General features: G+C 73.7%; 408 protein-coding genes, 8 pseudogenes and 2 riboswitches (2 of these 418 only partly in view). Of the genes and pseudogenes, 190 read left to right on the top strand and 226 right to left on the bottom strand.

Features of this window, described 5'->3' with window-relative positions; genetic code table 11:
• The 4 genes from ACQP2P_RS15255 to ACQP2P_RS15240 form a co-directional block, all read left to right on the top strand.
• Positions 1-268, top strand: the 3' portion of a protein-coding gene (locus tag ACQP2P_RS15255; protein WP_433616611.1) for a hypothetical protein. It extends 44 nt beyond the left edge of the window; only the last 268 of its 312 coding nucleotides appear in the window; the start codon falls outside the window, past its left edge; it ends in the stop codon at positions 266-268.
• Between the two features lie 5 nt (positions 269-273).
• Positions 274-1416 (top strand): hypothetical protein, encoded by a 1143-nt coding sequence (locus tag ACQP2P_RS15250; protein ID WP_433616610.1) that lies wholly within the window; start codon positions 274-276, stop codon positions 1414-1416.
• Positions 1409-1927, top strand: a complete 519-nt coding sequence (locus ACQP2P_RS15245; RefSeq protein ID WP_433616608.1) for a hypothetical protein — start codon at positions 1409-1411, stop codon at positions 1925-1927. Before ACQP2P_RS15250 ends, ACQP2P_RS15245 begins: the two co-directional genes overlap by 8 nt.
• A 618-nt stretch (positions 1928-2545) precedes the next feature.
• Positions 2546-3019 (top strand): hypothetical protein, encoded by a 474-nt coding sequence (locus tag ACQP2P_RS15240; RefSeq protein WP_433616606.1) that lies wholly within the window; start codon positions 2546-2548, stop codon positions 3017-3019.
• Here the strand turns inward: ACQP2P_RS15240 and ACQP2P_RS15235 are convergent.
• The 3 genes from ACQP2P_RS15235 to ACQP2P_RS15225 all read right to left on the bottom strand — a co-directional run bounded on the left by ACQP2P_RS15235 (position 2981) and on the right by ACQP2P_RS15225 (position 6473).
• A complete protein-coding gene (locus ACQP2P_RS15235; RefSeq protein WP_433616604.1) occupies positions 2981-3475 on the bottom strand; it encodes a hypothetical protein in 495 nt (164 codons plus the stop codon). The two genes, ACQP2P_RS15240 and ACQP2P_RS15235, sit on opposite strands and share 39 nt — an antisense overlap.
• A gap of 71 nt (positions 3476-3546) precedes the next feature.
• Positions 3547-4674 carry a NucA/NucB deoxyribonuclease domain-containing protein gene (locus ACQP2P_RS15230; RefSeq protein ID WP_433616603.1) on the bottom strand — a complete coding sequence of 376 codons (1128 nt, stop codon included), beginning with the start codon at positions 4672-4674 and terminating at the stop codon, positions 3547-3549.
• 11 nt (positions 4675-4685) lie between these two features.
• On the bottom strand, positions 4686-6473 hold the full coding sequence (locus ACQP2P_RS15225) for an RICIN domain-containing protein (RefSeq protein WP_433616601.1): 1788 nt from the start codon (positions 6471-6473) through the stop codon (positions 4686-4688).
• Between the two features lie 20 nt (positions 6474-6493).
• Here ACQP2P_RS15225 and ACQP2P_RS15220 point away from each other — a divergent pair, with 20 nt between their 5' ends.
• Positions 6494-6919 carry a hypothetical protein gene (locus ACQP2P_RS15220; protein ID WP_433616600.1) on the top strand — a complete coding sequence of 142 codons (426 nt, stop codon included), beginning with the start codon at positions 6494-6496 and terminating at the stop codon, positions 6917-6919.
• Positions 6920-7835: 916 nt separating this feature from the next.
• Here ACQP2P_RS15220 and ACQP2P_RS15215 read toward each other — a convergent pair.
• Together ACQP2P_RS15215 and ACQP2P_RS15210 are read right to left on the bottom strand one after the other, a co-directional pair.
• The gene (locus ACQP2P_RS15215) at positions 7836-8675 is read right to left on the bottom strand and encodes an ATP-grasp domain-containing protein (RefSeq protein WP_433616598.1); all 840 of its coding nucleotides are present in this window, start codon (positions 8673-8675) and stop codon (positions 7836-7838) included.
• Between the two features lie 114 nt (positions 8676-8789).
• Positions 8790-9473 carry a hypothetical protein gene (locus ACQP2P_RS15210; protein WP_433616596.1) on the bottom strand — a complete coding sequence of 228 codons (684 nt, stop codon included), beginning with the start codon at positions 9471-9473 and terminating at the stop codon, positions 8790-8792.
• A 164-nt stretch (positions 9474-9637) separates the two neighbouring features.
• Between ACQP2P_RS15210 and ACQP2P_RS15205 the strand changes: the two genes are divergently transcribed.
• The 3 genes from ACQP2P_RS15205 to ACQP2P_RS15195 are packed head-to-tail and all read left to right on the top strand — an operon-like array spanning position 9638 to position 11926.
• Positions 9638-10183 carry a hypothetical protein gene (locus ACQP2P_RS15205; RefSeq protein WP_433616595.1) on the top strand — a complete coding sequence of 182 codons (546 nt, stop codon included), beginning with the start codon at positions 9638-9640 and terminating at the stop codon, positions 10181-10183.
• Positions 10184-10185: 2 nt separating this feature from the next.
• Positions 10186-10659, top strand: a complete 474-nt coding sequence (locus ACQP2P_RS15200; RefSeq protein ID WP_433616593.1) for an RNA polymerase sigma factor — start codon at positions 10186-10188, stop codon at positions 10657-10659.
• Positions 10649-11926 (top strand): WD40 repeat domain-containing protein, encoded by a 1278-nt coding sequence (locus ACQP2P_RS15195; protein WP_433616591.1) that lies wholly within the window; start codon positions 10649-10651, stop codon positions 11924-11926. Before ACQP2P_RS15200 ends, ACQP2P_RS15195 begins: the two co-directional genes overlap by 11 nt.
• Positions 11927-12142: 216 nt before the next feature.
• Here the strand turns inward: ACQP2P_RS15195 and ACQP2P_RS15190 are convergent, their stop codons facing one another.
• The gene (locus ACQP2P_RS15190) at positions 12143-12844 is read right to left on the bottom strand and encodes an SDR family NAD(P)-dependent oxidoreductase (protein ID WP_433616589.1); all 702 of its coding nucleotides are present in this window, start codon (positions 12842-12844) and stop codon (positions 12143-12145) included.
• Positions 12845-12974: 130 nt separating this feature from the next.
• On the opposite strand from ACQP2P_RS15190, the gene ACQP2P_RS15185 reads away from it, so the two are divergent.
• Positions 12975-13787: a LysR family transcriptional regulator gene (locus ACQP2P_RS15185; protein WP_433616587.1), complete on the top strand. Its 813-nt coding sequence runs from the start codon at positions 12975-12977 to the stop codon at positions 13785-13787.
• A gap of 231 nt (positions 13788-14018) precedes the next feature.
• Here the strand turns inward: ACQP2P_RS15185 and ACQP2P_RS15180 are convergent, their stop codons facing one another.
• The 3 genes from ACQP2P_RS15180 to ACQP2P_RS15170 form a co-directional block, all read right to left on the bottom strand.
• A complete protein-coding gene (locus ACQP2P_RS15180; RefSeq protein WP_433616585.1) occupies positions 14019-14969 on the bottom strand; it encodes a class I mannose-6-phosphate isomerase in 951 nt (316 codons plus the stop codon).
• Complete coding sequence (locus tag ACQP2P_RS15175; protein ID WP_433616583.1) at positions 14966-15517, bottom strand: hypothetical protein; 552 nt, start codon at positions 15515-15517, stop codon at positions 14966-14968. Before ACQP2P_RS15175 ends, ACQP2P_RS15180 begins: the two co-directional genes overlap by 4 nt.
• A gap of 80 nt (positions 15518-15597) precedes the next feature.
• Positions 15598-16932: a ricin-type beta-trefoil lectin domain protein gene (locus ACQP2P_RS15170; protein WP_433616581.1), complete on the bottom strand. Its 1335-nt coding sequence runs from the start codon at positions 16930-16932 to the stop codon at positions 15598-15600.
• A gap of 229 nt (positions 16933-17161) precedes the next feature.
• Here ACQP2P_RS15170 and ACQP2P_RS15165 point away from each other — a divergent pair, with 229 nt between their 5' ends.
• The 3 genes from ACQP2P_RS15165 (at position 17162) to ACQP2P_RS15155 (ending at position 21382) form a co-directional block, all read left to right on the top strand.
• The gene (locus tag ACQP2P_RS15165; protein WP_433616579.1) at positions 17162-18361 is read left to right on the top strand and encodes a monooxygenase; all 1200 of its coding nucleotides are present in this window, start codon (positions 17162-17164) and stop codon (positions 18359-18361) included.
• 277 nt (positions 18362-18638) lie between these two features.
• A complete protein-coding gene (locus ACQP2P_RS15160; protein ID WP_433616577.1) occupies positions 18639-19976 on the top strand; it encodes a ricin-type beta-trefoil lectin domain protein in 1338 nt (445 codons plus the stop codon).
• A 26-nt stretch (positions 19977-20002) separates the two neighbouring features.
• Positions 20003-21382: an extracellular catalytic domain type 1 short-chain-length polyhydroxyalkanoate depolymerase gene (locus tag ACQP2P_RS15155; protein WP_433616575.1), complete on the top strand. Its 1380-nt coding sequence runs from the start codon at positions 20003-20005 to the stop codon at positions 21380-21382.
• A gap of 366 nt (positions 21383-21748) precedes the next feature.
• On the opposite strand, the gene ACQP2P_RS15150 is transcribed toward ACQP2P_RS15155, so the two are convergent.
• From ACQP2P_RS15150 to ACQP2P_RS15090, 13 genes are all read right to left on the bottom strand, one after another.
• Positions 21749-22831 carry a nucleotide disphospho-sugar-binding domain-containing protein gene (locus tag ACQP2P_RS15150; RefSeq protein WP_433616573.1) on the bottom strand — a complete coding sequence of 361 codons (1083 nt, stop codon included), beginning with the start codon at positions 22829-22831 and terminating at the stop codon, positions 21749-21751.
• A 120-nt stretch (positions 22832-22951) separates the two neighbouring features.
• A complete protein-coding gene (locus ACQP2P_RS15145) occupies positions 22952-24073 on the bottom strand; it encodes an amidohydrolase family protein (protein WP_433616571.1) in 1122 nt (373 codons plus the stop codon).
• Positions 24074-24397, bottom strand: a complete 324-nt coding sequence (locus ACQP2P_RS15140; RefSeq protein WP_433616569.1) for a hypothetical protein — start codon at positions 24395-24397, stop codon at positions 24074-24076.
• 223 nt (positions 24398-24620) lie between these two features.
• Entirely contained in the window at positions 24621-25826 is a 1206-nt protein-coding gene (locus tag ACQP2P_RS15135) for a CaiB/BaiF CoA transferase family protein (RefSeq protein WP_433616567.1), read from the bottom strand.
• 5 nt (positions 25827-25831) lie between these two features.
• Positions 25832-27301: a dihydroorotase gene (locus ACQP2P_RS15130; RefSeq protein WP_433616565.1), complete on the bottom strand. Its 1470-nt coding sequence runs from the start codon at positions 27299-27301 to the stop codon at positions 25832-25834.
• On the bottom strand, positions 27298-28674 hold the full coding sequence (locus tag ACQP2P_RS15125; protein WP_433616563.1) for an FAD-dependent oxidoreductase: 1377 nt from the start codon (positions 28672-28674) through the stop codon (positions 27298-27300). The genes ACQP2P_RS15130 and ACQP2P_RS15125 overlap by 4 nt, the downstream gene beginning before the upstream one ends.
• Positions 28671-29303: an aspartate/glutamate racemase family protein gene (locus ACQP2P_RS15120; protein WP_433616561.1), complete on the bottom strand. Its 633-nt coding sequence runs from the start codon at positions 29301-29303 to the stop codon at positions 28671-28673. The genes ACQP2P_RS15125 and ACQP2P_RS15120 overlap by 4 nt, the downstream gene beginning before the upstream one ends.
• A 16-nt stretch (positions 29304-29319) precedes the next feature.
• On the bottom strand, positions 29320-30639 hold the full coding sequence (locus ACQP2P_RS15115; RefSeq protein ID WP_433616559.1) for an MmgE/PrpD family protein: 1320 nt from the start codon (positions 30637-30639) through the stop codon (positions 29320-29322).
• A gap of 11 nt (positions 30640-30650) precedes the next feature.
• Positions 30651-31352 carry an ABC transporter ATP-binding protein gene (locus tag ACQP2P_RS15110; protein WP_433616558.1) on the bottom strand — a complete coding sequence of 234 codons (702 nt, stop codon included), beginning with the start codon at positions 31350-31352 and terminating at the stop codon, positions 30651-30653.
• A complete protein-coding gene (locus tag ACQP2P_RS15105) occupies positions 31339-32070 on the bottom strand; it encodes an ABC transporter ATP-binding protein (RefSeq protein ID WP_433616556.1) in 732 nt (243 codons plus the stop codon). Before ACQP2P_RS15105 ends, ACQP2P_RS15110 begins: the two co-directional genes overlap by 14 nt.
• Positions 32067-33119: a branched-chain amino acid ABC transporter permease gene (locus ACQP2P_RS15100; protein ID WP_433616554.1), complete on the bottom strand. Its 1053-nt coding sequence runs from the start codon at positions 33117-33119 to the stop codon at positions 32067-32069. Before ACQP2P_RS15100 ends, ACQP2P_RS15105 begins: the two co-directional genes overlap by 4 nt.
• Complete coding sequence (locus ACQP2P_RS15095; protein ID WP_433616552.1) at positions 33116-34144, bottom strand: branched-chain amino acid ABC transporter permease; 1029 nt, start codon at positions 34142-34144, stop codon at positions 33116-33118. The genes ACQP2P_RS15100 and ACQP2P_RS15095 overlap by 4 nt, the downstream gene beginning before the upstream one ends.
• On the bottom strand, positions 34141-35385 hold the full coding sequence (locus ACQP2P_RS15090) for an ABC transporter substrate-binding protein (RefSeq protein ID WP_433616551.1): 1245 nt from the start codon (positions 35383-35385) through the stop codon (positions 34141-34143). The genes ACQP2P_RS15095 and ACQP2P_RS15090 overlap by 4 nt, the downstream gene beginning before the upstream one ends.
• A gap of 206 nt (positions 35386-35591) precedes the next feature.
• On the opposite strand from ACQP2P_RS15090, the gene ACQP2P_RS15085 reads away from it, so the two are divergent.
• From ACQP2P_RS15085 to ACQP2P_RS15035, 11 genes are read left to right on the top strand one after another with little or no spacing between them, the layout of a single operon-like run.
• Positions 35592-36377 (top strand): IclR family transcriptional regulator, encoded by a 786-nt coding sequence (locus ACQP2P_RS15085; RefSeq protein ID WP_433616549.1) that lies wholly within the window; start codon positions 35592-35594, stop codon positions 36375-36377.
• Positions 36374-37207, top strand: a complete 834-nt coding sequence (locus ACQP2P_RS15080; protein WP_433616548.1) for an HpcH/HpaI aldolase/citrate lyase family protein — start codon at positions 36374-36376, stop codon at positions 37205-37207. The genes ACQP2P_RS15085 and ACQP2P_RS15080 overlap by 4 nt, the downstream gene beginning before the upstream one ends.
• Positions 37204-38049 (top strand): cyclase family protein, encoded by an 846-nt coding sequence (locus ACQP2P_RS15075; protein WP_433616546.1) that lies wholly within the window; start codon positions 37204-37206, stop codon positions 38047-38049. The genes ACQP2P_RS15080 and ACQP2P_RS15075 overlap by 4 nt, the downstream gene beginning before the upstream one ends.
• Entirely contained in the window at positions 38046-39443 is a 1398-nt protein-coding gene (locus ACQP2P_RS15070) for an MmgE/PrpD family protein (RefSeq protein WP_433616545.1), read from the top strand. The genes ACQP2P_RS15075 and ACQP2P_RS15070 overlap by 4 nt, the downstream gene beginning before the upstream one ends.
• On the top strand, positions 39440-40771 hold the full coding sequence (locus tag ACQP2P_RS15065; protein WP_433616544.1) for an MmgE/PrpD family protein: 1332 nt from the start codon (positions 39440-39442) through the stop codon (positions 40769-40771). Before ACQP2P_RS15070 ends, ACQP2P_RS15065 begins: the two co-directional genes overlap by 4 nt.
• On the top strand, positions 40768-41646 hold the full coding sequence (locus ACQP2P_RS15060) for a DUF3891 family protein (protein WP_433616542.1): 879 nt from the start codon (positions 40768-40770) through the stop codon (positions 41644-41646). The genes ACQP2P_RS15065 and ACQP2P_RS15060 overlap by 4 nt, the downstream gene beginning before the upstream one ends.
• The gene (locus tag ACQP2P_RS15055; protein WP_433616541.1) at positions 41646-42167 is read left to right on the top strand and encodes a hypothetical protein; all 522 of its coding nucleotides are present in this window, start codon (positions 41646-41648) and stop codon (positions 42165-42167) included. Before ACQP2P_RS15060 ends, ACQP2P_RS15055 begins: the two co-directional genes overlap by 1 nt.
• On the top strand, positions 42164-42532 hold the full coding sequence (locus ACQP2P_RS15050; RefSeq protein ID WP_433616540.1) for an EthD domain-containing protein: 369 nt from the start codon (positions 42164-42166) through the stop codon (positions 42530-42532). Before ACQP2P_RS15055 ends, ACQP2P_RS15050 begins: the two co-directional genes overlap by 4 nt.
• Positions 42529-43188, top strand: coding sequence for a hypothetical protein (locus ACQP2P_RS15045; RefSeq protein ID WP_433616539.1), 660 nt, complete (start codon positions 42529-42531; stop codon positions 43186-43188). Before ACQP2P_RS15050 ends, ACQP2P_RS15045 begins: the two co-directional genes overlap by 4 nt.
• Positions 43185-44114: an LLM class flavin-dependent oxidoreductase gene (locus ACQP2P_RS15040; RefSeq protein WP_433616537.1), complete on the top strand. Its 930-nt coding sequence runs from the start codon at positions 43185-43187 to the stop codon at positions 44112-44114. The genes ACQP2P_RS15045 and ACQP2P_RS15040 overlap by 4 nt, the downstream gene beginning before the upstream one ends.
• Positions 44111-45490: an MmgE/PrpD family protein gene (locus tag ACQP2P_RS15035; RefSeq protein WP_433616536.1), complete on the top strand. Its 1380-nt coding sequence runs from the start codon at positions 44111-44113 to the stop codon at positions 45488-45490. The genes ACQP2P_RS15040 and ACQP2P_RS15035 overlap by 4 nt, the downstream gene beginning before the upstream one ends.
• A gap of 263 nt (positions 45491-45753) precedes the next feature.
• On the opposite strand, the gene ACQP2P_RS15030 is transcribed toward ACQP2P_RS15035, so the two are convergent.
• Positions 45754-45900: a hypothetical protein gene (locus ACQP2P_RS15030; RefSeq protein ID WP_433616534.1), complete on the bottom strand. Its 147-nt coding sequence runs from the start codon at positions 45898-45900 to the stop codon at positions 45754-45756.
• Between the two features lie 73 nt (positions 45901-45973).
• Here ACQP2P_RS15030 and ACQP2P_RS15025 point away from each other — a divergent pair, with 73 nt between their 5' ends.
• From ACQP2P_RS15025 to nrfD, 4 genes are all read left to right on the top strand, one after another.
• A complete protein-coding gene (locus ACQP2P_RS15025; RefSeq protein WP_433616533.1) occupies positions 45974-47560 on the top strand; it encodes a methyl-accepting chemotaxis protein in 1587 nt (528 codons plus the stop codon).
• Positions 47561-47735: 175 nt separating this feature from the next.
• Positions 47736-50948 (top strand): formate dehydrogenase, encoded by a 3213-nt coding sequence (gene fdh, locus ACQP2P_RS15020; RefSeq protein WP_433616531.1) that lies wholly within the window; start codon positions 47736-47738, stop codon positions 50946-50948.
• A complete protein-coding gene (locus ACQP2P_RS15015; protein ID WP_433616530.1) occupies positions 50948-51904 on the top strand; it encodes a 4Fe-4S dicluster domain-containing protein in 957 nt (318 codons plus the stop codon). Before fdh ends, ACQP2P_RS15015 begins: the two co-directional genes overlap by 1 nt.
• A complete protein-coding gene (nrfD, locus tag ACQP2P_RS15010; protein ID WP_433616528.1) occupies positions 51901-52893 on the top strand; it encodes an NrfD/PsrC family molybdoenzyme membrane anchor subunit in 993 nt (330 codons plus the stop codon). Before ACQP2P_RS15015 ends, nrfD begins: the two co-directional genes overlap by 4 nt.
• Before the next feature lie 402 nt (positions 52894-53295).
• Here nrfD and ACQP2P_RS15005 read toward each other — a convergent pair whose 3' ends face one another.
• From ACQP2P_RS15005 to ACQP2P_RS14980, 6 genes are all read right to left on the bottom strand, one after another.
• Positions 53296-53859 (bottom strand): Uma2 family endonuclease, encoded by a 564-nt coding sequence (locus ACQP2P_RS15005; protein WP_433616526.1) that lies wholly within the window; start codon positions 53857-53859, stop codon positions 53296-53298.
• Between the two features lie 37 nt (positions 53860-53896).
• Positions 53897-54709 (bottom strand): NADP-dependent oxidoreductase, encoded by an 813-nt coding sequence (locus ACQP2P_RS15000; protein WP_433616525.1) that lies wholly within the window; start codon positions 54707-54709, stop codon positions 53897-53899.
• Between the two features lie 82 nt (positions 54710-54791).
• Positions 54792-55892, bottom strand: a complete 1101-nt coding sequence (locus tag ACQP2P_RS14995; protein WP_433616523.1) for a lysylphosphatidylglycerol synthase transmembrane domain-containing protein — start codon at positions 55890-55892, stop codon at positions 54792-54794.
• A gap of 20 nt (positions 55893-55912) precedes the next feature.
• Positions 55913-56554, bottom strand: a complete 642-nt coding sequence (locus tag ACQP2P_RS14990; RefSeq protein ID WP_433616521.1) for a TetR family transcriptional regulator — start codon at positions 56552-56554, stop codon at positions 55913-55915.
• A gap of 38 nt (positions 56555-56592) precedes the next feature.
• A complete protein-coding gene (locus ACQP2P_RS14985; protein WP_433616519.1) occupies positions 56593-58185 on the bottom strand; it encodes an ABC transporter permease in 1593 nt (530 codons plus the stop codon).
• The gene (locus ACQP2P_RS14980) at positions 58182-59150 is read right to left on the bottom strand and encodes an ATP-binding cassette domain-containing protein (protein WP_433616518.1); all 969 of its coding nucleotides are present in this window, start codon (positions 59148-59150) and stop codon (positions 58182-58184) included. Before ACQP2P_RS14980 ends, ACQP2P_RS14985 begins: the two co-directional genes overlap by 4 nt.
• Positions 59151-59262: 112 nt before the next feature.
• On the opposite strand from ACQP2P_RS14980, the gene ACQP2P_RS14975 reads away from it, so the two are divergent.
• The 4 genes and pseudogenes from ACQP2P_RS14975 (at position 59263) to ACQP2P_RS14960 (ending at position 61356) form a co-directional block, all read left to right on the top strand.
• Entirely contained in the window at positions 59263-59916 is a 654-nt protein-coding gene (locus ACQP2P_RS14975; protein WP_433616516.1) for a TetR/AcrR family transcriptional regulator, read from the top strand.
• Positions 59917-60108: 192 nt separating this feature from the next.
• A pseudogene (locus ACQP2P_RS14970) lies at positions 60109-60306 on the top strand (permease); the annotation flags it as partial.
• Positions 60307-60370: 64 nt separating this feature from the next.
• Positions 60371-60877, top strand: a pseudogene (locus ACQP2P_RS14965) (TIGR03943 family putative permease subunit); the annotation flags it as partial.
• 140 nt (positions 60878-61017) lie between these two features.
• Entirely contained in the window at positions 61018-61356 is a 339-nt protein-coding gene (locus ACQP2P_RS14960; protein ID WP_433616514.1) for a hypothetical protein, read from the top strand.
• A gap of 280 nt (positions 61357-61636) precedes the next feature.
• Here ACQP2P_RS14960 and ACQP2P_RS14955 read toward each other — a convergent pair whose 3' ends face one another.
• From ACQP2P_RS14955 to ACQP2P_RS14940, 4 genes are all read right to left on the bottom strand, one after another.
• Positions 61637-63262 (bottom strand): methyl-accepting chemotaxis protein, encoded by a 1626-nt coding sequence (locus ACQP2P_RS14955; protein ID WP_433616513.1) that lies wholly within the window; start codon positions 63260-63262, stop codon positions 61637-61639.
• Positions 63263-63331: 69 nt separating this feature from the next.
• Entirely contained in the window at positions 63332-63607 is a 276-nt protein-coding gene (locus tag ACQP2P_RS14950) for a hypothetical protein (protein ID WP_433616511.1), read from the bottom strand.
• Positions 63608-63794: 187 nt separating this feature from the next.
• Complete coding sequence (locus tag ACQP2P_RS14945) at positions 63795-65015, bottom strand: HAMP domain-containing sensor histidine kinase (RefSeq protein WP_433616509.1); 1221 nt, start codon at positions 65013-65015, stop codon at positions 63795-63797.
• Complete coding sequence (locus ACQP2P_RS14940; RefSeq protein ID WP_433616508.1) at positions 65012-65668, bottom strand: response regulator transcription factor; 657 nt, start codon at positions 65666-65668, stop codon at positions 65012-65014. Before ACQP2P_RS14940 ends, ACQP2P_RS14945 begins: the two co-directional genes overlap by 4 nt.
• Before the next feature lie 125 nt (positions 65669-65793).
• Here ACQP2P_RS14940 and ACQP2P_RS14935 point away from each other — a divergent pair, with 125 nt between their 5' ends.
• From ACQP2P_RS14935 to ACQP2P_RS14915, 5 genes are all read left to right on the top strand, one after another.
• The gene (locus ACQP2P_RS14935; protein ID WP_433616506.1) at positions 65794-66294 is read left to right on the top strand and encodes a hypothetical protein; all 501 of its coding nucleotides are present in this window, start codon (positions 65794-65796) and stop codon (positions 66292-66294) included.
• A complete protein-coding gene (locus ACQP2P_RS14930; RefSeq protein ID WP_433616504.1) occupies positions 66291-67352 on the top strand; it encodes a peptidoglycan-binding domain-containing protein in 1062 nt (353 codons plus the stop codon). The genes ACQP2P_RS14935 and ACQP2P_RS14930 overlap by 4 nt, the downstream gene beginning before the upstream one ends.
• Before the next feature lie 8 nt (positions 67353-67360).
• Positions 67361-68032: an ABC transporter ATP-binding protein gene (locus tag ACQP2P_RS14925; protein ID WP_433619141.1), complete on the top strand. Its 672-nt coding sequence runs from the start codon at positions 67361-67363 to the stop codon at positions 68030-68032.
• Positions 68029-69228, top strand: coding sequence for an ABC transporter permease (locus tag ACQP2P_RS14920; protein ID WP_433616502.1), 1200 nt, complete (start codon positions 68029-68031; stop codon positions 69226-69228). The genes ACQP2P_RS14925 and ACQP2P_RS14920 overlap by 4 nt, the downstream gene beginning before the upstream one ends.
• A 424-nt stretch (positions 69229-69652) precedes the next feature.
• The gene (locus tag ACQP2P_RS14915) at positions 69653-71098 is read left to right on the top strand and encodes a serine/threonine-protein kinase (RefSeq protein ID WP_433616500.1); all 1446 of its coding nucleotides are present in this window, start codon (positions 69653-69655) and stop codon (positions 71096-71098) included.
• On the opposite strand, the gene ACQP2P_RS14910 is transcribed toward ACQP2P_RS14915, so the two are convergent.
• The 4 genes from ACQP2P_RS14910 to ACQP2P_RS14895 form a co-directional block, all read right to left on the bottom strand.
• Positions 71043-71180 (bottom strand): hypothetical protein, encoded by a 138-nt coding sequence (locus ACQP2P_RS14910; protein WP_433616498.1) that lies wholly within the window; start codon positions 71178-71180, stop codon positions 71043-71045. The genes ACQP2P_RS14915 and ACQP2P_RS14910 overlap by 56 nt on opposite strands.
• Positions 71177-71452, bottom strand: coding sequence for a hypothetical protein (locus ACQP2P_RS14905; RefSeq protein WP_433616496.1), 276 nt, complete (start codon positions 71450-71452; stop codon positions 71177-71179). The genes ACQP2P_RS14910 and ACQP2P_RS14905 overlap by 4 nt, the downstream gene beginning before the upstream one ends.
• 137 nt (positions 71453-71589) lie before the next feature.
• Positions 71590-72831 (bottom strand): cation:proton antiporter domain-containing protein, encoded by a 1242-nt coding sequence (locus ACQP2P_RS14900; RefSeq protein WP_433616495.1) that lies wholly within the window; start codon positions 72829-72831, stop codon positions 71590-71592.
• 80 nt (positions 72832-72911) lie between these two features.
• Positions 72912-74129 (bottom strand): protein kinase, encoded by a 1218-nt coding sequence (locus ACQP2P_RS14895; protein ID WP_433616493.1) that lies wholly within the window; start codon positions 74127-74129, stop codon positions 72912-72914.
• Between the two features lie 399 nt (positions 74130-74528).
• Between ACQP2P_RS14895 and ACQP2P_RS14890 the strand changes: the two genes are divergently transcribed.
• Entirely contained in the window at positions 74529-75038 is a 510-nt protein-coding gene (locus ACQP2P_RS14890) for a MarR family winged helix-turn-helix transcriptional regulator (RefSeq protein WP_433616492.1), read from the top strand.
• Positions 75039-75055: 17 nt separating this feature from the next.
• Here the strand turns inward: ACQP2P_RS14890 and ACQP2P_RS14885 are convergent, their stop codons facing one another.
• Positions 75056-75268, bottom strand: a complete 213-nt coding sequence (locus tag ACQP2P_RS14885) for a hypothetical protein (RefSeq protein WP_433616490.1) — start codon at positions 75266-75268, stop codon at positions 75056-75058.
• A 215-nt stretch (positions 75269-75483) separates the two neighbouring features.
• On the opposite strand from ACQP2P_RS14885, the gene ACQP2P_RS14880 reads away from it, so the two are divergent.
• Genes ACQP2P_RS14880 through ACQP2P_RS14860 form a run of 5 tightly spaced genes read left to right on the top strand, consistent with a single transcriptional unit; the run spans position 75484 to position 77749 of the window.
• Positions 75484-75909, top strand: a complete 426-nt coding sequence (locus ACQP2P_RS14880) for an STAS domain-containing protein (protein WP_433616488.1) — start codon at positions 75484-75486, stop codon at positions 75907-75909.
• 59 nt (positions 75910-75968) lie between these two features.
• On the top strand, positions 75969-76166 hold the full coding sequence (locus ACQP2P_RS14875) for a hypothetical protein (RefSeq protein WP_433616486.1): 198 nt from the start codon (positions 75969-75971) through the stop codon (positions 76164-76166).
• The gene (locus ACQP2P_RS14870) at positions 76163-76585 is read left to right on the top strand and encodes a hypothetical protein (protein ID WP_433616485.1); all 423 of its coding nucleotides are present in this window, start codon (positions 76163-76165) and stop codon (positions 76583-76585) included. Before ACQP2P_RS14875 ends, ACQP2P_RS14870 begins: the two co-directional genes overlap by 4 nt.
• Before the next feature lie 39 nt (positions 76586-76624).
• The gene (locus ACQP2P_RS14865) at positions 76625-76765 is read left to right on the top strand and encodes a hypothetical protein (protein ID WP_433616483.1); all 141 of its coding nucleotides are present in this window, start codon (positions 76625-76627) and stop codon (positions 76763-76765) included.
• 24 nt (positions 76766-76789) lie between these two features.
• Positions 76790-77749: a glycosyltransferase family 2 protein gene (locus tag ACQP2P_RS14860; protein WP_433616482.1), complete on the top strand. Its 960-nt coding sequence runs from the start codon at positions 76790-76792 to the stop codon at positions 77747-77749.
• Here ACQP2P_RS14860 and ACQP2P_RS14855 read toward each other — a convergent pair.
• The 6 genes from ACQP2P_RS14855 to ACQP2P_RS14830 all read right to left on the bottom strand — a co-directional run bounded on the left by ACQP2P_RS14855 (position 77718) and on the right by ACQP2P_RS14830 (position 83532).
• Positions 77718-77921 carry a hypothetical protein gene (locus ACQP2P_RS14855; RefSeq protein ID WP_433616480.1) on the bottom strand — a complete coding sequence of 68 codons (204 nt, stop codon included), beginning with the start codon at positions 77919-77921 and terminating at the stop codon, positions 77718-77720. The genes ACQP2P_RS14860 and ACQP2P_RS14855 overlap by 32 nt on opposite strands.
• Before the next feature lie 71 nt (positions 77922-77992).
• Positions 77993-79306, bottom strand: coding sequence for a DUF2267 domain-containing protein (locus ACQP2P_RS14850; RefSeq protein WP_433616478.1), 1314 nt, complete (start codon positions 79304-79306; stop codon positions 77993-77995).
• A 269-nt stretch (positions 79307-79575) separates the two neighbouring features.
• Positions 79576-80499 (bottom strand): TIGR03620 family F420-dependent LLM class oxidoreductase, encoded by a 924-nt coding sequence (locus ACQP2P_RS14845; protein WP_433616476.1) that lies wholly within the window; start codon positions 80497-80499, stop codon positions 79576-79578.
• 341 nt (positions 80500-80840) lie between these two features.
• Positions 80841-81674, bottom strand: coding sequence for a class II glutamine amidotransferase (locus tag ACQP2P_RS14840; protein WP_433616475.1), 834 nt, complete (start codon positions 81672-81674; stop codon positions 80841-80843).
• A gap of 128 nt (positions 81675-81802) precedes the next feature.
• The gene (locus ACQP2P_RS14835; protein ID WP_433616473.1) at positions 81803-83218 is read right to left on the bottom strand and encodes a glutamate decarboxylase; all 1416 of its coding nucleotides are present in this window, start codon (positions 83216-83218) and stop codon (positions 81803-81805) included.
• Positions 83219-83331: 113 nt separating this feature from the next.
• Positions 83332-83532 carry a hypothetical protein gene (locus ACQP2P_RS14830; RefSeq protein ID WP_433616471.1) on the bottom strand — a complete coding sequence of 67 codons (201 nt, stop codon included), beginning with the start codon at positions 83530-83532 and terminating at the stop codon, positions 83332-83334.
• Between the two features lie 262 nt (positions 83533-83794).
• Here ACQP2P_RS14830 and ACQP2P_RS14825 point away from each other — a divergent pair, with 262 nt between their 5' ends.
• On the top strand, positions 83795-84718 hold the full coding sequence (locus ACQP2P_RS14825; protein ID WP_433616469.1) for a DMT family transporter: 924 nt from the start codon (positions 83795-83797) through the stop codon (positions 84716-84718).
• A 50-nt stretch (positions 84719-84768) separates the two neighbouring features.
• Here the strand turns inward: ACQP2P_RS14825 and ACQP2P_RS14820 are convergent, their stop codons facing one another.
• From ACQP2P_RS14820 to ACQP2P_RS14790, 7 genes are all read right to left on the bottom strand, one after another.
• Positions 84769-85659, bottom strand: coding sequence for an ROK family protein (locus tag ACQP2P_RS14820; protein ID WP_433616468.1), 891 nt, complete (start codon positions 85657-85659; stop codon positions 84769-84771).
• Positions 85656-87119: an argininosuccinate lyase gene (locus ACQP2P_RS14815; RefSeq protein WP_433616466.1), complete on the bottom strand. Its 1464-nt coding sequence runs from the start codon at positions 87117-87119 to the stop codon at positions 85656-85658. The genes ACQP2P_RS14820 and ACQP2P_RS14815 overlap by 4 nt, the downstream gene beginning before the upstream one ends.
• A complete protein-coding gene (locus tag ACQP2P_RS14810; protein ID WP_433616464.1) occupies positions 87116-87946 on the bottom strand; it encodes a creatininase family protein in 831 nt (276 codons plus the stop codon). The genes ACQP2P_RS14815 and ACQP2P_RS14810 overlap by 4 nt, the downstream gene beginning before the upstream one ends.
• Positions 87934-89685 carry an ABC transporter permease gene (locus ACQP2P_RS14805; RefSeq protein ID WP_433616462.1) on the bottom strand — a complete coding sequence of 584 codons (1752 nt, stop codon included), beginning with the start codon at positions 89683-89685 and terminating at the stop codon, positions 87934-87936. Before ACQP2P_RS14805 ends, ACQP2P_RS14810 begins: the two co-directional genes overlap by 13 nt.
• Entirely contained in the window at positions 89682-90764 is a 1083-nt protein-coding gene (locus tag ACQP2P_RS14800; protein WP_433616460.1) for an ABC transporter ATP-binding protein, read from the bottom strand. The genes ACQP2P_RS14805 and ACQP2P_RS14800 overlap by 4 nt, the downstream gene beginning before the upstream one ends.
• A gap of 102 nt (positions 90765-90866) precedes the next feature.
• Positions 90867-91922 (bottom strand): extracellular solute-binding protein, encoded by a 1056-nt coding sequence (locus tag ACQP2P_RS14795; RefSeq protein ID WP_433616459.1) that lies wholly within the window; start codon positions 91920-91922, stop codon positions 90867-90869.
• A gap of 42 nt (positions 91923-91964) precedes the next feature.
• Entirely contained in the window at positions 91965-93065 is a 1101-nt protein-coding gene (locus ACQP2P_RS14790; RefSeq protein ID WP_433616458.1) for an ROK family protein, read from the bottom strand.
• A 587-nt stretch (positions 93066-93652) separates the two neighbouring features.
• On the opposite strand from ACQP2P_RS14790, the gene ACQP2P_RS14785 reads away from it, so the two are divergent.
• On the top strand, positions 93653-96298 hold the full coding sequence (locus ACQP2P_RS14785; protein ID WP_433616457.1) for a sugar-binding protein: 2646 nt from the start codon (positions 93653-93655) through the stop codon (positions 96296-96298).
• A gap of 109 nt (positions 96299-96407) precedes the next feature.
• Here ACQP2P_RS14785 and ACQP2P_RS14780 read toward each other — a convergent pair whose 3' ends face one another.
• On the bottom strand, positions 96408-97775 hold the full coding sequence (locus tag ACQP2P_RS14780; protein WP_433616456.1) for a hypothetical protein: 1368 nt from the start codon (positions 97773-97775) through the stop codon (positions 96408-96410).
• Positions 97776-97842: 67 nt separating this feature from the next.
• Here ACQP2P_RS14780 and ACQP2P_RS14775 point away from each other — a divergent pair, with 67 nt between their 5' ends.
• Positions 97843-98436 (top strand): hypothetical protein, encoded by a 594-nt coding sequence (locus ACQP2P_RS14775; protein ID WP_433616455.1) that lies wholly within the window; start codon positions 97843-97845, stop codon positions 98434-98436.
• Between the two features lie 9 nt (positions 98437-98445).
• On the opposite strand, the gene ACQP2P_RS14770 is transcribed toward ACQP2P_RS14775, so the two are convergent.
• From ACQP2P_RS14770 to ACQP2P_RS14705, 14 genes are all read right to left on the bottom strand, one after another.
• Positions 98446-98700 (bottom strand): hypothetical protein, encoded by a 255-nt coding sequence (locus ACQP2P_RS14770; protein ID WP_433616454.1) that lies wholly within the window; start codon positions 98698-98700, stop codon positions 98446-98448.
• Positions 98701-98829: 129 nt separating this feature from the next.
• Entirely contained in the window at positions 98830-100551 is a 1722-nt protein-coding gene (locus tag ACQP2P_RS14765; RefSeq protein ID WP_433616452.1) for a tetratricopeptide repeat protein, read from the bottom strand.
• A 208-nt stretch (positions 100552-100759) separates the two neighbouring features.
• Positions 100760-100987, bottom strand: coding sequence for a hypothetical protein (locus ACQP2P_RS14760; protein ID WP_433616451.1), 228 nt, complete (start codon positions 100985-100987; stop codon positions 100760-100762).
• The gene (locus tag ACQP2P_RS14755; protein WP_433616450.1) at positions 100984-101475 is read right to left on the bottom strand and encodes a hypothetical protein; all 492 of its coding nucleotides are present in this window, start codon (positions 101473-101475) and stop codon (positions 100984-100986) included. Before ACQP2P_RS14755 ends, ACQP2P_RS14760 begins: the two co-directional genes overlap by 4 nt.
• Entirely contained in the window at positions 101472-103286 is a 1815-nt protein-coding gene (locus ACQP2P_RS14750; RefSeq protein WP_433616449.1) for a hypothetical protein, read from the bottom strand. Before ACQP2P_RS14750 ends, ACQP2P_RS14755 begins: the two co-directional genes overlap by 4 nt.
• Positions 103280-104650: a lipopolysaccharide biosynthesis protein gene (locus ACQP2P_RS14745; RefSeq protein ID WP_433616448.1), complete on the bottom strand. Its 1371-nt coding sequence runs from the start codon at positions 104648-104650 to the stop codon at positions 103280-103282. Before ACQP2P_RS14745 ends, ACQP2P_RS14750 begins: the two co-directional genes overlap by 7 nt.
• On the bottom strand, positions 104647-105510 hold the full coding sequence (locus ACQP2P_RS14740) for a polysaccharide deacetylase family protein (RefSeq protein ID WP_433616446.1): 864 nt from the start codon (positions 105508-105510) through the stop codon (positions 104647-104649). Before ACQP2P_RS14740 ends, ACQP2P_RS14745 begins: the two co-directional genes overlap by 4 nt.
• A complete protein-coding gene (locus tag ACQP2P_RS14735; RefSeq protein WP_433616445.1) occupies positions 105507-107852 on the bottom strand; it encodes a glycosyltransferase in 2346 nt (781 codons plus the stop codon). Before ACQP2P_RS14735 ends, ACQP2P_RS14740 begins: the two co-directional genes overlap by 4 nt.
• Positions 107839-108882, bottom strand: coding sequence for a phosphotransferase family protein (locus tag ACQP2P_RS14730; protein WP_433616444.1), 1044 nt, complete (start codon positions 108880-108882; stop codon positions 107839-107841). The genes ACQP2P_RS14735 and ACQP2P_RS14730 overlap by 14 nt, the downstream gene beginning before the upstream one ends.
• Positions 108879-110180, bottom strand: coding sequence for a hypothetical protein (locus ACQP2P_RS14725; protein ID WP_433616443.1), 1302 nt, complete (start codon positions 110178-110180; stop codon positions 108879-108881). The genes ACQP2P_RS14730 and ACQP2P_RS14725 overlap by 4 nt, the downstream gene beginning before the upstream one ends.
• Positions 110177-111640 (bottom strand): GH39 family glycosyl hydrolase, encoded by a 1464-nt coding sequence (locus ACQP2P_RS14720; protein ID WP_433616442.1) that lies wholly within the window; start codon positions 111638-111640, stop codon positions 110177-110179. The genes ACQP2P_RS14725 and ACQP2P_RS14720 overlap by 4 nt, the downstream gene beginning before the upstream one ends.
• A 64-nt stretch (positions 111641-111704) precedes the next feature.
• The gene (locus ACQP2P_RS14715; protein ID WP_433616441.1) at positions 111705-112811 is read right to left on the bottom strand and encodes a GNAT family N-acetyltransferase; all 1107 of its coding nucleotides are present in this window, start codon (positions 112809-112811) and stop codon (positions 111705-111707) included.
• A gap of 55 nt (positions 112812-112866) precedes the next feature.
• Positions 112867-113628, bottom strand: a complete 762-nt coding sequence (locus ACQP2P_RS14710) for a glycosyltransferase family 2 protein (RefSeq protein WP_433616440.1) — start codon at positions 113626-113628, stop codon at positions 112867-112869.
• 652 nt (positions 113629-114280) lie between these two features.
• Positions 114281-116311: a hypothetical protein gene (locus ACQP2P_RS14705; RefSeq protein ID WP_433616439.1), complete on the bottom strand. Its 2031-nt coding sequence runs from the start codon at positions 116309-116311 to the stop codon at positions 114281-114283.
• Between the two features lie 10 nt (positions 116312-116321).
• On the opposite strand from ACQP2P_RS14705, the gene ACQP2P_RS14700 reads away from it, so the two are divergent.
• Entirely contained in the window at positions 116322-116582 is a 261-nt protein-coding gene (locus ACQP2P_RS14700) for a hypothetical protein (protein WP_433616437.1), read from the top strand.
• A 538-nt stretch (positions 116583-117120) separates the two neighbouring features.
• Positions 117121-118251 carry an alpha/beta hydrolase family protein gene (locus ACQP2P_RS14695; RefSeq protein WP_433616436.1) on the top strand — a complete coding sequence of 377 codons (1131 nt, stop codon included), beginning with the start codon at positions 117121-117123 and terminating at the stop codon, positions 118249-118251.
• Between the two features lie 58 nt (positions 118252-118309).
• On the opposite strand, the gene qcrB is transcribed toward ACQP2P_RS14695, so the two are convergent.
• A complete protein-coding gene (gene qcrB / locus ACQP2P_RS14690; protein WP_433616435.1) occupies positions 118310-119935 on the bottom strand; it encodes a cytochrome bc1 complex cytochrome b subunit in 1626 nt (541 codons plus the stop codon).
• A gap of 184 nt (positions 119936-120119) precedes the next feature.
• Between qcrB and ACQP2P_RS14685 the strand changes: the two genes are divergently transcribed.
• Together ACQP2P_RS14685 and ACQP2P_RS14680 are read left to right on the top strand one after the other, a co-directional pair.
• Entirely contained in the window at positions 120120-120503 is a 384-nt protein-coding gene (locus ACQP2P_RS14685) for a hypothetical protein (protein WP_433616433.1), read from the top strand.
• A gap of 51 nt (positions 120504-120554) precedes the next feature.
• A complete protein-coding gene (locus ACQP2P_RS14680; protein WP_433616432.1) occupies positions 120555-120845 on the top strand; it encodes a hypothetical protein in 291 nt (96 codons plus the stop codon).
• Between the two features lie 43 nt (positions 120846-120888).
• Here ACQP2P_RS14680 and ACQP2P_RS14675 read toward each other — a convergent pair whose 3' ends face one another.
• The 4 genes and pseudogenes from ACQP2P_RS14675 to ACQP2P_RS14660 all read right to left on the bottom strand — a co-directional run.
• Complete coding sequence (locus ACQP2P_RS14675) at positions 120889-121557, bottom strand: VOC family protein (protein WP_433616431.1); 669 nt, start codon at positions 121555-121557, stop codon at positions 120889-120891.
• Between the two features lie 200 nt (positions 121558-121757).
• Complete coding sequence (locus ACQP2P_RS14670) at positions 121758-122996, bottom strand: RCC1 domain-containing protein (RefSeq protein WP_433616430.1); 1239 nt, start codon at positions 122994-122996, stop codon at positions 121758-121760.
• Between the two features lie 209 nt (positions 122997-123205).
• Entirely contained in the window at positions 123206-123751 is a 546-nt protein-coding gene (locus ACQP2P_RS14665; RefSeq protein WP_433616428.1) for a DUF4352 domain-containing protein, read from the bottom strand.
• Positions 123752-124105: 354 nt separating this feature from the next.
• Positions 124106-124282, bottom strand: a pseudogene (locus ACQP2P_RS14660) (ribonucleotide-diphosphate reductase subunit beta); the annotation flags it as partial.
• 233 nt (positions 124283-124515) lie between these two features.
• On the opposite strand from ACQP2P_RS14660, the gene ACQP2P_RS14655 reads away from it, so the two are divergent.
• Both ACQP2P_RS14655 and ACQP2P_RS14650 read left to right on the top strand, forming a co-directional pair.
• Positions 124516-125013 (top strand): SigE family RNA polymerase sigma factor, encoded by a 498-nt coding sequence (locus tag ACQP2P_RS14655; protein ID WP_433616426.1) that lies wholly within the window; start codon positions 124516-124518, stop codon positions 125011-125013.
• Positions 125010-126041, top strand: coding sequence for a hypothetical protein (locus ACQP2P_RS14650; protein ID WP_433616425.1), 1032 nt, complete (start codon positions 125010-125012; stop codon positions 126039-126041). The genes ACQP2P_RS14655 and ACQP2P_RS14650 overlap by 4 nt, the downstream gene beginning before the upstream one ends.
• 73 nt (positions 126042-126114) lie before the next feature.
• Here the strand turns inward: ACQP2P_RS14650 and ACQP2P_RS14645 are convergent, their stop codons facing one another.
• The 3 genes from ACQP2P_RS14645 to ACQP2P_RS14635 form a co-directional block, all read right to left on the bottom strand.
• Positions 126115-127155, bottom strand: a complete 1041-nt coding sequence (locus tag ACQP2P_RS14645; protein ID WP_433616424.1) for a cellulase family glycosylhydrolase — start codon at positions 127153-127155, stop codon at positions 126115-126117.
• An 80-nt stretch (positions 127156-127235) separates the two neighbouring features.
• Positions 127236-127982 carry a class I SAM-dependent DNA methyltransferase gene (locus ACQP2P_RS14640; RefSeq protein ID WP_433076687.1) on the bottom strand — a complete coding sequence of 249 codons (747 nt, stop codon included), beginning with the start codon at positions 127980-127982 and terminating at the stop codon, positions 127236-127238.
• A 308-nt stretch (positions 127983-128290) separates the two neighbouring features.
• Positions 128291-129433, bottom strand: coding sequence for a hypothetical protein (locus ACQP2P_RS14635; protein ID WP_433616422.1), 1143 nt, complete (start codon positions 129431-129433; stop codon positions 128291-128293).
• Positions 129434-129804: 371 nt separating this feature from the next.
• Here ACQP2P_RS14635 and ACQP2P_RS14630 point away from each other — a divergent pair, with 371 nt between their 5' ends.
• From ACQP2P_RS14630 to ACQP2P_RS14615, 4 genes and pseudogenes are all read left to right on the top strand, one after another.
• Complete coding sequence (locus ACQP2P_RS14630) at positions 129805-131553, top strand: AMP-binding protein (protein ID WP_433616421.1); 1749 nt, start codon at positions 129805-129807, stop codon at positions 131551-131553.
• On the top strand, positions 131550-132890 hold the full coding sequence (locus tag ACQP2P_RS14625; RefSeq protein ID WP_433616419.1) for a condensation domain-containing protein: 1341 nt from the start codon (positions 131550-131552) through the stop codon (positions 132888-132890). Before ACQP2P_RS14630 ends, ACQP2P_RS14625 begins: the two co-directional genes overlap by 4 nt.
• Positions 132891-132912: 22 nt before the next feature.
• Positions 132913-134244 carry a condensation domain-containing protein gene (locus ACQP2P_RS14620; protein ID WP_433616417.1) on the top strand — a complete coding sequence of 444 codons (1332 nt, stop codon included), beginning with the start codon at positions 132913-132915 and terminating at the stop codon, positions 134242-134244.
• Positions 134238-135263 (top strand): annotated as a pseudogene (locus ACQP2P_RS14615) (MFS transporter); the annotation flags it as partial. The gene ACQP2P_RS14620 and the pseudogene ACQP2P_RS14615, both read left to right, overlap by 7 nt.
• 267 nt (positions 135264-135530) lie before the next feature.
• Here the strand turns inward: ACQP2P_RS14615 and ACQP2P_RS14610 are convergent.
• The 6 genes from ACQP2P_RS14610 to ACQP2P_RS14585 all read right to left on the bottom strand — a co-directional run bounded on the left by ACQP2P_RS14610 (position 135531) and on the right by ACQP2P_RS14585 (position 144065).
• Entirely contained in the window at positions 135531-137396 is a 1866-nt protein-coding gene (locus ACQP2P_RS14610) for a CocE/NonD family hydrolase (protein ID WP_433616416.1), read from the bottom strand.
• Between the two features lie 9 nt (positions 137397-137405).
• On the bottom strand, positions 137406-138407 hold the full coding sequence (locus ACQP2P_RS14605; RefSeq protein ID WP_433616414.1) for a LacI family DNA-binding transcriptional regulator: 1002 nt from the start codon (positions 138405-138407) through the stop codon (positions 137406-137408).
• Positions 138400-139266: an ATP-binding cassette domain-containing protein gene (locus tag ACQP2P_RS14600; protein WP_433616412.1), complete on the bottom strand. Its 867-nt coding sequence runs from the start codon at positions 139264-139266 to the stop codon at positions 138400-138402. The genes ACQP2P_RS14605 and ACQP2P_RS14600 overlap by 8 nt, the downstream gene beginning before the upstream one ends.
• A 340-nt stretch (positions 139267-139606) precedes the next feature.
• Entirely contained in the window at positions 139607-141547 is a 1941-nt protein-coding gene (locus tag ACQP2P_RS14595) for a dipeptide/oligopeptide/nickel ABC transporter permease/ATP-binding protein (protein WP_433616410.1), read from the bottom strand.
• Complete coding sequence (locus ACQP2P_RS14590) at positions 141544-142494, bottom strand: ABC transporter permease (RefSeq protein ID WP_433616409.1); 951 nt, start codon at positions 142492-142494, stop codon at positions 141544-141546. Before ACQP2P_RS14590 ends, ACQP2P_RS14595 begins: the two co-directional genes overlap by 4 nt.
• Before the next feature lie 23 nt (positions 142495-142517).
• Complete coding sequence (locus ACQP2P_RS14585) at positions 142518-144065, bottom strand: ABC transporter substrate-binding protein (RefSeq protein ID WP_433616408.1); 1548 nt, start codon at positions 144063-144065, stop codon at positions 142518-142520.
• A gap of 165 nt (positions 144066-144230) precedes the next feature.
• On the opposite strand from ACQP2P_RS14585, the gene ACQP2P_RS14580 reads away from it, so the two are divergent.
• The 3 genes from ACQP2P_RS14580 to ACQP2P_RS14570 all read left to right on the top strand — a co-directional run bounded on the left by ACQP2P_RS14580 (position 144231) and on the right by ACQP2P_RS14570 (position 147526).
• A complete protein-coding gene (locus tag ACQP2P_RS14580) occupies positions 144231-146168 on the top strand; it encodes a CocE/NonD family hydrolase (RefSeq protein ID WP_433616406.1) in 1938 nt (645 codons plus the stop codon).
• A 47-nt stretch (positions 146169-146215) separates the two neighbouring features.
• On the top strand, positions 146216-147196 hold the full coding sequence (locus tag ACQP2P_RS14575; RefSeq protein WP_433616404.1) for an AraC family transcriptional regulator: 981 nt from the start codon (positions 146216-146218) through the stop codon (positions 147194-147196).
• Positions 147197-147307: 111 nt separating this feature from the next.
• Positions 147308-147526: a CsbD family protein gene (locus ACQP2P_RS14570; RefSeq protein WP_433616402.1), complete on the top strand. Its 219-nt coding sequence runs from the start codon at positions 147308-147310 to the stop codon at positions 147524-147526.
• Positions 147527-147656: 130 nt separating this feature from the next.
• Here the strand turns inward: ACQP2P_RS14570 and ACQP2P_RS14565 are convergent, their stop codons facing one another.
• Genes ACQP2P_RS14565 through ACQP2P_RS14515 form a run of 11 tightly spaced genes read right to left on the bottom strand, consistent with a single transcriptional unit; the run spans position 147657 to position 160665 of the window.
• The gene (locus ACQP2P_RS14565) at positions 147657-148610 is read right to left on the bottom strand and encodes a formylglycine-generating enzyme family protein (RefSeq protein WP_433616401.1); all 954 of its coding nucleotides are present in this window, start codon (positions 148608-148610) and stop codon (positions 147657-147659) included.
• On the bottom strand, positions 148607-150079 hold the full coding sequence (locus ACQP2P_RS14560) for a sulfatase family protein (RefSeq protein ID WP_433616399.1): 1473 nt from the start codon (positions 150077-150079) through the stop codon (positions 148607-148609). The genes ACQP2P_RS14565 and ACQP2P_RS14560 overlap by 4 nt, the downstream gene beginning before the upstream one ends.
• Entirely contained in the window at positions 150076-151686 is a 1611-nt protein-coding gene (locus ACQP2P_RS14555) for a hypothetical protein (RefSeq protein WP_433616397.1), read from the bottom strand. The genes ACQP2P_RS14560 and ACQP2P_RS14555 overlap by 4 nt, the downstream gene beginning before the upstream one ends.
• Before the next feature lie 19 nt (positions 151687-151705).
• Positions 151706-153100 (bottom strand): sulfatase family protein, encoded by a 1395-nt coding sequence (locus ACQP2P_RS14550; protein ID WP_433616395.1) that lies wholly within the window; start codon positions 153098-153100, stop codon positions 151706-151708.
• Positions 153097-153981: a carbohydrate ABC transporter permease gene (locus ACQP2P_RS14545; protein WP_433616393.1), complete on the bottom strand. Its 885-nt coding sequence runs from the start codon at positions 153979-153981 to the stop codon at positions 153097-153099. The genes ACQP2P_RS14550 and ACQP2P_RS14545 overlap by 4 nt, the downstream gene beginning before the upstream one ends.
• Positions 153978-154874 carry a carbohydrate ABC transporter permease gene (locus ACQP2P_RS14540; protein ID WP_433616391.1) on the bottom strand — a complete coding sequence of 299 codons (897 nt, stop codon included), beginning with the start codon at positions 154872-154874 and terminating at the stop codon, positions 153978-153980. The genes ACQP2P_RS14545 and ACQP2P_RS14540 overlap by 4 nt, the downstream gene beginning before the upstream one ends.
• Entirely contained in the window at positions 154871-156268 is a 1398-nt protein-coding gene (locus ACQP2P_RS14535) for an ABC transporter substrate-binding protein (protein ID WP_433616389.1), read from the bottom strand. Before ACQP2P_RS14535 ends, ACQP2P_RS14540 begins: the two co-directional genes overlap by 4 nt.
• Complete coding sequence (locus tag ACQP2P_RS14530; protein ID WP_433616387.1) at positions 156265-158265, bottom strand: ADP-ribosylglycohydrolase family protein; 2001 nt, start codon at positions 158263-158265, stop codon at positions 156265-156267. Before ACQP2P_RS14530 ends, ACQP2P_RS14535 begins: the two co-directional genes overlap by 4 nt.
• Positions 158265-158654 (bottom strand): D-ribose pyranase, encoded by a 390-nt coding sequence (rbsD, locus tag ACQP2P_RS14525; RefSeq protein WP_433616385.1) that lies wholly within the window; start codon positions 158652-158654, stop codon positions 158265-158267. Before rbsD ends, ACQP2P_RS14530 begins: the two co-directional genes overlap by 1 nt.
• Positions 158654-159595 carry a ribokinase gene (locus ACQP2P_RS14520; protein WP_433616384.1) on the bottom strand — a complete coding sequence of 314 codons (942 nt, stop codon included), beginning with the start codon at positions 159593-159595 and terminating at the stop codon, positions 158654-158656. The genes rbsD and ACQP2P_RS14520 overlap by 1 nt, the downstream gene beginning before the upstream one ends.
• Positions 159592-160665, bottom strand: a complete 1074-nt coding sequence (locus tag ACQP2P_RS14515; protein WP_433616382.1) for a LacI family DNA-binding transcriptional regulator — start codon at positions 160663-160665, stop codon at positions 159592-159594. The genes ACQP2P_RS14520 and ACQP2P_RS14515 overlap by 4 nt, the downstream gene beginning before the upstream one ends.
• 261 nt (positions 160666-160926) lie before the next feature.
• On the opposite strand from ACQP2P_RS14515, the gene ACQP2P_RS14510 reads away from it, so the two are divergent.
• Positions 160927-161730 (top strand): SDR family NAD(P)-dependent oxidoreductase, encoded by an 804-nt coding sequence (locus ACQP2P_RS14510; RefSeq protein WP_433616380.1) that lies wholly within the window; start codon positions 160927-160929, stop codon positions 161728-161730.
• Here the strand turns inward: ACQP2P_RS14510 and ACQP2P_RS14505 are convergent.
• Both ACQP2P_RS14505 and ACQP2P_RS14500 read right to left on the bottom strand, forming a co-directional pair.
• Positions 161675-164668, bottom strand: coding sequence for an ATP-binding protein (locus ACQP2P_RS14505; protein ID WP_433616379.1), 2994 nt, complete (start codon positions 164666-164668; stop codon positions 161675-161677). The two genes, ACQP2P_RS14510 and ACQP2P_RS14505, sit on opposite strands and share 56 nt — an antisense overlap.
• Positions 164669-164797: 129 nt before the next feature.
• On the bottom strand, positions 164798-164989 hold the full coding sequence (locus tag ACQP2P_RS14500; RefSeq protein WP_433616378.1) for a hypothetical protein: 192 nt from the start codon (positions 164987-164989) through the stop codon (positions 164798-164800).
• Positions 164990-165045: 56 nt separating this feature from the next.
• On the opposite strand from ACQP2P_RS14500, the gene ACQP2P_RS14495 reads away from it, so the two are divergent.
• Both ACQP2P_RS14495 and ACQP2P_RS14490 read left to right on the top strand, forming a co-directional pair.
• Positions 165046-166266 (top strand): MFS transporter, encoded by a 1221-nt coding sequence (locus ACQP2P_RS14495; RefSeq protein WP_433616376.1) that lies wholly within the window; start codon positions 165046-165048, stop codon positions 166264-166266.
• An 88-nt stretch (positions 166267-166354) separates the two neighbouring features.
• Positions 166355-168772 carry a transglycosylase domain-containing protein gene (locus ACQP2P_RS14490; protein ID WP_433616375.1) on the top strand — a complete coding sequence of 806 codons (2418 nt, stop codon included), beginning with the start codon at positions 166355-166357 and terminating at the stop codon, positions 168770-168772.
• Between the two features lie 17 nt (positions 168773-168789).
• On the opposite strand, the gene ACQP2P_RS14485 is transcribed toward ACQP2P_RS14490, so the two are convergent.
• Entirely contained in the window at positions 168790-169845 is a 1056-nt protein-coding gene (locus ACQP2P_RS14485; RefSeq protein WP_433616373.1) for a DUF3616 domain-containing protein, read from the bottom strand.
• Positions 169846-170082: 237 nt separating this feature from the next.
• On the opposite strand from ACQP2P_RS14485, the gene ACQP2P_RS14480 reads away from it, so the two are divergent.
• The gene (locus ACQP2P_RS14480; RefSeq protein ID WP_433616371.1) at positions 170083-171783 is read left to right on the top strand and encodes a S8 family serine peptidase; all 1701 of its coding nucleotides are present in this window, start codon (positions 170083-170085) and stop codon (positions 171781-171783) included.
• Here ACQP2P_RS14480 and ACQP2P_RS14475 read toward each other — a convergent pair.
• The gene (locus ACQP2P_RS14475; protein WP_433616370.1) at positions 171752-172624 is read right to left on the bottom strand and encodes an ion transporter; all 873 of its coding nucleotides are present in this window, start codon (positions 172622-172624) and stop codon (positions 171752-171754) included. The two genes, ACQP2P_RS14480 and ACQP2P_RS14475, sit on opposite strands and share 32 nt — an antisense overlap.
• 87 nt (positions 172625-172711) lie before the next feature.
• A complete protein-coding gene (locus ACQP2P_RS14470) occupies positions 172712-176827 on the bottom strand; it encodes a fibronectin type III domain-containing protein (protein WP_433616368.1) in 4116 nt (1371 codons plus the stop codon).
• Positions 176828-176907: 80 nt separating this feature from the next.
• Between ACQP2P_RS14470 and ACQP2P_RS14465 the strand changes: the two genes are divergently transcribed.
• Genes ACQP2P_RS14465 through ACQP2P_RS14445 form a run of 5 tightly spaced genes read left to right on the top strand, consistent with a single transcriptional unit; the run spans position 176908 to position 179302 of the window.
• Positions 176908-177276 carry a DUF6916 family protein gene (locus tag ACQP2P_RS14465; RefSeq protein ID WP_433616367.1) on the top strand — a complete coding sequence of 123 codons (369 nt, stop codon included), beginning with the start codon at positions 176908-176910 and terminating at the stop codon, positions 177274-177276.
• A complete protein-coding gene (locus ACQP2P_RS14460) occupies positions 177273-177743 on the top strand; it encodes an N-acetyltransferase family protein (RefSeq protein ID WP_433616365.1) in 471 nt (156 codons plus the stop codon). Before ACQP2P_RS14465 ends, ACQP2P_RS14460 begins: the two co-directional genes overlap by 4 nt.
• Positions 177740-178258 carry a phage tail protein gene (locus tag ACQP2P_RS14455; protein WP_433616363.1) on the top strand — a complete coding sequence of 173 codons (519 nt, stop codon included), beginning with the start codon at positions 177740-177742 and terminating at the stop codon, positions 178256-178258. The genes ACQP2P_RS14460 and ACQP2P_RS14455 overlap by 4 nt, the downstream gene beginning before the upstream one ends.
• Positions 178259-178267: 9 nt before the next feature.
• Entirely contained in the window at positions 178268-178759 is a 492-nt protein-coding gene (locus tag ACQP2P_RS14450; protein WP_433616361.1) for a phage tail protein, read from the top strand.
• Between the two features lie 12 nt (positions 178760-178771).
• On the top strand, positions 178772-179302 hold the full coding sequence (locus ACQP2P_RS14445) for a phage tail protein (protein ID WP_433616360.1): 531 nt from the start codon (positions 178772-178774) through the stop codon (positions 179300-179302).
• A gap of 17 nt (positions 179303-179319) precedes the next feature.
• Here the strand turns inward: ACQP2P_RS14445 and ACQP2P_RS14440 are convergent, their stop codons facing one another.
• From ACQP2P_RS14440 to ACQP2P_RS14405, 8 genes are read right to left on the bottom strand one after another with little or no spacing between them, the layout of a single operon-like run.
• Positions 179320-180003: a GOLPH3/VPS74 family protein gene (locus ACQP2P_RS14440; protein WP_433616358.1), complete on the bottom strand. Its 684-nt coding sequence runs from the start codon at positions 180001-180003 to the stop codon at positions 179320-179322.
• 31 nt (positions 180004-180034) lie between these two features.
• Positions 180035-181312, bottom strand: a complete 1278-nt coding sequence (locus ACQP2P_RS14435; protein ID WP_433616356.1) for a sensor histidine kinase — start codon at positions 181310-181312, stop codon at positions 180035-180037.
• Positions 181309-181971 (bottom strand): response regulator transcription factor, encoded by a 663-nt coding sequence (locus tag ACQP2P_RS14430; RefSeq protein WP_433616354.1) that lies wholly within the window; start codon positions 181969-181971, stop codon positions 181309-181311. Before ACQP2P_RS14430 ends, ACQP2P_RS14435 begins: the two co-directional genes overlap by 4 nt.
• 27 nt (positions 181972-181998) lie before the next feature.
• A complete protein-coding gene (locus tag ACQP2P_RS14425) occupies positions 181999-183270 on the bottom strand; it encodes a cation:proton antiporter (RefSeq protein ID WP_433616353.1) in 1272 nt (423 codons plus the stop codon).
• Complete coding sequence (locus tag ACQP2P_RS14420; protein WP_433616351.1) at positions 183267-184598, bottom strand: cytochrome P450; 1332 nt, start codon at positions 184596-184598, stop codon at positions 183267-183269. The genes ACQP2P_RS14425 and ACQP2P_RS14420 overlap by 4 nt, the downstream gene beginning before the upstream one ends.
• A complete protein-coding gene (locus ACQP2P_RS14415) occupies positions 184595-185620 on the bottom strand; it encodes an alpha-hydroxy acid oxidase (protein WP_433616349.1) in 1026 nt (341 codons plus the stop codon). Before ACQP2P_RS14415 ends, ACQP2P_RS14420 begins: the two co-directional genes overlap by 4 nt.
• Positions 185610-187145, bottom strand: coding sequence for an NAD(P)-binding domain-containing protein (locus ACQP2P_RS14410; protein ID WP_433616347.1), 1536 nt, complete (start codon positions 187143-187145; stop codon positions 185610-185612). Before ACQP2P_RS14410 ends, ACQP2P_RS14415 begins: the two co-directional genes overlap by 11 nt.
• A 5-nt stretch (positions 187146-187150) precedes the next feature.
• Positions 187151-188629, bottom strand: coding sequence for an HAL/PAL/TAL family ammonia-lyase (locus ACQP2P_RS14405; RefSeq protein ID WP_433616345.1), 1479 nt, complete (start codon positions 188627-188629; stop codon positions 187151-187153).
• Positions 188630-188692: 63 nt separating this feature from the next.
• On the opposite strand from ACQP2P_RS14405, the gene ACQP2P_RS14400 reads away from it, so the two are divergent.
• From ACQP2P_RS14400 to ACQP2P_RS14365, 8 genes are all read left to right on the top strand, one after another.
• The gene (locus ACQP2P_RS14400) at positions 188693-190219 is read left to right on the top strand and encodes an NAD(P)-binding domain-containing protein (protein WP_433616344.1); all 1527 of its coding nucleotides are present in this window, start codon (positions 188693-188695) and stop codon (positions 190217-190219) included.
• Positions 190212-191597, top strand: a complete 1386-nt coding sequence (locus ACQP2P_RS14395; protein WP_433616342.1) for a class I adenylate-forming enzyme family protein — start codon at positions 190212-190214, stop codon at positions 191595-191597. Before ACQP2P_RS14400 ends, ACQP2P_RS14395 begins: the two co-directional genes overlap by 8 nt.
• 66 nt (positions 191598-191663) lie before the next feature.
• A complete protein-coding gene (locus tag ACQP2P_RS14390) occupies positions 191664-191870 on the top strand; it encodes a DUF7489 domain-containing protein (protein WP_433616340.1) in 207 nt (68 codons plus the stop codon).
• Positions 191863-192420, top strand: coding sequence for a dihydrofolate reductase family protein (locus ACQP2P_RS14385; protein WP_433616339.1), 558 nt, complete (start codon positions 191863-191865; stop codon positions 192418-192420). Before ACQP2P_RS14390 ends, ACQP2P_RS14385 begins: the two co-directional genes overlap by 8 nt.
• Positions 192421-192737: 317 nt before the next feature.
• Positions 192738-193442 carry a hypothetical protein gene (locus ACQP2P_RS14380; protein WP_433616337.1) on the top strand — a complete coding sequence of 235 codons (705 nt, stop codon included), beginning with the start codon at positions 192738-192740 and terminating at the stop codon, positions 193440-193442.
• A 37-nt stretch (positions 193443-193479) separates the two neighbouring features.
• On the top strand, positions 193480-194277 hold the full coding sequence (locus ACQP2P_RS14375; protein ID WP_433616336.1) for an AIM24 family protein: 798 nt from the start codon (positions 193480-193482) through the stop codon (positions 194275-194277).
• Between the two features lie 7 nt (positions 194278-194284).
• The gene (locus ACQP2P_RS14370; protein WP_433616334.1) at positions 194285-195181 is read left to right on the top strand and encodes an AIM24 family protein; all 897 of its coding nucleotides are present in this window, start codon (positions 194285-194287) and stop codon (positions 195179-195181) included.
• 77 nt (positions 195182-195258) lie between these two features.
• Entirely contained in the window at positions 195259-195516 is a 258-nt protein-coding gene (locus tag ACQP2P_RS14365; protein WP_433616333.1) for an acyl-CoA-binding protein, read from the top strand.
• Positions 195517-195526: 10 nt separating this feature from the next.
• On the opposite strand, the gene ACQP2P_RS14360 is transcribed toward ACQP2P_RS14365, so the two are convergent.
• The 3 genes from ACQP2P_RS14360 to ACQP2P_RS14350 all read right to left on the bottom strand — a co-directional run bounded on the left by ACQP2P_RS14360 (position 195527) and on the right by ACQP2P_RS14350 (position 198798).
• Positions 195527-197134 (bottom strand): thiamine pyrophosphate-binding protein, encoded by a 1608-nt coding sequence (locus tag ACQP2P_RS14360; protein ID WP_433616331.1) that lies wholly within the window; start codon positions 197132-197134, stop codon positions 195527-195529.
• A gap of 1 nt (position 197135) precedes the next feature.
• Positions 197136-197897 carry a cyclase family protein gene (locus ACQP2P_RS14355; protein ID WP_433616329.1) on the bottom strand — a complete coding sequence of 254 codons (762 nt, stop codon included), beginning with the start codon at positions 197895-197897 and terminating at the stop codon, positions 197136-197138.
• Between the two features lie 181 nt (positions 197898-198078).
• On the bottom strand, positions 198079-198798 hold the full coding sequence (locus tag ACQP2P_RS14350; RefSeq protein WP_433616327.1) for a TioE family transcriptional regulator: 720 nt from the start codon (positions 198796-198798) through the stop codon (positions 198079-198081).
• A gap of 61 nt (positions 198799-198859) precedes the next feature.
• Here ACQP2P_RS14350 and ACQP2P_RS14345 point away from each other — a divergent pair, with 61 nt between their 5' ends.
• From ACQP2P_RS14345 to ACQP2P_RS14325, 5 genes are all read left to right on the top strand, one after another.
• Positions 198860-199702, top strand: coding sequence for an alpha/beta fold hydrolase (locus ACQP2P_RS14345; protein WP_433616325.1), 843 nt, complete (start codon positions 198860-198862; stop codon positions 199700-199702).
• 9 nt (positions 199703-199711) lie between these two features.
• Positions 199712-202726: an FtsX-like permease family protein gene (locus ACQP2P_RS14340; RefSeq protein WP_433616324.1), complete on the top strand. Its 3015-nt coding sequence runs from the start codon at positions 199712-199714 to the stop codon at positions 202724-202726.
• A complete protein-coding gene (locus ACQP2P_RS14335; protein WP_433616322.1) occupies positions 202723-205686 on the top strand; it encodes a hypothetical protein in 2964 nt (987 codons plus the stop codon). The genes ACQP2P_RS14340 and ACQP2P_RS14335 overlap by 4 nt, the downstream gene beginning before the upstream one ends.
• 109 nt (positions 205687-205795) lie before the next feature.
• The gene (locus ACQP2P_RS14330; protein ID WP_433616320.1) at positions 205796-207391 is read left to right on the top strand and encodes a mucoidy inhibitor MuiA family protein; all 1596 of its coding nucleotides are present in this window, start codon (positions 205796-205798) and stop codon (positions 207389-207391) included.
• Between the two features lie 82 nt (positions 207392-207473).
• The gene (locus ACQP2P_RS14325) at positions 207474-208022 is read left to right on the top strand and encodes a snapalysin family zinc-dependent metalloprotease (RefSeq protein ID WP_433616318.1); all 549 of its coding nucleotides are present in this window, start codon (positions 207474-207476) and stop codon (positions 208020-208022) included.
• On the opposite strand, the gene ACQP2P_RS14320 is transcribed toward ACQP2P_RS14325, so the two are convergent.
• Genes ACQP2P_RS14320 through ACQP2P_RS14300 form a run of 5 tightly spaced genes read right to left on the bottom strand, consistent with a single transcriptional unit; the run spans position 208010 to position 215841 of the window.
• Positions 208010-210349 (bottom strand): glycosyl hydrolase family 95 catalytic domain-containing protein, encoded by a 2340-nt coding sequence (locus ACQP2P_RS14320; protein ID WP_433616317.1) that lies wholly within the window; start codon positions 210347-210349, stop codon positions 208010-208012. The genes ACQP2P_RS14325 and ACQP2P_RS14320 overlap by 13 nt on opposite strands.
• Positions 210346-212226 (bottom strand): beta-galactosidase, encoded by a 1881-nt coding sequence (locus ACQP2P_RS14315; protein WP_433616315.1) that lies wholly within the window; start codon positions 212224-212226, stop codon positions 210346-210348. Before ACQP2P_RS14315 ends, ACQP2P_RS14320 begins: the two co-directional genes overlap by 4 nt.
• 4 nt (positions 212227-212230) lie before the next feature.
• Complete coding sequence (locus ACQP2P_RS14310) at positions 212231-213163, bottom strand: carbohydrate ABC transporter permease (RefSeq protein ID WP_433616314.1); 933 nt, start codon at positions 213161-213163, stop codon at positions 212231-212233.
• Positions 213153-214151, bottom strand: a complete 999-nt coding sequence (locus ACQP2P_RS14305; protein ID WP_433616312.1) for an ABC transporter permease — start codon at positions 214149-214151, stop codon at positions 213153-213155. Before ACQP2P_RS14305 ends, ACQP2P_RS14310 begins: the two co-directional genes overlap by 11 nt.
• A 13-nt stretch (positions 214152-214164) precedes the next feature.
• The gene (locus ACQP2P_RS14300) at positions 214165-215841 is read right to left on the bottom strand and encodes a hypothetical protein (RefSeq protein WP_433616310.1); all 1677 of its coding nucleotides are present in this window, start codon (positions 215839-215841) and stop codon (positions 214165-214167) included.
• A 269-nt stretch (positions 215842-216110) separates the two neighbouring features.
• On the opposite strand from ACQP2P_RS14300, the gene ACQP2P_RS14295 reads away from it, so the two are divergent.
• Positions 216111-218438, top strand: a complete 2328-nt coding sequence (locus ACQP2P_RS14295) for a beta-glucosidase family protein (protein ID WP_433616308.1) — start codon at positions 216111-216113, stop codon at positions 218436-218438.
• A 75-nt stretch (positions 218439-218513) separates the two neighbouring features.
• On the opposite strand, the gene ACQP2P_RS14290 is transcribed toward ACQP2P_RS14295, so the two are convergent.
• Positions 218514-221300 carry a BTAD domain-containing putative transcriptional regulator gene (locus ACQP2P_RS14290; RefSeq protein WP_433616306.1) on the bottom strand — a complete coding sequence of 929 codons (2787 nt, stop codon included), beginning with the start codon at positions 221298-221300 and terminating at the stop codon, positions 218514-218516.
• A 3-nt stretch (positions 221301-221303) separates the two neighbouring features.
• Complete coding sequence (locus tag ACQP2P_RS14285) at positions 221304-221468, bottom strand: hypothetical protein (RefSeq protein WP_433616304.1); 165 nt, start codon at positions 221466-221468, stop codon at positions 221304-221306.
• 192 nt (positions 221469-221660) lie between these two features.
• Here ACQP2P_RS14285 and ACQP2P_RS14280 point away from each other — a divergent pair, with 192 nt between their 5' ends.
• A complete protein-coding gene (locus ACQP2P_RS14280) occupies positions 221661-222392 on the top strand; it encodes an AfsR/SARP family transcriptional regulator (RefSeq protein ID WP_433616302.1) in 732 nt (243 codons plus the stop codon).
• Here the strand turns inward: ACQP2P_RS14280 and ACQP2P_RS14275 are convergent.
• Complete coding sequence (locus tag ACQP2P_RS14275) at positions 222385-222741, bottom strand: hypothetical protein (protein WP_433616300.1); 357 nt, start codon at positions 222739-222741, stop codon at positions 222385-222387. The two genes, ACQP2P_RS14280 and ACQP2P_RS14275, sit on opposite strands and share 8 nt — an antisense overlap.
• A gap of 148 nt (positions 222742-222889) precedes the next feature.
• On the opposite strand from ACQP2P_RS14275, the gene ACQP2P_RS14270 reads away from it, so the two are divergent.
• Complete coding sequence (locus ACQP2P_RS14270) at positions 222890-223603, top strand: GntR family transcriptional regulator (protein WP_433616298.1); 714 nt, start codon at positions 222890-222892, stop codon at positions 223601-223603.
• Here ACQP2P_RS14270 and ACQP2P_RS14265 read toward each other — a convergent pair.
• Both ACQP2P_RS14265 and ACQP2P_RS14260 read right to left on the bottom strand, forming a co-directional pair.
• Entirely contained in the window at positions 223552-224349 is a 798-nt protein-coding gene (locus ACQP2P_RS14265; protein ID WP_433616297.1) for an aspartate/glutamate racemase family protein, read from the bottom strand. The genes ACQP2P_RS14270 and ACQP2P_RS14265 overlap by 52 nt on opposite strands.
• A gap of 2 nt (positions 224350-224351) precedes the next feature.
• Positions 224352-225848 (bottom strand): NCS1 family nucleobase:cation symporter-1, encoded by a 1497-nt coding sequence (locus ACQP2P_RS14260; RefSeq protein ID WP_433616295.1) that lies wholly within the window; start codon positions 225846-225848, stop codon positions 224352-224354.
• Positions 225849-226101: 253 nt separating this feature from the next.
• Here ACQP2P_RS14260 and ACQP2P_RS14255 point away from each other — a divergent pair, with 253 nt between their 5' ends.
• Entirely contained in the window at positions 226102-226665 is a 564-nt protein-coding gene (locus ACQP2P_RS14255) for a 2-phosphosulfolactate phosphatase (RefSeq protein WP_433619139.1), read from the top strand.
• A gap of 10 nt (positions 226666-226675) precedes the next feature.
• Here the strand turns inward: ACQP2P_RS14255 and ACQP2P_RS14250 are convergent, their stop codons facing one another.
• Entirely contained in the window at positions 226676-227314 is a 639-nt protein-coding gene (locus ACQP2P_RS14250; RefSeq protein WP_433616293.1) for a TetR/AcrR family transcriptional regulator, read from the bottom strand.
• Between the two features lie 120 nt (positions 227315-227434).
• Between ACQP2P_RS14250 and ACQP2P_RS14245 the strand changes: the two genes are divergently transcribed.
• Positions 227435-228139: a Crp/Fnr family transcriptional regulator gene (locus tag ACQP2P_RS14245; protein ID WP_433616291.1), complete on the top strand. Its 705-nt coding sequence runs from the start codon at positions 227435-227437 to the stop codon at positions 228137-228139.
• Positions 228140-228232: 93 nt separating this feature from the next.
• Here the strand turns inward: ACQP2P_RS14245 and ACQP2P_RS14240 are convergent, their stop codons facing one another.
• The gene (locus ACQP2P_RS14240; protein WP_433616289.1) at positions 228233-228910 is read right to left on the bottom strand and encodes a Crp/Fnr family transcriptional regulator; all 678 of its coding nucleotides are present in this window, start codon (positions 228908-228910) and stop codon (positions 228233-228235) included.
• A gap of 99 nt (positions 228911-229009) precedes the next feature.
• Here ACQP2P_RS14240 and ACQP2P_RS14235 point away from each other — a divergent pair, with 99 nt between their 5' ends.
• Entirely contained in the window at positions 229010-229336 is a 327-nt protein-coding gene (locus tag ACQP2P_RS14235) for a putative quinol monooxygenase (protein ID WP_433616288.1), read from the top strand.
• 7 nt (positions 229337-229343) lie between these two features.
• On the opposite strand, the gene ACQP2P_RS14230 is transcribed toward ACQP2P_RS14235, so the two are convergent.
• The 3 genes from ACQP2P_RS14230 to ACQP2P_RS14220 form a co-directional block, all read right to left on the bottom strand.
• A complete protein-coding gene (locus ACQP2P_RS14230) occupies positions 229344-231065 on the bottom strand; it encodes an Hsp70 family protein (RefSeq protein WP_433616286.1) in 1722 nt (573 codons plus the stop codon).
• A gap of 125 nt (positions 231066-231190) precedes the next feature.
• Positions 231191-232195 (bottom strand): zinc-dependent alcohol dehydrogenase, encoded by a 1005-nt coding sequence (locus tag ACQP2P_RS14225; protein WP_433616285.1) that lies wholly within the window; start codon positions 232193-232195, stop codon positions 231191-231193.
• Complete coding sequence (locus ACQP2P_RS14220) at positions 232183-233058, bottom strand: SMP-30/gluconolactonase/LRE family protein (RefSeq protein ID WP_433616283.1); 876 nt, start codon at positions 233056-233058, stop codon at positions 232183-232185. Before ACQP2P_RS14220 ends, ACQP2P_RS14225 begins: the two co-directional genes overlap by 13 nt.
• A gap of 22 nt (positions 233059-233080) precedes the next feature.
• Here ACQP2P_RS14220 and ACQP2P_RS14215 point away from each other — a divergent pair, with 22 nt between their 5' ends.
• On the top strand, positions 233081-234787 hold the full coding sequence (locus ACQP2P_RS14215; protein WP_433616282.1) for a dihydroxy-acid dehydratase: 1707 nt from the start codon (positions 233081-233083) through the stop codon (positions 234785-234787).
• 24 nt (positions 234788-234811) lie between these two features.
• Here the strand turns inward: ACQP2P_RS14215 and ACQP2P_RS14210 are convergent, their stop codons facing one another.
• Positions 234812-236065, bottom strand: coding sequence for an ammonium transporter (locus tag ACQP2P_RS14210; RefSeq protein WP_433616281.1), 1254 nt, complete (start codon positions 236063-236065; stop codon positions 234812-234814).
• Positions 236066-236263: 198 nt separating this feature from the next.
• On the opposite strand from ACQP2P_RS14210, the gene asnB reads away from it, so the two are divergent.
• Positions 236264-238129 (top strand): asparagine synthase (glutamine-hydrolyzing), encoded by a 1866-nt coding sequence (gene asnB / locus ACQP2P_RS14205; protein ID WP_433616280.1) that lies wholly within the window; start codon positions 236264-236266, stop codon positions 238127-238129.
• A gap of 13 nt (positions 238130-238142) precedes the next feature.
• Here asnB and def read toward each other — a convergent pair whose 3' ends face one another.
• Positions 238143-238691, bottom strand: coding sequence for a peptide deformylase (def, locus tag ACQP2P_RS14200; RefSeq protein ID WP_433077096.1), 549 nt, complete (start codon positions 238689-238691; stop codon positions 238143-238145).
• A 48-nt stretch (positions 238692-238739) separates the two neighbouring features.
• On the opposite strand from def, the gene ACQP2P_RS14195 reads away from it, so the two are divergent.
• Positions 238740-239210: a winged helix-turn-helix domain-containing protein gene (locus ACQP2P_RS14195; protein ID WP_433616278.1), complete on the top strand. Its 471-nt coding sequence runs from the start codon at positions 238740-238742 to the stop codon at positions 239208-239210.
• 2 nt (positions 239211-239212) lie between these two features.
• Here the strand turns inward: ACQP2P_RS14195 and ACQP2P_RS14190 are convergent, their stop codons facing one another.
• The 3 genes from ACQP2P_RS14190 to ACQP2P_RS14180 form a co-directional block, all read right to left on the bottom strand.
• Entirely contained in the window at positions 239213-240529 is a 1317-nt protein-coding gene (locus tag ACQP2P_RS14190; RefSeq protein ID WP_433616276.1) for an RICIN domain-containing protein, read from the bottom strand.
• 207 nt (positions 240530-240736) lie between these two features.
• The gene (locus ACQP2P_RS14185) at positions 240737-241933 is read right to left on the bottom strand and encodes an MFS transporter (RefSeq protein ID WP_433619137.1); all 1197 of its coding nucleotides are present in this window, start codon (positions 241931-241933) and stop codon (positions 240737-240739) included.
• Between the two features lie 40 nt (positions 241934-241973).
• On the bottom strand, positions 241974-242615 hold the full coding sequence (locus ACQP2P_RS14180; protein WP_433616274.1) for a DUF4232 domain-containing protein: 642 nt from the start codon (positions 242613-242615) through the stop codon (positions 241974-241976).
• Positions 242616-242779: 164 nt separating this feature from the next.
• Between ACQP2P_RS14180 and ACQP2P_RS14175 the strand changes: the two genes are divergently transcribed.
• On the top strand, positions 242780-243124 hold the full coding sequence (locus ACQP2P_RS14175; protein WP_433616272.1) for a DUF488 domain-containing protein: 345 nt from the start codon (positions 242780-242782) through the stop codon (positions 243122-243124).
• Between the two features lie 136 nt (positions 243125-243260).
• On the opposite strand, the gene ACQP2P_RS14170 is transcribed toward ACQP2P_RS14175, so the two are convergent.
• Positions 243261-244124: a pentapeptide repeat-containing protein gene (locus tag ACQP2P_RS14170; protein WP_433616271.1), complete on the bottom strand. Its 864-nt coding sequence runs from the start codon at positions 244122-244124 to the stop codon at positions 243261-243263.
• Between the two features lie 151 nt (positions 244125-244275).
• The gene (locus ACQP2P_RS14165; protein WP_433616269.1) at positions 244276-244647 is read right to left on the bottom strand and encodes a hypothetical protein; all 372 of its coding nucleotides are present in this window, start codon (positions 244645-244647) and stop codon (positions 244276-244278) included.
• A 240-nt stretch (positions 244648-244887) separates the two neighbouring features.
• On the opposite strand from ACQP2P_RS14165, the gene ACQP2P_RS14160 reads away from it, so the two are divergent.
• Both ACQP2P_RS14160 and ACQP2P_RS14155 read left to right on the top strand, forming a co-directional pair.
• Positions 244888-245571, top strand: a complete 684-nt coding sequence (locus ACQP2P_RS14160) for a TetR/AcrR family transcriptional regulator (RefSeq protein ID WP_433616267.1) — start codon at positions 244888-244890, stop codon at positions 245569-245571.
• 296 nt (positions 245572-245867) lie between these two features.
• Positions 245868-247010, top strand: coding sequence for an FAD-dependent oxidoreductase (locus tag ACQP2P_RS14155; RefSeq protein WP_433616265.1), 1143 nt, complete (start codon positions 245868-245870; stop codon positions 247008-247010).
• Between the two features lie 64 nt (positions 247011-247074).
• Here ACQP2P_RS14155 and ACQP2P_RS14150 read toward each other — a convergent pair whose 3' ends face one another.
• Complete coding sequence (locus ACQP2P_RS14150; RefSeq protein ID WP_433616263.1) at positions 247075-248001, bottom strand: PmoA family protein; 927 nt, start codon at positions 247999-248001, stop codon at positions 247075-247077.
• 121 nt (positions 248002-248122) lie between these two features.
• Here ACQP2P_RS14150 and ACQP2P_RS14145 point away from each other — a divergent pair, with 121 nt between their 5' ends.
• The 3 genes from ACQP2P_RS14145 (at position 248123) to ACQP2P_RS14135 (ending at position 250732) form a co-directional block, all read left to right on the top strand.
• Entirely contained in the window at positions 248123-249163 is a 1041-nt protein-coding gene (locus tag ACQP2P_RS14145) for a LacI family DNA-binding transcriptional regulator (protein WP_433616261.1), read from the top strand.
• A 114-nt stretch (positions 249164-249277) separates the two neighbouring features.
• Positions 249278-249904 carry a TetR/AcrR family transcriptional regulator gene (locus ACQP2P_RS14140; protein WP_433616259.1) on the top strand — a complete coding sequence of 209 codons (627 nt, stop codon included), beginning with the start codon at positions 249278-249280 and terminating at the stop codon, positions 249902-249904.
• A gap of 237 nt (positions 249905-250141) precedes the next feature.
• Complete coding sequence (locus tag ACQP2P_RS14135; protein WP_433616257.1) at positions 250142-250732, top strand: hypothetical protein; 591 nt, start codon at positions 250142-250144, stop codon at positions 250730-250732.
• Between the two features lie 3 nt (positions 250733-250735).
• Here the strand turns inward: ACQP2P_RS14135 and ACQP2P_RS14130 are convergent, their stop codons facing one another.
• Entirely contained in the window at positions 250736-251473 is a 738-nt protein-coding gene (locus ACQP2P_RS14130) for a GntR family transcriptional regulator (RefSeq protein ID WP_433616255.1), read from the bottom strand.
• A gap of 47 nt (positions 251474-251520) precedes the next feature.
• Here ACQP2P_RS14130 and ACQP2P_RS14125 point away from each other — a divergent pair, with 47 nt between their 5' ends.
• The 5 genes from ACQP2P_RS14125 to ACQP2P_RS14105 all read left to right on the top strand — a co-directional run bounded on the left by ACQP2P_RS14125 (position 251521) and on the right by ACQP2P_RS14105 (position 255330).
• A complete protein-coding gene (locus ACQP2P_RS14125) occupies positions 251521-252174 on the top strand; it encodes an N-acetylmannosamine-6-phosphate 2-epimerase (RefSeq protein WP_433616253.1) in 654 nt (217 codons plus the stop codon).
• A complete protein-coding gene (locus tag ACQP2P_RS14120) occupies positions 252171-253064 on the top strand; it encodes an ROK family protein (RefSeq protein ID WP_433616251.1) in 894 nt (297 codons plus the stop codon). The genes ACQP2P_RS14125 and ACQP2P_RS14120 overlap by 4 nt, the downstream gene beginning before the upstream one ends.
• A gap of 100 nt (positions 253065-253164) precedes the next feature.
• The gene (locus ACQP2P_RS14115; protein ID WP_433616249.1) at positions 253165-253902 is read left to right on the top strand and encodes a hypothetical protein; all 738 of its coding nucleotides are present in this window, start codon (positions 253165-253167) and stop codon (positions 253900-253902) included.
• Positions 253903-254025: 123 nt separating this feature from the next.
• The gene (locus ACQP2P_RS14110; protein WP_433616247.1) at positions 254026-254793 is read left to right on the top strand and encodes a S1 family peptidase; all 768 of its coding nucleotides are present in this window, start codon (positions 254026-254028) and stop codon (positions 254791-254793) included.
• Between the two features lie 81 nt (positions 254794-254874).
• Entirely contained in the window at positions 254875-255330 is a 456-nt protein-coding gene (locus ACQP2P_RS14105) for an SRPBCC family protein (RefSeq protein ID WP_433616245.1), read from the top strand.
• Positions 255331-255371: 41 nt separating this feature from the next.
• Here ACQP2P_RS14105 and ACQP2P_RS14100 read toward each other — a convergent pair whose 3' ends face one another.
• Entirely contained in the window at positions 255372-255773 is a 402-nt protein-coding gene (locus ACQP2P_RS14100) for a nuclear transport factor 2 family protein (RefSeq protein ID WP_433616244.1), read from the bottom strand.
• A 165-nt stretch (positions 255774-255938) separates the two neighbouring features.
• On the opposite strand from ACQP2P_RS14100, the gene ACQP2P_RS14095 reads away from it, so the two are divergent.
• Positions 255939-256571 (top strand): DUF4360 domain-containing protein, encoded by a 633-nt coding sequence (locus tag ACQP2P_RS14095; RefSeq protein ID WP_433616242.1) that lies wholly within the window; start codon positions 255939-255941, stop codon positions 256569-256571.
• Here the strand turns inward: ACQP2P_RS14095 and ACQP2P_RS14090 are convergent.
• Entirely contained in the window at positions 256531-257583 is a 1053-nt protein-coding gene (locus ACQP2P_RS14090; protein WP_433616241.1) for a zinc-binding dehydrogenase, read from the bottom strand. The two genes, ACQP2P_RS14095 and ACQP2P_RS14090, sit on opposite strands and share 41 nt — an antisense overlap.
• Before the next feature lie 55 nt (positions 257584-257638).
• On the opposite strand from ACQP2P_RS14090, the gene ACQP2P_RS14085 reads away from it, so the two are divergent.
• Entirely contained in the window at positions 257639-258394 is a 756-nt protein-coding gene (locus ACQP2P_RS14085; protein WP_433616239.1) for an AraC family transcriptional regulator, read from the top strand.
• 18 nt (positions 258395-258412) lie between these two features.
• Here ACQP2P_RS14085 and ACQP2P_RS14080 read toward each other — a convergent pair whose 3' ends face one another.
• The 8 genes from ACQP2P_RS14080 to ACQP2P_RS14045 are packed head-to-tail and all read right to left on the bottom strand — an operon-like array spanning position 258413 to position 265503.
• A complete protein-coding gene (locus tag ACQP2P_RS14080; protein WP_433616237.1) occupies positions 258413-259318 on the bottom strand; it encodes an NAD(P)-dependent oxidoreductase in 906 nt (301 codons plus the stop codon).
• Positions 259315-260169 carry a class II fructose-bisphosphate aldolase gene (locus ACQP2P_RS14075; protein WP_433616235.1) on the bottom strand — a complete coding sequence of 285 codons (855 nt, stop codon included), beginning with the start codon at positions 260167-260169 and terminating at the stop codon, positions 259315-259317. Before ACQP2P_RS14075 ends, ACQP2P_RS14080 begins: the two co-directional genes overlap by 4 nt.
• Positions 260170-260187: 18 nt before the next feature.
• The gene (locus ACQP2P_RS14070) at positions 260188-261642 is read right to left on the bottom strand and encodes a xylulokinase (RefSeq protein WP_433616234.1); all 1455 of its coding nucleotides are present in this window, start codon (positions 261640-261642) and stop codon (positions 260188-260190) included.
• Entirely contained in the window at positions 261639-262508 is an 870-nt protein-coding gene (locus ACQP2P_RS14065; protein ID WP_433616232.1) for an SIS domain-containing protein, read from the bottom strand. The genes ACQP2P_RS14070 and ACQP2P_RS14065 overlap by 4 nt, the downstream gene beginning before the upstream one ends.
• Positions 262505-263299, bottom strand: coding sequence for an MBL fold metallo-hydrolase (locus ACQP2P_RS14060; protein ID WP_433616230.1), 795 nt, complete (start codon positions 263297-263299; stop codon positions 262505-262507). Before ACQP2P_RS14060 ends, ACQP2P_RS14065 begins: the two co-directional genes overlap by 4 nt.
• Positions 263296-264246, bottom strand: coding sequence for a hypothetical protein (locus ACQP2P_RS14055; RefSeq protein WP_433616228.1), 951 nt, complete (start codon positions 264244-264246; stop codon positions 263296-263298). Before ACQP2P_RS14055 ends, ACQP2P_RS14060 begins: the two co-directional genes overlap by 4 nt.
• A complete protein-coding gene (gene deoC / locus ACQP2P_RS14050; protein ID WP_433616226.1) occupies positions 264246-264929 on the bottom strand; it encodes a deoxyribose-phosphate aldolase in 684 nt (227 codons plus the stop codon). The genes ACQP2P_RS14055 and deoC overlap by 1 nt, the downstream gene beginning before the upstream one ends.
• Positions 264916-265503: a glucose-6-phosphate isomerase family protein gene (locus tag ACQP2P_RS14045; protein ID WP_433616224.1), complete on the bottom strand. Its 588-nt coding sequence runs from the start codon at positions 265501-265503 to the stop codon at positions 264916-264918. The genes deoC and ACQP2P_RS14045 overlap by 14 nt, the downstream gene beginning before the upstream one ends.
• Before the next feature lie 265 nt (positions 265504-265768).
• On the opposite strand from ACQP2P_RS14045, the gene ACQP2P_RS14040 reads away from it, so the two are divergent.
• The 8 genes from ACQP2P_RS14040 to eda are packed head-to-tail and all read left to right on the top strand — an operon-like array spanning position 265769 to position 274135.
• Positions 265769-266548: a DeoR/GlpR family DNA-binding transcription regulator gene (locus ACQP2P_RS14040; RefSeq protein ID WP_433616222.1), complete on the top strand. Its 780-nt coding sequence runs from the start codon at positions 265769-265771 to the stop codon at positions 266546-266548.
• Positions 266549-266585: 37 nt separating this feature from the next.
• Entirely contained in the window at positions 266586-267650 is a 1065-nt protein-coding gene (locus ACQP2P_RS14035) for a sugar ABC transporter substrate-binding protein (protein WP_433616220.1), read from the top strand.
• A 41-nt stretch (positions 267651-267691) separates the two neighbouring features.
• Positions 267692-269233, top strand: a complete 1542-nt coding sequence (locus ACQP2P_RS14030; protein ID WP_433616218.1) for a sugar ABC transporter ATP-binding protein — start codon at positions 267692-267694, stop codon at positions 269231-269233.
• 2 nt (positions 269234-269235) lie between these two features.
• On the top strand, positions 269236-270276 hold the full coding sequence (locus tag ACQP2P_RS14025; RefSeq protein ID WP_433616216.1) for an ABC transporter permease: 1041 nt from the start codon (positions 269236-269238) through the stop codon (positions 270274-270276).
• Positions 270277-270292: 16 nt separating this feature from the next.
• Complete coding sequence (locus ACQP2P_RS14020; protein WP_433616214.1) at positions 270293-271279, top strand: sugar phosphate isomerase/epimerase family protein; 987 nt, start codon at positions 270293-270295, stop codon at positions 271277-271279.
• Positions 271279-272241, top strand: a complete 963-nt coding sequence (locus tag ACQP2P_RS14015; protein WP_433616213.1) for a 1-phosphofructokinase family hexose kinase — start codon at positions 271279-271281, stop codon at positions 272239-272241. Before ACQP2P_RS14020 ends, ACQP2P_RS14015 begins: the two co-directional genes overlap by 1 nt.
• The gene (locus tag ACQP2P_RS14010; RefSeq protein WP_433616212.1) at positions 272238-273518 is read left to right on the top strand and encodes an FGGY-family carbohydrate kinase; all 1281 of its coding nucleotides are present in this window, start codon (positions 272238-272240) and stop codon (positions 273516-273518) included. Before ACQP2P_RS14015 ends, ACQP2P_RS14010 begins: the two co-directional genes overlap by 4 nt.
• Positions 273515-274135 (top strand): bifunctional 4-hydroxy-2-oxoglutarate aldolase/2-dehydro-3-deoxy-phosphogluconate aldolase, encoded by a 621-nt coding sequence (eda, locus tag ACQP2P_RS14005; RefSeq protein WP_433616210.1) that lies wholly within the window; start codon positions 273515-273517, stop codon positions 274133-274135. Before ACQP2P_RS14010 ends, eda begins: the two co-directional genes overlap by 4 nt.
• Positions 274136-274312: 177 nt before the next feature.
• Here the strand turns inward: eda and ACQP2P_RS14000 are convergent, their stop codons facing one another.
• The gene (locus tag ACQP2P_RS14000; RefSeq protein ID WP_433616208.1) at positions 274313-274804 is read right to left on the bottom strand and encodes a quercetin 2,3-dioxygenase; all 492 of its coding nucleotides are present in this window, start codon (positions 274802-274804) and stop codon (positions 274313-274315) included.
• 60 nt (positions 274805-274864) lie between these two features.
• On the opposite strand from ACQP2P_RS14000, the gene ACQP2P_RS13995 reads away from it, so the two are divergent.
• From ACQP2P_RS13995 to ACQP2P_RS13985, 3 genes are all read left to right on the top strand, one after another.
• Positions 274865-275551 (top strand): TetR/AcrR family transcriptional regulator, encoded by a 687-nt coding sequence (locus ACQP2P_RS13995; RefSeq protein ID WP_433616206.1) that lies wholly within the window; start codon positions 274865-274867, stop codon positions 275549-275551.
• Between the two features lie 76 nt (positions 275552-275627).
• Positions 275628-275765, top strand: a complete 138-nt coding sequence (locus ACQP2P_RS13990) for a fibronectin type III domain-containing protein (protein ID WP_433616204.1) — start codon at positions 275628-275630, stop codon at positions 275763-275765.
• 74 nt (positions 275766-275839) lie between these two features.
• Positions 275840-276835 (top strand): hypothetical protein, encoded by a 996-nt coding sequence (locus ACQP2P_RS13985; RefSeq protein WP_433616202.1) that lies wholly within the window; start codon positions 275840-275842, stop codon positions 276833-276835.
• Between the two features lie 25 nt (positions 276836-276860).
• On the opposite strand, the gene ACQP2P_RS13980 is transcribed toward ACQP2P_RS13985, so the two are convergent.
• Positions 276861-278012 carry an RCC1 domain-containing protein gene (locus tag ACQP2P_RS13980; protein ID WP_433616200.1) on the bottom strand — a complete coding sequence of 384 codons (1152 nt, stop codon included), beginning with the start codon at positions 278010-278012 and terminating at the stop codon, positions 276861-276863.
• 85 nt (positions 278013-278097) lie between these two features.
• Positions 278098-278916, bottom strand: a complete 819-nt coding sequence (locus tag ACQP2P_RS13975) for a patatin-like phospholipase family protein (RefSeq protein WP_433616198.1) — start codon at positions 278914-278916, stop codon at positions 278098-278100.
• A gap of 84 nt (positions 278917-279000) precedes the next feature.
• Here ACQP2P_RS13975 and ACQP2P_RS13970 point away from each other — a divergent pair, with 84 nt between their 5' ends.
• From ACQP2P_RS13970 to ACQP2P_RS13960, 3 genes are all read left to right on the top strand, one after another.
• Complete coding sequence (locus ACQP2P_RS13970; protein ID WP_433616196.1) at positions 279001-279588, top strand: pentapeptide repeat-containing protein; 588 nt, start codon at positions 279001-279003, stop codon at positions 279586-279588.
• 148 nt (positions 279589-279736) lie between these two features.
• Positions 279737-280690, top strand: coding sequence for a helix-turn-helix domain-containing protein (locus ACQP2P_RS13965; protein ID WP_433616194.1), 954 nt, complete (start codon positions 279737-279739; stop codon positions 280688-280690).
• Positions 280691-280692: 2 nt separating this feature from the next.
• The gene (locus tag ACQP2P_RS13960; protein ID WP_433616193.1) at positions 280693-280863 is read left to right on the top strand and encodes a hypothetical protein; all 171 of its coding nucleotides are present in this window, start codon (positions 280693-280695) and stop codon (positions 280861-280863) included.
• 98 nt (positions 280864-280961) lie between these two features.
• On the opposite strand, the gene ACQP2P_RS13955 is transcribed toward ACQP2P_RS13960, so the two are convergent.
• From ACQP2P_RS13955 to ACQP2P_RS13945, 3 genes are read right to left on the bottom strand one after another with little or no spacing between them, the layout of a single operon-like run.
• Positions 280962-281468, bottom strand: coding sequence for a DUF1269 domain-containing protein (locus tag ACQP2P_RS13955; RefSeq protein WP_433616191.1), 507 nt, complete (start codon positions 281466-281468; stop codon positions 280962-280964).
• A gap of 39 nt (positions 281469-281507) precedes the next feature.
• A complete protein-coding gene (locus ACQP2P_RS13950) occupies positions 281508-283601 on the bottom strand; it encodes a HEAT repeat domain-containing protein (protein ID WP_433616189.1) in 2094 nt (697 codons plus the stop codon).
• Between the two features lie 51 nt (positions 283602-283652).
• Positions 283653-284651, bottom strand: a complete 999-nt coding sequence (locus tag ACQP2P_RS13945; RefSeq protein ID WP_433616187.1) for an NlpC/P60 family protein — start codon at positions 284649-284651, stop codon at positions 283653-283655.
• Between the two features lie 7 nt (positions 284652-284658).
• Positions 284659-284803, bottom strand: a riboswitch (cyclic di-AMP (ydaO/yuaA leader).
• A gap of 527 nt (positions 284804-285330) precedes the next feature.
• Between ACQP2P_RS13945 and ACQP2P_RS13940 the strand changes: the two genes are divergently transcribed.
• The 5 genes from ACQP2P_RS13940 to ACQP2P_RS13920 all read left to right on the top strand — a co-directional run bounded on the left by ACQP2P_RS13940 (position 285331) and on the right by ACQP2P_RS13920 (position 291255).
• Positions 285331-286131: an alpha/beta fold hydrolase gene (locus ACQP2P_RS13940; protein ID WP_433616185.1), complete on the top strand. Its 801-nt coding sequence runs from the start codon at positions 285331-285333 to the stop codon at positions 286129-286131.
• Positions 286132-286134: 3 nt separating this feature from the next.
• On the top strand, positions 286135-288585 hold the full coding sequence (locus tag ACQP2P_RS13935; protein ID WP_433616184.1) for a SpoIIE family protein phosphatase: 2451 nt from the start codon (positions 286135-286137) through the stop codon (positions 288583-288585).
• Between the two features lies 1 nt (position 288586).
• Entirely contained in the window at positions 288587-288934 is a 348-nt protein-coding gene (locus ACQP2P_RS13930; protein ID WP_433616182.1) for an STAS domain-containing protein, read from the top strand.
• Positions 288935-289040: 106 nt separating this feature from the next.
• A complete protein-coding gene (locus ACQP2P_RS13925) occupies positions 289041-289859 on the top strand; it encodes an SMP-30/gluconolactonase/LRE family protein (RefSeq protein WP_433616180.1) in 819 nt (272 codons plus the stop codon).
• A gap of 85 nt (positions 289860-289944) precedes the next feature.
• Complete coding sequence (locus ACQP2P_RS13920) at positions 289945-291255, top strand: cytochrome P450 (RefSeq protein ID WP_433616178.1); 1311 nt, start codon at positions 289945-289947, stop codon at positions 291253-291255.
• 24 nt (positions 291256-291279) lie between these two features.
• Here the strand turns inward: ACQP2P_RS13920 and ACQP2P_RS13915 are convergent, their stop codons facing one another.
• Positions 291280-292122 (bottom strand): PHP domain-containing protein, encoded by an 843-nt coding sequence (locus ACQP2P_RS13915; RefSeq protein WP_433616176.1) that lies wholly within the window; start codon positions 292120-292122, stop codon positions 291280-291282.
• 86 nt (positions 292123-292208) lie between these two features.
• Positions 292209-292895, bottom strand: coding sequence for a hypothetical protein (locus tag ACQP2P_RS13910; RefSeq protein ID WP_433616174.1), 687 nt, complete (start codon positions 292893-292895; stop codon positions 292209-292211).
• Positions 292896-293161: 266 nt separating this feature from the next.
• Between ACQP2P_RS13910 and ACQP2P_RS13905 the strand changes: the two genes are divergently transcribed.
• Together ACQP2P_RS13905 and ACQP2P_RS13900 are read left to right on the top strand one after the other, a co-directional pair.
• Entirely contained in the window at positions 293162-293581 is a 420-nt protein-coding gene (locus tag ACQP2P_RS13905) for a hypothetical protein (protein WP_433616172.1), read from the top strand.
• Between the two features lie 200 nt (positions 293582-293781).
• Positions 293782-294306 carry a DUF488 domain-containing protein gene (locus ACQP2P_RS13900; RefSeq protein ID WP_433616170.1) on the top strand — a complete coding sequence of 175 codons (525 nt, stop codon included), beginning with the start codon at positions 293782-293784 and terminating at the stop codon, positions 294304-294306.
• Positions 294307-294323: 17 nt separating this feature from the next.
• Here the strand turns inward: ACQP2P_RS13900 and ACQP2P_RS13895 are convergent, their stop codons facing one another.
• On the bottom strand, positions 294324-295487 hold the full coding sequence (locus ACQP2P_RS13895; RefSeq protein ID WP_433619135.1) for an MFS transporter: 1164 nt from the start codon (positions 295485-295487) through the stop codon (positions 294324-294326).
• Between the two features lie 148 nt (positions 295488-295635).
• On the bottom strand, positions 295636-296718 hold the full coding sequence (locus ACQP2P_RS13890; protein WP_433616168.1) for an aldo/keto reductase: 1083 nt from the start codon (positions 296716-296718) through the stop codon (positions 295636-295638).
• A gap of 103 nt (positions 296719-296821) precedes the next feature.
• Between ACQP2P_RS13890 and ACQP2P_RS13885 the strand changes: the two genes are divergently transcribed.
• Complete coding sequence (locus ACQP2P_RS13885) at positions 296822-297682, top strand: AraC family transcriptional regulator N-terminal domain-containing protein (RefSeq protein ID WP_433616167.1); 861 nt, start codon at positions 296822-296824, stop codon at positions 297680-297682.
• Between the two features lie 77 nt (positions 297683-297759).
• Here ACQP2P_RS13885 and ACQP2P_RS13880 read toward each other — a convergent pair whose 3' ends face one another.
• The gene (locus ACQP2P_RS13880) at positions 297760-298131 is read right to left on the bottom strand and encodes a hypothetical protein (protein WP_433616165.1); all 372 of its coding nucleotides are present in this window, start codon (positions 298129-298131) and stop codon (positions 297760-297762) included.
• Between the two features lie 179 nt (positions 298132-298310).
• Here ACQP2P_RS13880 and ACQP2P_RS13875 point away from each other — a divergent pair, with 179 nt between their 5' ends.
• From ACQP2P_RS13875 to ACQP2P_RS13865, 3 genes are all read left to right on the top strand, one after another.
• On the top strand, positions 298311-298589 hold the full coding sequence (locus ACQP2P_RS13875; protein ID WP_433616163.1) for an ArsR/SmtB family transcription factor: 279 nt from the start codon (positions 298311-298313) through the stop codon (positions 298587-298589).
• Positions 298586-298939, top strand: coding sequence for a VOC family protein (locus tag ACQP2P_RS13870; protein ID WP_433616161.1), 354 nt, complete (start codon positions 298586-298588; stop codon positions 298937-298939). The genes ACQP2P_RS13875 and ACQP2P_RS13870 overlap by 4 nt, the downstream gene beginning before the upstream one ends.
• Positions 298940-299205: 266 nt before the next feature.
• On the top strand, positions 299206-299814 hold the full coding sequence (locus tag ACQP2P_RS13865) for a class I SAM-dependent methyltransferase (RefSeq protein WP_433616160.1): 609 nt from the start codon (positions 299206-299208) through the stop codon (positions 299812-299814).
• On the opposite strand, the gene ACQP2P_RS13860 is transcribed toward ACQP2P_RS13865, so the two are convergent.
• Positions 299786-299965: a hypothetical protein gene (locus ACQP2P_RS13860; RefSeq protein WP_433616158.1), complete on the bottom strand. Its 180-nt coding sequence runs from the start codon at positions 299963-299965 to the stop codon at positions 299786-299788. The genes ACQP2P_RS13865 and ACQP2P_RS13860 overlap by 29 nt on opposite strands.
• Before the next feature lie 285 nt (positions 299966-300250).
• On the opposite strand from ACQP2P_RS13860, the gene ACQP2P_RS13855 reads away from it, so the two are divergent.
• From ACQP2P_RS13855 to ACQP2P_RS13845, 3 genes are all read left to right on the top strand, one after another.
• Positions 300251-302365 carry a fibronectin type III domain-containing protein gene (locus ACQP2P_RS13855; RefSeq protein WP_433616156.1) on the top strand — a complete coding sequence of 705 codons (2115 nt, stop codon included), beginning with the start codon at positions 300251-300253 and terminating at the stop codon, positions 302363-302365.
• A 161-nt stretch (positions 302366-302526) separates the two neighbouring features.
• Positions 302527-302742 carry a hypothetical protein gene (locus ACQP2P_RS13850; protein WP_433616154.1) on the top strand — a complete coding sequence of 72 codons (216 nt, stop codon included), beginning with the start codon at positions 302527-302529 and terminating at the stop codon, positions 302740-302742.
• 76 nt (positions 302743-302818) lie between these two features.
• The gene (locus tag ACQP2P_RS13845) at positions 302819-304474 is read left to right on the top strand and encodes a diguanylate cyclase domain-containing protein (RefSeq protein ID WP_433616152.1); all 1656 of its coding nucleotides are present in this window, start codon (positions 302819-302821) and stop codon (positions 304472-304474) included.
• A 228-nt stretch (positions 304475-304702) separates the two neighbouring features.
• Here ACQP2P_RS13845 and ACQP2P_RS13840 read toward each other — a convergent pair.
• The 3 genes and pseudogenes from ACQP2P_RS13840 to ACQP2P_RS13830 form a co-directional block, all read right to left on the bottom strand.
• Positions 304703-304843 (bottom strand): annotated as a pseudogene (locus ACQP2P_RS13840) (SDR family NAD(P)-dependent oxidoreductase); the annotation flags it as partial.
• An 11-nt stretch (positions 304844-304854) separates the two neighbouring features.
• The gene (locus ACQP2P_RS13835) at positions 304855-306198 is read right to left on the bottom strand and encodes a cation:proton antiporter (protein ID WP_433616150.1); all 1344 of its coding nucleotides are present in this window, start codon (positions 306196-306198) and stop codon (positions 304855-304857) included.
• Positions 306185-306502, bottom strand: coding sequence for a siderophore-interacting protein (locus ACQP2P_RS13830; RefSeq protein WP_433619134.1), 318 nt, complete (start codon positions 306500-306502; stop codon positions 306185-306187). The genes ACQP2P_RS13835 and ACQP2P_RS13830 overlap by 14 nt, the downstream gene beginning before the upstream one ends.
• A 71-nt stretch (positions 306503-306573) precedes the next feature.
• Between ACQP2P_RS13830 and ACQP2P_RS13825 the strand changes: the two are divergent.
• Both ACQP2P_RS13825 and ACQP2P_RS13820 read left to right on the top strand, forming a co-directional pair.
• Positions 306574-306762 (top strand): annotated as a pseudogene (locus ACQP2P_RS13825) (ABC transporter ATP-binding protein); the annotation flags it as partial.
• Between the two features lie 48 nt (positions 306763-306810).
• Entirely contained in the window at positions 306811-307830 is a 1020-nt protein-coding gene (locus ACQP2P_RS13820) for a zinc-dependent alcohol dehydrogenase (RefSeq protein ID WP_433616148.1), read from the top strand.
• Positions 307831-307903: 73 nt separating this feature from the next.
• Here the strand turns inward: ACQP2P_RS13820 and ACQP2P_RS13815 are convergent, their stop codons facing one another.
• Positions 307904-308641 (bottom strand): SanA/YdcF family protein, encoded by a 738-nt coding sequence (locus ACQP2P_RS13815; protein ID WP_433616146.1) that lies wholly within the window; start codon positions 308639-308641, stop codon positions 307904-307906.
• 230 nt (positions 308642-308871) lie between these two features.
• On the opposite strand from ACQP2P_RS13815, the gene ACQP2P_RS13810 reads away from it, so the two are divergent.
• Positions 308872-309816 (top strand): TolB family protein, encoded by a 945-nt coding sequence (locus tag ACQP2P_RS13810; RefSeq protein WP_433616144.1) that lies wholly within the window; start codon positions 308872-308874, stop codon positions 309814-309816.
• Here the strand turns inward: ACQP2P_RS13810 and bluB are convergent, their stop codons facing one another.
• Positions 309817-310437, bottom strand: a complete 621-nt coding sequence (bluB, locus tag ACQP2P_RS13805) for a 5,6-dimethylbenzimidazole synthase (RefSeq protein ID WP_433616143.1) — start codon at positions 310435-310437, stop codon at positions 309817-309819. It abuts the gene before it with no gap.
• 36 nt (positions 310438-310473) lie between these two features.
• Positions 310474-310678, bottom strand: a riboswitch (cobalamin riboswitch).
• A 94-nt stretch (positions 310679-310772) separates the two neighbouring features.
• Between bluB and ACQP2P_RS13800 the strand changes: the two genes are divergently transcribed.
• The 4 genes from ACQP2P_RS13800 (at position 310773) to ACQP2P_RS13785 (ending at position 314691) form a co-directional block, all read left to right on the top strand.
• A complete protein-coding gene (locus ACQP2P_RS13800; protein WP_433616141.1) occupies positions 310773-312149 on the top strand; it encodes a serine hydrolase domain-containing protein in 1377 nt (458 codons plus the stop codon).
• Positions 312146-313108 carry a sensor histidine kinase gene (locus ACQP2P_RS13795; protein ID WP_433616139.1) on the top strand — a complete coding sequence of 321 codons (963 nt, stop codon included), beginning with the start codon at positions 312146-312148 and terminating at the stop codon, positions 313106-313108. The genes ACQP2P_RS13800 and ACQP2P_RS13795 overlap by 4 nt, the downstream gene beginning before the upstream one ends.
• Complete coding sequence (locus ACQP2P_RS13790) at positions 313105-313749, top strand: response regulator (RefSeq protein ID WP_433616137.1); 645 nt, start codon at positions 313105-313107, stop codon at positions 313747-313749. The genes ACQP2P_RS13795 and ACQP2P_RS13790 overlap by 4 nt, the downstream gene beginning before the upstream one ends.
• Positions 313750-313824: 75 nt before the next feature.
• Positions 313825-314691 (top strand): alpha/beta fold hydrolase, encoded by an 867-nt coding sequence (locus tag ACQP2P_RS13785; protein WP_433616135.1) that lies wholly within the window; start codon positions 313825-313827, stop codon positions 314689-314691.
• 30 nt (positions 314692-314721) lie between these two features.
• Here the strand turns inward: ACQP2P_RS13785 and ACQP2P_RS13780 are convergent, their stop codons facing one another.
• On the bottom strand, positions 314722-315240 hold the full coding sequence (locus tag ACQP2P_RS13780) for a TrmH family RNA methyltransferase (protein ID WP_433616133.1): 519 nt from the start codon (positions 315238-315240) through the stop codon (positions 314722-314724).
• Between the two features lie 204 nt (positions 315241-315444).
• On the opposite strand from ACQP2P_RS13780, the gene ACQP2P_RS13775 reads away from it, so the two are divergent.
• On the top strand, positions 315445-315837 hold the full coding sequence (locus ACQP2P_RS13775; protein ID WP_433616131.1) for a nuclear transport factor 2 family protein: 393 nt from the start codon (positions 315445-315447) through the stop codon (positions 315835-315837).
• Positions 315838-315908: 71 nt separating this feature from the next.
• Here the strand turns inward: ACQP2P_RS13775 and ACQP2P_RS13770 are convergent, their stop codons facing one another.
• Positions 315909-316904: a cobalamin B12-binding domain-containing protein gene (locus tag ACQP2P_RS13770; protein ID WP_433616129.1), complete on the bottom strand. Its 996-nt coding sequence runs from the start codon at positions 316902-316904 to the stop codon at positions 315909-315911.
• Positions 316901-318409, bottom strand: coding sequence for a SpoIIE family protein phosphatase (locus ACQP2P_RS13765; protein ID WP_433616127.1), 1509 nt, complete (start codon positions 318407-318409; stop codon positions 316901-316903). Before ACQP2P_RS13765 ends, ACQP2P_RS13770 begins: the two co-directional genes overlap by 4 nt.
• 100 nt (positions 318410-318509) lie before the next feature.
• Here ACQP2P_RS13765 and ACQP2P_RS13760 point away from each other — a divergent pair, with 100 nt between their 5' ends.
• Positions 318510-318887, top strand: a complete 378-nt coding sequence (locus tag ACQP2P_RS13760; protein WP_433616126.1) for an STAS domain-containing protein — start codon at positions 318510-318512, stop codon at positions 318885-318887.
• A gap of 247 nt (positions 318888-319134) precedes the next feature.
• Here the strand turns inward: ACQP2P_RS13760 and ACQP2P_RS13755 are convergent, their stop codons facing one another.
• The 4 genes from ACQP2P_RS13755 to ACQP2P_RS13740 all read right to left on the bottom strand — a co-directional run bounded on the left by ACQP2P_RS13755 (position 319135) and on the right by ACQP2P_RS13740 (position 322719).
• Positions 319135-320205, bottom strand: coding sequence for a Pecanex-like protein 1 (locus ACQP2P_RS13755; protein WP_433616124.1), 1071 nt, complete (start codon positions 320203-320205; stop codon positions 319135-319137).
• Positions 320206-320369: 164 nt separating this feature from the next.
• A complete protein-coding gene (locus tag ACQP2P_RS13750; RefSeq protein WP_433616122.1) occupies positions 320370-321092 on the bottom strand; it encodes a DUF1775 domain-containing protein in 723 nt (240 codons plus the stop codon).
• 54 nt (positions 321093-321146) lie between these two features.
• Positions 321147-321836, bottom strand: coding sequence for a hypothetical protein (locus ACQP2P_RS13745; RefSeq protein WP_433616121.1), 690 nt, complete (start codon positions 321834-321836; stop codon positions 321147-321149).
• Between the two features lie 91 nt (positions 321837-321927).
• Complete coding sequence (locus tag ACQP2P_RS13740; RefSeq protein ID WP_433616119.1) at positions 321928-322719, bottom strand: SDR family oxidoreductase; 792 nt, start codon at positions 322717-322719, stop codon at positions 321928-321930.
• 43 nt (positions 322720-322762) lie between these two features.
• Here ACQP2P_RS13740 and ACQP2P_RS13735 point away from each other — a divergent pair, with 43 nt between their 5' ends.
• A complete protein-coding gene (locus ACQP2P_RS13735; protein ID WP_433616117.1) occupies positions 322763-323161 on the top strand; it encodes a hypothetical protein in 399 nt (132 codons plus the stop codon).
• Here ACQP2P_RS13735 and ACQP2P_RS13730 read toward each other — a convergent pair.
• Positions 323148-323648, bottom strand: a complete 501-nt coding sequence (locus ACQP2P_RS13730; protein WP_433616115.1) for a winged helix-turn-helix transcriptional regulator — start codon at positions 323646-323648, stop codon at positions 323148-323150. The genes ACQP2P_RS13735 and ACQP2P_RS13730 overlap by 14 nt on opposite strands.
• A 76-nt stretch (positions 323649-323724) precedes the next feature.
• On the opposite strand from ACQP2P_RS13730, the gene ACQP2P_RS13725 reads away from it, so the two are divergent.
• Positions 323725-324561: an MBL fold metallo-hydrolase gene (locus tag ACQP2P_RS13725; RefSeq protein ID WP_433616113.1), complete on the top strand. Its 837-nt coding sequence runs from the start codon at positions 323725-323727 to the stop codon at positions 324559-324561.
• Here ACQP2P_RS13725 and ACQP2P_RS13720 read toward each other — a convergent pair.
• On the bottom strand, positions 324558-325538 hold the full coding sequence (locus tag ACQP2P_RS13720; protein WP_433616111.1) for a hypothetical protein: 981 nt from the start codon (positions 325536-325538) through the stop codon (positions 324558-324560). The genes ACQP2P_RS13725 and ACQP2P_RS13720 overlap by 4 nt on opposite strands.
• Positions 325539-325679: 141 nt before the next feature.
• On the opposite strand from ACQP2P_RS13720, the gene ACQP2P_RS13715 reads away from it, so the two are divergent.
• Positions 325680-326180 carry a flavin reductase family protein gene (locus ACQP2P_RS13715; protein ID WP_433616109.1) on the top strand — a complete coding sequence of 167 codons (501 nt, stop codon included), beginning with the start codon at positions 325680-325682 and terminating at the stop codon, positions 326178-326180.
• 14 nt (positions 326181-326194) lie between these two features.
• Positions 326195-327433, top strand: coding sequence for a glycosyltransferase (locus ACQP2P_RS13710; RefSeq protein WP_433616107.1), 1239 nt, complete (start codon positions 326195-326197; stop codon positions 327431-327433).
• A 130-nt stretch (positions 327434-327563) separates the two neighbouring features.
• On the opposite strand, the gene ACQP2P_RS13705 is transcribed toward ACQP2P_RS13710, so the two are convergent.
• From ACQP2P_RS13705 to ACQP2P_RS13695, 3 genes are all read right to left on the bottom strand, one after another.
• Positions 327564-329753 carry a carbohydrate-binding protein gene (locus ACQP2P_RS13705; protein WP_433616106.1) on the bottom strand — a complete coding sequence of 730 codons (2190 nt, stop codon included), beginning with the start codon at positions 329751-329753 and terminating at the stop codon, positions 327564-327566.
• A 14-nt stretch (positions 329754-329767) separates the two neighbouring features.
• Positions 329768-331960, bottom strand: a complete 2193-nt coding sequence (locus ACQP2P_RS13700) for a ricin-type beta-trefoil lectin domain protein (RefSeq protein WP_433616104.1) — start codon at positions 331958-331960, stop codon at positions 329768-329770.
• Positions 331961-332071: 111 nt separating this feature from the next.
• A complete protein-coding gene (locus tag ACQP2P_RS13695; protein WP_433616102.1) occupies positions 332072-333073 on the bottom strand; it encodes a LacI family DNA-binding transcriptional regulator in 1002 nt (333 codons plus the stop codon).
• Between the two features lie 122 nt (positions 333074-333195).
• Here ACQP2P_RS13695 and ACQP2P_RS13690 point away from each other — a divergent pair, with 122 nt between their 5' ends.
• The gene (locus tag ACQP2P_RS13690) at positions 333196-334050 is read left to right on the top strand and encodes an SAM-dependent methyltransferase (protein WP_433616101.1); all 855 of its coding nucleotides are present in this window, start codon (positions 333196-333198) and stop codon (positions 334048-334050) included.
• Positions 334051-334073: 23 nt separating this feature from the next.
• Here ACQP2P_RS13690 and ACQP2P_RS13685 read toward each other — a convergent pair whose 3' ends face one another.
• Complete coding sequence (locus ACQP2P_RS13685; protein WP_433616099.1) at positions 334074-334955, bottom strand: TIGR03560 family F420-dependent LLM class oxidoreductase; 882 nt, start codon at positions 334953-334955, stop codon at positions 334074-334076.
• Between the two features lie 592 nt (positions 334956-335547).
• Between ACQP2P_RS13685 and ACQP2P_RS13680 the strand changes: the two genes are divergently transcribed.
• From ACQP2P_RS13680 to ACQP2P_RS13670, 3 genes are read left to right on the top strand one after another with little or no spacing between them, the layout of a single operon-like run.
• Positions 335548-335961, top strand: a complete 414-nt coding sequence (locus ACQP2P_RS13680; protein ID WP_433616098.1) for a hypothetical protein — start codon at positions 335548-335550, stop codon at positions 335959-335961.
• Positions 335958-337049, top strand: coding sequence for a type III PLP-dependent enzyme (locus tag ACQP2P_RS13675; RefSeq protein ID WP_433616096.1), 1092 nt, complete (start codon positions 335958-335960; stop codon positions 337047-337049). The genes ACQP2P_RS13680 and ACQP2P_RS13675 overlap by 4 nt, the downstream gene beginning before the upstream one ends.
• Positions 337046-339364, top strand: a complete 2319-nt coding sequence (locus ACQP2P_RS13670) for an EAL domain-containing protein (RefSeq protein WP_433616095.1) — start codon at positions 337046-337048, stop codon at positions 339362-339364. The genes ACQP2P_RS13675 and ACQP2P_RS13670 overlap by 4 nt, the downstream gene beginning before the upstream one ends.
• 270 nt (positions 339365-339634) lie before the next feature.
• On the opposite strand, the gene ACQP2P_RS13665 is transcribed toward ACQP2P_RS13670, so the two are convergent.
• The 3 genes from ACQP2P_RS13665 to ACQP2P_RS13655 all read right to left on the bottom strand — a co-directional run bounded on the left by ACQP2P_RS13665 (position 339635) and on the right by ACQP2P_RS13655 (position 343514).
• Positions 339635-340672 (bottom strand): LacI family DNA-binding transcriptional regulator, encoded by a 1038-nt coding sequence (locus ACQP2P_RS13665; protein WP_433616093.1) that lies wholly within the window; start codon positions 340670-340672, stop codon positions 339635-339637.
• Positions 340673-340758: 86 nt separating this feature from the next.
• The gene (locus ACQP2P_RS13660) at positions 340759-342837 is read right to left on the bottom strand and encodes a discoidin domain-containing protein (protein WP_433619132.1); all 2079 of its coding nucleotides are present in this window, start codon (positions 342835-342837) and stop codon (positions 340759-340761) included.
• Positions 342838-343247: 410 nt separating this feature from the next.
• Positions 343248-343514: a hypothetical protein gene (locus ACQP2P_RS13655; protein ID WP_433616091.1), complete on the bottom strand. Its 267-nt coding sequence runs from the start codon at positions 343512-343514 to the stop codon at positions 343248-343250.
• On the opposite strand from ACQP2P_RS13655, the gene ACQP2P_RS13650 reads away from it, so the two are divergent.
• The 5 genes from ACQP2P_RS13650 to ACQP2P_RS13630 all read left to right on the top strand — a co-directional run bounded on the left by ACQP2P_RS13650 (position 343508) and on the right by ACQP2P_RS13630 (position 348186).
• Complete coding sequence (locus ACQP2P_RS13650; protein WP_433616089.1) at positions 343508-344515, top strand: ABC transporter ATP-binding protein; 1008 nt, start codon at positions 343508-343510, stop codon at positions 344513-344515. The genes ACQP2P_RS13655 and ACQP2P_RS13650 overlap by 7 nt on opposite strands.
• A gap of 168 nt (positions 344516-344683) precedes the next feature.
• Complete coding sequence (locus tag ACQP2P_RS13645; RefSeq protein ID WP_433616087.1) at positions 344684-345472, top strand: ABC transporter permease; 789 nt, start codon at positions 344684-344686, stop codon at positions 345470-345472.
• A 1-nt stretch (position 345473) separates the two neighbouring features.
• The gene (locus tag ACQP2P_RS13640) at positions 345474-346259 is read left to right on the top strand and encodes an ABC transporter permease (RefSeq protein WP_433616086.1); all 786 of its coding nucleotides are present in this window, start codon (positions 345474-345476) and stop codon (positions 346257-346259) included.
• A 227-nt stretch (positions 346260-346486) separates the two neighbouring features.
• Entirely contained in the window at positions 346487-347578 is a 1092-nt protein-coding gene (locus tag ACQP2P_RS13635) for an LLM class flavin-dependent oxidoreductase (RefSeq protein ID WP_433616085.1), read from the top strand.
• Positions 347575-348186, top strand: coding sequence for an FMN reductase (locus tag ACQP2P_RS13630; protein ID WP_433616083.1), 612 nt, complete (start codon positions 347575-347577; stop codon positions 348184-348186). The genes ACQP2P_RS13635 and ACQP2P_RS13630 overlap by 4 nt, the downstream gene beginning before the upstream one ends.
• On the opposite strand, the gene ACQP2P_RS13625 is transcribed toward ACQP2P_RS13630, so the two are convergent.
• Positions 348146-348721, bottom strand: a complete 576-nt coding sequence (locus ACQP2P_RS13625; protein WP_433616081.1) for a GNAT family N-acetyltransferase — start codon at positions 348719-348721, stop codon at positions 348146-348148. The genes ACQP2P_RS13630 and ACQP2P_RS13625 overlap by 41 nt on opposite strands.
• Before the next feature lie 98 nt (positions 348722-348819).
• Between ACQP2P_RS13625 and ACQP2P_RS13620 the strand changes: the two genes are divergently transcribed.
• Both ACQP2P_RS13620 and ACQP2P_RS13615 read left to right on the top strand, forming a co-directional pair.
• The gene (locus ACQP2P_RS13620) at positions 348820-348999 is read left to right on the top strand and encodes a hypothetical protein (protein WP_433616079.1); all 180 of its coding nucleotides are present in this window, start codon (positions 348820-348822) and stop codon (positions 348997-348999) included.
• A 1-nt stretch (position 349000) separates the two neighbouring features.
• Positions 349001-349216 (top strand): hypothetical protein, encoded by a 216-nt coding sequence (locus ACQP2P_RS13615; protein ID WP_433616077.1) that lies wholly within the window; start codon positions 349001-349003, stop codon positions 349214-349216.
• 61 nt (positions 349217-349277) lie between these two features.
• On the opposite strand, the gene gndA is transcribed toward ACQP2P_RS13615, so the two are convergent.
• From gndA to ACQP2P_RS13600, 3 genes are all read right to left on the bottom strand, one after another.
• Positions 349278-350714: an NADP-dependent phosphogluconate dehydrogenase gene (gndA, locus tag ACQP2P_RS13610; protein WP_433616076.1), complete on the bottom strand. Its 1437-nt coding sequence runs from the start codon at positions 350712-350714 to the stop codon at positions 349278-349280.
• An 89-nt stretch (positions 350715-350803) separates the two neighbouring features.
• Complete coding sequence (locus tag ACQP2P_RS13605; protein WP_433616074.1) at positions 350804-351040, bottom strand: hypothetical protein; 237 nt, start codon at positions 351038-351040, stop codon at positions 350804-350806.
• 31 nt (positions 351041-351071) lie between these two features.
• On the bottom strand, positions 351072-351626 hold the full coding sequence (locus ACQP2P_RS13600; RefSeq protein ID WP_433616072.1) for a TetR/AcrR family transcriptional regulator: 555 nt from the start codon (positions 351624-351626) through the stop codon (positions 351072-351074).
• Between the two features lie 151 nt (positions 351627-351777).
• On the opposite strand from ACQP2P_RS13600, the gene ACQP2P_RS13595 reads away from it, so the two are divergent.
• Positions 351778-352050 carry a hypothetical protein gene (locus ACQP2P_RS13595; protein WP_433616070.1) on the top strand — a complete coding sequence of 91 codons (273 nt, stop codon included), beginning with the start codon at positions 351778-351780 and terminating at the stop codon, positions 352048-352050.
• Positions 352005-352484, top strand: coding sequence for a GNAT family N-acetyltransferase (locus ACQP2P_RS13590; protein WP_433616068.1), 480 nt, complete (start codon positions 352005-352007; stop codon positions 352482-352484). The genes ACQP2P_RS13595 and ACQP2P_RS13590 overlap by 46 nt, the downstream gene beginning before the upstream one ends.
• On the opposite strand, the gene ACQP2P_RS13585 is transcribed toward ACQP2P_RS13590, so the two are convergent.
• From ACQP2P_RS13585 to ACQP2P_RS13565, 5 genes are all read right to left on the bottom strand, one after another.
• Positions 352450-352917: a hypothetical protein gene (locus tag ACQP2P_RS13585; protein ID WP_433616066.1), complete on the bottom strand. Its 468-nt coding sequence runs from the start codon at positions 352915-352917 to the stop codon at positions 352450-352452. The genes ACQP2P_RS13590 and ACQP2P_RS13585 overlap by 35 nt on opposite strands.
• Positions 352914-353171 carry a hypothetical protein gene (locus ACQP2P_RS13580; protein ID WP_433616065.1) on the bottom strand — a complete coding sequence of 86 codons (258 nt, stop codon included), beginning with the start codon at positions 353169-353171 and terminating at the stop codon, positions 352914-352916. Before ACQP2P_RS13580 ends, ACQP2P_RS13585 begins: the two co-directional genes overlap by 4 nt.
• A gap of 18 nt (positions 353172-353189) precedes the next feature.
• Positions 353190-353870: a Crp/Fnr family transcriptional regulator gene (locus tag ACQP2P_RS13575; RefSeq protein ID WP_433616063.1), complete on the bottom strand. Its 681-nt coding sequence runs from the start codon at positions 353868-353870 to the stop codon at positions 353190-353192.
• A 108-nt stretch (positions 353871-353978) separates the two neighbouring features.
• Positions 353979-355091, bottom strand: a complete 1113-nt coding sequence (locus tag ACQP2P_RS13570) for an LCP family protein (RefSeq protein WP_433616061.1) — start codon at positions 355089-355091, stop codon at positions 353979-353981.
• A 22-nt stretch (positions 355092-355113) separates the two neighbouring features.
• The gene (locus tag ACQP2P_RS13565) at positions 355114-356058 is read right to left on the bottom strand and encodes a sulfotransferase (protein ID WP_433616059.1); all 945 of its coding nucleotides are present in this window, start codon (positions 356056-356058) and stop codon (positions 355114-355116) included.
• Between the two features lie 156 nt (positions 356059-356214).
• On the opposite strand from ACQP2P_RS13565, the gene ACQP2P_RS13560 reads away from it, so the two are divergent.
• The 10 genes from ACQP2P_RS13560 (at position 356215) to egtD (ending at position 364039) form a co-directional block, all read left to right on the top strand.
• Positions 356215-356652 carry a DUF3307 domain-containing protein gene (locus ACQP2P_RS13560; RefSeq protein ID WP_433616058.1) on the top strand — a complete coding sequence of 146 codons (438 nt, stop codon included), beginning with the start codon at positions 356215-356217 and terminating at the stop codon, positions 356650-356652.
• A 57-nt stretch (positions 356653-356709) separates the two neighbouring features.
• Positions 356710-357192 carry an RNA polymerase sigma factor gene (locus ACQP2P_RS13555; RefSeq protein ID WP_433616056.1) on the top strand — a complete coding sequence of 161 codons (483 nt, stop codon included), beginning with the start codon at positions 356710-356712 and terminating at the stop codon, positions 357190-357192.
• On the top strand, positions 357185-358189 hold the full coding sequence (locus tag ACQP2P_RS13550) for a WD40/YVTN/BNR-like repeat-containing protein (RefSeq protein ID WP_433616054.1): 1005 nt from the start codon (positions 357185-357187) through the stop codon (positions 358187-358189). The genes ACQP2P_RS13555 and ACQP2P_RS13550 overlap by 8 nt, the downstream gene beginning before the upstream one ends.
• Before the next feature lie 76 nt (positions 358190-358265).
• Positions 358266-358754 (top strand): hypothetical protein, encoded by a 489-nt coding sequence (locus ACQP2P_RS13545; RefSeq protein ID WP_433616053.1) that lies wholly within the window; start codon positions 358266-358268, stop codon positions 358752-358754.
• Positions 358751-359122: a thiol-disulfide oxidoreductase DCC family protein gene (locus ACQP2P_RS13540; protein ID WP_433616051.1), complete on the top strand. Its 372-nt coding sequence runs from the start codon at positions 358751-358753 to the stop codon at positions 359120-359122. Before ACQP2P_RS13545 ends, ACQP2P_RS13540 begins: the two co-directional genes overlap by 4 nt.
• The gene (locus tag ACQP2P_RS13535; protein ID WP_433616049.1) at positions 359100-359783 is read left to right on the top strand and encodes a TetR/AcrR family transcriptional regulator; all 684 of its coding nucleotides are present in this window, start codon (positions 359100-359102) and stop codon (positions 359781-359783) included. Before ACQP2P_RS13540 ends, ACQP2P_RS13535 begins: the two co-directional genes overlap by 23 nt.
• A gap of 81 nt (positions 359784-359864) precedes the next feature.
• Positions 359865-361067: an ergothioneine biosynthesis glutamate--cysteine ligase EgtA gene (gene egtA / locus ACQP2P_RS13530; RefSeq protein WP_433616047.1), complete on the top strand. Its 1203-nt coding sequence runs from the start codon at positions 359865-359867 to the stop codon at positions 361065-361067.
• Positions 361060-362307, top strand: coding sequence for an ergothioneine biosynthesis protein EgtB (gene egtB, locus ACQP2P_RS13525; RefSeq protein ID WP_433616045.1), 1248 nt, complete (start codon positions 361060-361062; stop codon positions 362305-362307). Before egtA ends, egtB begins: the two co-directional genes overlap by 8 nt.
• The gene (gene egtC, locus ACQP2P_RS13520) at positions 362307-363059 is read left to right on the top strand and encodes an ergothioneine biosynthesis protein EgtC (RefSeq protein ID WP_433616043.1); all 753 of its coding nucleotides are present in this window, start codon (positions 362307-362309) and stop codon (positions 363057-363059) included. Before egtB ends, egtC begins: the two co-directional genes overlap by 1 nt.
• 2 nt (positions 363060-363061) lie before the next feature.
• Positions 363062-364039: an L-histidine N(alpha)-methyltransferase gene (gene egtD / locus ACQP2P_RS13515; protein WP_433619130.1), complete on the top strand. Its 978-nt coding sequence runs from the start codon at positions 363062-363064 to the stop codon at positions 364037-364039.
• A gap of 190 nt (positions 364040-364229) precedes the next feature.
• On the opposite strand, the gene ACQP2P_RS13510 is transcribed toward egtD, so the two are convergent.
• Together ACQP2P_RS13510 and ACQP2P_RS13505 are read right to left on the bottom strand one after the other, a co-directional pair.
• Positions 364230-364559, bottom strand: coding sequence for a PadR family transcriptional regulator (locus ACQP2P_RS13510; protein WP_433616041.1), 330 nt, complete (start codon positions 364557-364559; stop codon positions 364230-364232).
• 29 nt (positions 364560-364588) lie between these two features.
• Complete coding sequence (locus tag ACQP2P_RS13505) at positions 364589-365272, bottom strand: hypothetical protein (protein ID WP_433616040.1); 684 nt, start codon at positions 365270-365272, stop codon at positions 364589-364591.
• A gap of 199 nt (positions 365273-365471) precedes the next feature.
• On the opposite strand from ACQP2P_RS13505, the gene ACQP2P_RS13500 reads away from it, so the two are divergent.
• Complete coding sequence (locus ACQP2P_RS13500) at positions 365472-367661, top strand: protein kinase domain-containing protein (protein WP_433616038.1); 2190 nt, start codon at positions 365472-365474, stop codon at positions 367659-367661.
• Positions 367658-368089 carry a protein-tyrosine phosphatase family protein gene (locus ACQP2P_RS13495; protein WP_433616036.1) on the top strand — a complete coding sequence of 144 codons (432 nt, stop codon included), beginning with the start codon at positions 367658-367660 and terminating at the stop codon, positions 368087-368089. The genes ACQP2P_RS13500 and ACQP2P_RS13495 overlap by 4 nt, the downstream gene beginning before the upstream one ends.
• Before the next feature lie 126 nt (positions 368090-368215).
• On the opposite strand, the gene ACQP2P_RS13490 is transcribed toward ACQP2P_RS13495, so the two are convergent.
• Both ACQP2P_RS13490 and ACQP2P_RS13485 read right to left on the bottom strand, forming a co-directional pair.
• Entirely contained in the window at positions 368216-369418 is a 1203-nt protein-coding gene (locus ACQP2P_RS13490; RefSeq protein WP_433616034.1) for an MFS transporter, read from the bottom strand.
• The gene (locus tag ACQP2P_RS13485; RefSeq protein ID WP_433616032.1) at positions 369415-370860 is read right to left on the bottom strand and encodes a bis-aminopropyl spermidine synthase family protein; all 1446 of its coding nucleotides are present in this window, start codon (positions 370858-370860) and stop codon (positions 369415-369417) included. Before ACQP2P_RS13485 ends, ACQP2P_RS13490 begins: the two co-directional genes overlap by 4 nt.
• A gap of 345 nt (positions 370861-371205) precedes the next feature.
• Between ACQP2P_RS13485 and ACQP2P_RS13480 the strand changes: the two genes are divergently transcribed.
• The gene (locus tag ACQP2P_RS13480) at positions 371206-373278 is read left to right on the top strand and encodes a M4 family metallopeptidase (RefSeq protein WP_433616030.1); all 2073 of its coding nucleotides are present in this window, start codon (positions 371206-371208) and stop codon (positions 373276-373278) included.
• 75 nt (positions 373279-373353) lie between these two features.
• Here the strand turns inward: ACQP2P_RS13480 and ACQP2P_RS13475 are convergent, their stop codons facing one another.
• Entirely contained in the window at positions 373354-373482 is a 129-nt protein-coding gene (locus ACQP2P_RS13475) for a hypothetical protein (protein ID WP_433616029.1), read from the bottom strand.
• Between the two features lie 205 nt (positions 373483-373687).
• Here ACQP2P_RS13475 and ACQP2P_RS13470 point away from each other — a divergent pair, with 205 nt between their 5' ends.
• Entirely contained in the window at positions 373688-376747 is a 3060-nt protein-coding gene (locus ACQP2P_RS13470) for a BTAD domain-containing putative transcriptional regulator (protein ID WP_433619128.1), read from the top strand.
• Here the strand turns inward: ACQP2P_RS13470 and ACQP2P_RS13465 are convergent.
• Positions 376726-377175 (bottom strand): GNAT family N-acetyltransferase, encoded by a 450-nt coding sequence (locus ACQP2P_RS13465; RefSeq protein ID WP_433616027.1) that lies wholly within the window; start codon positions 377173-377175, stop codon positions 376726-376728. The genes ACQP2P_RS13470 and ACQP2P_RS13465 overlap by 22 nt on opposite strands.
• Before the next feature lie 78 nt (positions 377176-377253).
• Between ACQP2P_RS13465 and ACQP2P_RS13460 the strand changes: the two genes are divergently transcribed.
• Positions 377254-377784: a hypothetical protein gene (locus tag ACQP2P_RS13460; protein WP_433616026.1), complete on the top strand. Its 531-nt coding sequence runs from the start codon at positions 377254-377256 to the stop codon at positions 377782-377784.
• Here the strand turns inward: ACQP2P_RS13460 and ACQP2P_RS13455 are convergent.
• Positions 377768-378229: a hypothetical protein gene (locus ACQP2P_RS13455; protein WP_433616024.1), complete on the bottom strand. Its 462-nt coding sequence runs from the start codon at positions 378227-378229 to the stop codon at positions 377768-377770. The two genes, ACQP2P_RS13460 and ACQP2P_RS13455, sit on opposite strands and share 17 nt — an antisense overlap.
• A gap of 13 nt (positions 378230-378242) precedes the next feature.
• Here ACQP2P_RS13455 and ACQP2P_RS13450 point away from each other — a divergent pair.
• The 3 genes and pseudogenes from ACQP2P_RS13450 to ACQP2P_RS13440 all read left to right on the top strand — a co-directional run.
• Positions 378243-378395 (top strand): annotated as a pseudogene (locus ACQP2P_RS13450) (sensor histidine kinase); the annotation flags it as partial.
• Positions 378396-378522: 127 nt separating this feature from the next.
• Positions 378523-378903, top strand: coding sequence for a sensor histidine kinase (locus ACQP2P_RS13445; RefSeq protein ID WP_433616023.1), 381 nt, complete (start codon positions 378523-378525; stop codon positions 378901-378903).
• Positions 378900-379550: a response regulator gene (locus ACQP2P_RS13440; protein ID WP_433616022.1), complete on the top strand. Its 651-nt coding sequence runs from the start codon at positions 378900-378902 to the stop codon at positions 379548-379550. Before ACQP2P_RS13445 ends, ACQP2P_RS13440 begins: the two co-directional genes overlap by 4 nt.
• Before the next feature lie 121 nt (positions 379551-379671).
• Here the strand turns inward: ACQP2P_RS13440 and ACQP2P_RS13435 are convergent, their stop codons facing one another.
• The 5 genes from ACQP2P_RS13435 to ACQP2P_RS13415 form a co-directional block, all read right to left on the bottom strand.
• Positions 379672-380427, bottom strand: coding sequence for a phosphotransferase (locus tag ACQP2P_RS13435; RefSeq protein ID WP_433616020.1), 756 nt, complete (start codon positions 380425-380427; stop codon positions 379672-379674).
• A gap of 507 nt (positions 380428-380934) precedes the next feature.
• Entirely contained in the window at positions 380935-381177 is a 243-nt protein-coding gene (locus tag ACQP2P_RS13430; protein ID WP_433616018.1) for a hypothetical protein, read from the bottom strand.
• Positions 381178-381186: 9 nt separating this feature from the next.
• Positions 381187-382296, bottom strand: coding sequence for a nitronate monooxygenase (locus ACQP2P_RS13425; protein ID WP_433616017.1), 1110 nt, complete (start codon positions 382294-382296; stop codon positions 381187-381189).
• A 28-nt stretch (positions 382297-382324) separates the two neighbouring features.
• Entirely contained in the window at positions 382325-383002 is a 678-nt protein-coding gene (locus ACQP2P_RS13420) for a SanA/YdcF family protein (RefSeq protein ID WP_433616015.1), read from the bottom strand.
• Between the two features lie 24 nt (positions 383003-383026).
• Positions 383027-383950: a carbohydrate kinase family protein gene (locus ACQP2P_RS13415; RefSeq protein WP_433616013.1), complete on the bottom strand. Its 924-nt coding sequence runs from the start codon at positions 383948-383950 to the stop codon at positions 383027-383029.
• Between the two features lie 49 nt (positions 383951-383999).
• Between ACQP2P_RS13415 and ACQP2P_RS13410 the strand changes: the two genes are divergently transcribed.
• Both ACQP2P_RS13410 and ACQP2P_RS13405 read left to right on the top strand, forming a co-directional pair.
• Entirely contained in the window at positions 384000-385982 is a 1983-nt protein-coding gene (locus ACQP2P_RS13410; RefSeq protein WP_433616011.1) for a vWA domain-containing protein, read from the top strand.
• A 10-nt stretch (positions 385983-385992) separates the two neighbouring features.
• A complete protein-coding gene (locus ACQP2P_RS13405; protein WP_433616009.1) occupies positions 385993-387396 on the top strand; it encodes an extracellular solute-binding protein in 1404 nt (467 codons plus the stop codon).
• On the opposite strand, the gene ACQP2P_RS13400 is transcribed toward ACQP2P_RS13405, so the two are convergent.
• From ACQP2P_RS13400 to ACQP2P_RS13375, 6 genes are all read right to left on the bottom strand, one after another.
• Positions 387384-388175 carry an alpha/beta hydrolase gene (locus ACQP2P_RS13400; RefSeq protein ID WP_433616007.1) on the bottom strand — a complete coding sequence of 264 codons (792 nt, stop codon included), beginning with the start codon at positions 388173-388175 and terminating at the stop codon, positions 387384-387386. The genes ACQP2P_RS13405 and ACQP2P_RS13400 overlap by 13 nt on opposite strands.
• A gap of 36 nt (positions 388176-388211) precedes the next feature.
• Positions 388212-388940 carry a class I SAM-dependent methyltransferase gene (locus ACQP2P_RS13395; RefSeq protein WP_433616005.1) on the bottom strand — a complete coding sequence of 243 codons (729 nt, stop codon included), beginning with the start codon at positions 388938-388940 and terminating at the stop codon, positions 388212-388214.
• Positions 388941-389013: 73 nt separating this feature from the next.
• Positions 389014-389679, bottom strand: coding sequence for a response regulator (locus tag ACQP2P_RS13390; RefSeq protein WP_433616003.1), 666 nt, complete (start codon positions 389677-389679; stop codon positions 389014-389016).
• Positions 389676-390884 (bottom strand): sensor histidine kinase, encoded by a 1209-nt coding sequence (locus tag ACQP2P_RS13385; protein WP_433616001.1) that lies wholly within the window; start codon positions 390882-390884, stop codon positions 389676-389678. The genes ACQP2P_RS13390 and ACQP2P_RS13385 overlap by 4 nt, the downstream gene beginning before the upstream one ends.
• 1 nt (position 390885) lies before the next feature.
• Positions 390886-392871 (bottom strand): polysaccharide deacetylase family protein, encoded by a 1986-nt coding sequence (locus ACQP2P_RS13380; RefSeq protein WP_433616000.1) that lies wholly within the window; start codon positions 392869-392871, stop codon positions 390886-390888.
• A 239-nt stretch (positions 392872-393110) separates the two neighbouring features.
• Entirely contained in the window at positions 393111-393590 is a 480-nt protein-coding gene (locus ACQP2P_RS13375) for a hypothetical protein (protein ID WP_433615998.1), read from the bottom strand.
• A gap of 1667 nt (positions 393591-395257) precedes the next feature.
• On the opposite strand from ACQP2P_RS13375, the pseudogene ACQP2P_RS13370 reads away from it, so the two are divergent.
• Positions 395258-395874 (top strand): annotated as a pseudogene (locus tag ACQP2P_RS13370) (IS30 family transposase); the annotation flags it as partial.
• A 28-nt stretch (positions 395875-395902) separates the two neighbouring features.
• Here the strand turns inward: ACQP2P_RS13370 and ACQP2P_RS13365 are convergent.
• The 8 genes from ACQP2P_RS13365 to ACQP2P_RS13330 all read right to left on the bottom strand — a co-directional run bounded on the left by ACQP2P_RS13365 (position 395903) and on the right by ACQP2P_RS13330 (position 406458).
• Positions 395903-398395: an RNA repair domain-containing protein gene (locus tag ACQP2P_RS13365; RefSeq protein WP_433615996.1), complete on the bottom strand. Its 2493-nt coding sequence runs from the start codon at positions 398393-398395 to the stop codon at positions 395903-395905.
• A gap of 61 nt (positions 398396-398456) precedes the next feature.
• Positions 398457-399821, bottom strand: coding sequence for a pectate lyase (locus ACQP2P_RS13360; protein ID WP_433615994.1), 1365 nt, complete (start codon positions 399819-399821; stop codon positions 398457-398459).
• A gap of 103 nt (positions 399822-399924) precedes the next feature.
• On the bottom strand, positions 399925-400281 hold the full coding sequence (locus ACQP2P_RS13355) for a cupin domain-containing protein (protein ID WP_433615992.1): 357 nt from the start codon (positions 400279-400281) through the stop codon (positions 399925-399927).
• Complete coding sequence (locus tag ACQP2P_RS13350) at positions 400278-401279, bottom strand: Gfo/Idh/MocA family protein (protein WP_433615990.1); 1002 nt, start codon at positions 401277-401279, stop codon at positions 400278-400280. The genes ACQP2P_RS13355 and ACQP2P_RS13350 overlap by 4 nt, the downstream gene beginning before the upstream one ends.
• A complete protein-coding gene (locus ACQP2P_RS13345; protein WP_433615989.1) occupies positions 401276-402583 on the bottom strand; it encodes a mannitol dehydrogenase family protein in 1308 nt (435 codons plus the stop codon). Before ACQP2P_RS13345 ends, ACQP2P_RS13350 begins: the two co-directional genes overlap by 4 nt.
• The gene (locus tag ACQP2P_RS13340) at positions 402571-403857 is read right to left on the bottom strand and encodes an enolase C-terminal domain-like protein (RefSeq protein ID WP_433615987.1); all 1287 of its coding nucleotides are present in this window, start codon (positions 403855-403857) and stop codon (positions 402571-402573) included. The genes ACQP2P_RS13345 and ACQP2P_RS13340 overlap by 13 nt, the downstream gene beginning before the upstream one ends.
• Positions 403854-405266 (bottom strand): glucuronate isomerase, encoded by a 1413-nt coding sequence (gene uxaC / locus ACQP2P_RS13335; RefSeq protein ID WP_433615985.1) that lies wholly within the window; start codon positions 405264-405266, stop codon positions 403854-403856. The genes ACQP2P_RS13340 and uxaC overlap by 4 nt, the downstream gene beginning before the upstream one ends.
• Positions 405259-406458 (bottom strand): Gfo/Idh/MocA family protein, encoded by a 1200-nt coding sequence (locus ACQP2P_RS13330; protein ID WP_433619126.1) that lies wholly within the window; start codon positions 406456-406458, stop codon positions 405259-405261. The genes uxaC and ACQP2P_RS13330 overlap by 8 nt, the downstream gene beginning before the upstream one ends.
• 272 nt (positions 406459-406730) lie before the next feature.
• Here ACQP2P_RS13330 and ACQP2P_RS13325 point away from each other — a divergent pair, with 272 nt between their 5' ends.
• Genes ACQP2P_RS13325 through ACQP2P_RS13305 form a run of 5 tightly spaced genes read left to right on the top strand, consistent with a single transcriptional unit; the run spans position 406731 to position 411486 of the window.
• The gene (locus ACQP2P_RS13325) at positions 406731-407711 is read left to right on the top strand and encodes a LacI family DNA-binding transcriptional regulator (protein WP_433615983.1); all 981 of its coding nucleotides are present in this window, start codon (positions 406731-406733) and stop codon (positions 407709-407711) included.
• Positions 407712-407748: 37 nt separating this feature from the next.
• On the top strand, positions 407749-409044 hold the full coding sequence (locus ACQP2P_RS13320; RefSeq protein ID WP_433615981.1) for an ABC transporter substrate-binding protein: 1296 nt from the start codon (positions 407749-407751) through the stop codon (positions 409042-409044).
• Positions 409045-409057: 13 nt separating this feature from the next.
• A complete protein-coding gene (locus ACQP2P_RS13315) occupies positions 409058-410023 on the top strand; it encodes a carbohydrate ABC transporter permease (protein ID WP_433615979.1) in 966 nt (321 codons plus the stop codon).
• Positions 410024-410046: 23 nt separating this feature from the next.
• Positions 410047-410895 (top strand): carbohydrate ABC transporter permease, encoded by an 849-nt coding sequence (locus ACQP2P_RS13310; RefSeq protein ID WP_433615978.1) that lies wholly within the window; start codon positions 410047-410049, stop codon positions 410893-410895.
• 3 nt (positions 410896-410898) lie between these two features.
• Positions 410899-411486: a hypothetical protein gene (locus tag ACQP2P_RS13305; protein WP_433615976.1), complete on the top strand. Its 588-nt coding sequence runs from the start codon at positions 410899-410901 to the stop codon at positions 411484-411486.
• Between the two features lie 116 nt (positions 411487-411602).
• Here the strand turns inward: ACQP2P_RS13305 and ACQP2P_RS13300 are convergent, their stop codons facing one another.
• Together ACQP2P_RS13300 and ACQP2P_RS13295 are read right to left on the bottom strand one after the other, a co-directional pair.
• Entirely contained in the window at positions 411603-412079 is a 477-nt protein-coding gene (locus ACQP2P_RS13300; protein WP_433615974.1) for a hypothetical protein, read from the bottom strand.
• A gap of 13 nt (positions 412080-412092) precedes the next feature.
• A complete protein-coding gene (locus ACQP2P_RS13295) occupies positions 412093-413724 on the bottom strand; it encodes a RyR domain-containing protein (protein ID WP_433615972.1) in 1632 nt (543 codons plus the stop codon).
• A gap of 235 nt (positions 413725-413959) precedes the next feature.
• Between ACQP2P_RS13295 and fxsT (ACQP2P_RS13290) the strand changes: the two genes are divergently transcribed.
• Positions 413960-417625, top strand: a complete 3666-nt coding sequence (fxsT, locus tag ACQP2P_RS13290; protein ID WP_433615970.1) for an FxSxx-COOH system tetratricopeptide repeat protein — start codon at positions 413960-413962, stop codon at positions 417623-417625.
• A 5-nt stretch (positions 417626-417630) separates the two neighbouring features.
• Here fxsT (ACQP2P_RS13290) and ACQP2P_RS13285 read toward each other — a convergent pair whose 3' ends face one another.
• On the bottom strand, positions 417631-418521 hold the full coding sequence (locus ACQP2P_RS13285; RefSeq protein WP_433615968.1) for an alpha/beta fold hydrolase: 891 nt from the start codon (positions 418519-418521) through the stop codon (positions 417631-417633).
• Between the two features lie 189 nt (positions 418522-418710).
• Here ACQP2P_RS13285 and ACQP2P_RS13280 point away from each other — a divergent pair, with 189 nt between their 5' ends.
• From ACQP2P_RS13280 to ACQP2P_RS13270, 3 genes are all read left to right on the top strand, one after another.
• Positions 418711-419853 (top strand): FxsB family cyclophane-forming radical SAM/SPASM peptide maturase, encoded by a 1143-nt coding sequence (locus tag ACQP2P_RS13280; RefSeq protein WP_433619124.1) that lies wholly within the window; start codon positions 418711-418713, stop codon positions 419851-419853.
• Positions 419854-419864: 11 nt separating this feature from the next.
• Complete coding sequence (locus ACQP2P_RS13275; protein ID WP_433615966.1) at positions 419865-421646, top strand: HEXXH motif domain-containing protein; 1782 nt, start codon at positions 419865-419867, stop codon at positions 421644-421646.
• A 184-nt stretch (positions 421647-421830) separates the two neighbouring features.
• Positions 421831-422028: a hypothetical protein gene (locus ACQP2P_RS13270; RefSeq protein ID WP_433615964.1), complete on the top strand. Its 198-nt coding sequence runs from the start codon at positions 421831-421833 to the stop codon at positions 422026-422028.
• Positions 422029-422148: 120 nt separating this feature from the next.
• Here ACQP2P_RS13270 and fxsT (ACQP2P_RS13265) read toward each other — a convergent pair whose 3' ends face one another.
• From fxsT (ACQP2P_RS13265) to ACQP2P_RS13215, 11 genes are all read right to left on the bottom strand, one after another.
• Positions 422149-426081, bottom strand: coding sequence for an FxSxx-COOH system tetratricopeptide repeat protein (fxsT, locus tag ACQP2P_RS13265; protein ID WP_433615962.1), 3933 nt, complete (start codon positions 426079-426081; stop codon positions 422149-422151).
• 8 nt (positions 426082-426089) lie between these two features.
• On the bottom strand, positions 426090-427313 hold the full coding sequence (locus tag ACQP2P_RS13260; RefSeq protein ID WP_433615960.1) for a TIR-like protein FxsC: 1224 nt from the start codon (positions 427311-427313) through the stop codon (positions 426090-426092).
• 213 nt (positions 427314-427526) lie between these two features.
• Positions 427527-428729 (bottom strand): ROK family protein, encoded by a 1203-nt coding sequence (locus ACQP2P_RS13255; protein WP_433615959.1) that lies wholly within the window; start codon positions 428727-428729, stop codon positions 427527-427529.
• A 111-nt stretch (positions 428730-428840) separates the two neighbouring features.
• Complete coding sequence (locus ACQP2P_RS13250) at positions 428841-432398, bottom strand: choice-of-anchor D domain-containing protein (RefSeq protein ID WP_433615957.1); 3558 nt, start codon at positions 432396-432398, stop codon at positions 428841-428843.
• Between the two features lie 188 nt (positions 432399-432586).
• Positions 432587-433255 carry a response regulator transcription factor gene (locus ACQP2P_RS13245; protein ID WP_433615955.1) on the bottom strand — a complete coding sequence of 223 codons (669 nt, stop codon included), beginning with the start codon at positions 433253-433255 and terminating at the stop codon, positions 432587-432589.
• Positions 433252-434349 (bottom strand): sensor histidine kinase, encoded by a 1098-nt coding sequence (locus ACQP2P_RS13240; RefSeq protein ID WP_433615953.1) that lies wholly within the window; start codon positions 434347-434349, stop codon positions 433252-433254. The genes ACQP2P_RS13245 and ACQP2P_RS13240 overlap by 4 nt, the downstream gene beginning before the upstream one ends.
• A 10-nt stretch (positions 434350-434359) precedes the next feature.
• On the bottom strand, positions 434360-436783 hold the full coding sequence (locus ACQP2P_RS13235; RefSeq protein ID WP_433615951.1) for an FtsX-like permease family protein: 2424 nt from the start codon (positions 436781-436783) through the stop codon (positions 434360-434362).
• Between the two features lies 1 nt (position 436784).
• On the bottom strand, positions 436785-437513 hold the full coding sequence (locus ACQP2P_RS13230) for an ABC transporter ATP-binding protein (protein WP_433619123.1): 729 nt from the start codon (positions 437511-437513) through the stop codon (positions 436785-436787).
• A 94-nt stretch (positions 437514-437607) separates the two neighbouring features.
• The gene (locus ACQP2P_RS13225) at positions 437608-438711 is read right to left on the bottom strand and encodes a nucleotide disphospho-sugar-binding domain-containing protein (RefSeq protein WP_433615950.1); all 1104 of its coding nucleotides are present in this window, start codon (positions 438709-438711) and stop codon (positions 437608-437610) included.
• Between the two features lies 1 nt (position 438712).
• Positions 438713-440764 carry an alpha/beta fold hydrolase gene (locus ACQP2P_RS13220; RefSeq protein WP_433615948.1) on the bottom strand — a complete coding sequence of 684 codons (2052 nt, stop codon included), beginning with the start codon at positions 440762-440764 and terminating at the stop codon, positions 438713-438715.
• Positions 440765-441041: 277 nt separating this feature from the next.
• Entirely contained in the window at positions 441042-441845 is an 804-nt protein-coding gene (locus tag ACQP2P_RS13215) for an ROK family protein (protein ID WP_433615946.1), read from the bottom strand.
• 75 nt (positions 441846-441920) lie between these two features.
• Here ACQP2P_RS13215 and ACQP2P_RS13210 point away from each other — a divergent pair, with 75 nt between their 5' ends.
• Both ACQP2P_RS13210 and ACQP2P_RS13205 read left to right on the top strand, forming a co-directional pair.
• Positions 441921-444281, top strand: a complete 2361-nt coding sequence (locus tag ACQP2P_RS13210; RefSeq protein ID WP_433615944.1) for a ricin-type beta-trefoil lectin domain protein — start codon at positions 441921-441923, stop codon at positions 444279-444281.
• A gap of 63 nt (positions 444282-444344) precedes the next feature.
• Positions 444345-444998, top strand: a complete 654-nt coding sequence (locus ACQP2P_RS13205) for a TetR/AcrR family transcriptional regulator (RefSeq protein WP_433615942.1) — start codon at positions 444345-444347, stop codon at positions 444996-444998.
• On the opposite strand, the gene ACQP2P_RS13200 is transcribed toward ACQP2P_RS13205, so the two are convergent.
• Entirely contained in the window at positions 444995-446095 is a 1101-nt protein-coding gene (locus ACQP2P_RS13200; protein ID WP_433615941.1) for an RICIN domain-containing protein, read from the bottom strand. The genes ACQP2P_RS13205 and ACQP2P_RS13200 overlap by 4 nt on opposite strands.
• Positions 446096-446323: 228 nt before the next feature.
• Here ACQP2P_RS13200 and ACQP2P_RS13195 point away from each other — a divergent pair, with 228 nt between their 5' ends.
• Positions 446324-447076, top strand: coding sequence for an ROK family protein (locus ACQP2P_RS13195; RefSeq protein WP_433615939.1), 753 nt, complete (start codon positions 446324-446326; stop codon positions 447074-447076).
• A 265-nt stretch (positions 447077-447341) separates the two neighbouring features.
• Here ACQP2P_RS13195 and ACQP2P_RS13190 read toward each other — a convergent pair whose 3' ends face one another.
• Positions 447342-447545: a hypothetical protein gene (locus ACQP2P_RS13190; RefSeq protein WP_433615937.1), complete on the bottom strand. Its 204-nt coding sequence runs from the start codon at positions 447543-447545 to the stop codon at positions 447342-447344.
• 146 nt (positions 447546-447691) lie between these two features.
• Between ACQP2P_RS13190 and ACQP2P_RS13185 the strand changes: the two genes are divergently transcribed.
• Complete coding sequence (locus ACQP2P_RS13185; RefSeq protein WP_433615935.1) at positions 447692-448369, top strand: HAD family hydrolase; 678 nt, start codon at positions 447692-447694, stop codon at positions 448367-448369.
• A 415-nt stretch (positions 448370-448784) separates the two neighbouring features.
• On the opposite strand, the gene ACQP2P_RS13180 is transcribed toward ACQP2P_RS13185, so the two are convergent.
• Positions 448785-448959 carry the 3' portion of a hypothetical protein gene (locus tag ACQP2P_RS13180; protein ID WP_433615933.1) on the bottom strand. The gene runs 533 nt beyond the window's last position, so only the last 175 of its 708 coding nucleotides appear in the window; the start codon falls outside the window, past its right edge; it ends in the stop codon at positions 448785-448787.

Genomic DNA, 448959 nt, shown 5'->3' with positions numbered 1-448959 from the left:
GGCCACCGTCGACGCGTACGGTGACGATGAAGAGCTCACCGGCCTGTTCACCATGCTCGAGGAGCACCTGGCGGTGCCGTTCACCTCCACCGTCCTCGGCGTGGAGGTCACCGTACGCAAGATCGACCTGACCGACGACACGATCGTGGCGGTCTGCTCCCGGGGCCGCGAACGGCAACGCATCGACCTGCTCGACCTGCCGCTGCCCACCCCGCCGCCAGACGGTGCGGTGTGGATCGACGCCTATCGGTACTGGGCCGGGCGGTAGCGCCGGTGAGCGAGTACCAGTACTACGAGTTCACCGCGGTCGACCAGGCCCTGACGGCTCGGCAGCGAAGCGAGCTGCGGTCGCTGTCCACCAGGGCGGACATCACCGCCACCAGCTTCGTCAACACCTACGAATGGGGCGACTTCAAGGGCGACCCGCGCGCGCTGATGGAACGGTACTTCGACGCCCACCTGTACCTGGCGAACTGGGGCACCCGGCGGCTCATGCTGCGGCTACCGAAGGCCGTCCTCGACCCGGCCACCGCCGCCGAGTACTGCGTGGGCGACAGCGCATTCGCCTGGACCAGCGGCAAGCACGTCATCGTCTGCCTCAACCGGGAGGACGACGACGGTACCGACGAATGGGACATCGACGGGCACGGCCTGCTCGGCTCAATTCTCCCCGCGCGGGCCGACCTCGCGGCCGGCAACCTCCGCCTGCTCTACCTGGGCTGGTTGCGCTGCGTCCAATCGGGAGAACTCGACGACGAGCCAGAGCCTGTAGTCCCGGCTGGTCTGGGCACGCTGAGCGCCTCGCTGAGAGCCGTCGCCGAATTCCTGTGCATCGACCCGGACCTCCTCGCCGCCGCGGCCGACGGCTCAGCCGCGACCAGCGCCAGCCAGCCGACTCACGCGCAACTGCGACAATGGGCCACCGCACTCCCCGCGGGCGACAAAGACGCGATCCTCGCCGCCCTCATCACGGGCGCGGACGGCCACCTCCGCGAGCAACTGCTGCGCCGGTACCGCGTGGAGCATCCGCCGCATCCGCCGACGGCCGCACGAACCGCCGGGCAACTGCTCAGCGCTGCCGCGGACCGGCGCGCCGAACGCGAGCGTCAGCTCGTCGCGCGCCAGGAACGCGACCGGATCCGGCGGGAACGGTCCGCGGCGGCCGAACGGCAACGCCGGCTCGACGCGCTCGCCGTTGACCAGGAATCCGCCTGGCAACAGGTCGACGCCCTCATCGCCACGAAGAAGCCACGCGAGTACGACACCGCCGTGCAACTGCTCGTCGACCTCCGCGACGTCGCCGAACGCGACGGCGACCCCGCCCCGTTCCACCGGCGCCTGACCGAACTCCGGGCGACCCACGCCCGTAAGCCCAGCCTGCTCGACCGCCTGGAACTGGCCGGACTCGATGGCTGATACCATCCGGCCGACCGCGGCGGCTGCCGCCGACCACGAGACTCTCCTGCTGCGCTTCCTGCTCGAAACCGCGTGCCGCCGCGAAGGCCTGCTCAACCTCACCCCGACATCGGTCCACCCAACCCGGCAGACCGTCATCCTCGACGAAAAGCACACCCAACACCGCGAACAGCCAGTCTCCCCCACCATGGTTGACGCCGCCGCCGACCCCAGCTGCCCTTTGTACACCTGGACCCGCCGTCGCCTCGACGCACTCTGGGCCCGTCTCGGGCGTGAACTCGACTGGTTCGCCACGCCCGGCATCACGACACACTGGTTCCGGCACACCACCATCACCCGCGTCGAACACCGCACCGGCAGCTACGCTCTCGCCGCCGCATTCGCCGGCCACCACCTCCCGGGCAGCACTGGCACCCACATCAACATCACCGTCGCCGACGTCTGCTGGGCCTTCCAACAGACCGGCTACGGCCACCATCCACTTGCCCAACACGCTCACCGGCAGAAATAGCCGCAAGCCCGCCGGTAGGAAACAACTGCAGTAGCCTCGCCGTCGCGTTCGGGGTGATAGAGCCGCCGCTGGGTGTCTTCATCGCGGCTGTCCCGTTCGTGAAGATGCTCGGCAAGGCCCACCTGATCCAGCCGATACGGTTCGCCGCTGACGTCATCGACGGTGCCGCAGCCTGTCGATGGCGAGGCGGAGGGCACTGTCCGGCTGCAGGACCTGAGCAGGAGGCCGCCGAGGACGTGGCAACCGCGCAGTCCGCCCGCCGTGGCGAGCGAATCGAGTCGGCGGCGGCGCGCCCGCGTCGTGCGCGTGCCACCGCCGCTGCGGCGGCCTGAAGCCGCCGCCGGCAGACTCGCACGGCAGGCTCGGCGAGGTCATAGCCATCGGCCCGGTCGCCGGCGCGGGAGCCCTGCTGCTGGCGGCGCCGCTCAGCCGGCTGCTCGCCTCGGCGAGGCCGGGAGCGTCGCGCGGGCCCAGGGCCCCGGCGCACGGACCGCGATCGAGGCGGGCGAGGTGCGGTACCGATTCCGGTGCCCCTATTCCTGGCGCTGCTCCTGCTCGCCGTCGTCGCCTTCGCCCTGCGGGTCATCGCCCGCCGCCGGAACCGCCTATAGTGGTCGAATGCGGTCGATATCTGCCGGGGCGGTGATCGCGCTGCTCGTGGCGGGGATCGCGGATCTGGCTCTCGTCGCCGCGTATCGCAGCGCCGCCCAGGACGCCACGACAACCGGCGAGCTGTTCGCCGCGCTGGACGCCGCGCGTCTGCTGCACGGCCTGGCCTTCCTCGTCGCGTTCGCCGCGCTGATCGCCGTCGCCGTGGCGCTGCGCCGGGCGCCGTGGTGGTGCCGGCTGCTCTGGGTCGCGTTCGTCGCGCGGGCCGTCGCCGCGTACGTGACCGCCCCCGAGCCGCCGCCCGGGTACCAGGCCCTCTGGGACGACTCGCAGCCCCCGACGGCCGGCCTGCGCCGGTCGGTGCTCGGCGAGCTGTGGGCGATGATCCCCGTCCCGGTCGACGCGCTCGGCGTCGTGCTGCTCGCCGCGGCGGCGGCCGGGCTGCTATTCGTCGTCCTCCGGCGAGTCCCCGAGGCGCCATAGCTCGAGCAGGTAGTGCTCGAGCCCCGCGTATGCGGCCAGCGCGTCGCCCCACTGGGCGGTGGGCAGGTCCGGATGGTCGCGCAGGAACCGGTGCGCGGCGTCGGCGGCCTCGGCGCGTCCGGTGGCGGTGACGCGGATGCGGTACACCCCGGGGCCCTCGGCCAGCTCGCCGGTGATCCCGCTGACGCCCGTGTCGCCGAGCCGGACGCGCCCGGAGGGGAAGTCGATGTCGTGTTCGTGCCGCGGGGCGGCCGGTGGTGCTCCGGCGCCGAGCACGCGGAGGCGGACATCCACCGGGATCAGGTCCTGGGCCACGCTGATGACGAGGACGTAACCGGTCGAGCCGGTGACGTCGGCCGACGCGGCGACGACGGCCGCGTCCATTCCCTCGGCGGCGTCCGCCTCGACGTCGCGCAGGGTGAGCAACCGGTAGTCCGGGGTCAGCCGCAGGTCCATCGTCCGCCGTACCGCCTTTCAGTCAGCCGCGCCGTGGTGCTCCGGACGGACCGGGGCACCACGGCGTTCGGTCAGGGAGCCGTCGTGACGGTGAACCCGTCGCCGTCGAGGAGCCGGTTGGCGCCGTAGAAGGCGTTCAGCTTGGACCCGCCGAGCTGGTTCTGCTGGGCGTTGATCGGGCGGGCCGACCCGTGCCACTCCTGCGCGCCGCGGGGTTTGCCGGCGGTGGAGTACGCCGAACCCTCCTCCGTGGATTTGAACGGGTACTCGTCGCAGTCCAGCCCGCCGGCCGCGTAGTCGTCGCCCCACACATCCTTGCAGATCCCCACCGACGCCCGGTGGTTGGCCTCGATCTCGCTCGCGTCCATCAGGCGGTGCAGCATCGACGGCGGGTTCTTGCCCACGAAGCTCGGGAACGTCCGCTCGGGGTGGTGCAGCGCGTCGTTGACGTGCTTGGCCTCGGCGTCGATGCCGACGCCGGACATCGGCAGGACGAACTCCGGCACGTTGTCGACGAACACGGTGCCCTTGTACTTCCCACCGCCGAGGGCCGCTCCGGCGCTGTCGAACCGGACCGCGTTGCTCGCGACGATCCGCAGGGCGGGTTCGGTCAGGCCGTCGCGGTACTCGATGAGGTAGCTGACCTGGGCGACGAACTCGGTGGTGTAGTACGGCAGCAGCCCGGCGGTGTCCGGCGACGTGATCGAGACGACGTCCATCGCCGGCTGCTGGTACCAGCCCAGCGCCGTGCGCTCCTGCCGGAGCGTCGCGGGGCACGTGACGTCGCCGCGTCCGGCGCACCCGTCGTACATCACGGTCAGGAACGTCAGGTCGTCGCGCATCGACGAGGTCTGGTGCACGTTCTCGACCGAGGTCACGTAGTCGACGCGGCGGCTGCCGTCGTAGGCGAACGCCAGGATCCACAGGTCGAAGTCGACGAAGCCGAGCTCCTCGCCGCTCTGCCGGCGCAGCACGACGTGCAGCGGGTAGTGATGGCACTGCTCGAAGCGGGTGCGGGCCCAGCCGTACCGGGAGCCGGCCTGGCCGGGATGCGCCTCGCAGTCCTGCTTGAGGTCGGCGGCCTCGTCCAGCAGCCGCGTGGTGTTCCCCGGCCGGGCCGGCGCGGCGAGCGCACCGACCGGGCTCAGGGTCAGGGCCAGCGTCACACCCAGGGCGGCCGCGGCGACAGTTCTCCACATGGTCGTCACTCCTAGAATCCGCCTCGGGCGCAGTCCCGCCCGAGGCATCCGTAGAGCAGGTCACCGGTCGCGGCGGCGTACACCATCGTGTAGCCGCGGTAGGTCCGGCCCCGGTCGCGGCCGAGGCCGGGCACGGTGCCGCCGCCGGTGACGACGTGCACCCGGGCCGCGCCGTCGGCCGCCGCGAGCGCGACACCCGCCCGGCTGCGGAACTCCGCGACCGTCACCGTCGCGGTGCGCGCGTCGCCGGCGGTGCGCAGCCGCCGCCCGGCGTCGTGCCGCGCGGCGTCGGCGGTGACCGGCCGGGCCGGTGCGACCGAGGCCACCGCGGCGCCGGTGGTGACGTTGCAGACCTTGCGTGCGGCGACGCACGCGGCCAGGCCCGGCACCGTCTCCAGGCACCGGCCCGCGTCGTCGGCCAGGCATGCGGCCAGCTTCCGCTGGTCGACGCCGTTGTACTCGTCCCGGCTCGCGGTCCGCTGCGGCGCGGCAAGGCCGAGGGCGAGCGATCCGGCGGCCGGCTTACCCAGGACGAGCCGGTCCAGCTCGGTCGGCGAGCTGGGCAGATTCGAGGTGCGCGCGGCGACCTGCATCGTGTAGCAGTACGGCGGCGCGCTGGGCTCGCCGAACAGGATCGACCGCGGGTCGGGCCGCCCGCAGACGTTCGCCGGGAAGCCGGAGACGTTCACCAGCCGCGGCCGGCGCCAGGCCCCGTTGTCCTGCACCTGCACCCGGTTCTCGAACGCCGTGGCGAGGGCCGTGTACTGCGGGTAGTACGACATCAGGCCCGTCTGCAGCGCCCTCGTCCGACCGCCGGTCGCGAGGTGGGTGGTGCCGACCGGGTTGAAGTCGTACAGCATGTCCCACTGCCCCGCGCCGTTGCCGAGGCTCATCCACGTGTGCAGCAGGCCGTCGGCGACCTTCGAGCCCGGCTGGTCGATCGACCAGTACTCCTCGGTGGCCTCGCCGTCCTCCAGCCAGTACGCGGTGTGCGAGGTCGTGCCGGTGGCCGAGGCGTACGCCGCCTGCCAGCCCATCTCCTCGTAGTCGTAACCGGCGTTGCCGCCCGATCCGTCGAGCGGGTCCCAGTTGACCTGGTTGCTGAAGCTGTTGTACCCCCCGGTCTGCGGGTCCGCCGGCGGCCCGTTGAAGCTCACCGGCTGCTGCCGGAAGCTGACCATGACGCCCGACACGGGCGAGTCCTCGCCGGCGCAGAGGCCGACGAAGTCCCGCTCCGGGCAGTCGGCGCCGCCGATCCGCGGCCGCCACAGCTGGGTGGTGTAGCTCGACGAGCAGGCCCACATGACCGCCGGCTGCCCGTCGGTGCTGGACAGCACGTCCAGGCAGCGGCCGTCGCGCTGGTTGCGCAGGGCGAAGCCGACGCTCGGCCAGGTCTGGGCCCGCGTGAGGGTCCAGAACTGCTGGGATGCGGTACCGCAGTCCACGATGATGACGGCCGCGCCGTTGCTCGTGGCCGCGGCCTGCAGGCACCGCCCCGACGAGGCCTGCCGGACCCGGTAGATCGGGTTCGCGCCCGGGCTGACCACCTCGAACGTCCACCGCTGGGCCTTGACGTTCTCGGGCAGGCCGACCGTGTGGGTGCGGACCTTGACCGTGCTGCCGACCGCGTCGGAGTCGGTCGCGAGCACCTGCCGGTCGCCGGTCGTGGACTGCCCGATGGCCACCGGATCGGCCGGCGGCACCGCCGCTTCGGCCGGCCCACCACCCGCCACCGCCGCGCCGGCACCGGCCAGCACGGCGGCCAATGCGATCGCACATCGACGTCGCAGACGATTCATCGCACTCCCATTCTCGAGCATTGCCGGAAACGTCGCGCGGACAGCACGACGCCATTCGCGCCGCCGTTTCCGGCGCGAATTCCGGCGATGCGTTTACGTCCGGCCCTCGGCAGCGGACGGCGAAGCGCGGCCCCGGACTCACCGGGCCGCGAAACTATACGTGGAGTGACACTACCCGACTCGGTAACGGCGCGGCACGCCAGACGGCCCGCGCGAACGTCGGCATTAACCGTGATTGCCGCAGCACTGTTCCTCCCCGTTTGCCGCCGTGGCATACATTCGCCAACGTCGACACCCGCGACACATTACCGGACATCATGGAAAGGATCAATCGACCGACCATCATCAATGTCGGCCGGCATCCGCCGTCCGTCGATGGCGCCGCGCCCACCGGCGCCTGCATGTTCACGGTTCGTGCCCGCACCGACGCCGGGGTGGCAAGTTGACCGAATTGATGCGATTCGAGACCGAGACCGGCGCAACGCGGAGGCCGGTCCCGCCGTCGACGCCCGAGCCGAGCTCACCCGCGGACAGCATCGACGGGTTCAAGATCCGTCGGACTCGGCCGGCCAAAGCGGGGCCAGGCGGGCTTCCGGCTCCATCCGCCGAGAAGCACGTCAAGTTGAAGCGGATGGTCAAGGATGCCGGCGAACGCATTGATCGAAAGTAGGACATCCCATCTGCGAGCCGAATGCGTTTTTCGGCAGGCACATTTGGTGGCGAGTGTTCAAGTGGTTCAGAACCCTCGCCATACGCATCTCTGCACATCCACGACGGTGCGTCATGACGCGCCCGATCGCTCCCCTCATCTTGGTATCTGTTGGCGGTGAGCCACAGCGCCCACTCGCCCGGCCACCACTCCCCCTGGCCGCGCCGGCAACCGCGGCCGGGTCACCGAAACGTCGGTCGTCCGGGCTGTCGGGCGGGTGGCCGGCACCCCCGTCTGCACGTCCGCGAGCAGGGCCGCCTGATCGTCGCCGTCCTGGACGCGCAGGGCGTGTTCCAGATCAGCCGGACCGGGCATCTGCTGATCCCGGTGGCGGTGCGGCGGTGGGCAGGCCTGCGGCCTGGTGACAGGGTCCTGCTCGCCGGTGACCCTTCCAGCAGTTCAGTTGATCGCGTGGCCCGGTGCGCGACGATGAGATCCGCCGGACCCTGACGGATGCGAACCCCTGGTGGCGAGCCGTCGCAGCGGGACATGATCCAACGGCGTGGACCGCGAACCATCGGCTCCTACGTGACCGCGCCACTCACGACCTCGGATTCCGCCCGGATGTCCTCGATGACGTTGCCGCCGGGCCGGTTACCGACCGCTGCCGATGAGCTTCCGCGACACGTCCGCAGCGAGCCGGGCGGGAGCGGTCAGCCGCGCCAGCGGGGGGCCACCACGCGCTCGACGATGCGAATCGCGTGGCGCAGGCGGGTGTGGTCGGTGGTCACGCCGTAGACGGATGCGAGCTCGCTGAACGTGCCCATGTCGACATCGACGAGCTCGCCCCGGGCCTTGCACGGCACGACCCGCCACACGCCCTCGACGGCGCGGACCTGGTCGAGGCCGTCCAGGCCGTCCAGCGTTCCCGAGCCCGCGGCGAACGCGGAGATCTGGTAGCTCACGTTGTCCGGTCCGTTGCGCATCCGGTCGGCCTCGGCGAGGGCGGTCGCCGTGTCCCCGAGCGCCGCGGCGGGGGCCGTGCGCACCAGGTCGGCGCCTGTCGACGCGTGGATGATTTTGGCTGTCTCGCCGCCCAGCCGGCCGTTGACCTCGATGACGACCGGGCCGTTGCGGGTCAGCTTGATCTCGGTGTGGCACAGGCCCACGGTGATGCCGAGCGCTCGGACGGCGGCCGTCGCCTCGGCCTCCACCGGGGCCAGGCGCTGCGGTGGCAGGGTGCTCGGCAAGAAGATGCCGGTCTCGCGGAACGGCGGGGTGATCGGCATGCGGCCGATCGCCCCGAGATGGTGCACGGCGCCGTTGAGCACGAGGGACTCGACCGAGACGTAGTCGCCCCAGCCGGGTCCGGCGATCGCGGGGTCGCCGATGATGCGCTCCTCCAACGTGAAGCCGCCGTAGTGCTCGTGCAGCCCGGCCACCGCGGCCAGCGCGTCGGCGAGATCCTGCGGGCCGTCGATCGCGTAGGTGTGGCGGCTGCCGTTGCTGCGGCGGGGTTTGAGCACCGCGGGGAAGCCGACATCGGGTGGCACGGCGCAACGACGGCGACCTCCCGCACGTCGGGATGGCGAGACAGATGACAGCGGTCGGCGATTCAAGCATGGCCGCCGGTGAGACTGTGGCCGTGATCGGCAGCGCGACGCCGCTCAGGGTTTGTGGCCGACCAGCCACATGCTGACGTGCTCCGGCCCGGTGCGGACCACGAGCTGGAAGCGCCCGAGGTCGGTCTGGTGGTCCGACATGCGGGGGCAGGCGCCGTTGAAGGCCGGGGAGCACGAAGGCGTCGTGTCGGGCTGGGCGTGGCCGGCCAGGAAGTCGGTGACCCGCCTCGGCTCGTCGCCCCGCAACGCCGGCGCGGCGCAGCCGGCGACGACCTGCTCGGCGGCCTTGCGGGTCATGGTGATGTACCCATTCATGCCCAGTGAGGTGTCGCTGACCTCGCAGTAGATCATGTTCACGGCAGTAGTCTCGGCGCTCGGCCGGCCGACGACCATGTACAGCTTGCCGTGCACGACCGGGAAGTCGACCGTCAGCCTGGTCATATGCGCGCCCAGCTGCTCGTACGGGGTCGGCGTGGCGTGCCAGCGCTCGGACCAGGCCTTGGCGACCGCGTCGGCGGCGATGCCGGGGATGGGGCCCTCGCCGTGCGGAAGGCCGTCCCCCGGGTTGGTCGAGGGGCCAGCATCGCCGGGCGGGGCCGCGCCCGTCGAGCTGCGGGCGGCCGGCGCATTGGTCGTGGGGGTCGGGGCGGGTTTTGCCGCCGGGCTGCAGCCCGCCGCCAATGTGCCCACGGTCAGTGCCGCGAGCATCAGTCCCGTGCGTACCGCCATTCGCCCTCCCGGATCGGTTGCCGGCGGACCGAACTTCATCATAATCGGTGAATTTATCGCATTGACCGATGTCAATGATAGAGATGGCGGCCGGTGCTCAGGGCCGGCCACAGCGTCGCACCGCTTCGAGGCAATCGCGACAACGTGGCGTTGAGCGGCACCGATTGCGCGCAACCCACTGTGGCGAGTCTGGTCGCGCCCGCGCGCCCGCAGCGGCAGACGACTTCGGCGCCGAGCAGGTCGAGATCGACCATCAAAAGTTCGGCGACGGGTCCATTACCTGGAACACCATCGACCCGAGCCGAGCGGTCGAGGATTCCTACTTTCATCTTGCCTGGCACGCGGAGCCCTTACCGCCGCTGGCTGAACTGCCCGGCCGAGCCCTTGATCATGTCGAACTTCTGGAATGGGCTGGCGATGACATGGCCAACGGCAGTATCGCTGTCGGCTTCGACTTCGGCCCGACCTGGCTGATCATCTTCAACGCTCTGGACGAGAACGGCTTTGAGCACGACGCCCCGGCGCCGAGCTACCGGCGTCACCGGTGGATGACCGCCGATCTGGCAACCGCAAGTAGATCTTCGGCGCGCCCTGACAGCTGCGGCGCGGCTTCACTGCCTGCGCTTCGGGGCGTTGTGGCGCGGGCCCGGGGTGGGCAATTCCGGGCCGGGTGGAACCGGTCGCGGCTGCTGTGCGCCTGTAGGAGGTGACCGTGCCCTCGGAACCGGCCGTCCGGGGCGACTTCGCCGCGCTCTACGCGGCGCAGTTCGCTCCCATGGTGCGGCTGGCCTGTGTGACGACCGGAAGCGTACCGGCGGCGGAAGACGTCGTGCAGGAGGTGTTCCTGGCGTTGCTGCACCGTCCGGACGTCCGCGATCCGACCGCATGGCTGCGCCGCGCCGTCGTGTCCAGATGCACCTCATGGGTGCGCCGTCGTCGGCTGGAACGACGCCATGCCAGCCAGCCTGAGCCTGAACCGCTCGTGCCGCTGGGGCCGGACGCGCTCGCCGTCCGCGCCGTTCTCACCAGGCTGCGGCCGCGGCATCGAGCGGCCATCTTCCTGCGCTACTACCTCGACCTGTCCGAGGCCGACATCGCCGACGCGCTGAACTGCCGGCCGGGCACCGTCAAGTCCCTGCTGCACCGGGCCCACTCCGCACTGCGGGAGCACCTCGATGACCACTGAGCAACGCCTGCGCGCCGCCGTCCACGAACTCGTCGAGGCGATCCCCGTCCCCGCGGTGGCGCCTCCCCTCATGCCGCTGACCTCTCGCCGGTCATGGCGGCCCGTGCTTGCGGCCGCCGCCGTCGTAGTCCTGCTGCTCGCGGTGGGGATGGTGCCCCTGCCGGCGACGCCGCGCGCACCTGCCGCCGGTCCCGCCACGCTACCGCGCGTCTTCGCCGGTCACTCCCTCCTCACCGCCACCGTCTCCGCCGCGCCCGCCGGGCCTGCGATCGCCATCTACGGGTACGGGCAAGGCGACATGCCCTTCCAGACCCCGCAGCTCATCGCCGTCGGAGCAGACGGGCGCACCTACCGCGTCATCGACCTCGCCAGGAAGCGTGGCCGGTCCGCCGACGCCCTCGCATTCGCGTTGCTGTCTCCCGACGGCAGCAGGGTCGCCGTCGCCGACACGCTCGGGCCGGTCCAGGATGTGGCGATCGTGGACCTGACCACCGGCCGCACCCGCGGCTACCCAGTGCCTGCCGGCTCGGCGGTCCAGCTGCTCGCCTGGTCGCCGGACTCGAAGCGGCTCGCGTACGCCGTCGCGCCGTATCGGGCGGACAGCGATGGCGACCCCCGGGTCGCGCTCGCCGCCGACGGCGAACTGACACTGCTCGACCTGGCCACCGGCGTCACGTCCGCGGTCGCCGGACAGCGCGGGGTGCTCGACGCGGCGTTCTCCCCCGACGACAGCACGCTGGCCGTCCAGGTCGGCACCGAGCTGCGCCTACTCACCGCCGGCGGAAGTACGGTCGTCCCGCTGCCGGACAGGCACCGGCTCGGCGGGCCGGCCGCCTGGTCGCCCGACGGCACCCGGCTCGCGCTCTTTCGGGTGGCCGCGGGCAGCCCGTCCTGGACCGCCGGGTATTGGGCACCAGACGGGTTGGCGGTCCTCGACCTGCCCACCAGAGTGTCCACGCCGCTCGACACCAACGCGACCGGGGTCCTCGGTTGGCAGGGCGCCGACCTGCTGGCAACCAATTACGACACGATTGTCTCGGTGCCGCCCGCCGGGCCGGCCCGGGTCCTCGCCCGGCTCCAACCCGGCAACGACCACTGGATCGACACGGTGCAATTGGCGACCGCCCGCACCGGCGACCTTCAGGTGCGGGAAACCGGCGTCGATCGTGGCCCGTGGCCATGGTGGCTGTGGGGGCTCACCGTCGGGCTGCTCCTCCTCGCCGGTGGCGCCGTACGCATGGCAATGCGCCGCCGGCGGGCTCGTTGACACCGCGGCATTCGATGCCCCGCCCACGCAAACTTCAATCGACGCACGCTCATCCCGATCGGCACGACAGGAAGCTCCGGCCTCATGGAGCGGGCTACCCTCCGTGGCGTTCGCCGGGACGCTGGCCGCGCGTCATCAGCGGCAGATCCTCGCATCCGATCATAGCGCCACGATGAACGCCAGAGCGCCGTCGCGGCCGGGCGTGGGCTCTTCGGCTCACCACGGGACCGGCCCGTCGTCCTGCAAGAACGCGCCGGTCGGGCTGTCCGGCACGGTTGCCAGGTGTACGGCGATCGCGGCGCCCTGCTCAGCGGTGCGCTCCAACGACAGGCCCAGTGCGGCGGCGAAGTCCGTGGCACATGCGCCAGGCGCCACTGCGTTGACCGCGATCCCGTCGGCGGCCAGGGCCTTGGCGTACAGCACGGTGAGCATGTTCAGCGCAGCCTTCGACGCCGGGTAGGCGAGCGCGATCCGCGACGAGGCGAACGCATGGCTCGGGTCGGACTGCCAGGCCAGCGACCCGGTGCCGCTCGAGACATTGATGACGCGGGCGCCAACCGCCTTGCGCAGCAGCGGTAAGAACGCCTCGGTGAGCCGAACCACGCCGAACAGGTTTGTCTCGAACACCGCACGCATGACCGCCAAGTCCGCTTCGCCGGCGAGCTGACCCGCGTGACCGCCCGAGATGCCGGCATTGTTGACGAGCACGTCGACCCGTCCGTACCACTGCTCGACGCGAGCGACAGCGTCGCGCACCGAGCCGTCATCGGTCACGTCGAGCGGCACCGCACGGCCGCCGAGACGTTGCGCTGTCTGCTCGCCGGAGGCGGCGTCGCGCGCCCCGACGACCACGGTCATGCCGCGCTCGGCGAGCCCCTGCGCGATCGCCGCGCCGATACCCCGGTTGGCCCCGGTCACCAGGGCGATCCTCGTTGTCGACATACCCCTATCCGAGCAGAGCGGCGGGACGGGCGTCCAAGATCGATCGGGTGGGTGCCGATACCGTTGTGGTATGGACGACGTCGAGACCCGCGAGCTGCGGTACTTCGTGGCAGTCGCCGAGGAGCTGCACTTCGGCCGGGCAGCGGCCCGGCTCGGCATCGCGCAGCCGCCGCTGTCGCGCGCGATCCGGCGGCTGGAACATCGCATGGGTGTCGCGCTGCTGGTGCGCACGAGCCGCGGCAACCAACTCACCGCGGCGGGTGAGGTGCTGCTCGCCGAGGCGCGCGTGGCGCTGGATGCGATATCGGCGGCGGTACGCCGAACGCGTCGGGCCGGCGCTGCGCAGCGCTCGCTGGTCCTCGCGATGAAGCCCGGCGGCGACGGGGGCCTGCTGCCGCGGATCCTGGCCGCGTACGAGTCGGAACCGGACGCGTTGCCGGTGCAGTTCGCCTTCTCACTGGGCGAGCGGGCAGCGATGCTGCACAGCGGGCGAGCCGACGTGGGCCTGCTGCACCATCCGCAGAACGACCTACAGGGATTGGCAAGCGAGGCGCTCAGCGTGGAGCGGCGGGTGGTCGCCCTGGCCGAGGGGCATCGGCTCGCGGCCCGTGAAAGCGTGTGCCTGGCAGACCTGGCCGGCGAGACGGTGCCGCGGTGGCCGGAGGCAGTCGACCGCGGCCCCGGGCCGGTGGTGCGCGACGCCGGCGAGCTCATGCAGCTCGTCGCGCTGGGACGGGTGGTGGCACTGGTCGGCGAGTCGGCGCTGGACCGGCCCTACCGCGGCGTGACGTACCGTGCGGTGCGAGACGCCACACCTGCGACGCTGGTCGTGGCGTGGCCGGAGGGCAGCCGGTCACGGCATGTCGCGGCCTTCGTGCGGGCCGCCCGCACCGCCGCGGCAGAGCATGCCCGCGCCTGACGGTGCGTCGATCCGGCTCGCCCGGCGGGCGGCGGGCAGACCGCCACCGGACGAGAATTCGACCCGCCGGTCTGATCGCCACCGCCGCCGCAGAGTGGGTCAGGAGGTGTGAGCCCTTTGACCACACCGGACCCGGCACGCCGCCGCCGTTGCCGTACGCCTCACCCTGCCGATCCTCGGCGTGGCGGTCCTGACGGCGCTCGCCGCCGGTCTCCAGCTGAGCAGCGCTGGTCAGGCCGACGCCGACAGGCGGACGGCCTCGACCTGGCCCTCCAGCGCGAGCGGGCCGGCGGCGTACGGCACCAGCAGCGTGTCGCCCCGCCGCACCGGCAGGTCGTCCTGCTCGCCGGTCAGCCGGCCCGCTCCGGCCACCACGACCAGCACGCTGAAGCCCTGTTCCACGCGGTCGCCGCCGCGCAGGCGGCGGGCGGCGAAGAACTCGTCGGCGGCCTCGGGCAGCAGCCGCGCCGCGGTGCCGCGCAGGCCGTCGAGGCGCGACGGCGTCCAGGCGCCGCGGTCGACGCACTGCAGGGCCAGGTCGTAGCCGAGGCCGAGGTGGCCGTCGGCGATGCCGAAGCCCTCGAACTCCAGCAGCACCGAGAAGTCGGTCGGCTCCTGGACCTCGACCAGCAGGATGCCGTCGCCGATCGCGTGCGGTAGGCCGGCCGGGCAGAGCATCGCGTCGCCGGCCGCGACGGGGACCCGGTTGGTGGCGGCGAGCATCTCCTCGGTCTTCTGCCCCTTCACCCAGCCGGCCAGCTCGGCGGCCTCCACGTCGCGGGCGAAGCCCACATGGACGTAGGCGCCGGGTCGCGCGGAGACGATCACCCAGGCCTCGGTCTTGCCGTAGGGCGTGGCGAGGTGCGCGTCGGCGAAGCTGCGGTCCGGGTGCACGTGCAGCGGCAGCCGCTGGCCGGCGTCGAGCAGCTTCACCAGCACGCCGGTGTCGGCGCGCCGCGGGCCGAGCCACCAGCGCGGGTCCGCGGCGATCGCCTCGGCCAGGACGCGGCCGTCGGCGAGGGTGGAGAGGCCGGACGGGGCGAGCCCGAACCGGCTGGTCACCGAGCCCACCCAGTCCTCGGGGCGGTCGGGCAGCGCCGGCACGTTGCGGAACTCGGCGATGCGGCCGGCGCCGCGGTAGAACGTCTCGGGCTGGTTGGCGAACAGTGTCTCGACGGTCATCGGTGTCCCTTCAGAGCCAGCTCGGCGGGGAAGCCGCCGACGAACGTGTCGCCGAGTCCGACGGTGGTCGGGTTCTGGACGTCGAACTCGAAGCCGGGGACGCAGTCGACGGCCTCCCCCATCCGCGCGCGCAGCGCCGCCGCGAAGACGACGGACTCGGGCCGCCGTGGCCGCCGGCGCAGGCGCTCGACGTCCTCGTCGGTGAAGTCGTCACCGTGGCAGTACCGGGTGGCGGCCATGAGCGTGCCGTTGTCGAGGGCGCCGGCGTACTCGCCGGGGCCGAGCGCCAGGGCCCAGAACTTCGTGTGCAGTACCAGCGTAGACACCGGGATGAGCCTGTGCACCGCAGTGCGCGCATCCGCGACGTCCTCGGCCGAAAGCAGGCCGACCTGGCGCCCGAGGTACGACTGCAGCTCGTCCTCGTTCATGCCGTACACGTCGATCTGGGGCAGCAGCGCCTCCCGGACCCGGCGGCTGAAGGCGGGCTCGTGGTATGCCGCGATCGGCCCCGTCAGCTTCCGCGCGGCCGCCGGCGCGGAGCTGGACATCAGCTGCGATCTGGCGCTGATCGGCGTCGGCGCGGTCGCCGCCGACGCCGGCTACACGACGAGCAACCTCGCCGAGGCCGCTAGCGGTGCCACTTCTGGTTGCTGGCGCCGTTGCAGCTCCACAGGTGCAGCTTCGAGGCGTTGGCGGTGGCCACGTTCTCCACGTCGACGCACTTGCCGGCCTGGGTGTTCACGAGGTCGCCGGCGGCGGTCAGGGTGAACTTCTGGGCGCCGGTGCCGTTGCACGTCCACAGCTGGATCGCGGCGCCGTCGGCGGTCGAGCCGCCGGACACGTCCATGCACTTGCCCATGGCGCCCACGGAGCCGTCGGCGTTGAACGTCCACTGCTGGGCGCTGGTGCCGTTGCAGTCCCAGATCTGCAGCTGGTTGCCGTCCACGGCGCTGGCCGACGGGATGTCGATGCAGCGGTTGCTGCCATTGCCGATGATCGCACCGGTACCGCCCGATCCGCCGCCGCACGCCGGCGCGGTGTCGAAGGTGTCGGTGTAGCTGTTGCCGGCGGCGCGGTACGCGGCCACCTGCGCGGTCGCGGCGGCCGGGGAGAGGACCTGGTTGCGCGCGAACAGGAACCAGTCGACCTGCTGCACGTAGGTCGCGGTGCCGCCGCTGTGCCCGGCGGTGTCGATGAACCAGAGGTTCCAGTTCACCGTCATCGTCTGGCGCGGGTAGAACTTGCCGGAGTGGTCGGCGACCAGGGTGCCGTCGATGTAGTACCTGGCGTGCCCGCCGGCCACCTGGACCACCAGGTCGTGCCAGCCGTCGTAGCTGCGCTGCTGCTGCGCGTGGGTGTTGTCGGCGTACCACGGGTCGGGCCGGTACGTGTACCAGCTCGTCTGGTAGTTGATCGGCCCGGCGTCGCCCCAGCCGCCGTTGGGCAGGTACTCGGAGAAGTCCAGCTCGCTGTAGCTCGGGTCGAGGTCGCCGTTGAGCGGGCTGATCGCGAAGAACGTCTCGTTGACGTGGTCGCCGTCGTTGCCCGCGGCCGGCGCGTCCGCGAACCGGATCCGCGAGGCGTAGGTGCCCTCGAAGTAGCGCTTCTGCGCGGAGTACACCTCGGCCTGCCGCGTCCCGCCGCCGGTGCCGTCGGTCGACGCGCTCAGCTGCATGACCTTCTGGCCGCCCGACGTGGGGAACGTGATGCTCGACGGTGACCAGGTCGCGCCGGGGACGCCGGGGCCGCCGGCGTTGCCGCGCGGCACCCAGCCGTGCCCGGTGAACCCGGCGTCGCTCGACGAGCCGTAGTTGAAGTCGTCGAACACGTTGCCGCAGCTGTTCGCGGCCGCGCCGGCCCTGCCGGTGGTCGCGGCGGTGACGGCGACGGCGCCGAGTGCGGTGGCGAGACCCAGCACGGCCGCGACCAGGACCGGGCGCGACGTGAGACGTCTGTTGGGCATGGCAGGTGCCTCCTGAACCGTTCCGTTGGCGGTAGGAATTTTCATCGATGATCGATGTTCGTGAAAACTAAGCCCATCACTGCCGCCGGGTCAACGCTCACAGACCGACCAAAGATCGCCATAAGGTCGCGATAAGCCCCGACCCGTCCGCGAATGGGGGGAAATCCCGGAGGTGCCCTTCGCGGCATCCTGGAATCATCGACAATCATCGTTTGATAACGGGGGAGGCATGATGAGCACCATCGGTCCGGCCAGGCGAGCCCTGGCCCTCCTGGCCGTCGCGCTGGCCACGGCCGCGGCCGCCGTCGCGTGCGGCTCCGCGCCGGACAAGACCGGGGCGCCCGCCGCCGCGCCGGCCGCGTCCGACCCGCACGCCGGACACGGCTCGCCGCCGCCGGCCGCGCCGCTGCGCACCGGTGAGCGCTTTGCAAACCTGACCATGCCGGCCGCCTACACGCCGCAGGCACCCAACGGCGGCACCGACGAGTACCGCTGCTTCCTCATCGACCCGAAGCTGACGAAGACGGCATACCTGACCGGCAGCCAGTTCCTGCCGCAGAACGCCGCCATCGTGCACCACGCGATCTTCTTCCGGATCGCCCCGAACGCCGCCGACCAGGCGCGCAAGCTCGACGAGGACTCGCCCGGCGAGGGCTGGACCTGCTTCGGCGACTCCGGCGTGACCGGCGACGCTTGGGTCGCGTCCTGGGCCCCGGGCGCCAACGAGACGCTGCTCGCCCCGAACCTCGGCTACCCGATGCCGCCCGGCAGCCTGATGGTGATGCAGGTCCACTACAACCTGCTCGCCACCGGCGGCCGCGCCGGCGGCACCGACCAGTCGAGCATCCGGCTGCGGATCAACGACGAAAGCACCGGGATGACGCCGCTGCAGACCGGGCTGCTGCCCGGGCCGATCGAGCTGCCCTGCGCCGCGAGCGAGTCGGGTCCCCTGTGCGACCGTGCGGCCGCCGTGGCCGACGTCACCAAGCGGTTCGGTGCCGAGGTCGGCGGCCAGGAGGATCAGCTGATCAAGCTGTGCAACCAGGGCGCCCCGCCGGTGGCCGGCACCACCCAGCACTGCGATCACAAGGTGCCGCAGGCGGCCACGGTCTATGCGGTCGGCGGGCACATGCACCTGCTGGGCCGCTCCATCAAGATCGAGCTGAACCCGGGCACGGCCGGCGCCCGCACGCTGCTCGACGTGCCCAACTACAACTTCGACGACCAGGCCATCCGCCCGCTCGACCAGCCGGCCGAGCTGCACCCGGGTGACACCCTGCGCGTGACGTGCACCCACGACGCCGCGCTGCGGGGCCTCCTGCCCCAGCTCAAGGGCAGCGCGCCACGGTACGTCGTGTGGGGCGACGGCACCAGCGACGAAATGTGCCTGGGCCTGGTGGTGACGACCGCGGGGGCGTCCAGGCGATAACCCTTTCCACGTATTTTCCGGAAGTGACATTCGGCTCAGCAACGCTCGAATGCCGGGGAACCCGCGCGTTGCCCGGCATTCGGCGTTGTCAACGGGGCTGATCCCGAATCATCCTTCCGGAATACTTCCGGGAAATCTTGTTCGCCGCGAACCCGTGTGTCAGCATCGCTAGACATCGACGCCTGCCGCTACGGCCCGAGCGATACCACGGCATCGCCATTCCCTCCCAGGGCGGCTTCAGCGTGTCCAGAGCGCAGAGACGCATCGGAGGTCGACAGTGCCGAGCAGACCAGACGGCGGCCGGCGGCGGTCGCCGGCGATCCGCGCCGCGATCGGCGTCGCCGCCGCCGCGGTCACGGTGGCCGCCGCGGTCACCGTCATCCCGTCCGCGGACGCCGCGGACACCAATCCCTACCAGCGCGGCCCCGACCCGACCGTCGCCAGTGTCGCCGCGACCTACGGACCGTTCGCCACCGCGCAGACCACCGTGCCGCCCGGCAACGGCTTCAACGGCGGGTACATCTACTACCCGACCGACGCCACCCAGACCTACGGCGCGGTCGCGATCGTCCCCGGCTACACCGCGCTGTTCGCCAACGAGGAAGCCTGGATGGGACCGCGGCTGGCCTCCTTCGGCTTCGTCGTCATCGGTATCGAGACCAACAGCCGCACCGACTACGACACCGCGCGCGGCACCCAGCTGCTCGCCGCGCTGGACTACCTCACCGGCCAGAGCGCCGTTAGGGACCGGGTCGACCGCAACCGCCTGGCGGTGATCGGCCACTCGATGGGCGGCGGCGGCTCGCTGTACGCCGCGACCCAGCGCCCGTCGCTGAAGGCCGCGATCGGTCTCGCGCCGTACAAGCCCTCGGGCAACCTGAGCGCCGACACGGTGCCGACGCTCATGATCGGCGGCCAGAACGACACCACCGTCACGCCGTCCTACCTCGACGGCCTCTACCCGACGCTGCCCGCCGCCACCCCGGGCGCCTACATCCAGCTCGCCGGGGCCGACCACCTCTACTTCACCAAGCCCAACGACATCGAGCTGCGCAGCCAGATCGAGTGGCTGAAGATCTTCGTCGACAACGACACGCGCTACACGCAGTTCCTGTGCCCGCGCGTCGTCGACATCACCGGCATCGCGCGGTCGACCGTCAAGTGCTCGCTGCTGCCGTCCGCCGGCTCGACGTCCCCGCCGCCCTCGTCGTCCCCGCCGCCCTCGTCCCCGCCGCCGGGTGGTGCCAAGCGGATCGTGGGCGCCCAGTCGGGCCGCTGCATCGACGTGCCGAACGCCTCGCACACCAACGGCACCCGGGTCCAGCTCTACGACTGCAACGGCCAGACCAACCAGCAGTGGACCTACACCTCCGGCAAACAACTCCAGGTGTACGGCACCATGTGCCTCGACGCCGCCGGGTCCGCCAACGCCTCCGCCGTGCAGATCTACAGCTGCAACGGCCAGACCAACCAGCAATGGAACATCAACAGCAACGGCACCATCACCGGCGTCCAGTCCGGGCGCTGCCTGGACGTCTGGGGCACCGGCAACGGCCAGCAGGTCCAGATCTACGACTGCAACGGCCAGGCCAACCAGCGATTCAGCCTGTCATGACGACTCCCCGCCGGAAGAAGGGTTTCATGCAACGGCTTTCCCGCATGCTGCTCGCGACCGTGGCGGCGCTCGCCGCCGGTGTCGCCGCGGTGCTCACGTTCAGCCCGCCCGCCCTGGCGGCCGGGTTGACCCGGGTCACCAACTTCGGCAACAACCCGACCAACCTCAACATGTACATCTACGTGCCGGCGACTGTCGCGCCCCGCCCCGCGCTGCTGGTACTCGTGCACTACTGCAGTGGCTCGGCGAGCGGGATCTTCAACGGCAACGGCCACGACTACGTCACCGCCGCGGACCGCTACGGCTACATCATCGTCCTGCCGGAGGCGACCCGCAGCGGCAGCTGCTTCGACGTGTCCACCCCCGCGGCGCTGAAGCGCAACGGCGGCAGCGACTCGACCGGCATCATGTCGATGGTGAGCTACGCCCGGGCGCAGTACCCGAGCATCGACGCGTCGCGGATCGTGGTGTCCGGGTTCTCCTCGGGCGCGATGATGACGAACGTGCTGGCCGCGGAGTATCCGGACGTGTTCTCGGCGGCGTCGGCGTTCTCCGGCGTCCCGGCCGGCTGCTTCGCCACCACCGACGGGTCGCTGTGGAACAGCCAGTGCTCGGGGGGCAACGTCAGCAAGACCGCGCAGCAGTGGGGCGACCAGGCCCGGGCGATGTACCCGGGCTACACCGGCTCCTACCCGCGGATGCAGCTGTGGCACGGCACCACCGACACGACCCTCGCCTACCCGAACTTCGGCGAGGAGATCAAGCAGTGGACGAACCTGCACGGGTTGAGCCAGACCCCGGCGTTCACGGATCATCCGCAGTCCAGCTGGACCCGCACCCGCTACGGCAACACCGGCACCCAGGCCACCGTGGAAGGCGTCAGCATCGCCGGGGTCGGCCACCAGCTGCCGCTGGCCGGCCAGCTCGCATACGCGATCAGCTTCCTCGGCCTCGACGGATCGGGCCCGACCAGCCCGCCGCCCTCCTCCCCGACCAGCCCGCCGCCCTCCTCGTCGCCTCCGCCGCCGGGTGGTGCCAAGCGGATCGTGGGCGCCCAGTCGGGCCGCTGCATCGACGTGCCGAACGCCTCGCACACCAACGGCACCCGGGTCCAGCTCTACGACTGCAACGGCCAGACCAACCAGCAGTGGACCTACACCTCCGGCAAACAACTCCAGGTGTACGGCACCATGTGCCTCGACGCCGCCGGGTCCGCCAACGCCTCCGCCGTGCAGATCTACAGCTGCAACGGCCAGACCAACCAGCAATGGAACATCAACAGCAACGGCACCATCACCGGCGTCCAGTCCGGGCGCTGCCTGGACGTCTGGGGCACCGGCAACGGCCAGCAGGTCCAGATCTACGACTGCAACGGCCAGGCCAACCAGCGATTCAGCCTGAGCTGACCGGTTGACGCCGGGGGTGGGCAGCGGCTGGCGTTGCCCACCCCCGGGCGCGGCGGGGCTCGCTCTGGGCCGGACGTCCGGGAGGGCCTGGCGTTCGTGGCCCGGACCCCGGTCCTGGGGCCACCGCGCTCACCGGCGCCGCGAGCAACTTCGCGTTCGCCGTGTCGGTGACGATTCGGCCTCCCTTGGCTTGCGCAGCCGGTGGACGGTCGCCGGGACGCGCGGCCGCACGGTGAGCGCGCCGTCCGTGGCCGACAGCGCGAAGCCCGCTTCATCGCCGCGCACCAGCACGGCGGAGTGGGGCGGTGGCATCGAGCAGGCGGGTCATGAGGCGGACCCTAGCGGCGGGGTACGACAAATTTCGGCTCAGCGACCGGGCAGCGACGCCAGCCACGGCACGAGCGCCTCCGGTGCGGGCATGGCCGTCATTTCATCTCGTACCGCACCAGCCGCCTCGGCCAGCGCCGGCTCCGTGATGAGCCGCGTCAATATGTCGGCGTCGATTTCCGGTTCGTCGGCGGCGATGCCCGCGCCTCGCGCCGCGACCAGCCCGGCATTGTGCCGGCGGTCCCCGGCGCCGTTGATGAGCAGTTGCGGAACGCCGGCGTGCAGTGCGGTGAGCGTGGTGCCCGCGCCGCCGTGATGCACGATTCCCGCGCACCGGCCGAGGAGATCCGCAATGGGCACCCAGCCGGCGGTGTACACGTTCGGCGGGACATCGAACTGGCGCGCCGGCCGGATCAGCAGGAAATCGGCGTCGACACCGGCCGCGGCGACCGCGACCCGCTCCATGAGACGGTCGCGTCCGGGCCCCGCAACGGTACTGCGGCTGACGGCGATCAGCGGCCGCCCGCTCTCGGGAAGCATGGGCAGCGGACCGGACCCTCCGTAGGGCACCGCACGCATCGGCCGGCTTGATTCCCGGCCCGGCAGGACGCTCGGCGGCACAGAACTGATGACCCCGGCGAATTCCGGGACGGTGGCGCCCATCCGCGACAGCGTTTCGCGCACCAGCGTCCGGCCGTCGAACAACGTGTTCTCGTGCAGCACGGCAGGCACGCCGACGGCCGCCGCGGCCAGGGCACCGGCTACGGCGAGGGGCTCGTGGAGCACCAGATCGGGATGCCACGAACGGGCGAGCTCGACGGCCGGTCCGACAAGCCGGGAATTGACCGCGCCGAAGAGCAGCCCGACCCCGTGGGTGCCGGCCCGGCCCGCCATTTCGGCGCGGGCGATGAGCGGATGCCGGAGCATGATCGGTACGGCCACGGAACCGACCGACACGGAGCCGGCGATGTCGTGCACGGAAAGGCCGGCGTCGGCGACGGAAAGCGCCTCGCCGCCGGTCGCGACGAGCACCTCGTGACCGGCGTCGCGCAGCGCCCGGCCGAGCGGCACGAATGGGAACGCATGGCCGATGAGTGGTGCGGCGACAAGCAGGACCCGCATGCGATCAGGATGCCACCGCACGGAACGCGCGCAAACCCCAGGCTGTTGGCCACCACGAATACTGATGACAATGCCATCGCAGCGGCCGGGCGGCCACGGTCATGCGCGCGGGGCTGCTCGTCACGTGACGGGCGCGCGGTAGAGGCGACGGGCGTTGTCGGCGGCGACGCCGTACGCGATCCGATCGGCGTTGGCGGCGGTCAGCGCGCCCGCCACGATCCAGTCGGACAACACATGGGTCAGGGCCCGGCGGAACTGGGCGGCGCCGACCAGGTACAGCTCCGGCAGGCCGTAGGCGTCGGAGGAGTACAACACCTTCGTGAACGGCGCCAGCTCGAGGAACTCCGCGAGGACCGGCGCGGCCTGCGCGCCCACGTGGCCGAGCGTCAGGCCCACGTCCACGTAGACGTGCGGATACACATGGGCGAGCCAGCCCGCCTGCCGGTGGTACGGGTAGCAGTGCAGGAGCACGACCGACACGCCGGACGGCTCGACCAGCTCGTACCAGTCACGCAGCAGCGACGGGTCGGCGCGGGGCAGTGCCAGGGAGCGGTCGCCGAAGCCGGTGTGGAGCTGGATGGGCAGGCCGGTGTCGACGCCGCACCACAGCAGGTAGCGCAGCAGCACCGCATCGGTGAGCCTCGGCGCGCCGCCGCGCAGCCACTCCCCGGCCGCGTCGGTGACCGCCTGGCGGGACGGGCGGGAGGGGTCGATGGCGAAGCCGTGGCGGTACGCGAGCACGGACTTGACGGCCACCGCCGTGCGCGTGGCGGCGCCGAGGGCCTCGGCGAACGCCGGCGCGAAGTCCGCCGCCGCGACGCCCGCGGCCGCGACCCGCTCGGCCACCGCCTCCAGCCGCACCACCTCGGCGACGCGCGCGCCGGCGGCCGCGCCGAGCTCGTCGCCGTCGAGCCAGTCGGCCGCGGGCAGGCGGATGCCGGTGTCGACGAACAGCGCCGCGAGCCCCGCCGCGCGCAGCAGGCGGCGCGCCGCGTCGGCGCCGAACTCGGTCCGGCGGGCCAGATATTCGGCCACCGGGGCGTGGGCGGGCAGGCCGAGCACCGGCGCGCACCAGCGGCGGATCGCGAGCCCGAGCGGGCCGTCGAGGTGCGACGCGCCGGGCGGCGCGGGCGTCGAGGCCTCCGTCGCGAGCAGCGCGAAGGCATCCTCGGTGAGCGGGCCGGCAACGACGCCGTGGCAGTGCCCGTCGACCAGGCGCAGGCCCGCCGGCAGCTCCTCCACTCAGTACCGCCGGCGGGTCGCGGCGACGACGTCGTCCGGCTCGCGGCCGGCGAACAGCTCGGCCCCGCCGCGGCGTACCGCGGGCAACGCCTCGAACAGCGCGTCGCCCATGGCGTCGCGCAGTCCGGCGTCGGCGCGAAGCCGCTCGATCGCCTCCGGCAGCGTCGCCGGCAGGCGGGGCGGCCGGTCGCCGGGGCCGAGCGCCGCCGGGTCGCCACGCTCCACCCACGTCAGTGCGACCGCCGGGACCCCCGCGGCGGCGAGCACGCCGGCCGCGTCGCGCGCCTGTGCGTGGTCCTGCTCGGCCGTCGCCCGCCGGTTCATGCCTGGAATTCTCGCGGTACCCCGGCGGGCGCGGCGTGGGTCCGCGCCCCGCTCACCGGCCTTCTCACCCGAGCACGAAGGGCCCGCGCGGAACGCGGGCCCTTCGCTGCCGGCAGCCCGGCGTCGCCGTCCCGGCCGGGCAGGCGATCGTGGCCGGGTCGAGCTGGCACGTGCGCGGGTCGTTGACGATGCCGTCCTTGGCGGTGTCACTCGGAACACCAGGTCAGCCGACGACGCCACGCTCCCGCAGCGCGGCCAGCTCCTCCTTGGGCACGCCGAGCTCGTCGCCGAGCACGGCGTCGGTGTCGGCGCCCAGCGCGCGCCCGGTGAACCGGATCCGGCCCGGGGTGCGCCCCATCCGCCAGAGCAGATTCTGCATCCGCATCGGGCCGAGGTCCGCATCCTCCACCGTGGTCACCAGCTCCAGCGCCCGCACCTGCGGGTCGTCGAGCAGCTCGCTGGGCTTGTAGACCGGGCCCACCGCGGCGCCCGCCTCGGCGAACGCGCGCAGCACCTCCTCGCGGGCCCGCGCGCCGATCCAGTCCGCGACGTAGCCGTCGAGCAGGTCGGCGTGCTGGGCCCGCTGCCGCCCCGTGGCGAACCACGGCTCGTCGATCACCTCCGGGTGGCCGACCAGCGTCATGACCCGGCGGGCGATGCTGTCGGCGCTGGTGGAGATGGCCACCCAGTGCCCGTCGGCGGTGCGGTAGGTGTTGCGCGGCGCGTTGTTGGCCGAGCGGTTGCCGGTGCGCTCCTGGTCGATGCCGAGCTGGTCGGCGTAGATCACGCCGGGTCCGACGGCGGTCATGATGGGGCTGAGCAGGTCGAGATCGATATCCTGGCCGCGGCCGTCGCGCTCGCGCTGGTACAGCGCCATCGAGACCGCCGCCGCCCCGGCCATGCCCGCGATCGAGTCCGCCAGCCCGAACGCGGGCAGGGTGGGCGGGCCGTCCGGCTCGCCGGTGAGATGGGCGAAGCCGCTCATCGACTCGACAAGGGTGCCGAACGCCGGCCGCGACGCGTACGGGCCGGTCTGGCCGAAGCCGGTGACCCGCAGCAGGATGAGCCCCGGGTTGTCGGCGCTGAGCACGTCGTAGCCGACGCCCCAGCGCTCCAGCGTGCCCGGCCGGAAGTTCTCGATGATGACGTCCGCCGACGCCGCCAGCTTCCGGAAGATCCGGGCGCCCTCCGTGTCGCCGAGGTACAGCCCGACGGTCCGCTTGTTGCGGCCGACCATCTTCCACCACAGCGGCTGGTCGCCCTTGGCCAGCCCGTGGCCCCGCATGCCGTCGCCGCGGCCCGGGTGCTCGATCTTGATGACGTCGGCGCCGAAGTCGCCGAGGACCTGCGCGACCAGCGGGCCGGCCAGGATCGTCGAGACGTCGAGCACCCGCAGCCCGGCGAGCGGGCCGTCATTGCCAGTGGACATCCGGCTCAGCCCTGGTACGGCCGGTGCAGGTAGCGGCCCGTGGGGGCGCCGACCACGTTGCCGTCCTCGAGCACCCGCTGCCCGCGGACCCAGGTGTCGGTCACCTTGGCCCCGATCTCGAAGCCCTCGAACGGCGTGTACTCCTGGGTCGACTCCGAGTCGGCCGCGCGCACGGTCCACGACGTGTTCTCGACCAGGCAGAGGTCGGCGTCGAAGCCGACGCCGATCGTGCCCTTGCCGGGCAGGCCGTAGCGGCGCGCCGGGTTCAGCGACAGCAACTGGGCGATGCGCTGGTGCGACAGGCCGCGCTTGCGCCCCTCGCTGACCAGGCCGGGCACGAGGTACTCGGCGCCGCCGAAGCCGGACTTGGCGGCGAAGATGTCATCGCGCTGGTCGCCGAACTTCATCTCGTCCTTGCAGCAGGCATGGTCGCTGACCACCCAGTCGACGCTGCCGTCGAGCACGTACTCCCACAGCGCCTCGACGTCCTCCTGCGGCCGCAGCGGCGGGTTCACCTTGCCGCCCAGGCCGTGCGCGGTGTCGACGCTGGCCAGCAGGTGGCCGATGGTCACCTCGCGGCGGAAGTCGACGTGCGGGAACGTCTTCGCCATGGCCATCGCGGCTTTGAGCGCCTTGCGGGAGGACAGGTGCAGCAGGTTGATGTTCGGCAGGCCGGTCTCGTCGGCGAGGAACGACGCGATCGTCACCGCCAGGCCCTCGGAGTGCGGCGGCCGGGAGGCGCTGTACGCGGCCAGGCCCGACAGCGTGCCGTCCTGCTCGACCAGCTTCGTGTACGCCGTCATGATCTCGGCGGTCTCGCAGTGCAGCGACAGCGACACGTGCGGCGCGGCCTCGACGAGGCTCTCCCGGGCGGCCTGCACGCCACGCATCACGAACTCGAAGTGCGCCAGGTCGTAGCGCTCCTCCGGCGGGATCATCAGGAACGAGCTCTGGTCCGACGAGCGGCCGTGCAGGCCGTGGGAGCCGTAGAACATGAAGATCTTGAACGACGTGACACCGAAGTTCTCGATGATCGACGGGATCTCGTCGATGTGCTCCTGCATCATCGGCGCCAGGTGGAAGCCGTAGTCGATGTAGGAGCGACCCTCCGAGGCCGACAGCACGTGCGGGAAGAACTCCGCGTAGGAGCCGCCCCGGTTGAGGTAGTACTGGCCGGTGCGCATGTAGGTCAGGCCGGTGGTGACGCCGCCCTGCGCGCTGGCGCGGCTCTCGGTGGCGGTGTCGGCGTCGAGCGGGTTGTAGATGCCCCAGTGCTGGTGCGCGTCGACCGCGCCGGGGTACGCCAGCCGCCCGCGGCCGTCGATGACGACCTGCGCCTCCTCGGCCGGGATGTCGGCCTCCAGGCGGACCACCTTGCCGCCGGCGATGCCGATGTCGAGCCGGTCGCCGTCGGGCGAACCGGCGTCGGGCCGGATCACGGTGACGTTCTTGATCAGGGTTTCGAGCTGTTTCATCGTGCTCCTTCAATGCTCGCCGCCACGTGGTTCGCGGCGAGGTAGGCGAGGCCGAGGGCGGGCAGCAGGCCGTTGCCGGCGAGGTACCCGGCGGCACCGTGACCGGAGATGCCGGACGCCGCGCCGCCCGAGGCGTAGAGCCCCGGGATCGGCTCGCCACCGGCGCGCAGGACGCGGGCGTGCTCGTCGACGACGAGACCACCCTGGGTGTGGAAGAGCGCCGGTACCACCCGCGCGGTCAGGTAGGGGGCTTCCAGCGGCGCTTCGAAAAAGGTGCGGCCGAAGCGGTCGGGGCGTTCGCCCCGCGCGACGGCGTCGGTCTCGGCCAGCTCCTCGGCGACGGCGGCGGCCGGCAGCCCGGTCACCGCGGCCAGCGCGGCCGCGTCAGCGGCGGGCAGCAGCGCGCCCGACTCGACACTCTGGCGGAAGTCGGTGAAGCTGAGGCACGCGTCGTGGATGCGCTGGTCCAGCACCAGCCAGCCGGTCGCCTCCGGGCGCGCGGCCAGCGCGGCCGCGTATTCGGAGTAGCCACTGGTCTCGTTGCCGAACCGGCGGCCGGTCAGGTCGAGCATGAACCCGCCGTGCATGACCGTCGCCCAGCCGACCAGCGTCGCGGCGCGGGACGACAGCGCGGCGTGCCCCTGGTACGAGTCCAGGAAAGCGCTCTGCGCACCGAGCGCGGCGCCGATCCGCAGCGCGTCGCCGCGGGACGTCTCGCTGCCGTGGTAGACCGCGTTCGCGATCTCCGGGAGGTGCTCGGCGACCAGCGCCCGGTCGGCGCCGTAGCCGTTGGTGGCCAGCAGCACCGCACGGGTGGGGATCTCCTCGCGGCTGCCGTCCGGACGTTCGACCACCGCCGCCCGCACCTCGCCGGCGTCGTCGAGCGTCACGTCGACGAGGCGGGCCGGGACCAGGATGTCGATGCCGCCCTGCCGGACCCGGTCGACCAGGTGGTCGAGCAGCACGGTGCCGTGCCGGCCCTCGACGGTGTGGCAGCGATCGACCGAGTGGCCCGGGTAGTGGAAGTCGGTGACGAGGGACAGGCCGAGGCCGATGTCGTCGGCGAGCCACTCGACGAGGGTCGCGCTGACGTCGCCGAGCGCGCGGGCGATGCGCTGGTCGCCCTGGCCCTTCGTCTTGCGCTCGACGTCGGCGGCGAACAGCTCGCCCGAGTCCTTGATGCCGGCCTCGCGCTGCCAGCGCGAGCCCGCGCCGGGGATCATCGCGGTCGACATCGAGGTGTTGTTGCCGCGGCGGAAGTGCTCGCTGGCCTCGACCACGAGGACGTCCAGGCCGAGCTGGGCGGCGCGCAGGGCGGCGACCAGTCCCCCGCCGGCCCCGGCGACGACGAGGTCGGGTCCGTCGGCGCTCATCGGCCCGCCCCGATCAGCCGCAGCGCGAGCGCGGTCGGGTCGACCACCCGGGCGGCCAGCTCGACCCCGTCCGGCAGGTCGACCGCGGAGCAGCCGTTGATCACGTCGCCGGCCCCGGCCTTCGCGAGGGTGGTGACCGCGGCGCCCATGCCGCCGGCCCAGCGGTCGCTGTCGACGATGGCGTGCATGTCGAGGTCGAGCACCTCGACGCCGAGCAGGGAGTCCGACCAGCCGTACACGGCGGCCCGGGCGGCGATCTCGTCGGCGATGGCCTGGTTGCGGGCCACCGCGGCGGCCACGCGGCCGGTCAGCACGGACCAGCCGAGGCTGAGCCGCAGCAGGCCGAGGACCGGCACCGGCAGTTCGCCGGCGAGCTGCGCCACGCCGGGGTCGAGGACGCAGTCCGGCATGGCGGCGTCGAAGCCGGCCGGCATCGCCAGCAGCCCCTCGACGACCAGCGCCTCGCTCTGGCGAATCTGCGCCTCGGTGTCGAGCGCGCGCGGCGCGGCCGGGCCGATGTCGTGCAGCGCGATCTCGATGCCGGGGGGCGACAGCGCCTTGTAGCGCGCCTGCCGGCGGGCCAGCTCCGCGTCGTCGACATGGATCGGGGTCAGGGCATAGATCCGCACGAGCGATGTGTTCCTTTCAGATCTCGGCGAGCCGCCGGAGCTCCGGGCCGGCGTCGGGGCTGGCGGCCAGGCCGGACGCCACCTCGTGCACGGTCCGGACGGTGCCGGCGTCGAGCAGGCGACCGAGCAGCGCCAGCACGTCGCCCTCGGCCATCGGATGGTGCGCGGCGTCGCCGATCGGGTTGGGTACCTCGACCACCCGCGGCGCGGCTCCGGCCGTGCGCACGGTCACCCGGGCCGCGCGCTCATCGGGCAGGCGGGCGTCGAGGTCGTCGGCGACCCGGAGGGTGACCTTGGCGGCGAGCGCGCGGACCCGCGGGTCGTCGCGCCGGTCATCGGCGGAGACGGTGGGGTCGACGGTACCGTGCACGAGCGCGGCCGCGACCACGAACGGGGTCGAGAACAGCGCCCCGAGCCGGCTGTCCCAGCTGGTGCGCCCGAGGCCGCCGGCCAGCGAGTGCGTCTCGACCAGCACCGCTTCGACGGCGTCCAGCGGCAGGTCGGCCCGCATCCGCAGCGCCGCGTCGGCGGCGGGGTGGGTGAACGAGCAGGACGCGTGCCGCTTGAAGTAGCCGAGCTCGACCTCCCAGCGCTCCCCCAGCGCGTCGGTCAGCGGCGCCGGGTCGAAGCGGCCGAGCGCCTCGCCCAGCGAGTACGCGGGCGTGCCGGTGTTGCGCGCGACGCCGGCCGCGGCCATCCGCGCCGCCGCCAGGCCGGACACGTTGGAGGCGCCGAGCCAGGCATCGCGGATCGGGTTGCCGTCCAGCGCGCTGGCGAAGTGACCGGCGATCGGCAGGCCACCGCCCGCGTCCAGCGCGGCCGCGATCCGCTCGGCCGGCAGCCCGAGCAGCCGGGCGCAGCCGGCCGCGGCACCGGCGACGCCCCAGCTGCCGTGCGGGTGCATGCCGGCGCGCAGCGTCGTCGCCCGGCCGAACCGGGCGGCCACCTCGTAGGCGGCCAGCAGCGCGGTCATCGTCTCCGCGCCGGGCGCGCCCAGATCGGCGGCGAGCGCGAGCACGGCCGGGAACCCGTGCGCGGCCGGGTGGCCCTTGGCGTACTTGTGCCCCTCGTCGAGCTCCAGCCGGCACATCGCGGTGGCGTTGAGCCACGCGGCCGCCTCCACCGTGATCAGCCGGCCACCGCCCACCAGTGGTGCCGGGCCCTGGCCGGGGCGCCACGCCTCGGCCAGGGCCCGCTGCTCGGACTGCCGGGCGCCGACCGCGGTGACACCGAGCGAGTCCAGCAACACCAGTCGCAGCCGATCGCGGGCCGGCTCGGGTACGTCGGCCCAGCGCAGGCCGGCCACCCACGCACCGAGCCGGTCCAGCGCGTGCACCGTCGACTCCATCACAACCCCAGGTACGCGGCGCGGACCCGGTCGTCGCGCGCCAGTGCGGGACCGGGGCCGTCGAGCACCAGGCTGCCGCTCTCCAGCACGTAGGCCCGGTCGGCCAGGTTGAGCGCGTGCGCGGCGTTCTGCTCGACCAGCAGCACCGCCACGCCCCGCTCGCGGATCGCCTTGACGGCGTCGAGCACCGTCCAGGTCAGCTTCGGCGACAGGCCCGTGGAGGGCTCGTCGAGCAGGAGCAGCCGGGGTCCGGCCATCAGCGCGCGGCCGATCGCGAGCATCTGCTGCTGGCCGCCGCTGAGCGTCTCGGATGCCTGCCGGCGCTTCTCGTGCAGGACCGGGAACAGCTCGAAGACCTCGCGCAGCGGCTCCTCGATGGACTTGCGGCCGCGGGTCCAGCCGCCCATCCGCAGGTTCTCCTCGACGCTGAGCGGGCCGAACAGCGCCCTCCCCTCCGGCACGTGCAGCAGGCCGCGGGCGACGAGCTCGCTCGGGCGTACCCCGTCGGCGCGCTTGCCGCCGAACATGACGCGCCCGGCGGTCGGCTTGATCAGCCCCGAGATGGCCTTGAGCGTCGTGGTCTTGCCGGCGCCGTTGGCCCCGACGATCGCCACGATCTCGCCCTCGTCGACCCGCAGGTCGAGCTCGTGCAGGATCTGCAGCCCGTGGTAGCCGGCGGACAGCCCCTCAAGCCTGAGCATGCGGGTCCTCCCCGAGGTATGCCTCGATGACCCGGGGGTCCCGGGTCACCTCCTGCGGTGCGCCCGAGGTGAGCACCCGGCCCAGGTCGAGCACCAGCACCGAGTCCGACAGCCGCATGACCGCGGCCATGATGTGCTCGACGAACACCAGCGTCACGCCGTCCTGCGTGCGCAGCTGCTCGAGCAGGTCCATCACCGGGGCGCGTTCCGCGGGCACCAGACCCGCGAGCACCTCGTCCAGCAGCAGCACACGCGGCTTGCTGGCCAGTGCGCGGGCCAGCTCCAGCCGCTTCAGCGCGGCCGTGGGCAGGCCCTCCGTCGGTGCGTCGCGCCACTTGCCGAGCCCGACCCGCTCGATCACCTCGGCGGCGCGCTCACGCGCGGTGCGCTTGGCCGCGCCGCCCGCCAGCACCGCGACGGTCACGTTCTCCAGCACGGTCATCGAGTAGAACGGCCGCATGAGCTGGAACGTCCGGGTCATCCCGGCGGCGGTGATCCGGTGCGGCGCGTGGCCGGTGATCTCTTTGCCGCCGAGGCGCACCCGCCCCGCGTCCGGCCGCAGCGCGCCGGCGACGAGGTTGAACATCGTGGTCTTGCCGGCGCCGTTGGGCCCGATCACGCCGAGGATGCTGCCCTCGGCGACCTCGAAGCTGACGTCGTCGACCGCGCGCAGACCTTTGAAGGACTTCGCGAGGCCCTCGACCTGAAGCAGCGTCATCGGCGCGACCACCTCTTGCGGAGCGCTCCGTAGATGCCCTGGGGCAGGAGCAGCACGATGATGATGAGCAGGATGCCGTACACGATGACGTCGAGGCCGCCGCGACCCTGCAGGAACGCCAGCGCCGCCGGCGGGTCGCGCAGGATCGTGGCCGTGACGTCGTTGAGCGGGCCCATCACGACGGAGCCGATCACCGGGCCCCAGATGGTGGCCACGCCGCCGATCACTGCGGGCAGGATCGCCTGGATCGACACGGCCGAGCCGAAGCCGAGGTCCGGGTCGATGAAGAGGAAGTACTGCACGTAGAAGGCGCCGGCGACCGCGGTGATCGCGGCGGAGAGCGCCATCGTGAGCAGCTTGTACCGCATCACCGGGATGCCGACCGCGGCCGCCGCGTCCTCGTCGTCCCGGGCCGCCTTGGCGAACTGCCCGGCCCGCGAGCGGACGAACTGCACGCTCACCACGAGGGCGAGCACGGTCAGCGCGAGCGCGATCCAGAAGTAGTTCGGCGAGTCCGGCTCGAACTGCAGGTACCACCACGAGGTGTCGGGGCGCAGCGGCACGTGGTAGCCCGACGCGCGGTTGACGAACTCGCTGTTGGTCGCCCACAGCCGCAGCATCTCCGCGAACGCGAACGTGGCCAGCGCGAAGTACGCCCCCCGCAGCTTGTAGCGCAGGGCCAGGAAGCCGATCAGGGTGGCGAACGCCGCGGCGAGCACCATGCCGACCAGCATCCCGATCCACGGCGAGACGTCGTGCCGGACCAGCAGCCAGCCACTGGCGTAGGCGCCGATGCCGAAGTAGGCGGCGTGACCGAAGCTGAACATGCCGCCGAAGCCGCTCATCATGTTCCAGCCGATGCTCATCAGCGCGAAGATGAGCACCCGCACCGCGACGGCGGCCTGCGCCGGCGGCAGCACGAACGGCAGCGGCACCAGGATCACGGCGAGCACCGCGATCGCCAGCAGGTGCCGGTTCCACGGCAGGCGGGGCAGCGGCCGCGGGGCCGCCGTGCCCGCCGCGGCGGGGTCGGTCGTGGTCGTCGTCATGCCGCCCTCCGGAACAGTCCCTGCGGCCGCAGGAAGAGCACGAGCACGAACACGATGAACACCGACAGCAGCGGCGACTGCCCGGGCAGGTAGATGCCGCCCAGTTGCTCCGCGAGGCCGATGATCAGGCCGCCGATGAGGGCCCCGACCACGTTGCCCATGCCGCCCAGCACGACGACCACGAACGCCACGATGTTGAACAGCGAGCCGGTCGTCGGTTCGATGGTGACCATCGGCGCGACCAGCGTGCCGGCCGCACCGGCGCAGGCCGTGCCGATCGCGAACGTCACCGCGTAGATGACCCGGGTGTCGATGCCGACCAGCTGCGCGCCGGTGTCGTTGGCGGCCACCGCGCGGATCGCGGTGCCGAGCCGGGTCCGGCGCAGCAGCAGGAACAGCAGGCCGGCCAGGACCAGCGCGCCGGCGAAGGCGAGGATCCGGGACAGGTTGGCGACGGCACCGAGGATCGGCACGCCGCGGTCGCCGGGCAGCGCCACCGAGCGTGGGTTGCCGCCGAAGAACAGCAGCAGCGCGTTCTCGATGACCAGCGAGATGCCCAGGGTGATCAGCAGCTGGTTCTCCAGCGGCTTGCCCATCGCCCCGGACAGGATGCCCCGCTGGACGAGAACGCCGAGCAGGAACATCGCCGGGACACTGATCGCGAGTGCGACGTACGGATGCAACCCGGCCTGGGTCAGCCCATAGGTGAGGAACAGCGCCACGGCCAGGAAGCTGCCGTGCGCGAAGTTGACGATGTCGAGCACGCCGAAGATCAGCGTCAGGCCCATGGCGATCAGGCCGTACACGCCGCCGATCAGGATTCCGGTCACGACGGCCTGCGTCACCACGACGCCGCTGCCCGACCGGAGGTAGGCGACCGCCACGGCGAGCGCGATCAGCGCCGCGATCACTGCGATCCGCTGCCACGGCACCCGCCGCCGGGCGGCCGCGCGCACCTCTTCGGGGTCCAGGGTGGCCACGCCGCTGGTGCCGGCGGCGTGGTCCTGGTCAGGGGTTGAGGTCACTGGCTCTTGAAGGCCGGGTAGATGGGCTGCGTCTCCGCCTTGTCGGCCGGGAACACCTGCTTGGGCACGCCGCCCTGCACCTGCATGAGGATCGGGGAGGCGTTCTCGTTCTCACCCGTCGGGCCGAACTTGATCGGGCCCTTGCCGGCGATCAGGGTCGGCACGGAGCCGGTGGCGATCGCGTCGCGGACCTTCTTCGGGTCGGCGCTGCCGGACTTCTCCAGCGCGTCGGCGATCACCTTGACCGAGTCGTAGGCGAGCACGGCGCCGGTGCGGATCTGGTCGTTGTAGCGCTCCTGGTAGAGCTTGGCCAGGGCCTGCATGTCCGGGTTGGTCATGTCGGCGTGGTAGTTGGCGTCGAAGTAGCCCTCACCTGCGGCGCCGACCTCCTTGGGGAACTGCGGGAGGTCGAACGCGCCGTCCGCCACGCCGTAGACGGCGTTGAGCGCCGGCTTGACGGTGTCGACGGCCTTGGCGACCAGCACGCCGTCGCGGTAGTAGCCGGCCACCATCAGCACGTCCGCGCCGCTCGCCTTGACCTGGGTCAGCTGGGTGGTCAGGTCGGAGACGTTCGCGGCGTCGTAGGCGATGGCCGGACCGACCTCGATGCCGGCCTTCGCGGCCTCGGCCTTGAAGGCGTCGCGCACCGCGGTGCCGAACGCGCCCTGCTCGTGCAGCACCGCGACCTTCTTGACCGGCTTGCCGGCGGCCTTGGCCACCTGCTCGAGGTAATCCGCGCCGGCGGTGCCGAGGACGGTCGAGCTGGGCTGCACCCGGAACGTGTACTTGTAGCCCTGCGCCAGGATGGAGTCGGCGCTGGACACGTCGATCACCAGCGGGACCTTGTTGCGCTCGGACACGGTGGCCACGTTCGTGGTCACCGCGCTCTGGTAGGTGCCGACGAGGCCGACGGCGCCCGCCTGGATGAGGCGCTGCGCCTCGCTCTGGCCGACCTCGGGCTTGCCCTGGGTGTCGCCGCTGAGCAGCTCGAGCTTCTTGCCGCCCTGCGACTTGATGCCACCGGCGTTGTTGATGGCCTCCACGGCCAGCTTTGCTCCGTTGTCCATCTGCTGCCCGTCGGCCGCGGAGGAGCCGCTCAGCGGGTGCAGGGAACCGATCTTTATGGTGCCGCCGGACTGGCCGCCGTCGCCCTTGCTCGTGCCCGCCGGCGCGGACCCGCCGCACGCGGCGAGCGCCAGCGGAAGCGCTAAGGCGAGGCTCAGGGTCCAGGTCTTCCTCATGTCAGCTCCTGGGGGTGGTGACTGTGTTCCGCCGCACGGAACGTCGCATGAGGGCTGATGCTTGCACTGCCCGCTGAGCGGGTCAAGAGGAGGGCGCATATTCTCTTTTGTGCCTGTAAAGAGCCGGTTCATGGGGTTGACCACGATGCCAACTGGTGCTGGAATTTCGTTCCGCTGGCAGAAACGTCGATGATGGGGATGTGGACGTGGCCGAGAGTCAGGGCACCGAGGCGGCGACCCGCGTGGCCGACGTCCTCCTGCTGTTCACCGATGGACCGGACCGGCTCGGGGTCACCGCGATCGCGCGCAGCCTCGACCTGTCCAAGGCCGTGGTGTACCGAATCCTGCAGACGCTCGTGGAACGCAGGCTCCTGGTCAGCGACCCGGCCAGCCGGGCCTACCACCTCGGCCCCGCGGCCGCCGCGCTCGGCGCCCGCGCGCTGCGCGAGTCGCAGCTGCGCTCGGTGGCCATGCCGACCCTACGTGAGCTGCACCTCGACACCGGCGAGACGACCACCGTTTCGGCCAGGGTGCACGGCGGCCGGGTGTACCTCGACCAGGTGGAGTGCACCAGGGAGATCAAGATGACCGTCGAGATCGGCCGCCGGTACCCACTGCATGCCGGCAGTTCCAGCACGTGCATCCTGGCGTTCCTCCCACCGGCCGAGCAGGAGGCGGTGCTGTCGGGTGAGCTGCCGTCGCTGACCGGCCGTACCGTCACCGACGCCGAACGGCTGCGCGAGCGGCTCGTCACGATCCGCGCCGAGGGCCTGGCCAACTCCGAGGGCGAGCGGCAGGAGGGCGCCGGCTCGGTCGCCGCACCCGTCTTCGACATCGACGGCACCGTCGTCGGCGCCATCTCGGTCTGCGGTCCGGCGCACCGCGTCGACGCGGCTGCGCGGGAACGGTTCGGCCCGATGGTGCGGGCAGCGGCCGACCGGATCTCCCGGGCGCTGGGCTGGTCCGGCGGGCTGCCGCAGGACGCACGATGACGCCGCGCTCCTGGCTCTACGTGCCCGGCCACCGCACCGAGCGGGTGGCCAAGGCGCTCACCGCCGGCGCGGACGTGGTCGTCGTCGACCTCGAGGACGCGGTGCCGGCCGAGCAGAAGACCACCGCCCGCGAGACCGCGGTCCGCCTGGCCGCCGAGGGCAGCCCGGTCTGGATCCGGGTGAACGACCCGGCCGGCCCGTGGGGCGAGGCCGATGTGGATGCCCTGGCCGGCCTCGGCGTGGCCGGCCTGCGGCTGCCGCGCAGCGCGGACCCGGCGCTTGTCCGAGAGGTCGGCACCCGCGCCGACCTGCCCCTGCAGCTGCTGATCGAGAGCGCGGCCGGCCTGGCCCGCGCCACCGAGCTGGCGACCGCCCATCCGCTGGTCGCCGGGCTCGGCCTCGGCGAGGCCGACCTCGCCGCCGACCTGCGGGTGACCGGCGACGAGGGACTCGCCTGGGCCCGCGGCTGGGTCGTGGTCGCCGCCCGCGCCGCCGGGCTGCCCTCACCCGTGCAGAGCGTCTACACCGACGTCGCCGACCTCGACGGCCTGCGGGCCAGCACGCGGCGGGCCCGCGACACCGGGTTCGTCGGCCGGTCGGTGATCCACCCCCGGCAGATCCCGGTCGTCCACGAGATCTTCACCCCGAGCGCCGCCGAGGTGGCGGCCGCACAGGCGGTCCTCGACGCCGCGGCCCGTGCGCAGGAGCGCGGCGAGGCCGCGGTACTCGACGGGAACGGTCGCTTCGTCGACCCCGCGGTCGTGCGCCGCGCCCGGCTCGTGCTCGACCTGCACCACCCGTCCGAACCATCCCCAGGAGGAACCAGTTGACCACCGAGCCGCAGCCACGCCCGGCGCCCGGCCCCGACGCCCTGCTCGCGGCCGTGACCGCGGGCGTCCGGCTCGTCGAGCTCGGGCACCCGCACTTCACGGGCATGCCGTGCTCGCCGAACCACCCCGGCTTCCGGATGAGCCTGATCCGCCGCCACGGCGACATGGTGCGTCCCGACGGCGGGTCCGCGTCCAACGAGATGATCGTGACCGGAGGGCACGTCGGCACCCACGTCGACGCGCTGTCCCACGTCAGCCACGACGGCAAGCTGCACGGCGGCGTCGACGCCGCGGCCGCCCAGATCGGGGGCCGGTTCACCGCGCTCGGCGCCGAGCACACCCCGCCGCTGCTGCGCCGGGGCGTGCTGCTCGACGTCGCCGGCACGCACGGCGTCGACGTCCTGCCGGCCGGCTACGGCGTCACCGCCGACGACCTGGCCGCGGCCGAGAAGCGGGCCGGCGTCGAGGTCGGCCGCGGCGACGTCGCGCTGGTGCGCACCGGCTGGGCGCGGCACTTCGACGACGCCGCTACCTACCTCGGCCAGCGCGACGGCGTGCCCGGGGCGACGCCGGAGGCGGCCGAGTGGCTCGCAGCCCGGGGCGTGGTCACCACCGGCTCCGACACCACGGCGTACGAGCAGATCCAGCCGGGCGCGGGGCACAGTGTGTTGCCCGTGCACCGGGTGCTGCTGGTCGAGGCCGGCATCTACATCATCGAGCACCTCAACCTGGAGCACGCCGCCGCCGAGGGGCTGACCGAGTTCGTCTTCGTCATGGCGCCCCTGCGTATCGTCGGCGGCACCGGCTCACCGATCCGTCCGTTCGCGGCGGTGTCCGCATGACCGGCCAGACCGTCGTCCAGCGCCTCGCCGCCCTCGCCGACGAGGTGCGCCGCACCGGGCTGCCCGGCGACCTGCGCGACGACGTCGCGCGCCGGGTGCTCGACCTGATCGGCAACAGCCTCGCCGCGACGGGACTGCCGGCGGTCCGCGCCGTGACCGCGGTGGCCGAAGGCTGGGGCGGCGCGGAGCAGGCGGTCGCGATCGGCACCGGGCGGCGTCTGCCGGCCGCGGCCGCGGCGCTGGTCAACGGCACCCGCGCGCACTCGCTCGACTTCGACGACACCCACCTGCCGTCGGTCCTGCACCCGTCGTCGCCGGTCGTGCCGGCCGCGCTCGCCGCCGCCGAGGCGACCGCCGCGTCCGGCGCCGCATTGCTCGACGCGGCGGGCATGGGCATCGAGGTCACGGTGCGGCTCGGCATGGGCGGCTACGACCGCAAGCTCGGCAACTCAGAGTTCTTCGAGCGCGGCCAGCACGCCACGTCGATCTGCGGCGCGATCGGCGCGGCCGTCGCCGCGGCGATGCTCTACCGGCTCGACGCCGACGGCATCGCGCACGCGGCCGGCATCGCCGCGAGCATGGGCGCCGGCCTGCTGGAGGCCAACCGCACCGGCGGCACGGTCAAGCGGGTGCACTGCGGCTGGGCCGCGCACTCCGGGGTCGTCGCGGCCGAAATGGCCCGGCACGGGCTGACCGGCCCGCCGACGGTGGTCGAGGGGCGCTTCGGGTTCCTGCACGCCTTCTGCGGCGAGCGGGCCGACGTCGACGCGGTGGTCGACCGGCTCGGCACGCACTGGGAACTGCCTGGCATCTTCTTCAAGCCCTACCCCTGCAACCACTTCACCCACGCCGGCATCGACGCGGCCCTGGCGCTGCGGGCGCAGGGCGTCGACCCCGCCGCCATCGAGTCGATCGAGCTGGGCGTGCCGTCGCCGGTGCTGCGCACCATCGCCGAGCCGGCGGCGGACAAGGCCCGCCCGGAATCCGGCTACCACGCGGCGTTCAGCGGCCCGTACACGGTCGCGGCGGCGCTGCTCGGCGGGGGCGGGCTGGGCCTCGGGCACGACGACTTCACCGATGCCGCGGCCGCCGACGAGCAGCGGCTGGCGCTGGCCGCCAAGGTCCGCTGCGTGGCGGACGCGCGCTGCGACGAGATCTTCCCGAACCAGTTGCCCGCGGTACTGCGCGTCGAGCTGCGCGACGGAACGCGGCACGAGGTGCGCGTCGACGTCAACCGCGGCGGCCCGGACAACCCGCTCAGCTCGGCCGAGCTGGCCACCAAGTTCGCCTTCAACGCCGAGGGTGTGCCCGACCGCGACGCCATCGCCGCCGCCGTGCTCGATCTCGCCGCGGCGCCGGACGTGGCCGCGCTGATGGAGCGGGTGCGGGGATGATCGACGCGCTCGCCGCGACGGCCGCGGCCACCGACTGGTCCGCCGCGCCGGCCGCGGTCCGCGAGCGGGTCGTCGACCTGGTCGCCGACACCGTCGCGGTCGCCGCGCTCGGCAGCGGGCGGGCCGAGCTGGCGGCGCTGGCCGCCGGTGGTGGCGGCGGCTCGGGCCACGCCACCGTGGTCGGCTCGGCACACGGCTGGCCGGTGGCGAGCGCCCAGTTCCTCAACGGCAGCGCGATTGCGGCCGACCAGCTCCAGGACGGACACCGGGCGGCCCGCGGCCACCCCGCCTCGCACGTGGTGCCGGGCGTGCTCGCCGTCGCCGAGGAGCGGGACGCCAGCGGCACCGCGCTGCTCTCGGCGGTGCTGGCCGGCTACGAGGTGGGCGTGCGCGTCGGGCGCGCGATGGGTGGCACGCCGCAGGGCGTGCACGACATCGGCACCTGGGGCCAGGTGGGCGTCGCGGCCGGGGTCGCCCGGCTGCTCGCGCCCGGCGACGCCGCGGCCATGCGCCGGGCGATCGAGCTGGCCGCCTCGGCCGTGCTGCTCAGCGACGCGGCCGCCGTCTTCGGCGGGTACTCCGGCGGGCACGCGTTCCTCGGCGCCTCGGTACACCTCGGCGCGAGCCTCGGCGGCGCCGCGGTGGCCGGGCTCGAACCGCGGCCGGGCGCGCTCGAGCGGCACCTCGCGGCGGTCGCGGCCCGCGGCTGGGAGCCCAGCGCGCTCACGGACGGCCGGGACCGGTACGAGGTGCTCCACGGCTACACCAAGGCGCACCCGACCTGCGCGCACCTGCACGGCGTCAACGACGCGGTGGCCGACATCGTGCGGGTCACCGGCCCGCTGGCCGACGTCGCCGCCGTGGAGGTGCGCGCGTTCGCGCACGCCGCCGGCTTCGACCAGGTCGCCGACAGCGAGCTGGCGGCCCGGTTCAGCGTGCCGACGTCGGTCGCCGTCGCGCTGCTCACCGGCCGGCTCGACGAGACCACCCTGACCACGCAGACGGTCCGCTCGGCCGCGGTCCGCGACCTGGCCGCCCGGGTCCGGGTGACGCACGACCCCGCGCTCGACGCGGGCTACCCCGACGGCCGGCCGGCCCGGGTGCGGGTGGTCCGCGCCGACGGCACCGAGCTGACCGGGTCGGCCGACCGGCCGCGCGGCGACGACGAGCGGGCCTTCTCCCGCGACGCGGTACGCGACAAGGCCGGGCGGCTGCTCGACCACCGGTTCCCCGGTCACGCCGGCCCAGTGCTCGCGGCGATCGACGGCCTGGCCGGCGACGCCCCGGTCCGCGACCTCGGCGCCCGGCTGCGCGAGGCGGCGCGATGATCGTCACCCGCCGGGACGGCGCCCTGCACCTCGTGGAGCAGGTCGAGCACGGACGGGTGTCCGGCGCGCTGGCGGAGGCCTGGGGCAACGACGTGTTCGAGGCGCCCACCCCGGGCGCACCGGTGCGCACCGCGGCGGCCCGGCACGACGAGGGCTGGCGGGCCTGGGACGCCCGCGTGCTCTTCCACGAGCTGGAGCGCCGGCCGCTGCACTTCCTGGAGATCGACGCGAGCGAGCACGTCCGGCTCTACCGGCAGGGCGTGGAGCGGGTCGCGCTCGGCGACGTCTACGCCGGCGTCCTGGTCGGCATGCACTGGACCGGGCTCTACCGGGGCCGCTGGTCGGCGCCCGGCGCCCGGGGCCGGCTGGACGTGGGCGCGGACGGGCGGGCCGCGCAGGACGCCGCGGTCGACGCCGAGGAGCGGCGCTGGATCGACGCCAAACGGCTGGCCTGGACCCAGCAGGAGCCCCGGGCCGCGTTCGAGAACCGGCTGTGGCACAACTTCGAGCTGCTCCAGCTGTGGGACCTGCTCTCGCTGTACCTGTGCGTGATGCCGCACGAGCCGGCCCCGGCGCCCGGGCCCGCCACCCCGTGGGGGCCGCAGCTCGCCGCGCTCGCCCACGCGGCCGAGGACGTGCTGCTGCCCGCCGTACGGCCGCACCCGCTCGGCGCTGCGGTGCGGATCACCGCCGGCGTCCGGGTGCCCGGCGAGGTGTGGCTCGACCCGTATCCGTTCCACCGCGACGGCATCGAGGTCGAGGTGGCCAGTACCGCCGTGCCCGACCGCGCGTTCGACCACGCCGAGCTGGCCGCCCGGGTCGGCCGCACCGCCCCCACCGTGACGAGCTGGCGCCTGGCGCCGTGGAGCCGCTGATGGACCTCGAGACCGCCCGCGTCGCAGCCGCCGCCTTCGTGCGCGCCGAGGCCGGGTTCGCCCAACTGACCACGATCGACGACGAGGGCTACCCGGTCACCCGCACCACGACCGCGTTCCTCGAGGACGACTGGTCGATCAGCCTTGTGCAGCGGGCCGGGCACCGCCGGCTCGGCCAGTGGCGGCGCGACCCGCGCACGCTGGTCACCTGGGTCGGCGCGTCGGCACCGGGCGCCACCAACGAGCACCCGGCCGTCTTCGACGTCAACCTGCTGCCGCCCCGGCTCGTCGCGGTCCGCGGGCGCGCCGAGCTGATGCCGCCGGAGTGGACCGTCGCGGTCTACCGGCGGCGGGTGAGCGAGCAGCGGGCCCGAGGTTTCACCAAGGCTCCACTGCGGACGGACGAGCAGGTAGTGGCCGAGCTGGCGGGGGTACGCATCCACCCGGTCCGGGTGCGCCTGGAGGGCTTCGGCGAGAACGCGGAGTCCCATCTGTGGACGGTGAGGAGACAACAAACATGATCAAGACCATTCTCGGGTACGAAATCGAAGAAGGCGTGAGCCCCGAGGAGTACGAGCGCTGGCTCTTCGAGGTGCACGCGCCCGACCTGCTGGCCAACCCCTACCTGGACCGGATCGTCTTCAACAAGGTGCTCCGGCCGGTGCGGCAGGCCTCCGGCGGCACGGCGGCGGTGCCCGAGGGCCTGACCTTCTACCGGATCGCCGAGATGCACTACGCCGACGAGGAGGCGTACGCCAACTACCTGCGCTGGTTCGAGGAGAACCCGCTGGCGCCCGAGCGCGGCCCGGCCGGCCGCACGAAGTTCAAGTTCTATCTCGTCAACCAGAGCACCGAGGTCACCCGGGAAAGCCTCGCGGCGCGATGAGTGTCGCCGCCGTCCACTGGGGACGCCTCGGTGAGGTGCTGACCGAGCTGTCGGCACTGCCGGCGCCGGAGCCGGACCTGGCCGCGTGGGCGACCCGGACCGGCACGCCGGACGGGGCGTTCCCGCTGCTCGGGGCCAGCACCCGGGCCGAGACGTACGTGGCGCTGCTGTGGAACGGCGAGCGCTGCCGGCGGGCCGGGCTCGGCCTCGACGCCGGGCTGACCCTGGTCGGCCTCGCCGTCGGGGCGGAGCACGGGCGCTCGGCGGCCGAACTGTCCGACGCGCTCGCCGACGTGCTGGCCGCCCGGGCGAGCGTCGCGGCGCCCCCGTCGCCGGTCGCCGGGCTCAGCACCGACGTCCTTGCGGCCGCCGCGCTCGCGGCGCGGCTGGCCGGCGTGCCGGCGGCACAGGAGCCGGCGCTGCTCGACCTGGCCGCCAGCCTGATGGTGATCACCCCACCCGGCCCGTCCGCCGAGCCGGTGGCCGGGCACGCGCTCGCCGCCGGCTGGCTGGCGCTGCGCGCCCGGCAGGCCGGGATCGCCGGGATGGCAGGCGGTCTGGCGCACACCCTGGCGGTGGTGTCCGGAACTCCGGCGCCGTTCGACCGCGCACCGTCCGATGTGGAGCTCAGCGCGATCGTCGGGGCCCTGTCGTGATCCTTTTGAACATCGCCCGGCCGGCCGGCACCGCCGACCCGGTCGATCTGGCCCGCGCGGCGCTGGCCGCCGGCCTCGACGGGGTCGCGCTGGCCGACAGCCCGCGGCTGTTCCCGGACTGTGTCGTGGAGACCGAGCGGGTGCTGTCGGCCACGCCGGCCCGGATGGCGGGGCCGTGCGTGCTGAGCCTCGGGCTGCGCCACCCGGCCGCGGTCGCCGGGGCGGTCCGCACGCTGCAGGAGCACCATCCCGGCCGGGTGCTCATGGTGGTCGGGCGCGGCGAGAGCTCCGTGCGCAACGAGGGGCTCGCCCCGCCGTCGCTGCGCGCGTACGAGGAGTCCCTCACCGCCCTGCGCGAGCTGGTGCCCGGATCGGCCCGCGTGCTCGGCGCCGCCTCGGGTCCGCGCACGATCCAGGCCACCGCGGCCCGGCTCGGTGGGGTGCTGGTGGACGCCGGCGCCGACCCGTCGACCGTCGCCAAGGCGGTCGCGCTGGCCCGGGCCGCCGACCCCGGCGCCGCCGTATGGATGTTCGTCCGGGCCGTGGTGACCGACGGCGAGGATGCGGCGGACGCGGCCGCCGCCCCGGTGCTCGGCTCGTGCGCCGCCCGGCTGGAGCGCGCGGCCGACTTCTTCGACGTACCGGCCGGCCTGCGCCCGGCGGTGGCCGCGGTCGCCGCCGGGCACGACTACCGCAAGCACGGCACGGCCGAGGCCCGCGGCGCGGCGACGGAGGCCGACCGCTACGTCCGGGACCGGTTCGTGGTCACCGGCGACCCGGCCGCGGTCGCCGCCCGCTTCGCCGACTTCGCCGCGCTCGGCGTCGACGGCATCGTGCTGGCCGGCGCGCTCAGCGGCGTGGTCGAGCGGCTCGACGCGCTCGGCGCCGCCGTCCGCGACGGATTCACCCTCAGGAAGCGCACATGACGCAGATCGACACCGCGCGGATCGCCGCATTCACCAACGACGCCCGGCTCGGCGACGCCCCGGACGAGGTCGTCGCCTTCACCCGGCTCCTGCTGCTCGACACGCTCGGCGCCCTGCTCGGCGGCCTGCGCTACCCGCCGGTGCGGGCATTCGGCGACGGGCTGCGCGCGGCCGCCCCGGCCGGGCCGCGGGACCTGCCGTTCGGCCGCCTGGTCACCCTCGGCGCGGCCGCCACCTGGCTCGACGCCGACTCCGGCGGCTCGTTCCACCCGCAGGGCCACCGGCTGCCGCCGGTGCCGACCGCGCACCCGGCACCGCACTGCCTGCCGATCCTCCTGCACGCCGCCGCGGCCGCCGGCACCGGCGACCGCCGGGTGCTGGAGATCTTCCTGCTCGCCAACGAGATCGGCATGCGCTTCGGCGTGGGCACGGCGCTGCGCCCCGGCCTGCACCCGCACGGCATCCACGGCCCGATCGCCGCCGCCCTGGCCACCGCGCTGCTGCACCAGCTCTCCCCGGCGAGCACCGCGGCCGCGGTCGAGCTGGCCGGCGGGCTGCCGCTGGCGGCGACCCTGGCCGTGCCGATGCACGGCGGCACGGTACGCAACCTCTGGACCGGCCTGGGCGCCTACTACGGCGCCGCCGCGGCCGGCCGGGCCGCCGACGGCGCCACGGCACCGGCGGGTCAGCTGGGCGCGCTGTTCAACGGCGCGGTCACCACCGATCTGTCCACAGTGGAGCTTACCGGGGAGCTCGGCACCCGCTGGCGGATCACCGACAGCTACCTCAAGCCGTACGCCTGTGCCCGCTGGGTGCATCCGGCCCTGGACGCGTACCGGCTCGCGGTCGCGGACGTCCCGGACCCGCTCGCGTTCGGCGGGGGCCTGGCCGCGATCGAGGTGGACACGTTCGCGTTCGCGGCGTCGCTGTCGGCCGCCGAGGTCGGCTCCGACCTGCACGCCCGGTTCTCGGTCCCGGTCAGCCTGGCCACCCTGGCGCTCGACGGCGAGCTGGCGGCGCCGGGCTTCCTGCCCGACCGCCTCGCCCGGCCGCGGGTCGGCGAGCTGGCGGCCCTCGTGCGGATGCGCGAGGACCCGGCGTTCAGCGCGGCACTGCCCCGCGAGCGGCCGACGACCGCCACGCTGCGCTGGCGCGACGGTGCGACCCGCTCCGCGACGGTGCGCAACGCCCGCGGCAACCCGAGCGACCCGCTGAGCCCGGCGGAGGTCGCGGACAAGTTCCGCCGCAACGCCGCGGAGGTGCTCAGCCCAGCCACGGCCGACGCGGCGGTCGCGGCCCTGACCGGCGACGCGGCCACCGACGGCGACAGCCTGGCCCGCGTCGCCCGCGAGGTGATCGGCGCGTTCTGCCCGTAGCGGTCCACCGCGGCGGCGGGGTCCTGGGGCGCACCGTCGCCGTGAAACTGCTGCGCGGCGGGCGCGGCGCGGACGGGAGTCCGCGCCTCGACGCGTACCTGGCCCGCTTCCACGCCGGCGACGGCCCGCTGCCACACGCGCACGTGACGACCGCCGCCGGCCTGATGCGGGAGCTGTGCGCCTCGTGCGGGCTCGGCGCATGCCGGATCCAGTTTGTGCGGGCTCGGCTCATGCCGGGACCGCCCGACGCCGCTGCCTTCGTCTCAGGCGCCGCCGTCTCCGTCGTCTTTGGCCGTTTCGCCGCCGTCGCGGCCGTGGTTGGCCCCTGCGCTGTTGATCCCCGATCCCCCGTTGGACGCCGAGCCTATGGCAATCCCGGAAAGCAACGCCCGTTGCAACTGCTCGATCAAGAACCTCAACTGCGCGGTTCCTGGGCCGATGTCGACGGATGCAGGATCTTGTCGACGCAAGGACGGTGCACCGGTGGCGGACGTGGAAGCCAGAGGCGTCGGCTGGCTGGCCGACCGTGCCATCCGGACCAAGATCCTGCTCGCGTTGACGGCCATGGCGCTCGCCGCAGTCATCACCGGCGCGTCCGCGTTGTCACGGATGGCCGCGATGGACGACAAGGTCAGCCAACTGCACGCCGTGAACGTCCGGCAGCTGGTCCTGCTCGGCGACATCCGCGGCGCCCAATCGCTGATCAACCACAATGCGGCAGTGCAGGGCAACGCCAACGGTGACCCACAACTCATCCACGCCGCCCAGCAGGGCACCGCGGCGGCGATCCAACAGCTGAACACCGCCCTCGACGCCTACCTGAAACTACCCAGGAGCGCCGCCGCACAGCGAACCGTCGATGAGTTCACCTCGCTCTGGCAGCAGTTCACCGGCGCCATCGCCGACATCGCCGCCGGCCGAGCGCCGACGATCGACTTCGGCAAGGTCGTGCCCGGGATGGAGGCGGCCGTCGCCGCACTGGCGCAGCAACAGGCCGCCGACGCCGACGCCGCGGTGCGAGACGCCCATACGCAGCACTCCAAAGCCCGGCTCGAGGTCCTGCTCACCCTGCTCATCGGCCTGGCCGTCGCCGCCGCCCTCGCCCTGTACGTCGCCGCGTCGATCACCAGACGGCTCACACCGGTCGTCGCCGCCATGAATGCGGTGGCCGCTGGCGACCTGTCCACGACCACACCCGTCGGCGGGCGGGACGAGATCGGCGCCATGGCCGATGCGGTCAACCGAGCTACCGCCAGTGTCCGCGAGACGGTCACCGCGCTCGCCCGCAGCGCCGAACTGGTCGCCCGCAGCTCCAACCAGCTCGACACCGTCACCGCAGGCGTCGCCGGCAGCGCCGGGTCGGTCTCCGCCCGCGCCCGCGACGCCGACCACACCGCCGCCCAGGTCTCCGGCAACGTGCAGACCGTCGCCGCCGCTGCCGATCAGATGTCCGCGTCAATCCGCGAGATCGCCCGCAACGCCAGCGAAGGCGCCCGCGTCGCCGGACAGGCCGTCACCGTCGTCAGCACCACCAACGAGACCGTCTCCAAACTCGGTCAGTCCTCCGCCGAGATCGGCAATGTCGTCAAGGTGATCACCGCCATCGCCGAACAGACAAACCTCCTGGCGCTCAACGCCACGATCGAGGCGGCCCGCGCCGGCGAGTCCGGCAAGGGCTTCGCCGTGGTCGCCTCGGAGGTCAAGGACCTGGCGCAGGAGACGGCGCGCGCCACCGAGGACATCGCCACTCGCGTGCGCACCATCCAGGCGGACACCGAGAGTGCCGTCGCTGCGATCGAGCAGATCAGCCGGATCATCGGCGAGATCTCGCAGTACCAGACCACCATCGCCTCCGCCGTCGATGAGCAGACCGCCACCACGAGCGAGATGACGCGCAATGTCGGCGAGGCGGCCGGCGGCGCGCAGACCATCGCCGCCACCATCGCCGAGGTCGCCGCCGCTGCCGAGGAGACCAGCCGCAACGTCGCCGTCGGCCGCGAGGCAAGCGGCGAACTTGCGGGCCTCTCCCGCGAGCTGCAAAGCCTCGTCGCACGATTCAAGCACCGGTAGGCCCGCGGGCGCGCGAGCACAGCGGCGACCCCGACGACAGCGCCGCGCTGCGTGTGCTGGCCCTCCTCGCGAGCGCACTGCCTAGCGCCGTCGCCCTGACATCCACAAAGGACGAGGAGCACCGTGCCACCCGCCGCGCGGGTTTATCCTCGCCGGGGCCGGGCAGCGGCGGCGCATGGGTGTCCGCGCGTGGCTCGAGGCCTGGCCCGTCTACCGGCAGCTGACCGGCACCGACCCGCTCGGCCGGGGGGCCGCGGCGCAGTCGCGCCGGTCGCTGACCCTGCGGCCGCGCACCGACGAGGCCGACTCGATGGCCCGCTCGGTGTGCCCGTACTGCGCGGTCGGCTGCGGCCAGCGGGTCTACGTCAAGGACGGCCGGGTCACCCAGATCGAGGGCGACCCGGACAGCCCGATCTCGCGCGGCCGGCTGTGCCCGAAGGGCTCGGCGAGCAAGAGCCTCGTCACCAGCCCGCGGCGGGTGACGACGGTGCGGTACCGCCGCCCGTACGGCACCGAGTGGGAGGATCTCGACCTCGACACGGCGATGGACATGATCGCCGATCGGGTGCTCGACGCGCGCGCGGCCACCTGGGAGGACCGCGACGACGAGGGCCGGCCGCTGCGGCGCACCCTGGGCATCTCCGCCCTCGGCGGCGCCACGCTGGACAACGAGGAGAACTACCTGATCAAGAAGTTGTTCACCGCGATGGGCGCCGTGCAGATCGAGAACCAGGCCCGGATTTGACACTCCGCCACCGTCCCCGGTCTGGGGACCAGCTTCGGTCGCGGCGGCGCCACTGGTCCCCAGCAGGACCTGGCCAACGCCGACTGCATCGTGATCCAGGGCTCGAACATGGCCGAGGCGCACCCGGTGGGCTTCCAGTGGGTGATGGAGGCCAAGGCCCGCGGTGCGACGATCATCCACGTCGACCCCCGGTTCACGCGCACCAGCGCGCACGCCGATACCTTCGTGCCGATCCGTGCCGGCTCCGATGTGGCGTTCCTCGGCGGCGTGGTCAACCACATCCTCGGTAACGAGCTCGACTTCCGCGAGTACGTGCTGGCCTACACCAACGCCGCGCTCATCGTGAACGAGAACTTCCGCGACACCGAGGACCTCGACGGGCTCTTCTCCGGCTTCGACCCGGGCACCTGCACGTACAACCAGACGACCTGGCAGTACGCGGGCCTGGACGGGGCGCCGGACCAGGACGAGGCCGCGCTGCTGCGGGCCACCGCCTCGCCGCTGCAGCACGAGTCGCACGGCGTGCCGATACCGGAGGGCGTCCAGCGGGACGACACGCTGCAGCATCCGCGCTGCGTGTACCAGATCCTCAAGCGGCACTTCACCCGCTACACGCCCGAGGTCGTCGAGCAGGTCTGCGGCGTGCCGCCGGAGCAGTTCGCCAAGGTCTGCGAAGCGTGGACAGCCAACTCCGGCCGCGAACGCACCACCGCGCTGGTGTACTCGGTCGGCTGGACCCAGCACTCGGTCGGGGTGCAGTACATCCGCACCGGCGCCATCATCCAGCTGCTGCTGGGCAACGTCGGGCGGCCCGGCGGCGGGGTGATGGCGCTGCGCGGGCACGCCAGCATCCAGGGCTCCACCGACATCCCGACGCTGTTCAACCTGCTGCCCGGTTATCTGCCGATGCCGGACAACCGGCGGCACGTGACGCTGTCGGACTGGATCGGCTCGATGCGCCACCCGGCGCAGAAGGGCTCCTGGAGCAACGCGGCCTGCTACGCGGTCAGCCTGCTCAAGGCGTACTTCGGCGACGCGGCGACGGCGGACAACGACTACTGCTACGGCCACCTGCCCCGGCTGACCGGCGACCACGGCACGTACCAGCAGGTGTTCAACATGATCGACGGGCGGATCCGCGGCTACTTCCTGCTCGGGCAGAACCCGGCCGTCGGCTCGGCCAACGCCCGCGCGCAGCGGCTGGGCATGGCGAACCTCGACTGGCTGGTCGTGCGCGACCTGTTCGAGATCGAGAGCGCGACGTTCTGGAAGGACGGCCCCGAGGTCGGCACCGGCGAGATCGTGCCGGAGCGGTGCCGGACCGAGGTGTTCCTGATGCCGGCCGCCTCCCACGTGGAGAAGGAGGGCACGTTCACCCAGACGCAGCGGCTGCTGCAGTGGCGGGAGAAGGCGCTCGACCCGCCCGGCGACTGCCGCTCCGAGCTGTGGTTCGCCTACCATCTCGGCCGGCGGCTGCGGCAGCGGCTGGCCGGGTCGGCACTGCCGCGCGACCGGGCGCTGCTGGACCTGGCCTGGGACTACCCGGTGCACGGCGCGAATGACGAGCCCAGCGCCGAGGCGGTGCTGCGCGAGATCAACGGCTACGACACCGCGACCGGCCGGCCGCTGTCGAGCTTCGACGAGTACCGCGACGACGGTACGACCGCCGGCGGCTGCTGGATCTACGCCGGCGTCTACGCCGACGGGGTCAACCAGGCGGCCCGCCGCAAGCCGCGCACCGAGCAGGGCGACGTGGCCCTCGAGTGGGGCTGGGCATGGCCGCTCAACCGGCGCGTGATGTACAACCGGGCCTCCGCCGACCCGCAGGGCCGGCCGTGGAGCGAACGCAAACGGTACCTGTGGTGGGACGCCGGCGAGGGCGCCTGGGCCGGCCCGGACGTGCCGGACTTCGAGCGCACGAAGTCGCCGGACTACCAGCCGCCGCCGGGTGCGACCGGCCCGGCGGCGATCGCCGGCGACGACCCGTTCGTCCAGCAGGGCGACGGCAAGGGCTGGCTGTACGTGCCGACCGGGCTCATCGACGGGCCGCTGCCGACACACTACGAGCCGCCCGAGTCGCCGGTGCGCAACCCGCTGTACGCGCAGGACGCCAACCCGACCCGCCGGCTCTACGACCGGCCGGAGAACCCGGTCAACCCGAGCGCCAGCGCGGTCTTCCCGTACGTGTTCACCGTCAGCCGCATGACCGAGCACCACACCGCCGGCGGGATGAGCCGCACGCTGGCCTACCTGTCGGAGCTGCAGCCGGCGATGATCCTGGAGGTGTCGCCGCAGCTGGCGGCCGAGCGCGGCCTGACCCACCTCGGCTGGGCGCACGTGGTCACCGCACGGGCCGCGGTGCAGGGCCGGGTGATCGTCACCGACCGGCTCACCCCGCTGCGCATCGACGGGCGGGTCGTGCACCAGGTGTGGCTGCCATTCCACTGGGGCTACAGCGGGCTGATCACCGGCGACTCGGTCAACGACCTCGTCGGTGTGGTCCTCGACCCCAACGTGTTGATCCAGGAGAGCAAGGTGGGCACGTGCGATGTGCGCCCCGGGCACCGGCCCACCGGGCCGGCGCTGCTGGACTACGTCGCAGGCTTCCGCCGCCGGGCGGGGCTCGCCGGAGAGGGGCCCTGATGGGCGGCAACAGCCTGTACGGACCGCTGGACCCGGCGCCGGACGCCGGCTACGCCGATCCGCCCGAGCGGGTCGGGTTCTTCACCGACACCAGCGTCTGCATCGGCTGCAAGGCGTGCGAGGTGGCGTGCAAAGAGTGGAACAACGTCCCCGACGACGGGTTCAACCTGCTGGGCATGTCCTACGACAACACCGGCGGCCTGACCGCGAACTCGTGGCGGCACGTCGCCTTCGTCGAGCAGCCCGCCCCCGCCACGCAGGCCGCGGCGGCGACCACCACCGCTCAGGACTCAGGCACCGAGCCCGGCGTGCCGCCGGCGGCGACGACACAGTTCCTCGGCATGCCCGGCAAGGAGCCGCCGGGCCGGCGGGCCGACGGGCCGCACGGGGACCTGCGCTGGCTGATGATGTCCAACGTCTGCAAGCACTGCACGCACGCCGCCTGCCTCGACGTGTGCCCGACGGGGTCGCTGTTTCGCACCGAGTTCGGCACGGTGGTCGTGCAAGAGGACATCTGCAACGGCTGCGGCTACTGCATCCCGGCCTGCCCGTACGGCGTGATCGACCAGCGTAAGGGCGACGGGCGTGCCTGGAAGTGCACCCTGTGCTACGACCGGCTGCACGGCGGGCTCACCCCGGCGTGCGCGAAGGCGTGCCCCACCGAGTCGATCCAGTTCGGTCCGCTCGCTGAGTTGCGCGAGCGGGCCGCCGACCGGGTGGCAGCGCTGCACGAGGCGGGCGTGCCGGGGGCCCGGCTCTACGGCAACGACCCCAACGACGGGGTCGGCGGCGACGGCGCGTTCTTCCTGCTGCTCGACGAGCCGGAGGTGTACGGGCTGCCGCCGGATCCGGTGGTCACAACCCGCGACCTGCCGGCGATGTGGCGGCGGGCGGGGCTGGCGGCGCTGGTCATGGTGGCGGCCGTGACCGGCTCGTTCCTCGGGCGGCGGGCATGAGCATCGACCACGGCCCGGGCCGGCGCCCCCACCGCGGCGGCGGCGAGGAGCTGCGGGTGCCGCCGGCGCAGTTCCGCTCCTACTACGGCCGCCCGGTGGTCAAGGCGCCGGTGTGGCGCCACGACATCGCCGCCTACCTGTTCACCGGCGGGCTGGCCGCCGGCTCCGCGCTGCTGGCGGCGGGCGGCGACGTGACCGGCCGGCCCGCGCTGCGCCGCGGTGGCCGGTTCGCGGCGCTGGGCGCGCTCGGCGCGAGCGCCTACTTCCTCATCAACGACCTGGGCCGGCCCGCGCGGTTCCACCACATGCTGCGGGTGGCGAAGCCGACCTCGCCGATGTCGGTCGGCACGTGGGTCCTCAGCGCGTTCGGCGCCGCGGCCGCGGCCGCCGTCGCGGGTGAGGTGGCGCCGTGGCTGGTGCGGCGCGGCCCGCTGCGCCGGGCCCTGGCGGCGGCGGGGCGGGCGGGTGGCCTGCTCGCCGCGGTGACCGCCCCGCCGCTGGCGACCTACACGGCGGTGCTGCTCACGGACACGGCGACGCCGTCGTGGCACGAGGCGTATCCGGACCTGCCGTTCGTGTTCGCCGGCAGCGCGCTGGCCAGCGGCGGCGCCGTCGGGCTGATCACCGCCCCGCCGGGGCAGGCGCGGCCGGCCCGGCGGCTCGCCGTTGCCGGCGCCGCGCTGGAGCTGGCCGCCGCGCGCCGAGTCGGGTCCGGCATGGGGCTGCTGAGCGAGCCGTACCAGCGGGGCCGGCCGGGACGGCTGCTGCGCGCCGCGCGTGCGTTGAACATCGCCGGGGTCGCCGGGGCGCTGCTCGGCGGGCGCAGCCGGACACTGTCGGCCCTGTCCGGCGCGGCGCTGCTGGGCGCCTCGCTGGCCACCCGGTTCGGCGTCTTCGAGGCCGGGGTCGCCTCGGCGCAGGACCCGAAGTACACGGTGGTGCCGCAGCGCTCCCGCCGCCCGGTGGCCGACGAGCGCCGCGGACCTTGAGACCTTCTGCATCCGACGCGGTCGACCAGGCCCTGACGGCCGGCAGCGAAGCGAGCTGCGGTCGCTGTCGATACCAGGGCAGACATCACCGCCACCAGCTGACCGCCTCGCTGAGCGCCGCCGAATTTCTCTGCATCGACCCGGACCTCCTCGCCGCCGCGGCCGACGGCTCAGCCGCCACCAGCGCCAGCCAGCGACCAACGCGCAACTTGCCGGCGGGAGGCTGCAGCTCACCGACCGTGGATGCGGCGCCCTGACCACGCCGGCCGCGAGCACGACCCCGCAGCTCTGGCGGTCCTGGGTCACCGCCACCCTGCTCGACGAGTGCAACGGGTCGAGCACATCAAGGGCCAGCGTGCCGCAAACGTCCTCACCTCGGTCAAGACCGGCCGCAAGGCAGGGTCAGATGCCCAGGTGGTCGGTGACCGAGGTGTTGAGCACCCACGCGAGCGGGGTGGCCGCCCGCATCTCGTAGCGGTCGCGGGCCAGCCGGTACATCGTGACGGTCTGGCCGGCGTCCCGGTCGACCGTCCAGTACTGGGGGATGCCCGCGCCGGCGTACTCCAGCGGCTTGGCCGCCTTGTCGACCGCCTCTGAGCCACGCGACACGATCTCGACCACGAGCAGTACGTTCGCCACCGGCAGCCACACCTGCCGAGGATCCGCCGGCGGCTCCCCCCAGACGACAAGATCGGGAATGCGCCCACCGGAGACACCCTCGGCGCCCGGGATGGCCAGGCCGACCGCCTGCGCGATCTGGTCAACCGGCCACCCGGCGGCAAGGAGCCAGGCCATGATGCGCGTCGCGATAAGTGCGTGCTCACCGTCCGCCGGCGGCATGATCGACAGAACCCCCTCCGGGCTCAGCTCGTACCGATGCCCGTGCGGGTCCGCGGCCATCATCGCCGCCAGATCATCGAGCGTGGCAATGGCCGGCATGTGCCGGCCGACAGCATCTGCGCTCATGCGGGAAAGTTTACGGGGTCACCAGCTGCCGAGCCGTTCAAGGGCCGAAGCCGAGCGCGCGGTCCCCGGCATCCGACGCTGCAGCGAGACGGCGAGGATCGGCACGGCCGGATCGTGGTGTCGTGCACCTCGTGAGCCCGAGCCAGAACTGTGCGCCGATCCGCTTCACGGAGTGGTCATAAGCAGCCGCCGCCAGGTGGTTCGCGACGAGGTTGAGCACGACGTCGTAGCGGATGCCGGCGGCTTTGGTCACGGGGGTGGTGGTGGAGTCGATGATGCGGTCGGCGCCGTGGCCGCGGATGCGGTCGGCGCTGGCCGGGCTGGCGGCGGCGGTGACGTGGGCGCCGGTGTGGTGGGCGAGTTGGACGGCGTAGGTGCCGGCGGCGCCGCCGGCGCCGTTGATGAGGATGCTCTGGCCGGCGGTGAGGGCTGCGTGGTCGAACAGGGCCTGCCAGGCGGTCAGCCCGGTCGCAGGCAGGGCGGCCGCGTCGGGCAGGTCGACCGTGGTCGGGGCCGGGGCGAGGGGGTCGGCGGCGGCGAGGACATGGTCGGCGGCGGCCCCGGCAGCGTTGAGCGGCAGGAAGGCCACGACGGTGTCGCCGTCGGTCCAGCCGGTCACGCCTTCGCCGAGCGCGGTGATGGTGCCGGCGACGTCGACGCCGGGGGTGTGCGGCAGGTCCAGGGGGAGCATGTCGCGGAGGTGGCCGGCCCGGATCGCGGCGTCGGCGGGGGTGAACGAGGTCGCGGCGACCTTGAGCAGGACCTGGCCGGGACCGGGGGTCGGGGTGGGGACGTCCTCGGCGGTCAGGACGGTGCTGTCGCCGTATTGGTGGAAGCGGACTGCCTGCATGGTGGTGCCTTTCACCGATCCTGATATTCGGTGCTGTCGCGATGCTCGGCGGGTCGGATTCGATCGGATATGTCGATGCGGTTCAGGCGTGCGCGACGGTGTCGCCGTCACCAGCATCGTTGGTCGGGGTCGGCTGGTCGTGGCGGTGGCGGATGGCGAGCCAGGTGATCCAGCCGACGCCGATGATGAAGCCGAAGCTGATCAGCCGGTAGAGCACGACGGTGGCGATCGCGTTGGGGGTGTCGGCGCCACCGCCGACGAGGCCGAGGATGAGGGCGCTGTCGATGATGCCGAGTCCGCCGGGGATGACGGTGAGGGTGCCGGCGGCCATGCCGGCACAGAAGGCCAGCAGGATCTGGGTGGTGTCGACTGGGGCGTCGGTGACGGCGTGGAAGCACAGCCAGAGGCAGGCGGCGTCGAGGAGCCAGTTGAGCACGGCGTAGGCGGCGGCCGCGGCGGCGTGGCCGGGGGTGAGCCGGGCGGCGCGTAGCTGGCCGGTAAACCGGTGCACGCGGTCCAGGCCGTGGGTTGCCGGGCGGCGGCGAAGACGGTTGACGACGCGCAGCACGGCGCGGGTGCCGGGTTCGAGTGGCTCGGGGCGGCGGGCGAGCTGCCGCACACCGAGGATGACGAGGAGCGTGGCGGTGGCGAGTCCGGCGAGGGTGGGCCATGGCGGGGTGCCGTGGACGGTAAGGGCCCCGATGGCGGTGACGACGGCGAGGCCGGCGGCGGAGAGCAGCCCGGACAGGGCGATGCACCAGGCGGCGACGGCGGGGGTGGCGCCGAAGCGGCGCATCTGCTGGAAGTTGAACCGGGTGGAGAACGCTGGCCCGCCGGGCAGGGTGACGCTGAGGGAGTGGGCGGCGTAGGCGAGGGCGATGTGCCGGTAGAGCGGCACGACGAGCCCGGCGGAGCGCAGCAGGCGGCGTTGCATCCGCGCGTACGCCGTCATGGACGCCATCTCGGCGAAGACCGCGGCGGCGAGCCAGCCCGGCTGTGGCGCGCGCAGCTGGGTCAGCGCGCCGGCCAGCGACGGCCAGCCCAGCACAAGCTCGACGGTGAACAGGACGACGACCGCGACCACGGCGGTGCGCCGCAGCCAGCGCCGCCGTGGGTGCCGCGGGCGCTGCGGCTGTTCGAGCCCGTGGCTGACGGCGCGGGGCTGGCCGGGCAACACCGACATGACGCCTCGATCCGATCGGTTCACAGGATTTCGGAGCTGCCAGCGGACGGCCCGGCGTGCGGGAGCACGCCGGGCAGGTCGCCGGTGAGGTAGTGCTGCACGGTCGGGCCGATCGCGGCGATCAGCTGCGCCGGTGGTGTGGACGCGATCGGTTCGACTTTGACGATGTAGCGGACCATGACCAGGCCGACGATCTGGGTGACGACCAGCGAGGTCCGCATGGGCGCCTCGGACTCGTCGAGGTTCAGGCCCTTGATGACGTGGGCGAGGATGCGGGTGACGACGAACTCGCGGACGAGCCGGGCGGTCCATTCGTTGCTCACGGCGGAGCGCATCAGGGCTGCGGCGGGGGCGCCGGCCGGGGAGTCCCACAGGGCCAGGATGAACCGCACGAGGCGGGTGCCGGTCTCGTCGCGGGGGCCGTCGATGATGCGCGGGAGGACCTCGGCCGGGTCGAACGGGGCGTTCATCGTGGCCAGGAACAGCTGGTCTTTTGTCCCGAAGTAGTGATGGATCAGGGCCGGGTCGACGCCGGCTGCGGCGGCGATGGCGCGGATGGAGGTCTGGTCGTAGCCTTTCTCGGCGAACGCGGTGCGGGCGGCGGTGAGGATCGCCTCGCGGGTGTCGGGGCTGCCGGGCCGGCGTCCGCTGCGTCGGGCCATGATCAGACCTCCTTCCGTCGGTGGATGCTGGTGGTGGGTCAGATGACGTCGCGGCGGCGGAATCCGGCGAACGCGACGGCGGTGAAGGCGGCGGCGACGAGGGTGACGATGCCGAGGCCGGACCAGTCGGGGCTGGTGGCGGTGACGTTCGGGACGTGCCACAGCGGGCTGATGCCGAGGATCCAGCTCCACAGCTTGAACAGCGGGCCGAGCAGCGTCAGGGCGAACGTGGCCACGACGCCGAGCCAGCCGGCCAGCCGCGCCTTCGGGTTCGCGCCGACCGTGGCGAGGGCGAGCGCGACGAGGGTCCACACCGCGGGGATGGTGGCCAGGGCCTGCAGGACGACGTCGCCGACCGCGATGCCGGGTTCGGCGCGCGCGGCCACAAGGCCGATGACGGTCCCGGCGACGAGCAGCGCGACCGCCGGGGCGGCGAACGGGATGATCGCGTTGCTGGCCAGGTACTTGCCGCGGCTCAACGCCCCGGCCAGGACCGGTTCGACCCGGTAGTCGGTCTCCTCGGCGTAGACGCGCATGACGACCTGGACCCCGAAGACGGCGGCGATGATCCCGACCAGCTGCAGGACGGTGACGAGGAACCCGAAGATCAGCCCGGCCTGGGTGGTCGCGCCGGACTTGATCAGGCCGCCCATGTTCGGGTTGGACGCGAACACGTCACCGATCGAGGTGGCCAGGAACCCGAACACCAGGCCCAGGCCAGCGAAGGCGATCAGCCACGAGATGAGCGAACCGCGGTTGATCCGCACGGCCAGGCCCCACACCGAGGCGACGAGACCGCCGCGGGCCGGGCCGCGCCGCGGGGCGATCATGCCGAGGCCGAAGTCGCGACGGGCGTGCAAGGCCAGGGCCGCCCCGGCGAGGACGATCGCGAGGCCGAGGGCGAGCAGCAGCGGCCGGCCGTCGTTGCCGGTGGCGGGGCGGACCTGCTCGAGCCAGCCCAGCGGGGTCAGCCACACCGCCCAGCCGCCGGTCTGGCTGGCGTCGATGTACCCCCGGACGATGAACGCGATACCGAGGGTGGCCACGGCGATGCTGTTGGCGGCGCGGGCGTCGGAGCCGATCTGCGCGGCGATCCCGGCGACGCCGGCGAACATCAGCCCCGAGGCGGTGAAGGTGGCCGACAGGGCGAGGGAGTTGGTCCAGCCGCCGCCGAACGCCACGGTGACCAGCCACGATACGACACCGAGCGCGATCGAGGCGAGGACGGCCATGAGCATGGCGACGGCGAGGCGGGTCTGGCGGCCCATCACCCCGGAGGCGAGGAGTTCGGCCTGGCCGGAGTCCTCGTCGGCGCGGCTGTTCCGCACGACGATGAAGATCGCCATGAGCGCGGCGAAGAACCCGCCGAGGGCGCCGGCCCGCCAGGCGTTGAACCCATCGGCGGTGAGCAGGTCCCGGGCCGGGCCGAAGATCAGGCTCAGCGCCGGATTGGAGCCGAGGGTCGCCGACAGCTGCTGCCGGGCGGGCAGGTCCGGGAACACCCAGCCGTAGGCGAGGACCGACGACGCGGACAGGGCGGTGATCAGCACGATCCACGGGCCGATGTTGCGGGCGTCCTGTTTGAGCGCGGCGCGCAGCAGCGGCCGCGCGCCGGTCATGGTCTGGCTCATGCCACACCACCCGTGACGGCCGTGCCCCAGCGTGCCGACTCGACCGAGCTGTCGGTGCCGTACTGCCGCAGGAACAACTCCTCCAGCGAGGGGGGTGCCACGGTCAGCGAGGTGAGCGGGTAGCGGCTGAGTTCGGCCATGGCGGCGCTGAGCTGATCGGCGTCGACGGTGCCGGTGAACCGGCCGTCCTGCAGCGTGGCGTCGTGGATGGACGTCAGCCCGTCCAGGCTGGCGGGCGGGCCGGTGAACACGGCGTGAATGGTGCTGCGGGTCCGGCCGCGCAACTGCTGCAGGGTGCCGGTCTCCACGACCTTCCCGGCCCGGATGATGCTGATCCGGTCAGCGAGGGCCTCGGCCTCGGACAGGATGTGGCTGGACAGCAGCACACTGCGGCCGCGGGCCTTCTCCTTGGCGATCTCCTCCTGAAAGACCGCCTCCATCAGCGGGTCCAGGCCGGATGTCGGTTCGTCCAGGATGAGCAGGTCGACGTCGGAGGCGAGCGCGGCGACCAGGGCGACCTTCTGCCGGTTACCCTTCGAGTACTGCCGGCCGCGCTTGGTCGGGTCGAGCTCGAAGCGTCCGATGAGTTCCTTGCGGCGGTCCTCGTCGAGGCCGCCGCGGAGCTTGCCGAGCAGGTCGATCGCCTCGCCGCCGGTCATGCCCGGCCACAGCGACACGTCGCCGGGCACGTAGGCCAGGCGGCGGTGCAGGGTCACGACGTCGCGCCACGGGTCGCCGCCGAGCACCCGGACCTGACCGGCGTCGGCCTTGAGCAGGCCCAGCAGCACCCGGATGGTGGTCGACTTCCCGGCACCGTTCGGGCCGAGGAAGCCGTGCACCTCGCCGCGGGTGACGCGCAGGTCGAGGCCGTCGAGGGCCTTGAACGCGCCGAACGACTTGACCAGCCCGGTGACTTCGATGACCGCGTCGCCGTCGGGCGACGGCGCGGAGCTCGACTGGTTCATGACGGACGCCCTTCCCTGAGCTGCCGATATTGCAATTCCACGGTTGAGGAGTTCTCACCAACGTAAACTCCACACCTGTGGAAGTCAACGCATGATGAGCTATGCTAGGTCCGTGGCGAGCACAACACCTGCGCACGGCGTAGCTCTCGGACAGGCCGCCGGAAAGCCTGGCGGGCGGCGGACCACCGGCCGGCGGGCCGGCGGCGACAGCGGCACCCGCGAGGCGATCCTGGCCGCCGCCCGCGACCAGTTCGCCGCGAAAGGCTTCGATGGGGCGTCACTGCGGGTCATCGCCGCGGCGGCCGGGGTGGACACCGGCCTGATCCGGCACTTCTTCGGCAGCAAGGACGACCTGTTCGCCGCCACCCTGCACATCCCCGACAGCATCGTGCAGCGGATGCTGACCGCCCTGGCCGGCGACGCCGAGCGGCTCGGCGAGCGGATGGTCGACACCTATCTGCACCTGTGGGAGGACCCCGCCACCGCCGAACCGATCCTGGCCATCGCCCGCTCCGCGATCTCCTCGGACAAGGCCGCCGACCGGCTCCGCGCCATCCTCGGCGCCAACCTCTTCCGCCAAGCCCTGCCCCACCTGCCGGAAGACCACGCCGACGCCCGCGCCGCGCTCGCCGGCGCCCACCTCATGGGCATCGCCCTCGCCCGCTACGTCGTCCGCGTCCCACCCCTCGTCGACCTCGACCGCGCCGCCCTCGTCGCGTTCTGCGCACCGGCCATCCAGCGGTACCTCACCCAGCCACTGCCCTGACCCCGCCGGTCACCGCCACGCACCCCACACCTGGTGTGGGCGACCGCCGTCTGACTTCAGTGCATGCGGCGCCGTATGCGCTTCGGTCGCGCCGGCCCGCGAGCTTGTGGCGCCGCCGTGGCTGCCTCCCGGATACCCGGCACCGGAAGTTGGCGCCGCTCCACGGTGATGATTCTCGCTGTAATATTCGGCGCGTTCGTCGCCGCGTCCCTGTCCCAGTTCCCCCTCACCGCCCGGCTCGCGTTCCTGGTCGTCGGGCCGACGGTCGACCTGAAACTATTCGCGATGCAGGCCGGGATGTTCGGCCGCCGGTTCGCGGTCCGGCTCGCCCCGGCCCCGTTCGCCGTCGGCTTCACCGTCGCCGTGCTCACCGGGGCGGTGCTGCTGTGACCGGCCGGGCCTCGGTGGATTCCGTGGTGCTGCTACTCATCGGCGGTACGCTCATCCGCACCGCCTGGACCGGCACCTACGTCCGCTACGTCAAACCCGGCCTGCACTCGCCGGCGCCGTCCTCGTCGCCGTCGCCGCTATCAACCTCGCCCGCCTCTTCGTCACCGCCGCCCACGGGCACCAGCACGACCACGACGATGATGGGCACGGGCATGGGCACAGCCGGTTCGAGCCGTCCTGGCTGATCGTCGCCCCTGCCCTCGCGCTGCTGCTGGTCGCCCCACCGGCTCTGGGCTCCTACGCCGCATCCCGCGGCGGCACCGCACTCAGCGCCGCCGCGAACTCGGACTTCCCGCCGCTGCCGGCCGGCGACCCGGCCCGGGTGTCGCTGCTGGAGTACGTGTCGCGAGCGGTGTTCGACCAGGGCCGCAGCCTGCAGGGCCGGACGGTCGCCCTGTCCGGGTTCATCGTCGTCGCCGGCGACAAGCGCTACCTGACCCGGATGATTATCATCTGCTGCGCCGCGGACGCCCGGCCGGTCAAGGTCGGCCTCACCGGCGCCGTCCCACCCGGGACCGCCGCCGACACCTGGCTCGAGGTCACCGGCACCTACACAGCGCAGACCGACCCCGACCCGGACCGGTCGACGGCGAGCCCATCCTCTACGTCACCGTCACCGGACAGTCCGGCCAGAACCTGTACTGCGGCGCCGTGTGGTGCCGCACTGTCGTCACCACCCAGCAGGCCGCCGTCGTCACGCTGCGCCGCACCGACGGCACCGGCCAGACCGCCCGGATCAACACCGACGGTGAGATCCCGCTCTGCACTGATGTCGCGGCCCAGGACCGGTTCGAATTCCTGGCCGCGCCGATCTCCACCCAGGCCGCCACCGCCAGCGAACGCCTCGCCGTCTACGACCTGGCTTCTGGCCGGCACCTGAGCATCGCCGTCTCCACCGCCGAGGGCCTGGCCGGGGCCTGGCTGTGGTGGGCCGCCGGCGACAACGAGACCATGACGTGGCACCTGCTCGACCTCACCACCCTGCGCTGAGCCGCTGGTGTCAATGGGGCAGGGTCCGCAGGTCCAGGCTGTGCCATACCAGGGTCTCCTGGTCGCCGGTCGACCACCGCGGCCCAGGATCTGCCCGGCCGCGTCCGCGATGCGCACGAGGCGGCCGTCGACGAGGTCGTAGAGCAGCAGCCGCAGCCCGAGCGTGGTCGCCGACGCGCCGTCCGCGTCGCTGACCGGCTCGAACCGGTCCAGCAGCGCCACGTCGTACAGCACCGCCGGAATCTACCAACACCGGCCTGCCCCGAAGCGGCAATGCAGGTCAACCGATCGAGGACCGCCAGGCGGCCGCCGCGCGCTGGTCGGCGGCATCGCCCGCCGGGCGTCCGGCCGGCAACCGGAATCTGCTGACCGTTTCCCGCAGCCCGATCGCCATGCCGGCCAGGTCCGCCGCGGCGGCCTTGGTGTCCGTCGCGGCGGCGTTCGTCTCGTCCGACGCCTGGCGCGCCGTGGCGATCCGGGTGATGGCCTCGGCGGTGCCGTCACCGGCCCGGGCGGCGTCACCGCGGATCTGGTCCCGGATACCGCCCTGCTCGCCAACCGCGGCGGTGATCGCGTGTTGGGACCCGGCGATGCGTTCGATCGTGCCCGCGACCAGGGCGAGGGCCTCGGCGGCGCCGGCGCTGTCGCGCTGGATCGCGGCGAGACGCTGGCCGATGTCCTCGGTGGCCTGTGCCGTCTGGTTGGCCAGCTCTTTGACTTCTCCGGCCACCACGGCGAAACCTTTGCCCTGCTCACCGGCGCGTGCCGCCTCGATCGTGGCGTTGAGCGCGAGGAGGTTTGTCTGTTCGGCGATGGCGGTGATGACCCGGGCGACCTCGCCGATGCGGGCAGAGGATTCGCCGAGTTCGGTGATGGTGGCGTTGGCTCGCCCGGCGTGCGCGACCGCCTCACGCACGATGCCGGTCGCCTCGTCGGCGCTGCGGGTGATCTCGTTGATCGCCGACTGCAGCCGGTCGCTGCCGGCCGCAACGGACCGCACCCCGTCGCTGATCTCCGCGACCCGCTGCTGCGCGGTGGTTGCGTCCGCGGCGGCCTGCGCGGCCCGGCCGGTCAGCGTGTCGCTGACCTGGGTGAGCCGGCCGGATGCGTCCTGGAGGCGTTCGGCCTCGCCGACCATGCGGTGCAGCGCCGCGCCGACCCGCTCGATCGTGCCGTTGACCGCGTCGCCCATCTCGGCCAGGTCGTCGCGGCCGCGGACGGGCAGTCGGCCGGTGAAGTCGCCGCTGGCGACCTGCTGCAGCATCCGCTTCGTCCGCGCCACCGACCCGCCGATCACCCGCGCCACGACCGTCGTGGCGCCGGCGACCGCGACCACAGCCAGCAGCGCGACGAGCAGAATGCTGACCCGGGTTTCCCGAGACCGTTGCTCGGCGGCGGTGCTCTCTCGTGCGGCGGCCGCGTCGATGGCCTCGCCGAGCGCGTCGCTGGCCTTGTCGAAGGTCGCCCACTGGCCGTTGACCCGTTCCACGGCGGCGGCGTCGACGGTCCCGCCCACGTCGGCGATCGTGGCGGCGCTGGCCAGGACCTGGTCGATCGCCGGCAGGAACGCCGTCGCCAGCTGCCGGTCTGTCGCCGCGTCCACGTGCGCCGCCCGCAGCTCGGTGGCGTGCTCGCGCAGGTCGTCGGCGTGCCCGCGCAGCTCGTCGAGGACCGGCGCCCGGGCGGCCTGGTCGGCGTGGGCCAGGATGTTGGCGTCGGCGTAGACGACCGCGACCGTGTGCTGGGCGTCCAGCACCGTCGCGCGGGTCTCGGCCACCGCCAGGGCCGTCGCCGACTGGTCCGCGGCCCGGCCCGCCTGCACGAACCCGATGCCCCCCACCACCAGCGTCGCCACGGCGCCCAGCGCTCCCAAGGCCGCCAGCCGCCGGCCGATGCTCCACCGCATACGCCACCCCGCATTCAGACTCCACCCGCCGTATCGGCACCCCGGCCGCCGGCATGAGCCTTTCGCGCCCTACGGCACCAGGATGGACAGATCCAGGCTGTGCCAGGTGGCCGCGCGCCGGTCACCGGTGGACCGCCAGGGCAGGTGCCCGTTCGAGGCCACCTGATCGACACCGTCGGCCACGGTGACCCGGCGATCCGCTCGCAGGTCGTACAGGGCGAGCCGCTGCGTGGCGTCGAACGCCGACCGGGTCCCCGTCTCACGCACCGCCTCGAACCGGTCCAGCAATGCCACCCCGGCGACCGCCGGGGCGCACTCCGCGGTCGACTGGGTTGGCCCGGTCAAGTCCCCCTACTGCGCCGTCTCGCGCAGCCCAGTGCATGCTGCGTCGGTCAGCGCGTGCAGGCGCAGCGGGACCGCCTCCGTCCGATCGACGGCTGCAAGATGCCGCCTCAGGAACACACGCAGGTCGCTGCCATCCCCGTCGCGGTACGCGAACGTTCCCAGATGCTCCGCCGCGGCCGGGTCGTCCTCACCGGTACGAAGCAGCAGCGAATGTCACGGTCACCGTCAGCCCGCCGCCGGCCCGGGGCACGGCCGACCAGCGGGCCCCGTGGGCCTCGACGATCGCGTCGACGATGGCGAGGCCCAGGCCCGAGCCGTCGTGGCTGCCGGTGCGGTTGCTGCCGCGCTGGAACGCCCGGCGCAGCTTGGGCAGGTCCACCTCGGCCACGCGAGGGCCGGTGTTCGCGACGATCAGGGTCGCGGACGGGCCGGCGACCGTCGTACTCACCCAGATTGACCCGTTGTCGGTGTTGTACCGCGCGGCGTTCTCGAGCAGGTTGCGAACGAGGAGCTGGATCAGGATCGGGTCCGCGTTGATCGGGGCCGGCGCCGCTGCCACCTGCAGAGCGGGTCCGGGACGGGGCAGGGCCTGGCTCGCCTCCCGCACCACGTCGGCGAGGTCCAGCAGGTCCTGCCGGACCTGCCGGCGCAACTGCGCGAGGGTCAGCAGGCCCGCGAGGATCCGCTCGCTGCGGTGCGTGGCCGCAACCACGGTGGTGAGCGCGTCGCGGTACTCGGCCTCGGCCCGCGTCGGCCGGGACAGAGCCTTCTCCGCGGCCGTCTGGATGATGGTCAGCGGGGTCCGCAGCTCGTGGGAGGCGTTGGCGGCGAAGAGCTGCTGCGCCTGGAAGGCCGTCGACAGCCGGTCCAGCATGGTGTTGAAGCTGTCGGTGAGGATTCGTATCTCGTCACGCGGGCCGGCGTGCGGAATGCGCGCGTCCAGCGTGTCGTGGGACAGCCGCTCGATGACCTGGGTCATGGTCCGCAGCGGTCGCAGGGCGCGGCTGGCGACCAGCCAGCCCAGACCCAGCGTCAGCATGGTCATCGCGGCGAACAGGATCCCCGTCTGGGTGACGATGGTCCGCAGCGAGTCCCGCCGAGCGGTCGTGACGGCCTCGACGAGGTCGGGCCGGCCATAGGCGCGGACGACCGACGGCTCGACGCTGGGCAAGGCGGCCATGGGCGACGTGGCGGACGTCGAGAACGGGGCGGGCGGGGAGGGCCCTGGTGCCATCACCGCGTCGTAGGTGCCGACCACCGCCTGATCGGCCGAGTCCAGCGCCTGGCGGGTCAGCAGGTACACCATCGTGAGCATGACGCCGCCGGTGACCAGGAACAGGGCGAGGTACCACAGCGTGAGCCGCGTGCGGATGGTGATGCGCCTCGGGAAGGTCGTACGTCCGGTCATGACAGCCGGTACCCCCGGCCGACGACCGTCGTGATCGGGTCGGGCGGGCCGAGCTTCTGCCGCAGCGTCTTCACGGTCGTGCGAATCGTGGTGGTGAACGGATCGGCGTGCTCGTCCCAGACCCGGTCGAGCAGTTGCTCAGCGCTGACGATCTCCCCCTGGGCACGCATGAGCTGTTCGAGAACGCCGAACTCCTTGCGGCTGAGGTGGATGTACCGGTCGCCGCGGCGGACCTCGTGCCGACCGATGTCGACCGTCAGGTCGGCGTGGCGTAGGAGTGTCGGGCGGCGGGTCGGGGCCCGCCGCCCCAGGGCCGCGACCCGGGCGACGAGCTCTGCGAACGCGAAGGGCTTGACCAGGTAGTCGTCGGCGCCGAGCCCGAGGCCCTCGACGCGGCTGTCGACGGACGCGGCCGCGGTCAGCATGAGGACCCGCGCTTCGCTGCTGTTGCGGACCAGTGCCCGGCACACCTCGTCACCGTGGACGACGGGCAGGTCCCGGTCGAGCACGACGACGTCCGGGCCGATGAGCGCGGCGCGCTCGATCGCGGAGGCGCCGTCGTGCAGCACGTCGACGATGTGGTCCTGCTCGCGCAGCCCGTCGGCGATCAGCTCGGCCAGCGTCAGGTCGTCCTCGACCACAAGTACCCGCATGTCAAACAGTCTGCCGACCTCGTGTGTGGTTGGTGTGTGGACCGCGCACACGGCAACGTCACACGGTCCGGCCCAAGCTTGCCGCCATGAGACACAACATGAGGCTGGACCGAGCGGCCGGATTCGTGACCGCACTGCTCCTCCTGCTCGGCACACCCGCCCTCGTCGCCTGTGGTGGTAACGGTGCCTCGGACAAGGACCAGCAGAGCGCGGCGGAGGCGGACCGCGACAAGCAGCTCAAGTTCTCCAAGTGCATGCGCGACAACGGCTACGACATGCCGGACCCGGACGGGAATGCCGACGGGACCGGCGCCGTCGGGACCGTCACCGCGAACGACGCCGCGTTCCAGGCTGCCTTGGAGAAATGCCGGCCGCTGCTGCCCAACGGCGGTGAGCCGCCCAAGCTGTCGGAGGAGGAGCGGGCAGAGGCGCTGAAGTTCGCCAAGTGCATGCGCGACAAGGGCATCGCCGACTACCCTGACCCGTCGGCCGACGGCCGACCCGGACGGCCGCCGCTGCCCGACCCGAGCGACCCGGCATACAACGCCAAGATCGCCGAACTGCAACAGGCGACGGAGAAATGCGGCGGGCCGGCCGGCGCGGTCCCTGCGGGGCCGGCGCAATGACGGCGCCACCCCGGCACGACCGGCCCCGCAGCCGCCGCTGGTTCCTGCTCGCCGGCGGCGGCGCCGTCCTCGCGCTGGCGGGGGCGGGCTCTGCCGCGGCCGTGTTCCGCGGCGACGATCGGCAGGAGCCCGCCGGACCAGCACCGCGCCGGACCGTCAAGGTCACCCGCACGACCCTCGTCGAGGGGCAGACGTTCAAGGGGGCCGTCGAGTACGGTGAGCCGGCACCGCTGGCCACCCGGCTGGCCGGGACGGTGACCCGGCTTCCGGCTACCGGCCAGATCCTGCGGGCCGGTGATCCGCTCTGCTGGTTGGACAACCGGCCGGTGATCCTGATGACCGGTGACGTGCCCGCCTACAGGGACCTTGGCACGGGGATCAAGGGCCCGGACGTCCGGCAGCTCGAAGGCAACCTCAAGGCGCTCGGGTTCGGCGGGTTCACCGTCGACGAGACGTTCTCGGCCTCGACCGCGACGGCGGTGAAGCAGTGGCAGAAGCGGGTCGGGCTGGAGCAGACCGGCTCGGTCGAGCTGGGCCGGGTGGTGTTCCAACCCGGGCAGGTGCGGGTCGGCGCGCTCAAGGTCCGCGTCGGTGACCAGGTCAGCGGTGGCCCGATCTTCGAGGCCACCAGCACGGAGCGGCGGGTCGTCATGCGGCTGGACGCCAAGTACAAGACGCTCGTCCCACCTGGCGGCGCGGCGACGGTGTTGCTGCCGGGCGGCGGCACCACCGCGGGCACCGTCAAGGACGTCGTCGAGGAGGGCGGTGACGCGGTGAAGTTGCGGGTCGCGGTCACCGTCGCCGACCAGGCCGCGATCAGCGCCGGGGACCCGACCTCCGTCGAGGTCCGGGTGGTCGTCCGGGAGCGCAAGGACGTGCTGGCGGTGCCGATCGTGGCGCTGCTCGCGCTGGACGGCGACCGGTACGGCGTCGAGGTCGTCACCGGCGCGACGGCGCGGATCGTGCCGGTCGAACTCGGCCTGTTCGCAGCCGGCAACGTGGAGATCCGCGGCGCGGGCATCGCCGAGGGCACCGACGTGAGCGTGCCGACGTCATGACGACCGCGATGCTCGAGCTCCACGAGGTGGCGAAGCACTACCCCGGCGGCGTCACGGCGCTGGCCGGGGTCACCGTCCGGGTCGACGAGGGCGAGCTCGTCGGCATCGTCGGGCCGTCCGGCTCCGGCAAGTCCACGATGCTGAACCTGGCCGGGACGCTGGACCGGCCGAGCTCCGGAACCGTCCGCGTCGCCGGCCACGACGTCGCCGGGCTCGCCGACCGCGAGCTGTCGGCGCTGCGGGCGACGCGCATCGGGTTCGTCTTCCAGCAGTTCCACCTCGCGCCCGCGATGAACGCGCTCGACAACGTCGCCGACGGGCTGCTCTACACCGGCACGCCCCGGAGGCACCGCCGGCGCCGCGCCGCCGAGGCGCTCGAACACGTTGGACTGGGTCACCGGATCCGGCACCGTCCGCACGAGCTGTCCGGCGGTGAGCGGCAGCGGGTCGCGATCGCCCGGGCCGTCGTCGGCGGGCCAGGGCTGCTACTCGCCGACGAGCCCACCGGCAACCTCGACACCGCCTCCGGCGCCGCGGTCGTGGGCCTGCTGCGGCAGCTGCACGCCGACGGCGCCACCGTCGTCGTCATCACCCACGACCGGGAGCTGGCCGCGGCGCTGCCGCGGCAGATCGCGATGCGCGACGGCCGGGTGCACACCGACTCGGCGGTGCCCCGGTGAGCGCGCGGCTCGTCCCGGCCCGCCTGCGGGTGCCCGACCTCGCCCGGGTCGGCGCGGCCGGCCTGCGGAACCGGCCACTGCGTGCCTTCCTGTCGGCGCTCGGCATCGCCATCGGCATCGCGGCGATGGTGGCGGTCGTCGGCATCTCCGCGTCAAGCCGCGCCGAGCTCGAACGCGAGCTTGCAAAGATCGGCACCAACCTGCTGACCGTGTCGGAGGGCCGGACATTCACCGGGGAGCAGGCGCCACTGCCGCCCGAGGCGGTCGAGATGATCGGCCGGATCTCGGGGGTCACCGCCGCGTCGGCGACCGGCCGGGTCGACGCCCACGTCTACCGCAACGACCGGATGCCCGAGGGCGAGACCAACGCGATCGCGGTCCTGGCGGCCCGGACCGACCTGCTCACCCCCGTCGGGGCGCACCTGGCAAGCGGCACCTGGCTCAACGACGCCACAGCACGGGGACACGCGGTGGTGCTCGGCGACCGGGCAGCACGGGCGCTCGGCATCTCCGCGGCCGACCCGGACGTGCGGGTCTGGCTCGGCAACCGGTGGTTCACGGTGGTGGGCATCCTGGCGCCCGACCCCCTTACGCCGGAGCTGGACTCCGCGGCGTTCATCGGCTGGACCGCGGCCCGCGAGGTGCTCGGCCAGGACGTACCGATCGCCACGGTCTACGTGCGGACCGAGCCGACTGCGGTCACGCACGTGCGGTCGCTGCTGGGCCATGCGGCCAACCCGGCACACCCCAACGAGGTCACCGTCGAGCGGCCCTCCGACGCGCTCGCGGCCCAACAGGCCACCGACCGGGCACTCACCGGACTCCTGCTCGGCCTCGGCGGTGTGGCACTGCTCGTCGGCGGTGTCGGCGTCGCCAACACGATGATCATCTCGGTGCTCGAACGCCGGGCGGAGATCGGTCTGCGCCGCGCGCTCGGCGCCACCCGGGGCCAGATCCGCCTCCAGTTCTTGGCCGAGTCCCTGCTCCTGTCGGCACTCGGCGGCTGCGGCGGTGTGCTGGTCGGCGGGTTGGTCACCGCCGGCTACGCGCTCACCCAGAGGTGGCCGGCAACCGTGCCGACCTGGGTCCAGCTGGGCGGGATCGGCGCGACGATCGTCATCGGCGGGATCGCCGGCCTCTACCCAGCCGTCCGGGCGTCACGGCTGCCACCCACTGAGGCCCTGGCCGCGACCTGATCCGAACGCCACCGGTCGGCCTCGTCCACCGTGGACGAGGCCGACCTGCCCCGTCCTCCGCTACGTCACCGGGTCGGCCGCCGCTCTCGTCCAGCTCGATTTCCGCACCTGGTACAGACCCAGGCAGGACCGGATGAAGGCGGATCCGGTGACGAGGTGGGCGGTTAAGGCTCGGAACGCCATGGGCAGTGACCGCCGAGTCCGGAGTTCCACCGAAATCGACTCGGAACTTGACCGCTTCCGCGACAGGGACGGCTGACGCCGAGCGGAACCTTTGCGCATCTGGAATGTCTCGCGCTACCCCGCCGACCGATGTGACGGTCCCGTGTCAATACCGCCGGGACGGCGTCATGGGCTGGATGCGCGGGAATGTGACTGGATAGCGTTCGAAGCAGGGCGTCCAGCACGGAGGAGGGTCGTTGCGATGGCAACGGTGGCCCGGCGTTACCGGCTCGTGAGCCAGGCCGGCACCGGTGGCATGGCCGAGGTCTGGCGCGCCGTCGACACCCGGCTCGATCGCACCGTGGCGGTGAAGCTGCTCCTGCCCGACCTCGCCGGATCGGGGCGGGCGCGCGACCGAGCCGAGGCGGAGGCACGGGCCGTCGCCCGGATCAACCATACGAACGTCGCCGCGGTGTTCGACGCCGGTCACCGTTCTCGCGGGCTGCGCCGGCCCGCGCCGTACCTGGTGATGGAGTACGTCGACGGGCAGACCCTCGACGGCCGGCTGTCCGGTCCCAGGTCGCTGGACTGGCTGGAAGCCACGCACATCGCGGTCCAGGTCGCGGACGCGCTCGCCGCGGCCCACCTGCACCGCGTCGTGCACCGCGATATCAAGCCGGGCAACATCATGGTCACGAACGCCGGGGTCAAGGTGATCGACTTCGGGCTCGCGGCAATTCTCAGCGCGATCGGGACCGGGCCGGTCGGCGTCATCCTCGGCACCCCCGAATACATGGCCCCCGAGCAGCTGCGCGGCGACCCGGTCACGGCGGCGTCCGACATGTACGCGTTCGGGCTGGTGATGTACCGCATGCTGACCAGCGCCCTGCCGTGGACCGAACCGACCCGCCACGCGATCATGCGGCAGCGGCGGTCCTGGCGGTCGCTGCGCCTGCCGCCGATCTCAGGCGTTCCGGCCGAGGTGGTCGCGGTCGTGGACGCCTGCCTCGCCGAAGAGCCGGAAAGCCGTCCGTCCAGCCGTACCGTCGCCCGAGTTCTGCGGTCCGCCATGGCCCGGCACGCGGACGAAGCGGACCCTGTCGTCACCTTCGAGCCGGTGGCGGCGCCGTACCGTCCGCACCGGCCGGAGCATCCCTGCACGGTGCCGTGGCGATCGAAACCGGCTCGGCCCTGGCGCCGTCGCGCTGCGCTCATCGCCGCCGTGGTGCTCGTCGGTGCGGGCGGCTGGATCCGGCCGTTGTGGCCGACCGCGGCGGCGAGCGCCGGCGGCGAGCACATCGGCTCCAGGCCCAGATGCGCGGTGCGCTACATCGGACACCGCACCGCGAGCTCCTTCGCCGCCGCCGTCACCGTCACCGGCGACGGGCCGGGAACGTGGACGCTGCAGTTCGCCGCCCCACCGGGTCAGCGGGTCACCGACGTCGCCGGCTCCTCGTGGACCCAGTCCGGTTCAACCGTCACGGTGACGGGGCACCAGTCGCTGACCGCCGACGCGCCGGCCACGATCGAGCTCCGTGGCGTGCTCGAGCGATCCGATGCCGGCTTCCCGACGGCGTTCACGCTCGACGGCGCCTCGTGCCAGCGGTCCGTGGCCATCTCCGCCGTCGGCGGCGCGGGCCTGACGGGCCGGGTCAGCGGAACGCGAGGTAGCGCAGCCAGAGGTAGGGCACGCACACCGCGACGGTGACACCTGCGACGACGAGGCCGTAGCGGGTGAACCGCCAGAAACTGATCTTCGTGCCGATGCGTTCGGCGAGGCCGAGGATCACGACGTTGCCGGAGGCGCCGCTGCTGGTCGACGACGGCGACGAGCGGGGTACCGGTGCGGGCCCATGAGCGCGGCGAGCTCCAGCACGGTGGCGTCCACGGCCACGACGGCGAGGTCGCGGCCCCGCTCGCGCAGCGCCTGGGCGACGGTGCGCCCGCCGAGTCCGGCCAGGAACACGCCGTCCGCCTCCTCGTCCACGACGCGGGCCAGCGCCGGGTCGTCCTGGCAGTACTGCGGCACGGCCATCCGCAGCACCTGCGTCCCGGCCAGCACGGCCGACGGGTAGCCCTTGGCGTCCAGGACGATCAGCCCGGGAGGTCCTGCCGGGCCCGGGCCGCCTCGATCGCCGACGTGTCCGGGTGGAGCGCCGGGATCGGGCTCACGAGCTCATGGGCACGCACGCCAACTCCTCAGTCTTCGGTGGTGGGCAGGACCGGGCGACGCTGCAGCAGCCGCCGCCCGCGGGTTTCGAGGCGCTGCTGCCAGGCCGGCATCAGCTCGGGCACGAAGCTGCGGGCGACCACGATGTCGGTCGAAGAGTGCAGCACGATGCTCAGCACGATGGTCAGCGCGACCAGTGCGAAGATCGGCTCCGCGGCGGCGACGCCCGAGGCCAGCACGAGCAGGCCGTAGACGACGGACGCGAAGCCCTTCGGCCCGAACCACATCGCCGCCAGCTGTTCTCGCGCGCCGAGCCCGCTGCGCAGGAACGACAGCCACAGCGCCGCCGGCCGCGCGACGAGCAGCGCCAGGAGCGCGAACACCCAGCCGGCCCAGCCGATCCCGCCGAAGAACGCCGGCGACAACAGTGCTCCGAAGACCAGCAGCGCGGCGAGCTTCAGGGTCTCGGCGATGAGTTCGCCGAAGTGCTCGAACGCCGCGCGCTCCTTGTGCCCGATGGTGGCGACGGTGATGCCGGCGGCGAACGCGGCCAGGAACAGGTTGGCGTGGGTCGCCTTGCCCAGGGCGAGCACGAGCAGCCCGATCGCCACCGCGTTGAGCGGCGCATACTGCTCCGACACGGCGAACCAGCGGGTCCGTTCCAGACGGATGGCCAGCCACGGTACCGCGATCCCGATCGCAATCCCCAGCAGCAGCTCCCAGCCGATCTCCAGCACGTGCAGCTGCGCGTCATGGGCGACCACGGCCAGCAGGACCACCACGAACGGCAGCGCCAGCCCGTCGTTCACCCCGGACTCCACGTTCAGCAGGTGCCGCAGCCGCCCGGGCACCTTGTCGTTGCCGACCAGCGCCGAGGCGAACACCGGATCGGTCGGCGCCAGGATGGCCCCGACCAGCAGCGACTCCACCCAGTCCAGCCCCACGACGTAGCGGGCGAGGACGGCGGTGACGAGCAGCGTCAGCGGTAGCCCGAGCCCCAGCGCCCGGCCCGGCAGCCGCCAGGCGGAGCGCAGGTCGTTCCAGCCGACCCGCATGCCATCGGTGAACAGCACCGCGAACAGCGCCAGCTCGGCCAGCGACGACACCACCGGCGAGGCGGCGTCCACGTGCACCAGCCCGAACACGCCGTCGCCGACCAGGAACCCGGCCGCCAGGAAGACCACCGCGGTCGACAGCACCGTGCGGTGCGCGAGCGCGGACAACAGCACTGCGACGAGCAGCACGACGGCGAACACGAGCAGTAACGACACCAGGCACCCTGTCGGTCGGCGGAAACAAGCACAACATCGCCGACCAGACTTCCCGGCACACCCGCAAGCAACCTACCCGATCAGGCGGCGCCCGGCGAGCCGGAGGCGGCAACAGCGGCGGACGGCACCGCCGACGGGCTGGCGGATACGGACCTCGAAGACGTCGGCGTCGGCGATTGCACCACTGGCGAACGGGACGGCGAGGCCGTGGGCGACGACGGCGAGGCCGATGGCGACCCGGACGGGGCGGCCGACGAGGGCGCTGCCGGGGAACGTGACGGTGTGGCGCTCGTCGTCGGCGCAGTGCTGCCGCCCGACGGCTTAGTCGTCTTCGATCGCATCGGCGTCGGGTGCCTCGCGGTGGTCGGTGCCGGCCGACTCGGCGCCTCGGCCGGCGCGCAGGCCCGTGGATCGAGCGCGACGCCGGCGCACGGGTTGCCGTCCGGCGGGGCGACGGCGATCTCCGGCGGGTGGCCGAACCACGGCAGCCCGCCGGGCGCGGCCTGACCGAGGGCGGCCACCCCACCGAGCAGCAGCAGACCGGCCGCCGGCAGTGCCACGACAGTGCGCAGGGTCCATCGGCCGCGCCGCCGGACCGGGGCGGTCGGATTCGGGACGGCGCTCTGCAGCGCCGTGACGGGGGCGATCTCAACGGTGGACTCGGCCACGGCCGCGAGTCTCCTGGCGAGTTCGTCGGCGCCTGGGAGGTCGCGAACCGCCGGCCGCAACAGCAACTGCAGCCACGACGGCGCGAGCTGGACGCCGTCGTCGTCGAGACACGTGGCGAGCGTCGCACAGAGGGCCCGGACGTCACGTTGCGCGGCGTCGAAGTCATCGGACAGGTCCCCGCCGAATCCGACGACCTTCACGCCGACGTCCGTGAGCAGCATCTTTGCGGGGCCGAGGCGGCCGTGGCCCACCCATTGACGATGCGCGTCGGCGACCGCGGCCGCCACCCCGGCGCCGATCCGCACCGCGGCCGGCCACGTGGGCCGGCCCGCCTCGAGCCTGGTTGCCAGCGAGTGGCCGTCGGCCAGCTCCATCACGACGAACGGAGTGCGGCCACGCTCGGCAAGCGTGGCGATGCCGACGTCGTATACCGCGACGATGTTCGGATGGGTGAGCCGGGCAGTGGCGCGGCCTGCGGCGAGGAACGCCTCGCGGCGGCCTGGGCGGTCGGTGCGCAGCAGCCGGACGGCGACCGGTCGCTGGAGCAGCCTGTCGTAGCCGCGCCAGATCTCGGCCGTCGAGCCGACGGCGATGACGCGGTCCAGCCGGTACCGATGCAACAGCTCCATGCTGAGGTCGCGTCCTTGTCTGCGGTGGAATTGCCACCTCCCAGTATGCCGCCACACCATGGACGACGCTGCGCGCGGAAACTAAGTGTTGTGTTAGTGCAATAATTCGTGATGGCAATGGTCACCGAGGTGACGGTCCCGTGCCAAAGCGCCCGGCTCCAGGGAGTCGCCCTGCGGCCCGTCCGCTGCCCGACGCCGAGGTCGCGGATCACCTCGAGGGACAGTGCGGCTCGACGATCACGCCGCTCTGCGACATGCGCTGGTGGGCCACGACGGCCTTGGCCGTGCTCCGTCAGATCGCACCGAGGAGCCTGCCGGACGATCGAGCCGCACCCGCCCAGGCAGTCCGGAGCGTCGCCCGGCCATGACGAGGTCGGCGCCGGAATGCGAAGATGAAGCGTGCCCGAGATCGACGACGAGGCGCTTGTCAGCGCGCTGCTCGCAGTGAGCCGCACCATGGTCGCCCTCACGGCCCGAAACCTCGCCGAGCTCGAGGTCGACGTCACCCTGCCGCAGTACCGGGCCCTCGTGATCCTGGCCGGCGAGCCCCACCGCAGCACCGACCTCGCCGCCGAGCTCGGCGTCGCCGCGTCGACCCTGACCAGGATGTGCGACCGGCTCTGCCAGAAAGGGCTCGTGCACCGCTTCCAGCGGGACGGCAACCGGCGCACGATCTGGCTCGGCCTCACCCCGTCCGGCCGCGACACCGTCGGCGCGGTCATGGAGGCCCGGCGCGCCGAGCTGCACAGGATCGTGCAGGAAGCGGGCCTCACCGCCTCCGGCCGAACGTTGCGTCTGCTGCACCGCTTCGTCCTGGCCGGCGGCGAACTGCTCGACGACGACTGGTGGCAATGCTGGCAACGATCGGCGGATGAGGCGCCCAGCAAACCGAGGCGGCGGGCCGGCTGACGCCTCGGCCAGGCTGTTCAGCAACCGTCCACATCAACGGACGCGGTGCGGCATCGTGGGCATCCGTGTGGCCCGCGCTCCGACCGGTCCCCGATCCACCCGTAGCGCTTGATGAAACTCCACGCCAGGTCCCAGTTGTGGAGGTTCACCCCCAGATGCTCGACGACTGCGCCGCAGCCGTCGCAGACCAGCCGGAAGTCCACCCCATCGGACACCTGCACCACCGTCATGACCAGACCTCCCGCCTTCATCGTCGCATCACGTTGCCGCGCAACGATCCTGTGACCGCATGACAATTGCTTGACATCTCGTCTGAGGCAACATTTGTAATCTCGCAAGTGTTGTGCTCATCAAGGTGTCACACGACCGTCATCGAATCGTCCGAAGGCCTCCACATGCGGGGCCGACGGTGGAGGTACGAGCGAAGTCGACGAGCGGAGGACTCATGCCCACCACCGAGACGCCAACGGTGCCCTTCGTGGAGGTAGTCGTGGAAGGGGCGCTGGACGCCACCGCGGTTCCCCGCACCCGGGTGCAGCTCGAAGACGCCGCGGCGCTGCGACCGGCACACATGGTGGTCGACCTGGCCGCCTGTCCGAGAGTCGACGCGACCGGCATCGACCTGCTGGTGAGCGTGCACCGCACCGTCTGGGGCTCGGGCGGACGGCTGACCCTGCGCGGGATGTCGTCGCGGCTGTACCGGCTGCTGGCCCTCGCCCGGGTCGACCGTGTGCTGCAGACCGCGCCTGCCCCGGCGGGCTACCGCCCGCGCCACCGGTCCCCGGGGACGCCCGGGGACACCGAGGGCCGCTACGCCTCCGGCGACCAGCTCGACGAGGTTCGCTGGTGGGAGACACCGGCGTCCAGATGACCGGCGACAGGCGCCCCGCCCTCCAGTCGACTCCATCCGGTGATGAGGGAGGAACCTCGATGTTCACCGACCCTTACCAGGTCTGGCAGTGGCGTGACGGCACGGATACCGCCGTCTCGACCGGCACCGCCGACCTTGCCGGCTTCGACGTCGAAACCACGGACGGCACCGTCGGCACCGTCGACCGCGCGAGCGCATCGCTCGGCACCACGTGCCTGGTCGTCAACAACGACCCACGATTCCCGGCCGCCGGATGATCGTGCCCGCCGGGACGGTCGCCGAGGTCGACCAAGCCGCGCGCGTCATCCACCTCGACCGCACATCGGCGCAGGTACGCCGCTCACCTGGCTACGATCCGGCGACGGTTGCCCGCCCGCGCTACTACGACCGGGTCGCGCACTCCTTCGCCGGCACGTACCGCACGCCGGCCCGTGACGCGCTGCTGCACCGCGGCGGTCGCTGGTACGCCCGGACGGCCGACGTCGGATACACCTTGTCCGTACCCGCGGCGCTGCGCACCCAGGTCGGCACCGGGCGGGCCGGAGTGCAGCGTGACAGGGAGAGCTCGCCGACGGCAGCGCACTGTACGAAATCGACTCGCGAGCTGCTCGCGCATGAACGGCGCCACCAGCACCGTGTGCCGCCCGCCCTGCGCCGCCGCGATGCACGACGCTGAGCCACGCGTCGCGCAGCGCTCGTCGGCGCTGGTCTCAACGTGCACGCCCGGCTCGGCGCCGCGGCGGCCGAGGTGCTGGACCCGGGCCGCGCGCTGGCGGTCGTCCGTGACGGCCTGCGCTCCACCGGTCCCGAGCGCGCAGGGTCACCCGTCGGACGGGTGATCGTGGTGTACCGGTGATCGGGCCGGGTAGTCGTCCCGGTCGTGTATGAACTCGCGACGTCCGTCGTCGGACCGCCCGGGGAGCGACCGCCGGTCACCGGGGCATCACTGCACGACCGGGTCACCGTCGTCGTCATCACCTACAACCGCCGCGCCGAGCTCGAGCGGACCCTGGCCAAGCTGGAGGGGCTGCCGGAGTGCCCGCCGGTCGTCGTGGTGGACAACGCCTCCAGCGACGGTACCGCCGACGCCGTGGCCGACGCGTTTCCCTGGGTCAACCTGATCCGCGCCGGGAGTAACCTCGGCGCCGTGGCGCGCAACGTGGCGGTCGAGCGGATCCGCACCCCATTCGTGGCGTTCTGCGACGACGACACCTGGTGGGCGCCCGGCGCGCTGGAACGGGCCGCTGACGCGCTCGACGCGCACCCCGACGTCGCCTCGGTGACCGCCCGCATCATCGTCGAGCCGGCCGGAGGCGAGGACCCGATCGTCGCCGAACTGCGCGATTCGCCGGTCCCGGCCCGCCCCGGATTGCCCGGACCGGCGCTGGTGAGCATCCTCGCGGGCGCGTCGATGCTGCGCACGGAGGCGTTCCGCGCGGTCGGCGGCTTCTCCGCCCGGCTGTGGCTGGGTGGCGAGGAGGAACTGCTCTGCGCCGACCTGGCCACCGCCGGCTGGTATCTGTGCTACCTCGACGACATCACCGTGCACCACCAGCCGTCGCCGCTGCGCGACCGTGACCTGCGCCGGCGCCACGGCATCCGCAACACGCTGTGGTTCACCTGGCTGCGCCGGCCGTTCGGGCGGGCCCTGCGGCGCACGTTCATGCTGGCCCGGACCGTGCCGCGGGACCACGTGTCCCTCGCCGGGTTCGCGGAGGCGGCCACCGGTCTGCCGTGGGTGCTGCGCAACCGCGCGGTGCTGCCCGACCGCGTCGAGGCCGGGTTCCGGCTCGTGGAGGACAGCCAGCTCAGGACCGGCTCCCGCCGGTACGTGAGCTGACGCCGCCCATCAGCCCGCCAGCCGCGAGCAGCGGCCCGGGCAGCGCCTCGACGACGACGCCAGCGCGGTCGTCGTCGATCCACGGCCGCAGCGGCGGCCAGGCGAGCAGCAGCGCGTCGTGGCTGAGCTCGACGCGCTGCTGCTCGACAAACCTCTCGACGAGCACCTGCACCTGCGGGCGGTCATCGGCGGTGCACGACATTTCCGGCGCAGGACACCGGCCGCATCGCGCCGGCTCGTAGCTCAGCGGCGCGGCTTCGCCTCCTGGGGAAGAAGCCGTTCGTACTCGGCGGGCAGTTGGGCGACCGTGTCGCGGAACTCCTTCTCGCCGACCACCTCGTAGAGGACCGGAAACACGGCGCGGGCGTGGGAGGCCGCCTCCTCCTCCGTGACGCCAGGCCCCTCTAGCGCGGCGATCTCCTCGAGGAAGTGCTGGAGGTCCATGCGCCGGGCGCGGCCACGGCTGCGCTCGACCCCCCGGTCGAGCGGGCCGCGCAGCTCCGGCGGGATGAACGGCTTGAGGTCCTCGACCTGGCCAGCCGTGATCCTCAGCGCGAGGGCCTCGAGGACGGCGTCGGTCGCCCGGGCGGCCCGGCCGGGGTCGAGGTGGGCCCGTTCGGCGACCCGCCCGACGAACTCGTCCGCATCGAGGGGCCCGATGAAATCCGGCGGCTGCGAGGGGGCGCCGGCGGCCGCCACTGTACCGCCCGGAGCCCTGCCGACGCCGACGCTGGTGCCGGTCCGTGCGGCGTCGAGGAGCGAACTGTAGTCCAGCGGCAGCTGCGCGGCCGTGTCACGGAACTCCTTCTCGCCGACGGCCTCGTGCAGGACGGCGAAAACGGCGCGGGCGTGCTGGGCCGCCTGCTCGCGGGTGACGCCTTCGCCCTCCCGCCGTGCGATCTCGTCGAGGAACTGTTCGATGGGCATCGGCAGCGCACGCCCGCCGCTGAGCTGCTCGCCGAGGTTCAGCGGGTCGTGCAGCTCCGGCGGGATGAACGGCTTGAGGTCCTCGATCTGGCCGTCGGTGACCCGCATCGCGAGCACCTCGAGCACGGCCTCGGTGGCCTTTCTCGCCCGATCCTGGGTGAGGCCGGCGCGCTCGGCGACCCGCGCGACGAACTCGTCGACGCCAAGCCCGCCGACGAACGGCGGCGAGGGCCTGGTCCTCAGCCGTAGCGCGGTGGCCTCGGCCGATTCGAGCAGTGGCAGGAAGTCTTTCGGCAGCTCGGAGCGCATGTCGTCGTACTCCTTCGAGCCGACGGAGAGCCACAACGCAGTCAGCACCGCTCGTGCGACCCGTTCGGCGGTCGTCTGGTCGCTGTGCAGCTCATGCTCGATGCGCCGCAGGAACACGTCCGCGTGGAAGGTCGCGTGCGGGCCCCGGTGCTCCATGCAGGGCCGCAGCGGCTCGGGCAGCCGGCGGGCGAGATCCTCGGCCTCGCCCTTCGAGATGCGCTGCGCCAGCAGGTTCAGGGTGGAGCAGCTGATCTGGTCGGCCTGCTCCCGCTCGATCCCTGCTTCCTGCCGGACAATTTCGAGGAAGCCGTCGTAGTTCATGTCCCGCCCCCGGAGTTCGTGGCAGTCTGTGTCAACGGTTTGCGGCAGTCCCTGTCAACCTGTCGCGGCTCGCTGCCGATGCGTTCACCATCCCGGGGTGAAAGCCCTGCCCTGTTCGCAAGCCGCACATCAGTGGCATTGTTGCGGTACACGACGGGTGGCATTCCGCGAATCGCCGCGAGGACGTCCGCAGCAGCGCCTCCCTGTCCGCCGGGTCGTCGACCGCGTTGAGGTACCGCAGTACCTCCTGCGGCTCCCGGACGCTCCCGTCACCGACGCCCTGGGCTGACGGGCAGCAGTGCGCCCGCGAGCTCCTCCAGCTGGCGCAGCGCGCCGGGGATGTCCTTCGACAACGGCTGGATCAGGACGTGATCGGCGCCGGCGTCGCGGTGTTCGCGGACCCGGGCGGCGATCGCACCCTTGTCGCCCCACGCCACGATCGCGTCGACGAGCCGGTCGCTGCCCGCGCCGGCCACGTCCTCGTCGGTGAAGCCGAAGCGCTTGAGGTTGTTCACGTAGTTCGGCAGGCTCAGGTAGAAGCTGGTGTGCTCGCGGGCGGTCGCCCGTGCGGCGGCCGGGTCGGTCTCCAGGCAGATCGCCTGTTCGGGAATGAGCAGGCGATCGGGGCCAAGGACCTCGCGCGCGTCCGCCGTGTGCTCGGGCGGGACGAAGTAGCTGTGCGCACCGTGCGCGCGGTCCCGGGCCAGCTCCAGCATCCGGCGGCGCAGCGCTGCCAGCACCCGGGGAACCGGCCTGGCTGGCGGGGTGACCGTGGCCCGGTCCATCCCGTCGAGATACTCGCGCATGCGTTCCAGCGGCCGTTCGTAGGTCATACCGGTCTTGTCGATGAGCGGGGCGTGACTGACGCCCACGCCGAGCACGAACCGGCCCGGCCAGGCGTCACCGAGGGCCGCTGCGGCGGCCTGCGCCGTGGCGGGGTGGCGGGCCCAGATGTTGGCGATGCCGGCCCCGGTCACGATCCGGGAGGTGGCGCACAGCCACGCCGCCTCTTGGGCGAAGACATCGTTCCCGCCGACCAACTCGCCCTCGAAGACCGAGCCGTAGCCCAGCTCCTCGATGCGGAGCGCGGCGGAGCGTTGGCTCTCGGCCGGCTCGCGCTGCAGCGCGCCCAGCCAGACGCCCACCGGGCCTAGGGCCTGCCTCGTCTCGGTGACGGTATCGGATACGGCCACGGCGCACCTCCAGGAATCGCGGCTCTACGTTTGTCAGTCAGACCAGCAGAGCCGGGTGCGCTGCGCACCCGATCCGGCTGCGACTCATCCGGCCCGGCCCGGGCGGTGGCTACCAAGTTCACCCGCCACGAGATACGCGGTGTCGACAAGCGTGCCGTCGAGATCGAGAAGCACTCCGCTGGTCATGTCTGGCTACCCGGACGGGCGACGGCCATGTCGGCGAACGCCGGTTTATCCGGACCAGGGAGACGATTCGCCCGCTACCGGCTCCGGACCCAACTGCGCGACCTGGTGCTGCGGCCGGCCGCGCAGAACCCGGCCGCCTGCATCCATCGCGGACGTCATTTCGGCGGCTCCGGCCGGAAGGCGTGGATCACGTCCTGTCCGTCCGCGATGATGCTGTACGACGACTCCGGCATCTCGTTCCAGAAGCCCGGCAGGTCGACCAATGGTTCGGAGACGACCAGGCGGGACTCGTCCGACAACAGCCGCAGCGCGGGGATCTCCGGGTGGAGCATGCGCAGGGAGCGCGTCTCGGTGCTGTAGAACAGCGATCTTGATTGATGCTGCGTGGAGTACCGGAAGGCCCAGACCGTCGATCCGTCGGACGTGGCGACGGTCATCTGCACCGGGTCCGCGACGTCGTGCCGGAGCGCGACGGCTTCGACGAAGCCGACCATGCGGGCCACCGCGCCGGGCGGGTCGTCGCGCAGGCCGAAGGTGAGCGCCAGGAAGAACATCAGTTCCGAGTCGGTGGAGCCTTCGATCGCGGGGAAGAACTCGGCGTCGACGGCCAGCATGAGGTCGCGTCTCAACGTGGCGAACCGGGCGATGGAGCCGTTGTGCATCCAGAGCCACCGCCCGTACCGGAACGGGTGGCAGTTGGTCTGCTGGACCGGCGTTCCGGTCGAGGAGCGCACGTGCGCGAAGAACAGCGGCGAACTGACATGGCCGGCCAGCTCGCGGAGGTTGCGGTCGCTCCACGCCGGGCTGATGGACCGCAGCAGCCCGGGGACATCGCCCACGCCGTACCAACCGACGCCGAACCCGTCGCCGTTGGTGGTGTCCACGCCGAGGCGGGCGTGGCGACTCTGGTCGATCAGCGAATGGTCCGGCTTGTAGAGCAACTCCTCGATCAGAAGTGATGAGCCCGAGTACGCGAGCCACCGGCACATCGCCGCCTCCGCCCCTCGTCGTCCGGGCGACACGAGTCCGTCGTGTCGCCCCATTGCTGCGCGGCGTATCGGCTGCGGCTCGGATCACCTCGAGAACGTGATCCGCCAGGCCGGGCTGCCGCTGGTGGTCATCCGCGATCGGTGGGACGGCTGGCGCCGTGCGCGAACGACGCCGACTCCGGGCCGTGGACCGGGGCGGTCTGCCGCTCCAGCCGGCTCAGCGCCCGGCGCAGGTCGCTCACCAGCATCCCGGCCAGATCGTGGCTGAAGCCGTTGCGCACCACGATACGCAGCACCGACAGATCGGTGCGGTGCTCGGGGAACGTGTACGCCGGGACGATCCAGCCGCTCTCGCGCAGCGCCAGCGAGACGTCGAACACGCTGTACGAGGTGACGTCCTCGTGCAGCGTGACCGTCACCACCGGCAACTGGTCGCCGCTGGTGAGCACCCGGAACGGCCCCAGTTCGGTGAGCCGGTCCGCCAGGCTCTCCGCGACCTCCCGGCTGTAGCGCTGCACCCTGCGATACCCGTCGATGCCCAGGCGCAGGAAGTTGTAGTACTGCGTGACGACTTGCGAGCCAGGACGGGAGAATGTGAGCGCGAACGTCGGCATCTCGCCACCCAGGTAGTTGACCCGGAACACCAGGTCCTCCGGCAGGGCGGCGGCGGTGCGCCAGACCACCCAGCCGAGGCCCGGGCACACGAGGCCGTACTTGTGCCCGGACACGTTGATCGAGGCGACCCTGGGCAGCCGGAAATCCCAGTCCAGGTCCGGGTCGCAGAACGGCGCGATCATCCCGCCGGACGCCGCGTCGACATGGACCGGGATGTCCCATCCGGTGCGCCCGTGCAACTCGTCCAAGGCGGCGCAGATGTCCGCGACCGGCTCGTAGCTGCCGTCGAACGTGGACCCCAGGATGGCCACCACGCCGATCGTGTTCTCGTCACAGCGCTCCACCGCCGCAGGCCCCGACAGATGGAACCGATCCCCCTCCATCGGTACCAGCCGAGCTTCCACATCCCAGTAGTTGGCGAACTTGTGCCAGCAGACCTGGGTGTTGATCCCCATGACGATGTTCGGCCGGTCGGCCGGCAGTCCGGCGGCTCGGCGCGCGTGCTGCCAGCGGCGCTTGAGGGCCAGCCCGCCGAGCATGCATGCCTCGCTCGAACCCGTCGTCGAGCAGCCGGGCGCCTGCCCGGCGTCAGGGGCGTGCCAGAGGCCGGCCAGCATTCGCACGCAACGGGCCTCGAGGTCCGTGGTGCGCGGGTACTCGTCGCGGTCGATCATGTTCTTGGTGAGGCTTTCGGTCGCCAGCCGGGTGGCCTCCGGCTCCATCCAGGTGGTGACGAACGTGGCGAGGTTGAGCCGCGGGTTGCCGTCGAGCAGCAACTCGTCGTGCACCACCTGGTAGGCGGTCTGCGGGTCGAGCTCGGTGTGCGGGAACCGGTCCCGCGGGATGCGGATCGGCTCCCTGGTGAACAGCGGGTTCACCGAGAGCTCGGACTGTGGGGCGTCCCCGTCGTACTCAGGGCGTGACGACATGCCATGACCTCTTGTCCGCTTCTGGGCGTTCTCTTCGGTGCCCGTCGATCGCGTCGGGTAGCGCCGCCGGGTTGTCGTGCGCACCGCGGCGAGCCGCGGGCAGACCTGTGCGTTCAGCTCCGGCGCTCGTCGACGATCTCGTCCGGCCGGTAGCCGGACGACGCCTCCCGAACCGACGCCTCGCTCTGCAGGCCTGCACCCAGCGCGCCACCGGCCGTGGCCACCGAGCACGCCAACCGGGCGATGTCCAGGACATCACCGGTGCCGGCCGGACGGCCGAGAGCGTCGGTCGACCCAGCCTCGGGCACCGGCATGCTCAACGTCTTCATCGCCCCGCACTACCTCGGCATTCGGCGGGCAAACCCCCGGGATGGTTGAGGCTGTCGACGACGCGGCGCAGCACGCGCAGCACGCATCAGCGGGTGTGGACCCGCATCCGTGCCGGGGCGACGAGGACGAACACGCCGGCGTCGGTGTAACCGTCTAACTTCACTTGACCGGTCACCGCTCCACACCTATCGCGTTACTGGCAATCGAGGCTACATCGGTTACATTCGACGTCGAAGGGGGCCGCCCATGAGTCGGCGCGGCTGGGCGCTGTTCGCCGCGATGAGCCTGTTGTGGGGGCTTCCGTACCTGTTGATCCAGGTCGCGGTGGACTCCATGTCCGTGCCGTTCCTCGTGTCGGCGCGCGGCTTGCTGGGCGCGGCGATGCTGCTGCCGTTCGCCGGCCTCGGCCGGCACGGCGCCGTGCTGCGTCGCCATTGGCGCCCGGTCGCCGTCCTTGCCCTGCTGGAGATGGTCGTGCCGTGGACCCTGCTCGCGCACGCCGAGACTCGGCTCAACAGCTCCACCACCGGCCTGCTGATCGCGGCCGCCCCGCTGGTCGCGTGCCTGGTCGCCGCGGCCACGCCGGGCGGTGAGCGCCTCGGCCCGATCCGGGTGCTCGGCCTGGCGGCGGGATTCGCCGGTGTGGCCCTCCTCGCCGGCCCGCGGCTGCGCGGCGACGTCGTCGCCGTCGCCGAGGTGCTCGCGACCGCCGTCTGCTGGGCGGTGGCGCCGCTGGTCGTCGCCCGGCGCCTGCAAGACGTGCCGGCGGTCCCGCTCACGGCGGTCTGCCTTGCGATCAGCGGGCTCGTGACGCTGCCGCCGGCGGCGGCCCGGACGCCCACCGAGCTGCCGCCCCCGTCCGCGCTGGCCGCGCTGGCCGGCCTGGCCGCGGTCTGCACCGCGCTGGCGTTCGTGACGTTCTTCGCGCTCGTGCGTGAGGCGGGACCGTCCCGCACGCTGGTGGTGACGTACATCAGCCCGGCGGTGTCCGTGGCGGCCGGCGCCCTCGTGCTCGGCGAGCCGGTCGGCACGGGCACGATCGCCGCGCTCGGGCTGATCGTCGGCGGCTGTGTGCTCGCCACGAGCGGCGAGCACGGTGCGCGACCGGCCGGGCCGCCACGCGAGTCAGGGCCGCCCCGCCGGGCCCCGGTCCCCGCGGTCACCGACTGACCCGCGGCACGTCATCGCCCGAAGCGATCGGAGGGGCTGAGCCCGCGGGATCAGTCCTGCGCCGCGAGCGTGAGCGAACCGAGCAGCGCGGCGTCCTGGGCGAACGTCGACAGCACGACCTCCGGTGGATACGGCAGCGCGTGGGCGAGCCGGTCGCGCAGCAGGTCGCGGACCAGCTCGTCGCGGGCGACACCACCGACGAGCACGAGCCGCTGCGGGTCGAGCAGCAGGCAGCAGGTGACGACGTGGCGGGCCAGCTCGTCGACCCGCGTGACCAGCGCGTCGCGCACCGGCCCGGACGGGACCGCGGCCGCGCAGAGCCCGGCCGCGCCGTCCGGCAGCGCCAGCTGGTCGGCCAGGTTGTCGAGGGCCCGGCCGGAGAACTGCGCTTCGAGCAGCGGCTCGGGCGACGCCGGCCAGTCGGCGCCGGTGACGGCGTAGGCGATCTCGCCGGCCGCGCCGCGATACCCGGGCACGACGGCGCCGTTGACCGTGACCGCCGCGGCGACCCCCGTTCCCAGCCCGATGACCATCCCGGGGTCGGCGTCGCGCAGCGCGCCGTGGCGCAGCTCGGCGAGGGCGGCGGCGTTGAGGTCGTTGGTGACCCGCACGCGGGAGACGCCCAGGTGGTCGCGGACGGCCTCGGCCAGCCGCAGGCTCTCCCAGCCCGGCACGTTCGGCGCCAGGTCGATGCCGTCCTCGCGGATCACGCCGGGCGAGGCGACCCCGGCCGCGTGCAACGTCCCGCCGGTCTCCGTGACGAGCTTCTGCGCAAGGTCGAGGGCGCGTTCGAGCGCTTGCCGCGCGCCGAGCGTCGCGTGGGTCGGCAGGCGCTGCGAAACGAGCAGGCTTCCGTCGGCGTCACCGATCCCGACGGCCATCTTCGTGCCGCCGAAGTCGATGCCCAGCAACCGCCGGTCTGCCGGGGCCTCGCGGTTCACGCGGCGGCCCTCTCCGCGACGGCGGCCGCGAGCTTCTCGTCCGCCTCGAGCAGCCGTTGCCGCAGCCCGGCGACCTCAGCCAGCGTCGCTTCCAACCCGGTGCGCAGCCGGGCGACCTGTGCCCGCACGGCGGCCTCGCCCGGGCCGTCCGACTGGGCGCGGCGCAGGACGAGCTCGGGGCGCAGCGCGGCGGCGAGGAGGTCGCGCACGGCGTCGTCGTCGAGCGAGTCGACTCCGGCCACGGCGTGCGCCGCCTTGCGGACGTCGTCGCCGGTCCAGGTCGCGGGCGGCCCGGCCTGGACCAGGCGACCGACGACCGAGTGGGCGGCGCGGAACGGCAGGCCGTGCCGGGTCAGGGCGTCGGCGGCGGCGGTCGTGGTCGCGCCGGTCGCGACGATCGCCGCGTCGCCGGGCGGGCGCAGCGGTTCCAGCCGCTCGAACAGGCCGCCGAGCAGGGCGAAGAAGCGGTACGAGCGGTCGTTGCTCTCCCACAGCCGCACCTGGACGTCGGTGGTGGCGTTGTTGGAGTCCTCCCACCACGCCGCGCCGACGTTGTTGAACACGGATGCCGCGTCGGCGGCGGTCGCGCCGGCCATCGAGACCAGGTGTTCCAGCACGACCGGGTTGCGCTTCTGCGGCATGATGCTGCTGCCCTGTGTGAACTCCTCGGGCGTGCGCACCCATTCCCAGGTCAGCCAGTCCATGAGGGTGCGGGCCACGCGCGCCCCGGTGGCCAGCGCCTGCGCGTTGAGCGCGGCCGTGCGCATGAGGTGGTCGGCGCCGGCGACCGCCTCGTACGAGTTGACCACCACCTCGTCGAATCCGAGCAGCTCGGCCACGCGGCGGGGGTCGATCGCGAGGTCGGTGCCGGCGAAGGCGCAGGAGCCGAGCGGCGAACGGTTCATCTCGGCCAGCAGCCTCGCGTAGGCGGCCGCCTGGCCGGCCAGCGCCTCGGCGTATCCGGCGAGCACGTGCCCGATGCTGGTCGGCTGGGCCGGGCGGCGGTGGGTGTACCCGACCACGACCACGTCGGCGTACCGTTCGGCGCGGTCCAGCAGCACGGTCCCCGCCTCACCGATCGCGGCGAGCACGCCGAGCAGCTGGTCGCGCAGCACCATGCGGAACACACCGGCGTCGAGGTCGTTGCGGCTGCGGGCAAGCTGGACGCTGAGCTGCCCTGTCGGGATGCCGCACGCCTCGGCGAGCCGCTTCTCCAGCGTGAAGTAGACGTCCTCGACCGAGCCGTCGTAATCGAACGTCTCCGGCCGGTCCTCGCGGAGCGTGACCAGGCCGCGCAGCATCTGCGCCGCCGCGGCGGCGGGCACGAGGCCCTGCTCGGCGAGCATCACCACGTGCGCCTCGCTGGCCTTGACCATCGGCCGGTAGAGATACACGGCGTGGTGGTCGAACACGACGCGGAGGTGGTGCTGCTGGTAGGTGGTCAACGGCTGGTGGGTCATGCCTTCCCCTCGTGTGGTTGTGGTGCCGGGTCGGCGCCGGGCGGGCCGGGCAGCGGCGCTGCTGCCCAGGCCCGCGCGACGTCACCGAGCCGCGCGGCAGCCAGCTCGCGCACCCGGTTGCCGACCGCCGCGGTGGCCAGCGAGACATGGCCGGACCAGCCCTGCCACGGCTCGGGTCGCGACTCGACCAGGACGTACGGATGGGTCGTCGCCAGCCTCGGGCGGGGCGGCAGGTCGCGCGCCGCGGCCGGGTGGACCGCCTCCGGGTCGAAACCGAGGACGGCAGACGTCTCGTAGGCGCCGCCGTGGCCGCGCGAGGGCAGCTCGCCGAACAGCTCGGTCGTCTCACGGGCGTCGACGAGCTGGAACCAGTTGACCAGCAGCAGGCTCGCCCGCCGCCGGCCGGACGTCCACTCCATCGCGGCCCGTACCGTGGACATGTTGGCGTCGTGCCCGTTGACCACGAGCACACGCGGGAAGCCCGCGGCGACGATGCCGTCGAGCACGTCGCAGAGGTATGCGACGGCAACCTCGGGCCGGATGGCGACGGTCCCGGGCCAGGGCCGCGTCTGCCCGGGGCACGCCGCGTACGGGACGGCCGGGAACGACACGGCGCGCAGCCCGGCGCCGTCCAGTTCGCCTGCGAAGCCGTCGGCCAGGATCAGGTCGGTGCCGAACGGCAGGTGCGGCCCGTGCCACTCGACGGCCCCGACGGGCAGGACCGCGAAGTCGGCGGCCGCGGCGACGCGCGCCAGTTCGTGCCCCGGCAGCCGGCTCACCGGGAGCAGCCCGCCGCTCGCCTGCCAGGCCGTGATCAGTTCGTCCATTGCTCGGCCTGCCGTGACGCGGCCCGGCCGCCGTTCTCCAGCCGCGCCGAGAACCACATGACCACGAAGATCAGCAGGACCTGCAGCATGCCGTATGCCGCGGCGGTGCCGATCTCGAAGGAGTACATCCGGTTGTTGATGGCCACCGAGATCGGGACCGTCGACGACGTGTAGATGAGCACCGACGCGACGAACTCACCGACGCCGTGCACGAATGCCAGCAGTGCGCCGACGATGACGCCCGGCAGCATGAGCCGCACCGTGATGCTGAGGAAGGCCCGCCCCCACGACGCGCCGAGGCTGCGCGCCGCTTCCTCCAGCGACGGGTCGATCAGCGCCAGCGACGCGGAGCTGGCCCTGAACACCAGCGGCAGGAACCGCACGAAGTAGGCCAGCGGCAGGATCCAGAACGTACCGATCAGCGCCTGCCCGAAGCTGAACGCGCTGCCCGTGCTGAAGGCCGAGATGAGGTTGATCGCCACGACGGTGCCGGGCAGCGCCCACGCGATCATGACGCCGACGTCGAGCAGGCTCCGGCCGACGAACCGCAGCCGCCGCACCGCGTAGGCGATCAGGACGCCGATCACGACGCATCCGGCGGTGGCGAGCAGGCTCATCTGCAGCGAGTTGAGGATCGGCTGGAACGCGTTGGGCTCGGAGAAGATGGTGACGAAGTTGTCGGTGGTGTACGCGGACGGGATGATCTCCGTCGTCCAGGACCCGTCCGCGGAGAACGCCACGAGGGCGATCGTCGCGACCGGGGCCAGCAGCACGATCGCCGCCAGCACCGAGGCCACGGGCGCGAGCCGGCGGCCGATCGGGTTGGCGATCTCCCGGCGGCGCGCGGAGATGCCCTTGGACTGCGACAGGTAGCTGCGCCGCCCCTCGTACCAGCGCATCAGGAGCAGGAAGGCGATCGACACCAGGCCGAGCGCCGAGGCGTACGTCGAGGCCATCGGCAGGTTGCCGTTGGTGCGGTTGATGTAGATCTGCATCGTCATGGTCTGGTCGACGCCGAACAGCAGCGGTGCCGTGTAGGACGCCAGCGACGTCATGAAGACCAGCAGCGACGCGGACACCAGCGCCGGGGTCAGCATCGGCAGCAGCACGGTGCGCCACACCCGGATGCGTCCGGCGCCGAGGTTGTACGCGGCTTCCTCGATCGACGGGTCCAGTCCCGCGAGCGCGGCGGACGCCGCCAGGTAGAAGAAGGGGTACATGGTGAAGGTGTGCACGACCAGGACCCCGGCGATGCCGTCGAACGCGAGCACCGGCTCCTCGGTGCCGAACAGGTGTTGCAGGCCGCGCGGCAGGATGCCGATGTCGCTGTACAGGAGCTGGAACGCGATCGCCCCGATCAGCGGCGGCAGCGCGGCGGGCACCAGGATGAACGCCTCGATGAGGCGGCGGCCGGCGAACGAGAACCGCTTGAGCAGGAACGCCATCGCGACACCGACGATGCCGCACAGCACGACGCTGGCCGCCGAGATGACCAGCGACGTGATCAGGGAGGTGCGCGCGACGCCGGACGAGGTGAGGAACTGGGTGTAGTTGCCGGCGCCGTCCTTGCTGACGCTCTCCACGAACGTGGCGAGCATCGGCTGGACCACATACCCCCAGAGGATCAGGACGAGCGGGGCCACGAGGACGTACGGGAACCAGGCGGATCCGGCGCCGCCGGCGAGCCGCCGGGCCAGCGCGGCACGCCGGGTCGGCAGCGTGGTCGACGCCGCGGTCACGGCCGGACCACCCACAGCCGGTCGGCGCAGAGCCGCAACCCGATCCGGTCGCCGACGCTCACGCGGTCGGGCACCTCGACGGCCGCGACGGTCACCTCACCGCCCTCGTCGGCGCCGATGTCGACCGTCAGGTGCGTGGCCATGCCGGTGAACTCGAGCGCGGTCACGCGCCCGCGGATCACGTCGGGGTCCTCGGCGCCGGCCAGTGAGATGTGCTCGGGCCGCGCGGAGACCAGTGCCGTGTCGCCGGCGCGCAGCCCGTGTCCGACCGGTGCGCCGGCCGCGACGCGAGCGCCGCCGGGCACCGCCACCTCGACCCGGGTGGCGTCGGCGGTGGTGACGGGCAGCGACAGCACGTTGCTGCGGCCGATGAAGCGCGCCACGAACGCGTTGGCGGGCTGGTGGTACACCTCCTTGGGCGTGCCGATCTGCTGCACGCGGCCGGCCTGCATCACCGCGATGCGGTCCGACATGGCCATCGCCTCGGCCTGGTCGTGGGTCACGTAGATGGACGTGGTGCCGGCCTCGCGCTGGATGCGCCGGATCTCGGTGCGGGTCTCCTCACGCAGCTTCGCGTCGAGGTTGGACAGCGGCTCGTCGAGCAGGAGCATGCGCGGGCGGATGACGAGCGCGCGGGCCAGCGCGACGCGTTGCTGCTGGCCGCCGGAGAGCTGGTCGATCCGGCGCGGGCCGTATCCGTCGAGGTGCACCTGGGCCAGTGCCTCGGCGACGCGCCGGGTCGCCTCGGCGCGGGACACCTTGCGCACCTTGAGCCCGTAGGCGACGTTCTGCGCCACGGTCATGTGCGGGAAGAGCGCGTAGTTCTGGAACACCATGCCGGTGTCGCGCTTGTTGGGGGCGAGCCGGGTGACGTCCTGGCCGCCGAAGCGGATGTGCCCCACCGTGGGGAAATAGAACCCGGCCACCATGCGGAGCGTGGTGGTCTTGCCGCACCCGCTCGGCCCGAGCAGCGTGAAGAACTCCCCCGCGCCGATGGTGAGGGTCACGTCGTCGACCGCGGCGGCCTCGCCCGATCTGGCGAAGCGTTTGCTCACCGACTCCAACTCGACGTCGATCATCTTTGCCTCTCTGCGCTGGCGTCGATGCCTGCAACGATCAGCCGGCATGCCCGGCCCGGACGGGTCCGGGCGGTCGTGGTCGACGGCCCGGACCCGGGGTGATCAGCCCTTGTTCTTGATCTCGGCGTTCCAGTGGTTGATCCACTCGGTCTCGTGCTTGGCGATGACGTCCCAGCCGACATCCATCGGCTTGAGCTTGAGATCGGCCAGCCACTGCGGCTGGTCGGCGATGGGCACGGCGGGGATCTGGAAGTAGTCCTTGGCCAGGCTGGCCCGCAGTCCGCTGTCGAACAGGAACTCGATGAACGCCTTGGCGCCCTCGGTGTTCCCGCCCTTGATCATGGCGACGCCGTCGACGAGCACCGGCGCGCCGGACGCGGGCATCACGTAGCCGAACGGCATCTTGGACTGCTCGGACTGCAGCAGGATGTCCTGCAGGTTCCAGGCGCTGAGCACGCCCTGGCCGCGGGACATCCTGACGTAGAGGTCCGTCGGGTTGGCGGCGTAGTCGACGGTGTTCGCGTCGAGCTTGCGCAGCCAGTCGTAACCGGGCTGAGGGTTGCTGCCGTCCGGCGACAGGCGCTGGATCATCGAGGCGTAGATGGACCGCATGGTGCCCGACGCGGCCACGTCCCGGATGATGACCTTCTTCTTCCACTTCGGGTCGATCAGGTCGTCCCAGTCCTTCGGCGCTTGGTCCGCCGGGATCGACTTGTTGTTGTACATGATGACCTCGGGCAGCAGGATCTCGCCGAACCAGCGGCCCTGGGAATCCTTGTAGCGCGCGTCCATCTGCGCGGCGAAGGACGGCTGCCACGCCTCGAGCAGGCCTTCGCCGGCCCCGGCGGAGAGCCCTTGCTGCGTGCCGCCCCACCAGACCGAGCCCTGCGGGTTGGCCTTCTCGGCACGGGTGCGCTCCAGCACCTCCTGGGCGCCCATGTTGAGCACCTCGACCTTGCCCTTGTACTCCGGGTGCTTGGCGACGAACTGTTCGACGACGAAGTCGGTGACCTTCTTGTCCCGGGCGCTGTAGACGACGATCTTCTGCGCCGAGGCGCCCGGCGTGCCGGTGGCGGCGTCGTCGCCTCCGCTGCCGCAGCCTGTCAGCCCGGCCGTCAAGGCACCGAGGGCGAGGGTGAGGGCAACGCGACGTCTCATGGCTTCCTCCGCTTGCAGAGTTGAGGGTGCTATCGGTGGGTGTTATCGGTGCGTGGCGGCCGGCTGGGGGCCGGGTAGCCGCGCCGCGGCCGACAAGGCGTAGCTGATCGCGCCGTGCAGCACCGCCTGGTCTCCGAGCACGGCGCGGTGGACCTCGGTCGCGGCCGGGGCCTTGGCGGAGACCAGGTCCTGGATGCGCTCCAGCGCCGCGTCGTCGAGTTGCGCCGCCGCGCCGCTGAGCAGCACCCGTCCCGGGTCGACGACGCAGGCGCACGAGATGATGAGCCGCGCCCATGCGTGCAGCACCTCGTCGAGGTAGGCGCGGGCCGGGCCGGAGGTGGCCGCCAGTTCGATCAGCTCGCTGACCGGTGCCTCGGGGCGCCGGCCGGGATGCAGTGCGACGACCCGCTCCGCGATCGCGTTGGCCGACCAGCGTGCCTCGAAGGGGCCGACGCCGCTGTAGGGGCGATCCGCTTCCGCGTCGACCGGAAGGAACCCCACCTCCCCCGCCGCGCCGCTCGCCCCGCGCCGCACGTGGCCGTCCAGGACGAGACCGGCGCCGATGCCGTCGGCGAAGTGCAGCAGCAGCAGGTCGTCGACATCCTTGCCGGCGCCGGCCATCCGCTCCCCCGCCGCCATCAGGTTGACGTCGTTGTCGACGACCACCGGCACGCCGAGCTCCTCCTGCACCGACCGGCCGATCGGCCGCGCTTCGACGAGGCCGACCGAAGGCGCCAGCCGGACCGCGCCGTCCGACGACACGCCGGGCACCGCGATCGCGACGCCGCACAGCGACGGCCGATGCTCGGCGACCAGCTCAGCAACGAACTGGCAGACCGTCTCGACGACGTCGCGGCCCAGGCGCGACGTGCGGTGGGCGATGACCGCGCCGTTGCTGTCGGCGATCTCGCAGGTGATGCGGGACGGCTCGAGGGAGACCGCGGCCACCAGCTCGGCGCGCGGGTTGAACTCGAGCATCGCGCGCGGCCGCCCCGTCGTGTTGGGGCCCGGGCCGCGCTCGATCAGGTATCCCTCGGCGATCAGGTCGCGCACCAGGCTCGTGAGCGTCCCCGCGGGCAGCCCGGTGAGCTCAGCCAGGTCGACCCGGGACAGCACGCGGGCCTCCCGGGCAGCCGAGATCACCGACTGGCGCTTGATCTCACGCGACCGTTCCCGGCTTACCGGGCTGGTCGGTGCTCTCCCCACGGCGATCACCCTTTCTTACTAGTGCGAAGAAAATCGGCGGTCAAGTCACGGAATGATCTCGACGGGTCGCCGCAAACCCCTGAACCCTGGCCAGCCTCAACCAGGTCCACCCGCCGGCTACCCGCGTAAAAGACAGTAATGCGGACACAGTACAGCCGCAAATATGGACATACGTGAACACTTCGTCAGGCCGGCCGGGTACCGCCAACGGATGATTATTTCTATAACGAAGAAAAGCTCCGCCCGAGGTGTTGACAGCCGTTTCAAGCGATCCCTAGCGTTACGCCTCAACGTCATTCCAGCGCTGACGGACTCGCCGGGCGCTGCGACACCCCTTGTGACCGTCCACAGCGGACGGTCGCTGCGCGTGCGGGACACGCCGTGGTCCCACACTTATTTTCCAGTCCAAATTAACCCGGCAAGTCGCCAGCGGCCCCAGGAGTACCCCCCGTATCCACCACACGAAGAGGTATGCCCCTATGAGATGGCGCGCCAAAGCCGTGATCGCCGCGTGCGGTCTGTTGTTGACGGGCCTGGCAAGCCCCGCGCAGGCCAAGCCGAGCGCACCCATCGACCTGGACATCATGTTCATCGGTGCACATCCGGACGACGAAGCCGGACAGCTCGGCATGTTCGGCTACTGGAACGAGACCCACAACATGAAGGCCGGTGTCATCACGATGACCCGGGGCGAGGGCGGCGGCAACGCGGTCGGCCTCGAGGAAGGTCCCGCGCTCGGCATCCTGCGCGAGGGCGAGGAACGCCGGGCCGTCGGCTGGGCCGGCGTCAAGAACGTCTACAACCTCGACGCGCTCGACTTCTACTACACCGCGAGCGCGCCGCTGTCCAAGCAGATCTGGGGCTACCAGAACTCGCTGTCGCGCATCGTGCGGACGATCCGGACCACCAAACCGGAAGTCATCGTCACGATGAACCCGTCGGCGACCCAGGGCAACCACGGCAACCACCAGGAAGCCGCGATGCTCGCCGTCGAGGCGTTCTACGCCGCCGCGGACCCCAGTGTCTTCCCCGAGCAGATCACCAAGGAAGGGCTCAAGCCGTTCCGGCCGGCCCGCCTCTTCCAGGCCGGCGGGAGCGGCACCGGCGCCAGCGGACCGGCGTGCGAGACGACGTTCACCCCGGCGCAGGCGACCGACGTCATCTTCGGCACCTGGCAGGGTTACGAGTCGGCCCGGCACAGCGGCACCCGCTGGAACCAGGTCGGCGTGTGGGCCCGGCGCGAGTACGCCTCCCAGGGCTGGGCCGGCACGGCGGACGCCGCGACCAACCCGGCGAGCATCGGCTGCAACCGGATCACCATGATCGACAGCCGGACACCGTATCCGGCCCCGAACACCGGCGGCACCGCCGCGCTGCAGGGTGCCACCATGCGCGCCCAGGGCGGGCTGCCGCTCGGCACCGAGCTGTACGTCCGCGCGCAGCACTGGGAGGTGCTGGCGGGCCAGCCGTTCGAGGTCACCGCCACCGCGCGCGCCGACCAGGCGATCCCCGGCGCGAAGGTGGCCCTGGAGGCCCCGGCGGGCTGGTCCGTCAAGGGCAGTGGCGAGCTCGGCACCATCACGCCGAACAACAAGGAGTCCGTCGCCAAGTTCACCGTCACCCCGCCGGCCGGGCTGGTGGCCGGCGAGCGGTTCCGGCTCAAGGCGACCATGACCACCAAGAAGGACGGCACCGGGAGCAACACCACGCTGGTGCAGGCCACCGCCCCCGTCCGCGGCACGCTGGAGCCGCTGCCGGAGGTCGGTGACTTCCGGGAGTGGACCCAGCACAACGGCGTGCAGTCCCTCGACGCGCTGATCGAGTCGATGCTGAGCATCCCCAGCGGAGGCACCCGGCCGGTCCGGGTCGACCTCACCAACTACAGCGACAAGGCGCAGTCCGGCACGGTGAAGCTCAACGTGCCCGCCGGCTTCTCCGTCGCCGAGGCGCAGCAGAGCTACAGCGGCCTGCAGCCCGGCGCGCGCGGATCGGTCACGTTCACCGTGACCAACACCGACGCGTCACTGCCGACCGCCAACCGAGCGCCGAACGACGGCCGCTACCCGGTGCGGATCGAGACCACCTACGCCGGCGGCAGCGCCACCGAGCCCGGTGTCCTCAACATCGTGCCGGTCACGACCATCCCCAAGGCGGCGAAGGCTCCGGCCGTCGACGGCACGGCGAGCCCCGGCGAGTACACCGGCCCGGCCATCGACATCTCCACCCTGTGGGAGGGCGCGCGGACCACGGCCGCGGACATCTCCGGCACGGCCCGCCTGACCTACACCGACGACGCGATCTACGCGCTGTTCGACATCACCGACGACGTGCTCGGCTCGGTGCTGCCGCCGGAGGACTGCAAGCGCCCCCGGCGCAACGACAACATCGAGTTCGGCATCGACCCGCGCGGCGGCTCGGCGAACACCTCCACGGTCTTCAACGTGGCGTTGTTCCCGATCACCAACGATCCCGCCAACGGCAACCCCCCGTGCTACGCCCGGGAGCGGGACAACCACCAGGGCCCCGGCCTGCAGACCGCGCCCGGCATGCAGGTCGCCTCGGTCGTCACCAGCAACCCGTACACCGGATACCGGATCGAGGTGAAGGTGCCGTTCAGCGTCCTGCCCGACAACGTCGACGCGACGAAGATGGGCCTGAACATCCTGGTGAACGACTCCGACACGCAGGACCTGACGGCGCAGACCCGCGTCGGCTGGTCGACGTGGAGCGGCGTCCGGGCCGACCCGTGGCGCTGGGGCGTCGCCACCCTCGAGGGCTACCAGACCAAGCCGTCCTCGCCCAAGGCGCCGATCATGCCGGACACGGCGGCGAGGAGCGTCGACTCGCCGCAGACCATCCTGCAGTCGAGCGCGGACAAGGTCGCCCCCGGCGGCTGGACGCCGCTGGCTGACGGCACGATCCAGATCAAGAAGGTACGGCAGCAGCCGACCGGCGTCGGGGCCGAGCTCAAGACCGGCAAGGCGGGCACCGCACGGGTGTTCGTCTGGGACGGCACGACGATCCTGGCGCAGACCACGGTCGGCTTCGAGCGCGGCGGCTCCAAGAACGTGTGGCTGCCGACGGCGACCGCACTGCCCAGCGGCACCACGCTGCTGGTGTCGTACCAGTCCGGCGACGCGACGACGGGCATCGCCCAGCCGCTGAACTGAGCACACCCGGCCGGAGGGACGGTTCACGCCGCCCCTCCGGCCGGGTTCGGATCACAGTCGCCTGTCGCTGCGAGCCGCGCCCGTGCGGGCGGCCGCCGGATCGGGCGGGCTACGAGCCGGCGGCCGCCTCGACGAACATCCATGCCGAGTCGGTGCCGCGCACCCAGACGCGGCCGTGCGCGACGGCGATCGAGGCCCCGAGCATCCGGCGGTCGCCGGGGTTCGGCCGGGGCGCCGGCGGGCTGTCCGGCAACGGGAGCCGCCACACGACCGTCTCCGGCGCGGCGGTGGACACGCAGACCAGTTCGGCCGGGCTCGCCAGCAGCAGATGGGTGGCGTCCACGTACGCGATCACCGGCGGGTCCCGGCGCGCGACGTCGCCGCCGCCACCGAGGTCGATGTCGACGGGAGCACTGCGGCGCGCCCGCGGCCCGTCCACGAGGATCCGCTCCAGCCGGTAGCGCCGCTCGCCGTCGACGACCACGGCACAGACCATCGCGGGGCCCTCGGCGATCGCGACGACCTCGCCGCCCACCGGGTAGCACCATCGCTCGCGCCCGCCGGCCAGGTCGTAGCCGATCAGCTCCTCCCCCGGCGCCGGATGCCGCCGTTCCCAGGCTCGAGCCGGCTCGTCGAGGTCGGGTTCCACGTCGGACTCCGCCGCGCGCGCGACGATCGCCTCCTCGCGGGCCGCTTCCGCGGCGAGCCGGCGCCCGCGGTCCACCAGCACCACCGTGTCCCCCACCACCGCGCCGAACGAGCGAGCCCGCCGCGGGAAGATCTGGCACGGCGGCAGCCGCCACCGCTCGCGGCCGTCGGCGATCGCGCGGCCGACGATCGCACCCCCGTCGTCCTGGCCCGGCGCGGTCTCGGTGACGGCGAGGTCCCCGGCCGCGGCGAGGGCCCGCTCCGCCGCCTCCCAGCGCAGTGCCCCGGTCGCCAGGTCCCGGCACTGCAGGTGCCAGGAGCAGGCCCGGTACACCCATGACGCGAGGTAGGCGCCGGTCCCCACGGCGAGCGGCTCCTGCCACAGCTTGACGCTCACGTCGGCGCCGTACACGTCCAGGGCCGGCTCGCGGCCGTCGGCGAGATCGTCCGCGCGCAGGATCCGGCCGTCCGCATCGATCAGGTACACCGTGAACGACTCGTCCCACTGGTAGACCGGCAGCAGGATGCGGGCGTCCGGCAGCGGGCGCGGCACGCCCACCTGACACCCTTCCGCTCCCCGCCACCCGAGCGGCACCCGCACCCGGAAGCGCTCCACCGCCGAGCGGGCGTCCAGCGCGACGAGCGCCGGCACCGTGCCGGCTTCCGCGTCGCCCGCGGCGCCCGCGGCGGCGAGCAGCAGCCCGCCGCCGACCGCCGGCGGCAGGTACGACTCGTGCCAGGCGTCCGGCACCGGCACCGTGGACGCCAGCTCGGGGCGCCGGGGCGGGCAGTGCCGCTCCCCGTCCGCTCCGCCGCCGTGCGCCCGCATCCCCGCACCGTAGCAATGGGTCGCTACCGTCGATGACCGGTACTTCCCACGGAGAGGCGCAGACCGCATGAGCGATGGGCATCGAGCGCTGGCCGAGCAGCTGAGCCGGGCCGCGCAGACCCGGTCGGTGACGCTGCGCGACGTCGGGCTGGAGCCCGGCTCGCACGCTCTGCTGCGCACCGACACCCGGTTCGCCGACGTGGAGCGGCTCGTGCTGCACCGCAACCAGCTCGGCGACAGCGGGACCGCGGCGTTGGCGGCCAATCCCGCATTGACCGCCGTGACGCACCTGGAGCTGGTCGGCAACGCGGTCGGCCACGACGGCATCCGCGCACTCACCGACAGCCCGCTGTGCACCACCGTGACCCGGCTCGACCTCAGCGGCAACCCGGTGACGCCGGAAGGCTTCGAGGCCCTGGCGGACGCGTCGATGCCGGCCCTGCGGGAACTGGTACTGCGCAACGTACGCTGCGGCGGGCTGGGCGCACTGCTGCGCGCGGCGGCCCTCGACCGGCTCACCCTGCTCGACCTGTCCGAGAACGACATCGCCGACCACGACCGGGAATACGCCGACTGGGGCGGCCCGGCGGTCTACACGATCCCGGCCGACGAGGTGTGCGTGGAACTACGCCTGCGGCTGGGGTACCGCCTGGATCTGTGACGCCGGCGCCTACTCGGCGCAGCCGGACGCCTCGGCAAGAACACGCTGCGCGAGCTGGACGAGCGCGGTACGCCGTAGCCGCCGCTCATCGGCACCGCTCGCCAGCGCGAAGAGCCAGTCGACCGTCTCCGGCTCCGCACGACCGCGGTGGGCGATGGTTTCGAGCATCGCGTCCCGGACGTCCCCGTCCGGATCGCCAAGGGCAATGGCCGCGCCACAGCCGCGAACCGCGACGACGGCGGGACGCATCGCTGCCCCGATCAACCGACGATCATGTCGATGGATCCGGGCAGCCGGCGGTCGTACGCGAGGTCGGGGCGGAAGCCGGGGACGGCGCGCGGGATGAGCCCGGCCGAAGGTCTCCGGCTGACGGGTCCGCTTGACAACTGGACGTCAACGCCGAGGAGACGACGCGTGAGCCCGACACCGGTCGAGCCCGGCGCGCAGGTCGCGGCGGAGCTTGGCGTCCAGGCCGGGCACGGCCAGCGCGGCAGTCAGGTCGTCAGCGGCCTCGCCCCAGCGCTCCAACCGCATCAGCGCGGTGGCGCGGTTGTAGCGAGGCTCGGCCGCGGTCGACAGCACCACCGCGCGGTCGAGGTCGGCCAGCGCGGCGGACGCGTCGCCGCGTTCGAAGCGTACGGCGGCTCGGTTGGTCCACGCCTCGGCCAGGCCGGGATCGGCGTCGAGGGCCCGTGTCAGCAGATCGTCGGCCTCGTCGAGGGCACCGCGTTCGGAGCGGATCAGGCCCAGCGTGCACAGCAGCGCGGGCGTGTCGCGCCGCTCGGCCGGAGCTGAGCGTACGCACGCTTCGGCGGCGGCGAGGTCGCCCCGGGCGAGATGGAGGTTCGCCAGCGCTACGCGGGCGTCGAGATGGGCCGGATCGATGGCCAGGACGCGCCGCAGGTCCTCACGCGCCGGCCCGCTGCGTCCGGTCTCCTCATACAGGGTCGCGCGGTTGTAGTACGCCTCCGGCAGGTGTGGTCCGAGCTCGATCGCCGTCGCGTAGTCGCCCAGGGCGGCGCTCGTACGCCCGGCGGCACGGTGCAAGGCCGCCCGATCGACGTAGTACTCGCAGTTGCCGGGGTCGAAGGCGATGACGTCGTCGAGGTCGGCCAGCGCCTCGGCGGCGTTGCCGAGCGCCACGTGGAGCTGGGCGCGGTTGTGCCGGAGGCGGGCCTGGTCCTGCCGGCGCTCATCGGCGCCCAGGACGGTGGACAGCTTCGCCAGACCGGAGTTCACCAGCTCCAGCGCCTGGTCCGCCCGGCCCTCGCGGCTGTCCAGCAGCGCGATGCCCTGCTCGTAGAAGACGGTCGACACGACGCGCCGGCGTTCGTCGGTGATGCCGCCGGCCAGGTGCAGCGCCCTCTCCAGCCACTGTCTGGCCAGGGCCGGGTTCTGCCGCGCCGGGGGAAGGTGGCGGGCGTACAGCATGGCTGTGGAGTACGCGGCCGACATCGTGATCCCGGGATCGTCGGTGGCGGCTCGGGCTTCGTCGTACAACTGCAGTGCCTCACCGGCGTGGCCGAGCGCGGCGAGGGCGGTGGCCAGTCCCGTGGTGAACGACCACCAGTGGGCAAGGTCGGTCCCGGGCGTGACGGCGGCCCGGCCGCGGCGCGCGGTCCGCACGGCGTGGTGGTAGAAGCCGCGCGCCAGGCTCTCGCCCAGCATGGCCCGCAGGTTGGCCGGCCGGGACTCGGCCTCCGGCTCGGGCGGTCCCCCGTCGTGCAGGTGCAGGGCCGCCGGCGTCGACGCGAGCCGCCGCGTCAGCGTCGCGAGGAGTTCCGCGGTCGTCTCGTCGGCCGCGTCGGCGTGGACGAAGTGGACGGTCAGGGGACGGCGCACGGCGCACGCGGCCACGAACTCCGCCGCCCCGAACGAGAGGGCGGCGGTACGCCGAGCGGGGTGGAACCGGATCGGCCGCTCGTCCGCCGGGGCCGGGTGCCGGGCCGGGACGATGGCGTGCAGCTCGGCGGCGTGACGGGCGGCCTGCCGGGGATCGTCGCGGGCGAGGTCGGCGAGGAATGCGCCGGCCCCCGCGTAGGGGCCGAGGTCGCGGTGGCAGTCGTAGGGCGGGCGCTCGCAGGCGCCCGCCCGGCGGCGTCCTACCAGCACCATTCCAGCCAGAGTCGCCGCGCTCCGGACAACAGGCGCACGGCACTCTTGTGGCGGATCGTCATTTTCCGCATGGGCCACCTCCGGCAGGGATCACAATGCAGTGATCAGCATCATAGAGCCTTGCATCGATGGATGGGAAGATCGCTGCGTGGGCCTGGGGATACAGCGGCGAGGGGCGAGGGAAACGAGCCCGGATGGATCACGATCGCTAACTGAGCCCGCGAAACCGTTGCAGCACCACGACGAGAAAGACGACGAGCAGTGGTGCGATCGCCATGTTGAGCGCGCGAAGGGCCCTGCTGTTCGGCGACCGTACAGCACTCTGCAGCACGACCCGGGCGACGAGCGTCCCGAGCAGCAGGGTGAGCAGGGCGGCGTGGCCCCACACCCAGGGGCCCTCGCCGGTCCACAGCGATCTGAGGAGCAGGGGGCTCATGAGGAGTTCACGCTCCCGCGTCGCGTCGCGCGCCTGTTCCGGACCAGCTCGGTCAGGGCCGCGACCGATCCTACGGTCACGAGGGCACAGAGTCCGAGCAGCGGTGACCAGCGCCGCAGCTGCACCATTGCCTGGGCGACGAGGGTGCCGAGCGCCAGGCTGAGCGCGACGCCGAGGACGAACTGCGTGAGGCGGTCCGGCACCCGGATCAGCCGCACGCAGGCCAGCCCCGGGACGACCGTGAGGTAGGCGAGCACGGCAACCGCTCGCACGGTGCCGGGTCCGCTCAGGCGGGCGAGGGCGAGAACCCCAGCGCCGGCGAGCAGCGTCAGCAGCGGTGGCCAGACGTTGGGCGGCCGGGACCCGTCCGGCCATCGCGGCGTCGCGGCCCGGTGCTGGAGCATTCCGGTCGCCCGGCGCGGGTTGGGAATGCTGTTCCGGTCGGCCACGCCCGGCTTCGCCGCTCTCGGCTCGGTGGTGTCCTTCATCGGCCGGCGCCTGCGGGGGCGGCGAGGACATAGACCCTCGCGTCAGGGTTGGCGTAGACCGGCCGGAACCGGCCGGAGCCGGCCACTTCGCGTTCGATGCTCTCGCCCCAGCCCGCCGGTTTGCCGAGGAACGACTCGGCGAAGACGAACTGCCCCTTCGTGATGACCAGGTATGCACCGTGCGGGTTGGCCCGCATGTCGTTCTCGATCTCGGACAGTGAGGCCGGCCCGAGGTCCTCGCCGAGGGGCACGTACCGGTACCGCTCGATGCTCTGCGCACGCCAGGGCACGTTCGACGTCAGCGAGATGAACGAGGCGCCCGCCGGCGCATGCGCATAGAGCCATTCCACCGCCTGCGAATCGCCGGGCCGGACCTGTTCGAAGGCCTCGTTGCCGTAGCGCGCGACAAGGAATGCGCCGATGAGCACGGCGCTGAGCGCCCCGGTCAGCACGGCGGCGAGGACGTGCCGCCGCGCCGGCCAGCCGGCCGTCGTCAGCGTGGCGGCGAGGATCATCATGAACGGCAGGGCGAGGGCGTAGACACGCAGGAGGATCTCGCCGCCGTAGCTTTGGAGGGCCAGCAACAGGAACGGAGCGGCGGCGAGCGACATCAACGCGAGGTTCCCCCGCCCGCGCCGCATCCGGCGCCACGCTGCCACGGCCGCCATACCCCAGACGGCCGCGGCGAGACCGAGCCGCGACAGCACCACGACCTGGTGGCCGGCGTCGCCCCGGACGCGCTGCACCGCTGCGCTGCTGACGGTACCGCCGACGTGGCCGACGGAGCCGAACATGTCGTGCAGGTGCCCCGACCAGTACGGGACCGTGCCGTAGCTGACGTAAGCGGTGACCACGACGCCCAGCAGGATCGGCAGTGTCCGCATCGTGCAGCAGCCGGTCAGCACCAGCGCGCCGGCGGAGACGACGATCGCGATCGGGGTGAGCTGGTGGCTCACGGTGCTCGCGGTGAAGATCACGAGGACCACGCCGATCAGGCCCGCCAGCGACCCCGGGCCCGCCGGATGCGGGTCCGGGGCAAGCCGCAGCGCCCTCGGCGGGAGCCGTAACGCGCGCAGGATCCAGCCGGCGAGCTGTCCGGGTGCCCGCGGCGGGGCCTCCCGGCGCCGGCCGAACCACGCCACCAGCACCAGCATCAGCACCAGGTAGAACAGGTAGTTCATCCCCTGCGGCCCGAAGTAGTCCTGCCCCACCCAGTTCGCCGGCACGAACAGCCAGACGGCCAGCCACGCCGTACGCGCCTGCGACGACAGCTCCCGGGCCAGCCGGAACACGGTCGCGCCGTACAGGAGGTTGAGGAAGACGGCGGTCCAGGCGAGCAGCGGCATGGCATCCGGCATCCCCGCCGCCCGGGTCGCCATCGCCACCAGGGCGAAGAACCCGGGCCAGTTGAATCGGGCGTCGAGCTGCGGCAGCGTGTCGCCGGTCCGTGCGATGTAGTCGGCGAAGCCGACATGCAGCCAGCTGGGGATCATCCGCGGCAGCGGCTCGACGACCGCCGCCGCGCCGTGCAGCAGGACGACGAGCACGACGACGTGCGCGGCGAGCAGCGGGCCTGGAGCGGGCCGGGGACGGAACACCCCGACGACGAAACTGGCGGTGAGCAACGCGAGCGCGACGTACAGTCCGGGTCGCAGCGCCGAGACGAGGCCGAGGGATCCGATGTCGGCGACGCCCGAGCGCCGCAGGGACAGGAGCCCGAGCCCGAGCGCGACCACGGGCGCGCACCACACGGCAGCAGCTCGCGGGCCGGCGCGCACCCGGCGCTGCGGCGCGGCCGCCGTGCTCAGCATGGCTCCCCCGCCGCTCTCGGTCTGCCCCAGCCCAGTCGCAGCAGCGCCGGCAGGACCGCTCCCGCTACGACCAGCTGAGCGATCAGGTAGGCGACCCCGACCCCGGTCACCCCGAGCTCGTCCACGGTGAGCAGGGTCAGCGACAGCACGAGGGTGCTCGCCGCGGCATTGACCACAATGATGCGCCCGATCCTGCGCTGCACCCTGGATGCGGCAACGAAGACGATCACCACTACCTTGGGTACCACGGCGACGGCGAAGAGCCGCAGGGTGTTCGCGCCCGCTCCGGCGTACTGCTCACCGAACACCTTCAGCAGCAGTGGCGCCGTCGCGCAGAGCAGGACGACCGCCGGCGTGAACAGGAGCAGCGCCCGGCGCAGCATCTGCCGTGTGTACGCCGCGAGCCGGGACTCGTCGGCGGCGGCCTCCACGGTGAGCGAGGTGCCGAAGTGGTACGCCACGAGCTCCGCGGAGCTGCCGAGCAGCCACGCCACGTAGAACACGCCGTTGGCCTCCGCGCCCAGTTCGGCGGTCACGATCAGGGGCAGTGCGTTCGTGCCGGCCTGCATGAACAGGTATCCGACGTAGTCCAGCGCCACGAACCGGGCCAGGGCCCGGCGGCCGGGCAGGGCGCCCGCGCCGCCCCGCGCGCGCAACCGGGGCAGCAGCCTGCGGAACACCAGCATGTTGACGGGGACGAGCGCGGCCACGACCGCGAGATTCCAGGAGGCGAAAATCCCGAGGCCCGGTGCCGCACCGGCCAGCAGGACCAGCAAAGCAATCTTGAGGATGCTGAAAACGGCGTTCTCGGCCGGGACCCAGACGGCTCCCCGCAGCGCGGTGAGCACGCTGTCCTGCAGCGTGAAGACGCTCCAACCGGCGACCGCCAGCGCAAAGCAGAGGGCGAGCAGCGGGGTGCGGTGCAGGAACTTGAACTGGCCGGCGACGAGGGGGACGATCGCCAGGAAGGCGCCGCTGACGCCGAGGGCCACCAGACAGCTGGTCCCGTAGGCGTAGCCGACCAGCCGGGTCCCCTGCCCGCCCGCGGCCGGCAGGAAGCGGGCGAGCGTCCCGTTCAGGTTGAGCTGGGAGAGGTTGCTCAGGAACGTCATCGTCGAAACCGTGGCGGCGCCGATCCCCAGCTGCGCCGGGGTGTACAGCCTCGCCGCGATCGCCCAGTACGCGACGCCCAGCAGCGAACTGAGGACCGTGTTGATCATCAGCGCGTAGACGTTGCTGTTCAGCGGATTGCGCAGGTGGCGGCGCAGCCGCGTGGCGAGCGGAGCGGTATCGGCGACGAGGTCGAGGGCGGTCGCGCCGTCCCTGATCGCCGGATCGGCGATGCCGGAGTGCCGTCCGGTCATGACGCCACCTCCCGGCCGCGGTCAGGCGGCTCACCCGGGTCCGGCACGCGCGGTTGACCGGCGGGGCGCGCCGCGTGCACAACCTGGCGGACCCGCCGGTACGCGCGCCAGCCCCGCGTCCGCAGGTGCTCGCCGCGCCAGGCGAGCGGCCGGCCCCGCCCGTCGAGCAGCGCGTCGAGCGCCTCGGTGCCGGTGTCGCGCTCGATCAGGACCCGGGCGATGGCGAAGACGTCATCTTCCTCGTGGCTCAGCGCGTTCTTCACGGCACAGGCCGCGGAATAGCCGGCGTCCTGTACCGCGCGGCGAACAGCCGGGCTGTGGTAGCCGTACGGGTAGGCGAACGACGCCACGGGCGCCTGGAGCCCGTCCTCGAGCTCCCGCCTGCTGTGCGCGATCTCCGGGTCCAGCGCTCGGCGGCGTAGGCAGTCGAGTGCACAGTGCGTGCGGCTGTGCGACCCGATCTCCACCCCGTACGCCCGCAGCTCTGCCAGCCCGTCCCAGTCGAGCGCCGGATCGCTGCCGGTCGTCGGCCGGGTTACGCCCAGCCGGGACGTGATGACGTACGCGGTCGCCGTGAGGTCGTACCGGCGCAGCACCGGCAGCGCGGCCTCGGCGAGGTCGGGGAACCCGTCGTCGAAGGTGATCAGCACCGGTCGCGGCGGCAGCGGTGCCACTCCACGCAGCGCGGCGGCATACCCGCTGACCGTCAACGGGGTGCACTCCCGCTGCCTGATCAGCGCCATCTGCTCGTCGAAGTCGCCGGGGGAAACCGACCATCGCAGTGTCCCGTCGCGGCGCTCGTCGCTGATGCTGTGATACCCGAGCACGGGCACGACCGTCCTCGGTCGCGCGGCGCTCATCGATGGCTCCGCCGGGACCGGGCCGACCACGCGGCGGCGGCGTAGTAGGCCGGGCCCAGCGCCAGCCCGCACAGCTCCAGAGCGGTGAACGAGGCGGGGTAGCCGTCGCGCTTCCGCGCGTTCTTGCCCGAGCGTGGCAGGAGGGCGTACGCCATACCGCGCGGCAGCCGTCTGAGCAGGTCCACGCGGGCCGAGGCATCGGTCGCGACGCACTTGGCGAGCACCGCGCTGAGACCGGTGCCGTACTGGTAGACGGTGCGCCGTAACGCCCGGACCTCACGCCGATGCGTGTGCCACACGATCGCGCCCGGTTCGTACACCAGCGCGTGGCCGGCCAGCACCAGGCGCAGCAGCACGTCGATGTCCTCGCCGCTGGGCAGTCGCGGGTCGAAGCCGCCCAGCCGGCGCAGCTGCGCGGCCCGGAACGCCATGTTCGCTCCGGAGCCGTACGAGCCCGGGAGATACGGGTAGAGCGAGCGGGGCGATGCGGAAACCCGGTGTACGCGCTGCGCCTCGTGCGTCTCGAACCCGGTCCGGTCGAACCGCCGGCGCCGGCAGCCCTTGCCGTAACCGCCGTACTGCTCGATCCAGATCTGGGCCGGCGCCTCGAGCTCACGGGCGAGTACCTGTCCGGTCACTCCGGCGACGTCGGCGTCGGCGAAGCCGTCGACCAGCGCTCGCAGCCACCACCGGTCCACCACCACGTCGTCGTCCGCGAAGGCCACGATCTCACCCCGGGCCTCGGCGAGCCCCCGGTTGCGCGCGTGGGTGACGCCGGGTCGCGGTTCGCAGGTGCAGCGGAACCGGGGATCGGCAACGGCCCGCCGCGCGACGATCCGTGCCGTGTCGGACCGCTGCGGGGCGTTGTCGACGACGACGATCTCGTACCGGGGGTAGTCCAGCGCGGCGAGCGAGTCGAGTGCCGCCTCGAACAGCGGTGTCCGTCCGCACGTCGGCACGACCACGCTGACGAACGGGCCGGGCTCCTGCGGTGGCCGCCGGAGTTGGCACGACACGTCACCGCCGACGGTTCCGGCCTCGCCGGACATGCTCGAGCCGGGCCGATCCAGCGGCGGCAGGCCGTCCTCCCGCAGGTGCTCGCCGATCTCGTCGCGGAGTCGTTCCCGGATCACCCCGGCCAGCGCCGGGGCGGTCAGACCGCCGGGCGGCAGCGGGACGTCGAGCAGCCCCAGCGGCTGCCCGTGCAGCCGGACCAGGATCTGTGCCGCCGTGTACCGGCTCCCGTCCAGGCCGCCGTCGGGCACCGCGGGCAACCCGTCGGAAAGCTCGACCGTGAGCACGCGTATCGGTGCCGGCCGCGGCTTGCGCCGTCGCCGAGCGGGCCTGCCGGCGGCGTCCGAGGCGCGCATCGCCTGACCGGAGGCATAGCCGGAGGCGGTCACGAGCAGCCCGGCGACGATCGCCCCGGCCCGCAGCAGCCCGGCGCCGTCGCCGTCGCGGATCTGGCGCAACCCGCGGCGCACCCCGGCCGGCAGCGCCTGGCGGGTGTACGCGCGCTCCGCGGAAAGTCCCGCGTCGCTGCCGACCAGACGGGCGACCACCGCCTTGGACCGCCCTTCCGAGAAGCAACGCCGGCGGAAGTAGCGCCACGTCGTCCGGTCCGTGGTCACCCGGTGCCGGACCCGCGCCGCCGGCTCGTACAGGACGATGCCGTCCGGGTGCTCGCGCCGGATACGGATGCACAGTTCCGTCTCCTCACAGCCGACTGGCGTTCGCCCGATCCGTCCGAGCGCGGGATTGAAGCCCGCGATGCGGTCCAGAACGGTCCGGCGGAACGACATGTTGCATCCGATGACGTTGCGCACCGGGGAGACATCCGTCGGTTGCCCGGTGAAGCTGCACCCGACCACCCAGTCGAACTCGGGCGGCAGCCACCGCGGGCGCCGCTGCTCCCACGCCGGTAGGGCCCGCCCCCCGACGGCCAGCACCCGCTCCTCGCGGTAGTGCGGCACCAAGCGGGCCAGCCAGTCGGACTCGGCCTCCGCGTCGTCGTCGAGGAAGGCGACGATGTCCCCGCGCGCCTCGGCCACGCCGGTGTTGCGGGCCCCCGAGAGGCCTCGCGGGCCGCTGTTCGGCACGACCGTCACCCCGCGAAAGGTGTGCCGGACGCGGTCCAGCAGTGCGGCGTTGTGATCCACGACCAGGACGATCTGCGTTGCCGGGGTCTCCTGTGCCCGCACCGACTCGACCGCGCGCACGATCTGCGGCCAGCGCCGTTCGGTGTACACGCAGATGATGACGGTGACGGTGGGCGCCGCCGACCCTGCGACGTCGCCCGGCAGTGCTGGGTCGTGGTCGCCGGCCGGTTCAGATGTTGGCAAGAACGCGTTCAACGTTGGCGCGGAGCCACCGTGGGTTGCCATGATCACCTTCCGAGTCGATAAACAGCAGGGTGTGGCGCAGCCAGTACAGGAGCAGGGCCGCCCGCTGCGGGATCGTGTCCAGCCAGGCGCCGACCTCGAGCGCGGGGACGTTGAGCGTCTCGTCGATGCCGCGGCGCAGGGCGTGAACGACGATGTCGCCGAGCTCTTCGCCGACGGTGAGCCGCCGGGCAAGGACGTGCAGGTGCAGCAGGTCGTACAGGGGAAGCTGGCCCGGTGTGGCGCAGTCCCAGTCGACGACCCCGGTCACGCGCGCGCCCGGCGGCGCGGCCAGCAGGTTGCCCGGCCAGAAGTCGCCGTGGATCCAGGACACGCGCACGGTCCGTCCGACCAGAACGGCGATCAGCTCCTCGCGCAGGCGCCCGATCACATCGAGGACCCGGGCGGGCTGGGACAGCGTGAGCGCGAACCGCTCGAGCCGCCCCAGCGGTGCGTCCACCCACCCTCGCACGGCTGGTCGGTCGAGTGCGGTCTGTTCCCCGGTTCGGGCGTGCAGGTCACCGATCAGCCTGGTGGCGGCGCGTAGGAGCATGGTTCGGCCGGGCCGCCGTACCATCAGCGCCGTCGCGGAAACCCCCGGCAGCGCCTCCTCCACGCAGGAGTAACGCCCCTCGATCGTCGCTTGGGCGAGGCAGCGGGGCAGCACGGGACGCAGGTTGGGCAGCCGCGGATCCTGCTGCAGGGTCGCGAGCACCGTCGCCTGACGCCGCAGGCTGTCGGCGCCGGCGGCGGTCCACGGGATCTTGACCACGTACCGGTCGGGCGACCCGGAGCGGATGACCGTGGCGACCGCGACGGAGGTGCTGGTGAAGCTGACGCTCTCGGTCCGCCAGCCGGTGTTCCGTATCCCCGTCGCGTCGGCGACCAGCCGCGGCGCGACCGCGGCGGTCCAGCGCCGCTCCTGCCGGTGCAGCCAGCCGGCGAGGCGGTCGCGCAGCACCGGCCGGGCCTTCTGCAGCGTGGTCCTCACCGGGCCACCCGGCTCGCGTAGCGCTGCCAGATGCGCGCGATCGCGTCGGCGAGCACCAGCTCCGGCGGCCGGTCGGCGTCGAGGCGCTGCAGGTGCGTGATCCGCCGGCTCAGCCGGTGGTACTGCTCGCGCTCGGCCTCCAGGTGTGCGGGGTCGTACTCGCCGGACCGCAGGTGCATGACGCCGCCCGGCACGTCCAGCAGCAGGACCAGGTCGGGCGCCGGGCAGAGCCGGCTCAGCAGCAGGAAGTACGGCCGTTTGAGCCACACCAGCGACCCGCGTGGCGGCAACAGCGCGTCGTAGACGTACCGGTCGAACACCACGACCCGCCCGAGCATCCGGTGGCGCAGTGCGGTCAGGTAGCGACGCCATACGGTCAAGGGGCGCCGCAGGATGCGCAGCCCGTGCGCGGCCATACTGACCGGCGCCTCGTCCGACGGCCACAGTCCCATGTAGACGCGGCGCACCGGGAAGTAGAACGCCGACTGGATGCCCGTGGCGAGCGTCGACTTCCCCGAACCGTCGGGGCCGAGCAGCGCGACGCCGATCCCCCGTCTGCTCCAGGCCTGCAGCGGCCGCTCCACGAGCCGCAGCGTGGCCGAGGCGACGAGCCGGCGGGCCACACTGACCGGGCGGGTCCGCCGCCAGGCGGCAAGCAGGGCGGGGCGCCGAGCGGCGAGGGCGTCCCGCCGCCCCGCCCGCCAGTCGTGCAGCAGGGCTCGCGCGACGGTAGCCGGCAACGCACGGGCCAGCGGGCCGTCGAGCGACGCCGCATGGCCCAGGTCGTCCAGTCGGCGCACGTGGCGCGCCGCAAAGGCGCCCTTGTCCAGGACGCAGTGCAGCAGCAGCGCCCAGAACTCGTCCTCGGGCGCGAGCACCCACACGCCGTCCTGCCGCCGGCGCCGGGCCAGGCACTCGTCGGTGGCGTCCGTACGCACCTCGAAGTGGCGGCCGTAGGCGATCTCGGTCACGAGGTCGAACTCGACCCAGGTGCTGGTGAAGACGTCGAGACCGAGGAAGAAGCGGTGGGTCCCCCGGCCGTGACTGCGCAGCCGGATCAGCCCGTGCGCCTCGATGACGGCCGCGGCCCGGAGGCGGTCGGCCGCCGCGACGAGGATGTCCAGGTCGTCCCCGGCGGTGAGCCCGTCGGGGCCGCCGCGGAGCAGGCACCACCGTACGCCCGCGTCGTCGAGCCCGGCCAGGACAGTACGGGCAAGCCCGAGTTCGGCTCCAGTGGGTTCCGGCCACCGGTGCGGATCTCCCTGGACCGTCCGATCGGTCGTGTTGTCGCTGGTCATCGAGTGCTCTCCGACGATCGTGTGGTTGCGGCGGTGAGGACGAGGCATGGATCCGGCGGTGCCGTCGCCGGCGAGGGCTGGACGGCCAGCGCGAAGTCCGCCGGCCGGTCGGTCCGCAGGGGGATGTACCGCACCTGGTACGGGTCCAGCCACAACGACCGCCCCTGCACCTCGACCTCGATCCGGCCGGCGCCGAGGTGGACGAGCAGCAGCGCCGTCCGAGCGCGAACCAGTCCCAGCTCCGGCATCGGCCACGTCACGGCGTTGTCCCCCGCCCGGTCCGCGAGCACCTGCTGCAGCCGCGCGACCGCCTCGGCGTACGCGAGGGGACGGCCGCCGTCCGGCCGGCCGGTCGCGCTCCACAGCGCCGGCGAGTCCGCCTCGCGTTGGTCGTCGTCGCGTTGCGGTTGCCAGATGAGTGCCGCGGCGGCCTGCTGATCGACCATGTGCAGCAGGGAACCGACGGCCCGGGCGACCAGCTTCGCCTGGCCGTCCACAGTGGCCTGGCCGACGTGGAACTCGCTCCACCACACCGGCAGCGAGGTCCGCTGCCGCAGCCACCGGGTCAAGGCACCGAACAGCGCGCTGCTCGTGCCGGTCGCGGTGATCCGGCCGCCGTCGCGGGTCGCTGAACCGGCGTCGACCGCGACGAAGTCCGCGCCGTGCTTGTGCTGCAGCCAGTAGTCGAGCACGTCGAGGCTGCGCTGGTCGATCGTGCCGCAGGCGCCGGTCAGGGCGGACGGGTGACCGCCGGCGCTACGGCTCGCCCAGAGGTCGAGCACGACGTACGGCCCGCCGACCGCGACATTGTGGTCGACCGCCTTCAACGCGTCGTACACCGCGTTGTAGAGCTTCGTGTACGCCTCGTAGTCCCATCGGTTGCGGGCTTTGTCCCAGAAGCCCTTCAACTCGTTCCATACCTGAAAGTGCCGCACGTCGGGGTACCGGCGGGCGACGGCCGCGGCGAGCGCGGCGAAGTCGGCGTAGTGCTGCGGCTCGGGCGCCGCCTCCAACTGGTCCCAGTCGGTCTCCCCCGGGCGGCCGCCCTTCATCCAGTCAGGGGCGCAGCAGAGTGTGATCACAGGGGTGCCGTTGGTCGACCTGATGAGCTTCATGCGGCGGTCGAGCGACGACCAGTCGAACGTTCCCGGGCTCGGCTCGGGGTTGGCCGCACCCCACCCGTAGATGTGCTGGTTCTGGTAGGTCGCCGTGGCGGTCAGGACGGCCTGCGCCGATGCGGAGGCCGCAGGGTTGCCCCAGTCGTCGATCGAGTTCTGGGTGTGGGTGACGCCCACGGCCAGGGTGCCCGGGTCGGGGCGGTGGAGCTTCGGCGCCGACCAGTCGTAGCCGACGGGGTCGGCGGAGTGCGACCCGTCGGGCGGCGGGTCCGACGCGTGTCTGTCGCCGGGGCTCCGCGCGACGAGCAGCAGCGCGGAGACCAGCGACATCGTGATCAGCACGACCAGGACGCGACGGCGTCCGGCGCGGGCTTTCGGCGACCGCGACGATCTGCGGAACACGGGCCTACCCACGCCCTCTCATGCGCCGCAGCGTCGCGCCGGCCAGGCCACGCGCACGACGGGCCAGCGAGACCATCGGGATTCGATCGAGCCGGTAGCCGGCATAATGCTGTTCGGCGGCGCCGAAGCGGCTCTTGAACAGCGCCAGCGACGAGCCGGGGGCGGAGTCGCCCAGGTGGTAGGACACGCACCCGGCCTCGGCCGCGTCCTCGATGGCGGTGCGGTGCAGCAGGTAGGTGGCGTACGTGGGGCCGGCGAGCTCCTCGTCCATCGCGCCCCGCCACATGCAGGCCACCGCTTGGCCGAGCAGCACGACGATCGCGGCGGCCGGCCGCCCGTCCACGAACGCAGCGTAGATCCGGCAGCGCGGACCGAGGACCCGGGCGACCGTCGGCAGCTTGTGCGACGGCTCCAGGCGCGCCGCCCGCCAGCGTGCCAGCGGGATCGGCACGCCGTCCTGGTGCGCCCACCGGTCGACGGACCTGGCGTACAACTCCCGCACGACCGGGACGAGCCGGCCGGTGTCGTCCCGCTCGACAACGACGTTTGCGCGTTCCGCTCGCCGGACCCGGTTTCGGGTGTCACTGCGGAACCGGGTCCGCCAGACCTCGTCGAAGCCACCGGCGAGGCAGAGCGTCTGCGCCATGCGCGGCTCGCGCTGAACCCAGGGCGGACAGCCTTGCTCCCAGGACTCCACGGTCGAAGGGTCGGGGCGCAGCGAGACACTGACCGTGCGTCGCCCGGCAAGGTCGGCGACGACCATGTGTACGTCCTCCGGCCGGACCGTCCCGCCCTCGCCGAGCAGACCGGCCGCTCCCCAACCGATCGGAAGCGAGGATTCCATCGCGATCAGCGGCGCACCGAATGTGCGGCGCACCAACGGCAGCACCAGCCGCCGGCCGTCCGGGCTGCGGTAGAGCCGCGAGGCGTTCGCGTACCCGTCGACGGCACAGACGCACTCCAGCCATTCCGGGGACTGCGTCGGCAGCGCCCGCGGGGCGGAGTCGAGCACCTCCTTCCACGCGTCGACCGGTGCCGGGCTCAGCACAGACGGTGTGCCCGTGCCGGCGGCCCGGCCCGAGCGGGGCCGCAGGCCAGGACCCGCGCTCACGGCGCCGCGCACAGCGCACCCGCCGCGTCCTCGGCGGACGATCCCGCGTGCCCGGTCACGGCCGGACCTCCTCGGGGAGCGCCGCGACGTCGGGCAGGTCGGCGGCCTGCGACTGCCAGGTGCGCAGGACCCGGTGGTCGATCGGGTCCACGATCGGCCGCGGCCGCCGCACGATCCGCTCCCGGATCAGCGTGCGGAGCACCCGCTGGCCGTCTCGGAACGTGCGGAGGTTCGAGGTACCGCACCGTCTCGGCAGTTCGGTGCTCGGCACCTCGGCGATGCGCAGGCCCGCCTTCAAGGCGTGCACGACGAGTTCGGTTTCGATCTCGAAGCCGTGCGCCGTGAGGGCGAGCGCCGGCAGGCACGCCCGACGGAACGAGCAGAACCCGTAGCACAGGTCGGTAAAGCGGACCAGGAACATGCTGTTCGTCATCCGGACGAGCATCTGGTTGCCGATCCGCCGCAGCGGGGTCAGATCCGTCGAGCCGCCGGCGGTCAGGAACCGCGAGCCCTTCACGAAGTCGTACCCGTTCATCAGCGGCGTGACGAACCGGTGGATCTCGCTGGGATCCATGCTGCCGTCCGCGTCGATCATCACGACGAGGTCGCCGCTCGCCGCGGCGAAGGCGACCCGCGCCGCGTCTCCCTTGCCCCGGCAGTGCTGGGCCAGCATCACGATGTCGGGCCGGACGGCACGCGCGATCTCCACCGTGCGGTCGGACGAGTGCCCGTCGACGAGGACCACCTCGTCCACAATGGATGGCAGCCGGTTGAGCACCCAGGCGATGTTCCTCTCCTCGTTCAGCGCAGGGATCACCACGCTCACGGTCTGCCGTCCGGGAACCCCGCTGATGGGTTCGGCCGGTATGTGGTCGGTCCAGTCCCGCATTCGCGGGAGGCGCATCGATGACTCGTCGTCCCGTTCCGGCTCGGGGAACGGGCCGACGGCGGAATCCAGGGCATTGTGGACGTCGCCGGAGCCTGTCATCGGTTCCTCCCGGTGTTGCGGACCGAACGGCTGCTTCCCAGCACGCCGTTGGTCGTTCGCGTTCCACCCGGACCGAAACGCGCAGTAGGTATCATCAAGCCCCTCCCCCGATGGGCACACGAAACGATGGAACCGGCATGCATGGCCGAAATGGCCGCTGCGCCCTGGTTCGAACGCGACGTTAACAGCCGGTGAACGCCCGTAACCGCGACATCGGCGACGTCAGCGGCTGTATCACCCGCAATCGTGCGTGGCTTCCATACACCGTCCGATGACACAAACCGTCCGATGTGGACATTCGGACGGCCGGGCGCTCTCGACGCCGTGGGCCAGGCCATGGAGATCAGGTTTGCCGCATGCGCCAGGGCGAGAAGGCGGGTGAGAAGGCGGCCGGGCGGGAGTAAGCCCGCGCGGCCAGGGGAGAGTCCGTCACGCGACCCGGGAGGGCAGGCACGCTGGCCGTCGTTCCTGCCCTCATCGATCACCCCAGCGGGATGTCCGCGTGCCAGTACCGCTGCGTCGTGTCGTTGCTGGTCAGGATGACCAGGCCGGTTGCGCCGGTGACCGGCTGTTTGCTCGAGGTCACGTTGTTCAGGTGCGGCGACACGGCGTCTCTGACGACTGGTGTGCCCCGGCCCAGCGGGAAGGAGATGGTGCCCATCGGGGAGCTCTTCATGAAGATCGTCCCGTCGGACCCTGAGAAGGGGCACCCGCTGTCCGGCGCGGTCATGAACACATAGATGACCTGGTGCTCGGAGTCGAGCATGACGACCGGCCGGGTGTGGCAGTCGCTGAGGCGGCCGACCGGATAGCTCGCCCAGCCACCGGTCGAGGGGTCCCGCACGAGGAGCATGATCTGCGGCGCGGACCCCGAGCCGCCGACGTCGTCCAAGCTGGTCTTGACCGCCGCGTAGACGCGCCCGGACCGATCGGCCTTGAGGTTGATGTGGTCGTCGGCCCAACCGGTCCCGCCGAGCACCGGGGTGGCCGCCGACCACGTCGCCGCCGCCGCGCCGTCGGCGTGGGTGGTGAAGTACATCGCCGAATCGGCCTGGTTGCTCCACATCACGCCGACCTTGTCGCCCATGGCGACGATGGACGAGATGTCGTCGGGGTCCAGTGACGATGCGCCGGCGACCGGGAGCACGAAGGGCGTGCCCCACGTCGTGTCGCTGCCCGTCGTGGAGTTCGCGTAGACCTTCGAACCTTGGGTCCAGGTCGCCCACAGCGCACCGGCGGAGTCCCTGTCGATGGTCAGCGTCTCGCTGGAGTAGTTGTCGATCTGGACCGGAAATCCGGTGTTCAGGGTGTACGTCCTCGTCGCGGGCGTGTAGCTGTAGCGGTAGAGCCGCGCCGGGTTGCCGGCCGTGGCCCCGCTGGACGAACTGGCCTTCACATGGGAGGCGACATAGAGGTGGGTGCCGTCCCACAGGGTGTCGGAGTGCGTCGCCGCCCTGTTGTCAGTCTGCGTTCCGGTGTCGATCCAGGTCTCTGTCGACCGATCCAGCCGGAAGATGTGGTGGGTCTGGCTGACGGTGTCGTAGAGCGTTGCCCACCACAGGCCGTCGTTCCACCACACCTTGCTCTCCGGCTTCTCACCGGTCGCGGCCGCCCCCGCCGTCGACGGCCCGGCATACCCGAGGCTGCCCGCGGCGCCGGTGGTGAAGGTGGCGTCGGAACCGTTGGTGGTGCCGGCCGAGTTGGTCGCGACAAGCCTGTAGTGGTACGTCGTGGAGGCAGTCAGACCGCTGAGACTGGCCGGCACCTGGGTCCCGGTCGTGCCCGAGCCGGCCGAGCCGTCCGGTGAGGGCGTCTGGGTGCCGTAGGACGTGGTGGTGCCGTACTCGAAGTGATACGTGGTGCTCAACCCATTGGGGTTGACGGTGCCGGAGACGGTGGCGGCAGAGCTGGTGACCCCCGTGGCGCCGCCGGTGGTCACCGCCGGACGCCCCGGCTGCGGCGCCTGACCGCCCGGCATGATGTTCCCGGCGAAACTCACCTGCACCGACGTGCCGCCCGACTCGGTACTCGAGTAGGTGATCGGGCTACCGGTGGCGATGACACCGTTCGAGTCGTTGGTCTCGAGCACGGCCTGGGCCGATGTGGCGGCTCTGGCCTCGGAGCGTTCGGTCAGCCCCGCTCCCGGCGTCCAGGTCTCGGAGGCGCGGGAGGCGAAGGCGGCGAAGCCCCAACTGCCTGCCACGGTGGACGTGAAGGCAGGGGCGGTGTGGGTGGTGGTGTTGGTCCCGCCGGATTCAGCTTTGTAGCCGTACTTCTCGAACGGGTAGGCGCCGCTCGCCGTGTTGATCGTGGTGGAGGCGCCGGAGTACGCCAGCACCGAGATCACCAGGCCGGCCGGCGCGCTCGCGAATCCCCACGTGCCGGACTCCGTTCCCCCGACCGCCGCCTTCACGGCCACCGCCAGGTGCGAGCCGGTGGTGACCGAGACATCGAACAGCTCACCCGGAATCTTGGTCCAGCCACTCGGCGCCGTATTGGCGATGTCAGTCAACCCCGGAGTCTTGTACGACAACGACGCGACCAGGAGGTCACCGGCGACCGCCGCGCTGGGAGTGCTGAACGACTTGGCGACAACGCTGCCGGTGCTGTCGGTGGTGTTGACCGGTATGCCGCGCAAGGCCACCGCGGCGGCGTCAGCTGCCGCAACCGTCGAGGCGGCGGCGTGCGCGACCTGCGAGCTCGCGATGTTGCCGACCACGACCACCACCACGGCCGTGGCGACACGTCTCCAGCCAGGTCTCGTCATTGCGGGCCCGGCCTGATGTGCGCGCGGGCTCGATCTCCGGCATCTCGGCCATGATCGCCGCTGCTGGGGCGCATCACCGTTACCCGCCGGCTCGGCAATGCACGGGATGCCGTGCGCGTGTCCATGGCGCCTCCATGCGACGAGGCTTCAGGCGACCGACGCGACCACACCGCTCGAACGAGGCGTTCCTGCGCATCACAAGGTGACGTGAGAAGCGCGTCCGAACAACTGCGGACGCATTGATTCATGAGTATGCACCCGGCCGCCCCGCCCCGGTAGCGAAGTGTCGCTGACGTGACATGCCGTTTCGGTGCGGAGCGCTGAAGATCGACCGCGCAGCGCGCGCGAGTACGGCGGCTCCGCACTCGAGTCGCCTCTTGCGCCAATCGGTTTCTTGCGCAAACCTATTGGCATGACTTCCGCTGCGGCACCCGCCGTCAGCGGCCGCGCCGGATCACGCTGACCCCCGCCGGCGCCACCGCGCTCGCCGAAGAGATCGGCCGGCCGCAAGTGCTCGTCGCGCGTGTCGCGACCACCGATACCCCGGAGGACTGATGACCATCGCCCTGTCCCGCCGAAGCCTGCTCACCACCGCACTCGCCGCCGCGGCCGCCGCGCCGCCGGCCGGCGCCGGCCGCGGGTGGGCGGCCGCCCCCGATCCGGCCCGGCTCACCCTGCCCCGGCCCACCGGCCCGCACCCGATCGGCACCGTGACCCTGCACCTCGTCGACGGCGAACGGCAGCTCATGGCCGGTGTCTGGTACCCGGCCGCCGGCGACCTGCGCCGCCACCCGGTGGCCCCGTGGATGGCCGCCGCGCCGCTGCGCGCGCTGCTGGCCGACAACGGGTTCGACCCGGACATCGCCGGGCCGCTCACCGCCGGCCACGCGGGCGCCGCGGCGCTGCCCGGCCGGGCGCCCGTCGTCGTGTACTCCCACGGCGCCGGCGGCCACCGCGGCGAGACCACCATCGTGGTGCAGGAGCTGGCCAGCCACGGCTACGTCGTGGTCACCGTCGACCACGCCCACGACTCGTACACCGAGCTGCCCGGCGGCCGCCTCGTCGTCCCCGACGACCGGCCGGTCACCCCGTGGGACCACGCCCACGACATCCGGTTCGTCCTCGACCGCGTCGAGGACCTCGCCGTCGGCCGCAACCCCGACGCCGAGCGCCGCCCGCTGCCGCCCGGCCTCGGCGCCGCGCTCGACCCCCGCCGCATCGGCATGTTCGGCTGGTCGAAGGGGGCGACCGCCACCGCGCTGGTGATGCACGAGGACCGGCGCGTCCGGGCCGGGCTGAGCTTCGACGCTCCGATGGAGTCCGCGCCGCGGCCCGCCGGCCTCGACCGCCCGTTCATGCTCATGACCGCGCAGTTCACCCGGGCCGCCGAGCCCGTCGAGGAATTCTGGTCGCTGCTGCGCGGCTGGCGGCTCGGCGTGCATGCCGAGGGTGCGCCGCACACCGGGTACTGCGACCACCAGTGGCTGATCCCGCAAGCGGCCCGGAGCATGGGCATGAGCGACGCGGAGCTCGAGGACTGGATCGGCACCCTGGACCCGGCGCGGGCGGTGCGCATCCAGCGCGCCTACCCGCTCGCCTTCTTCGATCTGCACCTGCGCGGCCGCCGGCAGCGCCTGCTCGAGGGCCCGAGCCCGGCCTTCCCGCAGGTACGGTTCATCGGCTGACGCCCGGCCGCGGCCGGGATCGGTCCAGCTCGCCGGCCTTGAGCACCGAGCTTCCCGGCTACTCGGGCTCGCCCGTCGACGAGGTGTCGCCGCCGTGCTCCTCGGGCTCGCGGCGAGCCAGCGACTCGGGGGCCTTCTCGATCGGGAAGAAGAAGCCCCTCACCGTCGGGGCGAGCGCACCGATCCGGTTCATCTTCTTCGGGACCACCGCGCCCGAGTACTCCAGCTGACGCTCCGCCCCGGCGCGCCGGCCGTCGCCGTCCAACGGGAGCGGCTGGTGGACCTCGACGAAGCGGCCGTCGGACAGGCGGCGGATGATGCCGGTCTCGACGCCGTGGGCCAGCACCTCACGGTCGTGCTGCTGCAGGCCCAGCGCGATGCGGTACGCCACGTAGTAGGCCAGCGCCGGGAGCGTGAGCAGGCCGATGCGACCCGCCCAGATCATCGCGTTGAGGCTGATGTGGAACTTGTCCGCCAGCACGTCGTTGCCGCCGGAGATCAGCAGAATCGCGTAGAACGTGATCGCCATCGCGCCGAGCCCGGTGCGGGTCGGGTTGTCCCGCGGCCGGTCCAGCAGGTTGTGGATGGCTCTGTCCTTCGTGAGGCGCTGCTCGATGAAGGGATAGATCATCGGCAATATCGCGAGGAAGCCGGGCAGGACGACCGTGGGCCAGAAGATCGGCGGGAGGGTGTAGCCGTGGCCGAACAGGGTGAACCGGATCTCCCACCCCGGCATGAGACGGGCGGCGCCGTCGAGGAACATGACGTACCAGTCGGGCTGGCTCGCCGCCGAGACCACCGCGGCCTTGTACGGTCCGTACAGCCAGATCGGGTTGATCTGCACGAGGCCGGCCAGCGCGGCGACCACCGCGAACACGAACATGAAGAAGCCGCCGGACTTGACCGCGAAGCCGGGGAACATCCGCACGCCGACCACGTTCTCGTTGGTCCGGCCGGGGCCGGGCCACTGGGTGTGCTTCTGCTTCACCAGCAGGCCCATGTGGACGCTGATGAGCGCGGCCAGCGCGGCCGGCACCAGCAGGACGTGCACGAGGTACAGCCGGGGCAGGATGATCTCACCCGGGAACTCGCCACCGAACACCGTGGTGGTCACCCAGGTGCCGACGATCGGGATCGACAGCACGATGGCGCTCGCGATGCGCAGGCCGGTGCCGGACAGGGCGTCGTCGGGCAGCGAGTAGCCGGCGAAGCCCTCCAGGAAGCCCATCCAGAACAGCAGGATGCCGACGATCCAGTTGGCCTCGCGCGGCTTGCGGAACGCGCCGGTGAAGAAGACGCGGAACATGTGCACCACGATCGCGGCCACGAACAGCAGCGCCGCCCAGTGGTGCATCTGCCGCATGAACAGGCCGCCGCGCACGTCGAACGACAGCTGCAGCGCCGTGTTGTACGCCTGCGACATCGCCACCCCGCGCAGCGGGGGGTAGCTGCCGCTGTAGGCCGTCTCGCGCATGGACGGGTCGAAGAACAGCGCCAGGAAGGTACCGCTGAGCAGCAGCACGACGAACGAGTAGAGCGCGATCTCGCCCAGCAGGAACGACCAGTGGTCCGGGAAGACCTTGTTGAGCAGGCGACGCAGCGGGGTCGCCGCCTGGAACCGCTCGTCGGCCGCTCTCGCCGAGTTGGCCAGCAGAGCCCGCAGATCGGTCTTGCGTCGTCTCATGGCAGCTCCCAGCAAGCAGGTCCGGCCGTCGGTGATCTGCAGCCACGAGCTACCCCCTGCCACGAGGTCCAAGCCCGGGCCGCGCCGGGAATTGGGTCACCTCCGGAGGTGAGCGATCGCGGGACGGCGTCCGCTTGGCGACAGTACGTTGATCAACGTCCGCGGGTTCGGTGAGATCCTTGCCATGACGATGCGTGCCGTTGACCACCGGGACATCACCGACGTCGAGCAGCTCAACGCACTCGAACGCGAGCAGCTGCGCATCGCGGGAGTGCGCTACGACGGCGAGGACCTGCCCGTCGAGGACCGCCTCGACCCGGAGGGCGACGAGGAGACGAGCTTCCACGGCTTCTGCGGCACCTGCCGGATCGTGGACGGGCCGGCGCACCGGTACGACGTGTGGCTGTACCAGGTCGACAGCGGCACGGTCTTCCGCGCCGGTACCACCGAGGCGGTGGCCGACGTGATCCAGGCCGGGCTCGAGTGCCACGACCCCGGCATCGCCGCCGAGCTCGAGGAGGCCTGGCCGAGCGTGCGAGCCGGAGGCGGTCCGCACAGCACCGTGTAGCGGGTCCCGCGGGAACGCCGAGGCTGGCGGTGATCGCCTATCGTCACCGCTATGGCAGCCGAGTTCCACCACGACGGGTACATCTTCGTCCTGGACGGACGCGTCATGGACGTCTTCCACCAGGGCACGCCGGACGCGATGCGGTTCCACGTCGCCTTCATGGGCGTCGACGTCAAGCCGAAAGGGGACGGTTTCAAGGTGCGGGTCGGCACGGTGGTCGGCGGCCAGGTCTTCGGCGGCGCGTCGCTCACCATGGACGCCGTGACGTTCGAGCGGTTCCGGGCGTTCGTCGCCCTCGCCACGGCCGCCCGCGACGCCGCGACCGGCCCGGGGCCCTCCTGACCGGCCTACGTAGCCGGGCGTCCGCGGGCCACGGTGCGACCGGTCAGCGGCGGGCGGACCGGTTGCGCAGGAACTGGCCCAGCCCGTCGCCGTCCTCGATGGCGATGAACGCGCCCCGGACGCTGAAGAGCACCTCTTCGCCGTGCTCGGTGCAGCCCCAGACCGAGTCGCCCCAGGAATCGGTGAGTTTGACCTGGGCGGCGGCGGTGCACGGGGCCCCGTCGGCCTGGCCGACCTGGCAGCGCTCCGGGGCACCCCCGCGCTGGCTGACGGCCTCCGCCGCGCGCTGGATGAGCTCGAACTTGGCCTCGGCGCCGGTGGCCGTCTGACGGTCCGCCTCGGCGACGGCGGCACGCTGGCCGAGGAGCAGGACGTTGCCGTCCGGATCCTGCACGCGGGCCTCGCCGCCGGGGGCGTGGTCCGGGTAGCCGACGCGCTCGGCCGGATAACCGGCGTCGGCGAGGCTCTGCAGGGTCGCCTCGAGGTTGCCGACGTAGAAGTACACCAGCAGCGGCAGCTCGACGGTGATCAGCCGCGGCTGGACGGCGGCCAGCAGGATGGCGAGCTCGCCGCTGCGCATGTGACGCCAGCTGGCGAGCTCGTCGCCGCCGGTGCGCAGGACGGACCAGCCCAGCGACGTGTAGAACGCCTGGGATCGCTCAATGTCGGCGACGTACAGCACCGGCACGGACGCCTCAACCGTTGGCAGCACGGGCGAGACTGTACCGCCCGCCGCCGACGTCCGCCGAGCGGCCCGGCCGCCGTGATCCAACCGATATGTATTTGCCGCCCGGCAAACGATGCCGCCTGGACGAACGACACCAAGCCGGAGACGTCCCGGACCGCGGCCGGACGCATGCCTCGCCCGGGCCGGCGGGCCCGGGCGAGGCACGGCGCGTGGCTGCGCGCCGGTCACACGGCCGGCACGGTCACCGCCAGGACGTCCCAGTTCGCCGCGGCGACGCTGACGAACGCGCGGCCCGGCACACTGACCACGGTCGGGCTCACCTGGATGGTGGTCGTGCCGATCCCGGCCATGCCGAACATGTTGCACCCCCAGACCAGCATCGATCCGTCGGCCCGCACCGCGTACGTGACGGGCGAGTTGTCGTTCTCGACGTCGACGATCTTCGGCTCACCGGCCGGCCGGACCAGCTCCGTCGGCACCGCCACGCCGCCCGGCCCGCCGAGCGGGGTGAGCTGGTACTGCGTGTTGTCCCCCCACAGGTACAGCCGGCCGTCTCCGGTCAGCGCGGACACCGCCGACGTGCCGACCGAGATGTCCACCACGCCGCTGCCCGGGCCGAGGTCGGTGACCTGCGCCGGCACGTACGCCGAGGTCGTCGAGTTCAGCGGGCCGAACGGCCGGCCGAGGGCACGCGCCTCGCCGCCGCAGGAGAGCACCGCACCGTCGGCGCGGCGGAACAGGGCCACCCCGCCGGCGACCGCGATCTGCCGGATGTCGCTGAGCCCGGCCACCGGCGTCGCGAACGGCGTCGTGCCCGCCAGCGCGCCGTCGCACTTCACGGCCCCCCAGGCGGTGACGGTGCCGTCGGCCATCAGCGCGTACGTCGCCTCGGTGCCCGACTCCACGTCCACCGCGCCGGTCAGCGGGGTGCCCGGCGCGGTCAGCACCCGCTCCGGATACGCCCGGACACTCGCCGTCGAGCCGTCGCCGAGCTGCCGGCTCGCGTTCGAGCCCCAGGCGACCACCGTGCCGTCGCCCAGCACCGCCGCAACCGCGCTTTCCATGTGTACCGCGACGTCGACGACGTCGCCGAGGGTGCCCACGCCGCCGATGCCGAGCACCGCGGCCGCGGGGCGCGTGCTCGCGAGCGTCGAACCGTTGCCCAGGACGGAGTTGAGGTTGTACCCCCAGGCCAGCAGCCGCCCGTCGGCCAGCCGCGCGTAGCCAGCCCGACCGCCGCTCTGCACCTGCACGACGTCGTCGGGCAGGACTGTCCGCTGTGGACTGTTGTACTGCGCCGCCGCCGTGCCGGCACCGGTCTGGGCGAAGTTGTTGGCGCCCCAGCCGTAGGCGATGCCCGGCTGGGGGCCGTCGGCCGCGTAGCCCGGCGCCGCGCCGAAGGCCGGCGAAGCGGCCGCGACGGCGGCACCGGCGACTACGGCCAGCACCTTGGATCTCATCATGTTCGCACTCCCTGTCTGCAACATCAGTCACCGGCGAGGGCGCCGGGCCGGACAGAGAGCAGCTTGCGGACCGGGACTTGGATTCGGCTTGTCCCGCCTCCAAGACCGGCTTGGAGCACAGCCAGAGGCGGGGCGGCCGACGCGTCGACAGCCCCGCCTCGGGGTTCACCAGGGAAGTACGGTGTCCCGGCCCGCCGGCCGGTGCACCGTCAGAGCGTCCAGTAGCCGGCGTCGCCGTCGGCGAGGTACGACTTCAGAGCGATCTTGCCGCCGGCCTCGGCGCCCTTGGCGACGTCGAACCAGACCGTGCCCGACGTCTTCTGCCCGGCGGCGAGATCGTTGGCGGAGAGGTCCTTGCCGTCGAGGCCGATCGTCGAGTCGTAGGCGGTGCTGTCGGCGCCGATGAACTTGAACGACGACGAGTTGATCGTGTACTTGCCCTGCTTGACCAGCACCGAGACGTCGGCGGTGACGAACTGGCCCTTGCCCGGCTTGGAGAACTGGTTGCCCGACTTGGCGTTGGGCTTGACGTTGGTCAGGGTGATCTCCACGACCGTGGTCTGGCCGAGGATCGACTCGGTCAGCGTCATGACCTCGCCGGCCTTGACCGTGGCCGGGGCCTTCTTCTCGCTCGCGCCCTGCTGCTTGACGTCGCCGCCCCCACCCCCCGCCGAGGTGCTGCTGCCGGTGGCGCCACAGGCCAGCACGAAGGCGGCGAGAGGGATGGCGAGAAGGGCGACGAACTTGGTGCGCATGCGCGAATACTCCTGACAGCCACGAGGGGGGTTTGCCGCTGACGGGCGGCCAAATGATCTTATGGGCCGACACCGTCCAGCGGCGCTGTCCGGAATGAGGTTCAACCGTTTGTCGGACGTCAATCAACCCAAAAGAACGTGTCCATTCCGGCTCCGCGAAAACGACCGCCGACCTGCACCGGAAGGGCTCCGAGACTCAAAGATCGCGATGAGCTGGGATGATTCGCCACGTTCGATGCACGCCCCGGAGTCCGCTTTCCGGGGTCCCCCGGAAACAATTCGGCCACCTAGCGTTTCGCCGATTGGAACATTGACGTCTGGCAAAGACCGCCGATATGCCCGATGGCGTGGAAATCAGAAGTCGTCGTCGAAGGAGACCGTTCCCGTCACGCCGACCTGATAGGCCGAGACGCGGCGCTCGAAGAAGTTCGACAGCTCCTGCACGTCCTGCGGCTCCTTGAAGGCGAAGGGGTTGCGGCTGCCGCAGAGCGGCTCGATCCCCAGCAGCGCGAGCCGCCGATCGGCGACGTGCCCATGCCGTGTCGGCGTGTCTCGCGGGCCGCACCACCGGGCGTCACCGCCGGTCCGTGCGAGCGGCACACACGGCCCCGGACAGCAACCGCGGGCACGGCGGCGGCACGTGCCGCCGCTCGGGAGACTGCCCACAGCGCGCCGTCGCCGTCGCCATTGTCATTGTCATTGCCACTGCCGCAGCGGTCCCGTGCAACGAACGCCGGGGGTGGCTTCGTGAACGGGGTGTGCAGGTGACGTTCGAGGAATTCCTCGCCGCCCGGTTGCCCGCCCTCACGCGGTATGCGACGGCGCTCGCCGGTGACCCCGACGCCGGCGCCGACGTGCTGCAGGACGTGCTCGTGAAGGCGCAGCCCCGGTGGTCGAAGATCGCTGAGCTGGAGTCCCCGGAGGCGTACGTCCGGCGGATGGTCATCAACGAGCTGACCTCGGCTCGTCGGCAGCTCGCGGCGCGGCTGCGCCGGGAGCGCGTGCACCACGCCGCCGAGCCGGTCGCGGCCGACGGCCACGACGAGCGGATCGCGCAGCGGGATGCGCTGGTCCGGCTCATCCGCGACCTTCCCGCGCGCCAGCGGATCGTGATCGTGCTGCGGTACCTCGAGGACATGGCCGACGCCGACATCGCCGTGCTCATGGGCTGCTCGATCGTCACCGTGCGCACCCAGGCCATGCGTGCCCTGGCCACCCTGCGCGCCGTACTGCCCCAACCGAGCCTTGAGGAGCAACGATGAGCTACGAGGACGACGCGATCCGCGGCGCGGTCGCCGCCATCGCCGACCGGGCCCACGCGCCGCAGCGGATCACGGCCGGGCTCGACGCGCGGACCCGGGTCATGCGCCAGCGCCGCCTGGTGCTGCGCGCCGCCGGGGCCGCGGTGGCGGTGGCGGCGGTCGGGGGCGGCCTGGAGGTGTACCGCTCGGCGGCCGGGACCGGCGCCGGGCGGCCCGAGGAGCCCGGCTCCCCGAAGGCCCCGGGCGGCTTCCCGAAGGTCGCGGGCGGCCCGGGCGGCGGCTGGCTGGAGGCCGCGGCGACCTGGCGCCCCACGTTCCTGCCCGACGGCTACGGCCAGGTGATGGCCTCGGTCCTGGTGTCCGGCGGCGCCGCGGCCGCCACGAGCCGCGGCTGGGCCCCCGCCCCCGGCACCGACACGACGGGCGCGAGCGTGACCCTGATCGTCGGCGACGACGGGCCGCCCCGGCACACCGGGGGCACCGTGTCGATCAACGGCGTCGAGGCCGAGGTGCTGGACCGCATCGAGGCCGCGTCCGGCGTGACGTGGGTGCCGGCGGGCGGTCAGCGGCTGACGGTGATCGTGACCGGCTCCGACCGCACGGTGGAGCGCGACCTGGCGGTCGCGGTGGCCGAGTCCCTGCGCCCGGACTCGACGAAGATCGCCGTGGGTCCCCGGCTCGGCTTCCTGCCGGAGCCGTACAAGTCGGGGTCGTGGTGGTACACGGCGCGCGCCGACCTGTACGGGCCCGCGTGGTCCGTCGACCTGGCGGTGAACGGCCCCGGCAGCTCGCTGACGCTCGTGTTCGGCCCGGCGGTCCAGCGCTCGTTCGACCCGGCGGGCGCGGAACCGGTGCGGGTGCGCGGCGCCGACGGCCTGCTGAGCAAGGGCGGCGACCAGCTGTTCGTGCCGCAGGACGGCTACAACCTGTCGATCACGGCGCCGCAGCCCGGGCTGGACCTGCCGGTGGTCGCCCAGGCCCTCGATGTCGGCCCGGTGCCGGACATCAGCTGGTACGGCTCCCGCTGATCGGTGCCCCCCGGGAGACGGCCGCGTGGACCGCACGCGGCCGGCCCCGCCCGGAGGTATCCCGCGACCCGCCCTACGGCGTGTAGACGGTCGCCTCGCGGGAGGTCTGCCGGATCCCGTTCGGGCCGTCGAACACCCGCCGGCCCCACCAGGTCATCGACTTGGGGTCGAACTGGTGCACCATGTCGAGGTTGCTCACGTCCCCGCTGTTGCCGCTCCACGACCACGCGAGATAGCCGATGCCCTGCGCCTGCGCCTCGGCCATGACCGCGTCCTCGTCGACGTCGCCGTCGTGGTGGGTGTACGCGAACTCGGTCACCGCGATGGGAAGCTTCGCCTTCAGGTACGCCCCCACATAGTCGTGGATGTTCGTGGCCCGGCCGAAGGCGCCGTAGACGTGGATGGAGAAGACGGTGTTGTGCCGCGGGTCGGCGGCGAAGACCTCGGCGGCGTGGTCACGCATGGTGAACGACAGGTCCTGGCCCCAGTCGGGCGCGTCGACCAGCAGCGTCTGCTGGATGCCCGCGTCGCGCAGGCGGCGGATCGAGTCCATCGTGTCGCCGGGCCAGGTGCGGACGTTGTCCAGGACGTACGGCTCGTTCGCGACGTCGAGGAGGGCGTAGCGCTCCTGGCCGGCGAGCGCCCTGCGAATGCTGATCCAGTAGTCCACCGCCCGCGCCTGCGGGACGGCCTCCGGGCGGTAGCCCCAGCCCGTGGTGTCGTCCACCACCAGGACGCAGATGAGGCGGTTCTGCCGGCACAGGGCGATCACGTGCGCGACGTCGGCCGCGTCGTTGCGCTTGGCGACCACGCCGGTGGACAGCTCGACCCGCACCGTGTTCGCGCCCAGCGCCTTGACGTCGCTGAACACCTGAGCCGTCTCCCCGGGGAACACCGCGTGGTTCTCGCCCACGCCCCGCATCACGAACTCGTGGTCGTTGGCGTCGTGGAGGCGCCCGTCGCGCACGTGGAACCCGGGCCGGGTCGCCGCATCGCCCGGCCGGGGCGAAGGGCCGGGCGCCGGCTCCCCGGGCGAGGCGTGCAGCCGCCCCACGAGGACGAGCGCGGCCACGACGGCGAGCGACGCCCCCGCGACGGCGGTGCGCTTCCTCATGAACCACCTCGGACGGGATCTCCCGGCAAGCTCCTGGCAATGCACTGGCGCCGCCGGAGCACTTCCCCGAGGCCCGTCGTCTAATCCGGCAGGACGGGCTTCTCCCAGACCGAGACGTGCTGGGCGCTCTCGCTCGTGAACGGCTCGCGGTGCCAGTTCGCCCACCGGTCGCGCAGGTGCAGGCCGGCCATCTGGGCCATCAGGTCCAGCTCGGCGGGCCAGACGTAGCGGAACGGGATCGAGCGGAAGCCGCCGCGGCCGTTGACGACCTCGACGTAGTTCGAGCTCATGGACTGCGTCGCGACGTCGTACAGGTCGTAGGCCCACCGCGTCTCGCTCACGTGGAACGGCACTGCGTCCTGCCCGGGCGGGAGCCGGCGCAGGTCCGGCATCATGACCTCGATGACGAACCGGCCGCCGGGCTGCAGGTGCGCCGCGACGTTGCGGAAGCAGGCCACCTGCGCCGCCTGCGTCGTCAGGTTCATGATCGTGTTGAAGACCAGGTAGGCCACGGAGAAGGCGCCATCCACCCGCGTCGTGGCGAAGTCCCCGATCGTCACGCCGATGGCGTCGCCCCCGGGCTTCTCGCGCAGCCGGGCGACCATGGCCCGCGACAGGTCGATGCCGTGCACGGCGACGCCGCGGGCCGCCAGCGGCAGCGCGATGCGGCCCGTGCCGATGCCCAGCTCCAGCGCGCGGCCGCCGTCGGCGAGCCCGGCGAGCATGTCGACGATCGGCTCGACCACCGCCGGGTCCGCCATGTCCGCCGACGACTCGTCGTACCTGGCCGCGACCTTTTCCCCGAAGTACCCATCCTGATCGATCACCGCAGGACCCTATCGCGGGCGCCGGCGCGTGCTCCGGCCGACGTGCACCGCCCGGGCCGCCACCGTCGAACAGCCGTTCCAGCCGGCGATGCCTACGGGGTGTGGCGCATGACCGCGGCGCTGCCCGGTGAGCCGTTCGAGGATTTCCGCGGGCGCGTCCGGGCACGACGGCGATCCCGGGCGGGGCCTGCCGCCGCCACGGCCGGTAGATGGCCGCGCTGCCGCCCGCGTACGGCAGGCAGTACACCGGATGCGCGTCCGGTGACGCGGGCGGCAGCGGCAGCCAGGGGTTGACGGCAGGCACGGGCCTACGGCTGGGCCGCGGCCGGGAAGAGCTCGGCGGCCAGCGCGCGCGCCTCGGCGGCCCACGCCACCAGCATGCGGAACACGTTGGCCCGCTCCGCGTAGAGGCGGTCCGCGTCGACCGCCTGGCTGCCGTAGACCTCGTGGTTGTCGCGGGTGGCGCGGGTCAGCATCACCGGGATCAGCCAGGTCCACTTGGCCGCCATCACGCACATGCCGAGCCGGACCGCCCGCTCGTCGGCGTCGCACCCGGCGTCACGCAGGCCCTGCACGTAGCCGCGGAAGACGCCCTCGTCGAGGGCGGGCAGCTCCTCGGACGGGCGCAGCAGGTCCAGCGCGGTGTCCGACACGAAGTTGCCGATGTCGCCGCCGACCCAGCCCTCCCCGGCGAAGGCCCAGTCGACCAGGACGAGCCGCCCGTCGTGCTCGAAGGCGTTGTTGGGCCACAGGTCGTGGTGGCACAGCGTGTGCGGCAGCGCCTCGCCCCAGCTCACGAACTGGTACCGCTCCCGGCACAGCCGCAGCACGTCCTCGCGCAGCCGCCCGCCGAAGTGGGTCCGCATGAGCCGGGTGTCCCAGGCCTCGGCGTTCTCGAGCATCTCCCAGTTGATGTCGGGCGACGTCGCGTCCGGGGTGTCGAGGTAGTCGCGCAGGACGTTGCGGCTGAACGGCACGGCCGACTTGCGCCAGGCGTCGTCGATCACGCAGGCGCCCTGCGCGCGGCCGAGCTGCCGGGCGTGCTCCCCGGTGCGCCGCACGGTCCAGGATGCGCCGCCGTTGCCGGACACGTCCTGCATCCAGAGGCTGATCTCGCCGCCTCCGCGCCGGAACGCACCGAGCAGGCCGGGCAGGGCGATCCCCGCGTCGGCGTAGGCCTGCGGCTGGCCCGCCTCGTAGAACAGCGCCTCGCGCTCCCAGAACCGGTAGTTGGCCGGGTCGTGCGAGCCCCGCCAGACCTTGCCCCCGGCATCGGCCGCGGGCGCGACGACCTTGACGACCGCCCGGGTGTCACCGGCCTGAACCCGGAAGACCCCGGAGGTCACGCCGATGCGCCGGCCATGCGCGAGCGGGGTGAAACTGACGTCGTCCCGGCCGAGCACGGCACGTGCCTCGGCGGACAGCTCGGCGTCGATCTGAGTATCCGGCAACTCGCCCTCACGGTGACGGCAGGCAACAGAACCGGCACATCGTAACGTAGCGATCCGCTCACCAGTGGCCCCGTTTTCAAAAACGACTGCCCTGCCCGGCGTGCCCCGGTAATGATCGAAGATTGTCCGGCGATATTCGCACGAGTCTTTGAAGTAAATTGCCGAAGACGGCGAAGTAACGCCCAGGTCGCATTGATCGACATTCACGATTCGGCAACAACACCTTTACAAGCTGGGCATACGCTGCGGCGACCACCCGCGAAAGGGATACCCGGAATCGCTTTTCGGATTGCCGCCCGGTGCGGCGCACACCTAGCGTGAGGCGCGTTGTGGCACCACCTCGGAGCAATCCTGAGCGAGAGGAATCATCGGTGACGCACACCAGCGAAACAGTGCGGTGGACCATTCCTGATCAGCTGCGCCGGCGCGCGGCGCAGCGGCCCGGCGCGGTGGCGCACGAGGTGGCCGGCGGGGCCGCCCTGACCTTCGGTCACTGGGACGCCGCCTCCGACGCCGCCGCCCACGGGCTGACCGCGCGGGGCGTGACGCCCGGCTCCCGCGTCCTGCTCAACGTCTCCGCACGCCACTGGACCGACTACGCCGTGGCGTGGGCCGGCGTGCTCAAGGCGGGCGCCGTCGCGGTGCCGGTGTCCCCGGCGGCGGGGCGCGAGCAGGCCACGGCGGCCTTCCTCGCGTCCCGCGCGGTGCTCGTCGTCGGTGACAGCGACCTCGTCGACGGGCCGCGGTGCAGCGTGGCCGAGCTGGTCGCGGACCGGCCGCGGACGCCACCGGCCGTGCCGGTCTCGCCCGCCGACGACGCCGAGATCATCTACACCTCGGGCACCACCGGGCGGCCCAAGGGCGTCGTCGCCACGCACGAGAACCTGCTGTTCCCCCTGATGCGCTCGCGGGCGCGCGCACCGCGCACCGCGCTGCACGCGCTGCCGCCGGGCACGACCGTCGGCCAGGGCCTGCTCGTGCAGCCGCTCGGCCCCGCGCCGCACCGCACGCTCACCATGCCGCAGTTCGTCCCCGCGGAGGTGCTCGAGGCGATCGACCGGTTCCGGCCGACGGACCTGGTGCTGGTGCCCGCGATGGCGATCGCGCTGGTCACCGCCGGCGCCCGGGGCGACTACGACCTCGGCAGCGTGGAGCAGGTCCGCACCACCAGCGCCCCGATCCACCCGGCGACGCTGCAGGCCCTCGCCGAGCTCTTCCCGGCGGCGCGCATCCGCAACGTCTACTCGACCACCGAGTGCTGGCCGCGCCGGATGGCCACCGACTACGACCGCGCCCGGCCCCGCTCCCTCGGCCGGCCGGCCGCCGGGTCCGAGGTGCGCATCGTCCTGCCGGACGGCGGCCTGGCCCCGGCGGGCGTGGCCGGCGACGTCCAGCTGCGCAGCGACGCGCCGCAGCGGCGCTACCACGGCGAGACCGCGGCGTCGGCGGTGTTCCTCGACGGCGGCTGGACCCGCACCGGCGACATCGGCCGCGTCGACGCCGACGGCTACTTCTACCTGGTCGACCGCAACCCGGACCTCGTCAACACCGGCGGCCTCAACGTGTCCACATTGGACGTCGAGGCGTCGCTGATGGAGTTCCCGGGCGTCGTGGAGGCCGCCGTGTGCGGCGTGCCCCACCCGGTGCTCACGGAGTGCGTGATGGCCGCGGTCCGGGCCCGGCCCGGCCTCGACGTCGCGGCGCTGCAGGAGTTCGCGCGCGAGCGGCAGGGCGCGGCCGCGCCGCTGCGCATCGTGGTGGTCGAGGACCTGCCACGCAACATGATCGGCAAGGTCGACAAGCGGCAGCTGCGCAAGGATCTGGAGCAGCACGCGGACGCCCGGCCCTACGAGCCGCCGCGCACGCCGACGGAGATCCGCGCGGCGGAGCTGTGGTCGGTGGCGCTGGACGTCGGGCCGGTCTCCGCGGGCGACGACTTCCTGCAGCTCGGCGGGGCGTCGCTTTCGGCCATGGAGGTGGTCAGCGAGCTGTCGGATGAGCTCGGGCGCCGGGTCACGGTCCGCGACCTGCTCGACAGCACCAGCCTGCGGGAGTTCGCGGCACGCCTCGACGCCGCCGCCCCGGCCGACGGCGACGAGCTGAGCGGGGTGCCCGCGTGAGCGCGGCGACGACCGGCGCGCTCGCCGGACCGCCCGCACCGGCCGCGGTGGTGAGCGCGCCACTGTCGTACTGCCAGGAGTCCTTCCTGACCGCCGGCGAGTCCGCGGTGAACGTGCCGGCCGTCGTGGAGCTGCCCGGGCCGGCCCCGGCCGAGCGCGTGCGGTGGCTGCTCGACGAGCTGACGGCGCGGCACGGCGCCCTGCGCACCGTGCTGACCCGCGGGGCCGGGGCCGGCTCGCCGGTCGTGCAGCGGGTCGCGGACGAGGCCCGGCTGGAGCTGGCCCGCGACCGGCACGACGGTCCCGCGGGCGAGCTGCTGCCCGGCTGGCTGCTGGCCGGCTCGCAGCGGCCGTTCCGGCTCCTGGACGCTCCCCTGGCCCGCGCCGAGCTGCACGCGGCGGACGACCGGCACGTGCTGGTGCTGTGGCTGCACCACGCCATCAGCGACCTGAGCACGAGTCAGGTGCTCGCCGACGAGGCCGCCCGGCTGTGGCGGGGCGAGCGGCTGCCCCGGCCGGTGACCCACATGGCCGACTACGCCCGGCAGGAGCGCGGCGTGCGGCCGAGCGCGGCGCAGTGGCGCTACTGGGAGGCGGCCCTGGCCGGGTGCGACGACACGTTCGGCCTGCCGTACCCGTCCGGCCCGCACGCCGGGCACCTCGTCGAGCGCCCGGCGCTGCCCGTGCTGCCGGCCGACGTGGTCGCCGCGCTGCAGCGGCTCGCCGCGGCCGGCCGCACGACGATGACCGCGGTGCTCGCGGCGGCGGCCGTCGCCGCGCACCACGAGTCGGCGCGGGCCGAGCGGGTCGTGCTCGGGCTGACCGTCGGCAACCGCGACCAGCCGCACCTGCGCTCGGTGGTCGGGTGCCTCGCCGACCAGCTGCCGCTGGTGGTCGGCCTCGCGGGCGCCCCGACCTTCCGCGCCCTGGTCGGCCGGGTCCGCGAGGCGCTGCTCGACGCCTACGAGCACCGGCTGCCGCTGGGGTGCCTGGCCCCGCTGCTGCCGCGGCGGCAGGCCCCGCTCTTCGCGGTCAACCTCAACTTCCTGCCGCCGGCCCCCCGGCCGGCCGGGGCCGCGCCCGCGGCGCCCGGCGACGAACGGGCCGTGCCCTACGGCATGGTCAAGACCCGGCCCGACGCGTGGTGGCTCGGCGACGCGACCGTCGCCTACCGGCCGCGCATCGACGGCGGCCGGCTCACCGGCGAGGTGGAGGGCGACGGCGAGCTGCACGGCCCCGCCCGGGTGAGCCGGTTCGCCGAGCGGTTCAGCGGCGTGCTGCGGCGGGCCGCCCGCGAGCCGGACCTCGGCCTGGCCGCGCTGGTCGCCGACCTGTGAGCACCGAAAGGAGATCCCGGTCATGACCCGGACACTGGCCGAACCGGCCCACCGGCCCGCCAGCTACTACCAGCGGGACTGGGTGCGCGCGTGCGCGGCGGGCCGCTCGTACTACAGCCTGCCGATCGCCTGGGACCTCGAGGGCCCGCTCGACGCCGAGGCGGTGCGCGTCACGCTCGCCGGCCTCACCGAACGGCACGCCGCGCTGCGCACCGGGTTCCGGATCCGCTCCGGCGGCCCCGATCCCGACGTGGACCAGATCGTCATGCCGTCGCTCGAGGCCGACCTCACGGTGATCGACCTCACGGGCGCGGCCGATCCGGGCGCGAGCGCGGACGCGCACGTCGTCGCGCAGTCGCAGCGGCCCCGGGTGCTGGACCGCCCGCCGCTGTGGCACGCCTCGCTGCTGCGGCTCGGCCCGGACCGCTTCGTGCTGGCGCTGTTCGTGCACCACCTCATCTTCGACGGCTGGTCGCACGGCGTCCTGCACGACGAGCTGGTCCGCTGTTACCGGGCGGTGCTGCAGGGCCGGCCGGCCCGCCTGCCCCGCCTGGCCCTGCACCTGGGCGACCACACCGCGGCCGAGCGGGCGGCGCGCGACGCCGGCCACGAGCGGTGGTGGCGCGAGCGCCTGCGCGACCTGCCGGCGCTGGCCCCGCTGCCGCCCGTCGGCGGCCGGTTCATCTGTGCTCCGATCGCGCCGCTGCCCGCCCCGGCCGCCGAGGCGCTGCGCCGTGGCGCGGCCGAGCACGGCGGGGGCCTGAGCACCGCGCTGCTGGCCGCGCTGCTGCTGGCCCGCCGCGCGCACGCCGGCGACGACCAGGTCGTCGGCGTCACCCGGGCGGGCCGCGACCGGCCGGGCGCCCAGCGCATCGTCGGCCCGCTGCTCGATCACCTCCCGGTGCGGGTCGACGTGTCGCGCTCCCGGGACCTCCCCGCGCTGCTCGCCGACGTGGCCCGCGCCTACCGGGAGGCGCTCGCCCACCAGCTGCCGCTCGGCCGCATCCGTCAGGTGGTGCCCGACGACCTGACCGCACGGCGGCAGCGCCTCTTCGACACCCGGTACAACTACCTGCCGGCGGCCGCGCCGCTGGCCGCGACGCTGCACGCGCCGGACGGCCGGACGGTGCGCATCGCCGCCCGCCCGATCGACCCGCTGCGGCTGTCCCCCCGGCACACCGAGGACCACCCCGAGGTGCTGCCGCTGTCGTACAACCTGCGCCGGGACCCCGACGGGACCCTCGGCGGCGACGTCTGCGGGCACGACGGGCTGTACCCGCCCGAGCGGCTGGCGACGGTCGCCGGGGAGTTCGCGGCCGCGCTCGCCGAGGTCGCGGCGGCACCGCGATGGTGACGGCACCGGCCCGGGCGCCGGCCGCGCCGCTCGCGGGCCGGCGGCGGGCCACCGTGCTCATCGCGTGCGTGGCGAACTTCGTCGTGCTCGCCGACGCGACGATCGTCAACGTCGCGCTGCCGGCCCTGCGGCACGACCTGCGCATCGCCCCGGCGCAGCTGCCCTGGGTGGTCGACAGCTACACGCTGGTGTTCGGCGCCTGCCTGCTCCTCGGCGGGCTGGCCGCGGACCGGGCCGGGCCGCGGCTGCCGTTCGTCGCCGGCATGGTCGTGTTCACCGTGGGCTGCGTGCTGTGCGGGTCGGCGGGCGACGCCGGTGCGCTGTTCGCCGGCCGGGCGGTGCAGGGCGCCGGTGGGGCGCTGTTCAGCCCGGCCGCGCTCGCGCTGGCCACGGCGGCGGCCGGGACCGCGGCCGAGCGCGTGCGGGTCCTGGCGCTGTGGGGCGCGCTCGGCGCCGCCGCCGTGGCCGCCGGGCCGGTGCTCGGCGGGCTCGTCACGGCGTCCCTCGGCTGGGCCGCGCTGTTCTGGCTCCCGGGCCTGCTGTGCGGGGCCGCCGCGATCGCCGCGCTGCGGCTGCCGGCGGACGGCGGGGGTGCGCACGCGGGACGGGCCGGCGGCGAGCGGGCACCGGACCGCGCGGCGTTCCCGGCCCGGCGGGTGGCGGCCGCCTGCGCCGCGACGGCGCTGTCCTGCGGGGCGCTGGTGGGGGTGAGCTACGCCGGCACCCTGTGGCTGCAGGAGGTGCTGGGCTTCGGCGTGGTCACCGCCGGGCTGTTGCTGCTGCCGCTGAGCCTGGGCATCGTGGCCGGCTCGGCCGCCGCGCCCGTGCTGCTGCGGCGGTGCGCGCCGTGGCGGCTCGCGGTGGCCGGGCCGGTGGTCACGGCCGCGGGCATCGCGGCGCTGATCCCGATGACCGCGGGGTCGCCGGCGGCGTGGCCGGTGGCGGCGCTCGGGCTGCTGGCGTTCGGCTTCGGCGCGCAGTCCGTGCCGGTGACGCTCGCCGCCACCGCCGTGCCGCGCCGGGCCGGGCTCGCCACGGCCGCCTACCAGACGGCGGGCCAGCTCGGGGGCGGCCTGGGCCTCGCGGCGCTGGCCGCGCTCGCGGTCGCCGCCGGTGGGGCCGCGCCCGCCGGAGCCGGCACGATCCCGGGCTACCGGGCCCTGTTCGCCGGGGCCGCGCTGGCGGCCGTCGCCGCGGCGCTGCTCGGCGCCGGCATGCGGGACCCGGCGGCGCCGCGCTCAGAACACCCGGCGGCGCCGCGCTCAGAACACCCCGCGGCGCCGCCCTCAGAAGTCCCAGCGGCGCCGCAGGATCTCGTCCCCGTCGACGGTGACGCGGGCCGTGGCGCTGCCGGCCTCGCGGGTCAGCCGGAGCCGGACCTCGGTGCGGACCCGCTCGCCGGTGGGCAGCACGACCGTCGTGTCGGCCGCGCCCTCGACCCGGGTCGCCGCTGAGGCGTCCCGATCGGCGGCGGCGCGGACGTGACTGGCCGTGTCCACCCGCACGCCCCCGCGCGGCAGCAGCGCGCTGGTCTCGTCGCCCAGCACGACCGTGACCCGCTCCCGGGCCGGTTCCCGCATGATCTGCCACCGCGGCCGGTGCGACAGCCAGGGCGACCCGGCCGCCTGACGCGCCGGGTCCGGGGCCGGCAGCGTCGCCGGCTTGCCGGCCCCGGCGGGCGCCACGGGAATCGTGAGCCCGACCCGGCCGACCCGCAGCGTCCCGCCGCCGGCGACCGGCCACAGCCGCGGGAAGGCGCTCTCGCTCACCACCACGCGCAGCGCGTGGCCGGTCGGCAGCTCGTGGCAGGCCGGGTCCAGGGTGATCCGCACCGCCGAGCGCTCGGCCGGGACGTCGGCCAGAATCCCGCCGGTGATGAGCACCGAGCGACCCGCCGGGTCCACGTCGGTCAGCTTGACCACGACCCGGCGCGCCGCCGACCAGGTCAGGTCGAGCGTCACGACCGGCCGGCCGAGCAGCAGCAGCGGCCCGCGGACCGCCTCCCCGGTGACGGTGGCCGCGCGGGTGTCGTCGTCGTGCTGGTCGAGGGCGCGCTCGACGCCGGCCGCGGGGATGCCCCACACGCCGCTGAGCGCGCCCACGGTGGCGTCGGGCGCGGCGCTCACGCCGTCCCCGGCCCCCACCGCGACCGTCTCCTGCGCCACGCCGGCCGGCGGCCAGGCGTCGAAGTCGTGCCAGCCGGACTCGGGGCCGGGCAGGTGCAGCGTCACCGGCGGCTCGGTGTCGACGCCGTTCTCCTCGCCGGCGAGCCACCGCCGCCACCAGCGCAGCGCGAGCGCGCACGTGTCGGCGGGGTGCTCCGGCGCGTCGTCGGGGATCGTGTGCGACCACGGCCCGACGAGGAGCTTGCGCGGGCCGCCGAGCCGCTCGAAGGTGCGCAGCGAGCCGTCGCAGAACATGTCCCGCCACCCCGCCACGCACAGCACCGGCACGGTGATCGCGGCGGCGTCGACGACCCGCTCGCGCCACCGCGGGTCGCCGGCCGGGTGCCGGTACAGGTCGGCGAGGTAGGGCGCCGCGTCCTCGGCGCGCCGCCGCCAGCGCCGCTGCTCGTCCGCCGCGTGGAAGTCGCCGACCGGCGGCAGGACCTGGTTGTGCAGGGTGGCGAGGCCCCACATCGCCAGGGCGGTACAGCAGCCGGGCGCGCCCCCGGGGTGCACGAAGTCGCGCTCCGGGTCGAGCATCCCCAGCACGGACACCACGGCCCGCAGCGCCGGCGGGCGGCGGGCGGCCGTGCGCAGCGCGAGCAGGGCGCCGTAGGAGAAGCCCCACATGCCGACCGCGCCGGTGGACCACGCCTGCCCGGCGGCCCAGCGCACCAGGTCGGCACCGTCGTCGGCCTCGGCCGGGTCGAACGGCGGCCGGGCGAGGCCGTCGGAGGAGCCGAGCCCGAGCGGGTCGGCGAGCACGCAGGCGACGCCGGCCGCGGCGAACTCGTGCAGCGCCGCGCGGACCCCGAGGCCGCCGAGCGCGTCCTTGCGGTACGGCAGCAGGCAGACCACCACCGGGGCCGGACCGGCGCCACGGGGCAGGAACAGGTCCGCGGACAGCGTCACGCCCGGGGTCGCCGTGGGCACCCGGGCGTCGTGGCGGACCTCGACGTCGTACCGTTCGCCGTTCGCGGGTTCCATCGGCCCTCCTCAGCTGGAGTCGCGCACGACCAGTCGCAGGCCGAGCGTGATGTGCTGCACCGACGCCGACGGGTCCGCGATGCGCCCGGCGAGCAGCCGGGCACCGATCCGCCCGGACTCCTCGAAGGGCTGGCTGACCGTCGTCAGGCCGGCCGCCTCGGCGACGCTGCCGTCGTCGAAGCCCGCCACGGCGAGGTCTTCGGGCACCCGCAGCCCCTGGCGGCGGGCCTCCAGCACCAGGCCCGCGGCGAGCAGGTCGTGGTGGGCGAAGACCGCGGTCGGCGCCGGGCGCAGGGCGAGCACCTCGCCCAGGGCCCGGCGGCTGCTCCCGATGTCGTTGCCGGTCAGCACCGTGGGCACCGCGGCCGCGTCGATCCCGGCGCCGGCCAGCACGCCCAGGAAGCCGCGGTTGCGCCGCTGCCCCTGGGAGAGAAACGCCTGGGACTCCTGCGGCTCCTGCAGGAAGGCGAACGACGTGTGGCCGCGCTGCAGCAGGTGGCGGGCCAGCATGGCGCCGCCCTCCTCGTCGTCGATGTTGACGGTGCTGAACTCCGGCCGGGCGCTGTCCACCAGGACCGTCGGCAGCCCCCGGGTGCCCAGGTGCTCGGCGAGCTCGTCGTCCAGCGGCAGGCCCATGATGAGCAGCCCGTCGAGGCGCCCGGTCACCGGCAGCGTGCGCAGCAGCGGCGACACGCTCGCCGCGGCCGACTCGTGGTCGTAGACCACCACGTCGCGGCTCGTGCCGTCGGACTCGGCCAGCACGCCCATGAGCCGGCGGCGGAACGAGTCGTAGGAGGTGAACGGGGCGAGCACGCCGATCCGCCCGACGCCGCGGCGGGCCTGGGACACCGCGACGCCCTTGGGCACAAACTGCAGCTCCTCGATCGCGCGCAGGACGCGCTCGCGCGTCTTGGCGTTCACCCGGCTCGGCCGGTTGATCGTCTGCGAGACGGTGGAGATGCTCACCTTGGCGTGGGCGGCCACGTCGTAGATGGTGACGGCGTCAGACACGGCCGGGCTCACCCTGCTCCCAGCGCTCGGGGCCGGCGGGGTGCCGGGTCACGTGTCCGGCCGCCGCGCGGCGCCGTCGCTGCTCGACCGGATCGGGCACGGGCGCCGCGGCGAGCAGCGCCTGCGTGTAGGGGTGCTGCGGCTGTTGCGTCACGCGGGCCGCCGGGCCGGTTTCCATCACCCGGCCACGGTAGAGCACGACCACCCGGTCGGCGGCGTGGCGGATCAGGGCCAGGTCGTGGGTGATGAACAGGTAGCCGATCCCGGACTCGCGCTGCAGGCCGCGCAGGAGGTTGAGCACCTGCGCCTGGACGGACAGGTCCAGGGCGCTGGTGGGCTCGTCGCACACGATGAGGCGCGGGCCGGCGACGAGCGCCCGCGCGACGGCGATGCGCTGGCGCTGGCCGCCGGAGAACTCGTCCGGGTAGCGCTCGGCGGCGTCCGGCGGCAGCCCGACCCGGCCCAGGACCTCGGCGACGCGATCGCCGGCGCCCGCCGCGCCGCCGTGCGCGAGCAGCGGCTCGACCAGCGTCTGGCGGATGGTGCGGGACGGGTTGAGCGAGCCGTACGGGTCCTGGAAGATCGGCTGGATGTGCCGCGTCAGCTCGCGCCGCCGCCGCCGCCCGGCCGCCGTGATGTCCTCGCCGTCGAAGCGGACGCTGCCCCCGGTCGCGGGGACCAGGCCCAGCACCACGTTGCCGATCGTCGACTTGCCCGAGCCGCTCTCCCCGACCAGCGCGACCGTCTCGCCGGGCGCGACCGTCAGGCTGACGTCGCGCACCGCGTCCGGCGGCCGGCGGCGGCCCCGGCCGTAGTTCACGGTCAGCCCGCGCAGCTCCAGCAGCGCCTCACCGTTCACGCCGTCACCTCCGCAGGCTCCGGTGCCGGCGCGAAAAACCTGTGTTGACGGTGAGCGGCCCCTCCGCTCCGCTCCGGACCGCTCACGCCGTCACCTCCGCAGGCTCCGGTGCCGGCGCGAAAAACCTGTGTTGACGGTGAGCGGCCCCTCCGCTCCGCTCCGGACCGCTCACGCCGTCACCTCCGCAGGCTCCGGTGCCGGCGCGAAAAACCTGTGTTGATGGTGAGCGGCCCCTCCGCTCCGCTCCGGACCGCTCACGCCGTCACCTCCGCAGGCTCCGGTGCCGGCGCGAAAAACCTGTGTTGACGGTGAGCGGCCCCTCCGCTCCGCTCCGGACCGCTCACAGCGCCGCCACCTCCTCCGCGCGGATGCAGCGGGTCACGCGGTCGCCGTGCCCGCCCGTGAGCGGGATGGTCCCGGCGGCGCACTCGTCGGCCGCGAACCGGCACCGGGGGCGGAACCGGCAGCCCGGCGACCATCGCCCGGGTGACGGGACCGTCCCGGCGATGGTCGGTAGGTCCCGCCCGGCCACCGCGAGGTGCGGGTTGGCCTCGAGCAGGGCGCGCGTGTACGGGTGGCGGGGGTCGGCGTAGAGGTCCTCGACGCCGGCCTGCTCGACGACCTCGCCCGCGTACACCACGACCGCGCGGTCACAGATGTCGGCCAGCACGCCCCAGTCGTGCGTGACCAGGATGACGGCCATGCCGAGGCGGCGGCGCAGGTCGCGCAGCAGGTCGAGGATCTCGGCCTGCACGGTGACGTCCAGCGCGGTGGTGGGCTCGTCGGCGACGAGCAGCTCGGGCCGGCCGGCGAGCGCGAGGGCGATGGCGACCCGTTGCGCCATGCCGCCGGACAGCTCGTGCGGGTAGCGCCGCGCGACCCGCTCGGGATCGGTGAGCCGCACGGTGCGCAGCAGCTCGACCGCCTCCCGGGCGGCCTGTCGGCGGCTCATCGGGGTGTGCCGGCGGATCACCTCGGCGACCTGGCCGCCGACGCGGAACGCGGGGTCCAGGCCGCTGCCCGGCTCCTGCGACACCAGCGCGATGCGCCGGCCCCGGACACGGCCGAACCCGCGCTCGTCGAGCCGGGTCAGGTCGAGGGCCGGCCCGGCAGCGGGGCGGAACCGGGCGGTGCCCGCGGTCACCGCGCCTCCGGCCGGCAGCAGGCCGAGCAGGCTGCGCGCGATCATCGTCTTGCCCGAGCCGGACTCGCCGATGACCCCGACGCACTCCCCCGCCGCGACCGAGAAGCTCACGTCACGCACGACCGTGACCGGTCCGCCGGGCGCCGGGAACTCGATCGTGAGCCCGTCCACCGACAGCAGTGGCGCGGGGCCCGCCGCCGGGTCCGGCGGTTCGGCCGGAGCGGGGTGTGATCGCGCCGGGCGGGGCGGGGCCGCCGGCTCGCGGTGCTCGGCGGTGACGTCGCGGACCGCGTCGCCGAAGACGCCGAGCGCCAGGACGGTCAGCGTGAGCATCGCGCCGGTGGGGACGGCCAGCCACAGGTCCTCGCCGGTGACCTGGGCCGCCTGCGCGATCATGTTGCCCCAGCTCGGGCCCTCGGTCTCGGGGGCGCTGAGGCCGAGGAACGACAGCGCCCCCTGGACCAGCACGGCGGTCGCGGCGAACAGGGAGACCTGCACGAGGATCGGGCCGGTGAGGCGGGGCAGGACGTGGCGGACCATGATGCGCGCCTCGCCCAGGCCGGACAGGCGCGCGGCCCGCACGTACAGCTCCCGCTTGACGCTCATGGTGACCCCCCGGGCGACGCGCAGCAGCATCGGCGCCGAGATCACGCCCAGCACGACCATGGTGGCGGCCGTGTTGCCCGGGAAGACCGCGAGCACCATGAGCAGCATGACGATGCCCGGCAGCGCGAGCAGCAGGTCGGCCAGCCACGAGATCACGCGGTCGGCCCAGCCGCCGAGGTGCCCGGCCGTGACGCCGAGGGTCACGCCGAGCACGACGAACACCGCGACCGCCTCGACCACGCTGACGAGCGTGACCTGGGCGCCGTAGAGCAGCCGGCTGAGCACGTCGCGGCCCAGCCGGTCGGTGCCGAGCCAGTGCGCCGCGCCCGGCCCGGCCAGCGCCGCGGCCAGGTCCTGCCGCTCGGGGTCCGCCGGGGCCACCCATCGCACGCACAGCGTGGCGGCGGTCAGGGCGAGCAGGAAGGCCCCCGCGGCCAGCCCCGGGCCGCGGCGCCACAGCCGGCGCCATCGCGAGCGCCGGGCGGGGCGCGCGGCCGGGGGCGCGTCGGTCGCGATCAGGGAGATGCTCATGCGGCACGCACCTTCGGGTCGAGCCAGCGGTACGCCAGGTCCACCAGCAGGTTCACGATGATCACGACGACGGTGAAGCAGAACGCCACCCCGGTGATGACCGGCAGGTTGTGGCCGCCGGTCGCGGTGACCGCCTGCTGGCCGAGGCCCGGCACGGAGAAGATGCCCTCGATGAGGACCGCGCCGCTGAGCAGGTTGACGAAGAGCAGCCCCAGCATCGTGACCACCGGGATGGCGGCGTTGCGCAGCGCGTGCCGGTAGAGGATCGAGCGCAGCGGCAGGCCCCGGGCCCGCAGCATGGTGACGAACTCCTGGGACAGCACCGCCGCCATCGAGTCGCGGGTCTGCTTGGCGACGAAGGCGATCGACCCGGCCGAGAGCGTGAGCACCGGCAGCGTGATCGCGCGCAGCCAGCCCACCGGGTCGCGCCCCGGGTCGACGTAGCCGCCGGAGGGCAGCCAGGCCAGGCGCACGGCGAACAGCTCGACGAGCAGCAGCGCCAGCCAGAAGCTCGGCACCGCGAGACCGGTCAGCGACACCGCGTCCAGCAGCCGGCCGGCCGGGCCGCGGCGCCGCGCGCCGGCGACGCCGAGCCAGGTGCCGGCGACGGCCGAGACGAGCACCGTGCCGACGATGACGGACAGGCTCGGCAGGAGCCGGTCGCCGACGATCTCGGCGACCGGCTGCCCGCTGAACAGGTCCCGGCCGAGGCTGCCGTGGAACAGCTCGCCGAGCCAGTGCCAGTACCGCACGTGCAGCGGCTCGTCGATGCCGAGCAGTTCGCGGGTGCGGGCGTACTGCTCGGGGGTGTAGCTGCCCGACTGGCTGCTGAGGATGGACGTCGCCGCGTCCCCGGGCGCGAGCGACACGAGCACGAAGGACAGGGCGGTGACCACGAACAGCAGCGCCACCGACGAGGCGAGCCAGCGCAGCACGGCGCGGAGCATGGCGGCCGACCTTTCTGCGCCGGCTAGGCCGCCGGCACGATCTCGTAGAGGGACAGCAGCGGCTCCTTCGGCGAGGTGGCGATCCCGCCGACCGTGTTGCGGGCGTAGTACGGCAGCCCGGTCATGACCACCGGCACGAACCACGCCTGGGTGGTCAGGTACGCCACGACGCTGCGGTCCGCCGCGTCCTTGGCCTCGCCGGTGCTGCTCGCCGCCTCGTCGTAGCGCGACCGCAGGGCCGGGTCGGCGTACTTCAGCGGGTTGAACGCCGCGGAGGGCAGGAACAGCGACGGCCCCTCCATCCAGATCGGGATCTGGCCGAAGGCGGTCATGAACGCGGGGAACTTCCCGCCGAACGCGTCCGCCGAATACTGGTTGGCGTTGGCGTAGTCGGTGATGCGCAGGTCGACCCCGATCTGCTTCCACTGCTGCGCGAGCGCCTGGGCCACCAGGTGCAGCTGCTGGTATTCGGGCGTGACGACGGCCAGCGTGAACCCGCCGCCGTAGCCGGCCTCGGCGAGCAGGGCCTTGGCCTTGTCGACCTGGTAGGGGTAGGCGGCGGCGAGGCTGTCGTCGTATCCGTAGCCGCCGGGGACGCTGACCTGGTGCGCCGGCTCGCCGACGCCCGGGAACAGCGCCTTGGCGATCGCGGCCCGGTCGGTCGCGAAGTTCAGCGCCTGGCGCACCCGCGCGTCGCCGAGCGGCTTGGCGAGCGTCCCGCCGCGGTCGGCCAGCACCACGCCGTTCCACAGGAACAGCGAGGAGGCGACGGTGAGCCCGGCCTGCTTGGCGGCGCCGACGGTGGACGGGTCGCCGACGGCGACGTCGGCCTGGCCGGTCTTGAGCGCGTTGAGCACGGCCTGCGGGGTCGTGATGACCCGGATGACCACCTTGTGCCAGCGCACCGCCGGGGCGTTGTAGTAGTGCGGGTTCGGCACGTACGTGTAGTGGTCACCGGCGACGGTCTGCTGGGCGTCGAGCATGTACGGCCCCGCGCCGACGGTCGTGGTGCCCAGCGCCCCCGGGTCGGCGAGGCCGCCGCTGCCGATGACCCCGCCGATGATGTAGTCCTGCGTGAGCATCACCGGGAAGTCGGGGTTCGGCGCCGGCGAGGTGATGGTGACCGTCGCGGGGTCGGTCGCGGTGAAGGTGCAGCCGGCCAGCAGCGGCGCCATCTGGCCGGCCGAGCTGACCACGTATTTGAGATGGTCGACGACGTTCTGGGCGCTCAGCGGCGAGCCGTCGGAGAAGGTGACCCCGGGGCGCAGCTTGAGCACGAAGGTCTTGTTGCCCGTGCCCTGGTACGACCACGACTCGGCGAGACCCGGCGTGAGCGTGCCGTCGGATCTGCGCACGATGAGCGGCTCGTAGGCCAGGTTCTCCAGCCAGCTGTTGTTCTGCGCGGTCTTCGCCGGGTCCAGGGTCTGCGGCGGCGAGGCGGTGACCACGGTCAGCGTGTTGCCGACGGTCGGGTTCGCCTCCGGTGTGGCGCCACAGCCGGAGACCGATAACGCGGCGATGAGCGACAGGGCGGGTATGGCCCGGTCGATGACGCTGCGGCACGTCCGCACGACTCCTCCTACGGGTAGCTGCGGGTTCGCGGGGCCTGTGAGTGGGGTGTTACACCGACGCAATGCCTAGGTAACAACGGCCGTCGATCAAGTGTCAAGACCTTTCTGCGAAGCACTTCGCATCGCTATGGTGGAGCTCCGGTTCCGCGAGCCTCGGAGGACGACGTGTTCCTTGATCGCGACGGCACCACCTTCCGCACCCGGGTCCACCGCGACGTCCGGATCCCCACCGCCGATCCCGCGGTGACGCTCTCGGGCGACCTCTACCGCCCGGTGACCGGCGAGGCCGTGCCCGCTCTGGTCACCGTGCAGCCCTACCGCAAGGACTTCCTCGCCGGCTCCGCCTACGCCGGGCCGGCCCGGTGGTTCGCCGAGCGGGGCTACGCGAGCCTCGTCGTCGACCATCGCGGCACCGGCGCCTCCGACGGGCAGCGCCGGGCCGAGTTCGACCGCGGCGAGGGCGACGACGCGCTCGCCGCCATCGACTGGATCGCGGCCCAGCGCTGGTGCACCGGCGCGGTCGGGGCCTGGGGGGTGTCGTACGCGGCGAACACGACCCTGCGCGTGGCCGGCCTGCGCCCCGCGCCCCTGCGGGCGGCCGTCGCCATCGCGCACGGACTCGACGCCGGGCGCGACAGCATCCACCCCGACGGCGCCCGCGGCGACCTGCACGCCCTGGCCAACCGCGGCAGCTCGATGCTGCTGCAGCAACTGCTGCCGCCGCTGGCCGGCTACGGCACCGCCGACGCGCAGCACCGCTGGCGGACCCGGCTGCGCACGCAGCGGCCGATGGTCCTGGACTACGCCCGGTCCCCGGCCGACGACCCGGTCTGGGCCGAGCGGGCGATCGACGGGAGCCGCATCACCGTGCCGGTGCTGTGCGCCGGCGGCTGGCGCGACAGCTTCACCCACGCGGTCATCGACGCCTTCGAGCGCATCCGCGGCCCGAAGCGGCTGGTGATGGGGCCCTGGGGCCACGTCATGCCCCAGGACTCGGCCCACCACCCGGTCGCCTTCCTCGAGCTCATGGCGCAGTGGTGGGACCACTGGCTGCGCGGCGTGCCCAACGACGCCATGGCGGCGCCGCCGGTCGTGCTGCACCTGGACGGCCCGCGGCCACGCTGGCGCGGCTACGCCCACTGGCCCCCGCCCGGGCGCAGCACCGTGCTCGCCGCCGACGGCGACGCGCTCGTGCCGGCGGCACCGGACACCGCGCGCCGGCCGCCCGCCCCGCACGTGCCCGACCCGAGCGTCGGCACGCTGCGCGGCCTCGCCGGCCTCGGGCTGGGCGAGGCGTGCCCGCCGCTGGACCAGCACGACGACGACCTGCGCTCGCTCTGCGCGACCGGCGCCCCGCTCGAGGCCGACCTGCTGCTGGCCGGGCGCCCGCAGGTGCTCGTCCGGCTCGCCCCGGACGAGCACGGCCGCATCGTGCCGCCGCTGCGGCTCGTCGCCCGCCTGTGCGGCGTCGACCCGGGCGGCCGCTCGACGCTGATCACCGCCGGCACCCTGCGGCCGGGCAGCGAGGCGGAGCAGACGATCCCGCTGCGCCCGGTGCACCACCGGGTGCCGGCCGGCACCCGGCTGCGCGTCGCGCTCGGCACCGCCGACTTCCCGCGGCTCACGCCGCTGTGCGGCGAGGTCGCCGTGCACGTCGCCGGGCTGCGGCTGGTCCTGCCGGTCGGCGACGAGCACGCCGGCACGGACGTGGACCTTCCGCCGGCGGACGCGACGGCCCGCCCCGCCGCCGCGGCGCCGAGCTGGCGGGTCGAGCGGGACCACACCCGCGGGGCGACGACGGTGAGCGTCGCGAGCGAGGTGCCGCACACGGTCAGCGCGGACGGGCACGTCTACCGCCTCACCAGCCGGCTGCGGGCACACCTGCCGGGCGGCGCGCCGCAGGCCGTGGTGACCAGCGCCACCCAGACGGCGCAGGTGTGGCTGGAGACCGGCGAACGGATCTTCGCCAGCGCGTCCGTGCGGTGCACGCAGGACGCGCTGCGAGCCCACGGTGTCGTGCGCATCGGCGCGCTCACGCTCTTCGAGGCGACCTGGACGGCCGAGCTGACCCGGGAAGGCGAAGGCCTTGTTCGCCAGCCGTAACCGTCAGGTAACCACCGGTATCGGTCCGCGTGCCACGCTCGGAGCCGATGTCCGAGTTGCCACTGGACCGGCACGTCGTCGCCCGCGGCACCGACCGCGACGACGTGAACGACCAGTTCGCCCGCGAGCTGCCGGAGCATCGCCTCGAAGACGGCCCCGACGGCCTGCGGCTCGACGCCCGGCTGCATGCCGTGCGGCTGCCGCACCTCGTCGCGCTGTACCTGTCGTACGGCTGTGAGGCCCGCTGCTCCTACGACAGCAGCGAGACGTCGGTGTGGATCCAGCTGCCGGTCTCGGGCAGCCTGCGGGTGCGGGTGAGCGGCACCGAGCTGCTGTGCACCACCGCCCAGGCGTCGGTCACCTCCGCGTCCGGGCGGGTGGCGATGGCGTGGAGCCGCGACTGCGCGGCGCTGGCCTTCCGCATCCAGCGGCGCGCGCTGGAGGACGAGCTGGAGTCGCTCATCGACGGCCCGGTCGGCCCGCCGCTGCGCTTCGAGCCGGTGATGGACCTGGCCGGCGAGCGCGTGCGGTCCTGGTTCGCGATCGCCACGGCGTTCACCCGGGAGCTCAACGCCGGCGGCGGCCTGCTCGAGCATCCCCGGCTGGTGGTGCACGCCGAGCGGCTGCTGCTGCGCGGGCTGCTGCTGTCCCAGCCGCACAGCCACTCGGCACTGCTGCGCGACGATCTGCCGGAGTCGACGCCGTGGCATGTGCGCACCGCCGTACGGCTGCTGCAGGACCGGCCCGAGTGCGACTTCAGCGCCGCCTCGCTGGCCCGGGACGTCGGGGTCAGCCCGCGCGCGCTGCAGGACGGCTTCCGCCAGCACCTCAACGCCTCGCCCATGCAGTATCTGCGCACCGCGCGGCTCAACCGGGTGCGCGCCGACCTGCTGGCCACCACGCCGGCGACCGCGACCGTCGCCGACGTCGCGCACCGCTGGGGGTTCACCCATCTCGGGCGGTTCGCCCAGTACTACCGCGCCCGCTACGGCGAGTCCCCGTCGGACACGCTGCGCGCCGCCGGCTGACCGCGCCACCCGGTCCGGTCACGGGTCCACCGCGACGGCGCCGCCGCGGGTGTTTCGCGGCCGCCGGTGCGGGCAGACGGTGAGCCACGGTGCCGGTGCGTCCGCATCGGCATGAGCGACCGACGACGGGAGGGCTCGATGAGCTTCCAGGACAAGGTCCAGCACAAGGCCGAAGAGGCCAAGGGCGCCACCAAGGACAAGGTCGGCGACATGACCGACGACGAGCGTCTGCAGGCCGAGGGCCAGTCCGAGAAGAGTTCCGCGAACGTGAAGCAGGCCGGGGACAAGGTCAAGGACGCGGCCCGAAAGGCCAAGGACGCCCTGAGCTGACCCGGCGGCAGCCGCGAGAGACGTTCGCGGGCAGCGCGGCGCGAGCCGGCCGCGCTGCCCGCGGGCGGTCGGCCCGGCACCGGTACCGGTACCCGGACCTTGACGCAGTGCACCGACGGGTTCAGCCCCGTCAGGCGGCGCAGCGGAAGCCCGCGTGCCCGGTGGTGCTGTCGGGGGTGGAGGAGGTGCGGGCGGCCACCCGGTAGCGGTTGCAGTACGACTCGTGGCACAGGTACGAGCCGCCGCGCATCACGCGGGTGGTGCCCCCGGGCGGCCCCGCCGGGTCGAGCCGGGTGGCGTCGGAGGGCTCGGCGTGCCATGCCGGGCTGAACCAGTCGGCGCACCACTCCCAGACGTTGCCCGACGTGTTGTAGAGGCCGAAGCCGTTGGGGCGGTAGGCGTCCACGGGTGCGGTGTCCAGGTAGCCGTCGGCGGCCGTGTTGCGCCGCGGGAACTCGCCCTGCCACGTGTTGCAGCGGTGCGTCCCGCGCGGCGTGAACTCGTCGCCCCACGGGAACCGGGCCTGCTCCAGACCGCCGCGGGCCGCCTTCTCCCACTCGGCCTCGGTGGGCAGGCGCTTGCCGGCCCAGGCCGCGTAGCAGGCGGCGTCGGTCCACGACACGTGCACGACCGGGTGGTTGCGCCGCTCGCCGATGCCGGAGCCCGGGCCGGCCGGGTGGCGCCAGTCCGCGCCCTCGACCGGCAGCCACCACCGCGGCACCTGCGCCGACCGGCCGGCCAGCACGCGCCGCTCCGCCTCGCCCCGCACGAGCAGGTGGAACACGAAGCTCCAGCCGAAGCGCTCGGCCTCGGTCACGTAGCCGGTCGCCTTGACGAACCGGGCGAACTGCGCGTTCGTGACCGCCGTCGGGTCGATGTGGAACGCCGACACGCGCACCTCGCGGACCGGGCCCTCCCCGTCGTCGGGGAACGCGTCCGGGTCGTCGCCGCCCATGAGGAACGGGCCCTCCGGGATCGCCACCATGCCCTTGAGCACCTCGGCGCGGGTGCGTTCCGGCACGGCGAAGGGCAGCTCGAAGGGCGCGTCCGAGGCCCGGCCGGCGGGCGGGTTGCAGCAGCTCACGCCGACAAACCTACGTCGAACGGCAGCCCGCTTCCCGGGTCGCGGCAGATCTCGCGCAGCTGTGCGTAGAGCGCGGCGACGACGGCCGGGTGCGTGTCCCACAGGTTCGTGGTCTCGCGCGGGTCCTCGGCGACGTCGTAGAGCTGGCCCTGCGGGTGCTCGGCGTCCCACGGCGGGGCGGCGTGCGCCTTGCCGGTGCCGGTGGCGAACAGGTCGCTGATCGAGGGCTCGGAGAAGCCGCCGCCGGAGCCGGCCGAGAAGATCGCCTTCCACCGCCCGGCCCGCAGCGCGAACCGGCCGCCGAGGCTGTGGTGGACGATCGGGCGCTCGGGGTCGCCCGGCTCCGCGCCGGTGAGCACGGGCAGGATGTCGCGGCCGTCCTCGCACGCCACGGGGCGCCCCGCGGCCGCGGCCGCGGTCGGCAGGACGTCGGTCAGGCAGATCGGGGCGTCCACCACCCCGCCGGCCGGGATCCGCCCGGGCCAGCGGGCGATGAACGGCTCCCGGTGCCCGCCGTCCCACAGGTCGCCCTTCTGCCCGCGCCAGTCGCCGTTGGGCGCGTGCCGTGCGGGGTCGCCGTCGTCGGTGAAGTACGTGACGGCGCCGTTGTCGCTCGTGACGATGAACAGGGTGTCGTCGAGCCGGCCGGTGCGCTCCAGGGCGGCGCGCAGCTCGCCGACGGCCCAGTCGACCAGGCACACGCCGTCGGCCCGGTCGCCGAGGCCGGAGCGGCCGGCGATGAAGTCCGGCGGCACGTTGGGCCGGTGCGGCGCGCTGGGCGCGAGGTAGCACAGGAACGGGCCGGTCTGCTCCTCGACGAAGGCGACCGCCGCGCGGGTGAAGGCGACGTCGGCGTCCTGCTCCCGGAAGCCGTCGGCCTGCAGGCCGGGGCGCTGCTCGGTGAGGTACACCTCCTTCTCCTTCGTCGGCAGGCCGACCGTGCGGTCCTGGTCGATGAACGCGTAGGGCGGCATGTCGAGGGAGCCGGCGATGCCGAAGAAGCGGTCGAAGCCCAGGGCGGCCGGCCCTCCGGTGACCGGCGCGGTGTAGTCGATGTCCCGTCCGAAGTCGGTCTCGACGTCGTCGTGCAGCGGCGCGCCGGGGGTGAACGCCGAGCGGACCGAGCCGTCGGTGTGCCGCCAGCCGAGGCCCAGGTGCCACTTGCCGAAGGCGCCGCAGGTGTACCCCGCATCGCGCAGCACGCTCGCCAGGGTGGGGCGGTCCGGCTCGATGATGGCCGGCCCGTGCCCCATGAGCACGAAGTTCTTCAGCGGCCCGCGCCACGCGTAGCGCCCGGTCATGAGCGCGTAGCGGCTCGGGGTGCACACCGCCGAGGCGGAGTGGCAGTCGGTGGCGCGCACCCCCTCGGCGGCCAGCCGGTCGACGTTCGGGGTGGGGATCGCCGAGCCGTAGCAGCCCAGGTCACCCCAGCCCATGTCGTCGGCGAGGACGACCACGATGTTCGTCACGTCCAGCAGCTCCCGTCGGTGCTCCTGACGATGCGGACCGCGTTGGTGGTGCCCGGGTCGATGGTGAACCGGCTCGCGTCGGCCTGGCAGGCGCCGTCGGTGTACACGTTGACGAAGTTCACGTTGCGCGCCTTGTGGGTGCTGTCGATGCCCTGGACGATGCTCGGGTACTGGTAGTTCGTCTGGGCGTGGATGTTGCGGAAGATGAGCTGGTCGAGCTCGCCGTAGCCCAGCGCCGGGTCGTACCACTTGTTGTTGTCGACCGCGAGGTAGAACAGCCGCCAGTTGGCGTTCTCCACGCGGATGTTCTCGAACAGGTAGCGGCTCGGCGTGCCGGGGCCGGCGTGCAGGGCGCGGAAGATGCCGGACTTCTGGATCTGGTAGTGCTCGGCGTGGATGACGTCGTTGTCGTACACGTGGAAGTTGGCAGGGCTGTTCGCCAGGTTCCAGCTGATCATGAACGGGGCGCCGTTCTCCAGCTGCCAGACGGTGTTGCCGCGGGTCACCTGGTCGCCCCAGAACAGCTTGATCGAGTCGTCGTTGGACTTGACGAAGTTGTTCTCCACGAGGGCCTTGTTGCCCGCGACCATGCCGTCGGTGCTGTACCACCACGACATCGTCTTGACGTTCTCGATGGTGGTGTACTGCGCGAGCGCCCGGACGTTGAACCGGGGCGCGTTGACGAACGTGACGCCCTCGACGAGCAGGTTCTGCGAGGACTGGTCGGCGATGTCGATCATGCCGGGCTGGTTCTTGTTCAGCTCCTGGTCGCCGAGGTCCATGAACTTGCCGTCGAACACGCCGCGGCCCTTGATGGTGACGTTGCTGACCGGGCCGTTGGCGATGAACGCGCCCTTCACCCAGGCGCCGCCGGCGAGGTAGATCGTCCTGTTCGACGTGATCACGTTGCCGGAGCCGATGTCGTGCACGCCGGGGCCGAAGTAGAGCACGTTCGGGTCTCCGGTCGCGGGCGGCACGTCGTTCTCCGGCGGGTTGGCGAAGACGAGCATCGGGTGCGCGATCGGGTTGTGGATGTTCGGGGCGAACTCCACGGAGACGTTCTTCGGGTTCGACATGGTGAACGTGCACGTGTTGCCGGCGAACGAGGTGGCGATCGCCGCGGACTGGGGCCGCACCTGGCAGCCGGTCAGGCCGCTCTGCCCCACCGCGGTCACCTTCACCGTGACGGAGCCGGCGAAGGAGAAGCTCGTCCAGGAGGTGTCGGCCTCGCGGTTGGTGTCGGTCTTCGCGGCCGTCGTCTTGTAGACGAACGACGACTGGTCGTTGACGGTGGCGGTGTACCAGTTCGAGGCGGCGACGCCGGCCGGTCCCGGGTAGAGGCTCAGCGCGGGGCCGGCACCGGGGGTGATGTCGCCGTAGGGCAGGGTGGCGCGGTGCGCGGCCACGTCGTTCAGCGTCGCCGCGGTCGAGCTCGCGATGCTGCTCGCGATCGAGTCGACGGTGCCGATGGAGCCGTTGATGGTCGTGACGGTGCCGCCGAAGTCGTACTGCTTGCCGGTGTAGGGCGCGCCGTTGGCGGAGGCGGGGTCGGCGGCCAGCGCCACCAGGACGACGACGGCAAGGCCCGCGATGAAGGACTTTCGCATTGCAGCTCCCGAATCTGGCTCAGCCGAAGCGCAGCTGGTGCTCGGCGGTGGGATCCCAGGTGTTGAGCCCCGGCTGCCCGAACGCGGGCGCCAGGACGTAGTGGTCGAACGTCGACGCCAGCCGCTCGCGCAGCAGCGCGTGGTGGCGGGCGACCTCGTCGGCGGCGGCGGGGTCGTCGACGAGGTTGGTCAGCTCGTACGGGTCGGTCTCGAGGTCGAAGAACTGCCAGGGGGTGCCGCCGTGGGCGTCGCCGAGGACGGTGTACTTGTAGCGGCGGGTGCGCAGGCCCCGCCAGGTCTCGGCGTGGAACGGGATGTTCGGGCGCATCTCGGCGACGAACTCCAGCAGCACCCCGTCGCGGTCGAGCCGGTCGGTCTCGCCGCGGGCCAGGGGCGTGAGGTCCCGGCCGGGCTTCGGGTCGCGCGGGGTGATCCCGGCCAGCCCCAGCAGGGTCGGGAACAGGTCCTCGGTGCAGGTCGGCTCGTCCACGACCCGGCCCCCGCCGCCGACGTTGCCGATGATGAGCGGGGTGCCGATCGACTCCTCCCAGGGCCGCTGCTTGGCCAGCTCCCCGTGGCAGCCGAGCAGCTCGCCGTGGTCGGCGGTGAGCGCGATGACGGTGTCGTCCAGCGTGCCGGCCGCCCGCAGCGCCGCCACCAGACGGCCGATGTTGTCGTCGAGGTTCTCGATCATCGCGTAGTAGACGCGCAGGTCGGCCAGCAGTCCCTCGCCGTGCGGGCCGCGCTTCTTGTACTGCTTGTCCGGCTCGACGTTGTCGCGCAGGACGATGTCGCGGTCGCGCCAGCGCTCGAGGTACTCCGGCGGCGCGGTGAACAGCGGGTGCGGCGGCTCGACGGAGAGCACCGCGGCGAAGGGCCGCTCCCGCGGCGCCGTGGCGTACTCGGTGGCCATCGCGAAGAGGTCGTCGGTCTGGTAGCCGGGCAGCTTGCGCATGGTCGGGTCGTCGTGGGTGCTGTACCAGGTGTCGTACGGGTCGTTGGCGATGTCGAAGCCGGCGAAGTGCCCGAAGCGGCCCTGGAACGGCCGCGGGACGGGGGTCCGGGACGCCTTGACGACGGTGTGCCCGGGGTAGTGGCCGAAGTTGCCGTACAGGTGCCACTTGCCGAACATCGCGGTGTCGTAGCCGTGGTCGTTGAACTCGTCGGCGATGGTGCGCTCGGCCGGCGACATGCGCCACTCGATCGACGGGATGAAGCGGGTGTGGGCGTACTCCCCCGTCATCAGCGTGAAGCGGAACGGCACGCACACCGGGTAGGTCGACGACGCCTGGGTGAAGCGGGCGCCGGACTCGGCGAGGGCGTCGATGTTGGGCGTGTGGACGTTGGGGTCGCCGTAGCAGCCGAGCGCCTGGCGGCGCAGCTGGTCGGCGATGACGAGGATGACGTTGGTCATTTGAGGCCGCCGGAGGTGAGGCCAGCGACGAATCGGCGCTGGAGCGTGATGAACAGCAGGAGCACCGGGACGAGCATGAACAGCGCGGCCGCGCTGGTGAGGCCCCAGTCGGTGGAGTTCTGGTCCTGGAAGGACAGGAAGCTGGTCGAGATCGGCCGCTTCGACGGGTCGTGCACGAACGTGATGGCCCAGAAGAACTCGTTCCAGGCCCACAGCCCGACGACGAGCGCCACGGTCATGAAGCCGGGCCAGGCCAGCGGCAGCATCACCTTGCGGGCGATCTGCACCTCGGAGGCGCCGTCGAGCCGGGCCGCCTCGACGAACTCTTTCGGCACCTTGACGAGGAACGAGCGCAGCATCAGCGTCGCGAACGGCGCGTCGGTCGCCCAGTAGACGACCATCAGGCCGAACAGGCTGTCGGTGAGGCGCAGGTCGGCCCAGAGCGAGAACAGCGGGACGACGAACAGCTGCACCGGCATGGTGCTGCCCAGGAACAGGTAGGCCAGCACCCCGCCGCCGCCGGGGACCTCGAGGTGGCTCAGCGCGTAGGCGGCCAGCCCGGCGATGACGCACGTGCCGAGCATCGCGCCGATCACCAGGATCACGCTGTTGCGCATCGTGGTGCTGAAGTCGCCCTGCGACCAGGCGGTGGCGAAGTTGTCGAACGTGATCGACCTCGGCGGGGCCAGCGGGCTGGAGCCGATCTCGGCGTTGTTCTTGAACGCGTTGAAGACCATGATCACAAACGGGCCGACGGCGAACAGCGCCAAGACGGTGAGCACGAGGTAGGCCACCGGGTGGCGGCCGCCGGAGGATCGTCTGCGCGTGGCCTCGGCGACCGGCGTGGACAGCTGCTGCGGTGGTGCGACGGTCGCCGTCACTCCTCCCACCCCTTCCGGCGCAGCCAGGCGTAGGCGGCCAGGACGAGGCCGGTGACCGCGGTCATCGACAGCCCGAGCGCGGCGGCGTACCCGGCCGAGTACTGGTTGAACGCCTGGTCGTACATGAGCGTGGAGACCACGTCGGAGGAGTTGGCCGGCCCGCCGTGGGTCATGATGAAGATGTAGTCGAACGCCTTGAGCGACCAGATGACCGTCATCAGCACGATGAACACGAGCGTCGGGCGGATGCCGGGCAGGGTCACCGACTTGAACTGCTGCCAGCGGCCGGCGCCGTCGAGCTTCGCCGCCTCGTAGAGCTGGACGTCCACGTTCTGCATCGCGGCGAAGAAGATGACCGCGAGGAAGCCCCACCAGTGCCAGTCGACGACGAAGTTGACCGCGTAGAGCGAGGTCGCCGGGTCGCCGAGCCAGGCCTGGTCGAAGCCGAGCTGGGCGGCGATGCCGCTGTTGGGCGACAGCAGCATCTTCCAGATCGCCGCGTTGATGACCGAGGCGGTGACGTACGGGATGAAGAACAGCGTGCGGAACACCATCCGGAAGCGGCGCACCTGGTTGATGAGGTGCGCGCCGAGCATGCCCAGCGCCATCGGCACGCTGAGGAACAGCACGAACCAGATGGCGTTGTGCAGCAGGGCCTCGTGCACCGCCGGGTCGGTGAACGCCCGGGTGTAGTTGTCGAGGCCGATGAGGTTGGCCGGGCCGATGCCGGACCAGTCGGTGAACGAGTAGTACACGGTGGCGATCGACGGGCCGAGCACGACGAGCACGTTGAGCACCAGCAGCGGGGCCAGGAACGCCCAGCCCACCAGCGCCCGCCGCCACACCGCCCGGCGCCGGGTGGGGCCCGGTGCCGGGGCGCTCAGGGTGGTCACTGCGACGTCCGCGGCATCAGCTGCGGGATGGTGCCCTGCTGCCGTTCCGCGGTGAAGGTCGTGGCCAGCTGCTTGCAGTACTCGGCCGCGGTGATCTTGCCGGTGAGCACCTGCTCCAGGCCCTCGTAGACGTAGACGTCGGACTTCGGCGGCCACCAGGTCCAGGTGACGTAGCCGTAGTTGCCGCTGTTGACCGCCTTGTCGACCTCGGTGAGCACCCGGGCCGCGCGCGGGTCGGTCTTCTGCGGGATCTCCTCGGCCTTGACGGCGATCGGGATGTTGTACGTGGCGGGCACGTCGGACATGCGCTGCAGCGCGGCGGTTCGGTCGCCGTAGTACCAGTTGAGGAAGGCCGCCGCGGCGTCCTGGTTCTTGCTGGCCTGGTTGATGGCGAACGAGCCGCCGATGCCGATCGCGTAGCTGTCCGCCTTCGCGGTCGCCGACAGCGGCGGCATCGCCATCCAGTCCCAGTCGTTGGTGTTGTTGCCGGCCTTGCCGAAGAACGCGCCGACGTTGCTCATGTACCACTCGCCCTGCGGGATGGTGGCGACCGTGCCCTTGCCGAGGCCGGCACCCACCTCGGCGGCCGGCACCGAGAAGTACTTGCTGGCGCCGCCGCCGATCCAGCCCTTGTCGAAGTAGGACTTGAGCAGGCTGACGGTGTCGACGAAGACCGGGTCGCTGAACTGGGTCTTGCCGGTCAGGGCCTGGTAGACCGCGTCGCCGCCGGCGAAGTTGTTCCAGAACAGGGTCATCAGCCACTCGCCGGCCGCGGTCCAGTCGGTGTTGGACGAGCCGAAGGGGATGATGCCCTGCCCCATCGCGTCGGCCGCGAACGCCTCGAGGTCGCTGCGGTTCTTCGGCTGCGTCCAGCCCTTCTGGGTGAAGAGGGTCTTGTTGTAGTAGAGCAGCATCGTGTCGACCCGCATCGGCAGCGCGTAGAGCTTGCCGTCGGTGGTGAAGGCCTGCACCGCCCAGCCGGCGAGCTTGTCGTTCCAGCCCCATTGCTTGGCGTACGGGGTCAGGTCGGCCAGCAGGTGCGCCTTGCTCCAGGCGATCGTCTGGGTGGCGCTCGGGCCGCGCACGATGTCCGGGCCGGAGCGGGCCTGCAGCGCCGTCTGCACCTGCTGGCGCAGGTCCTGGCCCTTGTAGTAGGTCGTCTTCACGGTGATGTCGGGGTTGGCGGCGTGGAAGGCGCCGATCACCTTCTCGTCGAAGTACTTCTGGTTGGCGTCACCGGTGATGTCGATCCACAGGGACACCTCGCCCTTGCCGCTGCCCTTGCCGGCGTCCGCGCCGCCCCCGCACGCGGACAGCAGGCTCGGGGCGGCGAGGCCGGCGCCGGCCAGACCGGCAGCGGACAGGAATCGGCGGCGGCTCAACGAAGTGATCATGACGAAACCTCATTCGGGGGTGTAGGGGTGATCTCGACCCGCTGGGTGGCGGTGCGGCCCTCGGTGACCCGCAGGGCCACCCCTCCCGCGCTGAGCGAGCCGTCCTCGAGGTCGAACAGGGTGTCGCCGTCGATCCCGGCGCGGATGCGGTCGCCGGTGACGGTCAGCGTGAGGTGGTAGGTGGTGCCGTAGGTCCACGGGAACGGGCGCTCGGCGAGCACCGTGTCGCCGCACACCAGCCGGGCGGTGTCCGGCCCGGCCAGCTCGAGGGCGTAGTAGCGGCGCAGCCCCTGGACCCGGGCGGCGAGTCCGGCCGCGGCGGCCAGGTGCGGGGTGACGTCGGCGGTCACCGTGTAGTCGCGCCACTCGAGGGCCCCGGTGACGAGCATGCCGGTGCCGGCGTTCTGCACGATCCGGAACGGCTCCGGCCAGCGGGCGTCGAACCGGTCCAGCGCCGGCACCCAGGCCCGCCGCCACATGGTGCCGCCGTCGTCCGGCCGGGTCAGCGTGACGCTCGGCGCGCCGCTCCAGTCCAGGTCCTTGAGCGTCGCCGGGCCCTCGGTGCGCAGCCCGACCGCGACGACCGGGCGGCCGCCGAGGTCCGGCACCGTCCACTCGGCCGTGCCGTCGACGAAGGGCGGCCCCTCGATCGTGCGCACCTCGTCGGCGCCGGTGTAGTACGACAGCACGAGCCGGGCCGGGCCGTCGCCGTGCGCGACGATCGTCTGTCCACTGTAGAGCGACGGACTGGCGACGAGCGCGTAGATCGGCATGTCGCGGGCCTCGGGCGGGATGAACGTCGGGGTGAGCACGGTCGCCGCGCCGGCGATGGCCAGCCCGTCGCCGTGGTTGGCCACCCCGGTCCGGCCGTCCTCGGCCCGGAACCCGTGCACGGAGCCGGGCAGCGCGAAGCCGAACCGCGGGCCGGGGGCCAGCGGCGGCTGCCCGGTCCGGGCCCGCCCGGCGTCGACCAGGGCGAGGGCCTCGCGGGCGGCGTCGGTGACGCAGCCGCCGCCGTCGGCCGCGGGCAGGTACATGCGGTCGGCGACCGGGCCGCGCCAGTCCTGCCGGGACAGCCCGGCCAGGCCCCCGAACACGCCGCAGATCGCCCCCACGTTGCCGGCGTTGGAGTCGGTGTCCCAGCCGGACGTGCAGACCACGGTCATCGCCCGGTCGAAGTCGCCGCCGCTGTGAGCCAGCGCGGCCACGACGATCGCATGGTTGGGCACGACGTGGCAGTTGCCGCCGTAGCGGTGGTAGCCGTACTCCTCGTCGATGCGTGCCCGGGTGGCCTTCCAGTCGCCGTCGCGGGCCCAGCCGCGCACGTCGCGGTGGACCCGGGCGATGAGGCAGTCCGGCGGCGCCAGGGCGATCGCGGTGTCCAGCAGCGCGTCCATGTCCGTGGCGGTGAACGCGCCGGCGACGAGCGCGGCGACCACCCGGGCCGCGTGGATCGCCTCGCCGTCGTGGCTCACCCGGGCCGCCCGCTCGGCCAGGTCCGCGGCCCCGGCGGGGTCGCCCGGGCAGGTCAGGGCGAAGCCCTCGACGAAGATCTGCGCGCCGACCTGCTCGGCGACCACCTGGCCGTTGCGGGCGATCGAGCCGCTCTCCGGCGGCCGGATGCCGGCCCGCATGCGCAGGTAGGCGGTGTGCTCGGTGGAGTTGCCCAGGCCGCCCCACCACAGCACCGACGTGTCGGGCACGATCTGGTCGAGCCAGGTGTCGCCGACGTCGGCGCTGCTCGGGTCGGGCCCGGCGGCGCGCAGGGCGCGCGGGAAGACGAACGTGCCGCTGATGTCGTCGTCGGTGACCAGGAACAGGTGGTGCTTGAGGGCGACGTCGGCGCGGTCGTTGACATAGTAGGTGATGTCGCCGAGCTCGGCCTGGATCCGGTCGAAGGTCCAGCCCTCGTACGGCCGCCCGAGGTACACCGCGATGATCTTCCCGAGCACTCCGGCGTAGACGCGCTCAGCGTGGTCGGCAGGCAGAACGGTCATCAGAACGGCACCCCCGCGCGTAGGACGATGTTGGCGTACGGCGTGTCCTCGCCCGTGCGCACGACGGCGCGCGCATGGGCGGTGCGGGCCTTGAGCTCCTCGTGGCCGACGAGCTCCAGGGGCACGTCACCGAGGCTCGCGCGCACGGCGGCGGACAGTGCTTCGTCGGTGAGCTCCTCGGCCATCGTGGCCGCCTCGATCACCAGCTCCCCGAGGACCGGGCGCAGCACCGTGAGCAAGCCGGGCTCCCCGCGGCTGACGACCAGGTCGATGACCTCGACGCCGGGCGGCACCGGGAGCCCGGGGTCGGCCACGACGAGCAGGTCCCCGTGGCCCATCGCGGCGACGACGGTGAGCAGGCGCGGGTGCCAGAGTCCGCCACGGCGCATCAGGACCACCCCCCGGCGAGCGCCGCGACGGCCGCCCGGTCCGGCAGCGCGGCCTGGGCCCCGAGGTGGCCGGTGGCCAGAGCGCCCGCGGCCGCGCCGGTGCGGACCGCGTCGGTCAGGCCGCCACCGGCCGCGAGCCGGGCCGCGAGCCCGCCGCAGAACGCGTCCCCGGCGCCGGTCGTGTCGACCACGTCGACCGGGAACGCGGGCTGGTGCCAGTCGCCGGCGTCGTCGGAGGCGACGGCGCCGTCCGCGCCAAGGGTGATGACGCAGGCGTCGGGTCCCTGCTTGCGCAGCTCGGCGGCGACCGCGAGCCAGCCGGCCGGGCCGGTGGGGACCGGGCCGCCGGCCATCGCCACCGCCTCGGTCTCGTTGACCACGAGCACGTCGACGCGGTCGAGCAGGCCGTTCAGGTCCGGCTCGGCACCCTCCGGCGACGGCGCCGCGTTGAGCACGACCCGTGCCCCGGCCGCGCGGGCCGCTTCGGCCGCCGCGAGGCAGGTCGCCATCGGGATCTCCAGCTGCAGCAGCACCACGTCGCCCGGCTCGACCACCGCCGGCAGCTCCGCGAGGCCGGCGGCGGTGAAGCGGAAGTTGGCGCCGGAGGACACGACGATGGTGTTCTCCCCGTCGGCGGCGACGACGATCTGCGCGACGCCGGTGGTCGCGCCGTCCACCGTGGACAGATGGGCCAGCCCGACGCCCTCGGCGCCGAGCGCGGCGCGCAGCTGGGCCCCGAACGCGTCGGCGCCGACCGCGCCGAACAGCAGCGTCAGCACGCCCAGCCGGGCCGCGGCGACCGCCTGGTTGGCGCCCTTGCCCCCGGGCAGCAGGGCGGACTCGCTCGCCCGGCCCAGGACCGTCTCGCCGGGCCGCGGCAGCCGGTCCACCCGCGAGATGACGTCGACGTTGGCGCTGCCGACGACGATGACCTTGTTCACCGGGACCCTCCCTCCTGCTCCTGTGCCTGCTCGTGCTCGTCGGCGGCCTCGCCGCCCGGCGGGTCGGGGCACCCGCAGGAGCCCCGGGCCAGCAGCGTCACGGGCAGCACAGTCAGCTCCCCGGCGTCCGCGTCCCGCTCGGCGTCCATGGCGTCGAGCAGCCGGTCGACCACGACCCGGCCCATCTGCGCGAACGGCTGCGCCATCGTGGTGAGCGCCGGGGTCGTGTAGGCGGCCGCGGCGATGCCGTCGAAGGAGGCCACGGCCACGTCCTGCGGGCAGCGGATGCCCAGCTCCTGCAGCGCCCGCAGCACCCCGACGGCCTGCTCGTCGCTGGCCACGAACACGGCGTCGAAGGCCCGGCCGGCCAGCAGCTCCCGGGCGCCGAGGTAGCCGGCGCGGCGCCCGAACGCGCCGTGCCAGACCGACATCTCGCTGGGCCGCACGCCGGCCTCGGCGAGCGCGTCGCGCCAGCCGTTGACCCGCTCGTTGGCCGGCACCACGTCCTGCGGGCCGGAGATGCAGGCGATGGCCCGGCGCCCGTGCTGGATGAGGTGCTCGACGGCCTTGCGGGCGCCGGCCCGGTTGTCGGCGAGCACGGCCGGGGCCGCGGCGCCCGGGATGCGCCGGTCCAGGGTCACGAACGGCACGCCCGAGCGCAGCAGCTCCGGCAGGCACCCGGCCGGCCCGTGGGCCGGGACCAGGAACAGCCCGTCGACCTGCCGGGCCAGGAAGGTGCGCACGTAGGTGGTCTGGCGGTCGTCGTCCTCGGCCGCGTTGCCCAGCAGCAGCGTGTAGTTCTCGCGGAACGCGGCCTCCTCGATCGCGTGCGCGAGCTGGGCGAAGAAGGGGTTGGAGGTGTCGGGCACGACGAGCCCGAGCGTCATGGTGCGGTTGGTCCGCAGCGAGCGCGCGATCCCGTTGGGGCGGTAGCCGAGCTGCTCGATCGCGGCGAGCACCCGGGCCCTCGTCTCCGGCGCGACGCCCCGCGGTCCGCCGTTGAGCACGTAGCTCACGACGGCCGGCGAGGTACCGGCGAGTTTGGCGACATCAGCACGACGCGTGACCACGCATCCTCCAAGCAACCCGTGTTGCAGTTGATGTGGTTGCGAGCATGTGACGAGCACGTTTACACGAGCAACACGTGTTGATTGGCCGTTATCCGATCGTGATCAATACCGTACGGCGCGTGCCCACCCGGTCGCATGACGTGACGCGGGCCACATCAGCCGGGGCCGGGCGCCCCGTCAGCCGCGGCGATCTCCAACCAGGTCCCAGCCGATTCCCAACCCCGCGGCCATCGTGGGTCGGCACACGACGAAAGGGACTTCATGCGCACCATCTTTGTCACCGGCTCGGTCGACGGCATCGGCCGGCGAACCGCGGCCCAGCTCGTCGCCGAGGGTCATCGCGTGGTCCTGCACGCCCGCGACGAGGAGCGTGCGGCGGTCGCCAAGGCGGCGCTGCCGGAGGCGGCCGGGATCGCGGTGGGCGACCTGAGCTCGCTCGAGCAGACCAGGGCGCTGGCCGGGTCGCTGGCCGCGTTCGGACGCATCGACACCATCGTGCACAACGCCGGGATCGCCCGGCTGGACAGCCCGCGGCGGGAGCTGACCGCCGACGGGCTGGAGTCGACCTTCCAGGTCAACGTGCTAGCGCCGTACCTGCTGACGGCGCTGCTCGAGCCGCCGCAGCGGCTGCTGTTCGTGTCGTCGGCGATGGCCGCGGACGGCGTCGTCGACCTCGACGACCTGCAGGGCGAGCGGCGGCCGTGGAACGGGACCGAGGTGTACTGCACCTCGAAGCTGCTCGACCTGATGCTCGCCGCCGCCGTCGCCCGCCGCTGGCCCGGGACCCTGAGCAACGCGGTCGACCCCGGCTGGGTGCGGACCCGGATGGGCGGCGACGCGGCGCCGACGAGCCCGGACGACGCCGCCCGGGCCCAGGTGCGCCTGGCCGTCGGCACCGACCCCGACGTCCTGGTCAGCGGCCACTACTTCAGCGAGCGCGACTGGCGGCCGTCCGCGGCCGTCCTGGACCCGGCGCTGCTGGAGAGCCTGCTCGCCCGCTGCGCCGACCTCACCGGCGTCCCACTGCCCGAGGCGTCCGCCCCGCCCGCGCCTCCGGCACCGTGACCCCGGGCGAGATCACCCCGGCACCGAGCGCCGCGAGCGGCTGATCCCCGGGCAAGGAATCCCCGAACGCGGAATTTCCGAACGAGGAATCCCCGAGCGAGGGGTCCCCGAACGGTGGCTCGGCCCGCAGCCAGGCCATCGTCTGCTCCACCGAGCGGCCGCGTCCGCGCGCCTCGGCCGCCGCGAACCGGCCCGGCGGGCTGCCCGGCGGAATCTCCGCGAGGTAGCCCGCCAGCTCGGCGTCCATCGCCTCGGCCTGGTACCCCGCGCGATCGCCCAGCGACCGGACCGCCGCGCGCAGCTCCACCGCGTCCTCGGCCCGGCCCGCGCGGGCCATGAGGTGCGCGTGCATCGCCACGCTCACGAGCCACCCGGTCGTGTCCGCCCGGCGGTAGGCCTCCTCGAGCATCCGCCGGACCAGCGCCGCGGCCGGGACGGGCCGGTCCAGCGACAGCTCGATCTTGCTCATCAGCCACAGCACGGACACCGTCGCCCAGCCGTGACCGCACCGGTCGGCCTCGTGCAGCGCGGCGGCGAGCGTCGCCTTCGCCAGCGACGCGGGGCCGCACCGGCGCTGCGCCTCGCCGAGGCACATCAGCGCCTCCGCGGCCGTGGCCCGGTGCCCCACCGACCGGGCGAGGGCCAGCGCCTCGCTCGCGTGCCGCATCGCCATCGCCACGGTGCCGCCGCCGGCCTCGAAGTACGCGATCGTCGCGAGGACCTGCGCCCGAAGCCCCAGGTCCTCGGTGGCGGCACCGTGCCGCGCGGCGACCGCGAGTGCCTCCGCGACCCGGTCGAGCGCCCCGCTGACGTAGCGCAGCAGCGCGAGCCCCATGGCCGCGCGGGCGAGCGGCGCGTGCCCGTGCAGCCGCGGATCGGCCGCCCGCAGCGCGGGCTCCAGGTAGCGCAGGCCGTCGCCGGCGCGGCCCTGCCGGAACCAGAACCAGCAGAGCCCGCCGCCGATGCCCAGCACGGCCGCCGTGTCCCCGGCCGCGCTCGCCCGGCGCAGCGCCGCCCGCACGTTGTCGCCCTCGATGTGCAGCCGCCGCATCCACCGGGCGCTGGCGGGCCCGCGCAGCTCGTCGCCGGCGGCGTCCGCCAGCTCGCGAACCCAGGCGGTGTGCCGGCCCTCCAGCACCGCCCGGCGGCCGGCGGGCGTGCGGCGCAGCGCGTACTGGCGGACCGTCTCCAGCATCACGTAGCGCCGGTCGTCGCCGTCGGCCACGGCCGCCACGGTCACCAGGGACTTCTCCACCAGGCCGGCCAGGTCGGCCAGGGGGTCGGCGCGCCCGGTGACCGCCCCGGCCGCGGACAGCCCGAAGCCGCCCTCGAACACCGCCAGCGCCTGCAGCGACTCCCGCTCGGCGCCGTCGAGCAGGTCGTACCACGAGTCCATCAGGCCCAGCAGTGTGGTGTGCCGCGAGCCGGTGCGCGCCCCGGCCAGCAGCGCGAACCGGTCGTCGAGCCGGGCGAGGATCTGCCGCGGGGACAGCACGCGGCACTGCGCGGCGGCGAACTCGATGGCCAGCGGCATGCCGTCGAGGGCCGCGCAGAGGCGGGCGATCAGCCGCCGCTCGTCCGGGCCCGGCGACCATCCGCCGAGCACGGCGGCGGCCCGCGCGACGAACAGCGTGACCGCCTCGCCCCCGACGCCGCCGGACAAGGGCGGCACCTCGAACAGGTGCTCCCCGTCGACGCGCAGCGACTGGCGGCCGGTGGTCAGCACGCGCACGTCCGGGCACGCCCGCAGCAGCGCGCGGACGAGCGCCCCGACCGCGTCGGCCAGGTGCTCGCAGTTGTCCAGCACGATCAGCACCGTCCGCGTGCGCAGCGCCGCGACCAGGGTGTCGAGGCCGCCCGCGCCGCTGATCCCCAGCGCCGCGCAGAGCCGCCCGGCGAGCGCCGCGGGCTCGTGCAGGCCGGCCAGCTCGACGAACCACGGGCCGTCGGCGTCGCGGCGCGCGCCGGCCACCGCGAGCGCGAGCCTGGTCTTGCCCATGCCGCCCGCGCCGGTGAGGGTGACCAGGCGGTGCCGGCTCAGCATCTCGGACACCACCCGCCGTTCGGCGGCCCGGCCCACCAGCGCCGAGATCGCGTGCGGCAGGTTGCCCGGGCGCCCGGCGACCTCGGCGCGCCCGGCGGGCGGCGCCGGCGCGAGCGCCTGGTCCAGGATGTCGTGGTGCAGCGCGGCCAGCTCCGGCCCGGGCTCGACGCCGAGCTCGTCCATCAGGCGGGTGCGCGCGTCGCGCAGCGCCGCCAGCGCGTCCCCCTGGCGGCCGGCCCGGTACAGCGCCCGCGCCAGCAGCGCCCAGCCCCGCTCCCGCAGCGGGTGCTCGGCCAGGAACGCCCGCAGCTGGGCGGCGGCCGTCTCGTGCGCGCCCGACTCGATCAGCGCGGCCAGGCGGTGCTCCGCGGCCCCGGTGCGCAGCTCCTGCAGCCGCTGCGACTCCGCGAGCGCGAACGGGTGGTCGGCGCAGTCCGCGTACGCCGGCCCGCGCCAGAGGGCCAGCGCCTCGTCGAACCGGGCCAGCGCCGAGCGGGCGTCGCCGCCGGCCAGCAGGTCCCGGCCCCGGGTCACGGCCGCGGCGAACCGGTCGGCGTCGAGGGCGGCCGGGCCCAGCCGCAGCGCATACCCGGCCCCGTCGCGGACCAGCACCCGCCCGGGCTGCCGTGGCCGGTGGCCGGGTTCGAGGGCCCGGCGCAGGACGGACAGGTAGCCCTGCGCGGTGATCCGGGCGCTCGGCGGCGCTTCGTGCGGCCACAGGCAGTCGACCAGCGCGTCGATCGGCACGAACCGGCCGCCGGCGATGACCAGGCGGCACAGCAGCGTGCGCGGTGCCGGGCCCCCCGCGGCGACGGCCCGGCCGTCGTGGCGCACGACGGTCGGGCCGAGCACCCCGAGCGTCAGCTCCGCCCGGGCATCGGGTGCAGCGGCCATGGTCACCTCACGAGCGGGTCTGGATCTTTCCGAGCCCGCCAGGGTCGCCCATGCACCGGTCGCCTGTCAGCCGCATGTATGACACCTGTGCTTCCGGCCGCGGCCGTGAGCACAGGCACCCGGCGCGGCTCAGCAGGGCGGGAAGAACACCTGCCGGATGCCCGAGGTCACGGCCCCGGCTCCCGGCGGGCCGACCGCGTCCGGCTCGATGTCGAAGCGCAGGGCCGACTCGGCGGCGGACAGGGACCGGGCCACGGCCGCGCGGCCGGGGCCGCGGGCCGAACGAGGACTCCAGCCCCGTCCACGGCGCGGGGCGGTCACCGCGCCTGCTACGGTCGGATCGGAACGTCGTTCCGGGTAAGGGGAAGTACAGAACCATGCGTCGTGGGCTCATCGGGCTGCTGGCCGTGGCGTGCGGGCTCACCGCCGCCAATCTCTACTACGCGCAGCCGCTGCTGCCCGTCCTCGGCGACACCTTCGGTGTCGGCGACGTGACCGTCTCCACCATCGTCGTGGCCACCCAGGTCGCCTACGCGATCGGCCTGTTCTTCCTCGGCCCGCTCGGCGACCGGGTGCAGGTGCGCACGCTCGTGACCGTCCTGCTGCTGGTGGGCGCGGCCGGGCTGACCGGCGCCGCCGCCGCGCCCGGGTTCGGGGTGCTGCTGGCCGCGTCCGTGGTCGTCGGCGCGGTCTCGGTCGTCGCCCAGATCCTGGTGCCGTTCGCGGCCGGCCTGGCCACGGACGCCGACCGGGGCCGCGTCACGGGCACGGTGATGAGCGGCCTGCTGGCCGGCATCCTGCTGGCGCGGGCCTTCTCCGGCGTGGTGTCCGACGCCCTCGGCTGGCGCTGGGTCTACGCCCTGTCGGCCGCGTTCATGCTCGGCCTGGCGGTGGCGCTGCGCGCGATGCTGCCGGTGCGTGAGCCCTCGACGACGGCCGGGTACGGCCGCCTGCTGCGCAGCACCCTGGCCCTGCCGCTGCGCCACCCCACCCTCCGCCGCCGCGGCCTGTTCCAGGCGGCCCTGTTCGGCTCGTTCACCGCGTTCTGGACGACGATGGGCTTCCTGCTGACCCGCGCCCCGTACCACCTCTCCGAGCTGCACGTCGGGCTGTTCTCGCTGCTGGGCGCGGGCGGCGCGCTCATCGCCCCGGCGGCGGGCCGCTGGAGCGACCGCGGCTGGTCCCGCCGCAGCACGGTCGTGGGCCTGCTGGTGGCCGGCGTCGCGTTCGCCGCCGCCGGCGCGGTCACCGCGCTGCCGGGCCGCATCGCCGGCATCGTCGCGCTGGCGGTGGCCGCGCTGGTCATCGACGCGGCCGTGCAGACGCTGCTCATCACGAACCAGCAGGTGGTGTACCGGCTGGAGCCCGCGGCCCGCGCCCGCATCAACACCGTGTTCCTGGTGACGTTCTTCCTCGGCGGCGCGGCCGGCGCGCAGCTGAGCACCGTGGCCTGGCACCTGGGCGGATGGCCCGCGGTGGCCGGGTTCGGCGGGGCGCTGCCGCTGCTGGCGCTGGTCACGTACCTCGCGGGCGGCCTGCGCAAGGAGCGCGCGGAGGACGCGGCGCGGGCCGAGGCCCAGGTGCCGGTCGCCGCCTGAGGCCCGGTCCGTAGCGGTCCGTCGAGCCGGCGGTCACCGATGATGACGGGGGTCGCCGGGACCGATGCCGGGCCGTACGCTCGGCCGCATGGAGCAGGACGCCAACGGTACGGGCGGGCCGGTATCCGGGCGGGCCCGCGTTCCCGGCGGCCCGCCGGCGGGGCGCGCCGGTGTGCCGGTCGGCCGCGCCGCGGTGGGCGGCTCGCCCGCCGCCGGTGGCTCGCCCGCCGCCGGTGGCTCGCCCGCCGCCCGGGCCGGGGCACGGGCGAAGCGAAGACGCCGGCGCAACATCCTCATCGCCTCGGTCGCCGCGTTCATCCTGGTCGCCGGCATCGGCCTGGTCTCGGGCACCTACTACTTCGACAAGGTCGCGCTGCCGGAGGACATCGCGCTGGACGAGTCGACCACGATCTACTTCTCCGACGGCCAGACGCCGATGGGCAGCATCGGCGAGAACCGCACGGTCCTGGCGTTCAAGGACATCCCGACCGACATGCAGCACGCGGTGGTCGCGGCCGAGGACAACACGTTCTACACCAACGACGGCGTGGACTACCGGGGCGTCGTGCGAGCCGCCTGGAACAACCTCTCCGGGGGCGACCGGCAGGGCGCCTCGACGATCAGCCAGCAGTACGCCCGCCGCTGGGCCGATCTCGAGGGTGTCACCTACGCGCGAAAGCTCCGCGAGGCGGTCATCGCGCTGAAGCTCAACCAGCAGTACAGCAAGGACGAGATCATGACGATGTACCTCAACATCGTCTACTTCGGCCGCGGCGCCTACGGCGTCGAGGCCGCCGCCCAGGCCTACTTCGCCAAGCCCGCGAAGGACCTGAGGACGAACGAGGCCATGCTCCTGGCCGGGCTGATCAAGAACCCGGAGGGCACCAGCGGCAAGGGCTCACCGTTCGACCCCAACGTCGACAAGACGCAGTCGCAGAAGCGGTTCGAATACGTCCGCGACCAGATGATCGAGCTCAAGTTCGTGCCCCCGGCCGAGGCCGGCACCCGGATGCGGTTCCCGGACAACGTCATCACGCCGGCGCAGGCGCGGGAGCGGGCGGTCGCGCGGCAGAACCTCGGCAAGCCCGAGGGCCTGATCATCCACCACGTGCTCGGCGAGGTGGCGGCGCTGACCGACCCGCGCACCGGCCAGCCGCTCTACGAGGACACCGACGCCGAAGGCAAGAAGAACTTCGACAAGATCCGCAACGGCGGCCTGAAGATCGTGACCACGGTCGACAAGGACATCCAGCAGGTCGCGGTGAGCAAGGCCAGCCGCGCCAAGGGGTCCAACATGGAGAAGCAGCCGCCGAACCTGCAGGCCGCGCTCGTGGCGGTCGAGCCCGGCAACGGCGGCGTGAAGGCCTACTACGGCGGCGACGACGGCAACGGCTGCGACTACGCGAGCTACTACGTCGACCCGGTGCTCGGCACCGGCGCCCCGAGCTGCGGCGGCGGGCACCCGCCGGGCTCGACGTTCAAGGTCTACACCCTCGCGTCCGCGCTGATGGCCGGCTACTCCATCGACTCGATGTGGAACGGGGTGCCGCAGGACTTCCCCGGGCGCACGGCGGCCAAGCACAACCAGGTCAAGAACGCGACCGAGGGCGTCGAACCGGAGTGCAAGTCCGGCTCCGGCAAGTGGTGCACCCTGGAGGAGGTCACGGTCCAGTCGCTGAACGTGCCCTTCTACGCGATCACGCTGCAGCTCACGCCGGCCCGGGTGATCGACACGGCCCGCGCGGCCGGGATCCGCAACATGTGGGCGACGGTGCAGGGCCAGGACCAGCCGCAGCGCATCGACCTCGAGAAGCTCCGGGGGGCCGACGTGGCCCCGAAGTACTTCCAGGAGGAGGTGGGCTTCGGGCAGTACCCGATCACCGTCCTGGACCACGCGGGCGGCCTGGCGACCTTCGCGGCCCGCGGCACCGCCTTGCGGACCCACTTCCTCAAGGAGGTGTGGACCGGCGACCGCAAGACCTACGGCGAGGTCCTCAAGGGCACCCGAATCCCCGGCTTCTCCGAGCAGATGGCCGACGACATGGCCAAGGTGCTCACCGGCGTGCCGCAGCACTACGGGCTGAAGTCCCCGCACGGCTACCAGCTCGCCGCCAAGACCGGCACCTGGCAGCTGGGCAACACCACGTCGAACGCGCACGCGTGGATGGGCGGGTTCGTGCCCTACGACCCGGGCCGCAAGGCGCCGGGGCTGGCCGCCGCGGTCTGGGTCGGCAACAAGGACAAGGAGGTCGCCATCAAGGACCGCAACGGCAACAACATCATCGGCGGCAAGCTGCCCGGCCCGATCTGGGCCGACTTCATGGACACGGCCCTGACCAAGGTCAACATGCCCAAGATCAAGTTTCCGCGGGCGCCGATCACCGGCAACAAGGACGTCGGCACCGGGGTGTCGCCGCAGCCGAGCGTGCCCGGCTTCCCGGGCTGGCCCGGCCCCGGTGACCCGGGCCAGAACCCGACCCGGCCGGGCCCGACCCGACGCCGCTGACCCACCCGGCGCGGGCCCTACAGCTTCACCAGGTCCGCGAGCACGGCTCCGTCGCCGGGCAGGCGCGACGGGGCCGGGCTGTCGTAGACGACGAGCAGCCGCCGGTGCTCCGGCGGCCCCACGAGCGTGATGCCCTCGGCGTGGTCGTCGCCCTCGCCGTAGGGCAGGTCGAGCTCGCGCCGCACCGCGTCGCCGCGCACCACCTGCGGGGCGGCGGCGCGGGCGGCGTGGTGCCAGCGATACAGGCGCACCGGGCCGTCCAGGTCCATCGACGGGCCCGCGAGCAGCAGCAGGTCGTCGCCGTCCGGGCACATGTCGCGGATGCCGAGGCCGTCGAGGGCGAGCACGTGCTTGCGGTAGCGCCGGCCGTCCTCGAACGGACGAAGGCGCAGCCGCTGGGGGGCGTCGGGCCCGGCGTAGGGCCGCAGCTCCAGCACGACCGCCCAGCCGCGCAGCACGGGCCCGCGCAGGCCCAGGTACACCCGCTCGCCGCGCACCGCGATGCCCTCGATGTCCAGCCCGTTGTCCTTGCCGGGGATGGGCACGAACGGCGCGAGGTGCGGGTCGTCGCGCAGCAGGTTGCGCAGGTTGTCCTCGCCGCTGAGGATCGCCGCGTGCTGCCGGCCCGCCTCGGTGTCCACCCACGGCACCGGCTCGCCGCCGGCGATCGGCAGCCGCACCAGGATCTGCCGGTTGTCCTGCCCCTCGACCCGGGCGAGCCGCTTGAGCGGCTTGGCGCCGTCGTGGTGGGCCTTGATCTGCTTGCGGCGCAGGCTGTGCGAGCCGACGGCCCACAGGAACGGCCCCGAGCGCGCCAGGCCCTCGATGTCGGCCTCCTCGTCGGGGTCGGCGCCGGGCAGCGGCACGAGGTCGGCGAGGCGGTAGCTGGTCTCGTCGGTGTAGCGACCGGGCTCGAGCGGGTCGTCGGCCACGAGCCGCTCGATCGTGGCGGTCTCGTCACCGGCGACCCAGAGCATCCGCCCGTCGGCGCGCACGGCCGAGAGGTTGGTGTGCGTGGTCGCGGCGCGGGAGCGCTCGCCGAGGTACAACCGCACGGTGCGTTCGACTGTCACCCGCTCATCGTGACATCGCCGCGACATCGGGATGATCACGTAGGGCGGATCCCGGAGCGTAGGCAGGCCGTCCTCGTGCGGCACCGCCGCCGGCTCGCGGTCCGCCGGCGAGGCCGGGGCGGCCTGGGGCCGCGACCCGTCGCTCACCCTCGCATTCGCGGAATCGGGCAGCGAGGGTTCCGTCGGCGGGTGGGTCTCCGGTTCCATGGTCCCCATTCCCTCGACCAGGGAGGTTATGTGGGATACAGAAGGAAGCTCACCGGCGCCGCGGTGCTCACCGCGTCGCTGACGCTGACGGCGGCGGGCCTGATGTCGGCCCCCGCCAACGCCGAGGCCGGGGCCACGACCGAGTACACGGTCGTGGCCGCGGACAACGTCTCCACGGCCGACGCCACCGCCGCCATCGTCAAGGCCGGCGGCAAGGTGACCGGCGGCACCAGTGACGTGGGGATGTTCACGGTCGTCGCGCCGCAGAACGGCTTCGTCGAGAAGGCCGCGAACACGGCCGGGCTCGTCGGGGCGACGCGCAAGGCCGTGATCGGCCGGGCCCCGAAGAAGGAGCAGGCGGGCGACGTCGAGCGCGAGGCCCAGCAGGCGGCCGCGAAGCGGGGCGGCGGCAAGAAGCCGGCCACGGCCGGGATGGACCCGCTGGACGACAAGCTGTGGGGCCTCACGACCGTCAAGTCGGACAAGGCGCGCAAGGTCAACGCGGGCGACAAGCGCGTGACCGTCGGCATCCTCGACACCGGCGTGGACGCGTCCAACCCCGACATCGCCCCGAACTTCAACTGGGCGCTGTCGAAGAACTTCGCGAAGGACATGCCCGACATCGACGGCCCGTGCGAGGTCGCGAGCTGCCTCGACCCGGTCGGCACCGACGACGGCGGCCACGGCACGCACGTCGCCGGCACGATCGGCGCGGCGGCCAACGGCATCGGCGTCTCCGGTGTCGCGCCGAACGTGTCGCTGGTCGAGCTCAAGGGCGGCCAGGACTCCGGGTACTTCTTCCTGGAGCCGGTCGTCAACGCGCTCGTGCACGCGGCCAACAACGGCGTCGACGTGGTGAACATGTCGTTCTACGTCGACCCGTGGGCGTACAACTGCCTCGGCAACCCGGCCGACTCCCCGGCCGCGCAGGCGGAGCAGCGCACCGTCGTCAAGGCGATGTTCCGGGCCCTCACCTACGCGCACACCAAGGGCGTGACCCTGATCAGCGCGCTGGGCAACAACCACGAGGACAAGGGCAAGCCGCGCACGGACGTCTCCAGCCCGGACTACCCGGCGGACTCGGCCTACGACCGGCCGATCCAGAACAGCTCGTGCTGGGACCTGCCGACGGAGGGCCCCTTCGTCCTCAGCGTGTCCGCGCTCGGCCCGTCGCTGAACAAGGCCGACTACTCCGACTACGGGGTGGAGCGGACCGCCGTCTCGGCACCGGGCGGCTACTTCCGTGACGGCCTGGGCACCGACACCTACCGGACCCCGGGCAACGAGATCCTGTCCACGTACCCGAAGAAGGTCCTGCAGGAGGAGGGCTCGGTCGACGCGGACGGCAACGTCCTGCCCGAGTTCGCCGACTCCGTCTTCAAGGAGTGCACCGCGGCCGGGCAGTGCGGGTACTACACGTACCTGCAGGGCACCTCGATGGCCTCGCCGCACGCCGCCGGCGTCGCGGCGCTGATCGTCAGCGCGCACGGCACCAAGCAGGGCCGGGGCGGCTTCGGCCTGGAGCCCTGGAAGGTGGAGTACCTGCTGCTCAGCACGGCCTCGGAGCACGCGTGCCCCGAGCCGCGCACGGTGTCCTACGTCAACGTCGGCCGCTCGGCCGAGTTCGACGCGACCTGCGAGGGCAGCAAGCAGTTCAACGGTTTCTACGGCCACGGCATCGTCGACGCCTACGCCGCGGTCACCGCCCACGCCTGGTGGGAGCACCACTAAGCACTGGAGCCGGGGCCGTCTCCTCGCGGGGCGGCTCCGGCGCCCGGTACTCGCGCTCGAGGTCCTCCAGGGCCGCGCGCAGGGCCGCCAGCCGCTCCTCGATGCCCTTGTGCACCGGGGGCGGCGGCTGCTTCTCCGACTCGTGCGCCTCCTGCAGCGCGTTGAGGACCACGCCGACGAGCAGGTTGGTGAGCAGGTACGACGCGGTGATCATGTACGACAGGTAGTACAGGACGCCCCACTCGGTGACCTCGCGCCCGGCCCGCAGCGTGTCGGTGATGCCGTCGAGGGACAGCAGCAGGAACAGCGACAGCATGGCCTGCCCGACGGTGCCGTACTCCTGCGGGTACGCGGTGCCGAAGAGCATCCAGCCGATCATGGCGTAGCCGTAGAGCACGAGCAGCGTGATGAGCAGGAAGCTGCCCAGCCCCGGCAGGCTGCGGCGGATGCCGACGAGGATCACCCGCAGGCTCGGGAAGAGCCGGAACGCGCGCACGATCCGGGCCAGGCGCAGCAGCCGCAGCAGCGTCACGTTCTCGCGCACGCCCGGGACCAGCGGCGCGAGGATGATCGCGAGGTCGAACAGGTTCCACCCGTCGCGCGCGAAGCCCCGCACGTTCGCGGCGAAGCGGATCAGCAGCTCGAGCGAGAAGCAGCCGAGGAAGACGTACTCCAGCACGTGAAACGCCGGACCGGCCTCGTCGACGACGCCGTGGTACGTCTCCAGGCCCAGCGTGGCCGCATTGAGCACGATCACGGCGAACGACGCGGCGTTGAACCACGGCGCGGCGACGAGCCCGCGGCACACGGCCGCGACCCGCACCGCCGGACTGTTTTCCACGGGGCGGCAGCCTACACAGTGCCGGCGCCGCCCGGGTCCGTGCCCTCCGCCCGGCCGCAGTGCCCGGTCACGACACCGGCCGCCGCCTCAGCGCCGGGCGAGCAGCCGCCCGGCCGCGCCGGTCAGGACCAGGCCGAGGCCGGTCAGCAGCATGAGGCTCAGCGCGGCCCCGGTGACCGGCAGGGTGCCCGTCGCCGGGGCCGGTGTCGTCGCCGGTGGCGCGGCGGCCGCGGGCTGGACGGTCAGCGCCAGCTTCAGGGTGTGCGCGGTGCCGTCCGGGCCGGTGCCCAGGGCCACGAAGGCGTGCTCCCCCGCGGGCAGGTCCGCCGGCACCGTCACCGGGACCGAGAAGTCGCCGTTCGCGTCCGCGGTCACCGTGGTCAGGACCGTCGGGGTGGAGTACACCGTCACCGTCACGGTCGAGTGGGGGGCGAAGCCGCGCCCCGTGACGACGATGCGCTTGCCGGGCGCGACGGTGCCGGTCGGGCCCAGGTCCGTCGCCAGCGTCAGCGGGGTGTCGGGCACGGTCGCGGGCGGGGTGGGGGTCGTCGGCGCGACCGCCGCCGAGGGCGGGCTCGCGGCCGAGTCGCCGCCGTGCACGCCCTTGGCCACGACCGTGACGGTGTACGACCGGCCGCCCTCGGCCCCGAGCACGCAGCTGGTGTCCGTGGCGCTGCGCGTCTCGCACGTGGCCGGGCCCGGCGTCGCGGTCGCGATGTAGCCGGCGATGCCCGAGCCGGGGGTGCCCGCCGTCCACGAGACGGTGATCGAGGCGACGCCCGCCACCGCGGTCACGGCCGCCGGGGCGCCCGGGGCCACGCCCGGGGTCGTCGTCGCCGGGGCGCTGGGCGCGGAGTCGCCGGCCGGGGAGTGCGCGACCACGGTGATCGTGTACTGGGTGCCGTTGGTGAGGCCGGTGATCGAGCACGTGTCCGCCGCCGCGTCGCAGCTCGCGCCGCCGGGCTGGGCGGTGGCCGTGTAGCCCGTGATGCCCGCGGCCGAGGCCGGCGGGCTCCACGTGACCACGGTCCCGCGGTCGGCCGGGGCCGCGCCGCGGATCGCCGGCGGCGTCGCGGCGGCCAGGGCCGTGACCGGGCTCGACGCTGCGGACAGGGCGCCCTCGACGCCGCCGCGAAGGGCGGAGACCGAGAAGGTGTACTGCACGCCGGCGCTCAGCCCCGGGACCGTGCACGGCGACGCGGCACAGTCCACCGTGGACCCGCCGAAGACGTGCACCCGGTAGCCGTCGACGGCCCCGCCCGGCCCGGTCCAGGTCACCGAGACGGTGCCCGAGCCGTTGACGGTGACCGGGCCGATCGCCGGGGCGCCCGGCGCCGCCAGGGCGACGGTCGCGGCGGAGGCCGCGGACGCGACGCCGTCGCCGGCCTGGTTGCGGGCGGTGACCCGGAAGCGGTACGACGACCCCGCGCTCAGGCCCGAGACGGCGCACGACGGCCCGGCCGGGGCGGCGCAGTCCCCGGTGGACACCGCCGCGAACGCGCCGCCGTCCTCGGACATCTCGACGCCGTAGCCGGTCACCGGCGGCGCGGGCGCGGTCCACGTCAGGTGCAGGGCCCGGTCGCCGCTCACCGTCGCGACCGGCGTGCCCGGGGCGCCCGGCACGGCGACGGCGACCACGGCCGCCGACGGCGCGGAGGCGGCCCCGAATCCGGCGTCGTTGCCGCCGGTCACCCGGAAGCGGTAGGAGGTGCCCGCGGTCAGCCCCGACATCGAGCACGCCGCGGTGACGGGCGCGGCGCAGTCCCCGGTGGACACCGTGCTGTAGGCGCCGCCGCCGGCCGAGACCTCGACCCGGTAGGCGGTGACCGGTGCCGCGGGCGCGCTCCACGTCAGGTCCAGCACCGCGTCGCCGCCCACGACCGCGGCCGGCGGCCCGGGGGCCGCGGGCGGGTCGAGCGCGGTGACCGCGGACGACGGCGCCGACCGGGCGCCCTCGACCCCCGCGCGCAGCGCCGAGACGGTGAACGTGTACTGGGCGCCCGCGCTCAGCCCGGAGACGGCGCACGGGGAGGCGTCGCAGTCCACTGTGGACCCGCCGGACGCGTGCACGCGGTACGAGTCGGCGCCGCCGGGCGGGGCGGTCCACGCCACCGACACCGTGCCCGGACCCGTGACCGTCGCGGTGCCGATGGCGGGCGCGTCCGGCGCGGCCACGGCGGTGAGCGCGGCCGACGGCGCCGACGCCGCGCCGAATCCGGCCGCGTTGCCGGCCGAGACCCGGAACCGGTAGGAGCCGCCGCCGGTGAGGCCGGAGACCGTGCACGACGTCGTCGCGGGGGCGGCGCAGTCCCCGGTGGACACCGCCGCGAACGCGCCGCCGTCCGCGGACGTCTCGACGCGGTAGCCGGTGACGGGCGGGGCGGGGGCGGTCCACGTCAGGCTCATCGAGCGGTCCCCGGCCACGGCCGCGGCGGGCGGCCCGGGCGCGGCCGGCACGTCGAGCGCGGTCACCGGGTCCGACGCGGAGGACCGGGGTCCCTCGATCCCGGCGGCGAAGGCGGAGACGGTGAAGGTGAAGGGCGAGCCGGGCGTGAGCCCCGAGACGGCGCACGGCGACGCGGGGCAGTCCACGGTGGAGCCGTCGGAGGCGTACACCCGGTAGGAGTCGGCGCCGCCGGGCGGGGCGGTCCACGCCACCGAGACGACGCCCGGGCCGGTGACCGCCCCGCCCACCGCGGTCGGGGCGGCCGGCGGCGTGCGGACCGCGACCGCGCCGGACTGCGCCTGGCCGTCCACGGTGGCCTGCACCGAGCCGGCGCCGGTGGCCGTGCCGGTGAACGTGGCCGTGGCGGTGCCCGTGCCGGGCTGGATGGCGCCCTGCTGGGCCGAGAGCGTCCCGCCCGTCGCGGACCAGCTCACCGCGGCCCCGGTGAGCGCGCCGAGCTGGCCGGCGGGCACGCTCGCGGCCGCCGAGTCGGTGAGGAAGCCCGCCGTCGCCGTCGCCGTGGCGCCGGTGAGGATCGACGCCGGCACCACCGCGACGCCCAGCTGCAGCACGGGTGTCGCGCTCAGCGTGCCCGCCGCGCTGACCACGGCGTCGCAGCCCGCGCCGCCGCCGGCCCCGGCGTTGCAGCCCCACCAGTCGCGCGTCGCGGTGAGCGTGCCGCCCGCGTGGTACAGGCCGGGCGTGTTGCCCGTGATCCGGCTGTAGGTGACGCTCGCGCTGCCGGCCACGTACAGCGCGCCGCCGAGGCCCTGGGCGCCGCCGGTGCCGGAGGCGGTGTTGGCGGTGAAGACGGTGCGGGTGAACGCCGGGGCGCCCGACTGGACGTAGACCGCTCCCCCGCGGGCGTCGGCGCCGCTGCCGCTGCCGGTGGCGGTGTTGGCGTCGAACGTCGTGTCGGTGACCGTCATCGAGCCGCCCGCGACGTCGGCGCGCAGGGCCAGCGCGGCGCCGCCGCTGGGGGTCGCGCCCGGGCCGGACCCGCTGATGTTCGCCATCGTGTTGGCGCGGAAGGTGCTGCCGTCGATCGTGAGGGAGTCGGTGGCGTGCTGGGCGGAGAAGTACACGCCGCCGCCCGGGCTGCTGCCGGAGCTGTTGGCGCTGAACGTGCAGTTGGACACCGAGAGGCTGCCGCCGGCCATGGCGACGCCGCCGCCGGGCGCGTTCGTGCGGCTCGCCGAGGCGTCGTTGACGTTGCCGGTGACGCGGCAGTCGGAGAGGGTCAGCGAGTCGGGGGTGGCCGCGGCCGGCGCGCCCGCGAGGATGCCGCCGCCGCCCACGCCGTCGGCCCCCCGGCCGTTGCTGATCGTGAGGCCGGACAGCGTGACGTCGACGGCGCCGGCCTCGGTCGGGTCGAGGTCGAACACGCGGTCGGCCCCGCCGCCGTCCACGACGGTCGATCCGGGGCCGGCGCCGGTCACGGTCAGGTGCACCGGGCCGGCGCCGCCGGCGACGACGAGGGCGCCGAGGCTCAGGGCATAGGTGCCGGCGGGGACGGCGACGGTGCCCGTGCCGGCGTTGCGGGCCCGGCAGACCGCCTCGCGCAGCGAGAGCCGGCCGTCGGCGCCGGTGCCGGTCGTGATCGCCGGATTCGCGCAGGCGCCGAGGTCGTCGGCGTCCTGCGTGGTCGTCACGTCGTGCGTGGCGGCGTAGGCCGGACGGGCGAACGCGATGCCGGCGACGGCGGCGAGCAGGACCGCGACACCGGCCCGGCTCAGCTGCTCCACCCTGGTCCTCATGGTCAAGAATCTAGCCGATTCGACCACTTTCGGTGTTAGTCTGCGCACGCCGAGTAGTTGGATTGCTGTGGGGGTGTGCGATGGTGTCCCGCCGAGAGGCGCTCATGGCCGGGGCCGGTGCGGTCGCCGGGGCCGGTGCGGTCGCCGGGATCGCCCTCGTGGCCCGGGCGACGCTGCCGCCGCTGAGCCGGTCCCGGTTCGCGCCGCTGGCCGGGGCCGCGTTCGAGCTCGAGGCGCTCGACGGCTCGGGCGCGCGGCACGCCGTGACGCTCGCGAGCGTGCCCGGCACCGAGCGGTCCTTCGCGCTGCGCTTCGCCACGAGTGCCGCCGTGGGCGACGGGCTGTATCGGGTACACCATCCGGACCTGGCGCCCGTGGACCTCTTCGTCGCGCCCGTCGGCCCCGGCCCGGGCCTGCTCGAGGCGGTCGTGAACCGCGAGGCGGCATGATCCGGGTCCGCCCGGCCACCGACGCCGACGACGCCTTCCTGCGGGCGGTCCACGCGGCGAGCCGGGGCGAGGAGGTCGCGGGGTTCGGCTGGGACCCGGGGCAGGCGGCCGCGTTCCTGGCCATGCAGTTCGACGCGCAGCGCCGGCACTTCCGCTCGGCCTGGCCGCGGGCCGTCGACGGCGTCGTCGAGGCCGCCGGGGAGCCCGTCGGGCGGCTGTACGTCGACCGGGGCCCGGCGGCGTTCACCGTGCTCGACGTCGCGCTGCTGGCCGGCGCGCGGGGCACCGGCATCGGCACGGCGCTGCTGCGCGGGCTGCAGGCCGAGGCGGCCGCGCTCGGCCGGGCGATCGAGCTGCGGGTGGTCTCCGGCAACCCGGCCCGGCGGCTGTACGAGCGGCTCGGCTTCCGCCCTGACGCCCGCGGCGCCGGCGACGGGCCGCGACTCGCGCTGCGGTGGGCCGCATGAGCGACATGTTCCTGGGCGAGATCCGCATGTTCGCGGGCAGCTACGCCCCCAGCGGCTGGATGGAGTGCGCCGGGCAGCTGCTCGCCATCGCCGACTACGACCTGCTGTTCAACCTCATCGGGACCACCTTCGGCGGCGACGGGCAGAGCACGTTCGCGCTGCCCGACCTGCGCGGCCGCGCCCCGATCCACCAGGGCACCGGGCCGGGGCTCAGCCCGCGTTTCCCCGGCCAGGCCGGCGGGGCGGAGGCGGTCACGCTCACCGTCGCCAACCTGCCCGCGCACGGCCACCAGCCGGTCGCGGCCTCCGCGAGCGGCACCACCGACAGCCCCGCGGGCGCGGTCTGGGCCACCATGCCGGACACGCCCTACGCGGCCGCCCCGGCGAGCCGGGTGCCGATGCACGGCGCCGCGCTCACGACCGCCGGCGGCGGGCAGCCGCACGAGAACCGCGCGCCGTACCTGACGATCCGGTACATCATCGCGCTGGACGGCATCTACCCGTCACCGACCTAGGAGCGCCGCATGACCGAGCAGTTCCTCGGCGAGATCCGCCTCTGCTCCTTCCCCTTCGCGCCGACGAACTGGGCGCTGTGCGACGGCCGGCTGCTGACGATCGCGCAGAACGAGGCGCTGTTCTCGCTGCTGGGCACCGCCTACGGCGGCAACGGCACGAGCACCTTCGCCCTGCCGGACCTGCGCGGCCGCCGGGCCGTGCACACCGGGCAGTCCTTCACGCTCGGCTCGGCCGGCGGCGTGGAGACGGTCACGCTGACGCCGGCGCAGATGCCGGTGCACGCGCACGTACCGCAGGCCGCCGCGACGGGCACCAGCAACGCGCCCACGAGCAACGTGTGGGCGCCGCTGCCGGACGGCTACGCGCCGGTCGCGGACTCGGCCCTGGACAGCGCGTGCGTGGCGCCGGCCGGTGGCGGCTCGGCCCACGAGAACATGCCGCCCTTCCTGACCCTGAACTTCGTGATCGCGCTGACGGGCATCTTCCCGTCCCGGCCCTGAGGCTGCGTTTCGATGTCGGACCCTTTCCTCGGCGAGATCCGCATGTGGGCGGGCAGCTACGCGCCGGTCGGCTGGGCGCTGTGCAACGGCCAGCTCGTGCCGATCTCCCAGAATCCCGCGCTGTTCTCGCTGCTCGGCGTCGCCTACGGCGGCAACGGCACGACGACGTTCGCGCTGCCGGACCTGCAGGGCGCGACGCCGGTCTCGCTCGGCGAGGGCCCGGGCCTGTCCCGGTACGACCTGGGCCAGCGCGGCGGCGCCACCACCGTGACCCTGGCCGTGAGCGAGATGCCCCAGCACACCCACGCGGCCCGGGCCGCGGCGGTGCGCGGGGACCGCAACAGCCCGGCCGGGGCGACCTGGGCGCAGGCGTACCTGGGCCGCGTGCTGGACCACGGCTACGCGACGGCCCCGGACGGCACGGCGATGGCGGCGGGGGCGCTGACGCCCGCGGGCGGCGGGCAGCCGCACGAGAACCTGCCGCCGTACCTCACCCTGACGTTCATCATCGCGCTGCAGGGCATCTTCCCGCCGCGCCCATGAGCGAGCGGCCGGGGCGGTCAGGCCTTGGCGGTGCCCAGGGCGGTCTGGATGGCCTTGACCAGGACCGCGACCACCAGGGCGACCGACGGGCGGATCGAGGACTCCTCCATGCTCACCGTCCCGGTGAAGCCCGCGTGGTCGGAGATCTGCTCCAGCCGCGCGTGCGCCGCCCGCGCGTCCTCGCCGGTCAGGCCCAGGGCCGGCTCCATGCGCACGGCCGCGACCAGGGCCGCCAGGGCCGCGGTGCGCTCGTCGGGCTGGTCGTCGCCGATCAGGGCGAGGCTCAGCCGGTCGCGCACGTCGGCCTCGACCGAGGGGTCGATCGTCGGGTACCGGTGCAGGTGGATGTAGCCGTCCGCGGTCGTCTCGTCGACGTCGCAGATGATGTTGCGGGCGCACAGGTCGGCCAGCACGCGCTCGCGCAGGCCGTGGCGGAGGCGCTGCAGCCAGGAGGCCGGGGAGTGCGGGGTGTCGGCCGCGACGCGGGTCAGGACCTCGTCGGCGATCGCCTCACCCGTCGGCGCGGGGTTGGTCGCCGCCAGGGCGCCGCCGACGTAGGCGATGCGGCCCGCCAGTGCCAGCTCGACCAGCACGGCGGCGGCCATGCCCAGGTCGAGGCCGATGGTCGAACCGGTCGCCCGGCCCGACTCGTCGTCGTAGGCGAGCAGGAGTAGTTCCTCGGCCAACGCTACTGAACCCATGCCCGGGACGTTAGCGCGTACCCGCCAGGGGTCAAGCCCCCGGCCCGCGACCCGGGGGAGCCGGGTCACCCCGCCGGCGCCAGCGGGGGCGGGCGATCCGGCGACCCAGCGTAGGCATCGGAAGACGCACCGTGAAGGATGCCCCGTGGCCGGGGACGCTGGACGCCGTGATGGTGCCGCCGTGGCCGGTCACGACCTCGCGGAGCAGGGCCAGGCCGAGGCCGTGGCGGCGCTCCCCCGCCCCGGGGCCGCGGTGGAACCGGTCGAAGATGCGCTCGGCGTCGGCCGGGTCGAAGCCCGCACCGGTATCCCGGACGATCACCTCGGCGGCGTTGCCGTGACCGCCCGCGCGGCGGACGGTCACCGCGATGCGACCGCCGGGCGGCAGGTGCGCGAGGGCGTTGGCCAGCAGCTCGCTGAGCACCCGGCGCAGGGCGGACTCGATGCCGCAGACGAGCAGCGGGCCGCCGGGGGTGGTGACGGTGATGCTCTGCCCGCGCTCGGCGGCCAGGTCCGACTCGGCCGCGACCGCATCGGCCGCGAGGGCGGCGAGGTCGACCGGCTCCGCGGCGGGCAGGCCGTCCGGGGCCGCGGCGAGGCGGGCCGACAGCAGCAGCTCGTCGACGATCTCGCCGAGGCGGCGGGTCGAGGCCACCAGCCGCGCGAGGTCGCGGGAGGCGGAGCCGCGGCGGGCCAGCAGCTGGGCGCGGGTGTGGACCTGGGCGATCGGGGTGCGCAGCTCGTGGCTGGCGTCGGCGACGAACCGGCGCTGCCGGGCCAGGGCGTCGACCAGCGGGGCGACCGCGTGCCGGCCGACGAGCACGCCGGTGAGCACCGCGGCCAGCAGGCCGGCCAGGGCGGCCAGGGTGAACGCGAACAGCAGGTGCCGGCGGTCGGAGAGCTGGAAGCGGGCGTCGAAGGCGACCTGCACGACGCGGTCGCCGCGGCGCTCGGTGTGCACGTAGTAGCTGGTGCCGTCGCGGGTCAGGCGGGAGTCGCGGGGCTGGCCGGTCGCGGCGGCCGACTCGGCGTCGGCGCGCACCGGCAGGCCGGGCGGGGGCGGGGTGTTGGCGCCGAGGAAGGCGCCGTGCTCGTACCAGAAGACCCAGCTGCAGGCGGGCGGCCCGGGGACGGTGCCGTTGGCCGCGCCCCAGGCGAGCTCGCGCCGGATCTGGGCCTCCTGGCCGCGCACCAGCACGAGGTAGGAGATCCCGCCGGCCAGAGCCAGCAGCGCGGTGATCGCCAGCCCGACGCCGAGGCCGAGGCGCAGCCGCGCGCGGCGGACGAGGATCTCCTCCGCGGCGTTCACAGCGTGCCCAGGCGGTAGCCGAGCCCGTGCACCGTGCGGACCACCGGGCGGCCGAGCTTGCGGCGCAGGTAGTAGACGTAGGTGTCGACGATCGACGCGGCCGCGGCCTCGTCGAAGACCAGCCGCCGCAGCTCCGCGCGCGGGTGGACGGCCCGTGCCCGCGACGCCAGCACGCGCAGCAGCTCGAACTCGCGCGCGGACAGGGCGACCCGGGTGCCGTCGGGCAGCACGGCGTCGCGGGTCACGAGGTCGAGCCGCCCGCCGCCGACCCGCAGCGACCCGGCCGGCGCCGGCGTGCGCCGGACCAGGGCCCGGATGCGCGCGCTGAGCTCGTCGAGGTCGAACGGCTTGACCAGGTAGTCGTCGGCGCCCGCGTCGAGGCCGGCGACGCGGTCGCCGACGGTGCCCAGCGCCGTGAGCATGAGCGCGCGGGCCGGCACCGAGCGGGAGCGCAGCCGGGCGACCAGGTCGAGCCCGTCGAGCGCGGGCAGCAGCCGGTCGATGACCATGACGTCGTAGGGCCGGGTGAGGCCCAAGTGGAGCCCGCGCTGGCCGTCGCGCGCCCGGTCGACGACGTAGCCCTCGTCGACCAGCGCCTCGGCCACCATCTCACCGAGCTCCTCGTCGTCCTCGACGACCAGGAGCCGCGGGGGTTCCACGGCACGCACACCATGACAATGGCACCCTCAAGGGGCGACCGGGGAGTGATGGTTGTCTCTTTCCGGAAGACTTGCGGAAATCGCGGATCGTCGATCGATCCAGCTCAGCAGCGGTGTGGTCATGATCGTGGTGACGAGGGCGACGAGCACCAGGACGGTGAACAGCGACGGGCCGACGATGCCGGCCTCCAGCCCCACGTTGAGCGCGATGAGCTGCATCAGCCCGCGGGCGTTCATGAGCGCGCCGATGCGCAGCGCCACCGCGCCGGGCTCGCCCCGCAGCCGGGCCGCCGCCCAGCAGGCGCCGAACTTGCCGGCGATGGCGAGCACCACGCAGGCGACCGCGAACAGCAGCACCGCCGGGTCGCCGAGCAGCCCGAACTCGGTGCGCAGGCCGGAGAAGGTGAAGAACAGGGGCAGGAAGACGACGGAGGCGATCGGGGTGAGCGTCTCGACGACCCTGTCGGTGCGGGCGGTGTGCGGCATGACCACGCCGGCCGCGAAGGCGCCGAAGACGGCGTAGAGGCCGATCACGTCGGTGTACCAGGCCACGAGGAACAGCAGCGCGACCGTGCCCAGCAGCCGCCCCCGCTCGCCGAGGCGGTCGCCGGTCATCAGGGCGTTGCCGGCGCGGCGGCCGCCGAGCCACAGCGCCAGCGCGAAGACGGCCGCGCCGCCGCCGGTGACGATCGCCGGGCCGGGCTCGCCCGAGGCCGCGGCGAGCACGACCGCCAGCATGATCCACGCCGCCATGTCGTCCAGCGCGCCGCTGGCCAGGGCGAGCGAGCCGTACCGGGTGCCGGCCAGCCCCCGCTCGGTGATGATCCGGGCGAGCATCGGAAACGCGGTGATGGCCAGCGCGACGCCGACGAAGGCGGCCGTGACGCCCAGCGGCGTGCCCGCCTTGCGCACCGGGGCGAGCCCGTCGGTGAGCACGACCAGCAGCACGCCGAGCACGAGCGGCGCGCTCACCCCGGCCACCGAGACCGCGGCGGCCGTCCCGGCGACGCGCGTGATGCGATGGCCGGTGAAGGCGTACCCGGCCTGGAACATGAACAGCACGAGGCCGACCTGGCCCACGACGTACAACACCGGCAGCAGCGGCGCCGGGAACAGCCAGTGCTCCACCCCCGGCAGCAGCAGGCCGAGCAGCGACGGGCCCAGCAGGACCCCGGCGAGCATCTCGCTGACCACGGCCGGCTGCCCGGCCTTGCCCAGCAGCCAGGCCACCCCCTTGCAGAAGACCAGGATCGCGGCGACGGCGATGAAGAAGGCGGGTGCGAGCTCGGTGGGCGTCACGGGCGGGCCTCCTCGAAGTAGGTGCTGCAGAGCCGCTGACGACGGGCGTCGAGGACCATGTACGTCCCGCAGACCAGCTGCGTGAGCGCGCGCCCCGCCCCGGCCCAGCGATCGCGGAACGCCTGGGCGGCGAGGCGCGGCCGGCCCGGGGCGCGGCCCCCGGCGGGCGTGAGGTAGGCGGGGCCTCGGCTCGGCAGCGAGCGCGTGTGCGCGGCCGCCGAGGTGAGGACGTAGCGGCGCAGCACCTCGCGGGTGGCGGCGCGCAGCATCACGGGGGCGGCGCCGCGAGCCGGGCAGGCGCGGTTGGCCGCGACGCCGTAGGGGATGTAGTGCGCCTCCTGCTTCGGCAACCGCAGCCACCGGCCGGGGTCGAAGGCGTCGTCGGCGGCCGGCCCGGTGCGCTGGTAGGCGAGGTAGTTGAACAGCAGCACGGAGCCGGCGGGCAGCGTGACCCGCTCGTCGACGACGATCGGCGCGGAGGTGATGCGGTGCGCGATGCCGAACAGCGGGTGCACGCGCAGGGCCTCGTCGACGGCCCGGTCGAGCCCGGCGTCGTCGCCGGGGTCCGGGGCCCGGTGCGGGTGCCGGGCGACGCTGAGCAGCACGTGCGCCATCGCCTCGGACATCTGCACGACGGCGGTGTTGAAGAACGCGCCCTGCAGGTACCACGCCGTCTCCCGCGCGCTGAACCCGTCGGGCAGCACGACCGGGCAGGTGCCGTCCTCGACGCGGCCGAGCAGGTAGCGGGTGAGCCGGTCGCGGCGGTCGAGGTGGCGCAGGGAGGTGCCCTTGAGGGCGGTGACGACGTCGTCGGCGTTGGCCACGATGAGCTCCCGGGCCGCGGGCGGGCAGGGCTCGGCGAAGACCAGCTCGTAGTACACCTCGGCCCAGACCGGCATCATGAGGTCCCGCAGGCGCACGTGGGCGGTGCGGCCGGGCGGCAGCGCGTCGAGCCGGCGCCGGGTGGCCGCCGTGGCCAGCTCGTCGCAGCGCGCGTGCGGCACCGCGAGGACCCGGCGGGTGGTGCGGGCGACCTGGCGGTAGCGCTCCCCCGGCTCCAGGTGCTCCTGGTGCATCTGCGGGCCGGGGGCCAGCCAGTACCAGAACAGGTCGGAGAGGCCGGCGCCGCGGCTGCGCCCGTCGGCGGCCGGGTCGGCGTAGACGCGCTCGAAGTGCTCGGCGCCGACCAGCGGCCCCGGCACCGGGATGCCCTCCTCCCCGTTGACCCGCCGGAAGATCCATTCGCGGACGGCGACGACGGCCGACGGCAGCCACCGGGGCACCGTCCACAGCCCGCCGGCGAGGAGGGCGAGCAGGACCCACCTCATCGGACGGCCACCAGGTCCGGCGTGCAGTCGGCCGGGGTGCGGGCGCCCACGAGCGCGAGGGCCCGGTCGAGGTCGTCGAAGAGCCGCGAGAGCACCTGCCGCACGCCCCCGGCCCCGCCGGCCGCGAGCCCCCACAGCACCGGCCGCCCGACGAGCACCGCGTCGGCCCCGAGCGCGAGGGCGGCCACCACGTCGGCCCCGCGCCGGACCCCGCCGTCGACGAGCACCGGCAGCCGCCCCCCGACCGCCTCGGCGACCGCCGGCAGCGCGTCGATGGTGGCGATCGCCCCGTCGAGCTGGCGGCCGCCGTGGTTGGACACCACCAGCCCGTGCACGCCGTGCTCGACGGCGAGCGCGGCGTCGGCCGGGTGCAGGACGCCCTTGAGCAGGATCGGCAGGCCGGTGATCCCGCGCAGCCAGGTGATGCCCTCCCAGCCGAGCCCCGCGTCCATGGCGACGTCCCGCACCGCGCCGGTCTCGTCGCGCAGGTTCTCGCAGGCCAGCCCGGGCGGCAGGTCGTGGAAGCGGTTGCGGTGGTCGCGCTCGCGCCGGCCGAACACGGGCGAGTCCACGGTCACCACGAGGGCCCGGCAGCCGGCCGCCTCGACGCGGCGCACGAGCGCGGCGGTGAACGCGCGGTCCGGCTGGAGGTACAGCTGAAACCACCACGGCCCCCCGGCCGCGGCGATCGCCTCGACGGGCGTGGTGGCGGCCATGCTGACGACCAGCACCGTGCCGGCGCCGGCGGTCCCGCGGGCGGTGGCGACCTCGCCGTCGGGGTGGGCCAGGCGGTGGAACGCGGTCGGGGCGACGAGGACCGGCGCGGCCAGCTCGGTGCCGAACAGGGTCGTGCGCAGGTCCCGCGGGCCGGTCGCGCGCAGCACGCGCGGCCGCAGCCGGACGCGGTCGAACGCCGCGGTGTTGGCGCGCAGGGTCCGCTCGTCCCCGGCGCCGCCCTCGAAGTAGTCCCGGTGCGCGGGTTCGAGCCGCTCCCGCGCCCGGGCCCTCAGGTCAGCGAACATCGAGCTGCCGGGCGACGAACGCCGCGAGGGGCCGCACGTGGACCTCCGGCCGGTCCCACCGGTTCTCCAGGTTCTCGGCGAGATGGTGCACGGCCACGACCTCGCCGCCGCGGACCGCCCGCACGACGGGGTGCAGGTAGGCGGCGTCGTGCGCCTGCCCGGCGGTGTCCTGCGCGACGCGGCGCACGCTGATGTCGAACGGGTCGACCTTGTCGTGGTCGGGGCCGTATTCGAGCGTCGTGAGCAGCGCCAGCGGCGGGTCGCCGAGGCCCCCGTCGCGCACGTAGCCGACCGGGACCTCCTCGAGGTAGGACACCTGCCCGTCCTCGACGGTCACGACGTCGGCGAGGAACCCGAACTGCTGCCAGAGCGCGGAGCTGCGGTTCACCCGCCCGATGATCGCGTCGGTGATCGCCTCCGGGCCGGCCTTCAGCGGCGTCGCCGGCCACGGGGTGTCGTGGTGGCGCGCCTGCAGGATCCGGTGCAGGGCCCGCACCCCGTAGCGGAAGCCGTGGATGAACCCGTTGGTCCCCCGCTTGAAGTCGCGCTGCTGGGTGATGGTCCCGGCGAAGTAGAGCCCGGGCACGTTGACCGACTCGAACGCGCTCGTCTGCTGCGGGAAGCGGTCCTTGATGGCCAGGTCGGGCCGGGCCGACTCGTCGAAGATCGAGGCGTCGAAGCGGAAGCCGGTGCACGCGAGCACCCGGTCGTAGCGCAGCTGCTTCACCACCTCGTCGGCCCGGGAGAAGCTGAAGGTGACCTTGTAGCCCTCCGCGTCCCGCTCGATGCGGCGCACGTGGCCGTCGAGGACCGCGTTGGCGGACTTGAGCTGGTAGGTGTCCAGGAAGTTGTTGTTGACCGCGCGCAGGTGCCCGACGTAGTGGCTGCGCCAGGCCAGCTGCACCGAGCTCGGGCCGGCCACGTGGATGACGGTGGTGGTCTCCATGAGCGCGTCGGCGGTCTCGAACGCGGAGTTGCCCTTGCCGATGACGAGCACCCGCTGGCCGGTGAAGCCGTCCGGGTCGACCTGCATGTCCGCGTAGTGCTCGGCCAGCTCGTAGCCCTCGATCGGCGGCTCGTAGGACCTGGACACCCCGGTGGCGACGACGACGTGGCGGGCCGCGATGCCGTCGACGTCGAAGAGGCCGTCGGCGAAGGCGACGCGCGAGACCCGGGTGTCGTAGCGGATGCGCAGGTTCAGGCGCGAGGCGAAGTCCGCCAGATACCGCAGGTAGTCCTCGGCCTGGGGGAAGTACCGCGGCGTGTATCGGGTGAAGAGCAGTGCGGGATCGTCGCTCAGCAGCGAGTTCCAGTCGAGGCGCAGGTTCAGCTCGGGGTCGTCGGTGCCGGTGCGCGGCTTGTTGATCGAGATCAGCTGCCGGTGCCGCGGGAACCGGGCGAAGAACGCGCCCGGCCGCCCGGCGCCCTCCAGCACCAGGTAGTCGCGGCGCCCCTCGGCCTGCAGCAGCGCGGCGAGCTGCAGCCCGGCCGGGCCGGCCCCGATGATCAGGTAGTCGAGCGTCACGACGGTCACCTTTCGAGCGCTTCGACGGCGTCGGCGGCCCGCCGCACGTCGTCCTCCAACGGCCGGTCCGGGTCGATCGGGGGCACCGCGGCCACGAGGGCGTCCAGCAGCCCCGCGTTGCCGGGCGCGGTCGGCGGGCGGGCGCCGACGTACGCGGCCTGCCGCAGCCCGAGCGCGAGCGAGCCGACGATGAGCCGCAGCAGCCGGGCCTGGTCGAGGGCCCGCAGCGCGGCCTGGTTGCCCAGCGGGATCACGTCCTGGTTGTGCAGGTTGGTCGGCAGGCTCTGCATGCTGGCGGGCATGGCGTCGCGGCGGATCTCGGCGACGAGCGCGGTCGAGGCGAGCTGGACGCCCTGCAGGCCGTGCTGGCGGCCGGGGCCGGCCGCGAGCATCGGCGGCAGGCCGGTGTTGCGGGCCGGGTCCACGAGCAGGTCGAGCTGGCGCTCGGCGAGGTTGCCGACCTGGGCCACGACCATCGAGAGGACGTCCGCGGCGAACGCGGCCGGCTGGCCGAAGAAGTTGCCGCCGTGCACCACGGCGTCGTCGTCGGGGAAGAACAGCGGGTTGTCGCTGATCCCGCTCAGGTCGGCGGCGACGACGCGGTCGGCGTAGGCGAGCGCGTCCTCGGCCGCGCCGAGCAGCTGCGGGGAGCAGCGCAGGCTGTAGGGCTCCTGCAGCGGGCGCCGGCCCGACGGGGTGTGGCCCGCGGCGAACCCGCGCATCGCCGCGCCGACGGCGATCGCGCCCGGGTGGCCGTAGGAGCGCAGCAGCCGCTCGTCGAGGAACTGCGGGTCGCTGCCGAGCAGGTCGGCCAGCAGGCAGGTGAGCCGCTGCACGGCCCGGTGCGCGGCGCGGGTGCGCACGAGCGCGAGGGCGAGGGCGGCGGTGGTGAGCGAGGTGCCGTTGACGAGCGCGAGGGCGTCGCGACCGTCGAGCGGCAGCGGCTGCAGGCCGGTCCGGCGCAGCGCCTCGGCGGCCGGCAGGCGCTGCTCGCCGGCGTAGGCGTGGCCGCGGCCGCGCAGGGCCTGGGCGGCGGCGCCGAGCGGGATCAGGTCGCCGCTCGCGCCGACCGAGCCGTAGCGGGGCATCGCCGGCGCGAACGCCGTGCCCAGCATCGCGGCCAGGGCGTCGATGACGTGCGGGGAGACCCCGGACGCGCCGCGCGCGAGGGAGCACACCCGCACCAGCATCGTGGCCCGGGCGACGTGCGGGTCGATGTCGGGGCCGTGCCCGGCGCCGAGGTGGGCGAGGGTGTTGTCGGCCTGGTCGCGCAGGTCGGCGCGGCCCGCGTAGCCCACGAGCGCGCCGAAGCCGGTGGTGGCGCCGTAGACCGCTCGGTCGTCGCCGAGCACCTTGGCCAGGAAGGCGCGGCCGGCCGCCACCCGGTCCCGCACCGCCGCCCCGGCCGTGACCCGGATCGGGTCGCGGGCGGCGAGCAGGTCCGCGATCCGCAGCGGCGCCGCGAGGTCAACCTCTGCCGTCATGGGAGGCGACGCTAGAGCCCGATTCTCAGAGCGCTCTGAAATCGGCTCGTTACGGTGCGCCGCATGACGCTGGACTACCTCATCATCGGAGCCGGCCCGGCCGGGCTGCAGCTGGCCGCCCTGCTGGAGCGCGACGGCCGCGACTACCTGGTGCTCGAGGCCGGGACGGCGCCGGGGACGTTCTTCACCACCTACCCGCGGCACCGCACGCTGATCTCGATCAACAAGGTGTGGACGGGCTGCGAGGACCCCGAGTTCAACCTCCGTGCCGACTGGAACTCGCTGCTGAGCGACGACCCTTCCCTGCTGTTCAAGCACTACAGCCGCCGGTACTTCCCGCAGGCCGACGACCTCGTGCGCTACCTGGCCGACTTCGCGTCCCGCCTGCACCTGCGGATCCGCTACGGCACCCGGGTCTCGCGCGTGGCCTTCGGCGACGGGCTGTTCGACGTCGACGGCATCACCGCCCGCCGGGTCGTCGTCGCCACCGGCGTGTCCGAGCTGTACGTGCCGCCGATCCCCGGGGCCGGGCTCGCCGAGCGCTACGACACCGTCAGCGTGCGCCCGGAGGACTTCACCAACCAGCGGGTCCTCATCATCGGCAAGGGCAACTCCGCCTTCGAGACCGCCGACGCCCTGCTCGAGACGGCGGCCGTCATCCACATCGCCGGGCCGCACTCGATCCGGCTCGCCTGGCAGACGCACTACGTCGGGCATCTGCGCGCGGTCAACAACAACTTCCTCGACACGTACCAGCTCAAGAGCCAGAACGCCGTGCTGGACGGCACCGTCGAGCGCATCGAGCGCCGCCCCGGCGGCGGGTTGCGGATCGACCTGCGCTACGCGCGCACCGTCGAGCAGCCGCGGCGGCTGGAGTACGACCGGATCATCCTCGCTACCGGGTTCCGCTTCGACGCCTCGATCTTCGACGACTCGGCCCGGCCGCGGCTCGCCGTCGACGACCGCTTCCCGGAGCAGACCAGCGCGTTCGAGTCGGTCAACGTGCCCGGGCTCTACTTCGCCGGCACCCTGACCCAGCAGCGCGACTTCAAGCGGTCGACCAACGGGTTCATCCACGGCTTCCGCTACGGCGTGCGGGCCCTGCACCGCATCCTCGGCGTGCGCCACCACGGCACCCCGTGGCCGTCGTCGCGGGTCGAGGCCTCGCCCGAGGGGATCGCGGACGCCGTCATCGCCCGCGTCAACCGCACGTCGGGGCTGTGGCAGCAGTTCGCGGTGCTCGCCGACGTGGTGCTCGCCGACGGCTCGTACCTCGAGGAGGTGCCCGTCGCCTTCCTGCGCGACGGCGGCCTGGGCCCGGACGTGTTCGCGTTCGTGACGACGCTGGAGTACGGCCCCGGCCACGACACCGTCGACCCGTTCGACATCACGGTGCCCCGCATCGCCGAGAACGACGCGGCCGCCGCGCACGAGGCCGCCTACCTGCATCCCGTGGTGCGGGTGTACCGCGGGGCCGAGGTCGTCGCCGAGCACCATCTCGCCGAGAACCTGGAGAACCACTGGGACCTGCCGGCGGTGCACCGGGAGCCCCTGTCGCGGTTCGTCAAGGGCGTCCTCGCCGATGCCTGACACGGACACCCGCGAGGACACCTGGCCGCAGCCGGTCCTCGATCTGCTCGCGACCGGCGACGACCGGCCCGTGTTCGAGGACGGTCCGTCGGTCGTGACGGCCGCCGCGATGGCCGGTCTCGTCCGGCGGATCGCGGCCGGGCTGCGCTCCCGCGGGGCGGGACCCGCCACGCCGGTGGTCCTGACGACGGGGGTGAGCGCCGCCGCGTTCGCCGCGAACCTGGCCGCGTTCGCGGTCGGGGCCACGGTCTCGGGGCGGTCCTTCGCGGCCGGCGAGCTCGTCGTGGACGACGCCCGGCTCGCGGCGTGGTTGGCGCTGCCGGACGACGGCGCGCCGCTCGTCGCCGCCGGGCGCCCCGGGGACATCGCCCGGCTCATCTGGACCAGCGGCAGCACCGGCCGGCCGAAGGGCTGCGCGCAGACGTACGCGGCGATGAGCGCGGCCTGGGCGCCGTACCCGGACCGCTGGCCGCCGGCGGTCGCCGAGCTCGCCTCGCGGCTGCGGCGCTACCTGGTGTTCGGGTCACTCGCCTCGCAGGTGATGCTGGAGTACGGCATCCTGGCCCTCGCCGCCGGCGGGACCCTGGTCGCGGCCCGCCCGCCCGGCTTCCCGGACATGATCCCGCGGCACCGGGCCACCGGGAGCGTCATCACCGTGGGCAAGCTGCACCAGCTCGTGCGCGCCCAGCGCTCGTCGCCGGCCGACCTGTCGTCGCTGCGCGCGCTGCTGGTGTCGGGGTCGCCGCTGGAGCCGGCGCGGCTCGCCGAGGCCCTGGACGTGCTCGGGCCGGTCGTCTTCCACGGGTACGGGCAGACCGAGACCGGCATGATCGCCATGGCCACGCCGTCGGAGATGCTGGCCGACCCGGCCGTGCTCGCCAGCGTCGGGCGCCCGCCGGCCGGGCACGACCTGTCGATCCGCGACGGCGAGCTGTACGTGCGCACGCCCGCGCAGGCCTCCTCCTACTGGGGCGACCCCGCCGAGACCGCCGACGTGTTCCGCGACGGTTGGGTGCGCACCCGGGACCTGGCCAGCCTGGACGACCGCGGCTACCTGCACCTGGCGGGCCGCGCCCGGGACGTCGTGATCGTCGACGCGCAGCTGGTCCACGCCGGGCCGATCGAGCGCGTGCTCGGCTCGGACCCGTCCGTGGCCGAGGCCTACGTCGTCGCCCGGCCCTCGTTCGAGACCGGCGAGGCGGTGCACGCGTTCATCGTGCCCGCGCGGGGCCGCACGCCGGACCCCGCGCGCCTGCGCTCGCTGGTGGCGGCCGCGCTCGGCGAGGCGGCCGTGCCCCAGGCGATCACGGTGATCGACGCGGTGCCGCTGGCCCCGAGCGGCAAACCGGACAAGCGGGCCCTGCTCGGCTCATCCTGAAGTCGTAGACGCAAGACCCGACTCGGGTCGGAGGCGCCGGTTCGCGGGTTTTCGTACGGTTGGTACATGACCAAGGATGCAGGCAACTGGCGCGGAACCGTCGCCAAGAAGTCGCGGGCGCTGCTCGACGGCTCGAACCTCTACCGGCGCCTCGAGGTGCGGCTCGACGACGGCACGACCCTCGACGTCAAGGTGGACCGGGACCTGTGGAAGGAGCTCGAGGTGGGCGACCGCCTCGAGCGGCGCGAAGGCGAGCAGCCCCGCCGTGGCTGAGCGCAGGGTCGTGCTGTACGAGCTGCTCTCCCTCGACGGCGTGGCCGACGAGCCCGGCGAGGGCCAGTGGTTCGTCGACGCGGGCGAGGGGCTCCTGGACAACCTGGCGCGGGTGATCGCGGACCAGGACACCGTGCTGCTGGGCCGGCGCACCTACGAGCAGTGGGCCCCACACTGGCCGGGCTCCACGATGCAGCCCTTCGCCGACTTCATCAACACCACGCCGAAGATCCTGTTCTCGGCGACCGCGCCCCGCTACGACTGGGCGGCGACCACGCACGTCACGGGTCCGGCGGCGCCGTACGTCGCCGAGCTCAAGCGCGCCCCCGGCGGCGACATCGGCATCCACGGCAGCCTGACGCTGGCGCGCGCGCTGCTGCGCGAGCACCTCGTCGACGACCTGCGTCTCGTCGTCTCGCCCAGCCTCGCCGGCCAGGGCGGGCGGCTGTTCGACGACGCCGGCGGCCTGCAGCGCTTCGAGCTCGTCGATGCCGACCGCTCGGGCGGCTGCCTGCTGCTGCACTACCGCCGGCCCACGTCCCCGGGCTGAGCGCCGGACGCCCCGGCGGTCGTGATGCGGTGCGCGGCCGGGGCGTCCGCGGGCCAGCCGGTCACGGTGCGCTGACCGACGGTGAGCGGACGGGAGACGCAGCGCGGTCCGCGCGAACCCCACAGGAATCATCCGCACCACCGGGTGCCGACTGTGCGCGTCCCATCGAGCGATCGCCATCGAACGGCCGGACCACCCGTTGTTCGAAAACCCGACAGACCGCAGGCTTTGGTCCTGCTTGCGGCCGATTCGGCGGTACCGCGGCGCGGTGGATCTCGGGTAGTGTGCGCGAGGCATTCGGCGAGAGGACGAGGACCATGACGCAGAACGGGATGCGACAGTACGACGACCGCGTGGCGGGCCCCGGCGTCATGCAGCAGCCGGGCGAGGTGCCCCCGGGCATGGCCGGCGACCAGGCCAAGGCGCTCGCGGTGCTCACCATGGCCCAGCGCACCGCCGAGGAGCACATCAACACGGCGATCACCGAGGCCGAGCAGATCCGGGCCGAGGCGCACGCCAACGCCAACGCGATCATCACCGACGCCCAGGCCCAGGCCGGCGCCCTGCGCGAGGAGGCCGAGAAGATCCTCGGCCGGGCCCGCAGCGCCGCCGAGAAGATCGCCCGCGAGGCCGAGTCCTACGCCGCCGACACCGAGCGCAACGCCGGCGAGGTCCTCGCCGACGCCCAGGGCCGGGCCGAGGACATCGTGCGCGAGGCCCAGGACAACGCCTACGACATCAAGCAGCGCGCCGAGCAGATCTACGAGGACGTCGTCGGCGGCCTCACCTCGAAGCGGCAGGCGCTGCAGCAGCAGATCGAGGCGCTGGAGCGCTTCGACCAGGAGTACCGCTCCCGCCTCACCGGTTTCATGCAGCAGCAGATGCGCGCCCTGTGGGTCGGGCAGCCGCAGGTCGCCGGGGCGCAGCAGGAGTTCCAGGAGACCGGGGCGGTCGCGGGCGAGCTGCTCCCGGCCCAGCGCGCCGCGCACGAGGACGAGCGGGACCCGCAACCCGCCGAGTGAGGCGAATTCTCAGCATCCACCGGCTAGCTTGCGCCGCGTGGAGCGGATCGAGTGCCAATGGTGCCGGCTGCAGAACGCGCCCGGGGCCACCTCCTGCATGACGTGCGGCGCGCCGCTCGACGTCGCGAACATGGTGAGCGACTCGGGCTGGCGCGAGGCGCCCCGGCTGCGCGACATGACCGAGTTCCGGTTCTCGGGCTCGATCGCGCAGGTCGAGGGCGAGCTCGTCCCCGTCATCGACATGGCGCTCGCGCCCGGTGACGCGGTGTACTTCGAGCATCACGTCCTGCTGTGGAAGGACGAGCAGACCCCGGTCACCGCGATGCCAACCGGCGGGGGGATGCGCCGCGTGTTCGGCGGCATGCCCTTCGTGCTGACCCTCGCGCACGGACCGGGCCGCGTCGCGTTCTCCCGCGACTCCCCCGGCGAGCTCGTCGTGCTGCCGCTGCACCCGGGCATGGAGCTCGACGTGCGCGGGCACGCGTTCCTGCTCGCCACGCACACCGTCGGCTACGACTTCATCCGCATCCAGGGCCTGGCCAACGTGCTGCACGGCGGGAACGGGATGTACCTCGACCGGTTCGTCACGCAGTCCGCGCCCGGGCTGCTGGTGCTGCACGGCTACGGCAACGTCTTCGAGCGGTACCTGCGCCCCGGCGAGAAGATCCTCGTCGAGCCGGGCGGGTTCCTCTACAAGGACGCCTCCGTCGGCATGCAGGCGGTGCAGATGCCGGTGAAGACGGGGCTCATGCGCCGCGGCATGTACCTGGCGGAGATGACCGGCCCGGGCCGGGTGGGCATCCAGTCGATGTACGTCCACCACCACGCGGAGTGAGGGCGCGATGAGCACGGGCGTTCCCGAGGGCTGGACCGTCTGCCGGTACTGCCGCATGCCCCACCCGCCCGCCGGGCCCTCGTGCCCGAGCTGCGGTGCGGCGCTGGACGTGCGCCAGGTCAAGACCCGCTCCGGCTGGATCGAGCAGCCGCCGATCAAGGACATGGCCCGCATCCAGTTCGGCCGGTCCCGCGTGCAGATCGAGGGCAAGTACGTCCCCGTCGCCGACTTCACCCTCTCCGGCCAGGAGTGGATCTACTTCTCCCACCACGCGCTGCTGTGGACCGAACCCGGCGTGCAGCTGGGCAACACCTCGCTCGCCGGCGGCTGGAACCGGATGCTCGCCGGGCTGCCGCTGATCATGGTCGAGGCGCGGGGCGCGGGCCGGCTGGCGCTGTCCGGCGACTCCCCGGGCGAGCTCATCGCGCTGCCGCTGGTCCCGGGCCGGCACGTGTGGACCCGCGAGCACCGGTTCCTCACCGCGACCGGGAACATCACCTACACCTGGCAGCCGACCGGCATCTGGTACGACACGGGCACCGGCGACGACCGCGAGACGCACTATCCGCTGGGGCAGTACGGCGACCTGTTCTCCGCCCAGCAGGGCCCGGGGCTGCTCCTGCTGCACTCGCCGGGCAACACGTTCCTGCGCGACCTCGCGCCGGGCGAGACGGTCCTCGCGCAGCCGGGGGCACTGCTGTACCGCGACGTGTCGGTCCAGGCCCACCTGCACCTGGAATACCCGCGCGGCACCCAGCGCGTCTCGTGGCGCTCGTCGTTCAGCCAGCGCAACATCTGGCTGCGGCTGGTCGGCCCCGGGCGGGTCGCGGTCTCCTCGGTGTTCCATCACACCAGCTCGGAGAGCATCACGCGCAACTCCGCCGCGACCGTCCAGCGCTGGTAGGTTTCCGGAGGGTGACCGGCGGGGCGCGCGCCTCGAGGCGTGAGCGGCGGCGGCGCGCAGGGGATAAGGTCGGACGCATGTCGGTGAGCGAGGACTTCCAGCAGGCCCAGATCGATGTGAAGAAGCTCGGCGCCCGGCCCGGCAACGATGTGTTGCTGAAGCTCTACGCGCTGTACAAGCAGGGCACCCACGGCGACGCGAGCGGCAGCCGGCCCGGGATGTTCGACCTCACGGGCCGGGCCAAGTTCGACGCGTGGAAGTCCGTGGCCGGGACGGACCAGGAAGAGGCGCAGCGGCAGTACGTCGAGCTCGTCCGCCGGCTCCAGGGCCTGTGACGCGCGGGGCTCAATGGCCGCGGAAGGCCTCCTCCAGCCACCAGGAACCGCGCGACGCCGTCACCTTGGCGTCGATGAGCAGGGGGCGGTCGCGGGGGCCGTCCAGCCAGGCGCGCACCGGGGCCAGGCCGGCCGCGGAGCGCACCACGACGCCCTCGCAGCCGTAGCCGCGCGCGATGGCCGCCAGGTCGGTGTCCGGGAACGTCACCGTCCCCAGCGGGTGACCGTGCGGGCCGAAGTGGTGGACCTCGGCGCCGTACGCCGCGTCGTCGTACACCACGATCGCCATCGGCAGACCCAGCCGTACGACGGTCTCCAGCTCCGAGATGCCCATCAGGAACCCGCCGTCGCCGAGGGCCGCGACCGGCAGCCGGTCGGGGCGGGCCACGGCGGCGCCGATCGCGGTCGCCAGGCCCAGGCCGATCGACTGGAACGCCTGGGTGAAGCAGAAGCCGGCGGCATCGGGCACGGCGAGGTACATCGACGGGTAGCCCATGAAGTTGCCCGAGTCCACGCTGACCGTGCGGGCCGCGGGGAGCAGGTCGTCCAGGGCGATCGACAGGGTGCGGGGGTCGATGCGGCCGTCGGCGCTCAGGTCCTCGAACGGCTCGTCCCGCCAGCGCACGCTCGGCAGCGCTCGCGTGCGGTAGCCGGTCGAGGCCGGCACCGCGGCGAGCACCGCCGTGGCCGTGGCGGCGGCGTCGCCCAGCACGCCCAGGCCGGTGTGCAGCGCGTCCGGGTCGACGTCGACCTGCGCCACCGCCGCCCCGGGGCCGATCAGCCGCCCGTGCCGGGTGGTCCACATGCTCAGCGAGCAGCCCCACGCCACGACCGCGTCGGCGCCGGCGATGCGCTCGGCCGCGGCGGGTGAGGCGAAACCGCCGGCCACGTCGAGGTGCCAGGGATCGCCGTTGAACAGGCCCTTGGCGACCGCCGAGGTGGCCAGCAGCGCCCCGCACCGCTCGGCCAGCGCCGCGATCGCCGCCGCGGCACCGGGATCGCGGGCGCCGCGGCCGGCGATGAAGACCGGCCGTCGCGCGCCGGCCAGGAGATCCGCCAGAGCCCGCACGGATGCCGCATCCGGCCGGTGTACCGGCGGCAGCGGTTCGGCACCGGGTCGGACCTCGGCACCGCAAGCCCCCTGCACGTCCAGCGGCAGGCTCACGAGCACCGTGCGGCGCTCGATCCGGGCCCGGCGGGCCGCGCGCAGCACGTCGGCGACCGCGCTCGCCGGGGTCGCCGCGCGCTCGAACGCGGCGCCGATCCCGGAGGCGAGCGCAGCCTGGTCGAGGCGGAAGTTCGAGCGGGCGCCGGCCGCGCCCGTGTCCGCCGCGAGCACCAGCAGCGGCGTGCGGCTCTTGGCCGCCTCGGCGATGCCGGTCAGCGCGTTGGTCACGCCGGGGCCCTGGTGCAGGCTCAGCACGCCGAGCCGGCCCGAGGTGCGGGCGTAGGCGTCGGCCATGACCGCCGCGCCGCCCTCGTGCCGCGCGGCGACGAACCGGGCGCCCGCCGCCACGAGGGCGTTGGTCAGGTGGAAGTTGCCGCTGCCGACCACCCCGAAGACGCACTCGACCCCGGTGGCGGCCAGGGCCCGGCCGATCGCCTCGGCGACGAGCACGTCAGCGCTCGACCAGGGCGAGCACCCGCGCCGGGCTGCCGGAGCCGCGCACGATCGGCAGCGGGCCGGCGACCACCACGGCGCCCCGGGCCGGCAGGCGGTCCAGGTTGCGCAGCTGCGTCAGCCCGTACTTCCCCGCGCCCAGCAGGAACGAGTGGCACGGGAACGGCGGGTCGAAGGAGTGCGCGGCGCCCGCGTCCGTGCCGACCGTCTCGACGCCCAGGCCCAGGATCGGGGTCTCCTCGGCCAGCCACTTCGCGCACGCCGGGGAGACGCCGGGGGTGTTGCCCGCGTTGAGGTACGCGGCGTCGTCGTCGCCCCGCGCGTCCCAGCCGGTGCGGTAGAGCAGCCAGCCGCCGTCCGGCAGCGGCCCGTGCTCGGCCGTCCAGGCCCGCACGTCCTCGATCTGCAGCAGGTAGTTGGGGTCGGCCGCGGCCCGGTCGGCCCGGTCGATGACGACGGCGGGGGCGAACAGCTTGCGCGCGGGCACCTGGGCCACGTCCTCGCCGTCGCGGCCCGTCACCCAGTGGATCGGCGCGTCGAAGTGGGTGCCGGTGTGCTCGCCGGAGCGGAAGTTGTTCCAGTACCAGGCCGGGCCGCGCTCGTCGTACCGGCTGATCTCCTCGGACTCGAAGCGCCAGGTGTTGCCGAACGGCTCGGGCAGCCGCAGGATCGGCGTGTCGTTGCTCAGCGGGGCGGTGAGGTCCACGACCTCGATCGAACCGGCCGCGACGGCCTCCACCAGATCGTTCAGGAGCGACATGCCGCGACCGTAATCGCCGCGCCCGAGCCGTCGCAAGGGTGCCGCTCGCGCCGGGGCGGGACGGAAAACGCACCCGTTATGACAAACGTGTGACTGTCTGCCGTGCGGCTGGCGCGAACCCGGCGGCGCAGCTAACATGATCGATGAGTCCGGCGTCTTCCCCCGTGGATGCCGGACTCCTTTATGTCTGCGCCACCTCTGTCTGCGCCACCTCGCGCAGGTAGTCGTCCAGCAGACCGGCCGCCGTCAGCATCGCCCGCGCGCGGGCCGAGTGCCGCGAGCGCCACGTCTCCAGCGTCGAGGCCAGGGCCTGCGGGCCGCCGGCCGCGCGCACCTGGCGGACCACCGCGGCGATGTGGGCCAGCAGGTAGCCGCCCCGCCGCAGCAGGTGGGCGAGCTCCGCGTCGCGGACGTCCGCGGGGCCGTACACCCGCTGCCGCGTGGCCCGGTCCCGCTGCGGGGCCAGAATCCCGGCCCGCTCCCACTTGCGCAGCGTCGCCGGCTTCACCCCGAGCCGATGGGACAGGGCGCCGATCGGCAGGGGCTGCTCGGCCGGGGGCGGCAGCGGGCCGGCCAGGACCCGGGCCGCCGACTCCACGCCGTCCAGGGTTTCGCGGTCGCGCAGCAGCTGGGCATGGCTCGCGTCCAGGCGGCGCAGGGCACCGTCCACGTCGCCGGCGCCGACGGCCCGCATCACGTCCCCGGCGACCGCGTGGCCGTGCGCGGGGACCAGGGCCAGGAAGGCGCGCAGGGCGGCCGCATGGACGTGGGTGTACCGCCGATAGCCCGAGTCCGTCCGCGAGGCCGGCGGCAGCACGCCGTCGCGCTCGTAGTTGCGCACCGACTGCGCCGAGATCCCGTGCTCCCGGGCCAGGTCCACCGGTCTTTGAGGCTTCACCATGCAACTCCCGGTCATACACGGCCAAAGTCTCACAGAGAGGTTCAGCGATACGGTAAAGGTCATGCTAGTTCGACTCCACGACGGCTCGGCCGTCGACGCCGAGGTCCACGGCACCGGCCCCACGGTGCTGCTCCCCGCCGCCCCGGAGCCGGTCGAGGGCCCGAAGGCCGACGAGCTGCGCCGGTGGGGTGCCGACCCGGCGCTCGGGCGGCGCCTCATCGACGGTCTCACCGAGCGCGGCCTGCGGGTCGTCGCGTTCGACTACGAGGGGCACGTGCTCGCCGAGCCGAAGCCGGACACGCTCACGCCCGACAACGTCTGCGCCGACATCCTCGCCGTGGCGGACGCGACCGGTTCGCAGCGCTTCGCCTGGTACGGGTACAGCTGGACCGCCGTCAGCGGCCTCCAGCTGGCCGCGCGCACGGACCGGCTCACGGCCCTGGTGATGGGCGGCTGGCCGCCGCTGGGCGCCCCGTACGCGGCCATGCTGCGGGTCACGACGGCCACGCACGCGATGGCGGTGAGCCCGCCGGCCGTGCCCGAGCAGACCGGCAACGCGTGGGCCGACGCCGAGTTCACCATGCCGGAGCCCGCGGCGCGGCAGTTCATGACGCTGTACCGGGGCCTGCGGGACTTCGACGAGCGCGCCGCCCTCGCGAAGGTGACCTGCCCGCGGCTGTGCGTCGTCGGCGGGGCGGACCGCATCACCTACGACGAGCGCTGGGGCGGCGTCACCGTCGACCTCGCGGCGCCGGTCGCGGCCCACCGGGCCGAGCTCGAGTCCATGGGCTGGGAGGTCCACGTCCTCGACGGCCTCGACCACATGGGCGCGATGCAGGCGGGCACGGTGCTGCCGATCCTGGCGCCGTTCTTCGGGAGAGCGCTCTCTGAGGAAAACCGGTAGTCTCGCGCGATGCTGCGTCTGGTGTTCGGCGCCCTGCGGCGCAGGGGTGCGCAGAGCCTCGCCGTGTTCGCGCTCGCCGCGCTGTTCGTCGCCGTCGCCGCCGCCGGGCCGCTGTTCGACGCCGCGGCCGCCCAGCGCACCACCGCCGCCGACCTCGCCGGGACCACCGCGGCCGACCGGCTGCTGTCGGTGCGCCGGCCCGTGGCGACCGGCTCCGACCCGGCGGCCGCGCTCGCGGACTTCCGGCGCGCGGCCGCCGCGGTGCTGCCCCCGCATCACGGGCCGGTCTCGCTCGGGCTGACCCAGACGCTCATCGCACGGGTCGACGGGCTCGGGAAGATGGTGCCGCTGGCGTACCGCGACAACGCCTGCGACCACATGCGCATCGACGGCGCCTGCCCGGCCGCGCCCGGCGAGGCCGTCGTGAGCCGCGCCGCCGCCAAGACGCTCGGCCGGCCGGTCGGCGGCGAGATCGAGCTGCGGACCCAGCTGACCGGCGCGGGCGTGCCGCTGACGGTGCGGATCGTCGGGCTCTACGACCGCGCCGACCCCGGCGGCGACTGGTGGGCCGACCCCTCGTTCGCGCCCGGGCGCATCGCCGCCGGCGAGGAGACCGTCGACCCCGTGTTCCTGCCGATCGGCGCGTTCACCGGGATGCTCGCCGCACCCACCGCCGTCTACACCGTGCCGGCCCCGCCGACGCTGCTCGAGGACGGCTTCGAGGCGACCGCGTACGCGCTCAAGTCGGCCGGGTTCGACGTCACCGCCCCGCCGGACGCGCTGCTGGCCCAGGTCTCCGGCGACCGGGCGGCGACCCGGCGCGGGGTGCTCGCCGGCTGGGTGCAGGCCCTCGTGCTGTGCGCCCTGGCGCTCGGGATCGTCGGGCGGTACACCGCGCAGGACCGCCGCCCCGACTACGCCCTGCTGCAGCTGCGCGGGGCCACCCGCGCCCGCACCGTGCTGCTCACGGTGTGGCAGCAGCTGCTGCCGATGCTCGCCGCCGTGCCCGCCGGGCTCGCGCTGGGCTGGGCCGCGGCCCGGCTGGCCGCGGGCGCGCCGGCCCCGGTGCGCGCCTACGCCCCGGCCGGGATCGCCGCCGCCGTCGCCGTCGCGGCCGGCCTCGCCCTGCTCGTGCTCGCCGACCTGCCGCTGCTGCGCACCCCGGTGGCCGAGCTGCTGCGCCGCACCCCGGCGCCCGGGCGGCGCGGGGCGGCCCTGTTCGACCTGCTGCTCGTGGCCGGAGCCGTCGCGGCGCTGGTCCAGGTGCGCTCGCAGGAGCGGGCGGCCGTACCGTCCGGGTTCGCCGTGATCGCCCCGGTGCTGCTGGCCCTGGCCGCCGCGACCCTCCTCGCCCGGCTGGTCACCGCGCTCGCGGGGCGGGCCGGGCGCGCGGCGCTGCGGGCCGGGCGGGTGCCGGCGGCGCTCGCCGCGCTGCAGTACCACCGCCGCCCCGGCATCGACCGCATCTTCGCGCTCGTGGCCGTGGCCGTGGCGCTGCTCGGGCTCGCGGGCGGGGACCTGCTCGCCGGGCGCGACGCGCGCGCCGACCGCACCGCGGTGGAGCTGGGGGCCGAGCGCGTGCTGACGGTGCGGGCGGCCAGCCACACGACGCTGCTGCGGGCGGTACGGCTGGCCGACCCCGGCGGCCGGGACGCCATGGCGGTCGCGCTCGACGACACCACCGACCCGCCCGTGCTCGCCGTGGACGCGTCCCGCCTCGCCGCCGTCACCCGCGGCGCCGGCGCGCTGCCCGCCGAGACCGCCGCGGTCCTCGCCCCGGGCCGGGCCGGCGAGCTGCCCCCGGTCGAGGCCACCGGCCTCACCCTGGCCGCGCGCAACGACTCCCCCGGCCCGCTGCGGCTGGTCGTGCAGCTGTCCAGCACCGGCACCGGCGCGGCCGTGAACGTGATCCTCGGGCCGTTCGCCCCCGGCGAGCACGAGGCGAGCGCGCCGCTGGCCGGCTGCGGGGCGCCCGGCTGCCGGATCGTGGCGCTGGCGCTGGCCGGGCCGGGCGACGAGGACGGCAAGCCGGCGGTGCCCGCGGCCGCCTCGGCGCTGACGGTACGGTCGCTGCGCCAGACCGGCGCGAGCGCGCCCGTGCTCGACGCGGACCGGCTCGGCGACCCGCGGCGGTGGCGCGCCGTGCTCACCGGGCCCGGCATCGTGGTGGCCCCGTCCGACGGCGCGCTGACGCTGCGCATGCCGCCGCCGCCCGCGGAGGGGACCTCGCAGGCGCGGCCGGACACCGGCGCGTACGTCGTCGACGGCGCGCTGCCGATCCCGGCCGTGCTCGCCGGGGACCCGCCCCGCGGCTGGGCCTCGGGCGAGCCCACCGTGTCGCCGTTCGGCTCGCCCGCCCAGCCGCTGCGCATCGCCGCCCGCCGGCCCGTGCTGCCCGTGCTCGGCGGCGCCGGGCTCGTGCTCGACCTCGACGCCGTGCAGCGCGCGCTGCCCGCCCCGGCGAGCACCGGCACGCTGCAGGTGTGGCTGGCCGCGGGCGTCACCGCGGCGCGGGCGGCCGCGATCGCCGACCGGCTCGCCGCGGCCGGGGTGGAGGTCGTCGGCTCCGAGACCGCGGCCCGGCACCGCGCCCGCCTGGCCGAGCAGGGCACCGCGTTCGCGGGCCGGTTCCGGCTGCTCTCGGCGGTCGCCGGGCTGCTGCTGGCCGCCGTCGCCGCCGCGGCCGCGGTGTCGGTCGAGCGCCGGGTGCGCGCGGGCGAGGTGCGGGCCATGCGGGTGCAGGGCGTGCCGGCGCGGGCCACGGTCACGGCCGCGGCCGGCGGGCAGGCCGCGCTGCTCGTGCTCGGCACGCTCGGCGGGCTGGCCGCGGCCGCGTTCGCCGGGTGGGCGATCGACGCGCCGGTCGCCGCGTTCGTCGACGACTGGCATCTCACCGCGCCGCCGCCCGCCCTGCGCCCGGGCGCGCTGGGCCTCGCCGGGCTCGCCGCCCTGGCCGTGCTCGCCGTCGCCTCCGGGCCGGCGCTGCTGGGCCGCCCCGGCGGGCGGCCGGGGGCCGGCCGATGATCTCCCTCGTCCTGGCGATGCTGCGCACCCGCCGCGGCCAGGCGGTCGCGCTGCTGCTGCTCACCGTGCTCGGGGTCGGCGCGACCGTGGCCGTGCCCGCCTACCTCGCCGCCGTCGACGTGGCCGTGGCCCGGGGCGAGGTCGCCGCGGCCACGCCCGGCGAGCGCGCGATCACCGTCACCTCCGAGGCCGACGTGCGCGGCACCGCGCAGAGCATCGACTTCGACAGCGTCGCCGGGGCGCTGCTGGACCAGCCCGGGTTCACACACGTGTACGCGGTGCGCTACCCGGTCCTCGGCCTGGACACCGACGGCAACGGCAGCTCGCACATGGTCTTCCGGCAGGACGTGTGCGCGCACCTGGCGATGGTGTCGGGGCGCTGTCTCGTGGGCGCGGGCGAGATCGTGCTCGGCGAGCAGACCGCGAAGCGGCTCGGGCTCGGGGCGGGGTCGCAGCTCACCCTGTGCTACGCCCGGCTCGTGCCGAACTCGCTCTCCGGGATGGCCATGTTCGAACCGGACGGGCCCGCGAGCGAGGTCGTCGTCGCCGGCGTCTACCGGCCGGTCTCGCCGTCGGAGCAGTACTGGGGCAGCCACAAGTACTTCACCGCCGACGCCACCGGCCGCGCCGCCGAGCCGGTCTTCACCAACGCGGCCACCGTCGAGCGGCTCCAGCCGCACCGGGCCGAGGTCTCCCTCGACGCGACCGCCGACCCGGGCGTGTTCGACGCGCTCGGGCCGCTGCGGGAGCGCGTCGAGCAGCTGCGGCAGCGGGCCAGGGCGGTCGGCGGCGAATACCAGGTCACCACCGGCCTGCCGGGGCTGATCGACCGCGTGCAGCAGAGCCAGGACCTGGCCCGCCGCAGCGTGCCCGCCGGGGCCGCGCCGCTGCTCCTGCTCGCCTATCTGGCGCTGTACCTCGCCGTCGACTACGGGTCCGAGGGCCGCCGCCCGGAGCTCGCCGTCGTCGCGCTGCGCGGCACCCGCTGGTGGCAGCGGCTCCTGCTCGCCATCGGGGAGCCCGTCGCCGCCATCCTCGCCGGGGCCGTCGCCGGGCTCGTCGCCGGCCGCCTCGTCGTGGCCGCGCTCGTGGGCTGGCGGCTGCCGGGCGTCGCGTTCTCCCTCGGCCTGGCCGACCCGGGCGCCGCCGGCATCGCCGCGCTGACCGCCCTGGGCGCGATCGCCGTCGCGGTCGTGGCCCAGCGCCGCCACCTCGCCGGGCCCGTCGCCGACCTGCTGCGCCGGGTCCGGGTCCGCACCTCGCTGGGCTGGCGCTCCGCCGTCGTCGTGGCGGTGCTCGCCGCCGCCGCGCTCGTGCAGCTGTTCACCACCGAGGGCCGCCTCGACGGCGTCGGGCTGCTGGCCCCGGCGCTGTGCATCGCCGCGCTCGCGGTCGCCTGCGCGCGGCTGCTCGCCCCGGCCGCGCGGGCGCTGGGCCGCTCGGCGCTGCGCCGGGGCCGGCTCGGGCTCGCGCTCGCCGCGCTGCAGGCCGGCCGGCGCCCCGCGGCGCAGCGGATGCTGCTGCTGCTCATCACCGCGGTGGCGGTGCTCGGATACGCCGTGAGCGCCACCGACGTCGCCGCGCAGGACCGGGACCTGGCCGCGCGCATCGGCACCGGGGCCACGCGGGTGCTCGACGTCGGGCCGGTGACCCGCCAGCAGCTCCTGCACGCGGTGCGCCAGGCCGACCCGGGCGGGCGCTGGGCCATGGCCGTCGCGCAGCTGCCGCCCGGGGCGCCCGGGGAGCCGGCCAAGCTCGCCGTGGACGCCGCGCGGGTGCCGGCCGTCGTGCCGTGGCTGCCGCAGTACGGCGACGTCGACCCCGCCCGCGTCCCCGCCCTGCTGCACCCACCGGCCCGCGAACCGGTGGTCCTGGACGGCAAGGTCGTGCGCTTCGACGTAGACGTGACCAGCCAGGGCGACGAGCCCGTGCGGATCAAGGCGGTGCTGGAGTCGGTGACCGGGCGCGGGTCGGCCGTGCTCGACCTGGGGGCGGTGGCCTCGGGGCCGTACACCCTCAGCCGCGCCGACGCCGTGTGCACCGACGGCTGCCGGCTGGCCGCGCTGCGCCTCAGCTCCGACCGCATCGGCGGGGCCGCGATCAACGCGACCGTGACCCTGCGCGGGCTGTCCGCGGCGGCCGCGGACCTGGCCGACGCCGCCCATTGGCGGGCCACCGGCGGCACCCTCACCGCCACCGGGGAGGGGCTGCGCTTCACGGTCAGCGGGGTGCTGACCGACGGGGCGTGGTTCCAGCCGGCCGACGCGCCCTACCCGCTGCCGGCCCTGGCGACGGTACCGCTCCCCCAGCGCCTCGCCGGCATCGACGGCCGCCCGACCGACGTGCGCCCGGTGGGCCGCGCCGAGGCCCTCCCGCGCGTCGGTTCGTTCGGCGCGCTGGTCGACCTCGAGTACGCCGACCGCGTCTCCTCCGACGGTGGCGGCGCCCTGGAGCCGCAGGTGTGGCTGTCCGCCGCGGCGCCGCCCGACGCGCTGGACCGCCTGACCGGCCAGGGACTCATCGTGACCGGCGAGCGCAGCGCCGCCTCGGTCCGCGCCCGCCTCGACGGCGAGGGGCCGGCCCTGGCCCTGTGGTTCCACCTGCTCACCGGCGCCCTGGCGGTCCTGCTGGCCGCGGGCGGCATCACGATGATCACCGCCGTGGACCGCCCGGCCCGCGCGGCCGACCGCGAGGCGCTGCGCACCCAGGGCCTGAGCCGCGCGGCGCTGCGGCCGGCGGCGCTGTGGACGTATCCGGCGCTGGTGCTCGCCGCGGGCCTGCTCGGCCTCGCCGCGTCCCTGGCCGTGTGGCGCCTGACGGGCTGGTCGCTGCCGGTGTTCGGCGCGGCGTCCGAGCTGCCGTCGCTGCCCCTGCCGCGCTGGCCGGCCACCCTGGCGCTGCCGCTGACGTGGCTGGCGAGCACCGCCCTGCTGTCGCTCGTAGCGGCCCGGCGCTCGTGAGGGCAGGCGTCGCGCTCCCGGGCCGCGAGCGCCCACGGCGTCACCGCCTCCTGACCCTTCCGCGCGGTTCGCCGGGCCCGGGTGGAGTCCATGGGTTACCGTGCGCTGCGTGCAGAACTCGATCGACGCCGCCATCGTCGCGGTGACCGTGTACCCCTCGCAGGCCCGGGTCACGCGCCGGGGCCGCACCACGCTCGAGGCCGGCGACCAGGTCGTCGAAGTCGGGCCGCTGCCGCTGCGCCTCGACGCCGACTCGATCCGGGTCAGCGGGCGCGGACCCGCGACCGTGCTCGGCGTCGACCTCGTGCTGCGCCGCCGGGACCGGCCGTCCGACACGACCGTCGCCGCGGTGACCGAGCAGCGCCGCCGCCTGACCGCGGAGTCCGACGAGATCGAGGACGCCGAGACGGTCCTGCGCCAGCGCCAGGCCTTCCTGATCGCCCTCGGCGAGCGGGCCACCGGCGCCTACGCCCGGGCCCTCGCCGGCGGGGACGCCGCGGCCGAGTCGGTGACCGCGTTCTCCGCGACCATGGGCGGCGAGCTGGCCTCGGTGCTGGCCGGCATCCGCGAGCTGCAGCGCCGCCGCACCGAGGTGAGCGACCGGATCGCGGCGCTCGACCGGCAGCTGCGCGACCTGGACGGCAAGCGGGAGCCGGACGCGCACTACGCCTCGGTCGCGCTCGCCGTCTCCGAGCCCGGCGCCGTCGAGCTCGACGTGTCCTACCAGGTGTCCGGGGCCGGGTGGCGCTCGACGTACGACGTGCGCCTCACCGGCGACACCCTCCAGCTGAGCTGGTTCGGGCTGGTCGAGCAGAGCACCGGCGAGGACTGGCCCGAGTGCGAGCTCGCCCTGTCGACCGCCCGCACCTCGGGCACGGCCACGATTCCCGAGCTGTCGCCGTGGTATCTCGACCCGTTCCTGCCGCCGCCGCCCCCGGTCTACGCGTCGCGGTCCTTCGGCGGGGCGCCCGGTGGCCCCCCGCCCGCGCCGATGGCCGCCATGCCCAAGGCGCAGCCGGCGATGCTGGAGGCGGCGCTGGACCTGGCCGCCCCGATGGGGCTGGGTCAGGCGCGGGCCGAGGAGGGCGCGACCGCGGCCACCTACCGCCCCGCGCGCCCCGTCGCCGTGCCCGCCGACGGCACCACCGCCCGCGCCACGATCTCGGTGCTGAACCTGGCCGCGCGGCTCGACTACGTCACGGCGCCGGCGGGCTCCACCGACGTACACCTGCGGGCCGTGGCGACCAACTCGTCCGGCCACACGTTCCCGCCCGGCCCGGCGGCGATCTTCCACGAGGCCGACTTCGTCAGCCGGACCGCGCTGCAGACCTGGGCGCCCGGCGAGGAGATCGAGCTGGCGCTGGGCCTCGACGACCGGGTGCGGGTCGAGCGCGAGCTCACGAGGCGGATTGCGACGAAGGCGACGCTGGGTTCGAGCCGCCGGCGCGAGGTCGAGTACCGCACCACGATCGCGAACTACACCGGCCGCGAGATCCGCCTGACCGTGCTCGACCAGCTGCCGGTGAGCCGCCACGACGCCATCACCGTGCGCGAGACCGCGGTCGAGCCGGCGCCGGCCGAACGCACCGAGCTGGGCGTGCTCACCTGGCGCGCCGTGCTGGCGGAGGGTCAGCAGTACGTCCTGAGGCTCGGCTACCGCGTCGAGACCGGCAAGGGCATCGAGCTGTCCGGCTGGCGCGAGTAGTGGTATGAGCCCTTTGACATGTATCGATAGGTGTCGATAACTCTATAGCGTGGATCGGGTCCCGCTCACAAGGAGGTACCCGATGCTCAGACGCAGGCTCGCCGCCGCGCTGCTGGCCCTGGCCGCCCTCGCCGGCGTCCAGCTGGTGACCGGCGGCCCGGCGTTCGCCGCCACCCGCACCCTGTACTACGACTCCAGCACCGCCCAGGAGTTCGTCTCGGTCGTCGACCAGGCCGCGAGCCTGTGGAACACGAAGGTGACGAACGTGCGCCTGGTGAAGGCCGCGGCCGGGCAGACCCCGAACATCCGGGTCTACGCGGACAACGGCTGGCCGCGCACGTACACCACGTCGCTGGGCAACGGCCGCTGGTACATGGGCCGCGAGGCGGTGAACGACGGCTACTACAAGCTGCGCATCGCCACGCACGAGTTCGGCCACATCCTGGGCCTGCCGGACAACCGCACGGGCCTGTGCGGCGACCTGATGTCGGGCAGCAGCGCGCCGGTGTCCTGCACCAACGCGAACCCGAGCACGGCCGAGGCCGCGCAGGTCCAGCGCAACTTCGCGGCGGGCTTCGCCCCGGCCGCGGCCCCGGCCGCCGACGGCGCCGAGGTCGTCTACATCGGCTGATCGACCGGTCGGCGCCGCAGCCGGTACTCGGCGCCCTCGCGGGCCGGCCAGCACAGGCGGGTCCGGCCCGCGGGCGCGCCGCCGACCTCCGCCGCCCCCGCCGGGGTGTCGGTGAACCCCGCCAGCTCGACGGTCAGCGGACCGTTGGCCCCGGCGACGACCGCGGCCTCGAGCAGGGCCCCGTCCGCCCAGGTCACCGACGCCGTGTGGCCGCCGCGGCAGCGGATGCCGCGCACCGAGCCCGACGGCCACGACGGCGGCAGCGCGGGCAGCAGTGACACGGCGCCGTCGTGGCTCTGGACCAGCAGCTCGGTCAGGCCCGCGACCACGCCCAGGTTGCCGTCGACCTGGAAGATCCGGCCGCTCGGGCGGCCCGCGTCCGGGTGCAGGGTCAGCAGCGAGGCCGAGCAGAGCTCGTCCAGCAGCGCGGCGATCGTGGACTCGGCCAGGGGCGCGTCGCGCAGGCGGGCGGCCAGGCACAGGATCCAGGCGCGGCTCCAGCCGGTGTGGCCGGAGCCGGACGCGAGGCGGGTCCGCAGCGCCGTGCGGGCCGCGGCGAAGTCGGCCGGCGTGCCCGTCTCGGTGATGCGGGTGCCCGGGTAGAGGCCGTACAGGTGCGAAAGGTGGCGATGGCCGGGCTCGCGCGGGGGGCGATCGTCGTACCACTCCAGCAGCGCCCCGTCCGCGCCGGTGCCGACCGCGCGCAGGGTCGCGAGCGCCGTGGCCGCCTCCCGGGCCAGGGCCGCATCGGCCGGGACGGGCCAGCGGGCCGACAGCGCCGTGAACCGGGTCAGCACCTCCCGCGCGAGCTCCTGGTCGAGCGTGCAGCCCCAAGAGGTGGCGGCCGCTCCATCGGTACCGAATGCGAAATGGTGCTCCGGAGACGTCGACGGGCTGACGACCAGCGCGCCGCGGCCGTCGTCGACCAGCATGTCGAGCGTGAAGCGGACGGCGGCCCGCAGGATCGGCAGGGCCACCGCCCGGCCGAAGTCGCGGCCGGCGCCGAAGGCGAGGTGGTCCCAGGCGTGCGCGGACAGCCACGCCAGGGCCGACGGCCAGTTCGCCCACTGCGGGTCGCCCGGCACCGGCGCGGTGAACCGCCACAGGTCGGTGTTGTGGTGCGCGGCCGCGCCGCGGGCACCGTAGTGCCGGGCCGCGGTGCGCTCGCCCGCCACGGCCAGGTCGCGGGCCAGCGCCAGCAGCGGCTCGTGCAGCTCGGGCAGGCCGGTGGTCTCGGCCGCCCAGTAGTTCATCTGCGCGTTGATGTTCGTCGTCCAGTTGCTGCTCCAGCCGGGGCGCACGTCGGCGTTCCAGATGCCCTGCAGGTTCGCGGGCTGCGTGCCGGGGCGGGAGCTCGCGATGAGCAGGTAGCGGCCGAGGTGGAACAGCCGCTCCGCGCGGGCGGCCCCGGGCGAGGCGGACAGGTCCAGGTCGGCGCGGGCGAACAGCCGCCGGTGGTCCTCGGCGTGCCGCGCCCGCAGCCGCTCCGGCGGCACGGCGAGGGCGCGGGCCAGGCGGGCCACGGCCGCGGCGGCGAGCGCGTCGAGGTCGGCGCCGGGCCGGCGGTCCGGGCCGCGGAACCCGGTCACCGCGGCGAGCAGCAGGCGGGCCCCGTCGCCGTGGCGGCGGACGGCGGCCGCGACCGCGAAGCCCATGCCGGCCGCGACCGAGCCGGCCGCGTCGGGCCGGTCGCCCGCGTACACCACCGGGTGCTCGTGGTCCGCGACGTAGCTGGGCACGACGTGGGCGGGGGCGCGGCCGGTCCACACGAGACAGTCGGGGGCGGCGACGCGGACCGGGCCGATGCCCGGGTGCGGGGTGTGCAGGCGCGGCGCGATCGCCCGCGGCCCGGCGCCGGGGCCGGTCGCGGTGAGCACGAGCACGCTGTCGGGGGCGGACGCGAACGCGGTGAGCCGGACCGGGCCGGAGGCGCTGACGTACTCGGTCACCGCCTCCGCCCCGGCGAGGTCCAGACGGCGGCGGTACCCCGCGACCGCGCGATGGTCGCCGTAGCGCCACTCGAGCCGGCCCAGCGGCTGGTAGGACTCGGTCCAGTCGGTCCCCTGCAGCGCGCGGGCCAGCTCCTCGGCCCGCGCGTGGTCCCCCGCGGCGACGGCCCGCCGCAGCTCGGGCAGGACCGCGGACTTCCCGGGTCCACTGTGGACGGCAAGCGGGCCGCCCGACCAGAGCGTGTCGGCGTTCAGGTCGGCCGACTCGACGCCCGGGCGGCCGGAGAGCATCGCGCCCAGGCTGCCGTTGCCGATCGGGAACCCGTCCTCGAACTCCGCCGCCGGGGCGTGCAGGGCGATGGTGTACCGGTCGCTCATGCCCCGGCCCGAATCTGCACCCGGCCGGAGCCGTGGTCGAGCAGGAACACGAACTTCCCGCGGCGCACGGCCTCGACCCCGGCCGGCAGGCCGTCCAGCACCGGGCGCACCCCGGCCTCGGCGCAGACCCGGGCGAGCAGCCGCGCGAGCGCGCCGGGCTCCGGGACGGTGGCGACGTACCAGGCCCGGCCGTTGCGGAACACCAGGGGCCGCCCGTCGAGCGGGCCGCCCCGGGCGGACGCGATCACCTCCGCCGCGGTGGGTTCGGCCCACTCCGCCCAGCCCGACGCCGTGAAGTCGCCGACCGCGACGGGCGCGTCGAGGGGCCAGTGCTCCTCGACCCGCACGCCCACGACGTCCATGAGCAGGCCGGGCCACCCTCCGAGGTGGACCCGCTCGTCGGCGTCGGCGATGCCGCTGAACGGCCCGAGCACGAGCGTCCCGCCGCCGTCCACATAGGACCGGACGGCATCGGCGACCGGCTCCGTCACCTGGTACAGGTTCGGCGCCAGCACGAGCTTGTAGCGGGACAGGTCCGCGTCCGGGCGGGCGAAGTCGCAGGTGATGTTGGCCCGCCACAGCGGCGCGTAGTACTCGGTGAGGCGGTCCACGTAGCGGAACCCGGCGTGCGGCTGGTGCGGCAGCTCGGCCGCGCGCCACGACTCCCAGTCGAGCAGGATCGCCACGTCCGCGGCGACGTGCGAGCCGAGCAGGCCGTCCGCGCCGGACAGCTCCCGCAGCGCGGCACCGAGATCGCACGCCTCGCGGAAGACCCGCGAGTCCGGCCCGGCGTGCGGCAGCAGCGCGCCGTGGGCCCGCTCGAGCCCCTGCCGGGAGGCGCGCCACTGGAAGTGCAGCACCCCGTCGGCGCCGCGGGCCACCGCCTGCAGCGACCACAGCCGGTTGAGGCCGGGCCGCTTCGGCGTCGCGATCTCCCGCCAGCTCGCGGCGCCCGGCGACTGCTCCATGAGCAGCCAGGGGCCGCCGCCGAGGGAGCGCATCACGTCCTTGGACATCGCGGCGCGCAGGGCCGCGTCGGGGTCGTTCGGGTCCGGGTAGGTGTCGAGGGAGACGAAGTCCTCCTCGGCGGCCCAGCGCCAGCCGTCGACGGGGCGGTGGAAGTCCATGAAGTTCGTCGTGACCGGCACGGCCGGGTTGCGGGCCCGCACGGCGTCGCGCTCGGCGGTGTAGCACTCCAGCAGCAGGTCGCAGCCGAACCGCTGATAGTCCAGGTCCTGCGTGGGGTTGCCGATGTACTGCACCACGAGCGGCGGCGTCACCTCGTCCCAGGCCGAGTAGCGCTGCGCCCACACGGCGGTGCCCCAGGCGGCGTTGAGCGCGTCGAGGCTGCCGTAGCGGGCCCGCAGCCAGGCCCGGAACCGCTGCGCGCAGTGGCCGCAGTGGCAGGTGGTGCCGTACTCGTTGCCGATGTGCCACAGCCGCAGGGCCGGATGGGCGGCGTAGCGGTCCGCGAGCGCCTCGGTGATCGCGAGCGCGGCCCGGCGGTACCCGGGCGCGCTCGGGCAGTAGTGGTTGCGGGAGCCGTAGTGCCGGCGCACCCCGTCCGGCCCCTGCGGCAGCGTGTCCGGGTGCCGGTGGCCGAGCCACGGCGGCGGCGACGCGGTCGGGGTCGCCAGCGCCACCCCGATCCCGCCGTCGTGCAGCAGCCCGAGCACGGTGTCGAGCCAGCCGAACTCGAGGCGGCCCGGCTCCGGCTCCAGCGCCGCCCACGCGAACACGCCGACGGTCGCCAGGTTCACCCCGGCCTGCCGCATCAGCCGCACGTCCTGCGGCCACACCTCCGGCGGCCACTGCTCGGGGTTGTAGTCCCCGCCGAACAGCAGCCGGCCGCGGGTCGCGTCGCCCAGCGCAGGCACCGGCTCAGCCCTTGATCGCGCCGACCAGCATGCCCTTGGTGAAGTGCCGCTGGACCAACGGGTAGACGAGCAGGATCGGGATGAGGGTCAGGGTGACGACCGCCATCTGCAGCGAGAGGGTCGCGATCTGCTGGTGCCCCGCGTACTGCCCGGTGCCGGTGGTCCCCGAGCCGGGCATGCTGGAGCCCTGCAGCGTGTACATATACATGATCATCTGCAGCGGCCACTTGCCGTTGTCGGGCAGGTAGAGCAGCGCGTTGAAGAACGAGTTCCAGTAGCCCACGGCGTAGAACAGGGTGATGACGGCCAGCACCGCGCGCGAGGTCGGCAGCACCACCGACCACAGGATGCGCCACTCCCCCGCGCCGTCCATCCGGGCGGCGTCGAGCAGCTCCGGCGCGGTGCTGCTGAAGAAGCCGCGCATCACGAGGATGTTGAACACCGACACGGCCGCCGGCAGGATCATCGTCCAGTACTGCCCGTAGCCGCCCAGCGCCGTGACCACGAGGAACGTCGGGATCAGGCCGCCGCTGAAGAACATCGTGACGACCAGGAACAGCAGGATGATCCGGTGGCCGAACGAGCCGCGCCGGGACAGCCCGTAGGCGCACAGCACCGTCACCGCCATCGACAGGGCGGTGCCGACGACGGTGATCGCGAGGCTCACCAGCAGCGAGTGGGTGACGAGCTGGTTGGTGAAGATCTGGCGGTACGCCTCCAGGGTCAGCTCCCCGGGGACGGTCACCAGCCCGCCGGCCTCGTTGATCGCGGCCTGGGTCGAGAGGCTGGTGAGCACGATCGTCCACAGCGGCAGCAGGATGAGCACGCACACGACGACGAGGGTGATCCCCTTGACGCCCTGGCCGACCGGGCCGGTGCGCTCCTGCCAGGCCGGGCCGTGGTGCCTGCGCCGGGGGCGTGCGATGTCAGCGGTCATCTCTGCGGTACAACCCATCCTCGCCGAAGGCGTGCGCGAGCTTGTTCGCGGCGAGCACCAGCACGAGGGACAGGACCCCCTTGAACAGGCCGGCGGCCGCGCCGTAGCTGAAGTTGTTGTTGACGACGCCGTAGTAGTAGGCGAACGTGTCGAGCACCTCGGAGGCGTCCCGGCCGACGGCCTGGCGCTGGATGAGCATCTGCTCGAAGCCGACGGTCAGCGCGTTGCCCAGCCGCAGCACGAGCATGAGCACGATGACGCCGCGCATGCCCGGCAGCGTGATGTGCCACAGCCGCCGCCACTTGCCGGCCCCGTCGGCGGCCGCCGCCTCGTACAGGCTCTGGTCGATGGCGGCCAGCGCGGCGAGGAAGACGATGATGCCCCAGCCGGCCTCCTTCCACACGGCCTGGGCGGTGACCAGGTACTTGAAGGCGTCCGCGTTGGTCATGATGTCCCAGGTCTCCCAGCCGTGCCGGCGCAGGAAGGTGTTGAGCGCGCCGGCGCCGCCGAGCATCTCCTGGAACACGGTGACGACCAGCACCCAGGAGAAGAAGTGCGGCAGGTACACCACCGACTGCACGAACGAGCGGACCCGGGCGTTCATGACCTCGTTGCACAGCAGGGCGAGCGCGATCGGGACCGGGAAGTACAGCACCAGCTGCACGGCGCTGATCACCAGGGTGTTCTCGAGCGCGTGCCAGAAGATCGCGTCGGTGAACAGGCGCTCGAAGTTGGCGGTGCCGACCCACTCGCTGTACCGGAACCCGCTGTAGATGTCGTAGTCCTGGAACGCGGTGACCAGGCCGACCATCGGCGCGTAGGCGAACACGGCGAGCAGCAGGACCGCCGGGACGGTCATGAGCAGCAGCGAGCGGTCGCGGCGCAGGCGGATGCGCCAGCGCCAGCGCCGGGGCCGGGGCCGGGGCGCGGCGGCGCCGCCGGCCTGCCCGGCCGGCGACGCCGTCTTCGCGGAAGTCGTCGCGGTCACCGGACGTCCGTGCTCACTTGCCGGTGCCGTACTGCTCGCGGATGCCGTCGTAGAACTTGCGCAGGTCGTCGCCGCCCTGTTTGCGCCAGTTGCCGACCGCCTCGGTCCACGCCGAGATCGGCTTGCGGCCGAGCTTCACGTCGATGATCGTGTCGATCATCGGCTGGCCGAGCGACGCGAACCGGGTCGGCTCCGAGACGTTCATGCCGTAGAACAGCGGCTTGTAGACGTGCTTGACCATCTCCGCCTGCCACGCCGCGTAGTCCTTGACGACCTGGGTGGCGCCGGACTGCACGGTGACGGCCGTGGCCGGGCCGGCCAGGAACTGGTAGGTCGTCGCGACCTCCTTGCTGCCCTGCTCGGTCAGCAGCGGGTTGTCGTCCTGCATGGTGAAATCGGTGCCGGGGGCGCCGAAGTTCACCGTGAGCCACTCGGCCGAGCCGTAGGGCGCGGCCAGATAGTTGGCGACGTTGAGCAGTTCCTTGATCTGCGCGTCGCTGAGCTTCTTGTTCAGGTAGCTGAACATCCCGGCGCCGTTGCCCAGCTCGATCTTCGGGTCGGTGCCCTTGGCGTTGAACAGCTTGAACGCCTGCCGGTTGTAGTTCGGGTCGGCCGCGGAGCCGGACCGCTGGTCGTCGCCGGCCCAGGCTCCGGTGCCGTCCGCACAGATCGCGACCTTGCCCGACCAGAAGCGCTGCTTGGCGTTCTGGCTGTTGTTGGCCACCGCGTCCGGGTGCATGTAGCCGGCCTTGACCATCTTGGCGTGCCAGTTCAGCGCCTCGACGATGCCCTCGGACTCGTACCGGTGCTGCAGCTTGCCTGCGGAGTCCAGCTTCCACGGGTAGCTGCCGCTGCCGAACTCGAAGAGCTGGTTGATGTAGGCCGCGTCGCTGCCGAAGAGGTCGTCGAACGCCCACACGCCGGCCTGGGCGTTGGTGAGCTGCTTGCCGAGGGCCTCGAGGTCGGCCAGGCTCTTGACGTCGGGCGAGGCGCCGGCCTTGTCGAAGAGGTCCTTGCGGTAGAAGTAGCAGCCGGCGACGACCGCGTTGGAGGAGTAGATCGGCAGGCCGTAGAGCTTGCCGTTCCACACCCCGGAGATCCAGGCGTTGGGCGAGAGCGCCGCGAGGTTCGGGTACTGCCTGATCCTGTCCCCGGCCAGGTAGGGCGTCAGGTCGGCGAACTTGGCCCCGACCGCGTCGCCGAAGCTCAGCCTGGGGGTGTTCCAGCTCGGGATGTTGATCCAGTCCGGCAGCTTGTCCGAGGCGAACAGCGGCGGCAGCAGGTCGCCGTAGGTGTTGCCGTCGGCCGGCTGCATCTTGAGCGTGGCGCCGAGGGCCTTGTTGACCGTGTCGTAGTACACGTTGCCGCTGGAGGGCGGGATGGAGCCCCACAGCGGGGTCATCGCCGTGTACGACCCGCCCGAGCCGACGGCCCCGGTGACCGACTTCGGCGGGTTGGGCGGGTAGCTCAGGAAGGCCGGGTCGGTCGTGGCGCCGTTGGCCCCGCCGACGACCGGGATGTCGGGCTTGACCGAGCTGTTGGGCACGTGGGACGGCAGCGCCTTGCTCAGGTCGTCCTGGCTGGTGGTGCCCTCCTGCTTGTCCTTCGGGCGCCCGCAGGCGTCCAGCAACGGGGTCGCGGCGATGATGGCGACGGACGCGAGCAGGCCGCGCCGGCTCAGGCTTGCCATGGGTGGACCACCCTTCGGGGAGGGGAGCGTGCACGCGGACGGTGGGCGCTGCGAAGTTTCGAAAGGGGTGTCGAAGCGCTTCGAGGCACAGACCCTAGGACATCGATGGATCCCCGACAAGGACATCGAGGGCGTTCACCGCCGGCCTGGTGCAACACCGTCTTCACCGCGTGAAAGGTTCACGCCGCCTTGACAGGAATCGGGCGCTTCCCCATCATCGAAGCGCTTCGAACCGGCCGCCGAGGCCTGTGTCGTCGAGGGGGTTCCGCGTGCTGGAGAAGCTGACGGTGGCCGAGAAGATCGCGATGCTGCACCAGTCGCAGCCGGCCGTGCCGCGGCTCGGGCTGGCCGCGTTCCACACCGGGTGCGAGGCGCTGCACGGCGCGGCCTGGCTCGGCCGGGCGACCGTCTTCCCGCAGGCCGTCGGGCTCGGCGCGACCTGGGACCGGGCGCTGCTGACCGCCGTGGCCGAGGCGGCCGCGACCGAGGTCCGGGCCTACCGCCACGACCCGCCCGAGGGCACCGAGCCGGCCTCGCTCAACGTCTGGTCGCCGGTGGTCAACCCGCTGCGGGACCCGCGCTGGGGCCGCAACGAGGAGGGCTACAGCGAGGACCCGCTCGCGACGGCCGAGCTCGCGATCGCCTACTGCACGGGCCTGCGCGGCCGCCACCCCGACGTGTGGCGCACGGCCCCCGTGCTCAAGCACTTCCTCGCCTACAACGTCGAGACCGGGCGCGACGTCGTGGACGTGACCGTGCCGGAGCGGGTGTTGTACGAGTACGAGCTCCCGGTCTTCCTGGAACCGCTGCGGGCCGGGGTCGTGGCCGGGGTCATGCCCGCCTACAACCTCGTCAACGGCGTGCCGAACCACGTGCACCCGCTGCTGGGCCGGGCGTTGCGCGCGGCCCGGCCCGGCGTGGTCATCTGCTCCGACGCCCAGGCCCCCTCGAACCTCGTGACGAGCCAGCGGTATTTCGCCACGCACGCGGAGTCGCACGCGGCCGCCCTGCGCGCCGGCGTGGACAGCTACACCGACAACGGCCCGGACCCGGCGCCGACGATCGAGCGCTTCACCGAGGCGCTGGCCCGGGGGCTCATCACCGAGGCCGACATCGACGCGGCCGTGGGCCGGCTCCTGGCCCTGCGGGCGAGCACCGGTGAGTTCGACCCGGCGCGCGACCCCTACGCGGGCACCCGCCGCGACGTGATCGCGTGCGAGGCGCACAACCGGCTCGCGGCCCGCGCCGCGCGCTCGGCGATGGTGCTGCTGCGCAACGAGGGCGGGGCGCTGCCGTTGCGTGACGCGAGCGTCGCCGTGATCGGGCCGCTCGGCGGGCGCGTGCTGCGGGACTGGTACAGCGGCACCCTGCCCTACGCCGTGACCATCGAGGCCGCCCTGCGCGACCGGCTCGGCCCGGACCGGGTCACCGCCGCCGAGGGCGTGGACCTGGTCCGCCTCGTCGCCGCCGACGGCCGGCACGTGCACGCCGCCCCGGACGGCTCACTGTCGCTGGCCGAGGGGCCCGGGGCCGTCTTCGCGCACCAGGACTGGGGCACCAGCGTGCAGTGCCCTTCGCCGGTGCACACCCTGCGCTGCCTGGATCACGGCTATCTGACGGCCGGCGACGACGGGGTCCTGTCGGTGACCGCCGCGACGCCGGACGGCTGGACGGTGCGCGAGCTGTGGCGGCTGGAGCACTCGCTGCGCAACGACGCCTCCGGCCGATACGTCTCGGCGTCGCTGATCGCCGACGCCGACGCCCCGGATCTCGGGCTGCGCCTGGAGCGGGTCGCGGACGGGCCGGCCGAGGCGGCCGCCGCCGCCCGCGCCGCCGACCGGGCGATCGTGGTGCTCGGCAACGACCCGCACATCAACGGCCGCGAGACCGTCGACCGCGACGGGCTGGCCCTGCCCGCGGACCAGGAGCGGCTGCTGCGCGCGGTGGTGGCCGCGAACCCGGACACGGTGCTGGTGCTCGTGTCGAGCTACCCGTACGCGATCGACTGGGCCGCGGCGCACGTGCCCGCGATCCTGTGGACCGCGCACGCCGGCCAGGAGCAGGGCAACGCGGTGGCCGACACGCTGCTCGGCGCGAACAACCCGGGCGGCCGGCTGCCGCAGACCTGGTACGGCGCCGGGACCGAGCTGCCGGCGCCGCTGGACCACGACGTCATCGGGTCGGGGTGGACGTACCAGTACCACCGCGGCACCCCCCTGTTCCCGTTCGGCCACGGCCTGTCGTACACGACCTTCGGCTACGGCCCGCTGACGGTGTGCCGCGAGGACGACGGGTGGCTGGCCGCCGTCACGGTCACCAACACCGGCGACGTCCCCGGCGACGAGGTCGTGCAGGTGTACGCCACCCCGCACGACTGGCCGGTGCGGGCCCCCGCCCGCCGCCTGGTGGCCTTCGAACGCGTGACCCTCGAACCGGGCGAGACGAGCGAGCTGCGCCTGCCGATCCCCTCGTGGGTGCTGTCGTACTGGCACGAGGGCCGCCTCAACGGCCCGGCCGGCCCCGTCACCTTCACCGTGTCCGCGTCCGAGTCCACGTCGAAGGCCACGTCGAAGTCCACGTCCACCACAACCGTGTGAGCGCGGCCGGTCAGCCCAGACCCGGCAGCCGCTGCACGCCGTCGTCCGCCTCGATCCGCGGCCGACCGGCACCGCTCACGGCAGGCGCGGCGTGACCTCGGCCAGGGCCGCCAGCTGGTTGCGCACCGCCTCGGCCTCGCGCGCGCCCAGGCCCGTGAAGATGCGCAGCGCCTCCCGGTAGTCCCGGCGCGCGCCGTCCCGGTCCCCCGCCGCGCGGCGCGTGTCCGCGCGGTGGGTCAGCACCAGCGCCACGTAGAAGCGCTCCCCCGTGTCGGCCAGGCGGTCCAGGGCGTGGCCGAAGCACTCGATCGCGCGGGCGTGCGCCCCCAGGTGGTGGTGGGCCACGCCCAGGGTGTCGTAGACGCCGGCCAGCTCGCCCGGCTCGCCCGCCTCCGTGAAGAGCTCCAGGGCGCGGCCGCACGTGGTGATCGCCTCGGTGTAGCGGCCGGTCATGGTCTGCAGGGACGCCACGCCGCCCAGGGATCTGGCCTCGCCGACCACGTTGCCCGCGGCGCGGTACAGCTCGCAGGCGCGCGAGGTGTGGGTCATCGCCTCCTCGTAGCGGCCGGCGCCCTCCAGCAGCTCGCCGAGCGTCCCGGTCGCGTGGGCCAGGCCGTTGGCGTCGCCCAGGTCCCGGTAGAGCTCCACCGCGTCGCGCAGGTGGGCCGTCGCCTCGTCGTGCCGGTGCAGGCGGCCCAGCGTGCGGCCCTGGCTGCGCAGGATGCGCGCCTCGACGGCGCGGTCGCCGGTGCGCCGCACGGCGTCGAGGCCGGTCGCGAGCACGGCCAGCTTCTCCGGCCAGCGGCCGGTGCGCTCCAGGTACACCACACAGCTGCAGGCGAGCTGCCACGCGTGCGACGGATGGCCGGCCCCGGCCCGCTCGACGGCCGCGAGCAGCACCGCGCGCTCGGCGTCGAACCAGGCCAGGGCCTGCGCCCGGACCTCGACGGGGTCGGGCGTGACCGCGGGGGCCGGCGGGTCGATCGGGGTCGGGGTCTGGTTCGCGTCCAGCAGGAGGGTCGCCGGATACGCGGTGTGCACGAGGTGGTCGAGCAGCCGGGCCAGGGCCGCGTCCCGGCCGGCCGGGGCATCCGTCGCCTCGGCCAGCTCGACGGCGTAGTCGCGGATCAGGTCGTGGGCGCCGTAGCGGCCCGGGCCGGCCTCGGTGAGCAGGCTCGCGGCGCACAGGCGGCGCAGGGCCCGGCCGGCCTCGCCGGGCTCGACGCCGGCCAGGCTCGCCGCGGCGTTCACCGTGACCTCCGGGCCGGGGTGGACCGACAGCAGGCGGAACAGGCGGGCGGTCTCGTCGTCCAGCACGCGGTACGACCAGGAGAACACGGTCCTCGGGTCGGTCGCGGCGTCGACGCCCGCGAAGCCGTCCAGGGTGCGGCGGGCCCGGCGGAGCTCACCGGCGACCGCGGCCAGGGACGGCGTCGAGGTCACGGCGGCGCGGGCGGCCACGACGCTCAGGGCGAGCGGCAGGCCGCCGCAGCGGGCGATGACGTCGGCGACGGCGGCCGGGTCCGCGGCCACGCGCCGGCGTCCGAGGCGGCGCTCCAGCAGGTCGGCCGCCTCGATCGTGTCGAACGGGCCGAGCATGAGCGGCCGGGCTCCGGCGGCGGCCAGGCCGGCGAGGGGGTCGCGGCTGGTCACGACGGCCAGGCACCCCGCGCCGCCGGGCAGCAGCGGCCGGACCTGGGCGGCGTCGCAGGCGTTGTCCAGCACGACGAGCACGCGGCGGGCCGCGACCAGGCTGCGGTACAGGCTCTCCCGCCCGGCCGGGTCGGACGGGACGTCGCGGGGCCGGACGCCGAGCGCGGTCAGCAGCAGGCTCAGCGCCGCGGCGGGCTCGACGGGGGCGCGGATCGGATCGAAGCCGTGCAGGTTGACGTACAGCTGCCCGTCCGGAAATCGCTCGGCGACCGTGTGCGCCCAGTGCACGGCGAGCGTGGTCTTGCCGATGCCGCCCGGGCCGCTGATGGTGGCGACGGGCACGTCGCGGTCCGGGTCGCCGGTCGGCAGCAGCTCGTCGAGCCGGGCCAGCCACTCGGCGCGGCCCGTGAACCCGGCGACCCGGGCGGGCAGCTGCCGGGGCACGACCGCGCCGGGCGCCGGCGGGCCGGGGACGGTCGCGGGCGGGTCGTTGCGCAGCACCGCGAGGTGCAGGTCGCGCAGCTGCGGGCCGGGGTCGAGGCCGAGCTCGTCGGCGAGGACCTGGCGCACGGACTCGAAGACCTCGGCAGCCTCGGCCCCGCGGCCGACCCCGACCAGGGCCCGCATGAGCTGGCCCCGGAACGTCTCGCGCAGGGGGTGCTGCCCGGTCAGCGTCCGCAGCTCGGCGATGACGTCCTCGTGGCGGCCGCGGGCGAGCTCGAGCTCGAAGCGCTGCTCGAGCGCCTGCAGCCGCAGCTCCTCCAGCCCGGCGGCGTCGGCGGCCAGGGCCGGCACCGACTCGAGCCCGGTCAGCGCGGGGCCGCGCCACAGGGCCAGGGCGGCCTCGAGGGCCTGCCGGGCGCGGTCGGGCTCGGCCGTGGCGGTGCGGGCGACGGCGAGCAGGGACCGGAACCGGGCGGCGTCGAGCTCGTCCGGTTCCAGCCGCAGCACGTAGCCCTCCGGGCGGCGGCCGATGCGGTCGCCGCCCAGCGCCTTGCGCAGGTGGTGCACGTACACCCTGACGTTGGCATCCGCCCGCGCGGGCGGCGTGGTCCCCCAGAGGGACTCGACGAGGACCTCGGCCGGGACCGGGCGCCCCGCGTGGCAGGCGAGCACCGCCAGCAGGGTCCGCGGCTTACCGCCGGGCAGCTCGACGGGGGTGCCGTCGTCGTCGATGACCTCCAGCGGCCCGAGCAGGCCGATCCGCACCGGTCAGGGCGTCGGGGTCGCAGTGGGTGCCGGCGGCGCCACCGGGCAGTTGTCCTGCCATTCACCGGCGTTGGTGTAGCAGCCCTGCTTGTTGATCGCGTGCGCCGCCGTGGCTCCGCCGAGCACGACGACCCCGGCGGTCACTAATGCCAGCACCAGCCTTCGCATGTAGCCCCCCAACGGGTCACGGCCGGCGTGGGTCCGGCCGCCTCGGATCATACGGCGCGCAACGACCGTTTGGGGGCGGGGCACATCGACGCCGGGCGAAGGACCAACGGCGCTTTAACGAATGTGCAACCCCGCTCCGTCACGCTCCGCAGGCGATCCACGGCAGTGAGCGGCCTCGATGGGGGGTACGGCGTGAACGAACCCGGTGCACCGGTGCTGACCTTCGGCATCCTCGGCCCGCTCGAGGTCCGGGCGGGCGGGCGGCGGGTCGCGGTGACCTCGGCGCGGCAGCAGGCCCTGCTCGGCGCGGCGCTGCTGCGGGCCAACGCCGTGGTGCCGACGGCCCGGCTGGTCGACGCGATCTGGGGCGACGAGCCGCCGGACACGGCCCCGGACCTCGTGCAGACGTACGTGTCGACGCTGCGCCGCTCGATCGGGCGCCCGGCCGCCGCGTGCATCGTCACCCGCCCGCCCGGCTACCTGGTGCGGGTGGAGCGCGGCGCGCTGGACCTGCACCAGTTCGAGCGGCTGGCCGGGCAGGCGCGGCTGGCCGCGGCCGGCGGCGACCACGAGCGCGCGACGCGGCTGCTCGGTGACGCGCTCGCGCGCTGGCGCGGCCCGGCGCTGGCCGGCCTGGACTCGCCGCTGTTCCGCGCGGCGGCGGCCCGGCTGGAGCGGCTGCGGCTGCTGGCGGCCGAGCGGCGCTTCGAGTCCGCGAGCCACCTCGGCGACCCGTCCTGGATGGTGCCGGAGCTGACCGCGTTCGTCGCCGAACACCCGGGACGCGAGGGCGCGCGGGCGCTGCTCGAGCAGGTCCTGCTCCGTCTGGGCCGCCCGGCCGACGCGCTGCGCGTGTATCGGCAGGGGCACGCGCAGGGCGAGCCGGGTCCCCGCTTGCGCGCGCCGCACCGGCGGATCAGCTGATGCCCGCCTGCGCGTCGAGGCGCTGCAGCAGGTCGTGGGCGGCGAGCTCGACGTCCTTGTGCCGCCACTGCGAGGCCCGGTACACGCACGCGATGAGGCCGGTGCGGTGCACGCGGCGGAAGTCGCCGTAGACGAACGCGTAGCGCCCCTTCGTCTCGTCGGACGCGCCCTCGGTGAGCCCCAGGTGCCAGGCGGCGTAGTCGGCCCAGGAGTGCCGCCGCAGGTAGGCGTTGGCCTCATCGGCGTGCGGCTGGACCTCGCCCCAGTCGCTGTCCAGGACGTACTGCCGGGCGTCGATCAGCGCCCGGGCCCGCTCGACGGCGGCCGGGTTCACCGTGTATGAGGCCATGACGTGCGCATACCCCGCCGCGTACCGGCACGAACGCCGCGGGACGGTGGTGTCATGGCGGGCAGCCTGATCGAGGTGTGCGCCGCCGTCAACGCCGCCGAAATACGCCGATAACGGGGGCGCCGTACGCTCGCCGCGGAGGTGCGCCATGCCCGGTCCCCGCAGGCGCTCGGTCCTGGTCGCGCGGCTCGCCGGGCGCAGCGCCGGACACGCCCCCGGCGCGGTCCTGGACGACCTGCGCAGCTGCATCCTCGACGGTGACGTCCCGCCCGGCTCGGCGATCCCGGTCGACGCGGTGGCGGCCGCGTTCGGGGTGTCGCGGATCCCGGTGCGGGAGGCCCTGATGACCCTCATCGGCGAGGGGCTGGTCGACCATCGGCCGAATCTCGGGTACCGGGTCGCGAAACTCACCGCCGAGGAGTTCGCCGAGATCTATCTGGTTCGCGAGGCCCTCGAGACCGCGGCGCTGCGCGTGGCGGTGGCCTTCGCGCGCGGGGAGGACGACGAGCGGGCGGCCGCGGCGCACACGATCCTCGAGGCGGCCGTGCGGGCCGGGGACGGGCGGGCGTACCACCGCGAGAGCCGCGGCTTCCACCTCGCCCTGATCCGCCCGTGCCGGATGCGGCGGCTGCTGCACATGCTGGGCACGGCCTGGAACATGACCGAGCCGCTGCAGCCCATGACGCACCTCGGCCCGGCCGACCGCGAGCTGCTGCACCGCGACCACGCCGCGATGCTGGCCGCCTTCACCGCCCGCGACGCCGACGCGCTCATCGCGGCCTGCGCCGGGCACCACGAGCGGCTGCAGTCCTACATCGCGCGGCTGCCCCGCGACACCGGGCTCTTCGCCGACCCGCTCTGAGCGGAACCCTGCTGCATGGTCATGCCGAAGCCGGCCAGCGCGCCGGTGTAGGGCTTGGGCAGCGGCGGGGCGTACTCGTTGCGCACCGAGGTGCGCAGGCCCAGGGTCACCAGGGACTGCACGAGCAGCGTGGCGGCGCCGACGCCGTCCACGACCGGCACGCCCAGCCGCGCCGAGACGGCCTCGCACAGCCCGGACATCCCCGCGCAGCCGAGCACGATCACGTCGGAGCCGTCCTCCTCCAGCGCCAGGCCGGCCAGGGCGGCGACCCGGTCGGCCAGGTGCGGGTCGGCGTCGAGCTCCAGCACCGGGATGTCGCACGCGTGCACCCCGCGGCAGGCGCCGGGGGCGGTGTACCGGTGCGCCAGCTCCCACGCCCGGCCCCGGGTGCGATCCAGCGTGGTGACGATGCTGAAGCCGCGGCCGAGCAGGGCCGCGGCGTGCATGGCGGCCTCGGCGATCCCGACGACCGGGCCGCGGGCCAGCTCCCGGGCGGCGTCCAGGCCCGGGTCGCCGAAGCAGGCCACGACGTAGCCGTCCACGTCGCACGCCTCGCCGTCGGCGATCGCGGCGAGCAGGCCGGGCACGCTCAGCGCCTCGTCGTAGTGGCTCTCGATGGAGGCCGGGCCCGTCGCGGAGGTGACGGCGTCGACGAGCACGCCCGGGCCTGCAACGGCCCGGGCGCTCGCCCCGATCAGTTCGGTCATCGCCGCGGTGGTGTTCGGGTTGACCACGCGGATGCGCATCGCTACGCGGCCTTCCTCGCGAGTCCGAGGTAGACCAGCAGGCCCAGCGCCATGCCGATGAACCAGCTGTACTGCGCCGTCGTGTGCATCCCCGGCCCGCCCGACCACAGCACGGGCACGACCGCGACCACGGCCCCGGCCGCGGTGGCGATGAGCGCGGGCGGGTTGTAGCCCTTGCGGTACCAGTACTTGCCGTCCGGGCTCATGGTGAACATCGCGTCGACGTCCACCTGCTGCCGGCGCACGAGGTAGTAGTCGGCGATGAGGACCCCGAACAGCGGCCCGATCGCCGCGCCCAGGATCTCCAGCGTGTAGTGGATCACGTCCGGGTTGTTGTAGAGGTTCCAGGGCGTGATGAGCACCGAGCCGACCGCGGCGATCATCCCGCCGGCGCGCCAGCTGATGCGCTGCGGGCTGACGTTGGAGAAGTCGAACGCGGGCGAGATGAAGTTCGCGACGATGTTGATGCCGATGGTGGCGATCGTGAACGTGAGCGCCCCGAGGACGATCGCGAACGTCGAGTCGATGCGCGCGACCGTCTGCACGGGGTCGGTGATGAGCTCGCCGAAGATCGGGATCGTCAGCGACGAGGTGATCACGACGAGGATCGAGAAGGCGAGGAAGTTGACCGGCAGCCCGAGCAGGTTGCCGGTGCGGACCGAGCCGAACGACTTGCCGTAGCGCGAGAAGTCGCCGAAGTTCAGCATGGGGCCGGAGAAGTACGACACCACGAGCGCGATCGCGCCGAGCATCACGGGCACCGCGTCGAGGCCGTGGTACCGCACCTCGCCGAGGCTCAGGTCGATGGCGCCCCAGCCGGCCTTGTAGACGAGGTAGCCCGCGAGCACCGCCATGACCACGTACACGGCCGGGCCGCAGAAGTCGATGAACCGGCGGATCGTCTCCATGCCGGTCCAGAACACCGCGGCCTGCAGCACCCACAGCAGCGCGTAGGAGCACCAGCCGAGCAGCGGCAGGCCGAGCAGGCCCCACGCGTCGACGTCGGCGTACGGGGCCAGGCCCGGCCAGAGCTTGAGCACGACCACGTCGAGCGCGGCGGAGGCCAGGTAGGTCTGGATGCCGTACCACGCCACGGCGATCGAGCCGCGGATGATCGCGGGCACGTTGGCGCCGAGCACGCCGAACGCCACGCGGTTGATCACGGGGTACGGCACCCCGGTGGCCTGGCTCGGCCTGGCGACGAGGTTGCAGAAGAAGTACACGATGCCGATGCCGACCACGAGGGCCACCAGCACCTGCCAGCTCGACAGCCCCAGGGCGAACAGGGAGCCCGCGGTGACGTAGCCGCCGACGCTGTGCACGTCGGACATCCAGAACGCGAAGATGTTGTAGGCGCCCCACGTCTGCCGGCGCAGGGGCGCGAGGTCCTCGTTGGTGAGCCGCGGGTCGTACCCGGGCTTGATGTCGCCGCTGCCGACGGGCATGCCCGCGGCCTCGACGAGATCCTGATGCTGCGGGGTTTCCAGCGTGTCGGCCATGCACTCACGCTAGGAACGGCCTGTTTCCGCGACGTGTTCGCAGATATATATTGTTGTCGCTTCAGCACCGGGCCCGCGGCGGGCCGCCTGCGTCACCTTGCGGGCCGGGCTCGCACGGCGAACGATCGGGAACCATGTCGATCGTAGGTATGGACGCCGAGATCCCGGCCGGCAGGGTCACCGTCGTCATCGATGTCATTCGCGCCTTCACGACGGCCGCGATCGCCTTTGAACGCGGCGCGACGGACATCGCCTGCGCGCCCCGTCGGCAGCGGCCGGCCGAGACCTCAAACGGCGGCACCCGGACCGCCTGCTGGCCGGGGAGATCGACGGGCTCAAACCCGCGGACTTCGACTTCGGGAACTCGCCGTTCGAGATGTCGGCGGCCCGGCTCGACGGCCGGCGGCTGATCCAGGCGACGTCCAACGGCACGCTCGGCCTCGCCCGGTGCCCGGCCCCGGCGGCACTGCTCGCGGTATCGGCGTTGAACGTCGGTGCCACCGCCAGATGGATCGCGCGCCACCACGCCGGCACTGCGTGGACGCTCCTCTGCACCGGGCAGACCGCCGAGGACCGGGCCTGTGCGAGGCACCTGGCCGGCCTGCTCGACGGGTCGGCGCCGGGACGGGCGGACCTGGTCGCGGGCATCATGGACGGCGCCGCCGAGCATACCGGGGCCTACGCGCGGCTGCCCGCGTCCGAACGTGTGGACCTCTCCCGGGACCTTCACTTCTGCTGCGACGTCGACCGGTCCGCCTTCGCCATGCTCGGCGAGGTCCGCGAGGACCACGTCGTCCTGGCCAAGGAGCCGTGCTGAGCCGGCGGACCTATCGCTTCAGGGCCTGACGCACGGCGGTCACGACCTGCTCGGGGTCCCTCGTGTCGCGCAGGACGATCACCATCGACCCGTCGCCGGAGTCGCCGGCGAAGAGCTGGACCACCCGGGCCATCGCCGCCTCGAGCTCGGCCGCGGGGTCGGCCGCCTCGCGGCGCAGCCAGCGGCGCAGCACGTGGTTGTGGGCGGAGACGACGGCCGCCGCCATGAGCTCGGCCCGCAGCGCGTCGGCCGGGGCCGGACCCATCCAGCCCGCGATGAACTCGCGGAAGAGTCGCTGGTACCGCGCCACGCTCGCGATCTCCCGGTCGCGCAGGGCGGCCACGCGGCTCGTGATCGCGTAGCGCCGCCGCGCCCGGTCACCCTCCTCGACGTAGCTGAGCAGGACCAGCCGCACCGCCTCGGTCACCGCCAGGATCGCCGTGTCGGCGCTGGACGTGGCCAGCCGCTCCCGCACCGCGGCGATGAGCCGGTCGTGGTCCGGGAAGATCACGTCCTCCTTGGACCGGTAGTGCCGGAACAGCGTCGTGCGCCCGACGCCCGCCCGGTCGGCGATGTCGTCCGCGGTCGTCTGCTCGTAGCCGCGCTCGTCGAACAGGTCGAGAGCCGCGTCCACGAGCCGCTGCTTCACGGGAGCTGCAGTTGCGGTCACCATGCCATCCTCGCGTATCTCCAGATCAGCCTGTTGCCCAGGCATGTGGCATGCCGTACCGTCAGAACGGTACTCGGTACCGCCACCCGGGGAGACGACATGAGCATCACGCTGACCGCGCCAAGTCCGCTTGCCACCGCCTTGTTCGAGTCCCTCGACCCCGCGGCCGCCGAGGCGCTGGCCGCCGAGTTCGAGACGGTGACGGCGGGCCGGCGCACGGTGCTGTTCCGCGAGTCCGAGAACGGCGACAGCCTCTACGTGCTGCTGTCGGGCAAGGTCAAGCTCTCCCGCCGCTCCTGCGACGGCCGCGAGGGCCTGCTGGCCCTGGTCGGCCCGGGCCAGCCCTTCGGCGAGGTCGAGCTGCTGGACGGCGGCCCGCGCACGACGACCGCGACCGTGGTGGCGGACGCCCGGCTGGCGCGGCTGTCGAAGACGGCGCTGTACCGCTGGATGGGTCAGCACCCCGAGGTCGCCGAGCAGCTCCTGCGCGTGGTCGCGCGGCGCATCCGCGGCAACCGCGCGACCGTCCACGACCGCCTCTTCAGCGACGTGCCGGGCCGCGTGGCGGGCCAGCTGATCCAGCTCGCGCACCAGTTCGGGGTCGCGGAGGACGGCGCGACGCGGGTCGTGCACGATCTCACCCAGACGGAGCTGGCGCAGTTCGTCGGCGCGTCGCGGGAGTCGGTGAACAAGGTGCTGGCGCAGTACGCCTCGCGCGGCTGGGTCCGCCTGGAGAACAAGTGCATCGTGATCCTGGACGATGCCCCGCTGGCCCTGCGGGCCCAGCACAAGCGCCGCCGCTGACCCCGGCTCATCCCGGCCGGCGACGGCCGCCTACGCCGGCAGCGCCGGTCCCCGGGTCAGCGCGCGTCCGGCGCGAACCGGGCGGGCGGGCGTTCAGACGCGGGCGCGGCGGGCCAGGCGCTCCGGGTCGACGATGACGACGCTCTTGCCCTCGAGCCTGATCCAGCCGCGGGAGCTGAAGTCGGCCAGCGCCTTGTTCACCGTCTCGCGGGAGGCGCCGACCAGCTGGGCCAGCTCCTCCTGGGTGAGATCGTGGGTGACGCGCAGGACGCCGCCGTCGCGGACGCCGAAAGGGCCCGCCAGCTGCAGCAGCTTCTTCGCCACCCGGCCCGGCACGTCGGTGAAGATGAGGTCGGCGAGCGCGTCGTTGGTGCGGCGCAGGCGCCGGGCGAGCACGCGCAGCAGCTGCTCGGCGATCTCCGGGCGGCGGACCAGCCAGGAGCGCAGGGAGGCCTTGGTCAGGCGGGACGCGCGCGAGTCGACGACGGCCGTGGCGGTCGCGGTGCGCGGGCCGGGGTCGAACAGCGCCAGCTCGCCGACCATGTCGCCGGGGCCCATGATCGCGAGCAGGTTCTGCCGCCCGTCGTGGGCCCGCCGGCCGAGCTTGATCTTGCCCTGGAGCACGATGTACAGGCTGTCGCCGGGCTCGCCCTCGTTGAACAGGACGTCGCCGCGGCGCACGTCGACGTGGTCGAGGCCGCGCGCGAGCTCCTCCGCGGCGTCCGCGTCGATGCCCTGCATGATCCCGCTGCGGGCGAGCGCCTCGTCCATCGACCGTCCTCCCCCACCGGCAATGCGCCCATTCTGGCATGCTTCGCCACCCGCGACTTCCCTCGACGCGGCAGAATCCTTGGCAGGAAAGGAGCACTCATGATCTTCATCACCGCGAAGTTCCGGGTTCTGCCGGAGCACGCCGAGAATTGGCCCGGGATCGCCGGGGCGTTCACGGCGGCGACCCGGGCCGAGCCGGGCTGTCTCTGGTTCGACTGGTCCCGCAGCCTCGACGACCCGAACGAGTACGTGCTGGTCGAGGCGTTCCGCGACGGCGAGGCCGGCGGCGCGCACGTGAACTCGGAGCACTTCAAGGAGGCGCAGCGGACCTTGCCGCAGTACCTCCTGGAGACCCCGCGCATCGTGAGCACCACGGTCGACCAGGACGACTGGTCGGAGCTGGGCGAGCTCGCCGTGCGACGCTGAACGCGGCTCAGCCCGGCTGCACGATGGACTGGTCGATGCGCTCGATGAGCTCGGCCCAGTCCTCGAGCAGCTGGGCCCGGTCGACGCGGGCGAGCTTGCGCCGGGCGGCCCGGGCGTTCGGCTCGTCGCGGTGCCGGCGCAGGATGTCGTCGACCTGGTCGATGGTGGTGTGCTCGCCGACGAGGTCGTCGGCGTCCGGCAGGTCGAGGAAGATCCCCAGCTGCGCGGCCAGGTCGCGGCAGCGGCACACGTAGGCGGGCAGCCAGCCCTCCGGCGGGCCGCTGAGGTGCTCGGGCAGCAGGTCGAGGTCGAAGCTCAGCTCGGCGGCGCCGTCGTTGCGCACGCGCGAGCCGGGGACGGCCAGCAGCGGGTCCTCGGCCGCGTGCGCGACGGCGTAGCGGGCCAGGGCGTTGCCGTCGGAGAACACCAGCAGCCGCCCGTCGGCGTCGGCCGGGAAGACGTGCTCCATGACCCCGTAGCCGGCGTGGAGCTGGCCCCGCAGCGTGACGCCGGTGAACGAGGGCGTGCTGAGCGAGATCAGTTCCACGATCGTGATGACGCCGCCCGGCACGACGGGCGGCATCGGCATCGGCGCGGGGGCCGCATGGGCCGGCGGCGTCCAGACGGGTGGCGGCGGGGGTGAGACCGCCGACCAGGCAGGCCGAGCCGCCGGTGTCGGGGCGCCGATGAGCAGCGGGTCGATGCTCCCGGCCGCCACCACGAGCTCGGGCTGGTCGATGATCGCCGGCGGGACGTGCAGCGCCCGGTGCAGCATCGTCGCCACCAGCGGCATCCGGCTCGCGCCGCCGACCAGCACCACGCCCGCCAGCGGGCGCAGCGCGGCCGGGCAGCCGGCCAGGGTCGCGGTGACCGCGTGCAGGGTGCGCTGCACGATCGGCGCCGCGAGCGCCTCGACCTCCGCGCGGGTGAGGACCTGGTCGGTCTCCAGCACGGGCAGGAACAGCGTCGTCGTCGCGACCCGCGACAGCATCTCCTTCGCGGTGCGCACGTCGTCCCAGAGCTGCCGCCGCGCGGCCCGGTCGGCGACGGAGACCGGGTTGTCCAGCCGCGCCCACAGCTGCGGCGTCCCGCACCGCGAGCGCAGCAGCTCCACGATCGCGGCGTCGACGTCCTGGCCGCCGGTGTCGTCGAGGCCGCCGGCGGCGAGGACCTCGAGGGGCGCGCCGGGGGTGTACCGCACCACGGCCACGTCGAACGTCCCCGCGCCGAGGTCGTAGACGAGCAGGTCGGCCGGGCCGGTCGCGTGCCGCCGCAGATGGAAGGCGGCCGCGGCGACCGGCTCGGGCACCAGCCGCACCGGCGACAGCCCGGTCGTGGCCGCGGCCCGCTGCAGCACCGCCCGGCGGTTGGGGCCCCACGACGCCGGGTGACAGACGGTCAGCCCCGCGAGCGGCGCCCCGGCGACCCGGCGGGCCTCGGCCGCGGCCCGCTGCAGCAGCGCGCCGAGCAGCGCCTCGACCGGGACCTCGGCGCCGAGGAAGACCGTCCCCTCGTCGACGCGGCGCTTCGGGTTGCCCTCGAAGCGCTCGGGCCGGGCCCGGGCGGAGTGGATCGCGTCGCGCCCGACGAGCAGCGCACCGTGCTCGTCGGCGAAGACGGCGGACGGCAGCAGCGGTGCCCCGTCGAAGAGCACCGGCTCCGTCGCGCCGTCGTCCCGCCGCAGGAACGCCACCGTGCTCGACGTGCCGAGATCGATCCCGAGTTCCACCGCGCTCCCCCGCCTGTCCGTGAGTGGTACCGCTCATGGAAGCAGACGGGTCAAGCGGCCGCGATCCGTGCTGCGACCGCCTTGCGGGGAGGGTCACACGGCCCCGGCCCCGGCCTTCCTCGACGTCATCGGGGCGCGGGGTCGACCAGCAGCTTCGGGCCCGGGCCGGCCGTCGCGGGACGGCGGCCGGCCAGGGCCCCGGCCACCGCGTCGAGGGCGATGGTCGCGCCGACGAGCGGGCGCGGGTCCACGGAGCCGTCCGCGAAGGCGGCGATCGCGCCCGGCAGCCCGGCCGAGGCCCCCAGGATGCCGGCCACCGTCACGTCCTTGAGCGCGATCTCCCGCGTGTCCACGGTGCTCGGCACGCCCGACAGTCCGATGTAGACGATCCGGCGGCCCGGCTCGACGAGGTCCAGGGCGAGGCCCGGGGCGGCGGGGTCGTTCGTGGCGTCGATGACCGCGTCCCACGTCCCGTGCGTGCTCTCGCCGGCGGCGAAGCCCAGGGAGCGGGCCAGGGCGATCTGGTGCGGCTCGCGGCCCAGCAGGTGGACCTCGACGCCCTGGGCCCGCGCGAACAGCGCCGCCAGCAGGCCGATCGTGCCCGTGCCCAGGACCAGCAGGCGCTCCCCGGGCCGCAGCCGCGCCGCTTCGACGCTGCGCAGGGCGTTGCCGCCCGGCTCGACCAGGGCGCCGAGGGTGGCGTCCAGCGACCCGGGCAGCCGGTGCAGGGTGTGCGCCGGGACGGTCAGGCGCTCGGCCAGGGCGCCCGGGACCGCGCCGCGGATGCCGACCTCGTCGCGGTCCGCGCACACGTGGTGGCGGCCCGAGCGGCAGCGCGGGCACCGGCCGCAGCCGATCATCGTGTCGCCCGTGACGCGGGCGCCCAGCCAGCCCGGGTCGGTGCCGGGGCCGAGCGCCGTCACGGTGCCGCACCACTCGTGGCCGGGGCGCACCGGGTAGGTCGTGATCCCGGTCTGCAGATAGCTCAGCTCGCCGGTGAAGAGCTCGACGTCGGTGCCGCAGATCCCGGCCCGCTCCACGTCGACGAGCACCTGGCCGGGGCCGGGCACCGGGTCGGGGACCGTGCGGACCTCGGCCGCGCGCGGCCCCGTGAGGACTAGCGCGCGCACGCCGGCGGCACCCACAGCGGCGTCGGCAGGCCCCGCGCGCCCACGGACGCGGTGAACAGGCGGCCCGCGTCCGGGAACGCCGCCCGGCGCTCCCGCGGCATGCCCCGCGCCGCGGTGGTGATCACGAGGACGTCGCCCGCGAAGGCGACGCTCGACGTGTTCGGCGCGGGGACCGTCACCACGGCGAGCAGCGCGCCCGCCGGGGAGCGGCACTCGACCCGGGCGCCGCCCCAGACCGCGATCCACAGGTTGCCGTCCGCGTCCACGCACATGCCGTCGGGGTGCCCGTCGGCGAGCGTGAGCAGGTCGCGCCGCTGCCCCACGGCGCCGGTGGCCACGTCGTAGTCGCGCACGTGCACGACTCCGGGCAGCGTGTCGACGCTGTAGAACAGCTCGCCCGACGGGCTCCAGGCCAGCCCGTTGGACAGGTCGAGGTCGGCGTCGAGCACCGTCACGCCCGCGTCATCGAGCCGCACCAGGACCTCCTCGCCGCGGCGGTCGTCCTGGGCCAGGCTGCCGACGAGGAACCGGCCCGCCGGGTCCACGGCGCCGTCGTTCAGCCGGCTGTCGCGGCCCTCGGGCAGCACCCGGGCGACCGTCGAGCGGGTGCCGTCCAGGGCGACGGCGGTCAGGGTGTGCCGCTCGGCGACGAGCAGCGAGCCGTCCCCGGCCACGGCGACCGCCCCGACGGTGTCCTCGAAGGTCCAGGACCGCCCGGCCCGCACGCCGTCGTCGAGGAAGCCCTCGTGCACGGTGTTGGCCAGGATGTCGACCCACAGCAGCCGGGAGCGGGCCGCGTCCCACACGGGCCCCTCGCCGAGCGCATAGGAATCCGTCGAAGCCGGAATGGCGCTGAACTCCATCTGCGGATAGTAGCCTCGCAGCATGCCCGCACTACGCAGCGCGCAGTGGTACTCCGGGGACAACCGCAACGCCTACATCCACCGCGCCTGGATGCGCCGCGGCCTGCCCGGCGACGCGTTCGACGGCCGCCCGCACATCGCGATCGCCAACACCGCCAGCGACCTGACCCCCTGCAACGCACACCTGGACGAGGTCGCCCGCAGCGTGGCCAACGGCGTCCACGAGGCCGGCGGCATCCCGCTCGACCTGCCCGTGATGTCCCTCGGCGAGACCCAGGTCCGGCCGACGGCGATGCTGTGGCGCAACCTGGCCGCGATGGCGACCGAGGAGATGCTGCGGGCCAACCCGATCGACGGCGTGGTGCTGCTCGGCGGCTGCGACAAGACCATCCCGGCGCTGCTCATGGCCGCGTGCTCGGTCGACCTGCCGGCGGTGGTGGTGCCGGGCGGGCCGATGCTCACGGGCACGTTCCGCGGGGTGCCGCTGGGCTGCGGCACCGACGTGTGGAAGCTCTCGGAGGAGGTGCGGGCCGGCACGCTGTCCGAGCGCGCGTTCCTGGACTCCGAGTCGTCGATGATCCGCAGCCGGGGCCACTGCAACACGATGGGCACGGCCTCGACGATGGGGCTGCTCGCCGAGGTCCTCGGCATGACGCTGCCGGGCATCGCCGGCATCCCGGCCGCCGACAGCCGCCTGCTCGCCGCCGCCCACGCGACCGGCGTCCTCGCCGTCGGCCTGGTGGACCGGGAGCGCCGGCCGAGCACCGTGCTGACCAAGGCGTCCTTCGAGAACGCGATCGTCGCCCTGGCCGCCCTGGGCGGGTCCACCAACGCCGTCGTGCACCTGCTCGCCATCGCCGGTCGCGCGGGCGTCGAGCTCACCCTGGACGACTTCGACCGGGTCGGCGCGGCGGTACCGCTGCTGGCGGACCTGCAACCGGCGGGCCGTTTCCTGATGGAGGACCTGCACCGGGCGGGGGGCCTGCACGCCGTGCTCGCCGAGGTGTCCGACCTGCTCGACCCGGCGGCGCTGACGGTGACCGGCCGGCCCCTGCTCGCGGAGCTGGCCGAGGCGGCGGTGTGGGACCGCGAGGTGATCCGCCCGCGCGCGCAGCCCCTGCGCCCGGCCGCCGGCATCGCCGTCCTGCGGGGCAACCTCGCCCCCGCCGGCGCCGTGATCAAGCCGGCCGCCGCCTCCCCGCATCTGCTGCGCCACCGCGGCCCGGCGGTCGTGTTCGACTCGGTCGAGGACCTGCACGCCCGCCTCGACGACCCCGGCCTGGACATCACCGCCGACTCGGTGATCGTGCTGCGCGGCTGCGGCCCCAAGGGCTACCCGGGCATGCCGGAGGTCTCGAACACGCCGATCCCGGCCAAGCTGCTGGCCCTGGGCGTGCGGGACATGGTGCGGGTCTGCGACGGGCGGATGAGCGGCACGGCGTACGGCACCGTGGTGCTGCACGTCGCCCCCGAGGCGGCCGCGGGCGGACCCCTGGCCCGCGTCCGCACCGGCGACATGATCGTCCTGGACGTCGAGGCGCGCACGCTGCACTGCGAGGCCGACCTCGACGCGCGGGAGCCCTCACCGGCGTTCCTGGCCGCCCTGGCCGCGCCGCGGCGGGGCTGGGAGCGCCTCTACGTCGACACGGTGCTGCAGGCCGACACCGGCGCGGACCTGGACTTCCTGGTCGGCGCGAGCGGCGACCGGGTCGCCCGCGAGTCCCACTGACCCCGCGGCGCGGCCCGGCGCCGGCTATCGCATGTGGCCCGTAAGCCCCGTGGTGTGCATCTCGTACGCGCTCTCGGCGTGCGTCACCAGGTCCAGCCCCGCGTGCTCGTCCTCGGCCGCGACCCGGAAACCGACCAGCCGGTCGACGCCCTTGGCCACGAGCCACGTCACGCCGAACGCGTACACGGCCACGACCAGCACCGCGAGCGCCTGGCGCCCCAGCAGGTCCACCCCGCCGCCGTAGAACAGCCCGCGCGGGCCGCCGGTGACCGCCGCGGTCGCGAGCAGCCCGATGAGCAGCGTGCCGATGAGCCCGCCGACGCCGTGCACGCCGGCCACGTCGAGCGAGTCGTCGTAGCCGAGGCGGTACTTGAGCCCGACCGCGTAGGCACAGGCGACCCCGGCGACCGCGCCGATCGCGAGCGCCCCGAACGGGTTCACCGACCCGCACGACGGGGTGATCGCGACGAGCCCGGCCACCGCGCCCGAGGCCGCGCCGAGCGTGGTCGGGTGCCCGTCGCGGAACCGCTCGACGAGCAGCCAGCCGCAGACCGCGGCCGCCCCGGCGACCTGGGTGTTGAGAAACGCCATGGAGGCCGCCCCGCCCGCGGTGAGCGCGGAGCCGGCGTTGAAGCCGAACCAGCCGAACCACAGCAGCCCGGCGCCGAGCACCACGAGGGGCAGGCTGTGCGGGCGCATCGGGTCGGACCGGAAGCCCAGCCGCGGGCCGAGCACCAGGGCGAGCGCGAGCCCGGAGACGCCCGAGTTCACCTCGACCACCGTGCCCCCGGCCAGGTCGAGGATGTGCAGGTGGGTGGCGATCCAGCCGCCGCCGAAGACCCAGTGCGCGATGGGCACGTAGACGACGAGCACCCACACCGCCACGAAGCCGATCCAGGCGCCGAACCGGGCCCGGTCGGCGATGGCGCCGGAGAGCAGGGCCGCGGTGATGACGGCGAACATGAGCTGGAAGGAGGCGAAGGCGGGGGCCGGCACGGTGCCCGTGAGGTCGTGCATCCCGACGCCCGCCATCCCGGCGTGGCGCAGCGAGCCGATCAGCCCGCCGACGTCCGGGCCGAACGCGAGGGAGTAGCCGGCCAGCACCCACACGACGGTGACCACGGCGAGGCAGGCGAAGGACATCATGAGCATGTTCAGCGCGCTCTTCACCCGCACCATGCCGCCGTAGAACAGCGCCAGGCCCGGCACCATGAGCAGCACCAGGGCGGCGCTGACGAGCAGCCAGGCGGTGTCGCCCGCGCTGAAGCCCTCCGGCATGTGTCCCCCTCGATCTTCGACGGCCGCGTCAGCGTGCCCGGCGACCGTTTCGCTGGGAACTCGCACAAGTTTCCGAAGTGTTACCTATGTCGCAGATCAGTTACGTGCTCGTCACGCGGGAAGGGAGAAAGATGACCACCGATAGACGCTCCGCACCCTATCAAGCACGGAGCGTGATCACTGGGGAGGTGTGAGGCCATGTGCGGAATCGTCGGCTGGGTCGCCCTGGGTGCCCCCGAAGGCCGTGACCTGCGCCGCGAGACGGCCGCCGTGCGGGCCATGACCGGCACGATGGCGCTGCGCGGCCCCGACGCCGAGGGCCTGTGGGTGCGCGAGCACATCGCGTTCGGCCACCGCCGGCTCGCCGTCATCGACCTCGTCAGCGGCGACCAGCCGATGACCGTCGAGCACGACGGCCGGGAGCTCGCCGCGATCACCTACAGCGGCGAGCTCTACAACTACCGCGAGCTGCGCGACGAGCTGCGCGGGCGCGGCCACGTGTTCAAGACCGACAGCGACACCGAGGTGGTGCTGCGGGCCTACGTCGAGTGGGGCGAGGACTTCGTCGACCGGCTCAACGGCATGTACGCGTTCGGCATCTGGGACGCCCGCCGGGAGCACCTGCTGCTGGTGCGCGACCGGATGGGCGTCAAGCCGCTGTACTACTACACCGCCGTCGCCGGCTCCGTGCTCTTCGCGTCCGAGCCCAAGGCGGTCTTCGCGCACCCGCAGGCCGAGGCGGTCGTGGACCTGGAGGGGCTGCGCGAGCTGCTCGCGTTCATCAAGACGCCCGGCCACGCGATCTACCGCGACCTGCACGAGGTCGTGCCCGGCGAGGTCATCCGGGTCGACGCGGACGGCCTGCACCGCCGGCAGTACTGGCGGCCGTCCTACGCCGAGCACACCGACCCGCTCGACGCCACCGTGCGCACCGTGCGGGGCCTGCTCGACGACATCGTGGCCCGCCAGACGATCGCCGACGTGCCGCTGTGCGCGCTGCTGTCCGGCGGGCTGGACTCCTCGGCGGTCACCGCGCTCGCGCAGCTGGCGCTCACGGCGCGGGGCGAGGGCCCGCTGCGCTCGTTCGCCGTGGACTTCGTCGGGCAGACCGAGCACTTCAAGCCCGACCCGATGCGGGCGACCCCGGACGCGCCGTTCGTGCACGACGTGGTCAAGCACCTGCACGTCGACCACGAGGACATCGTGCTCGACGCGGCCACGCTCATGGACCCGCTCAGCCGCAACGCCGTCGTCGCCGCGATGGACCAGCCGACCTTCGGCGGAGACATCTACACGTCGCTGTACCTGCTGTTCCGGGCCGTGCGCGAGCACTCCACGGTGGCGCTGTCGGGCGAGGCGGCCGACGAGGTGTTCGGCGGCTACGCCTGGTTCCACCAGCCGGCCGTGATCCAGTCCGAGACGTTCCCGTGGCTGGCGGTCTTCACCCTGGCCGACCCGGGCGCGGACGCGTCCAGCGGCGCCCTCGCCCAGGACCTGCGCGAGTCGCTGCGGCTGCCGGAGTATCGCGAGGCCGCCTACCGCGCCGCGCTCGCCGAGGTCGACCACGGCGACGACCCCGACCCGCACAACCGGCGCATGCGCGAGATCTCCTACCTGCACCTGACCCGGTTCGTGCAGATCCTGCTGGACCGCAAGGACCGCATGAGCATGGCGCACGGGCTCGAGGTGCGGGTGCCGTTCTGCGATCACCGGCTGGTGCAGTACGTCTACAACACCCCGTGGTCGATGAAGACCTTCGACGGCCGCGAGAAGAGCCTGCTGCGCGCCGCGACCGCCGACGTGCTCCCGGCGTCGGTGGTGGCGCGGGTCAAGAGCCCGTACCCGTCCACCCAGGACGAGCGCTACGAGCGGGCCCTGCGCGAGGCGGCCGCCGTGGTCGCCGCCGACTCCCCCGCGTCCGCGCTGCTCGACCGGGCCAAGGTCGGCGAGCTGGTCGCCTCGCCCTACGAGCACGACGGATTCGGCCTGGCCCGCCGCCAGATCGAGCAGATCCTGGCCCTCGATACCTGGCTGCGGCACAGCCCGGCGCGCCTGGAGCTCTAGCGGATCCGGAGCTCTAGCGGATCCGGCCGAACAGCGGGTGCGGGCTCACCTTCACGCGGGGTGAGCCCGGCCCGAACCAGGGCGCCTCGCGGATCTCGCGCATCGCCGCGCGGCGCCGCCCGGCGTCCATGCGGTCGATGAACAGCACCCCGTCCAGGTGGTCGGTCTCGTGCTGCAGGCAGCGGGCCAGCTCGCCGGCGCCGACCACCTGGACGGGGTCGCCGCGGTCCGACCAGCCCTTGGCCACGACGTGCTGCCGGCGCACGGTGTCGAAGTAGAGCCCGGGCATCGACAGGCAGCCCTCGGGCCCGTCCTGCTCCTGCTCGTCGGGGAACTCGAGCACCGGGTTGACCAGGTGCCCGCGCACCCCGTCGACGTGGAACACGAAGGCCCGCAGCGCGACGCCGATCTGGTTGGCGGCCAGCCCCGAGCCGCGTTCGGCCTCGAGGGTGTCGAACAGGTCGCGGACCAGCCGGCGCAGCTGCGCGTCGAACGTCGTGACCTGCTCGGCCGCGGTGGTCAGCACCGGGTCGCCGAACATCCGCACCGGAACCACGCCCATGCCCCAGCTCCTTTGCATAGTGCTTTGCAAACGAGCATACTGTGCACCGTGATCGACCGACAGGCCCATCCGGTGCGCACCGCCCTGGTCACCCTGCTGCGCGAGCGCGGGACGCTCACGTCCACCGAGGCCGCGCGGGAGCTGGGCGGCAGCTCCGGGCTCTACTCGTTTCACCTGCGGCAGCTGGCCCGCTACGGCGTGGTCGAGGAGGTGCCCGCCGAGGGCCGCGCGAAGCCCTGGCGGCTCGTCGGCGAGGCCCCTCCTTTGCAAAGTGCGCTCAACCGCGGTCTCGAGGACGAGAGCTACCAGCACTGGCTCGCCGTGCGCGACCGAGCCCCCGCGCGCTGGCGCCGCGACCAGGCGTTCAGCGAGGTCGTGTACCTGACGCCGGAGGAGCTGACCGAGCTCGGCAACGCGGTGCGGGCGCTCATCGCGGGGTACAGCGGCCGCCCGGCGCACAACCGCGGACCCGTCGCGGCCGTCGCACGGTTCTTCCCCCTCGTGGAGCCCTCGGACTGAACTCAGGCCACCACGCGGCGGGTCCACTGCTGGTTGGTGCCGCCGTTGCACGTCCACTGCAGGCCGGCCGCCCCGTCGGCGGTGGAGCCGTCGGCGACGTCGAGGCACTTGCCGCTGTGCCGCGCGACGAGCCGCACGTAGCCCGAGCCGGCGCTCTGCACCTGCCACTGCTGGTTGGCGCCGCCGCCGCAGGTCCACTGCAGCACGGTCGCCCCGTCGGCGGTCGAGGCGCCGCTGACGTCGAGGCACTTGCCGCTGTGCCGCGCGACGAGCCGCACGTAGCCGGTGCCGAGATCCTGCACCGTGAAGCGCTGGTTCAGCCCGGTTCCGCAGGTGTACTGCAACGTGCGCGCGCCGTCCGCGGCCGAGCCCGAGCTCACGTCGAGGCACTTCCCGCTGTGCCGCGCGACGAGCTGCTCCGCGGGCCCGGCCGTCGCGGCCACGGTTCCGGCGGCGGCGTCGATGCTCAGCTGCGGCGCCCACGCGAGACCGAGGCCGGTGCCGCTCGGGAACGACAGCGGCAGCCAGACGTACTGCGAGTCGTTCACCGCCCCGCCCCACGCGCCCGCCCGACGGTCGCCGAGGTAGAGGTACGCGCTGCCGACCTGCAGCACATAGGCCGTCTGCGAGCCGAAGGCGGTGTTGTCGCCGACGGTGTGCAGGGCGCTCCAGGTGCCGGTGACGCTCGTGGCGGTGCCGTACTGCTGCTGGTTCGGAGCCCAGCCGGTGGCGGCCGACGTCAGCAGGAAGTACACCCCGTTGCGCTTGAACATCGCCGGCGCCTCGCGCGACGAGCCCGGCCACAGGCGCTGGACCCGGGCGCTGACCCCGAGGTAGTCGCTCGTGAGGCGGTAGACGTGCAGGTCGGCGTTCTCGTTCGCGGCCGAGATCATGTAGGCGGTGCCGTCGTCGTCGCGGAAGAGCGTGATGTCGCGGCTCATGTAGTCCAGCGGGCGGAAGCTGCCGCGGTACGTGTACGCCCCGTCCACCGTGGACGACGTGGCGACCGCGGCGCGGGCCTCGCCGTAGTCGGTGCCGTTCTCCTTGTGCATCCACATGACGAACTGGCCGGTCGAGCTGTTGTAGATCACCTTGGGCCGCTCGATCTTCGCCGACCCCAGCTCGGCGGCGGAGGACTGGGTCAGCGCGTGGTTGCGGAACTCCCAGGTGCGCAGGTCGGTGGAGCGGTAGACGTCGACGGAGCGGAAGGTGTCGTCGGCGTTGCGGTCCTCGCCGAACCAGTAGTAGTACGAGCCGGCCTTGACGACCCCTCCCCCGTGCGCGTGCAGGAGATTGCCCGCGGTGTCGCGCAGCTGCACTGACGGCCGCGGCGTGGGCCGGCGCGGCGGCGGCGAGAACGGCGGCGGCGGCGACCAGCAGCGCGAGCAGTCCTCGTGACATGGCGGTGTCCTTCATGCACCCATGGCAGCGTCCGCCGCGACGGGCACACCAGGAACCGAACAGAACCGTTCAGACTCGAACCGTTCCGTTCGCCGGCCCGCCGCGATCAGCGGGTGCCGGCGGGGTCACGACTCCGACGGGAGCAGCTCGGGCGACGGGGAGACCGCGCGCGCGAGCATCAGGCGCCACAGGGCGAGCTGCACCACCGACAGCGCGAGCGCGTACGGCATCAGCGTCCAGATCCCGACATGCTGGGCGAGCCAGCCGGTCAGCCACGGCAGGGCCGCCCCGCCGAGCAGCGACACCCCGTTCATGACGCCGATCGCGGTCGCCATCAGCCGTGGCGGCACCAGCTGCGGCGTGACCGCCATGGCGGTCGGGAACAGGGGGCCGAGGAAGAACCCGAGCAGCACGAGGCCGGCGGTGGCCAGCGATGCCGTCGGCAGCGCCCACAGCGCCGCCGCCACGGCCGTCACCCCCGCGAGGCAGGCGGTGGCCATCCCGGCCGCGCTCATCCCGGCGCGGGTCGCGATCGGGCTGATGAGGAACCGGCCGAGGGTGAGGCCGAGCCAGTAGCCGCTGACCGTGTACCCGGCGATGACCCCGGACTCGCCGTGCACGCGCATCAGGAAGCTGTACGCCCACGTGCCGACGCCGATCTCCAGCCCGACGTACACGGCCAGGAACGTCGAGCCGAGCACCACCGCGGGGCTGCGCAGCGTGTCGCGCAGCACGCCGGTGGGGCGGGGCTCGGCGGCGCGCTCCGCGGCCGGGGCGCGGCGCGGGTACGCCACCAGGAACCCCGCCGCCAGCGGCACGCACAGCAGGCCGAGCACCAGCCACACGGCGGTCCAGGACAGGTATTGCAGCAGCCACGCGGCCAGCAGCGGCCCCAGGAACGCGCCCACCCCGAAGAACGCGTGCAGCCGGTTGAGCAGCGTCGTGGAGTTCGGCAGCTCGGCCAGGAAGACGTTGAGGATCGACTCCAGGACCCCGGTGCCGTAGCCGACGAGCAGCTGCACGGCGACGAGGATCGCGAACGGGGGCCGCACGGCGGTCGCGACCGCCCCGAGGGCGTAGACGGCGATGCCCGCGGCCAGGGCCATCCGCACGTGGAGCCGGTGCAGCAGCGCCCCCGCGGTCGCCCCGGCCGCCATGTACCCGGCCGAGCTGGTGAAGAACGTGAGGCCGATCGTGGCCTCGTCGACGCCGTAGTCGCGCATCTGGGACACGATGAGCACCCCGCCGACGCCGGCGTTGAGGCCCACGAGCACGAACGTGGCGTACGAGAGCAGGACCGGCGCCCAGCCCGGGCGGCGCATGAGGTTCACCGCAGCATGGTACGGGCGCCGGCCTGCTCCGCTACCGCGATGTGCCCGCGACCACGGGGCCGACCTGGGCCACGCCGACCCCGTCGGCCGAGCACACGGTCTGCGGGGCGGGCACGAAGTCCGCGGCGGTCTCGTCGGGCAGGTACACCCGGTAGCCGCGCACCTGCACGGGCTTGCACTCGTCGCCGAAGTTGCCGGTCTGCGGGCTGCGGACCTGCACGTGCGCGGCCTTGCCGGGGGCCAGCTCGACCCGCTGGGGCGAGGCGGCCGTGTCCCGCTCGGCGGGCTTGTTGACCTGCTGGCCGCTGTCCCCGGTGACCCAGGAAACGCCGGGGTACCCGGAGAACGTGCACGTCCGCGACGACGTGTTGGTCAGGACGATCCAGGTGTACTGGCTGCCGGCCGCGCCGCCGCCCGGGGCCTCCCCGACCGCGAGCCGGACCTCGCCGTGGTGGCAGCGGCCGGAGTCCCCGCCGGCGCCGGCCGGGCTCGCCCCGCCCGACGGCTCCGGCGCGCCGCTCACCGGCGGCGCACCCGTAGGCTCCTGGCTCGCGGGCAGCGCCGACCCGCCGGGCGCGGCCGAGCCGCCGACGTCGGAGCCGCAGCCCGCGGCGGAGCCCAGCAGCAGCGCGAGTGGTGCGATCGAGAGCAGCGCTCTGGTACGCGTCATCATGTGATCCTCCGATCCCCGTTACCCGGTGCCGCGAGTCGCGAACCACCGGGCCGGCCAGGTACGGGGGATCCATCGATGCACGACGGGGTCGCGGGCTGCCGACGACTCGGCCGGGCCCGGCGGCAACGCCACCGCGTCCGCGCCTACGGGTGCACACTGGACTCATGGTGCACGTCAAGCGCGCCTACGACGAGCCGGCCGCGGACGATGGGCGCCGGGTGCTGGTCGACCGGTTGTGGCCGCGCGGGCTCACCAAGCGGCAGGCGGCCGTCGACGAGTGGGTCAAGGCGGTGGCGCCCTCGGCGGAGCTGCGCACGTGGTACGGCCACGACCCCGCCCGCTATGCGGAGTTCGCGAGGCGCTACCGGGCCGAGCTGGACGCACCCGAGGCCAAGACGGCGCTCGGGCACCTGCGGGACCTCGCCGGCGACGGCGAGCTCACGCTGCTCACCGCCACCCGCGACCTCGACCACGCGCACACCGCGGTGCTCGAACGTCTCCTCGCCTGACCCGGCTCCAGCACGGTTCCACGGCGTCCAGTGGTCGATGTCAATATTGCGACCCGATCGTCTTGCCGAGCGGGATCCGCGGCACCGCGGTCGTCGGGTGGGCGATGACGCCGAGCGGGTGCGGGGCCGCCGCGACCTAGGCTCCGTCCCGAGCCGGGATCACGACGCCCGCGGCCACCGGGTCGAAGCCGTCGGGCCAGCGGGTGGCCGCGTTCGCGAGGGCGCCCTCCAGCCGGACGGTGGCGAGGTCGGTGCCGCGCAGGTCGGCGCCGTCCAGTTCCGCTTGGCGCAGGTCCGCATTGCCCAGCAGGCATCCCCGAAGGTCGGCGTTGCGCAGCCGGGCCCGCGTCAGCGCGGAGTCGCCGAGGTTCGCGCCGCGCAGCACCGCCCCGTTCATCCGCGCGTATCGCAGGTCGCACCGCGGCAGGAGCAACCGCTCGGCGCCACCGGAGTCGTGCAGCCGGACGAGCACGTCGACGGCGGCCTGCACGTCGTTGGCCCGCATCGCCAGGGTGGGCAGCTGCGCCGGGGGCGTGTCGGCGGGCGGCTGGCCGGGGAGCCCGGGCGGCCACGGCGAGTGCCCGCGCACATAGGCGCGCAGGATCGCGATGATGGCGTCGCGGTCCGGCGGGGACTGCCCGGCGATCTGCTCGAGGGCGTAGACGCCGCCGATGCGCACGTCCAGTGAGTCGTGGCCGAGGTGCTCGACCGCGCGGGAGTACCGCTCGGTGGTGTGCGCACTGCGGCTCAGCCGCAGCTCCTCCTCGTTGATGCGCAGCCGGTGCCAGGTGGCGTAGGCGCCCAGGGCGAGGATCACCGCCCCCAGCGCCTGCAGCAGGACGGTCCGGGCGTTGTTGATGGCCGTGAGCCGCTCGTTCGCGCTGACGGACGTGCGGCCCAGGTCGTGGTCGACCACGAACGGCGGGAGGAGCAGCACCGCGGCGAGGCCCGCCGCCGCCGACACGAGCACGATCAGCACCACCAGCACGGGTCGTCGCACACCACCATGGTCGCCGATGCGGTCAAGCGGTGACCCGGAGCATCGCATCGCCCACAGGCTCGGCTCCGCCCGCCTCCCGGCCGCGGACTCACCGGGTCAGATGATGCGGGCCGTGCGGTCCGCGCCCGCTTCCCAGCCCCGGGCTCACGGGTCAGGCGATGTACGCCGTGAGGTCCGCGCTCGCCAGGGCCGCCCGGCCGCGGCGGGTGAGCGCGATGGACTCGGCGGTGTAGTCCTCGCCGGTCCAGCGCCACAGCACGAGCCGGTTGTGTTCGAGGACCTGCAGCGCCTCGAGCAGGATCTCGCGCGCCTCCTCGGCGCTGGGCCCGCTGCGCAGCATGCGGATCGCCACCTCGGGGACCTTGCGCGCGATGGTCGCCTGCACCTCGAGGAGGTTCAGCACCGGCCGGGCCTGCGCGCGCTTGTGCCCGAAGCCGAGCCAGAGCACGGCCGCGGCGACCTCTCGCAGGTCGGCCGCGCGCAAGGCGGGCAGGGAGCTGACACAGTCGAGGCTCGGCGGCATGGCGACAGGGTAGGTCCCCGGCGCTCGCCGCGGTGCCCCGGCGAATTCGCGGCCGGTCCGCCGCCCGATGACCGCGACCGCCCGCATACCGGCGCCCCCCTGCCCGCGGCGCTCGACGGACGGCGATTGACACCCGGCGCTCGGCGCTCGGCGGGCGGCGGGCGGCGGGCGGCGGGCGGCGTCAGGCAACACCGGCGGCGGAGCTTGGCATCGGCGAACGCGTTCGTTACGATCGTGTTCATGAGCCCTCGCCGAGTCCCGGTCAGCCGGCGCGACCGCCCCGCCAAGCCGCCCCTGAGCCGGGACGGCGTCGTGTCGACGGCGCTGCGCATCATGCGCGAGGAGGGCCTCGAGCGCGTCACGATGCGACGGCTGGCGGCGGAGCTGGACACGGGCCCGGCCTCGCTCTACGTCTACGTGCACAACACCGCCGAACTGCACGGCGCCCTCCTCGACGAGCTGCTGTTCGGGCTGGCCCTGCCGCTGCCCGGCACGCAGTGGCGCGCCGCGGCCGTCGAGCTGCTGTCGGCCTACACCGCGATCCTGCACGCCCAGCCGAGCCTCGCCCGCTCCGTGCTCACCCTGCGGCCGTCCGGGCCCAACTACCTGAGGCTGGTCGACGAGCTCCTGGGGCTGCTGCTGGCCGGCGGCGTCCCGGTCCGCCAGGCCGCGTGGGGCGTCGACCTGCTGCTCCAGCTGGCGACGGCGATCGCCGCCGAGCAGGGCACCCGGGACGAGTCCGCCGAGGCCGACGGCGAGGTGAGCCTGCAGACGCAGTCGGTGCTGGAGGCGCCCGAAGACGTCTACCCGAACCTGGGCCGCACGCGCGACGAGCTGTTCTCCGGCACCGTCGAGCAGCGCCAGGGGTGGGCCTTCGAGGCGCTGCTGAACGGGATCGCCGGCGCGCCCACGCCGGACCGCTGACCCCGCGCCCGGGTTGCGGCCACCGCTCCCCGGGCATCAGCATGCGCCGATAGAACGTATTCGTCACGAACATGTTCGCCAGGCTCGGGCGGGTTCCACCGGAGGAGTCAAGCGAGGCCCATGAAAGGCGTCAGGCAAGGTCCACGGGCGAAGTCAGGCAAGGCCCCTGGGAGAAGTCAGGCGAGCCCCATGGGAGAAGTCAGGCACGCCCCACGGAAAGCGCGTCAGGCAAGGTCCACGGGCGAAGCCGAGGCCCATGGGAGCAGTCAAGCGAGGTCCACGGAAGGAGCGGCGCCATGGAGCAGCTACGGATCGGCATCGTCGGCGGGGGGCTCGGCGGGCTCACGCTCGCCCGGGTGCTCCACGTGCACGGGATCGCGGCCACCGTCTACGAGCGCGACGCCTCGGCCGGCGCGCGCACGCAGGGCGGGATGCTCGACATCCACGACTCCAACGGGCAGGTCGCGCTGCGGGAGGCGAGGCTGTTCGAGGAGTTCCGGCGGATCGTCCACCCCGGCGGGGAGGCCATGCGCATCCTCGACCGGCACGCCGCCGTGCGGGTCGAACAGCCCGACGACGGGCACGGCGGGCGGCCCGAGGTCGATCGCGGGCAGCTGCGGGACCTGCTCATCGGCTCGCTGCCCGAGGGCACCATCCGGTGGGGCGCCGCCGTCACCTCGGTCGCGGCGATCGGGGACGGGCGGCACGAGCTGACGCTCGCCGGCGGCAGCATCGAGACCACCGACCTGCTCGTGGGCGCCGACGGGGCCTGGTCGCGGATCCGGCCGCTGCTCACCGGCGCGCGGCCGGCCTACGCGGGGGTCACCTTCTTCGAGGTCGACCTGCTCGATGCCGACGCGCGGCACCCCGGCGCCGCCGAGGTCGTCGGGGCGGGGATGCTGTTCGCGCTCGGGCCGGGCAAGGGGTTCCTCGCCCACCGGGAGACCGACGGCAGCCTGCACGTCTACGTCGCGCTGCGCACGCCCGAGGACTGGGCCGCACACGCCGGCTTCGACGGCACCGCCGACGCCCGGACGCTCCTCGTCTCGCAGTTCGACGGGTGGTCGCCGCGGCTGCGGGCGCTCATCACGGACGCCGACGGGCCGGTCGTGCCCCGCAGGATCTCCGTGCTGCCCGCCGGGCTGCGGTGGGGCCGGGTGCCGGGCGTGACGCTGCTCGGCGACGCCGCCCATCTGATGTCCCCGTTCGCCGGCGAGGGGGCCAACCTCGCGATGTTCGACGGTGCGGAGCTGGGCCGGGCGATCGCGGCGCATCCGGGGGACCCGGAGGGGGCGCTGGCGGCGTACGAGGCCGGGCTCTTCCCGCGCAGCGCGGACGCGGCCCGGGAGGCGGCGGCGAACCTGGAGATCTGCTTGCGCGACGACGCGCCGCAGGGCCTCATCGACCAGTTCGCCGCGTACGCCGCCGCCGGGCACTGAACACCAGCGGCGGCCGGACGGCGGATGTGGTGAGCCCCGGCACCACACCCGCCGCGTCTACGGGTCAGGCCCGGGCCAGGGTCGCGCACTCGTCCTCGCCGAGCTCGCCGTCGGCGAAGACGATGCCGTACCGCAGCCGCAGCCGCCCCCCGGCCTCCAGCCGCACCGGCGCGTCCGCGAACGGGGCCGGCCCCACCACCGCGTAGGCGGCGCTGCGCACGAACCACGCCGTCGGGTGCCCGGCGTTGGCCGGGTCGTCGGCGAACAGCACCGTCGAGGCGCCGCCGTCGCCGTCGTGGCGCCCGGTGAACGCGAGCCAGGGCGCCCGGACGCCGTTGAGGTCGTCGCCGCCCGCCGCGTCCGGGGTGCGCACCCGGCCCCCGCTGAAGCCGCGCGGCCCGCGCCAGCACAGCCCGCCGTAGCCGGCCCCGGCGCGGCCCTCGGTCTGCGGGCTGCCGATGTCCACCGCGTCCGGGCCGGTGTTACGCAGCGCGGTGTCGAGCTCGAGGCGCCAGGCCGCGCGGTGCGGCAGGACCGTGACCGTCAGCCCGCGGCGCTCGGTGAACGCCTCCCGCCCGTCCTGGGTCAGCCAGCGCAGCCGCTGGACCGCGCGCAGGGTCCGGTCGCCGGCGCCGAGCTCCTCGAAGCACTCGTGCCGCTGGGTGCCGTTGTTGGGCAGCTGGACGTAGCCGCCGCGGTCGCGGCGGAAGGTCGGGCCGCCCCAGAAGTTGTCCGGCCCCGCGTTCGGCAGCGCCAGCGACAGGCCCTTGTGCCAGACGTGGTCGTGCGGGCGGTACAGGCTCACCAGCCGGCCGCCGAGGGTGCGGATCGGGTGCAGGTAGGGCCGCGGCGACTCCACCTGGGCCTCGCGGACGCGGTAGACGTACCGGAACAACTCACGACCGCGCCAGGTGACCCGCAGCGAGGCGTCCTGCCACAGCGCGAAGGCGAGGCCGGCGGGTGCGGTCACGGTCCCGGGTGCGGTGCTCATGCGATCCCCTCCGGCACCATCGCGGTTTCGAAACATTCGAATATTTACCGGAAACTTTTCTCACCGTACGGTCGCCGCCGACGCTCGTCAATGCCGTCCTCGCGCGGCCTATCATGCCGGCATGACCGAGACGAATCCGGAGCCCAGGGGCGGGCGGCGGCCGCGGGGCACGGTGACCGTGGCCGCGATCGCGCGGCTGGCCGGGGTGTCGCCGCCGACGGTCTCGAAAGTGCTGAACGGTCGCTCCGGCATCGCGGTCGACACCCGCGAACGCGTCGAGGCGCTGCTGCGCGAGCACGGGTACCGGCGCACTGACGGAACCTCCGCGCTGCCGATCGTCGAGGTCGCCTTCTCCGGCCTGGAGAGCCACCTCGCGGTCGAGATCATGCGCGGGGTCGAGGAGGTCGTGCGCGACCGCGGCCTGACCGTCGGCTTCACCGACCTGCAGGGGCACGCCCCACGGGCCGGGCGCCGCACCGCCGACCTGCTGCTGGCGCGCCGCCCGGCCGGCGTGATCGCGGTGCACTCCGCCTATCGCGGGCAGTACTATCAGCAGCTCACGGCCAGCGGTGTGCCCCTCGTGGTGGTCGACCCGACGGGCGAGCCGGTGCACGACACCCCGTCGGTGGGCACCACGAACTGGTCCGGTGGGATCGCCGCGGCCCGGCACCTGCTCGATCTCGGGCACCGGCGCATCGCCGTCATCACCGGGCCGGCGCAGTTCATGTGCTCCCGGGCGCGGCTCGAGGCCGCCCGGGCCGCGCTGGAGACGGCGGGCGTGGCGCTGGACCCCGGGCTGGTGCGCAGCGGGCGCTTCGGGTTCGACGACGGCGCCGCGCTCGGCGCCGAGCTGCTGGCCCGGCGCGACCGCCCGACGGCGATCCTGTGCGGCAACGACCTGCAGGCGCTCGGGGTGTGCGACGCGGCCCGGCGCGCGGGGCTGCGCGTGCCCGGGGACCTCAGCGTCGTGGGCTTCGACGACCTGGAGGTGGCGCGCTGGTGCGGGCCGCCGCTGACCACCGTGCGCCAGCCGTTCGCGGAGATGGGGCGGGCCGCGGCCGGGATGGTGCTGCGGCTCGCGGCCGGGCAGCCGGTCGAGCCGTCGCGGGTCGAGCTCGCCACGTCGCTCGTGCTGCGGGAGAGCACCGCGCCGCCGGCGTGAAACTTCCACGGAAACGTTGCCGCGCCTTACCGGAAACTCCGATGGATTACCGCCGACGAGCTTCGGGTACGGTGTCCGAATTCGGGGTGGGGGCGGGCGACGTGGAGGTGGCGGGTGGCCGGACGGCCGTCCGGGCGCGGCGAGACCTACGGCGGGCAGAGCCGGGAGGAGCGGGCCGCGGACCGGCGGGAACGGCTCGTGGCGGCGGCGGTGCAGCTGTTCGCGAGCCGGGACTACGACGACGTCACCGTCGCCGATGTGTGCACCCTCGCCAAGGTCTCCAAGCGGTACTTCTACGACCACTTCGCCGACCGCGAGGCGCTCGTGCTCACGCTGCACCGCGAGGTCAACGGCTGGCTGCTGAGCGAGGTCGCGGCCGCGGCGCCCCGCCGCGCGGACGGCCTCGACGCGGCGCTGCGCCCGATGCTGACCGCGCTGGTGCGGCTGCTGGCCGAGCACCCCGAGCGCGCCCGGATCGTCTACATCAACGCGCCGCGGATGGAGCTGCGCCGGCGCGGGGTGCTGCGCGAGGAGGCGGAGCTGTTCGGCCGGGCGCTCGCGCCCCTGGCGACGGCGCTGCGCGCGGACGGGGTGCGCTACGAGCGCACGATCCTGGCGCTGATCGCCGGCGTCAGCGAGGTGCTGATCGACTGGGTCTGGCACGACATGCGCGACCCCGCCGAGCCGCTCGTCGACCACCTGACCGGCCTGTGCGTGGCGCTGCTCGGGCAGCGGCCGTAATGCGGGCGGCAGCGGGCCGGTGGCGCGGCGACCATCGGTGCCTCGCTCGGCATCGTGCCCGCTGCGGTCCGCGGATCGCGCCGCCCCGGCCGGCCCGCCGCGCGACCTGATCCCACAGGTCCCGGTCGCTGAGGGGCCATTGGTCCCGCCGGGTGGGTCTTTTCGGCACCGGCGCCCGAGGCTCGCGCTTGCGACGCTGTTGGTGTCACACGAGAGCGCGGCAGGAGGCCGAGAGCCATGAGCACCTCGCACATCAACCACACCGCAGCCACCCACCTCGAGCGGGTCGAGGCGCCCGGGAGCATGCTGACCAAGGCGGCGGCCCGCGGCCTCGCGGTGCTGCGCTACGCGACCGGCTTCGTCTTCCTGTGGGCGTTCGCCGACAAGCTCCTCGGCCTGGGCTACTCGACCCCCTCGGCCAGGGCCTGGATCAACGGCGGCAGCCCCACCAAGGGCTTCCTCGCCGGCGTCGACGCCGGCCCCCTGCAGGGCTTCTTCCACACCATCGCCGGCACCTGGTACGCCAACTGGGGCTTCATGCTCGGCCTGCTCGGCATCGGCCTCGCCCTCACCGCCGGCATCGGCATGCGCGTCGCCGCCGCGTCCGGCACTCTGCTCATGGCCTTCATGTGGCTCGCCGAGTTCCCCCTCGCCCAGCACACCGCCAAGGGCGCACCCACCGGCTCGACCAACCCCCTCACCGACTACCACGTCGTCTACGCGATCGTGATGATCGTCCTCGCCGCCGCCTACGCCGGCCAGACCTGGGGCCTGGGCAAGCGCTGGGCCAAGCTCCCCCTCGTCCAGCGCAACCGCTGGCTCATCTGAGCGCTACTCGTCCCCCGATCGGCGGCCGGCTCTCGCAGGAGAGCCGGCCGCCGCTGTCGTGACGGCGATCTCGAAGGAGTAGCGGTCGCCGCGGTACGTCGACATCGCGCGCTCGACGGGGCGGTCGCGCTCGTCGAACGCGGTGCGCTCCACGAGCAGGGCCGGGCTGAAGGGCGGGGCGTCGAGCCGGGCCGCGGCCTGCTGGTCCAGGACGGTCGCGCGGATGGACTGCTCCGCGCGCGTGATCCGGATCCGGTACCGCCGGTGCAGCTGCTCGTAGAGCGAGCCCTCGAGGGTCGTGAGGCCCGGCACCAGCGCGGCGGGGAGGTACGCGTGCTCCAGGCACATCGGGATGCCGTCCGCCGTGCGCACCCGCTCCACGTGCACGACCTCGTCCGCGGGGCTCAGCGCCAGGGCGTAGCCGATCTCCGGGCCGGCCGCGACGGTCTCGAAGACGCGCAGCACCGAGCCGGGGACGAGCCCCCGGCGGCGCATGTCCTCGGTGAAGGACGTCAGCTCGATCGTCTTCGCGATGGGCGGGCGGGCCACGAAGGTGCCGGCGCCCTGCACGCGATACACCCGGCGCTCGCGCTCCAGGCGATCCAGCGCGTGCCGGACGGTCATGCGGCTCACGCCGAACGCCTCGGCCAGCTCGCGCTCGGGTGGTAGGCGTTGGTCTGGACCAATACCGCCCTGCATGAGCGTTTCGAGGTGTGCGTGGAGCAGCTCGTGCTTGGTCACCCCATGATGTTAGCGTGAATGGACTAGACCACTGATGGAGGTACCGCATGCTGGAGGCGATCACCGGCGGGCTCGTGGTGTCGTGTCAGGCGCCCGACGGCCATCCGCTGCGCTCACCCGACGTGATCGCGCGGCTGGCGCAGTGCGCGGCGCTCGGCGGGGCGGTGGCCGTCCGCGTGAACTCGCCCGAGGACGTGCGGGCCGTCAAGGCCGTCGTCGACCTGCCGGTGATCGGGCTCCACAAGGTCAAGGCGCCGGATCGGTACCTCATCACGCCCCACTGGCACCTGATCGAGGACCTCGCCGCGGCCGGGGCCGACGTCATCGCCGCCGAGGCGACCGGGCGCGGCGACCTGCCCGTGGCCGAGCTGGTGCAGCGGGTGCACGGGCTCGGCCTGCCGCTCATGGCCGACGTCGCCACCGAGGCGCAGGGGCTCGCGGCGTGGGAGGCCGGCGCGCAGCTCGTGGCGACGACGCTGTCCGGCTACACGGCGGACAGTCCACAGGGGACGCAGCCGGACCTCGCGCTCGTGGCGGACCTCGCCGCCGCCGGGGTGCGCACGGTCGCCGAGGGCCGGCTCGCCACCACCGGGCACCTGCGGCACGCGTTCGCCCTCGGCGCCTTCGCGGTCGTCGTCGGCACGGCGATCACGGACCCGCTCGCCCTGACGCGCGGCCTGGTCGCCGCCACCCAGCGATGAACCCGGGACCGTCGGCGGCGGGCACCGCGCTCGGCATCGACATCGGCGGCACGAAGATCGCCGCCGCGCTCGTGCACGCCGACGGCTCCACCGGCCCCCTGCACCGCGTGCCCACGCCCGCGCGCGAGGGCCCGGCTGCCGTCCTGCGCGCCGCCGCGGACCTCGGCCGCCGGGTCATCGGCGACGGCGCCGTGCTCGGCTGCGGGGTCGGCACGGCCGGCGCCGTCGACCCGCACGGCCGCGTCTGGCACGCCACCGACTCGCTGCCGGGCTGGACCGGGACCGATGTGCGCGCCGCGCTCGCCGAGGCCCTCGGCGTCACCGTGCTCGTGCGCAACGACGTGCACGCGATGGCCGTCGCCGAGGCCGCCTGGGGCGCCGCGGCCGGGGCCGGCACCGCGCTCGTGGTGGCGGTGGGCACGGGCATCGGCGGCGCGATCGTCGCCGACGGCTCGCTGCTGACCGGCCGGCTGGGCCTGGCCGGCAGCATCGGCCACCTCCCGGCGACAGCGTCCCTCGGCCGCCGCTGCGGCTGCGGGGGCCTCGACCACGTCGAGGCCTATGCGGCCGGCCCGGCGATCGCCGCCGACCACGCGCGCCGGGCCGGCCTGGACACGGCCCCGCGCCTGCCGGACGTGCCCGGCGACAGCCCCGCGATCGCCTTCGCCGCCGAGATCCTGGGCCACGGCCTGGCGGCGGCCGCGAACCTGCTCGACCCGGACGCGATCGTGCTCGGCGGCGGCGTGCTCGGCCTCGGCGAGCCGTTCCGCGCCGCGGTGCTCGACGCCCTGCGGGCCGCGGCCCTGCCCGGCATCGCCGGCGTCCCGGTCCGCTCCCCCGCCCTCGGCCCGGCGGCGGTCCTCGCGGGAGCGGCACACCCGCTGCTCTGAGCGGGCGCCCCGGAAGGTGCGCGGTCTACCGCCCGCGCTACCCCGCGGACTCGCCCCAGCGCCATGGCCGTCGGGGGCGCGGGCCGCGAGGCTCGGTGCCATGCCTCGCAAGCTGATCGCCCTCGTCGTCGTGCTCGTCGCCGCGTTCCTCCTCGCGCCCGGGCCGGTCGCGGCCATCGGGTCGGACCGGGCGCTCGCCGACCCGGATCGCCTCGCCGACCGGCTCCGGGCCGGATTCGTCGCCTACTGGCACACCGGCGAGCGCGGCCCGCAGCTCACGCGGGTCGTCGACTTCTGGTTCCGGTACCACCTCGTCAAGGCCGCCCTCGCGGCGCTGCTGCTCCTCGCGCTCGCGCTGCTCGGCCGGCGCCTGCTCGCCGCCGGCCACCGCTGGGCCACGATCGGCGTCGCGGGCGTCGGGCTGCTCGCGCTCGCGACCGTGATGGCCAACGTCCAGGGCGCCGTCGCCCCGTTCTCGTCGCTGCTGCCGATGCTCACCGAGACCGCTGCGGACGCGGCGCTCGCCGAGGCGCTCGGACAGATCCGCCGGCAGCTCGCGAGCGGCGAGCACGGCCCGGTGCTGCGGGCGATGGTCGGCGACTTCGGCGCGTACCACGCGGCGATGGCGGTCGTCGCCGCCGTCGCCGCGATCGGCCTCGTCGGGGCGAGCGTGCTCGGATGGCGCCGGTTCGCCGCCACCCGGGCGGCCGTGTGGGGCGGGCTCGGCGCGCTGGCGTCGCTGGCGTCGCTCGCGGTGCTCATGGTCGTCATCGCGAACGCGGCCACCGCGAACGACCCGGCGCCGGCCCTCCTCGCGTTCTTCGAGGGCGGCTGGTGAGCGCCGCGCGCACGCCGCCGGCCCGGCCCTGCCCCGCCGATATGGGCAAGTCGCTATGACCCGGCCCGTCACATTGATAGCTATCGTTCTCCCTGGTATTCGACTCGCTGGGGAGGCACCCGAATGGTTCGAAGGCTTCTGGCTGTCGTCGTGACGGCCGCCGCGCTCGCCGGCATCGCGCCCGGCCCCGCGCAGGCGGCCGTCCCCCGGGAATCCGTCGTCGGCGGCACGCGGGCCGCGCAGGGCGAGTTCCCGTTCATGGTGCGCCTGTCGATGGGCTGCGGCGGGGCGCTGTACAGCCCCCGGCTCGTGCTCACCGCCGCGCACTGCGTGAGCCGCACCGGCACCAACACGAGCATCACCGCGACGCTCGGCGCGGTCGACCTGCAGTCGTCGAGCCGGATCACGGTGCAGTCGAACTACGTGTACCGGGCGCCGGGGTACAACGGCAACGGCAAGGACTGGGCGCTCATCCGGCTAGCCACGCCGGTGACGGGCCTGGCCACGCTGCCGGTCGCGACGAACACGACGTACAACACCGGCACCTTCACCATCGTCGGCTGGGGCGCCGCGACCGAGGGCGGGGCCCAGCAGCGGTACCTGCTCAAGGCCACCGTCCCCTTCGTCCCCGACGCGACGTGCGACAACTCCTACCCGGACCTGATCCCGAGCGACGAGATCTGCGCCGGCTACGCCTCCGGCGGCGTCGACACCTGCCAGGGCGACTCCGGCGGCCCGATGTTCCGCCGCGACGCGTCGAACGCGTGGATCCAGGTCGGCATCGTCAGCTGGGGCAACGGCTGCGCGCGGCCCAACTACCCCGGCGTCTACACCGAGGTGAGCACCTTCGCATCGGCCATCGCCACGGCCGCGGCCTCCCTCGGCGGCTAGCATCCCGGGCCACCGGCCGGCCTGACACCACGGTCGAAGGCCGGCCGGCGCGATCCGGTAGGCAGGTGCTTCGATGAGGGCATGACCCGAGTCGTCTCCGCCGGCCTCGACATCGCCGCGCCCGCCGCCGTCATCTTCGAGCTCATCGCCGACCCCGCGCAGCAGCCGCGCTGGGACGGCAACGAGAACCTCCGGGAGGCGGCGGCCGGGCAGCGCGTCCGGGCCGTCGGCGACGTCTTCGTCACCACGCTGACCACGGGCGGCGTCCGGGAGAACCACGTGGTCGAGTTCGCCGAGGGGCGGCGCATCGCGTGGCGGCCGAGCGAGCCGGGCCGGCCCCAGCCCGGGCACCTGTGGCGGTGGGAGCTCGAGCCGGTCGACGACGGGAACACGCGGGTGACGCACACGTACGACTGGAGCGACCTCACCGACGAGCACCGCCTCGTGCGGGCGCGGGCGACGACGGCCGGCAAGCTGCGGGCGTCGCTGGACCGCCTCGCCGAGCTCATCCAGCGGGAGCGCTCACACCACGACTGACGAGGCATCATCCGCCATCCATGCTGACGGCCGATGCGCTCCTAGGCGCCGTCCTGGGCGCCGGCCTCGCGCTTGATCCGGTCGAACTGCGCGGCCATCGCGGCCGCCACCGCCTGCGCGGCCGACAGCGGGCGGACCATGACGGTGAGGTCGTCGATCAGGCCGTCCTCGTCCAGGTGCAGCAAGTCGCATCCCTCGACGGCCACGTCGCCGATCCTGGCCTCGAAGACGAGGGCGTGGTCCCGCTCGCCCTCGCCGCCGAGCTCCCGGACGTAGCGGAAGTCCTCGAAGACGCGCAGCACGCCGCGCAGGATCGCCGCGACCAGCGGCTTGCCCTCGTAGGGCCGGAAGGCCACGGGACTGTGGAAGACCACGCCGGCGGCCAGCGTCGCGGCGATGGCCTCGGCATCGCGCGCCTCGACCGCGCTCCGGAAGCTGATCATGCGCCGAGCATAGGCCGGATCTGACCGAACGGACGAGGGGCGGTCCGTCGAGCAGCGCCCGACAACGACCTGAGCGGCCAGGCCGGACCACCAACCCTCGCGACCCCGACTCCATAGAGTGACGGATACAACGCGCGCAGTGCGCTTGGATCTTCGGGGGGTTTCATGTTTCACGCCGTCACCGCCGGTGCCATGCTCCTGTCCTCGCTCACGGCGCCCGCCGCGGCCGCGACGCCGCCGCCACCGCCGAACGAGGTCAGCATCAGCGTGGTCACCGCCAACGGCTCCGGCTGCCCGGACGGCAGCGCCGCGGTCGCCGTCTCGCCCGACCGGAAGGCCTTCACGGTCACCTACAGCGAGTACATGGCCCAGGTCGGGGTCGGGACCAAGCCCACCGACTTCCGCAAGAACTGCCAGCTCGCCCTCGACGTGCACATCCCGCAGGGCTTCACGTACGCCATCGCGGAGGCCGACTACCGCGGCTACGCCCACCTCGAGCGCGGCGCGACCGGCACGGCGGTGGCAAGCTACTACTTCCAGGGCAACGCGCAGACCGCGCGGGCCAGCCACCCGTTCAACGGCCCGCTGGACGACAACTGGCAGACCAAGGACGTCGTCGGGGTGACCGCCCTGGTCTTCGAGCCCTGCGGCCAGCAGCGCAACCTCAACATCAACACCGAGCTGCGGGTCAACGCCGGCCGCTCCAACCCCAGGAAGACCACGAGCTTCATGAGCATGGACTCGACGGACGCCAGCTTCAGCACCGTGTACCAGGTGGCCTGGAAGCGCTGCCCGTAACACCCGCCCCGGCCACGGCACCCGCCCGGGCGCCGTGGCCGCCCGGCAGCATCACCACCTTGCCGGCGGCCCGGTTCTCCTCCATGTACCGATGGGCCTCGGCGATGTCGTCCAGGCCGAAGACCCGGTCGACGTTCGGCCGGTAGACGCCGGCCTCGACGTTGCGCACGACCCGCTCGAGCACGGCCGCGCCCGCGGCGCCCTTGGCGTCGTCGCTGTGGAACGCCGTGAGGCGGGTGCCGGAGGGGATCATCGCGATCGGCTCGAAGCCCTCGATCAGCCATCCGCTGAGGGAGCCCGCCACGCACACGGTCCCGCCCCGCCGGACCAGGCGCAGCGAGCCGGCGACGGTGCTCGCGCCGACGAGATCGAGGACGTGGCTCGGCCCCGCGCTCCACGGCGTGCGCAGCGGGCCGCCGTCGTCGAGCAGCACGTGGTCGACGCCGCCCGCGCTCAGCGCGCCCGCCTTGCCCGGCCGGCGGGTCGTGGCCGCGACCTCGACGCCCTGGCCCCGCGCGATCGACGCGGCGGCCAGGCCCACCGAGGACGTACCGCCCCGGATCAGCAGCCGCTCGCCGGGCCGGATGCCCAGCGCGTCGAGGGCGCCCTGCGCGGTCAGGTACGCCTCCGGCAGCGCGGCCAGCACCTCCCAGGGCAGCGTGGTGCGCACCGGTATGAGCAGGGCGTCGGGCAGCAGCGCGTACTCGGCGTAGCCGCCGTCGAAGCGCCGCCCCATCTCCCCCATCACCGCCGCGACCGTCGTGCCGTCCGGCAGCGCCGGATCGGCCGAGGCGGCCACGATCCCCACGCACTCGATCCCCAGCACCCGCGGGAACCGCACGCCCGGGGAGTGCCCCTGGCGGGTCCGCAGCTCCGAACGGTTGAGGCCCGCGCCCATCACCCGCACCAGGCTCCAGCCCGGCCGTGCCGCCGGCACCGGCAGCTCCCGGATCTCCAGCACCTCGGGGCCGCCCGCCCGCACACAGACCGCCGCTCGCATCGTCGTCGTCATGCCCTGAACGATCGCCGCGGCAGCGGGTGGCCGCCCACCGGTAGCATGCCAGGTCATGCCTGTAGCCCGCCAATCCCGGATCTGGCCGTCCGGGGGCGTGCACCTGTGGCCGTCGGGCGGGACCAGCGCGGCCCACACCCACCCGCGCGGGCACCTGCTGTACGCGGCGGGCGGCGTCCTGTCCGTGCACACCGGGCGCGGCACGCTGATCGTCCCGGCCAACCGGGTCGCCTGGGTCCCGGCCGGGTCCACGCACCGCCACCGGGCCCACGGGGAGACCGACATGCGGATCGTGTTCCTGCCGGCGTCGCTCGCCCGGCTGCTCCCCGCGCACCCGGCGGTCTTGCTCGCCTCCGGCCTCGCCCGCGAGCTCCTGCTCACCCTCACCGGCCCGCGGCCGCTCGACCGCGGCCCGCGGGCCCGCCTGCACCGGGTCCTGGCCGACGAGCTCCGCGCGGCGCCCGAGCAGCCCCTGCGCCTGCCCGAGCCGCGCGACGACCGGCTGCGGGCCGTGGCCCGCATCCTGGACGAGGACCCCGCGGACACCAGCTCGCTGGCCGCGCTCGGCCGGCGGGTCGGGGCCGGCGCGCGCACGCTCAGCCGCCTGTTCCACGACGAGCTCGGCATGACGTTCTACGAGTGGCGCACCCAGCTGCGCATCGGGCACGCCCTCGTCCTGCTCGCCGAGGGCCACGACACGACGCGGGTCGCCCACGCGTGCGGGTGGGCGAACCCGAGCGGCTTCATCGCCGCCTTCACCGCGATCGTCGGCACCACGCCCGGCCGTCACCGCCGACACCCGCCGGGCTGAGCGGCGCCGGGGCGCCGCTCACGCGGCCAGGGCGGCCAGCAGGTTGTCCACCGCGGCCTCGGCCGCGCGGCGGGAGCTCTCCGCCGTGGCCGCGCCGAGGTGCGGGGTCGGCAGGACGCGGGCCTCGCGCAGCAGCTCGGAGGGGGCCGGCGGCTCGCGGTCGAAGGCGTCGACCGAGTAGAACGCGATCCGCCCCGACCGGAGCTCGGCCAGCAGGGCGGCCTCGTCGACGAGCGTCGAGCGGGCCGTGTTCAGCAGCACCACGTCGTCGCGCAGCAGGGCCAGCTCGGCGGCGCCGAGCAGGGGCCCGCCGGGCGACGGGGGCACGTGCAGGGAGACGACCTCGCTCGTGCGCAGCAGATCGCCGAGGGGCAGCAGTGGTACGTCCGCCGCCGTCACGAACGGGTCATGGGCCACGACCGTCATCTCCAGGCCGCGGGCCAGGCCGGCGAGCCGGCGCCCGATGGCGCCGTAGCCGACGATGCCGAGCGTGCGGCCGGCCGCCTCCCGGCCGGTGCTGCGCTGCCAGGTGCCCGCGCGCAGGGCGTCCGCGGCCTGGGGCAGGCCGCGCAGCCCCATCAGGGTGAGGGCCAGGGCCAGCTCCGCCACGCCCTGGGCGTTGGCGCCGCGCGCGGTGAGGACGAGGACGCCCCGGTCGGCGGCCGCGCGCGCGTCGATCGCGTCGCTGCCGGCGCCGTTGCGGCTGATGACCCGCAGGCGGTCCGCGCGGGCCAGGACGTCGGCGCCGATGGGCTCGACGCCAGCGACCCAGCCCACGACGCCGGGCACCGCCTCCAGCAGCTCCTCGGTGGTGGGCTGGCGGCCAGGCGACGGAGTGACGATCTCGTAGCCGGCGGCGGTGAGCCGGTCCAGCGCGGGCGAGCCGGCCGCGGACATGCTGCGCGGCGTGACCAGGATCCTCATGCCGCCGCGCCCGGCGCCTGCGGGTTGAGCACGCGGATCAGGCGGGTGACCTCGCCGGCCATGGCGTCGCGGGCGGGCGCCACGTACTTGCGCGCGTCCATGACCGACGGGTCGGACGCCAGGCGATCGCGGACCACGGCCGTGAAGCACTTGTTCAGGTGGGTGGCGATGTTGACCTTCGTCATGCCGGAGGTCACCACGCGGGCCAGGGTCGCGTCGTCGACGCCGGAGGAGCCGTGCAGCACGAGCGGGACGGCGACCCGGGCCGCGATCGCCGCGACCAGCTCCAGGTCGACGACGGCGTCGCGGGTGGCCATGGCGTGCGAGGTGCCGACGGCCACGGCCAGGCAGTCCACGCCGGTGTCGGCGACGAAGCGCTCGGCGTCGCCGGGGTCGGTGCGCACGCCGGGCGCGTGCACGCCGTCCTTGCCGCCGACCTCGCCCAGCTCGGCCTCGACGGCGACCCCGGCGGCGTGACAGAAGGCGACGACCTCGCGCGTGACGGCGCGGTTGCGGGCGTCGTCGAGCTTGGACCCGTCGTACATCACGGAGGTGAAGCCGAGGCGGACGGCCTCGCGGACCAGCTCGACGTCCTCGGCGTGGTCGAGGTGCAGGACCACCGGGACCGCCGCGGCCTCGGCGAGGGCCAGGCAGGCCTGGGCCAGGGGGCGCAGGGAGCCGTGGTAGCGGACCGCGTTCTCGCTGATCTGCATGATGAGCGGCGCCTGGGCCGCCTCGGCGCCGGCGACGAGGGCCTCGCCGTGCTCGAGCAGGGTGGCGTTGAAGGCGCCGACGCCGAGGCCGCTGGTGCGGGCGGCGGCGAGGATGGGGCGTGGGTCAGCGAGGGGCACGGGGGAACTCCAAGAGCGTTATGTGACGTCGGACTGGGCTCGCACGGCCGCTCGCGCGGCGTCGAAGCGGGCCCGGGCAAGGGCGTAGCCGGCGCCGGCGGGCGACACCGTCTGCGCGCCGGAACCGTTGGTGTGCAAGGGTTCGGTGGATTCCCAGGCGCCGATGCCGAGCCAGCCCAGGGCCGCGGCGCCCAGCGCCGCGCAGTGCTGGGCGTCGGCGGGGCGGGTGACGGGCCGCTCGAGCAGGTCGGCGAGGACCTGGAGCATGAGGGTGCCGCGGGCCCCGCCGCCGACCGCGGTGATCGGCTCCCGGGACGGCCCGGGCAGCATGGTGGCGGCGGCGCCGGCGAGGCTGAAGCCGATGCCCTCCACCACCGCGCGGGCGAGGTGGCCGTGGGTGTGGCCGAGGTCGAGGCCGAGGAACGCGCCGCGCACGGCCGGTCCGCCTTCCGCGACGGTACCGCCGGCGAGCGTCGGCACGCAGGTGAGCCCGTCGGCGCCGGCCGGGACCGCGGCCGCCTCGGCCAGCAGCGCGTCGAGGTCGCCGTCGCGCCCGAGCAGGCCGGCCAGCCAGGTGAGGCTGCTGCCGCCGCCGAAGGTGGACAGGGCCGACACGTAGAGGCCCGGCAGCACGTGGTCGAAGACGAACGGGCGCTGCACGTCGTCGAGGACCGGCTCGGCGCCGGCGACGGTGACCCAGTTGGACGAGCCGAGCGACAGGTACGCGGCGCCGGGGCGGTCCAGGCCGGCGCCCAGGGCCATGCAGGAGTTGTCGACGCCGCCGGCCACGACGGGGACGCCGGCCGGGATGCCGGTCCGCGCCGCCGCGTCCGCGGTGACCTCGCCGATGACCGCGCTCGACGCGACGATGCGGGGCCACCACCGCGCGGGCACGCCGAGGGTCTCGAACACGTCCGGCCGCAGGGCGCGGGTGAGCAGGTCGTAGGCGCCCGACCCGGAGGCGTAGCTGGGATCGGTCGCCTCGACGCCGGTGAGCCGGGCGTTGATCCAGTCCTTGCTGCCCAGGATGCGGGCGACCCGGGGCTCCTCGCGCAGCCCGGCGGCCTTGAACACGGTATACATGCCGGCCGGGAAGCCGTTGCCGGTGGACCGGTACCAGTCGCGCTCGGGGATGTGCCGGAACGCCCGCCGCGCGGCCTCGCTCCCCCGCACGTCCGACCAGATCGGCACGGAGTCGAGCAGCAGCGCGCCCTCGGCGTCGACCGGCACCATCGCCAGGCTGTGCCCGGAGAGCGAGACGGCCCGGACCCGGTGCTCGTCCAGCGGCAGCTCGCGGGTCGCCGCGGCGAGGGCGTCCCACCAGTCCGCGGGGCGCTGCTCGTGCCGGCCCGGGGCCGGGTAGGCGGTCGGGTAGGCGACGAACGCGGTGGCGCGCACGCGCGCGGCGGCGTCGACGAGGGCGGCCTTGCAGCCGCCGGTGCCCAGGTCGAAGGCGAGGACGACGTCGGTCATGAGCGCGGCATCCCCGATCGCATCCGGGACAGCCGCGACTTCATGGTGCGGATGTCCTCCAGGGCCGACTCCTCGCGGCGCAGCAGCACCATGGTGGCCAGCGTGTCGACGACCACGAGCTGGGCCAGGCGCGAGATGGTCGGCGTGTAGACGTCGGTGTTGTCCAGCGACTCGACCACGAGCGCGATGTTGGACAGCTCGGCCAGCGGGGACGGGCCGCCGGTGATGCCGATGACGGTGGCGCCCCGTTCCCGGGCGACGCGCACGGTGTCGAGAATGGACACGGTGCGCCCGGTGTTGGAGATGGCCACGAACGCGGTGCCGGGCCGGCTGGTCGAGGCGGCCAGGAACTGCTGGTGCGTGTCGATCGGGGCCGAGCACGGCACGCCGAAGAGCGGGAACTTCTGCTCGGCGTCCATGGCCACGATCCCGGACGCGCCGAGCCCGATGAACACGATGTGCGAGCAGGACGCGAGGGTGTCCACGGCCCGCGCGATCGCGTCGAGGTCGAGGTGGCGGCGCACGTGGTCGAGCGAGGTGATGGAGAAGTCGAAGATCTTGCCGACCGTGGTGGCGGTGTCGTCCTGCGCCTCGATGACCGACTGGGTCGCGGGCACGCCGAGCGCCACGCTCTGCGCGAGCTGGATGCGGAAGTCGTGGAACCCGTCGCAGCCGATCGCGTTGGCGAAGCGCACGATCGTGGGCTGGCTGACCTCGGCCAGCTCGGCCAGCTCGGCCAGGGTCATGGGCACCACGCGGCGCGGGTCGGCCAGCACGACGTCGGCGACCTTGCGCTCGGAGCGGCGCAGCTGCTCGAGGCTGCGGCTGATGCGTTCGAGCACGGGTCCGGCCATGGCGACGCTCATCGGCGGCCTCGCAGGATCATCGACTCGCCGTGCGAGGGGAGCTGGACCGTGACGCCGAGGCGATCGGCGAGGCCGAGGTCGAACCCGGCCGGGTCGGCGGTGTTGAAAGCGAACATGCCCCAATGATGTGGGACGAGGGTGCCGATCCCGGCGGCGGCGCACAACCGGACGGCCTCGTCGAAGGTGAAGTTGCCCGGCACGCCGTTGTCGCGGCGGTAGGCGTCGCGGCCGTTGACCGGCAGCAGCGCCACGTCGATCGCCATCCGGGCGAGCCACTCGGGCAGGCCGGCCCAGGGGGCGCAGTCGCCGGAGTGGTAGACGCGGGTGCCGGCGGCGTCGATGACGTAGCCGAGGTACCGGTCGTCGCCGTGCTCGTCGAAGACGCGCTCCTCGTGCGCGGACGGCACCGCGCTGATGGTGAACGGGCCGAACCCGGCGCTCTGCCCGGCGCGCAGCGGGTCGACCCGGGACGCGGGCACGCCGCCGCGGCGCAGGGCCTCGTCGACGACGGCGCGCGGGCAGACCAGGCGGGTGCCGGGCTGGGCGGCCAGCAGCGGCGCGAGGGTGCCCGGGTCCATGTGGTCGGTGTGGGCGTGGGTGCAGGCGACGGCGACGAGCGGCGGCAGCTCCCACGGGGCGAGCGGGGCCGGGCGCAGGCGGGTGTGCGGGAACAGGCGGCCCGCGTACTTCTCGGCCAGGGAGTCCGAGAGGTACGGGTCCACGGCGAGGTTCGCCGCGCCCGCGGTGAGCACGAATCCCGCCTGGCCGAGCCAGCGCGCCGACAGCGTCATCGGACCGCCTGGGCGGCGTCGTAGAGCCGGTCGAACGCCGGGCCCTCCGTCGGCAGGTTCAGGTCGAACACGGCGTCGATGGCGCGCGTCCAGCCGTGCACGAAGTACCGCCACCCGTCCTCGACGGTGAGCGCGTCGGCGGCCGCGCGGGCCCGCGCCTGGCGCAGGAACCCGAGCTCGCCGCGGTAGTTGAACTCCCACACGGCCCCGCCGTGCGGGAACACGGCGGCGTCGGTGAGCGGGGAGCCCGGCCGGTCCTTGCCCATGCCGGTCGCGTTGACCACGAGCGCGCCGGGGCCGAGCCCGGCCAGCAGCGCGTCGTGGGTGTCGCCGCGGGCCAGCAGGCGGGTCTGCCACGCGATGCCCGGGTCGCCGCCGGCGGTCGCCTTCGTGATCGCGGCCAGGCGCTCGTCGGCGATGTCGGTGACGACGACCCGGGCCGGAGCGTCGGCGCCCGCGCGGTGCGCGAAGTAGTCGCACAGCGCGAGGGCGGCCCCGCCCGCGCCCATCACCAGCACGTCGCGCCCGGCGAGCACGGGGACGATCGCGTGCAGCGACAGCTCGCTGGTGACGGTGTCCAGCGCCAGCCCGTCGACGACGCCGTCGCCGGCGACGAGCGCGCTGACCTCGTGCAGCCGCGCGGCGTCGCCGTTGACGCCGCGCAGCTGGTCCTGGGTGGCGGCGTAGAGGTCGAGCTTGTGGGTGGTGACCAGGGCGCCGCGCGACAGCGGGTCGTCGCGCAGGTGGGCGACGACCGCGCGGTAGTCGGCGGCCGGCGCGGCGACCGGGATGTCGATGCCGGTCAGCTCGACGCCGTCGAGGCCGAGCAGCGGGCGCCAGGCGGCGAAGACGCGGTGGATGGCGGAGGAGCCGGTCGTGACGCCGATGAAGTACATGGTCGGCGCGGTGGCGGGGGCCAGTGCCGACGGCGTGAGCACGGTGGGCATCAGGCGCCCGCCTCGGCCACGAGCTGGACGGCGACGGCGGTGTTGATGCCGAAGCGGGTGGCGCCGGCGGCCATGAGCGCGCGGATCTGGTCCAGGGAGCGCACGCCGCCCGAGGCCTTGATCTCGCGGCCGGGGCCGGCGACCGCGCGGATGAGCTCGACGTGCCGCGGGGTGGTGGCCACGCCCTGCCAGCCGGTGCCGGTCTTGAGCGAGGCGGCGCCGGCGTCGACGGCGGCCTGGGCGGCGGCGCGCACCTGGTCCTCGTCGAGCAGGCCGACCTCGAGGATCACCTTGACCGGCACGGCGCCGGCGACGGCCGCCAGGACCGCCGCGACGTCCTCGGCGGCCGCCGCGAGCTCGCCGGAGCGGACCCGCCCGATGTTCATCACGACGTCCATCTCCTGCACGCCGTGCTCGAGCAGCCACCGGGCCTCGGCGACCTTGACCGCGGTCGCCGAGCCGCCGGAGGGGAAGCCCACGGGCGAGCCGGCGTTGGTGGTCGAGCCCTCCAGCAGCGGGCGCAGCACCGGCAGCCAGGACGGCAGCACGTGCGCGGCCACGAAGTCGCCCTCGAGGGCGTGCCGGGCCAGGGCCTCCACGTCGGCGCGGCCGTGCTGGGCCTGCACCGCGCTGATGTCGACCATGCGGGCGAGCGCGTGGCCGGTCAGGTCATCGAGCGACATAGTTCGGGTTCTCCTCCAGGCGCCAGGGCTCGGCCCCGGTCCCGCCGACGGCCAGGTGCCGCATGCCGCCGGCGCGCGCGATGATGCCGTAGTCCTGCCCGGCGTCGGCCGGGTAGCAGAACACGGTCACCAGGTCGGTGTCGCCGACGTTCACGCTGCGGTGGATGTGCACCGGCGGGACGTAGGCGATGACGCCCGGGCGCAGCTCGGTGACGACGGTCCGCCCGTCGAGCGTCTCCATCAGCATGAGGCCGTGCCCGGCCAGGCAGTGGTAGATCTCGGCGCGGTCGTGCTTGGCGTGGATGTGGCCGCGGGTCATGTGGAACTCGTCGCCGACCTTGCCGGGCGAGAGCGTCGAGATGCCGGTGATGAGGTCGCCGGCGGCCTCGGACGGGCGGAACTCGTCCACGTGGTAGATGACCCGGTCGGCCTCCTGGGCCAGGCGGGCGGCGAACGCCCCGGCGTCGGCGAAGAGGCCGTCGAGGTCGGCCAGCCTCTTCTCGTACCGCCCCGTGCGGTTCGTCAGCCCCGCGGGCGTGACGACCAGCTCGGGGCCGCTCAGCGGTTCGCTCACCGTGCTCCTCCGTCGTGCTGTGGTCCCACTGTTTGTAGCAAACTTACAAGAACCTGTCACGCCCTCATTGCCTCCGTGTAGCGAACTTCCCGAATTTGAAGCGGACGCTCGGCGATTAAGCGGTCAAATCGGTCTTAAATGCCGGGTCGCTCGACACTCGTCTGTAACGATCAGCAAATCCTCCGTTGACAACTTCCGGCCCGGATGTAGTGTGGCTCCACAAGTCGCGTGGAAGTCCACATCAGCGGTGGGGGTGACAGCACACATGCAGGCCAGTGATCGGCCCAATGACCGGCGTCGCGAGATCGTCGAGCTCGTCCGCATCGGCGGACGCGTGCAGGCAGCCGAACTGTCGGCCCGCTTCTCGGTCAACGCCGAGACCATCCGCCGCGACCTGTCGGCCCTGGAGGCCGCGGGCGAGCTGGATCGGGTGCACGGCGGCGCCGTGGCCCGCGGCACGCTCACGGTCGAGGGGCGCGTCTCCAGCCGCATGGCCGAGCGGCGCGAGGAGAAGCTCGCCATCGCCCGGACCGCGGCCGCGGAGATCCCGCCCTTCGGTGCCATCTTCATCGAGGCCGGCTCGACCACGGGCCACCTCGCCGACCTGCTGCCGGACCGTGGCGACCTGCTGATCGTCACCAACGCCCTGCAGATCGCGCTGGCCCTGACCGACCTCGGGCACTCCACCGTCATGACCATCGGCGGCCGGGTCCGCCCGGCCAGCTACGCCGAGGTCGACACCTGGGCCCTGGAGCGTCTCGCCGCGCTCCGCTTCGACGTCGCGTTCGTCGGCGCCAACGCCGTCGACCTGGCGTGGGGGCTCTCGACGATGGACCCCGCGGAGGCGGCCGTCAAGGCGGCCATCCTCGCCTCCGCACAGAAGTCGGTGCTGCTCACCGATCACACCAAGTTCGGCCTTCGGGCCGCCTGCCGCTACGGCTCGGTCAAGGACATCGACCTGGTCGTGACCGACCCCGGTCTCGACCCCACCGCCGCCGAGGAGATCCGGGCCCTGGGCACCGAGATCCGCCTCGCCAACGGCTGAACCACCGCACGGCGCACACACCCCCTTGGAGGACCACATGAAGCTACGCACCGGGATCCGGTCGTTCACCCGCGGCACGGCCGTGCTGGTGGCGGTCGCGATGCTCGCCGCCGCCTGCGGGGGCGGCGACGACAAGGCCGCCTCCGGCCCGGCCGACCTGATCAACGGCCGGCCCACGCCGACCGACCAGAAGCCGAGCAGCCAGGTCAAGGTCGCGATGATCGGCTTCGCCAACAACCCGTACTGGGTGTCGGTGAAGGCCGGCGCCGACTACGCCAACCGCGTGCTCTCGTCCCGCAACGGCAAGGTCGACTGGATCGTCGCCGGCGACAACATCGACGTGCAGACGGTGTCGAGCGCGATCAAGGGCGCCGACGCGCAGGGGTACAAGGGCATCGGCTTCTTCATCGCCGGCGAGGGCAACTGCGCCGACATCAAGACGCTCTCGGCCAAGGGCGACAAGCTCGGCGCCTACAACACGCTGTTCGACTGCGTCGGCTCGTCGGGCGGCACGGTGAACTACGCGCAGGAGCAGTACAAGGCCGGCCAGACCGCGGCCAAGGAGATGATCAAGGCGACCGGCGGCAAGGCCGGCAAGGTCGGCATCATCGTCAGCCAGTTCACCGCGCCCGGCTCCGAGCAGCGCCGCAAGGGCTTCGTCGACGGCCTGCAGGGCTCCAGCCTGACCCCCGTCGGGCAGGGCGTGGAGGCCAAGGACTCGGCCTCCAACACCTTCACCGCCGCGCAGAACTACCTGCAGTCCAACTCGGACCTGGTCGGCATCTACGCCACCGCCGGCGGCCCGTTCGGCGCCGCGCAGGCCGTGGCCGCGGCCAACAAGCAGAGCAGCGTGAAGGTGATCGGCTTCGACATCACCACCGAGAACATCGACGCGATCAAGAACGGCTCGATGTACGGCGTGATCGGCCAGGACGCGTTCGGCCAGGGCTACAACGTGGCCATCCAGCTCTACAACGCGGTCGTCACCGGCAAGAACCCGGACCAGGTCACCCAGGAGGCCGAGGCCCCGTTCGTGACCAAGGAGAACCTGGCCCAGCACGACCCGTCCACCGTGCCGCTGGGCACCCCGGGCGCATCCTGACCGGCTCCACTTCGGATTCTCTTCGGAAGTTTGTGGCGAGCATGACGAACACTGCGGCGCCGGCGGCCCTCGCGGTCGCCGGCCTGGCGAAGTCGTTCGGCCCCGTGCGGGCCCTGCGGGACGTGTCCCTGGCCTTCCCGGCCGGGCAGGTCACCGGGCTGCTCGGCGAGAACGGCGCCGGCAAGTCCACCCTCATCCGGCTCTGCTCCGGTGAGATGCGCCCCGACCGCGGGACGCTCACCCTCGCCGGGCAGGACGTGAGCTTCGGTTCACCGCTGGAGGCGATCGCCGCCGGCGTCGTCGTCGTGCACCAGGAGCCGCTGCTCATCAGCGAGCTCACCATCGCCGACAACCTCTTCCTCTACGACCTCGGCGAGCGGCCCGCCTATGCGGCCGCCCGCCGGGGCGAGAACGTCACCCGGGCCCGCGAGCTGCTGCGCCGCCTGGACATGACCGGCTACCTGCCGGACCCCTCGACGCTGTGCCGTGACCTGTCCGCCGCCTCCCGGCAGATGGTCGACATCGTGCGGGCCCTGTCCCGCCGGCCGAAGGTGCTCTTCCTCGACGAGCCCAACTCCAGCCTGACCCACGAGGAGTCGCAGCGGCTCTTCAGCGTCGTGCGCCGGCTGCGGGCCGACGGCGTCGCGGTGGTGCTCGTCAGCCACCGCCTCGCCGAGGTGTTCTCCATCGTCGACCACGTCATCGTGCTGCGCGACGGCACGTTCGTGGCGGCCGGCGACCCGGTCGAGATCGACGAGCCGCGCGCCGTGGCGCTCATGGCCGGCGAGCGCAAGCGGGCCGTGGTCGCCGAGACGGTGGCCGAGCGCCGCGAGGCCGTCGCGCACGCCGGCGACGCCGAGATCGCCCTGGAGCTGCGCGGGCTGTCCGGCGAGGGCTTCGACGACGTCAGCTTCACCCTGCGCCGCGGCGAGATCCTCGGCATGTCCGGCCTGGTCGGCGCGGGGCGCACCGAGATCGCCGAGGCGGTCATCGGGGCGCGGCGCATCACGGCCGGCCGGGTGCTGGTCGGCGGGCGCCCGGTGCGCATCTCCGGCCCCGGCGCGGCCCAGAAGCTCGGCATCGCCTACGTCGCCGAGGAGCGGCGCACCGAGGTCTTCCACGCCCAGACGGTCGGCTACAACCTGACCGTCCGCATCCTGTCGACGCTCGGGCCGCTCGGCTGGGTCTCGGCCCGGCGCACCAACGAGGCGGCGCGCGAGCTGACCCGGCGCTTCGGGGTGAAGACCGCCTCCACGGAGGCCCCGATCACCTCGCTGTCGGGCGGCAACCAGCAGAAGGTCCTGCTGGCCCGGGCCCTGGCCGCGAAGCCGCGGGTGCTGATCCTCGACGAGCCGACCCGGGGCGTCGACGTCGGCACCAAGGCGGAGATCTACGCGACCCTGCGCGAGCTCGCGCACACCGAGGGCCTCGCCGTCTGGTTCATCTCCTCCGAGCTCGAGGAGGTCGTCGAGCTCGCCGACCGCGTCGTCGTGGTCCGCCAGGGCCGGCTGACCCTCGACGCCCCCAACACCGCAGGACCGCAGCCCATCGTGGCCGCCGCCATGGGATCGACCGAAGGATGATCATGTCTGCCCCCACCGTCACCGCCCCGGCCCCGGAGCGCACCCGCTCCGCGAAGGACGTCGCCCGCGCGGTCTTCAAGCGGCAGGAGACCGGCCTGCTCGGCGTGATCATCCTGCTGGGCTTCGTCGTCAGCCTCGTCAACAGCAACTTCCTGCGCGCCGACAACCTCTACAACGTGCTGCAGACCGTCGTGGTGGTCGGCGTCATCGCCGTCGGCCAGACGTTCATCCTCATCGCCAAGGAGATCGACCTGTCGGTCGGCTCGGTGCTGGCGCTGTCGGCGGTGACCGCCGGCTCGGTCTACGGCAGCGGCGCCAACCCGTGGATCGCGATGCTCGCCGGCGTCGCCGTCGGCGCGGTCTGCGGCCTGGCCGTCGGCACCGTCGTGGTCCTGGGCCGGGTCAGCTCGTTCATCGTGACGCTGGGCATGCTCTCCATCGCCCGCGGCCTGACCCAGCTCGTCACCGGCGGACTGCCCCAGTCGATGCCGCCGCAGCTGTCCTTCATCGGCCAGGGCCGGGTGCTCGGCGGCATCCCGGTCAGCGTCATCATCTTCATCGTCCTGGTGATCCTGGGCCAGCTGCTGCTCACCCGCACGATTTTCGGCCTGCGGGTCACCGCGATCGGCGACAACGACGCCGCCGCGCGCACCGGCGGCATCCCGGTCGGCCGCACCCGCGTCCTCACGTTCGTGCTCATCGGCGTGCTCGCCGGTCTGGCCGGCATCATCTTCTCCACCCAGGTCGGCGTCGCCGAGGCGCAGGCGGGCACCGGCTACGAGCTCGACGTCATCGCGGCCGCGGTCATCGGCGGCGCGAGCCTCTCCGGCGGGCGCGGCTCCATCATCGGCGCGTTCCTGGGCGCCTGCCTGCTCGGCGTCCTGCGCAACGCGTTCATCCTGCTCGCCCTCTCCCCCTTCCTGCAGCAGCTCAGCATCGGCCTCGTCATCGTCCTGGCCGCGCTGTTCGACCAGGGCCGCCAGGGCAACCTGCGCCACCTGAGCCCGTCCGCGCTGCGCTCCCGCTTCCTCTCCGGTCGCTGAGAAAGGTTCGAAAGCCATGAAGCCCCAACCGTTCCGTGTTCATGACCAGCGTGTCGTCAAGGCGTTCGTCGAGGCCCGCCGCGCGCACACCGCCGAGGAGCCGCGCCTGAAGTTCGGCTGGAGCAACTGGGGCTTCGGCACCGAGGAGCTCGGGGTGTCGGCCGAGCGGCTCGCGAAGTACGGCGTGCGGTACATCGAGCTGCACGGCAACCTCTACTCCGAGGACTTCGGCTACAAGCCCGACGAGACCCTCAAGACCCTCGGCGACCACGGCATCACGGTGTCGGGCATCTGCGGCATGGTCACCCCGGAGCAGGAGTTCGCGCACAACAAGCCGCACGTGCGCGCCCGCGCGGTCGAGTACTTCCGCCGCCAGGCCGCGTTCACCCAGGCCGTCGGCGGCAGCTACCTGCTCTTCGGCGCCGGCTCGGTCGGCCGCCCGGTCGCGTTCGACTCCTACGAGCTCGAGCGCTCCGCGGCCACCATGCGCTACGTCGCCGAGGACTTCGCCCGGGCCGGCATCCGCGGGGCCGTCGAGCCGATCCGGCCCGAGGAGACCAGCGTCGTGCACACCTTCGAGCAGGCGCTGCGGCTGCTCGACCTGGTCGGCCACCCGGCGATCTCGCACATCAACGGCGACACCTACCACATGCTCAGCGGCGAGCTGCACATCGGCGCGACGCTGCTCGACCACGGCCACCGCATGCTCAACCTGCACCTGGCCGACACCAACCGGCGCGCGCTCGGGCACGGCCTGCTCGACCTCGACGTGATCATCATGGCGCTGTACGCGATCGGCTACCAGCGCGGCGACAACTACTGCTCGGCCGAGCCGCTGGGCGCGGGCGGGAACCCGTACGCGGCGATGAACCTGCCGCCGCAGGCCGAGCGCCTCGACGAGCTCGTGCGGGTGACCGCCGAGACGTTCCGCGAGCGCGAGGAGGAGGTCCTGGGGGCCTCCGACGAGGAGTTGTTCACGCTGTACCAGATCGACGGCGACTAGTGGCCGGGTTCGCCCTCCACGTCGTGTGCCCCAACCCGGCCCTGGACCGGCTCCAGGTCGTCGAGCACTTCACCCCGTTCGAGGTCAACCGCGTCGCCGACGTGCGCAGCCTCCCGGGCGGCAAGGGCATGATCGTGTGCCGGGGCGCTCGCCGCCTCGGCGCCACGGTCGCCGCCCACGGCTTCGTCGGCGGCTTCGTCGGCCAAGTCATCCGCCGCGGCTGCGAGGAGCTGGGCGTCACCGACCGGCACATCGAGATCGGCGGCGAGACCCGCGTCACGCCGGTCGTCATCGAGCGGGCCACCGGCCGCTCGACGGTGCTCAACGAGCGCGGCCCGCAGGTCACCCGCGACGAGCAGGAGCAGCTCGCCGCGGGCCTGACCGCCGCGATCCGGCTCGGCGACGTGGTCGTGTCCACGGGCAGCCTCCCGCCCGGGTGCGCGCCCGACCTGCACGCGACCGTCGCCCGCCTGGCCCTGCGCCACGGCGCCACGGCGCTGGTCGACGCGCACGGGGACGCCCTCGCGCGGGTCATCGACGACGCGCGGGTCAACGGGATCGGCAACGGCACGCTGGTCGTCAAGCCCAACGCGCACGAGCTGGCCGGCATCCTCGGCCGCGACCTGTCCGACCCGGCCGACCTGCTCGCCGCGGTGGACGGCCTGCACCACGAGACGGGCGCGACCTTCGTCGTCACCAACGGCGCGCACGGCGCCGTCTGGGTCGGCGACGGCTCGCGGCTCGTCGCGGACAGCCCGGCCGTCGACACGGTCAACGCCACCGGCTCCGGCGACTCGTTCCTGGCCGGGCTCGCGGTGGCGCTGGGCGGCGGCGAGAAGCCCGCGGCGGCCATGGCCCTCGCGGCGGCGATGGGCGCGGCCAACGCCGCGTCGCTGGCCCCCGACGTGGACCCGGCCCTGGTCGCGCAGCTGCGCGAGCGCGTGACGGTGGGCCCGGCATGAGGTTGTTCCTGGGCGTGGACATCGGCACCACGCGCACCAAGGTCGGCTGCTACGACGCCGCCGGCCGGACTCTCGTCGCGCTGTACTCCGCGCCGACCGAGGCCGCCGACGACGAGTGGGGCGGCCGGCGCGACGCCGGGCGGCTCACCTCGGCCGTCTCCGGCCTGCTCGCACGGCTCCTCGCCGACCCGGCCGTGCGGCCCGAGGCCGTCGCCGGCATCGCGGTCGGCTCGGTCGGCGAGGAGGTCGTGCTGCTCGACGACGCCGGCGCGGTCACCTCGCCGGTGCCGGCCTGGTTCGCCGGGCACGGCCGCGAGGCCAAGCCGCACGCGGGCCCCGACTGGGCCGGCGTCGACGACACGTTCTCCGTGTTCAAGCTGCTCTGGCTGCGGCGCGCCGGGCTGCTCGGGGCCGCGCGCACCTTCACCTCGCTCGCCGACTTCGTCGCCCGCGACCTGCTCGCGGACCCGGCCGCGCCGGTGTTCCTGAACATCTCGCACGCGTCGCGCACCGGCCTGCTCGACGTGCGGGCCGGCATCCTGGACGAGGGCGCGCTGCCCTCCCTCGGGCTCGACGGGCTGCGGCTGCCCACGCTCGTCGGCAGCGCCACCGTCGTCGGGCGCACCTCCGGCGCCGGGGTCCTGCCCGCGGGCGTCCCGGTGGTGACCGGCGGCCACGACCACATGTGCGGCGCGTTCGGCGCCGGCGTGCGCAAGCCCGGCGACGTCTACGTCTCCGCGGGCACCTCGGAGGCGCAGCTGCTGCTCGTCGACGCGCTGCCCGAGCGGGTCGACGCCGGGATCGACGTGGGCGTGTTCGTGACGGGTCTGCGCTACGTCCACCGCGCCACCCCGTCCGGCCGCTTCTACCAGGCGTGGCGGCGGATGCTGTACGACGGGCAGCCCGACGACCTCATGTGGTCCGAGGTCGCCGCGGCGCTGGACTCCGTCGCCCCGGCGGACATCGACGCCGACGCGCGCACGGTGCGCCCGCCCGACCTGCCCATGGACGTCACCCGGGGGCAGGCCATGGCCGCCCTCCTCAAGGGCCTGGCGGTCGAGGCCGACGCGGTCACCACCCGGCTCGGCGCGCTCGGCGGCACCCGCATCGCGGACGTGACCGTCGCGGGCGTCGCCGCCGGCTGGGAGCCCTGGCGCCGGCTCCGGCAGGACGCCACGACCCGCCGTCTCCACTTCGTCACCGAGCCCGAGGCCACCGTCGTCGGCGTGGCCGCCCTGGCCGAGCTCGGCTGTTCCGGAAGGACTCCATCCGCGTGAGCACGTTCCTGGGCACCAACCGCATCGTCCCCGTCGTCGTGCTGGACGACCCGGCGGCCGCCGGGCCCCTCGCCGACGCCCTCGTCGCCGGCGGCCTGCCGGTCGCCGAGGTCACGTTCCGCACCGACGCGGCCGCCGCGGCGATCGCCCGCATGAGCAGGCACGGCGGGGTGACGGTCGGGGCCGGCACGGTCACGACCCCCGAGCAGGTCGACGCCGCCGTCGAGGCGGGCGCGTCGTTCGTGGTCTCCCCCGGCCTGAGCGCCGCGGTGGTGACCCGGTGCCGGGCGCACGGCGTGCCCGCGCTGCCCGGGGCCACCACGGCCACCGAGATCATGGCGGCGCTCGAGCTCGGCGTCGACGTGGTGAAGTTCTTCCCCGCCGGCACGTCCGGCGGTGCGAAGGCGGTGGCGGCGCTGTCCGCACCGTTCGCGAACGTGCGTTTCGTGCCGACCGGCGGCATCGACGCCTCGAACGCGCTGGACTATCTGCGCCTGCCGTCCGTGCTCGCGATCGGCGGCAGCTGGATGGTGCCGCGTTCGGCCATCGCGGCCGGCGACTTCGCGGCGGTCACCCGCCTGGCCGCCGAGGCGGTGCGCTCGACATCGTCGCTGTGAGCGATGACGTCCGGGTCACCCGCCGGCATACCGCCCACAGGTGACGCGACCGTCCGCATCGGCTTCTGACACGCCTTCCTCAGGGACTGAGACGGGCCCTGCGGGCTCGGCGTCGTGGGCGCCGCGCGGGTGGCCCGGGCCGCGCGGCGCTGAACGGGAACGCCCCCGCCCGCCGGCTCAGGCCGAGGGCGGCGGACCGAGCAGTTCGATGGCGTGCCGGGCCGCGGCGTGCCCCAGCGCGATCGGGTCGACGGGGCCGGGGTCCGGCAGCCGCCGCTCGCCGGCCGGCTCGCCCGCCTCGCGCGCGAAGTGCTCGAAGCCCGACGGCGTGGTGATCTGCAGCGTGCGCAGCGGCTCCCCCGCGCCGACGACGAACGTGTGCGCCAGCCGCGCCGGCAGCAGGACGAAGTCGCCCGGGCCCGCCTTGAACGCCTCCCCGTCGCACCGGAACTCGGCGGTGCCCGAGAGCACGTAGAACATCTCGTCCTCCTCGAGATGCCGGTGCAGCGGGGGCGCGAAGCCCGGCGGGTTGACGAACTCCACGACGGTGAGCCGCCCGCCGGTCTGCTCCCCGGCGGCCTTGACCGTGACCAGGCTGCCCAGGAACCACAGCGCCTCCCCCTCGCCGTCGCCGCGCACGTAGGGCCGGACCGGGACCGTCTCGCTCATCGTGGGCTCCATTTCGCCGTACCGCTGTCTATTGAATATTGCCCTAGTATGGGCAGCGTCATGAGTGCTGTCAACGACAACAGGCCCCGGCGGCGGTACACGTCCGCGACCCGCAGCGAGGGCGCCCAGCGCACGCGGCAGGCGATCGTGGCGACGGCGAGCACGCTGTTCGCCGAGCACGGCTACGCCTCCACGTCGCTGGCCGGCATCGCGACCGCGGCCGGGGTCGCCCGCCCCACCGTCTTCGCCGCCTTCGGCTCCAAGGGCGCGCTCCTGCGGCAGGTCCTGGACGAGGCCCTGGCCGGCGACGACGCTCCCGTGCCGGTCGCCGAGCGGCCGTGGTTCCGGCCGGTGTGGGACGCCGCCACCCCGGCGGCGGTCCTCGACGCGTACGCCGGGGTGTGCCTGCTCATCGCGCGCCGGGCCGCACCGCTGTTCGAGGCGGTCCGCCGGGCCGCCGACGACGCGCCGGAGGCGGCCGAGCTGTGGCAGACCCTGCTGGACAACCGCCGGGCCGGCGCGCGGATGGTCGTCGCGCACGCCCGCGGCCTCGGCCCGCTCGCGCCCGGGCTCGAGGAGGAGACCGCGGTCGACGTGCTGTGGGTCTACAACGATCCCGGGCTCTTCGCGGCCCTGGTGTCGCAGCGCGGCTGGGCCGAGCCGGTCTTCCGGGACTGGCTGGCCGCCGCCATGCGCGCGGCCCTCCTGCCCGACCGTGGCCTTGCGGATCGACCGGCGGCAGGCTAGGAACAGTCGGTCCAGGTACGCCGGCCGAGGGGGCACCGTCATCAACGGCACCGCGTCGCGCACGACGGGGGCGAATGTGAGCTCGTACACCTGGGACGGCCTGACCCCGGGCACCTACATGTACTTCAAGGTGCGCGCCTGCAACGCCGCGGGCGTCTCACCCTGCACTCCGGCCCAGGAGCGCTGGGCCTGCACCACGACGCCGGCCGCGTGACTCTGAGGAAACTCCGAGCCTGATTTGCCCGTCCGGGCCGGACAGGACATCGGCGCCTGTCTACGGTCTCGACCATGCGTCGTCATGCTGCGGTGTTCGCCCTGTTCTTCCTCAGCCCGCTGGTCGCCGAGTACTTCTCCGGCACCACGCTGCCGATCTTCCTGCTGTTCCTCATCGTGCCGCTCTCGCTGTACTACGGCAGCGGCGCCATCCTCATCCGGGAGGTGCTGCGGCGCACCGGCCGCGGCTGGCCCGCGATCCTGACGCTCGGGCTGGCGTTCGGGGTGCTGGAGGAGGGCGTGCTCACCCAGTCGCTGTTCAACCCGAACTACCTGGCCGAGGACCTGCACCTGCTCGAGCCCGGCTACGTCCCGGCGCTGGGCATGGGGGCGCTGTGGACGGTGTTCGTGCTGGGCGGGCACGTGCTGTGGAGCATCGGCGCCCCGGTCGCGATCGTCGAGGAGGCCACCCGGTCGCGCCGGAGCACGCCGTGGCTCGGCCGGACCGGGCTCATCGTGGTCTCGGTGCTGTTCGTCCTCGGCTGCGTGATGACGTTCGCGGTCACGAAGGCGGAGGACGCCGAGGCCCCGTTCTCGGCCTCGCCGGCCCAGCTGGGCATCAGTGTCGCGGTCGTGGTCGCGCTGGTCGCCCTCGCGTTCCTGCTGCCGCACGGTGAGCGCCGGCCGCTGGACGGTCCGGCGCCGTCGCCCTGGATCGTCTTCGGCGCCACGCTGGTCGCCGGGATCGGGTGGGGGCTGCTCGCCGGCGCGACCTCGCTGCCGTCGTGGCCCGCCTCGATCGCGATCGCGCTGACCTGCCTGGCCGTGCTCGCGGTCCTGGTGGCGCGGTGGAGCCGGCTCGACGGGTGGGGCCGCTGGCACCGGCTGGCGGTGGCGGCGGGAGCGCTCGCGACCTCCGGGTGGCACGCGTTCGCGATGGACTACTCCGAGCCGCCGGTCCTCGACATCGTGGGCCGCACGATCTACCTGCTGGCCGCGGCCGGGATCGTCTGGCTCGCCGTGCGCCGGATCCGCCGGGACGATCCCGCCCCGGAAGGGACCGCCGCCTGACGGGCGGCGGCGGCCCCGGGGCCGGCTACGGCAGGGTCACCGCGGCCGGGGTCGCGCGCTGGGTCGTGGTGCCGTCGCCCAGCTGGGAGTTCGCGTTGTTGCCCCAGCACCACAGGCTCGCGTCGGTGCGGACGCCGCAGGTGTGGTAGTTCGCCACGAAGGCGGTCGTCCACGTCGTGGCGGTGCCGACGCGGGTCGGGGTGGAGCGGTTCGTCGTGGTGCCGTCGCCGATCTGGGCGGTCATGTTGTTGCCCCAGCACCACAGGCTGCCGTCGGTCCGGGAGCCGCAGGTGGTGTCGACCTCGGCGTTGACGCGCGTCCAGGTGTTGACCGAGCCGACCTGCACCGGGGTGCTCTGCAGCGCGCCGGGCGCGCCGAGCTGCCCGTAGCCGTTCTCGCCCCAGCACCACAGGGTCTTGTCGGTGCGGGTGGCGCAGGTGTGCGCGAAGCCGGCCGAGACGCCGCTCCACGTGGTGGCCGTGCCGACCTGGGCCGGCGAGGTCGCGTAGGCCACGCTGCCCAGGCCGAGCTGCCCGGACGAGCTGTCACCCCAGCACCACAGGGTGCCGTCGGTGCGGGTCGCGCAGCTGTGCGCGTAGCCGGTCGTGACGCTCGCCCAGGTCGTCGCGGTGCCGACCTGCTGCGGGGTGGTCACGGTGTAGACGGAGGAGCCGAGGCCGAGCTGGCCGAGGCGGTTGAAGCCCCAGCACCACAGCGTGCCGTCGGTGCGGGTGGCGCACGTGTGGCTGTCGCCGGCGCTGACCTTCGCCCAGGTGGCGGCGGTGCCGACCTGGACCGGGGTGGTCTTGTTGACCGTGGTGCCGTCGCCGAGCTGGCCGCGGAAGTTGCGACCCCAGCACCACAGCGTGCCGTCGGTCCTCACCCCGCACGTGTGGCTGGCGCCGGCGTCGATGGCCGCCCAGTTCGTGGCCGTGCCGACCCGGGTCGGGGTGGCCTTGTCGACGCCGCTGCCGTCGCCGACCTCGCCGCTCCAGTTGCTGCCCCAGCACCACAGCGTCGCGTCGGTGCGAATCGCGCAGGTGTGGGCGTAGCCGGCCGCGACGCTCGCCGCGCCCGCTCCGGCCGCCGCGGCCGGGGCGGACAGCGCGCCGACGGCGACGAATACCGCAGCGGCGGACGTCGCCGCCGCCGCGAAGACCCTTCTCAAGTGGCTCATGCGCTGCGACGGTAGGATCGCGCGGCCACGCAGGGCAACGCCGCGACCACGACACGGCCGCTGTCCTGGGGCTTGACCGGGAAAGTTACAGCCAGACGGCGCGTACCGCGTCGGCGAGAGCCGCCCCCTGCCGGAGGCCGGCCTCGGCGGCGGCGGCGCGGCGGGACGGGTCGAGCACGTTGGGCCCGATCGCCTCCAGGGCCTCCTCGTCCGGCTCGACGACCAGGCTCCGGGCGGCGCCGGCGGCGGCGATCTCACGGTCGATCATCGGGCGGATCAGGCCGCCGACGGGCGCGACGACGAGCAGCGCGCCGGCGCCGGCGGCGAGGTCGGCGTTGGTCCCCGAGCGCACCCCGCCGTCCATGTACCGCCGCCCGTCGATGGTGATCGGCGGGTACACGCACGGGACGGCGCAGCTGGCGGCCACGGCGAGCGGGAGCGGCACCCCCGCCGCCCGGTCGAACACGGCGGGCGTGCCGCCGTCGGTGTCCACCGCGGTGATGCGCAGGTCCCGGTCGGGCCAGCCGGCCACCGGGAGCTGGGCCGCGAGCCGGGCGATGTGGGCCCCCTCGTCGCCGGTGGGCGTGGCCAGGGCCATCGCCCCGATCTCGGCCACGATCTCGGCGCGCGGGCGGGAGCGGTCGGCGAGCAGGGCGAACGCGGCCATGGCGGGCGCGATGTCCACGGCCGGGGCGCCGGACGAGGGCCCGTGCTGGGCCAGGACCGCGTCCTCGAGGGAGAGGCCCGCGGCCACGACGGTGCCCACCACCGACCCGGCGGAGGTGCCGACGATGACGTCCGCGTCACCGACCGTCACCCCGGCGCGGGCCAGCCCGCTCAGGATCCCGAACTCCCAGGCGATGCCGGTCATCCCGCCGCCGCCGAGCACCAGCGCTCTCGTCATGACCGGACGGTAACCCACGTCATGACCGGACGGTAACCCAACGCCTCACCCGGCGCACCGGCCCGGCGCGGCGACCATGGAGTCATGCGGACCGCGCGGACCGTCGGCGGCCTGTCGCTCATCGGTCTCGCGCTGGCCGTGGCCGTCGTGACCTGCCGGGGCGGCGGCGACGACGCCGATGCGCGGCACGGGCCCCGGTGCACCGTCAGCAGCCCGGCCAGGCTCGCCGGCCGCACGGTCACCGCGTTCGACCTCGAGGGCCGCCCGCTGCGCTGCGCCGACCTGCACGGGGCCACGCTGCAGGACGCGGCGATCACGAGCGCGGACCTCTACGGGGCCGACCTCAGCCAGGCCACGGCCCGCGAGGCGCAGCTGAGCCAGGTGAAGCTGACGCGGGCCGACCTCGACGGGGCCGTCCTGCGCGACGGTTCCCTGACCGACGTCGGGCTGCAGCAGGCCACCCTGCGCGGCGCCGACCTGCGCGCGGTGTCGTTCCTGCGGACCGATCTCGGCGCGGCCGACCTGCGTGGGGCGGACCTGACGGGGGCCTCGTTCGAGGCGTCGAACCTGCGCGGCGCCCGCCTCGACGGCGCCAAGCTCACCGGCGTGACGTTCGTGAACTCGGTCTGCCCCGGGGGCGCCAAGTCCACCGACGGGACCTGCGGGCGATGAGCAGCGTGAGGGGCAGCGTGATCGCCAGGCCGGCGGCGGCCGTCGCCCTGCGCGGCGGCGACCGTCCACAGACTCGTCACCGCCGACCCTCGCGGGTTGTGCGCGCACAGTCAACTCCGGGTCGCGCCGGGTGGCCGAGAATCGACTCATGCGGATGCTGTACGACACCACCGCGGTCCACCCCCTCGACCGGTACGAGCACTACCGGGCGGGCGCCGCGAGTGAGCAGGCACCGGTGGAGGTGCACGGGCGGGCGCCGACGAAGCTGGTCGCGTCGATGTCGGTCAGCCGGGTCGGCGAGTTCGACGTGGAGGGGCTGACCTGGGCGGCCGACACCGAGATCATGACCCGGCGGACCGATCGGCTGGTGCGGATGGGGGACCCGGAGCGGTACCGCCTCATCATGCCCCTGGCCGGCGAGATCCGGCTGGAGCAGGAGGAGCGGCGGCTGCGGTTCCGGGTCGGCGACATCGGGCTGTTCGACCTGTCGCGGCCGTGGCGGGCCGTCCATCCGGTCGAGACGGGCGAGCTGCGGGTCGCGATGCTGACGTTCCCGCGCGCGCTGGTGCCGGTCGACGAGCGGGCCGTGGGCGCGATCGTCGGCACCGTCATGCCGCGCGGGTTGCGGGCCCGCGATCTGACCGCCCAGCTGCTGATGGGGCTCTCGGCGGCGGCCGAGCCGGCGCAGTACGCGGGGCTGCTGGCCGAGTGCACGACCGGGTTGATCCGCCGGCGGGTCGGGCTGCGCGACGGGATCACGCCGCAGACCCGGCGGATGCTGTCCCTGACCCGCGTCCGCGACGCCGTCCGGCGCCACCTGCACGAACCGGACCTCGACCCGCTGCGCGTCGCGCGGGCGTCGAACCTCTCGCCGCGGTCCCTGCACGGCCTCTTCGCGGGCACCGGGGTGACGCCGATGCAGCTGGTGAAGCAGATGCGGCTGGACGAGTGCCACCGCCGGCTGACGGACCCGGGCGAGCGCGACGTGCCGGTGTTCGCGATCGCGGCGCAGTGCGGATACCGCCGCCGCGACCAGTTCGCGAGGGACTTCCGGCAGGCGTTCGCGGTCTCGCCGACCGGCGCCCGGCGCGGGGACGGCTGATCGTGGCGCCCGACGATCCGCCGCCCCCGGCGCACGTGCGCGTCGACGTCACCGTGACCCTGCACCGCCGGCTCGGCTGGCTGCTGGCCGGCGTCGCGCTCGGCGGCCTGCCGGTGCCGGACCTCGTCGTCCGGCTGGCCGGCCTGATCCTGCTGGCCATCCACAACCGGTGAGCGGGCGTGCGACCGGTGCCGCATCCCGCCCGGCCGCACGCGCCCGGTGCCCGTGCGACCGGTGCGCGTGCGACCGGTGCGCGTGCGCCCGGTGCGCGTCAGATGCGGGCGAGCTGCACGGCCTCGATCGCGTCGCGCAGGCGCTGCTCCGCCTCCGCGCTGAGCGAGCTGTGCAGCAGCCGGCCGCCGAGCTCGAAGGGCGCCATCTCGGCCACGACCTTGTCGACGGTGACCTGGTCGACGAGCAGGAACAGTGCCGCCGAGCCCGGCTCCAGCGCCGCGCCGACGTCGCGCATGAAGCTGTCGTCCACGCCGGTGTCCGTGAGCCGGGCGGCGGCCGCCCCGCCGGCCGCACCGACCGCCATGCCGATGAACGGCGCCAGGAACAGCAGCCCGATGAGGCCGCCCCACAGCGCCCCGCCCGCGGCCGCCACGCCGGTCGTGCCGTGCTTCTGGTGCAGCCGCACCCGGCCGTCCTCGCCGGCCTCGACCACCGCGGCGTCGCGCACGGTGATGAGCCCGTGCCGCTGCAGCTCGATGATCTTGTCCCGGGCCTGGTCGGCGGTGGCCAGGTCGCGGTAGCCGATCGCCACGAGATCGCTCATGATGCCTCCTGGTGTCTGCCGGTGCTTGCCCTGCAAAGGTCATCGCGCCGGGGCCGGGTCACCTCCCCCGCCGGGCATGAGCGCCCGCATCGCGGCGACGAAGGCCTCGTCCTGGTCGAGCTCGCCGTAGGAGAAGCCGGGGTTGCCGCCGCGGCGGTACAGCCGGCGCGGCTCGGCGAGCTCCGCGGCCAGCAGCGCTCGGGTGCGGGCGTCCGGCGGCCCGAGCTCGGCCCAGGCCGCGACCACCGCCGGGCGGGTCAGCGGGTGCCGTGCCCACGCATGCTCGAGAGGCGCGCGGACCAGGGTGGCGTCGCCGGTGATGGCGGCGAGGGCGTGGGCGGCCGCGACGGCGGTGTGGCCGTACCGGTCCCGCCGCCGGACCAGCGCCCCGAGCCGATCGAGCGTCCCCGCGCCCGCGGCGGCTGTCGCCGCGGTGCCGTCCGAACACCGGGCGACGGTCCCCAGGGCGCGGGCCGCGACCACGGCGGCGGCCTCGTCGCCGAGGTGGCGGGTCAGGGCCGCGACCGCGGTGTCCGTGTCGGCGTCGAGGGTCCAGGCGGCGAGGGTGGCCGCCACCGCGCCGCGGGCGTCGGGCCCGGCGGCCCAGCCTCGCAGGACCGGCAGGACGGTCCCGGCCGTCGCCGGGTCGGCGGCGCCGAGCCGGCCGAGCGCCTCGGCGTTGACCGGGTCGGGCCCCGCCGCGAGCAGCACCGGCAGCGCCTCACGGGCGGCCGCCGGGCCGATCGCGCGCAGCGCGGCGACGAGCCCGTCGCGGTGGCGGGGCGGCAGCGGTTCGTCCAGGCGGGCCGCGACCGCCGGGGCGAGCGGGGCGGCGACGGGGCCGAGCCCGGCGACCGCCCAGCCGGCGTCGCCGGGCAGCGGCTCCTGCTCGAGCACCCAGGCGAGCATCGGCACCGCGCGGGGGTCGCCGAGCCGGGCGAGCAGGGCGAGGAGACGCCCGACGGTCGGCGGCTCGGTCGGCCACTGGATGATCCAGGGCGGCAGAGCGCGGCGCAGCGGGGTGTGGGGCGCGCGGCGCTCGGCGGACTCGACCAGTTCGGCGAGTGCGTCGGCGACCGGCGCGGCGAACCGGCCGAGGTCCGCCAGGACGCCCGCGGCCCGCGGCCGCACCACCGGCTCCCCCGTCAGGGCCAGGTCCGCGATGCGGCGCAGGATGTGGGTGTACCGCCCGCGCCAGCCGTGCACCAGGTTGCTCGCGGGATGCAGCGCGTCGAGCTGCCACTCGGCATCGGCCGAGCGCAGGCCGGCGAGGAGCACCGTGATCCGGTCGTCCACCCGGTCGCCGTAGGCGTCGCTGACCGCGCGCACGAGCTCGTCCATCTGCGGGTGCCCGCGCCCGGCGTGGAGGTGCTCGCGCATCTGCCGGATCTTGCCCACGAGCGTGTCGGTCTGGAAACCGGCCGGGGCGGCGGGCGCGGGCGGCACCGAGTACCCGGCGGCGATGAGCGCGACGGCCGTCTCCGCGGGGGCCGGCACCCCGAGGCGGGCCAGCGCGGCGAGCGCGCCGAGGCGCAGGCCGGCATCGGGCTCGGCGGTCGTCAGACCCTCGAGCCAGGCGATCGCGGCCGGGTCGGTGGTGGCGAGCCCGGCGACGGCGGTGACGATCGCCCGGCGCACCAGCGGGTCGGGCTCGGCGTCGGCGTGCCGGCGGAGCAGGCCGACCGTGGCTTCGGGGGCTTCGGCGCAGATCGCGCGCAGGAGCGGTACGACTGCCGCCCGCACCTGCGCGTCGGCGTCGTGGAGCAGCGCGAGGAAGCGGGGGCGCTCGGCGGCGAGGGTGGCGTTGGCCGTCCGCGTCCGCCCGGCGAGCGGCTGGTCCCAACCGGCGCCGGCGACGCTCGCCAGCAGCTCGATGGCCGCGGCCCGGCCGGGCACCCCCGGCGTGGTGGCGATGCGGGTGAGGAACGGCAGGGTCTCGAGGGTGCAGCGGTAGACGTCGCCCTGGTGGTGCACGACCCCGTAGAACTGGTCGAGCGCCACCTCGCGCACGGCCGGGTCGGGGTCGGCGAGGCCGCGCAGGATCGCGGGGACGCCCGCGGCGCAGCCGTAGGCGTGCCGCAGCCGCTTCCACGCGACGGCATCGAGCCCGGCGAACACGTCGGCGTCATCCATGGGCGGCGATCCTACGACGTGTCCGGCCGGGCTCGGGTCCCGCCGGTGGGGTTACACGCGGCCGTAGCCGTAGAGCGAGTCGATGTCGATCGGGGCGACCTTCACCACGGTCCGGCTGTTGGGGGCGTGGATGATCTGGTTGTTGCCGATGTAGATGCCCACGTGCCCGAGGCCGTTGTAGAACACCAGGTCACCGGGGGCGAGCTGGGCCCGCGAGATGTGCTTGACCTTGCCCCACTGCTGCGCGGCGTTGTGCGGCAGCGTGACGCCCGCCGCCTTCCACGCCATCATGGTCAGGCCCGAGCAGTCGAACGTGTTCGGGCCGGCGGCGCCGAAGACGTACTTCTTGCCGAGCTGGGCCCACGCGTAGCTGACCGCCTTGCCCGCCGCGCCGGAGACGGCCGGCGGCGGTCCCGGGTTGGTGGTCGGGTTGGCGGTCTTCACCGGGGTCTTCGCCTTCGCCGCCGCGGCGGCCGCGGCCGCGTCGGCCTTGCGCTGCATCTCGTCGAGCTTGGCGATGTTGCCCTCGATCTGCTTGCGCCGCGCCTCGAGGTCGGCCTTCTGCCGGCTCTGGGCCGCGAGGGTCTCGTTGAGGCGCTGCTTCTCGGCGTCGACGCCGGCCTTGGCCGAGGCATACCTGGCGAGGTCGGCCTGCTGGTTGCGCGAGATCTGCTGCAGCGTGCCGACGCGGTCGAAGAAGCCGTCCGACGACGTGGCACCCAGCATCAGCGACCAGGAGCTCAGGTTGCCGCCGGACTTGTAGGCGTTGACGGCGATCTGGTCGGCGGTGGCGCGGGCGGCGTCCATGCTGGCCTCGAGCGGCTGCAGGTCGGTCTCGCGCTGCTTGATCGTGGCCTGGGTGGCCTCGAGGTCACCGTTGATCTTGTTGTAGTCCTCGACGATGTGCTCGAGCTCCGCATTGCCCTTGTCGATCTGGGCCTGGAGTTCGTCGTGCGTCGGGTCGGCGTGTGCGGCACACGCCGGCGCGACCATCGCCGCGACCGCCACTCCGATGAGGAACGAGCGCAGCGCCGTCCGTCGGTTGAACACGGCAAGCGTCCTTCTTCGCATCCGCCTACCGGGTTAGCTGACGGGTTCGGGCGAGAAGAAGGTTCGCCCTACCACGACCGTGACGGTCGCGGATTCACCCCTGGAGCAAGCCCCGGATGGGTCCCCGGCTCACGCGCCGGCGCCTGTTGCCAGGGCCGTCGTACGACTCGGCGGAGCCTGCCCGGGCCGCCCTCGGTGAGCGGCTGTGGCCTGGCAGGCCGCACCAAACGTATCGGCGGGATCCCGGCGGCGGAACCGCCCTAAGCAACACTTAACGTTCGCTCAAAGATCACGTTGCGGCGATGGCTACCGATATCGCCCGATTGCTCCCGATCACGGCCGCGGCCCGTCCAGCGCTGCGCAGCGGTTCAGGCGATCGCCGATCTCGACGGGGACGGCCCTCCTCGCCCGCAAGCATCTCCATGCCGCACACAACGCCACGGCCGCGCGGCAGCGGGGGACGGGCCGGCGACGCTCCGAAGTGGACACTGCCGGGCCGGCGGCGGAGGAAACGTTCCAACGAACGGGTGTACCCGCACCACCCCCGCCGCGGATCGACCCGGCGGGCGCGAGCAGCCGAAATGCGCACAGGAAGGCCGGATTGCGCCGGGCCGCCCACCACCGCCGGGCCATGTAGGCCCTTGTTCGCGCACGCCGGGCACGAGTAACGTCACGGACCGTGAGCGCAGTCCAGCGTAACAACGTCCGGCTGCTCGGGCCCGAGCACGCCCCGGCCGTCGTCTTCGCGCACGGCTTCGGCTGCGACCAGCACATGTGGCGGCTCGTCGCGCCGCGGTTCGCCGACGATCATCGCGTCGTGCTGTTCGATCACGTCGGGGCCGGCAACTCCGATCTCGGCGCCTACGACCCCCGGCGGTACACGTCGCTCGGCGCCTACGCCGACGACCTGCTCGAGCTGCTCCACGAGCTCGGCCTGCGCGAGGTCGTGTTCGTCGGGCACTCGGTCGCCGCGATGATCGGGCTGCTCGCGGCGAACGCCGAGCCGGACCGGTTCGCCAAGCTCGTGCTCGTCGGCCCCTCCCCGCGATACATCGACGACCACGACTACTACGGCGGCTTCAGCGCCGGCGAGATCGACGAGCTGCTGGAGAGCCTCGACCGCAACTATCTCGGCTGGTCCGCGGCGATGGCGCCGGTCATCATGGGCAACGCCGACCGGCCGGAGCTCGGCCAGGAGCTGAGCAACAGCTTCTGCCGCACCGATCCGGCGATCGCGCGGCAGTTCGCCGAGGTGACCTTCCGCTCCGACACTCGCGCGGATCTGGGCAAGGTGAGCGTGCCGACGCTGATCCTGCAGTGCTCCGAGGACGTCATCGCCCCCCGGGAGGTGGGGGCGTACTGCAACGCCAACATCCCCGGCAGCACCCTCGTCGTCCTCGACGCGACCGGCCACTGCCCGCACCTCAGCGCCCCGGACGAGACGTTCGCGGCGATCGACGGTTTCCTGCGGACGGGCTGACGCGTGCCCGAGCCGCTGCCCGAGGAGAACGCCGAAGAACTGTACGACAGCGCCCCCTGCGGGTATCTCACGCTGTTGCCGGACGGCACCATCGTGCGCGTGAACCGCACGTTCCTGCGGTGGACCGGCTGGCGCCGCGACCAGCTGGCCGGCCGGCGCGTGCACGAGTTCTACGCCGCCGGGAGCCGGATCTGGCACGAGACGCACCTGGCGCCGCTGCTGCACCTGCAGGGCGAGGTCCGGGAGGCGGCGGCCGAGTTCCGCAAGGCCGACGGCTCCCGGCTCGACGCGTTCGTCAACGCGGTGCTGCGCGCGGGTCCGGCCGGCAGCCAGGCCCTCGTGCGGATGACGGTGTTCGACGCGAAGGAGCGCCGGATGTACGAGCGGCAGCTGCTCGAGGAGCGCCGCAGCGCCGAGCGCAACGCGACCCGGGTTCGGCTGCTGCAGGAGATGGTGGTGCGCTGCGCCGCGATCGGGCGGGCCGAGGAGATCGTCGCGCCGATCGTGCGGGTCGGCGACGAGGCGTTCGCAGCCTCGGCGACCCGCGTGTGGCTGCTCGACCCGGCGCAGGCCGCGCTGCGCCCGCTCGGCGTCGCCGACGAGCTCCTCTCGCTCGACGACCAGGCCCCGGAGGCGCGCGCCGCGGCCCTGCTCGACGTCGTCCGGCACGCCGAGGAGGACGGTGGCCTGCGCCTGGTCTCGCCCATGCTGGCGGATCAGCGGGTGCTGGGGGTGGTGTCGTTCGTGTTCGCGCCCGACCGGCCCGGCTCCGGCGAGCCGCAGCCCGCGCGCCCACAGGCGTTCGGCGAGGACGAGATCGAGCTCATGCGGACCGTCGGCCGGCAGGCCGGGCAGGCCCTCGAGCGCATCCGGCTGCTGGAGGAGACGACGCGCCGCGCGTGGCAGTCGGGCTTCCTGGCCCGGCTCAGCCGCGACCTCGCCGAGACCGTCGGCTTCACCGGGCGGGCGATGCGGCTCGTGGAGCTGCTCGTCCCCGACGTCGCCGGCTACGCCCAGATCGACCTCGACGCCGTCGCGCCGGCCGGGGAGCCGGCCTGGCGGGCGTCCGCGCCCGCGCGGCCGGGCGGGGGCTGGACGATCCCCAACGACGTGCTCGCCTCGGTGCACGCGGCCGGGCGGACGGGAGCGGCACCGGTGGCGGCCCCGCTGATCACCATCGACGGCGCGCGGGCGCTGGTGCTGCCGCTGCGGGCGCGCAACACGATGCTCGGCACGCTGCTGCTGGCCGGGGGCGAGGTGGCCGGGGCCGGGCACGTCGGGCCTGAGTTCCTCGCCGACCTCGCCGACCGGGCGGGGCTGTCGCTGGACAACGCGCGGCTGGCCGAGCGGGACCGCGAGGTGGCGCACACCCTGCAGCGCAGCATGCTCAGCGGCGACTGGCCGGCGGACCCGCGCTACCACGTGGTGACCGCGTACCGGCCGGCGGTGCACACGCTCGAGGTGGGCGGGGACTGGTACGACGTGTTCGCGACCTCGGCCGAGAGCGTCGGGATCGTCGTCGGCGACGTGGTGGGCCGGGGCCTGCACGCGGCCAGCGCGATGGGCCAGCTGCGCAGCGCCGTGCGCGCGCTCGCGACCGCGCACGACGGGCCGGCCGAGGTCCTGCGGCACATGGACGACTTCGTCTCGCACTTCGCGGCCGGGCAGATGACCACGCTCGCGTATGCCGAGCTGGCGCTGGACAGCGGGGTGCTGCGGTACGCGTGCGCCGGGCACCCGCCGCCGCTGCTCGTGGAGCCGGGCGGGGCGTCGAGCTTCCTGTGGGGCGCGCGCTCCGGGCCGCTCGGGGCCACCGCGGCGCGGCGGGCGCGCAGCGAGGCGATGCTGACCGTGCCCCGCGGCTCGCGGCTGGTGCTCTACACCGACGGGCTCGTCGAGCGCCGCGGCGAGCGCTTCCACCACGGCCTGGACCGGCTCGCGGCGGCGGCCGCCGAGCACTGGCAGACGCCGCTGGGCTCGCTCGCGACCGAGCTCAGCGACGCGATGCTGCCGGGCGGCGGCGGGCACGACGACATGTGCCTGCTGGCGCTGGACTACGCCGACGCGCCGCCGTTCCGGGTCGAGGTCCCGGCGCGCATGCAGGCCCTCGCCGGCTTCCGCGCGGCCCTCGACGCCTGGCTCGGCGAGCAGGGGGTCGGCGAGTACGACCGCTTCGGGGTGGTCCTGGCCACCGCGGAGGCGGTCGCGAACGCGATCGAGCACGGGTACGGCCACGACGACGCCCGCACCGTGGGGGTCCTCGCCCAGGTCGACGGAGACGCCGTCTCCCTGCGGGTGAGCGACACCGGCCAGTGGCGCCCGCCGCGCACCGCGCTGCGGCGGGGCCGGGGCCTGGCGCTGATCGGGCGCCTCATGGACGAGCTTGTGATCGACCGCGGTACCGGCGGTACCACGGTCCTGATGCGCCGCCGCGCGGCCGCCGAGGGGCGTTGAGATGAGCGGTGAGCGTCAGGTCCGGATGTACTCCACCGGCGGCTGCGAGGTCGTCGCGCTGCTCGGCGAGATCGACCACGCCACGGCGCCCCTCGTGGAGCGCGACGTGCTCGCGAGCGTGCGCGCCACGACCGGCGTGGTCGTCGACCTCACCGGGACCACCTTCCTCGACAGCGCGGGCCTGCTGTGCCTGGACCGGATGGTGACCGCCTTCGGCGACCGGGGCGCGCCGGTGCGCGTGGCCGCCCCGGCCGACGGCATGGTGCGGTTCACCCTCGACCTCATCGGCTTCCTGCCCGACCTGCTGACCGAGGACGTCGAGGCCGCCGTCGCCGCGATGACGCGGTAGCCGCGCGGAGCCGCGAGTCCCGTCACCGGCCGCTCGATGGTCGATCCGGGTGGGTCGTCGTTCGTGTCAGGGGCAGAATCCTGACGAGGCGAAGGGGTGGGACGCGATGCGGGTGCTCATGGACGGACTCGGGCTCGTGGAGTCGCCGCGCTGGCACGACGGGCGGCTGTACTGCTCGGACTGGACCGCCGGCGAGGTCATCGCGGTCGGCGGGGACGGCGCGAGCGAGGTCGTCGCCCGCGTGCCCTCGCTGCCGCTGTGCATCGCATGGCCGCCGGGCGGCGGGGGGCTGCTCATCGTCGACTCCGCCGGCGGCCGGCTCCTGCGCCGCGAGCCGGACGGTTCGCTCGTCCAGCACGCCGACCTGGGGCTGCGGGGCTGGAACGACATCGCGGCCGACCACCGGGGCAACGTGTTCGTCAACCGCGTCGACTTCGACGTGATGCGCGGGGCCGAGGCGAGGCCGGGGACGGTCTTCGTGGCCGCGGCGGACGGGTCGGTACGCCAGGAGGCCGACGACATCGCGTTCCCCAACGGCATGGCCGTCACCGCCGACGGCGCCACGCTCGTCGTCGCCGACTCGTACCGGCACCACCTGCTCGGCTTCGACATCGGCGCGGACGGCGGCCTGTCGAACCGCCGCGTCTGGGCCGATCTCGGCGACGGCGTCCCGGACGGCATCTGCCTCGACGCCGAGGGCGCCGCCTGGTATGCCGACGTGCCCCACCGCCGCTGCGTGCGCGTCGCCGAGGGCGGCCGGGTGCTGGCGAGCATCGAGCTCGACCGGGGCGCGTTCGCCTGCGCGCTCGGCGGATCGACGCTGTTCATCACCGCCGCGATCTGGAACGGCATGACCGAGGCCGAGATGGTGGTGCCCGGCAGCGGGCGGGTCCTCGCGGTGGAGGTCGGCGTCCCCGGCCTGTGAGGGTTGCTGCGCTGCCCGCGGGCGTGACCAGCGGACACCGCGCGGAGCTGGCTTTCATGACATCCAGGGCGGACAATTCCCTGCTGTGACGCAGAGACCGCCCGCCGTGCCCGGGGTCCCGGTGCTGGGCAACGCGCTGGCGATGATGGGCGACGTCCAGCGGTTCTTCGTGAACGCCTACCGCGACGTCGGCCCGGTCTTCCGCGTGCGGGCCCTGAACCAGGCCTTCGTCATCATGGCCGGCGCGGCCGCGAACCGGTTCCTGCTCGAGCGCGGCGAGGCGGTGTTCAGCAGCGAGGAGAGCTTCGGCGGCCTGAACCGCGAGTTCGGGATGCGGGTCCACGTGCTGCGCGGGCGCCCCCACCGGCACCTGCGCAAGCTGCTCGGCGCCGGGCTGTCGCGGGACCTGCTCGCCGCGCGCTGGGACGCCGTCACGGCCGAGACCGCGCGCATCCTCGACGGCTGGGCGGGGCGGCCCGCGCTGGGCGTGGTCGACGGGTGTCAGCGGCTCGCCGCGGCCCAGCTGTCGATCGCGTACACCGGGGCCAGCTCGGCCGCGCGGTTCGAGACGCTGCGCTCGGCCTTCGAGCTCGTCCTCGACGTCACCATCGCCGGGAAGTGGCCGGCCGCGACGCTGCGATGGCCCGCCTACCGCCGCGCCCGGGCCGAGATCCACCGCTTCGCCCGCGCGTCGCTGGCCGAGCGGGCCGCCGCGACGCGGGAGGGGCCGCGCGACCTGCTCGACCAGGCGCTCGACGCGGTCGACGAGCACGGCGAGCCGTACCCGCTCGACGTGCGGGCCGGCATGGCGCTGCAGGGCTACTTCGCGGGCGTCAACACGGTCGCGTACCTCTACAGCTTCATGATCGACGTCCTGCTCCGCGACCCCGGCGTGCTCGCCCGCGTCACCGCCGAGGTGGACGCCGTGCTGGGCTCCGGTCCGCTCACGTTCGAGCGGCTGCGCGGCCTGCCCGCGCTGCACGGCCTGGTGATGGAGACGCTGCGGGTCTACCCGCCGGCGCCGGGCTCCGCGCGCACGGCGGTCGAGGCGTTCGACTTCGAGGGCTGCCGAATCGAGCGCGGCGAGCGGGTGCTCGTCGCCACCTGCGTCCCGCACCAGCTCCCCGAGCACTTCCCCGACCCGGAGCGCTTCGACGTCGACCGGGACTTCACGGCCGCTCGGAAGGCGGCGGTGTACGCGCCCTTCTCCGTCGGCGGCCACACGTGCCTCGGCGCCGGGATGACCCAGGTGCTGGCCGTGGCCACGATCGCGATGCTGCTCCGCCGTCTGCGGCTCACGCCGGCGAGGCCGGGCCGCCCGCTGCGTATCACCGCGACGCCCGGCCCGAACCCCGGCAAGCGCTTCGCGATGTCGGCGGCCGCCCGGCGGGACTGATCGCGCCCGCGCGACCGGGCCGGGTCAGCGCGCCCGGGGCCAGAGGTCGTACGGGTTCCGGCCCGGCCGGAACCCGTGGGCCTCGGCCATCCGCGCCGCCGCCGCGAACCCGTGCCCGACGGCCGCCGGCAGATGGGCGTCGCTGCCGAACGACACGGCCTCCCCGCCCTCCTCGTGCCACCAGGTCAGCAGGGTCGGCCGCATCGGGAGCCGGGTGTTGATCTCCAACGCGCGGCCGGAACGCGCGGTCGCTCGCAGCACGGCCCGGAACTCCTCCTCGAACGCCGCCGGATCGAACGGCCCCGCGGCCTCGGCCGGCCAGAAGCGCGCCGCGTAGTCGACGTGCGCGAGGACGGTGAAGGCGGCGCTGCCGGTGACGAGCTCGACGATGCCGGCCAGGTACCGCCGCATGACCTCCGCCGCGGGGCGGTGCGGGTAGATGCCCCACGGCTCGGCGAACCCGTCGCCGTGCGGCAGGCAGTGCAGCGAGCCGAGCACCCGGTCGAACCGGCCGGCCCGCAGGACGTCCGCGCAGGCGGCGGCGTGCCAGTGCGGCTCACCCAGCTCCAGCCCGCTCATGATGCGCAGGTCCGGGAAGCGTTCGCGGCACCGCTCGATCGCCGCCAGGTATCCGGCGACGTCGAACGCGGGGGGCGTCAGGAGCCCGTCGGCCGCGGCCACGGCGGTGAGGTGCTCGTTGACGTAGGGGCCCTCGACGGCGACGGGCCAGACCGTGTGGTCGAGGTGCTCGGTGAAGGCGACCGCCGGCAGCCCGATCCGGATCGCCTCGCCGCACGTCCGTTCCATCGACGCCAGCGGGGCGTCCCAGGACCATTCGCTGTGCACGTGACTGTCGGCGGGCAGCACCAGGCCATGGTGCCATGCCGTCGCGGCGCACCCGTGCGCAGGAGCCGCGAGGTCGCGGTGCCCGTGATCCTGGACGGGCGCCCGGTTCAGATCCGGTAGATGGCGTACCAGCACAACGCCCCGGCCCCGCCGCTCACCACGAACGCGCCGAGCAGGACGGGCCACGAGCCCCGGAGCCGATGCCGGAGGGTGAGCCACAGCAGCACGCCGACCGGCAGCGCGACCCGCAGCACCTCACCGGCGACGACCCCGCGCACGAATTCGGCCTCCTGCGCGTCGGCGAGCCCCAGCAGCCGCCACGGCTCCACGGCCGCCACCGACTGCCACCCCTCGCCGGACAGCGCCCCGCACGCGACCCCGGCCGCCAGAGCCGCGGCATCGGTGCGCTCCGATCGCACCGCATGCCCGAGCAGCCCGAGCACCGGCCCGGCGACGAGCGACCCGAAGAGCCAGAGCGCGGTCATCTTCGCGACCGAGAGCAGCCCCATCATGTCCGCCGGGGACCCGTCCTCGAGGTAGCCGCCGCTCCACCGCCGGCTGACGAACACGATGAGCGCGTAGTACACGAGCGTCGCGACCACGAGGAGCACCGCGGCGCGGGCGATGGCCTGCCGGCGTACGGCCGCGAAACGCCCGACGAGGAAGGCCGCCAGCCCCCAGGAGAAGCCGCTGCTGGTGAGCGCGACGAGCACCTGCCCGGCCATCCCGCCGACGGCATCGGCTCCGAACGCGAGCAGCCCCAGCACCGCGCCCACGACCCCGACGAGCACCACCGCGCCAGACTAAGCAGCGCGCGCAACCACCGTCCGCCCCGAGACGTCCGGGTTCGGAGTCGCGCGGGCCGCCGCGGCCAGGCGGGGCCGCGATCAGCCGCTGGGTCTGACAACGGAGCGGCCCGTCCGTTTTGGCGGACTATAGGGCTTTGATAACCAAACCAAACGTATGAGTGGTTTTGGCAATATCAGCTCGGAAAACTACTTAACGTATTCGCATCGTCACAACAACGAGGGGGAATGTGAAGATGCGCAACGTTCAGCGAATGCTGACGCTGGCCGGCATGACCATGGCCGCGGCCGCGGTCGTGGGCATGGGGGCGTCGGCCGCGTCGGCCAGCACCGTCCAGGACGGCAAGGGCAACGTCGCCCAGCCCCGCCCGGGCGGCGACAACCACCCCGGCGGTGACAACCGCCACGGCGGCGACAACCGCCCCGGCGACCGCCGCGGCCCGGGCAGCGACGGCCGCTGGCACGGCTCGTGGGACGGCCACCGCGACAACCGCGACTGGGACCAGTCGTGGGTCGTGCGCACGTTCCAGAACAAGCGCGCCTGCACCGCCGCCGGCTGGGTCGGCGAGCGCGCCGGCATGTGGGACGACTCCGACTGCTACCGCGTCGGCCGCAGCAACAAGTACGTGCTCGTCGCCCACGAGTACAACAGCCGCCGGCACCACCACCGCTGACCCACCCACGCCGCCGTCGAGGCCCGTCGACGCGCGGCGGCACCGCAGCGGCCGGGACGCGAGCTTCGCGTCCCGGCCGTCGCGCGTTACGGTGGCGGCATGCCAGGCATGTGCCGCGTCGTCGGGGGCGGCGCGCAGCTCGTCGCGTGGCGGGCCGGGGTCGAGGCCCAGCAAGCCCCGAAGGCCGCGAAGGCCGCGACGTGATCCGCACCGTCGGGCACGGGGCACGCACCGCCGAGGAGCTCGTCGCGATCCTCACCGAGGCGCGCGTCGGCACGCTCGTCGACGTGCGGCGGTTTCCCGGATCCCGGCGGCACCCGCAGTTCGGGCGGGACGCGCTCGCCGGGGCGATCCGCGCGGCCGGGCTGGAGTACTCGTGGCAGGGCGAGACGCTCGGCGGGCACCGCACCGGCCGGACGGGCTCGCGGCACACCGCCGTGCCGAGTCCCGCCTTCGCCGGGTACGCCGACCACATGGACACCCCCGCGTTCCGGGACGCGATCGACGCGCTCATCGCCGCTCCGCAGGCGCAGGTCGTGATGTGCGCCGAGTCGGACTGGAGGCAGTGCCACCGGATGCTCATCGCCGACGCGCTCACCATCCGCGGCGCGCGGGTCGAGCACCTCGGCGCCGTCCGCGAACCGCACCGCCTCAGCCCCGGCGTCCGCCGCGGCGAGGACGGCTGGCCGGTGTACGACGCCCAGCCGCCGCTGCCCGGCCTGTGACGCGGACGCTGCCGGTCTCAGGAGGCGTGGGCGATCTGCGTGAGCGAGCGCCACAGCAGGGCCACGAACACCGCGGTGCCGGCGAAGGCGAACCAGAACGGCGCCGCGATGCCCAGCCGCGTCGCCAGCGCGCCGCCGATGACCGAGCCGATCACCAGGCTGCCGAAGATGGCCACCGTGTTCACGCTGTTCACGCGGCCCTGCAGATGTGACGGTACGGCGTGCTGGCGCACCGTCACCGAGGTCGTGCCCCAGATGAAGACGTGCACGCCGAAGACGAACAGGATCACGCCCGCGACCACGGCCGAGTGCGTCAGCGCCAGGCCGAGATGGGTGCACGCCTCGATGAGCAGGCCGGCCCGCATGATGTTGCCCAGGCTCACGTGCCGGGTCAGCCAGCCGTACATCGCGGTGCCGAGCAGCCCGCCCGCCGCCGACACCGTCGTCAGCACGCCGTAGCCGGCCGGGCCGAGGCCGAGCTGCTGGGCGCAGTACAGCACCAGCACCGACCAGGCCGCGCCGAACGCCAGGTTCACGACCAGGATCGTCAGCACGAGCGTGCGGACCGCCGGATGCGCGACGGTCCAGCGGAAGCCCTCCACCATGTCGCGCCGGATGCCGGCGGAGTCCCGGTCGGGTCTGGGCAGCGGCGGCAGGCGCATGCGCAGCAGCATGAGCACGCCCGCCACGATCAGCACGGCCTGGGCCAGCAGTGGCCAGGCCCGCCCGGCGGCGAACAGGGTCGCGCCCACCGAGGGGCCGACGAGCTGGTTCATGGTGATGTACCCGGTGGTGAGCCGGGCGTTCGCGGTGGCCAGGTCCTCGCGGGGCACGAGCATCGGCGCGAGCGTCTGCGTGGTGTTGTCGGCGAACACCTCGGCCGTGGCCAGCAGCGCCAGGCCCACGAGCGCGACCGCCACGGTGACGACGCCGGTGACGACGGTCGCGACCAGCCCGGCGAGCACCAGGATGCGCGAGGTGTGCGCGACGAGCACGATCCGCCGCCGGTCGACGCGGTCCGAGAGCACCCCGGCGTGCAGCCCGAACAGCAGCGGCGGCGCCCACCGCAGCAGTGCGGCGAGCGCCACCGGAAAGGGGTCGTCGGTCAGCGAGGCGACGAGCAGCGGACCGGCCGCGACCGCGATCCCGTCACCGAGGTTGGTCGACCAGGAGGCGCTCATCAACCAGCGGAACGGGATCGGCAGCACCCTGGGAGGCTACGCGAGCGGACCCGGCACGACCAGCCAGATTGCCAGCGCCACCGCCCCGGGACCTCCTCGACGGCCCGGCCGCGCGGCTCGGCCCCGGCAGCGGCCCGAGCCGGCGCGGTCAGTAGCGCACGGTGCTCTGCAGCAACGGCGGGTACACCTCGGAAGCCTCGCCGTCCACAGTGGACCCGGCGAACTGCAGCATCGCGCGCAGCGGGCCGTGCAGCGGGGCCGGGTAGTTCAGGTCCGGCGCCGACGCCGCGTCCAGGGCCGCGAGGTGCGTCGGCGTCAGGGTCACCTCCAGGGCGGCCAGGTTGTCGTCGAGGTGCTCCAGGCGGCGGGCCCCGACGATCGGCACGACCGTGCCCGGGCGGGAGCGCAGCCAGGCGAGGGAGACGGCCGCGGCCGACGTGCCGAGCTCGTCCGCGATCGCGTGCACCGCGTCGATCACCACGAAGTCGGCGTCCGTGGGCTGCCCGACGAACGCGGCGCGGGCCGAGTCGGTGACGCCGGCGCCGCGGCGGTACTTGCCCGACAGGAAGCCGTTGCGCAGCGGGCTCCACGGCACCAGCGACAGGCCCTGGTCCAGCGCGAACGGGGCCAGCTCGCCCTCGACCGTGCGGGCCAGCAGCGAGTACTCCACCTGCAGCGCGACCAGGGGTGTCCATCCGCGCAGCAGCGCCGTCGTCTGCGCCTGGGCCGTGAGCCAGGCGGGGGTGTTGGAGAAGCCGATGTACCGGATGCGGCCCTCCCGCACGAGGTCGTCCAGCGCGCGCATGGTCTCCTCGATCGGGGTGTTGCGGTCCCAGTTGTGCAGCCAGTAGAGGTCGAGGTGGTCGGTCTGCAGCCGGCGCAGGGTCTCGTGCAGCTGCAGGCGGATCGCGGAGCGCCCGGCGCCGCCCGCGTTCGGGTTGCCCGGGTGCATGTTCGCGAAGAACTTGGACGCGAGCACCACACGGTCGCGGGCGCCCGGCCGGGCCGCGAAGTAGTCGCCGAGAATCCGCTCCGAGTGGCCGTTGGTGTAGAAGTTCGCGGTGTCGACGAAGTTGCCGCCGCGCTCGAGGTACGCGGTCAGGATCTTCTCGGACTCCTCGACGCCGCAGCCGGCGGCGCCCGCGTCCTCGCCGAACGTCATCGCGCCGAGGGCGAGCGGGCTGACGCGCAGGCCGGACCGGCCGAGGGTGACGTAGTGGTCAAGTGTCATGGCTCAAGTCTCGGCGCGCGGGCGCTCGGGAGGTAGACCGATCCGCGCGACCTCTTGCACGATCCTGCCGAGTTCGGCAAGAGTGGGCAAGGTGCTGGAGGAGATGCGGCGACTGGTCGCCACCCACGCGCGGCCCGACCTGCGCACCCCGATCGACGGGCTGCTGCTGTCCAGAGTGGACGCCTCGCCGCCCGAGCACTCGCTGACCGAGCCGCTGCTCGTCATCATGGCGCAGGGCGGCAAGCGGGTGGTGCTCGGTTCGGAGGTGTTCGAGTACCGCGCCGGGCACATCCTCGTCGTCACCACCACGCTCCCGGTGAGCGGCCACTTCCTGCGCGCCACACCCGGACGGCCCGCGCTCGGGATGGGCCTCGTGCTGCGCCCGGAGGCGATCGCGCCGCTGCTGCTGCGCGCCTTGCACAAAACCGGCGCCACTCCCCCGGCGATGGCGACCGGCCCGGCCGGACCGGAGCTGCTCGACGCGGCCGTCAGGCTGCTGCGGCTGCTCGATCACCCCGCGGACGCGCCGGTGCTGGCCCCGCTCATCGAGCAGGAGATCCTGTGGCGCCTGCTGACCGGCCCGCACGGCGCCGTCGTGCGCGAGATCGGCCGGGCCGGCAGCGGCCTCGCCCACGTGGGGCGCGCGATCCGCTGGCTGCACGAGCACTACGCCGAGCCGATGCGCGTGGCCGACCTGGCCCGGCTGGCCGGGATGAGCCCGTCGGCGTTCCACCGGCAGTTCCGGGCCATCACGGCGATGAGCCCGCTGCAGTTCCAGAAGCGCGTCCGGCTGCAGGAGGCGCGGTCGCTGCTGACCGCCCGGGCCGGGGACGTCGCGGGGGTCGGGCATCTCGTGGGGTACGACAGCCCGTCGCAGTTCAGCCGGGAGTACCGCCGCCTGTTCGGCGCCCCGCCCGGCCAGGACGCCGAACGCCTGCGCGCGACCGCCCCCTCGCTGCCTTAGTCGTGGTCGCAGGCGCCGCGGCGCGGGCCCTCGCCGTGGCCGGAGCCACCGCGAGGCCCCGCGCCGCCCTCACCTCGTCACCACTCGTTCTTGTCTCCGTACACGCTGTCCTGATAGGCCTTCTGGTAGTCCTGGTCCTGGGCCCACTCGCTGTACGTCGGGGCGCTGCCCGGCGCCGACGATTCCTCCGACGCTGACTGGCTCGTGGTGTCCGCGGTGTCGTCGGCGTAACCGGAAGCGGTGTCGTCGGCGTAGCCGACCGGGAGACCGTCGGGGGTCACGACCCCGTCGGCCACACCGTCGCCGTCCTCGTCGTAGATCGCGATGTCGCTGGAGCCGTCGCCGTCCACGTCGGCAACCACCAGCGTGCTGCCGTCACTGTATTGGGTGACCTCGACGACGTCGTTCACACCGTCGCCGTCGACGTCGTACTCGTAAATTTCGCTCATGTGGCGGCACCGTAAGCCGTCGTGTCAACCGCGTCGCAGGCTTCCCGCGGTCGGTTCCGCCGCATCACGCGCCGTCGATGGACTTGGTCCCGGTATTCGCACGGTCGGCTCCCCGGAGACTTCCCCGGCTCGCCAGACGGGGGATTGACTATTTCGGGTACTGGCGAAATAGTGAGGTCGTGGATGTCGACGAGCTGTTGCGGGCCGTCGCGCATCCGGCGCGGCGTGAGATCCTGCGGCTGTGCGGCCCAGACCGCCAAACGGCGGGGTCACTCGCCGACGCCCTGGGCCTGGCCCCCGCGAGTACGTCCGAGCACCTCAAGGTGCTGCGCAAGGCCGGCCTCGTCGAGCTGGAGAAGCAGGGGACGTTCCGGTGGTACCGCACGAACCCGGCCCCCCTGCGCTGGCTCGCCCGCTACTTGACCGACTTTTCAGACATCGGAGGAATATCGCCATGAGCAGCCCGATCGTGCACATCGACATTTACGGCAGCGACGAGCCCGCCCAGCACCGCTTCTACGCCGAGTTGTTCGGCTGGCAGGTCGACGCGAAGGGCCCGGGCTACGCCCTGGTCCGCACGCCACCGGGCGGCCCGGACGGCGCCCTGGTCGAGTCCGGGAACGCGACCGGTGTCGTGTTCGGTGTCGCGGTCGACGACCTCGACGCGGCGCTCGAGCGCGCGGCCGCTCTCGGCGGCACCGTGGTCATGCCGCCGACCGACAACGGCTGGGTGGTCAAGGCCCAGATCACCGACCCGGCCGGCAACCGCGTGACACTCGTCCGATCAGCACCGACCGACGTGAGCTGACGCACCCACCTCGGCGGCCAGCGCCGCTGATCCTGCGCGTCGAACCCGTCGACGCCGAGACGCCCTGCATGGGCACGGCGAACCCTGGTACCACGTCCACGGCGTACAGCTGCACCGCGACGGCACCGTCCGCCGAGCCCGCGACGCCGTGTCGGGAACTCTCGGCCGCTCCGGCCCTGCGGCCGGTCCACCAGGACACCGGGAGGTTTTGCCGGAACGGCAAAGCGATTCGCCACGCCGGGCGGGTCCCGGTCATGGTGGGCGGCATGGACGCACAGGAGTGGGAGGAGCGGTACCGCGCGCAGGACCGGCTCTTCAGCGGCAACCCGAACGGCGTGCTCGTCACCGAGGCGGGCGCGCTGGAGCCGGGGCGCGCGCTCGACGTCGGCTGCGGCGAGGGCGGCGACGCGCTGTGGCTGGCGGACCGCGGGTGGCGGGTCACCGCCGTCGACATCGCCCCGACGGCCCTGCGGCGCGGCGCCGCGCTCGACCCCGGGGGCCGCGTGACGTGGACGGAGGCGGACCTGAACACGAGCCGGCCGGCGGCGGGCGCCTTCGACCTCGTGTCGGTGCAGTACTTCCCGCTGCGGCGCGAGGCCGGCGACGCCGCGCTGCACGGGCTGCTCGACGCCGTCGCGCCGGGCGGGTTGCTGCTCTACGTCGGGCACGAGGTCTCCGAGGTGCCGGCCGGCAGCGGGTTCCGGCCCGAGGACTACTACCACCCGGCCGACGTCGCCGCGCGACTCGGTCCACAGTGGACGATTCTGGCCGACGAGACGCGCCCGCGCACCGCCCCCGCGCCGCCCGGCACCCACCACCGCCACGACACCGTGCTGCTGGCCCGGTTCACTCCCGCGTCAGCAGCCACGTCGTGAGGATGAGCAGCGCGCAGCCCGCGGTGCCGACCGCGAAGCTCCGCTCCCACGAGACCAGCTCCAGCGACGCGCCCGCGTAGCCGGAGGCCCAGATGGCCGCGCACAGCACCACGGTGGCCGTCCGCAGCCGCTTCGCCAACGGCTCGGTCATGCCGGCAGACCATACACACGGTCCATGACGGTTTCGTGTCAGTGCTCAGCCCGGCACGGCCGGCACGGACATGAAAGATCGCCACGGTGCGGGCGATGGCGAACGCCACCGCCAAGGCCACGTCGGCCGGTCGTGCGATGGTCACGCGGGTGGCCAGCGACGTATCGGGCATGTCGCGGCGTTCGCGCAGATCATTCGCAGTTCCCCTCCGAGGCGAACCGAATTGTCATATTTTGTGGTAATGACGGGCTGAATCGTGGCTCGTCAGGTACCACGGGGGGATTTGTGCGAGTTCAACGCTCCAACCTGGCGTTGCTGGGGACGGCGGTACTCTGTGCGCTCGTCGCCGGCCCGGGCGTCGCGGCGCCCGCGGCCTTCGCCGCCGAGCACGCCGAGCAGCCGGCCAAGGCCGCTGCACACCAGAAGCGCCACCAACAACACCACCAGAAACAGCAGGACCAGACCAAGCACGACAAGGCCAAGCACGACAAGGCCAAGCACGACAAGGCTTCGGCCAAGAACAAGGCCGACACCACCGTCAAGAAGGCCGTCAAGAAGGCGGTCACGGCCGCGGCGGCGGAACCGGCACCGAGCCTCAGCGCGAGCCCGAGCCTCAGCGCCAGCCCGAGTGTCAGCGCCAGCCCGAGTGCGGGCGGCGGTGTGCAGAGCGTCAGCGGCATCTCGCTCGCGGCCGGCTACAGCACGGCCGGCGTCGACGTCGGCCAGACGCTCACGTGGTCCGTGACGCTGACCCTGAGCGACAGCGGGACCTACACCGGCGTCAACTTCACGCTGTACCTGCCCACCGGGGTCGTCGCCGAGGCGGCCACGGGCACGACCGACTGCGGCGCCACCCTGACCGCGAACGGCAGCGCGCTCATCGTCGCCGGCGCGTCGATGTCGGCCTCGCAGACGATGTGCGTCTACGACATGCCGGTGCACGCGACCCAGGCCGGCACCTACGCGGCCAGCACGGGCATCGCGAACAACACCCAGATCCCGAATTACGACTACACCGCCACGTTCACCGCGATCCCGGCCCCGACGCTCTCCGCCGACTTCTCGGCCGCGACCGTCGTGGCCGGCGGCGTGGCGAGCCTGGACCTCAAGCTGAACCGCACGGACACCGCCGCGAAGTCGGGCCTGGGGTACACCGTCGCCCTGCCGACCGGCGTGACCGTCGGATCCGGCGCGGCGACCAGCGACTGCGGGGGCACGCTCACCGCGGCCACCGGGCAGTCCACCGTCGAGCTGGCCGGCGCGACGCTCGCCACGAGCGTCGCGAGCTGCACGACCTCGGTCCCGCTCGCGTTCTCGGGCACGGGTGTGAAGACCATCACCGGGCAGACCGACGTCACCGGGCTCACCGGCCTCACCAACGGGGTCACGACGGCCTCCATCGAGGTGTACCCGGCCGTGCCCGACCCGCAGACGATCACCTTCGCGCAGCCGGCTGACGTGCCGTCGTCGACGAGCTGGATCAACGTCAACCCGACCTCGTCGGCGAGCCTGTACGTGACGGTCACCAGCAACACGACCGAGGTGTGCACCGCCGAGCCGGTCGAGACGTCGGGCCGGCAGGTGCAGATCCTCAAGCCCGGCGTCTGCTCGCTGACCGCCACCCAGACCGGCAACGGGTACTACGCCGCGGCCACCGCGGTGACCCGCACGTTCGCGGTGATCCCGCCGGCCCCGAGCGCGGTCACGGCGACCGCGAACGACTCCTCCATCACGGTGTCGTGGACGGCGGCGTCGCCGGCGGCGGGCATCACCGGCTACAAGGCGATCGCGAACCCGGGCCCGGCCACGTGCACGACGACCGGCGCGACCACCTGCGTGCTCGGGGCCCAGGCGGGCACCTCCTACACGGTCACCGTCGTCGCGCTCGCCGGCGAGGTGGAGTCGGCCGCGGCCGGCCCGTCCGCCGCGGTGGCCGCGCCCGCGCCCGTCGCGCCCGCGACGCCGCCGTCGACGAACCTGACCCTCACCACGGACAAGGGGCAGATCAGCACCACGGTCCCCGGTGCGGACATCACGTTCATCGGCAGCGGGTTCGCGCCCTACTCGACGGTGGTCATCACGATGTACTCGGCGCCGCGCACGCTCGGCACCGCGGTCACCGACGGCACGGGCTCGTTCAGCAAGCTGATCACCATCCCGGCGGACCTCGCCGCGGGGGCGCACACGGCCCTCGCCCAGGGCGCGGCCCCCGACGGGACGACCCGCTCGATGGCGCTGGCCCTGACCGTGGCGGAGCGCGCCGCGGGCTCGGGCACGCTGCCGGTCACCGGCACGCTGCCGGTCACCGGCGCGGGCATCATGCTGCAGCTGCTCATCGGCTGCGCGCTGGCCATGACGGGCACCGGCCTGCTGTGGGCCGGCCGCGTCCGCCGGGTCTGACGCATCGCGGAGGGGCCGCCGGGGCGATCCCGGCGGCCCCTTTCGCCGCCCGATGCGCGCCGGCGCCGCGCCGGGCGCCGCGGCCCGGCCGCGGGGCGGAATCCCGGCCCGGCCGGGCGCGAACACCGCACCTTGCAACCGACGCGCGTTACGGTGAGGGCATGCAACAGCCGACACCCGACTGCCTCACGGTCGACGTCGAACCGCTCGTCGAGATCGTCCGGGCCCACCTGCGGCTGACCGAGGCGCTGCTGGACTGCGCGGTGCGCAGCGGCTGGTCGCCCCTGCAGGCCGCCGGGGTGCGGGCCGGGCTCGACCAGTGCGGGGCGCAGCTGAACGCGATCCAGCACAACCTGGCCACCGACGCCGACGCCTAGGACCGCGAGCCGGCAGGGTCGCGGGCAGACCTGATTCGCCGCCTTGGCGCATGTCCGGGCCGTCCACGCCGATGCCATGGGTATGCGGGGTTCGACGCGAGCGGCGCCCGACGAGCGGCGCCGGATGCTCAACGCGCTGGTGATCACCGTCGTGCTGGTGATCGGCGGCGGGCTGTCGGCGATGGCCGCGGCGCTCGTGCAGCAGAGCGAGAGGCGCTTCGCCGGGCAGACGATGGACCGGTACACCGACGACGCCGTGGCCGCGGTCGTCGACGAGGTCGGCGCCTACCAGCACACGCTGGCCGACCTGTCCACCGCGCTCGGTGCCATCGCCGAGCCGACCGCGTCCGACTTCGCCGCGCTCACCTCCGGCCTCAACCGGCAGCGGCTCCCGGCCGCGGCCGGGGTCGCGTTCGTGGTGCCGTCCACCGCGGACGGGACCGCCGCGCTGCAGGCGCAGTGGCGCGGGCGGGGCGAGAGCGCGCTGACCCTCGCCCCGGCGACCCCGGCGGTCGGCGGCGAGCACGCGTACGTCGTGCTGGAGCGCACGTTCGACGGGCAGACCGGCATCCTCGGCTGGGATCTGAGCCAGGCCGCGGAGCCGGCCGAGGCGATGCGCATCGCCCGCGACTCGGCCGCGTTCGCGGTTTCGCGCGGCTACGTCCTGCTGCGCGACCGCAATCTGCCCGAGGCGAGCCGGCAGCGCTCGGTGATGCTGGTGCAGCCGGTCTTCGGCCTCGGCGACGGCGGCTGGGACCCCCGGGCGTTCCGGGGCTGGCTGGTGCTCGCGGTGCGCGGCACCGACTTCATGACCGACACCCTGCGGTCCGAGGCGCACGGGGCCGTGCAGCTCACGCTCACCGAGCAGGACGGCACCGTCCGGCGCGTGATCGCCACCGTCGCGGCGGGCACGCCCCAGCCGGACAGCCGCGAGCTCGACCGCGACCGGGTCCTCGAGGTCGGGCAGCGCACCTGGCAGCTCTCGGTCACCCCGACCGACCGGCTGCTGCCGGCCACGGACCGGCGGATGACCGCGCTGACGCTCGCGGGCGGGCTCGTGGTCACCGGGCTGGTGGCCGTGCTCTTCGGCACCCTCATCGGCGCCCGGGACCGGGCCGTGGGCCAGGTCGCCGCCGCGACTCTGGCCCTGCGCGAGGACATCGCCCGCCGCGAGGAGACCGAGGCCCAGCTGCGCGCCCGCGAGGCCGAGCTGCGCCACCTCGCGCTGCACGACCCGCTCACGGGGCTGGCCAACCGCACGCTGTTCTGCGAGCGGGTCGAGCACGCCTTCGACACCCACCAGCGCACCGGGCAGGCCTTCGGCGTGCTCTTCGTCGACCTCGACGGCTTCAAGCCCGTCAACGACCGCCTCGGGCACAACGCCGGCGACGCCGTGCTGCGCCAGGTCGCCGAGCGCCTGCGCCGCGCCATCCGCTCCGCCGACACCGTCGCCCGCCTCGGCGGCGACGAGTTCGCGATCCTGGTCGAGCAGCTCGCCGCCCCGGCCGACGTGTCGATCGCCGCCGACCGGGTCATCGCCGCCGTCGGGCAGCCGCTCGACCCGGTCGACGGGGTCCCGGCCGAGGCCGCCGAGCTGTCCGTGTCGGCCAGCGTCGGCGTGGCGCTCAGCGGGGACGCGGTAGGCGTGGACGACATCCTGCGCCGGGCGGATGCCGCGATGTACGCGGCGAAGACCGGCGGAAAAGGACGGTACGTGATCGATCGCGCTTAGGCCCTGTCCTGGGCGTGGCGCCGCCCGGCGAGGCGCGCGGCCCCGCCGAGCAGCATCAGCAGCAGGCCCACCAGGGCCAGCGACCCGATCGGGGCGCCGGTCGTGGGCAGCGTGCCCGAGCCGGTGCCGGACGACGTCGTGCCCGTGGACCCGGTGCCGTGCCGGACCGGCCTCGGCGGCCGCGACGACGTCCTCGACCTCGGACGCCGAGCGCACGTCGGCGCCGATGCCGTCGTGTTCGGCGGGCTTCCCGACGCCCTCCGCGTCGCGGTCGAGCGCCGCCACCCGCGTGCCGCCGGCCGCGAACGCCCGGGTGACGGCCCGGCCGATCCCCTGGGCGGCGCCGGTCACCAGCGCGATCCCGTCCATGGTGCTCCGTCCTAGACCGGCGTCGCGGCGAGCGACTGCTCCCGCGAGCGCTCCTGTTCCGTGACGTCGACGTGGCTCATGGCCCAGCGCAGGATCGGCGGGCCCATCACCGACGTGACGACGGCGATGAGGACGACGACCGTGTACGTGGCGATGCTCAGCACCCCGAGCCGCAGGCCGGTGGTGGCCACGACGACCTCGACGATCCCCCGCGAGTTCATGCCGGCCCCGAGGGCGATCGCCTCCCAGTGCGACAACCGGCTGGCCCGGGCCCCGGCGTACGCGCCCACGAACTTGCCGATGATCGCGATGAGCAGCAGCGCGATGCCGGCCAGGAGCACCCTCGGGTCGGCCAGGGCCCGCATGTCGATGCGCAGCCCGGCGGTGGCCAGGAAGACCGGCGCCAGCACCGCGAGCACGATCGTGCGCAGCGGCGCGAGGTCGGTCCACAGCGGCCGGCCCGGGTCGGCGCCGAGCTCACCCGGGCGCTCCCGGGTCTGCCCGATGAGGATGCCGGCGATGAAGGCGCCGAAGAGGGCCTCCATGCCCATCGACTGGGTCGCGGCCGCGCCGAGCAGGACCAGGATGACGGCCGCGGTGGCCCGGACCCCGCCCTCGCTCGAGCGCGCGGCGTGGCGCATCACCCACCGCACCAGCGGGCGGCCGATCAGCAGGGCGGCGGCGAGGAAGCCCAGCAGGTACAGCACCGACAGCGCCACCGAGCCGGCGTGCACCCCGGTGGTGGCCGCGGCCGCGACGACCGAGAGCAGGAACCAGCCGATGGCGTCGTCGACCGAGCCGGCGGCGAGGGTCAGCTGCCCGATGTCGCGGTGCAGCAGGCCCATGTCGGCCAGGGTCTTGGCGATGACCGGGATGGCCGTCACGCACATGGCCACGCCGAGGAACAGCGCGAACACCCACCGGTCGGTCCTGCCGGTGAGCAGCGCCGCCGGGACCAGGAACCCGGCGCCGATGCCGAGCACCAGGGGCAGCAGCAGGCCGGAGAGGCTGACCCGCACGCCGGTGACGCCCCGGCTGCGGATCATCGCGACGTCGAGCTGGGCGCCGGTGACCCCGACGAGCAGCAGCACGCCGATCTGGCCGACGGCGTCGACGAGGTGCAGCTGGTCGGCGTCGTCGGGGAACAGCCACCGCAGCGCGCCGGGCGCCCAGTTGCCGAGCAGCGACGGGCCGAGGATCACGCCGGTCAGCAGCTCCCCCACGAGGGCGGGCAGCTTGCACCGCACCGCCACGCGGCCGAGCGCGAGGGCGACCAGCAGCAACAGCGAGATCTGCAGCAGGAAGATCAGCAGGACGTGTGGTGCGAGGCTGGGCAGTGGGTTACTCACCGTCATCCCCTTCGTGGTGGTCGAGGTTCACCACCCCACACTTCCAATAACCATCGATATCTGTCCATGCTTTGGGCGGTACCGGGCTGCGCACATGGCGGCGGATCGGCTTGAGGCCGCCCGCCTCGCCGGCGACCCGGACGTAGCCGTCGCCGGCCGGGAGCGCCATGCCGCTCAGCTCGGCCGCGAGGGTCTCGCCGCGCTCGCGGTGCAGCCGGCGCACGTCGGCGTCGGCGCGGGTGGTGAGCGGCTGCTCCTCGGCGGCGTTCGCGACCTCGATGCGGGCGATGGCCCGCGCGGCCTCGGGCAGCCGCTCCAGCCGGGCGGCGAGCGCGGGCCGGGCGGTCTCGTCGGCGCCACCCGCCGCCCCGGCCGCGCCCGCGCCGCGCCTGGCTGTCGATGGCGCTCGCCCAGGGCACCGAGATCCTGCTGCTGGACGAGCCGGCGACCTACCTGGACCTGTCCCACCAGATTGACGTGCTCGACCTGATGGCGCGGCTGCACGACCTGAACCTGGCCGCCCGCTACGCCGATCACGTGGTGGCGATGCGCGACGGCGCGATCGTGGCCATGCCGCTCGCGGTCCCGCCGCCCAGGATCGCTGCCTAGAGTTGCGGTGTGAATCTCAGCGCGCGACTGCACGCGGCCGGGGACGTCCGGCTGGCCGAGGAGCCCGTGCCCGTGCCCGGCGCGGGCGAGAGCCTCGTCGAGGTGACCGCGGTCGGGCTGTGCGGGTCGGATCTGCACTGGTACGCCGAGGGCGGCATCGGCGACGCCCGCATCGCGCACCCGATCGTCGGCGGGCACGAGATGGCCGGGGTGGTGCGCGGCGGGGCGCTGGACGGCGTGCGGGTCGCGATCGACCCGGCGATCCCGTGCCACCGCTGCGACCTGTGCCGGGCCGGGCACCCGAACCTCTGCCGCGACATCGTCTTCGCCGGGCACGGGCGGCGCGACGGGGGGCTGCAGCGATACCTGGCGTGGCCGACCGACCGCCTGCACCCCCTGCCCGATGCCCTCACCGACGCCGACGGCGCGATGCTGGAGCCGCTGGGCGTCGCCGTCCACGCGGTGGACCTGGGCCACGTGCCCCTCGGCGCCGACGTCGCGGTGCTCGGCTGCGGCCCGATCGGGCTGCTGCTGATCCAGGTCGCCCGGGCCGCCGGCGCCGCCCGGGTGCTCGCCACCGACCCGCTCCCCCACCGCCGCATGGCCGCCGTCGCCTACGGCGCGGACGTCGTGCTCGACCCCGCCGACGGAAGTCTCCCCGATGCCCTCGCGGACTTCACGGACGGCCGCGGCGCCGGCGTCGCCTTCGAGATCGCCGGCACCGACGAGGCCATCGAGGCCGCCGTCACCGTGGTGCGCCCCGGCGGCCGGGTCGTGCTCGGCGGCATCCCGAGCACCGACACGTCGGCGTTCCCGGCGGCGGCCGCCCGGCGCAAGGGCCTCACGTTCGCGATGGTGCGGCGGATGCGGGAGGTGTACCCGCGGGCACTCGCCCTCGTCACCGGGGGCCGGGCGGACGTCCGGTCCCTGGTGAGCCACCGCTACCCGCTGACCTCGGTGGCCGAGGCGTTCGCCGTCGCCAACGCCCGCAAGGGCCTGAAGGTCCTCATCGAGCCGGCCGGACCCTGACCCGCCCGGGCGCCGGGCGAGGGCCCGGAGCCCGTTCGCGCGTCCCGGCCCCGGCGGCGGCGATCCGCCGGCGTCAGGGTGTGTGGGCGGCGATCGCGTCGGCCAGGCTGCGGTCCGGCGGGGACTGCACGGCCGGGGCGCGCAGACGCGCGGCGTCCCAGGCCGCCTTCCACGCCGCGCCGACGTCGCGGGCGCGGTTCTTCCAGATCGTGAGCTGCCGGCAGCCGTCGCACCCCGACGGCACGCCCCAGGCGTCGACGCCGACGCGGCGGCAGAGGGTGACGGCACCGTACAGGTGGATGTCCTGGCTCACCAGCAGCGCCTTGGTCACGCCGTAGACGTCGTGCGCGCGGCGGCAGGTGTCGTAGGTGTCCAGGCCGTAGGGGTCGACGACGACGCGGGACCGCTCGACGCCGTGCCGGGCGAGGTAGTCGCCCATCACCCGGACCTCGTTGCCCGAGCCGCCGTGCGCGTCGCCGGAGATGAGCAGCGCCTTCGCCTTGCCGGCGGCGATGAGCTCGGCGGCCTTGTCGAGCCGGTTGCGCAGGAAGGTCATCGGGTCCTGCCCGCCGGGGGCGACCTGGGCCCCGAAGACGATCGCGACGTCGGCGGCGGGCGCCTGCGCGACGGCGACGAGGCGCCCGGAGGACGCCGCGTGGACCCACACCGTCGGGACCATCACCACCGCGACGAGCAGCACCGCGACAGCGCCGAGGCGCAGCAGCGTCCGGCGGCGGCGACGCGGCGGCCGGGGCGGCTCCGGCTCGTCCGGCGCCGCCGTCGCGTCAATCCCGGTGTCCGCGTTCGTCATGCGCGCAGCATGCCACGGCGGGGCAAGCGCAACGGCCGGGAACCGCCTGGAACGGCCCGCGCTGCCCGGTCTGCGTCCAGGCGGCCGGCGCCGCCCTCCACGACAGCCGCCGCCCCGTGCGCGGGCCCGCCGACGCCCTGCCGGAGCCCGGAACCGGGCGGTGTCGGGTTTCGGCGGCGGTGGCGACTTGCCCGGAATTGAGCGGGTCAAGCTCGGCTACCGTGCCGCCCATGCAGCGACCCCTGACGATGAGTCTGGCCGTGGGTCTGGGTGTGCTCGCCGTCCTCGGCACGGCCCCGGCCACCCCCGCCGCCGCGGCGTTTCCGGGCGCCAACGGCCGCCTCGCCTTCCAGCGCTTCGACGCCGCCGGCACCGCGCTCGGCGACATCTACACGGTCACCGCGTCCGGCAAGGGCGAGACCGACCTCACCGGCACCCCGGCGGTCGAGGACCGCGACCCCGCCTGGTCCGCCGACGGCACGCGCATCGCGCTGCGCCGCTACGGGGCCGGCCCCGACGAGCTGTGGGTGATGAACGCCGACGGCAGCGGCCTGACCGTCGTGCCCGGCAGCGGCACCGCGTCCGCCCCGGCCTGGTCCCCGGGCGGCGGCACGCTCGTCTACGAGTGCTGGTCCGGCGGCCGGACCGACATCTGCTCGATCGCCCCCGACGGCACCGGCCTCACCCACCTGACCAGCACCGCCGGCGTCGACGAGCACACCCCGGTGTGGTCGCCCAACGGCCTGAAGATCGCCTTCGTCCGCGACGGCGCCGCGGGCGGCAGCAACCTGCTGACGCTCAGCGTGAAGACGCTGGGCACGACGGTGGTCACCACGGCGGTGGCCGGGACCTACGACTCCGGCCCCGACTGGTCCCCCGACGGCACCCAGCTCGCCTTCGGCCGGTTCGTCGCCGGCAGCGGCTACGGCACCGGGATCTACCGCGTCCCGGCCGCGGGCGGCCGCGCGACGCTGGTGACCCGGCCCCTGGCGGGCAGCGACTCGCACCACACGATGCCGGCCTGGTCCCCCGACGGCACGCGGATCGCGTACTGCGACCTGGACGACGACGAGGCCTGGGGGCACATCTTCACGATCAAACCCGACGGCACCGGCAACACCCAGGTCACCTTCGGCCCGCAAACCGACGAGGCGCCCGACTGGCGGCCCGTCTGATCACCAGCGGTTCTCGTGGCGGACCTGGTGCAGCGGGGAGCGGCGGCGCCACCCGTGCCGCTCCAGGTCCGGCACCTCCCGCAGCCGGCTCACCGGCCCGAGGCACAGCCACGCCACGGGCCGCACGCCGGCCGGGATGCCGAGCAGGTCGCGCAGGAAGTCCTCGCGGTAGAACGACACCCAGCCGACGCCGAGGTCCTCGGCCGTGGCCGCGAGCCACAGGTTCTGGATGGCGAGGCACACCGAGTAGAGGCCGGCGTCGGCGATCGCGTGGCGGCCCAGCACCGCGGGGCCGCCGCGCTCGGCGTCGTAGGTGACCACGACCGACAGCGTCGACTCCAGCACCCCGTCGATCTTGATGCGGGCGAACCGGGCGGCCGCCTCGGCGTCGAGGGTCGCGGCGAACACCTCGCGCTCGTGCGACACGTGCGCGTGGAAGGCCTCGCGCGGGGCCCGGTCGCGCACGACGACGAAGTCCCACGGCTGGGACAGCCCGACGCTGGGGGCGGCGTGCGCGGCGCCGAGGATCCGGTCGAGAGTGGCGTCGGGCACCGGGGCGCCCGTGAACTCGCCGCGCACGTCGCGGCGGCGGTTGATGATGTCGTACAGCTCGTGCGTCATGGCAGGCTCCCGCTGCGCTCGCGCCCCGGGCGGGCCGGGGCCGTCAGTCGCGAGGCCGGTCTTCGGACTCCCGGATCGTCGCCTCACCGCCCGCCTTCCCAGCCCGTGCGGGCCAGTGGCTACGCGTGCGCGTGTGGGCGGCGGCTCCCCGGTCACCGCGGCGGGCCCGTGCCGGATTCGCACCGGCTTCCCAGATTCTCCCCACTGTCGCCGGCGGGGCACCTCGCTTCAGTACTTGCCGTCGCGAAGGGTACCGCACCCCCGACTTTCGTCGGGGGTGGCCGCGGCGCTTCGCCAGATCCGCCCGGCCGCGGCGCTGCCTAGCGTCAGGTGGCATGAACCGCAGACTGCTCGCCCTCGTGGCCGCCGCCGCCGTGCTGTGGCCCGCCGCACCGGCCCAGGCCGGGCCGGCCACGCCGAAAGCCCCGATACCCGTCGACACCTATCTGCGCCAGGCCCTCGACGGGACCGGGCTGCCCGGGCTCTCCGCCGTCGTGACGCACGGGGACGAGGTCGTGCACGCGGCCGGCTACGGCCACGACTCGACGGGCGCGCCGGTCACCGCGCGCACGCCGATGCGGGTCGCCTCGGTGAGCAAGTCGTTCACGGCGATGGCGGTCATGACGCTCGTGGACGCCGGGAAGGTGGCGCTGGACGAGCCCGTCGCCGAGCAGCTGCCCGAGTTCCGGATGGCCGACCCGCGCGCGGCCCGCGTCACGGTGCGCCAGCTGCTCGACCAGACGTCCGGCCTCGCCGACGGCGGCGTCGGCATCCCCGCGGCCGAGGCCACCGGCAGCCCCGCCGAATACGTGGCGGCGCTGCGGTCCGGGCACCTCGCCGCCGAGCCCGGCACCGCGTGGGCCTACTGCAACGCCAACTACGAGATCGCGGCCCGGCTCGTGGAGGTCGCCGGGGGCGCGGGCTTCGGGCAGTACGTCCGGATGCACGTCTTCGAACCGCTCGGGATGACCGGCAGCTCCGTCGGGGGCGCGGCGGCGGACGGCCACATCTCGCTCTTCGGCGCCTGGGTGGCGCGGCCGGAGCTGCGCGCGTTCGGGGCGCGCGGCGGCGCGGGCGGGGTCGTCACCGACGCCGACGACATGGGCCGGTGGCTCATCACCCAGACCGGCCACGGCCCGCAGCTCGTGCGGCCGGAGAGCCTCGCGGCCATGCACGCGCCGTCGAAGGTGCGCGACTACGCGATGGGCTGGGGCCCGTCCGACGTGGACGGCAGCCGACTGCTCGTGCACGCGGGGAACCTGTTCACCTACACGGCCGTCGAGGCGATCGATCCCGCCACCGGCTACGGGTACGCGGTGATGACGAACAGCGCGGGCCTCTACGACGACACGTACGAGGTGCTGCGCGGCCTGGTCGCCCTGACCCGCGGCGCCGAGCCGCCGCCGGCGGGCGGGCAGCGGCAGCTGATCGAGCTCGTGCTGGGCCTGGTCGCGCTGGCCTCGGTGGGACTGGCCGTGCTGGGCGTGCTGCGCCCCTCCCGCCGCCGGTGGCGCCTGATCCCGCCGGTGCTCCCGGCGCTGGTGTTCGTGTCGTACCCGCAGTGGGTCTCGATCCTCATGAACGGCCGGACGGTCACGTGGGCGCAGGTGACGTACTTCGCCGCCCCGCTGACCGTCACCCTCGCCGTCGCGGCGTTGTCCGGCCTTGTCGTCGCGGCGGCCCACCTGCGCTCGATAGCCTCGGCCAGGTGAGCAAGTACCTCGTGTTCGCGGCGGTCGCCGGCATCTGTGTCGCCAGCGGCCTCTCCCTCGACCACGTCCCGGCCTGGCGTCAGCTGCTCTTCCCGGTGCTGAGCGCCGCCGCCTACCTGCAGGGCCGGCACCTGCCCGCGCGGCACGACTGGGCGGTGCCCGCGCTCGCCGCACTGCCCGGCGTCGTGCTGCTGGTGCCGGAGACCGCGCGCGGTGCCGGGGCGCTCATGTGCCTGGCCCTGTTCGTGGTGCTGCCCTGGCTCGCCGGCCGCTTCCGCCGCCAGCAGGCCGACCTGGTGCTGGCCGGCCGCGAGCGGATCGCGCAGCTGGAGCTGATCGCGCTGCGGGAACGCGCGCGCATCGCGGCGGACATGCACGACTCGCTCGGGCACGAGCTGGCGCTGATCGCCCTGCGGGCCGGCGCGCTGGAGCTGGCCCCGGACCTGTCCCAGCCGCACCGGGAGGCGGCCGCGGCCCTGCGCGCGTCGGCCGTGACCGCCACGGACCGCCTGCGCGAGACGATCGGCATCCTGCGCGAGTCGGCCCCGGCCGACCCCGCCGGCGAGCGCGTCGAGGCGCTCGTGCAGCGGGCGCGCGAGGCCGGCATGGTCATTGCCCTGCGCGTCGGCGCTGGGCCGCGGCCGCCGACGGTCGAGCGGGCCGTCCACCGGGTCGTGCAGGAGGCGCTCACCAACGCGGCCCGCCACGCCCCCGGCTCCGCGGTGGCGGTGGACATCGAGCACCGCGGAGATGCGATCGTCGTCGTCGTGCGCAACGAGCTGGGGGACAACGGGCCGGCAGACAACGAGCCGGGGGACACGGTGGCCGTACCGTCCGGGGACGGCAGCGGCCTGTCCGGCCTGCGCGAACGCCTGCGCCTGCTCGGCGGCTCCCTGCGATCCGGCCCGGGCGACGGCGGGTTCACGGTCACGGCCCGCATCCCGGTGGCCCGCCCGTGATCCGGGTCGTGCTCGCCGACGACGAGGCCATGATCCGCGCCGGGATTCGGGCGATCCTCGCCACCGACCCGGGCATCGAGGTCGTCGCCGAGGCCGCCGACGGCCGCGAGGCGGTCGAGCTCGTGCGCGCCCACCGACCGGACCTGGTGCTGCTCGACATCCGCATGCCGCGCCTCGACGGCCTGTCCGCCGCGGCCGAGCTGCGGGCGGCCGCGCCGGACGTCGCGGTGGTGCTGCTGACGACGTTCGACGAGGACGAGTACGTGGCCCGGGCCCTGGCCGAGGGCGCCGCCGGCTTCCTGCTCAAGGCGGCCGACCCGCGCGAGCTGATCCTCGGCGTGCGCGCGGTCGCCGGTGGCGCCGCCTACCTGTCGCCCCGCATCGCCCGGAAGGTCATCACCCGCCTCGGCGGCGGCCGCCTCGCCCGTGCGGAGGCCGCCCGGCGACGCCTGGACCGGCTGACCCCGCGCGAGCGCGACGTCCTCGGCGGCGTCGGCCGGGGCCTGTCCAACCAGGAGATCGCCGCCGACCTGCACCTCTCCGAGGGCACGGTGAAGGCCCACGTGAGCGCGATCCTGCTGCGGCTGGGCCTGAACAACCGCGTGCAGGCCGCCATCCTGGCCTGCGAGGCCGACGGCTGAGCCGGCGATCCCACGTTCGTCCGGTTCGCGGCCGGACGGGGCACGCGGCCGCGCCGGCCGCTCTAGTCTCGGGTGATGACGCAGACGACGCACACGCTCGCCCTGCCGGGGGCCGACCTGGTCTACGACGTCGCCGGGACGCTGCCGCCGGCGGACGGCCGGCCCCTGCTGTTCATGGTCGGCCAGCCCATGACCGCGGACGGGTTCCGCGCGCTGGCCGAGCACTTCCCGGACCGCACCGTCGTCACCTACGACCCGCGCGGCCTCGGCCGCAGCGTGCGCACCGACGGCGGGACCACCGACACGCCGCAGGAGCAGGCCGCCGACCTGCACCGCCTCGCCGAGGCGCTCGGCGCCGGCCCGGTCGACGTCTTCGCCAGCAGCGGCGGGGCGGTGACGGCGCTCGAGTGGGTGGCCACGCACCCGGGCGACGTCGCCACGCTGGTCGCGCACGAGCCGCCGATCAACGCGGTGCTCCCCGACGCCGCCGGCGCGGACCGGGCCCGGGCCCGCTTCAACGCCGCCTACGAGGCCAACGGCTCCGGCGCGGGCATGGCCGCCTTCATCGCCATGACGTCCTGGAAGGGCGAGTTCACCGAGGACTACTTCGCCCAGCCCGACCCCGATCCGGCGATGTTCGGGCTGCCCGCCGCGGACGACGGGCGCCGCGACGACCCGCTGCTGTCGAGGCGCGCGTGGGCGATCACCGACTACCGCCCGGACGCGGCCGCGCTGACCGCGGCCCCGACGCGCATCGTGGTCGGCGTCGGCGAGGAGTCGGCGCAGACGTACACGGCGCGCACGGCCGAGGGGGTGGCCGCCCTGCTGGGCCAGGAGGTCACGGTGTTCCCGAGCCACCACGGCGGCTTCGTCGGGGGCGACTCCGGCTACGCGGGCAAGCCGGCGGAGTTCGCCGCGACACTGCGCGAGATCCTCGGCTAGGCTCCGGCGCCGCGGCGGCCGCACGGCGGGCTACAGCAGGCCGGCGAGCTTGTAGAGCACGAGCGAGCCGGCCACGGCGACGTTCAGGCTCAGGCCGGTGCCGATCATGGGAATCTCGACGGCGCCGTCGAGGAGGTCCAGGGCCTCGGGCGGGATGCCCGTCGACTCGTGGCCGAGGACCATCACCGTGCGCCGGCGCGCGGCGGGCAGGTCGGCCAGGCGCACGGCCTCGTCGGCGAGCTCCACGCCCAGGACCCGCGCGCCCGCCGCGCGCTGCGCGGCCAGCCAGCGCAACGGGTCGCCGATGCGGTGCACGCAGGCGGGGCGGCGCAGCGTGTTGCCGCGGGCCAGGGCCTCGTCGATCCACGGCAGCCGCGGCACGACGAGGCAGGCCCCGACGGCGTCGCAGGTGCGCAGGAGCGTGCCGAGGTTGACGCCGTGCATGGGCCACAGCGGCGCGGCGAGGAGATGCCCCCAGCAGCGGTGCGAGCGGGGACGGCGGGCGGAACGCACCTCGGAGCGGGTGCGGACGCGGATGGCGGTAGCCATGGGGGGGACGTGCTTCGCGGCGCACGCGGGCCATCGACGGCGGAAGGGCCGCACCGAGCATAGCGCTCCGGGCGCGGTCCGTCACCGGTGCGCCGCCGCGGCCGGGGATGGCCGCCCGCGTCACCGGCGCAGCGCCGCCGCCGGGGATGACCGGCCCGGCGAGGCGCCCGCGCATCCCGCGCTCGCGTCGCGGAGGATGGCCTCGTGAACCCGCTCGTGCTCGACGTCGCGGCGCTGCAGGCCGCCTACTGCCGCGGCGTCGACGATCGCGACCCCGGCCTGCTGCGCTCCATCGTCGCCGACGACGTGGAGTTCGTCGGCGCCGACGGGGTGTCGCACACGGGCGCCGAGGCGTTCGTGGCGGTGTTCACCCGCTACTGGGCGGCCAACCCCGGCCCCGTCATGCACTTCGTGTCCAACGTGGAGGTGCTCGGCGACGGCGACCCGTTCCCGGTGCGGGCGCTGTTCCACGCGATGTCGCGGCCCGCGCCGGACCGGACCGTGCAGACCTGGGGCCGCTACGACGACCTGGTGCGGCGGACCCCGGCCGGGCTCCTGTTCGCGGCCAAGCGGCTCTCGGGAGTGCACCGCGGCTGAGGTTCCGCCCGGCCCGGTCAGCACCTGGCCGGTCTCAGGCCCGACGCCGGGGCAGGCGCCGGTGTTCGCGTCTACCGTCGCAGCTGCGCCAGCCCCGCATCGATCATCGTGCCGGTGCGGGGGAAGTCGTACAGCATGCCGCGGTACTGCTCCAGCGGGATCGCCAGGCTCGCGGCCGGCACCCCACGGCTGGCCAGCACCTCCCCCGTCCAGGCGAGGAACCCGGTGAACAGCTCGGGGTCGTCGACGTAGACGGCCGCGGCGAGGAAGTCGACGATGTGCGCCAGGTCGGCCATGGTGGCGTCGAGCTGGGCCTCGGAGTAGTCGCGCATCGGCGGGAACCGGCGCCGCAGCTCGGCCGCCGCCTGGTCCACGAGGTCGCCGCGGCGCTTGAGCAGCGAGGTGTGCTCGTCGTCGGCAAGGTGGGCGACGGCGCCCGCGGACTCGGTGCGCAGCGCGGCCGGGTCGTCCAGCAGGTCCGCGGCCCCGGTGGCGTCGGCGGCCCAGTGCGCGCCGATCGCCCGCGCCCAGCGGCCGTCCGGGCCGAAGCCGCGCCCACCGACGATGAGCGGCACCTCGGCGCGCCGGCAGGCCTGCACCGCCCGGCGCGCGGCCGGGAGCCGCGGCGCCAGCGCGCAGCTGAGCGCGACGGCGTCGACGTCCTGCTGGTGCAGGTAGGAGACCAGGTGCGCCACCGGCACGCTGGCCCCGAGGAACGTCACCTGCCAGCCGCGCAGCCGCAGCACCTCGGCGACGATCCGGGCCGGCAGCGCGTGCCACTCCCCGTCGAGGCAGGCGACGACGACCCGGCCCTTGCCCGTCGCGCGGGCGCCGTGGCCCAGCACGGCCACGACGCGCTCGCTGATGTGCGTGGCCGCGTGCTCCTGGGCGACGCTCCACTCGTTGCGCTGCCACCACTCGCCGACCTGCCGCTGGGCGGGCGCGACGAGCTCGAGCAGCACCCGCTCGGCGTCGGTGCCGGCGTCCACCATCCCGCGGGCCACCGCGACGGCGCCCTCCTCGTCGGCCTCGGCGAGGCAGGCGAGGTAGTCGTCGTAGGCCGTCACGACACGGTCACCGTCGCGGATCGGTGCACGGTCGCGGATTGGTGCACGGAGTGCAGGTGGCGCGGGGACGTCCGGACGGGCTCGGCCCGCACGGCCAGCACCGCGATGTCGTCGTGCTCGCGGCCGCCCAGCCAGTCCATCGCGAGCTGCTCGACGCGCTCGGCCAGGGCCGGCGCCGGCATGGTGGCGCAGCCCGCGAGCGCGGTGGTGAGGCGGCGCAGCCCGTACATCTCCGCGCCCCGGTGCCCGCCCCGCGCCTCGGTCACGCCGTCGGTGAACAGCAGGCAGGTCTCGCCGGGCGCGAGGTGCAGGGTGTGCCGGCCGAAGACCGGCTCGTCGATGACGCCGACGAGCATCCCGCGCAGCGCGACCGTCTCGACGGTGCCGTCGGCGCGCAGCACGAGCGGGGGCAGGTGGCCGCCGCCGGCCAGGGTGAGCCGGATCCCGCCGGACGGGCGGGGCTGGGCGGTGCCGAGGACCATCGTGGCGAACCGGCCGTCGGAGAGGCCCTCGAGCAGCATGTCGTTGAGCACGTGCAGGAGCCGCTGCGGATCGTCCTCGACGCGGCGCAGCGCGCGGAGGCTGTGCCGGACCTGGCCGGTCAGCACGGCCGCGTCGACGCCCTTGCCGGACACGTCACCGAGGAAGAACATGGCCCCGCCGGCGATCGGGTGCGCGCCGTAGAAGTCGCCGCCGATGTGCATCGTGGAGCGGGCCGGGCGGTAGGCGGTCCCCCAGGTCAGCCCGGTGACCGGGGCCGGCGGCTCCGGCAGCAGGCTCTCCTGCAGCGTCGCGGCGACCCGGGACTGGGCCGCGTAGAGCTGCGCGGCCTCCAGCGCGGCGCCGATGCGGGCCGCGAAGTCCTCCAGCAGGGTCACGTCGGCGATCTCGGTGACCACGAGCGCGGCGGCCGGGCCGCCCGCGGCGAGGATCGGCACGACCCAGGCGGCCGGCGTCGCCTCGCTGCCGAGGAACGGGGTGCCGCCCGGCCACAGGAACGGCTGCGCGACCGGGTTGCCGTCGAGCGTGTCCCGCACGGCGGCCGGCAGCGAGGCCAGGGCCACCTGGTCCTGGCGCACGGGCGCCGAGCCGGCCGCGTGCCAGCAGCGGGCGCGGCCGCGGCGGGTGGGCAGCACCAGCAGCGCGGCCCCGGCGAGCGAGGACACCGCCAGCTCGACGGTGGCGCGGCAGACCCGGTCGGCGTTGAGCATGCCGCCGACGCGCCGCGCTGTGGCGGCCAGGAAGGCCGCGTGGTCGTCCGCTCGCTCGGATGTCTGGTGCAAATACCACGCCACCTGCCCGGCGCCGAGCTCGACCCTGCGGCCGTTCAGCCCGTCGGGCATCGGTCCACCGACCGTCACCGCGGGTAGCCGGCGAGCCGCCGCGGGGTTGCGGTAGAGCACGGTCCCGGCGTCGTCACACAGCAGGACGCCCTCGTCGAGGTGGTCGAGGAGCTGGACCAGAGCGGGCGCGGCCGTGTCGGGCGCACCTATCGGTGCGTTCATGGGTTGTCCAATCCGTGGCCGTCGCGTTCCCTGCGAGCCTACGCTTCTGGGCTTAGGCTGGCACGGCGGCGACCCTTTCGGTGCACAGGAGGCCTTCGCGATGACGATCAGCGACGAGCGGGACACGGCGACGCTGGAGATCACGGTGTCCGGCTCGACCGGCGAGTCCGTGCTGGTCACCGTCGAGGGCGAGCTGGACTACGACACCGCGAACGACCTGCGCGCGGCCCTGCTCGACGCGCTGCGGCGCGATCCCGTGGGGATCACCCTCGACCTGGCCGGACTGCGTTTCCTGGACAGCAGCGGCCTGGGCGTCATCGTGAGCGGCTGGCAACGCGCCCGCGCCGCCGGCATCCACTACGTGGTTCGCCGCACACCGAGCGTGATCGCCGAACAGTTCGAGATGACCGGCTTGTCGCAGGTCCTCACGTTCGGCGAGGACAACGCGGCGGAAAGCGACGAATCGAGCGCCGCCTGACGCCCGCCCCGCAATCGCACTCGCGCGGCGCCGCGTCGGCGACGCGTTCAGTGACCACACGGCACGGCTCGACGCCGCCGCCCGGCGGGCGCCCCTCGCCGCGGAGGCGTCCGAGCGGCCCGGGGTTCGACCCGGAGACGGGAGACGGCCCGGCGCGGGCGGGGTGAGATCGAACGGCCGCACGCAGCGGCGGACGGCAGCGTTCCCTGCCGTCCGCCGCTGGGCTCAGGCCCAGTCCTGGGTGGTGCTAGTTGGTGACCGTGATCCGCACCGAGTCGAAGCTCGGGATCTCGTTCGCCTTCTGCATCATCGGGATGCGGTGCGAGCCGTCGCCGGCCCAGGAGGCGCACTGGGCGGTCCCCGTCGTCGGCATCCCGGTGATGTTGATGGTCACGACGTCGGGCTGGGCGCCGCCGCCGCGGTCCTCCGTCGCGACGAAGAACGCCGGGGCGACGGTCGGGTCCGGGGCGCTGCGCGTGCTGGCGAGCATGCGGCACGCGGTGTGGAAGTGGCCGCGGGTCAGGCCGTCGGGCGTGAGGAACGCGCTCTCGAGGTAGTAGCCGCCCGCCGCCGCGCCGAGGAAGCGGTCGCGGACCAGGTTGCGGGTGCTGACCTGGATCGTGAACGCCTGGCCGACCCGCACCCGCTGCGGGGCGCGGGTGATGAGCAGCGTCGGGTTCTTGTCCTGGCTGCTGACCTCGCCGAACGCGGTGCTCACGCAGCGCGGGGCGTCCTGGAAGCCGGTGTGCGCCGCGAGGCGGCTCTGGCTGCAGTCGTTGCCCAGCGTCTCCAGCGTGGTGCCGGTGCTGCTGCCGGCGGAGGGAACGGCGGTCGCGCCGCCGCCGCCCTGGGTGGGCGGCGGGGTCGGGCAGTTCGGGTTGACGCGGCGCCACTGCGGCCGGCCGTTCACCTGGCCGTCGCCGATGTGGTTGGTCACCTGGCGGCCGTTCTGGTTGCCGCCGCTCACGTCGCCCGCGGTCTGGTCGGGCTTGGGGACGCTGCCGGCGGCCGGGTCGGCGCCCTCCTCGGCGGCGGCCGCGGAGCTCGCGGACGGCTTCGGGGCGGCCTTCGAGGTGCCGCCGGCGGCGCCGGTCGCGGGGCCCTTGGCGGTGGCGGTCGGGCACGCCTTGGACGCGTTGTTGTTCTGGTTCGGCCGGCGGGTGGCCGCCTCGGAGATCTGGGTGACCGTGAGGCCCGCCACGAACGCGAGCACCGCGGCGATGACGGTGACCGCTCGCTTGCCGCGGGCGTTCGGGGCCCGCTGCTCGTCGTCGGCCGGGCGCTCCGGATCGTCGCCGTAAAAGCTCCTGCGCTGCATGACGGAACCTCTCTCAAATCTTTGTCCGGCGTGAGCCAACGTAGATTTCGTGATTGACCGTCGTCAACCATCGAAGCATAAACTAAGTCGGGCTAAAGAAGTTCCAAAGCTCCCACATCCGGGCAGGCAGAGGCCCGTATCAAAACCCGTTTTGATGCGGCCGATCAGCTGGCGGAGACCATTTCCTTCGGTTCTTCCTCCGGCACTGGAACGGGTTTCCGCCGATGTTGCAGCACCACGCTGACGACGCAGATCACGCCGATTCCGAGCAGCGCGACCAGGCTCCACAACAGATATGACGGGCCGCCGGAATCCGCCTGCGCCACCGGCTGCGGCTGGGGCTCGGCCTCGCCGTGGGCGGCCGCGTGCGCGTTACCCTCGCCGGGCTTCAGCGTGAGCGCCGGGACCGTGAGGTTCGCCTGGGTGCCGTCGGAGTTGGTGAGCACGACCGCGAACGCGAGCCGGTCCACGGCCGGCAGCGGGCCGATCGAGAGGTACAACTCGGTCGTCTTCCCGGGCGGGAGCGCCCGGTCGGGCATCGCGATCCACGTGATCGCGGTGGTGACCTCGGTGATCCGGTAGCCGTGCAGCGACGCGAGGGGCTTGTCGACCTTCTCGTTCGTCATGGCGGGGGCCCAGTCGTCGACCGACAGCGGGTACACCTCGGCGATCGGGTTGTCCGCCGGCAGCCGCACGTCGATCGCCGTCACCGAGGCCGTCCGGCTCTCGTTCGTGATCCGCAGCGTCAGGTCGGCGCCGTCGCCCTGCACGGCCTCGGTCGGCGTGACGACCACGTCGGCCGCGGCGGGGGCCGCGATCCCGGCGAGGGCCAGGACACCGGCTCCGGCGATGACGGCGCGGACGGCCCACCGTTGCTTGTGCTCCACACCGGGTTGTTCGCAGACGGGAGCCGGAGGGTTCAATCCGTTCCCAAGATATTTTCAGCTTCCCGGTTTCCTGGCATCGACGCGGCTCAGGACGGTGCCGACCATCCGCCGCCAGTCGGTGGTGAACTCGGGCCCGGTGGTGTGCTCCCCCACCCAGTACACCGCGTAGCTCGCGACGACGATCGCATTGCCCCGCCCGACGACGGCCACCGCGACGTCGGCCGATCCCGGATAGGCGGCCTCGTACGTCTTGTGCCGCACGGTCACGAAGCCCTTCCACTCGCCGGAGACCAGCGGCTCGATCGTGCTCGTCTCGCTGTAGCCGGCCTCACTGCTGCCGTCGCGCGGCCCGGCGCTGCGCGAGGCGCTCGGCGGGCAGGCGTCCATCGTGTCCTGCAGCGACGCGAACGCCGCCTCCATCGCGCCCGCGTCCTTGTAGACCAGGCCCAGCTGGTCGAACGCCTGCGCGCCCTTGTCGCCCTCGTCGGCCATCGACGCGGCGACCGAGCCGGTGGGCGAGCCGGGCACCGGCGGCCGCTTCGCGACCCCGGCACACAGCGGCGTGATGCTCGTCGTGGGCGGCGCCGACTCGGCCGGCCGCTTCCACGTCGGCCCGATGTCGCCGGGCTCGAGCACGCCGGCCTGCAGCATCGCGGTCGTGTAGGTGGCGCCCCGCGGGCCGGGCTCCTCGCCCGTGCACCCCGCGAGCGCCATCGTCGCCGCGACGCTACCGGCCGTCACCATGCACAGCGCTCTCCTGGCCATCGACACGCCGCCCATCCTGACAGACCGTGCACGGACGGGAGTAGGCCCGGACCCACCCCGGCCGCAAGGATCAGCGCCGCAGGTCGTGGCGGCGGTGCGTGACCTTCTCGACCAGCCCCGGCGGCAGCAGCCGGCGCAGCGGGAACACCAGCGGCGCGTTGCTGCCGACCGCGTAGTGCGCCTTCGGCCGCGCCGCCTCGATCGCCTTCACGATCGTCGCGGCCACCGGTCCGGCCGCGATCCCGGCCTGCTCGTTGCGGTCCAGCGCGGCCAGCATGCGCTCGAACTCCGCGCGGTGCGGCGAGGCGTCGGAGACGTACTTGGTGCGCCGCTGGCTGATCCCGGTGCTGATCGCCCCCGGCTCGACGGTCGTCAGCCACACGCCGAACGGCGAGTACTCGTGCCGCGCCCCGTCGCTGAAGCCCTTGAGCGCCGCCTTCGAGGCGACATACGACGATCGGTACGCCAGCGGAAACGACGCCAGCATCGAGCCGACCATCACCACGCGCCCGTACCGGCGCCGCATCATCCCCGGCAGGAGCAGCTGCGCGAGCCGGACCGGCCCGAGCACGTTGACCTGGAACAGCCGCCGCAGCGCGTCCATCGGCAGCTCGTCGAACGGCCCGGACTGGCTCTCCCCGGCGTTGTTGACGAGCACGTCCACCGGACCGGCGGCGGCCGCGAGCGCCTCGATGGAGGCGTCGTCCTCGAGGTCGAGCGCCCGGAACTCGAACCCGTCCGCGCGCAGCCCCTCGGGCCTGCGGCTGGTGCCCAGCACCCGATACCCCCGCGCGGCCAGCGCCGCCGCGGTCGCCTTCCCGATCCCGGACGACGCCCCGGTGACGAGCGCGATGCGATCCATCGCAGCACCATACCGTCGCCGGGCGCCACCGCGTGCGGCTAGCATGCGCAGCGTGATTCTGGCGCTGCTGCTCGACCTGGCCAACATCGCCGGGGGCTTTCTGCTCGCCATCGGACTCATCCGCCGCCTCCCCCGCGTCGGCGCCGAGCTCGGGCGGTTCGCGGACCGCGCCGCGCCGCAGGGCTGGATCGTGGGGATCGTCGCGCTCGCCCTGGGCACGGCCTATCTGCTCATGCACCTGCTCGCCGGGCCGCGCGTGTTCCACTTCGAGATCGTCGGCATCGGGGTCGGGCTGGCCCTGCTGTGGGACCGCATCACGGGCCGCCGCGCGCCGGAGCCCGCCCCCGCCTCCGACGGGCCGACGGGCCGGGCGCTGCTGCTGGCCGTCTTCGGCGTCGTCGCCATCATCGTCGGGCTCCAGGGGCTGTTCACCCCGGACTAGGCCCGCGTTCCCGCGCGGCGGCGTAGGCGGCGTCGAGGCGCTCCAGCGGCCCCGGGCCGGGGCGCGGCTTCGGCGGGGCCCCCAGGTGGCGCTCCCGCAGCTCGTCCATGAGCTCCTCGACGAACGCCGGGCCCTCGTCGCGCATGAGCTGCTGGCGGGTGCGCAGCTCGTCGCTGCCCGCGCGCCAGTCGAGGCCCCAGTTGCCCAGGGCGTAGATGACCGGCAGCGTCTGGATGCCCGCCTCGGTGAGGCTGTAGCGGGCGCGCTGCCCTCGCGCCGCGGTGCCGCGGGTGAGGATCCCGGCCTCGACCAGCCGCACGAGCCGGTCGGCGAGGATGTTCGAGGCGATGCCCTCGATCGATCCGGTGAGCAGCGCCCGGAAGTAGCGGCGGTCGCCGAAGATCACGTCGCGCAGCACGAGCAGCGACCAGCGGTCCCCGAGCACCTCGACGGCGGCGTTGATCGGACACCCGGACCGTGGTTCCACGACTCCTCCTTGACAGGCACCTCGCCCCCAATATAGTGGTTGCATATCGCAACCACTAGAGGGGCGAGGTGAGCCCGTGCTGAGACCGATCGCGGACGGCGTGCTGGTCCACGAGAGCGAGTTCTGCCAGAGCAACGCCGTGGTCGTGCACGGCGTCGCCGGCGCACTGCTCGTCGACCCCGGCGTGCAGGACCACGAGATGTCCTGCCTCGCGGCCGACCTGTCGCAGTCGGGCCAGACCGTCGTGGCCGGCTTCTCGACGCACCCGGACTGGGATCACCTGCTCTGGCACGCCCGGCTCGGCACGGCCCCGCGCTACGGCACGGCCCGCTGCGCGGCCGCCATCCGCGACGAGCTGTCCGACCCCGACGCGAAGGCCCGCATCGCCGAGCACCTGGAGCCGACGGGCATCGCCGGGAAGGTCCCGCTCGACCTGCTCGGCGAGATCACCGCCCTGCCCGCCGGGACCGTGCTGATCCCCTGGGACGGCCCGCGGGCCCGGGTCATCGAGCATCAGGCGCACGCCCAGGGCCATGCGGCGCTGCTCGTGGAGGAACGCGGGGTGCTCGTCGCCGGCGACATGCTCTCCGACGTCCTGGTGCCGATGCTCGACCTGCACGGCGCCGCCGACCCGATCGAGGAGTACCTCACCGCGCTGCGGCTGCTGGAGGGCGTGGCGGGCGGCGTCGACGTCTTCGTCCCCGGCCACGGGTCCGTCGGCGGAGCCGACGAGCTGCGTGCTCGGATCGAGCGGGACCGGGCGTACGTGCTCGCCCTGCACGAGGGCCGCGACCCCGACGACCCGCGGGCCGGCCCGTCGGCCAAGGCCGGCTGGGAGTGGGTGAGCGACGTGCACGACGGCCAGGTGCAGCGCCTCGCCGAGCGCAGGAAGGGCGAGCAGGACCGCGGCTAGTCGGCCCAGATCGTGACCGTGAACATGATCGGCCCGCCCGCGGCGGGCGGCGCGGCGGTCACGGTGCCACCGATCACCCGGCCCGGGCGCAGCGCGCAGAACGTCTGCCCGGCCTGCACCGGGATGCGGACGGTGGCCAGGGTCGCCGTCTTGCAGCCCAGGTACGTCGGCGCCGCATTGCCCGCCGGCGTGTACGCCCGCACCGCCACGCCCACCGGGTCCAGCGATCCGAAGTCGCCGTCCACGCACAGGTCCCCGGACTCGCAGTCCTTGTCGATCAGGATGCCGCCGTCGCCGAGCAGCACCGAGCCCACGGTCACGGTCACCGGGTACGCCCCGACCTGCGTCCCGGCGGCCGGCCCGCTCGGCGGCGGCGCGGGCACCACCGGAGAGCCCGGCGGGTCGGCCCACACCGTCGCGGTGAACGCGACCGCGCCGCCGGCGGCGCGCGGCGCGGACGTGATCGCCACCCCGACCGCCCGGCCCGGCTTGAGCACGCAGAAGGTCTGCCCCACGGCGACCGGCACGCGCGCGGCGAGCACGGTGGCCGACTTGCACCCCTGGTATGTCGGCAGCGCGTGATCCGCCAGGACGTACTGCCGCACCTGCGGGCCCACCGGGACGAACGACGACGAGTCGGGGTCGAGGCAGATGTCGCCGGCCGAGCACGGCTGGACGAACTGCGCGTGGTCCGGGGCGGCGTCCTCCAGCGGCACCGAGCCGCCGTTCACGCTCACCGGGTAGGACGCGAGCTGCGTCCCGGCCGGCTCCCCGCCGGGCGTGGCCGGGTCCGCGACCGGTGGCGGCCGCGACGGCGCGACGGCCGGCTCCCGCGTGGTGCGCAGCGCCGGGGCGACGACGAACACCAGCACGGCGGCGACGGCGACGATGCCGGCCACGGCGCCGCCGGCGAGCAGATCGAGCCGGTCCCGATCGCCGGAGGGCTGACCGGCCTCGGGGTCCTGAGGATCCGACACGCCCGAACGCTATCGACGGCGGTGCCGGAATGGTCCCGGCCTTGCGCCAGACCGCGCGACCCGAACGCCGGAGCGCCGCTCGATAGATCGGCGTCCCGCGCTCTTGACCTCAACTCAGGTTGAGGTTTTACGGTAGGAACAGTGAACAGTGACGTGGTGGCCGGGTTCAAGGCGGCGTTCCGGGGCTACCCGACCGGGGTCGCGATCATCTCCGTCGCCGGCCCCGACGGGCCGGCCGGGCTGACCGCCTCCAGCGTCGCCTCGGTCTCGCTCGCCCCGCCCGCGCTGTCGTTCTCGGTCATGGACTCGCCGTCGGCGCTCACCATCGTCAACGCGCCCAGCCTCGTCGTGAACCTCCTCGGGGCCGGGCACGCCGACCTCGCGCACGACTTCGCCCGCTCTGGCGGCCCCCGCTTCACGCCCGGCCAGGGCTGGATGACGCTGCCGACGGGCGAGCCGGCGCTGCGCGACGCCCAGGCGGTGATGCGGTGCGTGCCCCTGCACCGGGTGGCCGTCGGCGCGTCGACGGTCGTGGTCGCGGAGGTGACGAGCGTGCTCACGGGCGCCGAGGACGCCCGTCTCATCTACCACGGGCGCATGTTCCACGTGTTCCGTCACTCAGGGGGCCCGCAGCCCCAGTAGGCGATGATGACCCGGTGCGAGTCGCAATCACGGCGATCGGCAGCCGGGGCGACGTGGCCCCCTACACCGGGCTCGGCGTCAGGCTCCAGCAGGCCGGTCACGAGGTCACCATCGCCACCCACGCCGTCTTCGAGCCGCTCGTGCGCGGGCACGGCCTGCGCTTCCACCTGCTGCCGATGGACGCCCAGGAGCAGCTGCGCACCCGCTTCGCCGACCGCGGCCTGGTGCGCATGACGATGGCCGTGCACGAGGTCGTCGCCGAGCACGCCCGCCCGCTGGCCACGGCGATGCTGGCCGCCGCCCGCGAGGCCGACGTGCTGCTGGTGACGCCGACGAGCTGGTTCGGCGTCGTGATCGCGGAGGGTCTGGGCATTCCCAGCCTCGGGGTGTACCTGCAGCCGCTCACCCCGACGCGCGAGTTCCCGCCCCCGGCGCTCACCCGGCGAGACCTGGGCGGCTGGGCCAACCACCGCCTCGCCTCCCTGCTGCTCACCGCGGGCCAGCGCCCGTTCCGCAGCGTGGTCGGCGAGCTGCGGCGGGAGCTCGGCCTGCCCGGGACGACCCCCTCGGCCTGGCTGCGCGCGCAGGAGGCGAAGCACTGGCCCATCCTGTACGGCTACAGCCCCCTCGTCGTGCCCACCCCGAAGGACTGGCCGGCCTGGTACCGCCCCGTCGGCTACTGGTGGCCGGCCCCCGAGCCCGGGTTCGCGCCGGCCCCCGAGCTCGAGCGGTTCCTGGCCGCGGGCCCGCCCCCGGTGTACGTCGGCTTCGGCAGCATGCCCGTCCCCGACCGCGACCGGCTCTCGTCCGCGGTCGCGGCGGCGGTGCGCCGGGCGGGCGTCCGCGCGATCGTGAGCGCCGGCTGGTCGGGCCTGACCGTCGAGGCCGACGACGTCCTGGCCGTCGGCGAGGTGCCGCACGAGTGGCTGTTCCCGCGCGTGGCGGCCGTCGTCCACCACGCGGGCGCGGGCACCACCGCCGCGGGCCTGCGCGCGGGCGTGCCGCACGTCCCGGTCCCGGTGATGGTCGACCAGCCGTTCTGGGCGCAACGCCTCCGGCTGCTGGGCGTGACCCCGGGCCCGATCCCCGTCCGCCGCCTGACCGCCGGCCGCCTGGCCGACGCCCTCACGGCCGCCGTGACCGACCCGCGCTACCGCCGGCGGGCGCGGGCCCTGGCCGCCCGGCTGTCCGAAGAGGACGGTGCCGGGGCCGTGCTGCGCGAGCTCGGACGGCTCACGAGCGCCACCGCCTGACCTTCCGCCGGACCCGGGTCGCCGCCGCGAGCGCCACGGCCCCGGCGAGCAGCGCGAGGCCCGCGGGGCGCCGGGACACGCCCCCCGCGTCCGCTGCCGGCTCCGGCGCCGGACGCGGGGGGCGTGCGCGTCAGGTGCTCAGCCGGAAGTAGTCCAGGTTGAAGCCGCCCGTCTCGCAGTGCACGGTGACGAGCTGGTCGCCCGCCGGGAGGGTGACCGTCGTGTGGACGGACCGGTAGTTCGCCCAGCCGCCCGTGTCCGGCACCGAGACCGTCGACAGGACCTGGTCGTTCGCGTCGCGGAAGGTGATCGCGTCCGTCGCCGCCGCGCCGGAGCCGTTCGCCACGCGCAGTTCCAGGTCGTACGTCCCGGCCTGGGCCACCGCCAGGCGGTACTGCAGCCAGTTGCCGGCCGCCGTCCACCCGACGTTCCTGCCGCCGCTCGCGGAGGGGTTGTTCTCCACGAAGTTCGCGCCGCCCTCGGTCCAGCCGTGCTCGGCGACGTACGCCTCCGCCTCGACCTTCTCCCCGATCGGCGCACCGTGCGGGTTGACCGTCACGTGCACGGACACCTGGGAGCTCGCGGCGCCGTCGGTCACCCGGAACGCCAGGTTCAGGGTGCCCGCCGTCGTCGGGTGCAGGCTCACGGTGCCGGTCGCGGCGTCCACGCTCACGCCGTCGGGCAGGTCGACCGCGTAGAACGCGAGCGCGTCCCGGTCGCGGTCGGTGGCCCGCAGCTGGAAGGTGGTCGTCGTGTACTGGTCCGCGACCACGTCCGGCACCGCGGCCAGCACCGGCGCGTGGTTGCCGCGCGGTGAGGGCACCTCGGCGTGCCAGCGGAACGTCGCGTACGCGCCCGCGGGCACGGTCTCGACGAACTGCCGGCCGGCCAGCACGACGCGGACCTTGCGGGCCGTGGTGTTCGCGTTGCCCACGACCGCCACGAAGTCGTCGCCGTCGCGGTACACCACGTTGCCGATCCCGTTCGCCGTGGCGCTGGACTCGACGCGGGTGTGCCGCGGGGTGAGGTACTTCGCGAACTGCCCCATGGCGTAGAGCTCGTCGCGGACCGTGAACGTGCGGGACGTGGTGTCGACCTTCACCAGGCGGTCGGGCCACTTGGTGGTGGCCGCGATCTGGTCCCAGTCGACGTTGTTGTCGCGCAGCGGCGTCCAGTGCAGGGTGCCGCCGTCCTGGTCGGTCGCCTGCGCCCACATCACGTAGGAGCTGGCGTCGAGCCGGAAGTAGCTCAGGATCGTGGCCGGCGAGAGGTCGCTGGTCTCGGTCATGTGCACCGGCTTGCCGGTCTGCTCGTAGGCGTCGCGCATGACGGTGGGGTCGCCCCAGTACGGGTGGAAGGCGATCGCGTCCGCGGCCCGGCGCGCGGCCGGGTCGTTCAGGATGCGGTAGTAGTTCTTGGTCTCGGTGCTGCCGGGGTCCTTCCAGTCCCAGAAGTTGAAGTCGTGGACGTACACGTCGACGTCCCGGGGAAGGTACTTGCGCATGGCGACCGCGAGCTTCTGCTGCTGCTCGACGCTGATGTCCATGGCCGGGTACACCACGTCCATCCCGGGCTCGTTGAGCAGCGTGAGCGCGTCGACGCGGATGCCCTTGCGCGCGTAGGCCTCCACGTACTTGGCGTAGTAGCGGGCGAAGACGTCGATGCAGTCGTCGCGCAGCTTACCGACCTGGTAGTAGTCGGTGGTGCTGCCCGGCTTCAGCGCGACCTCGCCGAGGAACTTGTTGTTGGTCTTCATCCACGCGGGCGCGCTCCACGCCGAGGCGAAGAACGTGGCCCGCGGGTTGTACTTCTGGATCAGCTTGACGGTGTCGACGATGTGCAGGTCGATGTCGCGCTGGATGGAGAAGTACCTGAGCCCGAAGTCGTCCGTGACCCCGGCGGGCAGGTCGTCCTCGGACCAGAACGGCAGGTGCTCGATGAGGTCGGGGCTGCCGATGGTGAGCCGGAAGCGGCTGAGCCCGGCCCCGGTGCGCGGGTCGGCGAGCAGCCGCACGGCGTCCTCGCGCTGCTGCGGGGTGAGCTTCCACAGGTTCGAGACGCTGGTCTCGTCCAGGGAGAAGCCGATGCCGCTGTAGCGCTGCCGGGCCTGGCTCGGGTCGACCACCACGGTCGCGTCGGCGGCGACGGCGGCGTTGTCGCCCACCCTGACCGCCGGCAGCGGCTTCCACGCCTGCCCGGCCCCGGCCGAGTACGTGCCGGTGACGGTCTCGGCCCGATGCGCCGGGGCCGCGGTTGCGGGCGCGGCCCCGACGGTCAGGGCGAGCAACGCCGTCGAGGTGACGGTGATGATGCGTCGCATGATGTCCTTTCCGGTCACGGCCCCGAGACCAGGTACTCGACCTGGTGGCCCGAGTTCACCGCGGCGCCGGTGTTGTTGATGACGTGCGAGATGGTGCCGGTGCCGCCCAGCGAGACGGTCACCATGTCGTGGAACTTGACGCCCGCCTTGGCCGGCACCTCGAACGCGTGCGCGGCGACGACGCCGGGGTTGACGTTGAAGTAGCAGTAGCTGCCCAGGCCCCACGCCTCGTGGGTGGTGACCGAGTCGGCGACCTTGTAGGCGGCCCAGCCCTGGGTGCTGCCGTTCATGAAGGCGGCCTGGTTCGGCGGGTCGTAGGGCATCTCGTTCTGGTAGAAGTACGTGCGGCCGTTGTTGCCGTTCCAGATGGTCTGGTACTGCTGGTAGTGCTCGACGAACAGGCCGTAGAACGTCACGTTGTTGCCGTTGACGACCAGCCCGTTCTGGGCGGTGTTCGTGGTCCAGCCGACGCCGGAGCCGTGGTCGGCGCGCCAGATCCACGAGTGGTCGCCGATCACGTCGTTGCTGTTGATCCGCAGGCTCACGGTCGCCTTGCCGACGCCGGCGCCGCCGATGCGGAAGAACACGTCGGACAGGCTCGTCGGGTTGGCCGCGTGGCTCGCGGCCGAGCCCGACGGGCCGATCTCGGCGAGCACCGGCGAGTTGGTGGTGCCCGCGTCGAAGAGCAGGCCGGCGAGCTTGATGCCGTCGACGTCGGCGGTCTTCAGCGCGGTGATCCCGCCATCGGGCACGAGGGTGGCCAGGCCGAGGCCGAGGATCACGGTGTCGGCGCGGGTCACGTTCAGGGTCTGGTTGAGGTGGTACACGCCCGGGGTGACGAGCAGGTTCTTGCCCGCGGCGAGGGCGGCGTTCATGGTCGCGGCGGTGTCGCCGGGCTTGATCACCTGGAACTGGCTGATCGGCAGGCTGGTCCCGGCCGGGTTGCCGCCCGCCCAGCTGACGCCGGAGGAGCCGGTGCGCAGCGCGGGGACGAACACCTGGTAGGCGCCGGTGTTGTCGACGTACAGGAACGGCTTCTCGCGCACGACCGGGGTGGTGCCCACGGTGGTGTAGGGCGGGTTCGGGAAGCTGTTGCCGGGCGCGCCGGTGGCCCCGACGAAGACCTGGTTCCAGTTGGAGCCGCTCCAGCTGCCCATCGCCGAGTTGCGGGTCAGCCACTGCTGCTGGGTGCCCGACTGGATCTGCCCGTCGATCTTGGAGTCGGCGATGAAGCCGCCGGAGGACCAGCCGCCGTCGGACAGGGCGAGGTTGCCGCGCACGTGCATGCGGCGGTACGGGGCCGCCTGCGACACCGCCCAGCGGTCCAGGCCGCCGTTCGGGGTGACGGAGAGGTTCTCGGCCGAGCGCCAGAAGTTCTGGGTCGCGTTCTGCGAGCCGTCCGGCCACCAGTCGGCCTCGGCGTGCACGGCGCCGTTGATGACCACGGCGTCCGGGGTGAGGCCGAGCCCGGCGACCTGGGTGTAGAAGCCGACGTTGGCGTCGACGTTGTACGTGCCCGGCTTGAACAGCAGCGCGTAGCGCTGGCTGCCGAACTGGTTGCTCACCTGGCCGTTGAACACGGAGTTGAGCTTGTTCTGGATGGTGGCCTGGGACATCGACGGGTCGAAGACCGTGACGTTCGGGCCGAGGTCGGGGTTGTTCGGGTTGTTGGGCACGCCGGTGGCGGTCGCGGTCGGCTGGCTCGTCCCTCCGCTGAAGTTCCACTTCTGGTTGGCGCCGCCGCCGCACGTCCAGATCTGCAGCTTGGCCCCGTCGGCGAGGTTGTTGTCCTTGATGTCCAGGCACTTGCCGGACTTGGTGTTGATCAGGTCGTGGGCCGCGTTGAGCGACCACTTCTGGCTCGCGACCGAGTCGTAGCAGGTCCACAGGTGCACGACGGCACCGTCGTTGGTGGCGCCGTTGACGACGTCGAGGCACTTGCCGAGGCCCTGGACCGAGCCGTTGTCGGCGAGCGTCCAGGCCTGGTTGGCGCTGCCGGCGTAGCAGGTCCACATCTGCGGCTGGTTGCCGTCGGCGGTGGAGCCGTCGGTGACGTCGAGGCACTTGCCGTTGGCGGAGCTGGTGATCTGGCCGGTGCTGGCCGCGGAGGCGGTGGTCATGGCGATGGCGCCGACGGTGGCCACGGTCGCGGTGGTGATCGCGGCCGCGAGCAGCATCGAGCGCCGCACTCGTCCTGGTGCGTGCATGGCGGGGGCTTCCTTCTCCCTGGCGGAGGGTGGGGTAACGCCAGGAAACACGCCCCGGCCGAGGCATGTCAATGCATCGCTGTAACTTTTTTCGCGTCGTGGCGTAAGTGTTTATGAAACACGCGTCAACGCGGGTCCCGTGGAGCCACGGATGACCAGTTCGGTGGCCAGCTCGACGTGCAGGGCGTCCAGTTCGTGGCCGGTCAGCATGCGGCTGAGCAGCGACACGGCCATGCGGCCCATCTCGCCGAGGGGCTGGCGCACGGTCGTGAGCATCGGGTGGGTCGCGCGGCTGACGTCGATGTCGTCGAAGCCGGCGACCGAGAGCTCCTCCGGCACGCGCAGGCCACGCTCGGCCGCGGCCTGCAGCGCGCCCACGGCCATCTTGTCGTTGAACGCGACCAGGGCCGTCGGCCGGTCGGGCCGGTCGAGCAGTTCGCCGGCGAGCGCGCGGCCGGCCTCCACGGTCGGGTCGGTCGAGGTGCGCAGCAGGCCGGCGTCCGGGTAGGCGCCGACGGCGACGAGCGGGGCGTGGTAGCCCGCCAGCCGGTCGCTCATCGCCATCCAGCTCAGCGGCCCGCCGAGGATCCCGACGCGGCGGTGGCCGAGCTCGACCAGGTGCGACATGAGCCGCCGGGCGCCGGCGAAGTTGGCCGCGGACACCGCGGCGACGTCGCGCGGCGGGGCGGTGCGCGGGTCGACCACGACGAACGGGAAGCCGTGGTCGCGCAGCCGCTCGAGGTCGCCCTCCGGCTCCGGCGGCAGGATCAGGATCGCCCCGGTGACCTGCGGCCAGCCGGTGAGCGTGGGCAGCACGTCGGTGCGCCGCCAGGCCGACTCCCCCGCGTCGACGACGGCGTGCATGCCGTGCACGTCGAGCGCCTCGGTGATGGCCGAGACGATCAGCCCGAAGTAGTCGGTGAGCAGGTAGGGGCAGCGCACGTAGACGCCGTTGTCGGCCTTGGGCACCCCGGCGCCGCGGCGGCGGGGCGCGCGCCGGCCGAGCCCGCCCATCGCCTGCAGGACCCGCTCGCGGGTGTCGGGGGCGACATTCGCCCGGCCGTTGAGCACCCGCGAGATGGTCGCGATGGACAGACCGGTCTGCGCGGCCACGTCCCGGATGGTGACCCGTGACGACTGTTCCCGCTCTGTTTCAGCACCCTGTTTCATCGCCGATCAGCGTAACCCGCGCGATCGCGTTGAACCGATCCGACGCTTTGGCAGTAGATAAGGGTGTGACCACTTCGACCGCCGCCCACGCCGAGGCCGTCCGGCGCTACTACGACCAGAACACGGCCGCGTTCGACCGGCTCGGGCAGGGCGGCGCGTCGATCCACCGCGCGGTGTGGGCGCCCGGGGTGACCGGCCGGGCCGAGTCGTTCCACCACGTCGACGAGCTCATCCTGGCCGCGCTGCCCGAGGGCGTCGCCGAGCCGGCGGTCGTGGACCTCGGCTGCGGGCTGGGGGCGAGCCTGATGTACCTGGCCGGCCGCGCGCCGATCCGGGGCGAGGGGCTCACGATCAGCCCGAAGCAGGCCGAGGGGGCGACGCGGCTGCTGGCCGGGGCGGGGCTCGCCGGCCGGGTGCGGTGCCGCGAGGGGAACTACCTGGACGTACCGGATGATCTGCACGCCACCGCGGACGTCGTGTTCTCGATCGAGGCGTTCCTGCACAGCCCCGACGCGGGCGGCTACTTCCGCGAGGCGGCCCGCGTGCTGCGGCCGGGCGGGCGGCTGCTCGTGTGCGACGACTTCCTGTCCCCCGCCGCCCCCGCGGCCCCGCCCCGCGAGGCGAGGCGGCTGGCCGAGTTCCGCGACGGCTGGCGGGTCGGCTCGCTGCTGACCGTCGAGCAGGTCCGCGCCGCGGCCGCCGGGCACGGCCTGGAGCTGACCGGCGACGTGGACCTCACGCCCTACCTGGAGCTGCGCCGCCCCCGCGACCGGTTCATCGCCGCGCTCGTCGCCGCCGGCCGCCCGCTGCGCCTGTCGGGCGAGTACTGGAAGATGCTCTCCGGCGGCGACGCGCTGCAGTGGTGCCTGCTCAACGGCCTGCTGCACTACCGCGTGCTGACCTTCACGCCCCGCGGCTGACGCTCACGCCCCGCGGCTGACGCTCACACGCCGCGGCCTACGGCCAAGATCGCGTCCATCGCCTTGAGCCGCTCCGCGCCGCGGCCGAGCAGGCCGTCGGGCACGATGAACTCGTCGAGGCCGCCGGCGCGGTACTCGGCCAGGGTCTCGCCCAGCGCGCCCGGGGAGCCGCCGATGACCGGGAAGTGCACGTCCGGCAGCGGCCCGTCGGCGACCACGAGCGCCTGGGCCGTGCGGGCGATCGCGCGCGGGTCGCGGCCCTGCTTGGCGCAGAACTCGTCCAGCACCGCGGACTTGTGCGCGATCACGTCGGGGCGGCCCCAGGTGTTCCAGATGTCGGCGTACCGCGCGACGATCCCCAGCATCCGCCGCTCCCCGCCCCCGCCGACGAGGATCGGCAGCGGGTCCTGCACCGGCTTGGGATTGCACACGGCGCCGGTGAGCCGGTAGTACTCCCCCGAGAACGTCGTGCTCGGCCGGCGCAGCAGCCCGTGCAGCACCTCGAGCGCCTCGACGAAGCGGTCCAGGCGCTGCTGCACCGGCGGCAGCTCGATGCCGTACTGCTCGTGCTCGTTGACCTGCCACCCCGCCCCCACCCCGAGGGTGAACCGGCCGCCGGTCACGTGGTCGGCGGTCACGGCCATGTTGGCGAGGACGGCGGGGTGACGGTACGTGTTGCCGTAGACCAGCGTCCCGATCCGCACCCGGGGCACCGCGGCCCCGAGCGCGGCCACGAGCGTGCCGCACTCGAGCGTCGGCCCGTCCGGGTCGCGGCCGGGCCCGGCGTTGGGCATGAAGTGGTCGGCCACGTACACGCCGTCCCACCCGGTCGCCTCGGCGTGCCTCGCCACCTCGAGGATGTCGTCGTACCGCTGCCCCGCGCCGGGCCAGATCGAAAGTCGCATGCTTCCTCTATACAACCTTGCCCGCGGCCACGCCGGGCCGCTGGAGCGTGGGCGAGCCCGGTTCCCTCCTCCGGCAGGAGCAAACGCCGCGGTGGGAGGCCGGTTCCACTCGGCCCGCCGACGGCTCGGCCGCCCGGGAGGATCGGGTTCGCGGCGATCCGGAATGCGGCCTCGTTCGGACCGACTGGACGGACCGAACGTCCGACTTGCCGCGTCACATTCCCCGGCACCGGGAAAGCCCGCCAACACTGCTCACCAGCATCAATGCCTCGAACGTGAACCCGACTCGTGGAAATCGAATGTGACGGGATCATTGCGCGACGAAAAACTACCCTCCGTAGAGCCCGGCAGCGCTTTGTAGCCATCGAGCATCCGTGATAGCTTTCCCGGCGCAGTGAGGCGGAAATCTTCTTACCCTGGGCGCAGTCGCGTGTAGGGGTGGCTCGAACGGGGCGAGCAGAGGATGGCGACCGAAGCCATTGGGCCGCGCCAACGATGGCGGCAGAAGTGCTGGCAGTGGGCTCGTCGCTACGTCCCCGCGGAAATCTCCGGCACCGTTTGCGCATTTATCTCCACCACTGTCCTGTACGGTTTGTCGCACGATCGCGTCCTCGCCGCACTCGCCGGCACGGTCGGCGAGATCGTCGGCTTCTACGGTCTCGTCGCCACCGTGGAATGGCGCCGGGAACGCGCCCGCGGCTACGGGCTGCAACGCACCACCGCGTCGACCGCGCGCCTGCTGATCGCCGAGTTCGGGCTCATCGAACTGCTCGACTCGACCACCCTGCGGCCGCTGTTCATGTACCTCGGCCCCGGCATCACCGGCGGCATCGGGTCCGGCACCCTGCTGGGCAAGCTGCTGGCCGACGTCGTCTTCTACGGCGTGGCCATCGTGAGCTACGAGCTCGTCCGCCGCCGGCGGCGGATGCGGGCCGCGGCCGAGGAGGACACCGTCGAGATCACCGGCGCCGAGGTCACGCAGCCCATCGCGGTCGGCCCGGCATGAGCGCGCCCCGGCTCGTCCTGGACCTGGCCCGGGTCGGCGCCGCCTACCGGGCGATGCGCGCCGCCCTGCCCGACGTGGCCGTGCACTACGCGATGAAGTGCAACCCGCACCCGCGGGTCGTCGGGCACCTGGCCGGCCTCGGATGCGGCTTCGAGATCGCCTCGGCGGCCGAGCTCGACCAGCTGCTCGCGCTCGGCGTGCCCGCGGCCGGGGTGCTGTTCAGCAACCCGGTCAAGCCCGAGTCGCACATCGCCCGGGCCTTCGCCGCGGGCGTGCGCCGGTTCGCGTTCGACTCCGCCGACGAGCTCGCCAAGCTCGGCCGGGCCGCGCCGGGGGCTTCGGTGTACGTCCGGATCGCCGTGCCCGACCGGCACAGCGAGGTGCCGAGCGAGGGCAAGTTCGGCGTCGACCTCGACACCGCCGCCCAGCTCCTGCTCGACGCCCGCGACCGCGGCCTCGACCCGCACGGGGTGACCTTCCACGTCGGCTCGCAGATGCTGCACCCGCGGGCCTGGGAGGCGCCGCTGGAGCTGGTCGGCGAGCTGATGGACAAGCTGTCGGCCGAGGACGTAAGGCTGCGGCTGGTCGATCTCGGCGGCGGCTTTCCGGCACGGTACGACGGCGACCCGCCCCCGCTCGGGGACTACGCCGCGGTCATCCACGCCGGCCTGCGGGCCCTGCCGTATCCGGTGGACGCCGTCGTGGAGCCCGGCCGGGCCCTCGTCGCCGAGGCCGGCACGCTGATCGCCACCGTCATCGGGGTCGCCGACCGCAACGGCCGGCGCTGGGTGCACCTCGACGTCGGCGCCTTCAACGGGCTCATGGAGAGCCTCGAGACCGGCAACCGGCTGCGCTTCCCGGTCCGCGACGAGCTCGGCCGCGCCGAGCGGCGGCTGTGCCAGCTGACCGGCCCGACCTGCGACAGCCAGGACACCATCCTCTTCGACGTCGAGCTGTCGCACGGGCTGGCCACCGGCCACCGGGTGTACCTGCACAGCGCCGGCGCCTACACCACCGTCTACGCCTCCGGCTTCAACGGCTTCGAGCCGCCGGCGGTCGACATTCAAGAAATCGGGGACCAACAGTGACACGCAGCCACGCCGCCACCGAGCCCGCGGCCGAGGTCGACCCCGACCTGGCGGTGCTCGGCTCGCCGCTCTTGCGGGTCGCCCGGACGACCATCGCCGGCCTGGGCGTGCTCTACGCGCTCACCACCCTGTTCCCGATGGGCGGCCGGCGCCCCGCCCTGCTGGACACCTGGTTCTACCTGATCGTGCTGATCGCCACCGCACTGCTCGCCCTGGCCCGGCCGCTGCTGGTGCGCCGCAACCGCGTCGCCTGGCTGTTCGTCGGCGGCGGCGTGGCCTCGTGGGCGGCCGGCGACGTCTACTGGCAGGCCAGCTTCACCGACGTCGACGCCAACGCCATCCCGGTCCCGTCGCCCGCGGACGTGTTCTACGTCGGGCTGTACCCGCTGGCCTACATCGGGTTCATCCTGCTCGCCCGCGCGAGCGTGAAGCGGCTCCCGGCCTCGGTGTGGCTCGACGGCGTGGTCACCTCGCTCGCGGCCGGCGCGATGTTCTCCGCGTTCACGCTCAACGACCTGCTCGACGCCGACGAGAGCAAGCCGCTCGCCGCGATCGTCACCAACCTGGCGTACCCGATCGGCGACCTCATCCTCATGGTCGTCGCGGTCGCGGCCCTGGCGATGGTCCGCTGGCGCAACGACCCCGTCTGGTGGCTGGCCGCCCTCGGCGCCGCCGCCTTCACCGCGGCCGACACCGCCTACCTCTTCGGCCTGTCGGACAACACCTACACCGACGGCAGCTGGCCCGACGGCACCTGGATGATCGGCCTCACCCTGATGGCACTGGCCGGCTCGGTCCACCGCCGGCGCTCCTTCGACGAGGTGCGCGGGTTCGCGGCCCTGCTGGTGCCGATCCTGTTCTCGCTGTGCGCCCTGGGCGTGCTCATCGTCGGCACCTTCGTCCACCTGCACCCGGTCACCATCGTCATGGCCAGCGGCTGCCTGCTCGCGGCCGGCATCCGCACCGCGCTCACCTTCGAGCAGACCCGCGAGCTGACCCGCACCCGCCGCGAGGCCGCCACCGACGAGATCAGCGGCCTGGGCAACCGCCGCGTGCTGGACTCCGCCCTGCCCAGCATGCTGGCGAGCCTGCCCCGGGGCGCCGTGCTGCCGATGACCATCGTCAGCGTCGACCACCTGCACGAGATGAACCGCATCCTCGGCTACACCGCCGGCGACGTGATCCTCAACGCGGTCGGCACCCGGCTGCAGCGGGCCCTGCCGCCGGAGGCGGTCGCGGTGCGCCTGGGCGGCGCCGAGATCGCCATCCTGCGCACGGTCTCCGCCGGCACCGCCGACAGCATCGCCCGCGACACCGAGCTGCTGCTGCGCAGCCTGGCCGCGCCGGTGCCGGCCGGCCCGGTGCCGGTGCAGATCGAGCTCAGCGCCGGCGTCGCCCTCGCCCCCACGCACGCGACCGCCTCCGCCGAGCTGATCCGCTGCGCCGCCGACGCCCTGCACGAGGCCAAGGCGAGCCGCTCCGAGGTCGAGATCTACGACCCCGGCCACCGCGGCGACGTCGGCTCGCACCTGCTCCCGGACCTGCTGCGGGCCGTCGAGCAGGAGCAGTTCTTCGTGTACTACCAGCCGAAGGTCGATCTGAGCACCCGCCGCCCGGTGGCCCTGGAGGCGCTGCTGCGCTGGCGGCACCCCGTCCACGGCTGGATCGAGCCCGAGGTGCTGCAGCGCCTGGCCATGCAGGTCGGCCTGACCCGCCAGCTCACCCGGTTCCTGCTCCGCTCGGCGCTGGAGAGCTGCGCGAACTGGCGCCGGCAGGGCTACGAGCTCGGCGTCGCGGCCGACATCTGCGCCGCGGACGTGCTCGACTCCCGCCTGCCCTACGACGTGGCCAAAATGGTCAACAAGCTCGTCGTCCCGCCCGCGGCGCTCACGCTGGAGATCGCCGAGGAGGTGATGCTCATCGACGCCCGCCGCACCGCGACCGCGCTGGGCCAGTTCCGCCACTTCGGCGTCCGCCTGGCCCTGGACCACTACGGCCGCTCGGCCCCGTCGCTGGCCCGCCTGCGCAGCATGCCCGTCGACGAGCTCAAGCTCGACCCGGCCTTCGTCGCCCCGATGGCGAACAGCCCGCAGGACGCGGTGGTCGTCCGCTCGACCGTGGAGCTGGCCCGCTCGCTCGGCATCACCGTGGTCGCCGAGGGCGTCGACTCCCGCGAGATGGCCGACGCGGTGACCCTGTCGGGGTGCGCCGGCGGCCAGGGCCGGGTGCCCGGCGAGCCGCTGAGCGTCGAGGCCCTGCCGGCGTGGCTGTCCTCGCTGCACCCGGCCGCCGACCGCCGGCGGGAGCGCGTGTAGGCGGGGCCCGCGCTCACCGGCCGCCACGCCCCTAGGCCAGGCCGGCGAACTCCTCCCACGCTCCGGCCTGCGTGCGGTTGGCGATCAACGGCGAGTTGCCACCGTTCTCCGCGGTGACGTACCTGCCGGGTGACGTACAGGTGCCGCTCGTCCGGGGCGACCGCGACTGCCTGCGGCGCCGGCCGCGACGGTCGCCGAGGGCGAGCTGTCGGCGGTGCCGAACACGGTCACCCAGGAATCCCGGCCTCCGCGGTGGCGGGAGCCGCAGAGCTACGCCGAGGCGCGGACGATCAGCTCGGGGTTGAAGATGACCGAGCGCGGGGTCCGCTGCGGCTCGCGGATGCGGGTCATCAGCAGCTGCGCCATCTCCCCGGCCATCTCCTCGACCGGCTGGCGGACGGTCGTGAGCGGCGGGTGGCACTCGAGCGCGGCGGTGCTGTCGTCGAACCCGATCACCGCGATGTCCTCCGGCACCCGCCGGCCGGCCTCCTGCAGCACCCGCAGGGCGCCGTCGGCCATGAGGTCGTTGGCGACGAAGACGCCGTCGACGTCGGGGTGCTCGGCGAGCAGGCGGGCCGCGGCGCGCTCGCCGCCGGAGCGGGTGAAGTCGCCCTCGATGTGCCGCGGCGTGAGGCCGTGGCCCTTGACGGCCTCCTCGAACGCGGCGAGGCGGTCCTGCGCGGCCGGCATGTCGAGCGGGCCGGTGACGGTGGCCAGGCAGCGGCGGCCGCGGCCGGCGAGGTGGTCGACGGCGAGCTGGACCCCGGCGCGCTGGTCGACGTCCACATAACTGATGGTGACCGGGTGCCCCGGGCGGCACGAGAGCACGACGGGGATGCCGAGCTCGACCAGCTGGGCCGGGAGCGGGTCGTCGACGTGGCTGGAGATGAGCAGCGCCCCGTCGACGTGGCCCTGGCGGAGGTACCGCTGCAGATGCGGGCGCGCGGGCGGGTCGGCCAGGAAGATGACCAGGTGGATGCCCAGCGGCCGGAGCACCTCCTGGGCGCCGGCGGTCACGCGGCCCAGGAACGGGTCGGTGAACATGCGCGTCAGGAACGGGGTGGAGTACCCCCGGTTCTCCGGCTCCGACACGACCAGCGCGATCGAGTCCGTGCGGCCGGTGACCAGCGATCGGGCGGCCAGGTTCGGCACGTACCCGGTCGCGGCGATGGCGCGCTCGACCGTCCGGCGCAGTTCCGGGTCGACGGTGGAGACACCGTTGATCACCCGGGACACCGTGGCGCGTGACACTCCGGCGTAGTTGGCGACCTGCTCGAGGGTGGGCGGTCGCGAGTCGCTGCCCGTCATGGTTGTCACGGTAGATCGTGCCCCGTCGCGATGAGGAGCCGCGGGTGGACGGACTCTTCTCGTCACGTCCACCCGCGGCCGGCTTGTTACTTGTAGACGCGGACGTAGTCGACGTACATCCGCGACGGGAACGGCGTGCTGGCGTCGATCGGGCCGGGGAAGTCACCGCCCACGGCCAGGTTGAGGATCAGGTAGAACTGGTGGTCGTAGACCCACGGGCCCCGGGTCGACTCGACCGTGTCCTTGTTGGCCACGAGGATCACGGTGTTGTCGACGCGGAACGTCATGTGCTTGCTGTCCCACTCGACCGAGTACACGTGGTAGTCCAGCGACAGGTCCACGGTGGTGAGCTTCTGGCCGTAGCCGCCGCCGCCGTTGTACGCCGGCGCGTGCAGCGTCGAGTACACGTCCGTGGTGCTCTTGCCGAGGATCTCCATGATGTCGATCTCGCCGTTGTACGGCCACGGGCGGCCCTGCAGGAAGTCGGCGCCCATCATCCAGAACGCGGGCCAGAGGCCGTTGCCCTTCGGCACCTTGATCCGGGCCTCGACGCGGCCGTACTGCGTGGTGAAGCTGGTGCTGGTGTTGATGCGCCCGGAGGTGTAGTCACGCCCGCCCGCGGTCTCCTTGCGGGCCTCGATGACCAGCGAGCCGCCCTGGATGCTGGTGTTGCTCAGGTTGGTGTAGTACTGGATCTCGCCGTTCTGGCCGGTGCCCGGGTCGACGTGCCACTTGGTCGTGTCGACGTTGGTGCCGGTGTTGAACTCGTCGCTCCAGACCAGGTTGGTGGCCGGGAAGATCGGGTCCGCGGGCGGGGCCGGGGGCTGGGTGGGGGCGCCCCCGGTGCCGTACACCTTGAACTCCCACAGCGAGTAGCCGTAGCCGTTGGAGCGCTGGGTGCCGTACATCCGCACGTAGCGGCCGTTGCCGTTGACGTTCAGGGTCTCCTTGAAGCCCTTGCCCGTCGTGGTCGAGTAGATGCTCGTCCAGTTGGCGGCGTCGTTGGAGGTCTGGATCTGGTACGACACCGCGTAGGCGGGGTCCCACTGCAGGACGACCTGGGTGATGTGGGCCTGCGCGCCGAGGTCGACGTAGATCCAGCCCGGGTCGACCCAGCCGTTGTCGGGGCTGGTGGCCCAGCGGCTGGCCGGGTCGTTGTCGAACGCCTTGTCCGGGGTGCACGGGTTGCAGTTGCTGTCGTTCTGCGAGGTCGACGCGACGGCCGGCTTCTTGTAGGACAGCAGCACCGCGTTGCCCGGGTTGGTGGTGGGCGTCGGGCTCGGCGAGCCCGGGGTGTCGTTCGTGGTCGGCACGGTGCCGCCGACGCGGATCTGGAACTCCCACAGCGAGTAGCCGTACTGCGTGGCCCGCGCGGTGCCGTTCATCCGCACGTAGCGGCCGCTGCCGGTGACGTTGAGGTTCTGCACGCCGCCGGTGCCGGTCGTGGTCGTGTAGATGGTGGTCCAGGTGGTGCCGTTGGTCGACGTCTGGATCTGGAACGCCGTCGCGTAGGCGGTCTCCCAGTTCAGCGTGACGCCGCAGACCGACTGCACCGAGCCGAGGTCGACCTGCAGCCACTGCGGGTCGGCGGCGGCGCTGGACCAGCGGGTGCCGTTGTCGCCGTCCACGGCGGAGGACGCCGGGGTGCCCGCGTTCTCGGTCGAGGAGGCGGTGGCCGTCTTGCCCTGCGCGGCGTTGGCGGCGCCGCAGCTGCCGGGCGTGCTCGGCGAGCCGCCGAAGACCTGGAACTCCCAGAGCGAGATGCCGTACTGGGTGTTCTTGGCGGTCGCGTTGAGCCGGACGTAACGGCCGCTGCCGGTCACGCTCAGGCTGACGGCGCTGCCGCCGGCGCCCGAGGTGGTCGAGTAGATGTTCGTCCAGTTGGTGGCGTCGTTGGAGGTCTGGATGGTGAAGGCGGTGGCGTACGCGGCCTCCCAGTTCAGCCCGATCCGGGTGATCGACTGCTGGGAGCCGAGGTCGACCTGCAACCACTGCGGCACCGAGAAGGCGCTCGACCACCGCGTGCCGGCGTTGCCGTCGGTGGCGCTGGAGGCGGGGGTGGCGGCGCTCTCGGCCGAGGAGGCGGTCGTCGGCTTGCCCTGCGACAACAGGGTCTCGGCGGCGTCGGCGCGGGTGACGACGACGGTGATGTACGCCGCGAGCATGGCGAACACCGCGAGCGCGATGATGCCGTAGCGCACGGTACGCCCGCTCGGCCGGTTGTGGGCGATGGACCTTACGGATCGATGGCCGGGGGCGGAGACCGACCAGTCCATGGGTGACTCCTTCGTGGCGGGGGTGTAACGGCGGAGTTGAGAGAGCGCTCTCTCAGAGAGCCACAATGACCCCTCGCTGAAACCCTGTCAATGGCCCGGCCGGAATCGGAGAGCGCTCTCCAAGCCAGGTCAAGGGCTGTGGGCTGCGGTTGTACGGCCAGGGAGCGCTCTCTGACCGAGGGTGCACGGAGCAGCCATGCGCGGCCTGGTGGCCCGGCGCGACGACCCCGCCGTTCGCCACGAGCGTCCCCGCGCCCGGTCCTCGCCGCGCACCCGGATCCAGCCCCGGGCCGCGGGGTCTACCGGCCGCCGGGCACCAGCCGCAGCCCCGGCGCCGGGGTCACGAGCCGGTCCAGGGCCGCCTCCGTGGCCCGGCCGGCGGGCAGGTAGACGAGCAGACGCTGGTCGTCGGCCGGCAGGTCGAGGGTCTCGAAAGCCAGCCGCAGCGGCCCGGCCGACGGGTGGGCCAGGCGCGGGATGCCGGAGGCGCGCGGCAGCCCCCTCCCGCTCCCACCGTAATGAGTTCGAGAGTCGAAAAAAGATCGGTTAGGGTCCAGCGGTGGCAATCGTGGAGGCTCGTCAGCTGACCAAGGTCTTCCGAAGGCCGGACCGCGATCCGGGTCTGCGGGGGGCCGTCAAACATCTGTTCACCAGGAGGTTCACGGATAAGGTCGCGGTCGATCACGTCGAGCTGTCGATCGAGGCCGGCGAGGCGGTCGCCTACGTCGGGCCCAACGGCGCCGGCAAGTCGACGACCGTCAAGCTGCTGTCCGGCATCCTGGTGCCGACCTCGGGCGAGGTCCGCATCGACGGGCTCAGCCCGCGCAAGGACCGCATCGCGGTGTCGCACCGCATCGGCGTGCTCTTCGGCCAGCGGACCCAGCTGTGGTGGGACCTGCCGGTGTCGGAGTCGCTCGCCGTGCTGCGCGACATCTACGGGATCGACCACGGCACGTACCGCCGCCGCCTCGCCCGCTTCGACGAGGTGCTCGACCTCGGCGAGGTGCTGCCCGTGCTCGGGCGCAAGCTCTCCCTGGGCCAGCGGATGCGCGCCGACCTCGCCGCCGCGCTGCTGCACGCGCCGCCGGTGGTGTACCTCGACGAGCCCACCATCGGCCTCGACCTCGCCGTGAAGGACCGCGTGCGCGAGTTCTTCCGCACCGTCCGCGACGCCGGCACCACGGTGATGCTCACCAGCCACGACCTCGGCGACATCGAGGGCTTCTGCCGCCGCCTGGTCATCATCGACTCGGGCCGGATCATCTTCGACGGCGACCTCGAGGCGGTGAAGGACGAGTACGCGCGCGAGCGGATCCTCAACGTGGAGGCCGAGTCGGCGGTACCACTGGAAACCCTGCAGGCCGCCCTGCCCGGCGCCAGCGTGGAGCCGGGCGAGACGCCGGTGCAGTTCTCGGTCCGCTTCGACCGGTTCGCGATGACCGCGGGCCAGGCGGTCACGGCCCTGGCCCCGCTGACCAACCTGGTCGACTTCCACGTCGACGAGCCGTCCATCGAGGACGTCATCCGCCGCGTCTACTCCGGCGAGCTTCAACTGGATTCGGCGTGAACGGTCCGGAGCGAAGCGGAGGGGCCGTTCACCATAAACACAGTTCTCGCACGCCGGCACCGGAGCCTGCGGAGGTGGCGGCGTGAACGGTCCGGAGCGAAGCGGAGGGGCCGTTCACCATAAACACAGTTCTCGCACGCCGGCACCGGAGCCTGCGGAGGTGACGGCGTGAGGGCTTATGCGGCGCATGCGCGGGCCGCGGCGCTGTCCGCGCTCGCCTACCGCGCCAACTTCCTGCTCTCCCTCGGCGGCGTCGCGTTCCAGCTCGTCGCCCTGCTCGCCGTGTGGAAGGTGCTGCTGAGCGGGCAGTCGCAGGTCGGCGGCTACGACTGGCCGCACATGCGCAGCTACCTGCTCGTCGCCTTCGCGTCCGGTGCGCTGGTCGGCACCTTCGTCGACTTCCGCATGTCGCACCGCATCCAGTCCGGGCTCGTCGCGCTCGACCTGGTCAAGCCGGTGGACTACCAGCGCGCACGGCTGTGGGAGACCCTCGGCGGCGTGTGGATCGAGGTCGCCGTCGTCGCCCTGGTGACCACGGTGTCCATTGTGGTCAGTGGCCCGCCGGACCTGCCGCCCGGCCCCGAACTGGCCCTGTTCGCCCTCAGCATGGTGCTGCTGGTGCCGCTGAAGTTCATCGTCGTGTACGTCTCCACGCTCGCCTGCTTCTGGACGCAGAACTTCGTCGGGGTCCTGTGGGCCCGCCAGGCGATCACGGGGCTGCTCTCGGGCGCCCTCGTCCCGCTCGCGTACTTCCCAGGCTGGCTGGCCACGGCCGCGCAGTGGTCGCCGTTCGCCGGCCTCACGTCCACGCCCGCGCTCATCTTCGTCGGCCAGGCCTCGGGCCGCCACGCCCTGCTCCTGGTGGCGGTGCAGCTCGGCTGGCTGGTGCTGCTGTGGTACACCGCGCGAGCGCTCTTCGGGCGGGCGCTGCGCCAGCTGACGGTACACGGGGGCTGACATGCGTATCGCGCGACTCTATCTGCGGCTGCTGGGCGCGCACCTGCGATCGGTGCTGGAGTACCACGGCGACTTCTGGGTCATGATGGCCGGCACGCTCGTCATGCAGGTCGTGAACGTGGCGTTCCTGGCCGCCGTCTTCTCCAAGGTGCCGGCCATCAACGGCTGGAGCTTCTGGGCCGTGGTCGCCATGTTCGGCATGGTGGCCGTCGCCGAGGGCGTGGGCTCCCTGTTCTTCGAGGGCATGTGGAGCATCGCCTGGCAGATCAACCAGGGCGACATCGACTACATGCTGGTGCGCCCGTACCCGGTGGTCCTGCAGGCCTCGAGCGTCCAGATCGGCCCGCACGGCCTGTCCAACATCGTCACCGGCGCCCTCATGCTCGGCTCCGCGCTGTCGCATGCGGACGTGGCGTGGTCGGCCGCCCGGGTGCTGCTCGGCCTGGTTCTCCTGCTCTGCGCGATCGCCGTCAAGGTGGCCATCAACCTGGCCACGAACGCGGCCTCGTTCTGGATGCAGAGCCCGAGCCCGTTCTTCGCCATGGCCGTCCACCAGGCCGGCGACCTGGCCCGGTTCCCGCTGAGCGTGTACCCGTGGGCGCTCAAGGCCGCGCTGGGCTTCGCCCTGCCCTTCGCGTTCGTGAGCTTCTTCCCGGTCACCTACGTGCTCGGCCACGGCCACGCGTGGGTGGGCCTGCTGACCCCCGTGGTCGCCGCGTACTGCCTGGCCGTGGCGGGCTGGATCTTCGCGCGGGGCCTGCGCCGCTACGAGAGCGCGGGCAACTGACCCACGACGCCGGCGGCGCCCGCCCGGCCGAGGCGGGCGGGCACCGCCAACCCGCGGGCAATCGCTCGTCGCAAAACTGAACAGAACGGCCGATACCTTCCAGCCGGGCAGCCCTCGGAAGTCATGGAAGTTGATTGTTCACTGGCGGAATGTTTGACACGTCAGCTATGTTGTAGCGCGCAGAGGCCGGGGAGCCGCCCGGGTCCGCAGCGAAGGTGGCGTTCGAGATGCAGTTCGGTGTGTTCACCGTCGGTGACGTGACGCAGGACCCCACGACGGGGCGGGTGCCGACCGACGCCGAGCGGGTCAAGGCGATGACGACGATCGCGCTCAAGGCCGAAGAGGTCGGGCTCGACGTGTTCGCGATGGGCGAGCACCACAACCCGCCGTTCGTGCCGAGCTCGCCGACCACCATGCTCGGGTGGATCGCGGCCAGGACCGAGCGCCTCCTGCTGTCCACCGCGACCACGCTCATCACGACCAACGACCCGGTGAAGATCGCCGAGGACTACGCGATGCTGCAGCATCTCGCCGACGGCCGCGTGGACCTCATGATGGGCCGCGGCAACACCGGGCCCGTGTACCCGTGGTTCGGCCAGGACATCCGCAAGGGCGTCGACCTCGCGTTCGAGAACTACGCGCTCCTGCGCCGCCTGTGGCGCGAGGACGTGGTGGACTGGCAGGGCGAGTTCCGCACGCCGCTGCAGGGGTTCACGGCCACGCCCCGGCCGCTGGACGGGGTGCCGCCGTTCGTCTGGCACGGCTCGATCCGCACGCCGGAGATCGCGCAGCAGGCCGCGTACTACGGCGACGGCTTCTTCGCCAACCACATCTTCTGGCCGAAGGAGCACACGCAGCGGATGGTCGAGCTCTACCGCAAGCTCTTCGAGCACTTCGGCCACGGCTCCGCCGACCAGGCCATCGTCGGCCTCGGCGGGCAGGTGTTCATGCGCAAGAACTCCCAGGACGCCAAGAACGAGTTCCGGCCCTACTTCGACAACGCCCCCGTCTACGGGCACGGCCCGTCGCTGGAGGACTTCTCGGCGCAGACCCCGCTGACGGTCGGCAGCCCGCAGGAGGTCATCGACCGCACGCTGGGCTTCCGCGAGTACGTCGGCGACTACCAGCGGCAGCTGTTCCTGCTCGACCACGCGGGCCTGCCGCTGAAGACGGTGCTGGAGCAGCTGGACATCCTCGGCGAGGAGGTCGTGCCCGTGCTGCGCAAGGAGTTCGCGATCGGCCGCCCCGCGCACGTGCCGGACGCGCCCACCCACGAGTCCCTGAAGGCCGCCGCGCAGAAGGTGGACGCCCAGCCATGACCACTCGCTCGATCGTCGCGATCAGCGCCGGGCTCAGCCAGCCGTCGTCCACCCGGCTGCTGGCCGACCGGCTCACCACCGCCGTGGCCGAGCGGCTGGACGACGCCGCGGTGCGCACGTTCGAGCTGCGCGCCGTGGCCCACGACATCACCGACAACCTGCTCACCGGGTTCCCGTCGCCGGCGCTCAAGGAGGTCCTCGACGCCGTCGCCGGGGCCGACGGGCTCGTGGCGGTGACGCCGATCTTCAACGCGTCGTACAGCGGGCTGTTCAAGTCGTTCTTCGACGTGCTCGGCGACGACGTGCTGCGCGACAAGCCGGTCCTGCTGGGCGCGACCGGCGGCAGCGCGCGGCACTCGCTCGCGCTGGAGCACGCGCTGCGGCCGATGTTCGCCTACCTGCGCGCGGTCGTCGCGCCCACCGCGGTGTTCGCGGCGACCGACGACTGGGCGGCCGGCGGGCGGGACACGCTGCACGAGCGCGTCGGGCGCGCCGGGGCCGAGCTGGCCGCGCTGGTGGCCGCCCGCGCGCCGGTCGCCGAGGCGCCCGAGCCGCCCGGGCCGCAGCTCACGACGTCGTTCGACGACTTCCTGCGTCGCACTTCATGATCCATACCGGGAGGTCGTCGACGTGCAGCGACGCGACGACCTCGAAGCCGGCCGAGCGGTACACCTCGACGTTGCCGGGATTCGAGGTCTCCAGGTAGGCCGGCAGCCCGTCGGCGGCCGCGCGTGCGAGCCCGGCGGCCATCGCGGCGCGGCCGAGCCGGCGACCGCGGTGCTCGGGGTGTGATGCGAGCACCCCGAGGTACCAATGCGGCGTCTGTGGAAACTTGGTGTGCACGATCGACTGGTAGCGGCCGAAGCGCCCGGCCTGGGGCGGGTGCTCGACGCCGGGGCCGCCCGGGGACCTCGGCGGATCCCACATCGCGACCGCCGCGCCGCCGTCGGCGACCCACACCGTGCCGTGCCCGGCGCGCAGGTCGAACAGCGAGCCCGCCATCGCGGCCGCCTCGGCGGGGTAGGTGGCGTCGTCGGGCAGGAACCAGCGCAGGGCCGGGTCCGCGGCGAACGCGGCCACGAAGGTGGCCACGACCGCGTCCCGGTCGGCGGCGGTGGCGACGGTCACGCTGGGCTCGTTCATGGGTCGGGTCACTTTCGCCAGGTATGCGTCGATCGCGTCACGGTTGCGGCTCAGGCAGGAGATCCGGGCATCCATGCGGTCCCACTCGTGGCGCAGCAGTGCGACCGCTCGCCGCGCTCGTCACGGTCGGCAGCTCGCTCACCGCGCGGCTCGTCCGCCGCTTCGGCGCCGCGCGGACGCTCGGCGGCGGGTTCGCCGTCGCCGCCGCGAGCCTGGCGTGGCTCGCGATGGCCGACGGGACCGGCTGCCCCGGCGGCGCTCATGCCGAGGCTCCGTGACGTGCCCGCCGAGCGGCAGTCGTCCGCGGGGGCGACGATGACCACCGCGCAGTACCTCGCCGGGGCCGTCGCCGTCGCGCTGCTCACACCGCCGTTGCGCACCGGCGCGTATGCGATCGCGTTCTGGCTCACCGCCGCGGCGGTGGTTGCCGGAGCCCTCGTCGCGCTCCGGCAACCACAAAGACGACCTCGGCCCCGGTCCGTTCCGCTTTTATGACCGTACCACGACCGACCTAACCGATCATGCCCGTGAATGCGGAACGTGGACCGAGTGACTACTACGCGCTGTGCTCTTTCTTGTCGCCGGCCCACTCGACGTGGAAGGTGCCCTCGCGGTCGGTGCGGCGGTACGTGTGCGCGCCGAAGTTGTCCCGCAGGCCCTGGATCAGCGAGGCGGGCAGGCGCTGCGCGCGCAGGCCGTCGAAGTACGACAGCGACGACGAGAACGCCGGGGTCGGGATGCCCGCCGCGGCGGCCGCGGCCACGACCCGGCGCCAGGCCGGCACGCCGGCGTTGACGGCCTCGGCGAAGTACGGCGCGACCATGAGGCTCTTGAGCCCGGGGTTCTCGTCGTAGGCCTCGCGGATGCGGTTGAGGAACCGGGCCCGGATGATGCAGCCGCCGCGCCAGATCGTCGACACGGCGCCCCGGTCGATGTTCCAGCCGAACTCCTCGCTGCCGGCCTGGATGTGGTCGAAGCCCTGCGCGTACGCGACGATCTTCGAGGCGTACAGCGCGGCGCGCACGTCCTCGATGAACTGGTCGCGGTCGGTGACCTCCAGCGCCGCGACCTCGGTGCCGAAGGCGGCGCGGGCGGCCTCGCGCTGGTCGGCGTGGCCGGACAGCGAGCGGGCGAAGGTCGCCTCGGCGATGCCGGTGATCGGCACGCCCAGGTCGAGCGCGCTCTGCACGGTCCAGCGGCCGGTGCCCTTCTGCTCGGCCTGGTCGAGCACGATGTCGACGAAGGCCTGGCCGGTGTCGGCGTCGGTCTGGGAGAGCACGTCGGCGGTGATCTCGATCAGGAACGACTCGAGGTCGCCGGTGTTCCAGGTGCGGAAGATGTCGGCGATCTCGGCCGGGGTCGCGCCGAGCCCGGCCCGCAGCAGGTCGTAGGCCTCGGCGATGAGCTGCATGTCGGCGTACTCGATGCCGTTGTGGACCATCTTCACGAAGTGCCCGGCGCCGTCGGGGCCGACGTGGATGCAGCACGGGGTGCCGTCGACCTTCGCCGAGATCTTCTCGAACATGGGGCCGAGGGTCCGGTACGACTCCGGGGAGCCGCCGGGCATGATGCTCGGGCCGAGCAGGGCGCCCTCCTCGCCACCGGAGACGCCGGTGCCGACGAAGTGCAGGCCGTGCTCGCGCAGCGCCTGCTCGCGGCGGCGGGTGTCGGCGAAGTGGGCGTTGCCGGCGTCGACGATCATGTCGCCCTCCTCCAGGAGGGGCACGAGCTCGTCGATGACGGCGTCGGTGGGGGCGCCGGCCTTGACCATGATGATGACGGCCCGCGGGCGGGCCAGGCAAGCCACGAAATCGGCCATGGACTCGCTCGGCACGAAGGTGCCCTCATGCGCGAACTCGTCCACGAGGCGGCGGGTGCGCTCGTACGAGCGGTTGTGCACGGCGACGGTGTAGCCGTTGCGGGCCAGGTTCCGGGCCAGGTTACGGCCCATCACCGCGAGACCGGTCACGCCGATCTGCGCCAGGTCGGACATCTGCGATGCACCTCATCCAGTCGAGCTCTCTGCCCCGGAGCACCGATCACTACCCCGTGATCACGGTCCGAAGCGCGTCGACCCGAAGGCTACAGGAGGTGTTTGCGCACCATGAGCGTGATGCTGCGGTCACAGAAGGCCACGAGGTCCCACGAGATCCGCATTCTTGCCGACGTACTGCCCCAGAAGCGCCGCCGCGGCTCGACCACGAGCGCCGCGATCTCGAACGACCCGTCCCGCCCGACCACCGTCTCGACGCCGTCCACCGTTCCGACGGGCAGCCCGGCCAGATCCACGACCGGCTTGTGCAGCAGATCGACACCCATGCACCGCTCGATACCCGGGCGGCATGATCGACTAACGGGCGCGCACGCCGTCCAGGGCCACGCTGAGCACGCGCTCGCGCTGCGCCTCGTCGACGTATCCGCCCGCGGTGAGCCCGGAGACGAGCCGCAGCAGGTCGTCGGTGCTGACGTCGCGCCGCGCGGCCCCGGACTCCTGGGCGCGGGCGAGCAGCGGCTCGAACGCGGCGTACATGGCATCGCGGGCGCCCCGCACCATCTCGGAGTCGCGGTTGATCTCCTCGTAGATGGCGCGCTTGGTCGCGACGTAGCCGACGAACCGGCGCAGCCAGGCCGCGAGCGCGTCCCACGGCTCGAGCCCGGCGACGTCGTCGGCGGCGCGGCACAGCGCGTCGAGCTCGCCCAGGTACACCGCGTCGAACAGGTCCTGCCGGGTCGGGAAGTTGCGGTACAGCGTCCCGATCCCGACCCCGGCGCGCCGCGCGATCTCCTCGAGCGAGGCGGCGGTGCCGTGCTCGGCGAAGGCGTCCCGCGCGGCGGCGATGAGCGCGTCGAAGTTGCGCCGCGCGTCGGCCCGCTGCGGCCGCCGCACCCCGCCCTGCGTCTGCATCCGGTCACCTTCTATCGGAGGTAAGCCTCCACTTTAGCACCGCACAACCGGGCGGCCGTTCCGGACCCGAGCACGACCAGGGCCGCGAGCGCGAGGCCGGCGATGGCGCGCACGGCCGGGAAGGACGATGGTCACGAATTACGCTGCGCGGGTGGACGGGGATGCGCTGCGGATAGCGGCCGGGAACGCGGCCGAGTTCTGGACCCGGGTCGCCCGCGCCCGCGGCCACGAGACGCGCTCCGGCGACGGCTGGTTCGCGGTGCTCGACGACGAGCGCGGCAGCCTGCGCGTGCTCACCCTGGCCGCCCGGGGCGCCGAGGACTTCGCGGCCCTCATCCAGCGGCCCGGGCGGGTCCTGGTCGAGACGCGTTCGGGTCGGTGCGCCTGGCCGCGCAGGGCTACGAGCGGCGCCCGATGCCGGTGATGCTGCGGAACCCGGGCCAGCCCGCCGGCGAGCCCCGCGTCCCCGTGCGCCGGATCGGGGCGGACGAGCTGCACGTCGCCGAGCGGCTCGTGGTCGAGGAGTTCCCGCTGGCACTCTTCCAGCCGTACGAGCGCGGCGCCGTCCTTCCCGAGCACCTCCTCACCGGCGTCGAGGTCTACCTCGCCGAGCTCGACGGCGAGCCGGCCGGCGCGTGCGTGGCGGTCCCCGAGCCCGAGGTCGTCGGGGTGTACTGGGTCACGACCGGCACGGCCTTCCGTTCCCGGGGCGTCGGGCGCTCGCTCATGCACGCGGCGCTGCGCCGGTTCGACGACCGCCCGAAGACGCTCACGGCCTCGCGGCCGGGGCGGCCGCTGTACGAGTCCCTCGGCTTCGAGCACCTCACGCAGGCGAGCTGGTGGACCCCGACGGGCTGAACCCGTTCGCGGCCAGGTACCGCTCGATGGCGACGATGTCGTCGCGGTCCTTGGGCCGGTTCAGGGTCCTCTTGTACCGCAGCACGTCCGCCAGCGGCGCAAAGGGCAGACCCTCGATCATCTCGGCCCGGTCGATGAGCTCGTCGCCGTTCCAGTCGTCGGACACCCAGCCGCGCGAGAACTCGATCAGGCCATCCTCGAACCGCATCATCGGCGCGCCGTTGATGGTGCCCACGACCGGCAGCCCGTGCGCGCAGACCCGCTCCCACGCCGCGCCGCGGGCTACGACGTCGAGATCGCTGACCCGGGTGCGCACACCGTGGGCGAGCAGCGGCGCGCTGCCGAAGATGACGAAGTCGCGCGAATCGAGCTCCAGGCCGACGACGAGCCGGCGGAGCCGCTGGATCAGCGGGTTGCCGGCGAGGCGGATCACGCCGAACCGCCCCCGATCCGCCCGTGCCTCGTGGGCCGCGCCGCCGCCCGCTCGAGGCGACTGAACGCCGTGATGATTTCCGCCCGCTGCGGCGGCTTCGTGTCCCGCAGCGCCTGTTCGAGCCGCCGGGTGCGCCCCTGCTGCTCGATCCAGATCCGCAGGACCCAGGCCACCGGGGGGACGACGGCCGACACGATCCCGGCCATGATCCCGGCCACGAGGCCGGCGTTGTCGTTCGTCAGGAGGTACGCCATCAACCCGTTCATGGCCGCTCACGACACCGTCAGGTTGCCGTCGGCGACCTGACGCAACGAGTCGAGGTCGGCGATCACGATGGCCTGCCGGCCGGTGGCCACGATCCCGGCCGCCCGGAACCGAGCGATGACCTTCTTCACCGAGTCGAGCTTGCGCGCCCCGATGAGAGCCGCCAGGTCCTGCTGCCCGAGCCGCAGCGCGATCCGCTGCTGCTCGTCGACTTCGCCGAGACCGTGCTCCGCCAGCTCGACCAGGCGCTTGGCCAGCTGCTGCTCGATCGCGAGCTCCGACTCGACGCTGCGGATCATGGCCCGGCCGGCCAGCTCGTCGGTCATCGCCAGCAGCGCGTGCATCGCCCGGGGGTGCTCGTAGAGGAACCGCAGCCAGGCGGCGCCGGGTAGGTACAGCGCCTCGACGTCGTTGAAGGCGATGATGCTGGCCAGCCGCGGCTGGCGCCGGATCACCGCCATCTCGCCGACGATCTCGCCCGGCCCCCGGACGTCAACGATCCGTGGCGGGGTACCCCGGACCGCCTTCACGTGCCCCTTGCGGATCAGCAACGCGAAGTCGCCCTGCTCGCCCTCGAGGAAGAACGGGTGACCGGCAGAACGGTGGATGATGTGCCCCATGCCCTCCAGCACAGCGGCCTCATCCTGGGTAAGGAGGGGCATGGTCGGTTCATGCAGGCGATCATCCACACTCGAAAGTGTACGGTTACACGTTTATGAAGGCAATGCAGCCCCTAGCAATGTGTCACGCAGCCGACACGGACGTGGTGGTCGACGCGGACGCCAATGGCCCGGGCGTCAGATGACCCAGGACGGGTTGAGGCGGGCGAACTCGGCCAGCCGGTCGTCGCGGGCCGCGGTGAAGAGCGCCGACGTCGCCGGGTCCAGGTTCTCGTAGTCGCGGCCGTCGCGCCGCTCGGTGTGGAACCGGCCCGCGTTCGTGCGCAGCAGGGTCAGGTCCTCGGGGCCGATCGCGCGCAGGCGGAGGATCCAGTCGGTCACCGAGGCGCCGTTGCCGTCGAAGGTGAGCGAGTCGCCGACGGCTGTTATCGCGCGGTTCAGGGCGATCGGGTTCGCGACCACGCCGGCCGAGGTCACCTTCTCCGCGATCGCGCGCAGCAGCTGCTGCTGGTGGCGCTGGCGGCCGTAGTCGCCGTCGGGGATCAGCTCGCGCTGGCGCACGTAGTCGAGGGCCTCCCAGCCCGCGAAGTGGCGGCAGCCGACTCGGTACACCTGCGCCCGCACCCCGGCGATCCTCACCGGGCGGAACGAGGGCGGGATCAGGCGGTACGGCGGCGTCTCCTTCCCCGAGGCGTCCCACCCGATGTGCACCGAGGTCGTCTCCTCGTCCACGCACAGCTCGACCCCGCCGACCGCGTCGACGACCTTGCGCACGCCGGCGAAGTCGATGATCGCCCCGGCGTCGAAGACCAGGCCGGTGAGCTGCTGCACGGTGCGCGCGAGCAGCTCGAAGCCGCCGAGCGCGAAGGCGGCGTTGAGCTTGTCGGTGCCGTGGCCGGGGATGGCGACCCGGGTGTCGCGGGGTAGCGAGATGAGGAAGGCCCGGTCGCCCGGCTCGGTCACGTGCACGATGATCACGGTGTCGGCGCGCGCGGCGGCCCGGTCCTCCCCAGGGCGCGCGTCGAGGCCGGCGAGCAGGATGTTGCGCCCCGGCTCGGCGTCGAGCCGGCTCCGCACGTCGGCGCCGGGGCCCGCGCCCGGGCCGGCGGACAGGCGCGGCGCGGACTGGATGTCGATCTGGCGGGGCGGCCCGCGGTGCTCGCGGCCGGCGTCGCCGAGCAGGTCCGCCTCGCCCACCCGGCCGACGTAGTGCTGCCAGGTCAGGGCGCCGCCGAGCGCGACCGAGAGCACGACGGCGGCCGTGACGAGCCACGCCTTCACCACGGTCACATCGGCCGCACCCGGGAGCGGTTTAGGTGTCCTTGTACCCGTAGCGGTGGCGCAGCGGGACGGTGACGGCGCCGGTGAGGTACCGGTGCCGCGTCGCCATGCCCGTGATCCACTCGTCGTCGAGGCGCAGCGCCACCGGCCCGCAGCGCAGGCGCATCGGGTTGCCGGAGACCTGATGGGTGCGCGGGACCACCACCTCGCCCCGCTCGCCGACCGGCAGCGCGGCCGCCGGCACCCCGCTGAGCTCGGTGATCGCGCGCAGGGTGGCGTCGGGGTCGGCGACGAGGTCCTCGTAGCGGAAGCGCAGGTAGGGCAGGCCCGAGCGGCGCGCGATGCGCTCGGTGGCGAGGTTCCAGGCGGACCAGTACAGGGCGGTGAAGCCCGGGTGCATGCGCGGCATCCGCGCGCCGTTCGGGGCGTCGGGGTCGTGGCGGTGGCGCTGCCACGAGTAGGCGACCGCGCGCGGGTCCCGCACGATGTGGGCCACGCGCACGTCCAGCGCGGGCGACTGCAGCAGCGCCGTGAGGTACGACGGGAACTTCGAGGAGTCGACGACCACCCGGGCCCCGCTGACGGCGACGATCGCGCGGTAGAGGCGCTCGAGGATCTCGTAGTACCACTGCAGGCGGTCGGCGTCCGGCGGGCTGGCCGGCTTCAGCAGCAGGCCGGGCAGGTGGCGGGTGCGGAACCGGCGCGACGCGGCGTCGAGGGCCCGGGCCGTCGCGTCGTCGGGCATCCCGCCGAACGTCTCGCCGAGCACGTCGACCCAGAACTCGCAGGAGCGCAGGGGCGTGCCGCAGGAGCACCGCCGGTTCTGCAGCAGCCCGCGCTCCCAGAGGAACTTGACCTCGCCGACGCCGACCAGCCCGGGAACCTGGTCGAGCAGGCTCTCGGCGAGCGTGCTCCCGCTGCGGCCCCATCCGGCCAGGTAGAGCACGCGGGTCGTGGGGCTCGGGTCGCTGCGCACCTTGACCCAACGCCCGACTTGTCCGGAGAGTTACGCAAATCGCCAGGTACGGGCGAGTGACGCGACCGAGGACACATGTGTTCTGTCGCGTTCGGCGTAGAACTCGGCCATCAGCGGGCGGATGATCGGAATTCCCGTCGATGTGAGGAGCGGCCCATGCCGGACGACACGCTCACCCGGTCGGTCGTCTTCGCCGTCGTGCTGGTGGCGCTCATGGTCGGTCACGCGGTCGGCGATCACGTCGCCCAGACCGATCATCAGGCCGAGCGCAAGGCGGAGGGCGGCGCGGCCGGCTGGCGTGCCCTGGCCGGCCATCTGCTCAACTACCACCTCGTGGTCACCGCGGTGCTGCTGCTGACGGCGTTCGCGCTGCGGCTGCCGCTGTCCGCCCTCGGGGTGGCCGCCGGTCTGACCTTCTCGGTGCTTACCCACGGCTGGCTGGACCGGCGCTGGCCGGTCCGGGCGCTGCTGCGGTCCACCCGCTCGCCCGGGTTCGCGGAGGCCACGACGCCCGTGTGCGGGATGTACGTGGCCGACCAGGCCCTGCACCAACTCGCCCTGCTGGTGTCGGCGCTGATGATCGCGGGGCTGTGACGCGAAAGGCCGGGTGAGCGCCTGCAGCGATCCGGGGCGCCCGCGCGTGACATGGACATGCCCGAGCCGCCCTTCAGCGAGTTCTACGGCGCGCACTTCCAGCGCATCGCCGTGCAGCTCTACGCCTATCTCGGCGATCACGCCGAGGCCCAGGACCTCGCCCAGGAAGCGTTCTGCCGGGCACTGGAGCAGTGGCCGCGGATTCAGCGCTACGCCGACCCGGCCGGCTGGGTGCGCCGCGTGGCCTGGAACCTCGCCACGAGCCGGCTGCGACGGCTGCGCACCGCGATCGGGTTCCTCGCCCGCCAGCGCGAGCAGCACGTCGAGGGCCCGACCCCGGACCGCGTCGCGCTCGTCGCGGCCCTGCGCGAGGTGCCCGCGGCCCAGCGGCGCGCGCTCGTGCTGCACCACCTCGGCGGGCTCGGCGTGGCCGAGATCGCCGAGCAGGAGGGCGTCGCCGAGGGCACCGTGCGCTCCTGGCTCACCCGCGGCCGGGCCCGGCTCGCCGCCCAGCTGACCCCGGAGGCCCGGCATGCCTGACACCCTGGTCGAGGACGAGTTCGCGCGGTTCGCCGAGGCGTTCACCGGGACGTTCCGGCCGCTGCCGGTCGAGGCGCTGCCCCGGTGGCGGCGCGCCCGGCGGCGCGGCGCGCTGTGGATCGCGGGCCTCGGCGCGGCCCTGGTCGCGGCCCTGTCGCTCAACGCGCTGCAGCCGGCGGCCCGGCCCGCCCCGGCACCGTTCACCGATCGGGTGGTCCGGCTGGAGGGTGCCCGCGGCGAGATGGCGGCCGGGTTCGCCGACCGCTCCGACGGCTGGGTCACGTTCAACGACTGCCGGGCCGGCGGCGACTGCGCGCACGTCCTGGGCCGCACCACCGACGGCGGCCGGACCTGGCGCCGGGTGGCACTGCCGCAGCTGCCGGCGCAGGGCCGGCTGTGGGCGCACCCCGGGCCGGCCTCCGCGATCATCGGGGTCACCGGGTCGCCCACCACCGTATGGGAGACCAACGACGGCGGCCGGACGTGGCGGAGCATCGTCACCGACGGCACGTCGGCGATCTTCGAGCCGCCCTCCCGCGAGATCAGCGGCTCGTGGAAGGTCACCCACGACGGGCTCGAGTCGCACGCGATGCACTCCCCCGACCGCGGGTCGACCTGGCGCAGGCTCGAGCCCGCGGTCGGCGCCGAGGCCGAGGTGCGGGTGTCGGCGGACGATCGGGACGCCTGGGTGATCGCCGCGCAGCCGACACGGGCCTGGCGGCTGACACCGGAGGGCACCGAGGCCGAGCCGGAGCTCCCGGCCGGAGCCGACCCGTCCATGATCAGCGCGGTCGGCGAGGGTGGCCTGCTGATGCTCGTGCCGGGGCGGGGCGTGGGCGTCTGGCGCGGCGGCACCTTCACCCTGCTGCCCGCGCCGCTGCACGAGGCCACGCTGCCAATGGTCCTGAGCGACGGAGCGATCACGCTCTCCATGCCCGACGGGTCCCTCATCGTGGGGGGCGAGCACGCGGAGTGGGTGCGCTACACCCGGCCGTGACGGGAAGCACAGTTGAACGCGTTCAAGAACGGGCCTACCGTCTAGTTGAACACGTTCAGATAGACGGAGGTCAGCGATGGAGTACCTGAAGCTCGCCACCTACGTGCTGTACCTCGCCGTCAGCATCGTGCTCACGGTGTGGGTCGCCCGCACGCTGCTCAAGAACGGCCAGGTGTTCCTCGACGACGCGTTCGCCGACGAGCGCCTCGCCGACTCGGTCAACCACCTGCTCGTGGTCGGGTTCTACCTGCTCAACCTCGGCTACGTGGCCGTCGCGCTGAAGATCAGCGGGCCGATCACGGACGAGAGCGCGGCGATGGAGGCCCTGGCGATGAAGCTCGGCACGGTCCTGCTCGTGCTCGGCGGGGTGCACTTCTGCAACCTGTTCGTGCTGAGCCGCTTCCGCCGGCGCCGGCTGCTGGAGCAGTCCGCGCCGCCGATCGAGCCGACCCGCACCGTGGCACCGCTCGCCGCACCGCTGCACATGGAGGCGCCGCTGGTGCCGCCGTTCCCGCCCCCGCCGGGCCACCGCCCCGGCCCCGGCGAGATGCCGCCGCCGCGATGATCACCCGGCTCACCGTCCTCTACGACGAGGGCTGCCGGCTCTGCCGCACGGCCAGGACCTGGCTCGGCGGCCGGGCCCAGATCGTCCCGCTCGAGTTCGTCGCGGCGGGATCGCAGGAGGCGCGCCGCCGGTATCCGGCGCTCGATCCGGACGAGACCCTCGCCGACATCACCGTGGTCGCCGACGACGGCGGCGTGTACGTCGGGGACGCGGCCTGGCTCGTCTGCCTCTGGGCGCTGGACGGCTATCGGGGGCTGGCGGCGCGCCTCTCCCAGCCCCACCTGCGGCCGCTCGCGCGGCGGGTGGCGCAGTCGGCCGGGAGACTGCGCGGATATCGTCAGGACTGTGGTGAAACCTGCGACACCTGACACGCCGGAGACGGGACGCGGCGAACAGACCAAGCGGCTCATCGTCGACACGGCGGTGCGGCTGTTCCGCGACCAGGGGTACGACAAGACCACCATGCGGGGCATCGCGCAGGCCGCCGGCGTCTCGGTCGGCAACGCCTACTACTACTTCCCCTCCAAGGATCACCTGGTGCAGCAGTTCTACGCCACGGTGCAGGAGGACACCGCGGCCGCCGTCGCCGCGGCCCTGGCCGAGCCGGGGCCGTTCGACGAGCGGCTGCGGGTGGCGCTGAACGGCATGCTGGAGACGATGACGCCCTACCACGCGTTCGCCGGCAAGTTCATCAAGACCGCCGTCGAGCCCGGCTCGCCGCTGAGCCCGTTCAGCGCCGAGTCGGGCCCGGCCCGGGAGCGTTCGATCGCGGTGCTGCGCCAGGTCGTCGAGGGCGCCACCACGAAGATCGACGCGGAGCTGAAGCCCGACCTGCCCGAGCTGCTGTGGCTCGGGCAGATGGGCATCACCCTCTACTGGGTCCACGACACGTCACCCGATCAGGCGAAGACCCGCCTGCTGATCGACCGCGCCGTGCCGCTCATCGACCGGCTCGTCGCGCTGGCCCGGATGCCCGGCCTGAGGTCGGTGACCAGGGAGACACTGAAGATGTACCGGCTGCTGAAGTAGCGCCGCACGTAGTCGTACGGTAACCAACTGTTCAACGACAGCGTTCGCCGATCCCCGGATCCCGGGGTAGCGTCGGCTCCCATGGCGACCTTGCAGGGCACCCGCACGGCCGCCGACCACGACGCGGTCATCGCCGAGATCGAGCAGGCCGAGGGCTACATCGCATCGATCTGCTTCAAGACCGGGCCACCCGCGGCGGTCGGTGTCGAACTCGAGTTCACCGTTCACCAACGCGACGATCCGGCCGCGGCGCTGGATCCCGCCCGGCTCTGCCAGGCCCTCGGCGATCACGCACCGCCGACCCTGCGGGCCGACTCCCCGGCGCTCCCGCTGCGCAGCGGCGGCAGCGTCACCCTCGAACCCGGCGGTCAGGTGGAGATCTCCAGCCGGCCGCACAGCTCCCTGATCGAGCTCCACACGGCCGTCAGCGCCGATATCGAGCAGCTCACCGCCCTGCTGGACCGGGTCGGCCTGGTCCTGGGCGACACCGGCGCCGATCCGCACCGCGCCCCGCGGCGGATGCTCTCCACCCCGCGGTACGACGCGATGGAGGCGGCCTTCGACCGTCACGGCATGTCCGGAAAAATCATGATGTGCTCGACGGCGGGCCTGCAGGTCTGCCTCGACCCGGGCCCAGCGCCCGAGCTCCCCGCGCGCTGGGCCGCGGTGCACGCGCTCGGACCCCCGCTCCTGGCCCTGTTCGCGAACTCGGCGCGCTTCGCGGGCGCGGAGACCGGCTGGGCCTCGGCGCGGCAGCGGGCCTGGCGGGGCATCGACCCGTCCCGGACCCGGGCCGTGGCCACCGACGGGCAGCCGTCGGCCGGCTGGGCCCGATACGCGCTGGCCGCCAAGCTGCTGTGCGTCCGGCGGCCCGACGGGGACTGGGACACCCCTTCCGGGGTGACGTTCGCGGACTGGATCCGCGGCGCACTGGACACGAGGCCGACGTACGCGGACCTCGACTACCACCTCAGCACGCTCTTCCCGCCGGTGCGCCCGCGCGGGTACCTGGAGATCCGCTACCTCGACACCCAGCCCGGGCGCGCCTGGTTCGCGCCCGCGGCGCTGCTGCACGCCCTGCTCGCCGACCCGGCCACCGTCTCGCGGGTCCTGCAGCTGTGCGCGCCGGCCGCCGGGCGCTGGGTGGAGGCGGCCCGCGACGGGATGGCCGACCCGGTGCTCGCCCGGGCCGCCCGAGCCGTGCGCGAGCTCGCCCTGGCGCGGCTGGACCTGCCGCCGCACCTGACCGAAGCCGTGCTCGAAGGGAGTACTCGCAATGGCTGACCTGCGCGATCGCGTCGCCCGGGAGCTCGAGCGGACCCGGGCCCGCTCCGCCGGGCTGACCGAGGCGGTCGACGACGGCGACCTGGTGCGCCAGCACTCGCCGCTCATGTCGCCGCTGGTGTGGGACCTGGCGCACATCGGCAACCAGGAGGAGCTGTGGCTGGTGCGCGATGTCGGCGGCCGGGAGCCGGTGCGGGCCGACATCGACCACCTCTACGACGCCTTCAAGCACGCCCGCAAGGACCGGCCCGCGCTGCCGCTGCTCGGGCCGAAGGAGGCGCGGGCCTACGTGACGACCGTGCGCGACAAGGCGCTCGACGTGCTCGAGCGCGTACGCCTGGAGGGAAGACGGCTGACCGAGGACGCCTTCGCCTTCGGGATGATCGTGCAGCACGAGCAGCAGCACGACGAGACCATGCTCGCCACGCACCAGCTGCGCCGCGGCGACCCCGTGCTCGGCGCGCCGCCCCCGCCGGAGTCCACCGTGGACGTGCGCGGCGAGGTGCTGGTGCCGGGCGGGCCGTTCACCATGGGCACCTCGACCGAGGCGTGGGCGCTGGACAACGAGCGGCCCGCGCACACCGTCGACGTGCCCGCGTTCTGGATCGACCGGGGGCCGGTCACCAACGGGCAGTACGCCGCGTTCCTGGACGAGACCGCGGCGAACCCCCCGCTGCACTGGAGCCGCGACCCGGGCGGGTGGCTGGCGACCGCGTTCGGGCGGACCGCGCCGATCGTCCCCGACGCGCCGGTCGTGCACGTGTCCTTCCTGGAGGCGCGGGCCTACGCGGCGTGGGCGGGCCGGCGGCTGCCGACCGAGGCCGAGTGGGAGAAGGCGGCGCGGTGGGACCCCGTGAGCGGGCGTTCGCGGCGGTACCCCTGGGGCGACGAGGATCCCGGCCCGCAGCACGCGAACCTGGGCCAGCGCCACCTCGCCCCGGCGCCGGTGGGCGCCTACCCGGCGGGCGCCTCGCCGCTGGGCGTGCACCAGCTCATCGGCGACGTGTGGGAGTGGGTCGACAGCGACTTCACCGCCTACCCGGGCTTCAGCGCGTTCCCCTACCGCGAGTACTCCGAGGTGTTCTTCGGCCCCGAGTACAAGGTGCTGCGCGGCGGCTCCTTCGGCACCGACGCCGCCGCGTGCCGGGGCACGTTCCGCAACTGGGACTACCCGATCCGCCGGCAGATCTTCAGCGGCTTGCGCACCGCCCGCGACGCCACGCCCTCGGAGCTCGGCTAGTGTGCCGGCACCTGGCCTACCTCGGCCCGCCGATCCCGCTGTCGGATCTGCTGTTCACGCCGCCGCACTCCCTGGCCCGCCAGTCGTGGGCGCCCCTGGACATGCGCGGCGGCGGCACCATCAACGCCGACGGGTTCGGCGTCGGCTGGCGGCAGGGCTCCGGCTTCGTGCGGTACCGCCGCGACGCTCCACTGTGGACCGATGCCGGGCTGCCCGCGCTGGCCGCCGCGACCCGCTCCACGGCGGTGCTCGCGGCGGTCCGCTCGGCGACGGTCGGCATGCCGGTCACCGAGACGGCCGCCGCGCCGTTCGCCGAGGACCGCTGGCTGTTCTCGCACAACGGCAAGGTGGCCGGCTGGCCGGACAGCGTGACGGCCCTCGCCGCCGAGCTGCCCGTCCGCGACCTGATCACCCTGGACGCCCCGACCGACAGCGCCCTGGTGTGGGCCCTGGTCCGGGCCCGCCTGCGCGACGGCGCCGCCCCGGACACGGCCCTGGCCGGGGTCGTCGCGGACGTGTCGGCGGCCGCCCCCGGCTCCCGCCTCAACCTCCTGCTCACCGACGGCGAGACGATCGCCGCCACGACCGCCGGGCACTCCCTGTCGTTTCTGTCCACCGCGGAGGGGGCCGTGCTCGTCGCCTCCGAACCCCTCTCCCCCGACCCCGCCTGGACTGCCGTCCCCGACCTGTCCCTGCTCGTCGCGGCCCCGCCGGCCGTGACGGTCATCGCGCTGGAAGGTGCTCTCACGTGACACTGCCGGACGCTGACCTCGAAGTCCACCTGACCGACGCCGACCTCGCCGCGGGCCTGCGGGAGGACGCCCGCCGCGGGCTCACCGCGAACCCGAAGTGGCTGCCCCCGAAGTACTTCTACGACGCCCGCGGCAGCGAGCTGTTCGAGGAGATCACGCGGCTGCCCGAGTACTACCCGACGCGCGCCGAGCGCGAGATCCTGACCACCCGCGCGGGGGCGATCGCCCGGCTCACCGGGGCCAAGACGCTCATCGAGCTCGGCTCCGGCTCGTCGGAGAAGACCCGCCTGCTGCTCGACGCCCTGCGCCAGCACGGCACGCTCGGCTCGTTCACCCCGCTGGACGTCTCCGGCGCGGCCCTGCGCCACGCCCTGACCGACCTGCGCCGCGACTACCCGGACCTGCATCTGCACGGCATCGTCGCCGACTTCGTGCACCACCTGGAGGTCCTGCCCGAGGCCGGCACCCGGCTGGTCGCGTTCCTGGGCGGCACGATCGGCAACTTCACCCCGGCCGAGCGCGCCCCGTTCCTGGCCGCCCTGCGCGCTCGCCTGGCCCCGGGCGAGTTCCTGCTGCTCGGCGCCGACCTGGTGAAGGACCCGGCGGTCCTGGTTCCCGCCTACGACGACACCGCCGGCGTGACGGCCGAGTTCAACCGCAACGTGCTGCACGTGCTCAACCGCGAGCTGGCCGCGAACTTCGAGCCGGACGCGTTCGCCCACGTCGCCGTGTGGGACGACGAACGCGAATGGATCGAGATGCGCCTGCGGGCCCTCGCACCCATGCGCGTACGACTCGACGCCTTGGACCTGGAGATCGCCTTCGCGGCGGGCGAGGAACTGCGCACCGAGGTGTCCGCGAAGTTCCGGCGCGAGGGCCTGACCGGGGAGCTGGCGGCGGCGGGGTTCGCGGTGCGCGATTGGTGGACGGACCGGGCGGGCCGCTTCGCCCTGACCCTGGCCGCGGCCGTCCAGGACTGATCCGAGATTTCCGCTTCGCCGGCAGTCACTGACGGCGACCGGATGTCGTGGTTCCGGCGCCGCGTCAGGGCGGGGACCGGCGGATCTCACCCCGTCGCCGCCCGGCATACGAGAACCGAGAGCATGAACACCATGCGCAACCAATCGGCCGGCCCGGCCCGTTGACGCCAGACCTTGTTTCGCGGCCGGGTCAGCGGGTCTCGGCCGCCCGCAACCGGAGTCGCTTCGCGGCCGCCGCGGCGTTGCGGCGCTGGCGCTCGGCGTCGGCCGCCAGCGCCGCGGCGCCGCTCTCGGTCAACCGGTAGTAGCGCCGGTGCCGGCCGTCGACGACCTCCGAGCCCTCCGGGGCCACGAGACCCTCGGCCGTGAGGCGGTCCAGGGCGGCGTAGAGCGTGCCGGCCGGAAGCACCACCCGGCCTCCGGAGAGCTCGGTGACCTCCTGGATCACGGCGTAGCCGTGCATGGGCCGCACCGTGAGCGCGGTCAGGATCAGGAAGGTCGGCTCCCGCATCGGGGTCATGCCGATCTTTATACGGCCTTTTGCCCCGATCAGGTCGCCCGGTGCCGGGCCCTCGTGCCGGCCGGGCTCGGCAGTTCGCGAATACGCGGGCCGGGCTGCCGCGGAATGTGACCGGTCGGCTCCGCCGCGTGCGCACCCCGCCCCCGCCGGCCGTCAGCACCCCACTGACCGTCCGCCGCGTCCGCCGCGCCCCACTGACCGTCCGCCGCAGGCGCGCCCCACGGGTCGGCCGCCGCAGGCGCGCCCCACGGGTCGGCCGCCGCGGGCGCGTACGCGGGCTCGGTGCCGAAGACCGCCCGCGCGTAGACCGGCTCGGACGCCGGGTAGCTCGCGTGCACCGCGGCGTACGCCGCCGGCGGGTGCATCTGGTAGGAGCCGGTGCCGCCGAGCTGCCGGGCGGCCGGGTGAGGCCGCATCCCCGGGCGGGGACCCGGACGGGTGACGACGAACCGGACGGTGCCGATCGCGCCCCGCACCAGCAGCACGGCCGGGGCCAGCAGGACGAGCGCGTTGACGGGGACGAACCCGCCGAACATCATCACCTGCGCCGCCCAGGCCGCCATCGCGGTGCCGAGGATGAGGCAGACCACGCGGTACAGCGCGGTGTTGCCCGGCAGGAAGGCCGCCCCGAACACGGCGAGACCGCCGATGAGGTGCGCCATGAGCATCAGCTCCCCGCGGGTGCCGCCGAACTGCAACAGGGTCTCGCCCACCGAAGTTCCTCCATGACCGTCTCGCAACCGACCTGCAACCACGGTAGGCGAGCAACCGTGCGCGCTCTGTCATGTGATCGGCCGGGGCCGCTGCCGGACGGGGGGACGGACGGGTTGCGACCCGTCGGAAATCTGTCCGGCGACACACACCGGCGAGGGGTGTGCGTCGTGGCGAGATCCTTCGGGTACACAATGGTGCATGACCGCCGCGCCCCCCGTCGTCGCCGACCGTTACCGTCTTCTCGAGCCCCTGGGTGCCGGTGGCATGGGGCGGGTGTGGCGCGCCCGGGACGAGACCCTCCATCGCGATGTCGCGGTCAAACAGATCGTCCTGCCCCCCGAGCTGCTCGACAGCGCCCGGGACGTGGCCATGGAGCGCACGCTGCGCGAGGCGCGGGCGGCGGCGCGGCTGAGCCATCCCAACGTGGTGCGGGTCTACGACGTGCTCGCGGCCGAGGGGCAGCCGTGGCTCGTCATGGAATACGTGCGGTCGCGCTCGCTGGACCAGGTCATGCGCGAGGACGGGCCGCTGCCGGTGCGCCGGGTCGCCGAGATCGGCCTCGCCGTGCTCGACGCGCTGCGCGCCGCCCACCGGGCCGGGGTCGACCACCGCGACATCAAGCCCGGCAACGTGCTGCTGGCCGAGGACGGCCGGGTGGTGCTCACCGACTTCGGCATCGCCCGCGTCGAGGGCGAGGGCCACGTCACGCGCACCGGCCTCGTGCTCGGCTCGCCCGAGTTCATCGCGCCCGAGCGCGCCCGCGAGGGCATCGCCGGCCCGGCGGGCGATCTGTGGTCGCTGGGCGCGACCCTGTACGCCGCCGTCGAGGGCCGCTCCCCGTTCGGCCGCGGCTCCGCGATGGAGACGCTGACCGCGCTCGCGTCCGAGGAGGCCGACCCGCCGCAGCGCGCGGGTGCCCTCGCCCCGGCGCTGCGCGCCCTGCTGCGCAAGGACCCCAAGGCCCGCGCGGACTTCGCCCAGACCGACGAGCTGCTGCGGCGGGCGCTGCTGCCCGAGACGGCGAAGAAGAAACGCTCGTGGCTCAGCGGCTGGGGCCGCACCGAGGCCCCGACGCCCGCGGTGCCCGCCCAGCGCACGCCGCAGGCCCGTCCCGAGCGCCTCGTCCGCCCGATCCCCCCGTCCGCCGCGGCCGCCCCGTCCGCCGCGGCCGCTGCTGCCGCCCCCGTCGCCGCGCCGCCCACCACGCCCGTGGCGCGCGGGAGCGCCGTTGTGCCACCGCCGGCGGAAGAGGCGCCCTCGACCAGGTCCGGCGTGATCGAAGGTCCGGTCTTCGGCGCGGCCACCGCGGAAGAGCTCGACCCGGACCTCGAGGCCCCGGCCGCCGAGCCGGAACCGGCGCCCGAGCCGGAGCCTGTCGCGGAGGCCGAGCCGGAGCCTGTCGCGGAGGCCGAGCCGGAGCCCGCACCGGTCCCGGAGGCCGCGCCCGAACCGGAGCCGGAGCCCGAACCGGTCGCGGTGGCCGCGCCCGAGCCGGAACCGGAGCCCGCACCAGTCGCGGTGGCCGCGCCCGAGCCGGAACCGCAGCCCGAACCGGAGCCGGAGCGCGAGCCCGCACCGGTCGCCGCGCCGCCGACGCGTGTCGAGCAGGCCGCGCCCCGCGCCGCCGGGGTGGCCGCCGTCGTGGCGCCGCCGGGATCCGGATCGCCGAAGCGGCGCACCGGTCTGCTCGTCGGCGGCGTCGCCGCGGCGGTCGTGGTGGCGCTGCTGGTCTGGCTGGCCGTGAAGACCGACGACGGCGCCCCGGACAACCAGGGCACCGGGGCCACGCAGACCACCGGCGCGGCGGCCGCGCCCGTCCCCAGCGCGCCGGGCTCCTCGGCGGCGGCCGAGGGCGGCGGCCAGGGCAGCTCCGCGCCCGCGGGGAACACGGGGAACACGGGGAACCCGACCACCCCGGCGGCGGAGCCGCCGGCCGGCACGGCCTCGGGCAAGCTCCCGCCGCTGCCGCCGGGCTGGATCGACTACCACGACCCGACGGGCTTCTCGGTCTACGTCCCCCAGGGCTGGAACAAGTCCATCGACGGCACGATGGTCTACTTCCGCGGCAACAACCGCACGCTCGGCATCGACCAGACCGGCAAGCCCAACATGGACCCCGTCGCCGACTGGACGCAGCAGGAGAAGGAGCGCGGCGGCAGCTACTACAAGAACTACTCGCGGGTCGGCATCAGGCCGGTGGAGCACTACTTCGTGGTCGCCGCCGACTGGGAGTTCACCTACGGCAACAAGCAGCACGTGAACAACCGCGGCGTGGTGACGTCGGACCACCAGGCCTACGGCATCTGGTGGTCGACCGCCGACAGCGACTGGGCCAACGCCCGCGGCGACCTGGACATCGTGTTCGCGAGCTTCCGGCCGAAGCCGTGAGCGCCTGGGCCGACGGCGAGGGCGACCTGCTGCGGCTGCCGTCCGGGCGCGTGATCCGCGGGCGGGGGCTGCGGCACGGGCCGCCGGCCGCCGCGCCCGACTTCGGCCTGTACCTGCTGGGCCGCCGGCCCCCCGCGGTCGCCTGGGACGCGGCCTGGGTGCGCTGGCCCGACTTCCGGCTGCCGTCGGACCGGGCGGCGGCCGCGACGGCGTTCGCCGAGGCGCTGCGGCGGGCGGAGCACGAGCGGGTGGAGGTGGCCTGCGGCGGCGGGCGGGGGCGCACGGGCACGGCCCTGGCCTGCATCGCGATCCTCGACGGCGTGGCGGCGGACGAGGCCGTGGCCTACGTCCGCCGGCACTACCACCCCCACGCGGTGGAGACGCCGTGGCAGAAGCGCTACGTGCGGGCGTTCAGTTCGCGGCCTTGAGCGGGGCCGCCACGGCGCCGGGGCCGGACGCGTCCCCGGCGAAGCGTGCCGGGGCGGCCGCACCACGCCGGGTCGAGGGACGGGCCGCGGCCGCCGTGGCCGCGCGACCCGGCATCGACCCCGTCGCTATGCGGGCGGCGGCGGCACGGGGGCTGGTCGCCGGGCGATCGGCGTGAACAGGGCCGCGAGCGCGGTCACCGTGACGGCGGCACCCGCGACGCCGAGCGTCGGCGACACCCCGAAGTGCTTCGCGGCGAACGTGAGCGCCGCGTCGCCGGCCGGGGCGAGCACGAGCTGCAGCGTCCAGAACGCCGCCGTGACCCGGCCGAGCAGGTGGCCCGGGGTCACCTCCTGGCGCAGCGAGACCGAAGAGATGCCCGCGACCCCGGTGCACAGCGTCACCGTGGCCGTGAGCACGGCAATGAGGGGCACGTCCGCGGCCAGGCCGATCCCGGCCACGACCAGCCCGCACAGGCAGAACGCGCCGATCCAGGTGGCGCCGAAGCCGGCCCGGCGGCGCAGCGGGGCGACCACGGCGGAGGCGAGCGTGCTGCCGAGCACCCCGGCGGTCAGCACCAGGCCGATCACCGCGTCCGGCTGCCCGAGGCCGCTCATGAGGTGGTAGACGATCACGTCGTTGAGGCTCGACGTGAAGAAGATCAGCACCGCGAGGAGCACGGTCAGCGGCAGCATCACCGGGTGGCGGCGGATGAACCGCACGCCCGCGCCGAGGCCGCGCTCGGTGCCCTCGGTGCCGGGGCCGCGCAGGTTGACCAGGACCAGCCCGGCGGCGGACAGCGCGAAGGAGATCGCGTCGAGGCCGATCGCGTAGACCGGGCCCGCGACCTGCGAGACGAGGCCGGCGACGGCGGGGCCGGCCAGGTACGCGACCGAGTACGCCCCGTAGAGCAGCCCGTTGGCCTCGGCGATCCGGTCCGCGGGCACCAGCGCGGGCACCACGGCGACGTAGGTGACCTGGAAGATCATCGAGAACACCGCGGCGGACGGCAGCACGACGTACAACACCCACGGCTGCGGCCCGGCCAGCCAGGCGAGCGGGACGGCCCCGAGGAGCACGAACCGGGCCAGGTCGCACCGGCGCAGCACGCGGCGCCGGTCGAAGCGGTCGGCGATCACGCCGGCGAAGACGCCGGTGAGCAGGGTGGCCACGGCCGACAGCGCGCGGATCCAGCCGAGGTCGGTGATCGACACCGAGCCCGTGCGCATGAGCAGCGGAACGGCGGCGAACGTGCACGCGTCGCCGAACGCGGAGAGCGTCTGCACCCCGACGAAGACCGCGAAGTCGCGGCTGCGCCAGAGCGCGCTCACGACCGCAGGAGCCGGAGGATCACGTGGCGCGGGAGGTCGATCAGGCGGGCGTCGAGGTACTCCGGGCGGCCCACGAGCTCCGCCGCGCGATCCTGGGCGGCGGCCCGGGTCAGACCCGGGTCGGCCCGCATCAGCGCGTCGCGCAGCACGTTGCCGATCTTGCCGTGGACGTGCGTGAGCAGCCGGCCGGCGACGCCCTCGGCCGGGCGCAGCACCGCCTCCACGGTCGCCTGCCTCGGGCCGGGGGTGCTGCGGCGCAGACGCAGGTCCCACTTGGCCCCGACCAGCTCGCGCAGCGCGGCCTGGGCGGCCTCGTCGCGCAGGTCGGGGTGGTTGTTCGCGGCGAGCAGCGTGACCCGCGGGACGTTGAGCGCGAGCAGCACCCGGGCCATCCACGGGCCGGGGTCGCCGGCGAGGTCGACGGTGAGCTCGTCGGCCTTGAGCGGACCGCCGCCGAGAATGCGGGCCGGGCCCCGGGCGGCCGCGCCCTCGAGGGACTGCTCGCCGTGGGTGTAGATGTTGGCCGAGCCGGCGAGCTTGTCGAGGCGGCGGTCGAGGATCTGCCAGGTGTGCGGGGTCGGGCGGCAGACGTAGAGGTCGCTGGCGCTGCCGACGGCCTGGGCGCCGTGGTACCGGTTGAACCCGGGCAGCATCGCCTCGATCGCGAGGTCGAGGTCGAGCACGGCCCGCTGGACCTTGAGGCCGAGGGCGGGGGTCAGGGGGCTGAAGCCGTACGCCATCACGAGGCGCCCGTTCGTGCGGTCCCGCAGCGCCTGCGCGCCGCGGCCGAGGAACAGCTGCACGCCCTCGGGCGTGTAGGGCGGGTCGGTGAAGATGACGTCCGCGGTGCCCACGAGCGCCGGCGGGAGCCCGAAGCGCAGGTCGGCGTGGTAGCAGGCGATCCCCGCGCCCTGCCCGTCGATGTAGGCCAGCAGCCGCTCGTCGACGTCGACGACGACGATCTCGGTGTCCGGCAGGGCCTGGCGGGCCGCGAGCGAGGTGAGGTCGTGGTCGCCGACGCACACCAGGCGGGCGCCGGCCAGGTCGTAGGTCTCGGCGAGCCAGCGTGCGCGGCGGCGGGCCGTCTCCTCGGTGGCGGAGACGTGGTCGAGGGCCTGGTCGGGCCGGGGCGCGCCGGCGATCAGGGCGCCCAGGCCCCCGACCTCGGGCACCGTGTCCAGGCCGGCGAGGTCGAAGCGCTCGCCGTACGACTCCCGGATCGACGGCTCCAACATCACCCGTCCGTGGTCCTCGCGCAGGTCCGGGCCGGCCGCGCGCAGGAGCGCCTCGACGGTGCGGCGCGGCACGGCGTGGTCGCGGACGAGGTCCTCGAGGGTGGCCGGCGCGAGCGTGAGCGCCCGGATCAGCTCCCGCAGCCGGCGCCCCGCGATCCCGGATGCCGAGACGAGGGCGGCCACCGCATCGATCGGCTCGGGCTCCACCGGGGCACCCTACCATCGCGAATCTCAGGGGTTGACAGTTAAAAGTTAACGGGGAGTAGCGGTTCGCGGCGCCCGGGGTCTACGGAGCGCAAGATTTCCTGCATGTTTCGAGGCCCGAAGTACAGGGTGGGGGCGAGGGTGCCGGTAGGCCATCGACCCTTGTCCAAATCTTCGAATGTGTGTGATCGTCCTCGCATCGCTGCAAGTCGATGTCGACGGCGGGCCTCCGTACGGCGCGCACACCGGCCCTCAGACGCTTCGACGCGCGCGTGACCTCCATTGGTTCCGGCCCCTCCCGTCACACATTCCCCGGTGGGTTCGGGTCGTTGCTGAAAGAAGGCACCCTTGAAGCTCTCCCCACGGTTCGCTACAGCGGCCGGAGTGTTCGCGGTCGGGCTGGTCACAGCCGGCACGGCCGCGGCCGTGCAAGCCACGAACGCCTCTGCCTCCACGGACGCCGTCGAGGTGTCCAACGCCGTCGCCGCCCAGTCGGTCGACTCGTTCGTCAAGAGCAAGCCGAGCGTGATCCAGCCGAGCTCCGACGACGCCTACGTGCAGAAGTCGGTCACGGCCTCGGGCAACGCCAAGTACATCGCGTACGAACGGACCTACAAGGGCCTGAAGGTGACGGGCGGTGACTTCGTCGTCGTCACGGACAAGTCCGGCGCGACGCAGTACACCTCGGTCTCCCAGACCAAGGCGATCGGCAACCTCTCGACGACCCCGTCGATCACCTCGGCGGCCGCCGAGTCCGTCGCCAAGGCCCAGCTCAAGACGGTCAAGAACGTCGAGGGCACCAACCTCGTCGTGTACACGCTCGACGGGGCGGCCAAGCTCGCGTACGAGACCACGGTGTCGGGCACCGGCGCCGAGGGTGCCAGCCGTCTCACCGTCGACGTCGACGCGGCTACCGGCGCGGTGCTCAACACCACCGAGCACGTCATGGCGGGCACCGGCACCGGCTGGATCAACGGCTCGGTGTCGATCAACACCACGCAGTCGGGCAGCACGTACAGCATGAAGGACCCGAACTACACCAACGTCTCCTGTCAGGACGCGGCGAACAACACCACGTTCTCCGGCAGCGACGACGTGTGGGGCAACGGGACCGGCACCAACCGCGAGACCGGCTGCGTCGACGCCCTGTACGTCGCGCAGAAGGAGCTGTCGATGCTGTCCACGTGGCTGGGCCGCAACGGCTTCAACGGCTCGGGCGGCGGCTGGCCGATCCGCGTCGGCCTGAACGACCAGAACGCGTACTACGACGGCACCCAGATCCAGATCGGCAAGAACACCGCCGGGCAGTGGATCTCCTCCGCCGACGTCGTGGGTCACGAGGCCGGGCACGGCATCGACGACACCACCCCGGGTGGCATCTCCAAGAGCGGCACCCAGGAGTTCGTCGCGGACACGTTCGGCGCGGCCACCGAGTGGTTCGCGAACAACCCGAACGACCCGCCGGACTACCTGGTGGGCGAGGAGATCAACCTGGTCGGCAGCGGCCCGATCCGCAACATGTACAACCCGTCGGCCGTCGGCGACTCGAACTGCTACTCCAGCAGCACGCCCGGCTCGGAGGTCCACGCGGCCGCCGGCCCCGGCAACCACTGGTTCTACCTGATGGCCCAGGGCTCCGCCGGTAACGGCCAGCCCGCCAGCCCGACCTGCAACGGCTCGACCGTCAGCAACCCGCTGGGCATCCAGAACGCCATCAAGGTCATGTACAACGCGATGCTGATGAAGACCTCGTCGTCTTCGTACCTGAAGTACCGCACCTGGACGCTGACCGCGGCCAAGAACCTGTTCCCGGGCAGCTGCACCCAGTTCAACACGGTCAAGGCCGCGTGGGACGCGGTGTCCGTGCCGGCGCAGTCGGGCGACCCGACCTGCACCGGTGGCACCACGCCGCCGCCCACCACAAGCAGCCCGACCGGCGGCCCGACCACCACGCCGCCGACCGGCACCTGCTCCGGCCAGAAGCTGCTCAACCCCGGCTTCGAGTCCGGCGCGACGTCGTGGACCGGCACCACCGGCAGCATCGGCCAGTGGGCCAGCTCGGGCCAGGCCGCCCACGGCGGCACGTACAGCGCCTGGCTGGACGGTTACGGCTCGACCCACACCGAGGCGATCCAGCAGTCGGTGACCGTCCCGTCCGGGTGTAGGGCGACCCTGTCGTTCTACGTCCACATCGACTCGGCCGAGACGACCACCACGACCCAGTACGACAAGCTGACCATCTCGGCCGGCTCGACGACCCTGGGCACGCTGTCGAACCTCAACAAGGCCTCCGGGTACCAGCTGAAGAGCTACACCTTCACCGGTACCGGCGCGGCGGTCGCCATCACGTTCAGCGGCACCGAGGACTCCTCGCTGCAGACCTCGTTCGTCATCGACGACACGGCCGTCACGCTGGGCTAGCACCTGCTCGTCGGAGGGCCCGGGCCGCGCGTCGCCCGGGCCCTTCCGCTGTCTACACCGTGATGGCGATGCCGATCACCGGTGGCCGCTCGAGGCGCAGCACGCGTGCCACACCGGCGCCGGGACCGGGGTGCCGTCCTTGCGATACGTGGTCAGGCGGACGTACCCGGCCCGCTCGATCGCCCGCGCTGCGTCGGCATTCATGGTGCAAGTGTGCCGTCCGTTCGGCCGGACTTCGCGCGTCGGGCTCGCAGCCGCCGTCTCCGGCCCCGTACGCTCGTCGCGTCCCAGGTCATCACGGTGGAGGAGGTCCGCGATCCTCCAGTTCCGCATCCTCGGGCCGCTCGAGGTCGACAACGGCGCCGGACCGATCGACACGGGCACGCCGAAGCAGCGCGCCGTGCTGGCCATGCTCGCCACCCAGCCCGGCCGGATCGTCTCCGTGCAGCGGCTCATCGACGAGCTGTGGGCCGACGAGCCGCCGGAGCGGGCGATCGCGTCGCTGCAGGCCTACGTCTCGCGCCTGCGCCGCGCGCTGGAGCCCGGCCGCACCGCCCGGGACCGCTCGGCGGTGCTGGTCAGCCGGGCGCCCGGCTACGTGCTGCAGGTCCCGCCCGAGTCCGTCGACGCCGCCCGGTTCGCCGCCGCCGTCGAGCAGGGCGGCGACCCCGCCGTCGTCGTCAAGACGCTGACCGGGGCGCTGGAGCTGTGGCGGGGCGACCCGCTGCCGGAGCTCGGCGAGTCGTCGCTGGCCCGGGTCGAGCGGGGCCGGCTGCAGGAGCTGCGGCTGACCGCGATCGAACGGCACTCGGAGGCCCTGCTCGCCCTCGGCCGCGCCTCCGAGGTGGTGTACCGCACGGAGACCGCCCTCGCCGAGGCGCCCTACCGCGAACGGCTCTGGGGCCAGCTCATGCTCGCGCTGTACCGCAGCGGGCGGCAGGCCGACGCGATGGCCGCCTTCACCCGCGCACGCCAGGGGCTGGCCGAGGAGCTGGGCATCGAGCCGGGCCCGGCCCTGCAGCAGCTCGCCCAGGAGATCCTGCGCCAGGCCCCGAACCTCGACGCACCGGCGGCCGGGGCGGTTGCGGGCCCCGTGGCCGCGATCTCCGATCCGCACGACACCTCGGCATCCGCGCCGGACGCCGCCTTCGCCGGACCCGACGACCGCGACGAGCTCGTCGGGCGCGACGCCGAGCTGCGCACCGTGGACCGGCTCCTCGCCGAGGCCGCCGCGGGCCACGGCCGGCTCCTGCTCGTCTCCGGCAGCCCCGGCATCGGCAAGTCCGCCCTGCTGCGCGAGCTCGCCGCCCGCGCCCGGGGACTCGTCGGCTGCGGCACCGGCGTCGACGGCGAGGCGCCGCCGGTGTTCCTGCCCTGGGCCCAGATCCTGCGCGGCATCGCGTCCGGCCGGCGCGCGGCGACGGCCCTGGCCGAGGCGTTCGCGCCCTACGGCAACCTCCCCGCCGTGCTCGACCCGACCCTCGGCGACGTGCTGCCGATGCCCGCCGCCGAGCGGATCGCCGACCCGGAGATGGCCCGCTCCCGGCTGCTGCAGGGCATCGTCGACGGCCTCGTCCGTCTCGCCGGGTCCGCGCCGCTGGTCATCGTCCTCGACGACGCGCACTGGCTCGACGCGCCCTCGACCGTGCTGCTCACCATGTTCGCCAAGGCGCTGCGCGGGGCCCGGGTGCTGCTCGCCGTCGGGTACCGCGAGGCCGAGCTCGCCCCCGGCGCGCCCCTCGCCGGCGTGCTCGCCGAGCTCGTCGCCGGCCCCGCCGCGGTCCGGATGCCGCTGGACGGCCTCGGCCCGGACGGCATCGCCGCGCTCGCGCGCTCGGTCACCGGCCGCGACGTGCCCGCCGAGACCGTGGCGATGCTGGCCGACCGCACCGGCGGCAACCCGTTCTTCGTGGTCGAGCTGCTGCGCGTGTTCGTCGCCGAGCACACCCTGTCGCCCGAGCACGTGCCGGTCCGGGTCCAGGAGGTGGTCCGCCGCCGCCTCGCCAAGCTCCCCGGGCAGGTCAACGCGGTGCTCGCGGTCGCCGCCGTGCTCGGGCGCGAGGTGGCCGTGCCGGTGCTGCGCGACGTCGTGCAGATCGACGAGCTGGCGCTGTTCGACACCCTCGACACGGCCGTGGTCGCCGGGCTGCTGACCGCCACCGACGACCCCGGCCTGCTGCGCTTCTCCCACGATCTCGTGCGCCAGACCGCCTACCAGGACCAGGGCCCGCTGCGCCGCGCCCGGCTGCACGCCCGGGCCGCCCAGGCGCTGCGCGACACCGGGCTCGGCACCGCCGCCCAGCTCGCCGGGCACCTGCGGGCCGCACTGCCGGTGCTCTCGCCGTTCGACGTCGTGCCGGCCCTGGCCTCGGCCGCCCGCGAGGCCTACGAGCGCACCGCCCACGAGCAGGCCGACGAGCTGCTCGGCGAGGGCCTGGAGCTGCTGCGCCGGGCCCCGGCGGGCGAGCGCCGCGACGTCGCCGAGCTCGACCTGCGCATCCGGCTCGCGTACATGCGCCAGGCCCGCGACGGCTACCTGGCGCCGGTCGCCGCGGAGCAGTACGCCGCGATGGAGCCGCTGCTGCTGCGCCTGCGTGGGCGGCCGGTGCTCGACGTGCTGCCGGCGCTGTGGGGGTACGCCTCCTTCCACACCGCCGCCGGGGACGTGGGGCGGGCCGTGTCGGTCGCCCGGGCCCCCGCGCACGGGCCCGGCGACCCGTGGGCCGCGGTCGTCGCCGAGGTCCACGAGGGCCACGCCGCGCTCACCGTGCCGGACCTGCCGAAGGCGCACGGGCACTTCGAGACCGCGCTCGCCGCGCTGCCCGGCGGGGAGCTGCCGGTGTTCCCGATCGTGAACTGGGACCCGGTGATCGGCGCCCTCGCCCCGGCCGCGATCGCGTGCGGGCTGCTCGGCGACGACGCCTCGGCCCAGGCCCACCTGCGGGCCGCCCGGGCGCGGGCGGGGCGGGTCGGCGAGCTGTTCCTGGACATGTACGTCGCGCACTTCACCGCGGTCGTGGCCGCCGACCGCGACGATCCCGAAGCCGCCGCGGCCGCCGCCCGCGACACCCTCGGGCTGGCGGAGCGGGGCGGGCACCGGGAGTACCGCAGCCTCGCCGCGCTGGTGCTGGGCTGGGCGGAGGTGCGCACCGGCGACCCGGCCGGGCTCGCGCGCATGGCCGCCGCGCGCGCGGACCTCGGCGACGCGATGCGCCGCTTCGGGCGCCTCGAGGGCCTCTACGCCGACGCGCTGCTCGCCCTCGACCGGCGCGACGAGGCCGCCGCGGTCGCGACCGCCGCGCTGGAGGCCGGCCTGCCGGGGCAGAGCGCCTTCGCCGAGCCGGACCTGCTGCGCCTGCGCTCGCTGGCGACCGGCGACCCGTCATGGGCCGCCGCGGCGGTGCGGCGGGCCGGGGAGCTGCACCACGCCCACGCGCTCGCCCGCGCTCAGCGCAGCGTGCGCTCGTAGCAGACGGAGAGCTCGCAGCCCTCGTAGACGCCGAAGCGCGGGATCTGGCGGTACCCCTCCCGCTCGTAGAAACGCCGCGCGTCGGGCTGCTCGGTGCCGGTCTCCAGGCGCAGCAGCGGCCAGCCCCGGGCCGCCGCGCGCTCCTCCAGGGCGCGCAGCAGGGCCGTGGCCACGCCCGTGCCCCGCGCGTGCGGCGTCACGAACATCCGCTTGATCTCGGCGCTGTGCTCGTCCAGCTGCCGCAGCGCGCCGCAGCCCACGGGCTCCTGGTCGTCCAGCGCGACGAGGAAGACGTCGACGTCGTCCGCGCTCGGGGCCTCGCCGGGTTCGTGGTCCTCGCCGCCGTACCGCTCGGCAAGCTCCGCGACCTGCGCGGCCCGGAGCCGGACGCCGGCCGGGTCATCCCACGCTCGCTCCTCGATGATCACGGGTGGAGCATAATCTCCACCCGGGGTTCCACCCGTGGGTGGCGGCTTGCGGCGACGGCGATCAATACCGTGCTCGTCATGAACACGACCACGCTGCTCGTCGCCGCCGCCGTCATCGTCCTGCTCATGGTCCGCCGCTACGTCGGGGAGCCGCTGGAGGCCCGCCGGCTGATCCTCCCGCCGGTGCTGCTGATCATCGCCGGCGGGTACAGCCTCGCGCGGATCGACCTCGCGAACACGGCCCACCACCCGGTCCTCGACGGCGCGGTGCTCGGCCTCGGCGCGCTCGTCGCGGTCGCGGGCGGCATCGTGCGCGGCCTCACCGTGAAGGTCTTCGTGCAGCAGGGACACGTGTGGTACCGCTACACGCTCGTCACCATCGCCGTGTGGCTCGGCCTCGTGGTGCTGCGGCTCGGCCAGACCTTCGCCGGCCACGCGCTCGGCGCCGACCAGGCGGTGCTGAGCGCCGGGCTGCTGCTGGTGCTCGGCCTGAGCTTCCTCGGCGAGGCCGCGATCGTCGGCCGGCGCGCGATCGCCACCGGCGCCCCGTTCGCCCCGAAGGGCTCCCGGCGCGTCGCCCGCAACGGCGGCGTCATCGGCGGGAACTGAGCATGAAGGCGATGGCGCAGACTGGGGCTGTGCTCGAGTTCGTGACCGAACGCCGCATGGCGCGGTACCGCCGGCTGCGCTCGCTGATCATGCTGCTCCTCGTGATCGTCGCCATGATGCGGGACGACCCCCGGCCCGGGCTCTCCGGCCGGGGCGTGGCCCTGTCGGCCGGCATCGCGATCGGGGCGGCGGCGTGGATCGCGATGACGCTGCGCCTCGGGGCACCGCGCCTGCAGCAGTACAGCATCGTGGTGTGCATGGCCGCGGGCGTCGAGCTGACGCTGGCCCGGCCCGGCGGCTTCGGCGCCGCGTTCTGCCTGGCCGCCGTGACGATCGCGAGCACGTCGCTGCCCCTGCCCCGCGCCGCCGTGCTGACCGGCATCGGCGCCGTGCTGCTGGCCGCCGCCCACGCCATCGCCGGCTCCCCGCTCGAGTCGATCGTCATCTGGGCCGGCGGGATGCTGCTGCTGCTCCTGCTGGGCACGGTCCGCCGCGAACGCGAGGCCCGCGCGGCGCAGCACGAGCTGCTGGCCGGCGAGCAGGCGAAGGCGGCCGCGCTGGCCGAGCGCGCCCGGCTGGCCCGCGAGATCCACGACGTGCTGGCACACTCGCTCTCCGCCCTGTCGCTGCAGCTGGAGACGGCGGCGGCTGGAGCGGGACCGGGCGGCGGAGGCCGCGGCGATCGTCGACCGCGCGGGCCGCCTGGCGCGCGACGGCCTGACGGAGACCCGGCGCGCGGTGAGCGCGCTGCGCGGCGACCCGGTCCCGCTGCCGGAGCTGCTGCGGGAGCTCACCGCCGAGTCCGGCCTCACGCTGGTCGGCGAGGCCCGGGAGCTGAGCGCGGAGACGGGGCTGGCGTTGTACCGCAGCGCGCAGGAGGCCCTCACGAACGTCCGCAAGCACGCGCCGGGCAGCGCCGTGCAGGTGCGGCTGGAGTACCGCCCGTCCGAGGTCCGGCTCACCGTGCGCAACCACGGCCCCGCGGGCCCGCCGACGACGGGCCTGTCGCCGGGCTACGGCCTGACGGGCCTGCGCGAGCGCGCCGAGCTGGCGGGCGGCACGTTCGAGGCCGGGCCGTCGGGTGACGGCTGGCTCGTGGATGTGAAGATGCCCGGATGAGCATCCGCGTTGTCGTGGCCGACGACCAGACGGCCGTGCGGGAGGGCCTGGCCCTGATGCTGAGCCTCCTGGACGACGTGGAGGTCGTCGGCGAGGCCGCGGACGGCGAGGCGGCCCTGGGCCTGGTGGCCGAGCACGGCCCCGACGTCGTGCTGATGGACCTGCGCATGCCGCGCATGGACGGCGTGGCGGCGACGGGGCAGATCCGCGCCCGGTTTCCCGAGACGCGCGTGGTGGTCCTGACGACGTTCGCCGACGAGGACCACATCCTGTCGGCCCTGCGGGCGGGCGCCCTGGGCTACCTGACGAAGGACGCGGGCCGGGTGCAGATCGCCCAGGCGGTCCGCGCGGCGGCGGCGGGCCAGTCGGTCCTGGACCCCCAGGTGCAGCAGCGCCTCCTGGCCGCCGCCGTGCAGGGCTCGCCGGCCCCCGCGCCCGCCGCCACCGCCGACGACGGCCTGACGGCCCGCGAGCGCGAGGTGCTGAGCCTGATCGCGACCGGCCTGTCCAACCGGGAGATCGCCGAACGCCTCTACGTGACCGAGGTGACCGTGAAGTCGCACATCAACCGCCTGTTCGCCAAGATCGGCGTCCGCGACCGGGCCCAGGCGGTCCGCTATGCCTACGAGCACGGCCTGGCATCGTAGGTTCACACCACGTGACGGATCCATGATCCAATTTTTTCGGATCGGGTAAACTAGGGTTTGTAAGAGGAGCCGCGCCCGCCTCTCCTGTCCGCTGCTCTGCTGGCCGCGTCGGGGAGCCGCTTCAGTGCAGCAGGTTGAGGAGCCGCTCGGCTTGCCGGTCGAGGCTCCCGGGCGGATTACGACGTTCGGCGCGGCCGCCGGGACGGAGCATGTGCAGCCAGAAGATGGCGTAGAGCCGGCGAGCGTCGCGCAGCCGGTCACCGTCGAGGTCGAACATGGCCAGGAACCCGGTCCAGTCAGCGCGCCGGGCTGAGAGGTGTTCGACCAGGTCGGCCAGCTCGAACTCGGGGTCGGACCGTCCGGCGTCCTCGAAGTCGACGATCCGGATCCGCTGCCCGTCCCACAGGTAGTTGGCGAGGTTCGGGTCGGCGTGGCCCAGCACCGTGCTGCCGGCGGGGCCGAGCCGAAGCCCGGCCAAGAAGGACCGGGCCGCGTGGGCGGCCTCGCCCGCCGGGCCCGGCAGGTCCAGGCCAGCCATGCGCTGCGTCATCACCGCGTGGATCGCGGCGGGGTGATCACGGCGCACGGGCAGGTCGGCGCACGGCACCGACCACAACTGGCGCAGGGACGCGGCCAACGCGGCTTGCTGATCGGCGTCCAGGCCGCCGGTCAGCGCGGCGCCGGGCAGCAAGCCCATGGTGACGGTGGGCGGGGCGGCGTCCAGGTCCGCTTCGAGCGGCTCGGGCACCAGGTCGGGATATCGGGCCTGCACCCGGCGCAGCACGGACCACTCCCGGAGGTGTTCCCCGCGCGACCACGACACGTACCGCTTGATCAGCCGGTCCCCGTCGACGAGCAGGTGGTGCGTCTGCGACACCCGTCAAATCTAGGCCGCATGCGTGCGTGAACTTGGGCGGCCTCCCCGCGATCACGGCTTGCGCCGGCTGGCGCCCTGGTCAACTTGCTCGGGATTGTCGCCTTGGTGCCACAACGACGCAGGCGACGGTGATGTGCCCGGGATGTACGCCGGCCAGGACCCGGGCCGGGTGGTGTGGGGGCGGCCACCGGCCCAACCGCGACACCCGGCTCCGCCCAACACGACCGTGCGAGCTGGAAGCGAGTTCGAGCGCTGTTGGTTTTCAGGGTCGGCCCCGTGTCGCCGAGTTTGGACGCCGCTGCTGGGGACCGCTTGCGAGCGAGAGCCGGCAGCGGCGGCGAACCGGCTATTGAGGTCAGTCGGTGGCGGTCCATCCGAGGCTGTTGCACTCCGGGCAGTGCATGAACGGCCCGGTCCGCCACGGCGAGATCCCCTCCTGGCCGAGCGTCACCCGGCCGTGGCCGCCGCATTGGTCGCAGGTAATCGCGGTCTGCGGCCTCGAAGGTCTCAGGTGCGCAAGTTCCGGATACCGCTCGGCGGCCCGAGCCAGCGCAAAGTCCCGATCGGCCGGATCGGCCGGCCGCAACGGGCCGCCCTCTTCATCGTTCCGGACGACCCTGACAACATCGCGGCCGCAGTCAAATACATGGCGGGTCCCCAGAGGTTGAACACCGGGAGGTGCCCTGGAAGCCAGTCACGCGACTGTGCCGCCTCCCTGATCAGCCGGTCGATCAGCTCGGCATCCGTCATGCGCGCCTCCTAGGCCTTCGCGACCAGTCGCTCGAGCGCGGCGCCGGCCGAGCCGCCCTCGGCGAACCGGAAGCCCGTCCCGGCCCAGAGGTTGACCCGCTCGGCGTCGCCGGCCTGCGCGGCCGCCCGCCGCAGCGGCGCGGTGAGGTAGTGGACCGCGGGATAGCCCGACGGCGCCGACGCATGGTGCCGCTCGACGAACCCGTTGCGCAACGCCCTCGCCGGCCGCCCGCTGAACGCCCGCGTGAGCACCGTGTCCACAGTGGACCACATGCCGGCCCCGACGAGCCCGCCGTCGTCCGCCTCGGCCGTGGGGGCCAGGGCGGGCTCCTCGCCCGCCGCGGCCCGGCCGGCGCGCTCCGCCGCCTCGGCCAGGGCCGCCTTGTGCACGGCCGAGGCGCCGCTCTCGTCCGTGCGTAGCAGCGCGGTGCCCACCATCACGGCCTGCGCGCCCGCCTCCAGCGCCGCCGTCACGTCGTCGGCCGTGCCCACGCCGCCCGCCGCGATCACCGGCAGGCCGACCACGCCGAGCACCGCGCGGACCAGGTCCGGCAGCGGTACGTCCCGCGGGAGCACCGCCGGCGTGAAGGTGCCCGAGTGCGCCCCGGCGGCCGAGGACTGCACGATCAGGCCGTCGACGCCCAGCTCGGCCGCGGCGCGAGCCTCCATTGTGGACGTCACGGTCTGCAGGACCACGGTGCCGGCCCGGCGCAGGGCGGCCACCGTCGCGGCGTCAGGCAGCGCGAACGTGCAGGAGACCACGGGCACCGGGCGGGCCAGCAGCAGGTCGATCTTGGCCGGCCAGTCGTCGTCGTGCTCGACGATCGGTGCGTCGGTCAGGTTCAGGCCGTACGCGTCCGCCTCCGGCTGCAGGCGCCTGGCGTATGCCCGGAACTCCGCCGGGTCCACCGGAACCGGGTTCGGGGCGAAGACGTTCACGCCGAACCGGCCCTCCACCCGGTCCAGCTGGGCGGCCAGGTCGGCCGCCGTGCGGTAGCCCGCGGCCAGGAAGCCCAGGGAGCCGGCGCGGGCGGCCGCCGTCACCAGATCCGGGGTCGTCGGGCCGCCGGCCATGGGAGCGGCCAGCACGGGCAGGGACACACCGAGCAGCGACGTCATGCACCGATCATCCCCCACCGGCGCGCGATCAGCCCTGGTTCAGCGCGTCCTGGACCGAGGTCTCGCGCCGGCCCAGGAAGACCGGGTCGCGGCCGGACAGCACGTCCCACGCGGCCTTGTCCGCCGCGCCGTACTCGCGCACCGACGCCTGCGCCCACGGCAGCCGGAACCGCCGCATCGTCGTGTCACCCACGCCCGAGGCGTCGAGGCCCACGTGGCGGCACAGGGCGATCGCGCGCTCCAGGTGGAAGGCCTGCGTGACGATGATCATCTTGTCGACGCCGAAGACGCGCCGGGCCCGGCTGCAGGAGTCGTACGTGTCGAAGCCCGCGTGATCCTCGATGATCCGCCCCGCGGGCACGCCGCGGGCGTTGAGCCACAGCCACATGCTGCCCGGCTCGTCGTAGCCCCAGTCCATGTGGTCGCCGGAGACCAGGATCGCCTGGACCTTGCCGGCCGCGTACAGCTGCCGCGCCAGCTCCAGCCGCGCCTGCAGGAACGGCGACGGGGACCCGTCGTCGTACACCTGTGCCCCCAGCACCATGACCACGGGCGCCGGCGGCACCGAGGCGACGTCGAAGACGTGCCCCTGCGCCTGCAGCCGCAGCCACATGCTGCTCTCGGCCGTGATGAGGCCGCCGACGATCGCCGCCGCGACCCCCAGCCGCACCGCCCGGTCAAGCCAGGCCCGCCACCTCACGCGCATCGGCAGATCCTCTCTCCTGCGACGTCAAGCCGGGATGAAGTGGGCGCCCGCCCGCTGCATCGCGGCGGCCAGCTCGGCCTCGGTGATGCACTCCTCGTGCGTGCCGGGGGCGCCGCACGCGAAGGCGCCCGAGACCGCGCCGGCCAGGGCGCACTCCGGCAGGGGCCGGCCCCGCAGCCAGCGGCTCATGAAGGCGGTGCTGTAGGCGTCGCCGGCGCCGTTGGAGTCGACGACCGGGCGCTCCGGGCGGGCCACCGGGAAGCGCAGGACGGACGGCCCCGAGCACTCGGCGAGCACCCGGGAGCCCGCCTCGCCCTCGGTGGCGACCACGACCGAGGCCCGGCCCTCGGCGAGGATGCGGCGCATGACGTCGTCGATGCGGTCGGGTACCGCCGCCGAAGAGAGGAACACCAGGTCCGCCTCGCTGGCCATCGGCCACGCCCAGTCCGCCTCGCCGTCCCAGGCGTGGACGTCCGTCGAGGTCGAGATGCCGAGCTCCCGGGCGGCGGCCCAGACGGCGGGCGTGCGCTGGGTGGCCACGTGCACGTGCGCGGCGCGCTCGACGAGGGGCAGGTAGAAGTCCTCCGGGAAGAGGTACCCGTCCGGGTGACGCCCGTCGAAGAAGGAGAACCGGCGGCCGGCCGCGTCGACGAGGTTCACGCTGCGCGGGGTGCCGTTCGGCGCCGGGGCCGACACGAAGTCGAGTCCCACGGCGCTGTAGCGGGCCCGGATGAGGGCGCCCTGCTCGTCCTCGCCGAGCAGATCGGCGAAGCGGGTGCGCAGCCCCAGCGCGTGGAACCCGAGCGCGACGCCGTTGCCCGAATGGGCGACGTAGTCGCGGATCGGCGGCACCGGCAGGTTGTCGCCGGCTGGGAGGGCGAGCTCGGGCACGCGGACGATCGTGTCGATCCCGGCTCCCCCGAGCACCAGTACGTCGAAGTCCACCATCGGGGCAGCATAGACGGCGGAATTGGACATCGAGGGGCATGATAGAGACATGGCCGGCGCGGGGGACGACGGGAATGGCCGGGAGTCGGCGCGGCCGCTGGTGTCGATCCTCGTCGCGCTGTTCACCGGCGCGGGCATCGCGTTGCAGCAGCTGTCGACGGGGCAGCCGGCGTCGTTCGCGCGCTGGGCGATGCTCATCGGCGGCTCGATCATCGGCGGCCTCGGCGGCCTGTTCGCCGCGGGCCTGTTCGAGTCGCTGCTGCACTGGTCCGGCGACGTCCTGCAGAAGGCGCGCACGCTGCTGCGGCCCCGGGTGCTCGCCTTCGTCGGCGGGCTGTGCCTCACCGCGCTGGCGGCCGGGTACGTCGTGCCGCCCACGCTCGACTTCGCGAAGCGCTGGTGGCGCGGGTGCGAGCGGCCCGCCGCGGTGCGGGTGCTGACCTCGCCGGAGCAGCTGGATGCCGTGCGCGGGCTCGCCGACGCCTACGAGTCGGCCACGGCCGCGGCGAACCACGGGTGCCCGACCGCCGAGCTGTACGTGTACGCGGCCCGCCCCGACGACGCCCGCGACGCCGTCGGCAGCGGCTGGACCAACGACGCGCTGCGGCAGATCGGCCCGCGGCCCGACGTGTGGCTGCCCGACTCCACCGCCGACGTCGACGCGGCCCGGGACGCGGCCGCGCGCTTCGCGGTGCCGGTGCCGATCGCCGGGGAGCGGGTCATCGCCGCCTCCCCCGTGGTGCTCGGTGTGCCCGCGGCCGCGCTGCCCGACGACCTCGCCCAGCGGCGCGAGGAGCTGACCTGGAAGCAGTTGTGGGGCGAGGTCGAGCGGCGCGACTGGGACGTGCTGCGGCCCGACCCGGGCGTCTCGGGCGCGGGGGCGCTGGCCACGACCGTGCTGTACGACCGGACGCGCGCGGACGCCCCGGCCGCCCGCGCGATCGAGCAGCGCATCGAGCGCTCCCTGGACGCGGGCGGCTTCCCGCTCGGCGACAGCACCGAGCTGCTGTGCCGCAAGCGCGCCGGCGACCCGCACAAGGCCGCGGTGCTCACCACCGAGCAGGCGCTGGTCCGGTTCAACCAGGGCCTCGGCTGCGGCCTCGGCGAGGGGCCGCCCGCCGCCGAGCAGACCCTCGTGGCCTTCTACCCCGCCGACACGCTCGGCGCCGATCACCCGCTCGTGCGCCTCGGCTGGGACACCACCGCGGCCGCGGCCACGGCCGCGGTCAAGGATCTCGACGGCTGGCTGGGCCGCGACGAGGGCAAGCGGGCCCTGGTCCGCGCGGCGCTGCGGCCGCCGCCCCTGTTCGACGTCGCCGATCCGCTCACGGACCGCTTCGGCGCGCACGCCGGGGTCGTCTTCGAGCGCCGCCCGCCGTCCCCCGACACCGTCCGGACGACGCGGCAACGGTACTCCCAGGCCCGGCGCCCCGGCCGCATCCTGCTCGCCCTGGACGTCTCGGGCTCGATGCAGACCCTGGCCGACGGCCGCCGGACGCGCCTGCAGGTGGCCTCGGCCGGCGTCGGGCGCGCCCTGGAGCTGATGAGCGGCCGCGACGAGTTCGGGCTGCGGGTGTTCCCGGCCGACGGGCGCGGCACCGGCGTGCGCGACATCGTGCCGCTGGGCCGGGCCGACGTGGCGGTCGCGGGCGTACCGCGCGCGAAGGCCGCCGTCGACGGCCTCGCCCAGGTCCGGGCGGCGGGCGGCACCCCGCTGCTGCAGACGATCGAGGACGGCGTGGACACCGCGGCGAAGGGCCTCGGCGAGCAGATCGCGGGCCTGGTGGTGCTGACCGACGGCAACGACACCGGCGGCCTGGACCCGGCGAGCGTGGACGCCGTCGTGCGCGGCAAGGGCGTGCGCGTGTTCGTGATCGCGATCGGCGAGGCGAGCTGCGGCGCGTTCGGGCTGCGCGACATCACCGCACACTCCGGCGGCGCCTGCTACGACGCCTCGACCGGCTCGATCGGCGACGTCCTGCGTGACCTGTTCGGCCTGCTCTGGGGAGGCGAGTCTGCCGATGGCGGCTGAAGGATCCACAGTGGACACGACGCGGAAGCCCTTCGGGAGGCCGGGGTGGCTCACGTGGCCGAAGCGGCGGCCCCGGGCCGAGCTCGTCGCGCTCGGCGTCGTCGCCGGGGTCGTGGCCACGCTGCTCGTGAACGCGTTCGTGGTGCCGTGGTTCGGCGACGACGGGGCGGCCGAGGACGGGGAGCTCGTCATCCTCAGCGGGCGCGACGACGGGTACGGCAACCAGCGCCAGGCCCTCGTCGACCAGTGGAACGCGCTGCACCCGCGCAACCCGGCCCGCATCGAGGAGCTCGCCGCGGTCGCCGACGCCCAGCGCAGCGAGATGGTCGCCCGGGCGCAGGGCGGCGGCCGGGGCGACGCCGACATCTACAACCTCGACGTGACCTGGACGGCGGAGTTCGCCTCGCAGGGGTACATCCGCGAGCTCGGCGCGGACACGACCGGCTTCCTGCCGGCCCCGCTGGCGACCTGCCGCTACGACGGCAAGCTGTGGGCGCTGCCGTTCAACACCGACGCCGGGCTGCTGTACTACCGCGACGACTACGTGGGCACCCCGCCGACGAGCTGGCCCCAGCTGGTCGCCACGGCCCAGTCGGTGCTCACCGGCTTCGGCGCGCTGTCCGGCGACGGCTCGCGCCCGGGCGCCGGCTACGCCGGCCAGCTCGCCGACTACGAGGGGCTGACGGTCAACGCGCTGGAGGCGATCTGGGGCGCGGGCGGCGACGTGGTGGACGGCGACGGCACCGTCGTCATCGACTCCAAGGAGGCGCAGGACGGGCTGACCCGGCTCGCGTCCGGGCTGAGCCGGTCCTTGCCGCAGGTGATCCTGCCCGAGTCGGCGACCTTCGACGAGCAGGCCGCGACCCAGGCCTTCGCCGAGGGCAAGGTGCTGTTCATGCGCAACTGGCCGGTCGCGCACCGGACCTTGGACCCGCCCGCGAACCTGGCCGCCGCGCCCGGCCCGTCCTCGTCGCCGGGGGCGGCCCCGACGGCCCCGCCGGCGCCCGACACCCGCCCGGCGCTGGCGTTCGGGGTGACCCGGCTGCCCGGGCCGAGCGCGCTGGGCGGGCAGAACCTCGCGGTCTCGGCCCACAGCCGCCGCCCGAACGCGGCCCGGCAGCTCATCGAGTTCCTCACCAGCGAGCGCAGCCAGCAGATCCTGTTCGAGCGGGGCGGGTTCGCGGCCACCCGCGAGATCGTGTACCGCGACGCGCAGGTGGTGCGGCGCTACCGGTACGCCCCGACGCTGCTCGAGGCGATCCGCTCGGCCCGCACCCGCCCGGTGACCCCGCACTACGCGCAGTTCTCGGAGACGTTCCGGGCGATCGTCCGCGAGGCGCTCGCCGACGGCGGCCGGCTCCCCGCCGACGCGAAGCCGAGGCTGGAGGCGGCGCTGAAGGGCTACAAGCGCTGAGCGCCGGCGTCGCTGCCGGCGACGAGCCCGGCGATCGCCCACAGGCTCTCGGTGCCGGGCACGAAGTAGCCGTCGTGCCCGTCCACGCCGCCGACCGGGATCGCGGTGGCGCCGAAGCCGGCCTCGTAGGGGTGCGCGCCGTGCCCGGCCCCGGCGATCCGCACGCCCGGGACGCGGCGGGTCCAGTCGTTCGCGGCGGTCCCGGCCCACACGTGCGCGGCGGTGTGCAGGTCCGCGGCCCGGGTGACGCCGAGGCCGGGGCTGCCCAGCGCGACGATGTCGGTGACCCGGTGGTCGAGCCCGTGCGCGGCCAGCCCGGCGACGGTCGAGCCGTAGCTGTGCCCGACGACGACGATGCGCTCCCCCGGCAGCCGGGTCACGAACTCGCGCAGCGCCGCGGCGCCGGCCGAGGCCAGGTCCTCGCGGGCCGCGTCGAGGCCGACGCCGTGCGGCGGGTGGTAGCCGAGCCAGGCCACGACGGCGGCCCGGTCCTCGCCGCGGGCCGTGATCGCGCCGAGGAGCTGCCGGGCCTGCCAGGCGGGGGCCCGGCGCTGGACGCCGCCGAGCCCGCGGTCGAAGTTCGCCGCGTTCGTGTCCACGCCGGGGACGAGGACGACGACGGTGCGGGCCGTGCGCAGCTCGCCCACGATCTGCAGGGCGCGCCCGTCGGCGAGCCGGACGCTCGACATCGGCAGCGGCGCCGGGGTGGCGGGGGCGTGGGTGGGGCCGAAGACGGTGAGGGCGGCGGCGACGACGGGGAGCAGCAGCAGCGTTCTCATGCCGGCGAAGCTAGGAATCAGGTGTACCCCGGATCGTCATACCGCGGAGCGGTCGTGCGACTCCCTCCGGAGTACTGCCGAAACCTCCGGGGTACTGAAGAACGCCATCGGGTCGTGGGTGCCCTTGTGCACGGGCGCCGCGAGCCGCAGGCGCCGCTTCACGCCGGCGAGGTGGTCGTGCAGGTCGGGGTCGCCGTGCCGGGACGCGGTGAGGTGCCCGATCCCCCGCTCCCGCAGCCAGCGCAGCAGCACGGCACCCTCGCTGTTCGGCCACGGCCGGCGGCCGTGGTAGACGTCGTGCACGGCCACGGCGACGCCGGGCTTGAGACGCTCGAAGATCCCGGCGGTGTACCAGCGGGCGAACCGTGCGGTGTGCCGGGCGTCGACGAACACGAAGCCGGGATCGCCGGGCAGCTCGGCGGCGCGGACGTCGCCGTGCACGAACCGCCAGCGGGTGCGGGTCAGCTCCTCGGGCAGGCTGCGGCGGGCGTGGTCGGCCAGGTCGTAGGTGTGCAGCACGCCGCCGCCGTTGTCGCGCAGGGCGCGCAGCAGCCAGGAGGTCGACCAGCCGTGGTGCGAGCCGATCTCGACCACGGTGTGCGGGCGCAGCGCCCGGACGGTGAGGTAGCTGATCTCGGCCTCGATGTCGTCCAGCTTCGGGCGCATGCAGCCCTGGGCGAGCATTTCGCGCTGCTCCTCGCGGGCGGCGCGCAGGGCGTCGGCGTGCTCGCGGTACCAGGCGATGATGGTCTCGACGCAGTACATGCCGCGCAAGGTAGGGGCGCGAGGCCGGCCCGGTCGTCACTCCGCGGAGCCATGCGCGGGGGCTACCGGGGTACTACTCCCCCGCCGTGACCACGCCGGACTCGTAGGCGAAGACGACCGCCTGGGCCCGGTCGCGCAGGTCGAGCTTCTGCAGCACGCGGCTCACGTGGGTCTTCACGGTCTGCTCGGCGACGACGAGGGTCTCGGCGATCTCGGCGTTGGACCGGCCGCGGGCGATCAGCCGCAGCACCTCGACCTCGCGCGGGGTGAGCTCGCGCAGCCTGGCCGGGGTGTGGTTGACGGCCCTGGGCCGGGCCGCGAACTCCTCGATGAGCTTGCGGGTCACCGAGGGCGCGAGCAGGCCGTCGCCGGCCGCGACGACCCGCACCGCGTTGACGAGCTCGGCGGCGGGGGCGTCCTTGAGCAGGAAGCCGGACGCGCCGGCGCGCAGCGCCTCGAACACGTAGTCGTCGAGGTCGAACGTGGTGAGCATGAGCACCCGGGGCCGGTGCAGGCCGGGGCCGGCGCCGAGGATGCGGCGGGTGGCCTGCAGGCCGTCGAGGACCGGCATGCGGATGTCCATGAGCACCACGTCGGGCGCCCGCTCGCGGGCCAGGGTCACGCCCTGCTCGCCGTCGGGGGCGTCGCCGACGACGGTGAAGTCGGGCTGGGCGGCCAGCAGCGCGGCGAAGCCCTGGCGGACCATCGCCTGGTCGTCGACGATGAGGATCTTGATCATGCGTCTCCCAGGGGCAGCGTGGCGACGACCTCGTAGCCGCCGTCGGCGGCCGGGCCGGCGCGCAGGGTCCCGCCGATGGCGGCGGCGCGTTCCTGCATGCCGATCAGCCCGTGGCCGCCCTTGCCCTCCGGGGCCGGCGGGGCGCCGGTGGGCTCGTTGCGGACGAAGACCCGCAGCTCGGCCTTGTCGCGGAAGATGACGATGGCGACGGGGGCGCCGGGCGCGTGACGGCGCGCGTTGGACAGCGCCTCCTGCACGATGCGGTAGGCGGCCAGCCCGACGCCGGGCGGGACCTCGATGCCGGGGGCGGGCGAGTACTCGACCTGGACCCCGGCCGCGCGGGCCTCCCGGACCAGGCCGCCGAGCTCGTCCAGGGTCGGCTGGGGCTCGGTGAGCGGGACGGAGTCGTCGCGCAGCACGCCGAGCAGGCGGCGCATCTCGGTGAGGGCCTCGCGCGAGGTGCCGGCGATGGCCCGCAGCTCCTCGGCCACGGCCGGGGGCATGCCCTCGATGCGGTAGACCGCGGTCTCGGCCCGCACCGCGATGAGCGACATGTGGTGCGCGACGATGTCGTGCATCTCGCGGGCGATGCGGTTGCGCTCCTCGGCGACGGTCGAGCGCGTCTGGGCGAGCTCGGTGCGCTCGGCCTCGGCGGCCAGCTCGCGCTGGACCTCGCGGCGGCGGCGGATCTGGTCGCCGACGACGAGCAGGGCGAGCAGGAGCAGCGTCAGCCCGGCGACGTTGCCGGGCCCGACGTAGCCGAGCACGAGCAGCCAGGCGCTGACGCCGACCCAGATGACGATGTTGCGGGGGTGCCGGATCGCGACGACGGTGAGGATGAGCGGGAAGCTCAGGATCTGCACGGGCTGGAAGGGCCATGGGGTGCCCTGGTCGATGTGCAGGTTCATGCTCGTGTAGATCGCCGAGACGAACGCGATGCGCCAGGCCAGCAGCGGTCGGGTGGCGACCAGCGCGATCGGGGCGCCGATGAGCGCCGAGCACAGGATGATCTGGCCCCAGGGGGCGTTGCGCTCGCGGGGGACGTTGCCCAGGTAGTACTCGTAGGCCAGCAGGCCCGCGAGCAGCCCGGCGACGACGCCGATCAGCGGCAGGGCCCGGCCGAGCCGGGTCTTGGGGTGGACCGCGGGATCCCGGGCGGCGATGAGCCCCCACAGGCCACGCGCGATCCACCCCACGATCGTCATGCTATGCCAGCTGCGGCACCACCTCGTCGAGGGCCTGGTCGACCGTCTTCACCGTGATCGCCTTCTGCTGGATCAGCAGCAGCTCCTTGTCGAGGTTGGCGGGCGTGACGGCGTAGGTCGGGTCCTCGGCGGTCGCGCTCACCTCGTGGTACACCAGGACCAGCCAGGACTTGTCCCGGATGGCCTGGTCGACCCACTGGCCGACCTGGGCCGGGGTCGTGGTGTCGAGGATGTTCTGCACCTTGATGTTGTAGACGTCGGTGCTGTCCTTGGTGTTGTACCCCTCGTCGGTGGAGCGGTGCGAGCGGTAGTACCGCTTGGCCGTGCTGAGCACCGTGGCGTTGTACTCGCCGTACGGGGTCGCGAAGTTCTTGGCCACGCCGGTGCCGTACCACGAGCGCAGGTCCGCCTGGCTGTTCTTGAGCTCGGCGTCCACCTGCGCGGCCGTGAGCGTCGGCAGGTGCGGGTGGGTCACGGTGTGCGAGGCGATCTCGATCCCGTGGTTGGCCAGGTCGCCCATCTGCGCCTTGGTCATGTAGTCCGGGTAGTCGATGGTGCTCGTGAGCAGGTAGTACGTGGCCGGCATGTGGTACTTGTCCAGCAGCGGCACGCCGGCGGTGTACTGCGACTTCCAGCCGTCGTCGAACGTGAGGCTGACGAGCGCCCGGTCGAGCTGCGCCGGGGTGTACTCCGCGAGGCTGAAGTCGTCCGCGGTGACCCAGCCGACCTTCGCGATCACCTGGAACACGGTGATCTTGGTGGCGCCGGCGGGGACGGTGTACTGCGCGCTGACCTTCGCCCACGCCGAGGAGGCCGGGGCGGCGGCGAGGTACGCGTACTGCTCCGAGCCGTCGGCCATGGTGACCTCGACGTCGATCTCGCTGTCCACATTGGACTGGTACCAGTTGGAGTACTGGTAGGTCTTGCCGGGCGTGACGCCGACCGCGGCCGGGCTCCACTTGGAGTCGCCGCTGGTGTACTTCGTGATCTGCGTCTTCACGCTGCGGCTGCCGGTGTGCCCGGTGGTGAGGTAGCTGAACGTCGTCGTGTTCGTGCCCCACGTGGAGCTGCTCCAGCCCGAGGGCGCGCCGCCGTTGGCGGTCTCGACGCCCGGGTTGGCGATGAGGTTGCCCGGGGAGGTCGGCGGCGGCGTGGTCGTCGTGTTGTTGACGGTGACGGTCACCTTGGACGTCGCCGCGGTGGCGCTGGAGGCCGTGCGGGCGGTGGCGGTGACCGTGTGCACGCCGTTGGCGGCCTTCTTCGTGTCCCAGCTCGCGGTGAACGGGGCCGTGGTGTCCTCGGCGCCGAGGTCGGTGCCGTCGACGGAGAACTTCACGCCGACCACGTCGGTGCTGGCGGTCGCCGCGACCTGCTGGGTGCCGGAGACGGTGGCACCGTCGGCGGGCGCGGTCAGCTTGACCGAGGCCGGGGGCGGCGTCGGGTCGGTGGCGCCGGACTCGGCGAGGAAGTACAGGTCGGTCTGGAGGCTGCCCTTCTTGTCCAGCACGTGGTACACCGACGCCTTCACCGCGTCGGCGGGCGTCGTGAACTCGACCGAGAGCTGCTTCCACGCGGCGGAGACGGGCGCGTCGGCGAGCCACACGAACGTCTGCTTGCCGGCGGCGTTGGTGTAGACGACCTCGAGGGTGGTCAGGACGCTGCCGATGTACCAGTCCGACACGACGTACTTGGTGCCCGGCTTGACGGTGACGGGCGCCGACATCCACTTCGCGTCGCCGGACGTGCGCGAGGTCATGGTGACGGCGAGGCTCTTCTGGCCGTCCTTGCCGCCGTCCTTCCAGGCCGAGGTGGCCTGGTTGGTGCCCCACTTGTCGAAGGTCCAGCTCGCCGGCCCGGAGCCGGAGGCGGTCTCGGCCGACGGGTTGCCGATGAGGTTGGCGCCGACCGCAAATGCCGTGACGCTCGGCAGCAGCGCGGAGACGACGGCCGCGAGAACCGTGCCGATGAGTAGTCTGTACAGCCGCACGTGTCGGTACCCCATTCGTCACTGAGAGCAACTTCGGACGGGGTATCAGACCAATCATCCCCACATCGCGTCAACGCAACGTGAGGACGCCGTCACGACAGTTCGCTGAGAGAAGGCCCTGACCTGGACCCCGTCGCAGATTAGCCCGCAGATTCGTGCACGTTCGGATTAACTCCGACGCGCCGGAGGTGAAACTGCCGGTCACTCGAACGGGGTGACCTGCCCGTTCCCCGAACCGGTCACACAGGGTGACCGGCCTCGGGAAGGGTGAGCTGGAGCCGCCGCCCCACCGGCGGCCGCGAGCGGGTCAGCGGGCCGCCCGCGGCCGTCGCGATCAGCGGCACGACCACGAGGGCGATGGCCGGGCCCGGCCGGGGGCCACGTGAACGGCATCGGCGGGCCGGACGGTCACCGGGTCGCGCTCGTGCGGCGATGAGGCCGGCGCGGCAGTCCACCGCGGACCGCCCCGGGGCGGTGCCGGCCGCGCCGGGCGTTAGCAGGGTCAGGGTCAGGGTCGCGCCGGAGTTGCGGGGTCTCGCGATCCGGCCGTCGTACCCGTGCCCGAGGTGGACCGGCCGCTGCGCGAACGCGGCGCGTGGACGGCCGCGTCCACACCCTCGACGACCGGCCGGGGTGCGCACCTCGCGCACGAGGCTCGACTCGCAGTGGTCGAGCCGGCGCAGCTCGGCCTCGGCCTGGAACACCATGGCGCCCAGCACCAGCCGCCACGGCAGATCGCCGGGGCATTCGAGACGCGTGTACCCCCGCGTCGCCGCATCGTCGCCGTCCGCTGCGCCTGCACGTCCACGCCGGGCGTGGTGATCGCGAGCTCGTCGCGCGGCCGGTCCTTGGCCTGCACCGGCGGGACGAACCAGGCCCGCACCTCGGCGCGGCCGTGCTCGGTGATCTCGTGCGGTCGCTGCCCGTCACGCTCGGGCAGCGGGCGCACGAGGTGGTCCCGCTCGAGGCGGGCGAGGAGCCCGTTCGCAGCCCGGGAAATGTGTTCACCATGTGCGTGGCCACTGGTCGGGAATGGTGACTCGGGGCGCTTTCTGGGACAATTTTGATGTGGGGCAGATGCAGCTTTTCAGCCCGCGCGAATTGGCCGCCATGCGGGATCGGACGAAAGCGCGGAATTGGTGGCCGGGAAAGGACGAGTTCCGCCGGGAACAACAGCGGCGGCGCGACTTTGGCCTGGCGAGACGGCACGCCGAAAAGCTACGGCGAATCCACAGTCCCGCGGATACCGCCACTTCGGGCTGCACCGAGAATGCCGGCCCCCAAACCGATACGACACCCACCAGACCGTCCGAACCATCGCACCGGCCCACCACGGGACATCACGCCCGGCCCGTCCCGAAATCTGCAGAGGGCGTCTCGGACCGATCCGGCGCTGCGACTGCGGGCGCCAATCACGAACCGGCACCGACAAGTGACCACCGCAACACAAAACCCGCGCAGGGCATCTCGAACCGATCCGACGCCGCGCCCGCAGGCGCCAATCACGAACCGGCACCGACAAGCGACCACCGCAACACAAAACCCGCGCAGGGCATCTCGAACCGATCCGACGCCGCGCCCGCAGGCGCCAATCACGAACCGGCACCGACAAGCGACCACCGCAACACAAAACCCGCGCAGGACGTCTCGAACCGATCCGACGCCGCGCCCGCAGGCGCCAATCACGAACCGGCACCGACAAACGACCACCGCAACACAAAACCCGCGCAGGACGTCTCGAACCGATCCGACGCCGCGCCCGCAGGCGCCAATCACGAACCGGCACCGACAAGCGACCACCGCAACACAAAACCCGCGCAGGACGTCTCGAACCGATCCGACGCCGCGCCCGCAGGCGCCAATCACGAACCGGCACCGACAAGCGACCACCGCAACACAAAACCCGCGCAGGACGTCTCGAACCGATCCGACGCCGCGCCCGCAGGCGCCAATCACGAACCGGCACCGACAAGCGACCACCGCAACACAAAACCCGCGCAGGGCATCTCGAACCGATCCGGCGCCGCGCCTGCGGATGCCGATCGCGAACCGGCACGGACGAGCGACCGCCGCGACGCGAAACCTACGACTCCCAGCGCGCGACCGCGCGGCGACCGACCACCAACGGCCGGATCCCGGTGCCCGCGTCACCGTTGTGGGCGTCGGCGAGCTGCCGCGGATCCCCCGGCTGATCGCGCGCCGCGACCGGCCCGGCTAAGCCGCGGTCGCCGCCCGCGAAAACCCGGTCCTCCGCCGATCCACGATCATCACCGGCCAACCAGCGACAGAAACCGGCCCGACGCCGCCGACCGGCCCCAACTGCCGCGAGCACACCGCGCACAACAGCGGCCGACCGATCGCCGAATCGGCCTTTTCGCCCCACCAGCGCCGGGCCCGCCCGAAGCTGCGGAAGCCGGCCGGGAACCCGGTCCTGCGCGATGCGGTCCAGGACCTGCTGGCCTCGCGGCACAGCCCGGCGCAGATCAGCGCCCGGCTACGCCGCGACTTCCCCGACCGACACGAGTTCCGCGTGTCCCACGAGACGATCTACCAGGCGTTCTATGTCCAGGACCGCGGCGCGCTGCGCCGGGAACTGGCCACCGCGCCGCGCACGGGCCAGGCCGTGCGCCGCCCCCGCACCACCAGCAGGCGCGTGTCGCGGTGCACCGCACCGATGCTCATGATCAGCGATCGGCCCGCCGAAGCCGACGACCGCGCGATCCCCGGCCACCGGGAAGGCGACCTCATCATCGGCAAAGACGGCCAGTCCGCGATCGGCACCCCCGCCGAACGCGCCACCCGCGGCCGCAGCGCCGAAACGGCCCCGCACCACGAATGCAGCGTCGCCGCGCACATACCCGTCTACTGCTGCGACCCCACAGCCACTGGCAACGCGGCTCCAACGACAACACCAACGGCCTGCAGCGCCAGTACTTCCCCAAAGGCACCGACCTCACCGCCGTCGCCGCCAAACCCCTCGACTGGGACACCCCAGCCGAACGCGGCAGCGCCCGACATATCGCGCCGGCCCTCACGCGACCGGGCCGCCGTCGATGCCGAGCTGCCGCCGCCGCGGATAGGGCCGGACCACAGCGCCTCCGGACTCGAGCTCCAGGATCATCCCGAGCACGCGCCCCTCCAGGTCCTCGTCGGCGGGCAGTGTCACGAGCCGCTCGTGCCGCCAAGGCTCCGGTAGGCCCCCCGCAAGCGCCGCCTGCACGAGCGCCGCGGTCGAGCGGGTCATGGTGCGGGTGGTGTTCACGCCCGGGGGCGTCGGCGAGTACACGGGCCAGTAGGCGTGCCGGTCCCCCGGGCGTGGCCGGCGCGGATGGCCGGAACAGTGGCGCAGGAACGCGTCGAGGTCGAGCGCGTTGTGCCGCATGGCCTCGGCGACGAGCACCGCCCAGGTGAAGCCGCCCACCAGGCCCCACGCGGCGCCGTCCAGCTCGCGTTCGCGGGACCAGCGGCGCACGCGGGTCAGCAGGGCCCGGAACGCGGCCGGGTCGAGGCCCTCCAGCAGCGCGTCGGCGTCGTGCACGGCGAGCGCCGCCCTCCGGCCGGGCTCGTCGAGGGAACCGTCGAGCGGGAGGCGGTGTACGTCGGCGGTCGTGACGTGCTGCACGTCGACGCTCACCCCGGCCACCGTCGCGCGGACCACGGGGACGATCGCGCCGGCCAGGCGGGCGCCGGGCAGCGACTCGGCCAGCTCGGCCAGGGCGGAGCCACCCGAAGGAGACGCCCACACCAGGTCCAGGTCGGTGGCGGCGGTGGCGATGCCGAGGCGGACGGAGCCGATCACGTGGACGCGTGAGCCGGGGCGCACCGCGGCGCACGCGTCCGTGACGATGGACAGGGCGGCGTCGTGGCCGGTGGACAGCGGCACGCTGTGCCGGACCGTGAACGGGGTGTCGGCGCCGCGGCTGATCAGGTCCACCGCGTTGATCGTGAACTCCAGGGGCTGCCAGTCGCGGCGCAGGGCGGCGTACACCGGCTCGATCGAGGCGCCCGTCAGCTTGGCGATGGTCAGGTGCGCAACGAAATCCCGGGACGCGCATCCGGGGAAGCGGGCGGCGAGGGCGCTCTGCAGGCGGCGCAGGGCGTCCAAGGGCGACGGGGCGACCCAGACGGTCGTCGAGCCGCGGTGGTCGAAGCGGCGGACCTCGGACAGGCGCACGCGGATCGGGCCGGTGCCCGCCACCACCTCGGCGACCACCGCCGCGGCGGCCTCGAAGTCGGCCTGGGGCACGAAGCCGTAGACGAGGTTGATGTGGGGCATCCAGCGGCCGTACGACGGGTCGTGCCGCGAACGCACCGCCTGGATCTGCGGCCACACGTGCTCGGGCGGGCGCACCACGAGGGCCGAGGTGTGCACGCCGGGCGAGTCGATGGTCCGCTGGGCCGGTTGCAGCAGTGCGGTGACGCCGAAGTGGTCGGAGACGTACCGGTCGCCGGCGAACGGGCGGTCGCCGAAGCGCTCGGCCACGACCGGTGTGAGCGGGCCCCGCACGAGGATGCGGTCCAGGCGCGCGGCGCGGCCGGTGCGGGAGGCCAGGGCCGCGAGGGGGTTCACGGCGGGGTCGAAGGTGAAGCCGGCGTCGTGCGGATGGACGGCGCGCCAGGCGTCGACGTAGCCGGGGACCGCCGGGGCGGCCTCGTCGCCGGCGTTGAGGTCGGTGAGCACCACCGCGGCGTCGAGGTCGCCGCGGCCGAGGCGCTCGGCGATGACCCGCAGCTGGTGCTCGCGCCGCTGCTCGGCACCCTCGGTGTGGTCGCTCGTGAGGTGCGCGGCCACGAAGCCGGTGCGGCGGCCGTTGAGCACGGTGTGGCCGAGGACCAGCCGCTTGTACGCCGAGAGCCGGTGCACCTCCAGGGTCAGCGGCCAGCGGGCGATGAGCGTGGTGCCGTAGCCGATCTCGGCGTCGGGGCCGGCCGAGACGCAGTAGCGCTCGCGCGCCCACGGCGCCGCGAGCAGCGCCGCCCACAGGTCGTGGGTGACCTCGTGCAGCGCGACGACGTCGGCGCCGAGACCCTCGAGCAGGTCCACGCAGGCGGGGACGCGCCGCTCGGGATAGGTCATCTCGCGGTCGTACGCGTCCGAGAGCACATTGAACGTGGCCACCTGCACCGCGTCGGCGTGCACGGGCGCGGCCGGGCCGGCCGGAGCCCACTGCCCGGCGGCGGGATCGAAGCGCAGGCAGGCCGCGGCGTCGAACGCCGAGATCGCGCGTTTCGGGGCCCGCACGGCGACGGGCGCCTGGGTCGCGGTGAGCGCGGCGAGGTCGGTGGCCGGGGCGGTGCCGGAGCCGAACACGAGGTCGACGCGGGACCGGCGGTCCCACACGGTGACGGCGCCGGCCTTGACCCACTGCACCCGGTGCCACGGCACGTCCCCGCCGCCGACGAACGCGAGCAGCGGCGTCTCGCGGATCCCGGCCCCGCGCTCCTCGTAGCCGACGGAGAAGCGGGCCGCGTCGAGGGCGGCGTCGTACCGAATCCGGGAGACGACGTCCTGCACCGGCCTCATGCCGCGAGCCTAGGTCGCGGCATGAGGCCGGGGCGAGCGATTTCCCGCGGGTGCGCCGCCGCTACTTGTAGGTGATGTCCGAGGACTTGAAGTTGCAGTGGCCGTCGCCCATCCCGTCACCGAGATACTTCGGCTCGCTGCCCTTGGCCACGCCCGTGTACTCGGCGCAGATGTGGATGCCGGACGAGCTCTGCACCACGACCCGGGTCAGCGTGGCGGTGTCGCCCCAGTTGGTGTTGATGCCCACCACGTACTTCGCCTTGTTCAGCAGCACGTTGTCCACGGTCACGTGGCGCTCGTAGTGGTTCGTGCAGTTGCCGCAGCCGCGGTAGAGCTTGCCGATGTCGCTGGCGTAGAAGCCGCTGATGTGCACGGTGCCGTTGCCGTTGTGCTGGAACACCTTGTCGCTGGCGGACCTGGCGCCGCCGCCGATGACGTAGGAGTCGCCGCCGGTGGTGCCCAGGAAGGTCGCGGCGTCCTCGCCGACGTCCTCCCACCAGACGTTCTGGATGGTGCAGCGGCCGAGGCAGTGCACGCCGTCGCCGGCCGGGGAGCCGATGATGACGTTCTTGAGGGTGGCGCCGTCGGCGAGCTCGAACATCGGGTCCTGGGACTCGCTCTGGCTGCCGTCGCCGATGCAGCAGTAGCGCTGCATGCCGCCGTCGAGCGAGCCGCTCACCTTGATCGTGCCGCTGACCGAGACCGAGCCGGTGCTGCTCGGCCACGAGCCGGTCGGGGTGCTGCCGCCGCCACCACCGGACGTCGGAGTCGGCGTCACAGGAGGAGAGGTGGTGGTCGGGGCCGGGCCGGCTGCGTCACTGACCGTCACGTCGTCGAACGAGGCCGCCGCATACGCGGTCTGCACGCCGATGCGGCCGCTGGAGGCGACCGAGCTCGAGCCGGAACCGACCGGGGTCCCGTCGACCGAGCCGGAGACGGTGCTGCCGGAGACGGTGAGCGACAGGGTGTACCAGGTGCCGGTGCTCACCGTGCGCGAGAGCTGCCCGAGCACGGTGACCGAGCCACTGCTGACCGCCTGCAGCTGCACGCTGCCCGGCACGAGCGCGAGCCGGTAGAAGGTCGTGGAGCTCGTGGCCCGCGCCAGCAGCCCGGCGAAGCCGTTGCTCGCGAGCGAGGCCGGCTTGACCCGGGCGCTGACGGTGTAGTTCGTCCAGCCGGTGTCACCGGCGAACTCCCGGGCGTTCTCGCTGCCCGAGTTGCTCTGGTGCAGCGCCTTGGAGCCGTCGGAGACGACGGCCCAGGTGCCGCCGGACTTCGACCAGCCACCGAGGTCGCCGTCCTCGAAGTTGTCGCTGAACAGCGTGGCCGCGAACGCGATCTGCGAGAAGATCGCGGCCGAGGCGGTGAACGCGGCGACGCCGGCGGCCACGATGGGCCAGCGGCGCCGCCTGGGGCGGGTGTCCATGCTTCCTCCGTCGAGGCAGACGTGACGCATGGGGGTGTGCGGCGGGACTGGGCGGGTCGGCCGCATGCGTTGGGCTGAGGAAAACGCTTTCCTCGCCCGTAACCTAGACCGCCGTCGATTCCGCGTCAACCGGTGAGAGGTGCATCCAGGTGAAGACGAGGGGCACGTCGCCGTCGCTGACCAGGTGGTGGTTCTCCCCCGGCTCGATGATGAGGATGTCGCCGGCCGTGAACCGGGTGCCGGCGGAGCCGTTGAGCTCCAGCACGCCCGCGCCCTGCACGATGGTGAAGATCTCCGGGACGTCGTGGACGTGCACGTCGGACTCGGGGTGAGTGCGGTGCCCGGGGTCGTCGTAGCGGCTGATCCCGCCGCGCTGGACCGGGCCCCAGCCCCGCCCGATGGCGGCGAGGGTGGCCGGCGTACCGCCGTCGGGCAGGTCGGCGAGTGAAAGTTTCCTCACGGCAGGACTCCGATCTCACGGAAGTGGGCGCGTTCGGCGGCGGCGCGGCGGATGATCGCCGCCGCGCCCGGGATCTCCACGCCGTCCTCGCGCCGAGCGAGGCGGGCGGGGTCGAGCAGGACGGGCTCGCCGGCGGCCAGGATCGCCTCCGCGAGGGCCGTGAACGGTTCGGTCCGCTCCAGCGGCACCAGCAGCGGCGCGTCGTGGTCGCGGTGGTCGAGCAGGTTCTCCAGCAGCCCGATCCGGCCGGGCACGACCTCCCCGTCGAGGCGGTCCTGGGCGTAGCCGACCTCGGCGGTGCCGTCACGCCCGACGACGGTGATGTCGCCGGGCACGAACTCGGCGGAGCAGAGGGTGACGGCCACGAACACCGCGCGGCCGTCGGGTGCGGTGAGGCGCAGCGTGGCCGTGTCCTCCACCTCGACGGCCGGCCTGGTGCGGTACCGATCCAGGCTGAGCGTCCACGGTGGACGGATCGCGGTGATGGCCAGCGCCTGCATGAGGGCGTGCGCGAACGGGTTCACGAGGGCCCCGTCCCGCCCGCGCCGCCCCGCCCACGAGCTGCGCGCCCAGTAGCTGTCGGGCCGCCACCAGGCCCCGGCGACCGAGGCCGACGTCGCCTCGCCGACCCGGTCGGCCAGCAGGGGCAGCGTCGGCGAGCCCAGCGCCTGGAAGCCGATCTGCAGCACCCGGCCGCGCGAGGCCTCGGCGAGCCGCCGGTGGTCGGCCAGGCACAGCACCGGCGGCTTCTCCAGCAGCAGGTCGGCCCCGGCGCCGAGGACGTCGAGGGCGATCGGCAGGTGCGTGTGCGGCGGGGTGCACACGACCACGACCTCCGGCTTGCGCTCGTCCAGCATCCGCCGGTGGTCGGTGTAGTCGTAGCCCGGCCGCACGTCGCAGGTGGCGACGAGCCGGACCCGCTCCCCCAGGGCGTCGATGGCCCGCAGGTGCCAGGCCCCGTGCCCGGCGGCGCCGATCAGCGCGACGGTCGTGCTCACCGCAGCCCCTGCAGGGTGCCGAGCACGCCGTGGCGCTCCAGGGCGCCGGTCCACTCGGCCAGCTGCGTGCGCAGCTCGGTGTCGTCGGCGAAGCCGGGCGGGAAGACGGCGTCGAGCGCCAGCAGGTCCGGGGCGGACCGCAGCCGGTCCGCGAGGGGGTCGTCCAGCGGCAGCGGGGTGCCGTCGTCGGCCGAGCCGCGCACGAAGCGCATCCAGGCGGCGAGGACGAGGGTGGCGTAGAGCGGCATGCTCCCCGCCGCCCGCCGGTCCGCGATGGTGCCGAGGAGCCGCTGCGGGAGCTTCTGCGAGCCGTCCATCGCGACCTGCAGGGTGCGATGGCGCAGGGCGGAGTTGGCGAAGCGCGCGAGGGCGCTCTGCCCGAACCGCTCGACCGTCACCCCCTCCGGCGGGCACAGCGTCGGCGCGATGTCGGTCGCGATGAGCCGCTCCACGACGTCGCGCATCCCCGGCAGCGCGAGCGACCGGTCGATCGTGGGCGCGCCGGCCAGCGCCCCGAGGTACGCCAGCGCCGAGTGCACCCCGAGGACGGCCCGCAGCTTCAGCCCCTCCCACGGGCCCACGTCGTCGGTGACGACGGCGCCGGCCAGGTCCCACGCCGGCCGCCCGCCCGGGAAGTCGTCCTCGAGGACCCACGCGCTGAACGGCTCCGCGCCCACCGTGGCCCGGTCCTCCAGGCCCAGGACGTCCCGCGCGGTGGCGTAGGTGGCATCGGTGCTGGCCGGCACGATGCGGTCCACCATGGTGCTCGGGAACCCGGTCGAGTCCACGATGGACGGCCCCAGCTCGGCCACGACGAGCTCGCGCAGCCGCCGGCCGTTGCTGGGCAGGTTGTCGCAGCTCACCAGCGCGATCGGCGCCCCCGCGCGGGCTCGCAGCCCCCGCACCAGCAGGTCGAGGACGGCCGAGCCGGGCCGGTACGCCTTCTCGGTCACCGTCAGCGTGACGATCCGCACGGCCGGGTCGGCCAGCAGGCGCTCGACCGCCTCCGGCTCGCTCGCCGCGTGCAGGGCCCGGCTGTGGACCCCGAGCACGCGCGGCGTGACCCGCTCGCCGTCCAGGGTCAGCACGCTGTACAGCAGGTCCTGCTCCAGCAGCGGGTCGAGCACGGCCCGGGAGCGGGGCGCGACCGCGGCGATGCCCCAGTCCCCGCCGGCCTCGGCGATCGCGTCGGCGGTGAAGACCGCCTGGTGGGCCCGGTGGAACGCGCCCAGCCCGAGGTGCACGATGCCGGTGGCCGGGGCCGGGGCCACGTCACCCGCGGTGGACCGGCTCAGGCGCTCCATACCGGCCCCTGCGGGAACGCGAACCGCTCGACGGACTCGGGCCGCATCCGCACGCTGTAGCCGGGCCGCTCGGGCAGCCGGTAGCGGCCGCCGGCCACCCGGACCGGGTCGGTGAAGTGCTCGTGCAGGTGCTCGACGTACTCCACCATCCGCCCCCGCATCGACCGGCTCACGCGCAGGTAGTCGAAGAACGACAGGTGTTGCACGTACTCGCACAGCCCCACCCCGCCCGCGTGCGGGCACACGGCGACCCCGAACTTGGCCGCCATCAGCAGCTCGGCGAGCACCTCGCCGACGCCGGCGACCCGGCACGCGTCGACCTGCATGATGCCGATCGCGCCGGCCTGCAGCAGTTGCTTGAAGATGACCCGGTTCGCGGCGACCTCGCCGGTGGCGACCTTGCACCGTTCGCCGAGGGCGCGCTGGATCGCCGCGTGGCCGAGCACGTCGTCGGCGTGCGTGGGCTCCTCGATCCAGTACGGGTCGAAGGCGACCAGCCGCTGCATGTTCGCGATGGCCTCCTCGACGTCCCAGACCTGGTTGGCGTCCATCATGAGCAGCGCGCCCGGCCCGATCTCGGCGCGGATGATGCCGGCCCGGCGCACGTCGTCGTCGATGGGCCCGCCGACCTTCATCTTCACCGCGGTCCAGCCGTCCTTGACCGCGGCCCGGGTGAGCGCGCGGACCTTCTCGTCGTCGTAGCCCAGCCAGCCGACGGAGGTGGTGTAGGACGGGTAGCCGTGCTCGCGCGCATGGGCGAGCCGGTCCGCGTAGCCCTCGAGCCCGGCGTCGAGGATGGCGGCGGCCTCGGCCGGGGTGAGCGCGTCGGCGATGTGCCGGAAGTCCACGGCCGCGACCAGCTCGGCGGTGGGCAGCTCGGCCAGCAGCCGCCACATCGGCTTGTCCGCGAGGCGGGCGCGCAGGTCCCACACGGCGTTGAGGATCGCGCCGGCGGCCATGGCCACGACCCCCTTCTCGGGGCCGAGCCAGCGCACCTGCACGTCGGCGGTGAGGGTGCGGGCGCCCGCGGCCGTGCACAGCTCCTCGACGGTGTGCCCGACGACGTGGTGGCGCAGGGCCTCGGCCGCGGCGCAGGTGATCTCGTTGCCGCGGCCGTTGGTGAAGGTCAGCCCGAAGCCCTGGGCGCCCTCGGCGGTCTCGACGACGACGTAGGTGGCCGAGTAGTCGCCGCGGTTGATGGCGTCGGAGCCGTCCCCGGCGGCCGCGGTCGGGAACCGCACGTCGTGCACGGTCAGGCCGATGATCCCGGTCACGCCGGCTCTCCACTTCGGACGGTGCGCCGGTAGACGCGCTTGGGCAGGTGGTAGGCGAGGTCGGCGATGGTCTCGGCGGCCTCGTCGAGCGGGAGTCGGTGCTCGGCGACGAGCCGGGCGAGGAAGCCGGCGTCGACGCGCCGGGCGACGTCGTGGCGCACCGGGATGGAGCAGAACGCGCGCGTGTCGTCGACGAAGCCGGCGGTGTTGTAGAAGCCCGCGGTCTCGGTGACGGCCTCGCGGTAGCGGCGCAGGCCCTCGGGGCTGTCCAGGAACCACCACGGGGCGCCGAGGAACACGGCGGGGTAGCCGCCGGCGAGCGGGGCGAGCTCGCGGGTGAAGACGGTCTCGTCCAGCGTGTAGAGCACGATGCGGAAGCGCGGGTCGTTGCCCAGCTCGTCCAGCAGCGGGCGAAGCGAGCGCACGTACTCGGTCGGGCTCGGGATGTCGCCGCCGACGTCGCGGCCGTGCCGGGCGTGCAGGGCGGCGTTGTGGTCGCGCACGGCGCCCGGGTGCAGCTGCATCACCAGGCCGTCCTCGACCGACATGCGGGCGAACTCGACCAGCATGTGGGCCCGGAACCGCTCGGCGTCCCCGGCCTCGGCCCGGTCGCGCAGCGCCCGGTCGAACAGCGCGGCGGCCTCGTCGCGGGGCAGGGCGAGCGTGGCGGCGCTCGGGTGCCCGTGGTCGCTGGAGGTCGCGCCGGCGGCGATGAACGCCTGCCGGCGCTCGCGCAGGCGGTCGAGGAACTCCGCGAAGGTGCCCGCGCCGAGCCGCTCGACCCGCTCGCTCCAGCCGGGCCAGTCGAGGTCGACCAGGTCGTCGGGGCGGAACGTGGTGATGACCCGCCCGTCCGGGCCGCCCCAGCCGTCGGCCGCGAGCTTGGCGTGGGCGCCGAGGTCCGACAGTGGGGACTCGGTGGTGGCCAGCTGCTCGAGGTTGAAGCGCTCGAACAGCGCCCGGGGGCGGAACTGCGGGTCGGTCAGGCGTTGCGCGACGGCGTCGTACACGTCGTCGGCGGTCTGCGCGTTGAGCGGCGAGGTGACCGCGAAGACCTCGGCGAGCACGCGCTCGGTCCACAGCCGCGAGGGTGTGCCCCGGAACAGGTGCCAGTTGGCGGCCAGCCGCCGCCAGATCGTGCGCCCGTCGGTCTCCACCGGGGTGCCGTCCAGCGCCGGGACCCCGAGATCAGCGGGGGGAATGCCCTGGCTGGCCAGCATCCGCGTGACGTAGTGGTCCGGCACCACGATGAGCCGGGCCGGGTCCGGGAACGGCTTGTCGTCGGCGAGGATCGCCGGGTCGACGTGGCCGTGCGGGCTGATGAGGGGCAGGTCCTTGGCGTGCCGGTAGAGCTCGCGCGCGATCGCGCGGACTGCGGGCTCGGCGGGGAGCAGTTGATCCTCATGCATGGTCGATACCAGCCTTGAGCTCGGCGGTGCGGACGGGCCGACCGGTGGTGACGGACTCGTTGGCGGCCAGCCCGACGAGGAGGGCGCGGGCCCCGTCGGCCGCGTCGGCGCAGCGGCCCAGCGGATCGGGGGGCGCGCCCGGATCGAGCAGCTGCGCGAGCATGCGCACGTCGGCGCCGCCGTGGCCCTCCCGGCGATGGCCCTCGACGGTGACGTCCACGGGCGGGCCGAAGAACGGCCGCAGGCGCAGACCGACCGTGCCGGGCTCGCGGTGTCCCTTGAGCAAGCCGGCCGCCTCCACCGAGACGTGGTCGGTCTCGGTCACGTCGAGCTCGAGCCGTCCGCGGCTGCCGTTGAAGGCGATCCGGTACCCCTCCCAGGGCGCGTAGGCCGTCAGGTGATACGTCAGGGTCGCCCCGCGAGCGTACCGCGCCACGACGGCCAGATCGTCCTCGATGGTCACGCCGGGCGCGAAGACGTCCTGGTCGCGGTGGTAGCCGTCGGCCCGCACGGCCGTCTCGCCGTAGAGCGCCGTGAGGTCGGGATCGCTCATGTCGATCGCGAACGTCCCGGCGCCGTGGCCGGCTCCGTCGCTGCCGTAGAAGAACAGGCGACCCTCGGCGTAGACGCTGGCGGGATCGTCGGCCAGCCACCAGTTGACGAGGTCGAAGTGGTGCCCGGCCTTGTGCACGAGCAGCCCGCCGGAGTCGGCCTTGTCGCGGTGCCAGCGCCGGAAGTAGTCGGCGCCGTGGCGCACGTCGAGCAGCCACTCGAAGTGCACCGACCCGACCTCGCCGATCTCGCCCGCCGCGAGGATGCGCTTCACCGCCTCGTGCAGCGGGTTGTAGCGGTAGTTGAAGGTGACCCGGACCCGGCGGCCGGTGCGGCGCACGGCGTCCATGATCCGCGCGCAGCGCCGCGCGTCGATGGTCATCGGCTTCTCGGTGAGCACGTCGCATCCGGCCTCGAGCGCCGCGACGATGTACTCGTCGTGGTAGCGGTCCACGGTGCACACGATCACCACGTCGACGCGCTCGCGCTCGATCATCTCGGTGAACTCGCTCGCGCGGTAGGCCGGGACCGGCGCGGGAAGCCGGGCGTTGTGCACGGCGATGCGGACCGGGTTCGGGTCGGCCAGCGCGACGAGCTCGCAGGTGTCGCGGTGCTCGGCGGTGAGCGCCCGGACGAACATGGCGGCGCGCGACCCGGTGCCGACGATCGCGTAGCGGGATTTCAAGGAGCCTCCTGAGACGAAAGGCTGCAAAGGTTTGCAGCAAACTATGCGCAAGAGCCACTCGCCCGGTCAATACCGCCGATGTGATCGCATCGAGGGGCGTTGACACGGGAGCAAACGTTTGCATAATTGGCACCACTGCGGTGACCCAGGTCACCCCTTCCGCGGATGCCGGCCCCCCGGGCGCCCCGGAACGGGCCACCGCTGCCGCCGCCCCGAGAGGACTCCACGTGCCCGCCACGATCCGAGATGTCGCCCGCGCCTCCGGCGTCCATGTCTCCACCGTGTCGCGCACGTTCTCGGCGCCGCACCTCGTCAATCCCGACACACGCAGCCGGGTGCTGTCCACCGCGGAGAGCCTCGGCTACCGCCCCAACCGCGCGGCCCGCGCCCTGATCACCGGCCGGACGCACAACATCGGCCTGATCGTCGCGGACATCGCCAACCCGTTCTTCCCCCCGCTCATCAAGGCCGCCGAGTCCCAGTCGCGCCAGCGCGACTACCACCTCTTCGTCGCCGACACCAACGAGGACCCCGTGGCCGAGGAGCAACTCGTCCACGCCCTCGCCAAGCAGGTCGACGGCGTGCTGCTGTGCAGCCCGCGCATGAGCAACGACCTGATCGAGAAGCTCCGCAAGGAGGTGCCCCTCGTCGTGGTGAACCGGCCCGTCGAGGGGCTTCCCGCGGTCGTGATGGACGTCGCCGACGGCGCCCGGGCCGCGATCGAACACCTGACGGGCCTCGGGCACCGCGCCATCGCCCTGCTGGGCGGGCCGCGGGGCTCGTGGACCAACCGGGAGATCCGCCGCAGCGCGACCGCGGCGGCCAAGGCGGCCGGGGCCACGCTCACGGTCCTGGGCCCCTGCCAGCCCACCGAGGCCGCCGGATCGGCCGCCTGCGAGGCGGTGCTGGCCACCGGGGCGACCGCCGTGCTGGTCTACAACGACCTCATGGCGATCGGCCTGCTGGAGGCCCTGCACGACCGCGGGGTGCGCGTGCCGGAGGAGCTCAGCGTCGTCGGCTTCGACGACATCATGCTCAGCCGGCTGGTGCGCCCGAAGCTCACCACCGTGGCGACCCCGACCGCGGCCGCCGGCCGGGCGGCCGTGGACCTGCTGCTGCACCACGACGAAGAACACCGCTCCACCGCACTCGTCACGCTCCAGACCCAACTGGTCATCCGCGACTCGACCGGCCCCGCTCCGGTCTGAACCCCACTCGCGGCCGATGCCTAGGAGTGAAATTTTCATGTCCGGAACCGCTCGCCGCCGGCTGCTCGCCGCAGCCGCCGCGGCCGCTCTGCTCGTGCCCCTCGCCGCCTGCGGCGACGACGCCGGGTCATCCCCCTCGGCGGACTCCACCGCGCCGGTCGAGCTGAGCTTCTTCTGGTGGGGCGGCGACGCGCGCGCCAAGCTCACCGAGGACGCGCTGAAGCTGTACACCGCGAAGCACCCGAACGTCACGTTCAAGACGACGTGGCAGGCCAACCAGGGCTACTTCGACAAGCTGGCCACGCTCACGGCCGGCAACGCCGCACCCGACGTCTTCCAGATCGACGACAACTACCTGACCGAGTACGCGTCGAGGAACGTCACGCTGGACCTCAGCTCGTACCAGAAGTCCGGCAAGCTGGACACGTCGAAGTTCCCCGAGAGCCTCTGGAAATACGGCGAGGTCGACGGCAAGCTCGCCGGCGTCGCGTTCGGCGAGAACACCCAGGGCCTCGTGTTCAACAAAACCAAGCTGCAGGCCGCCAACCAGCCGCTGCCGGCCAACGGCATGTCGTGGGAGCAGTTCATCGCCTGGGCCCAGGCGGCCGGGGCGGCCACGAAGACGGCCGGCACGCAGGACCCGAGCGCGGACTACAAGGCGTTCTGGGTGTGGCTGCGCCAGCAGGGCAAGGACCTCTACAAGGGCAAGGAGCTCGGCTTCACCGCCCAGGACGTGTCCGCCTGGTTCGAGCTGTGGAAGGGCGCCCGGGACAAGGGCGCGACGCCGCCGCCGGACGTGATCCGGGAGGGCAACGCGACCGACATCACCAAGCAGCTCGTGGTCACCGGGAAAGCCCTTACCTCGTGGGTGTGGGTGAACCAGCTGCCGGAGCTGCAGAAGAACACCAAGGACGAGCTCGGCGTCGTGGCCTACCCGGGCGACCCGAAGGCCCAGTGGGCGCGCGCGTCGATGTACTTCTCGGTGTACCGCGGCAGCTCCAAGAAGGACGTGGCCGTCGACGTCATCAACTTCCTGGCCAACGACCCCGAGGCCGGCAAGGTCCTCGGCACCGACCGCGGCCTGCCGTCCAACCTGGACGTGCGCACCACCGTCGAGAGCGCCGTCACCGACAAGGCGATGAAGACCTCCATCGACGTGGAGAACCAGCTCGGCAAGTCCTTCGGCCCGTCGCCGCAGGTGCCGCTCAAGGGGCACAGCACGCTGCGCTCGGAGCTGACCAAGGCCGCGGAGTCGGTGCAGACCGGCAAGGCCTCCTCCGCCCAGGCCGCCGAGGCGTTCATCACGGCCGTGAAGACGGCCATCTCCAAGTAGGGAATCCCTTCCAGTGGCGCTCACGACCACGCAACGGCCAGCGCGACACTCCGTCCGGGTCCCCCAGGGATCCGGGCGGGGGGTCCGCCGCGAGGGCCGGGCCGGTTACGTCTTCCTCTCCCCCTGGCTCATCGGCTTCGGGGCGTTCACGCTCCTGCCGATGCTGGGCTCGCTGGTGCTGAGCTTCACCGACTACGACATCCTCTCGGACCTCTCGGAGCTGCACTTCGTCGGCCTCGACAACTACCGGCGGATGTTCACCGCGGACCCCGCGTTCTGGCACTCGGTCACGGTGACGGTGCTGTTCGGGGTCGTCTCGGTCCCGCTCAAGCTCGCGGCCGCCTTCGCCGTGGCCCTGCTGCTCAACCGCGGCATGCGCGGCGTCGGGTTCTTCCGGGGCCTGTTCTACCTGCCGTCGCTGCTCGGCGGCAGCGTGGCGCTGGGCTTCGTATGGTATTCGATGTTCAACCGCGACGGCTCGTTCAACCGCCTGCTGGGGCTCTTCGGCGTCCACGGCCCGGGCTGGGTGAACGACCCCGACTGGGCGCTGGGCACCCTGATCCTGCTGGCGGTCTGGCAGTTCGGCGCGCCGATGGTCATCTTCCTGGCCGGCCTCAAGCAGGTGCCGGCCGAGCTCTACGAGGCCGCGTCGGTCGACGGCGCCGGGGCCTGGCGGAAGTTCCTGTCGGTGACGATGCCCATGATGTCGCCGGTCATCTTCTTCAACCTGGTGCTGGAGACCATCCACGGCTTCCAGGGCTTCACCGGGGCGTTCGTCATCTCCGGCGGCACCGGCGGCCCCGTGGACTCCACCCTGATGTACACGCTGTACCTGTACATCAAGGCCTTCACCGACTACGAGATGGGCTACGCGTCCGCCCTCGCCTGGGTGTTCCTCGCCGCGATCGGCCTGCTGACGGTGGTGCTGTTCAGCACCGGCCGGTTCTGGGTGCACTACTCCGACGGAGGGGACGAATGATGGGCCGAATCATGGGCCGAATCATGGGCTCAGCCAAGCGGAGCCTGCGGCTCGTCGTCATCCTGGCCCTCCTGGCCATCATCCTGTACCCGCTCGCCTGGCTGCTCGGCAGCTCGTTCAAGAGCCAGGAGGAGGTGCTCAGCAACGCCTCCGTCTGGCCGGAGCACTGGACGCCGGGCAACTACCCGCAGGGCTGGACGCACTTCAAGAGCGCCGCGGTCACCTTCGGCCGGTTCTTCCTCAACAGCACGATGGTGGCCCTGCTCGTCGTGCTCGGCAACGCGGCCTCGTGCCTGCTGGCCGCGTACGCCTTCGCGCGCCTGCGCTTCCGCGGCCGCCGGATGTTCTTCGCCATCATGATCGGCACCCTGCTGCTGCCCGGCCACGTGCTCATCGTGCCGCAGTTCATCCTGTTCAAGCAGCTGGGCCTGGTCGGCGGCGAGTTCCCCTACCTGCCGCTGGTCGTCCCGCACTTCCTGGCCACGGAGGCGTTCTTCGTCTTCCTCATGGTCCAGTTCATGCGCAGCATCCCGCGCGAGCTCGACGAGGCGGCGAAGATCGACGGCTGTTCCCCGTTCGGGGTGTTTCGCAACGTGATCCTGCCGCTGTCGCGCCCGGCGCTGGTGACCACCGCGATCTTCTCGTTCATCTGGACGTGGAACGACTTCTTCCGTCAGCTGGTGTACGTCTCGGAGACCACGAAGAACACGGTGCCCGTCGCGCTGCGGGCCTTCATCGACTCCTCGGGCCAGGTCACGGTCGGCCCGATGTTCGCGATGTCGGCCCTCTCCCTGCTGCCGGTGTTCCTGTTCTTCCTGGCCTTCCAGCGCATGCTCGTCGAGGGCATCAACACCTCGGGCCTGAAGGGCTGAGGCATGAAACGCGACTGGCTGGAGACCGTGACCGTCGCCGCGGACGTCGCGCTGGTCGGCGTCGCCGTGACCATCGCCTCGGCGCCGCTGGTGACGGCCGGCGCCGCGATCCGCACCGGCTCCTCGGCGATCCACGCGATCGGCCGCGGCGAGAAGGTGGACCTCCGCGCGATGGGGCGGCTGTTCCGCGCCTCGCTGCTGCGCGGGGCCGTCGCCGGGGCCGCGGCCGCGGGGTGCGTGCTCCTGCTGGTCTGCAACGTCGGCGCCGTCGCCGCCGGCCGGGTCCCGGGCGGGTCACCCGCGCTGGCCGGCACCGGCGCCGCGGCCGCCGTGCTGCTCGCGATCGGCATGCTGAGCGTCGTGCGCCTGGGCCGGGACACGTCCCCGGCCGGGTGGCGCGGCGCCCTGCGCTGGGCCGGCCGCACGGCATGGCGGCAACCGGGCGCGGCGGCGGCGGTGGCCGGGGTGTCGGCCGTCGCCGCCGTGCTTGCGGTCTTCGTCCCCCTGACGGCGCCGCTGCTCGTCGGCTACGCCCTGTACGCCGCGCACGCGGTGACCGCCCGCCTCGTGCGGGCCCCGAGCCCCGCGTGAGCCACCCCGGGTTCAGCCTCGCATCAGCCGCCCGGGCCGCAGACGGGCGTGAGCCGCCCGGGCCTCGGGCCCGCGTGAGCCGCGCAAGCCTCCGCCCGGCGTGAGCCGAGCCGGCCTCAGGCCCGCTCGGCGCCCGCCGGCCAGATCACGGTCATCGGCAGATCCGCGGCGCGGGCGCGGGTGACCACGTCCGCGGTGCCGCCCGGGTCGCCGTGCTCCAGGCCGTCCCACACCGCGATCAGCTCCTCCACGCGGCCCAGCATGATGCGGTTCGCGGCGACGTACGCGGCCCGGCCCGAGCGCGCCTCACCGGTGGGCAGGATCTTGCGGGCGCCCGCCAGCAGCGCGTCGAAGTCGCGGCGGCGCTCGATCGGCACCATGCGGCGGTAGTCCGGCGCCGGCAGCACGACCTCGTAGACGCCGCCGACCTCGCGCACCGCGCGGGCGAAGAGCTGGTCGGCGCCGTCGGCCAGGCACGTCACGCCGACGAGCTCGCCGTCGTCGCGCGAGCGCAGGTGCTGCACGAGCGCCCGGTAGATGAGCTCCGCGCCGGCGTCGGTGAGGTTCGTGTGCCCCGTGATGCCGATGCGCATGGCGGCCTCCCAGTCAGACGGTCGTCGCGCGGATCGGTTCGTTGAGCCGGACGATCGTGAAGCCCTCGTCGGCGAGCATCTCCGTCATGTACCGCACGGCGTCGAGGGCCTTCGCACGGCCCGTCTCGCCGAGATCCTGCCACGCGACCAGGTCCGGATGCCGTTTCCGGCGCTCGTCGCGCCGTTCGGCGTGGCGCCACCCCTGCCCGGCCCGCTCCTCGCACCACCGCCGGTGCTCGAGCTCGGCCAGCACCTCCTGCTCGCGCTCGGTGATGAGCCCGTCCTCGCCGTTGCGCACGGCGATCACGCAGCCGATCTTCTGCATCTTGGCCGCGATCCCCTGCACCTGCGCCCGGTTGGCGTTGCGCATCGACTCCGACAGCTGCGACCAGGCCACGGCGCTGCTCGGGCTGGCGGAGCTGCGGGCGACCTCGAGGTACCGCTGATGGAAGCGCCTCGCCAGGCGCTCGGTGAGGTCGTCGGCGATCAGGCGCGCGTCACACGCCCGGGTGATGATCGGGTAGACGCGCAGCTTGCCCGCGACCTCGTCGAGCAGGTCGTTGTGCTCCCCGCCGTGGAAGGCGTCGGCGAGGGCGGTGGCCTCGTAGGTGGCCACGAAGACGGCGTCGGAGACCGCCTGCCACAGCTCCGTGCTCTCCAGCGCCAGGTCGAGCATCTTCGACTCGTCGCGGTGGCTCAGGTGGATGCGGTCGTAGCGGGCGGGCCGGGTGATGCGCGGCAGCCAGGTCTCGAGCAGCTCGTTGTGGGCGCGCACCCGGCAGGCGGAGGCGAGGAACGGGAACCGCGCCCGCAGGGTGGCCAGGGTGCGGCCGGCGTCGGCGCCGATGAGGTCGATCTCGAGCTGGTCGGGGTGGCCGCCGACCGAGCGCCAGTACCGCGCGGTCTCGACCAGCAGCACGCGCGGGAACGAGCCGTCGCCGGCGATGAGCAGCCGCACCGGCGGGCCGCCGGACGCGGGCGGATGCAGGGGGTTGAGGCGGTACAACATGCGCGCGGCGACGTCGTCGACGTGGAAGTAGTCGAGGCGGAAACGGTTGGTGCCGGCCGCCCCGAGCCGCCGCGCCTGCAGCAGGTGACAGGTCTGCTGGCGGTGCAGCTGCACGAAGATGTACGGCGAGGAGCGGCGCAGCTGCAGCTCGGTGCCGGCCGTCACGGACACGGCGTGGTTGAACTGGTCGTCGCCGCCGCAGATGTAGAGGTGCCGCGCCCGGCGCAGGCCCGCGGCCCGCAGCACCTCGGGCGAGCGCGCGTCGCCGGAGACGCCGAGCATCCGCCGGTGCCGCAGCTCGAACGGGCGGATGGGCGCGGAGCGCACCACCACGACCCGCTCGCCGGTGGCGAAGAGCTGCGCGGCCAGGGCCTTGGCGAACGGGGTGTCGCCGCACACGATCGCGTGGCGGCGGGCGGTGCGGGCGCGCAGCCGGCGCATCTCCCCGGCGAACAGGACGCGGGCCGTCTCCACCACCGTGGCGGCGAGGAACAGCGGCGCCAGGAACCGCGCGACCTGCAGCTGCCACGGCAACGGGGGATCCGGCAGCTGCAGCGGGTCGGAGCCGAGCACGAAGAGCTGAAAGGTGTAGTACCACTGGTCGGGCCAGTCACGATCGGGACGAAACTGATGCATCCCGATCAGTCCCAGCCATAGTGCGGCAATGCCCACGAGGCCGAACACGGTTCGCAGAATCGTCCAGCCCGGCCGGCCACCGCCCCGTTCCGGCCCAACCACGGCGCACCCCCATCGTCGGCGTTGGATGGATTTCCAGTGTGCGGTAATCGCGGTGTTACTGACAGGTGCCGATGCGTGAGGATTTTCTCCGCATCCCTTGGGCCGGGGCCCGGCCATCGGGGACTATCGACGGGTGCCGCAGCAGCCAGAGGGTCGTGTCGTCACGTTCCACTCCTTCGCCGGCGGCTCCGGCCGCACCATGGCGACGGCGAACATGGCCTGGATCCTGGCCGCGGCCGGGCACCGGGTGCTCGTCGTGGACTGGGATCTCGAGTCGCCCGGCCTGCATCGGTACCTCCACCCGTTCCTCGACGCCGCCGAGCTGGACCAGTCCGGCGGCGTGACCGATCTCTTCCGCCGCTTCGAGCGCGCGACGGTCGACCCGTTCGCCGTCACCCCGCCCGTCCCGGTGCACTGGCCCCACTTCGCGGGCGGCATCGACTACCTGCCGGCCGGGCGGCAGGACGCGGCCTACGCGGGCGCGCTCGGCGGCCTCGGCGGCCTCGACTGGGACGACTTCTACCGCGCGGGCGGCGGCGAGTTCCTCGACGCGCTGCGCCGGCATATGACCGCCCGCTACGACTGGACCCTGATCGACAGCCCGCCCGGCGTGGGCGACCTGGCCCAGATCTGCCTCGCACACCTGCCCGACGACGTGTTCGCCTGCTTCACGCTCAGCGCCAAGAGCATCGAGGGCGCGGCCCGGGCCGCCGCCGCGACCCGCGACGCGGAGCACCCGCCGCGCGTGCTGCCGGTGCCGATGCGCGTCGACCCGGCCGACCGCCCCCGCGCCGAGGCCGGCCGCCGCGCCGCCCGCGAGCGCCTGTCCGGCCTGCCCGCGGGCCTGAGCGCCGACGAGCGGGAGATCTACTGGCGCGACGTGCAGGTGCCGTACCAGTCCGCCTACGCCTACGAGGAGACGCTGGCGACGCTCATGGACCTGCCGGGGCAGCCGGACTCGCTGCTGACGGCGTACGAGCGCCTGGTGTGGTACCTGACCGACGGCGCCGTGAAGGCGCTGCCGCCGCTGGACGAGGGGGTGCGGTACCGCGCCGCGGCGCACTACCTGCGCCTGACCGCCACCCGCGAGGACCGGGTCCTGCTGCGCCACGCCCCCGAGGACCGCGTGTGGGCGGAGTGGATCACCGCGACCCTGTCCGCCGCCGGCGTGAGCGTCGTGCACGCCGACCTCGCCGACGCCGAGCCCGGGGGCCGGCCGGCCACGGCGGCCCGGGAGCTGGCCGTCATCTCGGACGGGCCGTCCGCGGCGGAGGCACGCCGCCGACCGGCGAGCCGGCGGGGACGACCGCCCCTGGCCGTCTACACCGCGGACATCCGCGCCCTGGCCGCCTACCCGGAGCCGACCTCGGCGCGCCTGCACGGCCTGCCCGAGGGGGCGGCCACCCGGGAGCTGCTGCGCCTGGTCGGCCAGGCCGAGCAGCCGCCGGTCGGGACGCTGCGGTATCCGGGCCAGGAGCCGGCCCACTTCTGCGCCCCGCCGCGGCCGCGGGACTTCCTCGGCCGCACGCACGATCTCGCCGTCCTGCGGGACCGGCTGCGGGCGGAGGGGTACGCCGACCCGCGCCAGGCGCCGCCCGTCGTGCTGCACGGGCTGGACGGCTCGGGGAAGTCGACGCTCGCGCTGGAGTACGCCTACCGCTTCCGCGCCGCGTACGACCTGGTCTGGTGGCTCGACTGCGGCGCGCTGGACGAGGGGCTGCCCGGCCTCGCCCGCGCGCTGGGCGTGCCGGCCGGGACCGGGCCGGGCGCGGCCACCGCGGCGATCCTCGGGGCGCTGCGGCGCGGCGAGCCCTTCCGGCGCTGGCTCATCGTGCTGGACGACGCCGACGAGCACGACCAGGTGCGCGACTTCCTGCCGCAGGGCCCGGGCCAGGTGCTGATCACGTCGCGCAACCTGTCCTGGGGCGGCGGCTTCGACTCGGTCGCCGTCAACGTGTTCAACCGCTACGAGAGCATGGTGTACCTCACCCGGCGCCTGCCCGACCTGCCACCGCCCGACGCCGACGCCCTGGCCGAGGCCGTCGGCGACCTGCCGCTGGCGGTGGCGGAGACGGCCGCCCGGCTGGCGTCCGGCGGCGATCGGGCGGCCGAGCAGATCGCCCGCGCGCGCAACGGCACGCTGGAGCTGCCGGGCGTCGAGCGGCGCTGGGACCGGGAGCTGGCCCGGCTGGCGGAGCGGTCCCCCGGCGGCTACCGGCTGCTGCAGCTGTTCTCGGTGCTCGGCCGGGAGACGGCGACCGACCTGGTCTACAGCGACGTGATGGCGGAGGTGCTCAACCCGTACGAGGCCTCGGTCAACGATCGGCTCATGCCGGCCTCCCTGGTCCAGCAGATCAGCCGGCTCGGCCTGCTGCGGCCCGACCTCCCGGCCGGGCGCATCCAGATACACCCGCTGGTGCAACGGGTCGTCCGGGCGCGCATGTCCCCCGACGACCTGCGGGAGGCCCGCCATCAGGTCCACCTGGTGCTGGCCGGGCTGGCGCGGCACCACGACGTCGACGATCCGCGCTCCTGGCCGCAGTTCGAGATGATCTGGCCGCACCTGGCGATCACGAGCGCCGCCTCCTGCCACGAGGAGGCGGTGCGGAGCCTGATCGTCGACCGTGTCCGCCGGATGCGCCACGCGGGGCAGGCGGCCGCGGGCGAGAAGCTCGCCCGGGCGGCGGAGGCGGCGTGGGCCGGTCCGCGGGACGAGCGCCAGCTGCTGCAGATGCGGGGCGTGCGCGCCGCGCTGCTGCGCGACCAGGGCCGCTACGCCGAGGCACTGCGCCTCAACGAGCAGGTGGCCGCGGAGCAGGAGCGGCTGCTCGGGCGGCACCACACCGCGACGCTCACCACCCGCAACCGGCTGGCGGCGGACCTGCGCGCGCTCGGCCGCTTCGCCGACGCCCTGGACCTGGCCCGCTCGACCTACCGGGCCTGGGCGCGGACGGTCGGGTCCGAGCACGCGCAGACCCTCGACGCGCTCACCGGGCTGGCCGGCGCCTACCGGGCGGCCGGCCACTACCGGGCCGCGCGGCGCTGCGACGAGCGCGTCCGCACCTTCCGGCCGTTCCCGGGCCCGCAGCACTATCCGGCGGCCCTGCGCACGGCCGCCAACCTGGGCCGGGACCTGCGCGACACCGGGCAGTTCGCCGAGTCCGCCGCGCTGCTGCAGGCGCTGGTGCCGGCGGTCGCCGCGATGTTCGGCGAGCGGTCGCGAGCGGCGCTGACGGTGCGCATGAGCCTCGGGGTGTCGCTGCGCGGCGCCGGCCGGGCCGCCGAGGCCGGGCCGCTGCTCGAGGAGACCTACGAGCACCTTGCCGACCTGTCGGGGCCGGCCGGGCCCGACACGGTGATGTGCCGGCACAGCTGGGGCCTGGCGCTGCTGGCCACCGGGCACGTCGAGCGCGCGCGGGCCGAGCTCGCCGGCGTCGAGCAGCGCTACCTGGACCTCCTCGGCGCGAGCCACCCGCGCACGATCGCCACCCGGGCCAACCTCGCGCTGGTGGCGTGGGCGGCCGGCGAGCGCGAGGACGCGCTGGAGCGCGCCGCCGCGGCCGCGGCCGACGCCGCCGCCGCGCTGCCGGCCAACCACCCGCACGCGCTCGCGGCCGCCCTGAACGAGGCGCTGCTGACCGGCGGGAGCGACGAGGCGCCGCAGCGCGTCCGGGAGCTCGCCGTCCGGCTGAGCCGGCGGCTCGGCGCGCAGCACCCCCAGGTGCGACGGGCGACGGCCCGGCCATCGACTGTCACATATCCGACAATCGATGCGTTGTGGCCGATCGACCCCTGCTGAGCGCCTCAGGCGGCGGCGCTCGGGGTGTCGTCGGAGTCGGCCAGCCAGCGGATGATCTGCGGCATCACCAGCAGCGCCCCGAAGTGCGCGGCCCCCGGCTCGACCTCCAGCTGGGCGCCCGGGATGCGATCGGCCAGCCAGCGCGTGTGGCTGACCGGCGAGAAACGATCCTCGGCCCCGTGCCACAGCCGCACGGGCGCGCGGATGTGCTCGAACCGGAAGCCCCAGTCGATCCGCAGCGCCACCAGGTCGTCGATCCAGCCGTCGGGCCCGTCGCCCAGCGCGCTGGCGTAGGTGGTCAGCAGCAGCCGCTCGATCGCGACGTCGCCGACCACGTCCAGGTCGGCCGGGGGCATCTCGGAGCGCAGCTGCCGCAGCAGATGGGCCGGGTCCTCGCGAATCCGGTTCACCCGCAGCCGCAGCTGCTCGGCGACGAGATCGTCGTCGACCGCCGCCGTGCGCCAGGCACGCTGGTTGGACGGGACCATGTCGCCGAGCCAGTCCAGCCCGACGGCGTCGAACGGCGCGACGCTGACGAGGGCGGCCACCCGGGTGACCCGCTCGGGCAGCAGCGCCGCGCAGGCCAGGGCGTGCGGGCCGCCGCCGGAGCGCCCGAGCACCGCGAACGTGTCCAGGCCGAGCGCGTCGGCCAGGGCGGCGACGTCCCCGGCGGCGTCGGCCACGGTGCGGCCGGGGTGCCGCGACGATCCGCCGTACCCCGGCCGGCAGTAGGCGATGAGCCGGACGCCGTGGCGATACAGGATCGAGTCGCGCGGCTTGGGGCCGGTGGCGCTGCCGGGCGTGCCGTGGTGCAGAAACACCGGTCGCCCGTCGCGCTTGCCGGAGTCGGCGTAGCAGATCCGCCGGCCGCCGGGCAGCTCGAGCACCTCCGACACAACCGCCCTCCCAGACATCATGATCGATCTCTTCCGGGTTCGCAGGATCGTAAGGATACGAGGCGACCGGCCACCCAGCCAGCACGTCGTTGCGCCATCCGCTCGCCGCGGCCCTCGCCAGAACTGGCGAGGACACCACCCGGCGTGACGATTCGCAGGTACAATCTGGCCGTTCCGCTGGACATCCGAATGAGCGGCGCCAAGAATGCTCCAGTGGGTATGCCGCTGCGGCAACTGATCTTAAAAATTCACAGCCGATGCAATCTGAGCTGCGATTATTGCTACGTATACGAGAGCATCGACCAGAGCTGGCGGAGCCGGCCGACGACGATGGCTCCCGCGACGATCGAACAGATCGCCCGCCGCATCGATGAGCACGCCCACCGGCACGACCTGCGCGACCTCCAGGTGGTCCTGCACGGCGGTGAGCCCCTGCTGGCCGGTCACGACGGCGTGGCGGCGGCCCTGGCGGCGATTCGCGGCGCGTTTCCCGCCACCCGGTTCTCCATGCAGACCAACGGCATCCTGCTCGACGAGCGATTCCTGGCGCTGCTGCACGAATACGGCGTCCGCGTCGGCGTCAGCGTCGACGGCGGCCAGGCGGCCACCGACCGCCATCGCCGCTACGCCAACGGGCGTGGTTCGTACGACCGGATCGCCGCCGGCATCGAACTGCTGATGCGGCCCGAGCACGCCGAGATCTACGGCGGGCTGCTGTGCACGATCGACATCGACAACGATCCCGACGAGGTCCTGCGGGGCCTGCTCGACTTCCGGCCGCCCCGGGTGGACCTGCTGCTGCCGCACGGCAACTGGACCAACCCGCCGCCGCACCACGACCGGCCGCTCGCCTACGGCCACTGGCTGATCAGGGTGTTCGACCGGTGGTACGACCAGCGGCCGGAGCCCACCCGGGTCCGGATGTTCGAGTCGATCATCGCCCGGCTCTTCGGCCTGCCGAGCCAGACGGAGGCGTTCGGGGGTGAACAGCTCGGCATCGTGACCGTCGAGACCGACGGCGCCTACGAGCAGTCCGACGCGCTCAAGACGACCACCGAGGGCGGCCCCGCCACCGGCCTGTCCGTCACCGGGCACACCTTCGACGACGTGCTCGAGCACCTCGCCGTCGCGGCGCCCTACCGGCTGTCGCGGCAGTGCCGCTCGTGCCCGGTCGTGAACGTCTGCGGCGGCGGCCTGCGCGCCCACCGCTACGCCGAGGAGACCGGGTTCGACAACCCGTCGGTCTACTGCCAGGATCTGCTCGCCCTCATCACCCACATCGGCGACCGCGTGCGGGCCGACCTGAACAACGCGGCGGTGCTCGCACAGTGAACACGGATCGCATGCTGCTCAGCGCCGAGCAGTTTGCCGACATCGCGGCCGGCTACGGAGACGCGGGCGCCATGGCCGTGCTCGACGCCGGCCAGCTCGCCAAGCGGCGGGCGTTGATCGCCATGGTGCTGCGCTCGGCCGGGCCGACGCCGTTCGCCGCCGGCACCCGAGCCGCGGCGGACCTGCTCGCCCGGGCCGAGGACGCCCACCCGGCGGCCGTGGACGCCGTGCTGGCCCACCCGCATCTGGACGCGTGGGCGACGCTGTGCCTGCACCGGCTGGCGGACCACGGCGAGGGCGCCGACGTCGACCCCGCGGCGGACCTCGCCCATCTGGCGGCCTACGCGGTGGCGGCCGCGGTGGCGGCCGGCATCGCCTTCGACATCGAGGTGCCGGTCCGCGACGGCATCGCGACGATTCCGGGCCTCGGCGTCGCCACGGGACTCGGGGCCGGGCCGGCCCGGGCCTGCGGCGCGGGCACCGCGGGCGGCGTGCGCTTCACCGGGTCGAACGGTCACGTCGTGGCGAGCGGCGGCCCGGGCTGGCAGCCGCGGCGCACCGTGGAGCTCGACGCGGGCTGGCATCTCGCGATCGAGGACCAGGACCCGTACCGGCACTGCTACGGCTGGCAGCCGCTGCCGACGCTCGGCCCGGTCCAGGCCGACGAGCTGGCGAAGCTGCTCGGCGAGGCCTGGCGGCTGATCGAGCGCGACCATCCGCGCCACGCGGAGGCGATGCGGCACAGCCTGCGCTCGCTGGTGCCGCTGGCCACGCCCGGCCACGGGGACATGATCAGCGCGGCCTCCCGGCAGGCGTGCGGATCGATCGCCGTGTCCGTCCCCGACACCGCGACCGACCTGGCGCTGCTGATGCTCCACGAGTACATGCACGCGAAACTCGGCGCGCTGCTGGACCTGCACGACCTGCACCCCCGCTCGTCCCCCGCGCGGCTGCACGCGCCCTGGCGGCTGGACCCCCGTCCGGCGGGCGCCCTGCTGCAGGGCATCTACGCCCATACGGGGGTGACCGACTACTGGCGAATGCGCCGTCACGGCCCGGACGGCGACACCCGGCGCGCCGCGGCCCAGTTCGCCTACTGGCGCGCCATGAATCGGATCGCCATCGAGGATTTGACGCAGAGTGGGGAATTGACTCCCGTCGGCGAGCGGTTCTGCACTTTCCTGCACGCCACCCTGCAATCCTGGGATTCCGAAGACATTGCTGCCGATATCGCTTCCCGGACGCAATTGTTCGTCGTCGCGCAAATGACGCGATGGCTTCTGTTGAATGCCCGTCCGGCGACCGGCGAGACTGAACGAATCCTCAGTTTCGTCCGCTCCGGCGAGCCCCTGGCGGCGATCGCCGGGCGGGGCACCGTCGTCGCCGGCCCCGCCGCCCGGCCCGCCGACGCGCCGGGCCTGCTCGGCGAGCTTCATCAATGGCTCGACGGACGGATCGAGCCGCCGGCATCATCTGGCCCCAACTCGACCGCAGCAGGGATGATGTTGCTCAATGGCGACACCGCGGGCGCCGAGCGCAGCTTCCTGGAGCGGCTCGACGCCGACGCCGCCGACGACGAGGCCTGGGTGGGTCTGGCCGTCACCCGGAGCCTCGCGGCCGAGCTCGCCGGCCGTCCGGGTCGTGTCGACCTGGCCACCCGGCTCGTTACCACCAGGCCGGAACTCTTGCGGGACGTCGTGCTCAAACTGCAATGTTCGGGTGGTGCCGACCACCCCGCGAGTGATCTGCTGAAACGGCTGGTGGAACCACCGGACGGGTCGACGAGTTCCTGATACACGGCGACCCGCACTTGTGCAATACTTCCAGCCGAAGATGTCAGCTTCCGCAAGGCTGCGACTGCGGAGTCGACTTCATCCTGCATCGGTGACCCCAGTCGCTTGCGCCCGAGGTCAACTAAACAGTGGATCACGCATTCTGGCCACAACCCGCAGCACTCTCCTATTTCAAGGTGGAAGCATGGACAAGCCGGGCGGGGTCGCCGGGGGCGACGAGGTTCAGAGCGGATTACTGGACCTGGCGGCGGTGAGGTTGCGGACGCTCATCGCCGAGCCCGATGCGCCGACCGCGTCGACGCTCGACAGCGTGATGCGGCGGCTGTTCGACCCACGCGAGCGGGATCTGCTCACGGTCTCCGCTTTTCAGTCCGCCCTGTAGCCGGCCGGCCGCCCGGCCGACGCCGGACGGCCTCGCACCTCGCAGCTCATGACCGAGGCCTGGAACGAGGTTCCGCGGAACGCTCGAACCAGGCCCTGTCTCCCGCTCAGTCTCCCGCTCTTACGTCGGCGGCGGGGAGATGTCGCAGTTGAGCCGGCGTCCGTCCCGGACCGAGAGCGTGTTGGGGTGGTCCTCCCCCAACCGGCGCACACTGCGGTCGAGCGTCACCTGCAGCAGTTCGTCCGCGCCGGCCACGTCGCCGGTCTGACGGCGGCTCACGATCAGGTTGGCCGCCGCCGCGAGCGTGTCGGGGTTGTCGACGCCGAGCACCCGCTCGAAGGCCGGCTTGACGCTCTCGTCGATCTCGCGGGCACCCTCGAGTTCGCCGAGGTCGACCAGCGCATTGGCCAGGTTGATCCGGCTCGACAACGTGTACGGGTGCTCGCCGCCCAGTGACTGCTCGAACAGCTCCGTCGCCTGCTCCGACAGCACGCGCGCATCGCGCGCCGAGCCGTTGAGGCGGACGAAGATCGCGAGATTGTTCAGGGCCGCCAGGCGGAACGGGTGCCGCTCGTCGTAGAGGCTCTCGTAGCCGGACAGCACCTGCCGCGCGATGCGCTCGGCCGCCTCCCCGTTGCCCAGCGCCGACTCCTCGAACGCCGCGTTCATGAGGCACGAGAGCGTGTCCGGGTGCTCCTCCCCGTGGATGTCCCGATATCGCTGCAGGGTGTCGCCGGTCAATTGGCGCGCGGCCCGGATGTCGCCGAGCTTGCGCAGTGTCACCGCCATGTTCTTCGCCGCGCGCAGGGTCGCGGGGGCCGAGTCGCCGAGCAGCGCGCGGTATGACTTGAGGGTCGTCTCGAGCAGTTCGCGGGAGTCCGTGAATCGGCCGATGGCCCGCAGATCGTGCGCGTAATTGTTCGCCGCGAACAGGGTGTTGAGGCTGCGTTCGCCGAAGACGCGGCGCCGGCGGGAGAGGGTGTCCTCGTCGTAGTTGGCGGCGCCGTTGAAGTCTCCGACCAGCCGGAGCGAGACCGCGACGTTGTTGGCGGCCATCAGCGTGCGGTCGTGGTCCTCGCCGAAGGTGCGCTGCGCCCGGTCGTAGGTCTCCTCGGCCAGGTCGCGGGCCTCCTCGAAGCGGCCCAGCGCCCGCAGATCGGCCGCCACGCCGCCCGCCGTCATGACGATGTACGGGTCGTCCTCCTCCTCCACCGTCTCCTTGAGCCGTTCCAGCGCCCGCTGGTCGATGTCCAGCGCCCGGTCGAACATCGCCTGCGAGCGCAGCGCGTTGCCGAGGTGGAAGTCCAGCAGCAGCGTCACCTGGTCCTCGCCGATGCGCGGATCGCCGCGCCAGATCTCGACGGTCTCCTCGGCCAGCTCCTGGCTGCTGGAGAAGTCGCCGCGGGACCACAGGTAGCGCACCACGTCCACGACGAACAGGCGCACCTGCATGTCCGAGGAGTGGTTCGCCTTCGAGCCGCGCACGTGCGGCAGGAGCCGGGCGTACGCCGGCCAGCTCGCCACCTCGTCGGGGTCGGAGCGTTCGGCCGTCGCCAGCACCTGGTAGACGTGGCGGCGGTTGTCCTCGCGCTCCTGGGGGGTGAGGCTGTCCTGGATGACCGCCTGCACCAGGCGGTGGATCTGCATGATGGTCTGGCCGGAGTCGACCGACGCGAGGGCGTAGCGCCCGATCTGGCGGATCAGGCGGCCCTGGCGGATCGGGTCGTGCAGCGCCGGGTCGTAGGCGAGCAGAGGCTGGGTGAAGCGCGGGGTGTAGAGCAGCCGGGTCGGGATCGGCTCGGGCGCGAAGAAGGCGCAGATCTCCAGCAGCTTGGCCGCGGCCGGGGACTGCTTGCGCAGCTGCTCCAGCGACAGCTGCCAGGTCGCGGCGGTCGAGCGGTCGTAGCCGACGGGCGGGTTCTCGTCGAGAATGCGCAGCGGCTGGGTGTCCAGCAGCTCGAGGTACCGCGTCACCGGCATGCCGGTCTCCGAGAGCCACGCCGCCGCCTGCTCGATCGCGAGCGGCAGGTCGCCGAGGCGGTTGGCCACGGCGTCGGCGTCGGCGACCGCGAGGCCGATCACCCGGCGGGTCAGGAAGGTGATGCTCTCGGCCCGGCTGAACGTCGTGATCTCCACGATCTGGGCGTCCTGCGTCCACTCCTGGTTGCGCGAGGTCAGTAACACGTGGCCGGGGCCCTGCGGGATGAACTCGCGGATCGACTCGGGGTCGCCGACGTTGTCGAAGATCAGCAGCCAGCGCCCGGGCCGGCCCTGGCGCAGCGCGTCACGGACCATCCGGACGCTCTCGCCGAGGGTGTCCGCCTCCTGCAGGCGCAGCTCCCGGGCCAGCTCGCCGAGGGCGGAGCGGACCTGGGACACCTGCTCGGCGGAGATCCACCAGACGAGGTCGTAGTCGGCGGCGAAGCGGTACGCGTACTCGATCGCCACCTGCGTCTTGCCCACGCCGCCGAGGCCGTAGAGGGCCTGCGGTACGACGACCGTGACGCTCGCCGAGAGCCGGTCGCGCAGCTGCTCGAGGGTGTCGCGGCGGCCGGTGAAGCCGGGGTTGCGCTGGGGCACGTTCCAGATCGGCGGGAGCACGCCCGGGAAGCGCGGCCCGGTGTCCTCCGGCTCGCCGACGCCCGCGTGCAGCGGCACGCCCAGCGCGCCGAGGAGGGCCTCGTGGGCCCGGTCGCGGGGCTGGTTGGCCAGCTCGGTCGGCAGCCGCTCGGTGAACGGTGGCGTGATCCGGGTGCTGTCCAGCCGGATCGGCACCACCGCGGGCGTCCCGGCCGAGCTGCGGCCGTCCAGCAGCGCCCACAGCGGGGCGGCCTGCGGCGAGGACACGTAGTCCTTCGACAGCAGCACCAGGGTGCGCCCGACCGTGGCCAGCCGCCGCTCCAGCTCGCTGACGAAGTGCGGGCCGGTGACCGAGTCGATGTCCAGCAGCGTCACCCGCATGTCGATGTCGACGAGCCGCTGCGCAATCCACTCCGCCCACATCCGGTCGACGGCGGCGTAGCTGATGAGCACGTCCGAGGCGCTGCTGGGGCGGGGCCGCTCGAACTTCTGCAGCCAGCGCCGCCGCTCGGACTCGTCCATGGCGGGCATCTCGCGCACGGCCCCGTCGGTGAGCACGCCGACGAGCCGCTCGAACGCGGCCAGCAGCGAGGTCTCCAGGCGCGGGCGCTCGGCGAAGGTCGCGAGGATCTCCTCGTAGGCGAAGTACGGCTTGTAGGGCACCTCGACGTCGCCCCAGTACCGGTTCGCCTCGTCCGCGCTGGCGTGCTCGAGGAACGGCCGGAAGCGGCGCCGGGCGTAGTCGCGGCCGATCTCGAGCTTCAGCTGCTCGGCGTCCTCGACCCGCATCAGGGCCGGCAGGAAGCGCAGCGGGCGGCCGCGGCGCTGATGGCGGATCGACTCGCTGACCGCGACGGCGCCGTCGACGCTCTGGATGCTCAGGGTGAAGCAGTTGACGACGACGTCGGGCAGCAGCACGGTGCAGACGCCGGCCGCGTCGCTCAGGCCCGTCCGGCTGTCGACGAGGATGTAGTCGTAGTGCTGGCGCATGTTGCGCGCGAGCGCGTCGATGAACGCGGCGCCGGGCAGCCGGTCGTAGAACTTCGGCCAGTCGAAGGTGCTGACCGCCGCGGCGTAGGAGCGGGTCTGCCGGCCCGACGGCAGCAGGTCGACGCCGCCCTTGCCGGGGAAGCGCCACTCCAGCGACACGGCGTGGTCGAGCACCTGGGCCTGGGCGTCGATCCAGCCGGGGTCCTCGTCGCGGTCGGGCTGCAGCGCGGCGGTGACGAAGCCGGTGAGCATCTCGATGACGCCCGGGGAGTTGCGCAGCTCCTTGTCCAGCAGGAACGGGTGGAAGTACCGGTGCAGGCCCGGCGACTCCAGGTCCCAGTCGACCACGAGCACCCGGTAGCCGTTGCTGGCGAGGATCCAGGCCACGTTCGCCATCGTCATGGTGCGGCCGGAGCCGCCCTTGTACGAGTAGAAGGTCACGATCTGGCCGGACCCGGCCGGCGCACGTTCTGTCGCGGTCATCGTGCCTCCTACGGTCCTTCGAGGATGGGGCGCGGGGGATAGTCGCCGGGGGGTGGCCGCCGCGAGATCCGCCCGTCGGCGACGAGCCGGTTGCGGGCCTCGGCCAGCACCGCCGCCAGGTCGGCCTCGAACGACGGCCAGGTGAGCACGCTGCGGCGGGACAGCACCTCGCCGAGGCGGCGCTCGTTGTTGCCGAGGGTGTCGTGCATGAGCTCGACCAGCCGGGGGCTGTTGGCCTGGGTCTGCGGGTCGGTGGCGCTCATGACCACGAGCATCGCCGACACGTGATCGCGCAGATGGTCGATCTCCAGGAGCCGCTCGCGGTGCGCGGCGACGTCGGCGCTCCAGGGGTCCACGAGCAGCACGACGATGTGGTTGTACTGCTGCGCCATCTTCACGCGGTCGGCGAGCCGGTCGAGCCCGGTGAACATCGACTCGAAGCCGGCGTCCGAGGCGACCTTCTGCGCGTATTCCCGCAGCGGCTGCGGCTGCCCGGGGCCGAACGGCGACCACTCCAGCGGATCGGCCCCGTAGAAGCTGCCGTCGCGCTCGATCGCCTCCGCCTCCGCGCGGGTCGGCGCGGCGACCACGAAATGGATCATCTGCCCGGTGCCGAACCGGGCGGGCAGTTCGCCGCTGTCCTCGAGGCCGAGCCGGCTGAGGTGGAAGGCGCTCTCCGTCTGCGCGAAGTCCTGGTTCACCGAGCCGCGCGGGGGCGGGGTGCGGGCCGCGGTGACGATGCGCTCGGCGATGTTGGACAGGAACTCCAGATACGCGTCGCGATTGCGCTGTAATCGCAGCAGCTGCCGCAGGCCGCGGCGGCGGTAGTCCTCGTCGGCCACGTCGAGGTCGTAGTGCACGGCCTGGACCTCGGGCGGGAGCTCCCGCGGGGGCAGCCAGACGATCGGGATCAGGCCCTGGATGCGCGGGCTCTCGTCGTAATTCGAGCCGTGCGATCGCTGCTCGAACAGTTTCCATTCCTTGCCGCAGGGGCGGCTCAGGAAGTACGCCGGGGAATAGAGCGCGAGAAAGCAGGAACAGTCGGCGATCGCGTCCACGAGGGCCTGTCGCCAGTGCTGGCCGGGCTCGATGTTGTGGTTGTCCAGGAAGCCGACCTCGACGTCGTGGCCGACGCCCGCGTGCGCGCGCACCTCGTTGCAGAGGTCGTTGTAGAACTTTCTGACGAACACGTCGTCCGGGCCGCGGGCGTAGCTGAGAAAAAAATACAGCACACGTCCTCCGCGGGCATGACGAAACCGACCCCCAAGGCATTCAGTATATAGATCAACATGCGTGGGAACACCCCTGCCGGATCGCCGTACCGGCGGGGGTGAGGGCAATCGTCCCGATCGCCGAGCCGTTCCGGCTGACCACGACCGGTCGTATGACGGAGGCGGCATGCGAGGCCGGGCCGCCGCCGCCCTGCCTCAGCGGTGCGACGGGCCTCAGCTCTGGTCGGCGGCGGCGAAGGGCACGGTGTCGATGCCCAGGGCGAGGGCCACCGCGCCGAGGGCGGCCGCGCGCGGCGTCAGGGTGCTCTGCACGACCTCGACCGCCTCCGCCGCGGCGGCCAGGGCGGTCTCGGCCAGGCCGCGCTGCAGCGGCTCGCGCAGCAGCTCGGTCGCGGCCCCGAGCTCGTCGCCGAGCAGGACGCGCTGCGGGTTGATGAGGTTCACGAGGTTGCCCAGCGCGTATCCGAGCTGCGTCCCCGCGTCGATGATGAGGCGGCGGCAGCCGGGGTCGCCGGCGTGCGCGTACTCGATGAGGCCGCCGAGGTCGAGCAGCTCCGGGTGGCTCTGCCGCGCGTTGGCCAGCAGCGCCCGGCCGCCCACGGCCAGCTCGACGCAGCCGCGGTTGCCGCACCGGCACACCGCGCCGCGCGCGTCCAGCGTCACGTGGCCGAGCTCGCCCGCGGTGCCGGCCGCGCCGCGGTAGAGCCGGCCGTCCAGGACGATCCCCGCGCCGATGCCGGTGGCGAGCTTGACGTAGACGAGGTCGGTGCAGCCGCGGCCGGCGCCCCACACGTATTCGCCCAGGGCGGCCAGGTTCGCGTCGTTGTCCACCCGCACGGGCAGGCCCAGGCGCGCGTTGAGCTCGTCGGCGGGGCGCAGGTCGGCCCAGCCCGGCAGCATCGGGGGCGAGCCGATGCGCCAGTCGCGGGTGATCGGGGCGGGCACCCCCAGGCCGACGCCGACGACGTCGTCGCGGGTCGCGCCGATGTCGCCCAGCGCCGCGTCGACGAGGACCACGGCGAGCTCGAGGGCGTCGGCGGGGCGGTCGTCGATGTCGAAGTCGGTGTGCGAGCCGCGCTCGGCGATCACCGCGTGGCCGAGGTCGGCGACGGCGACGCGCACGTGACGGCGGCCGATGTCGGCGCCGACGGCGATGCCGGCGCGGCGGGTCAGCTGGACCACGGAGGCGGGGCGGCCGCCGACCGGGCGGGCCGCGGCGCCGACCTTCTCGCTGACGAGCCCGGCGCCGCCGAGGTCGGTGAGCACGGCCGAGACCGTGGGGCGGGACAGGCCGCTGAGGGTGACGAGCTCGGCGCGGGTGCGAGGCCCATACAGGCGCAGCGTCTCGGCGACCCGTCGGGCGGTGCCGCTCAAGCGTCGCCACAGGTCGCGGGGATGCGTCTGCTGCGCCGCCACGGCGCGTAAGCATGCATGGCCGTCACTAGTTATGTCAAGGCCTTACTGAACCCCAGAAGCGTGAGCGCCGCCGGGCCCGTGGACCCGGCGGCGCTGGAAAACCCTTGCCGGCTAGCTGTTCCAGACCTGGAAGGTGGAGAGCTGACCGGCCGCCCAGCCCGAGTTGGACGTGAACGTCAGGCGGAAGTACCGCTGGGTGCTCGCCGTGAACGTGATCGTCACGGTGTTGTTGGCGCCCGGCGTGAAGGTGTAGTCCGCCGCCGCCTTGAGCTCCGTGAACGACGAGCCGTTGGTGCTGCCCTGCAGCTGGATGCGCTGGGTGCGCGCACCCCAGCCGGCGGGCAGCTGCAGCACGACCCGCGACGCGCTCTGCGCCGAGCCGAGGTCGACCTGCACCCACTGCGGGAAGGCGTTGTTCGCGCTCTCCCAGTAGGTGTTCTGGTTGTTGTCGACCACGTTGCCGGACGGGTACACGTCGTTGTGGCTGGACTCGCTGGTCGCCTTGCCCTGGGCCAGGTCCGTCGGCGAGCTGCCGGCGCCCGTGCCGCTCAGCGCGACGGTCGTCGGGCTGTTGTTGGCGTTGCTGGTGACCGTGAGCGTGCCGGTGCGGGTGCCCGAGGCCGTCGGGCGGAAGGTCACGCTGACGGAGCACGAGGCGCCGACGGCGATCGAGCCGCACGTGTTGGTCTGGGCGAAGTCACCCGAGACGCTGACCCCGGAGACCGTGGCCGCCGCGGTGCCGGTGTTGGTGATGGTGACCGACTGCGCGGCGCTCGTGGTGTTGAGGGCCTGGGTGGCGTACGACAGCGACGACGGGCTCGCGCTGAGGACGGGCGCGTTGACCGTGCCGCCGCCGCTCGGGTAGACCTCGAGCTCCGACAGTTGCGCCGCCGGCCAGCCGGTGTTGGCGGTGACGTTCACCCGCACGTAGCGGACGTTCGTCGCCGGCACCGTGATCGCGACGGCGTTGCCCGACGCCGGGTTGAAGGTGCGCCCGGCCGACGCCGACAGGGTGCTGAAGTTGGTGCCGTCGGTGCTGCCGGTGATCGACAGCGTCTGTGTGCGCGTGGCCCACGCGGTGTCCGGCGGCAGCTTCAGGGTGACCTTGCCGATGCTGGTCGCCGCGCCGAGGTCGACCTGAATCCACTGCGGGAAGGCGTTGTTGGCGCTCTCCCAGTAGGTGGCCGCGTTGCCGTCGGTGGCCGTGTTCGGCGTCTGGGTGCCGTTGACCTGACTGCTCGCGGTGGCGGTCTTGTTCAGCGCGATGTTGGTGTCGGTGCCGATGCCGGAGCCGGAGAGGCCCACGGTGGCCGGGCTGTTGTTGGCGTTGCTGGTGACGGTCAGCGAGCCGCTGCGCGAGCCCGAGGCCGTCGGGGTGAACTTGACGGTCACGGTGCAGGACGCGCCCACGGCGATGCTGTTGCCGCAGGTGTTGGTCTGGCTGAAGTCGCCGGAGGTGGCGATGCCGGAGACGCTCGCCGCGGTGGTGCCCGAGTTGTTCAGCGTGACGGTCTGGGTCGCCGACGACGTGCCCACGACGGTACCGCCGAAGCTGAGGCTGCCCGGGTTGGCGTTCACGATCGGGCCCGGGGCGACGCCGGTGCCGGACAGCGGCACGGTGTTGGTGATGCCCGAGGCGGTGACGGTGAGGGTGCCGGTGCGCGCGCCGGCGACCGTGGGCTTGAACGTGACGCTCACGGTGCAGGAGGCGCCGGCGGCGATGCTGCTGCCGCAGGTGTTGGTCTGGGCGAAGTCGCCGCTGACCGCGATCGTGCCGACCGGGGCCGCGCCGCTGCCGGAGTTGGTGACCGTGACCGTCTGGGCGGCGCTGGTCGAGCCGGTGACGACCGAGCCGAAGCCGACCGCGCTCGGGCTGATGTTGATGCTCGAGCCGTTGTCGGGCAGGTACGGCGGGAAGGCCGGGTTCGAGATGTTGGTGCACCCGGTGCCGGACAGGCCGCTGTTGCCGCCGCCGTCGGTGAGGGTGAAGCCGACGCCGCAGTTGTAGATCGCGGCCGGGGCCTGCACGCCGGTGGCGCTGGAGTTGCTGATCGTCGCGGCGCCGCCGACCTGCTCCTGGATCGCCCAGGTGCCGGTGTTCTGGATCGTCGCGTTGTTGATCTTCACGTTGGAGATGTTCGAGCCGGAGACGAACTGGATGGCCTCGAACGGGCTCTGCTGGATGAGGATGTTGTCGACGTTCGTCAGGCCGGTCATGCCGCCGTCACGGGCGTCGAACCACAGCGCGCCGACGCCGAACTGCCAGTTCGGGTCGAGGCTGCCGGAGCGGATGATCGTGTTGCGCAGCACGTCGGTGCGGCCCAGCTGGGTGGAGGCGAAGCGCTGCGCGACGTGGATGCCGCCGCCCTGGGAGAGGCCGGAGTCCACGACGCGGTTGTCGGTCACGAAGTTGTCGTGGCCGCCGTAGATCGCGATGCCGTTGGCCAGGATCGGGTACTGCACCGTGTTGTGGTCGAACGAGTTGTTCGCGTCGGCGTTCTGCTCGGCCCACATCGCCAGGCCGTCGTCGCCGGCGTTGCGCACGTCGGAGTTGGTGACCTTCGAGTTGGTGACGCCGTTGTGGAAGTTCACGCCGTCGGCGGTGAAGTTGCGCAGCCGCAGCCCGCTCATCACCAGCTTGTCGAACGGCCCGTCCATCCAGGCGCCGACCTTGGTGTGCTCGATCCAGACCCGGTCGACGGTGGAGTTGGTGAGCGCGCCGCCGATGCCGTTGACCTGGTCGCCGTCGTTGCGCTCCTGGACGTTGCCGAAGATGGCGAAGTCCGACAGGTGCACGTTGGTGCTCGGCGTCGGGGCGTAGTTGCCGTAGAAGCCGATGCGGTCACCGGTGGTGCGCGAGCGCCACATGCCGGCGCCCTTGATGGTGATGTTGTTGACGGCGATGTGCCCGAGGATCTTGAACGTGCCCTCGGGGATCCACACGGTGCCGCCGGAGCCCGCCGAGGCGATCGCGGCGTTCATCGCGGCGGTCGAGTCCTGCACGCCGGTCGGGTCCGCGCCCTTGCTCGTGATCGAGACCGAGCCGGCGGGCTGGGACAGCGCCGCGCCGACGTTCTCGAAGTCGGCGAAGTCGATGGTGTACGACGAGGCGGTGGAGTCCGAGTCGACCTGCAGCTTGAACTTGGTGCCGGCCGGGTAGGTCGTCGGGAAGAGGCGGTTGACCTCGTCGTAGAAGTGGTGCGCGTTGCTGCCCGGCTGGTTGGTGAACGGGTAGCCGCCGTAGTACCAGCTGTAGGCGTTGGTCAGGGTGAAGTTCGTGCTGCGGGTCCCGTTGATGTAGAGCGAGAGCGGCGCCGTGTAGACCGAGCCGCTGCCGGTGTCCGGGATGCTGTAGCGGAACACGATCGAGTTGGTCGCCACCGGCGTGGTGAACTCGACGTACTTGCCCTGGCCCTGCAGCGTGACGGCCTTGCGGTAGGAGGCCTCGGAGGGCAGCGTGTTGTAGGCCGCGCTGGGCCCGATCACGGTGCCGTTGGTCGAGGCGTTCTCGGCCTGCACCTCGACGTAGGGCACGGTCGCGCCCACGCCGCCGGTCGCGGCCGCGAGGGCCGGGGACGCGACGTACACGACGGCGCCGGCCGCGGCCAGAGCGGCACCGGCGACGAGGGTCGCGGTGCGTGCTCTGGGCCTGAATCTGGGAATGCGCATGGGGTGCCAACTTTCGAAGAGCCGGGCGCACGGCCGGGCCCTCGGTTGGCGGCGCGGGGGCCTGAGAACAGTGCGCGGGCTGAACGGGGGATGCACCGGTCGGCGGTTTGGTCGGTGCAACAGGGACGGTAACCCCAGCGACACCAGCGCGCAATATCCAGACACATCTTCGCAAGAGATTGACGACATCATCCGCCGGGCCGGACCAGACCCGTCTCGTAGGCCAGCACGACGAGCTGCACACGGTCGCGCAGGCCGAGCTTGGTCAGCACCCGCCCGACATGCGTCTTGACCGTCGTCTCGGCCACCCGCAACCGCTCGCCGATCTCCAGGTTCGACAGCCCCTCGGCGACCAGCAGCAGCACCTGCCGCTCCCGGTCGGTCAGCAGGTCGAGCCGGACCCCGGACGGCACCTTCGCCATGACGGGGCCGGGCACGACGAAGCGGTCGAGCAGGCGGCGGGTCACGCTGGGGGCCACCACCGCGTCGCCGGCCGCGACGACCCGGATCGCCGCGAGCAGGTCGGCCGGGGGCGCGTTCTTGAGCAGGAACCCGCTCGCCCCGGCCTGCAGCGCGGCGAAGGCGTCCTCGTCGGTGTCGAAGGTGGTCAGCACCAGCACCAGCACCCGCGGCCCGTCCGGCCGGCGGGCGAGCTCGGCGGTCGCGGCCACCCCGTCCATGACCGGCATGCGGATGTCCATGACGACGACGTCGGCCGGGGTGTCGCGCAGCAGCCGCAGCGCCTGCGCCCCGTCACCGGCCTCGCCCGCGACGGTCATGTCGGGCTGGGCGGACAGGATCATCCGGAACCCGGCCCGCACGAGCTCCTGGTCGTCCACGATCACCACGCCGATCATGCGGTCCGCACCGGGATCACGGCCCTGACCTCCCAGCCGCCGCCGGGCCGGGGCCCGGCCGCGAACGTCCCGCCGTGCATCGCCACCCGTTCCCGCATCCCGGCCAGCCCGTGCCCGGACTCGCCGGAGGCGTCCGAGCCGGTGCCGTCGTCCGTGGCCGTGATCGTGAGGCGGCCGTCGCGGCGCTCCAACCGTACCGTCAGCGTCGCCCCGGCCCCCGCGTGCCGCAGCGTGTTCGTCATCGACTCCTGCACGATCCGATACGCGGTCAGCTCCTCCGCCGCCCCGAGCGGCCCCGCCGCACCCTCCACCCGCAGGGTCAGCCCCGAGGCGGCCGCGAGCTCGGCCACGTCGGCCAGGCCCACGCGCCGCCGATCGGCCTCCACGGGCCCGCGCAGCACCGCGAGCACCCGGCGCATGTCGGTGAGCGCGTCGCGGCCGGTCGCGGCGATGGTGTCGAGGGCCTGCCGCGCCTGGGTCGCCGAGGGGTCCAGGGTGTACGCCGCCCCGTCCGCCTGCACGATCATGACGCTCAGCCCGTGGGCGATGACGTCGTGCAGCTCCCGCGCGATGGCGGCCCGCTCGTCGGCGGCGGTGAGCCGGGCGAGATGGTCGCGCTCGCGCTGCAGGGTCGCGGCCCGCTCCTCGAGCGAGGCGACGTAGAGCAGTCGCGTGCGCACCGAGAAGGCGGTGACCCACGCGGCGACCGTGATCGCGCCCAGGACGGCGAACACGGTCCAGAAGTTGCCGGAGTTGTGCCGCTCGGCGAACGCGGCCAGCAGCACACCGATGCCCGCGCCGGCGCCGGCCACGATGCCCCACACGAGACGCGGCTGGTACTTCACCACCGAGTACATGGCGATGAGCGCGGCCACGTCCACCATCCGCACCGCCGGGCGCACCGCGAGCTGCGCGAGGGCGAGCCCGCAGACGACCAGGGCGACCGTCATCGGAAAGGCGCGGCGCAACAGCAGCACGAGGGCCATCGCGACCAGGATGGCGGCGAGGAGGGGCGGGTGGGCGAAACCGCGCTCGAGGTACAGCAGCGCGAGCACGCACGCCGTGACCCCGATGTCGAACAGTCTCGCCCTCACGCCGACCAGCCTAGGCACGTGCCGCGCGCCTGGCGGGTAGGACCGCGGCGAGCACCGCCGCGGCGGCCGCGAGCGCCACGAAGCCGGCCAGCCGGCCGAAGGGCACGCTCAGCAGCGGGTGTACCGCCCCGAACGCAGCCTTCGTCGCGAGCCACCCGTAGAGCACGCCGAACGCCACCCCGCCCAACGCCCCGGCCAGCGCCATGAGCAGGGCCTCGGCCAGCAGCGTGGCCCGCAGCTGCCCGCGGGTCAGGCCGAGCGCGCGCACCAGCCACGACTCCCGGGCCCGCTCCAGCACCGACAGCGAGAGCGTGTTGCCGATCCCGATCACCGCGATCACCAGCGCGAAGGCCAGCAGCGCGGCGATGATCGCGAGCATCTGGCCGATCTCGGCGTTGCGCTCGTCGCGCACCTCGGCCAGGTCCGCCACCTGCACCAGCGGGTGCGCGGCCAGGGTCTCGTCGAGCCGCTGCCGCGCGGCCGCCGCCGACAGCCCGGGCGCGGCCTTCACCAGCACCAGGCCGTCGTCGCGCACGTCCGGGAACAGCGTGGCGAAGTCGGCCTCGGCGATCACCGCGTCGCCGACGAGGCTCGAGCTCTGCACGACCGCGGCCACGGTCAGCCGCAGCCGGCGGTCCCCGGCCACGAGCTCGATGGTCGAGCCGGCGGTGGCGCGCACCTGCCCGGCGGCCGGGACCACGGCGGTGCCGGGTCGCACGTCGGCCGCGAACACCTCTGCCCCGGCGCCGACGGTCCCGACCAGCACGTCGCCGGCCTGCCCCTGCTTGACCGGCGCGGCCACCGGGAAGCCCGCGGCCCGCACCTCCCCCGCCACCCCGGCCGGCACCAGCTCGCCGGGCACCGCGGGCGTCAGCAGGTAGTCGACCGGGAAGGCCTTGTTGAGCTGCGCCTCGGCGGTCCGGTTGGCCGTGGCGGCGACGGTCCCGCCGCCGGCCATCAGGCCGACCCCGATGAGCAACGTCGCGGTCGTGGCCGCCGTCCGGGCCGGGTGACGGGCCGCGTTCGCCACGGCCATCCGCGCCGGCACCCCGAACAGCCGCCCCGGCAGCCAGCCGAGCGCCCGCACGACCGGCCCGACGAGCCGGGGCATGAGCAGCAGCAGGGCCGCGAAGTTGCCGATGCCGCCGAGCATGACCAGCGCCATCGCCTCCAGCGCCCCGCCGGTGCCGCGCAGCCCGGCGACGGTCAGCGCGGTCCCGGCCAGCGCGGCCAGCGCGGCGAGCGCGGCCGGCACGAGCGTGATCCGCCGCATCGAGCCGGACTCGGGCACCGCGGCCCGCAGCGCCGCCATCGGCCGGACCCGCGACGCGCGCAGCGCCGGGGCGACCGCGGCGCCGACGGTGACCAGCAGGCCGAGGCCCGGGCCGACCAGCAGCGGCAGCGGGCTGAGCACCACGTCGCCGGCCGGCAGCCCGAGCGCCGTGGAGAACCGGGACATCAGCAGCGCGACGAGCACGCCGAGGCCGGTGCCGAGCGCCGCGCCGGCCAGGCCGACGAGCACGGCCTCGGCCAGCACGAGCCGGAACACCTGCCCGCGCCCGGCGCCGACGCAGCGCAGCAGCGCCGTCTCGCGCAGCCGCTGGGCCATGAGGATGCCGAACGTGTTGACGATGACGAAGCCGGCGACGAGCACGGCCACCAGCGCGAACAGCCCGATGCCGACGAGCAGCCCGCCGAGCTGCCCGGAGGCCGCCTTCGCCAGGTCCTTGCGCAGCTGGATGCCGGTGCGGGCCCGCGCGTCGAGCCCGGACCCGAGCCGGTCGCGCACGGCGGCCGCGTCGGCGCCCGGCTTCAGCGCGGCGACGACCTCGCGGTAGCCGTCCGCACCGGTCAGCCGGGTCAGCTCGGCGTCGGTGACGACCACGGTGGACGTGCGGCCGCCGCGGAAGCCGGTGACCTCGACGAGGCCCACGACCCGCAGCCGCTGCCGCCGCTCCCCCGCGCCGACGACGGTGATCTCGTCCCCGACGGATACCGTGATGCGTTCGGCGGTACGGATGTCGAGCGCCGCCTCCCCGCCGGTCTGCGGCACCCGCCCGGTGCGCACGTCGAACGGCCGCAGCCGCGCGACGGCGCCGGCGTTGATGCCGTAGCCGGGCTGCCCGACGTCGGTGACGAGCCGCCCCCGCCGGTCCAGCAGCGGCAGCCGCTCGGCCCGGCGCCCGTCGGCCTCGGCGACGCCGGCGTCGGCCCGCGCCCGGTCCAGGACGGACGGCTCCAGCCGCCCGTCGTCCCGGGCCGTGACGGCGGCGCCGACGTTGCGGGCGGCCCGGGCGTACTCGTCGTAGAGCGCCGCCTGCGCCGTGTCCCGGTAGATGAGGGTCCCCGCCACGAAGGCCACCGCGAGCACGACGGCGACCAGGGTCGGGACGAGCCGCCGGGCCCGCAGCCCGGTGAACGCGGTGCGCAGCACGTCAGCCCCCCAGCCGGCGCAGGCCGGCCAGGACCGCGTCGGGGGTCGGACGGTGGATCTCCTCGACGATCCGCCCGTCGGCGAGCAGGACCGCGCGATCGGCGTGCCCGGCCGCGACCGGGTCGTGGGTGACCATGACGATCGTCTGGCCCAGCTCGCGCACGCTGCGGCGCAGGAACTCCAGCAGCCCGGCCCCGGTGCGGGAGTCGAGGTTGCCGGTCGGCTCGTCGGCGAACACCACGTCGGGCCGGCTCAGCAGCGCCCGCGCGCACGCGACCCGCTGCTGCTGGCCGCCGGAGAGCTCGGAGGGCCGGTGCCGCAGCCGGTCGGCGAGGCCCAGGGTGGTCACGAGCTCGCGCAGCCGGCCCGGGTCCGGCCGGCGCCCGGCGAGGTCGAGCGGCAGCGTGATGTTCTGCTCGGCGGTCAGCGTCGGCAGCAGGTTGAACGACTGGAACACGAACCCGATCCGCTCCCGCCGCAGCCGGGTGAGGGCCCGGTCGGACAGCCCGGTGATCTCGGTCCCGCCGATGCGCACCGACCCGCCGTCGACCGTGTCGAGCCCGGCCAGGCAGTGCATGAGCGTCGACTTGCCGGAGCCCGACGGCCCCATCACGGCGGTGAACTCCCCGGCCGCGAACTCGACCCCGACCCCGTCGAGCGCGCGCACCGCGGTGTCGCCGCTGCCGTACACCTTCACCACGTCGGCGGCCCGGACCGCCACCCGTCCCATCCCGTTGTTCGTCACGATCCGTGACGCTAGGCGCGCACGGGCCGCGCGTCGTCCACGCGAGGTCGTACTACCTGAGCAGGACCCGCGCGGACGGTCAGCGGCCGCAGGTGAGGGCGGCGATCGTGTCGGCGACCGCGGACGGGGACGGCATCGCGGCGATCTCGGCGGCCAGCTCGGCCGCGCGCAGGTGGTAGCCGTCGTCGGAGAGCAGCTTGGCCGCCTCGATGCGCACGGCCTCGGCGCAGCGCTGCGCGAACGGTACCGCGCGGGCCGCGCCCGCGGCCGTGAGCCTTTCGGCGATCGCGAACTGGTCGCACATCTGCGGCATGAGCAGCTGCGGGCGGCCGGCGGTCAGGGCCGCCATCGAGCTGCCCGAGCCGCCGTGGTGCACGAACAGCGCGCAGCCGGGCAGCAGCTGGTTGTGCGGGATCCAGCCGATGCGGCGCACCCCGTCGGGCAGCCCGCCGAGGTTGTGCACCCCGGCGCCGGAGACCACGACCTCCACGTCGAGCTCGCGCAGGCCGAGCACGGCGGCGGTGAGGCCGTCGACCCCCTCCGGGATCGGCACGGTGCCCATCGACACGCAGACCCGCGGCCGGTCCGGGGTCTCGAGCAGCCAGTCGGGGATGGTGCAGGCGGCGTTGTACGGCACATAGCGCATCGGCGTCCCGCCCCGCACGGCGCCGAGGCTCGGCGGGCACGTGTCGACGGTGAGCGCGGGCGGGTCGACCGTGACCCCGCCGTACAGGGTGGACAGTCGCGGCTCGACCCTGGCCAGCGCGGCCCGGTGCACCGGCTCGGGGACCGGCAGCCCCCAGTGCTGCAGCACCCAGGGCACCCCGGCGCGCGTGGCCGCGAGCGGCCCGGCGTACTCGACCGGCTCGGTCACGACGAGGTCCGGCCGCCATGCGCGCACGAGCGCGTCGATGTCGTCGCGGGTGCGCTCGGCGAGGGCGACGAACACGTCCAGGTCGAGCTCCTCGTTGCCGCCGAGGCCGACGCCGGACGGCCACAGCTCGAAGAACGAGGCGTCCCCGCCGACCACGGCCGCGGTGAGCCCGGCCCGGCGCACCTGCTGGTGCAGCGGCTGCGGGACGGCGACGAGCACCTGGTCGCCGCGCAGGTGCAGGGCCCAGGCCAGCGGCACCATCGAGAACAGGTGGCCCGGGGCCGGGTTCATGGTGAACAGCACGCGCATGTCAGTCCTCCGGTCGTTCGGGCGCCGACAACGTCACCGGCAGGTCCTCGATGCCGCGCAGCATGGTGCCGGGCGCCCGGTAGCGGACCGGCCCGGCGATGCGCAGCGCGGGGAACCGGCGCAGCAGGCGCGGGAAGAGCACCTGGGCGTGCAGCCGGGCCAGGGCCGCGCCCGGGCAGAAGTGCCGGCCGGCGCCGAAGCTCAGCGACGCGCGGCCGGGCTTGCGCAGCACGTCGAAGCGGTCGGGCTTGCCGACGTACGCCGGGTCCCGGTTCGCCGCCCCGATGAGCCCGAGCACCGCCATGCCGGGCGCCACCTCGACGTCGCCGAAGCGGGCGGGCGCCATGGCGATGCGGACCGCCACCTGCACCGGCGGCTCGTAGCGCAGGATCTCCTCGACGGCCCGCTCGGCCTGGGCCTCGTCGCCGCCGCGGACCAGGGCGGCCTCGTCGGGGTACGACAGCAGCAGCCGCGCCCCGAGCGACACCAGGCTCGCCGGCGAGTCGTAGCCGGCCCCGAAGAGCAGGACCAGGTCGCCGAGGTACTGCTCGCCGAGGTCGGGCCGCAGCCCCCGCACCGTCGCCAGCAGCCCGGTCTCCCGCCCGGCCGCGAGGGCCTCGAGCGCGTCGATGATCTCGTCCCCGGCCGCGGCCATCCCGGTGCGCTGCCGGGGCGTCATGAACGGCTCGAACGCCGCCGACGCGACCCGGGCCGCCTCCCCCAGCCGCAGCGCGTCCGCGTCGGGGATCTCCAGCAGCCGCCCGGTGACGAGCGAGGCGAACGGCACCGCGAGCGCCTCGGCGAGGTTGACCGTCCCGCCGTCGGCCAGCCGCTCCCCCAGCCGGTCCAGGCAGGCCTCGGCGGTGTCGATCGTGTGCTCGCGCAGCTCCTCGGCGCGGCGCGGGACGAGCCGGCGGCCCAGGGCGGCGCGCAGCTCGCTGTGCGCGGCCCCCTCGCGCCAGCCGAACGACTGGTACAGGCAGCGGATGAGCCGCACCTCGCGCCAGTTGGGGGTGAGCCGGGCCGGGTCCTCGCCGGGGCTGGCGAAGATCGGCTCCCGCAGCAGCCGGGCCACGTCGGCGTGCCGGCTGAGCACCACCGCGGCGGTCTTGCCGGGCAGCTCGATGCGCAGCACGGGGGTGCGCTCGCGCAGGGTGCGGTAGTGGGAGTACGGCTCGGCGAGTGCCCGCGGCCGGACCAGGTCGAGGAAGAGCCGCTCGCCGTGGCGGCGCTCGGCCCCGGCCCAGAACCGCAGCAGCGCCGCGACCGTGCGCTCGGGCTGCTCCAGGTTGGGGCTGTGCGACGCGTCCGGGATGATCTCGAGCTCGGCCCCGAGCCGCTGCGCGTAGCCGGCGAAGTCCTGGGTGGACCAGAGGCGCTGGTCGCGGTACCCGTGCATGAGCAGCACCGGCAGCCGCGTGGCGCGCAGGTCGGCGCCGCGGTCCGGCTCGGCGGTGAGCGAGCGCAGCGCCCCGTGCAGGAAGGCCAGGCGCATCCCGTCGAGCCGGCGGCGCCAGAACTCCCGCCGGTCGACGTCCCGCTCGGGCACCAGCCGCCGCACGACGGGCCACATGACGGCCGCGCCCTGCAGCGCGAGGGTCTTGTCGAAGCCGGAGAGCAGCTTGCGGTGCCGCGACCCGTCCATCCCCGGCCCGGCCCCGATGAGCGTGACGGACAGCAGCAGGTCGGGCCGGACCAGCGCGGCGGCGCGGGCGACGAACCCGCCGTAGGAGTGCCCGACGAGGTGCACGGGCCGCCCCGCGCTCGCGAGCACGGCCACCAGGTCCTCGGCGTGCCTGGCGATGGTGTGCGCCTCGGGCGACTCGCCGTCGAGCCGCGCGTAGTGGCCGTGGTAGTCGTAGGCGTAGGCGTGGTACCCGGCGGCGGCGAGCGCCGGCAGCACGGGCACGAAGTCCTCCTTGGACCCGACCACCCCGGCGCACAGCACGACGGCCGCGTTGCGGTCCACCTCGGCGGGCGGCGCCAGGTGCAGCGCCGCGACCGGCCCGCGGGCGGTGTCGAGGACCAGTTCGGAGTCACTGAGCGTGAGCACGCTACGACGATAGTCCGTGTTCGTCCGTTTTGTACGGCTATAAGGCCACTTAGGCCTTGTCAGGCGATAAAAGCCGTGAAGGTCCTCCGCAACGCCGACGCCTGAACGTCCCGCACGGCCGGCGCGGGAGCCGGTGGCGGAGGTTGCGGTGCCGGTGGGCTTCATCTGGGGCGGCGTTACCACCCGCGGACCTGGCAGCGACGGCGCGCCAGCGCCGAGCGGTGCCTGGCGGGAGCGACGGTCCGCACCACGGCGGACCCGAGCCATGCTCTGCAGCTCAGTGCAGGATCGCCGCCTCGGAAAGGGTCGGCAGCAGCGCCGCGCCGGCCAGTGGGGCCTCCTCGCCCAGTGCGGCCGGGAGGACCGTGACCCGCTGGTAGGTCAGGAGCTCGGCGAGGGACTCGCGCAGCGGCGGCCAGAGCGCGGGGCGCCGCAGGGCGATCGCGCCGCCCAGGGCCACCGCCTCCAGGCCGGCGTTCAGGGCGAAGTTCGCCACGCCCAGGGCGAGTGACGAGGCGTACGAGCGCCAGAAGCGCTCGTCGTCGACGTCCTGCAGGGGGCGGCCGAGGCGGCGGTGCAGGGCGCTGCCGCCCGTCAGGGTCTGCAGGCAGCCGATCTGGCCGCAGTCGCACGGGCGCTCGTTGCCCGCGATGAGCTGGTGGCCCGCCTCGGTCGTCAGGTGTACCGCCCCGAGGCGCAGGGCCGCGCCCACGCCGGTCGACAGGGTCAGGTAGCCGCAGCGCTCGAAGCCGCGCAGGGCGCCCGCCGCGCACTCGCCCAGCAGGCCGCACGTCGCGTCGTGGGCCACCCGGACGGGCACGCCGAGCGCGCCGGACAGGTCGGCGGCCAGCGGGCGGCCCTCGTAGCCGCGCAGGTTCAGCGCCACCCGCACCTCGCCCGCCGGGGTGACGCGGCCACCGAAGGACACGCCGATCGCCGACGTGCCGGCGGGGACGGCCGCGATCAGCGTGCGCAGCTGGCGGCCGTAGTCCGGCTCGCTCGGGAACCTCGCGCGGGCGTCGCCGGAGCGCACCCGGGTCCAGGTTCCGCCGATATCGATCGCGGTCACAGAAATCGACACGTCTCATTGTAGAAGTATGTCGATACGTGTGCGAATCTGGTTGGTGGTTCACCCCACCGCCATGGAGGACCGCACATGAAGTCTCGCCTCGCCCTGCTCGCCGCGCTCTGCCTCGTCGTCGCACAGCTCGCCGCGGCCGGGCCCGCGGCCGCGGCCACCACCGTCACCATCAACGGCACCGCCGCCGGGCGCACGTTCGACGGCGTCGGCGCGATCTCCGGGGGCGGCGGCAACAGCCGGCTGCTCTACGACTACCCGGAGCCCCAGCGTACGCAGGTCCTCGACTACCTGTTCAAGCCCGGCTACGGCGCCGCCATGCAGATGATGAAGGTCGAGGTCGGTGGCGACACCAACTCGACCAGCGGCGCCGAGCCCAGCCACCAGCACACCGCGGGCGACCTCAACTGCAACCGCGGCTACGAGTGGTGGATGGCCGAGCAGGCCCGGGCCAGAAACCCGCAGATCAAGCTGTACGCCCTCGCCTGGGGCGCCCCCGGCTGGATCGGCAACGGCAACTTCTGGTCGGACGACATGATCAACTACTACCTCGCCTTCCTGGACTGCGCGAAGAACAGCCACGGCCTCACGTTCGACTATCTCGGGGGCTGGAACGAACGCGGCTACAACAAGAGCTGGTACGAGCGGCTCAAGGCGGCCCTCAACAGCCACGGCTACGGCAACGTGCAGGTCGTCGCCGACGACACCAGCTTCGACCCCGCCAACGACGTGGTCACCGACCCGGCGTTCGCGGCCGCCGTGGACGTGCTCGGCTCGCACTACGTGTGCGGGTACCGCGGGGCCCAGACCAACTGCCCCAGCAGTACCAATGCGATCAGCAGCGGCAAGAAGGTCTGGGCGAGCGAGAACGGCTCCGACGACTACAACCTGGGCGCCGCCGCGCTCGCCCGCGGCATCAACCGGGGCTACCTCGACGGGAAGATGACCGCGTACCTCAACTGGCCGGTCATCGCCGCGATCACCCCGAACATCCCGTTCCCGACGATGGGCGTCGCCCTGGCCGCGCAGCCGTGGTCCGGCAACTACTCGGTCGGCAAGAACACCTGGGTGATGGCGCACACCACGCAGTTCACCGCCCCGGGCTGGCGCTACCTCGACTCGGCGTCGGGCTACCTGGGCGGCAACCGGGCCAACGGCTCGTACGTCACCCTGCGCGACCCGGCCAGCGGCAACTACACCGTGGTCATCGAGACCCTCGACGCCACCGCCGCGCAGCCGTTCACCGCGACCATCACCGGCGGGCTGTCCACCGGCGCGGTGCACGTGTGGTCCTCGCTGCTGAGCAGCACCAGCAACGCCGACTACTTCGCGCACACCGCCGACGTGACCCCGTCCGGCGGCTCGTACACGGTCACGCTGCAGCCCGGGCGCGTCTACACCCTGAGCACCACGACCGGCCAGGGCAAGGGCACCGCGACCGCGCCGGCCGCGGGCACCCTCGCGCTGCCGTACACCGACGACTTCAACGGCTACGCGATCGGGCGCGAGGCGAAGTATCTGGCCGACATGCAGGGCGCCTTCGAGATCGCCCAGTGCGGCGGGACGAGGTGCGTGCGGCAGATGTCGCCCCGCGCCCCGATCACCTGGGACGACCTCAGCGACCCGTACGCGCTGCTCGGCGACCTCGGCTGGAGCAACTACAAGGTCTCCGCCGACGTGCTGCTGGAGCAGGCCGGCTACGCCGAGGTGATCGGCCGGGCCGGGCTCCAGCACGCCTTCGGGCCGGCGGGCCTCAACGCGTACTACCTCCGCCTGAACAGCACCGGCGCCTGGACCCTGCTGCGCAACGACGTCAACAACGCCGCCACGGTGCTGCGCAGCGGAACGGTCGCCGCACCGGGGACCGGCACCTGGCACACCGTCGCGCTGACGTTCTCGGGCAGCAACCTCACCGCCCAGATCGACGGGGCCACGCTCGCCACGCTGAGCGACTCGGTGTGGAGCACCGGCCAGGTCGGCATCGGCACCAGCCAGGGCGAGACCGCCCAGTTCGACAACCTGTCGGTGACCGCCGTCGCCGGGCCGCCCCCGCCGGTCAGCGGGCCGCTCACGAGTGCCCAGTCCGGCCGCTGCCTCGACGTGCCCGGCCAGTCGCAGACCAACGGCACCCAGGTCGAGATCTGGGACTGCAACGGCGGGGCCAACCAGCAGTGGACGCAGCTGTCGAACGGGGCGCTGCGGGTGTACGCGAACAAGTGCCTCGACGTGCTCAACAACGCGACGGCGGCCGGCTCGCCGGTGGCCATCTGGGACTGCAACGGCGGGGCGAACCAGCAGTGGACCGTCCGCGCCGACGGCACCATCGCCGGGGTGCAGTCCGGGCTCTGCCTCGACGTGACCGGCCAGGGCACCGCGAACGGCACGCTGGTCGAGATCTGGACGTGCAACGGCGGCGCCAACCAGCGCTGGGCCCGCTAGGCGTCCGGCACCGGGGCTCCCGCGTGGGAGCCCCGGTGCCGGAGCCGGTTTTACAGTAGTGGGGTGGGGCAGAGTCAGTCGATATTCCAGCGGCCGCAGCGGGGCACCCGGGGGCCGACACCGGGGCACAGCCGCGAGGAGATCGTCGCGGTCGCGATCGCGCTCGCCGACGCCGACGGGCTCGCGGCCGTGTCGATGCGCGCGGTCGCCGCGAAGCTGGGCACCGGGGCGGGGTCGCTCTACCGGTACCTCTCCTCCCGCGACGACCTGCTGGAGCTCATGGCCGACGCGGTCATCGGCGGCCTGGAGCCGTTCCCGCAGGCCGCCGACCCGATCGACGCGCTGGTGCTGCTCGCGCGCCGGCAGCTGGACGTCTACCGTCGGCACGCGTGGCTGACCGAGGCGGTGCAGCAGGCCAAGGGCTTCGGCCCCAACGGCCTGGCGTACCTCGACCACTGCCTCGGCGTCCTGGCCCCCGTGCGGTGCTCGACGACCGCGAAGTTCGAGGCGGTCGCGATGATCACCGGCGTGGTGTCGCTGTTCGCGCGGCCGCAGCCGGAGGGGCTCTCGTTCGCGGCGATCGACCTCTCGCCGTACGCGAACCTGGCCGCGGCGATCGCCGAGGCGTCCTCCGGGGCGCGGCCGGCCCCGCAGGACGCGCCGGATCTGTTCGAGCGGACGGTGCGCGGCCTGCTGGCCGCGCTGCTGCACGGCTAGCGGCGGGCCCACTTCTGGGCGCCGGTGCCGTTGCACTGGTAGAGCTGCACCGGCGTGCCGTTGGCGGTGCCGCTCGAGGTCACGTCGACGCACTTGCCCGAGCCGGCCCCGACCACGGTGCCGTCGGTGTTGAACGTGAACGTCTGCGCGGTCGTGCCGTTGCAGTCCCAGAGCTGGACCTTGGTGCCGTTGGCGGTGCCGTTGCCGTTGATGTCGAGGCACTTGCCGCCGAAGAGCCGCAGCTCACCCGCGGCGGTGCGGGTCCACGCCTGGTTGGTGCCGCCGTGGCAGTCCCAGATGATGATCTGGGTGCCGTTGGCGGTGCCGGCCCCGCTGGCGTCGAGGCAGCGCCCGGACTGCGGGTTCGTCACGGCGGCCGCGGTGCCGACCGGGGGTACGCCGCCGCCCTGCAGGCTCGCGGGGACCGACTGCAGCGCGGAGTACCACCGCGCCCCCATCTTGTCGTAGCCGCCCGCGTTCGGGTGCACGCCGTCGGCGAGGTCGGCGGTCGTGAGCGCCGAGTGCATGTCGACCAGGTGGGTGTGCGTGCCCTTCTGCGCCACGATGCCGGGCAGGGCGGCGTTGTACGCCTGCACGCGCGACTCCAGGGTCGGGTCGCTCTCCGGGGTGATCTGGGCGACGAACAGCTCGACGCCCGGATCGTTGGCCCGGATCTTGTCGATCAGTGCCGACAGCCGCGCGGGCGCGTTGGCGATGTCGTAGTTCTGGTTCATGTCGTTGGTGCCGATGTGCAGCAGGATCGTGCGCGGGGCGTAGGCCTGCAGCCAGCCGACGATGTTGGCGTCGATCTGGTCGATGCGCCAGCCGGAGTGCCCCTCGTGGTCGTGGTCGCCGAGGCTCGCCGGCCCGTTGGACCCGGAGCCGACGAAGTCCGCGGTGTACCCGCCGCCGGCGAGGCGCTGCCAGAGGTTGATGCGGTAGCCGCCGGGCACGTTGTAGCCGTCGGTGATCGAGTCGCCGAGCGGCATGATCTTCACGCCGCCGTTGGACTCGGCCCGGGCCGCGGTCGCGGTCCCGGTGAGGGTGGCCGCGACCATGGCGGTGGCGAGGCCGATCGAGGTGAGCAGTCGTCGCATGCCGTGTCTCCTCCAGACGGGAGATGGCCTGCACGCCGCCCTGGCGGAGGCGGCGTGCAGGGGTCTGCGCATCGATTGTTGACGATGCCACACGGTTCCGTCCACGGTTGCCGGACGCTGCGCGGCGAGCGCCCCGGGTGCTGCGCCGAGCGGTCACCGCACAGTGATCAACACGGCTTTTCGGGCTCCGGAGCGGCGGCGGGCCGCCGGGCGGCGCACAATCCACCGGTGGGGAACACGCTGACGATCGACTGTGGCGGCGGCGGCCTGAAGGCGGCCGTGGTCGACGACTCCGACGCGCTGGTCGGCGGGCCGATCCGCATCGCGACGCCGTACCCGTTCCCGCCCGGCCGCTTCGTCCGCGCCATGCTGGACATCGAGGGCCAGCTCCCGCCCGCGGACCGGGTCACGGTCGGCCTGCCCGGCATGATCCGCCACGGCCGCGTGGTGGCCACCCCGCACTACGTCAACCGCGCCGGCCCGCACACCCCGGTCGACCCCGAACTCTTCGCCGCCTGGACCGGCTACGACGCCCGGGCCGCGCTCAACCGCGCCTTCGGCCGCCCGGTGCTCGTGCTCAACGACGCCGAGGTGCACGGCGCCGCCCTGGTCGTCGGCACCGGCCTGGAGCTGGTCGTCACGCTCGGCACGGGCCTCGGCAACGCCCTGTTCGACGACGGCGTGCTCGCCCCGCACCTGGAGCTCTCGCACGGCCCGATCCGGCGCAGGAATACCTACGACACGTACATCGGCGAGATCCAGCGCCGCGAGCTGGGCAACGCGCGCTGGTCCCGGCGGGTGCGGCGGATGGTCGAGGGACTCCGGCCGGTGTTCCGCTGGGACCGCCTCTACATCGGCGGCGGCAACGCGGCCCTCATCGACGCGGAGTCGGTGGGCCGCATGGGCGAGGACGTCACGATCGTGCCGAACACCGCGGGCGTCCTCGGCGGGGCGCGGGCCTGGAAGCTCATCGGCGGCTGAGGCCGCTTCGAGCCTGACTCGGGTCCGCGCGGGTGCGGACCGTCGCTCCCGCCAGACACCGCTCGGCGCTGGCGCGCCGTCGCTGCCAGGTCCGCGGCTGGTCGCGCCGGCCCAGATGAAGCCCGTCGGCACCGCAACCTCCGGCACCGGCTCTCCCGAACCGGCGGCGCCCCTTCCCGCGTGGCACGGGCCCTGCGCTCCAGGCCCGGCCGGGTACGACCGGATACGCCCGCAACCGGCATCGGCGTCACCAGCGCCGCCGGAGCTACGACGTCGGCCGTACGATGACGGCAAGCGTCAGCACGATGGGGAACGCCTTGTCCATTTGCCCGAGGAGCAGACCACGGCGCTCGGTCAGCGGCAGATCCGCGCACGTGACCTTGAATCCGCGTGGTGCGCCGGGTGTGAAACGTGCCTCGACTGGAGCGAGCGGCGGCACCATCTGGCCGCGCTCGGGGCGGAGCCGCATGGCGCGGATGGTGGAGCGAGCTACGCTGGGTGCGCGTCAAGGAAGTCGGCCGGCGGGGTGGCTCCCGTATTTCGGCTGCGGACGCCATCAGGGCCCAACGCGACCGGGCGCGGGGTGTAGGGGCCAGGATCGGGATACTGGCCGCTGTGACGATCAAGGCGCTAATTTTCGACTTTGACGGCCTGTTGATGGACACGGAGACCACGCTCCTGGAGAGCTGGCGCTGGGAGTGGCGGCGGCACGGTTTAGAACTCGACACGGCCGGCTTCTTCGCCGACCATGGCGGCGACGCGAACGAGCCGCGTTACGCCGCGCTGGCCGCGGCGGTCGGGCCGGCCTATGACCGCGAGTCCAGCCACGCGCGGCGGATGGCGCACCGGGCGGAACTGCATGCGGTGCTGGAGCCAGCACCTGGCATCGTTGGCTGGCTCGACCGGGCCGCGCAGCTGGGGCTCCGGCTGGCGGTGGCGAGCAGCTCCCCGATCACCCACGTGGGCGCGATGCTGGATCAGGCCAGGCTGAGAGCCCGGTTCGAGGTGCTGGCGACCGGCGAGGAAGTGGCCGCGCACAAGCCGCATCCGGCTGTCTACCTGCTGGCGCTGGACCGGCTCGGGCTGCCGGCGCAAGAGGCGGTCGCCTTCGAGGACACCGCGCACGGCGTCGCGGCGGCGCACGCGGCCGGGTTGCGATGCGTGGCAGTGCCGAACCCGCATGCTCACGACGCCCGCTTCAAGGCAGCGGACCTGCTGCTTCCCAGCGCCACAGACCTCTCCCTCGACGCTGTTCTGGCCCGGCTGGCCCGGTGCGTGGGCGGTCCGCGGTAAGTGGAGCCGGCGCACGTCGGTGGCGTTTTCCCTGCTCAGCCGTAGCGAGGTAGGCCAGCAGGGCGACAGCAAGTTACGCGTGCGGACTGGGCCTACCAGGTTGGCCGTCCCGGGCAACCTGGTTCCACGGGGCGGTCATAACCGGCCCCGCCCATGTCTAACGCCGCCGCCATCGACATAACTATGAGTAGTCGCAACCTGGCGGCAATCGAGCGGACGCGCGTCATCGGCGGCAGATCCGGTAGATCGTCCGCGACCGGAGTGCTGGGCCTGGCTGAGACTTATTCCGCCAAGTGGCCCGAAGTCGGCGCTAGTCCGGAACTGCACAAATTCGCCGGGGTGCCGCTGACGGCGCGACCGAGACCGGTGGGGCGACCTGAACGCCCGCATGGTCGAGGTTCGGTTGATCGGCTCTTCAAGGTACAGGTGGCGCAGCTTCAGCGCAGATGCTCCATTGGTCGATCTTGTTGCTGTGGGAGCCGGTGGCGGTGGCGGCGGCTATCTCCACGCGATGCTCCGGCAGCAGCTCGAGGCCCACGCGATGCAGCAGCGTCAACGGCCACGCCGGCACTCCGCCCAGCCCGTCGTAC

Origin of the sequence: Dactylosporangium sp. CA-139114 (assembly GCF_050955725.1) — a bacterium.
Taxonomy (GTDB): domain Bacteria; phylum Actinomycetota; class Actinomycetes; order Mycobacteriales; family Micromonosporaceae; genus Dactylosporangium.
This window is presented reverse-complemented; position numbering and strand designations above follow the sequence as displayed.

What these genes read in the sequence shown, in the direction of transcription:
- ACQP2P_RS15245 (WP_433616608.1), top strand. Translation starts at nt 1,409, where the DNA reads ATGGCTGATACCATCCGGCCGACCGCGGCGGCTGCCGCCGACCACGAG.
- ACQP2P_RS15240 (WP_433616606.1), top strand. Translation starts at nt 2,546, where the DNA reads ATGCGGTCGATATCTGCCGGGGCGGTGATCGCGCTGCTCGTGGCGGGG.
- ACQP2P_RS15235 (WP_433616604.1), bottom strand. Translation starts at nt 3,475, where the DNA reads ATGGACCTGCGGCTGACCCCGGACTACCGGTTGCTCACCCTGCGCGAC.
- ACQP2P_RS15230 (WP_433616603.1), bottom strand. Translation starts at nt 4,674, where the DNA reads ATGTGGAGAACTGTCGCCGCGGCCGCCCTGGGTGTGACGCTGGCCCTG.
- ACQP2P_RS15225 (WP_433616601.1), bottom strand. Translation starts at nt 6,473, where the DNA reads ATGAATCGTCTGCGACGTCGATGTGCGATCGCATTGGCCGCCGTGCTG.
- ACQP2P_RS15210 (WP_433616596.1), bottom strand. Translation starts at nt 9,473, where the DNA reads ATGGCGGTACGCACGGGACTGATGCTCGCGGCACTGACCGTGGGCACA.
- ACQP2P_RS15195 (WP_433616591.1), top strand. Translation starts at nt 10,649, where the DNA reads ATGACCACTGAGCAACGCCTGCGCGCCGCCGTCCACGAACTCGTCGAG.
- ACQP2P_RS15180 (WP_433616585.1), bottom strand. Translation starts at nt 14,969, where the DNA reads ATGACCGTCGAGACACTGTTCGCCAACCAGCCCGAGACGTTCTACCGC.
- ACQP2P_RS15175 (WP_433616583.1), bottom strand. Translation starts at nt 15,517, where the DNA reads ATGTCCAGCTCCGCGCCGGCGGCCGCGCGGAAGCTGACGGGGCCGATC.
- ACQP2P_RS15170 (WP_433616581.1), bottom strand. Translation starts at nt 16,932, where the DNA reads ATGCCCAACAGACGTCTCACGTCGCGCCCGGTCCTGGTCGCGGCCGTG.
- ACQP2P_RS15165 (WP_433616579.1), top strand. Translation starts at nt 17,162, where the DNA reads ATGATGAGCACCATCGGTCCGGCCAGGCGAGCCCTGGCCCTCCTGGCC.
- ACQP2P_RS15155 (WP_433616575.1), top strand. Translation starts at nt 20,003, where the DNA reads ATGCAACGGCTTTCCCGCATGCTGCTCGCGACCGTGGCGGCGCTCGCC.
- ACQP2P_RS15150 (WP_433616573.1), bottom strand. Translation starts at nt 22,831, where the DNA reads ATGCGGGTCCTGCTTGTCGCCGCACCACTCATCGGCCATGCGTTCCCA.
- ACQP2P_RS15140 (WP_433616569.1), bottom strand. Translation starts at nt 24,397, where the DNA reads ATGAACCGGCGGGCGACGGCCGAGCAGGACCACGCACAGGCGCGCGAC.
- ACQP2P_RS15135 (WP_433616567.1), bottom strand. Translation starts at nt 25,826, where the DNA reads ATGTCCACTGGCAATGACGGCCCGCTCGCCGGGCTGCGGGTGCTCGAC.
- ACQP2P_RS15130 (WP_433616565.1), bottom strand. Translation starts at nt 27,301, where the DNA reads ATGAAACAGCTCGAAACCCTGATCAAGAACGTCACCGTGATCCGGCCC.
- ACQP2P_RS15125 (WP_433616563.1), bottom strand. Translation starts at nt 28,674, where the DNA reads ATGAGCGCCGACGGACCCGACCTCGTCGTCGCCGGGGCCGGCGGGGGA.
- ACQP2P_RS15110 (WP_433616558.1), bottom strand. Translation starts at nt 31,352, where the DNA reads ATGCTCAGGCTTGAGGGGCTGTCCGCCGGCTACCACGGGCTGCAGATC.
- ACQP2P_RS15105 (WP_433616556.1), bottom strand. Translation starts at nt 32,070, where the DNA reads ATGACGCTGCTTCAGGTCGAGGGCCTCGCGAAGTCCTTCAAAGGTCTG.
- ACQP2P_RS15100 (WP_433616554.1), bottom strand. Translation starts at nt 33,119, where the DNA reads ATGACGACGACCACGACCGACCCCGCCGCGGCGGGCACGGCGGCCCCG.
- ACQP2P_RS15090 (WP_433616551.1), bottom strand. Translation starts at nt 35,385, where the DNA reads ATGAGGAAGACCTGGACCCTGAGCCTCGCCTTAGCGCTTCCGCTGGCG.
- ACQP2P_RS15080 (WP_433616548.1), top strand. Translation starts at nt 36,374, where the DNA reads ATGACGCCGCGCTCCTGGCTCTACGTGCCCGGCCACCGCACCGAGCGG.
- ACQP2P_RS15070 (WP_433616545.1), top strand. Translation starts at nt 38,046, where the DNA reads ATGACCGGCCAGACCGTCGTCCAGCGCCTCGCCGCCCTCGCCGACGAG.
- ACQP2P_RS15065 (WP_433616544.1), top strand. Translation starts at nt 39,440, where the DNA reads ATGATCGACGCGCTCGCCGCGACGGCCGCGGCCACCGACTGGTCCGCC.
- ACQP2P_RS15060 (WP_433616542.1), top strand. Translation starts at nt 40,768, where the DNA reads ATGATCGTCACCCGCCGGGACGGCGCCCTGCACCTCGTGGAGCAGGTC.
- ACQP2P_RS15055 (WP_433616541.1), top strand. Translation starts at nt 41,646, where the DNA reads ATGGACCTCGAGACCGCCCGCGTCGCAGCCGCCGCCTTCGTGCGCGCC.
- ACQP2P_RS15050 (WP_433616540.1), top strand. Translation starts at nt 42,164, where the DNA reads ATGATCAAGACCATTCTCGGGTACGAAATCGAAGAAGGCGTGAGCCCC.
- ACQP2P_RS15045 (WP_433616539.1), top strand. Translation starts at nt 42,529, where the DNA reads ATGAGTGTCGCCGCCGTCCACTGGGGACGCCTCGGTGAGGTGCTGACC.
- ACQP2P_RS15035 (WP_433616536.1), top strand. Translation starts at nt 44,111, where the DNA reads ATGACGCAGATCGACACCGCGCGGATCGCCGCATTCACCAACGACGCC.
- ACQP2P_RS15015 (WP_433616530.1), top strand. Translation starts at nt 50,948, where the DNA reads ATGGGCGGCAACAGCCTGTACGGACCGCTGGACCCGGCGCCGGACGCC.
- nrfD (WP_433616528.1), top strand. Translation starts at nt 51,901, where the DNA reads ATGAGCATCGACCACGGCCCGGGCCGGCGCCCCCACCGCGGCGGCGGC.
- ACQP2P_RS15005 (WP_433616526.1), bottom strand. Translation starts at nt 53,859, where the DNA reads ATGAGCGCAGATGCTGTCGGCCGGCACATGCCGGCCATTGCCACGCTC.
- ACQP2P_RS15000 (WP_433616525.1), bottom strand. Translation starts at nt 54,709, where the DNA reads ATGCAGGCAGTCCGCTTCCACCAATACGGCGACAGCACCGTCCTGACC.
- ACQP2P_RS14995 (WP_433616523.1), bottom strand. Translation starts at nt 55,892, where the DNA reads ATGTCGGTGTTGCCCGGCCAGCCCCGCGCCGTCAGCCACGGGCTCGAA.
- ACQP2P_RS14990 (WP_433616521.1), bottom strand. Translation starts at nt 56,554, where the DNA reads ATGGCCCGACGCAGCGGACGCCGGCCCGGCAGCCCCGACACCCGCGAG.
- ACQP2P_RS14985 (WP_433616519.1), bottom strand. Translation starts at nt 58,185, where the DNA reads ATGAGCCAGACCATGACCGGCGCGCGGCCGCTGCTGCGCGCCGCGCTC.
- ACQP2P_RS14980 (WP_433616518.1), bottom strand. Translation starts at nt 59,150, where the DNA reads ATGAACCAGTCGAGCTCCGCGCCGTCGCCCGACGGCGACGCGGTCATC.
- ACQP2P_RS14955 (WP_433616513.1), bottom strand. Translation starts at nt 63,262, where the DNA reads ATGCGGTGGAGCATCGGCCGGCGGCTGGCGGCCTTGGGAGCGCTGGGC.
- ACQP2P_RS14945 (WP_433616509.1), bottom strand. Translation starts at nt 65,015, where the DNA reads ATGACCGGACGTACGACCTTCCCGAGGCGCATCACCATCCGCACGCGG.
- ACQP2P_RS14940 (WP_433616508.1), bottom strand. Translation starts at nt 65,668, where the DNA reads ATGCGGGTACTTGTGGTCGAGGACGACCTGACGCTGGCCGAGCTGATC.
- ACQP2P_RS14930 (WP_433616504.1), top strand. Translation starts at nt 66,291, where the DNA reads ATGACGGCGCCACCCCGGCACGACCGGCCCCGCAGCCGCCGCTGGTTC.
- ACQP2P_RS14925 (WP_433619141.1), top strand. Translation starts at nt 67,361, where the DNA reads ATGCTCGAGCTCCACGAGGTGGCGAAGCACTACCCCGGCGGCGTCACG.
- ACQP2P_RS14915 (WP_433616500.1), top strand. Translation starts at nt 69,653, where the DNA reads ATGGCAACGGTGGCCCGGCGTTACCGGCTCGTGAGCCAGGCCGGCACC.
- ACQP2P_RS14895 (WP_433616493.1), bottom strand. Translation starts at nt 74,129, where the DNA reads ATGGAGCTGTTGCATCGGTACCGGCTGGACCGCGTCATCGCCGTCGGC.
- ACQP2P_RS14885 (WP_433616490.1), bottom strand. Translation starts at nt 75,268, where the DNA reads ATGACGGTGGTGCAGGTGTCCGATGGGGTGGACTTCCGGCTGGTCTGC.
- ACQP2P_RS14880 (WP_433616488.1), top strand. Translation starts at nt 75,484, where the DNA reads ATGCCCACCACCGAGACGCCAACGGTGCCCTTCGTGGAGGTAGTCGTG.
- ACQP2P_RS14875 (WP_433616486.1), top strand. Translation starts at nt 75,969, where the DNA reads ATGTTCACCGACCCTTACCAGGTCTGGCAGTGGCGTGACGGCACGGAT.
- ACQP2P_RS14870 (WP_433616485.1), top strand. Translation starts at nt 76,163, where the DNA reads ATGATCGTGCCCGCCGGGACGGTCGCCGAGGTCGACCAAGCCGCGCGC.
- ACQP2P_RS14850 (WP_433616478.1), bottom strand. Translation starts at nt 79,306, where the DNA reads ATGAACTACGACGGCTTCCTCGAAATTGTCCGGCAGGAAGCAGGGATC.
- ACQP2P_RS14840 (WP_433616475.1), bottom strand. Translation starts at nt 81,674, where the DNA reads ATGTGCCGGTGGCTCGCGTACTCGGGCTCATCACTTCTGATCGAGGAG.
- ACQP2P_RS14835 (WP_433616473.1), bottom strand. Translation starts at nt 83,218, where the DNA reads ATGTCGTCACGCCCTGAGTACGACGGGGACGCCCCACAGTCCGAGCTC.
- ACQP2P_RS14830 (WP_433616471.1), bottom strand. Translation starts at nt 83,532, where the DNA reads ATGCCGGTGCCCGAGGCTGGGTCGACCGACGCTCTCGGCCGTCCGGCC.
- ACQP2P_RS14825 (WP_433616469.1), top strand. Translation starts at nt 83,795, where the DNA reads ATGAGTCGGCGCGGCTGGGCGCTGTTCGCCGCGATGAGCCTGTTGTGG.
- ACQP2P_RS14815 (WP_433616466.1), bottom strand. Translation starts at nt 87,119, where the DNA reads ATGACCCACCAGCCGTTGACCACCTACCAGCAGCACCACCTCCGCGTC.
- ACQP2P_RS14810 (WP_433616464.1), bottom strand. Translation starts at nt 87,946, where the DNA reads ATGGACGAACTGATCACGGCCTGGCAGGCGAGCGGCGGGCTGCTCCCG.
- ACQP2P_RS14800 (WP_433616460.1), bottom strand. Translation starts at nt 90,764, where the DNA reads ATGATCGACGTCGAGTTGGAGTCGGTGAGCAAACGCTTCGCCAGATCG.
- ACQP2P_RS14795 (WP_433616459.1), bottom strand. Translation starts at nt 91,922, where the DNA reads ATGAGACGTCGCGTTGCCCTCACCCTCGCCCTCGGTGCCTTGACGGCC.
- ACQP2P_RS14780 (WP_433616456.1), bottom strand. Translation starts at nt 97,775, where the DNA reads ATGCGGGCGCACGGCGGCGGAGCGGACGGGGAGCGGCACTGCCCGCCC.
- ACQP2P_RS14775 (WP_433616455.1), top strand. Translation starts at nt 97,843, where the DNA reads ATGAGCGATGGGCATCGAGCGCTGGCCGAGCAGCTGAGCCGGGCCGCG.
- ACQP2P_RS14765 (WP_433616452.1), bottom strand. Translation starts at nt 100,551, where the DNA reads ATGGTGCTGGTAGGACGCCGCCGGGCGGGCGCCTGCGAGCGCCCGCCC.
- ACQP2P_RS14760 (WP_433616451.1), bottom strand. Translation starts at nt 100,987, where the DNA reads ATGAGCCCCCTGCTCCTCAGATCGCTGTGGACCGGCGAGGGCCCCTGG.
- ACQP2P_RS14755 (WP_433616450.1), bottom strand. Translation starts at nt 101,475, where the DNA reads ATGAAGGACACCACCGAGCCGAGAGCGGCGAAGCCGGGCGTGGCCGAC.
- ACQP2P_RS14750 (WP_433616449.1), bottom strand. Translation starts at nt 103,286, where the DNA reads ATGCTGAGCACGGCGGCCGCGCCGCAGCGCCGGGTGCGCGCCGGCCCG.
- ACQP2P_RS14745 (WP_433616448.1), bottom strand. Translation starts at nt 104,650, where the DNA reads ATGACCGGACGGCACTCCGGCATCGCCGATCCGGCGATCAGGGACGGC.
- ACQP2P_RS14740 (WP_433616446.1), bottom strand. Translation starts at nt 105,510, where the DNA reads ATGAGCGCCGCGCGACCGAGGACGGTCGTGCCCGTGCTCGGGTATCAC.
- ACQP2P_RS14725 (WP_433616443.1), bottom strand. Translation starts at nt 110,180, where the DNA reads ATGACCAGCGACAACACGACCGATCGGACGGTCCAGGGAGATCCGCAC.
- ACQP2P_RS14695 (WP_433616436.1), top strand. Translation starts at nt 117,121, where the DNA reads ATGACCATCGCCCTGTCCCGCCGAAGCCTGCTCACCACCGCACTCGCC.
- qcrB (WP_433616435.1), bottom strand. Translation starts at nt 119,935, where the DNA reads ATGAGACGACGCAAGACCGATCTGCGGGCTCTGCTGGCCAACTCGGCG.
- ACQP2P_RS14685 (WP_433616433.1), top strand. Translation starts at nt 120,120, where the DNA reads ATGACGATGCGTGCCGTTGACCACCGGGACATCACCGACGTCGAGCAG.
- ACQP2P_RS14680 (WP_433616432.1), top strand. Translation starts at nt 120,555, where the DNA reads ATGGCAGCCGAGTTCCACCACGACGGGTACATCTTCGTCCTGGACGGA.
- ACQP2P_RS14670 (WP_433616430.1), bottom strand. Translation starts at nt 122,996, where the DNA reads ATGATGAGATCCAAGGTGCTGGCCGTAGTCGCCGGTGCCGCCGTCGCG.
- ACQP2P_RS14665 (WP_433616428.1), bottom strand. Translation starts at nt 123,751, where the DNA reads ATGCGCACCAAGTTCGTCGCCCTTCTCGCCATCCCTCTCGCCGCCTTC.
- ACQP2P_RS14650 (WP_433616425.1), top strand. Translation starts at nt 125,010, where the DNA reads ATGAGCTACGAGGACGACGCGATCCGCGGCGCGGTCGCCGCCATCGCC.
- ACQP2P_RS14645 (WP_433616424.1), bottom strand. Translation starts at nt 127,155, where the DNA reads ATGAGGAAGCGCACCGCCGTCGCGGGGGCGTCGCTCGCCGTCGTGGCC.
- ACQP2P_RS14620 (WP_433616417.1), top strand. Translation starts at nt 132,913, where the DNA reads ATGACCCGGACACTGGCCGAACCGGCCCACCGGCCCGCCAGCTACTAC.
- ACQP2P_RS14610 (WP_433616416.1), bottom strand. Translation starts at nt 137,396, where the DNA reads ATGGAACCCGCGAACGGCGAACGGTACGACGTCGAGGTCCGCCACGAC.
- ACQP2P_RS14595 (WP_433616410.1), bottom strand. Translation starts at nt 141,547, where the DNA reads ATGAGCATCTCCCTGATCGCGACCGACGCGCCCCCGGCCGCGCGCCCC.
- ACQP2P_RS14590 (WP_433616409.1), bottom strand. Translation starts at nt 142,494, where the DNA reads ATGCTCCGCGCCGTGCTGCGCTGGCTCGCCTCGTCGGTGGCGCTGCTG.
- ACQP2P_RS14575 (WP_433616404.1), top strand. Translation starts at nt 146,216, where the DNA reads ATGTCCGAGTTGCCACTGGACCGGCACGTCGTCGCCCGCGGCACCGAC.
- ACQP2P_RS14570 (WP_433616402.1), top strand. Translation starts at nt 147,308, where the DNA reads ATGAGCGACCGACGACGGGAGGGCTCGATGAGCTTCCAGGACAAGGTC.
- ACQP2P_RS14555 (WP_433616397.1), bottom strand. Translation starts at nt 151,686, where the DNA reads ATGCGAAAGTCCTTCATCGCGGGCCTTGCCGTCGTCGTCCTGGTGGCG.
- ACQP2P_RS14550 (WP_433616395.1), bottom strand. Translation starts at nt 153,100, where the DNA reads ATGACCAACGTCATCCTCGTCATCGCCGACCAGCTGCGCCGCCAGGCG.
- ACQP2P_RS14535 (WP_433616389.1), bottom strand. Translation starts at nt 156,268, where the DNA reads ATGATCACTTCGTTGAGCCGCCGCCGATTCCTGTCCGCTGCCGGTCTG.
- ACQP2P_RS14530 (WP_433616387.1), bottom strand. Translation starts at nt 158,265, where the DNA reads ATGACCGTTCTGCCTGCCGACCACGCTGAGCGCGTCTACGCCGGAGTG.
- rbsD (WP_433616385.1), bottom strand. Translation starts at nt 158,654, where the DNA reads ATGCGCCGTGGCGGACTCTGGCACCCGCGCCTGCTCACCGTCGTCGCC.
- ACQP2P_RS14510 (WP_433616380.1), top strand. Translation starts at nt 160,927, where the DNA reads ATGCGCACCATCTTTGTCACCGGCTCGGTCGACGGCATCGGCCGGCGA.
- ACQP2P_RS14505 (WP_433616379.1), bottom strand. Translation starts at nt 164,668, where the DNA reads ATGGCCGCTGCACCCGATGCCCGGGCGGAGCTGACGCTCGGGGTGCTC.
- ACQP2P_RS14495 (WP_433616376.1), top strand. Translation starts at nt 165,046, where the DNA reads ATGCGTCGTGGGCTCATCGGGCTGCTGGCCGTGGCGTGCGGGCTCACC.
- ACQP2P_RS14490 (WP_433616375.1), top strand. Translation starts at nt 166,355, where the DNA reads ATGGAGCAGGACGCCAACGGTACGGGCGGGCCGGTATCCGGGCGGGCC.
- ACQP2P_RS14470 (WP_433616368.1), bottom strand. Translation starts at nt 176,827, where the DNA reads ATGAGGACCAGGGTGGAGCAGCTGAGCCGGGCCGGTGTCGCGGTCCTG.
- ACQP2P_RS14465 (WP_433616367.1), top strand. Translation starts at nt 176,908, where the DNA reads ATGGTGTCCCGCCGAGAGGCGCTCATGGCCGGGGCCGGTGCGGTCGCC.
- ACQP2P_RS14460 (WP_433616365.1), top strand. Translation starts at nt 177,273, where the DNA reads ATGATCCGGGTCCGCCCGGCCACCGACGCCGACGACGCCTTCCTGCGG.
- ACQP2P_RS14455 (WP_433616363.1), top strand. Translation starts at nt 177,740, where the DNA reads ATGAGCGACATGTTCCTGGGCGAGATCCGCATGTTCGCGGGCAGCTAC.
- ACQP2P_RS14450 (WP_433616361.1), top strand. Translation starts at nt 178,268, where the DNA reads ATGACCGAGCAGTTCCTCGGCGAGATCCGCCTCTGCTCCTTCCCCTTC.
- ACQP2P_RS14445 (WP_433616360.1), top strand. Translation starts at nt 178,772, where the DNA reads ATGTCGGACCCTTTCCTCGGCGAGATCCGCATGTGGGCGGGCAGCTAC.
- ACQP2P_RS14440 (WP_433616358.1), bottom strand. Translation starts at nt 180,003, where the DNA reads ATGGGTTCAGTAGCGTTGGCCGAGGAACTACTCCTGCTCGCCTACGAC.
- ACQP2P_RS14420 (WP_433616351.1), bottom strand. Translation starts at nt 184,598, where the DNA reads ATGAGGTGGGTCCTGCTCGCCCTCCTCGCCGGCGGGCTGTGGACGGTG.
- ACQP2P_RS14415 (WP_433616349.1), bottom strand. Translation starts at nt 185,620, where the DNA reads ATGTTCGCTGACCTGAGGGCCCGGGCGCGGGAGCGGCTCGAACCCGCG.
- ACQP2P_RS14405 (WP_433616345.1), bottom strand. Translation starts at nt 188,629, where the DNA reads ATGACGGCAGAGGTTGACCTCGCGGCGCCGCTGCGGATCGCGGACCTG.
- ACQP2P_RS14400 (WP_433616344.1), top strand. Translation starts at nt 188,693, where the DNA reads ATGACGCTGGACTACCTCATCATCGGAGCCGGCCCGGCCGGGCTGCAG.
- ACQP2P_RS14395 (WP_433616342.1), top strand. Translation starts at nt 190,212, where the DNA reads ATGCCTGACACGGACACCCGCGAGGACACCTGGCCGCAGCCGGTCCTC.
- ACQP2P_RS14390 (WP_433616340.1), top strand. Translation starts at nt 191,664, where the DNA reads ATGACCAAGGATGCAGGCAACTGGCGCGGAACCGTCGCCAAGAAGTCG.
- ACQP2P_RS14380 (WP_433616337.1), top strand. Translation starts at nt 192,738, where the DNA reads ATGACGCAGAACGGGATGCGACAGTACGACGACCGCGTGGCGGGCCCC.
- ACQP2P_RS14370 (WP_433616334.1), top strand. Translation starts at nt 194,285, where the DNA reads ATGAGCACGGGCGTTCCCGAGGGCTGGACCGTCTGCCGGTACTGCCGC.
- ACQP2P_RS14365 (WP_433616333.1), top strand. Translation starts at nt 195,259, where the DNA reads ATGTCGGTGAGCGAGGACTTCCAGCAGGCCCAGATCGATGTGAAGAAG.
- ACQP2P_RS14355 (WP_433616329.1), bottom strand. Translation starts at nt 197,897, where the DNA reads ATGTCGCTCCTGAACGATCTGGTGGAGGCCGTCGCGGCCGGTTCGATC.
- ACQP2P_RS14350 (WP_433616327.1), bottom strand. Translation starts at nt 198,798, where the DNA reads ATGGTGAAGCCTCAAAGACCGGTGGACCTGGCCCGGGAGCACGGGATC.
- ACQP2P_RS14345 (WP_433616325.1), top strand. Translation starts at nt 198,860, where the DNA reads ATGCTAGTTCGACTCCACGACGGCTCGGCCGTCGACGCCGAGGTCCAC.
- ACQP2P_RS14340 (WP_433616324.1), top strand. Translation starts at nt 199,712, where the DNA reads ATGCTGCGTCTGGTGTTCGGCGCCCTGCGGCGCAGGGGTGCGCAGAGC.
- ACQP2P_RS14335 (WP_433616322.1), top strand. Translation starts at nt 202,723, where the DNA reads ATGATCTCCCTCGTCCTGGCGATGCTGCGCACCCGCCGCGGCCAGGCG.
- ACQP2P_RS14325 (WP_433616318.1), top strand. Translation starts at nt 207,474, where the DNA reads ATGCTCAGACGCAGGCTCGCCGCCGCGCTGCTGGCCCTGGCCGCCCTC.
- ACQP2P_RS14320 (WP_433616317.1), bottom strand. Translation starts at nt 210,349, where the DNA reads ATGAGCGACCGGTACACCATCGCCCTGCACGCCCCGGCGGCGGAGTTC.
- ACQP2P_RS14310 (WP_433616314.1), bottom strand. Translation starts at nt 213,163, where the DNA reads ATGACCGCTGACATCGCACGCCCCCGGCGCAGGCACCACGGCCCGGCC.
- ACQP2P_RS14300 (WP_433616310.1), bottom strand. Translation starts at nt 215,841, where the DNA reads ATGGCAAGCCTGAGCCGGCGCGGCCTGCTCGCGTCCGTCGCCATCATC.
- ACQP2P_RS14285 (WP_433616304.1), bottom strand. Translation starts at nt 221,468, where the DNA reads ATGCGAAGGCTGGTGCTGGCATTAGTGACCGCCGGGGTCGTCGTGCTC.
- ACQP2P_RS14275 (WP_433616300.1), bottom strand. Translation starts at nt 222,741, where the DNA reads ATGGCCTCATACACGGTGAACCCGGCCGCCGTCGAGCGGGCCCGGGCG.
- ACQP2P_RS14270 (WP_433616298.1), top strand. Translation starts at nt 222,890, where the DNA reads ATGCCCGGTCCCCGCAGGCGCTCGGTCCTGGTCGCGCGGCTCGCCGGG.
- ACQP2P_RS14265 (WP_433616297.1), bottom strand. Translation starts at nt 224,349, where the DNA reads ATGCGCATCCGCGTGGTCAACCCGAACACCACCGCGGCGATGACCGAA.
- ACQP2P_RS14260 (WP_433616295.1), bottom strand. Translation starts at nt 225,848, where the DNA reads ATGGCCGACACGCTGGAAACCCCGCAGCATCAGGATCTCGTCGAGGCC.
- ACQP2P_RS14245 (WP_433616291.1), top strand. Translation starts at nt 227,435, where the DNA reads ATGAGCATCACGCTGACCGCGCCAAGTCCGCTTGCCACCGCCTTGTTC.
- ACQP2P_RS14240 (WP_433616289.1), bottom strand. Translation starts at nt 228,910, where the DNA reads ATGGACGAGGCGCTCGCCCGCAGCGGGATCATGCAGGGCATCGACGCG.
- ACQP2P_RS14235 (WP_433616288.1), top strand. Translation starts at nt 229,010, where the DNA reads ATGATCTTCATCACCGCGAAGTTCCGGGTTCTGCCGGAGCACGCCGAG.
- ACQP2P_RS14220 (WP_433616283.1), bottom strand. Translation starts at nt 233,058, where the DNA reads ATGGAGTTCAGCGCCATTCCGGCTTCGACGGATTCCTATGCGCTCGGC.
- ACQP2P_RS14215 (WP_433616282.1), top strand. Translation starts at nt 233,081, where the DNA reads ATGCCCGCACTACGCAGCGCGCAGTGGTACTCCGGGGACAACCGCAAC.
- ACQP2P_RS14210 (WP_433616281.1), bottom strand. Translation starts at nt 236,065, where the DNA reads ATGCCGGAGGGCTTCAGCGCGGGCGACACCGCCTGGCTGCTCGTCAGC.
- asnB (WP_433616280.1), top strand. Translation starts at nt 236,264, where the DNA reads ATGTGCGGAATCGTCGGCTGGGTCGCCCTGGGTGCCCCCGAAGGCCGT.
- def (WP_433077096.1), bottom strand. Translation starts at nt 238,691, where the DNA reads ATGGGCGTGGTTCCGGTGCGGATGTTCGGCGACCCGGTGCTGACCACC.
- ACQP2P_RS14185 (WP_433619137.1), bottom strand. Translation starts at nt 241,933, where the DNA reads ATGCGCCGCCCGGGCTGGGCGCCGGTCCTGCTCTCGTACGCCACGTTC.
- ACQP2P_RS14180 (WP_433616274.1), bottom strand. Translation starts at nt 242,615, where the DNA reads ATGATGACGCGTACCAGAGCGCTGCTCTCGATCGCACCACTCGCGCTG.
- ACQP2P_RS14175 (WP_433616272.1), top strand. Translation starts at nt 242,780, where the DNA reads ATGGTGCACGTCAAGCGCGCCTACGACGAGCCGGCCGCGGACGATGGG.
- ACQP2P_RS14165 (WP_433616269.1), bottom strand. Translation starts at nt 244,647, where the DNA reads ATGCCGCCGAGCCTCGACTGTGTCAGCTCCCTGCCCGCCTTGCGCGCG.
- ACQP2P_RS14160 (WP_433616267.1), top strand. Translation starts at nt 244,888, where the DNA reads ATGAGCCCTCGCCGAGTCCCGGTCAGCCGGCGCGACCGCCCCGCCAAG.
- ACQP2P_RS14155 (WP_433616265.1), top strand. Translation starts at nt 245,868, where the DNA reads ATGGAGCAGCTACGGATCGGCATCGTCGGCGGGGGGCTCGGCGGGCTC.
- ACQP2P_RS14150 (WP_433616263.1), bottom strand. Translation starts at nt 248,001, where the DNA reads ATGAGCACCGCACCCGGGACCGTGACCGCACCCGCCGGCCTCGCCTTC.
- ACQP2P_RS14145 (WP_433616261.1), top strand. Translation starts at nt 248,123, where the DNA reads ATGACCGAGACGAATCCGGAGCCCAGGGGCGGGCGGCGGCCGCGGGGC.
- ACQP2P_RS14135 (WP_433616257.1), top strand. Translation starts at nt 250,142, where the DNA reads ATGAGCACCTCGCACATCAACCACACCGCAGCCACCCACCTCGAGCGG.
- ACQP2P_RS14125 (WP_433616253.1), top strand. Translation starts at nt 251,521, where the DNA reads ATGCTGGAGGCGATCACCGGCGGGCTCGTGGTGTCGTGTCAGGCGCCC.
- ACQP2P_RS14120 (WP_433616251.1), top strand. Translation starts at nt 252,171, where the DNA reads ATGAACCCGGGACCGTCGGCGGCGGGCACCGCGCTCGGCATCGACATC.
- ACQP2P_RS14115 (WP_433616249.1), top strand. Translation starts at nt 253,165, where the DNA reads ATGCCTCGCAAGCTGATCGCCCTCGTCGTCGTGCTCGTCGCCGCGTTC.
- ACQP2P_RS14110 (WP_433616247.1), top strand. Translation starts at nt 254,026, where the DNA reads ATGGTTCGAAGGCTTCTGGCTGTCGTCGTGACGGCCGCCGCGCTCGCC.
- ACQP2P_RS14105 (WP_433616245.1), top strand. Translation starts at nt 254,875, where the DNA reads ATGACCCGAGTCGTCTCCGCCGGCCTCGACATCGCCGCGCCCGCCGCC.
- ACQP2P_RS14100 (WP_433616244.1), bottom strand. Translation starts at nt 255,773, where the DNA reads ATGATCAGCTTCCGGAGCGCGGTCGAGGCGCGCGATGCCGAGGCCATC.
- ACQP2P_RS14095 (WP_433616242.1), top strand. Translation starts at nt 255,939, where the DNA reads ATGTTTCACGCCGTCACCGCCGGTGCCATGCTCCTGTCCTCGCTCACG.
- ACQP2P_RS14090 (WP_433616241.1), bottom strand. Translation starts at nt 257,583, where the DNA reads ATGACGACGACGATGCGAGCGGCGGTCTGTGTGCGGGCGGGCGGCCCC.
- ACQP2P_RS14085 (WP_433616239.1), top strand. Translation starts at nt 257,639, where the DNA reads ATGCCTGTAGCCCGCCAATCCCGGATCTGGCCGTCCGGGGGCGTGCAC.
- ACQP2P_RS14080 (WP_433616237.1), bottom strand. Translation starts at nt 259,318, where the DNA reads ATGAGGATCCTGGTCACGCCGCGCAGCATGTCCGCGGCCGGCTCGCCC.
- ACQP2P_RS14070 (WP_433616234.1), bottom strand. Translation starts at nt 261,642, where the DNA reads ATGACCGACGTCGTCCTCGCCTTCGACCTGGGCACCGGCGGCTGCAAG.
- ACQP2P_RS14065 (WP_433616232.1), bottom strand. Translation starts at nt 262,508, where the DNA reads ATGAGCGTCGCCATGGCCGGACCCGTGCTCGAACGCATCAGCCGCAGC.
- ACQP2P_RS14060 (WP_433616230.1), bottom strand. Translation starts at nt 263,299, where the DNA reads ATGACGCTGTCGGCGCGCTGGCTCGGCCAGGCGGGATTCGTGCTCACC.
- ACQP2P_RS14055 (WP_433616228.1), bottom strand. Translation starts at nt 264,246, where the DNA reads ATGCCCACCGTGCTCACGCCGTCGGCACTGGCCCCCGCCACCGCGCCG.
- deoC (WP_433616226.1), bottom strand. Translation starts at nt 264,929, where the DNA reads ATGTCGCTCGATGACCTGACCGGCCACGCGCTCGCCCGCATGGTCGAC.
- ACQP2P_RS14040 (WP_433616222.1), top strand. Translation starts at nt 265,769, where the DNA reads ATGCAGGCCAGTGATCGGCCCAATGACCGGCGTCGCGAGATCGTCGAG.
- ACQP2P_RS14035 (WP_433616220.1), top strand. Translation starts at nt 266,586, where the DNA reads ATGAAGCTACGCACCGGGATCCGGTCGTTCACCCGCGGCACGGCCGTG.
- ACQP2P_RS14030 (WP_433616218.1), top strand. Translation starts at nt 267,692, where the DNA reads ATGACGAACACTGCGGCGCCGGCGGCCCTCGCGGTCGCCGGCCTGGCG.
- ACQP2P_RS14025 (WP_433616216.1), top strand. Translation starts at nt 269,236, where the DNA reads ATGTCTGCCCCCACCGTCACCGCCCCGGCCCCGGAGCGCACCCGCTCC.
- ACQP2P_RS14020 (WP_433616214.1), top strand. Translation starts at nt 270,293, where the DNA reads ATGAAGCCCCAACCGTTCCGTGTTCATGACCAGCGTGTCGTCAAGGCG.
- ACQP2P_RS14010 (WP_433616212.1), top strand. Translation starts at nt 272,238, where the DNA reads ATGAGGTTGTTCCTGGGCGTGGACATCGGCACCACGCGCACCAAGGTC.
- ACQP2P_RS14000 (WP_433616208.1), bottom strand. Translation starts at nt 274,804, where the DNA reads ATGAGCGAGACGGTCCCGGTCCGGCCCTACGTGCGCGGCGACGGCGAG.
- ACQP2P_RS13995 (WP_433616206.1), top strand. Translation starts at nt 274,865, where the DNA reads ATGAGTGCTGTCAACGACAACAGGCCCCGGCGGCGGTACACGTCCGCG.
- ACQP2P_RS13985 (WP_433616202.1), top strand. Translation starts at nt 275,840, where the DNA reads ATGCGTCGTCATGCTGCGGTGTTCGCCCTGTTCTTCCTCAGCCCGCTG.
- ACQP2P_RS13980 (WP_433616200.1), bottom strand. Translation starts at nt 278,012, where the DNA reads ATGAGCCACTTGAGAAGGGTCTTCGCGGCGGCGGCGACGTCCGCCGCT.
- ACQP2P_RS13975 (WP_433616198.1), bottom strand. Translation starts at nt 278,916, where the DNA reads ATGACGAGAGCGCTGGTGCTCGGCGGCGGCGGGATGACCGGCATCGCC.
- ACQP2P_RS13970 (WP_433616196.1), top strand. Translation starts at nt 279,001, where the DNA reads ATGCGGACCGCGCGGACCGTCGGCGGCCTGTCGCTCATCGGTCTCGCG.
- ACQP2P_RS13965 (WP_433616194.1), top strand. Translation starts at nt 279,737, where the DNA reads ATGCGGATGCTGTACGACACCACCGCGGTCCACCCCCTCGACCGGTAC.
- ACQP2P_RS13955 (WP_433616191.1), bottom strand. Translation starts at nt 281,468, where the DNA reads ATGAGCGATCTCGTGGCGATCGGCTACCGCGACCTGGCCACCGCCGAC.
- ACQP2P_RS13950 (WP_433616189.1), bottom strand. Translation starts at nt 283,601, where the DNA reads ATGGATGACGCCGACGTGTTCGCCGGGCTCGATGCCGTCGCGTGGAAG.
- ACQP2P_RS13930 (WP_433616182.1), top strand. Translation starts at nt 288,587, where the DNA reads ATGAGCGGTGAGCGTCAGGTCCGGATGTACTCCACCGGCGGCTGCGAG.
- ACQP2P_RS13925 (WP_433616180.1), top strand. Translation starts at nt 289,041, where the DNA reads ATGCGGGTGCTCATGGACGGACTCGGGCTCGTGGAGTCGCCGCGCTGG.
- ACQP2P_RS13905 (WP_433616172.1), top strand. Translation starts at nt 293,162, where the DNA reads ATGCTGACGCTGGCCGGCATGACCATGGCCGCGGCCGCGGTCGTGGGC.
- ACQP2P_RS13895 (WP_433619135.1), bottom strand. Translation starts at nt 295,487, where the DNA reads ATGAGCGCCTCCTGGTCGACCAACCTCGGTGACGGGATCGCGGTCGCG.
- ACQP2P_RS13890 (WP_433616168.1), bottom strand. Translation starts at nt 296,718, where the DNA reads ATGACACTTGACCACTACGTCACCCTCGGCCGGTCCGGCCTGCGCGTC.
- ACQP2P_RS13885 (WP_433616167.1), top strand. Translation starts at nt 296,822, where the DNA reads ATGCGGCGACTGGTCGCCACCCACGCGCGGCCCGACCTGCGCACCCCG.
- ACQP2P_RS13880 (WP_433616165.1), bottom strand. Translation starts at nt 298,131, where the DNA reads ATGAGCGAAATTTACGAGTACGACGTCGACGGCGACGGTGTGAACGAC.
- ACQP2P_RS13870 (WP_433616161.1), top strand. Translation starts at nt 298,586, where the DNA reads ATGAGCAGCCCGATCGTGCACATCGACATTTACGGCAGCGACGAGCCC.
- ACQP2P_RS13865 (WP_433616160.1), top strand. Translation starts at nt 299,206, where the DNA reads ATGGACGCACAGGAGTGGGAGGAGCGGTACCGCGCGCAGGACCGGCTC.
- ACQP2P_RS13860 (WP_433616158.1), bottom strand. Translation starts at nt 299,965, where the DNA reads ATGACCGAGCCGTTGGCGAAGCGGCTGCGGACGGCCACCGTGGTGCTG.
- ACQP2P_RS13850 (WP_433616154.1), top strand. Translation starts at nt 302,527, where the DNA reads ATGCAACAGCCGACACCCGACTGCCTCACGGTCGACGTCGAACCGCTC.
- ACQP2P_RS13845 (WP_433616152.1), top strand. Translation starts at nt 302,819, where the DNA reads ATGGGTATGCGGGGTTCGACGCGAGCGGCGCCCGACGAGCGGCGCCGG.
- ACQP2P_RS13835 (WP_433616150.1), bottom strand. Translation starts at nt 306,198, where the DNA reads ATGACGGTGAGTAACCCACTGCCCAGCCTCGCACCACACGTCCTGCTG.
- ACQP2P_RS13815 (WP_433616146.1), bottom strand. Translation starts at nt 308,641, where the DNA reads ATGACGAACGCGGACACCGGGATTGACGCGACGGCGGCGCCGGACGAG.
- ACQP2P_RS13810 (WP_433616144.1), top strand. Translation starts at nt 308,872, where the DNA reads ATGCAGCGACCCCTGACGATGAGTCTGGCCGTGGGTCTGGGTGTGCTC.
- bluB (WP_433616143.1), bottom strand. Translation starts at nt 310,437, where the DNA reads ATGACGCACGAGCTGTACGACATCATCAACCGCCGCCGCGACGTGCGC.
- ACQP2P_RS13800 (WP_433616141.1), top strand. Translation starts at nt 310,773, where the DNA reads ATGAACCGCAGACTGCTCGCCCTCGTGGCCGCCGCCGCCGTGCTGTGG.
- ACQP2P_RS13785 (WP_433616135.1), top strand. Translation starts at nt 313,825, where the DNA reads ATGACGCAGACGACGCACACGCTCGCCCTGCCGGGGGCCGACCTGGTC.
- ACQP2P_RS13780 (WP_433616133.1), bottom strand. Translation starts at nt 315,240, where the DNA reads ATGGCTACCGCCATCCGCGTCCGCACCCGCTCCGAGGTGCGTTCCGCC.
- ACQP2P_RS13765 (WP_433616127.1), bottom strand. Translation starts at nt 318,409, where the DNA reads ATGAACGCACCGATAGGTGCGCCCGACACGGCCGCGCCCGCTCTGGTC.
- ACQP2P_RS13760 (WP_433616126.1), top strand. Translation starts at nt 318,510, where the DNA reads ATGACGATCAGCGACGAGCGGGACACGGCGACGCTGGAGATCACGGTG.
- ACQP2P_RS13755 (WP_433616124.1), bottom strand. Translation starts at nt 320,205, where the DNA reads ATGCAGCGCAGGAGCTTTTACGGCGACGATCCGGAGCGCCCGGCCGAC.
- ACQP2P_RS13745 (WP_433616121.1), bottom strand. Translation starts at nt 321,836, where the DNA reads ATGGTGACGGCCGGTAGCGTCGCGGCGACGATGGCGCTCGCGGGGTGC.
- ACQP2P_RS13740 (WP_433616119.1), bottom strand. Translation starts at nt 322,719, where the DNA reads ATGGATCGCATCGCGCTCGTCACCGGGGCGTCGTCCGGGATCGGGAAG.
- ACQP2P_RS13735 (WP_433616117.1), top strand. Translation starts at nt 322,763, where the DNA reads ATGCGCAGCGTGATTCTGGCGCTGCTGCTCGACCTGGCCAACATCGCC.
- ACQP2P_RS13705 (WP_433616106.1), bottom strand. Translation starts at nt 329,753, where the DNA reads ATGCGACGCATCATCACCGTCACCTCGACGGCGTTGCTCGCCCTGACC.
- ACQP2P_RS13700 (WP_433616104.1), bottom strand. Translation starts at nt 331,960, where the DNA reads ATGCACGCACCAGGACGAGTGCGGCGCTCGATGCTGCTCGCGGCCGCG.
- ACQP2P_RS13685 (WP_433616099.1), bottom strand. Translation starts at nt 334,955, where the DNA reads ATGCGACTTTCGATCTGGCCCGGCGCGGGGCAGCGGTACGACGACATC.
- ACQP2P_RS13675 (WP_433616096.1), top strand. Translation starts at nt 335,958, where the DNA reads ATGAGCGCGCCCCGGCTCGTCCTGGACCTGGCCCGGGTCGGCGCCGCC.
- ACQP2P_RS13665 (WP_433616093.1), bottom strand. Translation starts at nt 340,672, where the DNA reads ATGACGGGCAGCGACTCGCGACCGCCCACCCTCGAGCAGGTCGCCAAC.
- ACQP2P_RS13660 (WP_433619132.1), bottom strand. Translation starts at nt 342,837, where the DNA reads ATGCTCGCGGCGTACATCACCGTCGTCGTCACCCGCGCCGACGCCGCC.
- ACQP2P_RS13640 (WP_433616086.1), top strand. Translation starts at nt 345,474, where the DNA reads ATGCGTATCGCGCGACTCTATCTGCGGCTGCTGGGCGCGCACCTGCGA.
- ACQP2P_RS13635 (WP_433616085.1), top strand. Translation starts at nt 346,487, where the DNA reads ATGCAGTTCGGTGTGTTCACCGTCGGTGACGTGACGCAGGACCCCACG.
- ACQP2P_RS13630 (WP_433616083.1), top strand. Translation starts at nt 347,575, where the DNA reads ATGACCACTCGCTCGATCGTCGCGATCAGCGCCGGGCTCAGCCAGCCG.
- ACQP2P_RS13625 (WP_433616081.1), bottom strand. Translation starts at nt 348,721, where the DNA reads ATGAACGAGCCCAGCGTGACCGTCGCCACCGCCGCCGACCGGGACGCG.
- gndA (WP_433616076.1), bottom strand. Translation starts at nt 350,714, where the DNA reads ATGTCCGACCTGGCGCAGATCGGCGTGACCGGTCTCGCGGTGATGGGC.
- ACQP2P_RS13605 (WP_433616074.1), bottom strand. Translation starts at nt 351,040, where the DNA reads ATGGGTGTCGATCTGCTGCACAAGCCGGTCGTGGATCTGGCCGGGCTG.
- ACQP2P_RS13600 (WP_433616072.1), bottom strand. Translation starts at nt 351,626, where the DNA reads ATGCAGACGCAGGGCGGGGTGCGGCGGCCGCAGCGGGCCGACGCGCGG.
- ACQP2P_RS13580 (WP_433616065.1), bottom strand. Translation starts at nt 353,171, where the DNA reads ATGGCGTACCTCCTGACGAACGACAACGCCGGCCTCGTGGCCGGGATC.
- ACQP2P_RS13560 (WP_433616058.1), top strand. Translation starts at nt 356,215, where the DNA reads ATGCCGGACGACACGCTCACCCGGTCGGTCGTCTTCGCCGTCGTGCTG.
- ACQP2P_RS13555 (WP_433616056.1), top strand. Translation starts at nt 356,710, where the DNA reads ATGCCCGAGCCGCCCTTCAGCGAGTTCTACGGCGCGCACTTCCAGCGC.
- ACQP2P_RS13550 (WP_433616054.1), top strand. Translation starts at nt 357,185, where the DNA reads ATGCCTGACACCCTGGTCGAGGACGAGTTCGCGCGGTTCGCCGAGGCG.
- ACQP2P_RS13545 (WP_433616053.1), top strand. Translation starts at nt 358,266, where the DNA reads ATGGAGTACCTGAAGCTCGCCACCTACGTGCTGTACCTCGCCGTCAGC.
- ACQP2P_RS13540 (WP_433616051.1), top strand. Translation starts at nt 358,751, where the DNA reads ATGATCACCCGGCTCACCGTCCTCTACGACGAGGGCTGCCGGCTCTGC.
- egtA (WP_433616047.1), top strand. Translation starts at nt 359,865, where the DNA reads ATGGCGACCTTGCAGGGCACCCGCACGGCCGCCGACCACGACGCGGTC.
- egtB (WP_433616045.1), top strand. Translation starts at nt 361,060, where the DNA reads ATGGCTGACCTGCGCGATCGCGTCGCCCGGGAGCTCGAGCGGACCCGG.
- ACQP2P_RS13510 (WP_433616041.1), bottom strand. Translation starts at nt 364,559, where the DNA reads ATGACCCCGATGCGGGAGCCGACCTTCCTGATCCTGACCGCGCTCACG.
- ACQP2P_RS13500 (WP_433616038.1), top strand. Translation starts at nt 365,472, where the DNA reads ATGACCGCCGCGCCCCCCGTCGTCGCCGACCGTTACCGTCTTCTCGAG.
- ACQP2P_RS13475 (WP_433616029.1), bottom strand. Translation starts at nt 373,482, where the DNA reads ATGAATGCCGACGCAGCGCGGGCGATCGAGCGGGCCGGGTACGTCCGC.
- ACQP2P_RS13470 (WP_433619128.1), top strand. Translation starts at nt 373,688, where the DNA reads ATGCTCGCCACCCAGCCCGGCCGGATCGTCTCCGTGCAGCGGCTCATC.
- ACQP2P_RS13460 (WP_433616026.1), top strand. Translation starts at nt 377,254, where the DNA reads ATGAACACGACCACGCTGCTCGTCGCCGCCGCCGTCATCGTCCTGCTC.
- ACQP2P_RS13455 (WP_433616024.1), bottom strand. Translation starts at nt 378,229, where the DNA reads ATGACGATCGACTCGAGCGGGGAGCCGGCGATGGCGTGGGCGGCGGCC.
- ACQP2P_RS13440 (WP_433616022.1), top strand. Translation starts at nt 378,900, where the DNA reads ATGAGCATCCGCGTTGTCGTGGCCGACGACCAGACGGCCGTGCGGGAG.
- ACQP2P_RS13430 (WP_433616018.1), bottom strand. Translation starts at nt 381,177, where the DNA reads ATGACGGATGCCGAGCTGATCGACCGGCTGATCAGGGAGGCGGCACAG.
- ACQP2P_RS13425 (WP_433616017.1), bottom strand. Translation starts at nt 382,296, where the DNA reads ATGACGTCGCTGCTCGGTGTGTCCCTGCCCGTGCTGGCCGCTCCCATG.
- ACQP2P_RS13420 (WP_433616015.1), bottom strand. Translation starts at nt 383,002, where the DNA reads ATGCGCGTGAGGTGGCGGGCCTGGCTTGACCGGGCGGTGCGGCTGGGG.
- ACQP2P_RS13415 (WP_433616013.1), bottom strand. Translation starts at nt 383,950, where the DNA reads ATGGTGGACTTCGACGTACTGGTGCTCGGGGGAGCCGGGATCGACACG.
- ACQP2P_RS13410 (WP_433616011.1), top strand. Translation starts at nt 384,000, where the DNA reads ATGGCCGGCGCGGGGGACGACGGGAATGGCCGGGAGTCGGCGCGGCCG.
- ACQP2P_RS13400 (WP_433616007.1), bottom strand. Translation starts at nt 388,175, where the DNA reads ATGAGAACGCTGCTGCTGCTCCCCGTCGTCGCCGCCGCCCTCACCGTC.
- ACQP2P_RS13395 (WP_433616005.1), bottom strand. Translation starts at nt 388,940, where the DNA reads ATGTACTGCGTCGAGACCATCATCGCCTGGTACCGCGAGCACGCCGAC.
- ACQP2P_RS13390 (WP_433616003.1), bottom strand. Translation starts at nt 389,679, where the DNA reads ATGATCAAGATCCTCATCGTCGACGACCAGGCGATGGTCCGCCAGGGC.
- ACQP2P_RS13385 (WP_433616001.1), bottom strand. Translation starts at nt 390,884, where the DNA reads ATGACGATCGTGGGGTGGATCGCGCGTGGCCTGTGGGGGCTCATCGCC.
- ACQP2P_RS13365 (WP_433615996.1), bottom strand. Translation starts at nt 398,395, where the DNA reads ATGAGGCCGGTGCAGGACGTCGTCTCCCGGATTCGGTACGACGCCGCC.
- ACQP2P_RS13360 (WP_433615994.1), bottom strand. Translation starts at nt 399,821, where the DNA reads ATGGACACCCGCCCCAGGCGGCGCCGCTGGCCCATCGTGGCCGCCGGC.
- ACQP2P_RS13345 (WP_433615989.1), bottom strand. Translation starts at nt 402,583, where the DNA reads ATGGAGCGCCTGAGCCGGTCCACCGCGGGTGACGTGGCCCCGGCCCCG.
- uxaC (WP_433615985.1), bottom strand. Translation starts at nt 405,266, where the DNA reads ATGCATGAGGATCAACTGCTCCCCGCCGAGCCCGCAGTCCGCGCGATC.
- ACQP2P_RS13330 (WP_433619126.1), bottom strand. Translation starts at nt 406,458, where the DNA reads ATGTTCGTCCGGGCGCTCACCGCCGAGCACCGCGACACCTGCGAGCTC.
- ACQP2P_RS13320 (WP_433615981.1), top strand. Translation starts at nt 407,749, where the DNA reads ATGTCCGGAACCGCTCGCCGCCGGCTGCTCGCCGCAGCCGCCGCGGCC.
- ACQP2P_RS13310 (WP_433615978.1), top strand. Translation starts at nt 410,047, where the DNA reads ATGGGCTCAGCCAAGCGGAGCCTGCGGCTCGTCGTCATCCTGGCCCTC.
- ACQP2P_RS13305 (WP_433615976.1), top strand. Translation starts at nt 410,899, where the DNA reads ATGAAACGCGACTGGCTGGAGACCGTGACCGTCGCCGCGGACGTCGCG.
- ACQP2P_RS13300 (WP_433615974.1), bottom strand. Translation starts at nt 412,079, where the DNA reads ATGCGCATCGGCATCACGGGGCACACGAACCTCACCGACGCCGGCGCG.
- ACQP2P_RS13295 (WP_433615972.1), bottom strand. Translation starts at nt 413,724, where the DNA reads ATGCATCAGTTTCGTCCCGATCGTGACTGGCCCGACCAGTGGTACTAC.
- ACQP2P_RS13280 (WP_433619124.1), top strand. Translation starts at nt 418,711, where the DNA reads ATGAGCGGCGCCAAGAATGCTCCAGTGGGTATGCCGCTGCGGCAACTG.
- ACQP2P_RS13275 (WP_433615966.1), top strand. Translation starts at nt 419,865, where the DNA reads ATGCTGCTCAGCGCCGAGCAGTTTGCCGACATCGCGGCCGGCTACGGA.
- ACQP2P_RS13270 (WP_433615964.1), top strand. Translation starts at nt 421,831, where the DNA reads ATGGACAAGCCGGGCGGGGTCGCCGGGGGCGACGAGGTTCAGAGCGGA.
- fxsT (WP_433615962.1), bottom strand. Translation starts at nt 426,081, where the DNA reads ATGACCGCGACAGAACGTGCGCCGGCCGGGTCCGGCCAGATCGTGACC.
- ACQP2P_RS13250 (WP_433615957.1), bottom strand. Translation starts at nt 432,398, where the DNA reads ATGCGCATTCCCAGATTCAGGCCCAGAGCACGCACCGCGACCCTCGTC.
- ACQP2P_RS13245 (WP_433615955.1), bottom strand. Translation starts at nt 433,255, where the DNA reads ATGATCGGCGTGGTGATCGTGGACGACCAGGAGCTCGTGCGGGCCGGG.
- ACQP2P_RS13230 (WP_433619123.1), bottom strand. Translation starts at nt 437,513, where the DNA reads ATGGGACGGGTGGCGGTCCGGGCCGCCGACGTGGTGAAGGTGTACGGC.
- ACQP2P_RS13225 (WP_433615950.1), bottom strand. Translation starts at nt 438,711, where the DNA reads ATGCGCGTGCTGTTCACCATGAACCCGGCCCCGGGCCACCTGTTCTCG.
- ACQP2P_RS13210 (WP_433615944.1), top strand. Translation starts at nt 441,921, where the DNA reads ATGAAGTCTCGCCTCGCCCTGCTCGCCGCGCTCTGCCTCGTCGTCGCA.
- ACQP2P_RS13200 (WP_433615941.1), bottom strand. Translation starts at nt 446,095, where the DNA reads ATGCGACGACTGCTCACCTCGATCGGCCTCGCCACCGCCATGGTCGCG.
- ACQP2P_RS13190 (WP_433615937.1), bottom strand. Translation starts at nt 447,545, where the DNA reads ATGCGGCTCCGCCCCGAGCGCGGCCAGATGGTGCCGCCGCTCGCTCCA.